This is a genomic window from Nocardiopsis metallicus, assembly GCF_014201115.1.
Taxonomy (GTDB): domain Bacteria; phylum Actinomycetota; class Actinomycetes; order Streptosporangiales; family Streptosporangiaceae; genus Nocardiopsis; species Nocardiopsis metallicus.
Genome location: NZ_JACHDO010000001.1, coordinates 3438744 through 3900116, shown reverse-complemented (window position 1 = coordinate 3900116; position 461373 = coordinate 3438744). Strand labels below are relative to the sequence as shown.

The 461373-nt window shown below is 69.1% G+C and carries 390 protein-coding genes, 11 tRNA genes, 8 pseudogenes and 1 CRISPR repeat array; of the genes and pseudogenes, 227 read left to right on the top strand and 182 right to left on the bottom strand.

Translation table 11 applies throughout. The features are described 5' to 3' along the window. Positions 1 to 728 precede the first annotated feature (728 nt). Positions 729 to 1673, top strand: a complete 945-nt coding sequence (locus tag HNR07_RS16950; RefSeq protein WP_184365824.1) for an SDR family oxidoreductase — start codon at positions 729 to 731, stop codon at positions 1671 to 1673. A 160-nt stretch (positions 1674 to 1833) separates the two neighbouring features. Here the strand turns inward: HNR07_RS16950 and HNR07_RS16945 are convergent, their stop codons facing one another. Continuing rightward, complete coding sequence (locus HNR07_RS16945; RefSeq protein WP_184365823.1) at positions 1834 to 2673, bottom strand: helix-turn-helix transcriptional regulator; 840 nt, start codon at positions 2671 to 2673, stop codon at positions 1834 to 1836. Between the two features lie 285 nt (positions 2674 to 2958). On the opposite strand from HNR07_RS16945, the gene HNR07_RS35010 reads away from it, so the two are divergent. Further along, complete coding sequence (locus HNR07_RS35010) at positions 2959 to 3162, top strand: response regulator transcription factor (RefSeq protein ID WP_246420349.1); 204 nt, start codon at positions 2959 to 2961, stop codon at positions 3160 to 3162. Between the two features lie 14 nt (positions 3163 to 3176). Then, on the top strand, positions 3177 to 3488 hold the full coding sequence (locus HNR07_RS35005; protein WP_246420347.1) for a response regulator: 312 nt from the start codon (positions 3177 to 3179) through the stop codon (positions 3486 to 3488). Between the two features lie 94 nt (positions 3489 to 3582). Here the strand turns inward: HNR07_RS35005 and HNR07_RS16935 are convergent. From HNR07_RS16935 to HNR07_RS16905, 7 genes and pseudogenes are all read right to left on the bottom strand, one after another. Next, positions 3583 to 4966 (bottom strand): annotated as a pseudogene (locus HNR07_RS16935) (TrkH family potassium uptake protein). Positions 4967 to 4980: 14 nt separating this feature from the next. Next, positions 4981 to 5691 carry a response regulator gene (locus HNR07_RS16930; protein ID WP_184365822.1) on the bottom strand — a complete coding sequence of 237 codons (711 nt, stop codon included), beginning with the start codon at positions 5689 to 5691 and terminating at the stop codon, positions 4981 to 4983. 143 nt (positions 5692 to 5834) lie between these two features. Next, positions 5835 to 6404 carry a K(+)-transporting ATPase subunit C gene (kdpC, locus tag HNR07_RS16925; protein ID WP_184365821.1) on the bottom strand — a complete coding sequence of 190 codons (570 nt, stop codon included), beginning with the start codon at positions 6402 to 6404 and terminating at the stop codon, positions 5835 to 5837. A gap of 1 nt (position 6405) precedes the next feature. Beyond that, positions 6406 to 8553 (bottom strand): potassium-transporting ATPase subunit KdpB, encoded by a 2148-nt coding sequence (gene kdpB, locus HNR07_RS16920; RefSeq protein ID WP_246420346.1) that lies wholly within the window; start codon positions 8551 to 8553, stop codon positions 6406 to 6408. 8 nt (positions 8554 to 8561) lie between these two features. Continuing rightward, on the bottom strand, positions 8562 to 10280 hold the full coding sequence (gene kdpA, locus HNR07_RS16915; protein ID WP_184365819.1) for a potassium-transporting ATPase subunit KdpA: 1719 nt from the start codon (positions 10278 to 10280) through the stop codon (positions 8562 to 8564). After that, positions 10280 to 10369, bottom strand: a complete 90-nt coding sequence (locus HNR07_RS16910) for a potassium-transporting ATPase subunit F (RefSeq protein WP_184365818.1) — start codon at positions 10367 to 10369, stop codon at positions 10280 to 10282. The genes kdpA and HNR07_RS16910 overlap by 1 nt, the downstream gene beginning before the upstream one ends. Next, the gene (locus HNR07_RS16905; RefSeq protein ID WP_184365817.1) at positions 10366 to 10560 is read right to left on the bottom strand and encodes a hypothetical protein; all 195 of its coding nucleotides are present in this window, start codon (positions 10558 to 10560) and stop codon (positions 10366 to 10368) included. The genes HNR07_RS16910 and HNR07_RS16905 overlap by 4 nt, the downstream gene beginning before the upstream one ends. A gap of 220 nt (positions 10561 to 10780) precedes the next feature. Between HNR07_RS16905 and HNR07_RS16900 the strand changes: the two genes are divergently transcribed. Both HNR07_RS16900 and HNR07_RS16895 read left to right on the top strand, forming a co-directional pair. Continuing rightward, positions 10781 to 13345: a sensor histidine kinase gene (locus HNR07_RS16900; protein ID WP_184365816.1), complete on the top strand. Its 2565-nt coding sequence runs from the start codon at positions 10781 to 10783 to the stop codon at positions 13343 to 13345. A gap of 229 nt (positions 13346 to 13574) precedes the next feature. Next, positions 13575 to 13802, top strand: a complete 228-nt coding sequence (locus tag HNR07_RS16895) for a transposase (RefSeq protein ID WP_184365815.1) — start codon at positions 13575 to 13577, stop codon at positions 13800 to 13802. A gap of 225 nt (positions 13803 to 14027) precedes the next feature. On the opposite strand, the gene HNR07_RS16890 is transcribed toward HNR07_RS16895, so the two are convergent. The 3 genes from HNR07_RS16890 to HNR07_RS16880 form a co-directional block, all read right to left on the bottom strand. Continuing rightward, positions 14028 to 14366, bottom strand: a complete 339-nt coding sequence (locus HNR07_RS16890) for a hypothetical protein (protein WP_184365814.1) — start codon at positions 14364 to 14366, stop codon at positions 14028 to 14030. Between the two features lie 38 nt (positions 14367 to 14404). Further along, complete coding sequence (locus HNR07_RS16885) at positions 14405 to 15523, bottom strand: hypothetical protein (RefSeq protein WP_184365813.1); 1119 nt, start codon at positions 15521 to 15523, stop codon at positions 14405 to 14407. 389 nt (positions 15524 to 15912) lie between these two features. Then, positions 15913 to 16758, bottom strand: coding sequence for a hypothetical protein (locus HNR07_RS16880; protein ID WP_184365812.1), 846 nt, complete (start codon positions 16756 to 16758; stop codon positions 15913 to 15915). A gap of 1008 nt (positions 16759 to 17766) precedes the next feature. Here HNR07_RS16880 and HNR07_RS36130 point away from each other — a divergent pair. The 5 genes and pseudogenes from HNR07_RS36130 to HNR07_RS16855 all read left to right on the top strand — a co-directional run. Continuing rightward, positions 17767 to 17910, top strand: a pseudogene (locus tag HNR07_RS36130) (helix-turn-helix domain-containing protein); the annotation flags it as partial. A gap of 160 nt (positions 17911 to 18070) precedes the next feature. After that, entirely contained in the window at positions 18071 to 18262 is a 192-nt protein-coding gene (locus HNR07_RS36125) for a helix-turn-helix domain-containing protein (RefSeq protein ID WP_184372152.1), read from the top strand. Positions 18263 to 18317: 55 nt separating this feature from the next. Further along, positions 18318 to 18830: pseudogene (locus tag HNR07_RS34990) on the top strand (transposase); the annotation flags it as partial. A gap of 182 nt (positions 18831 to 19012) precedes the next feature. Further along, positions 19013 to 19201 (top strand): hypothetical protein, encoded by a 189-nt coding sequence (locus tag HNR07_RS16860; RefSeq protein WP_184365811.1) that lies wholly within the window; start codon positions 19013 to 19015, stop codon positions 19199 to 19201. A gap of 328 nt (positions 19202 to 19529) precedes the next feature. Then, entirely contained in the window at positions 19530 to 20663 is a 1134-nt protein-coding gene (locus HNR07_RS16855) for an ISAs1 family transposase (protein ID WP_221318711.1), read from the top strand. On the opposite strand, the gene HNR07_RS16850 is transcribed toward HNR07_RS16855, so the two are convergent. Further along, positions 20652 to 21917, bottom strand: coding sequence for a hypothetical protein (locus tag HNR07_RS16850; RefSeq protein ID WP_184365810.1), 1266 nt, complete (start codon positions 21915 to 21917; stop codon positions 20652 to 20654). The genes HNR07_RS16855 and HNR07_RS16850 overlap by 12 nt on opposite strands. Positions 21918 to 22476: 559 nt before the next feature. After that, a tRNA-Arg gene (locus HNR07_RS16845) sits at positions 22477 to 22557 on the bottom strand. 214 nt (positions 22558 to 22771) lie between these two features. Between HNR07_RS16845 and HNR07_RS16840 the strand changes: the two genes are divergently transcribed. Continuing rightward, positions 22772 to 23758 (top strand): hypothetical protein, encoded by a 987-nt coding sequence (locus HNR07_RS16840; RefSeq protein WP_184365809.1) that lies wholly within the window; start codon positions 22772 to 22774, stop codon positions 23756 to 23758. 306 nt (positions 23759 to 24064) lie between these two features. Here the strand turns inward: HNR07_RS16840 and HNR07_RS16835 are convergent, their stop codons facing one another. Together HNR07_RS16835 and HNR07_RS16830 are read right to left on the bottom strand one after the other, a co-directional pair. After that, positions 24065 to 24691, bottom strand: coding sequence for a hypothetical protein (locus HNR07_RS16835; protein ID WP_184365808.1), 627 nt, complete (start codon positions 24689 to 24691; stop codon positions 24065 to 24067). Positions 24692 to 25122: 431 nt separating this feature from the next. Then, the gene (locus tag HNR07_RS16830) at positions 25123 to 25902 is read right to left on the bottom strand and encodes a HEPN domain-containing protein (RefSeq protein WP_184365807.1); all 780 of its coding nucleotides are present in this window, start codon (positions 25900 to 25902) and stop codon (positions 25123 to 25125) included. A 488-nt stretch (positions 25903 to 26390) separates the two neighbouring features. Between HNR07_RS16830 and HNR07_RS16825 the strand changes: the two genes are divergently transcribed. Beyond that, positions 26391 to 27023: an SLATT domain-containing protein gene (locus HNR07_RS16825; RefSeq protein ID WP_254418086.1), complete on the top strand. Its 633-nt coding sequence runs from the start codon at positions 26391 to 26393 to the stop codon at positions 27021 to 27023. Beyond that, complete coding sequence (locus HNR07_RS16820) at positions 27020 to 28327, top strand: nucleotide-binding domain-containing protein (RefSeq protein ID WP_184365806.1); 1308 nt, start codon at positions 27020 to 27022, stop codon at positions 28325 to 28327. Before HNR07_RS16825 ends, HNR07_RS16820 begins: the two co-directional genes overlap by 4 nt. 106 nt (positions 28328 to 28433) lie before the next feature. Here the strand turns inward: HNR07_RS16820 and HNR07_RS16815 are convergent, their stop codons facing one another. Together HNR07_RS16815 and HNR07_RS16810 are read right to left on the bottom strand one after the other, a co-directional pair. After that, positions 28434 to 29780, bottom strand: a complete 1347-nt coding sequence (locus HNR07_RS16815) for a hypothetical protein (protein ID WP_184365805.1) — start codon at positions 29778 to 29780, stop codon at positions 28434 to 28436. 54 nt (positions 29781 to 29834) lie between these two features. Then, positions 29835 to 30452 (bottom strand): hypothetical protein, encoded by a 618-nt coding sequence (locus tag HNR07_RS16810; protein WP_184365804.1) that lies wholly within the window; start codon positions 30450 to 30452, stop codon positions 29835 to 29837. A gap of 443 nt (positions 30453 to 30895) precedes the next feature. On the opposite strand from HNR07_RS16810, the gene HNR07_RS34425 reads away from it, so the two are divergent. Together HNR07_RS34425 and HNR07_RS16805 are read left to right on the top strand one after the other, a co-directional pair. Further along, positions 30896 to 34846 (top strand): Eco57I restriction-modification methylase domain-containing protein, encoded by a 3951-nt coding sequence (locus HNR07_RS34425; protein ID WP_221318849.1) that lies wholly within the window; start codon positions 30896 to 30898, stop codon positions 34844 to 34846. Beyond that, positions 34843 to 38226: a helicase-related protein gene (locus tag HNR07_RS16805; RefSeq protein ID WP_221318848.1), complete on the top strand. Its 3384-nt coding sequence runs from the start codon at positions 34843 to 34845 to the stop codon at positions 38224 to 38226. The genes HNR07_RS34425 and HNR07_RS16805 overlap by 4 nt, the downstream gene beginning before the upstream one ends. Before the next feature lie 134 nt (positions 38227 to 38360). Here the strand turns inward: HNR07_RS16805 and HNR07_RS16800 are convergent, their stop codons facing one another. The 15 genes from HNR07_RS16800 to HNR07_RS16730 all read right to left on the bottom strand — a co-directional run bounded on the left by HNR07_RS16800 (position 38361) and on the right by HNR07_RS16730 (position 51814). Then, positions 38361 to 39467 carry a hypothetical protein gene (locus tag HNR07_RS16800; protein WP_184365802.1) on the bottom strand — a complete coding sequence of 369 codons (1107 nt, stop codon included), beginning with the start codon at positions 39465 to 39467 and terminating at the stop codon, positions 38361 to 38363. After that, the gene (gene fxlM, locus HNR07_RS16795; protein ID WP_184365801.1) at positions 39464 to 41482 is read right to left on the bottom strand and encodes a methyltransferase, FxLD system; all 2019 of its coding nucleotides are present in this window, start codon (positions 41480 to 41482) and stop codon (positions 39464 to 39466) included. Before fxlM ends, HNR07_RS16800 begins: the two co-directional genes overlap by 4 nt. Next, the gene (locus tag HNR07_RS16790) at positions 41475 to 42728 is read right to left on the bottom strand and encodes a lanthionine synthetase C family protein (RefSeq protein ID WP_184365800.1); all 1254 of its coding nucleotides are present in this window, start codon (positions 42726 to 42728) and stop codon (positions 41475 to 41477) included. The genes fxlM and HNR07_RS16790 overlap by 8 nt, the downstream gene beginning before the upstream one ends. Further along, positions 42725 to 44896 (bottom strand): lantibiotic dehydratase family protein, encoded by a 2172-nt coding sequence (locus tag HNR07_RS16785; protein WP_184365799.1) that lies wholly within the window; start codon positions 44894 to 44896, stop codon positions 42725 to 42727. Before HNR07_RS16785 ends, HNR07_RS16790 begins: the two co-directional genes overlap by 4 nt. 66 nt (positions 44897 to 44962) lie before the next feature. Then, positions 44963 to 45124, bottom strand: a complete 162-nt coding sequence (locus HNR07_RS16780) for an FxLD family lanthipeptide (RefSeq protein WP_184365798.1) — start codon at positions 45122 to 45124, stop codon at positions 44963 to 44965. A 94-nt stretch (positions 45125 to 45218) separates the two neighbouring features. Further along, positions 45219 to 46091 (bottom strand): helix-turn-helix domain-containing protein, encoded by an 873-nt coding sequence (locus HNR07_RS16775; protein ID WP_184365797.1) that lies wholly within the window; start codon positions 46089 to 46091, stop codon positions 45219 to 45221. Continuing rightward, the gene (locus tag HNR07_RS16770; protein ID WP_184365796.1) at positions 46081 to 46617 is read right to left on the bottom strand and encodes a DUF6879 family protein; all 537 of its coding nucleotides are present in this window, start codon (positions 46615 to 46617) and stop codon (positions 46081 to 46083) included. Before HNR07_RS16770 ends, HNR07_RS16775 begins: the two co-directional genes overlap by 11 nt. Next, positions 46601 to 46795 (bottom strand): hypothetical protein, encoded by a 195-nt coding sequence (locus HNR07_RS16765; RefSeq protein WP_184365795.1) that lies wholly within the window; start codon positions 46793 to 46795, stop codon positions 46601 to 46603. Before HNR07_RS16765 ends, HNR07_RS16770 begins: the two co-directional genes overlap by 17 nt. A gap of 310 nt (positions 46796 to 47105) precedes the next feature. After that, positions 47106 to 47717, bottom strand: coding sequence for an ATP-binding protein (locus tag HNR07_RS16760; protein ID WP_184365794.1), 612 nt, complete (start codon positions 47715 to 47717; stop codon positions 47106 to 47108). A 65-nt stretch (positions 47718 to 47782) separates the two neighbouring features. Then, the gene (locus tag HNR07_RS16755) at positions 47783 to 48592 is read right to left on the bottom strand and encodes a DUF6879 family protein (RefSeq protein WP_184365793.1); all 810 of its coding nucleotides are present in this window, start codon (positions 48590 to 48592) and stop codon (positions 47783 to 47785) included. 31 nt (positions 48593 to 48623) lie between these two features. After that, entirely contained in the window at positions 48624 to 49280 is a 657-nt protein-coding gene (locus HNR07_RS16750) for a hypothetical protein (RefSeq protein WP_184365792.1), read from the bottom strand. 73 nt (positions 49281 to 49353) lie between these two features. Then, a protein-coding gene (locus tag HNR07_RS16745; RefSeq protein WP_184371482.1) for an IS3 family transposase occupies positions 49354 to 50552 on the bottom strand; the annotation gives its coding sequence in 2 pieces (ribosomal slippage) (positions 49354 to 50309 and positions 50309 to 50552; 1200 coding nt in all). Positions 50553 to 50751: 199 nt separating this feature from the next. Next, a complete protein-coding gene (locus tag HNR07_RS16740; RefSeq protein ID WP_184365791.1) occupies positions 50752 to 50979 on the bottom strand; it encodes a hypothetical protein in 228 nt (75 codons plus the stop codon). After that, entirely contained in the window at positions 50976 to 51395 is a 420-nt protein-coding gene (locus HNR07_RS16735; RefSeq protein WP_184365790.1) for a hypothetical protein, read from the bottom strand. Before HNR07_RS16735 ends, HNR07_RS16740 begins: the two co-directional genes overlap by 4 nt. After that, positions 51392 to 51814 carry an ATP-binding protein gene (locus HNR07_RS16730; RefSeq protein WP_184365789.1) on the bottom strand — a complete coding sequence of 141 codons (423 nt, stop codon included), beginning with the start codon at positions 51812 to 51814 and terminating at the stop codon, positions 51392 to 51394. The genes HNR07_RS16735 and HNR07_RS16730 overlap by 4 nt, the downstream gene beginning before the upstream one ends. A 370-nt stretch (positions 51815 to 52184) precedes the next feature. Between HNR07_RS16730 and HNR07_RS16725 the strand changes: the two genes are divergently transcribed. From HNR07_RS16725 to HNR07_RS16710, 4 genes are all read left to right on the top strand, one after another. After that, the gene (locus HNR07_RS16725; RefSeq protein ID WP_184365788.1) at positions 52185 to 52994 is read left to right on the top strand and encodes a helix-turn-helix domain-containing protein; all 810 of its coding nucleotides are present in this window, start codon (positions 52185 to 52187) and stop codon (positions 52992 to 52994) included. Next, entirely contained in the window at positions 52991 to 53170 is a 180-nt protein-coding gene (locus HNR07_RS16720) for a DUF397 domain-containing protein (protein WP_184365787.1), read from the top strand. Before HNR07_RS16725 ends, HNR07_RS16720 begins: the two co-directional genes overlap by 4 nt. A 302-nt stretch (positions 53171 to 53472) precedes the next feature. After that, positions 53473 to 54030 (top strand): hypothetical protein, encoded by a 558-nt coding sequence (locus tag HNR07_RS16715; protein WP_184365786.1) that lies wholly within the window; start codon positions 53473 to 53475, stop codon positions 54028 to 54030. A 128-nt stretch (positions 54031 to 54158) separates the two neighbouring features. Next, complete coding sequence (locus HNR07_RS16710) at positions 54159 to 54365, top strand: hypothetical protein (RefSeq protein ID WP_184365785.1); 207 nt, start codon at positions 54159 to 54161, stop codon at positions 54363 to 54365. On the opposite strand, the gene cutA is transcribed toward HNR07_RS16710, so the two are convergent. Continuing rightward, on the bottom strand, positions 54362 to 54691 hold the full coding sequence (cutA, locus tag HNR07_RS16705; RefSeq protein ID WP_184365784.1) for a divalent-cation tolerance protein CutA: 330 nt from the start codon (positions 54689 to 54691) through the stop codon (positions 54362 to 54364). The genes HNR07_RS16710 and cutA overlap by 4 nt on opposite strands. Before the next feature lie 780 nt (positions 54692 to 55471). On the opposite strand from cutA, the gene HNR07_RS16700 reads away from it, so the two are divergent. The 12 genes from HNR07_RS16700 (at position 55472) to HNR07_RS16645 (ending at position 70305) form a co-directional block, all read left to right on the top strand. After that, positions 55472 to 56302 carry a sigma-70 family RNA polymerase sigma factor gene (locus HNR07_RS16700; RefSeq protein WP_184365783.1) on the top strand — a complete coding sequence of 277 codons (831 nt, stop codon included), beginning with the start codon at positions 55472 to 55474 and terminating at the stop codon, positions 56300 to 56302. 127 nt (positions 56303 to 56429) lie between these two features. After that, a complete protein-coding gene (locus HNR07_RS16695; protein ID WP_254418074.1) occupies positions 56430 to 56825 on the top strand; it encodes a hypothetical protein in 396 nt (131 codons plus the stop codon). A gap of 269 nt (positions 56826 to 57094) precedes the next feature. Continuing rightward, entirely contained in the window at positions 57095 to 58825 is a 1731-nt protein-coding gene (locus HNR07_RS16690; protein ID WP_184365782.1) for a hypothetical protein, read from the top strand. Between the two features lie 40 nt (positions 58826 to 58865). Further along, positions 58866 to 59813 (top strand): PrgI family protein, encoded by a 948-nt coding sequence (locus HNR07_RS16685; RefSeq protein ID WP_184365781.1) that lies wholly within the window; start codon positions 58866 to 58868, stop codon positions 59811 to 59813. 10 nt (positions 59814 to 59823) lie between these two features. Next, a complete protein-coding gene (locus HNR07_RS16680; protein ID WP_301184259.1) occupies positions 59824 to 61686 on the top strand; it encodes a VirB4 family type IV secretion system protein in 1863 nt (620 codons plus the stop codon). Continuing rightward, positions 61686 to 64025 carry a type IV secretory system conjugative DNA transfer family protein gene (locus tag HNR07_RS16675; protein WP_184365779.1) on the top strand — a complete coding sequence of 780 codons (2340 nt, stop codon included), beginning with the start codon at positions 61686 to 61688 and terminating at the stop codon, positions 64023 to 64025. The genes HNR07_RS16680 and HNR07_RS16675 overlap by 1 nt, the downstream gene beginning before the upstream one ends. Positions 64026 to 64034: 9 nt before the next feature. Next, positions 64035 to 64913: a replication-relaxation family protein gene (locus HNR07_RS16670; RefSeq protein ID WP_221318847.1), complete on the top strand. Its 879-nt coding sequence runs from the start codon at positions 64035 to 64037 to the stop codon at positions 64911 to 64913. Further along, a complete protein-coding gene (locus tag HNR07_RS16665; RefSeq protein WP_184365777.1) occupies positions 64913 to 65980 on the top strand; it encodes a C40 family peptidase in 1068 nt (355 codons plus the stop codon). The genes HNR07_RS16670 and HNR07_RS16665 overlap by 1 nt, the downstream gene beginning before the upstream one ends. Positions 65981 to 67303: 1323 nt before the next feature. After that, the gene (locus HNR07_RS16660; protein ID WP_184365776.1) at positions 67304 to 67807 is read left to right on the top strand and encodes a hypothetical protein; all 504 of its coding nucleotides are present in this window, start codon (positions 67304 to 67306) and stop codon (positions 67805 to 67807) included. 386 nt (positions 67808 to 68193) lie between these two features. Next, positions 68194 to 68646, top strand: coding sequence for a hypothetical protein (locus HNR07_RS16655; protein WP_184365775.1), 453 nt, complete (start codon positions 68194 to 68196; stop codon positions 68644 to 68646). A gap of 124 nt (positions 68647 to 68770) precedes the next feature. Beyond that, entirely contained in the window at positions 68771 to 69430 is a 660-nt protein-coding gene (locus HNR07_RS35610) for an SAF domain-containing protein (RefSeq protein WP_301184258.1), read from the top strand. Positions 69431 to 69651: 221 nt separating this feature from the next. After that, entirely contained in the window at positions 69652 to 70305 is a 654-nt protein-coding gene (locus HNR07_RS16645) for a hypothetical protein (protein ID WP_184365773.1), read from the top strand. A gap of 128 nt (positions 70306 to 70433) precedes the next feature. Here HNR07_RS16645 and HNR07_RS34975 read toward each other — a convergent pair whose 3' ends face one another. After that, positions 70434 to 70622, bottom strand: a complete 189-nt coding sequence (locus tag HNR07_RS34975; RefSeq protein ID WP_246421432.1) for a hypothetical protein — start codon at positions 70620 to 70622, stop codon at positions 70434 to 70436. Between HNR07_RS34975 and HNR07_RS16640 the strand changes: the two genes are divergently transcribed. From HNR07_RS16640 to HNR07_RS16530, 23 genes are all read left to right on the top strand, one after another. Further along, the gene (locus HNR07_RS16640) at positions 70608 to 71612 is read left to right on the top strand and encodes a CpaF family protein (protein WP_312894066.1); all 1005 of its coding nucleotides are present in this window, start codon (positions 70608 to 70610) and stop codon (positions 71610 to 71612) included. The two genes, HNR07_RS34975 and HNR07_RS16640, sit on opposite strands and share 15 nt — an antisense overlap. 155 nt (positions 71613 to 71767) lie before the next feature. Further along, positions 71768 to 72966 (top strand): IS3 family transposase gene (locus HNR07_RS16635; RefSeq protein ID WP_184371482.1). Its coding sequence is split into 2 segments (ribosomal slippage): positions 71768 to 72011 and positions 72011 to 72966, totalling 1200 coding nucleotides; the frame shifts between segments, so codons are not numbered across the junction. Positions 72967 to 73094: 128 nt separating this feature from the next. Then, a complete protein-coding gene (locus HNR07_RS16630) occupies positions 73095 to 73829 on the top strand; it encodes a type II secretion system F family protein (protein WP_246420341.1) in 735 nt (244 codons plus the stop codon). Then, a complete protein-coding gene (locus tag HNR07_RS16625; RefSeq protein WP_376769925.1) occupies positions 73826 to 74698 on the top strand; it encodes a type II secretion system F family protein in 873 nt (290 codons plus the stop codon). The genes HNR07_RS16630 and HNR07_RS16625 overlap by 4 nt, the downstream gene beginning before the upstream one ends. Positions 74699 to 75000: 302 nt before the next feature. Further along, a complete protein-coding gene (locus HNR07_RS16620) occupies positions 75001 to 75333 on the top strand; it encodes a TadE family protein (protein WP_246420340.1) in 333 nt (110 codons plus the stop codon). Then, positions 75330 to 75773 (top strand): TadE/TadG family type IV pilus assembly protein, encoded by a 444-nt coding sequence (locus tag HNR07_RS16615; RefSeq protein ID WP_221318845.1) that lies wholly within the window; start codon positions 75330 to 75332, stop codon positions 75771 to 75773. The genes HNR07_RS16620 and HNR07_RS16615 overlap by 4 nt, the downstream gene beginning before the upstream one ends. Next, positions 75770 to 76198: a TadE/TadG family type IV pilus assembly protein gene (locus HNR07_RS16610; RefSeq protein ID WP_301184257.1), complete on the top strand. Its 429-nt coding sequence runs from the start codon at positions 75770 to 75772 to the stop codon at positions 76196 to 76198. Before HNR07_RS16615 ends, HNR07_RS16610 begins: the two co-directional genes overlap by 4 nt. 58 nt (positions 76199 to 76256) lie before the next feature. Beyond that, the gene (locus HNR07_RS35605) at positions 76257 to 78854 is read left to right on the top strand and encodes an OmpA family protein (protein WP_184365770.1); all 2598 of its coding nucleotides are present in this window, start codon (positions 76257 to 76259) and stop codon (positions 78852 to 78854) included. A gap of 860 nt (positions 78855 to 79714) precedes the next feature. Further along, positions 79715 to 79951 (top strand): hypothetical protein, encoded by a 237-nt coding sequence (locus HNR07_RS16600; RefSeq protein WP_184365769.1) that lies wholly within the window; start codon positions 79715 to 79717, stop codon positions 79949 to 79951. Positions 79952 to 79984: 33 nt separating this feature from the next. Next, positions 79985 to 80227: a hypothetical protein gene (locus HNR07_RS16595; RefSeq protein ID WP_184365768.1), complete on the top strand. Its 243-nt coding sequence runs from the start codon at positions 79985 to 79987 to the stop codon at positions 80225 to 80227. Between the two features lie 127 nt (positions 80228 to 80354). Next, complete coding sequence (locus HNR07_RS16590) at positions 80355 to 80975, top strand: hypothetical protein (protein WP_184365767.1); 621 nt, start codon at positions 80355 to 80357, stop codon at positions 80973 to 80975. Positions 80976 to 81091: 116 nt separating this feature from the next. Then, positions 81092 to 81709 (top strand): hypothetical protein, encoded by a 618-nt coding sequence (locus tag HNR07_RS16585; protein ID WP_184365766.1) that lies wholly within the window; start codon positions 81092 to 81094, stop codon positions 81707 to 81709. A 108-nt stretch (positions 81710 to 81817) separates the two neighbouring features. After that, positions 81818 to 82492, top strand: coding sequence for a hypothetical protein (locus HNR07_RS16580; RefSeq protein WP_184365765.1), 675 nt, complete (start codon positions 81818 to 81820; stop codon positions 82490 to 82492). 99 nt (positions 82493 to 82591) lie between these two features. Next, positions 82592 to 83203 (top strand): hypothetical protein, encoded by a 612-nt coding sequence (locus HNR07_RS16575; protein WP_184365764.1) that lies wholly within the window; start codon positions 82592 to 82594, stop codon positions 83201 to 83203. 97 nt (positions 83204 to 83300) lie between these two features. Further along, positions 83301 to 83924, top strand: coding sequence for a hypothetical protein (locus HNR07_RS16570; RefSeq protein WP_184365763.1), 624 nt, complete (start codon positions 83301 to 83303; stop codon positions 83922 to 83924). 96 nt (positions 83925 to 84020) lie between these two features. Then, on the top strand, positions 84021 to 84857 hold the full coding sequence (locus tag HNR07_RS16565; protein ID WP_184365762.1) for an ArsR/SmtB family transcription factor: 837 nt from the start codon (positions 84021 to 84023) through the stop codon (positions 84855 to 84857). A gap of 209 nt (positions 84858 to 85066) precedes the next feature. Continuing rightward, positions 85067 to 85330 carry a hypothetical protein gene (locus HNR07_RS16560; RefSeq protein WP_246420338.1) on the top strand — a complete coding sequence of 88 codons (264 nt, stop codon included), beginning with the start codon at positions 85067 to 85069 and terminating at the stop codon, positions 85328 to 85330. Between the two features lie 175 nt (positions 85331 to 85505). Next, positions 85506 to 86294 (top strand): hypothetical protein, encoded by a 789-nt coding sequence (locus HNR07_RS16555; RefSeq protein WP_184365761.1) that lies wholly within the window; start codon positions 85506 to 85508, stop codon positions 86292 to 86294. Next, positions 86291 to 87295 (top strand): TRM11 family SAM-dependent methyltransferase, encoded by a 1005-nt coding sequence (locus HNR07_RS16550; RefSeq protein WP_254418070.1) that lies wholly within the window; start codon positions 86291 to 86293, stop codon positions 87293 to 87295. The genes HNR07_RS16555 and HNR07_RS16550 overlap by 4 nt, the downstream gene beginning before the upstream one ends. Then, complete coding sequence (locus HNR07_RS16545; protein ID WP_184365760.1) at positions 87292 to 87714, top strand: hypothetical protein; 423 nt, start codon at positions 87292 to 87294, stop codon at positions 87712 to 87714. Before HNR07_RS16550 ends, HNR07_RS16545 begins: the two co-directional genes overlap by 4 nt. A gap of 351 nt (positions 87715 to 88065) precedes the next feature. Continuing rightward, positions 88066 to 88347, top strand: coding sequence for a helix-turn-helix domain-containing protein (locus HNR07_RS34960; protein WP_254418069.1), 282 nt, complete (start codon positions 88066 to 88068; stop codon positions 88345 to 88347). After that, entirely contained in the window at positions 88348 to 89847 is a 1500-nt protein-coding gene (locus tag HNR07_RS16535) for a tyrosine-type recombinase/integrase (protein WP_184365758.1), read from the top strand. It abuts the gene before it with no gap. 470 nt (positions 89848 to 90317) lie between these two features. Further along, positions 90318 to 92969, top strand: coding sequence for a TOTE conflict system archaeo-eukaryotic primase domain-containing protein (locus HNR07_RS16530; protein WP_184365757.1), 2652 nt, complete (start codon positions 90318 to 90320; stop codon positions 92967 to 92969). A gap of 46 nt (positions 92970 to 93015) precedes the next feature. Here the strand turns inward: HNR07_RS16530 and HNR07_RS34420 are convergent, their stop codons facing one another. Together HNR07_RS34420 and HNR07_RS34415 are read right to left on the bottom strand one after the other, a co-directional pair. Beyond that, positions 93016 to 93444 carry a helix-turn-helix transcriptional regulator gene (locus tag HNR07_RS34420; RefSeq protein WP_221318843.1) on the bottom strand — a complete coding sequence of 143 codons (429 nt, stop codon included), beginning with the start codon at positions 93442 to 93444 and terminating at the stop codon, positions 93016 to 93018. A 30-nt stretch (positions 93445 to 93474) separates the two neighbouring features. After that, the gene (locus tag HNR07_RS34415; RefSeq protein WP_221318842.1) at positions 93475 to 93948 is read right to left on the bottom strand and encodes an AraC family ligand binding domain-containing protein; all 474 of its coding nucleotides are present in this window, start codon (positions 93946 to 93948) and stop codon (positions 93475 to 93477) included. A 194-nt stretch (positions 93949 to 94142) separates the two neighbouring features. Here HNR07_RS34415 and HNR07_RS16520 point away from each other — a divergent pair, with 194 nt between their 5' ends. After that, the gene (locus HNR07_RS16520; RefSeq protein WP_184365756.1) at positions 94143 to 94790 is read left to right on the top strand and encodes a class I SAM-dependent methyltransferase; all 648 of its coding nucleotides are present in this window, start codon (positions 94143 to 94145) and stop codon (positions 94788 to 94790) included. A 376-nt stretch (positions 94791 to 95166) separates the two neighbouring features. Here the strand turns inward: HNR07_RS16520 and HNR07_RS16515 are convergent, their stop codons facing one another. From HNR07_RS16515 to HNR07_RS16480, 8 genes are all read right to left on the bottom strand, one after another. Next, positions 95167 to 95811, bottom strand: coding sequence for a DUF305 domain-containing protein (locus HNR07_RS16515; RefSeq protein WP_312893842.1), 645 nt, complete (start codon positions 95809 to 95811; stop codon positions 95167 to 95169). A 294-nt stretch (positions 95812 to 96105) separates the two neighbouring features. Next, a complete protein-coding gene (locus HNR07_RS16510) occupies positions 96106 to 97113 on the bottom strand; it encodes a C40 family peptidase (RefSeq protein ID WP_184372127.1) in 1008 nt (335 codons plus the stop codon). Positions 97114 to 97390: 277 nt separating this feature from the next. Continuing rightward, positions 97391 to 97792, bottom strand: a complete 402-nt coding sequence (locus HNR07_RS16505; RefSeq protein ID WP_184365754.1) for a hypothetical protein — start codon at positions 97790 to 97792, stop codon at positions 97391 to 97393. A gap of 204 nt (positions 97793 to 97996) precedes the next feature. Continuing rightward, positions 97997 to 100060: a heavy metal translocating P-type ATPase gene (locus HNR07_RS16500; protein WP_184365753.1), complete on the bottom strand. Its 2064-nt coding sequence runs from the start codon at positions 100058 to 100060 to the stop codon at positions 97997 to 97999. A gap of 93 nt (positions 100061 to 100153) precedes the next feature. Then, positions 100154 to 100417: a YHS domain-containing protein gene (locus HNR07_RS16495; RefSeq protein WP_184365752.1), complete on the bottom strand. Its 264-nt coding sequence runs from the start codon at positions 100415 to 100417 to the stop codon at positions 100154 to 100156. Between the two features lie 32 nt (positions 100418 to 100449). Further along, complete coding sequence (locus HNR07_RS16490) at positions 100450 to 102777, bottom strand: heavy metal translocating P-type ATPase (RefSeq protein ID WP_184365751.1); 2328 nt, start codon at positions 102775 to 102777, stop codon at positions 100450 to 100452. Further along, positions 102767 to 103768: a heavy-metal-associated domain-containing protein gene (locus tag HNR07_RS16485; protein ID WP_184365750.1), complete on the bottom strand. Its 1002-nt coding sequence runs from the start codon at positions 103766 to 103768 to the stop codon at positions 102767 to 102769. The genes HNR07_RS16490 and HNR07_RS16485 overlap by 11 nt, the downstream gene beginning before the upstream one ends. Position 103769: 1 nt before the next feature. Continuing rightward, complete coding sequence (locus tag HNR07_RS16480; protein WP_184365749.1) at positions 103770 to 103982, bottom strand: heavy-metal-associated domain-containing protein; 213 nt, start codon at positions 103980 to 103982, stop codon at positions 103770 to 103772. A gap of 117 nt (positions 103983 to 104099) precedes the next feature. Here HNR07_RS16480 and HNR07_RS16475 point away from each other — a divergent pair, with 117 nt between their 5' ends. Then, positions 104100 to 105248: an FAD-dependent oxidoreductase gene (locus HNR07_RS16475; protein WP_184365748.1), complete on the top strand. Its 1149-nt coding sequence runs from the start codon at positions 104100 to 104102 to the stop codon at positions 105246 to 105248. Between the two features lie 661 nt (positions 105249 to 105909). Here the strand turns inward: HNR07_RS16475 and HNR07_RS16470 are convergent. The 4 genes from HNR07_RS16470 to HNR07_RS16455 form a co-directional block, all read right to left on the bottom strand. Further along, positions 105910 to 106791, bottom strand: coding sequence for a M56 family metallopeptidase (locus HNR07_RS16470; protein WP_184365747.1), 882 nt, complete (start codon positions 106789 to 106791; stop codon positions 105910 to 105912). 2 nt (positions 106792 to 106793) lie between these two features. Next, positions 106794 to 107150, bottom strand: coding sequence for a BlaI/MecI/CopY family transcriptional regulator (locus HNR07_RS16465; RefSeq protein ID WP_184365746.1), 357 nt, complete (start codon positions 107148 to 107150; stop codon positions 106794 to 106796). Between the two features lie 107 nt (positions 107151 to 107257). After that, positions 107258 to 108241, bottom strand: a complete 984-nt coding sequence (locus HNR07_RS16460) for a hypothetical protein (protein ID WP_254418065.1) — start codon at positions 108239 to 108241, stop codon at positions 107258 to 107260. An 81-nt stretch (positions 108242 to 108322) separates the two neighbouring features. Further along, on the bottom strand, positions 108323 to 109336 hold the full coding sequence (locus HNR07_RS16455) for an ATP-grasp domain-containing protein (protein ID WP_184365745.1): 1014 nt from the start codon (positions 109334 to 109336) through the stop codon (positions 108323 to 108325). Positions 109337 to 109513: 177 nt separating this feature from the next. Between HNR07_RS16455 and HNR07_RS16450 the strand changes: the two genes are divergently transcribed. Continuing rightward, positions 109514 to 110176 (top strand): GNAT family N-acetyltransferase, encoded by a 663-nt coding sequence (locus tag HNR07_RS16450; protein WP_221318841.1) that lies wholly within the window; start codon positions 109514 to 109516, stop codon positions 110174 to 110176. 7 nt (positions 110177 to 110183) lie between these two features. Beyond that, the gene (gene murJ, locus HNR07_RS16445) at positions 110184 to 111929 is read left to right on the top strand and encodes a murein biosynthesis integral membrane protein MurJ (RefSeq protein ID WP_376769924.1); all 1746 of its coding nucleotides are present in this window, start codon (positions 110184 to 110186) and stop codon (positions 111927 to 111929) included. Here the strand turns inward: murJ and HNR07_RS36120 are convergent. The 3 genes from HNR07_RS36120 to HNR07_RS16435 form a co-directional block, all read right to left on the bottom strand. Beyond that, positions 111851 to 112246 carry a TrmO family methyltransferase domain-containing protein gene (locus HNR07_RS36120; protein ID WP_221318840.1) on the bottom strand — a complete coding sequence of 132 codons (396 nt, stop codon included), beginning with the start codon at positions 112244 to 112246 and terminating at the stop codon, positions 111851 to 111853. The genes murJ and HNR07_RS36120 overlap by 79 nt on opposite strands. Next, entirely contained in the window at positions 112222 to 112380 is a 159-nt protein-coding gene (locus HNR07_RS34410) for a hypothetical protein (RefSeq protein ID WP_221318839.1), read from the bottom strand. The genes HNR07_RS36120 and HNR07_RS34410 overlap by 25 nt, the downstream gene beginning before the upstream one ends. Before the next feature lie 820 nt (positions 112381 to 113200). Continuing rightward, a complete protein-coding gene (locus tag HNR07_RS16435) occupies positions 113201 to 113626 on the bottom strand; it encodes a hypothetical protein (protein WP_184365744.1) in 426 nt (141 codons plus the stop codon). A gap of 81 nt (positions 113627 to 113707) precedes the next feature. Here HNR07_RS16435 and tnpC (HNR07_RS16430) point away from each other — a divergent pair, with 81 nt between their 5' ends. Beyond that, positions 113708 to 115147 carry an IS66 family transposase gene (tnpC, locus tag HNR07_RS16430; RefSeq protein WP_184360673.1) on the top strand — a complete coding sequence of 480 codons (1440 nt, stop codon included), beginning with the start codon at positions 113708 to 113710 and terminating at the stop codon, positions 115145 to 115147. A gap of 24 nt (positions 115148 to 115171) precedes the next feature. Here tnpC (HNR07_RS16430) and HNR07_RS16425 read toward each other — a convergent pair whose 3' ends face one another. From HNR07_RS16425 to HNR07_RS16415, 3 genes are all read right to left on the bottom strand, one after another. Continuing rightward, on the bottom strand, positions 115172 to 117181 hold the full coding sequence (locus tag HNR07_RS16425) for a hypothetical protein (protein ID WP_184365743.1): 2010 nt from the start codon (positions 117179 to 117181) through the stop codon (positions 115172 to 115174). A 116-nt stretch (positions 117182 to 117297) separates the two neighbouring features. Beyond that, on the bottom strand, positions 117298 to 118227 hold the full coding sequence (locus HNR07_RS16420; protein ID WP_184365742.1) for an aminoglycoside phosphotransferase family protein: 930 nt from the start codon (positions 118225 to 118227) through the stop codon (positions 117298 to 117300). Beyond that, positions 118224 to 119579 carry a helix-turn-helix domain-containing protein gene (locus tag HNR07_RS16415; RefSeq protein WP_281386765.1) on the bottom strand — a complete coding sequence of 452 codons (1356 nt, stop codon included), beginning with the start codon at positions 119577 to 119579 and terminating at the stop codon, positions 118224 to 118226. Before HNR07_RS16415 ends, HNR07_RS16420 begins: the two co-directional genes overlap by 4 nt. Before the next feature lie 230 nt (positions 119580 to 119809). On the opposite strand from HNR07_RS16415, the gene HNR07_RS16410 reads away from it, so the two are divergent. The 6 genes from HNR07_RS16410 (at position 119810) to HNR07_RS16385 (ending at position 123639) form a co-directional block, all read left to right on the top strand. Continuing rightward, positions 119810 to 120373, top strand: coding sequence for an ATP-binding protein (locus HNR07_RS16410; RefSeq protein ID WP_184365740.1), 564 nt, complete (start codon positions 119810 to 119812; stop codon positions 120371 to 120373). A gap of 5 nt (positions 120374 to 120378) precedes the next feature. Then, positions 120379 to 120684 carry a hypothetical protein gene (locus HNR07_RS16405; RefSeq protein WP_184365739.1) on the top strand — a complete coding sequence of 102 codons (306 nt, stop codon included), beginning with the start codon at positions 120379 to 120381 and terminating at the stop codon, positions 120682 to 120684. Next, on the top strand, positions 120681 to 120959 hold the full coding sequence (locus HNR07_RS16400; protein WP_184365738.1) for a WhiB family transcriptional regulator: 279 nt from the start codon (positions 120681 to 120683) through the stop codon (positions 120957 to 120959). Before HNR07_RS16405 ends, HNR07_RS16400 begins: the two co-directional genes overlap by 4 nt. Positions 120960 to 120972: 13 nt before the next feature. Then, complete coding sequence (locus HNR07_RS16395; protein WP_312893838.1) at positions 120973 to 121185, top strand: BldC family transcriptional regulator; 213 nt, start codon at positions 120973 to 120975, stop codon at positions 121183 to 121185. A gap of 76 nt (positions 121186 to 121261) precedes the next feature. Continuing rightward, entirely contained in the window at positions 121262 to 122599 is a 1338-nt protein-coding gene (locus tag HNR07_RS16390) for an ATP phosphoribosyltransferase regulatory subunit (RefSeq protein WP_184365737.1), read from the top strand. Beyond that, positions 122593 to 123639, top strand: a complete 1047-nt coding sequence (locus tag HNR07_RS16385; RefSeq protein ID WP_184365736.1) for a polyprenyl synthetase family protein — start codon at positions 122593 to 122595, stop codon at positions 123637 to 123639. The genes HNR07_RS16390 and HNR07_RS16385 overlap by 7 nt, the downstream gene beginning before the upstream one ends. 1 nt (position 123640) lies before the next feature. On the opposite strand, the gene HNR07_RS16380 is transcribed toward HNR07_RS16385, so the two are convergent. Continuing rightward, a complete protein-coding gene (locus tag HNR07_RS16380; protein ID WP_184365735.1) occupies positions 123641 to 124576 on the bottom strand; it encodes a phosphotransferase family protein in 936 nt (311 codons plus the stop codon). Continuing rightward, on the bottom strand, positions 124573 to 125823 hold the full coding sequence (gene hisS / locus HNR07_RS16375; RefSeq protein ID WP_184365734.1) for a histidine--tRNA ligase: 1251 nt from the start codon (positions 125821 to 125823) through the stop codon (positions 124573 to 124575). The genes HNR07_RS16380 and hisS overlap by 4 nt, the downstream gene beginning before the upstream one ends. 300 nt (positions 125824 to 126123) lie before the next feature. On the opposite strand from hisS, the gene HNR07_RS34955 reads away from it, so the two are divergent. The 5 genes from HNR07_RS34955 (at position 126124) to HNR07_RS16350 (ending at position 132687) form a co-directional block, all read left to right on the top strand. Further along, positions 126124 to 126249, top strand: coding sequence for a hypothetical protein (locus HNR07_RS34955; RefSeq protein ID WP_312893836.1), 126 nt, complete (start codon positions 126124 to 126126; stop codon positions 126247 to 126249). A 1326-nt stretch (positions 126250 to 127575) separates the two neighbouring features. Further along, positions 127576 to 128079: a hypothetical protein gene (locus HNR07_RS16365; protein ID WP_184365733.1), complete on the top strand. Its 504-nt coding sequence runs from the start codon at positions 127576 to 127578 to the stop codon at positions 128077 to 128079. Positions 128080 to 128441: 362 nt separating this feature from the next. Beyond that, positions 128442 to 128936, top strand: a complete 495-nt coding sequence (locus HNR07_RS16360) for a hypothetical protein (protein WP_312893834.1) — start codon at positions 128442 to 128444, stop codon at positions 128934 to 128936. A gap of 1969 nt (positions 128937 to 130905) precedes the next feature. Continuing rightward, positions 130906 to 131187, top strand: a complete 282-nt coding sequence (locus tag HNR07_RS34950; RefSeq protein ID WP_312893833.1) for a helix-turn-helix domain-containing protein — start codon at positions 130906 to 130908, stop codon at positions 131185 to 131187. Continuing rightward, positions 131188 to 132687 (top strand): tyrosine-type recombinase/integrase, encoded by a 1500-nt coding sequence (locus tag HNR07_RS16350; protein ID WP_184365731.1) that lies wholly within the window; start codon positions 131188 to 131190, stop codon positions 132685 to 132687. It abuts the gene before it with no gap. Positions 132688 to 134617: 1930 nt separating this feature from the next. Here HNR07_RS16350 and HNR07_RS16345 read toward each other — a convergent pair. After that, positions 134618 to 134693: transfer RNA gene (locus HNR07_RS16345), tRNA-Arg, on the bottom strand. Positions 134694 to 135172: 479 nt separating this feature from the next. On the opposite strand from HNR07_RS16345, the gene HNR07_RS16340 reads away from it, so the two are divergent. Beyond that, positions 135173 to 136063 (top strand): cobalamin biosynthesis protein, encoded by an 891-nt coding sequence (locus HNR07_RS16340; RefSeq protein ID WP_221318838.1) that lies wholly within the window; start codon positions 135173 to 135175, stop codon positions 136061 to 136063. A gap of 428 nt (positions 136064 to 136491) precedes the next feature. Here the strand turns inward: HNR07_RS16340 and HNR07_RS16335 are convergent, their stop codons facing one another. After that, positions 136492 to 137043, bottom strand: coding sequence for a hypothetical protein (locus HNR07_RS16335; RefSeq protein WP_184365730.1), 552 nt, complete (start codon positions 137041 to 137043; stop codon positions 136492 to 136494). Positions 137044 to 137441: 398 nt separating this feature from the next. Here HNR07_RS16335 and HNR07_RS16330 point away from each other — a divergent pair, with 398 nt between their 5' ends. From HNR07_RS16330 to HNR07_RS16320, 3 genes are all read left to right on the top strand, one after another. Beyond that, positions 137442 to 140288 carry a penicillin acylase family protein gene (locus tag HNR07_RS16330; protein WP_184365729.1) on the top strand — a complete coding sequence of 949 codons (2847 nt, stop codon included), beginning with the start codon at positions 137442 to 137444 and terminating at the stop codon, positions 140286 to 140288. Positions 140289 to 140484: 196 nt separating this feature from the next. Further along, entirely contained in the window at positions 140485 to 140958 is a 474-nt protein-coding gene (locus tag HNR07_RS16325) for an NfeD family protein (protein WP_184365728.1), read from the top strand. A 96-nt stretch (positions 140959 to 141054) separates the two neighbouring features. Then, complete coding sequence (locus HNR07_RS16320) at positions 141055 to 142143, top strand: SPFH domain-containing protein (RefSeq protein ID WP_184365727.1); 1089 nt, start codon at positions 141055 to 141057, stop codon at positions 142141 to 142143. Between the two features lie 115 nt (positions 142144 to 142258). Here the strand turns inward: HNR07_RS16320 and HNR07_RS16315 are convergent, their stop codons facing one another. Together HNR07_RS16315 and HNR07_RS16310 are read right to left on the bottom strand one after the other, a co-directional pair. After that, positions 142259 to 143224, bottom strand: a complete 966-nt coding sequence (locus HNR07_RS16315) for a quinone oxidoreductase family protein (RefSeq protein WP_184365726.1) — start codon at positions 143222 to 143224, stop codon at positions 142259 to 142261. Between the two features lie 69 nt (positions 143225 to 143293). After that, positions 143294 to 145639, bottom strand: coding sequence for a serine/threonine-protein kinase (locus tag HNR07_RS16310; RefSeq protein ID WP_184365725.1), 2346 nt, complete (start codon positions 145637 to 145639; stop codon positions 143294 to 143296). A 716-nt stretch (positions 145640 to 146355) separates the two neighbouring features. Between HNR07_RS16310 and HNR07_RS16305 the strand changes: the two genes are divergently transcribed. Beyond that, positions 146356 to 146643: a DUF6504 family protein gene (locus HNR07_RS16305; RefSeq protein ID WP_184365724.1), complete on the top strand. Its 288-nt coding sequence runs from the start codon at positions 146356 to 146358 to the stop codon at positions 146641 to 146643. A 169-nt stretch (positions 146644 to 146812) separates the two neighbouring features. On the opposite strand, the gene HNR07_RS16300 is transcribed toward HNR07_RS16305, so the two are convergent. Together HNR07_RS16300 and HNR07_RS16295 are read right to left on the bottom strand one after the other, a co-directional pair. Next, positions 146813 to 147388, bottom strand: a complete 576-nt coding sequence (locus tag HNR07_RS16300; RefSeq protein WP_184365723.1) for a GNAT family N-acetyltransferase — start codon at positions 147386 to 147388, stop codon at positions 146813 to 146815. A 175-nt stretch (positions 147389 to 147563) separates the two neighbouring features. Then, positions 147564 to 148700 carry a peptidoglycan recognition protein family protein gene (locus HNR07_RS16295; RefSeq protein ID WP_184365722.1) on the bottom strand — a complete coding sequence of 379 codons (1137 nt, stop codon included), beginning with the start codon at positions 148698 to 148700 and terminating at the stop codon, positions 147564 to 147566. A 1001-nt stretch (positions 148701 to 149701) separates the two neighbouring features. On the opposite strand from HNR07_RS16295, the gene cobT reads away from it, so the two are divergent. The 11 genes from cobT to HNR07_RS16240 all read left to right on the top strand — a co-directional run bounded on the left by cobT (position 149702) and on the right by HNR07_RS16240 (position 169770). Next, positions 149702 to 152353 (top strand): nicotinate-nucleotide--dimethylbenzimidazole phosphoribosyltransferase, encoded by a 2652-nt coding sequence (gene cobT, locus HNR07_RS16290; protein ID WP_184365721.1) that lies wholly within the window; start codon positions 149702 to 149704, stop codon positions 152351 to 152353. A 475-nt stretch (positions 152354 to 152828) separates the two neighbouring features. Then, the gene (gene cobA, locus HNR07_RS16285; RefSeq protein WP_312893831.1) at positions 152829 to 154109 is read left to right on the top strand and encodes a uroporphyrinogen-III C-methyltransferase; all 1281 of its coding nucleotides are present in this window, start codon (positions 152829 to 152831) and stop codon (positions 154107 to 154109) included. Positions 154110 to 154182: 73 nt separating this feature from the next. Next, the gene (locus HNR07_RS16280) at positions 154183 to 156072 is read left to right on the top strand and encodes a dynamin family protein (protein ID WP_184365720.1); all 1890 of its coding nucleotides are present in this window, start codon (positions 154183 to 154185) and stop codon (positions 156070 to 156072) included. Beyond that, positions 156069 to 159050 carry a GTPase gene (locus tag HNR07_RS16275; protein ID WP_184365719.1) on the top strand — a complete coding sequence of 994 codons (2982 nt, stop codon included), beginning with the start codon at positions 156069 to 156071 and terminating at the stop codon, positions 159048 to 159050. Before HNR07_RS16280 ends, HNR07_RS16275 begins: the two co-directional genes overlap by 4 nt. Positions 159051 to 159758: 708 nt before the next feature. Further along, on the top strand, positions 159759 to 161114 hold the full coding sequence (locus tag HNR07_RS16270; protein WP_184365718.1) for a GGDEF domain-containing protein: 1356 nt from the start codon (positions 159759 to 159761) through the stop codon (positions 161112 to 161114). Between the two features lie 171 nt (positions 161115 to 161285). Next, positions 161286 to 162476: a DUF4192 domain-containing protein gene (locus tag HNR07_RS16265; RefSeq protein WP_312893828.1), complete on the top strand. Its 1191-nt coding sequence runs from the start codon at positions 161286 to 161288 to the stop codon at positions 162474 to 162476. A gap of 604 nt (positions 162477 to 163080) precedes the next feature. Next, a complete protein-coding gene (gene ettA, locus HNR07_RS16260; RefSeq protein WP_184365716.1) occupies positions 163081 to 164745 on the top strand; it encodes an energy-dependent translational throttle protein EttA in 1665 nt (554 codons plus the stop codon). A gap of 185 nt (positions 164746 to 164930) precedes the next feature. After that, a complete protein-coding gene (locus HNR07_RS16255) occupies positions 164931 to 165695 on the top strand; it encodes an arginase family protein (RefSeq protein WP_221318837.1) in 765 nt (254 codons plus the stop codon). 211 nt (positions 165696 to 165906) lie between these two features. Beyond that, entirely contained in the window at positions 165907 to 166458 is a 552-nt protein-coding gene (locus HNR07_RS16250) for a globin (protein ID WP_246420335.1), read from the top strand. A 406-nt stretch (positions 166459 to 166864) separates the two neighbouring features. Next, positions 166865 to 168469, top strand: coding sequence for an IS4 family transposase (locus tag HNR07_RS16245; RefSeq protein WP_184365715.1), 1605 nt, complete (start codon positions 166865 to 166867; stop codon positions 168467 to 168469). A gap of 47 nt (positions 168470 to 168516) precedes the next feature. Next, positions 168517 to 169770: an IS256 family transposase gene (locus HNR07_RS16240; protein ID WP_246420327.1), complete on the top strand. Its 1254-nt coding sequence runs from the start codon at positions 168517 to 168519 to the stop codon at positions 169768 to 169770. Between the two features lie 1025 nt (positions 169771 to 170795). On the opposite strand, the gene HNR07_RS16235 is transcribed toward HNR07_RS16240, so the two are convergent. Further along, positions 170796 to 171233, bottom strand: a complete 438-nt coding sequence (locus HNR07_RS16235; RefSeq protein WP_254418028.1) for an acyl-CoA thioesterase — start codon at positions 171231 to 171233, stop codon at positions 170796 to 170798. A 218-nt stretch (positions 171234 to 171451) separates the two neighbouring features. Next, positions 171452 to 173545, bottom strand: coding sequence for a prolyl oligopeptidase family serine peptidase (locus HNR07_RS16230; protein WP_184365714.1), 2094 nt, complete (start codon positions 173543 to 173545; stop codon positions 171452 to 171454). A gap of 378 nt (positions 173546 to 173923) precedes the next feature. Between HNR07_RS16230 and HNR07_RS16225 the strand changes: the two genes are divergently transcribed. After that, positions 173924 to 174424, top strand: a complete 501-nt coding sequence (locus HNR07_RS16225; RefSeq protein WP_017584743.1) for an HNH endonuclease — start codon at positions 173924 to 173926, stop codon at positions 174422 to 174424. A gap of 150 nt (positions 174425 to 174574) precedes the next feature. Further along, entirely contained in the window at positions 174575 to 174781 is a 207-nt protein-coding gene (locus HNR07_RS16220) for an FmdB family zinc ribbon protein (protein WP_184365713.1), read from the top strand. A gap of 13 nt (positions 174782 to 174794) precedes the next feature. On the opposite strand, the gene ilvD is transcribed toward HNR07_RS16220, so the two are convergent. Together ilvD and HNR07_RS16210 are read right to left on the bottom strand one after the other, a co-directional pair. Further along, positions 174795 to 176657, bottom strand: a complete 1863-nt coding sequence (ilvD, locus tag HNR07_RS16215) for a dihydroxy-acid dehydratase (protein WP_184365712.1) — start codon at positions 176655 to 176657, stop codon at positions 174795 to 174797. Between the two features lie 242 nt (positions 176658 to 176899). Then, complete coding sequence (locus HNR07_RS16210) at positions 176900 to 177685, bottom strand: nuclease-related domain-containing protein (protein WP_184372110.1); 786 nt, start codon at positions 177683 to 177685, stop codon at positions 176900 to 176902. A gap of 211 nt (positions 177686 to 177896) precedes the next feature. Here HNR07_RS16210 and HNR07_RS16205 point away from each other — a divergent pair, with 211 nt between their 5' ends. Then, the gene (locus HNR07_RS16205; protein ID WP_246420333.1) at positions 177897 to 179336 is read left to right on the top strand and encodes an amidase; all 1440 of its coding nucleotides are present in this window, start codon (positions 177897 to 177899) and stop codon (positions 179334 to 179336) included. Here HNR07_RS16205 and HNR07_RS16200 read toward each other — a convergent pair. Then, the gene (locus tag HNR07_RS16200; RefSeq protein ID WP_184365711.1) at positions 179233 to 180717 is read right to left on the bottom strand and encodes an MFS transporter; all 1485 of its coding nucleotides are present in this window, start codon (positions 180715 to 180717) and stop codon (positions 179233 to 179235) included. The two genes, HNR07_RS16205 and HNR07_RS16200, sit on opposite strands and share 104 nt — an antisense overlap. A gap of 199 nt (positions 180718 to 180916) precedes the next feature. On the opposite strand from HNR07_RS16200, the gene malQ reads away from it, so the two are divergent. Then, positions 180917 to 182950 (top strand): 4-alpha-glucanotransferase, encoded by a 2034-nt coding sequence (gene malQ / locus HNR07_RS16195; RefSeq protein ID WP_184365710.1) that lies wholly within the window; start codon positions 180917 to 180919, stop codon positions 182948 to 182950. 220 nt (positions 182951 to 183170) lie between these two features. Here the strand turns inward: malQ and pepN are convergent, their stop codons facing one another. Beyond that, positions 183171 to 185714, bottom strand: coding sequence for an aminopeptidase N (gene pepN, locus HNR07_RS16190; protein WP_184365709.1), 2544 nt, complete (start codon positions 185712 to 185714; stop codon positions 183171 to 183173). 237 nt (positions 185715 to 185951) lie between these two features. Between pepN and HNR07_RS16185 the strand changes: the two genes are divergently transcribed. The 11 genes from HNR07_RS16185 (at position 185952) to HNR07_RS16135 (ending at position 195160) form a co-directional block, all read left to right on the top strand. Further along, on the top strand, positions 185952 to 186587 hold the full coding sequence (locus HNR07_RS16185; protein ID WP_184365708.1) for a mycothiol-dependent nitroreductase Rv2466c family protein: 636 nt from the start codon (positions 185952 to 185954) through the stop codon (positions 186585 to 186587). A gap of 27 nt (positions 186588 to 186614) precedes the next feature. Then, a complete protein-coding gene (locus tag HNR07_RS16180; protein ID WP_017583504.1) occupies positions 186615 to 186770 on the top strand; it encodes a hypothetical protein in 156 nt (51 codons plus the stop codon). Between the two features lie 146 nt (positions 186771 to 186916). Beyond that, a complete protein-coding gene (locus tag HNR07_RS16175) occupies positions 186917 to 188338 on the top strand; it encodes an aldehyde dehydrogenase family protein (RefSeq protein WP_184365707.1) in 1422 nt (473 codons plus the stop codon). A 126-nt stretch (positions 188339 to 188464) separates the two neighbouring features. Continuing rightward, positions 188465 to 188611: a hypothetical protein gene (locus HNR07_RS16170; protein WP_017583502.1), complete on the top strand. Its 147-nt coding sequence runs from the start codon at positions 188465 to 188467 to the stop codon at positions 188609 to 188611. Between the two features lie 100 nt (positions 188612 to 188711). After that, positions 188712 to 189179, top strand: coding sequence for a ribose-5-phosphate isomerase (locus HNR07_RS16165; RefSeq protein WP_017583501.1), 468 nt, complete (start codon positions 188712 to 188714; stop codon positions 189177 to 189179). Positions 189180 to 189692: 513 nt separating this feature from the next. After that, entirely contained in the window at positions 189693 to 190796 is a 1104-nt protein-coding gene (locus HNR07_RS16160) for a PP2C family protein-serine/threonine phosphatase (protein ID WP_184365706.1), read from the top strand. A 275-nt stretch (positions 190797 to 191071) separates the two neighbouring features. Beyond that, on the top strand, positions 191072 to 192412 hold the full coding sequence (gene mgtE, locus HNR07_RS16155; protein WP_184365705.1) for a magnesium transporter: 1341 nt from the start codon (positions 191072 to 191074) through the stop codon (positions 192410 to 192412). A 124-nt stretch (positions 192413 to 192536) separates the two neighbouring features. Continuing rightward, positions 192537 to 192755, top strand: a complete 219-nt coding sequence (locus tag HNR07_RS16150) for an Rv0909 family putative TA system antitoxin (protein ID WP_184365704.1) — start codon at positions 192537 to 192539, stop codon at positions 192753 to 192755. Between the two features lie 42 nt (positions 192756 to 192797). Next, a complete protein-coding gene (locus HNR07_RS16145; protein ID WP_184365703.1) occupies positions 192798 to 193679 on the top strand; it encodes a M23 family metallopeptidase in 882 nt (293 codons plus the stop codon). Between the two features lie 85 nt (positions 193680 to 193764). Further along, positions 193765 to 194322, top strand: a complete 558-nt coding sequence (locus HNR07_RS16140) for a (2Fe-2S) ferredoxin domain-containing protein (protein ID WP_312894065.1) — start codon at positions 193765 to 193767, stop codon at positions 194320 to 194322. 73 nt (positions 194323 to 194395) lie between these two features. Next, positions 194396 to 195160: an AfsR/SARP family transcriptional regulator gene (locus tag HNR07_RS16135; protein ID WP_184365701.1), complete on the top strand. Its 765-nt coding sequence runs from the start codon at positions 194396 to 194398 to the stop codon at positions 195158 to 195160. A gap of 47 nt (positions 195161 to 195207) precedes the next feature. Here HNR07_RS16135 and HNR07_RS16130 read toward each other — a convergent pair whose 3' ends face one another. Next, entirely contained in the window at positions 195208 to 197070 is a 1863-nt protein-coding gene (locus HNR07_RS16130) for an ABC transporter ATP-binding protein (RefSeq protein ID WP_184365700.1), read from the bottom strand. A 186-nt stretch (positions 197071 to 197256) separates the two neighbouring features. Next, positions 197257 to 197760 carry an adenylyltransferase/cytidyltransferase family protein gene (locus tag HNR07_RS16125; protein WP_184365699.1) on the bottom strand — a complete coding sequence of 168 codons (504 nt, stop codon included), beginning with the start codon at positions 197758 to 197760 and terminating at the stop codon, positions 197257 to 197259. A gap of 213 nt (positions 197761 to 197973) precedes the next feature. Between HNR07_RS16125 and HNR07_RS16120 the strand changes: the two genes are divergently transcribed. After that, on the top strand, positions 197974 to 198237 hold the full coding sequence (locus HNR07_RS16120) for a hypothetical protein (RefSeq protein WP_184365698.1): 264 nt from the start codon (positions 197974 to 197976) through the stop codon (positions 198235 to 198237). Positions 198238 to 198426: 189 nt separating this feature from the next. On the opposite strand, the gene HNR07_RS16115 is transcribed toward HNR07_RS16120, so the two are convergent. After that, positions 198427 to 198500 (bottom strand) — tRNA-Gly (locus HNR07_RS16115). 117 nt (positions 198501 to 198617) lie between these two features. On the opposite strand from HNR07_RS16115, the gene HNR07_RS16110 reads away from it, so the two are divergent. The 5 genes from HNR07_RS16110 (at position 198618) to clpX (ending at position 203608) form a co-directional block, all read left to right on the top strand. After that, positions 198618 to 198692 (top strand) — tRNA-Pro (locus HNR07_RS16110). 227 nt (positions 198693 to 198919) lie between these two features. After that, positions 198920 to 200380, top strand: a complete 1461-nt coding sequence (gene tig, locus HNR07_RS16105; RefSeq protein WP_184365697.1) for a trigger factor — start codon at positions 198920 to 198922, stop codon at positions 200378 to 200380. Positions 200381 to 200703: 323 nt separating this feature from the next. Then, positions 200704 to 201321, top strand: a complete 618-nt coding sequence (locus HNR07_RS16100) for a ClpP family protease (protein ID WP_083926859.1) — start codon at positions 200704 to 200706, stop codon at positions 201319 to 201321. A gap of 44 nt (positions 201322 to 201365) precedes the next feature. Beyond that, entirely contained in the window at positions 201366 to 202022 is a 657-nt protein-coding gene (locus HNR07_RS16095; protein ID WP_017583488.1) for an ATP-dependent Clp protease proteolytic subunit, read from the top strand. Positions 202023 to 202327: 305 nt separating this feature from the next. Continuing rightward, on the top strand, positions 202328 to 203608 hold the full coding sequence (gene clpX / locus HNR07_RS16090; protein ID WP_017583487.1) for an ATP-dependent Clp protease ATP-binding subunit ClpX: 1281 nt from the start codon (positions 202328 to 202330) through the stop codon (positions 203606 to 203608). Between the two features lie 152 nt (positions 203609 to 203760). On the opposite strand, the gene HNR07_RS16085 is transcribed toward clpX, so the two are convergent. Next, positions 203761 to 204468: a DUF305 domain-containing protein gene (locus HNR07_RS16085; protein WP_184365696.1), complete on the bottom strand. Its 708-nt coding sequence runs from the start codon at positions 204466 to 204468 to the stop codon at positions 203761 to 203763. A 336-nt stretch (positions 204469 to 204804) separates the two neighbouring features. Between HNR07_RS16085 and HNR07_RS16080 the strand changes: the two genes are divergently transcribed. The 4 genes from HNR07_RS16080 (at position 204805) to HNR07_RS16065 (ending at position 210857) form a co-directional block, all read left to right on the top strand. Further along, complete coding sequence (locus HNR07_RS16080) at positions 204805 to 206217, top strand: LVIVD repeat-containing protein (RefSeq protein WP_184365695.1); 1413 nt, start codon at positions 204805 to 204807, stop codon at positions 206215 to 206217. Between the two features lie 147 nt (positions 206218 to 206364). Next, the gene (locus tag HNR07_RS16075; protein WP_184365694.1) at positions 206365 to 207774 is read left to right on the top strand and encodes an LVIVD repeat-containing protein; all 1410 of its coding nucleotides are present in this window, start codon (positions 206365 to 206367) and stop codon (positions 207772 to 207774) included. A 144-nt stretch (positions 207775 to 207918) separates the two neighbouring features. Next, positions 207919 to 209334 (top strand): LVIVD repeat-containing protein, encoded by a 1416-nt coding sequence (locus tag HNR07_RS16070; RefSeq protein WP_184365693.1) that lies wholly within the window; start codon positions 207919 to 207921, stop codon positions 209332 to 209334. A gap of 137 nt (positions 209335 to 209471) precedes the next feature. Then, positions 209472 to 210857: an LVIVD repeat-containing protein gene (locus HNR07_RS16065; protein ID WP_184365692.1), complete on the top strand. Its 1386-nt coding sequence runs from the start codon at positions 209472 to 209474 to the stop codon at positions 210855 to 210857. Positions 210858 to 211074: 217 nt separating this feature from the next. On the opposite strand, the gene HNR07_RS16060 is transcribed toward HNR07_RS16065, so the two are convergent. The 4 genes from HNR07_RS16060 to HNR07_RS16050 form a co-directional block, all read right to left on the bottom strand. Continuing rightward, positions 211075 to 211257 (bottom strand): DUF397 domain-containing protein, encoded by a 183-nt coding sequence (locus tag HNR07_RS16060; RefSeq protein WP_184365691.1) that lies wholly within the window; start codon positions 211255 to 211257, stop codon positions 211075 to 211077. Then, entirely contained in the window at positions 211254 to 211784 is a 531-nt protein-coding gene (locus HNR07_RS36115; protein ID WP_376769977.1) for a Scr1 family TA system antitoxin-like transcriptional regulator, read from the bottom strand. Before HNR07_RS36115 ends, HNR07_RS16060 begins: the two co-directional genes overlap by 4 nt. 774 nt (positions 211785 to 212558) lie before the next feature. Next, entirely contained in the window at positions 212559 to 213431 is an 873-nt protein-coding gene (locus tag HNR07_RS16055; protein WP_184365690.1) for a hypothetical protein, read from the bottom strand. 142 nt (positions 213432 to 213573) lie between these two features. Then, a complete protein-coding gene (locus HNR07_RS16050) occupies positions 213574 to 214842 on the bottom strand; it encodes a folylpolyglutamate synthase/dihydrofolate synthase family protein (protein WP_184365689.1) in 1269 nt (422 codons plus the stop codon). Between the two features lie 111 nt (positions 214843 to 214953). Between HNR07_RS16050 and HNR07_RS16045 the strand changes: the two genes are divergently transcribed. The 16 genes from HNR07_RS16045 to HNR07_RS15970 all read left to right on the top strand — a co-directional run bounded on the left by HNR07_RS16045 (position 214954) and on the right by HNR07_RS15970 (position 235327). Beyond that, on the top strand, positions 214954 to 216303 hold the full coding sequence (locus HNR07_RS16045; protein ID WP_184365688.1) for a bifunctional folylpolyglutamate synthase/dihydrofolate synthase: 1350 nt from the start codon (positions 214954 to 214956) through the stop codon (positions 216301 to 216303). A 38-nt stretch (positions 216304 to 216341) separates the two neighbouring features. Further along, positions 216342 to 216755: a DUF4233 domain-containing protein gene (locus HNR07_RS16040; RefSeq protein WP_184365687.1), complete on the top strand. Its 414-nt coding sequence runs from the start codon at positions 216342 to 216344 to the stop codon at positions 216753 to 216755. Positions 216756 to 217042: 287 nt separating this feature from the next. After that, a complete protein-coding gene (gene ndk / locus HNR07_RS16035) occupies positions 217043 to 217447 on the top strand; it encodes a nucleoside-diphosphate kinase (RefSeq protein WP_017583473.1) in 405 nt (134 codons plus the stop codon). Between the two features lie 246 nt (positions 217448 to 217693). Beyond that, a complete protein-coding gene (locus tag HNR07_RS16030) occupies positions 217694 to 218728 on the top strand; it encodes a rod shape-determining protein (protein WP_184365686.1) in 1035 nt (344 codons plus the stop codon). A 1-nt stretch (position 218729) separates the two neighbouring features. Next, positions 218730 to 219629: a rod shape-determining protein MreC gene (gene mreC / locus HNR07_RS16025; RefSeq protein WP_184365685.1), complete on the top strand. Its 900-nt coding sequence runs from the start codon at positions 218730 to 218732 to the stop codon at positions 219627 to 219629. Continuing rightward, entirely contained in the window at positions 219626 to 220186 is a 561-nt protein-coding gene (gene mreD, locus HNR07_RS16020; RefSeq protein ID WP_184365684.1) for a rod shape-determining protein MreD, read from the top strand. Before mreC ends, mreD begins: the two co-directional genes overlap by 4 nt. A 4-nt stretch (positions 220187 to 220190) precedes the next feature. After that, on the top strand, positions 220191 to 222323 hold the full coding sequence (gene mrdA / locus HNR07_RS16015) for a penicillin-binding protein 2 (protein WP_184365683.1): 2133 nt from the start codon (positions 220191 to 220193) through the stop codon (positions 222321 to 222323). Next, positions 222323 to 223507 (top strand): rod shape-determining protein RodA, encoded by a 1185-nt coding sequence (rodA, locus tag HNR07_RS16010; RefSeq protein ID WP_184365682.1) that lies wholly within the window; start codon positions 222323 to 222325, stop codon positions 223505 to 223507. The genes mrdA and rodA overlap by 1 nt, the downstream gene beginning before the upstream one ends. A 152-nt stretch (positions 223508 to 223659) precedes the next feature. After that, complete coding sequence (locus HNR07_RS16005) at positions 223660 to 225597, top strand: TIGR03960 family B12-binding radical SAM protein (RefSeq protein ID WP_184365681.1); 1938 nt, start codon at positions 223660 to 223662, stop codon at positions 225595 to 225597. A 701-nt stretch (positions 225598 to 226298) separates the two neighbouring features. Next, positions 226299 to 227081, top strand: a complete 783-nt coding sequence (locus tag HNR07_RS16000; protein WP_246420332.1) for a TIGR03936 family radical SAM-associated protein — start codon at positions 226299 to 226301, stop codon at positions 227079 to 227081. A gap of 158 nt (positions 227082 to 227239) precedes the next feature. Then, positions 227240 to 230473, top strand: coding sequence for an Rne/Rng family ribonuclease (locus HNR07_RS15995; RefSeq protein WP_184365680.1), 3234 nt, complete (start codon positions 227240 to 227242; stop codon positions 230471 to 230473). A 280-nt stretch (positions 230474 to 230753) separates the two neighbouring features. Beyond that, positions 230754 to 231065 carry a 50S ribosomal protein L21 gene (gene rplU, locus HNR07_RS15990; protein WP_017583464.1) on the top strand — a complete coding sequence of 104 codons (312 nt, stop codon included), beginning with the start codon at positions 230754 to 230756 and terminating at the stop codon, positions 231063 to 231065. A 12-nt stretch (positions 231066 to 231077) separates the two neighbouring features. Beyond that, positions 231078 to 231338, top strand: a complete 261-nt coding sequence (rpmA, locus tag HNR07_RS15985) for a 50S ribosomal protein L27 (protein WP_017583463.1) — start codon at positions 231078 to 231080, stop codon at positions 231336 to 231338. A 144-nt stretch (positions 231339 to 231482) separates the two neighbouring features. Then, positions 231483 to 232847, top strand: a complete 1365-nt coding sequence (obgE, locus tag HNR07_RS15980; RefSeq protein WP_184365679.1) for a GTPase ObgE — start codon at positions 231483 to 231485, stop codon at positions 232845 to 232847. Positions 232848 to 232946: 99 nt separating this feature from the next. Continuing rightward, positions 232947 to 234119: a glutamate 5-kinase gene (proB, locus tag HNR07_RS15975; protein ID WP_184365678.1), complete on the top strand. Its 1173-nt coding sequence runs from the start codon at positions 232947 to 232949 to the stop codon at positions 234117 to 234119. 320 nt (positions 234120 to 234439) lie between these two features. Next, on the top strand, positions 234440 to 235327 hold the full coding sequence (locus HNR07_RS15970) for an alpha/beta hydrolase fold domain-containing protein (RefSeq protein WP_184365677.1): 888 nt from the start codon (positions 234440 to 234442) through the stop codon (positions 235325 to 235327). 36 nt (positions 235328 to 235363) lie between these two features. Here the strand turns inward: HNR07_RS15970 and HNR07_RS15965 are convergent, their stop codons facing one another. The 4 genes from HNR07_RS15965 to HNR07_RS15950 are packed head-to-tail and all read right to left on the bottom strand — an operon-like array spanning position 235364 to position 239311. After that, complete coding sequence (locus HNR07_RS15965; RefSeq protein ID WP_184365676.1) at positions 235364 to 236461, bottom strand: phosphotransferase family protein; 1098 nt, start codon at positions 236459 to 236461, stop codon at positions 235364 to 235366. Further along, positions 236458 to 237207, bottom strand: coding sequence for an SDR family oxidoreductase (locus HNR07_RS15960; protein WP_184365675.1), 750 nt, complete (start codon positions 237205 to 237207; stop codon positions 236458 to 236460). Before HNR07_RS15960 ends, HNR07_RS15965 begins: the two co-directional genes overlap by 4 nt. Then, positions 237204 to 238058 (bottom strand): SDR family NAD(P)-dependent oxidoreductase, encoded by an 855-nt coding sequence (locus HNR07_RS15955; RefSeq protein WP_184365674.1) that lies wholly within the window; start codon positions 238056 to 238058, stop codon positions 237204 to 237206. The genes HNR07_RS15960 and HNR07_RS15955 overlap by 4 nt, the downstream gene beginning before the upstream one ends. Beyond that, a complete protein-coding gene (locus HNR07_RS15950; protein ID WP_184365673.1) occupies positions 238055 to 239311 on the bottom strand; it encodes an acyl-CoA dehydrogenase family protein in 1257 nt (418 codons plus the stop codon). The genes HNR07_RS15955 and HNR07_RS15950 overlap by 4 nt, the downstream gene beginning before the upstream one ends. 40 nt (positions 239312 to 239351) lie before the next feature. Here HNR07_RS15950 and HNR07_RS15945 point away from each other — a divergent pair, with 40 nt between their 5' ends. The 7 genes from HNR07_RS15945 (at position 239352) to HNR07_RS15915 (ending at position 245777) form a co-directional block, all read left to right on the top strand. Continuing rightward, positions 239352 to 239936, top strand: coding sequence for a TetR/AcrR family transcriptional regulator (locus HNR07_RS15945; RefSeq protein WP_312893823.1), 585 nt, complete (start codon positions 239352 to 239354; stop codon positions 239934 to 239936). Positions 239937 to 240062: 126 nt separating this feature from the next. Next, positions 240063 to 240542, top strand: coding sequence for a type II toxin-antitoxin system PemK/MazF family toxin (locus HNR07_RS15940; protein WP_184372101.1), 480 nt, complete (start codon positions 240063 to 240065; stop codon positions 240540 to 240542). Positions 240543 to 240766: 224 nt separating this feature from the next. Continuing rightward, positions 240767 to 242041: a glutamate-5-semialdehyde dehydrogenase gene (locus HNR07_RS15935; RefSeq protein ID WP_184365672.1), complete on the top strand. Its 1275-nt coding sequence runs from the start codon at positions 240767 to 240769 to the stop codon at positions 242039 to 242041. A 401-nt stretch (positions 242042 to 242442) separates the two neighbouring features. Then, entirely contained in the window at positions 242443 to 243414 is a 972-nt protein-coding gene (locus tag HNR07_RS15930; RefSeq protein WP_184365671.1) for a hypothetical protein, read from the top strand. 325 nt (positions 243415 to 243739) lie between these two features. Beyond that, a complete protein-coding gene (locus tag HNR07_RS15925) occupies positions 243740 to 244504 on the top strand; it encodes an SDR family NAD(P)-dependent oxidoreductase (protein WP_184365670.1) in 765 nt (254 codons plus the stop codon). Further along, the gene (locus HNR07_RS15920) at positions 244501 to 245328 is read left to right on the top strand and encodes an enoyl-CoA hydratase family protein (protein ID WP_184365669.1); all 828 of its coding nucleotides are present in this window, start codon (positions 244501 to 244503) and stop codon (positions 245326 to 245328) included. Before HNR07_RS15925 ends, HNR07_RS15920 begins: the two co-directional genes overlap by 4 nt. Further along, positions 245328 to 245777, top strand: coding sequence for a RidA family protein (locus HNR07_RS15915; protein WP_184365668.1), 450 nt, complete (start codon positions 245328 to 245330; stop codon positions 245775 to 245777). The genes HNR07_RS15920 and HNR07_RS15915 overlap by 1 nt, the downstream gene beginning before the upstream one ends. Positions 245778 to 245873: 96 nt before the next feature. On the opposite strand, the gene HNR07_RS15910 is transcribed toward HNR07_RS15915, so the two are convergent. Further along, positions 245874 to 246740: a PaaX family transcriptional regulator gene (locus HNR07_RS15910; protein ID WP_184365667.1), complete on the bottom strand. Its 867-nt coding sequence runs from the start codon at positions 246738 to 246740 to the stop codon at positions 245874 to 245876. A gap of 168 nt (positions 246741 to 246908) precedes the next feature. On the opposite strand from HNR07_RS15910, the gene HNR07_RS15905 reads away from it, so the two are divergent. The 4 genes from HNR07_RS15905 (at position 246909) to HNR07_RS15890 (ending at position 253117) form a co-directional block, all read left to right on the top strand. Further along, on the top strand, positions 246909 to 248054 hold the full coding sequence (locus HNR07_RS15905) for an acyl-CoA dehydrogenase family protein (protein ID WP_184365666.1): 1146 nt from the start codon (positions 246909 to 246911) through the stop codon (positions 248052 to 248054). 44 nt (positions 248055 to 248098) lie between these two features. After that, positions 248099 to 249784 carry a benzoate-CoA ligase family protein gene (locus HNR07_RS15900; RefSeq protein ID WP_246420331.1) on the top strand — a complete coding sequence of 562 codons (1686 nt, stop codon included), beginning with the start codon at positions 248099 to 248101 and terminating at the stop codon, positions 249782 to 249784. A gap of 94 nt (positions 249785 to 249878) precedes the next feature. Then, a complete protein-coding gene (locus HNR07_RS15895) occupies positions 249879 to 252398 on the top strand; it encodes a bifunctional salicylyl-CoA 5-hydroxylase/oxidoreductase (RefSeq protein ID WP_184365665.1) in 2520 nt (839 codons plus the stop codon). After that, entirely contained in the window at positions 252395 to 253117 is a 723-nt protein-coding gene (locus tag HNR07_RS15890) for an alpha/beta hydrolase family protein (RefSeq protein ID WP_184365664.1), read from the top strand. Before HNR07_RS15895 ends, HNR07_RS15890 begins: the two co-directional genes overlap by 4 nt. Positions 253118 to 253569: 452 nt before the next feature. On the opposite strand, the gene HNR07_RS15885 is transcribed toward HNR07_RS15890, so the two are convergent. Beyond that, positions 253570 to 254646 (bottom strand): M48 family metallopeptidase, encoded by a 1077-nt coding sequence (locus tag HNR07_RS15885; protein WP_184365663.1) that lies wholly within the window; start codon positions 254644 to 254646, stop codon positions 253570 to 253572. Positions 254647 to 254900: 254 nt separating this feature from the next. Between HNR07_RS15885 and nadD the strand changes: the two genes are divergently transcribed. The 4 genes from nadD (at position 254901) to HNR07_RS15865 (ending at position 256845) form a co-directional block, all read left to right on the top strand. Continuing rightward, positions 254901 to 255554: a nicotinate-nucleotide adenylyltransferase gene (nadD, locus tag HNR07_RS15880; protein ID WP_312893822.1), complete on the top strand. Its 654-nt coding sequence runs from the start codon at positions 254901 to 254903 to the stop codon at positions 255552 to 255554. A gap of 73 nt (positions 255555 to 255627) precedes the next feature. Then, on the top strand, positions 255628 to 256026 hold the full coding sequence (gene rsfS / locus HNR07_RS15875) for a ribosome silencing factor (protein WP_017584568.1): 399 nt from the start codon (positions 255628 to 255630) through the stop codon (positions 256024 to 256026). A gap of 45 nt (positions 256027 to 256071) precedes the next feature. Then, positions 256072 to 256695, top strand: coding sequence for a histidine phosphatase family protein (locus HNR07_RS15870; protein WP_184365662.1), 624 nt, complete (start codon positions 256072 to 256074; stop codon positions 256693 to 256695). A gap of 77 nt (positions 256696 to 256772) precedes the next feature. Next, positions 256773 to 256845, top strand: a tRNA-Ala gene (locus HNR07_RS15865). A 105-nt stretch (positions 256846 to 256950) separates the two neighbouring features. Here HNR07_RS15865 and HNR07_RS15860 read toward each other — a convergent pair. The 3 genes and pseudogenes from HNR07_RS15860 to HNR07_RS15850 all read right to left on the bottom strand — a co-directional run. Continuing rightward, positions 256951 to 257910 (bottom strand): alpha/beta fold hydrolase, encoded by a 960-nt coding sequence (locus HNR07_RS15860; protein ID WP_312893821.1) that lies wholly within the window; start codon positions 257908 to 257910, stop codon positions 256951 to 256953. A gap of 7 nt (positions 257911 to 257917) precedes the next feature. After that, a complete protein-coding gene (locus HNR07_RS15855) occupies positions 257918 to 259171 on the bottom strand; it encodes an IS256 family transposase (protein ID WP_246420327.1) in 1254 nt (417 codons plus the stop codon). Between the two features lie 118 nt (positions 259172 to 259289). Next, positions 259290 to 259625: pseudogene (locus HNR07_RS15850) on the bottom strand (epoxide hydrolase N-terminal domain-containing protein); the annotation flags it as partial. Positions 259626 to 259688: 63 nt separating this feature from the next. Between HNR07_RS15850 and HNR07_RS15845 the strand changes: the two are divergent. Next, on the top strand, positions 259689 to 260681 hold the full coding sequence (locus HNR07_RS15845) for a helix-turn-helix transcriptional regulator (RefSeq protein WP_184365661.1): 993 nt from the start codon (positions 259689 to 259691) through the stop codon (positions 260679 to 260681). 910 nt (positions 260682 to 261591) lie between these two features. Here HNR07_RS15845 and HNR07_RS15840 read toward each other — a convergent pair. Beyond that, positions 261592 to 263208, bottom strand: a complete 1617-nt coding sequence (locus HNR07_RS15840) for a glycoside hydrolase family 13 protein (RefSeq protein WP_184365660.1) — start codon at positions 263206 to 263208, stop codon at positions 261592 to 261594. 22 nt (positions 263209 to 263230) lie between these two features. Next, the gene (locus HNR07_RS15835; RefSeq protein ID WP_184365659.1) at positions 263231 to 264250 is read right to left on the bottom strand and encodes a LacI family DNA-binding transcriptional regulator; all 1020 of its coding nucleotides are present in this window, start codon (positions 264248 to 264250) and stop codon (positions 263231 to 263233) included. A gap of 217 nt (positions 264251 to 264467) precedes the next feature. On the opposite strand from HNR07_RS15835, the gene HNR07_RS15830 reads away from it, so the two are divergent. From HNR07_RS15830 to HNR07_RS15820, 3 genes are all read left to right on the top strand, one after another. Then, positions 264468 to 265775, top strand: a complete 1308-nt coding sequence (locus HNR07_RS15830; RefSeq protein WP_184365658.1) for an ABC transporter substrate-binding protein — start codon at positions 264468 to 264470, stop codon at positions 265773 to 265775. A gap of 77 nt (positions 265776 to 265852) precedes the next feature. Next, a complete protein-coding gene (locus tag HNR07_RS15825; RefSeq protein ID WP_184372093.1) occupies positions 265853 to 266701 on the top strand; it encodes a carbohydrate ABC transporter permease in 849 nt (282 codons plus the stop codon). After that, positions 266698 to 267600: a carbohydrate ABC transporter permease gene (locus HNR07_RS15820; RefSeq protein WP_184365657.1), complete on the top strand. Its 903-nt coding sequence runs from the start codon at positions 266698 to 266700 to the stop codon at positions 267598 to 267600. The genes HNR07_RS15825 and HNR07_RS15820 overlap by 4 nt, the downstream gene beginning before the upstream one ends. A 38-nt stretch (positions 267601 to 267638) precedes the next feature. On the opposite strand, the gene HNR07_RS15815 is transcribed toward HNR07_RS15820, so the two are convergent. Beyond that, positions 267639 to 268190 (bottom strand): TetR/AcrR family transcriptional regulator, encoded by a 552-nt coding sequence (locus tag HNR07_RS15815; protein ID WP_184365656.1) that lies wholly within the window; start codon positions 268188 to 268190, stop codon positions 267639 to 267641. A 113-nt stretch (positions 268191 to 268303) separates the two neighbouring features. Here HNR07_RS15815 and HNR07_RS15810 point away from each other — a divergent pair, with 113 nt between their 5' ends. After that, entirely contained in the window at positions 268304 to 269314 is a 1011-nt protein-coding gene (locus tag HNR07_RS15810) for a flavin-dependent monooxygenase (protein WP_184365655.1), read from the top strand. Positions 269315 to 269397: 83 nt separating this feature from the next. Here the strand turns inward: HNR07_RS15810 and HNR07_RS15805 are convergent, their stop codons facing one another. The 3 genes from HNR07_RS15805 to HNR07_RS15795 form a co-directional block, all read right to left on the bottom strand. After that, a complete protein-coding gene (locus tag HNR07_RS15805; RefSeq protein ID WP_184365654.1) occupies positions 269398 to 270273 on the bottom strand; it encodes an alpha/beta fold hydrolase in 876 nt (291 codons plus the stop codon). Continuing rightward, positions 270270 to 270908 (bottom strand): TetR/AcrR family transcriptional regulator, encoded by a 639-nt coding sequence (locus tag HNR07_RS15800; protein ID WP_312893820.1) that lies wholly within the window; start codon positions 270906 to 270908, stop codon positions 270270 to 270272. The genes HNR07_RS15805 and HNR07_RS15800 overlap by 4 nt, the downstream gene beginning before the upstream one ends. Before the next feature lie 252 nt (positions 270909 to 271160). Then, on the bottom strand, positions 271161 to 273050 hold the full coding sequence (locus HNR07_RS15795) for an ABC transporter ATP-binding protein (RefSeq protein WP_184372086.1): 1890 nt from the start codon (positions 273048 to 273050) through the stop codon (positions 271161 to 271163). 159 nt (positions 273051 to 273209) lie between these two features. Here HNR07_RS15795 and HNR07_RS15790 point away from each other — a divergent pair, with 159 nt between their 5' ends. Beyond that, positions 273210 to 273797: a TetR/AcrR family transcriptional regulator gene (locus tag HNR07_RS15790; protein WP_184365653.1), complete on the top strand. Its 588-nt coding sequence runs from the start codon at positions 273210 to 273212 to the stop codon at positions 273795 to 273797. A gap of 66 nt (positions 273798 to 273863) precedes the next feature. Here HNR07_RS15790 and HNR07_RS15785 read toward each other — a convergent pair whose 3' ends face one another. Beyond that, entirely contained in the window at positions 273864 to 274157 is a 294-nt protein-coding gene (locus tag HNR07_RS15785; protein ID WP_017583449.1) for a GroES family chaperonin, read from the bottom strand. A 172-nt stretch (positions 274158 to 274329) separates the two neighbouring features. On the opposite strand from HNR07_RS15785, the gene HNR07_RS15780 reads away from it, so the two are divergent. Further along, a tRNA-Ala gene (locus HNR07_RS15780) sits at positions 274330 to 274402 on the top strand. A 168-nt stretch (positions 274403 to 274570) separates the two neighbouring features. On the opposite strand, the gene HNR07_RS15775 is transcribed toward HNR07_RS15780, so the two are convergent. Next, positions 274571 to 275161, bottom strand: coding sequence for a TetR/AcrR family transcriptional regulator (locus HNR07_RS15775; RefSeq protein WP_184365652.1), 591 nt, complete (start codon positions 275159 to 275161; stop codon positions 274571 to 274573). 242 nt (positions 275162 to 275403) lie between these two features. On the opposite strand from HNR07_RS15775, the gene HNR07_RS15770 reads away from it, so the two are divergent. After that, positions 275404 to 276186 (top strand): NAD(P)H-binding protein, encoded by a 783-nt coding sequence (locus tag HNR07_RS15770; protein WP_312893819.1) that lies wholly within the window; start codon positions 275404 to 275406, stop codon positions 276184 to 276186. 28 nt (positions 276187 to 276214) lie between these two features. Here HNR07_RS15770 and HNR07_RS15765 read toward each other — a convergent pair whose 3' ends face one another. Continuing rightward, a complete protein-coding gene (locus HNR07_RS15765) occupies positions 276215 to 276814 on the bottom strand; it encodes a DUF998 domain-containing protein (protein WP_184365651.1) in 600 nt (199 codons plus the stop codon). A gap of 165 nt (positions 276815 to 276979) precedes the next feature. Between HNR07_RS15765 and HNR07_RS15760 the strand changes: the two genes are divergently transcribed. Together HNR07_RS15760 and HNR07_RS15755 are read left to right on the top strand one after the other, a co-directional pair. Then, on the top strand, positions 276980 to 277414 hold the full coding sequence (locus HNR07_RS15760; protein WP_184365650.1) for an SRPBCC domain-containing protein: 435 nt from the start codon (positions 276980 to 276982) through the stop codon (positions 277412 to 277414). A 1-nt stretch (position 277415) separates the two neighbouring features. Continuing rightward, on the top strand, positions 277416 to 277733 hold the full coding sequence (locus tag HNR07_RS15755) for an ArsR/SmtB family transcription factor (protein ID WP_184365649.1): 318 nt from the start codon (positions 277416 to 277418) through the stop codon (positions 277731 to 277733). Positions 277734 to 277849: 116 nt separating this feature from the next. On the opposite strand, the gene HNR07_RS15750 is transcribed toward HNR07_RS15755, so the two are convergent. Next, a complete protein-coding gene (locus HNR07_RS15750; RefSeq protein ID WP_184365648.1) occupies positions 277850 to 279394 on the bottom strand; it encodes an endonuclease/exonuclease/phosphatase family protein in 1545 nt (514 codons plus the stop codon). 331 nt (positions 279395 to 279725) lie between these two features. Between HNR07_RS15750 and HNR07_RS15745 the strand changes: the two genes are divergently transcribed. The 5 genes from HNR07_RS15745 (at position 279726) to HNR07_RS15725 (ending at position 284870) form a co-directional block, all read left to right on the top strand. Beyond that, a tRNA-Ala gene (locus HNR07_RS15745) sits at positions 279726 to 279798 on the top strand. Positions 279799 to 280380: 582 nt separating this feature from the next. Beyond that, on the top strand, positions 280381 to 281613 hold the full coding sequence (gene glsA / locus HNR07_RS15740; protein WP_184365647.1) for a glutaminase A: 1233 nt from the start codon (positions 280381 to 280383) through the stop codon (positions 281611 to 281613). Between the two features lie 86 nt (positions 281614 to 281699). Further along, positions 281700 to 282122 carry an ArsR/SmtB family transcription factor gene (locus HNR07_RS15735; protein ID WP_184365646.1) on the top strand — a complete coding sequence of 141 codons (423 nt, stop codon included), beginning with the start codon at positions 281700 to 281702 and terminating at the stop codon, positions 282120 to 282122. Continuing rightward, the gene (locus HNR07_RS15730; protein WP_184365645.1) at positions 282115 to 282588 is read left to right on the top strand and encodes an SRPBCC family protein; all 474 of its coding nucleotides are present in this window, start codon (positions 282115 to 282117) and stop codon (positions 282586 to 282588) included. The genes HNR07_RS15735 and HNR07_RS15730 overlap by 8 nt, the downstream gene beginning before the upstream one ends. Before the next feature lie 104 nt (positions 282589 to 282692). Continuing rightward, complete coding sequence (locus HNR07_RS15725) at positions 282693 to 284870, top strand: ATP-dependent DNA helicase (protein ID WP_184365644.1); 2178 nt, start codon at positions 282693 to 282695, stop codon at positions 284868 to 284870. Between the two features lie 293 nt (positions 284871 to 285163). Here the strand turns inward: HNR07_RS15725 and HNR07_RS15720 are convergent, their stop codons facing one another. Both HNR07_RS15720 and HNR07_RS15715 read right to left on the bottom strand, forming a co-directional pair. Further along, positions 285164 to 285688, bottom strand: a complete 525-nt coding sequence (locus HNR07_RS15720; protein WP_026117010.1) for a DUF6315 family protein — start codon at positions 285686 to 285688, stop codon at positions 285164 to 285166. Positions 285689 to 285968: 280 nt separating this feature from the next. After that, the gene (locus HNR07_RS15715) at positions 285969 to 286316 is read right to left on the bottom strand and encodes a hypothetical protein (protein ID WP_017583430.1); all 348 of its coding nucleotides are present in this window, start codon (positions 286314 to 286316) and stop codon (positions 285969 to 285971) included. A gap of 184 nt (positions 286317 to 286500) precedes the next feature. Between HNR07_RS15715 and HNR07_RS15710 the strand changes: the two genes are divergently transcribed. Beyond that, positions 286501 to 288303 (top strand): hypothetical protein, encoded by a 1803-nt coding sequence (locus tag HNR07_RS15710; RefSeq protein ID WP_184365643.1) that lies wholly within the window; start codon positions 286501 to 286503, stop codon positions 288301 to 288303. Here HNR07_RS15710 and HNR07_RS15705 read toward each other — a convergent pair. Continuing rightward, the gene (locus HNR07_RS15705) at positions 288293 to 289069 is read right to left on the bottom strand and encodes a glutamate racemase (RefSeq protein WP_184372083.1); all 777 of its coding nucleotides are present in this window, start codon (positions 289067 to 289069) and stop codon (positions 288293 to 288295) included. The two genes, HNR07_RS15710 and HNR07_RS15705, sit on opposite strands and share 11 nt — an antisense overlap. Positions 289070 to 289385: 316 nt before the next feature. Between HNR07_RS15705 and HNR07_RS15700 the strand changes: the two genes are divergently transcribed. The 5 genes from HNR07_RS15700 to HNR07_RS15680 all read left to right on the top strand — a co-directional run bounded on the left by HNR07_RS15700 (position 289386) and on the right by HNR07_RS15680 (position 295378). Next, positions 289386 to 290921, top strand: a complete 1536-nt coding sequence (locus HNR07_RS15700) for an FAD-binding oxidoreductase (RefSeq protein ID WP_184365642.1) — start codon at positions 289386 to 289388, stop codon at positions 290919 to 290921. 91 nt (positions 290922 to 291012) lie between these two features. Beyond that, positions 291013 to 292299: an SAM-dependent methyltransferase gene (locus HNR07_RS15695; RefSeq protein ID WP_184365641.1), complete on the top strand. Its 1287-nt coding sequence runs from the start codon at positions 291013 to 291015 to the stop codon at positions 292297 to 292299. A 164-nt stretch (positions 292300 to 292463) separates the two neighbouring features. Next, positions 292464 to 292949, top strand: coding sequence for a hypothetical protein (locus HNR07_RS15690; protein WP_184365640.1), 486 nt, complete (start codon positions 292464 to 292466; stop codon positions 292947 to 292949). Between the two features lie 176 nt (positions 292950 to 293125). Further along, on the top strand, positions 293126 to 294418 hold the full coding sequence (locus tag HNR07_RS15685; RefSeq protein ID WP_184365639.1) for a sugar ABC transporter substrate-binding protein: 1293 nt from the start codon (positions 293126 to 293128) through the stop codon (positions 294416 to 294418). A gap of 60 nt (positions 294419 to 294478) precedes the next feature. Then, the gene (locus HNR07_RS15680; protein ID WP_184372080.1) at positions 294479 to 295378 is read left to right on the top strand and encodes a carbohydrate ABC transporter permease; all 900 of its coding nucleotides are present in this window, start codon (positions 294479 to 294481) and stop codon (positions 295376 to 295378) included. 47 nt (positions 295379 to 295425) lie between these two features. Here HNR07_RS15680 and HNR07_RS15675 read toward each other — a convergent pair whose 3' ends face one another. After that, positions 295426 to 295722 (bottom strand): hypothetical protein, encoded by a 297-nt coding sequence (locus tag HNR07_RS15675; protein WP_184365638.1) that lies wholly within the window; start codon positions 295720 to 295722, stop codon positions 295426 to 295428. A 142-nt stretch (positions 295723 to 295864) separates the two neighbouring features. Between HNR07_RS15675 and HNR07_RS15670 the strand changes: the two genes are divergently transcribed. Continuing rightward, positions 295865 to 296791, top strand: coding sequence for a carbohydrate ABC transporter permease (locus tag HNR07_RS15670; protein ID WP_184365637.1), 927 nt, complete (start codon positions 295865 to 295867; stop codon positions 296789 to 296791). 133 nt (positions 296792 to 296924) lie between these two features. Here HNR07_RS15670 and HNR07_RS15665 read toward each other — a convergent pair whose 3' ends face one another. Further along, positions 296925 to 298505: a long-chain-fatty-acid--CoA ligase gene (locus HNR07_RS15665; protein WP_184365636.1), complete on the bottom strand. Its 1581-nt coding sequence runs from the start codon at positions 298503 to 298505 to the stop codon at positions 296925 to 296927. 276 nt (positions 298506 to 298781) lie between these two features. Between HNR07_RS15665 and leuS the strand changes: the two genes are divergently transcribed. The 3 genes from leuS to HNR07_RS15650 all read left to right on the top strand — a co-directional run bounded on the left by leuS (position 298782) and on the right by HNR07_RS15650 (position 302746). Next, positions 298782 to 301277 (top strand): leucine--tRNA ligase, encoded by a 2496-nt coding sequence (gene leuS, locus HNR07_RS15660; RefSeq protein ID WP_184365635.1) that lies wholly within the window; start codon positions 298782 to 298784, stop codon positions 301275 to 301277. A gap of 138 nt (positions 301278 to 301415) precedes the next feature. Beyond that, positions 301416 to 302063, top strand: coding sequence for a hypothetical protein (locus HNR07_RS15655; protein ID WP_184365634.1), 648 nt, complete (start codon positions 301416 to 301418; stop codon positions 302061 to 302063). Further along, positions 302060 to 302746 carry a hypothetical protein gene (locus tag HNR07_RS15650; RefSeq protein WP_184365633.1) on the top strand — a complete coding sequence of 229 codons (687 nt, stop codon included), beginning with the start codon at positions 302060 to 302062 and terminating at the stop codon, positions 302744 to 302746. Before HNR07_RS15655 ends, HNR07_RS15650 begins: the two co-directional genes overlap by 4 nt. Before the next feature lie 86 nt (positions 302747 to 302832). Here the strand turns inward: HNR07_RS15650 and HNR07_RS15645 are convergent, their stop codons facing one another. Both HNR07_RS15645 and lexA read right to left on the bottom strand, forming a co-directional pair. Further along, the gene (locus HNR07_RS15645) at positions 302833 to 303972 is read right to left on the bottom strand and encodes an alpha/beta hydrolase family protein (RefSeq protein ID WP_312893816.1); all 1140 of its coding nucleotides are present in this window, start codon (positions 303970 to 303972) and stop codon (positions 302833 to 302835) included. 62 nt (positions 303973 to 304034) lie between these two features. Beyond that, positions 304035 to 304766 carry a transcriptional repressor LexA gene (gene lexA / locus HNR07_RS15640; protein WP_184365631.1) on the bottom strand — a complete coding sequence of 244 codons (732 nt, stop codon included), beginning with the start codon at positions 304764 to 304766 and terminating at the stop codon, positions 304035 to 304037. Between the two features lie 776 nt (positions 304767 to 305542). Here lexA and nrdR point away from each other — a divergent pair. The 3 genes from nrdR to HNR07_RS15625 all read left to right on the top strand — a co-directional run bounded on the left by nrdR (position 305543) and on the right by HNR07_RS15625 (position 309800). Further along, complete coding sequence (gene nrdR / locus HNR07_RS15635) at positions 305543 to 306049, top strand: transcriptional regulator NrdR (RefSeq protein ID WP_184365630.1); 507 nt, start codon at positions 305543 to 305545, stop codon at positions 306047 to 306049. Positions 306050 to 306207: 158 nt separating this feature from the next. After that, entirely contained in the window at positions 306208 to 309051 is a 2844-nt protein-coding gene (locus HNR07_RS15630; protein WP_184365629.1) for a vitamin B12-dependent ribonucleotide reductase, read from the top strand. 317 nt (positions 309052 to 309368) lie between these two features. Then, complete coding sequence (locus tag HNR07_RS15625; protein ID WP_184365628.1) at positions 309369 to 309800, top strand: CBS domain-containing protein; 432 nt, start codon at positions 309369 to 309371, stop codon at positions 309798 to 309800. A 38-nt stretch (positions 309801 to 309838) separates the two neighbouring features. Here the strand turns inward: HNR07_RS15625 and HNR07_RS15620 are convergent, their stop codons facing one another. Then, complete coding sequence (locus HNR07_RS15620; RefSeq protein ID WP_184365627.1) at positions 309839 to 310144, bottom strand: hypothetical protein; 306 nt, start codon at positions 310142 to 310144, stop codon at positions 309839 to 309841. Between the two features lie 308 nt (positions 310145 to 310452). Here HNR07_RS15620 and HNR07_RS15615 point away from each other — a divergent pair, with 308 nt between their 5' ends. Beyond that, positions 310453 to 312330 carry an SPFH domain-containing protein gene (locus tag HNR07_RS15615; RefSeq protein ID WP_184365626.1) on the top strand — a complete coding sequence of 626 codons (1878 nt, stop codon included), beginning with the start codon at positions 310453 to 310455 and terminating at the stop codon, positions 312328 to 312330. Next, positions 312331 to 313806, top strand: coding sequence for an SPFH domain-containing protein (locus HNR07_RS15610; RefSeq protein WP_184365625.1), 1476 nt, complete (start codon positions 312331 to 312333; stop codon positions 313804 to 313806). A 132-nt stretch (positions 313807 to 313938) separates the two neighbouring features. Here HNR07_RS15610 and HNR07_RS15605 read toward each other — a convergent pair whose 3' ends face one another. The 3 genes from HNR07_RS15605 to HNR07_RS15595 all read right to left on the bottom strand — a co-directional run bounded on the left by HNR07_RS15605 (position 313939) and on the right by HNR07_RS15595 (position 315800). Continuing rightward, complete coding sequence (locus HNR07_RS15605) at positions 313939 to 314127, bottom strand: hypothetical protein (RefSeq protein WP_184365624.1); 189 nt, start codon at positions 314125 to 314127, stop codon at positions 313939 to 313941. Between the two features lie 298 nt (positions 314128 to 314425). After that, positions 314426 to 315082 (bottom strand): hypothetical protein, encoded by a 657-nt coding sequence (locus HNR07_RS15600; RefSeq protein ID WP_184365623.1) that lies wholly within the window; start codon positions 315080 to 315082, stop codon positions 314426 to 314428. Between the two features lie 73 nt (positions 315083 to 315155). Beyond that, on the bottom strand, positions 315156 to 315800 hold the full coding sequence (locus HNR07_RS15595; protein ID WP_184365622.1) for a DoxX family protein: 645 nt from the start codon (positions 315798 to 315800) through the stop codon (positions 315156 to 315158). 196 nt (positions 315801 to 315996) lie between these two features. Here HNR07_RS15595 and HNR07_RS15590 point away from each other — a divergent pair, with 196 nt between their 5' ends. The 4 genes from HNR07_RS15590 to HNR07_RS15575 all read left to right on the top strand — a co-directional run bounded on the left by HNR07_RS15590 (position 315997) and on the right by HNR07_RS15575 (position 321089). After that, positions 315997 to 316704 carry a ribonuclease HII gene (locus HNR07_RS15590; protein ID WP_184372077.1) on the top strand — a complete coding sequence of 236 codons (708 nt, stop codon included), beginning with the start codon at positions 315997 to 315999 and terminating at the stop codon, positions 316702 to 316704. A 283-nt stretch (positions 316705 to 316987) separates the two neighbouring features. Beyond that, positions 316988 to 319498: an AAA family ATPase gene (locus HNR07_RS15585; RefSeq protein ID WP_184365621.1), complete on the top strand. Its 2511-nt coding sequence runs from the start codon at positions 316988 to 316990 to the stop codon at positions 319496 to 319498. A 35-nt stretch (positions 319499 to 319533) separates the two neighbouring features. Next, a complete protein-coding gene (locus HNR07_RS15580; protein ID WP_184365620.1) occupies positions 319534 to 320265 on the top strand; it encodes a nucleotidyltransferase family protein in 732 nt (243 codons plus the stop codon). Between the two features lie 44 nt (positions 320266 to 320309). After that, positions 320310 to 321089, top strand: coding sequence for a tyrosine-protein phosphatase (locus HNR07_RS15575; protein WP_184365619.1), 780 nt, complete (start codon positions 320310 to 320312; stop codon positions 321087 to 321089). Positions 321090 to 321113: 24 nt separating this feature from the next. On the opposite strand, the gene HNR07_RS15570 is transcribed toward HNR07_RS15575, so the two are convergent. From HNR07_RS15570 to HNR07_RS15560, 3 genes are all read right to left on the bottom strand, one after another. Then, on the bottom strand, positions 321114 to 321893 hold the full coding sequence (locus HNR07_RS15570) for an alpha/beta hydrolase (protein ID WP_221318828.1): 780 nt from the start codon (positions 321891 to 321893) through the stop codon (positions 321114 to 321116). Between the two features lie 23 nt (positions 321894 to 321916). Continuing rightward, positions 321917 to 323530 carry a hypothetical protein gene (locus HNR07_RS15565; RefSeq protein WP_184372075.1) on the bottom strand — a complete coding sequence of 538 codons (1614 nt, stop codon included), beginning with the start codon at positions 323528 to 323530 and terminating at the stop codon, positions 321917 to 321919. A 241-nt stretch (positions 323531 to 323771) separates the two neighbouring features. Beyond that, positions 323772 to 324056: a hypothetical protein gene (locus tag HNR07_RS15560; protein ID WP_184365618.1), complete on the bottom strand. Its 285-nt coding sequence runs from the start codon at positions 324054 to 324056 to the stop codon at positions 323772 to 323774. Between the two features lie 580 nt (positions 324057 to 324636). Here HNR07_RS15560 and HNR07_RS15555 point away from each other — a divergent pair. Both HNR07_RS15555 and HNR07_RS15550 read left to right on the top strand, forming a co-directional pair. Continuing rightward, entirely contained in the window at positions 324637 to 326694 is a 2058-nt protein-coding gene (locus tag HNR07_RS15555; RefSeq protein WP_184365617.1) for a SpoIIE family protein phosphatase, read from the top strand. A 196-nt stretch (positions 326695 to 326890) separates the two neighbouring features. After that, a complete protein-coding gene (locus tag HNR07_RS15550) occupies positions 326891 to 328591 on the top strand; it encodes an RNA polymerase sigma factor (RefSeq protein ID WP_184365616.1) in 1701 nt (566 codons plus the stop codon). A gap of 409 nt (positions 328592 to 329000) precedes the next feature. Here HNR07_RS15550 and yaaA read toward each other — a convergent pair whose 3' ends face one another. Then, positions 329001 to 329795 carry a peroxide stress protein YaaA gene (gene yaaA, locus HNR07_RS15545; RefSeq protein WP_184365615.1) on the bottom strand — a complete coding sequence of 265 codons (795 nt, stop codon included), beginning with the start codon at positions 329793 to 329795 and terminating at the stop codon, positions 329001 to 329003. Positions 329796 to 329925: 130 nt separating this feature from the next. Here yaaA and HNR07_RS15540 point away from each other — a divergent pair, with 130 nt between their 5' ends. After that, positions 329926 to 330618 (top strand): GNAT family N-acetyltransferase, encoded by a 693-nt coding sequence (locus HNR07_RS15540; protein WP_184365614.1) that lies wholly within the window; start codon positions 329926 to 329928, stop codon positions 330616 to 330618. A gap of 145 nt (positions 330619 to 330763) precedes the next feature. Here the strand turns inward: HNR07_RS15540 and HNR07_RS15535 are convergent, their stop codons facing one another. Beyond that, positions 330764 to 330988: a DUF7455 domain-containing protein gene (locus tag HNR07_RS15535; RefSeq protein ID WP_026119599.1), complete on the bottom strand. Its 225-nt coding sequence runs from the start codon at positions 330986 to 330988 to the stop codon at positions 330764 to 330766. A 495-nt stretch (positions 330989 to 331483) separates the two neighbouring features. Between HNR07_RS15535 and HNR07_RS15530 the strand changes: the two genes are divergently transcribed. Continuing rightward, the gene (locus HNR07_RS15530; protein ID WP_184365613.1) at positions 331484 to 333589 is read left to right on the top strand and encodes a DNA gyrase/topoisomerase IV subunit B; all 2106 of its coding nucleotides are present in this window, start codon (positions 331484 to 331486) and stop codon (positions 333587 to 333589) included. A 99-nt stretch (positions 333590 to 333688) separates the two neighbouring features. Here the strand turns inward: HNR07_RS15530 and HNR07_RS15525 are convergent, their stop codons facing one another. The 5 genes from HNR07_RS15525 to HNR07_RS15505 form a co-directional block, all read right to left on the bottom strand. Beyond that, entirely contained in the window at positions 333689 to 334825 is a 1137-nt protein-coding gene (locus HNR07_RS15525) for an L-cysteine desulfhydrase Cds1 (protein ID WP_184365612.1), read from the bottom strand. Positions 334826 to 334940: 115 nt separating this feature from the next. Next, on the bottom strand, positions 334941 to 335267 hold the full coding sequence (locus HNR07_RS15520) for a tetratricopeptide repeat protein (RefSeq protein ID WP_017583384.1): 327 nt from the start codon (positions 335265 to 335267) through the stop codon (positions 334941 to 334943). Positions 335268 to 335444: 177 nt separating this feature from the next. Next, the gene (locus HNR07_RS15515; protein WP_184372072.1) at positions 335445 to 335975 is read right to left on the bottom strand and encodes a beta-class carbonic anhydrase; all 531 of its coding nucleotides are present in this window, start codon (positions 335973 to 335975) and stop codon (positions 335445 to 335447) included. An 88-nt stretch (positions 335976 to 336063) separates the two neighbouring features. Beyond that, positions 336064 to 338559 carry a DNA gyrase/topoisomerase IV subunit A gene (locus tag HNR07_RS15510; RefSeq protein ID WP_184365611.1) on the bottom strand — a complete coding sequence of 832 codons (2496 nt, stop codon included), beginning with the start codon at positions 338557 to 338559 and terminating at the stop codon, positions 336064 to 336066. Between the two features lie 212 nt (positions 338560 to 338771). Further along, positions 338772 to 341690, bottom strand: a complete 2919-nt coding sequence (locus HNR07_RS15505) for a glycosyl hydrolase (protein ID WP_184365610.1) — start codon at positions 341688 to 341690, stop codon at positions 338772 to 338774. Positions 341691 to 341991: 301 nt separating this feature from the next. Between HNR07_RS15505 and HNR07_RS15500 the strand changes: the two genes are divergently transcribed. Continuing rightward, the gene (locus HNR07_RS15500) at positions 341992 to 344331 is read left to right on the top strand and encodes a RecQ family ATP-dependent DNA helicase (protein WP_246420322.1); all 2340 of its coding nucleotides are present in this window, start codon (positions 341992 to 341994) and stop codon (positions 344329 to 344331) included. A gap of 1030 nt (positions 344332 to 345361) precedes the next feature. Here HNR07_RS15500 and HNR07_RS15495 read toward each other — a convergent pair. Beyond that, positions 345362 to 346297 carry a carbohydrate kinase family protein gene (locus tag HNR07_RS15495; RefSeq protein WP_017583840.1) on the bottom strand — a complete coding sequence of 312 codons (936 nt, stop codon included), beginning with the start codon at positions 346295 to 346297 and terminating at the stop codon, positions 345362 to 345364. 277 nt (positions 346298 to 346574) lie between these two features. Here HNR07_RS15495 and HNR07_RS15490 point away from each other — a divergent pair, with 277 nt between their 5' ends. The 4 genes from HNR07_RS15490 (at position 346575) to HNR07_RS15475 (ending at position 352005) form a co-directional block, all read left to right on the top strand. Next, a complete protein-coding gene (locus tag HNR07_RS15490; protein WP_184365609.1) occupies positions 346575 to 349295 on the top strand; it encodes a bifunctional acetate--CoA ligase family protein/GNAT family N-acetyltransferase in 2721 nt (906 codons plus the stop codon). 86 nt (positions 349296 to 349381) lie between these two features. Then, the gene (locus HNR07_RS15485) at positions 349382 to 349960 is read left to right on the top strand and encodes a DUF5998 family protein (RefSeq protein ID WP_184372066.1); all 579 of its coding nucleotides are present in this window, start codon (positions 349382 to 349384) and stop codon (positions 349958 to 349960) included. Positions 349961 to 350317: 357 nt separating this feature from the next. Continuing rightward, entirely contained in the window at positions 350318 to 351142 is an 825-nt protein-coding gene (locus HNR07_RS15480) for an enoyl-CoA hydratase-related protein (RefSeq protein ID WP_184365608.1), read from the top strand. Between the two features lie 209 nt (positions 351143 to 351351). Next, positions 351352 to 352005, top strand: coding sequence for an MBL fold metallo-hydrolase (locus tag HNR07_RS15475; RefSeq protein ID WP_184365607.1), 654 nt, complete (start codon positions 351352 to 351354; stop codon positions 352003 to 352005). Positions 352006 to 352142: 137 nt separating this feature from the next. Here the strand turns inward: HNR07_RS15475 and HNR07_RS15470 are convergent, their stop codons facing one another. The 3 genes from HNR07_RS15470 to HNR07_RS15460 form a co-directional block, all read right to left on the bottom strand. Then, positions 352143 to 354479, bottom strand: coding sequence for a CHAT domain-containing protein (locus HNR07_RS15470; RefSeq protein ID WP_312893813.1), 2337 nt, complete (start codon positions 354477 to 354479; stop codon positions 352143 to 352145). Positions 354480 to 354768: 289 nt separating this feature from the next. Next, positions 354769 to 355218, bottom strand: a complete 450-nt coding sequence (locus HNR07_RS15465) for a peptidase associated/transthyretin-like domain-containing protein (RefSeq protein WP_184365606.1) — start codon at positions 355216 to 355218, stop codon at positions 354769 to 354771. Between the two features lie 51 nt (positions 355219 to 355269). Continuing rightward, positions 355270 to 355857, bottom strand: coding sequence for an RNA polymerase sigma factor (locus HNR07_RS15460; protein ID WP_184365605.1), 588 nt, complete (start codon positions 355855 to 355857; stop codon positions 355270 to 355272). A gap of 312 nt (positions 355858 to 356169) precedes the next feature. On the opposite strand from HNR07_RS15460, the gene HNR07_RS15455 reads away from it, so the two are divergent. Beyond that, a complete protein-coding gene (locus HNR07_RS15455; protein ID WP_184365604.1) occupies positions 356170 to 356664 on the top strand; it encodes a DUF3145 domain-containing protein in 495 nt (164 codons plus the stop codon). 78 nt (positions 356665 to 356742) lie between these two features. Here HNR07_RS15455 and HNR07_RS15450 read toward each other — a convergent pair whose 3' ends face one another. The 4 genes from HNR07_RS15450 to HNR07_RS15435 form a co-directional block, all read right to left on the bottom strand. Continuing rightward, entirely contained in the window at positions 356743 to 357198 is a 456-nt protein-coding gene (locus HNR07_RS15450) for a DUF1707 SHOCT-like domain-containing protein (RefSeq protein ID WP_184365603.1), read from the bottom strand. A 124-nt stretch (positions 357199 to 357322) separates the two neighbouring features. Next, complete coding sequence (locus tag HNR07_RS15445) at positions 357323 to 358111, bottom strand: 3'(2'),5'-bisphosphate nucleotidase CysQ family protein (protein WP_184365602.1); 789 nt, start codon at positions 358109 to 358111, stop codon at positions 357323 to 357325. Then, complete coding sequence (locus tag HNR07_RS15440; RefSeq protein ID WP_184365601.1) at positions 358108 to 359169, bottom strand: ATP-grasp domain-containing protein; 1062 nt, start codon at positions 359167 to 359169, stop codon at positions 358108 to 358110. The genes HNR07_RS15445 and HNR07_RS15440 overlap by 4 nt, the downstream gene beginning before the upstream one ends. A gap of 246 nt (positions 359170 to 359415) precedes the next feature. After that, positions 359416 to 359946, bottom strand: coding sequence for a YbhB/YbcL family Raf kinase inhibitor-like protein (locus tag HNR07_RS15435; RefSeq protein WP_184365600.1), 531 nt, complete (start codon positions 359944 to 359946; stop codon positions 359416 to 359418). 201 nt (positions 359947 to 360147) lie between these two features. Between HNR07_RS15435 and HNR07_RS15430 the strand changes: the two genes are divergently transcribed. Continuing rightward, complete coding sequence (locus HNR07_RS15430) at positions 360148 to 361113, top strand: LLM class F420-dependent oxidoreductase (protein WP_184365599.1); 966 nt, start codon at positions 360148 to 360150, stop codon at positions 361111 to 361113. Positions 361114 to 361232: 119 nt separating this feature from the next. Here HNR07_RS15430 and HNR07_RS15425 read toward each other — a convergent pair whose 3' ends face one another. Further along, positions 361233 to 362489, bottom strand: coding sequence for a PucR family transcriptional regulator (locus HNR07_RS15425; RefSeq protein WP_184365598.1), 1257 nt, complete (start codon positions 362487 to 362489; stop codon positions 361233 to 361235). Between the two features lie 656 nt (positions 362490 to 363145). On the opposite strand from HNR07_RS15425, the gene HNR07_RS15420 reads away from it, so the two are divergent. The 5 genes from HNR07_RS15420 to HNR07_RS15400 all read left to right on the top strand — a co-directional run bounded on the left by HNR07_RS15420 (position 363146) and on the right by HNR07_RS15400 (position 366716). Beyond that, positions 363146 to 363640 carry a lumazine-binding domain protein gene (locus HNR07_RS15420; RefSeq protein WP_184365597.1) on the top strand — a complete coding sequence of 165 codons (495 nt, stop codon included), beginning with the start codon at positions 363146 to 363148 and terminating at the stop codon, positions 363638 to 363640. 258 nt (positions 363641 to 363898) lie between these two features. Beyond that, the gene (locus HNR07_RS15415; RefSeq protein WP_184365596.1) at positions 363899 to 364222 is read left to right on the top strand and encodes a putative quinol monooxygenase; all 324 of its coding nucleotides are present in this window, start codon (positions 363899 to 363901) and stop codon (positions 364220 to 364222) included. A 75-nt stretch (positions 364223 to 364297) separates the two neighbouring features. Next, on the top strand, positions 364298 to 365347 hold the full coding sequence (locus tag HNR07_RS15410) for an aldo/keto reductase (RefSeq protein ID WP_184365595.1): 1050 nt from the start codon (positions 364298 to 364300) through the stop codon (positions 365345 to 365347). A 91-nt stretch (positions 365348 to 365438) separates the two neighbouring features. Next, on the top strand, positions 365439 to 365924 hold the full coding sequence (locus HNR07_RS15405; RefSeq protein WP_184365594.1) for a winged helix-turn-helix transcriptional regulator: 486 nt from the start codon (positions 365439 to 365441) through the stop codon (positions 365922 to 365924). Positions 365925 to 365984: 60 nt separating this feature from the next. Continuing rightward, positions 365985 to 366716 carry a class I SAM-dependent methyltransferase gene (locus HNR07_RS15400; protein WP_184365593.1) on the top strand — a complete coding sequence of 244 codons (732 nt, stop codon included), beginning with the start codon at positions 365985 to 365987 and terminating at the stop codon, positions 366714 to 366716. A gap of 97 nt (positions 366717 to 366813) precedes the next feature. Here the strand turns inward: HNR07_RS15400 and HNR07_RS34400 are convergent, their stop codons facing one another. Then, complete coding sequence (locus tag HNR07_RS34400; protein WP_221320138.1) at positions 366814 to 367119, bottom strand: hypothetical protein; 306 nt, start codon at positions 367117 to 367119, stop codon at positions 366814 to 366816. Positions 367120 to 367193: 74 nt separating this feature from the next. Further along, positions 367194 to 368408, bottom strand: a complete 1215-nt coding sequence (locus tag HNR07_RS15390; protein ID WP_184365592.1) for an acyl-CoA dehydrogenase family protein — start codon at positions 368406 to 368408, stop codon at positions 367194 to 367196. 505 nt (positions 368409 to 368913) lie between these two features. On the opposite strand from HNR07_RS15390, the gene HNR07_RS15385 reads away from it, so the two are divergent. Continuing rightward, entirely contained in the window at positions 368914 to 370728 is a 1815-nt protein-coding gene (locus HNR07_RS15385; RefSeq protein ID WP_184365591.1) for an AMP-dependent synthetase/ligase, read from the top strand. A gap of 197 nt (positions 370729 to 370925) precedes the next feature. Next, positions 370926 to 371732, top strand: a complete 807-nt coding sequence (locus HNR07_RS15380; protein WP_184365590.1) for a winged helix-turn-helix domain-containing protein — start codon at positions 370926 to 370928, stop codon at positions 371730 to 371732. Between the two features lie 475 nt (positions 371733 to 372207). Here the strand turns inward: HNR07_RS15380 and HNR07_RS15375 are convergent, their stop codons facing one another. Then, entirely contained in the window at positions 372208 to 373098 is an 891-nt protein-coding gene (locus HNR07_RS15375) for a LysR family transcriptional regulator ArgP (RefSeq protein ID WP_184365589.1), read from the bottom strand. Positions 373099 to 373192: 94 nt separating this feature from the next. Between HNR07_RS15375 and HNR07_RS15370 the strand changes: the two genes are divergently transcribed. Then, a complete protein-coding gene (locus tag HNR07_RS15370; RefSeq protein ID WP_312893812.1) occupies positions 373193 to 373951 on the top strand; it encodes a LysE/ArgO family amino acid transporter in 759 nt (252 codons plus the stop codon). Between the two features lie 63 nt (positions 373952 to 374014). On the opposite strand, the pseudogene HNR07_RS36110 reads toward HNR07_RS15370, so the two are convergent. The 6 genes and pseudogenes from HNR07_RS36110 to HNR07_RS15345 all read right to left on the bottom strand — a co-directional run. After that, positions 374015 to 374308, bottom strand: a pseudogene (locus tag HNR07_RS36110) (cyclase family protein); the annotation flags it as partial. Positions 374309 to 374402: 94 nt separating this feature from the next. Next, positions 374403 to 375323: an aminoglycoside phosphotransferase/kinase family protein gene (locus HNR07_RS15365; RefSeq protein ID WP_184365588.1), complete on the bottom strand. Its 921-nt coding sequence runs from the start codon at positions 375321 to 375323 to the stop codon at positions 374403 to 374405. Positions 375324 to 375443: 120 nt separating this feature from the next. Next, complete coding sequence (locus tag HNR07_RS15360) at positions 375444 to 377075, bottom strand: glycoside hydrolase family 43 protein (protein WP_184365587.1); 1632 nt, start codon at positions 377073 to 377075, stop codon at positions 375444 to 375446. Between the two features lie 147 nt (positions 377076 to 377222). Next, the gene (locus tag HNR07_RS15355) at positions 377223 to 378119 is read right to left on the bottom strand and encodes a carbohydrate ABC transporter permease (protein WP_184365586.1); all 897 of its coding nucleotides are present in this window, start codon (positions 378117 to 378119) and stop codon (positions 377223 to 377225) included. Between the two features lies 1 nt (position 378120). Next, positions 378121 to 379008, bottom strand: a complete 888-nt coding sequence (locus tag HNR07_RS15350) for a carbohydrate ABC transporter permease (protein WP_184365585.1) — start codon at positions 379006 to 379008, stop codon at positions 378121 to 378123. Next, positions 379005 to 380300: an ABC transporter substrate-binding protein gene (locus HNR07_RS15345; protein ID WP_184365584.1), complete on the bottom strand. Its 1296-nt coding sequence runs from the start codon at positions 380298 to 380300 to the stop codon at positions 379005 to 379007. The genes HNR07_RS15350 and HNR07_RS15345 overlap by 4 nt, the downstream gene beginning before the upstream one ends. A gap of 222 nt (positions 380301 to 380522) precedes the next feature. On the opposite strand from HNR07_RS15345, the gene HNR07_RS15340 reads away from it, so the two are divergent. Beyond that, on the top strand, positions 380523 to 381539 hold the full coding sequence (locus tag HNR07_RS15340; RefSeq protein ID WP_184365583.1) for a LacI family DNA-binding transcriptional regulator: 1017 nt from the start codon (positions 380523 to 380525) through the stop codon (positions 381537 to 381539). Between the two features lie 436 nt (positions 381540 to 381975). On the opposite strand, the gene rpsN is transcribed toward HNR07_RS15340, so the two are convergent. From rpsN to HNR07_RS15275, 13 genes and pseudogenes are all read right to left on the bottom strand, one after another. Beyond that, on the bottom strand, positions 381976 to 382281 hold the full coding sequence (gene rpsN / locus HNR07_RS15335; protein WP_017583796.1) for a 30S ribosomal protein S14: 306 nt from the start codon (positions 382279 to 382281) through the stop codon (positions 381976 to 381978). After that, positions 382281 to 382517 (bottom strand): 50S ribosomal protein L28, encoded by a 237-nt coding sequence (gene rpmB / locus HNR07_RS15330; RefSeq protein WP_026117076.1) that lies wholly within the window; start codon positions 382515 to 382517, stop codon positions 382281 to 382283. The genes rpsN and rpmB overlap by 1 nt, the downstream gene beginning before the upstream one ends. A 60-nt stretch (positions 382518 to 382577) precedes the next feature. After that, entirely contained in the window at positions 382578 to 382829 is a 252-nt protein-coding gene (rpsR, locus tag HNR07_RS15325) for a 30S ribosomal protein S18 (protein WP_184365582.1), read from the bottom strand. A 60-nt stretch (positions 382830 to 382889) separates the two neighbouring features. Continuing rightward, positions 382890 to 384005 carry a CobW family GTP-binding protein gene (locus tag HNR07_RS15320; protein ID WP_184365581.1) on the bottom strand — a complete coding sequence of 372 codons (1116 nt, stop codon included), beginning with the start codon at positions 384003 to 384005 and terminating at the stop codon, positions 382890 to 382892. A 328-nt stretch (positions 384006 to 384333) separates the two neighbouring features. Next, entirely contained in the window at positions 384334 to 385554 is a 1221-nt protein-coding gene (locus tag HNR07_RS15315; RefSeq protein ID WP_184365580.1) for an FAD-dependent monooxygenase, read from the bottom strand. 283 nt (positions 385555 to 385837) lie between these two features. Continuing rightward, positions 385838 to 386689: an NAD-dependent protein deacetylase gene (locus HNR07_RS15310; protein ID WP_184365579.1), complete on the bottom strand. Its 852-nt coding sequence runs from the start codon at positions 386687 to 386689 to the stop codon at positions 385838 to 385840. Between the two features lie 132 nt (positions 386690 to 386821). Next, positions 386822 to 387535 (bottom strand): PIG-L deacetylase family protein, encoded by a 714-nt coding sequence (locus HNR07_RS15305; RefSeq protein WP_184365578.1) that lies wholly within the window; start codon positions 387533 to 387535, stop codon positions 386822 to 386824. A 90-nt stretch (positions 387536 to 387625) separates the two neighbouring features. Then, positions 387626 to 388201: an HAD family hydrolase gene (locus tag HNR07_RS15300; protein WP_184365577.1), complete on the bottom strand. Its 576-nt coding sequence runs from the start codon at positions 388199 to 388201 to the stop codon at positions 387626 to 387628. A gap of 182 nt (positions 388202 to 388383) precedes the next feature. Continuing rightward, positions 388384 to 389184, bottom strand: coding sequence for an SAM-dependent methyltransferase (locus tag HNR07_RS15295; RefSeq protein ID WP_184365576.1), 801 nt, complete (start codon positions 389182 to 389184; stop codon positions 388384 to 388386). 206 nt (positions 389185 to 389390) lie between these two features. Further along, the gene (locus HNR07_RS15290; protein ID WP_184365575.1) at positions 389391 to 392762 is read right to left on the bottom strand and encodes a pyruvate carboxylase; all 3372 of its coding nucleotides are present in this window, start codon (positions 392760 to 392762) and stop codon (positions 389391 to 389393) included. 556 nt (positions 392763 to 393318) lie between these two features. Beyond that, the gene (locus HNR07_RS15285; protein ID WP_184365574.1) at positions 393319 to 395022 is read right to left on the bottom strand and encodes a glutamate synthase-related protein; all 1704 of its coding nucleotides are present in this window, start codon (positions 395020 to 395022) and stop codon (positions 393319 to 393321) included. 151 nt (positions 395023 to 395173) lie between these two features. Then, entirely contained in the window at positions 395174 to 396145 is a 972-nt protein-coding gene (locus HNR07_RS15280) for an alpha/beta hydrolase (RefSeq protein ID WP_184365573.1), read from the bottom strand. 351 nt (positions 396146 to 396496) lie between these two features. Next, positions 396497 to 397422 (bottom strand): annotated as a pseudogene (locus tag HNR07_RS15275) (universal stress protein). 209 nt (positions 397423 to 397631) lie between these two features. On the opposite strand from HNR07_RS15275, the gene HNR07_RS15270 reads away from it, so the two are divergent. The 3 genes from HNR07_RS15270 (at position 397632) to HNR07_RS35600 (ending at position 399302) form a co-directional block, all read left to right on the top strand. Then, positions 397632 to 398333, top strand: coding sequence for a helix-turn-helix domain-containing protein (locus HNR07_RS15270; protein ID WP_184365572.1), 702 nt, complete (start codon positions 397632 to 397634; stop codon positions 398331 to 398333). 80 nt (positions 398334 to 398413) lie between these two features. Next, positions 398414 to 399073, top strand: a complete 660-nt coding sequence (locus HNR07_RS15265; RefSeq protein ID WP_281386696.1) for a universal stress protein — start codon at positions 398414 to 398416, stop codon at positions 399071 to 399073. Next, positions 399045 to 399302 (top strand): universal stress protein, encoded by a 258-nt coding sequence (locus HNR07_RS35600; protein WP_312894064.1) that lies wholly within the window; start codon positions 399045 to 399047, stop codon positions 399300 to 399302. Before HNR07_RS15265 ends, HNR07_RS35600 begins: the two co-directional genes overlap by 29 nt. Before the next feature lie 99 nt (positions 399303 to 399401). Here the strand turns inward: HNR07_RS35600 and HNR07_RS15260 are convergent, their stop codons facing one another. The 5 genes from HNR07_RS15260 to HNR07_RS15240 form a co-directional block, all read right to left on the bottom strand. After that, the gene (locus HNR07_RS15260) at positions 399402 to 400670 is read right to left on the bottom strand and encodes an NAD(P)/FAD-dependent oxidoreductase (protein ID WP_184365571.1); all 1269 of its coding nucleotides are present in this window, start codon (positions 400668 to 400670) and stop codon (positions 399402 to 399404) included. A gap of 418 nt (positions 400671 to 401088) precedes the next feature. After that, positions 401089 to 401853, bottom strand: a complete 765-nt coding sequence (gene madM, locus HNR07_RS15255; protein ID WP_184365570.1) for a malonate transporter subunit MadM — start codon at positions 401851 to 401853, stop codon at positions 401089 to 401091. A gap of 1 nt (position 401854) precedes the next feature. Then, positions 401855 to 402253 carry a malonate transporter subunit MadL gene (gene madL, locus HNR07_RS15250; protein WP_184365569.1) on the bottom strand — a complete coding sequence of 133 codons (399 nt, stop codon included), beginning with the start codon at positions 402251 to 402253 and terminating at the stop codon, positions 401855 to 401857. A 114-nt stretch (positions 402254 to 402367) separates the two neighbouring features. Beyond that, a complete protein-coding gene (locus tag HNR07_RS15245) occupies positions 402368 to 403888 on the bottom strand; it encodes a malonate--CoA ligase (protein WP_184365568.1) in 1521 nt (506 codons plus the stop codon). A 41-nt stretch (positions 403889 to 403929) separates the two neighbouring features. After that, complete coding sequence (locus HNR07_RS15240) at positions 403930 to 405282, bottom strand: malonyl-CoA decarboxylase domain-containing protein (RefSeq protein ID WP_184365567.1); 1353 nt, start codon at positions 405280 to 405282, stop codon at positions 403930 to 403932. A gap of 119 nt (positions 405283 to 405401) precedes the next feature. On the opposite strand from HNR07_RS15240, the gene HNR07_RS15235 reads away from it, so the two are divergent. After that, a complete protein-coding gene (locus HNR07_RS15235; protein WP_184365566.1) occupies positions 405402 to 406079 on the top strand; it encodes a GntR family transcriptional regulator in 678 nt (225 codons plus the stop codon). A 987-nt stretch (positions 406080 to 407066) separates the two neighbouring features. Further along, positions 407067 to 408416: a tyrosine-type recombinase/integrase gene (locus HNR07_RS15230; protein WP_184365565.1), complete on the top strand. Its 1350-nt coding sequence runs from the start codon at positions 407067 to 407069 to the stop codon at positions 408414 to 408416. 81 nt (positions 408417 to 408497) lie between these two features. Here HNR07_RS15230 and HNR07_RS15225 read toward each other — a convergent pair whose 3' ends face one another. From HNR07_RS15225 to HNR07_RS15210, 4 genes are all read right to left on the bottom strand, one after another. Next, complete coding sequence (locus HNR07_RS15225; RefSeq protein ID WP_184365564.1) at positions 408498 to 408710, bottom strand: MerR family transcriptional regulator; 213 nt, start codon at positions 408708 to 408710, stop codon at positions 408498 to 408500. Continuing rightward, complete coding sequence (locus HNR07_RS15220; RefSeq protein ID WP_184365563.1) at positions 408707 to 409075, bottom strand: hypothetical protein; 369 nt, start codon at positions 409073 to 409075, stop codon at positions 408707 to 408709. The genes HNR07_RS15225 and HNR07_RS15220 overlap by 4 nt, the downstream gene beginning before the upstream one ends. Positions 409076 to 409280: 205 nt before the next feature. After that, positions 409281 to 410750 carry a group II intron reverse transcriptase/maturase gene (ltrA, locus tag HNR07_RS15215; RefSeq protein WP_221318691.1) on the bottom strand — a complete coding sequence of 490 codons (1470 nt, stop codon included), beginning with the start codon at positions 410748 to 410750 and terminating at the stop codon, positions 409281 to 409283. 636 nt (positions 410751 to 411386) lie between these two features. Next, complete coding sequence (locus HNR07_RS15210) at positions 411387 to 412196, bottom strand: transposase family protein (protein WP_184372057.1); 810 nt, start codon at positions 412194 to 412196, stop codon at positions 411387 to 411389. A gap of 155 nt (positions 412197 to 412351) precedes the next feature. On the opposite strand from HNR07_RS15210, the gene HNR07_RS15205 reads away from it, so the two are divergent. From HNR07_RS15205 to HNR07_RS15190, 4 genes are all read left to right on the top strand, one after another. Further along, positions 412352 to 413128, top strand: a complete 777-nt coding sequence (locus HNR07_RS15205) for a Scr1 family TA system antitoxin-like transcriptional regulator (protein WP_184365562.1) — start codon at positions 412352 to 412354, stop codon at positions 413126 to 413128. Then, entirely contained in the window at positions 413125 to 413298 is a 174-nt protein-coding gene (locus tag HNR07_RS15200) for a DUF397 domain-containing protein (protein ID WP_184365561.1), read from the top strand. The genes HNR07_RS15205 and HNR07_RS15200 overlap by 4 nt, the downstream gene beginning before the upstream one ends. A gap of 329 nt (positions 413299 to 413627) precedes the next feature. After that, the gene (locus HNR07_RS15195) at positions 413628 to 414497 is read left to right on the top strand and encodes a replication-relaxation family protein (RefSeq protein ID WP_184365560.1); all 870 of its coding nucleotides are present in this window, start codon (positions 413628 to 413630) and stop codon (positions 414495 to 414497) included. Next, positions 414494 to 414691 (top strand): helix-turn-helix domain-containing protein, encoded by a 198-nt coding sequence (locus HNR07_RS15190; protein WP_184365559.1) that lies wholly within the window; start codon positions 414494 to 414496, stop codon positions 414689 to 414691. The genes HNR07_RS15195 and HNR07_RS15190 overlap by 4 nt, the downstream gene beginning before the upstream one ends. 51 nt (positions 414692 to 414742) lie before the next feature. Here HNR07_RS15190 and HNR07_RS15185 read toward each other — a convergent pair whose 3' ends face one another. The 4 genes from HNR07_RS15185 to HNR07_RS15170 form a co-directional block, all read right to left on the bottom strand. Next, positions 414743 to 415495 (bottom strand): hypothetical protein, encoded by a 753-nt coding sequence (locus tag HNR07_RS15185; protein WP_184365558.1) that lies wholly within the window; start codon positions 415493 to 415495, stop codon positions 414743 to 414745. A gap of 99 nt (positions 415496 to 415594) precedes the next feature. Beyond that, positions 415595 to 417094 (bottom strand): IS66 family transposase, encoded by a 1500-nt coding sequence (gene tnpC, locus HNR07_RS15180; RefSeq protein WP_221318653.1) that lies wholly within the window; start codon positions 417092 to 417094, stop codon positions 415595 to 415597. 419 nt (positions 417095 to 417513) lie between these two features. After that, positions 417514 to 418938: an IS1380 family transposase gene (locus HNR07_RS15175; RefSeq protein ID WP_312893591.1), complete on the bottom strand. Its 1425-nt coding sequence runs from the start codon at positions 418936 to 418938 to the stop codon at positions 417514 to 417516. A gap of 675 nt (positions 418939 to 419613) precedes the next feature. Continuing rightward, positions 419614 to 419700: transfer RNA gene (locus tag HNR07_RS15170), tRNA-OTHER, on the bottom strand. 171 nt (positions 419701 to 419871) lie between these two features. Between HNR07_RS15170 and HNR07_RS15165 the strand changes: the two genes are divergently transcribed. Next, the gene (locus HNR07_RS15165) at positions 419872 to 420564 is read left to right on the top strand and encodes a DUF2637 domain-containing protein (RefSeq protein WP_184372054.1); all 693 of its coding nucleotides are present in this window, start codon (positions 419872 to 419874) and stop codon (positions 420562 to 420564) included. A gap of 1041 nt (positions 420565 to 421605) precedes the next feature. Further along, a CRISPR array of direct repeats spans positions 421606 to 422061; the repeat unit is 29 nt; unit sequence GTCTTCCCCGCGCGAGCGGGGGTGAGCCG. A 97-nt stretch (positions 422062 to 422158) separates the two neighbouring features. On the opposite strand, the gene HNR07_RS15160 is transcribed toward HNR07_RS15165, so the two are convergent. Together HNR07_RS15160 and HNR07_RS34395 are read right to left on the bottom strand one after the other, a co-directional pair. After that, complete coding sequence (locus HNR07_RS15160; protein WP_184365557.1) at positions 422159 to 422926, bottom strand: hypothetical protein; 768 nt, start codon at positions 422924 to 422926, stop codon at positions 422159 to 422161. A 346-nt stretch (positions 422927 to 423272) separates the two neighbouring features. Then, positions 423273 to 423503 carry a TrmO family methyltransferase domain-containing protein gene (locus HNR07_RS34395; RefSeq protein WP_312893810.1) on the bottom strand — a complete coding sequence of 77 codons (231 nt, stop codon included), beginning with the start codon at positions 423501 to 423503 and terminating at the stop codon, positions 423273 to 423275. An 81-nt stretch (positions 423504 to 423584) separates the two neighbouring features. On the opposite strand from HNR07_RS34395, the gene HNR07_RS15150 reads away from it, so the two are divergent. Then, a protein-coding gene (locus tag HNR07_RS15150; RefSeq protein ID WP_184371482.1) for an IS3 family transposase occupies positions 423585 to 424783 on the top strand; the annotation gives its coding sequence in 2 pieces (ribosomal slippage) (positions 423585 to 423828 and positions 423828 to 424783; 1200 coding nt in all). A gap of 63 nt (positions 424784 to 424846) precedes the next feature. Here the strand turns inward: HNR07_RS15150 and HNR07_RS15145 are convergent. The 8 genes from HNR07_RS15145 to HNR07_RS15110 all read right to left on the bottom strand — a co-directional run bounded on the left by HNR07_RS15145 (position 424847) and on the right by HNR07_RS15110 (position 434168). After that, complete coding sequence (locus tag HNR07_RS15145; RefSeq protein WP_184365556.1) at positions 424847 to 425014, bottom strand: hypothetical protein; 168 nt, start codon at positions 425012 to 425014, stop codon at positions 424847 to 424849. Between the two features lie 495 nt (positions 425015 to 425509). Next, positions 425510 to 427249, bottom strand: a complete 1740-nt coding sequence (locus tag HNR07_RS15140; RefSeq protein WP_184365555.1) for a tetratricopeptide repeat protein — start codon at positions 427247 to 427249, stop codon at positions 425510 to 425512. Between the two features lie 284 nt (positions 427250 to 427533). After that, positions 427534 to 427806, bottom strand: a complete 273-nt coding sequence (locus tag HNR07_RS15135; RefSeq protein ID WP_184365554.1) for a WhiB family transcriptional regulator — start codon at positions 427804 to 427806, stop codon at positions 427534 to 427536. A gap of 81 nt (positions 427807 to 427887) precedes the next feature. Next, positions 427888 to 430791, bottom strand: coding sequence for a type I polyketide synthase (locus HNR07_RS15130; protein ID WP_184365553.1), 2904 nt, complete (start codon positions 430789 to 430791; stop codon positions 427888 to 427890). Further along, positions 430788 to 431516 (bottom strand): class I SAM-dependent methyltransferase, encoded by a 729-nt coding sequence (locus HNR07_RS15125; protein WP_184365552.1) that lies wholly within the window; start codon positions 431514 to 431516, stop codon positions 430788 to 430790. The genes HNR07_RS15130 and HNR07_RS15125 overlap by 4 nt, the downstream gene beginning before the upstream one ends. A gap of 47 nt (positions 431517 to 431563) precedes the next feature. Then, positions 431564 to 432889, bottom strand: a complete 1326-nt coding sequence (locus tag HNR07_RS15120) for a hypothetical protein (RefSeq protein ID WP_184365551.1) — start codon at positions 432887 to 432889, stop codon at positions 431564 to 431566. Next, complete coding sequence (locus HNR07_RS15115) at positions 432886 to 433692, bottom strand: MarR family transcriptional regulator (RefSeq protein ID WP_184365550.1); 807 nt, start codon at positions 433690 to 433692, stop codon at positions 432886 to 432888. Before HNR07_RS15115 ends, HNR07_RS15120 begins: the two co-directional genes overlap by 4 nt. Continuing rightward, positions 433689 to 434168, bottom strand: coding sequence for a roadblock/LC7 domain-containing protein (locus HNR07_RS15110; RefSeq protein ID WP_184365549.1), 480 nt, complete (start codon positions 434166 to 434168; stop codon positions 433689 to 433691). Before HNR07_RS15110 ends, HNR07_RS15115 begins: the two co-directional genes overlap by 4 nt. A gap of 214 nt (positions 434169 to 434382) precedes the next feature. Between HNR07_RS15110 and HNR07_RS36105 the strand changes: the two are divergent. The 5 genes and pseudogenes from HNR07_RS36105 to HNR07_RS15095 all read left to right on the top strand — a co-directional run. Beyond that, positions 434383 to 434607: pseudogene (locus tag HNR07_RS36105) on the top strand (helix-turn-helix domain-containing protein); the annotation flags it as partial. A gap of 141 nt (positions 434608 to 434748) precedes the next feature. Beyond that, entirely contained in the window at positions 434749 to 435705 is a 957-nt protein-coding gene (locus HNR07_RS15105) for an XRE family transcriptional regulator (protein ID WP_246420318.1), read from the top strand. After that, positions 435705 to 436265, top strand: a complete 561-nt coding sequence (locus tag HNR07_RS15100) for a flavoprotein (protein ID WP_184365547.1) — start codon at positions 435705 to 435707, stop codon at positions 436263 to 436265. Before HNR07_RS15105 ends, HNR07_RS15100 begins: the two co-directional genes overlap by 1 nt. Continuing rightward, positions 436262 to 436489 (top strand): annotated as a pseudogene (locus HNR07_RS36100) (helix-turn-helix domain-containing protein); the annotation flags it as partial. The gene HNR07_RS15100 and the pseudogene HNR07_RS36100, both read left to right, overlap by 4 nt. A 78-nt stretch (positions 436490 to 436567) precedes the next feature. Further along, a complete protein-coding gene (locus HNR07_RS15095; protein WP_184365546.1) occupies positions 436568 to 437146 on the top strand; it encodes a hypothetical protein in 579 nt (192 codons plus the stop codon). Positions 437147 to 437184: 38 nt separating this feature from the next. On the opposite strand, the gene HNR07_RS15090 is transcribed toward HNR07_RS15095, so the two are convergent. After that, positions 437185 to 438383, bottom strand: a protein-coding gene (locus HNR07_RS15090) for an IS3 family transposase (RefSeq protein WP_184371482.1) whose coding sequence is annotated in 2 segments (ribosomal slippage) — positions 437185 to 438140 and positions 438140 to 438383 — 1200 coding nt in all. Because the reading frame shifts where the segments join, the coding sequence is not laid out codon by codon here. 153 nt (positions 438384 to 438536) lie between these two features. Between HNR07_RS15090 and HNR07_RS15085 the strand changes: the two genes are divergently transcribed. Further along, the gene (locus tag HNR07_RS15085) at positions 438537 to 439025 is read left to right on the top strand and encodes a hypothetical protein (protein ID WP_184365545.1); all 489 of its coding nucleotides are present in this window, start codon (positions 438537 to 438539) and stop codon (positions 439023 to 439025) included. Positions 439026 to 439027: 2 nt separating this feature from the next. Here the strand turns inward: HNR07_RS15085 and HNR07_RS15080 are convergent, their stop codons facing one another. Then, positions 439028 to 439927 carry a phosphotransferase enzyme family protein gene (locus HNR07_RS15080; RefSeq protein ID WP_184365544.1) on the bottom strand — a complete coding sequence of 300 codons (900 nt, stop codon included), beginning with the start codon at positions 439925 to 439927 and terminating at the stop codon, positions 439028 to 439030. A 516-nt stretch (positions 439928 to 440443) separates the two neighbouring features. Between HNR07_RS15080 and HNR07_RS15075 the strand changes: the two genes are divergently transcribed. Continuing rightward, positions 440444 to 441184 (top strand): alpha/beta hydrolase, encoded by a 741-nt coding sequence (locus tag HNR07_RS15075; RefSeq protein ID WP_312893809.1) that lies wholly within the window; start codon positions 440444 to 440446, stop codon positions 441182 to 441184. Here HNR07_RS15075 and HNR07_RS15070 read toward each other — a convergent pair. Continuing rightward, positions 441165 to 442385, bottom strand: coding sequence for a helix-turn-helix transcriptional regulator (locus HNR07_RS15070; protein WP_184365542.1), 1221 nt, complete (start codon positions 442383 to 442385; stop codon positions 441165 to 441167). The two genes, HNR07_RS15075 and HNR07_RS15070, sit on opposite strands and share 20 nt — an antisense overlap. Before the next feature lie 182 nt (positions 442386 to 442567). On the opposite strand from HNR07_RS15070, the gene HNR07_RS35595 reads away from it, so the two are divergent. From HNR07_RS35595 to argS, 6 genes are read left to right on the top strand one after another with little or no spacing between them, the layout of a single operon-like run. Then, on the top strand, positions 442568 to 442960 hold the full coding sequence (locus HNR07_RS35595; RefSeq protein ID WP_184365541.1) for a dihydroneopterin aldolase: 393 nt from the start codon (positions 442568 to 442570) through the stop codon (positions 442958 to 442960). Between the two features lie 17 nt (positions 442961 to 442977). Next, positions 442978 to 443568, top strand: coding sequence for a GTP cyclohydrolase I FolE (folE, locus tag HNR07_RS15060; RefSeq protein WP_184372051.1), 591 nt, complete (start codon positions 442978 to 442980; stop codon positions 443566 to 443568). Next, positions 443565 to 444053: a 2-amino-4-hydroxy-6-hydroxymethyldihydropteridine diphosphokinase gene (gene folK, locus HNR07_RS15055; protein WP_184365540.1), complete on the top strand. Its 489-nt coding sequence runs from the start codon at positions 443565 to 443567 to the stop codon at positions 444051 to 444053. The genes folE and folK overlap by 4 nt, the downstream gene beginning before the upstream one ends. Continuing rightward, positions 444050 to 445537 (top strand): hypothetical protein, encoded by a 1488-nt coding sequence (locus tag HNR07_RS15050; RefSeq protein WP_184365539.1) that lies wholly within the window; start codon positions 444050 to 444052, stop codon positions 445535 to 445537. The genes folK and HNR07_RS15050 overlap by 4 nt, the downstream gene beginning before the upstream one ends. Next, positions 445527 to 446294, top strand: coding sequence for an SDR family oxidoreductase (locus tag HNR07_RS15045; protein WP_184365538.1), 768 nt, complete (start codon positions 445527 to 445529; stop codon positions 446292 to 446294). The genes HNR07_RS15050 and HNR07_RS15045 overlap by 11 nt, the downstream gene beginning before the upstream one ends. A 54-nt stretch (positions 446295 to 446348) precedes the next feature. Next, entirely contained in the window at positions 446349 to 448079 is a 1731-nt protein-coding gene (argS, locus tag HNR07_RS15040) for an arginine--tRNA ligase (protein ID WP_184365537.1), read from the top strand. Between the two features lie 58 nt (positions 448080 to 448137). On the opposite strand, the gene HNR07_RS15035 is transcribed toward argS, so the two are convergent. Next, on the bottom strand, positions 448138 to 449181 hold the full coding sequence (locus tag HNR07_RS15035) for a phosphotransferase enzyme family protein (protein ID WP_184365536.1): 1044 nt from the start codon (positions 449179 to 449181) through the stop codon (positions 448138 to 448140). Between the two features lie 191 nt (positions 449182 to 449372). On the opposite strand from HNR07_RS15035, the gene HNR07_RS15030 reads away from it, so the two are divergent. Both HNR07_RS15030 and HNR07_RS15025 read left to right on the top strand, forming a co-directional pair. Continuing rightward, the gene (locus tag HNR07_RS15030) at positions 449373 to 449744 is read left to right on the top strand and encodes a hypothetical protein (protein WP_184365535.1); all 372 of its coding nucleotides are present in this window, start codon (positions 449373 to 449375) and stop codon (positions 449742 to 449744) included. A 48-nt stretch (positions 449745 to 449792) separates the two neighbouring features. After that, positions 449793 to 450098, top strand: a complete 306-nt coding sequence (locus HNR07_RS15025) for a transposase (protein ID WP_184365534.1) — start codon at positions 449793 to 449795, stop codon at positions 450096 to 450098. Between the two features lie 143 nt (positions 450099 to 450241). Here the strand turns inward: HNR07_RS15025 and HNR07_RS15020 are convergent, their stop codons facing one another. After that, positions 450242 to 451252, bottom strand: a complete 1011-nt coding sequence (locus tag HNR07_RS15020) for an IS3 family transposase (protein ID WP_184371167.1) — start codon at positions 451250 to 451252, stop codon at positions 450242 to 450244. 23 nt (positions 451253 to 451275) lie between these two features. Beyond that, positions 451276 to 451692, bottom strand: coding sequence for a hypothetical protein (locus HNR07_RS34390; RefSeq protein ID WP_221318652.1), 417 nt, complete (start codon positions 451690 to 451692; stop codon positions 451276 to 451278). Positions 451693 to 451783: 91 nt separating this feature from the next. Between HNR07_RS34390 and HNR07_RS15010 the strand changes: the two genes are divergently transcribed. Next, a complete protein-coding gene (locus HNR07_RS15010; RefSeq protein WP_184372048.1) occupies positions 451784 to 452593 on the top strand; it encodes an IS3 family transposase in 810 nt (269 codons plus the stop codon). A gap of 38 nt (positions 452594 to 452631) precedes the next feature. Here HNR07_RS15010 and HNR07_RS15005 read toward each other — a convergent pair whose 3' ends face one another. From HNR07_RS15005 to HNR07_RS14985, 5 genes are all read right to left on the bottom strand, one after another. After that, positions 452632 to 453279, bottom strand: coding sequence for a class I SAM-dependent methyltransferase (locus HNR07_RS15005; RefSeq protein ID WP_184365533.1), 648 nt, complete (start codon positions 453277 to 453279; stop codon positions 452632 to 452634). Between the two features lie 757 nt (positions 453280 to 454036). Beyond that, complete coding sequence (locus HNR07_RS15000) at positions 454037 to 454192, bottom strand: hypothetical protein (protein WP_184365532.1); 156 nt, start codon at positions 454190 to 454192, stop codon at positions 454037 to 454039. A gap of 768 nt (positions 454193 to 454960) precedes the next feature. Then, positions 454961 to 455034 (bottom strand) — tRNA-Val (locus HNR07_RS14995). A 13-nt stretch (positions 455035 to 455047) separates the two neighbouring features. Beyond that, positions 455048 to 455118, bottom strand: a tRNA-Cys gene (locus HNR07_RS14990). A 40-nt stretch (positions 455119 to 455158) separates the two neighbouring features. Then, positions 455159 to 455231 (bottom strand) — tRNA-Gly (locus tag HNR07_RS14985). 203 nt (positions 455232 to 455434) lie between these two features. Here HNR07_RS14985 and HNR07_RS14980 point away from each other — a divergent pair. After that, complete coding sequence (locus HNR07_RS14980; RefSeq protein WP_184365531.1) at positions 455435 to 456655, top strand: molybdopterin molybdotransferase MoeA; 1221 nt, start codon at positions 455435 to 455437, stop codon at positions 456653 to 456655. A gap of 141 nt (positions 456656 to 456796) precedes the next feature. Here the strand turns inward: HNR07_RS14980 and HNR07_RS14975 are convergent, their stop codons facing one another. Then, positions 456797 to 458524: an MFS transporter gene (locus tag HNR07_RS14975; RefSeq protein ID WP_184365530.1), complete on the bottom strand. Its 1728-nt coding sequence runs from the start codon at positions 458522 to 458524 to the stop codon at positions 456797 to 456799. A 208-nt stretch (positions 458525 to 458732) separates the two neighbouring features. Between HNR07_RS14975 and HNR07_RS14970 the strand changes: the two genes are divergently transcribed. From HNR07_RS14970 to HNR07_RS14960, 3 genes are all read left to right on the top strand, one after another. Next, the gene (locus HNR07_RS14970) at positions 458733 to 459284 is read left to right on the top strand and encodes a TetR/AcrR family transcriptional regulator (protein ID WP_184365529.1); all 552 of its coding nucleotides are present in this window, start codon (positions 458733 to 458735) and stop codon (positions 459282 to 459284) included. Between the two features lie 418 nt (positions 459285 to 459702). Beyond that, positions 459703 to 460896: a mannose-6-phosphate isomerase, class I gene (manA, locus tag HNR07_RS14965; protein ID WP_184365528.1), complete on the top strand. Its 1194-nt coding sequence runs from the start codon at positions 459703 to 459705 to the stop codon at positions 460894 to 460896. A gap of 75 nt (positions 460897 to 460971) precedes the next feature. Continuing rightward, on the top strand, positions 460972 to 461355 hold the full coding sequence (locus tag HNR07_RS14960) for a VOC family protein (protein ID WP_184365527.1): 384 nt from the start codon (positions 460972 to 460974) through the stop codon (positions 461353 to 461355). Positions 461356 to 461373 lie beyond the last annotated feature (18 nt).

Here is a 461373-nt window from a genome sequence, read left to right as displayed (position 1 = left end):
CGCCTGCCGGGACAAGAGCCCCCTGAGGCCCGTCGCGCGCAACGACCACGGCAACGGGACGGAGCCGTGGACGGCTTCTCGTCAGGGACGGGTGTTCAAACGGTGCGGGCGCCGTGACGAGGACTCCGTCCGGGCGCTCGGGGTGCGCTGTCCCAGCACGCCCGCCGTGGCGCCCGAGGAAACGCTCTCCGGTGTGGGCCCCGGTGCGAGTCGAGCGCTGGGAGAACGACGGGACGCCGCCCCGGGGAGGTGGTCGTGCGGACCCCGGAGCAGAGCCGTATCTGCCTGAACGCCCCCGCGGGCACGTGTGGCTGCACCGCTGTTCCACCGGATCGCGGTCAAGGGTCCGCGCCGGGGTGAAACGGTCGGCCTGCCCCGGGGCAACATCCGGCCAGCCGGGCCATGGTGCGTTCGACCTGCCACCGGTGTCGCGCCCTACCGGGCCCGTGACGGGCGGTTCGTCAACATGACGAACCTGCGTGACTCCGGCGCTGCCAGGGAGCGGCTGGGCGGCTGACCGCGAAGGCGTCGAACACTCACCGGTCCGAGAGGACCCATTCTGCCCAGCCACCGCGTCACCGGTTCGAACGCCAGGCCTGCGCGCGAACCGACGACGCGGTCGAGGCAGCCCGAACAGGCACTCGGTAAGGGTGGATCGTCAGGCCCTGAATAACGCGGTCCGCTTCCGCGACAGTAGAGCTGACAACCTGACTTCTAGGAGTGGACCGATGTCACGCAAACCCATCGATATCACCGTCCCCGACCTGTCGGGAAGGCTTGCCGTCGTCACCGGCGCCAGCGACGGCATGGGCCTGGGTATGGCCGAGCGCCTCGCGGCGGCAGGCGCAGAGGTGATCATGCCCGTGCGCAACCCGCGCAAGGGAGAGACCGCGGTCACGAAGATCCGGGAGTCCGTGCCCGCTGCGAAGGTCTCGCTGCGGGACCTCGACCTGTCCTCGCTCGCGTCCGTCGCCGCCCTCGGTGAGACGTTGCGCGGGGAAGGGCGACCGATTCACCTCCTGATCAACAACGCGGGCGTCATGACCCCACCGGACCGGCAGACCACGGCCGACGGGTTCGAGCTCCAGTTCGGCACGAACCACCTCGGCCACTTCGCACTCGTCGCGCACCTGATGCCGCTCCTGCGAACCGGCCGCGCGCGGGTGACCTCACAGGTGAGCATCGCCGCGAACCGCGGCTCGATCAACTGGGACGACCTGAACTGGGAACGCGGCTACGACGGAACCAACGCCTACAGCCAGTCGAAGATCGCAGTCGGTCTGTTCGGCCTGGAGCTCAACCGGCGCAGCCACGCGGGCGGCTGGGGCATCACCAGCAACCTCTCGCATCCTGGGGTCGCCCCGACGAACCTGCTCGCGGCGCGCCCCGAACTCGGCCGCGACGAGGAGGTCCCGTCCCGGAGGATGATCCGGTTCCTCTCCGAGAGGGGAATCCTGCTCGGGACGGTCGAGACGGCCAAACTGCCCGCGCTCATGGCCGCCACCGACCCCAACGCGAAGCCCGGGGGTTTCTACGGTCCGCGATGGCCTGGGCGCGTCGGGGGCCCGCCAGCCGAGCAGAAGCTCTTCTCGCGACTGCGCGGCACGGACGAGGCCGCACGCGTCTGGGACGTCTCCGAGCGGCTGACGAAGACCGCTATCAGCGCCGTCTGAGTGGGGGCCTGGGCGTCGCACCTCATCTGTGACCTCATGTATCAGGCAGCATCGCGGTGGGCAGGCGGTGCGTAGGCACTGCTCGCCCACCGACCGTCGGCGCGTGGCGACAGGCCCGAGTGAGAACCGCCCCGATCAGGATGCCCTCCGGGCCGCCGGTTCAGCGCAGCGACTGCGCGCCGATGACGGACAGGACCTTCAGCTTCTCGTAGCTCTCGGTACCGGGTACGGCGGTGTAGACCATCAGCGAGTGGGCTTGGTCCGGGTCGACCAACCGCTGGCAGTTCAGCTCCAGCGCACCGACCTCGGGGTGGACGAAGTGCTTGACCTCGTGCGGACGGATCCCGATCTCGTGGTCGTCCCACACCCGTCGGAACTCCTCGCTGGAATCGAGGAGCAGCTCGGCCAGGTAGGCGGCCCGGGAAGCGGGGCCGCGGAGGGTGACGAGTCCGCGCAGCCCAGCGGCGTACATCCGGGTCAGGAACGCATGTTCCTCCGGCGCGTAGAGGTCCCGGGCGCCCGGATCGGTGAACCACCGGTAGCCAATACTGCGGGCGGGCCCCGTGAACCGGGTGGTGTCGCCGGTCAGCGCGACACCCATCCGGGTCTGCCGCAGGGTCTCACCGAGCTCGGTGACGATCTCCGCTGGAGTGTCCTCCAGGCGGTCGAGGATACGCAGCAGCCCCGGGCTGATGTGCTCGCTGTCGCTTCCCCTGGCCGGCGGGTTGTGCCCAGCCAGCCGGAACAGGTGGTCGCGCTCGTCGATCGACAGGTGCAGCCCCTGCGCGATCGACGCGAGCATCTGCGGCGACGGCTGGGGCCCACGCTCCCGTTCCAGGCGGGAGTAGTAGTCGGTCGACATGTTGCACAGCGTCGCGACCTCCTCCCGCCGTAGCCCGCTGGTCCGACGGCGCTGGCCGCGCGGCATGCCGACGTCCTCCGGCTGCAACGCCCCGCGGCGGTTGCGCAGGAACCCGGCCAGCCCGGCACGGTCGATCATGACGCTCCCCTTTCTGAGAGATCTGCCTCGTTCCTATCCCACGCGGAGCACGGGAGCTACGGTCTGACGATCCCCCCTCACGAACGGAGCCGTGGCCTCGGAGCCTGTGATCGGGGGCCAGGACAGGCATCCATCATCCGCCGAGGACCGAGGCCGGGGCCGCGGCCACCGACTCCGCGCGATGTCCGAGCGTGTGCACTCGCTCGGCGGACGCGTCACCACCCGCCGTGACGGAGCCTGGTTCCTGCTCGACGCCATGGTCCCGCTCAAGGAGGAAGACCCCGCATGACGCGTACGACCCGCATCCTCGTCGCTGATGACGAACACCTCATCCGCGACGCCATCGCCGGTCTGCTCGACCTGGAGGACGGCTTCGAGATCGTCGGCCGGTCGGCCTCCGGAGATGAGGCACTGGCGACGGCCCTGCGGGTCCGTCCTGAAATGGCCCTGCTCGACCTGCGGCTGCCGGGCCCGACGGGATCGAGGTGACCCGGCGGTCCGCCGTGCAGCTGCCCGACTGCCGCTGCGTCATCGTGACCTCGCACGGTCGGCCCGGCTACCTGAAATCGGCCTTGGCGGCCGGCGCGCGCGGCTTCCTGCCCAAGACCGTCTCCTCCCGCACGTTCACCGAGGTCGTAAGCAGCGTCGCGGCCGCCATCGCCAAGCTCAACGTCTCGAACCGGCACGAGGCCGCGCGCGGCGCTGCGCAGGGCCCGTGGCGGCGATGCGGGATCTGCTTAGAAGTGTCAAGTGGCTCGCCCTTGTCCGGAGCAGATTTGCTTGGAACTCAGGCTGTCAGTACTCCGTGGACGTGACTCCGTGGACGTGGTGTGGGTTTCGCTCCGAGTTTCAGGTGCATGAGATATCCACTGCGAAGGAGAGCCCTCCAATTCCGTAAGACCCTTGTGGCTAACCCACGATCGGACGTTCCTCGGGCAGTTCGTAGGCTCGGCTGCGCCTGCGCATGGCCAGCGCCGAGGCCAGGGTGATGGGGCCGATGCGTCCGACGAACATCAGGAACACCAGGATGAGTTGTCCCGACACCGGCAGGTCGGCGGTGATGCCGGTGGACAGGCCGACGGTCGCGAAGGCCGAAGTGGTCTCGAAGAGGATCTGATCCAGCGTGAACGGCGTGATGGTCATCAGGGCCAGGGTCGCCGACAGCACCAGTCCCAGCGACAGCAGGGCGACGGTGGTGGCCTGTGAGACCGTGGCCTGGCTCAACCGGCGACCGGCCGCGTGCACCGTGGGCTCACCGCGCACGTTGCTGTAGATCACCAGCATCAGGATCGCGAAGGTGGTCACCTTGATGCCGCCCGCGGTGCCCGCGCTGCCGCCGCCGATGAACATCAGGATGTCCGTGACCAGGAGCGTCTGGGTGTTCATCGCGCCGAAGTCCAGGCTGTTGAAACCGGCGGTGCGGGGCATGACGGCCTGGAAGAAGCCGGTCAGCAGCTTCTCCCGCACGTTCAGGGCACCCATGGTGGCCGGGTTGTTCCACTCCAGGGCGAGGAAGGCCGCCAGGCCGATCAGCAGCAGCGCCGCCGACATCCCCGCCGTCAGCTTGGCGTGCACCGACCAGTGCCGTGCCTCCCCGTTCCTGCGGGAGAACCGCCACAGCTCCACCCAGATCGGAAAGCCGAGCCCTCCGGCGATGACGGCCAGCGCGATGGGCACCGTGATCCACGGGTCCGTGGCGAACCCCTCCATGTTGTCGGAGTAGAGGGAGAACCCGGCGTTGTTGAACGCCGAGATCGAGTGGAAGGTCCCCGTGTACAAGGCGTCGAGGAGGGGCAGGTCGTAGGCGAGCCACCAGCGCAGGGTCAACAGGAGCATCAGGGCGCCCTCGAACAGCAGGGTCACGTAGAGCACTCCGGTGACCAGTTGGCGCACCTCGCCCACCGAGACGCCCTTGGCCTCCGAGCCGGTGTAGACGGCCATCCGCAGCCCCAGTCGGCGGCCCACCACCAGGGCGAGCACCGTGGCCATGGCCATGACCCCGAAGCCGCCGACCTGGATCAGCAGGAGGATCGTCACCTCGCCCAACAGGGACCAGTGGGTGGAGGTGTCCTCCACCACCAGGCCCGTCACGCTCGCCGCGGAGACGGCGGTGAACAGAGCCGCGGACGGGGCCGCGGGTTCCCCGGTCTCCGTGGCCTGGGGGGAGCGACAGGAGCCCTGTGCCCAGCAGTACCAGGGCGGCGAACGCCACCACGGTGAGCTGGGGAGGACTCGCCCAGAACCACCTCCCCTTCCCGAGCCCGGAGCGAGACCGGCCGCCACCGGGCCGAATACGCCAACCGAGCGTCACGATCCCCCCTCAGTAGCGCTGAACCGGTATCCCAGCCCCGGGTCGGTGAGGAAGTAGCGGGGCCGGGGCGGGTCGGGTTCCAGCTTCTGCCGGATCTTGGTCATGAACACCCGCAGGTAGTTGGTCTCCCGCCCGTAGTTGGGGCCCCAGACCTCCTGGAGCAGTTGGCGGTGGGTGACGAGTCTGCCGCGGTTGCGCACCAGCACCTCCACGATGTGCCACTGCCGGGGGCTGAGCTGTACGGGTTCCCCGTTCCGGGTGATCCGCTGTGCGGCCAGGTCGACGGTGAAGTCCTCGGTCACCACCGACACCTCCTCCTCCGCGGTCGCGCTCCTGCGCATCGCCGCACGGATGCGGGCGAAGAGTTCGTCCATGCCGAACGGTTTGACGACGTAGTCGTCGGCTCCCAGGTCCAGGGCCTGGACCTTCATCGGCTCGGTGTCGCGGCCGGACAGGACGACCACGGGTACGTCCGTCCAGCCGCGCAGCCCTCGGATCACGTCCAGGCCGCTCATCTGCGGTAGACCCAGGTCGAGCAGTACGAGGTCGGGACGGTGGTGGGCGACGAGCTTGAGTGCGCGCTCCCCGGTGTCGGAGATCAGGGCCGTGTAGCCCCGTGCCCGCAGGTTGAGATCGAGCGCCCTGAGCAGACGGGGGTCGTCGTCGACCACAAGGACCGCCGGGGAGGCGGTGTTCCGCTCGTTCATACGGGTCCGTCCTTCGTGAAGTCGGCGCTTCCCTCTCTCAGGGGCGCCTGAACTGGTGTTTCGCCGCTTTCGTCCGGCGTCAAGATGGTAAGGGGCGCGCACCGGGCAGGACCCGGCGCGCACCCCGCGGACGCTCCCCGTTTTCAGGGGGCCGCCTCGTCCAGGGCGAGGTTGAGGGTGAGCACGTTGACCCCTGGCTCGCCCAGCACGCCGGCGGCGCGCGGTGCGGTGTGCTCCCCGATCAGGGCCTGCACGTCCTCCGCGGGCAACCCTCTGGCTTCGGCGACCCTGCCAGCCTGGAGCCGGGCGTTGGCCACCGAGATGTGCGGGTCCAGCCCGGAGGCCGACGCCGTGACGGCGTCCACGGGGACCGGAAGGTCTTCGGGGAGGCCGTTGACGGTCCGGTACTCCTCGGTGCGGTCGGCGAAGTCCTCCAGCAGGCCCTCGTCCAAGGGGCCGAGGTTGGCGCCGCCGCTGGCCGCGCCGTCGTGGTCCACGTCCGAGGGGCGCGGGTGGAAGTACCCCTGTCCGGTGAAGCCCTGGGCGAGCTGCTCCGAACCCACGACCCGGCCGTCCCGCTCCAGCAGGGAGCCGTCGGCCTGGTGGGGGAAGAGGGCCTGAGCCGCCCCGGTGACCGTCAGCGGGTACGCCAGGCCGGTCACGAGGGTGAACAGTGCGAGCATGCCGACGGCGGTGACGAGGTTGCGGATCATGTCAGAGCACTCCCAGGGCGATGACGGCCGTGTCGATGGCCTTGATGGCGATGAACGGCGTGATGAGTCCGCCCAGGCCGTACACCAGCAGGTTGCGCCGCAGCGCCGTGGTGGCCGATCCGGGCCGGAACCGCACTCCGCGCAGCGACAGCGGAACGAGCGCGATGATGACCAGGGCGTTGAAGATCACCGCGGAGAGGATGGCCGACTCCGCTGACTGCAGGCCCATGATGTTGAGGCTCTCCAGCCCGGGCAGGGCCGCGGCGAACATCGCGGGCAGGATCGCGAAGTACTTCGCGACGTCGTTGGCGATGGAGAAGGTGGTCAGCGCCCCCCTGGTGATCAGCAGCTGTTTGCCGACCTGCACGATGTCGATGAGCTTGGTCGGGTCCGAGTCCAGGTCGACCATGTTCGCCGCCTCCCGGGCGGCCTGGGTGCCGGTGTTCATCGCCACCCCCACGTCGGCCTGGGCCAGGGCGGGGGCGTCGTTGGTCCCGTCCCCCGTCATGGCCACGAGCGCCCCGCCGTCCTGCTCCTGACGGATCAGCCGCAGCTTGCGCTCCGGTGTGGCCTCGGCCAGGTAGTCGTCCACTCCCGCCTCGTCGGCGATGACGGCGGCGGTGCGCCGGTTGTCACCGGTGACCATGACCGTGCGGATACCCATGGTCCGCAGCTGCGCGAACCGCTCGCGCATGCCCGGTTTGACGGTGTCCTTGAGGTGGACGACCCCGAGCGCGCGGGCCGGGTCGTCCGGTCCGGATACCTCGGCGACGGCCAGCGGGGTGCCTCCCTGGTCGGAGACCTCCCCGGACAGCCGGCTCAGCTCCTCGGGCACCTCACCGCCGTTCTCGCGCACCCAACGTGTGACGGCGTCGACCGCTCCCTTGCGCACCAGGCGGCCGTTCTCGTCCAACCCGCTCATCCGGCTCTGGGCGGTGAAGGGAACCGGGACGCCGCTGATCCGTCCCGGCCTCCGGAGCCCGGGGTACCGGGCTCCGGCGAAGTCCACGATGGACCGGCCCTCGGGCGTGCCGTCCGGCAGGCTGGAGCGGTGTGCGGCGGCGGCCAGCTCGTCGTCCGACACCCCGGGCAGGGGCAGCAGGTCCGCCGCCTGCCGGTTGCCCAGGGTGATGGTGCCCGTCTTGTCCAGCAGCAGCGTGGTGATGTCGCCGGATGCCTCCACGGCCCGTCCGGAGGTGGCCAGGACGTTGCGGCGTACCAGCCGGTCCATGCCCGCGATGCCGATCGCCGACAGCAGGGCGCCGATGGTCGTGGGGATCAGGCACACCAACAGGGCCACCAGGACGAGGGTGTCCTGCCGCGCCTGGGAGTAGATCGCCATCGGCTGGAGGGTGACCACCGCGATGAGGAAGATGAGGGTGAGCCCGCCCAACAGGATGTTGAGGGCGATCTCGTTGGGGGTGCGGCGGCGTTCGGCGCCTTCGACCAGGGAGATCATGCGGTCCAGGAAGGTGTCGCCGGGGCGGCTGGTGACGCGTACGGCGATGGTGTCGGAGAGCACGGTGGTTCCACCGGTGACGGCGGACCGGTCTCCTCCGGACTCGCGGATGACGGGCGCGGACTCACCGGTGATGGCGGACTCGTCCACGCTGGCCACGCCCTCGACCACCTCTCCGTCTCCGGGGATGGTCTCCCCCGCCGAGACGACGCACGTGTCACCGACCCTCAGTTCGGTCCCGGGGACGCGTTCGGTGGTGCCGTCGGGGCGGCGGACCAGGGCGGTCGTGCTGCCGCGCACGGCCCGCAGGGCGTCCGCCTGGGCCTTGCCCCGGCCTTCGGCCAGGGCCTCGGCGAAGTTGGCGAACAGCACCGTCGCCCACAGGAAGAGGGTGACCAGGGCACCGAAGACCAGCCCCCGGGTGTCCGTCGTCCCCGCGTTGCCCAGGAACACCACCGTGGACAGCACGCTGCCGACCAGCACCACGAAGATGACGGGGTTGCGGACCAGGGTTCGGGGGTCGAGTTTGCGCAGTGCGTCGAGCAGTGCGCGGCGCAGGACGGGGCCGGAGGTCAGTGACCCGCGGGCCGGTACCGGCCCCTCCACAGCGGTGGGCGCTTCGGGTGTGTCAGGGGGCCGGGGGGCCGTGGCGGCTCCCCCGGTTCGGGAAGAGGATGCGTTCTTGTCCATGTGCGTGCTCACAGTGTGAAGAGTTCGGCGAGGGGCCCGAGTGACAGGGCCGGGAGGAAGGTCAGACCGGCGACGATCACGACCACGGCGACGGTCAGCCCGGCGAAGACCGGGGTGTGCGTGGGCAGGGTGCCGACCGTGGCCGGGACCGGTCGTTTGCGGGCCATCGACCCGGCGAGCGCCAGGACGGGGATGATGAGCAGGAACCGGCCGACCAGCATGGCGATGCCCATCGTGACCGTGTACCACCAGGTCGAGGAGTCCAGGCCGGCGAACGCCGACCCGTTGTTGTTGGCGGTGGAGGCGTAGCCGTAGAGGATCTCCGACAACCCGTGCGGTCCCTGGTTGCCGAGCGAGGCGAGAGCGGCTCCGTTGACCGAGCTGGCCGCCGCGAACCCCAACAGGACCACCGGCATGGCCAGGACGTACAGCATGACCAGGGTGATCTCGGTCGAGGTGATCTTCTTTCCGAGGTACTCCGGGGTGCGCCCGATCATCAGCCCGGCGATGAACACCGTCAGGACGGTCATCACCAGGAGACCGTTGAGCCCCACGCCCACTCCGCCCGGGCTGAGTTCACCGAACATCATGTGCAGCATGGCCGTGCCGCCGCCGAGCGGGGTGAGGCTGTCGTGCATGGCGTTGACCGACCCGTTGGACGTGCCGGTGGTGGAGGCGGCCCACAGACCGGAGGCCGCAGGCCCGAACCGGGTCTCCTTGCCCTCCATGTAGCCGCCGGACTGCTCGGCCGTGACGGACTGCTCCACCCCCATGGCCTCCAACCGCGGGCTGCCCGCCCCCTCGGCCCCCATGATCACCAGGGAGAACGTCGCCCAGACGGTGAACATGATGCTGAGGACCGCCCACCCCTGGCGCCTATCCCGGACCATGTGGCCGAAGGCGAAGGCCAGCGCGAAGGGGATGACGAGGATCGCCCACGTCTGGACGAAGTTGCTCAGGGCGGTGGCGTTCTCGAAGGGGTGCGCGGAGTTCATGTCGAAGAACCCGCCGCCGTTGGTCCCCAGTTGCTTGATGGCGACCTGGCTTGCGGCCGGGCCGCCGGGGATCGCCTGCTCCCCGCCTTCCAGGGTGGCGGCCGCGGTGTGCCCGTTGAGGTTCTGGATCACCCCTTGGCTGACCAGCACGGTGGAGACCAGCAGGGAGAGCGGCAGCAGGATGCGCAGGACTCCCCGGGTCAGGTCCACCCAGAAGTTGCCGACCGTACGGGCCCCTCGGCGCGCCAGCCCTCGGATGAGGGCGGCCATCACCCCCATCCCGGCCGCGGCGGAGACGAAGTTCTGTACCGTTAGCCCGCTCATCTGGGTCAGGTGCGACATCGTCGACTCGCCACCGTAGGCCTGCCAGTTGGTGTTGGTCATGAAGCTGACCGCCACGTTGAACGCCACGTTGGGGTCGAGGCCGGGTAGCCCGAGCGGGTTGAGCGGCAGCGCCCCCTGGGCCCTCAGCAGCGCGTACAGGGCCACGAAGCCCACCGCGCTGAAGGCCAGGAGGGACAGCGCGTACCTGGTCCAGTGCTGTTCCTTCTCGGGGTCGACCCGGCAGATCCGGTAGACCAGCTTCTCCACCGGCAGGAAGAACCGGTCTCCCGGCGCGCTGACTCCCTCGCCGTATCCGTAGACCTTGGCCATGTAACGGCCGAGCAGCGGCGCCGTGGCCAACAGCACCACGATCAGCAGGGCGAACTGGGCCCATGCGGTCGCACTCATCAGAACCTCTCCGGGAACAGCAGGGTGACCAGCAGGTAGAGAGCCAGGGGAAGGGCCACGGCCAGGGTGAGCGCCTCGTCCCAGCTCATGAGGTCACCGTCTTCTCCGCGTCGGCACGCCCGGCGCGGCCCGAGGCGCTCGCGGAGGTCCCGGCGGGTCCCGCCGGGTCGGGGTGGGGATCGTCCGGGTCCGGCCCCAAGAGGCGCTGGCACATCCGTACGTAGACGGCGCACAGGGCGATGAAGCCCGCACCCGTCAGTAGGAGGAGTAGATCCGCCATGTTCTCGTCACTTGTTCCTTGCTTCGATCGGACACGGGGCGGGTGGGACAGCCCCGGGGCGTCAGAGCGCCGCAGACGAGAGTGGGGCGGTGAGCACGTCGGGAGGTGCCCCGGTAGCGCTCCCTTAGCGGCTGCCTGGATGGATTTAGCGGACAGTTAGCGCCAAAAGGTCAAAAAGCACACGGAGACCGGTGAGGATGGTTTCGGAGGAGGAACTGCTGTGACACGTGGAAACTTGCGGGTCTACCTGGGGGCGGCGCCCGGGGTGGGCAAGACCTACCGGATGCTGGACGAGGCCCACCGGCGCCGTGACCGCGGCGCGGACGTGGTCGTGGGGTTCGTCGAGTGCCACGGGCGGGTGATGACCGAGGCGATGATCGACGACCTCGAAGTCATCCCACGCACCCGGATCACCCATCGGGGCCGTTCCTTCGAGGAGATGGACCTGGACGCGGTCCTGGAACGGCGCCCCCAGGTGGTGCTGGTGGACGAGCTCGCCCACAGCAACGTCCCCGGCAGTGGCAACGCCAAGCGCTGGCAGGACATCGAGGCACTGCTGGACGCGGGCATCACCGTACTGTCCACGCTCAACATCCAGCACGTGGAGTCCCTCAACGACGTCGTGGAGCGGATCACCGGAATCCGTCAGCGCGAGACCGTGCCCGACGCCTGGGTGCGCGCCGCCGAGCAGATCGAGCTGGTCGACATGACCCCGGAGGCCCTGCGCAAGAGGCTCGCGCACGGCAACGTCTACCGGCCGGAGAAGATCGACGCCTCCCTGGGCAACTACTTCCGCAGCGGCAACCTGTCCGCCCTGCGGGAGCTTGCCCTGCTCTGGCTGGCAGGGCGGGTCGAGGACGAGTTGGAGGACTACCGCAGCGACCACGGAGTGACCGACACCTGGGAGACCCGGGAACGGGTCGTGGTCGCGCTCACCGGCGGTGCCGAGGGGGAGACACTCCTACGCCGTGCGGCCCGCATCGCCCGACGCGGCCGGGGCGCGGACCTGCTGGCCGTGCACGTGGCCCGCAGCGACGGGCTCACCGGAGCCGACCCCGCCCTGCTGGCCCGGCAACGCGTCCTGGTGGAACATCTGGGCGGCACCTACCACCAGGTCCTGGGTGAGGACGTGGCCCGCTCACTGATCGCGTTCGCACGCGGGGTCAACGCCACCCAGCTGGTCCTGGGCGCCAGCCGCCGCGGCCGGATCGCCCGCATGTTCTCCCCCGGCATCGGGGCCGCCACCACGGCCCTGTCCGGACCGATCGACGTCCACCTGGTCACGCACGAGCACACGGGGTCACCGCCGCCCCCGGGTCGCCGGGCCGCGCTCTCCCGACGCCGCAGGCTACTCGCCTGCGCAGTGGCGCTGCTGGCCCTGCTCATCGTGGGGTTCGGCATCATCACTCCGACGAGCGAGGCGTTCCTGGGCAGTGCGATCGCTCTGGTGTTCGCCACGGTGACGGTGGTCGCCCTGGTCGGGGGGATGTGGCCGGCGCTGCTGACCTCGGTCAGCGGCTTCGCGGTGCTCAACTTCTTCTACACCGAGCCCTACCTCACCTTCACCATCGCCTCCATGCAGAGCGTCCTCGCCCTGGCGGGCTTCGTGGTGGTGGCGGTTTCGGTGAGCGTGGTGGTGGACCAGGCGGCGCGCCGCACCAGGGAAGCGGCCCAGGCGGGGGCGGAGGCCCAGGTCCTGGCGACCGTCGCGGGCAACGTCCTGCGGGGATCACGCCCTCTGGAAGCTCTGATGGAGCGCCTGCGGGAGACCTTCTCCCTGACCTCGGTCGCCCTTCTGCAGCGCAGGCCCGGTTTCTCCGCGCGCCCCGACCAGCGCCAGGACCACCGGAGGTGGGAGGTGGTCGCCGCCTCCGGCGAGGACCACCCCCTCTCCCCGTCGGAGCAGGACACCGAGGTACCGGTGGACGACGAGCTCACCCTGGTACTGCGTGGCCGCCGCCCCGAGGCCGGAGACCGCAGGATCATCGAGGTCTTCGCCGCCCAGGCCGCCATCGCCCTGCGCCAGGAACGGCTGGAGCGGGAGGCCGCCGCGGCCAGACCCCTCGCGGAGACCGACCGGATGCGCACCGCCCTGCTGTCCGCGGTCAGTCACGACCTCCGGGCACCGTTGGCCTCGGCCAAGGCGGCGGTGACCAGTCTGCGCAGCCGCGAGGTGCACTTCAGCGACCAGGACCGGGAAGGGCTGCTGTCCATGGCGGACGAGTCCCTGGACCAACTGACCCGGCTGGTGACGGACCTGCTGGACATGAGCCGACTCCAGGCCGGGGTGCTGGGGGTGACGGCGCGCCCGCTACAGCTGCGGGAGTCCGTGTTCTCCGCCTTGGACCAGTTGGACGCGGCCGCTGCGTCCCAGGTGCGGGTGCTGGTTCCAGAAGGACTGCCGGACGCGGTGGCTGATGCGGGTCTGCTGGACCGGGTGCTGGTCAACATCCTCGGCAACGCCCTGAAGTTCAGCCCGCCAGACCGCCCCCCGGAAGTCTCGGCGTCCTGGAGCGGCGACCGGATCGAAGTTCTGGTCGCCGACCACGGGCCCGGGGTCGCGGAAGAGGACCGGCAGAGCATGTTCGTACCGTTCCAGCGGTTGGGCGATACCGACAACCACAGCGGACTCGGGCTCGGCCTGGCGCTCTCGCAGGGCTTGGCGGAAGCCATGGGCGGCTCCTTGGAGGCCGATTCGACCCCGGGCGGTGGACTGACGATGCGGTTGGTGCTCCAGGTACCGGAGGGTCCGCGAGTGGATGCGGTCTCAGAGACGGACAGTTGAGCCCCCAAGTGTTCCAAGCCGCGATCTCTTCCCGTCATCCGGGAATTGTGGAGCGAACCTGAAGTTCGCCCGCCCGCCGACAGAGGGACATCACCTCTACCCCGTTCTGGGTCGGACACTGGTTGTGGGGGTGTTCGTCGTGTCTGGATCGGGTTGGGTGGTGTGTCCCGCGTTTTTCGGAGTCGGATTCTTGGTTCCTGGGACCACGTGACCCTTGAAGCAGGGCATCGTGGGACGTCGTGGATACCCCGCCCAGTTCCGGCGCGAGGTCTTGGACCTGGTCCAATCCGGACGCAGCGTCGCGGACGTGGCACGCGATCTGGATATCAGCACCGAGACGATCTACGCCTGGCGGCGTCAGGACCGCCTTGACCGAGGTCTGGCTCCGGGCCTGATCAGCCTGGACGCCCACCAGGCCACACCGGCCGAGCTGGCCGCTTACCTGCGGGGTCAGTGAGCGATCGAGAACTCCGGCCATCGCATCCGCGATGTCACCTTCGCCGAGGACGCCTGCACCGTCCACACCGGTAGCGCTCCCCGAGCGTTGGCGACCTTGAGGAACCTGGCCAACGGTGTGCTCCACACTCTGCGGGCGGACAACATCGCCAAGACCACCCGCGCGATCCGGGACCTACCCGAACGAGCACTGCCGTTCTTCGGGGTCAGTTACGAACCCGACCCTTCAGGAACTTGAACGAGCTCTCTGGTGGTGTGCCTCGCCCGAATACCACACGTCGGCCTCTTTACCTTTCGCGCTGACGGTCTTCTCCGAGCAGCGATCGGTTGCGATGGCCGAGCCGTCCAAGATCAGGTGCTCCAGTTCTTCGTCCTCCGCGGGCTGGAGGGCCTGGTGCAGGTCGGGTGCCTGGTCAGCGAGGACCGCGGTGGCCTCATCGATGTAGCGGTAAGCGGTGGCTCGGGGGATGTTGTTGTCGACCCCCAGCCGCTCGGGGTCGGTACGGTCGCGGAAGTAGCGCAGGACCAGGATCGCCTGGTGGTGGCAGGTGTCGTCCTGTGCCATGTCATGCCGTGTGGCGCTGCCTCGTTGATCTCCCATGCCTAGCCGTTGTGGGCCGGGTAGACACCGAGGACCTCGGTTTGAAAAGTACCTTCGGGTTCTTCCTCATACGTGAGGTTGTCGAAGAGCGCTACCGGTTCGTTGTCTGAACCGGGTGTGTAGGCGAAGTAGGAGCTACCAGCCAGCAGGATCAGGCGGTCGAGTTCCTTGTCGGCCCACATGCGGCTGATGCTGTTGCCAGTGGCTTCGAGGGCGATCCCCTCATCGGAGACGGTCCCGTCATCAGAGACCGAGAGCGAGTGCAGTTCGGTGAAGGTGCTGCGGTCGAAGCCGATCGGTCCGAAGAACTGGCCGGGTGTCCCATCGACGAAGTCCCAGGGGACCACACCAATGGTGTCTCCGGCGAAGTAGTCCAGCCCTGTCCCCTCGTCGCGGACCCTCTCCAGTACTTCCAACTGGTTATCTGGGGTAATCGCGTACACGTTGTCCGGGCCCCGATAGTTTCCCTGTCCGCTCAACACCCGTGAGTCGACTCGGTGAATGGTCTCGACACCCCGTGGGGCGTCGCCCTTGTGCTCGGCCTCCCCTTCCGGATCTGTGACATCGACAGAGAGAACGCGTGAGTCCTCCTCACTGTTCTCAAGCTGTTCCTCGAACCAGAGTTGGCTGCCGTCAGGGGAGAACTGGGGGGAGAGGTACTCGATCGCCCCGCCGCTGAACGTGGCCGACTCCTCTGGTTCCACGAGCCCGGTCCAGTCATACGAGTAGGTCTCGGCGTTGAGCTCACCGAAGCGGAGCTCACCGTCGTGCTCGTAGGCGGCGAATTCGAAGTCGGGGGAGAAGGAGAACTTGTGCCAGAAGGCCTCGATTCCCACGCTGGATGTCTCATCCAGAGCCAGGTCGGTGAGGTCGATCAGGCTTCTCTGGGTTCCGTCCTCTACGTCGTGAAAGGTGAGGAAGACCCCCCTCGCCCCCTTGTGGTGCACCAACAAACCGGACAGTTCCTCTGCCGGGACTCCGGGCTCCTTTAGCTCGGCATCGGCCTGCGATGCCTCCCCGGGTGTGGCCTGGCCCCCTTCGGAGCTGCAAGCGGTCAGTGCCAGCACGGCGGTAAGAAAGACGGGGGCGATTCGCGTCCGCGTCACTTTCTCTCCGGTCAAGGTGTGTCCTTCGGTTTGTTGTTCGGCCCGTGGAAGGGGCTAGATGACATCAGTGCCCCGGAGCTCTCGCGTGTTGTCCGTGAACCCGCAAACTCCGACGCTCTGACCATTGCCGGGATCGCGGAGAAACCCGGGGTAGTTCTGCTGCCTGCGGCGTTACGAGATGAGATGGCCATATATGGCTTCATGGAACTGTTGCTGGCTGCTGCAGAATCTACAGCCCTTGTGAGGTCAGCGGTTCCGCAGGGGCCTCTCATGCCGGGATTCGCTGTCTTCCAAGAGAGAAGAACACCGCAGAGCTCACCGCAAAGGCCTGGTTCCGTCACGAGCGTCCGCCTTACTCGCTCTCAACACGGAGGCCTCAGGCCGTCTCGGTGGCTTGATCTGGGCTATTGCATGACGGTGTGGTGGGGGTGTTCCGGTGAGGTGGGGCAGTAATGGAGCCCGAGGGAGTAGCCGCGGCTGATGATGAGGTTGTCCAGCCCGCCCGGTTCCATGCTGTCGATCTGGAACAGGAGCTCCATGGAGGTGCCGCAGTCACATTCCACCGGGAAAGGGTCGGTCAAACCCCATGGTTGGTGGCCGGTGAACTTCATTCCTTCTCGGGGGCCGAGTTCGTCGACGTAGCTTGGTTTGGGGGCCACGTGCCCGGTCTGTGGGGCGTCGTCTTCCCATTCCTCGATGCGACCGGCGAGATCCTCGGGCAGCAGGGCCTCGCAGGGGTAGTCGGTAATCTCCTCGATGGCCAGGACACAGGGTGGGAGGGCGTATTCCTCGACACTCGTGTGGGATCGGGGTTGCTCAGGGAGCGGCGTGAGCTCTGTGAGGTCGTGTCGCCAGCGCAGGGTGAGCCAGGGTCCGTAGCCATGGCCGTCGGCATCGGGTGGTTCAGGGTGGTCGTTGGGGCACCACAGGACCTGAAGGAGTTCGGCTCCCCCGGGGAGGGTGTGGCCTGTGGGTAGGTCGCGGGCGAACAGTTGAAGGACCGGTTGCAGGAAGAGCGGTTCGTCGTAGTAGACGTCACCGTTCTCGGGAGGCGCGTCGAAGACATAGTGACCGTGGGGGCAGGTGGGCCAGGGTTCGTCGGTGGGCCATAGGAAGAGACCGCCGACGGAGCTGTCGTGAGGGCTGGGGTTTCCCAGGTGGGGGTGAAGAAGGAGTGCGGGCGTGCCGTACTCGCGGAGCTCGGGAAACGCGGCGAGGAGTTGATCGCGCTTGGTTGAGGGGGCGGGCATGGTCGGGGCCTTCGTCGTGGGGGATGGTGTGGTGTCAGCGCACGGTAACACTGCTGGGTGACAGCCCTGACTACGGTGGGCTGCACCGGGGCGTGTGAGTTCATGACACGTCTGGGCCCCACTGGCGGGATTCCGGGGCATCGGGGCGTTTATGGGGGTTTTGGTGGGTACACGCGGGGTCAGCTCAGGCCCACAGGGCCACGCCCCGGCAAAGTGCTCCGTGAGGTCCTCACCCACCTGCACTCACCTTGTACCGGGGAGCGCACGAGGAGCACACAAGCCCCGAAAACGCCGCGAGGATCTCTTCCGAGGCCCTCGCGCACCCCGCCTGAACTGGGGTTTTGTGGCGTACCCGGCAGGATTCGAACCTGCGACCGTCGGATTAGAAGCGTGACGTGTCGCTACGTACCGTTGTGTTCCGCGCCATCCGAATCAGGGTGTCGTTCTGTGCCGTGTCGTGCCGCCCGCTGACGTCCCGGTCCAAAACTGCGGAGCACAAACGGAGCACACACTGGCCCTCGACGGCGTTCGATGGAACCTCGCGAGATTCTCGAGCAGCCGTTCGTCTACTGCGACGTGTGCTCCGGATCGTCCGGGAACAGTGTCCTATCCCAGGCGTGGAACCCAGCTCTGAGGGCGGCCGTTCCCGGCGGGCTTGACCTCGGCCTCATAACCCTTGACCAGGCCGGTCGCCCGTGCCACCGCGAGAGCGGCGGCTACGTCGAACTTGTCATCCTCGCTGTCCAGGTACTGCGAGTCCTGGCGTGCGGCGAAGACCAGGACCGCATCCAGAGCCAGGTGCCATTCCTCTGCGGTGCCGGTGCCCTGCTCGGCCAGTTCGAGTACGCGGTGTACGAGGGCTGATCCTTCTTCCCACTCGTCTGTGGAGGAGTAAAGGTCGAGAAAATCCAGAACTCTCCCGGTCGCTTCCTTCGCTGTGGACAGGTGGGTCAGTACTGATCTTTGATGTGTGGGTTGACGGCCCAGTGAGCTGGGAAAACCCTGCTCATGGAGCTTCCCCTCTCCTCGCCCCGAACCCCTGCCGAGTACGAGAAACGGCGCCTGGTCGCCGCGGAGCTGTTCGACCAGGGTGAGCTCTCCCAAGCCGCGATCGCCCGCCTGCTCGGCGTGAGCAGGCAAGCCGTCCACAAGTGGCACACCGCCTGGAAGAGCCAGGGCCCCGCCGCGCTGGCCGCCCGCCCCCGCGGCGCCGAACCCTTCCTGAACAGCGAGCAGGAGCGGGCCCTGGCCGCCCTGCTCGACTCCAGCCCCACCGAACACGGATGGCCCGACCAGTCCTGGACCCTGGACCCTGGACCGGGTCAACCACCTCATCAACGAACGCTTCCACGTCGCCTACGCCGACCCCTCCGGGGTGTGGCGACTACTGCAGCGGATGGGCTTCTCCCACCAGGTGCCCGCGACGCGGGCCGCCGAACGCGACGAGGAAGAGGTCGACCGGTGGCGCACCCAAGTGTGGCCCCGGGCCAAAAGAGGACGCTGAAACCCGTGGTGCGTGGGTCGTCTTCGCCGATGAGTGCGGTGCGAGCACGTCCCCGCCCACCCGTCGCACCTGGGGCCGCAGGGGGCGCACACCGCTGGTGGCCACCCGACGGGGCCGGCGGGAACGGGCCAACACCGTCGGCTGGCTGTGCGTGCACCCCGCCACCGGGGCGGTGAAGCTGTTCCACACGGTGCGCACCCGCTCCTCCATCACCGCCGCGGTGCTGCCCGCCCTGCTGGACCGTCTGCACCGGGGGCTCCAAGGTCCGGTTGTGCTGATCTGGGACAACCACTCCTCCCACTCCGGGAAGAAGATGACCGCCCACCTTGCCGGACGGGACTGGGTGCGGGTGGTGTTCCTGCCCCGGTACGCGCCCGAACTCAACCCGGTGGAGACGCTGTGGGCGCACCTCAAACGGGTGCTCAGAAGCCGTCTGTTCCGGAGCCTGGAGGAGCTGGAGCAGGTGATCAACGCGCATCTGCGCCTGGTGCGCAAACGCACCGATCTGCTGCGGGGGTTCATCGACTCGGTGGGCTTGGAACCCTCACCGTTTCCGTCAACCGCATGATCAAAGATCAGTAGTAGGTCCAAGCCGTCGTTGTCAATGAGGTCGGGGTAGTCGATACGATCCCAGACTGTTCCGTCCCACCAGTAGGCGAACCCCTGTTCACGGTTGTTCTCCAGCGCGGTGAACCAGGTCCAGGGCAGCCAGGCGGGACCGGCGTAGGGGTCATAGCCTTCGATGTCGACGTGCTCGTCACACTCGTGGTCGGCTCCGACGAGGACTCCGCGTCCGTCTTGGAGACGCGCGAGCCTCCATTCGTTGCCGCCCGCATCGTCGTGGTGCACGACCGCGTCGGCATAACTGTGCTGGTTCTCGCTGCCTCCTGCTTCCAGGGCGGCCAGCGCGGCGGCGCGGGCCCAGAGGATGTCGAATGAGGGCAGGTCTTCGGGCCGTCCGGGGGTATGGAACTGCATGGGTGGGCTCTTTCGCGCAAGGGGGTCGGTTGTGCGGAAAAGCTACACCGTGGTTCCGACAGCCTGAGTCTGCTCTCGGCTGAAGTCCAAAGGGCTGCAGGTGTTTTGTGCTGGTGCTGGGGTGGGCCGGGAGCGCCTCCCGTTACACCAGAGCCTCCATCACATCCGGCACGAAACAGTAGGGATGTGACCTGCGTCTTCGTAGGGCGAACAAGCAGAAGCGGGCGTGTCCGACCCGGTTGGATGGAAGTTCTTCACGCTTTCGCCCAACCGAGGAACACGCCCGCGAATGTCATCGTCTCACCCCGGCGAGCTCATCGTCGAGCCCGTCTCCCGCCAGGATCACCTGATCCAGGTCCTTCAAGGTGTGCCCGACCCACGCAAACCCCGCGGACGACGCCACACCCTGGCCGCGCTGATCGCCGTGGCCGTCTGCGCGACCCTGGCCGGAGCCAAAGGGTTCACCGCGATCGGCCAGTGGGCCGCCGAGACCACCACCCACACCCTCACCGCCCTGGGCATGCTCCGGGGAGCCGCCGACGAGGCGACCTTTCGCCGCACCTTCGCCCGCTTGGACGCCGACCTGCTCGATCAGGTGCTGGGCGCTTGGGCCGCCACCCGCCTGATGGTGGTCAACGGGCTGCGGGTCATCTCCTTGGACGGCAAGACCCTGCGCGGTGCCCGTACCGGAACCGAACGGGCACCGCACCTGGTCGCCGCCTTGTGCGGCACCACCACCCTGGGCCAGGTCGCGGTGGACGCCAAAAGCAACGAGATTCCCGCCGTGCGGGACCTGCTCGGCCTCCTGGACATCGACGGAGCGGTCGTCACCCTTGACGCGATGCACACCCAGACCGACACCGCTACCACCATCCGGACCGGGGGCGCCCACTACGTCTTCACAGTCAAGGCCAACAACAAAAACCTGTACGCCCAGCTCAAGAAGGTGCCGTGGAAGCACGTGCCCGTACACACCACACGCGATACCGGGCACGGCCGCAAAGAGACCCGCACCATCAAGACCGCCCAGGTCCCGGCATGGGTCACCTTCGAAGGCGCCGCTCAGATCGCCCAGCTACGCCGCACCACCTGGCGCAAGAAGTCCAAGGGCTCACCCAAACGCAAGAGCGTGGAGGTCGTCTACCTGATCACCTCGGCCGACCACCGCGTTGCTCCTGCGTTGGTGCTGTCCGGGTGGGTGCGCCAGCACTGGGGGATCGAGAACAAGCTCCATCACGTGCGGGATGTGACCTACGACGAGGACCGCTCCCAAGTGCGCACGGGCAGCGCTCCCCAGGTCATGGCGACCCTGCGCAACACCGCGATCGGACTGCTGCGAGCAGCCGGGTTCGACAACATCGCCCAGGCCAACCGTCACATGATCCGCGACGAGGCTCGCCCACTCAGACTCCTACAGACCTGACTTTGCCGGAGCCCTGAGGAAGAAGGTCGCTCCGGAGGGGGTGTCGAGACGGTAGTTGGCAACGGCGAAACCGAGAAGCAGGTCGTTCAGATCACGGCCGTAGAAGTCCGCTACCTGTTCGATGGCCTCGATCGGTGCCACTCGACCCTCAACCGAATTCCTGGATTCCTTGATGGTGCGCCAGGTGTCGAGTACGAAGTTACGAGAGACAGCCTCGGTGAAGTAGCTGGCGACGATGAAGGAACCATATTGGCGACCACTACCGAGTCCCTCGTATGCGTTCAGTGCGAGTCCGGGATGGTTGAGGAAATCCCCCAACGTTCCCGCGTACATCCTGTCTCCAGCTCCGGACCGGATGCTTTCTCTGGTAGCCCATTCCGCCGTTGCCTCCATCCACCAGTTAACGGAAGGAAGAACCGCGGTGGGATCAGGGATGTAATAGTACTGGAAGACGTGGAAGAGCTCATGCCGAGGCAGGTAGTTGTACCGGTCCTTGTTCTCACCACCATCTGCTCTCTGTGCAGGGTTCGCGGACATCGCGATGGGGTTCGGGCTGGACAATGGGCCAAGGGATACAGGAGATACAAAGGCCTGCCCCCTGGGGGCAAGCCCGAGGAACACACTGATGCGACCGGTGGCTCCGTTGTCCGGGTGATCGAACCCTCTACCCGTGTAGGTTCGGTATCCGGCTTCCAGGGAGTCGATGATGGTGTCGATCGCGTCGGGGCGGCCGTTGCCGTTCGTGTCCTCGCCTGGTATGCCATCGCTAAAGCCGATGTTGTACCAGACCATGAAGTTTTGACTGATTGTCACACAGGTGAAGACGACATCGGCGACCTCTTCGCTTTCCCCGCAGTCGCTACCAGATTCCAACGTGGAGAGCTCATCCTGGTTCATGCTTTCCGGTGCGGCAGGTGTCAACTCATCCAGGACCCATTCCCGAGTCTCTTCACTCGCTTCATCGACCTGACTCAGAATGAAAGGCATGTAAGAGGAGACGTCCAGATCTGCGCTCTGATCCGGGACGTACTCGTCGGGAAGCTCATCCGGGTCGTAAACGGAAAGGTATCCGTAACGAACCAACTCATCAGTGCTGATCTCACCCTCTGCCCAAGCGGGAACGACTTTGTCCGCATTCCCGAAGTCGGGAACCGGTGTGGGGTCCGCGTTTGGCGGGTTCTCTTGGAAGTATTCCTCAGCATGCTCCAGTAGACTGTGATCAGGAGGGGCTTCGTTTTCTTCCTCTGCTGACACGGGCGAGGGGGAGGAAATCAAGAAGAGGACAAGCGGCAGTGATGAGATGGAGGCTGCGATCTTGCTGTCAAGCCAAGTTCGAGCTCGACTCGGGGTAGAGCGCATACGGCACCTTGTTTGGGGGATGTGGGCCGGAATTACCGTATGACTTTGGTGTGTCTCTGTAAAGCATCGCAGGTCAAGGAGTGATGTTTGCATCCAGAGTGTGGGAGAACGCCTCATGCGACACCTCGGGCCCCATTTCGGCGATTCTGTCTATCTTCATCTGGTCCTGCAGCGGGATCGTATGGTTGTGATCGCCGTGCCCTGGGTGCCGTGAGCGGGTTCGTTCGCGGGGCGCGGGTCCAGGGCGTTGGGAAGGCCTGTCAGCGCGAGTGTGGGGCGTTGGCGGGCGGACACGGGGGTGCCCAGGGTCACGGGACGGCAAAGTGCTCCGGGAGGTGGACGCCCACCTGCACTCACCTCGTACTGGGGAGCACACGAGGAGCACACAAGCCCCGAAAACACCGCGAGGGCCTCTTCCGAGGTCCTCGCGAACCCCGTCTGACCTGGGGTTTTATGGCGCACCCGGCAGGATTCGAACCTGCGACCGTCGGATTAGAAGTCCGATGCTTTCGTGCCCGTACGTGCCACGGAATGCCGTTTCGTCCCAATCCATCCGAACACTACTGTCGTTTCGTGTCAAGGGATGCCACCCTCTGACGCCCCGGTCCAAAACTGCGGAGCACAAACGGAGCACACATCACTGGCGGTTGGCATCCGATGGGGTCTCGCAAGGTCCTTGCATATCCGGAGCCACCTTGGTCTGCTGGTGAGACAGCCAGGTCCACCCATGCTCGTCGGAGGCTGATGCAGTGTCGTCCACACCGCTGTTCTCCACCTACCGGCAAAGTGAGAACCGGGTCACCTCGTCGATGCTGGCGGTCTTCGAACGGATCGGCCTGTCCCTGGTTGAGGAGATCCTGGCCAAGGCCTCGGGCGAGGCCACCCTGGAGACGGTCACCTTCACCAACCAGCCCAAGGCCGGCAAGGGATCGGTCCCCGACGCACGGATTTCTGCGGACTTCACCTATCTGCTCGAGGTCAAGACCGTCCGCGGCACGGTTGATGCGCGGCAGCTCCGTGGCCACGTGGAGAACCTGGAAGAAGGGCCGGGCCGGTACCTGTTCGTGCTCACCCCTGACCCTGAACGGCCCGCCGCCGTGGAGGTTGTGCGGGACCGGCGCGTGGTGTGGTTCAACTTCGCCGCCCTGGACGACGCCATCACCGCCGTAGTGGACGATGCCTTCCTCGCCCCCGCCGAACGCGACCGTTTCCTGCTGCGCGAGCTGCAGGCGCTGTTCGACAACGACGGCCTGCTCACCTGCGATGAGGTGGTGGTCGTGGCCGCTAGCCAGGCCTACCCCGAGTACCTGGAATCTGCGGCCTACATCTGCCAGCCCGGCCGGGCCTTCCGTGAAGGGCTGACCCACATGGGCTTCTACGCCCAGCAGGCCATCCAACCCCACCTGGCCCGCATCCTCACCCGCCAGGACCACGTGCCCTTCACCCCTGAGGAAGCACAGCAGCGGGAGGACAGCGGCGGGCGGGACGCCCGAATCGCAGACCTGATCCGCTCCTTGCTGGAGAGCGGGGTCCGGGAGGAGGGCCAGGAGTACATGGTGTTCTTGCTCTCCGGACCGGAGGATCCCGAGACCGTGGTGTTGGAGGTGCCGTTGGTCAACGACACGGTGGCTGCCTCCGGGCGCTCGTGGGCGTGGACGATGGGCCAGAGGTATGTGTCCCTGGCTGCTCTGCGCAGATCCGGAGTCCGAACGACCAGCGATCTGGATGTCTCCTGAGTTTTCCGCATCGGCCAGGAGAGTTGGTGTGGTGCCGTGCGACGCGCGGGCTGACGGTGACCTCCTGCCTTCACGCGGGCAGTAGGGCCTGCCCCGCCAGAGGGGAATCCGCCTAGGACTGATGCAGGGGCTTATCTGCGTTGCCGGTGCTGGGCTCGGCGCAGGCGAGCGCGCACATGCTCGGATACATCGATGACCAGAACTTCGATTCTCAGGTCATGCAGAGCGGCTTCGGCCCATTATGGAGCTTTGCCGAACTGGTGTGGGAGATCGGGTCTGATTCCGGGCGAGTCACAGCAGTCGGCATTAGAGCATAGCGGCGGCTGTGTGGTCGAGGTGTACTCGTACTTGGATGTCTTGGGCGACTTCCGGTGGAGCGTCGAACACATGAGTTATCGCGTCACGCGCACGTGACACGACGTTCGAGAGAGAGTCGGCAGTGCTCATCGTGACGGGGAGCCTGCGGACCGTGGCGATCCATGTTTCGCCGTCAAAGATCACGTCTATGTCGAAGCCAACTGTCTTGAGTACACTCCAATCGGATGCAGCCACGAGGTCATGGAGATTGCGTGGATGATCCGTATGACGCTCCTCGTTAACATCCAGCCACGCGCGTAGCTCGTTGATGGTTGAGAACCGTTCCGTAGAGTCTGCTTCCCAGTCGAACAGCGCATAGTCCCGATCGCCATCAAAAGAGATGTTGAACAGCGAGGCCCTGAGCGCGCCGAAGGACCACATCATCTCCATCCCTGTGTCTGAGTTTGTGATCTCGCAGTACCATCCTGGGCGGCCGTACAGGAGATCGCCGAGCTCTTTCCACCAGTGCTCGGCGTCTTCACCGTAGATCATCTCGGCGGCGTTCAGATAGGTGGGTTCGCCAACGTTCAGCTCGACATTGACCAACCATGAGGGATCAGGTTGCTTTGCGATCATGGACGACTCCGTTCAGATGCGAGGTTTCGTGTTTTTGATCATCCCACGGCGTCGTCCTGCCGGGGGATGGATTGTCGGCGAGTCGTGGTTTCGCTTGTTCGATATTGTAGACAGATGATTGGGCTGCCTTCTGTCACTCACTGACCGGGACTCCGCTGAGCTCGGAGCGGCAGGTACCAATCGGAGCAGTGGCCTGTTACTCCTCGCACAGGACGTGACTGACTGGTCTTCGTGGCTGGCGCCTCGGGATTCTGACAGACCCTGCAGGCACGGGTAGGGACGAGGCAGGGGTGGAAGACTCCGACCCACCTCGTTCTCACCATGGATCCACCAGCAGGACAGCTCCGCGTGACCTCGATCTTCTAAAGCTGTGGCCTGGAATTTTGTGGCACACCCGGCAGGATTCGAACCTGCGACCGTTGGATTAGCAGTCATTTGCTTGGCGTGGTCTTATTCGGCGCCTTCGTAAGTTGGTCCAGTGCGTTCACGATCGACACCAGGCATCCCAGGTCTTGACGTACCTCTTGGACTGAGATGGTCGCCCTTCCGTGGCCTACACGATCACCTTGGTGGGCGATGCGATTGCGCCGTTCTGTGATCTCCTCCAAGCTCTGATGTGTGGAAGTTTTAGCGAGGCCTCGTTTCCCATCGACTTTCGCCAGTAGACCCTTTTCCCCTACGAGGGCGAACAACGCACCCACCTGGGACGGGGCGGTACTGGCTTTCTCTCGCACCTCAAGCTCGATGAGTTGTCTGAGCCCCCACTGCGTTCTCTCGTATTGCTCATCGATGCGGAGGTAGTCCGCCACCGTCATCGACAGTTCCAGGAGCCTTGGGGGTGGCGGTTTGAGCTTCAGGGCGCCGGAAAGACGCTCCATAACTCGGTCGGCGCAGAAGGTTTCCACTGCCGCGCAGGCTGCGACGATGGCCTGCCGTAGAAGCGGTCGGAGGTTCCTCTCATCAAGGCGTTCTCGCCAGTGGGCGTAACCAGGCTTGAAGACGATGAAGGCGCTGTCGCTCTCAAGGCATTCGAACTCGTCCCACTCCTTCTGGGAGTACCGCAACGCCTCGCCGACCCTCTTACGCTTCTCAGTCCTCATCCTTCTGCGGCGCTGGTTAGTCAGCATCTCTGCGAGCTCCACCAGGATCTTCGCGTCGTCCATGTTGAGGTCGAATGCCTCGCGGGCTGTCGGTTTCTTAGTTCCTCCCATGAGTGCTTCATGCCCTGTTTGGGCCAGGTTTGACCGTAAAGATCAAGCTGGAAGGAGCATGCAACCTGCTTTGCGGGGCTCACGATATAGGCAGCCCGACCCACCTAGGTTCGTGTCTTGTACTGGGGTTGTTGGAGACTGCGGCACGTACCGGGATTGCCTCCCGCCACCCACGAGACCCGGATGCCGTTGGAGCCGTTGCCCAGTCGGCGTGGTGCATCGTTGCCGACCGCACAGGAGATGAGCGGCCGGAGCACGATTGCCTTGGGCACCGCGGCCCAGACGAGGCTGCGCGCGTTGTCGTTCTCGGCCTCCAAGCGCCGGATCCTTCGTGAGCTGAACCGTGAGGGCTTGGTGGACCATGGCGGTTCGACCCTGCCGCAACGTTCGTCTGTCATTGGGCTCGCCCATACTTGGAGGGTGCGCGGCGATCATCAACGGTGGCTGCCCTTTCGGGAGGCGGAGACCGGGGGTTCCAAAGCGAAAGCGTGCTCCTGGACGACGAGGATCGGAGCGGATTGGCTGACGAGCGAAGAGCGGTACCCGACCGAGACGCGTACCTGCTGGCGCAGGTGCGCGAGTCCTTCGGGCGGGTGGTGTATAGCCACAAGACCCATGAGAAGCAGGCGGACATCTGCTTCAACAAGCACCGGTGGCAGCAGGGCGTGCTCATCGCCCTCACGGCGATCAGTTCCGGCACCTTCCTGGCCGCCGTCGTCGGCCTGTTGGGCAACCCGGTCCTGACCACTCTCGCGACATCGTCCATCGCGTTGCTCGTGACCTGGATGAGCCTCGGCGCGAAGACCTTCAAATTCGAAGAGGAGTCTAACGCCCACCGCGACATAGCCTCGCGGCTGTGGGACGTCCGCGAGTCCTACATTTCGCTCATCGCTGACCTGATGTCCAATGCCGTCTGTGACGCGGAGGCCAGGGAGCGCCGTAACGAACTCCAGCAGGCCACGCGCGACGCGTACGCCAACGCGCCCAGGACCAGTACCAAGGCCTTCGCGCGCGCCCAGGACGGACTGAAAAACAACGAAGAGATGACGTTCACGACCCGCGAGATCGATCTCTTGCTTCCCGATACGCTCCGACTCGATGAGGGTGAGGGCCGGTCATGAAGACGTCCGAGATCTTCGACGCCCTGCTCGAGGCCCTCAAAGTGGGCGAGACAGCGACCGTGATCGCATCCCGCCGGGATGAGATCACCAAGGCGCTCAACAAGGACTTCCGTTCCAAGGAAGGCTGCACCGACTACAAGCTCATGGTCGGCTCGTTCGGTCGGCACACGGCCATCAAGGGCGTGTCTGACCTCGACATGATCTTCATTCTCCCGCCAGGGGTCCGCTCGAACTACAGCAGCGACACCGGTCCACGCCGGATACTCGAGCGCGTCCGGGACGACCTCAAAGCGCGCTACACGGACACCGAGATCCGCGTCGATCAGTGCGTCGTGCGGGTGCAGTTCAAGAGCAACGCCTTCAAGTTCGAGGTTCAGCCAGCGTTCAAGAACTCGGATGGCAGCTTCGACTATCCGGACACGGTCGCCGAGGACTGGAAGGTCACCAAGCCGCGCAAGGAGATTGCCACGACCAAGGAGTGCAACGATCGCACGTCGACGAACATGCGTCACTTGGCGCGGATGGCACGGGCATGGAAGAACGCGAACGGTGTGAACATGGGCGGTCTGCTCATCGACACCCTGGTGCACAATTTCTTCGCGCAGACCGATGACTACGACTTGGCGGGGACGGGCTCGTTCGACCTCATGGTCCGCGACTTCTTCGCGTTCCTCAAGGACGAGCCGGAGCAGGACCGCTACCTGGCGTTGGGCAGCAGGCAGTGGGTGAAGGTGAAAGCGAAGTTCCAACCGAAGGCCAAGAAGGCGTACGGCCGCTGCCTTGATGCGATCGAGAACGAAGGGAAGGCGGCGGCGAACAAGAAGTGGCGCGAGATCTTCGGGACGTCCGTGCTTCTGGCCGTCAGCGAGGGAGCCAAGTCGTACCGGGACACCGAGGAGTTCATCGAGGACTGGTACCCCATCGACATCTCGGGGACGGTCCTGATCGACTGCGATGTCACGCAGAACGGCTGGCGACCGACTCAGCTGAGGGAGATGCTGCGCACGGGAGTGCTGCTCAAGGCCAACAAGGGCCTGAAGTTCTCGGTCACCAGTTGCACCATCGCGCAGCCGTACGAGCTGAAGTGGAAGGTGCTCAATCGAGGGCCTGAGGCTGAGCGTCGGAACATGGTCCGTGGTCAGATCGTCGGGTCGAGCAAGCCGGGCGTTTGCCTCGAACACTCCGACTTCAAGGGTGAGCATGTCGTTGAGTGCTACGTCGTCAAGGATGGTGTCGTCGTCGCTCGCGACCGCATCGACGTCCCGATTAGTAACACCAGCGTTAAGCCGACGAATGTTTCGTAGGTGCCCAATCCTGGTGCCCGACGAGGCCTTCGCGACCCTGCGGAGGCCTCGTTCTCAGAACACGGTTTTTGGCAGGCGGAATCGCAAGCGACTCCGCGAAGTGTCCTCAACCCTTGCTCAGGAACACTGACTTGAACAGGTCGGCAGCGTCGCCGATTTCCCTGGTAGGCACTCGGAGTTCGCCACAGGTCACGGCGTCGTTGTCGTCCTCGGTGAGGGCCCAGGAGACCTCTACCGAACTGGCGTGAGGATCCCTCGAGAGGATCACGTAGTCGTCCTGGTCGCTCGTCCACGGCACGTTCGGGCGGAACGACTCCGGCGTGAGGACGACTTCGGCGTTCTCGCCGCGATTGCTCCAGGCCACGGGGTAGCCGCGCGAGGCGGGCCGGAGCACGGAGTAGTTGACATTGGGCTGGAAAGGATCCTGCGTTCGCAACACGGGTTCGACGGCCTCCTTAAAGTCGGCATCGTCCGGGTCTAGGTAATCGAGCAACTCACAGCCGTGGAAAGTCAAGACCATCTGTGGCTTTGCGACGAACCGGCCGTGGCTGACCACACGGATGCCCGCGCCCGGCAGCCCGACGCCCAGGAAGTGCTCGCGACCCTTCACGATGTGCTCCGCCTTCCTGCTTCGCCAAGCAACCAGGGCTTTCTCCCGTTCCTGGGCCGACAGCGGACCTGAGCTGGCGAAGACGCTCGACGCTGGCCAGAACGAGATTGAGCTGATGCGGTCCTTCGTTGGCTGTGACTGCTTGCTGAACTGCTCCTCCTGGTAGTCAAGCAGCCTCTCCAAGAGCTCTTCCACCTGGTCGACCCTGCAGATCGGGCCGAGTATCTCCACTTCGAGCTTGATCGGCGGCTTCCCAAGACTGCGGGCGCGTTCGACGAGGGCGAGTACCTCTCCGGAGCGGGCGGGCCGCGTGTTGCTGGTCCCTCGCACATAGATCGCGCCGTCCTCGAGGTTGTCGCGTCGGTCATCACCCTGGAAGCTCTTGTGGCAGGGGAAGATTGACTGGCCGTCTTTCGGTGGCTGCGCGATGACGAACAAGACCTCGTGCGCGGAGTCGACGCCGAGTCGGCCGAACTCGAAGGCCGGGAACTGAGGCCCGAGGTAGGGACGGAGGCGGTCCTCGAGCTCATGGGCCTCAGTCCCGCGTGGCACGCCCACAGCGCCGTTCTTCTGCGCGCCGATCACCAGCACCGCGTAGCCGTGGAAGTGTTGGGTTGCTTCGCTTGGACGCCGGTTGGCCGAGCCGAGGAGGAACTTCGCGATTTTGGCCACGGAGGCCTTGTTGTTCATGTCGAGCGTGCTCTTGACCTCGAGGTAGGTCGTCTCGGCTTCGTCCCCGACGGCGATCACGTGGTCAAGGATGCTCCGCAGGGCCCGCTCACCGAGAGGGACGACGTCGGTGTCCAGCGCTTGGCCGAGCGATCTTGCTTGATCATCAGGCATGAATGATTCTCCCAGTTGTCGCCACTTGCCAGAGCGAGAATCCGAGCCGAATACCTAGACCCTGACCAAGGTCGGTGTTGGCCGGCCGAACTCCCAGATCTGCCAACCGACCTTCTTCCCGAGCTCGCCGAAGCATCCTTGGACTCCGAGCCTGTGGAGGCAGAACCACCATGCGTCCAGCTCACCCGCGATGGAGTCGCGGAGCCTCTTTACATAGGCCTCGAACGCGGCGTTGTCACTGTACGGGACCTCGCGGAACTCGGGTTGAGACTCCCGGACGTGCATTTCTACTCGATCCCAGTACTCGGAGGGCTTATCGTGTTCGCCGGGCTTGTCGGTCGCGAGGATGTCCAAGTGGTGGAAACGCCCTGACTTCCCGTACCGGGCGAAGGCAGCGAAGACGAGGGGGAGGAGCGTGCTCTCCTTGACATGTCCTGCGAGGCGAGCCGAGTACCCGGGGGCAGCCGTGTCCTCCACACCCTCGTCGATCGCCGTCAGGACGCGAGAGTTCAGCTCCTCAATGTCATGGCCCCAATTCTTGAGAACCTTCCTTGTGGGCCAAGCGCCTGTATTCTCCACTTCCGCGCACCCGAGCATGACCTTCATCGCCTTCTCAACGCCGATGCTGCCGAGTGTGAAGACTGCATCTCCATCGAGGTCCACGTTGCGCATGTCCTGGATCGCCTGAATTGAGTTGCGCATCAAGTTGCATACGGAGGATGACTCCTCAATCAGGGCGAACCCCTGGCGTCTGGAGAGGGCAGGGTGCAGTCCTGGCCGGTGTCCTGCAGGAGTCGAGGTCATGCCCCACCTGTCCTTCCGAGAGTTCGCCTGCCCCGTTCAGGACGGTCCAGGAAACTGAGAAACTCAAGGATAGGAACCAGCGCGGAGTTGGTGATCCCGTGGCTGCGGACCTGGAGGGATCGAGTGGCACCTCACCTCGCCCGGATGCTCTCACACTGTGGTGGCTAGCAGTCGGCTTCCCCTCAGCCGAGGCGAAGGCCCACACGCGCTGCACCAATATCAGAGTCGCCGTAAACCCTGCGCCCTGCGTGAAAGCGCCCTTATACGGCAAGATTGAGCTGGCGAACGGGACGAGAGCTAGAGGTGCTTCTGTGGATGACTTGCTGGACAACGCGAACGCGATGGACATCCACTGGGAAGCACCCTCGGATGCCCCGAAAACTCTGCACGTCGACACCGTGCTGGTCGGAGACCAGCCTGACGCGCTCGAGGTCGTCCTCGCCCACGCCCAGGCCAAGCCCAAGGCCGAAGACATACGGCGACTGTGGAAAGCCCGCTGGGCCATGCGTGCAGCCCCCGTGGCCCTGGTAGTTCAGTACGAATCCGCCCACGGCAACCGGGCCGCGGTCTGCGGTCTACGCGAGGACGCCGACGTCGTATTCGACTTCGATATCGGGCAGGTAGAACGGGTGGGCATCGCCGCCTTCGACTCACCCACCGTCCCCGAGGGCGAGCGCTTCTTCCAGAAGCTGCTCTCGGACCCAGTAGAGAATCAGATCCCCGGGCTCACGAACACGGGCCTGTTCGCCTCTCACGAGCTACGCACAGGGGTACCTCAGCGCCCCGACTGGCAGGAGCAGAAGACCCTGGCCCAGTCCTTGGTGGCGCACCGTGGGACGGGGTTGCTCGACGCCCTCGGCTACGAGGCTTCCCCTTACCGATCCACGGGTTACCTTCTCAGCGCCAAGGACGGGCCGCGCCGTGCGGTCGCCGTCTTGGTCGAGGACAGCGAGCACTTCGACCGGCCCTCGTCACGCCTGAATGCCGAATCCCCGGTGCTCCACGGGCTGAGCATGGCCCAGCAGCAGGAACTTCCATGGCTGTTGCTTCTGCGTGGAACCCAGCTGCGGTTGTACTCGGCCAAACCCCAGGTAGGGGTGGGACGCAAAGGCCAGACCGAGACCTACGTCGAACTTGACCTCGCCCTACTGGACGAGGAATCCGCCACCTACCTCCCCCTCCTCTTTCACGCCGACGCCCTGTCACCCTCGGGCAGCGTCGATGACATCCTGCAGGCCTCCGCCAACCATGTGGCCGCTCTGGGAGCGCGGCTGCGCGAGCGCATCTACACCGAAGCCGTGCCCGCACTGGCCGTCGCTGTTGCCTCCCACATGGGCGCCGAAAGCGAGAATGAACTCGGGGAGGCCTACCACAGAACCCTGATCATCCTGTTCAGGCTCCTTTTCGTGGCCTACGCGGAGGACCGTGGTCTCCTGCCCTACCCGGGCAATCCCCGCTACACGCGCAAGGCATTGAAGACCCTGGCGCGGGAGTTCGTCGATTCCCCAGGTGAGGAGTTCGACGCTCACGCGACGGACCTGTGGAACGACCTGTTGGCGGTTTGGCGCGCCATCAACGACGGCAACGACGAGTGGGACGTGCCCGCCTACAACGGCGGCCTGTTCGCCGATGACGAGCATCATCCTTCCGGTCGCGAGATTAGTCAGATGCAGCTCACCAACGCCGAGATCGGCCCGGCACTGCGAGCGCTCCTGGTGGACACCTCCGACGACGGGGTATTCGGACCGGTTGATTTCCGTAGCCTGTCAGTGCGGGAGTTCGGCACGATCTACGAGGGCCTGCTGGAGTCCTCGCTGAGCATCGCCCCCACCGACCTGACCCTGTCCAAGGACAAGTCCTTCGTCCCGGCCAAGGCCGGCCAAAAGATCGAGGTCCCAGCCGGTCGCGTCTACTTCCACAACGCCTCCGGCAAGCGCAAAGCAACCGGTTCCTACTTCACCAAGTCCTTCGCTGTCGAGCACCTACTGGACACGTCCCTGGAACCGGCGCTCACCCAGCACCTGGACCGGCTTCACGCGCTGATCGACCAGGGCGAAGAGGCCAAAGCCGCCGAGGCGTTCTTCGACTTCCGGGTCGCGGACCTCGCGATGGGCTCGGGCCACTTCCTCGTCGCGGCCATCGACCGGATCGAGCGCCGGTTGGCAGCCTTCCTCACCGAGCACCGGCTGCCCGCAGTGACGGAGGAACTGGAGCGGCTCGCCCAGGTCGCCCGCGAGGCCCTGGGGGACCAGGCTGACCAGGTGGAGATCGAGACGTCCATGCTGCTGCGCAGGCAGATCGCCCGGCGCTGCATCTACGGGCTGGACCTGAACACGATGGCGGTGGAGCTGGCCCGCCTGGGTATCTGGATCCACACCTTCGTGCCCGGTCTGCCCATGTCGGCACTGGACCACGGCCTCGTTGCCGGGAACAGCCTCACCGGGATGGCCACCATCGAACAGGTCCTGGACGTGCTGGACGCGAACAGATCCCCGGGCCAAGTCAGCTTCTTCGCTGAACAGATCGAGACCACCCTGGAAAAAGCGCGGGCCCGACTGCTACGTGTTGGCAGGACGGCTGAGGCGACCAAGCAAGAGGTGCACGCGGCCCGCGAGGCTCACGCCCAGGCCCTAGAGGAAGCCGAGGACGCCAAGGCACTGCTCGATGCAGCCGTGGCGGTACAGATGGGGGCAGTCCCACTGCCCATGGACCCGGAACAGGCCATAGCCAGGGGTAGAAGCGAGGAGACGCGCGAGGCTGTTGCCGCAGTTCGCGCCACGCATCTGCTGTACCAGTTCCCCGAGGTCTTCCTCCGCCCTGAGGGGGGCTTCGATGTCGTCCTGGGCAACCCGCCATGGGAGAAGGTCCGGTGGGAGGCGGCCCCGTACTGGGTGGGCGTCTCTCCGGGTTTGATGGCGCTGACCGACAAAGCGCGTGAGAAGAAGATCGAGGAACTACGGGCTGAGCGCCCCATGGAGGCAGAGCGGGAAGAACAGGAACGGGGGGAGCGGGAGACCCTCCAAGACCTGTTCAAGAAGGCGTACACACTGCGCGGCGGCACCCATCTGGAGCTGGCACAGCTCATGCTGGAACGGGCCCTGCGGTCGCTGTCCCGCACGGGGCATCTGGGGTTGGTACTGCCGCGCCAGAGCATGGTGCTGGCGGGTTGGAAGAAGCTACGCGGCCACCTGGTGGGCTCCCACGACCTGCGCATCATCCAGGGGCGCAACCACGGAGAGTGGATCTTCGAGGAGGTCCATGCCTCCTACGCGGTGATTCTGCTCTCGGTCGGTCCGCGTAGGAACCGCACCATCGAAGTCGGTGTCGCCCGTAGCCCTGAGGAAGTCGCCGCCGTCGCCGCAGGCCGCAGCATCTCTTTTACTACCGACGAGTTGGGAACCCTGTCGGACGCAAACGTCGTCCCCTGGTTCAACGAGCCAGAGGACCGCAGGGTCTTCGACATCATGCGGGTCCTACCCCGGATCTCCTCCGGGCAGGGGTGGATCCGCGCCTCGCACGACGCACGCTGGGACTTCCGCGGAAGTGGCCCCGACAAACGGCTCGTCACGCCCCAAGACGCCTCAGGTGCTTGGAAGGTGCTGATGACCCGGCACGTGGACGCGTTCACCTTCGACGATGAACCGCACAAACAGTTCGTCACCGACCTACGCCCGCTCTCCGAACTCAAACGCGGTGTGGCCCTGACCGAGGGCGCTTTCACTCTGGGGGCGGGGCACCCGTTGTTGATCTTCCGTCACCCCAGCCGCAGTGACGACAGCCGCACCCTCATCGCCACCGCACTGCCCGAAACGGGATACCTGCACAACAAGGGTTCCGTGCACGCCATCATGCACGACATCACCTCGTCCCCCACCTCCCGGCTCGCGTTGGTGGGCCTGGTGAACACGCTGACGATGGACTGGTGGGCGCGGCGCTTCGTGGACCGGCACGTCACCTCGCCCATCATCAACCAGCTCCGGCTCCCCGCATGGGACAGCGACAGCATCGCCACCGCCGCCGCGATCACCGGTTCCCTTCTCAGCCGCGGAGGCAGCACCCGCCTGGCCGGAGGCATCGACGTCACCGACCGGCACCAGGGCACCGACAGCGTGGAACTCCTGGCCGAGCTCGAACGCCTCACCCTGCGCGGCTTCGGCCTCCAGCAACACGACCTGGAGGTCATCGCGCAGGACTTCAGCACCACCGGGCTCTCGCCCGAACTTCGCACCGCCTTGAACCTCGGCAAGGGAACCCCGCAGTGACCCCCCACACCTACAGGCCCGAATTCGCCACCAACACCCCGCAGGAGGGGGAGACGGTCGCCAGCGCGATCAACACCCTCCTGGGAGGGCTACGCACCCGGCTGGTGCAACCGCCGGACCTGGCCATCGCCACGGCCTACTTCAACCCGGGCGGGTTCGCCCTCCTCGCCCAGGAGCTGGAGCAGGTCGGCCAGGTGCGCCTGCTCCTAGGCGCTGAACCCGCCCAGGAACAGCCCCAGGTACGGCCGCTCAACCGCGGCCCGAAGAAGCGCCGAGGCCGCAGTTCCGCACCTGCCCCCGAAGTGCGCCGGGCACTGGAAGGCCACCAACGCTCCCTGCACCAGGACCGGGATCTGATGGGTTTCACCCGCGAGACCGACGCCCGGGAGCGGCGCCTGGTCGCCTGGCTGCGCGAACACCCCAATGTGCAGGTGCGGCGCTACGAGCAGGGATTCCTACACGGTAAAGCGTTCCTCGTGGAGACCGACACGACCGGCGTGATCGCCGGGTCCAGCAACTTCACCTACGCCGGTCTGGCCCGCAACAACGAGCTGAACCTGGGCCACTACCAGCCACACGTGGTCGGACAGGTCCTGGACTGGTTTGATCAGCAGTGGGAAGCCGCCGCCCCCTACGACCTTGCGGCCCTGTACGAGGCGCGGTGGCAGCCGCACCAGCCCTGGCACGTGTTCCTGCGCATGCTGCACGAACTCTACGGAGCCGACCTGGAGGAGGACACCCACGGCGACTCGCGTCTGGGCCTGACACGTTTTCAGGCCGATGGCGTGTGGCGGGCCAAAAGGATCCTGCAAAGGCGCCGCGGTGTCCTGATCGCCGACGAGGTCGGTCTGGGCAAGACCTTCCTGGCCGGGGAACTGATCCACGAGGCGGTCTTCGAACGCCGCCAGAAGGTATTGATCATCGCGCCGGCCACTCTGCGGGACGCGACCTGGCGACCGTTCCTGCGCGAACACAACCTCGCTGCGGTCGAGTGCGTGTCCTTCGAAGAACTCGTTGCCCACATTGAGGACGCCGGTTCCCACAACTCCGCGCTCCAGGACCCCGACCAGTACGCAATGGTCGTGGTCGACGAAGCGCACGCCTTGCGCAACGACAGCACCAAGCGAGCAGCAGCCGTGCGGAGACTGCTGGCGGGGTCGGTGGCTAAGGACCTGGTGGAGTTGACGGCTACCCCGGTCAACAACAGCCTGGACGACCTCCACAACCTCATCAGCTACTTCGCCACCAACGATGCCGAGTTCGCGGACGTGGGTATTCCCAGCCTGCGCGCCTACTTCAACCGGGCCTCGGCGCTACATCCCGACGATCTGTCCCCCGAGCACCTCTTCGACGTTTTGGATGAGGTAGCCGTCCGCCGTACCCGGCGCTTCGTCAAGAACCACTACGTGGGCGACGAGGTGGTCATCAACGGTAGGAAGCGGGAAATCAGCTTTCCCACGTGCCGTGTGCAGCGCATCGACTACAACCTGGACTCGCTGCTCCCGGGCATCTTCGAGGAACTGGCTACGGCACTGGGTGCCGATACCCACCAGGACACTGACACCGTCGACGGCACACTCACCGGGGTCATCCTCGAGCGTCTGGGGGCGGTGCTCACCATGGCCCGCTACGTCCCCTCGCGGTTTAAGAAGACGGGGGCGGCGGAGCAGTACGAAGCTCAGAACGCCGGATTGCTGAGGTCCAACCTCCTCAAGCGCTTCGAGTCCTCTGCACAGGCTTTCGAGAAGACCGTGGGCAAGATGGTCGACTCCCATGTGCTGTTCCTGGAAGCGCTGGAGTCAGGGATGGTGCTGACCGGTAAGGCCCTCAACGAGTGGGATGACTTCTCTGGAGAGGACATCGAGGAGTTCCTGGACGCGGTCGACTCCCGGGAAAATGTCTCCAGCTCCGCTGGCTACGACGTCGATCGGCTGAAGGAAGCTGTCGAAGCCGACCTGGCGCTCTTGCAGGAGTTCCGCACGAAGGTCCAGACAGTCGACTTCCACAACGATCCCAAGGTCGCCGAACTCATCGACCAGCTCGCGGCCATCGCCCGGGAGGCTGCAGAGGAGGGCATCGGTGAGGACGACATCCGCGATAAGCGCAAGGTTCTCATCTTCACCTACTTCTCCGACACCGCCGACTACCTCGACCGGGCTGTTCGACATGCGATCACCCTCGACCAGCGCTTGGCCGCCTACAGCGATCGGGTCGTCCTGGTGAAGGGCAGTGACAAGGCCAACCGAGGTGACGCCATCGCCGGGTTCGCCCCCATGACCGCGGGTACCGGAACCGAGGAGAACCGTTACGACATCATCGTGGCGACCGACACCCTCGCCGAAGGTGTCAACCTCCAGCAGGCGCGCCACATCATCAACTACGACCTGCCGTGGAACCCCATGCGCTTGGTCCAACGCCACGGCCGTATCGACCGCATCGGATCGCCCCATACCGAGGTGTTCATGCGGTGCTTCTTCCCCGATCAGGGCCTGGACGCGGTCCTGCGCCTGGAGGAGCGTCTCCAGCGCAAGCTCAAGCAGGCTGCCGCGTCTATCGGGCAAGACACGGTTCTGCCCGACGTGGCAGCAGTGGAACGCGTCATCACCGATACCCGGGAACAGATCGATCGCCTGCGCCGAGAAGAATCGATCCTGTTTTCCGATGAGGGCAACTCCTCCCTGTCGGGTGAGGAGTACCGGCGCCAACTCGCCAACGAGTTCCAGAACTCCCAGGTCAAGGACACAGTTCTGAGCCTGCCCTGGGGGTCGGGTTCGGGGTTCCAGCGCCCAGGCGCGGATCCGGGGTTCGTCTTCTGCGCCCGCATCGGCGACCACCCCAAGCCGTGGCTGCGCTACGTGCCGATGAACAATGACCTCACCGTCCAGGTGAATCCCGGTGTGGAAGGGGCCACAGTCGTCAACGACGTCCTGTCCTGCCTGGCCCAGGCCACACCGCCGAGTGCGACCACTGAACCGGCTCTGGACGAGCAGACGTATCAAGCGGCCTTCGACGCATGGGAAGCGGCACAGGAGGACATCCTCACCCAGTGGAAGAGGCAGACCGACCCGCTGAACCTGTCCCCGCAGGTGCCCAAGGCAATGCGCGACGCATCAGCACTCGTCAGGGCCCACGGATCCTTCCTGGAGAAGCAGGAAGAACTGGACCGGCGCCTCAACGCTCCCTATGCGCCTCGCATCCAGCGAGAAGTCCGGTGGATCCTGGTCGACCAGCACACGACTGATAAGGAGAAGGTGCGGGCCCTGTACACGTTCGCCGAGTCCAACGGCCTGACGCCCCCGCCGAGGGTGCAGCCACTGCCACCGGCTGATAAAGAAGACATCCACCTCATTTGCTGGATCGCCATCACCCCCGCGGGGTAGACCAGCAGCAGGAACTGGCAGCTTCCGCGCAAGCCGGGTTCCAGTCTCTGCCGCGGCGTATCGCGGCCTTCTTATAGTCGGCCTCCATAACCGATAACGGATGTGGAGGCCGACCTGATGACGAAAGTTCTGTACTACTCGGATCGATGGGCTGTGGTGGTTGTTGCAGGGAAGGCCGAGTCGAGTCTGCCGCTGGCCGTCGTGACCGCTTTCGTCAGTCGTTGGTGAAGGCATCCGAGCAGCTCGGGCTCGGCGAGGCCGGACGCGCGAAGCACCCTTGACAGGTCTTGCTTCTGAGTGTCTGTGGTCTCCCATGAGTTGAGCAGGTCTCGGGCGGCGTAGCCGTCCTCGGTACGTAGAACGACCTCGGCCACTGAGCTGGTGAGATCTGCTGTTTCTGCTCCCACACGGTGAAGCAGGTGTAGCGCTGCCAGCCCGAGCCTTGCGGAGAACAGAGGTCGGCTCACATCGAATGCCTTGCTGACGCTCCCGCGAAGATCGTCAACTTCGAGCGAGGTCTGATCCGAGAGTTCCGTTCGACACCACAGGTTCAGGACCGCTCGGAGCGCCTGTTCCCACGGCTCTTGTACGGTCGAGCGCTCGATGAGCGCCAACGCATGCTCAGCGCGGCCCGACAGCAGGTGGGCGATGACTACGGTCTGGCGCCCGTCGAAGAGCCGATCCCCGACTCCGCCGTGCCGTTGAGCCTGCTCTGCGGCTTCGTCCCACCGGCCTGCTGAGGTCAGGGCGCGGAGCCCGTCACCGAGTAGGATCGTCCACACCCACTGGTGCAGTTCATCGTGATCAGACTTGGTCGCGGTGATGCGGTCCAAGGGCAGCGTTCGACCGTCGAGCACGATCGCCTGCCCTGTACGCACTCCTTCGTGAAGAGCAGCGAGCATTGCGAAGGCTTGTCCACCATCGCCTGCGCGGATCCGCAGCCGGGCCAGGTTCACCACGGGTTCCAAGGCACGTTGGGCCATCGTGCCGCTTAACGGAAGGTGGGCGAGGTAGTGCTCGGCGTGCTTCCAGCACCAGGTGCGGGCCAGCTCCTGTTGTCCGGTGTCGGAGGCGATCAGAGCGGCCCCGTTGTAGACACGCGATGCTGCGTCCAGCGCCTCTTGCCCGGTCCCCTCACGGGCCAGAGCAGCGTCCTGGGCGATCGTGTCGACCCGGTCGGTGAGCCGGTGGCCGGGTGGACGTGGCCGCGGCACGAGAGGGAACCACCGCTCGAGGTTCACGCGGAATCGCCCCAGGCGACCACCAGGGAAGAGCGGTCCCGTGCCATGATGCGCCGCGTCTCAGTCTCTCCAGCAGCCACCGAGCTGTAGTGCAGTGTGAAGTGCAGCGGCTCGTCGCGGTGCGGTTCCCACGCGGTGATCTGTTCGGCCATCTGCTCCGCGAGCACGTATCCGGCTTTGGCGTGTCCGATGACGCCGAGCTCGTGACGGCCCGGCTGGTTCTCCACGGCGCGCAGGGTGAGGTAGGCCAGGCCGCGCTCGACCACGGGCACCCCGACCATGTCGCCCCAGGGCAGACCGGGGGAGACCAGGCCGCTGTCCACAGCAGGCCGGGTGACGGGCATGCGCGAGAGGCGGTTGGGCAGGTGGGTGGCCAGCCACAGCCACATCGGGTCCAGCGGCTGTCCCTTGCTGAACGTCACCCCCGACCACACGGTGCGGGAAGGCTCGGCCAGTACCTCGTGGACCTGGGCGCCTTCGATGGCCTGGTCCTGGTTGGTCTGGAGCAGCACGGTGGCGTCGGTGTCCAGGGCCAGGACGGTGCGGGGGTCGTCGCCGATCCCACCTCCGCGCAGCGGCATGAACGTGCACAGCTGGCTGTCGGTGCTCGACCAGTGGTCGCCGTCGGCTTCGAAGACGATGGAGCGGGAGACGTCCCCGGCGATGCGCACCGGTGCGATGAGCCTCCCGCCCGGGGCGAGCTGGTCCACCCAGGCGCGGGGGACGTCGTGTGAGCCGACCGTGGCGATGATCCGGTCGAAGGGCCCGCCCTCGGGGTGGCCGAGTGCTCCGTCTCCCCGGAGGACCTGCACGTTGGTGCTGTCGTTCTCCTTCAACCGGGCCCGGGCTCCCTCGACCAGGTCGGTGTCGACGTCGATGGTGGTCACCGATCCGGCCGGTCCGACCAGGTGTCCCAGGAGTGCGGCGTTGAACCCGGTGCCGGCGCCGAGTTCGAGCACGCGCATGCCGGGTTCCAGGGCGGCCTGTTCGAGCATCATCGCCACCACACCGGGCTGGGAGCCGCAGCTGATCGAGGCGCCGTTCTCGTCGTGCTTGATGTGCACGGGGGCGTTGGCGTAGGCCTCTTCCAAGCTGGCGTTGGGGACGAAGGCGTGCCGGGGGACCGATCCGAACGCGTCGGCTACCGCCTCGGTTCGGATCTGGCCGCTCTGGCGCAGTTGTTCGACGAGTTCTTCTCGGAGCCGGTCGGCGTCGGCCGCAGACGTGGTGGTGTGGGTGGTGTCGGTCATGACGACTTCTTTCGCGGTTGTGGTCAGGATGTGCTGGTCGCGGTAGGGCAGGCCCCACCGGTTGAAGGCGAAGATCAGGTGGTGGGCGAGCACGGCTCTGAGCCCTCGGGCCAGGAGCCCTCGGTTGGACAGGTCCGCCAGTGCTCGGCCAGTCGTGGTGAAGGCTTCTGCCCACGGGGCGAGCACTCCCAGTGGTTCTGTCGTGCCCAAACCCTCGGGGACGGCGCGCATGAGGGTGTGCACCTGGGTGCGGAGCCGGTCGTCGGAGGTGAAGAGTGAGGTGGAGGGGCGCAGCTCGGCCACACGTGCCCACACGTCCCCCTGTTCGAACCAGTCCAGGCCCGCCCCGCGCAGCAGAGCGGACCCCAGCAGCAGGGAGAGTTCGCGCCGCCCCAACTCCCGATCAGGGGTCGTGTGGAGGCGGTCCAGGTAGGCCAGGGTGTGGCGGCTGTCGGCCTGGAACAGGTGGTGGGCCAGATCCATGCTCGCCCGGCCTCCGAAGGCGTGAACCTCCGGTTCGTAGACGGAGTACACCCACTCGGATACGGCACCGCCAGAGCGGAGCCTTGCGAGCTCGGTATCGAGAAGAGCGACGGCCCCGGGCCCCGCGCTATAGCGCAGCCGCCAGTGCGGGCGCTTGCGGATAAACCACCACGGGCCCAGCGCCGCAGAGCCCTCCAACGCCCGGTACAGGCGCACCGCTGCCTCTTCGGCGCTCTCCCAGTCCGACCAGGTGATCAAGACCTGCGCCTGCTGTTCAACCACGAGTGCCTCCTGTGGGGGCGCACAGCAAGAACCCCGCCCACCCGGCCTCAGGGGCAGGGCCGGTCAGGGTGTGCAGGGCCAGTGCGGTTCCGGCCGCGCCTTCCAAGAGGCCGATGCCGCCGGTGGAGATCAGCTCGGTCGCGAGCGTGTGCGCGTCGCCGCCGCCCACTGCCGGGGCCAGCAGGTCTTCCGGGCGTCCTGTGCCGGTGGTGTGAGCCAGCAGTGCCAAGCCCGCATATCCATGGCACAGCGAGGCATCGTTGACCACCGGCGAGACCGCAGCGGTGGTGAACACCCGGTGGAGCACAGCCCGGCACCGCTCTGCCCTGGCCGCGTCCCCCAATGCCCTGGCAGCGAGTAGCTGGGCGTGGGCGACCCCGCCTGCTCCGTAGCACCAGGACGGCCGCTGAGGGCCCACCACTTTCTCCGCCCCGGAGCGCTGGGCGCGGGTGATCCAGTAAGGCCACCAGACCTGGTCTGCGTCGCCCTGCTGCCAGGTGTCGAGCCAGTCCAGAATGCGGCCCATCGCCTCGGCGCACTCCTGGGCCGCGATACCGCGTTGCAGCGCCAGGGCGAGGAGCGCGAGCGGTCCGCAGATGCCGTGCGCCATGCCGGTGTTGGCGTGCCCCGCCGGGAAGCGCGGATCCTCTTTTCCACCGGGGCCAACGCGGGCCCACCAACCTGGTGCCTCCTCGCTATCCACTGTGAGGGGTTCGGTCAGGGCCGCCAGGTAGGAGACCACCTCGGGCAGGTGCGGGTGGTGTTCGTCGCGGGCCAGGAGCAGGGCGCCGAGCCCGGTCAGGCCTCGGATGGTGTCGAACTCCGCCAACACCGGACGCACCCCGGCCGCTAGGCGTTCCTGTGCGTGCTCCAGGCGGGCGGTGATGATCCGGTCCACGGCAACGTCGAGCCGGGCGAGCTGGGGCCCGAACTCCGGGCGAACACTCTGTGCCCGGTGCAGGACGTAGGCGAGCGCGGGCGCCCCGTAGAACAGGTGCGCCGCGGGGGAGGCGTCCACCCCTTGGGCCACGGCGCACTCCAACCACGCCTGAGCCCTTGACCACGGGCCATCTTCGGTGCGGGTGCGTTCGATGTGCAACAGCGCGACCCCGGCCGCGCCTTGGGCCAGGGACTGGGGCCACCAACGCTCTCCGGCCCAGGCGCGTGCCTGCTCGGGGGTGGCGAGCAGGTCGGCGACCCGGGCGGCCACCACGCTCGCCCTGCTGGTGGTGCACGCCGCTTTCATGCTGACGTTTCTCGGCGCAGTTGCAGGACCACTTCGACCGGCCGGCCGCGGCACCACCCCGAGGTGGTGGGGGAGGGGGCTTGGGTGAGCACGGCGCTGTCTTCCTTGTTCAGGTGGGTGCGCAACAGGAACAGGCACCCGGGCTCGGACAAGTCCAGGCGGAGCCTTTGGTCACCCGCACCCAGCTCAACCGCCTCGGGAAGGCGACGCTGCCGCGCCCAGGAGCTCCAGGCCTGGTGCCAGTGCGGCCAAGCCGCGCTGGGAGGGGGGAGTTCGGTGGCGGTGATGCGCCAGCGGGCGTCGGCGAGGACGAGGTTGCCCCAGCGCAGGCGGGGCAGGAACGGCAGCACGGAGGCGGTGCCCCAGTCGAAACCGGTGAGCACGGTCCTGTTGGCCCGGGGAAGCTCGGCCAGGAACCGGGCCAGGGGCGGGGCGTAGCGCAGGTTCAGCGCATGGGGCACGAACGGCTCGACACGGGCGTCCAGGGTGTGGGACCACAGGAACAGTTCGCGGCCGTCGTCGCCGACCGCAAGGTCCTCCACCGCCAAGGAGCCGTTGCTGCTCCCCGGGTATTCGCCGATGTGCAGGAGGTGTTCTGCCAGTTGCGGGGCGTGGGCGACATGGGCGCTCGCCGCTCGTACCGGCGGAAAGGACAGCTGCACCGGCACAGCGCCCATGCTGTGCGAGAGCAGGCTCGCCCAGCCGGAGGTGGTGCTGGTCAGGGCGGTGAAACGCCCGACCATGGTGGCCATGGCACGCGAGGCGCCCAGAACCGCCAGACGGAAGCGGCCGCTCTCCAACGCTGTGATCGAGGGTGATTCGATACGCAGGTTCAGCTCGGTGTGCTCCGGTGGGCGCACCGCGCGGGAGGCGGCCAACTCGCGTACGAGCTCGTCCACGAGGACCTCTCGCTCACCCTCCAACGCCGCCGCCTGGGCTCGTTTGAGCAACCACCGCTCGCGCAGCCCCACCCGCTCCCCGCCCGCAGCCTGAACGGGGGCGCTGTGAGCGGGAGGCAGCCCCAGCCCTTGGGGGTCGAGGATTTCGGCCAGGGGCACGAGCCGGTCCCCGTAGCGGCCGGTGAAGCGTTCCCGGTAACCCTGCCAGGCGGGAAGGCCTTCCGGGTGGGGTGAGAGCACACCGAGTAGGTGCGCGGCCTGTTCGGCCGAGCGCGCCACCGAGCAGGGGAGCGTGATGCTGGCGTCCACGCGCACGTCCACTCCCAAGGGAGGGCCCGGTGAGAACTCGTCAACGGCCTGTTGTGCTTTGCGCAGCAGGTTCGGATCGGCTCCGCCTCGGTTGTGGGAGCGGATCAAGGAGTGCACCTGCTCGAGTCGAGAGACCCAGGGGCGGGCCTGGGGCAGGGTGTGGCCGCCCAGCCGGGTGAGGGCACTCAACAGGTGTTGGAGCGGGTCTTGGGCTGTCAGGGGAGCGCACACGTGGGGGTGCAGGGCCCGCAGGCTCAGCAGACGGGCGAGCATGTCTTCGGCTTGGTCGGGTGATCCGCCGGGGTGGTTGCTGATGAGCGCTTGGACCAGGGCATTCCAGCTGGTCGGAGTACGGGCTTTGTCCAGGACGAGCCGGACTGGAGGGGTCGCGCCGATCCGTACCTCTCCCGGGTCGGTGTCGGGTCCCGAACGGGCGAACTGTGCCACGGTGAACGCACCGTCCTGCTCGGTGACGGTGTTGTTCGCTGCCAGATGGAGGCGTTCGCGCACCTGGGGCAGCGATACCAGCTTCCCAAGGACCTGGGCCATCCAGGCTCCGTTGACGCGGGCGAGGCGCTGATGATTGGTTCCGAACTCGGCGGAGGCCGACTCGGTGAACTCGGCCGGCGCTACCCCGGCGAAGAGTCCGAAGGGTGTGGCCCGGTGGCGGATACGCAGGAGGTACCGCAGCAGGGCCGCCGTGGTCTTGCGGGCGCGCTTGACCGACACGTCTGCTGGTTCTTGGGAGCACAGCGATGCGACGCCTGCAGCCAGGGCGGGGGAGGCGTGCGTGATCGCTTCGGCCACCGCGGGCTCGGCCCACACCTGGCGAGCCCAATGCCTCCAGGTGGCGGTATCCGTGCCTGTCAGGTCCGGGGCGCCGGGGGTGGCGAGGCGGAGAGCGCACGTGCGCACGTGAGGTTGGCCGATCACCTGCCAGCCCGGTGTCATCGCAGTCATGATTTCCGCTTTCCTCCGATGGCGGGCAGGCCGTGACCAGGCCCGCCCGCCAACAACAGAGTCCGGTCAGTCCGCCGTGCTGGTGGTGCAGGCGCTGGGGCAGCTGGATCCGCACCCGTCGTCGGTGAGGTTGATCAGCGGTGTGGTGTCGCTGTTCTCGATCAGGCGGATGTCCAGGGTGAAGGGGGAGGAGGTCTCCTGCCGGGTTTCCGGTGCAGCCTGCAACATGGGCTCCTTTGCCATAAGGGGGTGGGTGCACGGGAAACACTAGGGACCCTGGTGGGCCAGCTGAAGGGCTTTCTCGGGTGCGAATAAATTCGCCCTACGGAATGTCCGCTTGTGCTCTGGAACGGAACTCTCGGGCGAGTTCACCGAGGAAAGAGCGGCACTTTTCGCCTGAAAGGGCGTGCTCGTGGAAGAAGTCGAAGATCTCACGGCTGTAGGAGATGTCCTTGGGATCGCGCAGGGCGAGTTCCCCGGTGAACACCTCCACGGTGACCAGACGGTCGTCGTAGAGTGTGAAGCCGTTGAGCGGGCCGCTGGGCACCGCAGGGTGGGCCGGAACGATGCGGATATCGACCCCCGCGAGTTCGCTGAGGGAGGCGATCCGGTCCATCTGCAGGGCCATGACCGCGGGCGGACACAGCGGCCAGCGCAACGCGGCCTCGGTCAGCACGAACACGAACTGTTTTCCGGGGCGGTAGAGGATCTGCTGGCGCTCCAGACGCCGTGCCAGGGCTGACTGCCACTCTGCGCCGCGGTTCACCAGCGGGTGCGTCAGAGTCTGGCGTGCGTATTCGGGGGTCTGGAGCAGCCCGGTGATCATGCACGGTAGGAAGAAACGCACTGTGGAGGCGGCGCTCTCGATCGCGGACAGGTCCCGCTGGAGTTCGCCCAGCCCTCGCTGCAGGGCCGTGCGGAACCCCTGGTAGTCGGAGTTGGCGACCCGGGCCAACTCGAGTAGGCGGGTACCGTCCTCGCCGGTGGTGGAGACCCCGAGTGCGGTGAGGATGCGCTCGACATCCACCACGGAGGGGCGGATGCGGTTGTTCTCGATCTTGCTGACCTTGGCCTGGCTCATCCCGGTACGAGCGGCCAGGCTGGCACCGGTCAGACCGGCAGCGCGGCGCAGGCGACGCAGTGCGTCGGCCAGTTCGCCGCGCTGCCGGTCGGCGTGTTCGGGCTCAAGGGTCAAGCGGTGCGGCCTTGTAGTACTCGGGGAAAGGGACGGCGTGTTCCAGGGCCAGGTCCTTGTACCGGACGTAGGGGGCAGGGTCTGCGTTCTCCAGGAGTTCCCGGCCGGTCTGGGTGCCGTCGGCAGCGTAGTGCATCAGCACCACGTGCTCGTCGTCGAAGAGCCAGAAATCCTGTTGGGGCAGCCCGGGGTCAGGGGTGGTGGCGAAGTCGAGGATGTGGACCTCCTCGCCCGCCGCGGCACTGAAGGCATAGCCCCACTCGAACTGGAACCTCAGGTGGTCGTTGAGCGGACTGGTGAGGGTGTGCACCCGGCGCATCCTGCGGCCGGCCTCGATGTGTTCGCGGACCTTGATCAGGTAGGTGTCGGTGTGCAGCTCCTGGGGCGGGCGGGTCACCCCGGCCAGGAACTGGCGTAGCTCGTCCTCTTCCTCGGGCACGGTGTAGCCGGGCAGGGTTTCGAGCCGGAACGCCTCCCGTTGGAAGGAGTGGAAGAACTCCTGCCAGGCCTCACCTTCCAAGCGCACGGGCGGCCTCCTCGATCAGGTGGGCGGGGATGCGCACAGCGACCTCGCCTTCGGAGAAGGTCAGCCCTTCGGTGGTGGTCAGTAGGGGGCCCTGCACGATGACGGATCCGTCGCCGCTCGTGTAGACACCGGGGCAGTCGTTTCGGTTGCAGTCGCCAGAAAGCTTCTGAAGTGCCACGAAATAGCCTTTCCTTCCAGCATAATCCGGAATTCACGGTAGAGATTTCGGAGGTGGTGGTCAAGATTGCTGAAGATATTCACGCCCGAGAATAAAAGCCAGGCCTTGGTGGGGTTCGGAGGTAGGTGCCGCACTCGCACAGGTCAGACCGCGTTGGACACCTCGCTCATGATCACGTGCCGTGGTGATACCGGGGTCGGGGCGCTGCGTTTCTGCACGGGGAGAATGCAGGAGCGACTGGTAGGAGCCCGTTTTCGCTACGTTGCCTTCGAGATCTGGGCACCGGCCCTGGGCTGTGGGGGTGATGAGGTCACGAGGCCGTGCCCGGACCCGGTCGGGTGTGGGGATGATGAACCTCGATGTGGTCGGCCCCGTCCAGCCGCAGCGACAGCAAAGGGGTGCGCGCTGTCACGATCACCACGGACGGGCCCCGGCCCGGGGTGAGGGCGTGCACCTGCGCGGCGGACACGGCGTCGTCGGCCAGCACCGCGACCTCGCGCCCGTAGGTATAGGAACGCCAGGCAGCAGCTCGGGCACTGAAGTCCGCGGGAATGGCGTCCGCACCGACGTGGATCGCGCGCAGGAAGCGGTCGAGGACCTCGTTAGGGTCGGTGGGCCCTTCAGGGTTCGACCCCTGAAGGTCGGCGAACAGGATGCCCTCGGTGTAGCGGTCGAGGTGTTGGTGGAGCAGGTGCGCGGCGATCCGGGTTTTGCCTGCCCCGGGTGGGCCGTGCAGGACGATGACCCGGGTCTGGTCGACGGGTGCTTCCCGCAGGAGGGTGTCCAAGCCCAGCCCCGAGTACGGCGGGGGAGCGGACATTGCGGGAATCTGGATCGGGCGGGGCCGCGCATAGGTGTTGACCACGGTGATGTTCCCGGCCTCGTAGGCCTGGACGATCTTGCCGCCATCGACGTTCTCCACCTGTGCCGTGAAAGGCGTGAAGGGGAGCGCTGGCCTTGAAGCGTCGTCGGGGTGGCGGGGGCCCTTCACGCGGCCCCCTGGTTGCGCCAGCGGGCGAAGTCGGCCAGCGGGGTGGAGTGCTGGCGGGCCGCCCATCCCAGGAACGCGGTGGTCGCGGTGACCAGCTCGGTACCGGTGATCCGCAGGGCTCCGTTGCGTGAGCCCACCCGGGTGTAGCGGCGCAAATAGACAGCGCCGGATGTGACTTCGAGGTCGGGAACCATCTGCTGGTGCTCCAGGTGGTGGAGCTTCCAGACGGGAAGGACATCCACCGTGCCTCCAGCAGCGGTCACGTGCTGGTAGCGGGCCAGGCAGTACTGCCTGGCCCGGCCCAACGGTTGGGCGGGTAGCCACAAGGTGCGGCGAGTGAGGCCGCGGGCGCGGTGTTCCTTGATCAGCTGCCCCCACCCGGGACGCTGCTCGAACAACATGGTTCGGGCGTGGAGAGTGTCGCCTCGGTACCAGTGCTGCCAGCTCGTCCAGTCCGGAGGTGCGTGGTCGCGGCGGGCCAGGGTCCACCAGGTCCCGGAGCTGGCCCGGTCGAGTTCGGAGGCCAGCTCCTCCTCTGTGACCGGTTCGCCCGTGGTGGTGGCCAGCAGGTCGAACAGGGTCAGGACCGGGTGCTGCTTGCGGCAGTAGCCGAGGAGGGGCGCGGTCTGGAAGGTGAGGGACTTGCGGCCCACGCGGCGTGCGATGAGCTTTCCTTCGTCGACCAGCCGGGCGAGTGTGGGCTGGGTGTGCCCGGTCAGGGTGCGGGCATCGGCGGTGGACACATACCGGCCGGGGTCGGTGAGGATACGGGCGCGCTGCTCGTAGGTGTAGGTGGCGGGTGCCATGAACCCAGGAGGCCTTTCCAAGTCGGAGGGGTCAGGTCAGGGAGGAAACCCAGGTGCCGGTCAGGGCGACCACGGTGGTGGCGGTGACATGGCCGACGAGGATGGGGGTCAACCGGCGAAACCCCACGTACAGGGCTGCGATGAGTAGACCGCTCACTCCGGTGGCCACGATCGCGGTCAAGTGGGGTTCAGCGATCACGATCCGGCCGCCCATGGAGATCAGCACGAAGGTTTGTGTGCTCATCTGGGTGGTGGTCAGCAGTGCGGCGAGGGTCCCCAGCAGGACGAGTTCGCTGATGATGGCGGTGGCGGTCTGGGTGAACAGCACCACCGGCAACCACCCACCGGCCGCAGGGCCGGGGCCTGCCAGCCAGATGAAGGCGTAGAGGATCAGGTAGACGGCCAGGGCCAAGCCGCCGAGGATGGCCGCGTCCAGGGCGTGCTCGGTACGGACCAGGTGGCGGGGCGAGCGCACCCAGCGGGGGACGATGCCGTACCCGTCACGGACCCCCACACCGGTGCGGCGGGCCACCCACCAGGACAGCAACGCCAACATCAGGACGATGGTGGCCCATGGCCCGGCCCAGAGCAGGGCGGTTGGCCAGGTGGTGGAGTGGGCGAGCACGGTGGGGGTGGCCAGGGTCAGGGCGAATAGGGCCATGACCATGCCCGCGAACACCGCGAACACCGGGAAAGGTCCGAGTTCGCGGGGGTGAGGGGTGATGTTGCTTCAGTTCGGTAGACACCTGTGAGCTGGGGTTTTACGCGGCCTGAGACAGCGCCGCAAGCCTGTCTTGAGCAACTTCGGTGTGGCGACGTTCATACTCAGCCGGGCTGAGCTGACCATTGGCCGAATGCCGCCGCCAGGGGTTGTAGAACCCCTCGATATAGGAGAACACCTCCCGCTCCGCATCCGCCCTGGTGGCGAAACGGGTGCGGTCGATCAACTCGGTCTCCAACGACGCGAAGAAGCTCTCGGTGACGGCGTTGTCGTAACACGACCCCGTCCGCCCCGTCGAGGGAGCGATCCCTGCCTCTTCGCAGCGGCGACCAAAGGCCAGACTGGTGTATTGCGATCCCTTGTCCGAGTGATGGATCAGCCCCGGACCGGGACGGCGGGCGGTCACCGCCATGGCCAGCGCGTCGCAGACCAGATCGGCGCGCATGTGAGGGGCCATCGCCCAGCCCACGATGCGGCGCGAGAACAGGTCCATCACCACCGCCAGGTACACCCACCCCTGGTCGGTGGGCACGTAGGTGATGTCCGCGCTCCACTTGGTGTTGGGGGCATGGGCGGTGAAGTCACGACCGACCAGATCCGGTGGGGCTGTGGCCATCCGGTCCTGGGAGGTCAGGCTTTTGCGGCCGGTGCGGCGGTGGACCCCGACCAGGCCCTGGCGGCGCATCAGCCGGGTGATGCGGTTGCGTCCAGCGCGGATGCCGTCGAGCTCGGCCAGGTCGGCCTGGAGCCTGGGGGAGCCGTAGGTGCCGCGGGAGCGCTCGTGGTGGCCCTGGATGCGCTCGGACAGGTCAGCGTCGGAGCGTTCCTTGGCCGTGGGGCCGTCCTGGATTCGGTGGTGGTGTTTGTAGTAGCCCTGCCGCGATACGCCGAGCAGCCGGGACATCAGGGAGACGGAGTGGCGTGTCTTTTCTTCGTCGATCAGCCGGAACATCACCGACTGGTCTCCCGGACGAAGAAAGCCGTGGCCTTGCGCAGGATCTCGCGCTCTTCGCGCAGCTGGGCGTTCTCTCGGCGAAGGCGGGCCAGTTCGGCCTTGTCATCGCTGGTGGTGCCCTCTGCCTGGCCGGAGTCGATCTTGGCCTGATTGATCCAGGTGCGGATCGTCTGGGCCGAGGGTTCGAACTCAGCTGCCAGGTCCTCGGGGCTACGGCCGGAGCGGGCCAGCGCGATGATCTGATCGCGGTACTCCGGCGGGTACGCAGGGCGGGTCTTGGGCACTTCAATCTCCTCGTTCAATGACAAAGTATCCGAAAGCGGACACCTGTCCACCGAACCGAAGCAAGATCAGGGTGTGTGTGGTGGAGAGCATGCGGGGCTTTCTAGGTGTTGGGGCCCGGGGCCTGCTTGAGCCGGGCAGGCCCCGGGCGTGGTGGACCGTCGGAAACCCCCTCAAGGGGTGCGTCGTCGGCCCACCGGTTCAGGAGGCCGGGCGGGTGCGCTGGTTCAGGTAGTGCTCGACCTCGTCCAGGCAGTAGAAGAGTTCGGCTGGTCCGCGCAGCGGGAGCAGCATGTAGATCGCCCCGAGCAGGCGGGGTTGGCGGGTCAGGACGAACCCGCACCCGGTGCTTGCGGCCTTCCATCGCAGATCCACGAAGCGTTGCCGCCGCGTGGCGATTCGCCAACGGTGGTCGATGCGGCGGCTCATCGGCGCTTTGGTCGGCCGGTGAGGTGATCCACGATCCCGAGGTCCTGGGCGTGCACCGGCCGGGAAGCGTCTCCGAGGAAGGCCAGGCGGCGCAGACTCTGCGCTGAGGACGGCAACTGCCACTCGGTGGGGGTGCGGGCGGGGTACTCGACCAGCCACCACAACTGATCGGGGCGGTGCTGGTGCAGGCGCAACGCCACCGCGCGTTGGGGGTGATGGCCGATGGGCTGGCCCTGTTCCCAGTGGCGGTCCTGGTAGAGGCGGGCATCGATCGACCACTCTCCAACCCGGACATGGGGCGTGTAGCCGATATCGAGCAGGGTGCTTTCCATCGCGGCCATCACGGCATGGGCACGGGGTGTGGGCCGGGGCATGGCCTGGGCCAGCGGCACCATCGAGAACAGCAGGCCGCTCACCGGGGCACCTCCGCCCAGACACCGGTACCGATCTTCAACGGCCCCCACGCGCGGGTCAGGGCGTCCACCAGGGTGAGGCCGCGGCCGTGCTGCGCGGACAGGTTCGGGGTGCGCCGGGTGGGGGTGCGTCCCTGACGGGGGCCGGCGTCGCGGACGGTGATGCGGATGTGACCGGCGTGCAGCGCCAGGCGGAGGGTGAATTGGCCACCTGCTCCTCCGCTGTGGGTGTGGTCGAGCGCGTTCGTGGCGAGCTCGGTGACCACCAGGGGGAACTGCTCGGGGGCCTCCTGACCCCAGGAGGTGAGGGTCTTCAGGGCCCAGCGGCGAGCTTCACCGACCTGGTGGGGTAGGCCTGGGAAGCTGTGGCGGGCTTGTCGTTCGGGCCTGGTGTGTGCGGGTTTGGGGGCGATACACTGCATGCGTCTTCACCTCGGTTACGTCGGGGTGGGGTGACAGCTCCGGTGGCCGCTCTCTACTTCGGTCCCCGGAGCTTTTGCTGTTTCGGGGTTGGCCCGCCTTTGGCTCCCAGCCGGGGTGGGCTGACGTCTGCTCGCATCCGATTGAGGGCGGGGCATACCTGCAGCCGCTCGCCCCACGGTCAAGCCCGTGGTTGTGGGGCGGCCGCCCCACCCAGCAGCTCCCTTATCTGGCCAGATCAGGGAGCTCTGAGGTGCTTGAAATCGACTCTTCCATTACTCCTGAAGCCTGGTCTATATTCATCGCAAAGAACGTTTGTGTTCGTATGTGAAGCGATACGAACTGATAGTTCGGCGATATTGGTGGTGAGGCGTGGGATCAAGCGATTCCTCTCGGCAGCGTTTCGGTAAGCTGCTCCTGAAATACCGTGGCCTATCAGGCATGACGCAGAAGGAGCTCGCTCGGGCCGCTGCGATCGCGCAGAGCACGATCAGCGATCTGGAGTCAGGAAAGAAAGGGACACGGAGGTCTCATATAGAACAAATCGATGCTGCCTTGAACACCAACGGGGTGCTGCTGAACTCCTGGGACGCGATGTTCTCCCCGACGGGCATGATCGGGTACTTCCGCGAAGTTGCCGAGGACGAGCAGGTGGCCATCGAGATTCGCGAGTACGCCCTCGGTCTCGTGCCGGGCCTAGTGCAGGTGGAACAGTACGCTCGCGCGATCAGCCAACTCGCGTCCCCCTACGATCAACCTGCGAGGATCGACCAAATAGTGCAAGCGCGACTCTTCCGGCAGCAGATCCTCGACCGAGAGCACCCGCCCATGATGGTTGTGCTGCTAGACGAGTCAGTTCTCCTGCGCCGGTTCTCCAACCCCCACGTCATGCCAGCCCAGATCGACCACTTGGTGAAGCTGAGCCATCGCCCCCGTATCACCGTCCAGGTCATCCCTGAGGCGACCGAGGATCACGTTGGTCTGAACGGGTCGTTTAGGCTGAGTACCGCCCCCGACAGCAGCCCTGTTGCCTACGTCGAGAGCCAGAAGACGGGCATGACCCTCAGGGAACCCGAGATCGTGGCAAGCTACGAGCGGACGTTCGCGGACCTGCGAAGTTCGGCGTTGCCGGTGGCCGCATCACGGTCACGGATGGAAGAGATTCGAGGCAGTATCACATGATGACCGAAGGTTGGAAGAAGTCCAGCTACAGCAACGGTGAAGGCGGCAACTGCGTCGAGGCTCGCGCCACCGACCAGGGAGCCGCGGTCCGCGACACGCAGAACCGCGAGCTGGGCCACCTGGACGCCCCTGCCCCTGAGTGGGCGGCCCTGGTGGCGGCAGTGCGCGGCGCATAGCGCGAAAGCAGCCCGTCTCCGCCGAAGTGCGTTGGGCGGGGACGGGCTTATGGGCCTTGAGCCTGGATCTTGGCCACGCTGAAGCCGACAGGTGTTCAGGAGGAAGCGAGAACCAGAGCATGGCCTACCAGCGGATCACGGTCCTGTTGACACCGGATCCCGCCCCTTGTCTTCACGGCCTTGAGTGTCAGGCCAAGTCAACCGTGTGACTGACTGAGTCGGCCTCCTCGGGTTCAGCAAGGGGCCTGTGCTGCGGCTACCGTCGTAGTGACCGCCACATTCCCATCTGGAACGGTGCCTGCATGAGCGACAGAGGCTATGCGATCCGTGCTCGGCTTCTCCACCCGATCTTCGTGATCCCCGCGCTTGTCACGGCGCTCATAGCTATCGGCTTGCTCTCTCAGGGCCTGTCCGGTTCCGACGACGGCCTAGTTGCTTCCGAGAATGATGCCCAGGGCGCGACAGCCCCGGCTCAGGCCACTTCTGACGAAGAAATTCCTGTCTTGGCCAGTGCACTCGATGTCGCGAACGATCTCGCTGCCGACTTCCCGATACGCACTTATACAGATAAGTCTGATGTCTGCGGGACGAATCAGCTCAACGTCGGGACATGGGTCGTGGACTGCATCGAGTGGATTGAAACTCGACACGTTCACATCTATGAGTTCGACAATGTGGCCCAGGCAAGGGCCCATGAAGAACTCGTGGGGCGCCGTGACGAGGACGAGACGCGGCGCTACTGCCACTTCCTCCTCGTCTGGGACCGATGGGACCACGGCCACGTGTCCGGCGAAGACCGCGACGCGATCATGGAGCACATGGAGATCTATGCCTGCCTGGGTAGCGATGCGAGGGACTGACTGGTAGGGCGCGGTCGAGCCGGTGTGCCGGGCGGTGCTGGGCCGAACTCGGCCGGCCACTGCGCGCCGTTCCCTTCCTGGAGCAAGCACTGGCCGGGTTCGATGACGCGCACGCCTGCGACAAGGCCTTGTATACGACCTGGCTGGCCTCGGCCTACGTCGCTGCTGGGGAGATCGAGCAGGCAGCGGCGAGTGCCGCCCGGGTGTTGGTCCTTTCCGTGGATGTGGCGTCGGTGCGTCCACGCCAGCGACTTGCTCTGGTGCTCGGCAAACTTGCCCACCACCGCGCTTTGCCCGAGGTCGCCGACGCGCTGGAGCTAGCCCGCACCCGTTAGATGGTCTCAGGGGCTGTGGTGGAGCCGACCCAGCGCAGGTAATCCGGGGAGCCTTCCACGATCGCGGTCGCGACGACCTCCGGGTTCGTCCACGGATGGTGTCCGATCAGGTGCGCCTGGATCTGCGGGTACTGGTCCGCGCGCGCTTTCAGCAGAAGCTGCCACTCCTCACCTGTTCCGAACTCGCCCAGGTGCCAGAACACCGACGTGACCGGGCCGACGATCTGCGCCCCGGCCGCGAGCTTGGCAGCTACCACGGACTTGGCCAGTTCCAGCGCCTGCTCGCGGGTTTCGGTCGCCGTGGACACCTGAAGGTAGTCGGTCATGGAGGGGCCCTTCGAGTCGTGTGGAGTACAGGGGACAACCTAGCCTCCGGGGTCCCTCAGCGGGGAGTCAACAACGGTGTCTACCCGCACGAGCTCCAACGCTTCGGACAGGCATATGGCCCGGGAGGTCAGGAGGGGGCCTCGCTCTGTGGACAGGCGATACGGCGTCCACGCCAAGAGACAAGAGCCCGTCGCCAGGGAGGGGCACACGAGGCTCGACGTTCGCAGAGCGGAAGGTGTTCCTCCTGAGCTGCCGTGACGGCAAGTTCGACATCCCACCGGGATAACTCACTGTGAAGAAGATAACGACCCACCCCGGATCAGGGAGAGTTCCGGTGTGTTCACAGCTGAGATGAGAGGTGTCGGTTCCATAGGTCGTCTCGTCAGTGATTATGGGGTGCCAGAGAATCTTCCTTGGGTGTCTTTCTTGGCGCGCTCGTGTGCGTGTCGGAAGAGTCCAGGAAGAATTTTTCAGAGATCCCTAGATTGAACACTCACGGTGACTCATGAGTCCACTGCGCAAGTGGCTGAGTCATCCCGTGAGTCCAGCATATGCGCAGGTAGAGGCTGTGAGTCTAGTCCTGAGTGCGTGACTCACACGCCTCGACGTCAGCGCTCCAGGCAGAAATCCTTTACCTTCCCTTGCTGTCTTTGAGTCACTTCTGAGTCTGCTCTGAGTCGAGATTGAGCGTGCTGTGAGTCCATTCTGAGCAACCCCTGAGTCTGCGATGCCTTTAAGTGGTCCGTGTCGGATCCCGGTGGCACTTCCAGGGGGAACACATGAACCTTTCGCTGCTTGGCCAGATCGAATCCAACTTCGTTCAGATCGCACCCACACACCTGACCCTGCACGGCGCCCACGCGCACCCTTCGTTGGAGGAGCGCACCTACTCGCTCCTTGAGCTGCGCGAGGTCCTCCTGGACCGCGCAACCCCGAACCAGGTGCGGGACGCGCTGTGGCGGCACACCATGCGGGCGGCCCGCCGCTCGCAGGAGTGGATGGTCGGCGCGCTCGGGCTGGCGATGCCTCTGCTGCGCGGATGCGTGGGCCGCGCCAGCCGGGGCCTGGACCCCGACAGTGTGCAGTGCATTGAGGCCGAGCTGGTGGCGTTCACGATCCGCCAGATCCGAACCGCCACCCTGGACCACGGCGCGTTGGGCTACTACCTGTTGTGCCGGGTGCGCCGCGCCGCTCTAGGCGAGCGCAAACGCGCCCTGGCCTCCGCCGCACAGCGGGGGTGGGGGACGGCCGAAGCCACCGACCTCGAGGACGACCCTGAGTCGACCCGCTCGTGTGAGTCGGTTCTTCAGGCGGCGGTGCGGGCCGGGGCCGTGACTGCTGCTGAGGCGGAGCTGATCGCCCGCACCCGTCTGGAGAAGGTCTCGTTGGTGGCGCTGTCCACCGAAACCGGGGTGGCCTACAAGACGCTGGCCAAGCGCCGCCAGCGGGCCGAGACCCGGCTCGCCGCCGCGCTGAGCGCGGCCCCCGGCCAAGCCCCGAGCACTTCTCCCTTCCTGTCGAGTGCGCCGGTTTCGCCCGGTGACGGGCACCGCGCCAACGAAGTCGCCCGGCCGAAGGCGTCGAAGGCGCCGTGGCCGTTGGCTTCCTAACTCAGTAAAAGGGCCGGTCGGGCCACTCGAGCTTCACGGGATGGCCCGACCAGCCCCCGACAGCGGGCCAAGACACCGAGCCGCCTCGAAGGACTGAGGGTGCGGCGGTGCTGAGAAGGGGGTTGGGGTGCGCAGGTTGTTGGTGATCATGGTCGCCGTCTTGGTAGCCACGGTGTGGTGCATGGTGACGGCCGATGACGCCTCGTGGGTGTGGGCCAACAGCACTGAGGGGGAGGTTGAGGGGCCGGACGAGCCAGCCGAGGCCACGGCGGCGCCGCTGGTGGCCGTGGTGGACCGGGTCTACCTGGTCATCATGGTCTTGGCCACCGCGCTCGGAACCCTTTTCCTTACGATCGCGGGGGTGCGGTGGCTGGTCGCCGGGGGCGAGCCGGGGGCGATCGACGGGGCCAAGAGGGCGCTGACGGGTGTGGCCCTCGGGTACGGGATCGCGGTGCTGGCCACGGTGCTGATGAGCATCCTGGAATGGATTCTCGCCGCGGGTGAGGCCGGTGGTGGCGCATGAGACCACTGCACACGTGGGTGCGGGTTCCGGCGGAGCCGCCTTCGGACGAGCCGTTGCCGCCGCCCTCGGACGACCCGCTCCCACCCCCGCAAGAACCCTCACCCGCACCAGAACCGGCGCCCGAGTCTGAGAGTGGTCCTGGCCCGGAGGAGCTGGATCCTGCTCCGGAGCCGGAGATCACCGACGACCCGCTCCCACCTCCCGAAGATGAGCGCGAGGACGAGCCCCGAGGCGGTCGGCAGGACCCGACCGAGCTTCCCAAGGATCCGGTGGAGTTAGAGACCGATGACAAGGTCTTCGACTGCGGGCTGACCGACGGCGGCTGCCACATCAGTAACTGGTTCGCGGACTTCGTTGTGTCCGGGTTGAACCCGGCCCTGGCATGGCTGGCGGAACGGGCGTTTTGGACCCCGATGCCGACCGAGGGCATGAAGGCCCTGCACTCCGGGATCCTGACCACCACCAACATCGTCTACCTGTTGCTGATCGTGGCGGGCGCGGTGATCGCCATGGGCTACCAGACCATCCAGACGCGCTACTCGGCCACCGACCTGCTGCCCCGGCTCGTGGCCGGGTTCGCCGCGGCGAACCTGTCGATGTGGATCTCCACCGAGATCATCCGGCTCTCCAACGACATGTCCACCGCCATCGGTGCGCGGGGCATCGATGCCCGCGAGGCGGCCGAGAATCTGCGCGACCGCATGGACGTCATCCTCACGGAGGCGTTGTTGTTCACCTTGCTGCTGCTGGTCGTCATCGTCGTCTTGCTGGTGGTGTGGATGATCAGTGAAGCGGTCCGCATCTGCGTGGTCATCGTCCTGGTCATCGGCGCCCCGCTGTTGCTGATGTTCCACGCCTTGCCGCACACCAACCGGCTCGCGGAGCTGTGGTGGAAATCCTTGGTGGGGGCGTGCGCGATCCCGATCGCCCAAGCCGTGGCCTTCCTGGCGATGATGCAGCTCTTCTTCGAAGGCCAGATGTCCTTGACGGGCAACATCACCGCTGCCCCCACCGGGCCGGGCGGGAACATGGTGGTGCTCGACACGGGCTCCGAGCACACCGTCACCCTGACCAGCAGCACGTTCGCTTCTCCTGAGAGCGGGAGCGCCAGCGGTGACGGGTGGCTGATGAACATCATGCTGCTCCTGGTGCTGCTGTATGTGCAGATCCGGATCGGCTCGTGGGTGAGCCGTCTGGTGTGGCAACCCAACCCCGGCACCTCACCGATCGCCGCCTTCTTGAAAAACATCGCCTGGATGCTCGCTTTCAGGTCGATGGGGAGTCTTCGGTTGCCGAAAGCGTTCGACCTCGGTTTCCGTAAACCCCAGTTCTCCTGGCCCCAACGCCGCGCTGGCAAGCCGCTGCCCCGCTACCAGCCCAAACCGGGGTCCGGGCTCCAGCCGCTCCAGCCCCAGGCGTGGTGGTACCGCCACCGCCACGACCCGCCCGATCCAGCCGGGGACCTCACACGGGGCGGGCGGCGCACTCTCCCCGGACCGGGGGCCAGTGGCCACTGGCCCCGACCCGGCCCCGACCCCGGTGGTCCCACACCTGCTCTGCCAGGCCAGAAAGCCCTGGGCCCGGCGCCGCCGCCGCGACCCGCACCGCCCGCGCCCGCACGTCGCGTGTTGGAGGAGGGCCGTATGCCCGGATCACCCAAGACCGGACAGCAGACGCTCTTCGCCCGCCCCTCACCACCTGGTGCCAAGCCTCACGGTGGTGGCGCTGCTGGGACACCGCAGCGCCGGTGGCGGCAAGGGGTGCTGCCGACCCCGCCTCCGGTCCGGGTTCCGGGCCGGCGGGCAACCGAGCGCCTCGGTCTTCCCGACCCCGCACCTCGCCCAGCGTCTGCGCCGAGGGTGCGTCACCTGCCGGAGGCGCCGCCCGTGCAGTGGACCAAGCCCGCCCACGTCAAAGGCCAGCAGCCCTTGTTCTCATCCCCGCGGCGGGTGTGGAAGCAGTACGGGCTCTTCCCCAAACCTCGCCGCGACACCAAGTGAGCTCTGACCCGCACGTGCAGGACATCGAGAAAGGGAGCTTGTGCAGGAAGAACCCTCGGCGTGGCGGGGCCGCATCCCCGCTGACATCGACCGCCCCGAACCCCTGCTGTTCAACCTCACCGCCCGCCAGTGCCTGATCATCGCCCCAGCCCTGGCCGCAGCCTGGATCGCCTACCTGCTCCTACGCGACATGGTGCCGCTGTGGGTCCTCGCGCTGGGACTGGCCCCGCTCCTGGGCGCGGTCATCGCGATCGCGCTGGCCGAGCGCGACGGCCGAGGCCTGGAGAAGGTCCTGGCCAGCGCGTGGGTGTGGAAGCGCTCACCCCAGCACCTGGTCCCCGCACCCTCCGGTGAACTCCCGGCGTTGCCGCGTTGGGCACCCCGATTCAGGCAACCGAGGCTAGCGCCGTTGCGCCTGCCCGCCTCGGCCATCACCCCCAGCGGGGTGATCGACCTGCAAGGCAGGTGCGCGGCGGTGATCGCCTGCACCACCCTCCCGTTCCAACTCGCCTCCGGTCGTGAGCAGGACCAGGTCGTGGCGGCGTTCGCCGGGGTGCTCGACTCGCTGACCGAACCCGTCCAGATCCTGGTGCAACGCCGCCGTGCTGACCTGTCGGGGCTGGTAGCGATGGTGCGCGCCAACGCCGACCACCTGCCCCACCCGGCCCTGGCCGATGCTGCGGCCGCGCACGCCGACTTCCTCGACGAGATCGCCGCCACCCACGAGCTCTCCCACCAGCAGGTGCTGGTCGTGGTCACCGCCACCGGAACCGCCCGGCGCACCGGTGGGGCTCTACGGCGCCGTACGGAAGATGTCGCGGATCGGCTCGCCGCACTCGGGATCCGCACGCAGGTCTTGGACGGCGAGGCGGTCGAGCAGGCGCTACGGGCGTCTATGACCGCCCCTGGCACACACCTGACCGACCCCGAGAACGGCGCCGACTCCTGCGACGGAGATCTCGACACCACCGACGAGCGGGAGGACTGAGGAGATGGTTGTGCGCAGTTTGTGGAAACACGCCGGTTCACCGGCTCTGGGCGGCCCGGCTATCCATGTCGGAGCCCGCTACCTGGAGGTCGAGGGCGGGGTGTGCCAGAGCCTGGCGGTCACTGGCTACCCGCGCGAGGTCGCGGTCGGCTGGGCCGAACCCTTGCTGGCCTACCCGGGCCAGCTCGACATCGCTTTTCACCTGGACCCGGTCCCCGCCCCCCGCGCCGCCACCCAGCTGCGCAAACGCCGAGCCCGGTTGGAGTCGGCGCACCGCACCAGCACGGGTCAGGGCCGGGTGGAGGACCCGCACCAGCTGGCGGCCGCGGCTGATGCGGCGGAGATCGCTGACCGCATCGCTACCGGCCAGGGCAAGCTCTTTCGGGTCGCGGTCTACATCACCGTGCACGCCACCTGCCTGGAGCACCTGGAGGCCGAACTCCAGCAGGTCAAAGCGCTCTGTGACTCGCTTCTGGTGGACGCTGTGCCCTCCACGTTCCGTTCCCTAACGGGATGGATCTCCACACTCCCGCTGGGCACCGACGCGCTCGGGATGGGCCGGTCGATGGACACTGACGCCGCCGCCACCTTGCTGCCTTTCACCTCCCCGGAACTGGTCGCGGACCTGGGCGAGACCACCGTGGTTTATGGCACCAACACCCACAGCAGCGGCTTGGTGGCCTGGGACCGGTTCTGCGGCGATCTGGATAACCACAACAGCGTGATTCTCGCCCGCTCCGGTGCGGGCAAGTCTTACCTCGCCAAGCTGGAGATCCTCCGCTCCTTGCTGGTCGGTGTTGAGGTCGCGGTCATCGACCCCGAGGGGGAGTACCTGCGTCTGGCCGAGGCGGTGGGCGGCACCACCATCAGCCTCGGCACCCCGCAAGGGCGGTTGAACCCGTTCGCCCTACCGCTGCCGCAGGAGGGCGAGGACGGCAGGTCGTTCACGTCCAGGGCGCTGTTCCTGCACACCCTGATCGGGGCGATGGTCGGTGAGCTGACCGCGACTGACAAGTCGGTGTTGGACCGGGCGCTCGTGACCGCCTACGCCGGGGCCGGGATCACCCGCGACCCGACCACCTGGGATCGGGTCGCGCCGGTGCTGGCGGATCTGGCCGAGGCGTTGGAGGAGATCGCCACCGACCCCAGTACAGGAGCAGCCCTTGCTGCTGCGGCTCAAGGCTTGGCCGAGCGGCTCGAGCCTTTCGTTCACGGCTCCCACGCGGCCCTGTTCGAGGGCGCCTCTACCGCGAATGTGGGCGGGTACCTGACCGTCGTCTCCCTCAAAGAGTTGTCGGAGGAAGTACGGCCGGTCGGAGTGCTGCTCGTACTCGACGCCATCTGGCGACACGTCACCGCACCCGGACCCGCCCGGCCCCGGATGGTGGTGGTCGATGAGGCCTGGCTTCTGCTGCAGGACCCGGCCGCGGCCCGCTACCTGGCCCGCTGGTCCAAAGCCGGACGCAAACACTGGCTGGGCCTGACCCTGGTCACCCAAGACGTGGGCGACGTGCTGGCCACGGAGCTGGGCCGGGTGGTGATCGCCAACGCCGCCACCCAGGTGCTGCTGAAACAGGCCCCGCAGAACCTCGACGCGGTAGCCGAAGCCTTCCACCTCTCGGCGGGCGAGACCCACCTGGTGGGCACCGCCCCCCGAGGCTCCGCCCTGCTGGTGGCGGGCCATCAGCGAGTCGGCTTCCACCCGCTGGCTTCTGCGCATGAGCACGCGCTGATCACCTCCGACCCGGCCGAGCTGGCCGCGATGCGCGCCGAGGCGGAAGCAGCGTCCGCTGAGTTCGAAGACCACGACCAGGACGACGAGACCGATCGTGCCTGGGACCAGAACGAGGACATCGAAGAAGAGGTGGTGTGATGCTCGGCTTCCTGCTCGGCGGGGGGATCTTCCTCCTGATCGCGGCGATCCCGCTCACCGGGGGTTTGGTGGGCGCGGTGGTGCTCGGGTTCAGGTGGGCCCGCCACGTCCACCTGTCCAAGGAAGCCAGGGTGGTGGAGATCCTGCCCCCGCCCGAAGCCAGCCTGGAGAACGCGCGTGCGTTCTGGCAGCACACCATGGGGCTGCTGCGCCCGCGCTGGTCGCGGTGGCTGTTCCAACCCCACCTGGCCCTGGAAATCATCGGCTCAGCGGCCGGGGTTCGCTACCAGGTGTGGGTGCCCGGGACGGTGCCTCCGGGCACGGTGGAGCGGGCGATCTCGGCGGCCTGGCCCGGTGCCACCACCTCCACCCGCCGCTTGGCCCCGCAGGAGTCACCGCTCCCAGCGGGTGCTTACACCACCGGCGGGCACCTGGGGCTGGGGCGGGCGGAGGTGTTCCCGTTGCAGACTCGGTTCGATGACGACCCTGCCCGTCCCTTGCTGGGTGCGATGGAGGACCTGGTCGAGGGCGAACACGCCCTGGTGCGCATTACCGCCCGCCCGGTTACGGGGTGGCGGGCTGCGAAGGCCCGCCAAGCAGCAGCCCGGATCGCTGGGCACGCCGGGATGGGCACGGCCGTGGTCGACGCCTTCACCCCAGCCGGGGCTGGAGGCGGGGGTGGGGCACGGCGGTCGGTGTCGTTGCCGGGGACCGGGGACGACATCCGCGCGATCCTGAACAAAGCCTCCAGCCCGAGGCTGGCGTGCTCGCTCTCCTACATCCTGACCACCACACACGAGGGTGATGAGTTCCGGGATCGGTTGCGGGGGCGCGCTCACGGCATCGCTTCGAGCTTCGCGGCGTTCACCTCGGGCACCAACCACTTGGGGCGGCACTTGATGTTCAAGCCCGAGTGGTGGGCGGTGAACCGGTTCCTGGCCCGAGGGGCACTGCTGTCCACTGCTGAGCTGGCGGGGGTCGCGCATCTGCCCACCGACACCAGCGTGCCCGGCCTGGCCCGCGCTGGAGCGCGCCCGGCCGCACCCGCACCGGCCGTTCCGCGCGGGGGCGAGAACACCCGGGTGGTCGGGGACGCCGACGCCGGCACGAACCGTCCGGTGGCCTTGGGTGTGGTGGAGGCCCGTCAGCACACCCACATCCTCGGCAAAACCGGCTCCGGCAAGTCCACCCTGCTGGCCAACCTCGTCCTCCAAGACGCGGAGGCGGGTCGGGCGGGGCTGGTGATCGACCCGCGAGGGGACCTGATTACCGACATCCTGGCCCGCCTGCCCGAGCACGCCGTCAACCGAGTGGTGCTCTTCGATCCGGACGACAACGCGGCGCCTCCCCGGTTGAACCTGCTGCAGGGCCCGGATGCGGACTTTACGAGCGACACCGTGGTGGGGATCTTCCGAAGGATTTACGCCGAGTACTGGGGGCCTCGCACCGACGACATCCTGCGGGCCGCCACACTCACGTTGACTCGGGCCAAGGACCCCACACTGACCCTGGGGGACGTGCCGCGCCTGCTCTCCAATGACGACCTGCGCACCGAGGTGATGGCCAAGGTCGTCCAGAACACCGGTAAGGACGAAGCCCTCGCTGATTTCTGGGGCTGGTACTCCGGGCTCACCGTCTCGGCCCGCTCGTCGGTGACCGGGCCGGTCCTCAACAAACTGAGGACGGCGCTTCTGCGCAAATGGGTGCGCCAAGTGGTGGCCTCGGGGCCTTCCACCATCGACTTGCCGAAGCTGTTCGACTCCGGGCACCTGGTGCTGCTGCGCCTGCCCAAGGGCCGCCTGGGTGAGGACACCTCGAGCCTGATCGGGTCGTTCGCGTTGGCGGCGACCTGGCAGGCGGTCACCGCCCGTATCCACACACCCGAACACCAGCGTAAGGACCTGTGCGCGTACGTGGACGAGTGCCAGAACTTCCTGAACCTGCCCGGCAGTCTGGAGGACATGCTCGCCGAAGCCCGCGGCTACCGGCTCGGCCTGACCCTGGCTCACCAGGAACTCGGCCAGCTCCCGGGGGACCTGAGGAAGGCGGTCTCGGCCAACGCCCGCTCCAAGATCTACTTCTCCGCCTCACCCGATGACGCGGTGAGCCTGCAGCAGCACACCCAGCCGGTGCTGGGCGCCTATGACCTCACTCACTTGGGCGCGTTCCAGGCCGCGGTACGCCCGCTGGTGGGGGCCAAGGAACTCGCAGCGACCACCGTGAAGACCCGGCCCTTGCCGGAGGGGATCAAGGGCCGGGCCACTCAGGTGCGTCGGGCCGCCCGCGTGCACGGGCCTGACGCCCAGGCGCAACCAGAAGAGCGACGGGGAAGCTACTAAAGGGGGCCGATGGTGAGCACTGAAACGGATCCGACCGACACCCTGCTGAGTCTGGTCCCCAAGATCACTCCCCGGGACCGGAAGGTCCTGAACGATCTGTACGACCACCAGGTTCTGACCACCCACCACCTACACCAGTTGCACTTCGAGGGGCGGGCCGTGCGCACGGTCAACCAGCGGTTGCGTCAGCTGCGCTCCTACGAGCTGATCGCTCCGTTCCGCCCCTACACGCGTGCGGGTACGAGCCCTCACCATTGGGTGGTGGACCGGCTCGGCGTGCAGTTGGTGGCCGCGCAACGGAACACAGCGCTAGCGGAGTTGGACTACCGGGCCGACCACCGGATGCGGGTCGCCCTGGACTACCAGTTGGGGCACGTGCTCGGGCTGGCCGACACCTTCGTGGCCTTCGCTCTGGCCGCCCGCCGCACCCGCTCGGCGTCGTTGGAGTGCTGGTACTCCGAGCGTGAGAGCGCGCGCCGGTGGGGGCGCCATATTCGCCCCGATGCCTACCTGCAGTGGGACCAGGACCAGGCGGAGTTGCACGCCTTCGTGGAGTACGACACCGGCACCGAACCCTTGACGAAGGTGGCGCGCAAGATGAAGGGGTACACGAATCTGGCCACGGAGAGCGGACTGGCCTCGATCGTGCTGTTCGCGGTCCATTCCGATCAGCGCGCCGAGCATCTTCTGCACAAGCTCGCCCAAGCACCTTCAGCACAGTTGCGGATGGTGGGGGCCTACGTGAGCACCCACGAACGGCTGCGCAAGCGCGGCCCCGAGCGGGCGGTGTGGCAGGTGCCAGGGGAGTTGAGCGGGCAGTGGTTGAGCCTGGTCGACATCGCTCTGCGCCATCCCCGTAAGGAGCAGGGCCAGGACGACAGCGAGTGATGCGCTATGTCTTCGTTGGTGCGGGGGTTCTCTTCATGGTGCCGGTGCTGTTCATCGGCGTGTTGGGCAACTCGGGCCAGCACGCGGTGGGGGTGCCGGGCGAGGTGGAGGGGATCCCCGCCCCGGTCCTGGAAGCCTATGTTCAGGCCGCCGCACGGTTGGAGGAAGAGTTCGCGGGCTGTACGGGTATGGAGTGGCCGGTGCTGGCCGGGATCGGCAAAGTCGAATCCAACCACGTGGCCGGGAGGCAGGTGTCGGCGTCGGGGGATGTGCGGCCCAAGATGATCGGCCCCCGCTTGGACGGGAGCGGGGTCGGGGGCAACACCACACCCCACATGGACAGCGACAACGGCGAGTGGGATGGGGACACCGAGTTTGACCGGGCGGTGGGGCCGATGCAGTTCATCCCCACCACCTGGGCTTCCCACGGCCTGGACGGCAACGGTGACGGCATCGCCGACCCGCACAACATCCACGACGCCATGTGGAGCGCGGCGGTGTACTTGTGCGTGAGCCACCCCCGAGCCGAGCCGGTCGACTTCACCGACCCGGACCATCTCGAAGCGGCGCTGCTGCGCTACAACCGCGCCGGGTGGTACGTGGACAAAGTCGTGGGGCACATCGACGCCTATGCCGAGATCGCCGCCCAGACCGCTGCGCAGGTTCCCCGGGTGGGGACGGGGGCCAGCAGCGAGCAGGGGCGGGCGGCGGCGGAGTGGGCGCTGGCCCAGGTCGGCAAGCCCTACCTCTGGGGCGGCACCGGCCCACACGCGTTCGACTGCTCGGGGCTGACCATGCAGGCCTGGAAAGCAGCCGGGGTTGCTTTGCCGCGGGTGACCACCGACCAGGTCAACACCGGAACACGCATCGGCTTGGACGATCTACAGCCGGGAGACCTGCTGTTCTACGACACCGGAGCCCCGGGAGGCAGCCCCTCACACGTGACCATGTACGTAGGCGGCGGGCAGATGGTCAACTCACCGCGCACGGGGCAGAGCATCCGGGTCGAACCCGTGGACGGTGAGTACTACAGCGCTCGGTTCGTGGCGGCGGTGCGGCCGGGCTGAGCGGCCACCACCCGCTCCACAACGGAACAGGGCGGCCCCAGCCCGGGAACCCCCGGGTCGGGGACGCCCAGCGGGCGGTGGGGCGGCTGTGGGGCTGTGCGGGCACGTCGCCCGCGCGGCCCCATTTCCCGTGTTTTCGCTGGTCCATGACTTCTACGCAATGCGGGGTTGAAAATACTCGCTTGCATAGGGAAACATCGCACCCACGCCGTTCCACCCGGGTGAACGCGATTCCTATTTGTCCGAATTCTTTCGCGTGCTCAAAAGAAAGGGCTCCTTTGTGATGCCCGCACACACCCTCCGCCTGCCCCCGCTCACCTCGGCCGAGCGGTCGCGAAGAGCCAGCTAGAGGCACCTGTTCGCTGGCATCGGGCGGGGTGTGGAAGCGCAGCCTTGGTGAGGGCGTACGACTTCGCCGGGGCCATTGACACCCGCCCCGCCCCGAACAGCGGAACACGCGCCTCAAGAAAAAGCGAAGAACAAAAGAAAAAGGTGCCTCGGACGGTGCTGGAACACCGCCCGAGGCGTGATCCCCCACCTGAAGCGACCAGGAGGAAGACCATGGACCATGGTAGGGGCCGACACCGCAGGCGTCGACGCGGCTGGGCCAGCCGCGTGCGCTGGACGGTCGGGGCCGTACTCGAAGCCGTTCTCGGCGTGCAGAAGCCGCCGCCCCCGTTGCGCCCGCGACCGGTGAAGAAGGCGCCTCCCCTGCGAGCGGTCGCGGCGGCACGTACCCCGGTGCCGTCTGCGGAGCCTGAGTGGGTGCGTCGCTATGACCACGCCCGTCGCGATCACGCAGAGTGGGCCCGGCGCCTCTACGAGCCCCCGGTGACGCCGAAGCAGGTGCCGAGGTTCGGCTGGTGCGAGGACGACGACGGTGGGCGTGCGGTGCGCCCGTATCTGGTCGCACACGAACAGCGAGGCCGTACCCGGCAACCTGAACCCCGAGCGCCTCACTGGCCCCGGCAAGAGTCGCCAACTCCGGGTGCCTTCTCGCGGGTGAGCCAAGCGCAAGAGCCGGGAGAGTGGGACGAGCTGGCCGGGCTGGTGCGGCAATGGGAGGCGCTGCGCCAGCCTGTCGCCTGACGAGAGAGCCGATTAGCAGGGCCGTTTTCCTACCGGGAGCGGCCCTGCTTTCGGTTGCTCGTCTGGGTGTTTGTGCAGGTAGAGAGTTCGACACCGAGGTCGGGTGGTTCTCTTCACAGTTTTGGTGACGGAGAGTGCCCGAATTCCTCTTGTGAAGTGACTCTGCGTGTGGCTAGTGTCACCCTTCGAAAGCACGGCGTGGGGTCACGTCGGAGAAGGAAACGGAGGTGTGCCATGCGCAGGGTGGTGTGTGCCGCGCTCGTGGTGGCGCTGGCGGGGTGTGCCGCACCGGAAGCAGAACCCGAACAAGCCGAGGCGAGCGCGCCCCTGGCCGCCCCGTCCGCACCCGGGCCTTCCCCGGAGGAGAAGGCCGTGAATGCCTACCTGGGCATGATGGGCGCCGTGGTCGAGGCTTCGCTGGATGGAGCCGAGGACCACCCGGACCTGGAGCTGTATGCGCGCGGTCAGGCCTTGGAATTGGCCACGGGAATGCTCGATGGGGCCAAGGCCATGGGAGAGCCGGTACTGCGCCCCGAGGTCACTGACACTGACCTTGAAGCCGACCCCGCGAGCATCATGGTCGAGGACTGCATGGACAACACCGAATGGGTCATCGAAGGCTTTGAGGAGATGGATCCGGAGGAGCGCAACACACGACTTTTCCAAGCCACGGTCACCGACCAGCAGGGCAAGTGGAAGGTCGACGAGTTGTGGCTCGGGGAGTTTGACGAGTGCTGAGGACACGCTCAGGGGGCTTGTTTCCAGTCGTCATGGCTCTTGTGCTCGTGGCATCCGGCCCTGCTCACGCCCAGGACGGGCGCTTCGCGCACAGCGTCGAGTGCTCAGGAGGAGGGTGTATCGCAGGCGCGCACAGTACACCGCCGCGGCCTCCCGCTATGGACATTCCTTCGGTGCCAGTTTCGGGGGCAGGTGGGACAGGGGGAGAGCCTGCGTCTTCTTGCGAGCTTCCTGATGTGGAGTTCATCCAATCGGGTCAGGAAGGGCCGGTCCGGGTGCCCTTGGGGCGAGCATGGTGTTCGACTTCGGCTTCCTCGGCTTCGCAAGGCTCGGAGGCCCAGGTCGTGATTGATCCGGCTGTGTTGGCTGAGCAGGCGCGGGCGTCGATGACCCTGCCTGTCCCGGAGATCGGGACGGCCCCGCCGCTCGGCAAGCCGAGGTTCGTGAACATGCCCTCCTGGATGTGGATCGACGCCGATGGGTGGGAGCCGGTCTCGGCGACAGCCTCGGTGGGTGCGGGGTCAGTGACGGTGGTGGCTACCCCTGAGCGGGTGGTGTGGGAGACCGGGGACGGCCACCAGGTGGTGTGTGACAGCGCCGGGACGGTGTATTCACCTGCGGTGTTCCGGGAGGAGGGGTCGCCGGACTGCGGCCACACCTATACCTCTCTCCCGCCCGGTGGTGCGGGGGCGGAGGTGGATCTGGTTGCGGTGTGGGAGTGGTCGGTGGCATGGTCCACCAGCACCGGAGACGGGGGCGAGCTGGAGGGCTTGTCGACGTCCTCGGAGGTGGCGGTGCCGGTGAGTGAGATCCACTCGGTGGTCACCCACACCCGCTGACCAAGCGGCAGACATAGGCATGGAAAGAGAGGGCGGGATGGTCGCGCTCGCGAATCCCAAGCAAACCAACCAGAAAACTAAGAATAAGACGGAGGCTCCTGATGGGGGCCGGGAGTGGGAGTCGGTGCGCCTTGCGGCGACTTCGCGTCGCCGGTGGAAGTGGGCGCTGCTGGCCACCGCGTTGATCGTCGGTGGTGGGGCGGCCGGAGCCTGGGCCGGGTTCGCGGGGGAAGACACGGTGCCGGTGGCGGTGCTCTCTGCTGATTTGCCCGCCGGGCACGTGATCAGCGCTTCGGATGTGGCCTCTGTGGAGGCTGTGCCGAGTGAGGGGCTGCGGTTGTTGGCGCCGGACAGGGTGGAGGGGATGGTGTTGGCCCGCCCGGTCTCGGCGGGTTCGCCTTTGGTGGCGGGTTCGGTGTCGGAGACGGCTGTGTGGCCGGAGCGGGGGTCGGCGCTGGTTGCGTTGCCGGTCGCCGTGCTGCCTCAGGGGTTGGAGGCGGGAACGACGGTGGACCTGATCCCGACCGGGGGCGGAGCCCAGGAGGTGGTGGAGGACGACGAGAACACGGTCCAAGGCAGTTCTGGGGTGGTGACGGCTCTGGTGCACCGTGTGGTCGCGGATGGCGGTGACGGGTTCGGTCCCGGGGATCAGGCGGTGGAGGTGGTGGTGCCGCGCGAGGACGCGGGCCGAGTGGCGGGTGCGGTCGCTGCGGGTGAGGTGCATATCGCGGTGGTCAACCCGCACGAACAGGCCGAGAACCAGGACGGGGAGGGGAGCGAATGACGGTGGTGGCGGTGTGCTCGCTGAGTGGGGCTCCGGGGGTGACGAGTCTGGCCACGGCTATGGCCGCCGCCTGGCCGAGCGGAGTGCTGACGGTGCCGGTGCTGGTGGAGGCTGACGCTTCCGGGGGCGATGTGGCGGCCTGGCACGGTCTTGAGCCGGGCCCGAAGGGGTTGGTGTCGTTGGCCGCTGCGTCACGTTCTCATGCTCCGGTGGAGGTACCGGTGGCCCTGCCTTCGAACGAGGGCGTCGCCGAGAGCGGCCATCACCCGTTGCTGCGTCATGCGCTCGAGCTACCGGGTGGGCTGCGGGTGGTGGCGGCCCCGAGCGACCCGCTCGAGGCGGGCCGTGCGGTGGAGGTCCTGGCCCGCAACCCTCGGCTGCTGAAGGCGGGGAGGGTGAGCGTGGTGGATGTGGGGCGTGCGGTGCCGGGGTCCGCGGGGGCGGCCCTGCTCCGCCACGCTGACACCGCTGTGGTCTTGGTCGAGGCGGGTCAGGTGGAGCAGGCCGAGCGGCTGCGGGTGTGTGCCCCGGTTCTGGCTTCGCTGCGCCAGGACGGGGTCCGGGTCGGCCTGGCCATCACCGGGGCGTGCCCGCACACGGATAGCGAAGTCTCCGATGTCGCGGGTGGGTTGCCGGTGTGGGCTCGTGTCCCGCATGACCCCACGGGGGCTGGGTTGGTGCGGGGTGAGCACCATCCGCCGCAGCGGTTGAGGGATCGGCTGGCGGCGTGGCGTGCTCAGCGCCGTGACCCTGACGGTTTGGAGTGGATGCCGCTCATCAAGGCCGCCAAAGCGCTGGCGGAGTTGTGCGATGACTTCGACGGCCTCGGACTCAGTGCGGGGGAGCGTCGGGTGTTGGAGGTGCAGGCCGCATGAGGACCATGTATCCAGCCCTGCACCTGTCACCGGTCATGGGGGAATCTGGTGGCGAGGACTCGTTGCGCACGGCCGCGGTGGAGCTGGCCGGCCGCGTCACCGAACACCTTGTCACCCACCCCGAAGAGTCAGCGGACACCGATGCGGTGGGCCAGCTCGTCGACACCCTTCTGGAGGAAAGGGCGCGCACGGCCCTGGTACAGGGCACGCAGGGAACGGTAGACGAACCGCGCCTTCGCCGCCTGGTCCTGGACCACGTCCTTGGGCTCGGGCCGGTAGAGGAGTTGCTGGTCGAGCCGGGGGTGCAGAATATCCACATCACCGGCAACGCCCCTGCGGTTGTGGACTTCGGAGGTGGACGAAGGGAGCAACGCTCTTCGGTGGTGGCCACCGACGATGAGCTGGTGGCTTTGGTGCAGCGGGCCGCAGCCCGTGCACCGAGCGGTGAGCGCAGGTTTGATATGTCCGCACCGATTCTGTCCATGGAACTGCCAGGAGGAGAACGCCTCTCGGCGGTGATGCCGGGTGTGGCGGCTCGTCCGACCCTGACCATCCGCCGCCACCCCGCCCAGCACCTGCGACTGAGGGATCTGGCCCGCTCCGGGATGGTCGACCAGACCGCACAGAACCTGCTTCGGGCAGCGGTGCGGGCCCGGTTGAACATCCTGATCAGCGGCGCGACGAACTCGGGGAAGACCACCCTGCTCAGGGCTTTGCTGGGGACCCTGGAGGGCGAGCGGCTCATCACCGTGGAGGATGCCTTCGAGCTGGGTCTGCACCGGGCTGACAGCGACCTGGATGTCCAAGCCCTGCAGGGGCGTCCCGCGAACGTGGAGGGCATCGGTGAGGTCAGCTTGGCGGAGTTGGTGCGGGCGGCGTTGCGGATGTGCCCGGACCGGGTGATCGTCGGGGAGACCCGGGGCCCGGAGACCATCGCTCTTCTCAATGCCATGAGCATGGGCACGGATGGGTCGATGTCCACTATCCACGCCTCGAGTTCGCAGCAGGTGTTCGCGAAGTTGGCCGCCTACTGCGCTCAGAGCCCGGAGCGGTTGACGGCTTCGGCGACGGCGTCGTTGGTGGGGGCGGCTCTGCATCTGGTGGTGCACATCGACACCACCCCGGTGGGGGAGCGGTACGTGGCGAGCGTGCGCGAGGTGGTGGGGGCTGAAAGTGAGCAGGTGATCTCCAACGAGATCTACCACCGCGCGCCGAATACTTCCTCGGGTGAGTTGGTGTGTGCGCCGTCCGGGGTCGTCGCGGACCGTCTGGAACGGGTCGGGTACGCGGGACGGGGGTGGGTGTGATGAGCCCGTGGGACTGGACAGCGGGAGGGTTTGCGGTCGGTGGGGTTCTGCTGGGGGCTGGGATCGCGTGCGCTGCCTACGTGGTGTGATCTTGCTTCGGTTCGGTGGACAGGTGTCCGCTTTCGGATACTTTGTCATTGAACGAGGAGATTGAAGTGCCCAAGACCCGCCCTGCGTACCCGCCGGAGTACCGCGATCAGATCATCGCGCTGGCCCGCTCCGGCCGTAGCCCCGAGGACCTGGCAGCTGAGTTCGAACCCTCGGCCCAGACGATCCGCACCTGGATCAATCAGGCCAAGATCGACTCCGGCCAGGCAGAGGGCACCACCAGCGATGACAAGGCCGAACTGGCCCGCCTTCGCCGAGAGAACGCCCAGCTGCGCGAAGAGCGCGAGATCCTGCGCAAGGCCACGGCTTTCTTCGTCCGGGAGACCAGTCGGTGATGTTCCGGCTGATCGACGAAGAAAAGACACGCCACTCCGTCTCCCTGATGTCCCGGCTGCTCGGCGTATCGCGGCAGGGCTACTACAAACACCACCACCGAATCCAGGACGGCCCCACGGCCAAGGAACGCTCCGACGCTGACCTGTCCGAGCGCATCCAGGGCCACCACGAGCGCTCCCGCGGCACCTACGGCTCCCCCAGGCTCCAGGCCGACCTGGCCGAGCTCGACGGCATCCGCGCTGGACGCAACCGCATCACCCGGCTGATGCGCCGCCAGGGCCTGGTCGGGGTCCACCGCCGCACCGGCCGCAAAAGCCTGACCTCCCAGGACCGGATGGCCACAGCCCCACCGGATCTGGTCGGTCGTGACTTCACCGCCCATGCCCCCAACACCAAGTGGAGCGCGGACATCACCTACGTGCCCACCGACCAGGGGTGGGTGTACCTGGCGGTGGTGATGGACCTGTTCTCGCGCCGCATCGTGGGCTGGGCGATGGCCCCTCACATGCGCGCCGATCTGGTCTGCGACGCGCTGGCCATGGCGGTGACCGCCCGCCGTCCCGGTCCGGGGCTGATCCATCACTCGGACAAGGGATCGCAATACACCAGTCTGGCCTTTGGTCGCCGCTGCGAAGAGGCAGGGATCGCTCCCTCGACGGGGCGGACGGGGTCGTGTTACGACAACGCCGTCACCGAGAGCTTCTTCGCGTCGTTGGAGACCGAGTTGATCGACCGCACCCGTTTCGCCACCAGGGCGGATGCGGAGCGGGAGGTGTTCTCCTATATCGAGGGGTTCTACAACCCCTGGCGGCGGCATTCGGCCAATGGTCAGCTCAGCCCGGCTGAGTATGAACGTCGCCACACCGAAGTTGCTCAAGACAGGCTTGCGGCGCTGTCTCAGGCCGCGTAAAACCCCAGCTCACAGGTGTCTACCGAACTGAAGCAACATCAGTGAGTCTTCTTCCCCAGCGAGCATCCTTGGGCTCGAACCCGCATGGGTGGGCGCGGGTGTTGCGCCAGCGCCACACCTGGGTCCGCTTGGCCGCTGCATCCGGGGCTGGGGCGCTGGTGGGTGTGGTGACGGGGTGGCCGGTGGGGGTGGTGCTCGCTGCGGCGGCAGGGTGGTGGATGCCCGCCCTGCTCGGCCCCGACACCACTTCCCAGAAGCAGGCTGATCTCGCGGAGGCGTTGGCGTCGTGGGCTGAGCAGTTGCGGGACATGATCACCGGTGCTTCGGGGCTTCATCAGGCCATCGCCGCGACGGTGCCGGTCGCCCCTGAGCCGATCCGGGCTCCGGTCCAGGGGTTGGAGGCCCGGTTGCGGGCGGGCCAGCCCATGGACCAGGCCGCGCCGGTGTTCGCACGGGATGTCGATTCGGACCTGGGCGATCTGGTGGCCCTGACCCTGACGATGGGGGCTTCCCGGCAGAGCGGGGATGTGGCCGGTGCCCTCTCGCGTCTGGCTGAGGCGGCTCGGGAGCGGGCGAGTAGCATCGCCCGGGTCTCGGCCTCAAGGGCGCGGGTGCGCTCCTCGGTGCGCATCATCGCCGCCGCCACCACGATCATGCTGGTCGGGATGGTCGCGCTCAACCCGGGTTTTCTTGAACCGTTGGGCACGGTGACCGGCCAGCTGATCCTCGGCCTGGTCGGCGGTGTGTGGGCCCTTTCGTTCTTCTGGCTCGCCCGCCTGGCCGCCCCGGCCGAGCAGCCACGCCCCTTCTCCCCGACACCCGTGAACAGAGCGGCCGTGGCAGGGGTGGGTGGTGGCCGGTGAGCATCATGATGCTGGGCCTGGCCGGGAGCATGCTCGGAGCCGGGGTGTGCGCTGGTGCCTACGCGCTGCGCCGACCCACCCTGACCGAACGACTGACCCCGCGGCCAGAACCCGAACCCCGCACTGTCCCGCGCGGGAGTTGGATCCGGCGGGTGGGACACCGAAGTGGCAGCCTTCTTGCCCACGTCGGGCTTCCGGGGCCAGTCATGGCCAGGACCTTGGCGGCAGCGGGTACTTCGGTGGAGGACTACCGGGCCGAGAAGGCAGCTTCGACCGGCCTCGGTCTCCTGCTCGCCGTTGTGTTGTTCGCGGTGGGCGATGTTCTTCCGCAGGGCCTGCCGGTGGGGCTGCTCGCCCTTCTGGTCCTGGCCGGGTGTGTTCTGGCCCCCGACCTAGCGGCGCGCGGCGCGGCGGTGCGTCAGCGCGGCGAGCTGAGGGCGGCCACCTCGGCGTTGGCTGACTTGGTGGTTATGGGGCTGGCGGCTGGTGCCGGTGCCACCGGGGCGCTGACAACAGCGCTCCAGCACGGGAAAGGCACGGCTCCTGAACGCATTCGGAAGGCGGTGCACTCGGCCACGGTGCGCCACCGGCCCCCGTGGGAAGGCCTCGAAGCTTTGGCGGTGGAGAGCGGGGTGCGTGAACTCTCCGAGCTCGCCGCGTCGCTGCGGTTGGGCGGCGCCTCGGGTGCGCGCACCCGTACCTCACTGACGGCCAAAGCCACGTCGTTGCGGGCTCGCCGGTTGGCTGAGGTCGAGGCCACCGCCCTCGCGGCTACCGAACGCATGGCCTTGCCGACCATGGGGCTGGTCTCAGGCTTTCTCCTGCTCATCGTCTATGTCGCGCTGGTCCACGTGATGGCCGGTTTCTGAGTCTGTAGAAGGAGTCCCAGAGTGAAGAGCACTCTTCGACATGCCTGGAGTCGTGTACGCACACGGCTCACCCCAGCCCGCCGAGTCATCTCGGATGCGGGGTCATCGACCACCGAGTGGGTGTTGACGATCATGGTGGCCATCACCATCGCCACCGTGGTCGGCGGCATCCTCATCTCCGAGTTCACCTCGGCGGCTGAGTCCATCGACCTGGGCGTGAACCGGTGACCCACCCCGCCTATCTCCGCACCCAACCCCGCCGCTGGTGGGGGAGTCGCAGCGATCGGGGCAGCGCCGAAACCTTGTTCATCCTGCCGTTGGTGTTCGGGATGGTGCTGGCCGTGGTGCAGGTGGGGCTGTGGGCCCACGCCCAGCACCGAGCCCAAACGGTTGCCTCTCAGGCCTTGTCGGCAGCGAGGGCGTTCGACGGGACTACGGCTGCTGCCTACGAGCGGGCCGAACAGGCCCACGACCAGCTGGGCGGGAGCGTGCTGCGGGCGGTGCAGGTGGAGGCCGAGCGGGGCCCGGAGCGGGCGCGGGTGCGGGTCAGCGGCCAGGCCCCGAGTCTGCTGCCCGGGGCGCGAGTGCCGGTCTCCTCGCAGGTGTCGGGCCCGGTAGAACACCTGGCCCCATGACCATTCAGAAAACCCGCGAGCAGGGGCGCAGGAAGAGCCGAAGCGATAGGGGCAGCGCATCGGTGGAACTGACCCTTCTGGTGCCAGTGATCGTGCTGGCTTTGGTGTTGATGGTCGTGGCCGGGCGCCAGGTCTCGGCCGCGCTCATCACCCAGGACGCCGCGGCGGCAGCAGCACGGGTCGCCTCGCTGCAACGCGAGGCGGGTGCGGCGCGGACCCAGGCTCGGCAGGCGGCGGAACAGGAACTCACTGACCGGGGACTGGTGTGCGCACCGTTTGCTGTGCGGGTCGACACCAGCCGGTTCGTCCCGGGCGGAGCTGTTGGTGTGGAGGTGCAGTGCACGGTGACGGTGGTGGATCTGGGCGGGCTCGGCGGTCAGCGAACCTTGACCGCAGGCGCTGCTTCTCCGGTGGACCCCTATCGAGGGAGCACCCCGTGAAGGACTTCGCTCCCCGCGCGGTTCACGGGCGCCGTCGCCGCTCCAGGGCAGATGACGGGCAGGCATCGGTGTTCTTGATTCTGCTGATGCCCCTGCTTGGAGTGATGTTCGCGCTGGTGTGGGAGGGCGGGCAGATGCTGGTGGCCAAAGCGGAGCTGATGACCGTGGCGCACTCAGCGGCCAGGGCGGGCACCCACCAGGTGGACCAGACGGCCACGTTGGATGCGGGAACACCGGTGCTGGATGAGGAGCATGCGCGCCGAGCAGCGGTGGAGTACTTGGACTCGGCCGGGGTCAGGGGCGGGGCGGTGGCCGAGGAGGGGCGGGTCGTGGTCGTGGCCCGAGCTGTCTACTCGCCGGTGTTGTTGCCGATCGCAGAGTCCGAGATCGAGGCCCAAGCGAGCGCGACCGCCCATCAGTCCTAACGGCTCTGGCCTGCGTATCTGAACAGAACAGTTCTCGAAGAAGGAAGGCGTAAGAGGTATGCCCAAGAGCGCCTGGTCGGTTGTCGGGGAAGCGCTGCTCTCGGTGGTCATGTTGATCGGTCTGCCGGTGCTGGCGTCCAAGCTCGGGTGGCCGCTGGGGGAAGGCGTCTCGTGGGTGTGGTTGTGGCAGTACCTACGGGGCGGGGCCCTGCCCGCAGAGGTCGTCCTCGCAGTGTTCGTGGCTCTGCTTTGGGTGGTGTGGGCCGCCTATCTGGTCGTTATCGCTCTGGACATCCTCGCCTTGCTGCGCGGACTCGTGCCCCGGGTCGGGTTGGTGCGCTTGGTGTGGGTCCTGGCCACGGGAGGAGCGACCGCAACGAGTACGCACACAGCGGCCGTGGCCGCTCACGCCGAAACCACTGTTGAGGTTCCCGCCCCTTCGGTGTCGGAAGGGCAGGAGCACCTCGCACCCGAACACCAAGGCCAGGACCAAAGCGGGGTGATCGAGAGGACCCGCACCTTGTCCGGGTTCGGCTTCGACTCAGCCGATCTCACCTCTGGCATGCGGGACTCGTTGGAGCCGACCCTGGGCATGATCAACGACTTCCACCTGGCCGACACTTCAGTCGTGGTGACCGGGCACACCGACCCGGTCGGGGATCCCGGCTACAACCAGGGCCTGTCGGAGCGACGAGCTCAGGCGGTCGCGGACTACCTCGCCGAACACCTGAATGAGGAAGTCGAGTTCGAGGTCGCCGGGGCGGGGTCGGCTCAGCCCCCGGCTGATGCGAGGGCATCTTACGCCGAGCACCGGCGCGTGGAGATCGCTTACAGCCTGCAACCCCCAAGTGTCGAGGAGCCGGGGGCCGAAGAGAAGAGCGAAGGCGAGGGCAACGCCGCAGAGGAGCCGTCCGAGTCCTCGCCCGAGCAGGTGCAGCTGGACGTGACCCCCACCAGCTGCGGCCACGGGCCGAGCCCGTTGTTGGTGGGTGCTGTGGCCGGAGCAGCGGGGGTGGGGGTGGGTTATGCGGCTGGGCGCCGCCATGCCCACACACGCAGTCCTCGGCCCACCGTGAAGGCTCCCAAGAGCGGGGCGGGTCCGGCCCAGGGTGAGGACAGCTCTGCCGAGACCGGCGACGGCCTCGCCCCCACCGGGGGTGAGCTGGTGCGTGATGACCTCGGGGGCGCTGAGAACGGCATCATCGACTCCGACGCCTACCTACTGGTCGGCCAGAGCGCTCGGGTCGACGCACGTGAAGGGGTTGCCTTCACCGGGGCCCACTCCGCTGAGGTGTTGGCGGCTGCGGCCATCGGTCATGAGGGACAGGGCCCGGTCGTGGCCACCGGTCCGGTGGCGGAGGCGCTGGGCGGCAGTGACGCGCTCACCTCTGGTGTGCAGGTCGTGGCTGATCTGCCTGGAGTGCGGCTCGCGGTGGAAACGGCTCTGCTGACGAGCCAGCGACAGCACATGGACGACGAACTCGGAGCGGACGAGGTCAGTGAGACCGGCGGTCCTCCCGTCCTGGTGGTGTGCACAGCCGCAGAGGTGCGCGATGCCCGCGATGCCCACCATGCGCTTAGGGGCATCCCTGGGATCGTGGTGGGGGTCCTGGGCGAGCTCGAGGGCCTGGGAGCGGTGGTGCACTGCGATGATCTGGGCCTGGGGAGGGTGATTTCCGTAAGCGGCCAGACCGGTGCGGTTGGTCCGCTGCGGCACCGCGTTCGTCCAGGGGATCAGAACACCCCGGACGAGGAGGAGACCTATGTCCCCGAGGCTGCCGATCCCCACCCCGAACCCGGCCCCGAACCGGAACCCACTCCTGAGCCCGAGCCTGCTCGTGGGGTCTCAGCCCCTGCTGTTCTTGAGAGCGAGCCAGAGGTCGAGCCTGCCCTGGCCGTTGAGGAGAGCAGTAACACCTCGCCCCCGGTACGGGTGCGGCTGTTCGCCCCGCAGGTGGTGTGTGAGGTGAGCGGGCGTGATGCGCTGGCCCGCTCCAGTTCACGGCTGCTGCTGGCGATGCTCGCTCTGAGCCCCCACGGGCTTTCCGAGAGCCAGATCGACGAAGTCCTCGCCTATGGAAAAGACGAGCCCAAGGCCCGCAAGGACCGCTACAACGCCATCACCGGCCTGCGTGCCCCGCTACGAGAAGCACTCAAATCCGAAGACGACATCCTCTTCAAGGAGAACGGAAGGTACGTCCTCCAAGAAGGCCTGTTCGATATCGACGTGTGGCACACGAACGAGCTTCGGCAACGTGTGAACCTTGCCGAGGAAGACCGGGAAGCGCTCCTGCGTGAGTTGGTGAACGTCTGGGAGAAGCCGCTCCTGTCCGATTGTGGTGAGGAGTGGTTTGAATCTCACCGAAAGCACTTCACCGACCAGCTCGTCGAGGTGCTGGCCCTGTTGGCCAAAGAAACCGAGTCAGCGGAATCGCGCGTTTCCTATTTGAAAAAAGCCATGGAACTGGACCGTTTCAACGAATCCATCTACCAGGACACGATGTGCGTCTATGGTGGAATGGGTCGCCCCGACGCGGTCCGGCGTACCTACCGGGCGTTGGAAACAGCCCTCGGCGAGCTGAAAAAGAAACCCAGCCCGGTGAGCAAGCAACTCCTGGACGGGCTCACCCGCCCCGAGGCCCAGCCGCAGGGGTAGGCCAGGGGCGGAAAACAGGGGGCTCCTGTGACTACGCCTGTGACTATGCCTGTGACTACGCTCGTCCCCTTGCCTGTGACTACGCCTGTGACTACGCCAGCGCCCCCAGTGGCCCCATCAGGTCGAAAACCGGCATCATTGCAGGTCAAAGCCACTTTGAGTGTGACCCACGGGTCCAGACTTATACCCAGTGGGTAGTCAACTTCACGTAGGGGGCGGCGGCCCCTCCCTCCCCGGCGGCGGGTCGGCCTACCGGCCGACCCGCCCCCTTTTCTTTTCATCCTCCCTATCCCCTCCCTTCTCTCTCCCTCCCAAAAAGCCAAAAAACAACCCCATAAATAAAACTCATATCATTGACTTGGGCTGTGGTGATCGCCCAGAAGTGCGTCGCTCATGCGTTTCATGATCACCCAAAAACGCGCCAGGCATGCTCGCGGCCGGCCCCCACGCGCGCGTAGGCGCGCACGCGCGATTCCTCCTCTAGGAAACCCGCGCCGAAAAAAGATCCGAGAAAACCGGCGACACGAGTTGACAACCCGCCCCGGGCCAAGTTGCTATGGGGTTGTTCCCGAAACGGCGGCGCCGTTTCGGGGCGGCGGGGAAGCTTTCTCGCGACACGAGTTGACAAACACGTGTCACCCAAGATCATCTTGGGTTCCGCCCCGAAACACGCACCGTTCCGGGGCGGGCGAAAAAAGGTTTCGCGGCGGAGTTGACAAACACTAGTCACCCAAGCGAACCTCGGACCGCCAAACAGAAACGCCCGTACATTTAAAGGGGGTTTGTTAATGCGCACCTTGCGCGCAATCGGGATTATCGGAATGCGGGTTTTCGCCCGGCCGAAGCCGCCCACTCAGGCGATGATCGCCAACCAGGCCCGCGCCCAACGGGCAGCGAAGGTAGCGGTCGACTACGAGGCGGCGATCATCCGGGAGCTGGCCGCGCAGGGCGAGGCACACCACCTGTTCCGCACGCAGGGCTCGAGCGAGGCCGCCCGGCAGGCGGCACACGACCACCGCCGCGCTGAGGAGCAGCGCACCGCCCTCGGAGCCACGCTGTTTCAGTTGCACGCGCACCGGACCGTGCCGGCCACCTGAGCCACCGAAAAACACCAACGCGAAAGGACCGCCATGACCGAGAAAACCCGAGTGCACCTGTGCGGGGCGACCCTGATCTGCCCCGAGTGCGCCGAAGGGGTGCGCAACCTGCCGCCCACCGACATGGCCCCGGGCTACGCCAGGCCCGACTTCAGCCACCACGACGGCAGCACCCTGTGCCCGGTGTTCAGCCACGGTTTCGCTAGCCACCTGAGCGGGCGCATGCCTGCCGCGCCGGTCGCGTTCCTACCGGTCACGGCCGTACCCCGGACCTAGAGCGGGCCGGTGCGCAGGCGCCAACCTGCACACCGGCCCACCACAAAACCACCCGCGCCCACCGGACAGGTGTGGAGCCAGGACGGCTGGGCGCGGGCCCAACACAACAACCCAGAAGGAGTGTGCTGTGAGCACGAGTATGCCCTACGCCCGACCGGTCGATGTCACGCCCGAACACGTTCAGCAGTTGCGCATGAGCGGCCCGGACGGCCTGCTGGTGTGGCAGGAGAGCCTGGGCCAGCCGGCGGTATGGGCACCGACCGCCCACGTAGACGCCCACACCATGATGATCGCCTCGGGCCGCATCCTGGACACCATCCGGCGCAACCACCCCGACCCCGACACGCTCGACGACGGCGACATCGCCTTTGAGCTGAGCATCCTGGGCAACGAAACCACCCCGGACTGGCCCCGGGTGCAGGCCCTGACCCACCTGCTCACCCCGATCCGCAGGCGGGTGTGGGAGGCCCAGGGGATCTGCCTGACCCAGCCCCCCGAGTACGGGAGCAGCGCGGACGGGACCCACTACATCAGCGACACCTACGCCCACCCCGACGGGGACCTGCACGCCCAGGTCTGGGTCGCCTTCGCCTACGAGCAGCCGACCAAAATCCTCCTGGGCTGGCCGCAGGACGAGGCGCGCGGGGGCAGCGAGATCACCCTGGACGTGTGTTTCAGCACCCCGGCCCTGACCAAGGCCGAGCTGATCGCACAGACGGTCATGACCGCCCTGAGCGCGGGCCGCTAACACCGCGCCCCATCTACACGGGCCGCCCCTGCACACAGGGGACAGGGGCGGCCCCCTCCACCCACACACCTTCGCGCCGAGCGCTGTGTTCGGCGCGCGCGGAAAGGACCTGCGCTATGAGCGCTACTGCGTTGCGCGATTACTTCGACGGGGCCCGGATCACCGTGAGCGATCTGGAAGACCTCGACCGCACCGGGCCGGGCGGCATCATCTACGCCTGCACCCGCACCGGCGAGTACGCCCTGACCCACACCCGCTACCAGACCTGGGGCCGCAGCCCCGTGATCATCTACGGACACGGCGACCTGCACCACGACCTCACCCACCACAAGGGGGACTGGCAGAACCTGGCCCGGGACCTGACCGGCCAGGCCCGGGACCAGATCGAGAACTGGACCCGCCACGCGGTGTTGACCCCCCACCTGGTCGGAGCCCTACGCCGAGACATGCGCGCCCACGGCATGGCCCTGAACCACCGGCCCGAGCACGGCCGAACCGAGGACGGCGGGCACTGGATCGAGGACGGGTTCGCCAGCACCCACCACCCCCGGATCACCTTCCAGATGACCTACATCCAGCGCCACCGCGACAGCCTCCTGATCAGCCTGGCCATGTACGACCGGGGCCGCTACGTGACCTGCTGGCCCGAGCGCACCACCGTGACCAGCGGTGTCCCGTTCTGCGTACGCGAGGCCCCCGACCGCATCCGCCGCCACCTGGACCTGCACGACTAACACACCCGCCCGGGGCCGCCCCCAAAGGGGCGGGGCGGCCCCGACCACCCACACCCGTATCCGCGCGCCGTGCGCTGTGTTCGGCGCGCCCACCGAAAGGAACCGACTGTGACCGCACATGCACCGCGCCTGCTCGAGGCTCTGGAGATCTACTTCGAGTACGCCGAGGTCACCTCGCACCTGTTGCGCGCCCTCTACGACCTCGGGCCGCGCGGCATGATCGTCGCCAACTTCCGCTCCCGTGAGTTCGAGACCACCTTCACCCTCGACCACACCGACGAGCTGGTCCTGCCCGTCTACGGCTACGGCGATCTCACCCACGACCTGGGCCACCTCCGTGAGCACTTCGGCACCTGGGACGACCTCGTCTCGGCGGTCGACTCCACCGCCTACGACTGCCTGGCCGAGCGCATCGAGCACCGCGCCGCCACCCCGTACGCGGTGATCCGGATGCGCGAGCGCCTGGAAGAGCTCGGCTTCTCCATGACCACCGCCCCCTCCTACCGCCGCCGCTACCTGTTTCCAGGCCACTACCAGGGCCCCTCGGTACGGGAAGTGCGGGAGACCTACATTGACCGCGCCCACCCGCAGGTGCGCGTGATGCTCAAGCACCCCCTGCCCGAGAAGGGCCAGCGGCCCGGCCCCTCGCTGATCAAGATCACCGACCACGACCGCCACGTGAAGGGCTGGCCCAAGACCGTGCCCCACCAGTTCACCGCCAATGCCCAGGCGTGCCTGATTCGGGACCGGGTCAACGCCCACCTGGCCCGTACCCGCGCCTAACCCCCGCACCACCGGGGCCGCCCCGTCAACACGGGGCGGGGCGGCCCCCTCTACCGCACGCCGAGCGCTGTGTTCGGCGTGCCATGAAAGGAACCCGTCATGCGTGCCAGCAGGTATTCCCGCCAGGGACAGCGGATCACGGCCTCGATGCTCCGCACCCTCTACGACACGGGCCCCGGCGGCCTGATCATCGCCCAGGACACCACGGCCCCCTTCACCCTCACCCACTCCCGTGACCTGGACCTGAAGTGCCCGGACCAGGTCATCATCTACGGCCACGGCGACCTCACCCACGAGCTGGCCTGCGGCGAAAACGTGTGGACGCACCTTGCGGACGAGGCCACCGAGGCGGCCCGCCCCGAACGTGACCTCTTTTACTCCCGCGCCCTAGGAGCGCCCCTCGGGCAACTGCGAGAGCACATGCGCGCCCACGGCATGGACCTGACGCACCGGCCGGTCTTCGACCGGACCGAGGAGGGCGCCTTCCAGGTGGAGGACGTCTACGCCCTCAGGGACGAGGGCGACCTCACCATCGGCGCGAGCTGCGTACGCGGCCCCGGGGACGCACTCCAGGTACAGACACGGCTGTTCGACCAGGGGCGCCCGGTCAACGTGCACCCCGCATGCACCGTAGGCGGCCAGAACGCGGCCAACGTAGCTGAAGAGATGTCGGCGCAGGTCAAAAGCTATTTGACCCGCAACCAGGCCTAGCCCCCGCAACACCGGGCCGCCCCACAACGGGCGGGGCGGCCCCACCACCGCACGCCAACCGCTGTGTTTGGCCTGCCCAAAAGAAAGAGGAGCCACTGTGGCTTTGGAAATCAACGCCGCCTATGTCCAGGCCCGGTTCGGACCGCTGGCCGTGACCCCCAACCAGGTGCGCCAGGTGCACCAGTCCGGCCCCGGGGCGGTGATCACCGCCGACCTGGTCTCAAGCCGCTACCAGGCACACGCCCCCGGCGAGCTCGACCCGCGCCAGAACGCCCGCCTGGTGGTCTTCACCCACCAGGACCTGCAGCACCTGGTGAACAAACAGCACACCCTCGATTGGAAGCGCCTCGCCCAGGACGCCACGACCGCGCTGCGCCAAGACATGCACGACTGGCCCTCCGCCTGGTTCGCCTCGGCCACGGTGGTGGCGTTGCGGGCCGCCCTGGCCACCGAAGGGTTTTGGCCCCACACCCGCACCTACATCACCGACGGGGAAGAAGCCAGGGCCATCCAGACCCTGGTGTTCACCCCCGACCCCCGAGTCCTGATGAGCATCGACCTTCCGGCTCTGCCCCAGGGCCCGGTGATGTGCGAAGCCCGCCTGATGAGCGACCGCTACGCGGAACTGACCTACGCCCAGGGGCCGGTGTGCACCGACACCGCCCCCGACATCGCCCAGGGGCTGGCCGGTGAAGCCCGCGCCGTGCTGAACCACATGTGACCCCACACCACCCGGGGTGCGCCCGACACCGGGCGCACCCCGACCAGGCCCCACACCTCGGGGCCCATCACCCACACCTGAAGGGACCACCCGAATATGACCACGAACACCGTGCCCTCACGCGACCTTCTTCTGACCGCCCTGACCCAGGCCACGAACCCGTTGACCGTGACTGAGCTGGCAGATGAGGCCGGGGTGGGCAAGTCCACCGCCTCCAAGTACCTGCCCGCCCTGGAGAAGGAAGGGCTGGCGGTGCGCACCCCGGGCGGGCGGGAGGGGCGGCGGCGTCTGCCTGACCACTGGCAGGCCACCCCGATCGCCTCGAGCGAACCGACCCTAGAGACCGAGAAGGTCAGCACTGCAGAGGCCCCCTCGGCCCCGGCCGAGGACCTGGAGGAGGCCGTGCCCGAGCCGCCCGCAACCGGGGAAGCGGCCGAAGACCAGCACCCGCACCCACAGGACACCGCCCCGGCCCCGGTCACCGGGGGCGAAACGTCACCGCCCACCTCGGAGCGCAAGCCCTCGCCGGGGCAGGACCACCAAGCCCAGCACCCGGACACCGAACCGGCATCGACCTCCACCTCTGCCGCTCCCACACCTGCACCTCGACGGACCGCACCCGCACCCGAGCCCGGCACCAGCACCACCTCGGGGCGGGAACCGGTGCACACCAGCACGGGCGCGAGTGAGGAGGGGGTCAACCCGGTGAGCGGGTCGCAGCGGCTGGCACCGGGCGAGCTCAAGCTCATGGTCTGGGCCCTGCTCAAGAACTCCCCCGAGGAGGAGTTCACCGCGACCGAGCTCAGCCACCTGCTGCAGGGCCGCTCCATCGGGGCCATCCAGAACAACCTCGCCAAGCTCGCCAAGGAGGGCAAGGCCGAGCTGGCCTGCGAGAAGCCGCGCCGGTACCGGTTCACCGCACCGACCGCCTGACCCCACCCGCCCCCGGGGGTGTGCGCGAACTACCAGCGCACACCCCCACCTTCTACATACCCCAGGGGAGTATTTCCGTGTTTGATCTTCTCTACCCCTACCTGACCGCCCAGACAGGGTGGTCAGGTAGGGGGAACCGGCCCTGCCCCCGGGCTCTGGCAGTGGCGCTGTGTGGGGCGAGCGTCGCTGCGACCCTGTGCGGACTGACCGTGCGCGCCCACCGTTTGCTGCAGACCTACTACGTGCGGGGCGACTGGCCCGGCATGGTCCACCTGACGGAGAAGGGACCGGGGACGGTGTGCGGGGTGTGCGGGCACCACCTGTCCGTGCACGACCGCTTCACCGGCCAGTGCTGCCACGGCACCCCCATGGGCCTGTTGGCGGTGTGTATCGCCCTACCCCTGCCCCGGCCGGTGCGCGCCCTCGCCCAGCGGGCCGGGTGCGGATGCCGCCTGCACCCGTGGCGGCACTGACCTCTCACCCGAAAAGCCGAACCGAGGTCCCCGGCCCCCACTCAGAAATCTGGGTGGGGGCCGGGGACTTTTCTACTCGTTTCGGACCGCTTTGGGGGCGTGGTGTCGAATCCCGGGGGTGGGGCGCGCTTCTTCCTCAGTGAAGGGCAAAACACAAACGAGAAGGGATTCGGCCTTGGGACACACCCCGAACACCACCTCGCACGACGGGGGCCGACCGCCGTTGGCGATCTGGCCCTGCGCACCCGACCACACCTCGCCTCGCGCCTCGTCTCGGACCCACCTCGGGGAGGTGAGTATCCCGGACCGGCTGGCCGCACGGCTGGTGGCCGAGTACACCCGCCCCGGAGACCGGGTCGCGGACCTGACCGGTGTGGGTGAGATTGCCCAGCAGGCTTGGGAGCGGGGCCGCCCCCTGCAGGTGCTGCACCCGAGCCTGGACGCACCGGGCGCCACGGCGGCTTTGGATCTGGAGGTGGCGTGGGCGGAGTTGACCGTGGCCACGGTGACCCCGTCCACCTCGTGCGTGCTCTCGCCCCAGGTAGCCGGGCGTCGGATGCGGGCTCGGGTGGAGTTCGCGGCTCTGATCACTCGGCCCGGGGGGATCGTCGCGGTCGTGACTCCGGTCGGGCATTCCCCGGTCGGTGTGGTGGATCCGGCGCCGGGGGTGGTGCGGGCTGCTGCGTGCGCGGGGTTGGTGTACCTGCAGCACGTGATCGCGTTGACCGTGCCGATCTGCGAGGCCGGGCTGGGGGCCACGATCCCGGTCCGGGGGAGGGACGGGTTCGACCCCGACCACGACCCCCACACCAGTCCGGGGGAGGGGGAGTCTGAGGTGGGGTTGTCGACCTCGGTGGCCGAGGCCGCGGCCACGATCACCTCGCCCGCTCACCTGAACGTGTCGGTGTTCCGCAAGAAGGGGCGCACCACGCCGGCCCAGACGCGCGGGGAGGTGGAAGCGTGAACCAGGACCACAACAGTGCCCACCTCGATCACACCGAGGGGACGGCATACCCCGAAGACCAGGGAAACGACCACCACGAGGGCCCCGGTAGGGCCGGTCTTGGGGCGGGTGCGGGGTTGTCGGTGTGGGCCACGGGCCAGCGCCAAGCCCGCCAGCAGCGCGGGAACCGGTACTCGAGGTTGTCGGTAGAGCACCCGGCCAAGATGCTGCCCGAGATCGCCCGCCACGCCATCACCACCTACACCCAACCAGGGGACGTGGTGGTGGACCCGATGTGCGGGATCGGCACCACCCTGGTCGAGGCCGCCCACCTGGGTCGGAGGGGTGTGGGGATCGAGTTGGAGCCCAAGTGGGCCTCCATCGCCCGGCTCAACCTCGAAACCGCGATCATCCAGGGCGCCACCGGTGAGGGGCAGGTCCACACCGGCGAGGGCGCCGAAACCGCCCTCCGGCTGGGCTGCTCCTCGTTGGCGGGCAAGGTCTCGCTGGTGTTGACCTCACCGCCGTACGGGTCGATGACCCACGGCCAGATCCGTTCTCGCCGTGATGGAGCCCGGGCGGTGGAAAAGCACGCGCACCGTTACTCGCGGGATCGGGACCGTCGGGCGGACAACCTCGCCTACCAACGCCCGGAGAAGCTGGCGGCCTCGTTCGCGCAGATCATGGCGGCCTGCCGCACCTTGCTCGCCCCGGGTGGGGTGGTTGTGGTGACCACCCGCCCCTACCGCAAGAACGGGGAGCTGATCGATTTCCCGGGGCAGGTGGCCGAGGCGGGCCGGCGGGCCGGGATGGTCCAGGTGGACCGGTGCGTGGCGCTGTTGTGCGCACTGCGGGACGGGGAGGTGGTCTCGCGCACCTCGTTCTTCCAACTGTTGGAGACTCGCCGGTTGCGCAAGGCGGAGTGGCCGGTGCACGTGATTCAGCACGAGGACGTGCTGGTCTTTGCCGACCCTGCCCCCTACTACCAGCAGCACACCCACGGTGAAGGGCGGGCGGCATGAGGCGGACCAACTGCGATCACAACACCGACGACGACCAGCGGGGTGGGCAGGTACCGGGGGTGTTCGTGCCCGAGCTGGGGTTCTTCACTGACGCGGCCAGCCCGGACCTGCGGGCGCGGATCATCGCTGATATGCGGGCCCTGGCCGACTTTCTGGAAGAGCACCCGGGGTTGCCGATCAGCCCGCACACGAGCGTGGAGGTGTCCTACTTCCCGCGCACCAACATCGACGAGGCCGCCTTCGAGGAGGTGGCCGAGGCCGCCTCGCGGGTGGGGCGGATCCCGGCGTGGGAGGGCGAGCACTACGTGGTCGAGCACCGCCACGGCGCGGGCCGCTACCGAGTGGTGGCCATCCCCGAACAGGTGCGGTCCCGCTACCGGGCCTGGCTGACCTACACCGGGCACGTGCGCCAGGACTGACACACCCCGGGGCAAGCGGGGTCCTGGGTTCCCCCCAGGGAACCCAGGGCCGGGTCGGGGCGGTGTGGGGCCATCAGCGCCCCCACACCGCCCCGACCGCCCCGGCCCCGCCCAGCGGGCCCGAACCCGGGGTTCGGGCCCTACGTGGGGCCCCTGTGGCCCCGTTCGATGAATGCGACATAACGCCCGTAAGCGGGTGGTGGATCAGCGCGGGAGGGAAAATCCGGTGGTGTTGTTGACGAATCCGCTTGACCACCTCGGCGAGGTCGAGCGTGGATGCGTGGTGCCCCGCACCACGCGGGGTCGCGCACCGTATTCGTGCAGTTCACACAGGGTGGGGAGGTGGTCAGGGTGAGGTCGGATACTCCGGTCCGGTTGGACGAGATCGAACGGTTGCCGGTGGTGTTGGAGCCGGTCGAGGCGGGGCGGATGCTCGGGTTGGGCCGCACCACCACCTACCGGCTCCTGCGCCAAGGAGCGTTCCCGGTCCCCGTGCTACGGGTGGGACGGAGCTGGCGGATCCCCACCGCGGGGGTCCTGGCCCACCTCGGCCTGCCGGTGCCCTCCACCTCCGGTGAGGTGTGTTCACGGTGCGGTGCGCGCAGTAACCACAACAAGGAGGGGGAGTCGTAGATGACTTCTCACCAGGGACGGGTGTTCAAACGCTGCGGATGCCGGGACGAGAACTCCGGGCGGGCGCTCGGGGCGCGCTGTCCGAAGCTGCGCCGTCAGGGCGGGGCGTTCAACCCCCGTCACGGCGACTGGGGCTACCAACTCGAACTGCCTCGCACGAGCGAGGGGAAGCGGCGTCAGGCCCGCCGCGCCGGGCTGGAGAGCCAGGAGCAGGCGTGGGAGGCGCTGGACCACCTCAAAGCCTTGTTGGACCTGGCTCAGGGGGAGGGGGATGTGGAGGTGCAGATCGCGGACCTGATCCAGAACGCCCTGAAGGCCCGCACCTGCTTCCCTTCGGTGGAGGAGGTGCGTAAACGTCTGGGGACGGGGGCTGATGTGCGCAAGGAAGCCCTCACCGTGGGGGCCTATTTGAAGGCGTGGCTTGCGGCGAAGCCGGATCTGGCCGAGGGAACCCGGACCTCCTACGCGGGGCACATTCGCAAATACCTCATCCCGTACCTGGGCCAGGTCCGGCTGGACCGGCTCAAGTCCAGCCAGGTCGAGGCGATGTTCGAGTCGATCGAGGCCAACAACGAGCGGATTCTGGAGGCCCGCGAGTCCGAGGACGCGAAGGTGCGGGCATCGGTACGAGGCCAGCGGGTGGTGAGTCTGTCGACCAAGCACCGGATCCGCGCCACGCTCCGGAGTGCCCTGTCGGATGCGGTGCGCAGCCCCGAGGAGCCAGTGAACGTCAACGTTGCCTCCCACGCACGCCTGCCCTCATGCCCGAGGAAACGCCCGCTGGTGTGGACACCGGGCAGGGTGGAGCGGTGGGAGAAGGACGGCACCATCCCGGGGGAGGTGATGGTGTGGACCCCGGAGCAGACCCGCACCTTCCTGGAACACTCCCGCAAGTACGTGTGGCTGCACCCGCTGTTCCACCTGATCGCCGTCAAAGGGCTGCGCCGGGGTGAAGCGGTCGGTCTGCCCTGGGCCCACACCCGGCTCACGGACGGTGAGGCGGATATCCGCACGCAGGTGGTGCAGTTGTCCTGGACCACGCTCACCTCCACCCCGAAGAGCGAAGCCGGGCAGCGCACCATCACCTTGGACGCGGACACGGTGAAGGTGTTGCGGGCTTGGAAGAAGTTTCAGAACCAGGCCCGGCTCAAGGCGGGGCCGGAGTGGGTGGATTCGGGTTTGGTGTTCACCCGCCAAGACGGGTCCGGGTGGCTGCCCTCGCACGTGAGCGACTGGTTCACCCGCATCGCCCGAGCAGCCGGACTCCCACCGATCACGTTGCATGGGCTCCGGCACGGGGCGGCCTCGATGGCGCTGGCCGCGGGAACGGACGTGAAGGTGGTCTCGGCTGAGCTGGGCCATTCCACCACGCACTTCACTCAGGACACCTACCAGAGCGTGTTCCCGGACGTGGCCAAAGCGGCGGCCGAGGCCACCGCTGCCCTGCTGCGCGGGGCGTCGGCTCCTGCTGGGGCGGGTGGTTTGGTGCCGGTGCGGTAGCCGGTTCAGGGGAGCACACCAGGAGCCGCAGGAAGGGCTCCGCCCCCAGGTGAGGATACGGGTTCACCCGTTCTGGCCTGGGGTTTCCTCGTGTCCGGGGCCTGTGGGCCATCGGATCAAAGGTCCGCTGGTTGAGTGCTCCTCTGCCGGAACCCATTCCTGCGGTGGTGGGCCGTCCGTGCCGATGGTGCTGGAACGCGTACAAGGTGCCTCAGGCCTGACTGGGATCCCCTTAGTGACGATCGTGAACCTGAAGTGACTATGAAATCACCGAAGGTTCTCAGTTCATGCTCGTGGGCAAAACGATCTCGTGTCTGATTTTTTCGTTGTGCGGTGCCCAGTCAGATGTCGTTTGAGCAGGTCGCGGGCTGTCACGGTCACCCTTCGTGGTGATCGAGGATCCCCATCGGCGCATGGGGTGGTCCTCGACGTCCTACACATGGGTCCGTTAGTTCTGGATTATGGTGACCATGGATGAACGGTCCGGTTGGAACGACCCCGCCGAGCTGCGGATTCGGCTTGATGTAGCGCTGGAGGAGACTGCCGAGCTGCGGGCCGAGATTGAGCGGCTGCAAGCGGAGAACGCCCAGCTACGAACCCGACTCGGTTCGTTGGGGCCGACATCGGTCCCCACGTTTGTAGCGCCCGAAGCTCGGACCGCTTCGACATCCCCCTTCGGCGTCGACGAGTTGCCGCACGCGGACGCTTCCTCCAGGACCCAGGTCAAAATCGAGCTGTTCCGGACGTTGTTCGCGGGGCGCGAGGACGTGTACGCCAAACGCTGGGTCAGCACCAGAAGTGGTCGCACCGGGTGGAGCCCGGTCGAGGAGAACCCGTTCGAGAGGAACAAGGCTGAGGCGGACCGGGTGTTTCACCCGCTGACCGACCAGGTGGTCTACGAACATCTCTGTCGGCCCGAGGCTGGACGAAGCGAAGTTCATCTGGGGCTCTATCCGCTGCTTGCGGACGACACCTGCCGTCTGCTCGCGTGCGACTTCGACGGCAAGGACGGCAGTGACTGGCGCGGCGACACCGGCGCCTACGTCGCCGCCTGCCGCGCGGCAGGCGTCCCGGTGCTGGTCGAGGTCTCCCGCTCCGGGGTCGGCGCGCACGTATGGACGTTCTTCACCGCCCCCGTGGCGGCGGCGACAGCCCGTACCCTGGGTATGGCACTGTTGCGTCAAGCGATCGATGTTCGCGACCGCATGACGCTGGCCAGCTACGACCGCCTCTTTCCCGCCCAGGATTCTCTTCCGGTCAAGGCCAAGGGCAGCGCCCGTTTCGGTAACCTGATCGCGCTACCGCTGCACGGCGCCAGCCGCACCAAGGGCGCCACTGTGTTCTGCGACCCCGACACCTGGCAGGCCTACCCGGACCAGTTCGCCCACCTGGCGTGCACCGAACGACTCTCCCCAGCCGAGGTCGAAGCGCTCGTCGCCGAGCTCGGCCCGGTCAAGGCGGGTCCCTCGGCGATCGCACCAGCACTGCCACCCAAACCGCGCCGCAGAGCACTGGGCAAGGCACCCGCCACGGTCACGGCCCGACTGTCCGCGATGCTAGCCATCGCCACCGAGGGACTCCCCTCGCGGTTGCTGGCCGCGCTGAAGCATGCCGCTTCGTTCCACAACCCGGACTTCTACCGCAAGCAGAACCAGCGCTTTTCCACCTGGAACACCCCGCGCATGGTCTGTTCCTTCGACGCCAGCGACCCTCAGTGGCTCAAGCTGCCCCGCGGTCTGGTGGATGAGGCCACGCAGCTCATCGAAGCGGCTGGCGGCAGGCTGGAGATCACCCACGAACTCCCCGAACACCCGCCGATCGCCGCCCATTTCACCGGCGACCTGACCACTGCCCAGCGCGAGGCCGTGGACGAGATGGTCCAGCACCGTGCAGGGGTGCTCGTCGCCCCACCCGGCTCCGGTAAGACCGTCATGGCCTGCGCGCTGATCGCTCACCACCGCACACCGACCGCGATCATCGTCAACCGAGCCGAACTCCTCCACCAGTGGCAGGAACGCCTGGCCACCTTCTTGGACCTGCAGGATCAGACGGTGGGTTCCCTGGGGGCGGGCAAGGACCGCCGAGGTCACACCGTGGACCTGATCATGCTGCAAACCCTGACCCACCGCGATGCCCCCGAGGGACTTCTGGACGGCTACGGACTGGTCATCGTCGATGAGTGCCATGCCGCCGGAGCACCAGGAGCGGAGGCCGCGATACGCACAGCGCGGGTCCAACGCTGGGTCGGTCTGTCCGCCACCCCCTACCGTGCGGATCAGATGGATCCGCCCATCACCATGCAGTGCGGCCCCATCCGCCACGAGATCGAGGACACCAGCACCTTCACCAGACACCTCGTCGTGCACCTCACCAGTTTCTTGACCGAGGAGCCGGGCCATGACGGCGCCTCGATCCAGGCCATGTACAACGAACTCGCCCATGACCCCGACCGCAACGCCCAGATCGCCCGCGACATCGCCGACGCCCTACGCAGGGGCCGGTGCTGTCTGGCTCTTACCAACCGCGTCGAGCACCTGCACCGGCTCGTCGAAGCGCTGGAGCCCCACGGGGTCGAACCGCTGGTGCTGCACGGCAGCACCGCGCCGCAAGAGCGTGCCCGCGTCCGCGCGGCCCTGGCCGGTGAGCGTGGCGATGTGCCTTTGGTGCTGCTGGCCATCGACAAGGTCGCAGGGGAGGGCTTTGACGCTCCGCGGCTGGACACGCTCTTCCTGGCCAGCCCGATCTCCTTCAAGGGGCGCATCATCCAACAGGTCGGTCGGATCATGCGTAACACGGAGGCGAAGAAATCCCGTGTCGAGGCCCACGACTATCTCGATGTCGAAGTCCCGCAGCTGGCCCGGATGCACCACAAGCGCCGCCGAGTTCTCCAGCGGCGCGGTTTCACCACCACCTCGCCGGAGCACCCGCGGCAACCAGCCCTGTCAGGGGCGCACACACCTGTCGATCTCGGGGGCTCTCCGGCGGGATCGGGTTCTGCGGGGCCATCCGTGGCTGAGGTGCGCTCGTGGGCCAGGCTTGAAGGCATGGATGTGCCAAGGCGTGGCCGACTCCGTGCTGAGGTGTGGCGCGCTTGGCATGCGGCCCACTCCACGCGGGGGTAGCTGGGCGGGGCATGGTACTGCTGTTGGCAGGTGGGCGCATCAGGGCTCAGCCACCTCGCCAACTGAGCGGGGGCATGCCGTGTTCGGTGCGAAAACGGCGCACGAAGTATCCCGGGTCCCGGTAACCGGACCGCCCCGCGATAGCCGCGACGGTCAGATCGGTGTCGGCGAGCAGCCGCCGTGCCTCGCGCATCCGCCGCTCGGTGATCCATTGCCCGACGGTGCGGCCCGTACGCTGCCTGACCACGGTGGTCAGGTGTCCGCTCGTCAGCCCCACCAGCTCGGCGACCTCCCGGGAACCGATGGGCGCGTCGGTGTCGGCGTAGCGGCGCTCGATGAGATCGAAGACCCGCGCGAGCAACGGATCGTCGGCCGCGGATCCCGGTGCGCTCCCGGCGAGGCGCCCCAGCCACACCAGCAGGACGGTCAGGTGTGCGCGGACGGCGTCGGCACAGCCCTCTTTTTGCTCGTGCATCTCGTTGTCGAGCCGGGACAGCTGATTGCTTCAGGCCGCACGCTGTTCGTGTGGCACGGGCAGCTTCTGTGTAATCCCGCGACGCGCGCCCACGAAAGGCGACAACAGAGGGGCTCGCCATGCGGCAAGAGGTGCTTCGCCGCCGGGGTCGACCGCCTCGGCCGGAAAGTACAGCATCCACGCCCTCGTGTTGGGTTCGATGCGCGGATCCGGGTTGGCCACGACGGCATGTGGAGCGATGACGAACACGTCACCGGCCGCGAGGTTCCACTCGCGCCCGTCCACACGGATGGGTCCTCGGCCGTGCTCGACGTAGAGCAGTATCAGGAAGTCGTGCGCGTGTGTGCCATGGGTCCTGACCGCGGCACTGGCCTGGGCGCCGCCGCCCCATCGGAGCAGGCTCACCGGCGTCAGCCCCGGCACGCGTGGATAACCCATCAGCGCGACGCCCTCGGCTGTACGCCCGACGAGGCGCCCGCCGAAGGGGCCCCTCGACGGTGCCATGGCCGCCGGATCCGAAGAAAGTCCTGTGATTCCCATGGATGATCCCTTGTCCGCTGTTGTGCGCCTGGCGAGAGTGGAGTCGCAGCCGAAAAAAGTCTCCCGTCGATCCGAAGGAGCCAAGTGTGCCACGCAAGACGAGTGGGGACGGAACCGCCGGCACTCCGTACCCTGATGATCGTCCGTACCTGCCAGCGATGGGAAATCCCCGCTTGCTGCCGTTCTACGACACGTTCACGCGTCTGATCGGTGCCCGTACCGCGCAGTGGCAGCTGGTCGCCCAGGCCGGGACCGCGCCCGGTGACACGGTCCTCGAGATCGGCGCGGGAACCGGCACGGTGCTGTTGCTGGCCAAGCGCGCTGTGGGGTCGGCGACCGTGATCGGGCTCGACCCCGACCGGTACGCTCTGGCCCACGCGCATCGCCGCGCCGTACACCAGGGCCTGGAACTGCGGCTCGACCACGGTTACGCCGATCGACTGCCCTATCCCGATGCCAGCATCGACAGGGTGCTCTCGTCGTTCATGTTTCACCACCTGCCCGACGCGGAGAAGTCGGCGGCCCTGGCCGAGGCGCATCGCGTGCTGATCCCCGGTGGGAGCCTGCACATGGTCGATCTCAACGGTGAACATCCCGGTGCCGTCACACGCCTCCTGCACCGGTGGCACAAACGCGACGAACCGGACCTGTCTGACGGTCACGCTCCGCTGCGCGGCCCCGAGGCGGCGACGGAGGGCCACGTGGTCGCCTTGATGCGGAAGGCGGGATTCGCCGAGGCCGCTGTGGTCGGGCACGGCCGTGCGGCGGTTGGCGCGGTGACCTTCTACCGAGCGGAGCGCAGCTGAGCCGTCGTCACCAGAATCAGCGCGGGCTCTTCCTCGAACAGGTGGTGATGTTCGACGGAAGAGCCCGCCACGGCTGAACCCCGCGCCCGCTCACGGTTCAGGACGGAGCTGCTCGGGTCAGCGCTCTGAACCGACCCTTAGGCCTCGGCTCGCCTGCCGTAGCGGGGTGTGCTGACCCATCGGCTGGCGACTGCCTGATGTCGAGGCCGACGACCGAGTGGCCACCCGACTCGTTCCGCTGACCAGATCCTCGTCCTGGGCGAAGGAGGCGTTGCCGAGCACGGGCGCCATGAGGAGCTTCGGCGGGGATGAGCACCATTCAACATTGAACAGCGGGTGGTGCCGGGCTCTTGGGACCGGCACCACCGGGGACACATCAGTGTCCGTCGTGTCCTTCCTCGGAGGGTGACTCATCGTCATCGCCCTCTTGGTCACCTGCGCCGGATCCGAGCATCTCGTTCATCAGCTCGATCTCGGCCCGCTGCGCGTCGATGATGTCCTCGGCCAGAGCACGCGCTTCGGGGTTGGTGCCCTCCACCAGCTGGGTCTGTGCCATGTCGATGGCGCCCTCGTGGTGCTCGATCATCATCTCCAGGAACATGGTGTCGAACTCGTCTCCTTCGGCCGCCTCCAGCTCCGCCATCTGCTCCTCGGACATCACCCCGGCCATGCCGCCGTGGTCCATGCCCTCCATCGGTTCGTTGCCCCAAGACTCCAGGAGAGCGTTCATCTGCTCGATCTCTGGCCCCTGTTCGGCCTCGATGTCCTCGGCCAGCGCCCGGACCTCGTCCCCCGCCCGGCTCTGTGCCAGTTCCGCCATGGCGGTGGCCTGCTCGTGGTGCGGGATCATCATCTGGGCGAACACGACATCGGCGTCGTTGAACTCCGAGGACTCCTGCTCGGAGGTGTCCGAAGCCGGAGGAGCGGAGTCCTCCTGCGCGCCTGCGCACGCGCCCAGCAGGACGGTGGCGGCGAAGGCGGCCGCCGAGGGCACCAGGGCATTCTTCAGGAGTGTCATCATCGTTCTATCCCTTCTGTTGCGTTGTTACGCCGCGTGGCATCTGGGCCGGGCGCGGTGCCTGTACATGTCTTTCGGTACGGCTGCCCCGTGGCCGTTGGACTCGTTCGCGACCCGCAGCGATTTGCTTTCTGGGGTCGAAGAAGGTCGGGGTGGAGCGGGCCCGACCCCTGGGCACGCAAACCGGTGTTGAGGACGCAGGCCTGGCGACCGACGCGTCAAGGGCCCGGAGGCCACGCCGGTGAGCACGGCCATGGGCCTTCGTGCATGACTTCAAGGCTGCCCCCTTGGTGTTGGTCAGGGACGTCGGGCGCCGACGAAGTGCTGGGCCCAGTAGTCCGCGAGGCGCACCTCGGAAACGGTCTTGCCGCTGCTGGGTGCGTGCACCATCAGACCGTTGCCGACATAGAGGCCGTTGTGGCCCAGGTCCGGAAAGAAGAAGAGGATGTCGCCCGGCTGTATGTCCTCCCAGCCCACGGTGTTGGGCATGTTGTACTGGGTGTAGGTGGTCCGGGAGATGCTCACCCCGGCGGCCGCCCAGGACGCCTGGGTCAGCCCCGAGCAGTCATAGCCGTTGGGGCCGGTTCCGCCCCACAGGTAGGGCGTGCCGATCTTGCTGTAGGCGAACTCCACGGCAGTGCGGGCGTCGCCTGAGGCGGAGCCGGTGTAGGTGGGTGCGGGTCCCGTCGGCGACTCGCCTCCCGCCGTGGGGTTCTCCCCCTCGAAGGTGGCGAGCAGCTCCTCCTGCTCTGCGAGGCTCTCCTCCACTTCCTCCTTGCGCTGGTCGAGCTCTTCGAGCTGCTCGGCGGCCTCCTCATAGGCCTCAGCCGCGTCGGTCTTGAGAGCGCCCAGACGGGCGTCGCTCTCAGCGAAGGCCTCCAGCTCCAGTCTTCTGGCTTCGGAGAGGTAGGACAGGTCGGCGGACTGCTCGTAGATCTGGGACGGATCGTCTACGAACAATGCCGCGGTCACCGAGTCGGGGTCATTGGACTGGTAGCTGGCGCTGGCGAGTTCGACGACCTTGGAACGCAACTCCTCGTAGCGCTCCTCTTCTGAGTCGATCTGGCCGTCGGCCTCGTCGAGCTTCGCCTCGACCGCGTCGTGGTACTCCTGTGCCTCGTTGTACTCCTGGACGAGAGTGCTGGATTCCTGGAGCAGTTCCTCGATCCGCTCCTCGACCTCTTCTTTGGTGGGTTCGGGCTCGGCGTTCGCCACGGCGGCGAACGACATCAGTGCGCCTGCGGCCACGCAGGCCACAGTGGCGAACTTCCAACTTCTGCTGCTCGTGAGGTGCTCGTTCTTCATGCGTGCCTTGTCGTTGGGCGCCATGCGGCCAGGGCATGGCTGGGGGAGGGAGGAATAGCGGTTCGCACCGGCCACGATGCCCGCGAACCGTTGAGGGCTCAGCAGGCGAGGTGCGCGCACCAGAGGCGACGGCGTCGCAGGAGAGGGTGCGCGAATGCCCCGGGGCGGTACGGCCGTGCGGTGACCGGAGCGGCTCAGACCGCGCCGAAGCCAGGGGCGCCGGTGCGTGCGGTGCTGGGCCGACCCGCTTCGCGCAGGCCGACCGGGGCCGGGCGGTCTAGACCCGGCGAACGCACAAGGACAGGAGTGCCCTGGTTCCGCCAAGGGGAAGCACGCGGTGCGCGCGAGCCGAGCGCGAAAGCGGTGTCAGCCTCGGCGGCAGTACCGGCAGTCCGGGGAAGGCGAAGAAGGCCAGACCCAGTAGGAGCGACGCCGAGACCGTCCCGGAGCGCTGGTCGGCCAGCACGTCGGTCTCGTCACAGTGTCCCTCGTGATGCTCCGCCAAGGGGCCGCCGTGAGCATCGACCTGCTCGGCAACGACGGCCGCGGACGCAGCACCTTGGTGCTGAGCCGCGTCGGTGTGGCACAAGGCGACGACCGCCAGACCGAGTGCGAGCAGCAGCGTGAACACGACCCTGGTCCAGTGTCGCGGGGCTGTTCGCTGAGTGGCTGCCAACACGACTCCGACCTTACTCAATTCGTCGAGGCCTCGCACACCCTCCGGGTGGACGCGCGTGGAACCCGGGACCGCGCCCCCACCACGCGGCCCACCTGTTCTGTGCTCGGGCCGGGTAGGGCGCGCTCATTGTCGCCGAACGGTCTTGACCGTGGTGATCACTTCGGATTTCTCGGACGCCTCGGTGCTGTCTGGCCCCGAGCGCCGTCACCGATCGTCGCCGCTTGCGGTGAAGCGTGCGGCGCTGTGGGCCGGGGCGAGATCCAGGCGCCGCAGGAGCTGCGCGTTCAGGGCGACCACGACGGTCGAGGCGGACATCAGGATCGCGCCGATGCTCATCGGCAGGACGAACCCGATGGGCGCGAGGACTCCGGCCGCCAGCGGAACGGAGATGAGGTTGTAGCCCGCGGCCCACCACAGGTTCTGCTGCATCTTCCGGTAGGAGGCGCGCGAGAGTTCGATCACCGAGAGCACCGAGCGGGGATCGGACGAGGCCAGGATGACGCCCGCGGAGCCGATCGCGACGTCGGTGCCCGCACCGATGGCGATGCCCACGTCGGCCTGGGCCAGGGCGGGGGCGTCGTTGACCCCGTCGCCGACCATGGCGACCTTCTTGCCCTCGTTCATGAGCTCGGCGACCTTGGCGGCCTTGTCCTCGGGGCGGACACCGGCGAAGACGCGGTCGATGCCCAGGTCGCTGGCGACGGTGTCGGCGACGGCCTGGGCGTCGCCGGTGATCATCACCACCTGCAGGCCCGCGGCGTGCAGGGCGCCGACGGTCTCACGTGACTCGGGCCGGATCTCGTCTGCCAGGCGCAACGCTCCGATGACCTGTCCCTCTGCCAGGACGTGCAGGATGATCGCCCCTTCGGCGCGCCAGCGGCTGGCGACCGGCTCTTCGGCTACGCCGCGCTGTTGGAGCAGGTGGGGTCCGCCGACCTCGATCACCGCACCCTCGACGGTGGCCTTGACCCCGACCGCCGGGGAGGAGGAGAAGTCCTGTGTCCTGGGCGGACGCAGTTCACGGGAGGCAGCGGCGCCCCGGATGGCCCTGGCCAGCGGGTGCTCGCTGTCGGCTTCGGCTGCGGCGGCCAGAGCCAGCACCTCGTCTTGGTCGCGGCCTTCGGCGGGTTCGACGGCGGTGACCGTGGGCTCGCCCTTGGTCAGGGTTCCGGTCTTGTCGAAGAGCACCGCCTGCACGGTGCGCGTGGATTCCAGGGCGAGGCGGTCCTTGATGAGCACACCGCCGCGGGCGGCGCGTTCGGTGGAGATGGAGACCACGAGCGGAATGGCCAGGCCGAGCGCGTGGGGGCAGGCGATGACCAGGACCGTGATGGTGCGCACCACCGCCATGTCGGGCAGTCCGAACAGCGACCACACGATCGCGGTGATCGCCGCGGCTGTGAGCGCGAACCAGAACAGCCAGGCGGCGGCCACGTCCGCGATGCGCTGGGCGCGGGAGGAGGAGGCCTGGGCATCGGTGACGAGCTTTTGGATACCGGCCAGCGCGGTGTCCTCGCCGATGGCGGTGACCTGGACTCGCAGCCCGGAGTCGGTGGCGACCGTACCGGCGACGACGTTCTCCCCCTTCCCGCGGCGCACGGGTTTGGATTCTCCGGTGACCATGGACTCGTCGATCGATGCCGAGCCGTCGACGATCTTTCCGTCGGCGGGCACCGAGGAGCCGGGACGAACGATGACCACGTCACCGACCAGCAGATCGGCGGGGGCGACCTTGACGACCTCCTCGCCCTCGAGCTTGTCGGCTTCGTCGGGCAGCAGGGCGGCGAGCGAGTCCAGTGCGGAGGTGGTCTGGGCCAGGGAGCGCATCTCGATCCAGTGGCCCAGCAGCATGATGACGACCAGCAGTGCCAGTTCCCACCAGAAGTTCAGCTCGTGGTCGAGGATGCGCAGGCTGGCGCCCCAGGAGGAGATGAACGCCACGGTGATCGCCAGGCCGATCAGCAGCATCATGCCCGGCTTCCGGGAGCGGATCTCCGAGACCGCGCCGACCAGGAAGGGCTGGCCTCCCCAGAAGTAGACGAGCGTTCCCAGCACCGGCGAGACCCACCAGACCCACGCGGCATCCGGCAGCCGGTAGCCGACCAGGTGGGCGAACATCTCGTTGAAGCCCACCACCGGGAGGGCCAGGGCGAGCATGATCCAGAACAACCGCCGGAACTGCCCGACGTGATCACCGTGACCGGCGTGATCGTGCTGGCCGGTGTGCTCCTCACCAGTGTCGGGCGGGTCGTTTCGTGTGGTGTCCATACTCGTCCTCCTCGGGTCACCCCGTCGCTGCGGGGCGAGGGGCCGGTGCCTTCCGCAAGGTCTGCCCAGGGAAAGCACCGGCTCGGGTGTGGGTTAGGCGGTGGCGTACCGCTCGGGGTCGGCGTCGAACAGAGGGCCGCAGGAGTCGCAGCACAGCCAGTACCGCTGCCCGTCGTGGTCGCGGTAGAGGCCGAGTTCCTCGGCCTGGGACTTGAGCACCGGAGTGCCGACCATGACCGGGCACTCGGCGACGTCCTGGTCCGGTGCGGAGGCCAGGTCCTCCTTCGCCGGTGTGTGGCCGCAGCAGTCGCCCGCCTTGGCCGTGCTGTCCTGGTCGCGGTTGCCGGGAGTCGTCATGGGGTTCCTCTTCTGTGGTCTTCGGTTCACTGTCAGGCGTTCATCGGTTGGCGGGCTGGCTCCTGGTCGGCGGGCGAGGATGTCCGGGCCTGGTCCGCGTGAGCCCTGAAGCTGCGCAGGCGCAGGCTGTTGCCGACCACGCAGACGCTGGAGAAGGCCATCGCCGCTCCGGCCAGCATGGGATTGAGCAGTCCGAAAGCGGCCAGCGGGATCGCCGAGGTGTTGTAGGCGAAGGCCCAGAACAGGTTGGTCTTGATGGTGCGCAGTGTCCGACGGGCCAGGCGGATCGCGTCCGCCGCGGCCCGCAGGTCACCACGGACCAGCGTGATGTCGGCGGCCTCGATCGCCACGTCGGTTCCGGTGCCCATGGCCAGCCCCAGATCGGCCTGGGCCAGGGCGGGGGCGTCGTTGACGCCGTCGCCGACCATCGCCACGACCCTGCCCTCGTCCTGGAACCGGGCGACGACGTCGACCTTGTCCTTGGGAAGCACTTCGGCGATCACACGCTCGATGCCGACCTCGGCGGCGACCTGCTCGGCCACCGCCTGGTTGTCCCCGGTCAGAAGCACCGGGGTCAAGCCGAGCTTCCTGAACTGGGCGATCGCCTCGGCGGAGGTGGTCTTGATCTGGTCGGAGACCACCAGCACACCGCGCGCGGCTCCGTCCCAGCCGACCGCGATCGCGGTCTTGCCCTCGGCCTCGGCGGCCCGCTTGGCCGCGCGCAGCTCCTCGTCAAGGGTCAGCGACCACTCCGCCAGCAGCGTCTCGCGGCCCGCGAGGACGGCGTGCCCCTCAACCACCCCCTGCACGCCCTGGCCCTCGATGTTGTCGAAGGACTCCGGAGCGGGCAGCTCACCGACCTCGGCGGCCGCTCCGGCGGCGATGGCCTGGGCGATGGGGTGCTCGGAGTAGTCCTCCAAACCCCCGGCCAGGCGCAGCAGCTCGGTGCGGTCCACTCCCCGGGCGGCGATCACCCCGGTCAGTGTCATCTTGCCGGTGGTGACGGTGCCGGTCTTGTCCAGCACGACGGTGTCGACCCTGCGCGTGGACTCAAGGATTTCGGGGCCCTTGATGAGCACGCCCATCTGCGCGCCGCGACCGGTTCCCACCAGCAGCGCGGTGGGGGTGGCCAGCCCCAGGGCGCACGGGCAGGCGATGATCAGGACCGCCACCGCCGCGGTGAATCCGGCGCTGAGCGGGAATCCGGCCCCGATCCACGCTCCCAGAGCGCCCACGGCGATCGCGATGGCGATCGGCACGAACACCCCGGAGACCCGGTCGGCCAGGCGTTGGATCTCGGCCTTGCCGGACTGGGCGTCCTCGACCATCTGGGCCATCTGCGCCAACTGCGTATCGGAGCCCACCCGCGTGGCCTTGACGACCAGGCGGCCTCCGGCGTTGACGGTGGCGCCCGTGACGTTGTCGCCCTCGGTGACCTCCACCGGCACGGATTCACCGGTGAGCATCGAGGCGTCGATCGCGGAGCGACCCGAGGTGATCACCCCGTCGGTGGCGATCTTCTCCCCGGGACGGACGACGAACTCATCCCCCACGGCGAGCTCATCGATCGGAATCCGCTCTTCCCTGCCTCCGCGCAGGACGGAGGCCTCCTTCGCGCCGAGTTCGAGCAGGGCACGCAGCGCGGCACCGGCACGGCGCTTGGAGCGCTTTTCGAAGTAGCGGCCCAGAAGGATGAACGTGATCACCCCGGCACCGACTTCGAGGTAGATGTGCCCGAAGCCGTCACTGCGCGAGATCGTCAACTCGAAGGGATGGACCACGCCCGGCTGTCCGGCCGTGCCCCAGAACAAGGCGATGATCGACCAGATGAGCGCGGCGGTGGTGCCCACGGAGATGAGGGTGTCCATCGTGGCCGCGCCGTGCTTGAGATTGGTCCACGCCGCCTTGTGGAAGGGCCAACCGGCCCAGACCACGACGGGAGCGGCCAGCACCAGGGAGGCAAAACCCCAGTAGTCGAACTGCAGCGCGGGAACCATCGCCATCGCGATGACCGGTACCGCCAGGGTCGCCGCACCGATCAGCCGCTGCCTGAGGGCACGCAGCTCGGCTTCCTCACGTGACTCGCTCTCACCTTCGGAGTTGCCCGCGCCGGTTCGCGGCGCGGCGGGAAGCGTGGCCGTGTAACCGGTCCGTTCCACCTCGGAGATGAGCGCCTGGGGGTCCAGGTCCGCCGGACCGGTGACGCTGGCCTTCTCCGTGGCGTAGTTGACGCTGGCCGTGACGCCGTCGAGCTTGTTGAGCTTCTTCTCGATCCGGTTCGCGCACGAGGCACAGGTCATGCCGCCGATCTGCAACTCGATGCTGCCGCTGGTTGTCCTGGTGGCGGGGTCAGTGGTCATGGCCGTCTCCGTCCTCGTGATCGTCACCGTTGCCCGAACCGTCACCGGAATGGTCGTCCTCGCTCGGGATCCCGGCTGGGTCGGCGGTCGCGTCGATGACCAGCGGCGCGGTGTGCACCTGTCCGTCGACCTGGAAGTCCAGGTACAACAGGTAGCGGCCCTCGGTGGGCGCGGTGGCCTCGAACGTGATGTCCGGACCGGCGGTCTGCCCGGCCTCGGGCTCGGCGCCGTGCGAGTGGACGTGCAGGTAGGCCAGGTCCCCGCCACGAAGCGCCACCAGGTGCCCGAAGGCCCCCAGGTAGGGCTCAAGGTCGGTGACCGGCTCGCCGTCACGGGCCACGGACACGGTCAGCTCCGAGGGCTGACCCGTGACCAGGTCTCCTCGAACGCTGACGTCGAATCCACCGGCGTTCGTCTCGGTGACCCGTTCACCGGCAGGCACCGCGGCGTAGTCACCGCTCACCTGCACCGTCGTCGACAGGGTCATGTCCTCACCGCTCTCAGAGGGCACGAAGTCCGCGAAGATCCGATAGGTTCCGGCCTCCTCCCACTCCCAGGGGATCGACCAAGTGCCGTCGGTGTCCAGTTCAGGATGCACGTGCCGGAAGTGCTGCCCGTCGGCGCGGACGGCGATCAAGTGCATTTCCTTCTCGTGGTTGAGTTCGAACGCGGTCACCGGTTCGCCCCCGGAGGTACTCACCGCGAAAGTCAGCTCGCCCTCGCTACCGGTCTCCTCGGGGGCACTCACCCCGGTGAGCTGGTAACCGTCCTGGGCGAGGCCGAGCCCGAGCGGGGCCGCATCGTCCGCGTGCGCCCCGTGCCCGGCGGTGTCCGCGTCGCCTTCCTGTCCGTGCTGACCGTGATCCGTGGTCTCCTGCGACCAGTTGCGCACGGTCTCTTCGGGTACCACCGCGTTCGCCGTGAATCCAGCGACGGCGAACACGGCCACCAGCACCAGCCCGTACAGGACCAGCTTGGTCGGTGCGTTCATCTCAGCTCCTCGTGGCTGCGTATCCGGCCTCGCCGACCGCGGCGATCACGGCCGCGTCATCGATCCGTCCGTCGGCGGTCACGACCAGCCGACCCGTGGCGGAGCTGACCTCGACGGCGGCGACGCCCGGAAGGCGGGACACCTCGCCGCGAACCGCCCCCTCGCAATGTCCGCACGTCATCCCCGTCACGGCGTAGGTCTGCGTGGCACTCATCTGGCCGTCCTCACATCTCAGCGATCAACTTCGTGTACCCCTATGGGGTATGTTTACCAGTCCAGATATACCCCCTTAGGGTATATGAGTCAAGCAAGGACCAGCAGGAGGACAGTCATGTCGGCACACCAGGTAGTGGTCCTCGGAGCGGGAGCGGCGGGAGCAGCCGCGGCAAGGGAACTCATCACGGCCCGCGCCGTGGACGTCACACTCGTGGGAGCCAGCGGCCGCGAGCCCTACAACCGGACACTGGTGAACAAGGGGGTGGCCCTCGGGCTCATCACCCCAGAGCAGGCCGCGTTGACGCCCCCGAACGAGCCCTTCGTCGCCGACACCGCCCGCCGAGTCGATGTCGCCGCACGCCGGGTACACCTCGACTCGGGTGCCACTTTGGGCTTCGATTCCCTCATCGTGGCGACCGGCAGCACCCCCAGGCGCGTCCACGCCGAACTACGCGGCGCCCGGGACGCCGTGCGGGCAGGCCGCCTGACCACGCTGCACTCGTTGCGCGACGCGCTAGGCGTGCGCGACCTACTCGCCCGCACCCCCCGCCCGGCACGGGTGATCATCCTGGGCGCCGGATTGGTAGCCGCCGAGACCGCCTCTGTGCTGCACCAAGCGGGACACGACATCGCACTCCTGGCCCGAACCACCACCCCGGGACGCACCGCGCTGGGTGACCTGGTCGCCCGGCGAGTCGCTGACCTACACCGCACGCACATCTGCACGTACTTCGCACGTCAACCCGTCGCCGTCACACCGGGCGAAGCCCACGTCGGGCTGGTGCTCGATGACGGAACACGCGTGGAGGCCGACCTCGTCATCGAGGCGATCGGCACCACCCCGGTCGCACCGCAACCATGGCCGAACGGTGTCGACGTCGGCGCCCGGCTGCACATCGCCGGTGCACCGCGGGCCTATGGTGCCGGGGGTGTCGCCATCCACCGCGGTGGCTTGCTGGGCTCCTGGCGGATCGACCACTGGGGTGACGCGGCCGCACAGGGCGGACACGCCGCTCGCACCCTGCTGTACGACCTCGGGCTCGGAGCCGACCCCGGCCCCTACCTGCCGCGCGCGAACTTCGCGGCGCGCGTCTACGGCCGCACGCTCACCGGCGTCGGACACAACGGATCAGGAGCGCGTGAGCGCTGTGTGTCGACCGATCCCCTGCTGGTCGTCCACGAGGTGGAGGGCAGGGCGGTAGGGGCGGTCGGGATCGATGCCGTTCGACTCGTCCAGGAGTGGGCGCCGCGCCTGCACGCGTGACCGCGAGCGCCCGGCGTTCGAGTCCGCGTGCCCCGCACGGGCATCGGTCTGGTCGAGTGGGCAATCGCAGCGGGCACGGGCCGCTGACGGTGGCAGGGCTGAGACGAGGCGGCTTACCGGATGGGAAAGCCATCCGCCCCGTAGATCCCGCGCAGGTTTTTCGAGCCCGTGGTGGGGATGCGCTGATCTCCAGCGCTGCTCGATTTGGCCATCCCATCGGGTTTTCAGATACCTCCTGGGGGTATCCTCGGGGCATGAGTAACGGGATGAAGTCTGTGACCCCCTGCAAGTCCGTCTGCGGTTCCGGTTCTGCCGAAATCACCTTGCCCTTTCGCCTCTTGGGCCTGTGCCTGCGTCTGCGCGTCATTCTCTCCGGACACTGCCCCGGGCGAAGCTGATCAGCAGTCCTTCGGGTGCAAAGGCCCCCGGGTTTAGTCGCCTGGGGGCTTCGAGGCACCGTCGACATGATTGGGGGGTGCGCCGCCACTCCCACGGGATTGCGGTAGTAGCGGCGGATCAGAGATGGTGAGGTTCGCCGGTGACCTGGTGATCGGCGTAGTTCAACGCCTCCAACACCAAACGCCTCAGGTGCCCGTCGGGCATTGAGTAGACGATCCTGGAACCCAGACGTATGTCCGGACCCTTCCGTGCCGGGGCTGTCTCACAGCAGCACGAGCACGTAGAGGTGGTGGAGTTGGAAACAGCTGGAGGCGATGCCGCTCGATGCGACCCCGGTCCCTCCCAGCAGGGCGGGTCCGGCCACGGGATTGGCTGAGGGAGCCTTGCCGAGCAGGGCCCGCACACGGTGGAGCGCGTGGGAGTCGGCCAAGGCCAGGTGCCAGCTTGTGCGCGGCTTCGGCGAAGCCAGGGCGACACGGGCGATGGTGCGGGCGACCAGTTCACGGTTGCCCGTGATCGCGGCGGTGTCCTCGTCGGCCCAGCGTTCCAGCGCCAGGCGCAACGACTGGTGCAGGGTTCGCAACGGGGGAAAGAGGGCAGCGGACAGCGCGGTCAGGGTCGAGTAGACGTGGTGGCGGTGGCGCAGGTGGGCGTGTTCGTGACGAAAGACGACCTGGAGTTCTTCGCGGTTGAGCAGGCGCATCAGCCCGCGCGACACGAGTACACCGCCGTGCTGCCCAGGCACGGCCAGCGCGATCGGATGATCCTGCTCGGTGATGTACTGGCTGTCGCCACGTACGGCACGGATGTCCTTGCGGACGCCCAGTCCCAGTCGGGCGATACCGAACAGGCCCACCATCAGCAGCACCACCGCCATCAGACCCAGGTGGAGGGAGACCGGGCCGTGATCCAGGAGCAGAGCCCCTCTGCTGCCCCAACCGCTGACCACGTCGCGGGGAAGCAGGCCGGTGATGAACACCGCTGCTACGAGGAGCGTGGTGCTCAGTACGGCCAAGGCGGTGCTGACCCCGCACACAGCCAGGATCCGCGCCGACCAGGCGGGGTGCAGAGGGAGTGGCTTCCAGCTCAGCGCCAGGCTCAGGGTGATCAGGAGCAGTGCGGGAGCGAAGGTAGGCCAGCCCATGTCTACTCCTCGGGACGATCCAGCAGTGCGCGCAGGGCCCTCTCCTCAGCGGGGTTGAGCCCGTGCACGAACTGGTTGAGCACATCGGAGGGATCACTGGCCACCCTGAGATGGTCGAACATGCGGCCAGCGGCGAGGTCGGCCTCATCCACCAGGAGCCGGTAGACGTAGCCGCGTCCTCGTTGAGCGCGTTCGACCATCTTCTTGTCCAACAGGCGAAACAGGACGGTGTTGACCGTGGTGTAGGCGGGGGACCCTTCCAGTTGCTCCCGCAGCTGTGCGGTGGACAGATACTCCTCGGCACCGGCCAGCAGGGCCAGAATTTCGGCCTCCAGTTGTCCCAGTCTCTTGCGTGACATCCCTGATCCTTGAACCCGTGCCCGTGGTGGCTGCCGGTGGTGCCGTGCTGTGTGCGGCACCAGGACCCAAAGCGGTAGTGCTTTGTGCTGGCAGCGGTGTGCTCCGCTCACTGCTTGAAGGCGATGTGCAGGTGGTCCTGGTGCACGGTATTGGTGAAGGTACCGCCGTGATCGGTGCTCAGTGCCCAAGGCCCGCCGACCTCGGTGGCCCCCTGTTCCAAAGCCTCTCTCATCACAGTACCGGCTGGCCCGTCCGGCCCTGATGCGCGCAGGTCGGAGATGGTGACGCCGTCGATGGCCCAGATATCGACCGCCCTGCCGTGCGTGTGGTTGCTCACTGAAGGGCTGTCGAAGACGTTGACGGGGTGGCCGGTGGCCAGGACCGCGACCGAGAGCGTGCGCTCTGAGGACAGCTCGAGGAGCAGCTCCAGAAGTCGGTCGTCGATCTGGTGGTCCAGGATGTCCCATCTAGCGCTGCCTGGCAGTTCGATGCTCGGGGATCGCAGAACCTCTGTGGCGGCTTCGCTCACCTGCGCCCGGGGGGCCTCATCCTCACTGCCGGGTGAGGGGGAGGCGTCCTGGGGAGGTGTGCCTCCCAGGGAGGCGATCTCGGTGACGTCCCAGGAGTCTCCCTGCCGGGTCAGGCGCAGGTCGATGACGTAGGTGGCCGAGAGCAACGATTCTTGCGTCAGTGTGGTGATCTCGGTGACCGCCATGATGGAGGCCTGATCATCGGTCAATCCACCCAACTGTGGATAGATGACCTCGGCCGCACCGGAGGTGTCGGTGTCCGCGTCTTCTGAGTCTTCTGAGAAGGGTGTTTCATCAGTGATCGCGTCGGGGTCTATCTCGGCTTGGGCGAGCCGTTCCCTGGTCGCTTGGGCGGTGCCTTGTCCTTCGTCGTAGTTGAAGGCGGTTTCCAGGAAGCGGACGGCGGCGACTTTGACGTCGAGGGCCGGTTCGTCTTCGGCCACTCGGTAGGCGGCGACCTCGGGAAGCTGGACGGGTTCGGCCTCCTTGCCTTCCACACCGGAACCGGGTGCAGGGTTGTTCGTGGAGCAGGCCGCCAGTAGCGCTGCGAGGACCGTCACCGCCCAACCTCGGAGCACAGTCTTCGTCCGGTGGGGGCGGCCTCGGGGGTGTTGGCCGATGGTGCAGGGCTGGGGCATGGGTCAGCCGTTCTTTTCCAGGGTTTGGTCATGGGGGTCGAGTGCAGGCTGGTGCGGGGAGGCGCCACTGTCCTGCAGGGGCAGGGTGATGCCTTCGCGCCAGCTGTTCTTCAGAGTGGGGCCGCCTCCGGTGAGCGCCTGGTCTAGCAGTCCGCGGACTTCGTCCACCCCCGCACTCACCGTCAACGAAGACGTCCTCGTCAGACGGGGGGCGATGTCGAAGACGTGCGGGTCTCCTGCGGCATCGAGTCGCGCCCGCACGCTGATCGGGCCGTCGGCGTCCAGAACGCGAGCCGTCTCGGCGCACGCCTGAGTCAAAGCTTCCTGGCGTCGGGTGACGGCGTAGTGAGCGGCCCCCTTCCGGTAGACGATTTCCTTGGGGACCACGGCCTGGACGTTCCCGTCACGCCAGACCACGACGGACACGGAGTACTCCGGCCCGGGCACGTGCTCTTGAATGAGCAGCCGTCCCAGGTGTGCACGGTGCTCGAACAGGAGCCCGTCGAGAGCTTGCATGTCCTGGGCCACCCGAGCCGGGCTCACCTGACCGGTTTTGTAGCGGTCTGTGAGAACCATCGGGAATGAGAGGTCACCAGCGCCCTTGGACGCCAGCCGGGTCCGTGGCGTGCGCACCCGGCACAGTCTCAGGACCTCGGTCAGCTGTAACCGGTCCAAGCACAGTGCCACCAGTGAGAGCCTGGGCGAGAGGATCTGGATGCCCAATCGGCTCAACTCCCAGACCGCGACCAGTTCCTCATCGACCAGTTCCTCATCGACCAGCGGCACGATCGCACGCACCCGTTCGTGCAAGCACACGCGGGTCAGCTCCTCGACGAACCCCGCCTGGCTTCCGGCCGGTACGACATAGGCACGGTCGGCTTTGCCCAGGCCGCTTGCTTCAGGGGCACTGTCCACGGCGAGGACCCGGTAGCCGGAGCGTCGCAGTGCAGTGATTGTCGCGGAGGTTCCCGGCTTGCCCGCCCCAGTGACCAGAACGCTGGAAACGGCATTCGACATCGCCTTTCTCCTGTCAGCTCGACACGTCACCCGGTGCGACGCGATCACCTGCTACTACACTAGTGGTAGATAATGTATGGCCCCTGACCTCGATCGAAGTAGGTTGTCCTCGGCGTGATGGCTGCGGAGGGAGGGCGTAGAACCAGCTTACTATTACATTTGTAGTAGATTGTGGGTATGTCTTCCCCACCACCCACTGGTACTCCCTCGGTGTCGTTGCGCGCCATGGAACTCGCCGACGTGCCGTCCGCCGTCCGCCTGCACTGCGCCACTCTGCCCACCGGCTTCTTCGTGGAACTGGGCGAGCGCTTCTTGGGCCGCTATTACCGCACCTTCCTCACCAGCCCCGCAGCCGTCGCCCTTGTGGCCCAGGTGGAGGGCGAGGTCGTCGGTTTCCTGGTGGGTTCCACTGACGAGAACGCGCACCACCGCCACACTCTGGACCTGAGCCGCTGGGGACTGGCCCGGGCCGGTGCGATGGCTCTGCTGATGCGCCCCGAACTCACCACACGCTTCGTGCGCACCCGCGCACGCCGCTACCTCAAGGGCATCCGCCGCTTCGGTGAACGCGCCCTGCCCCCCACCGGAGCCACAGCGCGCACCGGGGTGCTCAGCCACATCGCCGTGGACAACACCGTGCGGCGAGGCGGTGTGGGCGCGACCCTGGTCGACGGCTTCACCCGCATCGCTCGTGTACACAACGTCGAGCGGCTGCGCCTGTACACCGGCCAGGACAACGAAGCCGCCCAACGCTTCTACAAACGCCTGGGGTGGGAGGAACAACCCCTCCAGTACGACATCGACGGCAAACCCTGGGTCCCCTTCACCCTGGATCTGTGAGCACGCCTTGACACCACCCAACCCGGAACCCCGCCCGGACCGGACCCTCACCACCCAGGAGACCGACCAGGAGCACCGAGGCGGGGGAAAAGCCGACACACCCCACACGGGGGCCAGCCGTGGCGGTCGAGGACTGGCTCGCTCCAGCGCCCTGATGGCCCTGGGCACGACCGCCTCCCGCCTGACCGGCTTCACCAGAACCCTGGTCCTGGCCGCCGCGCTGGGAACCCAGCTGCTGGGCGATGCCTACAACACCGCCAACACGCTCTCCTTCATCGTCTACGACCTCCTCATCGGCGGCCTGATGGCCAGCGTCATCGTCCCCTTCCTCGTCCGGCGGCGCGCCACGGACCCGGACGGCGGCCGGGCCACCGAACACCGGCTCCTGACCTGCGCGATTCTCTTCCTCACACTGATCACCACCCTGGCGGTGCTGGCGGCAGAACCCCTGATCGGCCTGTACGCGGGAGGCTTCACCCCGGCCCAGCACGAAGTAGCGGTCCTGTTCGGACGCTTCCTGCTCGTGCAGATCCTCTTCATCGGCCTGAGCGGCCTGACCAGCGCCATGCTCAACGCCCGCCAGCGCTTCGCCGCGCCAGCCTGGACCCCGGTGTTCAACAACGCCGTCATCATCACGGTGGGCCTGACCTTCCTGTGGCTCGCGGGCCCGCACCGCACCCCCGAGACCATCACGCAGGCAGAGCTCACACTCCTGGGGGTGGGAACAGCCGCCGGGGCGGCGGCCCAGGCGCTTCTGCTCCAGTACGCGCTGTGGCGGACCGGGTTCCGCTGGCGACTGCGTCTGGATCTGAAGGGCTCGGGCTTGGGCGAGGCGCTGCGGGCGGCGGGGTGGATGTTCGTGTTGGTCTGCACCATGCAGGCCGGGTTCCTGCTCACCGCCAACCTGGCCAACCGCGCCGGGGCGGTCGCCGTCCAGAACGACGGCGTCGGGGCGGGGCTGAGCGCCTACAACTACGCCTACCAGCTCTTCCAGCTGCCCTACGCGATCATCGCCGTCTCGGTCATCACCGTCCTGCTGCCCCGCATGAGCGCGCACGCCGTCGACCGCGACTGGGCACAGGTGCGCTCGGACTTCTCCCGGGGGTTGCGCGTGTCCTCCGTGCTCCTGGTGCCGCTGGCCCTGGCCCTGGTGGTCTACGCCCAACCCCTGTGTGTCGCGGTGTTCGCCCGGGGCAGTACCTCGATCGCCGACGCGCAGGTCATCGCCTCGGTCCTGACCGTGTTCGCGCTGGGGCTGGTCCCCTTCACCGCCTACCAGCTGCTCCTGCGGGTCTTCTACGCCACCGGCGACACCCGCACCCCCGCCCTGTTGGCCATCAGCAACATCGCGATGCACGCGCTGATCGCCGTGCCCTCCTACCTGCTGCTGCCACCCCAACAGGTGGTGACGGGCATCGCCGCCGGGTTCATGCTCTCCTACGTGTGGGGCCTGGTACTGGGCGGACTGATCCTGGGTAAACGCCTGGGAGGGCTGGACGCCCGACGCATCACCGTCACGGTGGCCCTGCTGCACACCGCCGCCGTCCCCGGTGTCGTGGCGGCCTGGTGCCTGCAGAGGTTCTGGTTCGGCACCGACAGCAGTTCTCTTCTGGCGCTTGTTCTCGGCCCGCTGGTGGGCTGCGCAGTCGCGGGAGTTCTCTACCTCACCTCGGCCTACCTGCTGCGCATCGAAGAAGTACGCCAGGCGTGCACCCGGATCGGAGAGCGAGCACGGGGTAGGAAGGGCCGTTGAAGCGGATGAACGTGGTGGCCTGCTTGGGGTCGGGCAGGGCAGCTGGCGTCACTCCGCAGGTTGGGGCGACCAGTAGTCCTTGCGTATCTCTCCGGGCCATGCCGGCTGTTCCACCTCGCCGCGGGGGCCGAATTCTTCGAACCAGGAGCGAGGCACAGGGCGGGGGTTCCGTCGACGGCGTCCAGGTCTTCGACGTGCAGGTCCCGGCCGTCGATGCGGAGGAGGCGGGAGTGGGAGACGGCGAGTCTCCCAGGCCTGCGGTGAGTGCGGTGGACGGATGTTCCCGTTTCGGTCAGCCGGGGTTGCTTCGCGGGCACCCCGCCTCGCGCAGCCGCTCCTGACCATCGGTCGAGGAAGGGGGCTTGACCTTGAACAGGCCCGCGTCCTTGGTGCCCGGGTGGTCGATGGGTGTGGTTGCGCGGGCAGGCGTTCCCAAGGCGGTTTCGTCCATGGCCCAGGACTTCCGGCTCCTGATGCGGCGGGGTGGTGGTATCGCGTCTTGGGCCCGACCCACGTCCCGAGCCCGGGCCGTGCTGTTGCACGGGGCTGGGCCCGTCAGCGGGCCTGTGGGCGCATGGTCGGCCCGGCAGGCCCCTGACGGTAGGGGCGGGTGGGGCGGGGGTGGACGTGGCTCTGTCGGGCCGGGTTCGCCCCCGCCGTGGCTCCGGGCGCGAGTAGGGTTTGGGGTGGGTTTTCTCAGTCCGATGGGGGCGCTGGGACTGAGATTGTACTGGGGAGCACACGAGGAGCACACAAGCCCCAAAAACGCCGCGAGGACCTCTTTCGAGGTCCTTGCGTACCCCGTCTGACCTGGGGTTTTGTGGCGCACCCGGCAGGATTCGAACCTGCGACCGTCGGATTAGAAGTTCTATGGTCGCGTACCGTCACGTGTCGTTACGTGCCGCTGTGTCCCACGCCATCCGAATCATGATGCCGTTCTGTGCCGCGCGGTGCCGCCCGGTGACGTCCTGGTCCAAAACTGCGGAGCACAAACGGAGCACACACGGTCCATTAGCGGCGTCCGATGGCACCTCGCGAGGCATTCGCCGTGTGACCGGCGCTGAGTACTTCATTTTTATATACGGGTGTGAGTGTAACGATGCGCCACCTCTTGATGTCACACAAGGACAACGGCCTTGGCGGTGGGAGGGATTCCCTCAGGCTTCCTGTGTCGGTGCCACATGATTACAGCAGTGGCTGTCTCATGCTCGTTGTTTGCTCGGGCCGAGATATCCAAGTGTGGATGGAGCACTAGCCCGCCCTGGCACCTGTCAGCGACGCTTACGCTTCTTTTTCTTTACCCGCTTTGTCGCCCGGCGCGCCGATGGTGGAATAGGTGGGATTCGCTGCCCCACCGGTTGGAGCTTCATATCCGCGATTAGCCGGTCGAGCTCGGGATCGTTGTGGGCGACCGAGTTGAGATAGAAGGTGTCCTCCAGGGAACCGTTTTTATCGAAAATCCAGCCGTAGGCGCGATCCGCTTGCAGTTGGTACTGCTTGACCTTGGAGTAGGACTGAAGTCGTTCCTTGGCTTTCTTGACTGATGTGTCAGTAGGGTGCGTGGCCAAGAAGATCGTTGCGAAACCCCATTGGCCAGCGTATGCGACAATCGCATCATGGTAAATGTTGTCATTTCGGGTGGACCGGGCGCACTTCTTGATCGTCGACAGGAGATGAAGCTGACCTTCTCCGGACAATGCAAGGTGACTGTTCAGGTCTCTCGGGCGGGTTGATCGGTTTGCCTGCGCGGCACGCGCCTAGCCTGTAACGATGAGCCCGTGACCTCCTCCGACCAGCCCGCGCCCTCCTACGAGGAGCTCGCCGCGCTGGTCGTTGAGCAGGCAGCCACGATCACCCAACTCCGCGCTGATCTGTCCCAAGCCAACGAGCGCATCGCCGAGCTTCAAGCCCGACTGGACAGCGACTCCACGAACTCCTCCAAGCCTTCCTCCACGGACCCCTTCGTCAAGCCGAAGCCGAAGTCCCAGCGCCGCCGCACCGGCCGCAAACCCGGCGGGCAACCCGGCCACCCAGGCCAAACGCGCGCCCAAACCCCGGACCCCGACCACGTGCTGGAACACCACCCCCACACCTGCGGTGGGTGCGGAGGAGACCTGGCCGGATCCGAGCAGACCGGGCTGGTGCGCCGCCAGGTCGTGGACCTGCCCCCCATCAAACCCACGGTGACCGAGCACCAGATGATCGAGCACACCTGCGCCTGCGGGGAGCGCACCCGAGCCAGCGCCCCCGAGGGGATCAACGCTCCGGTCCAGTTCGGAGCGAACGTGCGCGCGATGATCTGCTACCTGTACCTGGGCCAGTTCCTGTCCGCCAAGCGCACCGCCCAAGCCCTGTCGGACCTGGTGGGATGCCCCGTGTCGGCGGGCACAGTCGTGGACACCGCACGCCGGGCCGCCACCGCGTTGGAGGCCTTCACTCGCGCCGCCACCGAGGAGATCGCTTCCGCCCAGGTGGCGCACTTCGACGAGACCTCGCTGCGGGTGGGCGGGGGCCTGGTGTGGGTGCATTCGGCCTCCACCGGCAAGTGGAGCCTGCTGAGCGCCCACCCCAAACGCGGCACCGTGGGGATGGACGCCGCCGGGGTCCTGCCCGCCTTCGCTGGGTTGGCGGTCCATGACGCCTGGGCCCCCTATGACACCTATAAGGGTGTGGCCGCTCATGTGTTGTGCAACGCCCACCTGCTGCGCGAGTTGCAAGCGGTCCAGGACGCGGCTGGGGAGGGGGTGTGGTGCTGGGCCGGGCAGGCCGCTGACGCGCTGCGTCAGATGAAGCGCCTGGTCGATGCGCACCTGGCCACGGTCTCCTCGCTGGAGGGAATCGACACCGTGCGTTTGGACGGGCTGGGTCACCAGTGGCGCAGCGCGGTGGCCATCGGCCTGGCCCAGACTTCGGGCCGGGAGTCCAAGCTGGTGGCCAAGTTCCACGCGTTGGCCAGGCGGATGCGCGACCGGGAAGCGGATTACCTGCGGTTCACGGTCGATGAGCGGGCCCCGTTCGACAACAACGCGGCCGAGCGCGAGGTGCGGATGGTCAAGGTCCGCCAGAAGGTCTCGGGGTGCTTACGGTCCCTGGCCGGGGCCGAGTGGTTCTGCGCGGTGCGCTCCTATATCGCGACCGCCGCCAAGCACGGTATTGGCATGTTCGACGCCCTGGTCCACCTGGCCCAGGGCGAGTGCTGGATGCCCGAAACAGCTTGAGTCTTCTTCAGGACACCTGAACAGTCACAATGCAAGAAGATCTGCTCCGCAGCGGAACCATCCGGGCTTTCTTGCATTGCTTAGTTGGTCGACGAGTTTCAGAATTTCAGATTGCGCATTCATGGATGGCTTGACGATATCTTCGTCTTGTGGAAGCTTGTCGCGGTTCATCCATGCAGTCAGTTCGACACAGTTGTCGCTGACCATGGTGCCGACTGCTGATTGTTCGTGACGACTACGCTCGCGTTTAGCGGCCGGCGGTGCTGTGGGATGCGCGGACCTGACCTTGTCAGGATCCTCTGCGATATAGAGATCGGCGGCGAGGAACCGCATATAGAGGTCGAGCTCGTCGAGAGCACGATAGTAGGTAGTCACGAGGCTGTCGGTGCGTCTTCTGAGGTAAAGTAGAAACTCCGACGGGCGCTCACCGATCTCGGCGATGACAGCGAGGTCGTGGAGCGACAGGACGAGTGGCGGTCGGTCTTCAGGTAGGAGCCCGGCATGCTGGAGGTCGGCAAGATTTGTGCCGAGCGGGCCGATATCATCGAGCACCACCACGATGCTCCTCACCTCGCGAATGCCCGATAGATCTAGCCAGGTTGTTTTATTCTCCCAGACACCATGATTGGTCTCAATGAGTTCTCGGATACGCGTAGCCTGGCGTGCTCCATCACCGAGCGTCGCCTTAAGGTCGCGCTTCAGGCGACGTACATCTCCACGTCGAGCCTGGTCGGCGATCGACTTCCCTTTCACTTCTACGATAACGGCGACGTCATCAATCACGAAGAGCGCATCACCCTCCACTTCATTGGCTGATTGGCGAAGGGTCACACTGTCAGGGCCGAGTTCGTCCGTGGAGACCCCAGCTTTTGGTGCAAGATAGTGGTAACCTTCGCGAAAAGCAGGCGTTCCGAGAATGATCGAAAGATATTTATTCGCGAGCTCTTCGCTGAGCGGTTGTCGGACCTTCTGGTCGTACCTGCGCACATCGGAGGAGTTGGGCGGAAGCGCGCGCTCGAATATCCGTCGAAGCACATCGATGCCAATTTCGCTCGATGTCAGCGCGAAATTTTCGTGTCCGTCAGACATCAGCGGTCGTGTTAAGAACGGGTTGTTGCCCATCAATAGATCGAAGACTCGATTTCCCGGGCTTTCAGAGCCGTCGAACTGTTGCGCGAATGAATTGAGGATCTTCTTCGCCGTTGCGATATTCAGCCCCGATACGCCTGAGACGTCGGCTGGCGTGATGACCGACCGGTCTGCGGGGAGGAATAAGAGTGGGATTATCCCGGACGTGAACTGCTCGATGACTTCGCGAGAAAGTCCTTTGGGGTCGAGATGCTGGTGCGCCATGAGAAGATTGCCGGTCTCGTCGCGGAGGCGGGTCATCCGTTCGGCAGAGATTTCATTCATTGCCGATCGCACCGCACTTAAGTCGCGATAGCCATAGCCAAGGTGAGTCTGCATGAGTTCGCTCGAGGCTGATTTATCGAACAACCTGCGATCGTGTTCGTCACGGATGTGGTCGTATTGCAGGTTCCGAATGTTCAGCACAGCACCCTGGTACTCGCTCGCCAGCCGCCCGAGTGGTTCGCCGCTGAGCTGGCCTTCGGTCAGCTGACGGTAGCTAGCTATCCGGGCCAGCCTGACACAGCGTTCGTGCAAGTCCGAGATCACCTCGTGCGGCCGCGTATCTTCCCTTGGCGTGGGATCTGGCTTACGCGATGGCCTAGCCAGCAGTACGGCTGCGACGATCTCCACCGGTAGTGACGCACCGCCAGGCGGAGCAAGGCGCGGGTCGGCGGCGATCGGGAACTCCCGCATCCGCATCAACTCGATGACATCAAACGCGTCGGCGTCTGCGACCATATCGACGATCGCCGCAACATCCTCTTCGACGCGCTCGCGGAGGATCGCGCGTGCATCCGAAACGGTCTTGCAGTTGCGAAAAGGTAGGAGTTCATTCACCGGATCGCCCAACAAATCCGGATCGAAATCACCCACCACCCTTCCCAACGGATGAAAGGTCGACATGTCACGCTCCAGGCTCGGTGTAACGAGCATAGAACAAGCCGACGACGACCGGAGGCACGTTTAGGACATGGTGTATGCCGGGATCCTCTCCCGTCACTCGATGCGCTGGGTCTCGGCTACCTGTAGGTGGACCAGCGGGTGATGGTGTCCCCGGTCTGCAGGGTGGTGAGGCGGTGGCGCCACTGCGCTTGCAGGCCTGGGTTGGTGTTCAGCACCGGTAGGACGCTGGTGACGAGCTTGAGTTCGCGCACTTGCCTGAACACGGGGAATGCGGGCCAGTCCAGCACGTCGTAGCCGTACTCGGCGGCGAGCGGGGTGTGGGGGTCGGTGGGGTAATCCATACGGACCTTGCCCACGGCAGCGGGGACCAGGTCCCACTCCCTTGGCCCATGGCTGAGACTGTCGAAATCGCAGATCACCGGCCCCTCCCCACCTGGGATGAGGTTGCCCAGGAACGGGTCGCCGTGGATCACCCCGGCCGGGAGCTCGAACACCAGCCCCTGGACCTGGGCCTCCAGCCTGTTGGTCCGTTCGACCAGGAAACCGCGGTCGGTCTCGGCGAGTCCTTCGGCGTCCGCGATGCGGCTGCGGATGCGCTCGAACGGTTCCCACGAAGGCAGCGGGAAGTCGGGCGCGGGCAGCGCGTGCAGATGCTTGAGGATGCGGCCAAGGTCGGTACCGGTCGGCTCCGGGCCCGTTTCGGGGACCAGGTGCCAGAAGGTCGCCACGGCCCCCGCCGCCTCCACCGGCTGGGCGATCTCCTCGACCAATCGCACCGTGGGAGCGTCGTGGTGGGCGAGCCACCGGGCGGCCTGGATGACCACAGGGACGCGTTCGACCACGGTCGCCGATCCGGCGATGCGCACCACCATGCCCGCTCCCGGGAGGCGGTAGACGGCGTTGTTGGTGAACTTGATCAGCTCAGCGCCCTGAGCGGCCTCAGCTCCTAACCCGGCCTCGGCACACAGGGCGGTGAGGACGTTGTGGACGCGGTCCCGGGTGAGGGCGAACCGGGGGCTGGTGGAGGGGGTACCGGTGGTGCTCATGATGAGCGAAGGGTAGCAATCTCGGCGGCCAGTTCCGCTGTTTCTCCCCGCGACCGGTAGTTCCGGGCCGCTTGTTGGAGCGGGGCGAGGCGGTCGATGACGCGCACGGAGCGGACCTGGCGGGCGAGGGTGACCGCTTGGTGGCCGATGCGTACCCCCTGGTCGGGGTCGCCGTTGAGGATGTGCGCGGTGGCCAGGGTGGTCAGCTCGAAGGCCTGGCTGCGACCCATGGCGGGGCTGCGGGCGTCCACGGCCCGGTACAGCGACTCGGTCGTGACCGTGTACGCGCGGGGAGAGGGCCCGGGCAGCGCGGCGTTGACCACCCCGGTCAGAGCGTCCAGGTCGGCCTCGTGGAAGAACCGCACCCAGGGCGTGGCCACGTTCTCAGCGCGAGCGAAGGCGTCATGGGCACGGGCGAGCGATTCCATGGAGCGCTTGGAATCTCCCAAGACGGCGTAGGCCCAGGCCGCGTTGGCGCACATGAGCGCGACAGTGCGCTCACACCCCGAGTCCTGAGCGGCGATCTGCCCGAGCTGGAGGAAGCGCAGGGACTGCACGGTGTGGCCTCGGTGCAGGTGCAGGCGCCCCATCCGATAGAGCACGTTGGCCACCAGCGAGGGCTCCTCGATGTACTGAGCCTGTTCCAAGGCCAGCGACAGGTGCTCGGCCGCCACCCTGTAGTGGCCCACGTCGAAACTCGCCCACCCGGCGAGGTTGTGCAGGTCGGCTACGGCGCGGTGCAGCTGCAGGCCGCATCGGTTCACGGGTTTGGCCACGCGCAGCAACCGGTGCGCATAGGCCAGGTGCGCCATGATCGCGTCCAGGCACGCGCCGCCACCGAGCTGGTAGTCGGCGGCGCGCAGGGCCTCGGTCACCGTCTCGACGTGGTCGATGTCGGTCCCGGTCACACGGCGAACAGCCAGCGGAGCCTCGGGGAGCTTGGGCCCTTTCCACCTGGTGGGGTCGATGTCGATCGCGCCCATGGTGACCTGTGCGGCGTGGGCCAGCAACCTGGTGCTCTCGGCGGTCTCACGCTGTTCGGGGGTGGCGGTCACGCTGGGGGCGCCGAGGCCGTTGAGGAATCGGCGCAGCTTCACCACGTCCTTGAGGTCACGCCTGCCCGATTCGAGCTGGGAGACCATTGACTGGGAGAGGCCGGTCAGACGTCCGATGGCCTCCTGGGAGAGATCGCTGCGCGAACGCAACAGCCGTACCAGAGATCCCGCGTCCAGCCTTCCCGCTGCCTCCTGCGCCCCGGGACTATCCCAGAATCCCTTCGGTATGCATCGACACCGATTCTTCGCATTGGAGACAGAGGATCTTTCGATGCCGCAATTGGTGCATATCGACATCTCTTCTCCTTCTGCCCGGGGCCGTTCAAACCCATAGAACAACGCCTCAGCAGGCTCCGCCAGGCCCGGCGAAGAATCCATCACCACCGTAATAACGATCATCACCGCTGTTCATGGGATCCGCCCCCGCCCTCACCCAAAACTGAGAACTCCACAACGACCTGGAGCTGGTGCACAAGGCACGAAAGACCAGGCACGAGAGGACGGTGAGGCGAATGAGGGGCGCACTGATGAAGCACAAGAAGAACGGGAAAAACGGCGCCGACGCGCAAGCGGTCCCGCCGCTGCCCAAACGCACCACCGCACCGGTGGACAGCGCTCCACTCCTCCTGGAGACGGCCGCCGCGCCCACGGGCCACGCCATGACCGTGCCCGGGGAACCCTCGTACGCCGCGATGATGCGCCGCTACGTGCGCACCCGTGCCTCACTGCCCGCACGAGAGGTCGGTTCCGTGGAGCTTCTCGCATCGGAGCTGTTCAACAACTGCCTGCGTCACACCCGATCGGGCCAGACCGGCGGGGAGGTCACCATCAGCGTGTTCAAACTGCCCGGACGCACCCAGGTGCGTATCACCGACGCCGGCCCCCGCGCCGGGGAGATCACCGTTCCCCACTTGCGGCCGGTCGATCCCGACAGCGAGTGCGGACGCGGCCTGCACCTTGTCGCAGGGGACGCGAACCGATGGGGCACCGTCCACCACGACGACGGACGCACCAGCGTCTGGTTCGAAGTCGACAGGCCCGGACACGCCACCAACCAACCCGTAGACCGGCCCGAGCACACCCCGAGGTGAGCGCGGTGGCCTGGGACGTCAGGGACGACCACGACCAGTACGGCCTCGCCCGCCAACTCCAGCAGCGCCACCGGAGCCGATGGCTCGTGATGTGGGGACCCGGCTCACGCGCCTACTTCGCCTTCTACCGAGGTCAAGCCCACGTCTTCCCGCTGTCCGCGCCCACCGGGCAGCAACTCCACCGCCAGATCCTGCGCACCGAGGCCGCCCTCGCCTCACCAGCTCCCACCGGCTGGAACTGCCCGGATCCGTGTTGCTCCTGGACCTTGACCCAGCCCGCCTTTCACCACTGCCCACAGCGCCCGACATGAACACACCCCTGACCGACGCACGAGCCCGCTGCCGCGACCTGGCCGACCCCGACCGCATGTTCGGAGACACCCTCCAGCAACGCCGAGCACGCCACATCTGCGCCCCCTGCCCCATCAAGCGCGCCTGTCTGGCCGAAGCACTCCAACGACCCGTCGAAACCGGGCTCTGGGGCGGCATGACCGCCCGAGAACGCCGAGCCCTGCGCCGCCACAACCCCCAGGTACGGGACTGGTTCACCTACCTGGTCCAAGCCCAAGCCGCCCTCCAACAGTGAAGGACCGACACCCGTGCCGTCCCCGACCGGTGATGACGCTCTCACCTCGCTGGAAACCCTCACCCCCGCCGAGGTAGCCGCACTCTTCCGGGTGGACGGCAACACCGTCGCCCGCTGGGCCGAGAACGGACACATCTCCAGCTTCCGCACCCCGGGCGGACACCGGCGCTACCTCAAGAGCGAGGTCCTCGCCCTGCGAACCCAGCAACGCTCACTCGCCCACTGAGAGCACCGCCTGCCAAGGCCCGAAGCCCACGACCACCCACTCAACCGAACACGAGACCGCAAGGAACGGAGCCCCCGTGCCCCACACCCCCCGCAACACCCAGCCCTTCGCGGGAACCCGCGACCGGTTCGGCCCCGAACTGCGCCAGCGCGACTACGCCCAGTCCGTGCTCGCCCACTACGCCCACACCCGCGGATACGACCGCCTCGAGGTCCCCGCCCTGGAACGCAAGTCCTCCTTCAGCCGCCAGATCGTCGGCGCCTCCCCCTGGCCCGAGTGGAACCCCAAGGGCGTCTTCGAACTCGACGTCCCCGACTACGGCCCCGGCCATACCCGGACCTACGAGAACACCCCAGCCGTACTGATCCCCGAGGGCACGGTCTCCGTGGCCCGCTGGCTGGCCTCGGTCATGCCCGCACAGACCCTGCCGCTGAAGGTCTTCTACGACCTGCCGTGCTGGCGCAATGAAGCGGTCGACACCCTCTCCCCGGGCAAGGCGCGCGAGTTCCGCCAGTTCGGAGTCGAGATCCTCGGAGTCGCCTCACCGGCCGCCGACGCGGAGATCATCACCTTCATCGACGGAGCACTCCGCGCCTTGGGAGTACCAGAGCACTCGGTCCGCGTTCGGATCAGTGACGTGGCCCTCTTCCGGACCCTGGCCGAACAGAGCGGGTTCGAAGAGCAGACCACCGTCGCGGTGAAGGAGTGCCTGGACGCCCTGGCCGAATGCCGGGCGGGCAAGGACCCCGACCGGGCTCGTGAGCTCACCACGCGGCTGAACACCCTGCTCGCGGGCCGCCCCGCGGAAACGGTGCGGCGCTGGCAGGCGATGGCCCACCACGACTCCGGAGACATCGACCCCGACCTCCTGGCGACCTTGGGCGAGGTCGCCCCCGGCCATCTGGAACAGCTCGCGTCGACGACCCAGGCACTACGCCAGGCGGGCCTGAACACGGTGATTGATCTGGGCGTGGTGCGCAGCCACGAGTACTACACCGGCCTGGCCTTCGAGGTCGACGTCGTCCTGGAAGACACCAGCTTCGTGGAAATCGCCGGCGGAGGCCGCTACGACCACCTCATCGGCCACTTCGCCTCACACGGACCCGGAACGGTCCCCGCCAGCGGGTTCGCCTTCGGTATGGAACGCCTCCTGGCCGTCATGGACGCCTGCGGAGCCTTCACCGGCGCACCCACCCATCAGCGATCCCACCACTTCGGCCCCAGCACCGCCGACCGCCTCCTCGTCCCGACCTCGACCGGAGACCCGGTTCGCGACTACCTGAGGGCCTACACCGCCACCCGGGGCCGCACCGACGGCCAGCGCGTGGACCTGTGGGTGGGCGAGGCCGCCGACACCAACTCCCTCCACCGCTACGCCCAGGCCCGACACATCCCGGAGACCACCTCGTGCTGACCACCACACTGCACCGCCTCTCCCCGCCCCTGAACGCACTGTGGAGGAGGACCCTCACACACTGGACGCAGGAACTGCCACCTCATCTGAGCGGCCTCGGTCAGGATTACCTGGCCTACGCCCAGGTCGACTCCCTGCTGCCCCGCCCGGTCCTGGCCCTGGTCGGAGCCGGACACGACCGGCCCGAACTCCCCGAGAGCCTGGTCGAGGAACTCGGTCCCCTCGCCCTGGTCCCGCAGGTGATCAGAGACTTCTTCGCCATCCACGACGACATCGTCGACGGCGACACCGAGAAGTTCGGCCACCCCACCCTGCCCGAGGCGTTCCGGCACCGTATCGGGGCCGCAGGCCACGGCGCCGCCCTGTTCTGGGGAGACCTGCTCCTCTCCCTGATCAGGGACCTGATGAAGGACGCCGAACCGCGAACCCGAGCGGTTCTGTGGGACGTGGTCATCGAGTGCGTGAGCCGGACCCAGCACGGACAACTCCAGGAACTGCTGTGGCAGCGCGAAGTCGGCACCATCACCACGGAGGCCGTTCTGCGCATGTACCGCGACAAGGCGGGTGACTACTGCTACGGCCTCCCGTGGCGGATCGGGCACGCCGCCACCGGCGCGGACCCCGACCAGCGCGAGACCGTCGCCCGTGTTCTGGAGACCATTGGCACCGCTTCGCAGATCGTGGACGACCTGGCCACCGGATGCCCGGATCTGATGAACGCGGGCAAGGACGACGCGGCCGAGATCCGCACCCTGCGCCGCACCCTCATCCTGATCGAACTCCACCAGCGCCTCCCCGCCGATCACCGGCTGCGCCAGGTAATCGAAGGGGAGCATGCCACGGACGAACAGGCCGAGGAGATCCGCCGAGCCTTCGTCACCACCGGAGCGGCCCGGGCCGCCGCTCACACCGCGGCCGCACTGGTCGAAACGGCACTGCAAGACCTGTCCCGTGCTCGACTCGGCGCGGCGGCCCACGCCTACATCACCGATTTGGCGCACCAGCGTGTCCTGAAGGGCCTGCGCCCCGTTCTCGACTAACTCACTCCCCGAAGCGATAGCGCACCCAGGCCAGGGCGGCCTCCGCCGCCCTGGCCTGGAAGGCGCGCAACCTCACTCCGCCTTGGCCAGGTGGAGGAGCCTGACGGCAGGCCCGCGCCCAGTACCCGGCTGCCGCGATGGCGAAGGAGTCGACCGCCACAGCCGGGGCCGAGGAGAACCGCACCGACTCCGCCACTCGCTTCTCGGCGGATCGGGGCGTGTGCCCGGCCAGGATGAGGTGCGGCACCAGTTCCACCGCGTCGATCCAGGCCGCACCACGGCAGGGGTGAGCCCAGTCGACCACCCACACCCATTTGCGCGCGTCGATGAGCAACTGGTCCGCGCGGATGTCGCCGTGCACCAGAGTGTTGCCCTCCACATACCGAGTCCACAGGGTTTCCGACGCCGAGAGATGTTCGAGGTTGGCCACGGCCCAGGGGTCGAGCTCGCTCGAAGGGGCTTCTCCCAGGGCTGACCACCCGTGCAGGACCGGACCAAGCACCTGGCGTGCGGTGGGAGTCGACGCCACAGGGCTGGGCGTGAGGTGGTCTGCCAGGGCGTCGAGCGAGGAGATGACCGCGTCAATGTCGTTGGAACCTGGGGACAGGTCTGCCTGGCGACCGAGAACGGCGGTGAAGACCACCACCCGCCATTCCTCTTCTGTGCCCTCCCACACCAGGTGTGGAACAGCTGCCCCTTCCGGGACGACCGAGGCCACGGCGGCTTCAGCATCCAACGTCGGACACAAAGGATGGTCTTGCGGCATCGCCTTACAGAACAGCGCGCGTCCGCTGGCGGTGGTCAGCAGCGAGGCCAACGCCGGGGTGTAACCGCCCTCCTGCGACTTCTCGCTGACGATCTCCTCCCCGAGGAAGAGAGCGACCTTCCTGCGAACAGCCGTAGGAAGGTCGCCCCACCGGGGACGCGAACCGCTCACGTGGACAACGGGCGGGGTTCGGACTCGTCCAGGGCCTGAACCACCAGGTCGAACCCGGACGCGGCCAGACGCTTGTACACGCCCTTGCCCTTACCCCCGACATGCACGGTCTCGACCACATCGCCCCGGTCACGCAACCGGTCCGCGTGCTCAGCGACCCGTGCCAGATCCTGATCGGAGCGCCAGAGCAGGGCCACCCGGTGCTCCCTCTGCCCAGAGGCGGGGGCGAGCACCTCGGCCAAGCGCTCGAAACCGATGCTGAACCCGCAGGCGGGGGTCGGCTGCCCGCCGATCCGCCCGATCATCTCGTCGTAGCGGCCACCACCGGCGATCGAGGACCCAAGACCCGGAGCGGCCACCTCGAAGATCGGCCCGGTGTAGTAGCCCATCCCGCGCACCAGTGACAGGTCCATGACCAACCGCGCCTTCGGTGCGGCTTCGGGCAGGGCCACCGCCGAGGCGATCGTGCGCAACTCCTCCAAGGACTCCTCGTCCACCCCAGCGGGCAACACCTCGGCCAGTTGGTCAGGCGTGCCCGCTGACTCAGATCGCGCGAGCACCTGTGACAACTGGGTGATCGCGGTGTGAGGGTGGCCCGCGTCCGCGAGTTCACGCTCAACCCCCTTCACATCGATCTTGTCGAGCTTGTCCACCACGATCAGAGCGTGTCCGTGGGCATTGTCGGGAAAACCGCACGCGCCCAACAAGCTGGAGAGCAGACGCCGGTGGTTGAGCCGGATCGTGAACTCCTCCAGCCCGACCGCGGCCAAGGCCCGGCTACCCGCGCTGAGAAGCTCGATCTCGGCCAGGAGCGAAGCCTCACCGAGAATGTCGATATCGCACTGGGTGAACTGCCGGTAGCGGCCTCTCTGGGGGCGCTCAGCACGCCAGACCGGCCCGATCTGCACTGCTCGGAACGGGGACGGCAGGTTCGGGGCGTTGGTGGCGTAGAAGCGGGCCAGCGGGACGGTCAGGTCGAACCGCAGTCCGGCGTCGGCCAGGGACGCCACATCGCTGATCTGCTCTAGGGAGAGGCCACGGCGCAGCGTCTTGAAGATCAGTTTCTCGTTGTCACCGCCCTGGCCGGACTCCAGGAAACGCAGGTCCTCCAGAGCGGGAGTCTCGATGGGCCGGTACCCGAACCTGGCGAACTCATGATGGATGGTGGCCTCCAGCCACTGACGCCGCTCTGCGGCATCGGGCAGGACATCGCGCATACCCCGCACAGGGGACGGGCGTTGGGCCACGATCGCTCTCCTCAAGGTGATGTCTTCAACGGCGATTGCCAAGGCCCAACCTAACCGGGCTCTGCGGATCTTGGGGAAAACTCGCGGATCTGGGCCTTGAGAACTCTGATTTGGGAGTCGCCTGGCGTGATTTCACGCGAACGTGTTCGGCAGCTCCGGGTGGGCTATCCAGGCTTGGAAGACGGTTGGGGTGGCCTTGCCTCAGGTGACCACCGACCAGGTCAACGCTGGAACCCGCATCGGTTTGGGTGAGATACAGGTGGGTGACATGCCGTTCTACGACACCGGGGCCCGTCGCACGTGACGAGGTACGTGGGCGGCGGGCAGATGGTCAACTCACCGCGTACAGGGCAGAGCATCCGGGTCGAACCCGTGGACGGCCCCTACTACCCGACCGTGTTCGTGGCGGCGGTGCGGCCGGGCTGAGCGGCCACCACCCGCCCCACACCGGCACAGGGCGGCCCCGGCCCGGGGAACCCCCGGGTCGGGGCCGCCCAGCGGGCCGTGGGGCGGCTGTGGGGCCGTGCGGGCACGTCGCCCGCGTAGCCCCATTTCCCGTGTTTTCGCTGGTCCATGACTTCTACGCAATGCGGGGTTGAAAATACTCGCTTGCATAGGGAAACATCGCACCCACGCCGTTCCACCCGGGTGAACGCGATTCCTATTTGTCCGAATTCTTTCGCGTGCTCAAAAGAGAGGGCTCCTTTGTGATGCCCGCACACACTCCCCGCCTGCCCCCGCTGACCTCGACCGAGTGGCCCCGAAGAGCCAGCTAGAAGCACCTGACCGCTGGCATCGAGTGGGGTCAGGAAGCGCAGTCTCAGCGAGTGGCGTACGACCTCGCCGGGGCCATTGACACCCACCCAGCCCCGAACAGCGGAACACGCACCTCGAGAAAAAAGAAGAACAAAAGAAAAAGTGCCTCGGACGGTGCTCCAACACCGCCCGAGGCGTGATCGCCCACCTGAATCAGCCAGGAGGAAGACCATGGACCATGGTAGGGGCCGCCACCGCAGGCGTCGACGCGGCTGGGCCAGCCGCGTGCGCTGGACGGTCGGGGCCGTACTCGAAGCCGTTCTCGGCGTGCAGAAGCCGCCGCCCCCGTTGCGCCCGCGACCAGCGAAGAAGACGCCTCCCGGGCGAGCGGTCGCGGCGGCACCTGCCCCGGTGCCGTCTGCGGAGCCGGAGTGGGTGCGCCGCTATGACCGTGCCCGTCGCGATCACGCGGACCGGGCCAGGCAGCTCTACGCACCCCAGGTAACGTCGACGCAGTTGCCGAGGTTCGGGTGGTGCGAGGACGATGCGGGTGGGCGTGCGGTGCGCCCGTACCTGGTCGCGCACGAGCAACGAGCACGCGGCCACCGCCAGCCTGAGCGCTCGGCGTCGCAGCGGCACCGGCATAGTCCGCCACCTTCGATCTCCCCTGCGCGGGTGAACAAGGTCCAGCAGCCGGGCGAATGGGACGACTTGGCGGGGCTGGTCCGGCAGTGGCACGCCCAGCAGCAGCCGGTCGCCTGAGGTAGAAGACAAGTAGCAGGGCCGTTCCCGCACCGGGGGTGGCCCTGTTTGCGTTTGCTCGTTTTGGTGTTTGTGCAGGTAGAGAGTTCGACACCGAGGTCGGGTGGTTCTCTTCACAGTTTTGGTGACGGAGAGTGCCCGAATTCCTCTTGTGGAGTGACTCTGCGTGTGGCTAGTGTCACCCTTCGAAAGCGCCGCGTGGGTTCACGTCAGAGAAGAAATCGGAGGTGTGCCATGCGCAGGGTGGTGTGTGCCGCGCTCGTGGTGGCGCTGGCGGGATGCGCCGCACCGGAAGCAGAGCCCGAGCAGACCGAGGCGAGCACGCCCCTGGCCGCGCCGTCCAACCCCGGGCCTTCCCCACAGGAGGAAGCGGTGGAGGCCTATCGAAGTATGTGGGGTGTGGTGGTAGAAGGCTCGCACGAAGGTTCGGTCGCGCACCCGGACCTGGAAAAATACGCCTCGGGGCAGGCCCTCGAGTTGGTGACGGCCATGCTCCAGGGCATCGAGGCCACCGGTGAACCTGTACTGACTCCCCATGCGGTCATCGTTGAGTCTGGGGCCGACTCCACCGAGGTGAGTATCGAGGATTGCATCGACAGCTCGCAATGGCTTGTCAGTGATGGCAGTGAAGGCAGTCCCCAGGGGGAGAGGAAGCGCCCTGTCGAGGCCATCGTCCTTGACCAGGGGGATGGCTGGCGAGTCGATGACCTCTGGCTGGGGGAGTACGGCTCATGCTGAAGTCGGCCTATGCCCGGGCTGGCAAGGCGTTCGGCTCGGCTTGGCTGGGTCTGAGTCTGACGTGGCCTGCGGCTCCGGTGGCAGCGGACACGCAGGACTTCCTCGCTACGACCGATTGCGCTGGTGGCTCGTGTCGTGTTCAGGCGTGGGCTCCCGGAACCCCACAGGGCTCCGTACCTTCGGCGACTGGCGCGAGCCCCGGGAGTGGCCAGATCCCGAGCGGGAGAGCAGAAGCGGTGTGTGTGCTCCCGGATGTGGAGTTCACCCAGTCCGGGCAGGAGGGACCGGCCCCGATGCCTTCCGGGCTGGCGCGGTGTTCGGCTTCGGCTTCCTCGGCTTCGCAAGGCGCAGATGCCCAGGTCGTGGTTGACCCGGCTATGTTGGCTGAGCGGGCGCGGGCGTCGATGACCCTGCCGTTGCCGGAGATCGGGACGGCCCCGCCGCTCGGTAAGCCGCGGTTCGTGAACATGCCCTCCTGGATGTGGATCGACGCGGATGGGTGGGAGCCGGTTTCGGCGACAGCCTCGGTGGGCGCGGGGTCGGTGACGGTGGTGGCTACCCCGGAGCGGGTGGTGTGGGAGACCGGGGACGGCCACCAAGTGGTCTGCGACAGCGCCGGGACGGTGTTCTCCCGTGCGGTGTTCCGGGAGGAGGGGTCGCCGGACTGCGGCCACACCTACACATCCCTGCCGCCTGGTGGCGCGGGGGTAGAGGTGGATCTGGTCGCGGTGTGGGAGTGGTCGGTGTCCTGGTCCACCAGCACCGGCACTGGTGGCGAGCTGGAGGACATGTCCACGTCGGCAACCGAAGCGGTGCCGGTGAGTGAGATTCACTCGGTGGTCACTCATACGGGCTGAGCGCGGCCTGCGACGGCGAGGAGAGGGTAGCGCTGGGTTTTCACGATGACAAGAACCATAAAGAATAGTTTTTGGGGTTTCTTATTCAGCGAATCGACACCACAATTCCGTAATTGAAGAAACCAAACCCATCGCCGGGACCACGGAGGTTTCCGAGAGTTGCCGCGCGCCCTCCGCTTCTGCCCGAAGGTCCACGCTGAAAGGCAGTTGGGAGCTAGTGAATCAGTACTCCAACGCCCCCTCCACCGATCACTCCACCGACCCCTCCACGCCTGTGGACCCCCCTGAAACTCTCGTTTTCGCAGTTCAGGGCCGGTTTTAGGGGTGTGGCTCAAAACCAGACTTATGCCCAGTGGGTAGTCAACTCCACGTAGGGGGCGGCGGCCCCCGGCGGTGACCCCTCGGCCGCCCACCTCACGTGCCCCCCTTCTGGCTCCTCCCAGCCCGCCCGTCCGCCCCCTTCTCCGCCCCTTGATCGCTTATTCATCACTCAATTTCTCTAAATGTTCAAGGGTGCATGATCTGACCTCGACTCGGGTAGAGTCCTGCTCGGATCGCCATTTTTACTTTCGATTCCCCGATAAAGAATTGAGTAGCCAACAATTTTTCCTTGGATGTGAGGAATCACGACGCGGATCGGGTACGAGGACCGGAGGGCTTCAGGTGCGGTGCGTGCGTGTTGAGGCATGCCGTGCGGCCCCGGTGCGGTGCGGGGGATTGAGCGGGGGATAAAAGAATACTCAGTGAATCGGGGGAAGCCTTTATCATGCGGTTCCCCTCTTCCCGGGGCGGCGAGGGGGTGAAAACAGGGGGCTCCTGTGACTACGCCTGTGACTATGCCTGTGACTACGCCCGCCCCCCTGCCTGTGACTACGCCTGTGACTACGCCAGCGCCCCCAGTGGCCCCAGCAGGCCGAAAGTCGGTATCCTTGCAGGCCAAAGCTCGTTTGAGTGTGACTCGCGAATCCAGACTTATACCCAGTGGGTAGTCATCTTCACGTAGGGGGCGGCGGCCCCGGCCTGCTGGCGGGTCGGCTGACCCGCCGACCCGCCACCCCTTCTTCCGTTTCAGCCTTCCCGCCACCCCCACTCCCCGCCTTTTATATTCACTTATGAAAGGTTATTCACTAACCTCAATAAAACCATTATTTCGGGCTTTCATGATCATCCGAGATCCGTGCGCGCATCAAAGCAGTGATCGTGCGGGTGCGCGCCGAGCATGCCCCCGTCTCGGTCGTGTGGTCTGGTGCACCGTCGCGGATTGTGCGGGCAGCGGCAGAGATGGGTTCGCAGGGGCTGTGGCTGTCGAACCGGAAGCGAAGGCGGGGCCGGGCCGGTGCGCGGTGGGGAGGGTGTGGTCGAGAAGGTCATGGCGGTGGCAGGGGAGCTGTTCGGCTTTGCCTGGGCCTTCAGCACTCGGGATCTGCCGGGGTGATGGTCACGTCTTGCTTGCCTGTCTTCTTCAACGGGGTTGGGCCGAGATTTCGGGGCGAGGTGTCGAATCCGGGTGCGGGGCGGCTTCCTCACTGGGTGAGGGAGAAAAACCAGAGGAGGTGCACGCGCGTGGGGACGAGCACGGGACGTGGGTGGCACTTCGTGTCCGGGGCGGAGCCGCCGGGTTCGGGGCGGGCGTGGGGCGCTGGGTCGGGTGGTTTCCGTTCCGCCCGGAGGGTGGGGCGGTGTGGGGCCACCAAAGCCCCCACACCGCCCCGAAGAGCCCGGCCCCGCCCAGCGGGCCCGAACCCCGGGTTCGGGCCCACACGGGGCCACTGGTAGCCCCCGACCATCGAAACCGACAAACCGTCCGCAAACGGGTGGTGGATCAGCGTGGGAGGAAAAATCCGGTGGTGTTGTTGACGAATCCGCTTGACCACCTCGGCAAGGTCGAGCGTGGATGCGTGGTGCCCCGCACGATGCGGGGCCGCGCACCGTATCCGTGCAGTTCACACAGGGTGGGGAGGTGGGTGGGGTGCGGTCGGATACTCCGGTCCGATTGGACGAGGTCGGCTCATTGCCGGTGGTCCTGAACCCGGTCGAAGCCGGGCGGATGCTCGGGTTGGGCCGCACCACCACCTACCGGCTCCTGCGCGAGGGATCGTTTCCGGTCCCCGTGTTGCGGGTGGGCCGGAGTTGGCGGATTCCCACAGCGGGGGTCCTGGCCCACCTCGGGCTGCCGGTGCCCTCCACCGCCGGTGAGGGGTGTTCACGGTGTGGTGCGCGCAGTAACCACGGGATGGAGGGGGAGTCGTAGATGGCTTCTCATCAGGGACGGGTGTTCAAGCGCTGCGGGTGCCGGGACGAGAACTCCGGGCGGGCGCTGGGGGTGCGGTGTCCGAAGCTGCGCCGTCAGGGCGGGGCGTTCAACCCCCGCCACGGTGACTGGGGGTACCAGCTCGAGCTCCCCCGCACCAGCGGAGGGAAGCGGCGTCAGGCTCGTCGCACCGGGTTGGAGAGCCAGGAACAGGCTTGGGAAGCCTTGGACCACCTCAAGGCCCTCCTCGATCTGGCCCAAGGGGAACAAGAGGTGGAGGTGCAGATCGCGGATTTGATCCAGAACGCCCTCAAGGCCCGCACCTGCTTCCCTTCGGTGGAGGAGGTGCGCAAACGCCTGGGGACGGGGGCTGACGTGCGCAAGGAAGCCCCCACCGTGGGGGCCTACCTGAAGGGGTGGCTTGCGGCGAAGCCGGACCTGGCGGAGGGAACCCGGACCTCCTACGCCGGGCACATCCGCAAATACCTCGTCCCGCACCTGGGCAAGATCCGGCTGGACCGGCTCAAGTCCAGCCAGGTCGAGGCGATGTTCGAGTGGATCGAGGCCAACAACGAGCGGATCCTGGAGGCCCGCGAATCCGACGACGCGAAGGTGCGGGCCTCGGTGCGAGGCCAGCGGGTGGTGAGTCTGTCGACCAAGCACCGCATCCGCGCCACGCTTCGCAGTGCCCTGTCGGATGCGGTGCGAAGTCCGGAGGAGCCGGTGAACGTCAACGTCGCCTCCCACGCACGTCTGCCGTCGTCTCCGAGGAAACGCCCGCTGGTGTGGACACCGGGTCGAGTCGAGCGGTGGGAGAACGAGGGGACGATTCCGGGGGAGGTGATGGTGTGGACCCCGGAGCAGACCCGCACTTTCCTGGAGCACTCGAGGAAGTACGTGTGGCTGCACCCGTTGTTCCACCTGATCGCCGTCAAGGGCCTGCGCCGGGGTGAAGCGGTCGGGCTGCCCTGGGCCCACACCCGCCTCACGGATGCGGAAGCGGATATCCGCACGCAGGTGGTGCAGTTGTCCTGGACCACGCTCACCACGACCCCGAAGAGCGAAGCCGGGCAGCGCACCATCACCCTGGACGCGGACACGGTGAAGGTGCTGCGGGGGTGGAAGAAGTTCCAGAACCAGGCCCGGCTGAAAGCGGGGCCGGAGTGGGTGGATTCGGGGTTGGTGTTCACCCGCCAGAACGGGGAAGGGTGGCACCCCTCGCATGTGAGTGACTGGTTCTCCCGGATCGCACGAGCGGCCGGGTTGCCGCCGATCACGTTGCACGGGCTGCGGCATGGGGCGGCCTCGATGGCGTTGGCCGCGGGAACGGACGTGAAGGTGGTTTCGGCTGAGCTGGGCCATTCCACCACGCACTTCACTCAGGACACCTACCAAACGGTGTTCCCGGACGTGGCTAAAGCGGCGGCCGAGGCCACCGCCGCCCTGCTGCGTGGGGCGTCGGTACCGGCTGGGGCGGGTGGTTTGGTGCCGGTGCGGTAGCCGGTTCAGGGGAGCACACCAGGAGCCCCGCGAGGCGCTTCGACCCCGGGTGAGGATACGGGTTCACCCGTCCTGGCCTGGGGTTTCCTCGCGTCCGGGGCCTGTGGACCATCGGATCAAAGGTCCGCTGGTGCGTCGGTGTTCCCTTCGCCCCGTTTTCCGAGTTCTTTCCTGTTTATAAATATTCGCCAGAGCGCTAGCCGATCTTCGGATTTGGATGGTACTAGAATTTTTGCCAGGCCGCAAATAATCGCACCAAGGGAAAGTAGGGATGCAAGTATAAATGTGGCCCACCAGGGAATATCGAGTGCGGAGAGGTCAAGCATTGTTTCCCCGCCTTCGATTCCTGGCGTGAGAGTAGAAATTGTGAACCGAGGGGTTCATGATTTCCAGTTTCGCGGATCCTAGTTTGACAATCTGACTATTTTTGGTTGGGTTCGATGAGGCCCCCTTGATTCCCGCGATAGGGTGTGTGAGGGCTGCTGTTAGAGCTTCAGGGTGGGGTCCCTGGTTGTATTCTATAGTCCAGTGATTATCTTCTCCCCAGAGGCGACGATTAACCAGGTCTGGGCGAGACCACCTGGTCCTTTCTTTTGCGCCTGGCTTCCGTGGAGGGCTGTCCCACTCAATCTTCCATTTTTTGTCTGGGTCTTTGAGGGAGTACCGGTTGGTGAGTCCGGCTAGTAGGATCCTTGCGTCGGAGCTCATGCTTGGTATCGCTGATATTTCCTCCTTCTCTATTTCTGTAAGCGAATCACCCTGGGACAGGTACCCCTCCCACCAGGAGGCATCCCTATGAAGCGATCCGGGTGCCTCTTTAGGGCTCCAATGGCTCAGACCAGTTATGGCAAACCTAGCGCCACTAGGCTCATGGAGCATCAGCACAGTTTCTCGAGACTGGCTTGATGTTCCGATGAGTCGCAAGCCTGGGAGGCGACTTCCAGAATCTCCAAGTTCTCTTCTGGAGAGAAGTGTACGAGTGGCGTTGTAGGGGGCTCGGTGAGCAATAAATATGAAGAGCCCCCACCTCGGGGAAACGACTGGATCGTAAACGTGAGTTCGCCCGATATTCCACGCTGCTGGGGGCTTTCCTGGATCTCCGGTGTTGAACAGGCCCAGTGCGAGATGTGCACGAAAAGAGAGCTGTTCGGGAGAGCATTCATCCAAGCCGATAGAGCCTTTTCGGCCTACGCCAGCAAGTGCAGACTGGAAAGATTCCCCAGTGAATTTTTTGCGTAGACGGGCAGATTCGTCGTGCTTTGAAGTGCGTTTCCTGGACATGAGTTAAGGCAACCAATGCTCGGTACTGCCCGGTCAGCACCTGAGGATTTTGCGCCCATGCAGGAACGGCGTGTAAAATTTATGCAGAGAGGTTGCGCTTCGCACCCACAGGCCTGGGCTGCCGAAATCCGGGATGGCGTGCCCATCTGGCCTTCGTTCCTCTGCGGAACGTTTCACGCTTTAGTGAAGGTGATGCTAGCACAGATGCATGGTGGAAGGCATCTGGTGTTTCTTGTCCTTCTGAGCGAACTAAGGTTCGTGCACGGTCCGGATCATTGCACTCGGCAGGGCTGGCTGTGTCGCAACTGGTGTAGGTACTCCAGCTCGCCGCTGTGGCCTGTCTGCGCCATTTGTATGCGTATGCGCACTGCCGAGCTGGAGGTCAAAGCGATGGTGTCTGCTTGGAGCGCCGAGGGCTGGCGGGGCCAAAGTCACCAGGCCGCACTCATCCCCTGGGGTGCCAAAGGGTGGGCACGGAGCGCCCCATGGTCTGGGGGGCGGCGCCAGGGGATGGCAAAGTACTCCGGGAGGTCGACCCCCACCTGCACTCACCTTGTACTGGGGAGCACACCAGGAGCACACAAGCCCCGAAAACACCGCGAGGACCTCTCCCGAGATCCTCGCGCACCCCCTCTGACCTGGGGTTTTGTGGCGCACCCGGCAGGATTCGAACCTGCGACCGTCGGATTAGAAGTCCGATGCTCTATCCACTGAGCTACGGGTGCCTGATTCAATTGTGGCCCTATGTGGCAGTGCGTGATCGAGTTGTGACCGATCGTGCATAAGGGGCCGCGGGGGTGTGCTTCTTGTGTCCCTGGGGAGACATTCTAGGGTATTCGTCAGATGTCCCCCAAGGGAGGGCAAAGCATCATCAACTACGGTGATTCGTAGTTGCGTCTCGTTACCACTCGGGCTCCACCAAACCGGTCGCTATGGGCGTCGAGCCCCACGTTACCCGTGATTAACCCCCGGTGCGCTGCTGTGCCGCTGGCGTTTCGTGAACCTCTGGGCGGCCACCTCTGGGCCCGGGGCGGCCAGGGGGGTCAGAAGATCCACCATTGACCTGCCAGGATCATGAGTGATGCCACCGCGAACAGCATGAGCCCCCTCCTTGGGTCGACTCTAGGATGCTCCAGGTGTATGGGCGAATACATTGCGTGGCAAACGCGGGTTTGCAGGGGTTTGGCGATGAGAAGAGGCGCTGTTGACCAAGGGCGTGAGAGTCGGGCTGGTGGCCGGGTTCTGGCTGGACAGGGTGGTGCCGGACCCTAAGAGGGGGCACCCGGTGGCGCTCTTCGGCACCGCCGCTGGACACCTGGAGCGGTGGCTCTACCGGGACTCGGTGGCGGCCGGTGCCCTGTTCGCGGGCGCCGCGGTGCTATCGGTCGTCCTGGCGGGTTCACGGGTGCGCAACCCGGCGCTGGTCGCGGCCGCCACGTGGGCCGTGCTGGGCGGCAGCATGCTCGGACGGGAAGCAGAGAAGGTCGCGCACGCCCTGGAACAGGGGGAACTGGAGCGGGCACGGCAGCTGGTGGGCGGGCTCTGCGGGCGTGAGGTCGCCCTACTGGACGAGGCCGGTCTCGCCCGAGCCGTGGTGGAGTCCGTGGCGGAGAACACCTCGGACGCGGTGGTGGGTCCCCTGGTGTGGGGTTCGCTGTGCGGGACGGGGGGACTGGTGGGGTTTCGGGCGGTGAACACGCTGGACGCCATGGTCGGGCACCGCAACGCCAGGTACGAACGGTTCGGGAAGGCCGCCGCTCGGCTGGACGACGTGGCCGGGTGGGCGCCCTCCAGGCTGACCGCGCTGTTGACGGTGCTGGCCGCGCCGGTGGTGGGTGGCCGACCGGAGCAGGCCTGGCGGGTGTGGTGGCGGGACCGCCACGCGCATCCGAGTCCCAACGCCGGACAGTGCGAGGCCGCGTTCGCGGGAGCGCTGGGCCGGACCCTGGGCGGGGCCAACACCTACGGCGACCGGGTGGAGTACCGGCCGCCGATGGGGGAGGGGCCTTCCGTGGGGGTTGCCGATATTCGTCGTGCGGTCCGGCTGGCCCGCGCGGTCAACCTGGGTGCGTTGCTCACGGCGGTGCTCCGGTGAACGGTGGGGGCGAACGGTTCGGGGGTCGCTCCGGTCGACAAACGCCCCTCCGGAGGCCCTGCTGGTGGCGGGGCCGCCTCGAACGGCGGTAGGAGCGTAGCCACTACGGGGCCGTGGCGGCCGTTGGCTGCTCCGGACCTGGTGGTGCTGCCGGCCAGCCGGGTGACCTTGCGGGGCCTGGCAGGCAGGGGAGGGGCATCGACCGGGCGCTGGCCCGGAGGGCGGGCCGCTGCCGGGGGGCGCGCGGTGGCTACCAGGTGCAGGTCGGGCGAATTCGTGAGTGGCTGCTGGGGTGGTCCTTGGGCTGGTGGTGCTGCCGATGACGGTTGAATTTGCTGGTGCGAAGACGCTCTGGAGCCCGGCGGGACACGGATCATCCCGCCGGGCGGGGCTGGGCACCGGTTGTAGAGCGGTCCCCAGGGCGGGGCTCAGGCCGCGAGGGAGCGTGCGTAGTTGACCTGCTGGCTGAGGTGGTGCACGTAGGCCGGGTTGTTCACCATGATCTGGGTGGCGTGGTAGTGGCCGCCGCCCTGAACGGTGATCTGGACGTGCCCGGTCGTCTTGGTCTCCTTGACCAGGAGGAAGAGCAGACCGAGGAGGCAGGTCCACCAGAAGACGAGGATGGCGACGATGATCGCCCAGGTGGGGGTGGTCCGCTCTGTTCGGCTCATGTCGGACATGGTCCACACGGTCCCCTTGATGGGGAAGCGGCCGGACGGGGTGATCACGGTGTTCTGCGTGATCGCGATGTCCCCGATGGTGTCGAGGGTGGGCTCGGAGTGGTCGGGAACGCCGCTCGCGCCGAACGGCTGGTAGCCGCCGGTGGGGTTGCCGTAGGGCTCGAGCTGGCCGCCGGTGGGGTTGCCGTAGGGCTCGAGCTGGCCGCCGGTGTGCTGTTCGGGAGGCATGCCCCAGGCGGGGTTGCGGTCGCCGGGCTGCTGCCAGGGCTCACCCTGAGGGGGATCGGGGTACTGGTTCATGCGGCGATTGTGTCAAAGGACGCCGGGTGGTCACGCCCCGCCCTCGAAGGGAAGCGGGTCGTGGCCGGATGTGGCCAGAGTCAACCCTTTGTGTCGGGGCCAGTACGCGGTGAGCCCGCGGATTTCTCCTGGTGTGGCATGGGTCACTGTAAACCACGGGATTTCGGGGACCGTGACCCATCTTCGGCCGGTAAACGTGAAAGTCTTTCGCGATTTCCTTACCCGTGAGTAAATTCGGCACAACCATCGCCTCCATCGCCCGCACCCCCAGGTGGTGACAGCACATGCCCCCGAACCTTCGAGCGCCCTCCCCCGGCCCCGACCACTCCGGACCCGCACGTCCCGGGTCCGTCCCTCCCCGACCCTCCTCGCTCCGCCTCAGGCTCCGCACCGGAGCCGTGAGCGCGGCCCTCGCGGTCGTCGCGTCCACGGTCGCCGCCCTGCCCGCCGCACCCGCCATGGCCGCACCCGCCTACGAGGACTACTGCGCGCCCGCGGGCTGCCTGGACATCCTCCCGCCCGGTCAGAACGGCAGCGCCACCCTGATCGAGATCCTCGGCCACCAGGCCTTCGGTACCCGGCCCAAGCACTCCTCCAGCCAGCTCGACATGTACGACAACCTCGTGCACCACTACGACGGCCTCACCGACGAGGGCCTCGACGACTTCTTCATCGACGCCAGCTTCGGCGTGGACGCCGGGAACGTCGACCGCCGGTACAAACCGCGCGCGGACGTCACCATCACCCGGGACCGCCAGCACGGCATCCCGCACATCGAGGGCACCACCCGCGAGGGCACCATGTTCGGTGCCGGGTACGCCGCCGGCGAGGACCGCCTCTTCCTCATGGACGTACTGCGCCGGGTCGGCCGCGGTGAACTCACCTCCTTCGCGGGCGGGGCCGTGGGCAACCGCGGCCTCGAACAGGACCTGTGGAGCACCGCGCCCTACACCGAGGAGGACAAGCAGGCCCAGGTCGACCGGGTCGCGAACAGCGGTGAACGCGGCGAGCAGGCCCTCGCCGACGTCGACGCCTACCTGGAAGGGGTCAACAGCTACATCGACGCCGCCGACCGCGGCCGCTACTTCCCGGGCGAGTACGTCCTGACCGGCCACAAGAACGCCATCACCAACCGGGGAAGGATCGAGCACTTCACGCCCACCGACGTGGTCGGGATCGCCGCGATGGTCGGCGGCATCTTCGGCGGCGGTGGCGGCGGTGAGGTCCAGGCCGCCATCGTGCTCGCCAACTTCCAGGACCGCTACGGCGCGGAGGAGGGCCTGGAACTCTGGCACGCCTGGCGCATGGAGAACGACCCCGAGGCCTCGGTCAGCGTCGATGGCGAGTTCCCCTACAGCCAGACCCCGGACAGCCCGGTCGGCGAGGTCGCGCCCGACCCCGGTTCGGTCGAGCCCTACAGCATCGTCCACGACGAGTACGGATCCGCGGCCTCCGCCGCCGCGGCCGAACCCCGCGCCCAGACCTCGGCCGACGAGGACGCGCCCGGACCCGACGCGCCCACCGTCGAGGAACTCCCCGAGGAGCAGCGGGCCGAACTCGAGCAGATGGTCGAGGACGGCGACCTGTCCGCCGCCGAGGGCATCTTCGACGACGGGGTCCTGCCCGAGGGCTTCCTCGACCCGCGCGGCATGTCCAACGCCCTGCTCGTCTCGGGTGCCCATACCGAGAGCGGCAACCCGGTCGCCGTCATGGGACCCCAGACCGGTTACTTCTCCCCGCAGCTCCTCATGCTCCAGGAACTCCAGGGGCCCGGGATCAGCGCCCGGGGCGCCTCCTTCGCGGGGGTGAGCTTCTACGTCCAGATGGGCCGCGGCGTGGACTACGCCTGGAGCGCCACCTCGGCGGGCCAGGACATCACCGACACCTTCGCGGTGGAGCTGTGCGAGACCGACGGCTCCGCCCCTTCCACCTCCTCGCGCGCCTACGTCGACACCGCCGGGGAGTGCGTGGACTTCGAGGAGCTGAGCGTCAGCAACGACTGGAAGCCCACCGTCGCCGACGGCACCCCGGCCGGGGGCTACACCCTGACCTCCCTGCGGTCCGAATTCGGGCTGGTGCGGTCCTTCGCCACCGTGGACGGCGCCCCGGTGGCCTTCACCGAGCTGCGGTCCACCTACATGCGCGAGGTCGACTCCATCCTCGGCTTCCAGCAGTTCAACGACCCGGACGCGGTCACCTCCGCCGAGACCTTCACCGAGGCGGCGGGTGACATCGGGTACGCGTTCAACTGGCACTACGTGGACAGCGAGGACATCGCCTTCATCAACTCCGGCGCCAACCCGGTCCGGACCGAGGGCACCAACCCGAACCTGCCCATCGACGCCTACTCCGGCGCCGGTTGGTCCGGCTGGGACCCGGCCACCAACGAGGCCGACTACCACCCGCAGTCGGACCACCCGCAGGAGATCAACCCGGACTACATCGTCAACTGGAACAACAAGCCCGCCCAGGGGTACACCTCGGGCTGGTCCACCGGATCGGTGCACCGCAACGACCTGCTGGACGCCAGGGTGGCCGGGCTGATCGGAGAGGGGCACCAGTTCACCCCCGCCTCGCTCACCGCCACGATGATGGAGGCCGGGGTCGCCGACCTGCGCGCCGAACAGGTTCTGCCCGTGCTCCTGGAGGTCCTCGACACCGAGGCCGTCGAGGACCCCGAACTCGCCGAGACGGTCGAGGCCCTGCGCGCCTGGACCGAGTCCGGCTCCCTGCGCCGTGAACCCCGGCGCGACGCCGGGTACTACGAGCACGCCGACGCCATCCGCGTGTTGGACGCCTGGTGGCCGCTGCTGGTCCGGGCCCAGTTCGAACCCGGCCTGGGCGAGGACCTCTACACGCAGCTGACCCGCGCCGCCTCGGTCGACGAGTCCCCGTCGGGTGTCGGGCACGTGGGTTCGGCCTTCCAGTACGGCTGGTGGTCCTACGTGCACAAGGACCTGCGCACGGTCCTGGGCCAAGGCGTGGAGGGCGCGCTCGGTGACGAGGTCTACTGCGGTGAGGGCGACCCCGACTCCTGCCGCACGGTCCTGCTGGACAGCCTCGCGGAGGCGGCGGCGGTCCCGGCGGGCGACGTCTACCCCGGCGGCGAGCACTGCTCGGCGGGTGACCAGCTCTGCGCGGACACGGTGATCCACCAGGCGGTGGGCGGTATCGGCATGTGGCCGATCGCCTGGCAGAACCGGCCCACCTACCAGGTCGTCTACCAGTTCTCCGGCGGGAGGTGACCGGACGAACCGGGAGGGGACTCCCGGGCCCCGGAGGCCAGGACCTCCGACAGTGACGGACGCGGTCCGCGGTGCCCCGGCAGCGGGGCGACGCGGACCGCGATCGTGCATCCGTTACGGGGATCTTGTGGTTTGGCGGGCTTGTGTGGGTAGCTTTAGGGATACCCGAAACCACAGCGGGGAGGGCCACAGGAAAATGCCTGTCTGGCTGATCTGGATCATCATCGCGGCCGGGCTCGGAGTCGCGGAGTTCTTCACGCTGACCTTCGTCCTGGGCCTGCTCGCGGCGGCCGCGCTGATCGCCGGCCTCCTGGGCGCCATCGGATTCCCGGTAGTCGTGCAGATCATCGGTTTCGCCGCCGCGGCCGCGGCCGGACTCGTCCTGGTCAAACCGATCATGGACCGACAACTCAAGCGCGGCCCGGACGTACGCTCCGGCACGGCGGCCCTGGTCGGCCGCTCCGCTGTCGTCCTCCAGGAGGTCGACGCCGACAACGGAAGAGTCAAGCTTCAGGGAGAGGAGTGGTCGGCACGCTGCATCGACGAGGACCTGGTGATCCCGGTGGGAGCGCATGTGGACGTCATGGAGATCGACGGTGCCACCGCCGTGGTCTACCCGCGTGAGGCGCTGCCCGAACTACCCGAACAGAACCGCCCCGAACAGAACTGAGCACGAGCGGCTACGGACCCCTTCACCACCCCGATCCGTAGCCCGACACGGAACCGCGTCACAGCCACGACCTCGACCTAGGTACAGGTGCAGAACATGGAATCTGCCATACCGCTCATCATTTTCGCCGTCATCCTGGTCGCCATCGCGTTGTCGGCGATCCGCATCGTCCCGCAGGCGCGGGCGTACAACATCGAGCGCTTCGGGCGCTACATCCGCACCTTCGACCCTGGACTGAACTTCATCATCCCGGGAGTGGACCGGGTCAACACCAAGTTCGACCTGCGCGAACAGGTCTTCACCTCGCGCCCGCAGCCAGTGATCACCGAGGACAACCTCGTGGTCAACATAGACACCGTCCTGTACTACCAGATCACCCATCCCAAGGCGGCGGCCTACGAGGTCGCCAACTACATCCAGGCCATAGACCAGCTCACCGTCACCACGCTGCGCAACGTCATCGGCTCCATGGACCTGGAGAGGACCCTCACCTCGCGCGAGGAGATCAACACCCGGCTGCGCGGGGTCCTGGACGAGACCACCGGCAAGTGGGGCATCCGCATCAACCGGGTCGAGATCAAGGCGATCGACCCGCCGCCGACCATCAAGGAGGCGATGGAGAAGCAGATGCGGGCCGACCGCGACAAGCGCGCGGCCATCCTGCACGCCGAGGGTGAGCGGCAGTCCCGCATCCTCAAGGCCGAAGGTGCGCGTCAGCAGGCCATCCTGGAGGCCCAGGGTGAACAGCAGGCGGCGATCCTCCGGGCCGACGGTGAGGCCAAGGCGATCGAACGCGTCTTCCAGGCGGTGCACGCCAACAACGCCGACGCCAAGCTGCTCGCCTACAAGTACCTGGAGACCCTGCCCAGCCTGGCCGAGGGCGACGGCAACACCTTCTGGGTGATCCCGGGCGAGCTGACCGAGGCGGTCAAGAACGTGAGCCACGCCTTCGCGGGCGAGGCCGCCCGGAGCGCGCCCTCCACCACCAAGCGGCAGGGTGAGGCGGAACCTTCGGAGGGGCCGACGCAGATCACCGGGCCCGACCCCGCACAGGCCTCCGCCTCGGCGCAGGCGGCGGCTGATGCGGCCCAGGCCGCCGAACGCGCGGTCGCTGACGCGCGCGACGACGTCCGCAGGGCCGGCGCCAGGATGGGGTCGACGCCCGAGCCCCGCGAGAGCGACTGACCCCCGACGTACGAACGAGGAACGGCGGCGGTGGTGGTCCCGGTGGAAAGGGGGCTCGGCACCGCCGCCGTCAGGCTTCAGCCGGGGGTATCCGGACCGGCGGTCCGGGTGGGGCTCAGACCAGCAGCAGCTTGCCGGTGGTCTCCCGCGAGGCCAGGTCGGCCTGCGCCTGACCGGCCTCGCCGAGCTCGTAGCGGCCACCGATCCGCACGTCCAGGCGGCCCTGTTCCACCAGCCCGAACAGGTCGCCCGCCCGGTCCAGGAGCTCCTCGCGCTCGGCCACGAAGTGGGCGAGTGAGGGGCGGGTCAGGTACACCGAACCCGCGGTGTTGAGCCGCTGCGGGTCCACGGGCTCCACCGCGCCGCTGGACTGGCCGAACAGCGCCAGCACGCCGCGCGGACGCAACGACTCCAGGCTGGCGTCGAAGGTGGCCCGACCGACCCCGTCGTAGACCGCCGCCACCCCCTTGCCCCCGGTGAGCTCACGCACGGTCGGGGCCACCGGGGCCTCGGTGTAGCGGATGATCTCGTCGGCGCCCGCCTCCCGGGCGGTGCGCTCCTTGGCCTCGGTGGAGACGGTGCCGATCACCCGGGCGCCGCGGGCCTTGGCCAGCTGGGTGATGAGCAGCCCGGTACCGCCCGCGGCGGCGTGCACCAGCACGGTCTCGCCCTCGGCCACCGGGTGCACCGAGTGGGTGAGGTAGTGGGCGGTCATTCCCTGGAGCAGCAGCGCGGCCGCCTGCTCGGTGCTGACGGCGTCGGGCACGGGCAGCAGCAGGGAGGCGCTGACCACCGCCTGGTCGGCGTAGCCGCCCGAGGCCATCGCCCAGGCCACCCGCTGACCCACCTCGAAGTCGCGCACACCCTCACCCAGGGCGGCGACCACACCGGCGGCCTCCATGCCGGGGATGTAGGGGAGGGGCACCTGGTAGGCGCCGCTGCGCTGGTAGACGTCGATGAAGTTGACGCCTCGGGCCCCGACGTCCACCAGGACCTCACCCGGGCCCGGGACGGGTGCCTCGGTCTCGGCCAGCCGCAGCACCTCGGGGCCGCCGTACTCCTTGATCACGATCGCGCGCATGATTCTCCTCGCTGGGGGCCTGCCCGCTCCCGGTTCCGAGGCGTGTGACCGGCGGTGCCCGAGGCGGGGTCAGTCGTCGACGTTGATCCTGTGCAGAGCGTAGTTCGTGTAGACGGCGGCGACCGGCTCCGTGCCCGCTCCGGGGCGCACGACGACGCCGACCCGCCGCCGTTCGTCGTCGTCGAGGCCGCTGTCGTCCGGGAGTGGCTGCTGGTCCGTGGCGGAGAGCACGAGCTCGCCGTTGACCCACAGACGCAGGTCCATGTACGGGTCGTCGCCGTCCTCGGCCACGTACTCGCAGGCGAACTGGAGGTGGTTCGTGGTCAGGTCGTCCACCCGCACGTCGTAGGGCAGGCCCTCGACGTCCGCGTCGCGCTCCTCGTTGAGGAGGTCGAAGGTCTCGAACCCCGGGACGTCCCTGGTCTCGGCGATCGCGGTGTCCCCGCTCTCCTCCGTCACCCGGCGGATCTGCGCCTGCTCGCCGTCGAAGCGCAGCAGTGCCTCGTACATCGTGCGCTCGTCGTCGCCCTCCTGGTCCCAGCAGCGCACCCCGAGGCTGGTCTCGGCCGGGCCGCGCAGCGGTGCGAGATCGGTGCTGATGAGGACGCGCTCGGGGGTCTCCCGGTCGTAGGGGGCGACCTCGCCGCGGGACGGGTTCCGGCCCGGGTCGAGCTGGAGGATCAGGGCGTTTTGCTGGTCCCAGTACCCGTCGGTCTCCTCGGGGTCGTCCGGGTCGAAGGTACGGAACCCGCTCCAACCGGGGTCGGTGGCGAAGTCCGTGACGTAGATGCTGGTGGTGTCCTCGGGCGGGCTGTCCGAACCGGAGAGCAACACCGTGGCGCCCACGCCGACGACCAGCGTGACCGCGGCCGCGGCGCCGCCGATGAGCAGCAGCTTGCGACGACCGCCCGTGGAGTTGCCGTCCGCCCCGTTCGGTCGCTGCCCGGGGCCACCCGGGCCACCCGGGCCATTCGGGCCACCCGGGCCACCTGGGCCGTTGTACGCGGTGTGAGCGGGCTGTCCGTGGGACGGTGACTGCCCGTAGGGGGCCTGACCGTGTTGGGCCTGGGCTTGCTGGGATTGGCCGTGCTGCCCGTACGGGGGTTGCCCGTACGAGGGCTGGCCGTACTGCTGGTGCTGGCCCGCGGGCGGGTAGCCGCCGCCAGGACCGCCGTGGCCGGCCTGGTTCGGGTACTGGCCGTAGCCGCCCTGCTGGGCGCCCGACTGCGGGCCGGACTGTGCCGGGTTCGCGTGGGGGAACTGCCCCGCCGGGTTCTGCTGTCCCTGGTACGGCGACTGGACCTGCTGGGTGGGCGGCACCGGCGGCTGCCCCTGATGGGTCGGCGACGCCTGCTGCGACGTCGTCGGGGTGAAACCGTTCGAGGGCGGGGTGCTCACCGGTGTCGTCGGATCCGGGGCCGCGGGACCCGAGGGCAGGTCCTGCGGTGGAGTGGCGGCAGCGCCCGAAGCCTGTTCGGCCAGCTCCGGATCGGTGGCCTGAGGAGGTAGGCCGGGCACTGGGGAACTGCTCGGCGGCGCCCACGAGGTGCTGATCGTGCGCCGGATAACCGCCTCCTCCGGATCCTGCTGGCCGGTCAGCCGGGCGAGCAGCTGCTGGGAGGTGGGCCGGTTCTCCGGCTTCTTGTCCAGCGCGGCGCCGACCAGGTCCAGCAGACTCGGGTCGAGCCCGTCCAACTTGGGCTGCGCCGAAGAGATGTTGTGCAGGACAGCCGGGACGGTACCCGCGTCGAAGGGCGCCTTCCCGGTCCCGGCGAAGGCCACCAGGCAGCCCCACGCGAAGATGTCGGCGGCGGCGGTGGCCTGCTCGCCCAGGATCAGCTCGGGCGCCATGTAGGAGGGGGTGCCCATGAGCTGGCTGGAGCGGGTGACCGCTCCGCTCGCGTCGTCCAGGGCGCGCGCGATTCCGAAGTCGATCACCTTGGGGCCGACCGGGGAGAGCAGGACGTTGGCGGGTTTGAGGTCGCGGTGCACGATCCCCGAACCGTGGATGGCGGTGAGCGCCGCCGCCACACCCATCGCCAGACCCTCGAGTGTTCCGCCGTGCATCGGCTCGCCGTGCCGGACCGCCTCGTCCAGGTTCGGGCCGGGCACGTACTCCGAGACGATGAAGAGGGGCTCGCCCTCCAGACGGGCGTCGATGACCCCGGCGGTGGAGAAGCGGGCGACCCGGCGCGCGGAGGCGACCTCGCGCGCGAAACGCAGCCGGAAGGACTCGTCGTCGGCCAGGTCCGGGTGGATCAGCTTGACGGCAACGGAGCGGTCGGCGGAGTCCTTGGCGAGGTAGACGGTGCCCATGCCACCGCGTCCCAGACGGCTGACGATGCGGTAACCGTCGAGTTCGCGCGGATCCCCCGCGCGCAGGGGTTTGCCGCTTTCGTGTCCGTTGGACGTCACAGTTGGGGGTCCCTCGTATGGATCGTGTGATTCGCGCCTAACAGCGTACCGACCTCGACACGCCGACGCGTTTGCGGTGTTACTCGGTTGTTCCGGGCCGGGAGCGGGCCCGAACTGGGGGGACGCGGGTCAGTCATCGAGGATCTCGGCCAGCCGGAAGCTCTCGAACAGGCCCCGGAAGGATGCGCCCCGGCCAGGTCCGGATGGATGACCTTGGGTGCGACCTGCTCTTCGAAGGGGCGCCCGGGCCAGGTGCACGGTGCCCGTGCCACCGGGTCCGAGGCGGCGCGGAACCCGGTAACCGCCCAGCTCGTGGGGGTCGCCAGGGTACCGGGGCGGGGTTGTCGTGCCCGTTCGGCATGTGGGGGCCTCATCGGATCGAGGGGTGCGCTGCGCCCCTGGGGCGGGGCGACGGGATGGCTGGGGACGGGCGGTCAGAGTACCGATCCCGCTGCGGATGCGGGGACACGGCCTGGCACGCGGCCGGGGGCGTGGTGGTTCCCGCGGCCGCTGTCGCGACGGGAGCCACGACCGGTCTCACAGATGGGGATGACGCAAATACGGAATCAGTTCCACGGAACCCCTCCTTTCGCTAGTATTCGAATGCATGTTCGAAGGTTTGGCCGTACTTCCCCGCGGTCGGGCCCTGTCGGTGGTGTGCCCGCGAACGCGGCAGGGCGCAGGGTAACGCAGGCGAGAGCAACAGGAGTCGGCCGATGCTGGGGGGAACTGTCGTGGGGCGGTACTACGGGGCGCACGTCACGGTCGTCGAGGCGGAAGGTCGGCCGACCCGGTTCACCTGGGAGGGGCGGGTGTACGGGATACGCAGGATCATCGACCACTGGGTGACCCTGCGCAGGGACTGGACGCCCGGTGCGGACTCCCAGGTCCCCGAGCGCAGACACTGGCGGGTGGAGGCCGGATCGGCCTACTCGCAGGGCGTGTACGAACTCCGCCAGGACACCGCGACCGATGAGTGGCTGCTCTCCCGCGTCTGGGGATGATCCGGCCGGGGCGCGGCGGGGCCGGGCCCCGGGCCGCTGTGTGAGCCGCGGCGCTCGAGCGGGGCACGGGTCTGAGTACGTGCCGCGGGCAGCCCGGCACGGCTGGCGCGGCCGGCGCGCTTGGTGGAGCGTGGAGTTTTGCTCCTCAGGGTCTCAGCGCCGCAGGGCCTCAGGCGAGGTCGGCCGGGATGAGCCCGTACACCGCCAGGTCGGAACGGCCCTGGTGCAGCGGCATGGCGTTGCGCTCGGTGCCCTCGGGGGTGAACCCGGCGGCCTCGGCCACCTTGCGCGAACCCGTGTTGCCCACGGCTGCCTTGAGCTCCACCCGTTGGAACCCCTGGTCCACGGCCCAGCGGGAGACCGCCACGACCGCCTCGGTGGCGTACCCCCTGCCGCGGCCCCAGGGCGAGACCCAGTAGCCGATCTCCGTGACCAGGGCGGGCCACTGCGTGCGAAGCAGCGCCACCGACCCGGTGAACCGGCCGGTCTCCTTGTCCACCATGGCCCAGTGCTGGCCGTCGCCGCCCGTGCGGATCGCCGGGGCGGCCCTCAGGCAGAACTCCTCGGCCGTCGCGCGGGTGTAGGCCTCCCCGGGGGCGGGCAGCGGAATCCACCGCTGGAGTTCGGGGTCCGCACACGAGGCGAGTACGTCGTCGATGTCGCCCTCGAGGAGGGCTCGAAGCCGCAGGCGCTCGGTCTCCAGGATGACCGCGGGCATGATCGGAGCGCTCTGGACTGTCGCCATGTGGATGTTCCCTCTACGCATTCGAACGACCGGTTGGTACCGGGCGCCACCCAAGTCTTGCACTCGGCGGCTCGGGCGGAAACTCACGTTATGTGCTCGGCGGAGCGGGAGGAAACAGGTTCTCGGCCACACGGGCCGGTGGCGGGGAGCCGACACGCCCCGCCACCCCGGGGATTCAGAGCAGGCCGCTGACCACCCGCTGGCGGATGGCCGTGTCGAAGACCTCGGCGAAGGCGTTGCCCGGGCACTCCGTGTCGAGCAGGTCCCGGTGCCGGGCCACCGCCTCCTGTTGGGTTGTCACTCCGGTGTCCGGGTTCACGTAATCGATCCGCGCGGCCGGGTCCACCCCGGTCAGCGCGCACAGCACCCGGAGAACGTCCACGAGCGAGTCCTGGGCGGCCCGGGTGGGGAGTTCGTCGGTGAAGTCACCGAGCAGGCACACGCCGATGTTGGCGTGGTTGAACCCGAACGCGTGCCCGGCCGTCACGGACTCGGCCAGGCCGGGCAGCGGCAGGGTGCGGAAGACCGGGACCCCGCCGCCCGAGTGGCGGCCCTCGTACACCACACCCCGGGGGTCCACGAGCAGGTGGTAGCCGATGTCGCCCCACGCCTGCTCGGCGGCGTGGAGGTGGTACACGGCCCGCACGTCCGCGGCGTGGTCGCCGGTGGTGGCCATCGCCGTGTGGTGCACGGTCAGCGCCTGCACCCGGTGGAACTGGGCGGGCCACAGCTCGTTTCCGTCCTCGTCGAAGCGCAGCGACTCGTCGGCGCCCCACCCCGACCTGGTGCGCAGCCGAAGCACGGAACCGCCGGAGAGGGTGGTGACCCCCGCGTCCTCTGCGGACAGCGACACCCGCTCCCGGCCGCTGAAGCCCAGCTCCTCTCCGTCGCGCACGTTCACGGCGGTCAGGTCGGCGCCGTTCGCCCCGCGCACCTGGTATCCGGTCGCGTCTTCGGGTGCCCTGGCGAGGGCGGTGGCCGACGGTGGCAGGTGCTCGGGGCCGCCGGTGTGGAAGTGCAGGTCCTGCCAGTCGCCGAGGGTCCCCGCCGCTGTCTCGAAGCGCACGACGGCGCCCTCGGCGACCTCCTCGGGCCGCTGGGCGACGGAGATGAGGTCGAACCGCAGTTCCGGTCGGACGAGCGCGCCGCTGGCGATCGCCCGCTCACCGAGGACGCGGGGCGCGGTGCGGGCCCCGGAGGCCGGGCCTGCGGAGGCCGGGGCGGAGGCGGTCGCGGAGGGCGGCAGGGCGGGGGCGAGCGCGCTCAGGCCGACCGCGGCGGTGGCAGTGGTCAGAAAGGTACGCCGTCGCATGGAAGATCCGTTCCGTTCTGGGGTGGGTCCCGGTCCGGGACCCAGGCGTGTTCGGCGGGCACGTGAGCTGCCGCGTGCCGCTTCGCTGGCACTCGCGCCGTGTCCTGCGGTCTGGGCAAGGGGCACGGGTGCACCACCGTTCACGGGCGGGCGGCATGCGCCGAACACGCCCTGGGCCGGGGCAGGGGTGCGACCGGGGCGCGGGCACCGGGACAGGGTGACACGGGGATGTGACACGAGGCACTCTCAGTGGGGTCTTCGGAGTGCCGTGGCGTGCTTTCGCCCCCGTCCGAAAACCCGCTGGTCACAGCGGATATTCGGGCTATGTCGGTTACTCCGGATACAGCGGGCGCGATGGTCGCCGGAGTCGCTGGCGTCCCGCCCGGACCTGCCGGGCCTGGTGGTCCTCCGCGGCCTCACCAAGACCTGGTCGCCGGCCGGGCCGCGCGCCGGCTGCCTGCTCGCACCGCCGGACCCGGCCACCCGGTTGGCCCCGGCGCGGCCGCTGTGGTCGGTCTCCCCCCCCGGCCCCGGCCGCCACCGTGGCCTGTTGCGAACCCGGGACCCCAGCCGCGGCCCGGGTGGAAGAACTGGCGGCCCACCGCGAGGCGCTCGCGACGGAGCCGAGCGGGTTCGGGATGGCTGTCGCCCCGGCGACGAAAACATTGTTTCTGCTGGTCAAAGCGTATAACGCGGAGTTTCTCAGGGTTCGTTCGCGTGATCACGGCATCGCTTTCCGTGAGAATGGCACCTTTCCGGGGCGGGGGCCGAGTGGTTTCGTGTTGCTGTCCGTGACTTCAGTACACAGCGCGTACTCACGCGGACTCTGGCACAGTTGGTGATGACTTGAGGACCCCGGCGTTCGGACCGGGGGAGCCGCGCCGGGTCGGGGGGACCCGTGCGAGCGGCGTGACCGTCGCGGACTACGCTGGTCCGAATTCGTATCGAACCAGGTGGAACCGGGCAGCTCACAGACCTCTTCTCTTCTTCGGGGAGCGATCATGACCAACGATGACCGCGAGGACACCTATCGCGGCGAGCAGGAGGGCTCGAGGTGGCGGGGCAGCGGTCCCGCGCCCGGCGCGGGACCGCTCCTGGGCGGCCTCCTGGACGGACTGCCGGAGAGCGGCAAGGGCACCCAGGCGCGCGATCCCAGACCCGCGGCTCCGCCGCACAACCCCTTCCGGCGTTCGTTCCCGGGACCGGAGGTGCCGCCCGCCCAGCCGGAGCCGCATCCCGCGCCCGAGAACGCCGCCGATCCCGCGCCGGCACCCGCCCCGCCACCCGCACCCGGACCGGCCGCCGGGCACCAGGTGCCGGGACGGCCCGGGCCGGACCTGCCCGAACCGGAGAACCCTCGCCCGGCATCGCACACCACGACGGCCGCCCCCCTGGCACCCCCGCTGAGCGAACCCCGGTTCAACGTCATCCCCTTCCGCTCGGGCACCCGTAACCCCGGGCCCGCACAGGCGCCACAGGTGCCACCGGCACCTCAGGCGCCGCAGGAACAGCGTGACCCCCATCCTCCAGAGGCCGAGCGGCCCCAGCCGCCCGAGCCTGCCATGAACCCCGGCCATGCGGACGAGAACCCCGCGGCCGCCGAACCGAAGCAGAGCGACACCGTGCACGCACACGAAGCAGCGGCGCCCCTCGAGGCACCGCAGCACACCGGTCCGCACCAACGGACCGAACCAGAGGATCCGCAGGAGAAGGCCCCGGCCCTGGTCCCGGCCATCCAGGCCGCCCGGCAGGCCCTGAACGAGCAGGCTCGGGACGCCCGTACCAAGGACGCCGAGGTTCAGAGCGCCAAGGCCCACAGCCCCGACTCCCGGGACTCGCAGCCCCGGGGCGCCCAGACGGAGCAGACGGCCCAGGGAACCCCGGCCGCTCCGGCCGTCGGCCGGCCCGGCGCCGACGACGTCTGGAACGGGACCGACCACGCCTTCGACGACGCCGAGCGCGCCGCCGTCTACCGCGCCATCCGCGAACGCCGCGACGTCCGCGCGGGCTTCCGTCCCGAGCCGGTCCCCGCCGACGTGCTCACCCGCGTGCTGGAAGCCGCCCACCAGGCGCCCAGCGTCGGGCACACCCAGCCGTGGGACTTCCTCGTCATCGACGACCCCGAACTCCGCTCGAGGGTGCGCGACCTCGCGCAGAACGAGCGCGACACCCAGGCCCACACCCGGCCCGCCACCCGCGCGCACGCCTTCTCCGGGCTCAAGGTCGAGGCGGTCCTGGAGAGCCCGCTCAACGTCGTCGTCACCGTCGACCCCAGTCGCGGACCGCACAGTCCCGGACGGCACTCCAGGCCCGCCTCGTACTCGGCCGCGCTCGCGGTGGAGAACCTGTGGCTGGCCGCCCGTGCGGAGGGCCTCGGTGTCGGCTGGGTCGCCTTCGCCGACGAGCGCGAGGTCGCCCGCATCCTGGACCTGCCCTCTCACCTCGAGGTCGTCGCCTACCTGTGCGTCGGCTACGTCGAGGAGTTCCCCACCGAACCCGAACTCAGCCTCGGTGGCTGGGCCAAGGGACGTCCCCTGTCCTGGGCGGTGCACCGCGACCGTTACGGTCGCCGCGGTCTGCCCGGCCAGGAGCCGACCACCCTGCTGGAGGAGACCATCACCGCCATCGGAGCGCTCAACGCCCGAGCCGTGGAGGAAGCCAGGGACCGGCAGGACCGGATGACCAAGCCACAGGGGTCCCTCGGGATCCTCGAGGTGGTCTCGGTGCAGCTGGCCGGGCTGGCGGGGGAGTGCCCCCCGCCGGTGCCCGAGCCCGCCGCCGTGGCGGTGTTCGCCGGTGACCACGGGGTGTACGCCCAGGGGGTGACCGCCTGGCCGCAGGAGGTCACCGCGCAGATGGTGCAGAACTTCCTCGACGGCGGGGCCGTGGTCAACGCCTTCGCCGAACAGGTGGGCGCGGAGGTCACCGTGATCGACGTCGGTGTGGTCGGCGACCTGCCGAAGGGATCGGGCCTGCTGCCGCGCAAGGTCGCGCGCGGCACCGCCGACTTCACCCAGGGCCCGGCGATGACCCGGGACCAGGCGCTCCAGGCGCTGGAGGGCGGTATCGAGATCGCCCGGGACCTGGTGTCGGCGGGCAACCGCTGCCTGATCACCGGCGACATGGGGATCGGGAACACCACCCCGGCCGCCGCCCTGGTGTGCGCGTTCACCGGCGCGGATCCCTCGGTCGCCACCGGTCGCGGGACCGGGATCGACGACGCCACCTACGAGCGCAAGGTGGAGGTGGTCCGCCAGGCGCTGAAGGCCAACCCGGTGGACCTCGAGGACCCGATCGGGACCCTCGCCGCGCTCGGCGGGCTGGAGCACGCGGCGCTGGCCGGTTTCATCCTCGGCGGTGCGGCCCTGCGGGTGCCGGTGCTGCTGGACGGCGTGATCGCCGGTTCGGCCGCCCTCGCGGCGGCCGCGATCTCCCCGGAGTCGCTCAGTGCCTGCTTCGCCGGACACCGTTCGGCCGAGCCCGGCCACGCGGTGGCCCTGGAACACCTCGGGCTGACCCCGCTGGTTGACCTGGAGATGCGCCTGGGCGAGGGTTCGGGCGCGCTGCTGGCGCTGCCGCTGCTGCAGGGGTCGGCCAGGGCGCTGCGCAACGTGGCCACCTTCGACACCGCGGGTGTGTCCACCGCGCACTAACCGAAGCCCGCGAACCGAAGCGTGCTACCGACGACGGATCCCGGTGCCCGACCCGGCGCCGGGGTCCGTCGTCGTTCACCCCGAGACCGGGTCTTGCGGCCGTCCGGCCTCGACCCGGCCCGGCACCGCCGTTCCCCTGCGCTACCCGCCCCTGCGCTACCCGCCCCTGCGATACCCGCACTGCACTGCACGGCATTGCACTGCCCGCCCGCCGTCGTTCGCTGCGGGTCGCTCGTTCCGCGCTGCCCCCTCGTGCTTCGTTCGGCTCCGTACCGCTCGCCCTTCCCCGCCTTGGATGCGGTGCGCGTCACCCTTTCCCGTGCTCGCCCCTTTACCTCCGTGTAATACCGCTTTGACAAGGTGCTTTGGAGTAATCGCCGAATATCGCCGGCGGCGCGCCAGGCCCCGGGCCCTGTGTGCGCACCCCGCCGTCGAAGCCGGGGGGCCGGTGCGGACGACCGAAGGGGTGCGATCCGTGACTTATCTCCTGGGCTTGCGCATGAAGGACCGAGACGTCCTCGTCGTCGGCGGTGGAAGGGTGGCCCAACGCCGGGTCCCCGTCCTACTGGAGGCCGGTGCCCGCGTCACCCTCGTCTCCCCGGAGGCCTCCGCCGCTCTGGAGGACCTCGCCGACGCCGGCCACCTCACCTGGCTGCGCCGCCCCTGGGAGGCCGGTGACGTCAGCGGTCCCGATGCCCCCGCCTTCTGGCTCGTGCACGCCGCGACGGACTCTCCCGAGGTCAACGCCGAGATCGCCGAGGAGTCGGAGGGCTGCCGGGTCTGGTGCGTGCGCGCCGACGACCGGCACGCCTCCTCCGCCTGGACCCCGGCCAGCGGTTCGGCCAACGGCATCACCGTGGGCGTGATCGCCTCGGGCGACCCCCGGCGCTCCGCCGGCCTGCGCGACGCCGTCATCGACGGCCTGGCCGACGGCACCCTGGACGCCCGCCGCGGCCGCGAACGCCTGCGCGGTGTCGCCCTCGTCGGCGGCGGCCCCGGCGACCCGGGCCTGATCACCGTCCGCGGCCAGCAGCTGCTCTCCCAGGCCGACGTCGTGGTGGTGGACCGCCTCGCCCCGACCTCGCTCCTGGACCGCCTGCCCGCGGAGGTGGAGATCGTGGACGCCTCCAAGATCCCCTACGGCCGCTCCATGACACAGGAGGACATCAATTCCGTCCTCGTCGAGCGCGCCCGGGAAGGCAAGTTCGTGGTCCGGCTCAAGGGCGGCGACTCCTTCCTCTTCGGCCGCGGCGGCGAGGAGGCCGCGGCCTGCTCCGCCGCGGGCGTCCCCGTGATCGCCGTCCCCGGAGTGACCAGCGCCCTGGCCGCCCCGGCCAGTGCCGGGATCCCCGCCACCCACCGCGGTGTGGCCCAGGACGTGCACATCGTCTCCGCGCACGTGGCCCCCGGCGACAGCCGCTCCACCGTGGACTGGGCCGGGCTGGCCCGCGCGGGCGGCACCGTGGTCGCCCTCATGGGCGTGCAGCGGATCGAGGCCATCACCGAGGCCCTCATCGAGAACGGCCGCGCCCCGGACACTCCCGTCGCGGTCGTCCAGGAGGCCACACTGCCAGGACAGCGGACGGTGACGGGTACGCTGGCGGACATCGCCGCCTCGGCCCGATCGGCCCAAGTACGGCCCCCCGCCGTGGTGATCATCGGAGAAGTGGTCAAAACAGCGCGGGATCTTGACATACTGCACACGGGAGCCCAGTTCGAGATCGATCAACTGGCAACCGGGCGCGATCTTCAGTGAGACCTCCGGCGGCGCTGCCCGCCAGCCGCGCCGCCGGGGGAATCCCAGTACCGATGAGGAGGGCACACCGATCATGACCCGGCCGTCGGCCGCACCGAACGCCTCGGGCGAAGGTGCCTCGGACCGGTTCGGAACCGGACCGGACGCCGCCTCCGCCCAGCCCGCCGCACCGGGCCCCGAAGCCATGCACCTGGCCGGTGTACCCGACGAACGCCGGGGCCCCACGGTCCCCGTGCCCGCCGGACCCGCCAAACACCGCGCCCCGAGCAACGAGGACGACCGCTTCGAACAGGTACTGGAGTCGCTGCGCAAGCAGATCCGGGACCTGGAGTTCGCACCGGGTATCCCCGGAGCCGAGGAGGGCGAGGTCCTCCAGTCAGACGTCCTGGCCCAGCTCTCCGACTACGTCCTGCCCCGGGTGCGCCGTCCCGACATCCCCCTGCTCATCGCCGTGGCCGGTTCCACCGGCGCCGGCAAGTCCACCCTGGTCAACAGCCTGGTCGGCGAGCAGGTCACCACCACCGGCGTGCGTCGGCCCACCACCAACAGCCCGGTGCTGGCCTGCAACCCCGCCGATGTCGACTGGTTCAGCGAAGCCTCCTTCATCCCCTCCCTGCCCCGGGTGCGCCAGCAGGGCCTGGCCATGCCCGGCAAGGACGGCATGCTGGTGCTCGCCGCCACCGAGGCCATGCCCCCCGGCGTGGCCCTGCTCGACACCCCCGACGTCGACTCCGCCGTCGCCGCCCACCACGAGTTCGCCGCCAAGTTCCTGGACGCCGCCGACCTGTGGGTGTTCGTCACCACCAGCGGCCGGTACGCGGACGCGCGCGTGTGGGAGTTCCTCCAGGTGGCCCGGGACCGCGACACCTCCCTGGCCGTGGTGCTCTCCCGGGTGCCCCGCAAGGGCCGTCGCCAGCTCCTGGACCACTTCGGCGCGATGCTCGAGGCCAACGGCCTGGGCAACGCCGCCCGCTTCGCGATCCCCGAGACCGACCAGATCGAGGGCGAACGCTTCACCTCCAACGTCGCCGACCACATCCGGGACTACCTCGCGGACGTGGCCGGTGAGGCCGAACAGCGTGACCGGGTCTCCCGGCGCACCTTCATCGGGGTCATCGACAGCTTCCGCAGCCGCGTCCCCGAACTCGCCCGGCAGGTCGAGGCGCAGATCGAGACCGGCCGCTCCCTGGGCGCCGACGTCGACGACGCCTACGCCGGCGCGGCCGCCCGGATCGACACCGCCCTGGGCGACGGCACCCTGCTGCGCGGCTCCCTGCTCGCCCGGTGGCAGGAGGTCGCGGCCAGCGGCGAACTCGCCAAGAGCCTGCGCCTGCGCGGTAAGCGGGCCCGCAAGGGCCGCGCCGAACAGGCCGAGCGCGGCCAGCGGGTCAGCGCTCTGGAACGCGCCGTCCGCGACGCGCTGGAGGCCCTGGTGGTCTCCGCCAACGAGCGCGCCTCGGACCAGATCGAGCAGCGCTGGCGGGAGGTCCCCGGCGGCGCCGAACTGGCGGAGAAGGCCCTCGACCAGCCCGGCAGCGGGCTGCTCGCCAAACAGGTCCGCCAGGAGATCTCCGAGTGGCAGCAGGAGATCGCGGAGATGACCGCGGCCAACGGCGCCACCAAACGATCGGTGGCCCGCTTCGTCACCTTCGACCACGAGATCGTCGCCCTGGTCATGATCATCGACCTGCTCGGCTACGAACGATCCCATTCCGGAGGCGGCGCCCACGCGGCCCACACCTCCGGGCCGTCCCCGCAGCGCCTGCTCAAGGGGCTGTTCGGCGCCCAGTCGTTGCGAAGCATCGGCGGCTCCGCGCGGGAGAACCTGCGCAAGCGGGTCCTCGGGCTGCTCACCCACGAGCGAGCGCCCTTCGACCACGCCCTGTCGACGGCGGGCATCCCGTCCGAGGACAGCGCCGTCCAGCTCTACCAGGCCACGTACAACCTTGAGATTGCGCGATGACAACTCAGTGGAACCCCGCTCACACGGGGGGCACCGGTCCGGGTCCGAGCCGCGACGAGGGCGAGGAGCGCGAGAGCGGACCCGCCGCGGACGGTTCCGCCTCGGAGGGGGCCGGAACCCGGGAACCCGCCCCGCACGATTCCCGCGCGCACGATTCCGCGGCGAGCAGCCCCTGGAACGACGAGCGCGCCGCTCCGGATCCGGAGCCCTCCGCCCCGACCAGGGAACCCGCCTCCCACCAGGGCGGCCCCTGGCGCGGCTACACGATGCCGGTGCCCGAACACCCCGCGCACGCCGAGGAGCGTGAACGGGCCGCCTCGGAAGCGGCGGCCTTCGAGCCGCCCGCCTACGACGGAATCACCGGTTACCCGGACCCCTCCGGAGCGGGCACGGCACAGGGCGCCTCCCAGGAGGAATCCCAGGGCGACGCCAGAGCCCCAGGGCGACCGGAACCTCACCCGGAGTCGGCGGAAGCGGCCAGGGCCCGTCAGCGTCGCTTCGGGCGCCACGCGCGCCCCTCCGCCGCCGCGGCGGACGAGGCCGGCGCCGAAGGCGTGGACGGTGACGGGAACCGGCGCCGCCGCGGCGAGGCCGACCACGACGACCCCGACGGTCTGGCGGGCTGGGTCGGCAGTCTCACCGAGGCCGCAGACGACACCCGCATCGCCGGGCGCAACACCGGTGCCTTCCCGGCGGTCACCCCGGACACCGAACGCCCGGACGGCCAGGGCGGGCGTCCGGCCCGGCGTACCACCGGCCGGACCGACGACCGCACCGCCGGTGCCGACCTGCTCGACGACGGGCCGGACGGCCCTGCCTCCGACCCCGTGGCCGAAGCCGCCGCGGAGCGCGACCCCGAGCACGCTTCGGAGCGCGGCGGGCGGGGGGAGCGCCCCCGCCGCCACACCTCCCGTCCGGCCCCCGGAGTCGCCCAGCAGACCACCGCCACCTGGGTTCCGGGCCCCGAGGACGACGAGCGGGCCGAGGGCACCGACACGGAGGAGGCCCGGAGCGGGACGGCGGAGACCGCGCGTGCCGGAGCCCCCGCAGCCGCCGGGGCCACCGGCGACAGCGCCCGGACCGCCGAGCCGGGTACCGCGGCCCCGGAACAGGGTGGGGCCGCCGACGACGACCCCGAACCCCTGCCCCGCCGCGTCCCCGGGCCCTCCGCCGTCTCGGGCGCCTTCCGGGCGATCGGGGCCGACACCACCGCACCGCGCACCGGCCCCGACGCTTCCGGTTCGGGCGCCCCTGGCCACGGCACCGGGCCACAGGCCGTGGGCGGGCAGGCACGGGACGGCTCCGGCTCGGCAGCGGACGAAGAGGAGTACCGCCCCACCAGCCACGACCACTGGCAGCCCACCAGCACCACCAGCCGCGCCGAGCTCATCGAGCGGCTGGACGCCCTGAGCACCCTCGTCGAACTGGGCCAGGAGGACCTGCCCGAGGAGGTCCTGGGCCGGGCCGGACAGCTGCTGGACCACGCCGGGGCGCGCCTGCGCCTGTCCGGTGAACACACGGTCGTGGCACTGGCCGGAGGCACGGGAAGCGGGAAGTCATCCCTGTTCAACGCCTTGTGCGGGCTCGAACTCTCCCAGACCGGCGTCACCCGCCCCACCACGTCCAAGGCGCACGCCTGCGTGTGGGGGCACGAGGGCGCCGACGCGCTCCTGAGCTGGCTGGGTGTGCCCACGCGCTACCGGCACTCGCGCACCAGCGTCCTGGACACGGGCAACTCAGAGCTGACCGGCCTGGTCCTGCTCGACCTGCCCGACCACGACTCGGTCCGCAGCATGCACACCGCGGAGGCCGACCGGCTCATCGGTTCGGTGGACCTGCTCGTGTGGGTGCTCGACCCGCAGAAGTACGCCGACGCCGCCGTGCACCACCGCTACCTGGCCAAGATGGCCGGGCACGGTGCGGTCACCGTCGCCGTCCTCAACCAGGTGGACAAGGTCGCGCCGGACGAGCTGGAGGAGCTCCTCACCGACCTGCGCCGCCTCCTGGAGACGGAGTCGGGTGTGCACCCGCGGGTGATCACCACCTCCACCGTGACCGGCCAGGGTATTCGCGAGGTGCGCGAGTTCCTGAGTGAGACGGTCATCGAGCGCCGGGCCCTGGTCGACCGCCTGGTCGCCGACCTGGACCAGGTCATCGAACCCTTCGAGGAGTTCTACGGCGAAGGGGAGATCCCCGAGACGGTGCCCGCCCAGGTCCGGTCCCGGATCCAGGAGGGCCTGGCCAAGGCTGCCGGTGTCACCGCTGTGGCCGACGTGGTGGAGACCAACGACGTCCGACGCGGCAAGCGCCGGGTCGGCTGGCCGGTGGCCCGCCAGATCGCCAAGCTCCGCAAGGACCCGCTCGCCGCGGTCCAGCTCGACTTCCTGCGCCGGGACGAACCCGGTGTGGGCGGTCCGGTCGACGCGCACGAGGCCGAACTGGAGACGGTTCTGGGTGAGGCCGCCGACCAGGTGTCCGCGCAGATGCCCGGCCCGTGGCGCCGCCGGATGCGCACGGCCGCCCGCAGCGGGGTGGCGGAACTGCCGACCGAACTCGGTGAGGCGGTCGCGGGCGCGGTCGGTGATCCGGACCGCAGTCCGTCGTGGTGGAAGACGGCCCGCGCGGTGCAGTACGCACTGCTCGCCGTGGCCGGTGCGGGGTTCGCCTGGGCCCTGCTGTCCCTGCTGAGCTGGCTCGGCGGCGGCATCACCGGCCTGCGGATGTTCGATGACCCGGTCTTCATCGCCTACTCGGGCGCCCTGCTCCTGGCCAGTCTCCTGGTGGGCTGGCTGACCGGGGTGGGCTGCGGGAACCTCGTGGAGGTGGCCGCGGTCCAGCGCCGTGAGGACGTGGAGCGCACCGCACAGGGACGGGTCCGGGAGATCGCCGGGGTCCGGGTCGTGACCCAGCTGGAGAACGAACTCGCCCGCTACCGGGCCTTCCGGGCCGCCTACGAGGTGGCCAGGGTCAAGGGCTGAGTCCTCGAGAACTGAGTCGTCGGGGCTTGAGCCGCGTGCCGTGGTGAGGGGCCGGTGGAGGTCCGGGCCGCGAAGCGGACTCGGGATCGATACGGTCCCGGCGCGCACAACAGAACACAGCGGCCACAACACGAGAGGTCGGCCGAGGGTGAGCCTCGACCGACCCGAAGTGATCGGGGGCGGGCAGCCTGAGGGCTGCCCGCCCCCGATCGTGTCAGGGAGGGGGACTTAGAGCCAGTTCCAGATCTTCTTCGCCATTTGATGCTCCTACGGTTCGAGTGCTGTGTGCTGTGTGCTGTGTGCTGAGTGCTGACGGGGATCGGGCGGTCGGTGCGTCGGACAAGACGGTGCCCGACGGACCGGTCCAGATTTCCGGCCGGAACCACCGATGCCCTATGGCAGGATGCCCCAATTTGTCACGCTAACCAAGCCCCCTGGAACAGAGGGTGAGGACTAAGGTAGCCTCAGCCTGCAAGGTACATACAATCGGCAATTAAGTTATTACCCAAAGTAATGTAAAGTAGTGCCGGTGTGATTGCCCGGCGCCTACCAGGAAGGATGTCGAACCCCGCTGGTCACCGACTGGCACCGCGAGGGAACGCGGGGCGAATCCGGTTCGTCGAAAGGGGAACCGTGGGAGGCGGTGAGTACATCAGAGTAGCCAAGGGTTCGAGGGTAGAAGGTGAAACCGGGAGGGAGGACGAAGCGGTGAGCATCTCGGAGAAGCCGGTGGCGGCCGATGAGAGTTCCCCGGGGGAGCGCCGTACCTGGCTGATCTTCCAGCAGCCCCCCGGGCTGGTGGCCTTTGTGTTTCTGATGGTCTTCGTTGCGCTGTTCCTGTTCGGGGTGGCCGCGGCGCAGACGACCCTCAGGCTCATCGACGTCGCCCTGCTGCTCGCTCTCGTGGTCTCCGCCCTGATATGCATAGCCGCGGTCAGCCGTATCGACATGCCCGCCGGGGTCAGCCGGGACCTCCTGGGAGCCTGGTGGTTCCCCGCGATGCTCCTTCTGCCGCCGGTGTACTTGCTCCTCATCCCGATCCCCATCTACCTGATGCTCCGGCACCGCCGCAGTCACACGGTGCCGCACCGGCGGGTGTTCAACGCCTCAGTTGTGGGCGTTTCGGGGTTCATCGCCTCAGTGGCCTGGCACGGGAGCCAGGTCGGATTCCCGGCCGGGATCAGCGGCTCCCCGAACTCCCACGAGGCCCTGCTCAGCCTCAGCGGCGCGGCACTGGCCCTGGCCTGCTGTGCCGGATTCACCGTCCTGAACAGCCTGTTGGTGTTCTGCGGCAGCAAGCTCGGCGGTGTCACCGGCGGTATCCGCGACCTGTGGGACAGGGAGGGGATCCTGGTCGACTCCGCCGAATTATGTGTCGGGGTCACCGTCGCCATCCTCGCCCAGCTCTCGCTGTTCCTGCTGGTGATCGCGGTTCCACCGGTGCTACTGCTGCAGCGCAGCCTGGTCTACCAGCAGCTGAGGGCTGCGGCCCGGACTGACCCGAAGACCGGCCTGCTCAACGCACCCACCTGGGAGAGGGAAGCGGCTGCCGAGATCGTTCGTGCCCACTCCACGCGTGGCCGCGCGGCGGTGCTCATCGTCGACATCGACCACTTCAAGCGGGTCAACGACAACTACGGGCACCTCTTCGGCGACCAGGTCCTGCTCGGGGTCGCCACGACCATCTCCCAGCAGCTGCGCCAGTCGGACCTGCTCGGCCGCTTCGGCGGCGAGGAGTTCGTGGTCATGCTGCCGGGGGCCGACACCACCGAGGCCTGGCAGGCCGCCGAACGCCTGCGCTGCCAGGTCGGCCGGATGGAGATCGCGGTGGACGACGTCCTGGTGTCCATCACCATCTCGATCGGGGTGGCCGTGGCCGGTGACCACGGTGACGACCTCGTCGAGCTGCTGACCGCCGCCGACCTCGCGCTCTACCGGGCGAAGGAGACCGGCCGCGACCGCGTGTGCCTGCCGGCCGGGCGCCCCGAGGTGTCCGGGAAGATCCCCGGCCCCCGGGAGGGCGAGATCACCGATTCCACGAGCAACCCGGGTGACCCTTCCTGACCTGCGAGAACGTCGGAGGAGGGTGGTCGGGGCAGGTTATCCACAGGTTCGCGGGGGCTGCTTGCGCCCCCGCGCCCGGTCACCGAACGTGGAACCATGCCCGGTGATCAGCATGGAACGTCCCCTGAACCCGCCGACCCTCCCCACCCCTCCCAGCCCCCGAACTCCCCAGTGAGCCCGCTTCGGCTGCGGGCCCCGGCCGACCTTCTCGCAGCCCTGCCCTACCTGGTGTCCCAGCCCCTGGACGACGCGCTGGTCGCGCTGGTGGTGGGTGAGGGCCATGTGCTCGGAATCCTCTACGGCGGACTCGACCACCTGGACCACGTCCTCACCCCGGAGCGGAGCGGTGGGGCGGCGGTGTCCGCGGCACTGGCAGCTGACGGCAGCGCCCTCCTCGTGGCCGGTTTCGGTCAACCGGAGCGGGTCACTCCGCACATCCACTCCCTCCTCCAGGCGGCCCGTGTCCGAGGGGTCCGGGTCCTGGAGGCGCTCCGGGTGACCGGGGGACGCTACTGGTCCTACCTCTGCCAGGACCTCGGGTGCTGCCCGGACGAAGGCACACGCTTCGACCCGGACACCTCACCGGTCCCGGCGGAGGCGGTCCTGCGCGGGCTGGTCCCGGGAGACCCGGGGCCCTCCGCGCGGATCAGGTTCCTCCTTGACCCCGTGCGTGGGAAGCTGCGAGAGGCGGTGGCCGAGGCGGCGACGGCGGCCGAGGAGGAGGCGTCCGAGGGGGACGGGGCCCGGCGTCGGACCCCCGAGGTACTGGACGCGCTGCGCGAGGAGCGCCGGCGGCGGGTCACCGACCCGCGGACCCTGGGGCGGCTGGGGGTCCACCTGACCGGACTGCGCGTGCGCGACGCGGTGTGGACCCGGATCACCCCGGAGACCGCACGGCTCCACATGCGCCTGTGGTCGAGGCTGGTCCGCCATGTCCCCGAACGCCACCTCCCGGCCCCGGCCGCCCTGCTGGCGGTGGCCGCCTGGCAGCACGACGACCACGACCTGGCCCGGGCCGCCCTGGACCTCGCCCTGAAGGCGGACCCGGGCTACGCGATGGCGGTCCTCATGTCCCGGGCGCTGCGGTGGGGACTGCCCGCCGAACGCTGGCGCGGCTTCCTGGCCCAGCGCCTCGACCACCAGAGCGAGGAGGAGGTCGGGGCCGAGGACGAAGCGGACCCCTCCAGACCAACCCGCACCCCGATCCCGCTGAGTAGTACGACCGGCGCCGCCGCTCCCGGGGCTACCTCGCGCGTGGGGCAGGGAATGCCCTCGTCCTCGGCGCCACCCGGGCATGAGAGGAAGTGGTGGCGCCTCGGGCCGCGTGGCGAGCGGCAACGCTGCCCCTGGCTGGCTGACTGACTGACTTGCCGACTGACCGACTGACCGACTGACCGACTGACCGACTGGCCGACCGGGCGACTGGGCGTGAGCGGGAGCGGGAGCGGGAGCGGTGAGAATTCGGGGACGACGTGAACGAGGGTGGCCACGGGGCCGTGTTGGCGGGGCGGGGGTGGGGATCGACGGGATCGACGTCCGCGCCCGCAGCACGCCTTGCCCCGCTCCAGGCCCCGTGCCCGCTCCACACCCTGTGCCAGGGATGGCGGCGGATTCGGGCCAGAACCCGCGCAGGGGTGTGCCAGCGCGCGCGGACACCCTCTGCGCGGTACGCCTCCCGTACTGCGGCTCCCGGGGCGTCGAGCGCGTTCTGGCACCCCTCGGTGAGGGCTCGGAGCGGGGTGTGTCCGGCCCGCCATCGGCCGTCCCGCCGACACCGCTGACGTGATGCCGGATAGCGGCCGACGACGAGCCCGCCGGGACGGGATCGTTCACCCCCGCCGTGCCAGGTCGTGCTCGGTGCCGGCCGGGGAGCTCCGATCCGGGATGGTGCGGACTCCTGCGGATCGTCACGATTCGGAGTCCCGACAGGTCCGGGCACACGCCCTGACGCCCTAGGCTGGGAGGCATGCCGGAGTACATCTACACCATGCAAAACGTGCGCAAGGCGCACGGCGACAAGGTCGTCCTTGACAACGTTTCGGGGTCGTTCCTGCCCGGAGCCAAGATCGGTGTCGTTGGCCCGAACGGCTCGGGTAAGTCGACGCTGCTGAAGATCATGGCCGGCATCGAGCAGCCGTCCAATGGTGAGGCGCGGCTCATGCCCGGGTTCACCGTGGGTCTGCTCGCTCAGGAACCGCGGCTCGACGAGAGCAAGACGGTCCTGGAGAACGTCGAGGACGGCGTCGCCGAGACCAAGGCGATGCTGAACCGCTTCAACGAGATCGCCGAGCAGATGGCGACGGACTACTCCGACGACCTGCTCGAAGAGATGGGCAAGCTCCAGGAGCAGCTCGACCACCGCAACGCCTGGGATCTGGACAGCCAGCTGGCGCAGGCCATGGACGCCCTGCGCTGCCCGCCCGGAGACGCCTCCGTCACCCAGCTCTCCGGTGGCGAGAAGCGCCGCGTGGCGCTGTGCAAGCTGCTGCTCGAGGCCCCCGACCTGCTGCTGCTCGACGAGCCCACCAACCACCTGGACGCCGAGAGCGTGAACTGGTTGGAGCAGCACCTGTCCAAGTACGCGGGCACCGTCATCGCGATCACACACGACAGGTACTTCCTGGACCACGTGGCCACCTGGATCCTGGAGCTGGACCGCGGCCAGTTCTACCCCTACGAGGGCAACTACAGCACCTACCTCGAGACCAAGCAGGCCCGCCTGAAGGTCGAGGGGCAGAAGGACGTCAAGAAGGCCAAGCGCCTCAAGGACGAGCTGGAGTGGGTCCGCTCCAACGCCAAGGCCCGCCAGACCAAGAGCAAGTCGCGTCTGGCCCGCTACGAGGAGATGGCCGCAGAGGCCGACAAGACCCGCAAGCTGGACTTCGAGGAGATCCAGATCCCGCCGGGTCCGCGTCTGGGCAACACCGTGGTCGAGGTCAAGAACCTCACCAAGGGCTTCGGGGACCGCGTCCTCATCGAGGACCTCAGCTTCTCGCTGCCGCCCAACGGCATCGTCGGCATCATCGGCCCGAACGGTGTCGGTAAGACGACCCTGTTCAAGATGATCGTCGGTGAGGAGAGCCCCGACGAGGGCAAGATCACCGTCGGTGACACCGTCGAGACCTCCTACGTCGACCAGTACCGGGGTCGTATCGACGACTCCAAGAACGTCTGGGAGACCATCTCCGACGGCGAGTCCTTCATCACGGTCGGCAAGGTCGAGATCCCCAGCCGCGCCTACGTCGCCGCCTTCGGCTTCAAGGGCTCGGACCAGCAGAAGTCCGCCGGTGTGCTCTCCGGTGGTGAGCGCAACCGGGTCAACCTGGCGCTCACCCTCAAGCAGGGCGGCAACCTGCTGCTCCTGGACGAGCCCACCAACGACCTGGACGTCGAGACCCTCGGCTCGCTGGAGAACGCCATCCTGGACTTCCCGGGCTGCGCCGTGATCACCTCCCACGACCGGTGGTTCCTGGACCGCGTCGCCACGCACATCCTCGCCTGGGAGGGCGGCTCCTCCTGGTTCTGGTTCGAGGGCAACTTCGAGTCCTACGAGAAGAACAAGATCGAGCGCCTGGGCCCGGAGGCCGCGCGTCCGCACGCGGTCACCCACCGCAAGCTGACCCGCGACTAGTCACCGGACAGCGGCCAGCGGTCAGCGAAGCCACCGCCCAGCGGTCAAGCAGCACCGACAGGCCCCGTGGGCCGGATCCGTCCGGTCGGCGGGGCCTTCGCGTTCCCCGGTGACCCGGTGCCCGCCGGTGTTTCAGGTGCGAAAAACCCTGTACTGACAGGCACTCCCGTCACTATGGTCCTGGCATGACGATTCTGTGTGTGCCCTACCACCTGGACGACCACCTGCCCGCCTTCCGGCTCCCGTTACCGGCGGGGGCGGTGACGGTGCATCCGGATCTGCCGGAGGCCGACCGGTGGGTCCGGATGGCGGCACTCCACGAGGAGGTCGCCGACCGCGTGGCCGACCAGGTCTGGGTCGGGCGGGTCCCGACCGTACTGTCCGGCGACTGCATGGTGGCCCTCGGAACCGCCGCCGGAGTGCAGCGCGCGGGGGTGGACCCGGCCGTCGTCTGGTTCGACGCGCACGGCGACGTCCAGACCATGGAGACCAGCGCCTCCGGGTACGAGGGCGGGATCCCGCTGCGCGTGCTCGCGGGCTACCGGCCGGATCCGGCCACCGACCGGCTCGGGCTCCGGGACATCGCGGAGGAACGGCTGCTCCTGGTGGACGGACGCGACCTCGACCCGCCCGAGGAGGAGTACCTGCGCACCTCCGCGGTACGGCGGAGCAAGGTCACCGACATCGAACCCGGAACGCTCCCCGAGGGCCCCCTCCTGCTCCACGTGGACCTGGACGTCATCGACGCAGCCGAGGCCCCCGGCCTGCTGTTCCCCACCCCCGGCGGCCCCCGGACCGGCGAGGTCCTCTCAGCCGTCCGTACGATTCTCGGCACCGGCAGGGTCGTCGCCCTGAGCGTGGGCTGCACCTGGCACGCCGACGAGGAACTGGACGCCGAGGGAGGCGTCCGCTCCCGCCTGCTCACCGAGCTCCTGGCCAGCGTTTCCTGAGGGTCGCACCCGTGCACGAGACTTCTGGTACGACCGAGGCCACCGGAGCTGTCCGGGACGTCAGGACCACCGGGGCCCTACGGGAGGCGGCTCATCGCGACCGAGCCCCGGGCCCGGGGGACCGGAAGCGGGAACATCCCTCCGACCCCGTGACTATTCCCTGCCGACCGGCCCAGGAGAGGGATCGTGAACGTGGCATACCCTGGACCCGATGACTTCCGCGCGTGATGACCACCAGGGCGCGGGCGACGAGCCCGCGCAGATGACGTTCTACGAGGCCGTGGGCGGTGAGGAGTTCTTCACCCTCCTGGTTCGCCGTTTCTACGAGGGCGTCGCCGACGACCCCGTGCTGCGGCCCATGTACCCCGAGGAGGACCTGGGGCCCGCCGAGGAGCGCCTGCGTCTGTTCCTCATCCAGTACTGGGGAGGCCCCCGCACCTACAACGAGCAGCGCGGCCACCCGCGCCTGCGCATGCGACACGTGCCGTTCCGCGTCGGCGCGGCCGAGCGCGACCTGTGGCTCAAACACATGCGCGCCGCGGTGGACTCCCTGGACATGCACGAGGTCCTGGAGCGCCAGCTCTGGGAGTACATGGTCATGGCCGCGCACAGCATGGTGAACGTTCCCGGGGAGGCCACGCCCCCCGCGGTGGCCAAGCCGACCTCGCTGCGCGTGGGCGGCGACGGCAGGGTGAGCCGCGACAGCCGGACGCAGGGAGACGATGACGACGGCGAGGCCGTCACCATCTCCCTGAAGCGCTGACCCCCGTACTTTCGTGGGTCGAGTCTCGGTCTCCCCTGGACGCTGTTGGTGAATCCGGAGCGTTGGGACCCCAAGAAGCGGAGAGCCTGGCACGGAGAGGCTCTCCGGGCCAGGCTCAGGCTCGGGTAGGGCATCCGGGGTGGGGCCTGTGCGGGGGCAGGGTGGGTCCTCTGCGGGGCCGGGGGCCTGCGGTTCGGGTTGCGGTTCCCCCGTTTCCCGCCGCGTGATGGTGGCCGTCTACGCTGCGCGCCTCAAGGTCGTACGTCCTCGCTTCCAATGCCGTTTAGTTAGCGCTTCAGGCCAGATGTCAAGCCTGTAACACCACCCGCAACCACCCAGCACAAAGAACGGGACCTCCGATAGAAGCAGGAAATCGACCAAGATCCACCTGCGCCCGGAGGCCCCGTTGCCCGACCAGTATGCCACCACCACAACCTCTGCCACCCGCACGATCACCGTGGCCGCTGGAATCTACGCCCCCGGCCACCTGGGCGAGCTCACCCGCTACCTCCCCTTCGACCTCATCGACGCCGCCCTGGAACACACCCGCACCCAGCAACAACGACTACGCCGCCTGCCCTCACGGGTCGGCGTCTACTTCGTGCTCGCCCTCACCCTGTTCCCCCACCTGGGATACGCCCGCGTCTGGGACACCCTCGTCGCAGGCCTGCACGGCCTACCCGTGCCCCGCCCCAGCCAATCCGCCCTCAGCCACCTACGCCGACGTTTGGGAGCCGGCCCGTTCAAAACCCTCTTCGAGACCCTCGCGGTTCCTTTGGCCCAACCCGCGACCCCCGGCACCCGCTACCGGCACTGGCGCACCGTGGCCTTTGACGCCTGCCACTCGATCAAAGCCCCTGACAGCGAACGCAACCTCACCTGGCTCCGCAAAATCCACTACCAGCAAGGCGTGGAAGGCTACCCCCGCCTGCAGATCACCACCCTGTGCGAGACCGGCACCCGCTCCCTGCTGGGAGCCACCCTGACCCGAGCCCCCAGCGGCGAACCCGACCAGGCCCGCCCCCTGCTGGGCCTGCTCACCCCCCAGATGCTGGTCCTGGCCGACCAGGCCTACCAAGGCAACACCTTCCTGGGCGAGCTCGCCACCACCGGAGCCCAACTCCTGATCCGTTTGCACCCACGCCGCCGCCCCCGGGTGGAAACCCTGCTACCGGACGGCTCCTACCTCACCCACCTGGACGGGCTCAAACTCCGCGTCATCGAAGCCCGCATCACCGCCACCACCCAGGACGGGCAGCAGGCCAGGGGCGTGTACCGGCTGGCCACCACCCTGCTCGACCACCGCACCGACCCCGCCCCACAGCTGCTGGCCCTCTACCACGAACGCTGGGAGATCGAATCGGCCTTCTACTCCCTGCGCCATACCCTGCTGCACCGTCGCGTGTTGCGCTCCCAGGACCCGGTCGGCCTGGAGCAGGAGGTGTGGGCCCTGTTGGCGCTCTACCAAGCGCTGCGCATGGCCATGGTCGAGGCGGTGGAGTCCCGGCCGGGCACCCACGCCGATCGGGCTGGGTTCACCACTGCCCTGAACACCGCCCGATGTCAGGTCATCACTGCCCAGCAGGTGCTGCCCGACGATGACGATCCCGGCCGGGGCGGAAGCATCGTTCAGGCGGTGTTGGACAACCTGCTCCCGGCCCGCCGTGCTCGGATCAGCGCGCGCAAGGTCAAGTGTCCTCAGTTGCGTTACGGCTACGCCGATCCCGAGCGGCCGCTCGCCACCCACCAGGTGCAGAAAGTGGAGTTGGAGATCTTGGCCCCTGCGCCTGGGGCCGTGGTGGGCCCCAAACAGTCCGCAGCTCAACCGCTGGCACCTGGAATCCGCCCTGGTGGGTCCAAGGAGCGCACGATGCGCCTGTTGGGTTCTGGTCCAGACCGAGGTTGGAGCCCGATCGAGGTGGCTCGGGGGTCATGTCCCTTGGAGTGGTGTAACTCCGGGTTCAGGGATCTGACCTGCACGGCTATAGAAACCAGGCGAGCCATCGTGTGACCGTCTAAGTGAGAGAAGGTCTGAAGTTCCTCACCCAAGGACGCACGATGGCTCTGTCCCAGCATGACCTACAACAGCTCCTGGAGTCACTACAAGCCGCCGAGAATGTCGACATGGTCCGTCTGGTGCTGGAGCGCATGCTCCAGGAACTGATCGAGGCCGAGGCCACCGCCACCATCGGTGCCCACCCCCACCAGCGCACGCCCGAGCGCACCAACAGGCGCAACGGTCACCGCGACCGTCCCCTGGCCACCACGGCCGGGGACGTGGAGCTGAAGATCCCCAAACTCCGCTCCGGATCGTTCTTCCCCTCCCTGTTGGAACGCCGCCGCCGTATCGACCGGGCCCTGTTCGCCGTCATCGTGCAGGCCTACGTGCACGGGGTCTCCACCCGATCGGTGGATGACCTGGTCAAAGCTTTGGGAGCCGACTCAGGTATCTCCAAATCCGAGGTCTCGCGGATCTGCGCCGAGCTGGACGAGGAGGTCGAGGCCTTCGCGCAGCGGCCCCTGGACCACACCGCCTTCCCCTACGTGTTTTTGGACGCGACCTACTGCAAGGCCCGTATCCAGCACCGGATCGCCTCCCAAGCGGTCGTGATCGCCACCGGAGTCACCGCCCAGGGACGAAGGGAAGTGTTGGGCTTCGCCGTGGGTGACAGCGAGACCCGCGCGTTTTGGACCGAGTTCTTGCGCGGCTTGCGCTCACGCGGCCTGGGCGGGGTGCAGTTGGTGGTCTCGGACTCCCACGCCGGCCTGGTCGCCGCGGTGGAGGCGGTCTTCCTCGGGGCGGCCTGGCAGCGCTGTCGGGTGCATTTCGTGCGTGATGTGCTGGCCAAGGTGCCCAGGGGGTCGGGGGAGATGGTTGCGGCCACGATCCGCACGATCTTCGCTCAGACCAACGCCGAGGCGGTGCGCACCCATCTGGGCACGGTCGCCACCATGCTTGGGCGGCAGTTCCCGCAGGTGGAGCAGATGCTGACCGGGGCGGCGGTGGACATCACGGCGTTCGCGGACTTCCCGAGCGGGCATTGGAAGAAGATCTGGTCGACCAACCCGCTGGAGCGGTTGAACCGGGAGGTCAAGCGCCGGGCGGACGTGGTGCAGGTCTTTCCGAATCCGAAGGCGTTGGGGCGGTTGGCCGGGGCGGTGCTGGCCGAGCTGCATGACGAGTGGCAGGTGAGCGATCGTCGTTATTTGTCCGAGGCGTCCATGGTCGAGTTGCTGGGCCAGGACGCGCGCGGCTCGGGCAGACAGCAGGGCCCGAACGAGATCGGCCCCGGGTCACTGCCCGGGGGTTAGTGCGGTTGTGAAGTTACACCACCTGATGGGACACCATCGGCTCGGGCTTTGGGTTATCCCCATTACCGGAGTCTGGCCACGCAGATGGGCGTGTGGGTCCAGGAAGGGTTCCTGCAACGGATCGCTCGAGGCCGTTACACCCTGGCGCCACGGTGGGCGAGTTCGGGGTTGACAGCTCAGCCTGTCCCTTAACTAAACGGCATTGTCCTCGCTTCGCTCCGGGCGCTCCACCTTGACCCGCTTCGCTACGACGGCGGTGGGCGGCTATCGGGAAACGGGGCAGGTGTGGTCGGGGTGGTAGGCGGGCCCCTAAAGGGGCCCAACGGCAACCACCAACGGCAACCGCGACTGCGCGGCCTTCGGCCGGTGCCTTCCCCCGGCCGGAGCGCAACGCCTGGCCGTGTCGCGGCCGGTCATTCGCCCGGACGGACAAGCGGCAGCGAGGGAAGCGGTCTCCCCAGCCCTACGGGGATCGGGGTGCGTGTCGCGGCCGGTCAAGGTCGGCAACGAAAAGCGGCAGCGAAGGCAGCGGTCCCCCAGCCCTGCGCGGATCGGGTCGCGTGTCGCGGCCGGTCACGCGTGCCATCGGGCCAGCCGGTGGTGAGGGTGGGGTTCAGCGCTGTGGTGTCGGCTCCGGGCGAGCCGGGGTGTCCGTAACCCGCGTCTGGGGGTGGTCCGCTGCTTCCGAAACCCCTTCATTCCCGGTGATCTTGCTACCAGGGGCAAGTTCGGCGCCGAACTTGCTCCTGGTAGCAAGATCATCTTCGAAAAGAGGGCCGAAACCGGGCCCGGGGGCCTGGTGGGCCGCTGGTGGTGTTCGCCGGTACGGGCAACCGGTCCGCGCAGGGCTGGGGGCCACCATCACGCGGTGGGAAACGGGGGGACCGCGACCCGGACCGCAGGCTCCAGTCCGCACACAGACCCCGCCCCGGAATCAATCAACAGCATCGCCCCTGTGCCGGGCTCCGCCTCCCCTCGGAACCGCTGCTCCGGGACGTCGCTCGCGGGGGCCGGGCACGCGGGTGTCAGGAGTACTTGTTGAGGAGCGCGCGCTCGGCGTCGTTGAGGCGCCGTGCGCTCTGCGTGGCCACGTCGAAGCCGACCAGGACCGTCTTCGCGCGCAGGTAGACCCGCTCGTCGTCGAGGATCTCGTAGGACATGCTGAAGCTGGCGTTGCGGACCTCGGTCACCCACAGCTCCACGCGCACCGGGTCGGTGCGGGGCAGCAGCGGGGCGACGTAGTCGGCCTCCTGGCGGGCCACGACCGTCGCGCCGAAGGCATCGGGGCGGCCGTCACCGATCCCGAAGTGCAGGAACCCGACGCGGGCGTCCTCCAGGTAGGTGAGCATCCGGACGTTGTTGACGTGCTGCTGGGGGTCAAGGTCGGCGTAGCGCACCTGGGCCAGGTGCACGTACCGCTGGGGCCCGGCGGTGGTGGGGCTTTCGGCCTCGATCTGTGTCACGTCCTGGGTCCTCTCCCGAAGTTCTCCCGGATGTCCTCCCCGGGGTCGGGCGTATCCCGTGGTCACACGCTTGTCGCGACGCACCGGACACGCCTTTGGCCTCCTTTGATTGTCTCAAAGGACCCTCCGCGCAACCCCGGTGCGGGGTGTCCGATTCCTGTGTCCTTGCTCTCCCCGGCCCGGGTCGGGGCCGGGGAGAGCCGACGGGCTCGGGCGGGTCAGGAGACCGAGAGCCCCAGGTGGTGGGCGAGGAAGGCGAGCTGCTCCGCGGTCAGGGCCACACTGCGGCTCACCGATCGGGAGCTGTGCCCGACCTCGGCCTCGCGGCGGACGAGGATCGGTCGCTCCTCGATCGGCGCCGACGTGGCCTGCTGCATCTGGGCGCACAGCTTGCGGGCGTGCAGCGGGTCCACCCGGGTGTCGTTGTCGAACACCGTGAACAGGGTGGCCGGGTACCGGGTGCCCGGCCGGACGTTGTGGTACGGGGAGTAGCCCAGCAGCCAGCCGAGCTCCTCGGGCTTCTCGGCGCTGCCGTACTCCACGCTCCACAGCTGTCCCAGCCCGAACCGCTCGTAGCGCACCATGTCCAGCAGCGGGGCCGAGCAGACCGCGGCGGTGAACAGCTCCGGCCGCTGAGTGATCATGGTGCCCACCAGCAGGCCGCCGTTGCTGCCGCCCATGATCGCGAGCCGTTCCGCGCTGGTGGTGCCGCTGGAGATCAGGTGCTCGGCGGCCGCGGCGCAGTCGTCGAAGACGTTCTGCTTGTTGGCGAGCATGCCGCCCCGGTGCCATTCCTCGCCCTCTTCCAGGCCGCCGCGCAGGTTCGCGACGGCGTACACGCCCCCGGCGCGCACCCACGCCAGGATGGCGGCGGAGTACCCCGGGGTGAGGGAGATCTGGAACCCCCCGTAGCCGTACAGGATGGTCGGGCGCGGGCCCTCGGCGGGCGCGGCGGGGGAGACCACCAGCATGCGCACGGTGGTGCCGTCCTTGGACGTGAACGCGACCTGTTCGGTGCGCACGTCGGGCAGGTCGATCTCGCCGGGCGGCTCGGCCCACGGCGTCACCTCCCCGCTGCGCGCGTCGTAGTGGTACACGGACGAGGGGTGGGTGTTGTCGGTGTAGCCGAACCACGCCTCGTGGCCGCCCTCGGGCCGGCTGCTCAGCCCGCCGACGCTGCCCAGGCCAGGCATCGGCAGGGTGCCCAGGCGCGCACCGGTCCCGGGGTCGTGGCGGCTGATCTCGCTGATCGCGTGCCGGCTCCAGACCAGGAGCAGTTCGGGGGAGTCGAGCTCCTCCCCGTCCAGCAGCGCGTGGCCCTCCAGGACCGCCTCGGGGTCCTCGGCGACCAGGGTGGTCCAGTTCTCGTACCCGGGTGCGGCCGGGTCGGCGACGCACAGGCGCCCGCGCGGGGCCTCGCGGTCGGTGAACAGGTACAGGCGGTCGTCCCGGCCCACGTGCAGGCGCAGGTCGGAGTCCACTCCCTCCTGGACGGTGACCAGGCGGGGGCTCTCCAGCGGCCCTTCTCCGAGGTCGGCGATCCAGGCGTTGGTCGCCGAGGACGTGCCGTTGGCGGAGGTCAGGGTGAGCCAGCGGCCGTTCTCGCTGAGGCTCACCCCGTAGTACTCGGTCTTGAGGCGGTCCTGGCCGAAGATGAGCGCGTCCTGGTCGGCGGGGGTGCCCAGCCGGTGCAGGTAGACCCTGCGGTGGTAGGACTCCTCGCCGTCGGGGACCTGATCGGCGGGCAGGCGGCGCACGTAGTAGAAGGCCGAGCCGTCGGGCAGCCAGGCCACCGGGCTGTACCGGGTGCGGTCGATGGGGTCGTCCACGAGCTCGCCCGAGTCCACGTCGATGACGCGCAGGAGCGACTCCTCGTCGCCGCCCTCGGAGAGTTGGTAGGCGAGCAGGCGTCCGTCCGGTGAGGGCCGCCAGGCGTCCAGCGTGGTCAGGCCGGAGGGATCGAGTGCCCCGGGGTCGACCAGGACGCGCTCGTCCCCCTCACCGTCCCGCACGTGCAGCACCGCGTGCTCCTGGCCGGGGGCACGACGGGTGACGAAACGGCGTTCACCGCGCCAGACCGGTACTCCGACGTGTCCGGCTCCCATGAGCGAGCGCACCTGGTCGGCGAACCAGCCATGGGTCTCGTAGTCGGCGGACAGCTGGTTGTACAGGTCGTCCTGGGCGGAGGACCACTCCTTGGTCTCCGTCGAGTCGGCGGCCTCCAGCCACCGGTAGGGGTCACGGACGGTGTGGCCGTGCAGGGTCTCTTGGATGTCCAGCCGCGTGGCCGGGGGATAGCGAAGTTCGCGCATACTTCGCACCCTATCCACCGTTATCTCACTGTGTGTGTTCGGCGCGGCGCGAGCATGAATCCGGGTTTGCCGGACGCACAATGGGTTCCAGAAAGCGACAACGCGTGTTTTCTGGGTGGCCCGACGGAAATTGGGGTGGCGCCGGAGCGGTCCGAGCAAGCAAACTGAATGCGGGACGCAACTCGGCGGGAACCACCGGGAGGTCCGTGTGGCAAGGCGTACGGAGACACCGATCCTCGGGTCGGTGCACAGGGAGGTTTCCTGGCTGGCCGAACGGCTGGCCGGGGAAGAGACACGGCGGGCGAACACGGCCGCCGGGGCGACGCGATGAGCGCCCGACGCAGCCGGGAGGGTGGTCCAGGCACCGCCCGCCGACACGTGCTGCTGCTCAACGCCAGTTTTGAACCACTCACGACACTGCCCCTGCGCAGAGCCATTCTGCTCGTTCTGCGGGAAAAGGCGGAAGTCGTTCACGATGACGGCGCGGGGGCGGTGCTGCACTCGGCGACACGCTCCTATGACGTGCCGTCGGTGATCAGGCTCAGGCGCTACATCAGCGTCCCGTACAGCCGAAGAGTGCCCCTCACCCGGGTGGCGCTCATGCGGCGGGACCGGCACACCTGCGGTTACTGCGGGAAGAAGGCCGAGACGATCGACCACGTCGTCCCGCGCAGCCGCGGCGGTGCCCACGTGTGGGAGAACGTGGTCGCGGCCTGCAAGCCGTGCAACCACCGCAAGGCGGACAAGTTCCTGGACGAGATCGGCTGGGAGCTGCACATCACCCCCAAGGTGCCCAAGGGCCCCCACTGGCGGTTGATCAACGGCGACCTGCACGGCGACCCCCAGTGGGAGCCGTACATGGCGCACCTGGCCGCGTAGCGGCAGCAAGGGCCGGGACAAACCCCAGGGCGTCCCACCCGGCCCGGACCACGCCCCTGGGGAGCCGACCCCTCAGCTCCCCAGGGGCGTCCCCTTGCCCCAGACGGATCCGGGCTGGAGCCGGATCACGCGCGGCCCTATCCTTGGGGCATGCCCAGATACGACTTCCGCTGCCGCGAGTGCGACGACACCTTCGAGCTCTCCCGCCCCATGGCCGAGTCCGATGCCCCCGCCGGCTGCCCCCAGGGGCACGACGACACCGTTCGGCTGCTGTCCACCGTCTCGGTGGGCGGACGCGCCGCCGCCCCCGCGCCCTCCGGTGGCGGAGGCTGCTGCGGGGGCGGCTGCTGCGGCTGAGGACCAGCCCGGTCTACTTCTCGATCTGGCTGACGTCGCGCGCCGCGCCGGTCGAGGCCGAGGTGGCCATCGCCGCGTAGGCGCGCAGCGCGGCGGTCACCGGGCGCTTGCGGTCGCGCGGCTGGAACCGGCCCAGCTCCTTGAGCAGTCGCTCACGGCGGGTGTTCAGCTCCTCCTCGGCGACCTCCAGCACGATGCCCCGGTTCGGGATGTCGATGCTGATCGTGTCGCCGTTCTCGACCAGGGCGATGTCGCCGCCCGCGGCCGCCTCGGGGGAGGCGTGGCCGATGGACAGCCCGGAGGTGCCGCCGGAGAAGCGGCCGTCGGTGATCAGGGCGCAGGCCTTGCCCAGGCCGCGGCCCTTGAGGAAGCTCGTCGGGTAGAGCATCTCCTGCATACCGGGTCCGCCCTTGGGGCCCTCGTAGCGGATGACCACCACGTCACCGGGCTCGATCCGCTTGTTGAGGATGCCGTCCACGGCGTCGTCCTGCGACTCGAACACCTTGGCGGGCCCGGAGAAGGTCCACAGCTCCTCCTCCACGCCGGCGGTCTTGACGATCGCGCCGTCCGGGGCGAGGTTGCCGAACAGCACGGCCAGGCCGCCGTCCTTGGTGTAGGCGTGCTCGACCGAACGGATGCAGCCCTTCTCCCGGTCGGTGTCCAGGGTGTCCCAGCGCACGCTCTGCGAGTAGGCCTTGGTGGTGCGCACACCGCCGGGGGCCGCGTGGAAGAGCTCCACGGCCTCGGGCAGCACCGTGTCCGAGGTGATGTCCCACTCGCCGATGAACTCGCCGATGGTCTTTCCGTGCACGGTGGGTAGGGAGGTGTCGAGCAGGCCGCCGCGGGCCAGTTCGCCCAGGATGGCGGGGATGCCGCCGGCCCGGTGCACGTCCTCGATGTGGTACTTCTCGGTGTTCGGCGCGACCTTGCACAGGCACGGGACGCGGCGGGAGACCTCGTCGATCTCGGGCAGCCCGAAGTCCACACCGGCCTCGGTGGCGGTGGCCAGCAGGTGCAGGATCGTGTTGGTGGAACCGCCCATGGCCACGTCCAGGGCCATGGCGTTGCCGAAGGCGGCCGGGGTGGCGATGGACAGCGGCAGCACCGAGTCGTCGTCATCCTGGTAGTAGCGCTTGGCGGCCTCCACGACCAGGCGCCCGGCGTCCTCGTAGAGGGCCTTGCGGGCGGTGTGGGTGGCCAGGACCGTGCCGTTGCCGGGCAGGGCCAGCCCCAGGGCCTCGGTGAGGCAGTTCATCGAGTTGGCGGTGAACATGCCCGAGCAGGAACCACAGGTCGGGCAGGCGTTCTCCTCCATCTCGTCGAGTTCGGCCTGGGAGACGCTCTCGTCGGCCGCGGCGATCATGGGGTTGATCAGGTCGAGCTTGCGGACCGTGGTGGCGGTGCCCTCGACCACCGTGACCTTCCCGGCCTCCATGGGGCCGCCGGAGACGAACACGGTGGGGATGTTGAGGCGCATCGCCGCGAGCAGCATGCCCGGGGTGATCTTGTCGCAGTTGGACACGCACACCAGGGCGTCGGCGCAGTGGGCGTTGACCATGTACTCGAGTGAGTCGGCGATGAGTTCACGGCTGGGCAGCGAGTACAGCATGCCGCCGTGGCCCATCGCGATGCCGTCGTCGACGGCGATGGAGTTGAACTCGCGGGGCACGCCACCGGCCTGGCGGATGGCGTTCGCGACGACCTCGGCGACCTCGCGCAGGTGCACGTGTCCGGGCACGAACTCCGTGAAGCTGTTGGCCACGGCCACGATGGGCTTGCCGAAGTCCTCGCGCTCTACGCCGGTGGCGCGCATGAGAGCGCGCGCGCCTGCCATGTTCCTGCCGTGGGTGACCGTGCGTGAGCGTAGGGCGGGCATAGGGTGGACTCCCATCGTTACGGGTGTTTCCCCTCGATGGTAGTCCCCTTGGTGAACCGCTTCGGTCTCGCCCCGGGAGACACCTGTTTCGGATGTTGAGATTTGTGGAGGTGGGGGACTCATCGCGCGGGGAGGTCGGGTGCGGCTTGAGGCCTGGACGGACATACGTAAGGCCCGGAGGCCACGGCGGTGTGGCTGGTTCCGGGCCCGAGTGCGGCAGGGGCGGTGAACGGGGTGGGGTCTCAGTAACGGGGCGGCAGGGCCTTCTTCGCCGCCTGGTAGATCTCTTCGATCTCGGTCTCGCTCAGCCGGTCACGCCCACTGCGCAACCACTTGCGGACCTTGGTTCCGGTGATGATGTCCACGCCGCGCAGCCGGTGGCTGTCCCAGGGCATGCCCGGCCCGTAGATGGCCAGGGAGGCGCGCACCGAGATCTCGCGGCCGAGCTCCTGGCTGATGAGCTCCTCCGCGCGCTTGGCCTCCTCCAGGGCCTCGTCGATCCGCTCGTTCTTGCTGAACCGGCCGTGGTACAGCTTCTCCAGCTTGTTGCGCAGCGGGAGGCGCTTGTCCCAGGACTCCGAGTCGATGGCGAACGCGCCGCGCCGACCCACGATGAAGTGGTCGATCTGGCCGTTGCCACCGGGTACGGCGCGTGCGTGAAGCACGCGGTAACCGAGCTGCTTCATGAGCTTGAGCTGGGCCTCGGTGCGCCGCTGCGCGGCCGAGGGCTTACGCCAGCGGGGGATCTCCGACTCACGCCGGGCGTTCCACACCATCACCGCGACCAGGGCGATGAGTCCGAAGGTGACACCGACCCTCCAGTCCCCGGTGAGCATGCCGAAGGCGCCCGCTGCAGCCGCCGCGGCCACGCTCCGGACCGTCCACCTGCGCGCGGCTTCGTTGGATTTCAGGGCTCCGTAGAGGGCCTTGCCGCCTGACGCGCCGGCGTCCTTGCGCTGGTTGGGGAAGAAGAGGGCCTCGGGCCGTTCGGGCTCCGACCCGTCGGACGATGGGCTACGACCGTTCACACTGGTTGCCGATTCCACGACGGACAGGTTAGTTCCATCCATATCTGAGTCCTAGTGCATTACTTCTCACACTTTTCTTCCCTCGTGCTCTTGCGTCCATACGTGTTCGGGGCGCGAGAACGGGGAAGGATTGCCTTTTCGTCGTCTCTCTAGAGAGGTCCCGCCTCACCGCCGTGGTGCCCGTTGCCCTACCCGGTTAACCTCAGGTGGCATGACCCGGATTCATGATCTCCCCGCGCACCGCCTCGCGATGCTGATCCGCAGTCGTGAACTGTCACCTGTTGAGGTCGCTGAGCACTATCTCGAGCGGATTCGGAGGCTGGACGCACATTATGGTGCCTACATTACGGTCGCTGAAAAAAGTGCTCTGGAGCAGGCCCGAAACGCACAGAAGCGCGCGATGAGCGACACGCCGGACCAACTCCCGCCCCTCCTCGGCGTCCCACTGCCGATCAAGGACCTGGACACCCTCGCCGGGGTCCGCGTCACTTTCGGCTCACGCGTCTACTCCGACCTCGTGGCCCCCGCCGACTCCGCCATGGTCGCCCAGCTGCGCGAGGCGGGCGCCGTCTTCCTCGGCAAGACCAACACCCCCGAATTCGGGGCGACCTGTTACACCGAGAACGACATCGCGCCGCCCAGCCGCAACCCCTGGGACACCACCCGCTCCCCGGGCGGCTCCAGCGGAGGCGCCGCGGCCGCTGTCGCCGCCGGACTCGCCCCCGCGGCCCAGGCCAGCGACGGCGGCGGATCCATTCGCATCCCCGCCAGCGTGTGCGGTCTCTTCGGGCTCAAGCCCACACGGGGCCGCGTCTCCGGCGGCCCCGACCGCGCCGACCTCAACGGCCTGTCCACCGCCGGCCCCATCACCCGCTCGGTCATGGACGCAGCCCTGATGCTGGACGCCATGGCGGTCAACCTCCCCGGCGACCTCTACACCGCACCGCCGCTGCCGCCCGGCCGGTCCTTCGCCGACCACGCCCGCCGCGAACCCGGGAAGCTGCGCATCGGCCGCTACGCCGACACCGGCGCCACCGGCATCGCGGTCCACCCCGACGTCCTCGCCGCCTACGAGGAGGCCACCCAGCTGCTCCTGGACCTGGGCCACGAGGTCGAGGAGATCGACAACCCCGGTGAGACCGCCTTCGGCGGCGCCTTCGCCGACGACTTCCAGCACCTGTGGTCGGCCGTCGCCTCCGCCACACCCATCGATCCGGCCCGCGAGGGCGAACTGACCCCGATCTACCAGTGGCTGCGCGAACGGGCCCGCACCACCCCGGTCCCCGCCTACGTGGGCGCCAGCGCCCGCCTCCAGCGCGGCACCCGCGCCATGCTGACGGCCACGGCCCGCTTCGACGCCGTGCTCAGTCCCACCCTGGCCCAGCCCCCGGCCGAGGTCGGCCACTTCAACTCGTGCGGCCCGGAGGAGGAGTTCCGGCGCATGACCGAGTTCACCCCCTTCACCTCGCTCTACAACGTCTCCGGACAACCCTCCGTCAACGTTCCGCTGCACTGGTCGCCGAGCGGACTCCCGATCGGCACCATGCTCACCGGTCGGATGGGCGGTGAGGGGACTCTGCTGTCGTTGTCGGCCCAGCTGGAGCGTGCCCGGCCGTGGGCGCACCGGGTTCCGGCCGGTTGGGAGGACTGACCGGGGCGGGACCGGTGGGGGTTGCCTCGAGGGCGGCGCCAGCGGTCCGGAGGGCGGTGTTCTCCACCGCGGGCACCGTGTCGGCCGCGGCGGCGGACGGACCGGTGCCCGAACCGGCACCTGCGGGCTCGTTGGTGCGGGGCAGGAACAGGCTCAGCACCGCGGCCATCAACACCAGGCCCGCGGCACCGAGCGCACCGCCCGCGATCCCGTTGGTGTCCACCAGAGCGCCGGTCAGCGGACCGGCCACCGCTGCGCCGGTGCTCATCGCCGTGGCCATCCATCCGAACGCCTCGGCCCTGCGGTGGGCGGGGGCGGTGTCGCCCAGGCGGCCCATCACCGCCGCCAGGGTGGGCGCCAAAGCCAGCCCCGAGACGAAGAGCAGCGGGGTGATCAGCAGCGGGGTGGGCAGATGGCTGACCGGCGGTAGGAACGGGACCAGCACCGCGATGCCCAGGGCGGCCCCGAAGGCCCGCAACGCCACCCGGGGGGTGCCCTTGAGCGAGCCGGCGACAGCGCCGCCCACCAGCGACCCCAGCGCCCAGACTGAGGCCAGCACCATCACGTAGTGCGGCGCGTTCAGCTCGTTGGCCCAGGCGACGATCACCAGGTCCATACCGACCACACCGGAGACGATCATCATGCACATCGCGAAGACCAGGCACAGCGCGGGGTGGAACAGCAGGCTGCGGCGGGGGCGCCCGGAGTGCCCGGAACCCTCATCGCCTTCGTCGCCCTCGCCGGACGTGGTGGCGCCCCTCGACGGAGCGGCGCCCGGATCGGGCGCGGCCGGTCCGGTCACCCCCGCACGGCGCAGCGACAACGCGAACCCCACCGCACCCATCAGCCCCAGGGCCCCCAGCAGCAAAAGTGCCCAGCGCGGTCCGGCCAGCGCCACGACACCGGCGGTCAGGATCGGGGAGAAGACGAAGAGCAGCTCCTGGGTGGTGGCCTCGGCCGCGTAGATGGCCTGCCGCTCCGAACCCGTGGTCAGTCGCGGCCACAGCGCACGCACGATCTGATTGGCCGGGGTGCCGAAAAGCCCGGTACCCAGGGCCAGCGGGATCGACACCCACCACAGCGACGCGGGCAGCAACGCCAGCGCCGTCAGCCCGACGGTGAACACCACGCCGCACACCAGCACCAACCGGTCGCTGTTGCCCCGGTCGGCCATGCGCCCGCGCAACGGACCGACCAGCGCCATCCCCAGCGTGAAGGCGCCCGCCACCAGGCCCGCCAGGGTGTAGGACCCCGTCCACCCCTGGACGAGGAAGGTGACCGCGATCATCAGCCCCGGGGTGTAGAACCTGGCAGCCAGAGACCAGGTCAACAGGGACAGGACGTGGGGCACGGCGAAGAGCCGCCGGTAGTTCGCGAGCACGCCTTCGATTATGCAGTTCGCGCAGGTTTTGCGCGAAGGGATAAACGGGCTGTACGGCCGGGGTGCGTGGGGATACCGGAAAGTCAGGGGAAACGGGAGGTCGAGAGAGGTCGCTCGAAGGGCCTCGGAAGCATCTTCTCCCCCCACGCCGGGCCGACCTCCGGTGTACGCGCGTTCCTGTGGGGCATGATCGGTTTCTGTGAGGGACGTTCAGCTGGCCCGGGCGGCCGAGCAGTACGGGGTCGCGACCACATACGAGGACTGGCGGGGACGACAGGTACCCGTCAGCCCGGACACGATCCGCCATGTTCTGTCCGCGTTGGGGGTGGATCCGAAGAACCCGGCACGAGCGCCGGGGCGCGGACCGCTGCCACCGGCGGTGGTGGTCCGCGAGGGCAAGGCCCCGGACCTGGTGCTGCCCGAAGGCGCACGCAGCACCGTGGAGACCGCGGACGGCTCACTGCTGCCGTTCGACCCCGGCCTGCCACTGGGCGTGCACACCCTGAGGGTGACCGACAACGGGGCCGAACACGACGCCCCGCTCCTGGTGGTCCCCGACCGGATCGAACCCAGCGCACTGCGCGAGAACCCGCGCCTGTGGGGGCTGATGGCGCAGATCTACAGCGTGCGCTCCCGCGCCTCCTGGGGCACCGGCGACCTGCGCGACCTCTCCGAACTCGCGGACTGGAGCGCCCGCGACCTCGGCGCCGACTTCACCCTGATCAACCCGGTGCACGCCACAGAACCCCTGACCCCCGTCGAGCCCTCTCCGTACCTGCCGGTCAGCCGCCGCTACGCCAGCCCGCTCTACATCCGGGTAGAGGACGTGCCCGAGTACGCGCGGCTCGACCCGGCCCAGCGCGAAGGAATCCAGCGCCTGGCCCGGCCACTGCGCGAACGCGGCCGCACCGCCGACCTCCTGGATCGCGATGCCGTCTGGGAGGCCAAACGCACCGCCCTGGAGATTCTCTTCCAGGTGCCCCGCGCCCCGGGCCGGGAGGCGGCCCTGCGGCGCTACCAGGAACGCGAGGGCCAACCCCTGGTCGAGTTCGCCACCTGGTCCGCGCTGGCGGAGGTACACGGCTCGGACTTTCGCACCTGGCCCGCGCGGCTGCGCGAGGTCAGCGCGCTCGCGGTGGGCCGGGAGGCGCTGAACCTGTGGCCGCGCGTGGAGTTCCACCGCTGGCTCCAGTGGATCCTGGACGAACAGCTCGCCCAGGCCCAGGAGAGCGCTCTCAACAGCGGTATGAGTGTCGGCATCGTGCACGACCTGGCCATCGGAGTGCAGGCGGGCGGCGCGGACGCCTGGATGTACGGTGACGCACTCGTGCCCGGTCTGCACGTCGGCGTCCCGCCGGACGAGTTCAACCAGCTCGGGCAGGACTGGGGCCAGCCGCCCTGGAATCCGACCCGCCTGGCCCAGCTCGGCTACGGTCCGCTCCACCAGATCCTGTCCCAGAGCCTGCGCCATGCGGGCGGCCTGCGGATGGACCACGTCATGGGCATGTTCCGGCTGTGGTGCGTCCCCGAGGGTGCCAGCGCCGACCAGGGCACCTATCTGCGATTCGACCACGAGGGCATGGTGGGCACCCTGGCGCTGGCGGCCCACCACGCCGACGCGGTGATCGTCGGGGAGGACCTGGGCACCGTCGAACCGTGGGTCCGCGAGCACCTCGCCGGCCGGGGGATCTTCGGTACCTCCGTGCTGTGGTTCGAGAACGACACGGAGGGCGACCCGCTCATCCCGGACCAGTGGCGCCGGGACTGCCTGGCCACCGTGGCCACACATGACCTGCCACCGGTGGCGTCGTACCTGTCCGCCGAGCACGTCGAACTACGCGACCGCCTGGGCCTGCTCAACCGCCCGGTGGCGGAGGAACTGGCCGACTCCGAGGCCAGAGTGGCCCAGTGGTGCGAACTGCTGGTGTACCTGGGACTACTGGAGGAGGACGCCGACCCGGTGGGCGACCCGGCCGCCGTGGTCGCCGCGATGCACGCCTACCTGGCGGCCACCCCGGCCCGGATGCTGGGGGTGGCGCTCACCGACGTGGTGGGGGAGCGGCGCATGCAGAACCAGCCGGGTACCAGCACCGAGTACCCGAACTGGCGGATCCCGCTCACCAGCAGCGAGGGCGAACCGGTCCTGGTGGACGAACTACTCGCCGACCCGCGGATGGTCGCCCGGATCCGCCGCACCCTGGGCCCGATCGGAGGCCAGAGCCGGAACATGTGAGGCGTGGCGACCACCGGCACACGGCAGTGCTCCTTCGGCGAGACCCTGACGGCGCCCACGGCGGACGCCCCCGCCGCGCAGAGCACCCCCTGACGCCGCGGTCAGCGCGCCCGGTGCGGGGGAACGGCCCCGGGGAACGTTCTCCCCGGGGCCGTGCCGGCTCCGTGCGGTCAGCTCATCCGGTCACCTCAGCCCGTGGGCCGACGGCGGACCGGCCCGATCAGCTCTCCTTACCGGCGGCGATGTCCCTGGCGCGGGCGCGCAGCGCGCGCTCCACCCCGGCCCGGCCCTCGATCAGCAGGCGGTACAGCGCCGGAGCCGGGGAGTTCTCGGCGATGTAGGCGTCCGTGCGCTCCAGGGTCGCCTCCTCCACCAGCTGGCTGGGGTAGACCACCTCGGCGAAGGTCTGCGCGAACTCACCGGTCCACTTGTCCCAGGCCGGGGCGAGCTGGGCGAAGTAGCGCTCCATGTAGGGGCGGTACAGCTCCGCCTGGCGCGGCTCGGTGAAGCCGAGCAGGGTGGCGCGGAACTCGGCGTTGGCCAGGTCGCCGCCCACGATCCGCTCCCAGGCGGTCTCCTTGGCCTCGGCCGTGGGGATCGCGGCCCGGGCACCGGCGGCGTTGCGCTGCCCGGTGGCGGTCGGGTCGGCCTCCAGCTCGGCGGCGATCTCCGTCTCCCCGGCCTTGCCCGCGGCGACCAGGCGGCGCAGCAGGGTCCAGCGCAGATCGGTGTCGATCTCCAGGCCGTCCACGGTGATCGCGCCGTCCAGCAGGCCGCGCAGCAGCGACAGGTGGGCGTCGGTCACGGCGGCGTCCGCCAGGGCGTTGACGTAGGCCAGCTGCAGGTCGCTGCCGGGCTCGGCGGCCGAGAGCAGGGCGCTCAGGCGGTCGGCGAGCTGCTCGAAACCGAACGGGCGCCAGGCCGGGTCGGCGTAGTTGAACAGCGCCCCCGAGGCCTGGCGGAGCAGGGTCTGGGCGACCGTGACGTCGTTGACGCCGCTGATTCCGGAGATCACCAGGGCGACGTAGTCCCGGGCGGCCATCTCGCCGTCACGGGTCATGTCCCAGGCGGCGCTGAAGGCCAGCGCGCGCGGCAGCGACTCGCGGATCTCACCTGCGCCCTCCACCACGGTGCGCAGGGAGCGCTCGTCCAGGCGGATCTTGGTGAAGGTGAGGTCGTCGTCGTTGATGAGCACCAGGTCCGGCTGGGCCTTGCCGACCAGCTCGGTGATCTCGGTGCGGGCCCCGCTCACGTCCAGCTCCACGCGCTCGCGGCGCACGATGCCGTCCTCGGTGCGGTCGTACAGACCCACGGCCAGACGGTGCGAACGCAGCGTCGGGTGCTCGGGGTCGGCCTCCTGGAGGATCGCGAAGGACGTGAAGTCACCGTCCGCGTCCACCTCGAACTCCGGACGCATGGTGTTGACGCCCGTGGTCTCCAGCCACTCCTTGGACCAGCCGGACAGGTCGCGGCCGGAGGCGGCCTCCAGGTGCTTGAGGAGGTCCTTCAGTTCGGTGTTGCCGAACGCGTTCTCCTTGAAGTAGGCGCGCACACCCGCGAAGAACGCGTCCACGCCCACGTACGCGGCCAACTGCTTGAGCACCGAGGCGCCCTTGGCGTAGGTGATGCCGTCGAAGTTGACCTCGACCGCCTGGATGTCGACCATGTCGGCGGCGATCGGGTGCGTGGAGGGCAGCTGGTCCTGGCGCAGCGCCCAGGCCTTCTCCACGTTGGCGAAGGTCGTCCAGGCGTCGGACCACTGGGTCGCGTTGACCTGGCAGTACACGCTGGCGTAGGTCGCGAACGACTCGTTCAGCCACAGGTCGTCCCACCAGCGCATGGTGACCAGGTCGCCGAACCACATGTGCGCCATCTCGTGCAGGATGGTCTCGGCGCGGCGCTCGTAGCGGGCGTCGGTGACGCGGGAGCGGAAGACGTAGTCCTCCAGGAACGTCACCGCACCGGCGTTCTCCATGGCGCCCGCGTTGAACTCGGGCACGAACAGCTGGTCGTACTTGCCGAACGGGTAGCGCAGGTCGAACAGGCCGTGGAAGAAGTCGAAGCCCTGCTTGGTGACCTCGAACAGCGCGTCCGCGTCCAGGTGCTCGGCCAGCGAGGCGCGGCAGTACAGGCCCAGCGGGATGCCGTCGTGCTCGTCGCGGACCACGTGGTAGGGCCCGGCGATCAGGGCGGTGATGTAGGTGGACATCACCTGCGTGGCGGGGAAGTGCCAGCGCACCCGCTCCTCGCCCGCCGCCTCGCGCTCCACGTCCGGGGCGCTGTTGGACACGACCTCCCACGACGGGGGCGCGTACACGGTCAGCTCGAACGTGGCCTTGAGGTCGGGCTGGTCGAAGCACGTGAACATGCGGTGCGCGTCGGCCGTCTCGAACTGGCTGTACAGGTACACCGACCCGTCGACCGGGTCCACGAACCGGTGCAGGCCCTCGCCGGTACGCATGTAGGCGGCGTCGGCGACCACCGTCAGCTCGTTCTCGGCGGCCACGTCGGGGAGGACGAGCCGCTCGCCGTCGAACAGCTCGGCCGGGTCCAGTTCGCGGCCGTTGAGCACGGCGCTGCGAACGCTCGGCGCGGCCAGGTCGACGAAGGTCCGCGCGCCCGGCTCCGTGCTGGAGAAACGCACCACGGTGGTGGACCGGAAGGTCTCGTCCCCGGTGGTCAGGTCCAGCTCCACGGCGTAGGAGTCGACGCTGAGAATGCGCGCCCGCTCCTTGGCCTCGTCCCGTGTCAGGTTCCCTGCCACGCCACGCTCCTTTCACGGCCGCCGCCTTCGCCGGCCGGAAAATCGTCTGTCGACCACGGCGATCCCGCCGCCTGGGTGGGCGCCGTCGGGCCGGAGGTCTGTGTAGTCGCATCGATCCTGCCACGCGCCGGGGTGGAATGCGCAACCGATCGCCATGGTTGACGCCCAGGGGCGCGGGGTCGCCGGTCCCCGCCGAACCCCGCCCCGGACTTCGACCGTCCCAGACGAGGAGCAGCGATGACCCAGTCCCCCGCACAGCCGGGTGAGCAGGAGACCGCCTACGCCGACATGTGGTTCGACCCGGCCTGCCCCTGGGCCTGGATCACCTCCCGCTGGCTGGTGGAGGTGGAGAAGGTCCGGAAGGTGAGCGTGCGCTGGCACGTGATGAGCCTGGGCGTCCTCAACGAGGGGCGCGACCTGTCGGAGGAGTACAGGGAATCCCTCGCCCGCTCCTGGCAGGCGGTACGCGTGTGCGTCGCGGCCGAGCAGCGCTTGGGCCCCGAGGTACTCGGCGGTCTCTACACCGCCCTGGGCACCCGCTTCCACAACAACGACGAGCCGCGCACCCTGGACACCGTCCGCGCCGCGCTGGCCGACGCCGGCCTGCCTGCGGACCTGGCGGAGGCCGCCGACTCCACCGAATACGATGAGGCCCTGCGCGCCTCGCACGCCGAGGCGATGAAGCTGGTGGGCGAGGACGTCGGCACCCCCGTCGTCCAGGTGGAGGGCGCCTCGTTCTTCGGGCCGGTCGTCACACCCGTCCCGCGCGGCGAGGACGCCGGGAAGCTGTGGGACGGCGTGCGCCTGGTCGCCGGCACCGACGGGTTCTTCGAACTGAAGCGCACCCGCACCCGCGCCCCCATCTTCGACTGATCACCGATCCGCTACCCGGGAGGACCCATGCCAGGGCCTGACGACGACCGCCGCGCCACCTTCCTCGACGACCTCGATCTGCTGCCCGACACCACGAGCGACGAGCGTTCCGAGGGCTGGGGCGACAGCGACGAGGACTCCACCGCGCGGCTGATCTCCGACCGCCCCCCGCACTGGGGCTGACCGGCGTCCTTCCGGCACGGGGTCCGACCCGCCGACGGTCCCGTCCGGGGCCGGTATCCGTCAAAGCACGGGTACCGGCCCCGGAGGCGTCCCCGGCGCGTCCCCGCTCTGGCCAACCCGAATCACGTTCTGCGACAGTGGGGTCCATGCGATCCCTCTACATCGACGGCGCCTGGTGCGACTCCGCCTCCAACGAGGCCCTTGACGTGGTCAACCCGGCGACCGAGCAGGTCATCGACACCGTCCCGGCGGGCGCCGCCGCCGACGTCGACGCCGCGGTCGACGCCGCGGCCGCCGCCTTTCCCGCCTGGTCCGCGCTCACCCCGGGTCAGCGCGTCACCCACCTGACCAAGGCGCTGGAGCTGTTCAACGCGCGGCTCGGCGACATCGCCGACGTGCTCACCCGCGACATCGGCGCCCCCGCCACCTTCGCCGCCAAGGTGCAGGCCGGGCTGCCCTCCCTCATGTTCAAGACCTACGTCGACCTGGTGGAGGAGCACGGGGAGCGCTACTTCACCGGCGAGAGGGTCGGCACCTCCCTCGTGGTGCACGAGCCGATCGGCGTGGTCGGCGCGATCACCCCGTGGAACTACCCGCTGCACCAGATCGTCCTCAAGGTCGTCCCGGCCCTGCTCGCGGGCAACACCGTGGTCCTCAAACCGAGCGAGGTCGCGCCGCTGAGCGCCTACTCGCTGACGGAGGTCCTCGACGAGGCGGGGCTGCCCGCGGGCGTGTTCAACCTCGTCTCGGGCACCGGCCCGGTGGTGGGCGAGGCGATCGCCGCACACCCCAAGGTCGACATGGTCTCCTTCACCGGTTCCACCCGCGCCGGGACCAGGGTGTCCCAGGTCGCCGCCGAGACGGTCAAGCGGGTCGCCCTGGAACTGGGCGGCAAGTCGCCGAACGTCATCCTGCCCGGCGCGGACCTGACCAAGGCCGTCAAGCGCGGTGTGGCCGACGTCATGCGCAACACCGGGCAGAGCTGCAACGCGCTCACCCGCATGCTCGTGCACCGCGACTCCTACGAGGAGGCCGTGGAGCTGGCCGCGGCCGCCGCCGCCAAGTACGCTCCCGGTGACCCCGCGGACGAGGGCACCCGGATGGGCCCGCTGGTATCCGCCGCCCAGCTGGACAAGGTCCGCTCCTACGTCGACCTCGGTGTGCAGGAGGGCGCCCGCCTGGTCACCGGCGGTTCCCAACCGGTCGAGGGACGGGACAGCGGCTACTACGTGAGTCCGACCGTCTTCGCCGACGTGCGCAACGACATGCGTATCGCCCAGGAGGAGATCTTCGGGCCGGTGCTCGCCCTCATCGCCTACGACACGGTCGAGGAGGCGGTCGAGATCGCCAACGACACCGTCTACGGGCTCAGCGCCGGCGTGTGGTCGGGTGACCCCGACGAAGGGCTGGCCGTCGCCCGACGCCTGCGGGCCGGCCAGGTCGAACTCAACGGCGGCGCCCTGAACCCCCGCGCGCCCTTCGGTGGATACAAGCGCTCCGGCAACGGCCGCGAGTGGGGACTGTCCGGCCTGGAGGAGTTCTGCGAGGTCAAAGCCGTACAGATGTGACCGCTGTGCTCGGTGTCACGGTCGCATAGCGCGCTTCAGCGGAATCGGACCCGGTGACACGCGCGTTGTGCGGTATGGAAAAATTCCGACTGGTCATCCCCTGGTCGAACCCAAACGAGGTGTGAGTTGAGCAACAAGCCCGCGGTCTCCAAGGCAGGTCCCCTCAGTAAGGACCTCAAGTCGATCCTCGTGTACAACCTGATCGCGATCCTCTCGATGGCCGGCTTCGCCGTCCTCGGTCTGAGCGTCGCCGCTGCCGCCGCTGGTGCCTGACCAGCCCGGCGACCCTCACGACGAACGCCGCGCCCCTTTCGGTCCACCGACCGGGTGGGGCGCGGCGTCGTCTGCGCCCGGGAGCTGTCACACTGGTGACGTGCGTGTTTACCTTGGATCAGATCATGCGGGCTTCGAGCTCAAAGAACACCTCGTCTCCTGGCTGAAGGAGAACGGCCACGAGGTCGTCGACGCCGGTCCGGCCGTCTACGACGCGGTCGACGACTACCCCCCCTTCGTCCTGCGCGCCGCCGAGGGCGTCGCCAAGGACCCGGGGTCCCTGGGGATCGTGATCGGCGGCTCCGGCAACGGGGAGCAGATCGCGGCCAACAAGGTCAAGGGCGTCCGTGCGGCCCTGGCCTGGAGCGAGGACACCGCCAAGCTGGCGCGTGAGCACAACGACGCCAACGTGCTCGGCATCGGCGGTCGGATGCACTCCCTGGCGGAGGCCACCAGGTTCGTCGAGCTCTTCCTCGCCACCCCGTACAGCGACGAGGAGCGGCACACCCGCCGCATCGCCATGCTCGGCGACTACGAGCAGACCGGCGAGCTCCCCCCGCTTCCGTAACCCAGTCAGTCACCTTCGGCCCGCGCCCCGCCCCGCCCCGGACTCCGGCTCTGGGCGGGGCCGGACCTCCGCCCCCGTGCGCCCGCTGGAATCCAGTCCGGTGCCCGGGGGCTTTCGCACTTCGAGGGCCGGGGACCTGTCCCCGCCGGGGGCGTTGTGGGAACCTGGTCGGGTGCGCGGCTCCATCCCCGCGCAGCCGGGTTTAGGCGGAACCCAAACCCGGGGTTATGGGGTGGAACGCCGCTGGTGGTACGTGCCACGGCCGTAGAGCAGGCGCTACAGTTCGTGCACAGCGGCGGGCCGTCGTCGTCCGCGACACGGCGTTGTCCTCTACGCAGCGGTGCCCGCCCCAGGCGGACCCAGCCACCCCGATCCGGGCCGTGCCCCCAACACACCGCCCAGGCCCGCCGACGCCAGACCAGGCCCCGACGCGACCGTGAGCGCACCGGTGTGCCGTACCACGACCAGCAACACCCCCGCGGCCAGAGCGGGTGTGCCGAGCCTTGAGGACTGATGAACGCCACACCGACCGCCAGGACCACCCGATGGCTGCGATCCACTGTGCAGCGGATCGTCGCGGTGCTCCGGCGCAAGGTGCTGTTCCGCTACCGGCTCGTCCTGATCACCCTCGTCGCCATCGCGGTGGGGATCGGCGTGGGCGCTGGCTGGGGTCCCACCGCGTGGTTCCCGCCCAGCTCCGTCATCCTCACCGTGCTGGCCGGCGGACTGCTGCTCAAACGCAAGAGCCTGGCCTTCCTGCTCGGCGTGGTCGCCGCCGTTCTCCTGGTCCTGGCCTTCCGGCTCGGCTTCGGCCAGGTCGGTCCGGGCCTGCTGGTCACCATCGGCATCACCGGGGTTCTGTCCTACCTGCTCTCCGGGGTGCGTGAACGCCTCGGCGTCCAGGGCCTGAGCGGCGAGATGATGCTGCTGGATCTGCGTGACCGCCTGCGGGACCAGGGGAAACTCCCCCAGGTCCCCTCCGGCTGGGGGCGCACCGCCGTCCTGCGCCAGGCGGGCGGCTCCTCCTTCGGCGGGGACTTCGTCGTCTCCATACGGCGCCAGAACCGGCTCGACATCGCCGTCGTCGACGTCTCCGGCAAGGGAGTGGACGCCGGGACGCGCGCCCTGATGCTCTCCGGCGCCTTCAGCGGACTGATCGGGGCGGTGCCCGCCCGCGACTTCCTCGCCCACTGCAACGACTACCTGATGCGCAACAGCGGTGGTGAGGGTTTCGTGACCGCCGTACACCTGAGCGTGGACACCGACACCGGCGAGTACCAGGTCGCCTCCGCCGGACACCCGCCCGCCCTGCACTACGACAGCGGCAGCGGTGTGTGGAGCACCACAGAGGCCAAGGGCGTGGTCCTGGGCGTCATCCCGGAGATGACCTACACCTCAGTCGAGGGCAAACTGCGCCCCGGCGACGCCATCATGCTCTGCACCGACGGCCTCATCGAGACCCCCGGCGAGGACCTGGACGCGGGCATCGACCGCCTCCTGGGCGCCGCCGACACGCTGGTCACCCAGGGTTTCGCCACCGGTGCGGGCGAGGTCGTGGACACCCTCAGCAAGGACAAGAACGACGACTGCGCCCTCGTGGTCCTCTGGCGCACCTGACCCCGAGCCCCTCCGCCACCGGCAGGGGGTGAGCCGCCCCGCCGTTCCTGACGGTAGGGTCGACATGTTCCCCGACCCCGGTACGAGGCTCTTCGTACCCGTCCCCGGACCGCCGTGCCCGCCCTCTTCGCCCCCTGGGCGCCGACGCCCGCACGGCCCACCACGCCAGTGACGAGGGGCCGGACCAGGTCCCGCCGAAAGGACCCGGACTTCCCAGATTTCGCGGCCCCGCGGGCGTGCCCGCCGGGCGATGGAGACGCAAGGGGGTGCTTCGCATGGACGGCGAGCGCGCTGAAGAACTCACAGATCTGGTCGAGGACAACGACCTGACCGGGATCAGGCTCTGGTTGGCCGAACACAGGCCCCACGAGATCGCGGACGAACTCGCCCGCATGCCCGGTCGCGACGCGATCATCCCCTTCCGGCTCCTGGACAAGGACCGCGAGCTGGAGGTCTTCGAGGAGCTCGACCCCGGCCAACAACAGGCCATCCTGCTCGGACTGCGCGGCACCGACTTCCACGACATCCTGGAGGAGATGGACCCGGACGACCGGGCCCGCCTCATCGGGGAGGCCCCGGCCAAGATCGCCACCCGGGCCCTGGCCGGACTGAGCCCCGCCGAACGCAAGATGACCGCCGCGCTCCTGGGGTACCCGGAGGACTCGGTCGGCCGGTACATGACACCGGAGACCGTCATCCTGCACCGGGACCTCACGGTCGGCCGCGCCCTGGAAGTGGTGCGTGCCAAAGGAGCCGACGCCGAGACGATCTACACCCTGCCGGTGGTCAGCGACGGCCGCCGCCTGGTCGGCACCATCACCCTGAGCGACCTCGTGGTCAGCGACGACGACCGCGTCCTCAAGGATCTGGTGGACGTGTTCGCCCCCCGGGTGGGGGCCAGCGAACCGGTCGAGGACGCCGCTCGACTCATCCAGGAGGCCAACCTGGTCTCCCTGCCGGTGGTGGACTCCGAGGACCGCTTCGTCGGCCTGTTCACCTTCGACGACGCCCTGGAAGTCATCGAGGCGGCCGACTCCGAGGACATGGCCCGCCAGTCCGGTGCCAGCCCCATCGACGACCACTACGTGTCCGTCGGGGTGCTGCGCCTGGTGGGCGCACGTGTGGTGTGGCTGCTGCTGCTCATCGCGGCCGCGACCCTGACCGTCAACGTCATGCAGGTCTACGAGGCGACCTTGGAGGAGGTCACCGCGCTGGCGATGTTCGTCCCGATGCTGATCGGCACCGGCGGTAACGTCGGCGCGCAGTCGGCTACGGCGATCGTGCGCGCGCTCGCCGTCGGCGAGGTACGGGTGCGGGACCTGCCCTCGGTGCTCTGGAAGGAGAGTCGGGTCGGCCTCCTGCTGGGAGTGGCGCTCGCCGGGGTCGCGTTGGCCATCGGCACCCTGCTGGTCGGGTTCGACATCGCGGTGGTGGTCGCCCTGTCGGTGATCGCCATCTGTACCTGGGCGGCGATCATCGGTTCCGCGATGCCCCTGCTCGCCCGCAAGGTGGGCGTGGACCCGGCGGTGGTCTCCTCCCCGATGGTCGCGACGCTGGTGGACGCGACCGGTCTGCTCATCTACTTCTCCGTGGCCCGCATGGTTCTGGGCCTGTGACCGTGGGGGCGCAAGCCTGATGGGGCCGCGCTGGCTCCGAGCGGGGCCGGGGCCGTTCCGACGAAGGTGACCGGCGCCGTTAGTACTGGTCACGTCCCGGGCAAGTAAGAGGCCGAGGGGGTCTATGTCTGATACCGGAGACACGTTCGATCGGCTCAAGAAGGCCGTCAACGATCACGCTGACAAGGCCGAGGGGGTTGTCGGGAAGGCGGCCGAGGCCGCCAAGAAGGCCACCGGCGGCGCCCACGACGACAAGATCGACAAGGGAGCCGGGGCCGCGACCGACTACCTGCGCAAGCGCGCGCAGGAGAACAAGAAGAGCCAGGACAAGGACAAGGGCTAGTGTCCCGGGCGGGGAGCGGGTGGGCGGGTCCACAATGGGGGGATGCCCTCACCCGCTCCGCGTCCCCTCCCCGTCGTTCTGGCCAGGATCCGCATGCCCCTGATGTGGCTGGCGATGACCGCCCTGCTGGCCGGTTACCTCGGTCTCTCCTGGTGGGTCGGCGTGACCCTGCTGGTGGTGGCTCTGGCCGTGAACCTGCGCCTGGGAACCCCGCGCTGCGCCCCGCGTGTCCTGGCGCCGCCGGTCCGCGGCCGCTGGATGGCACTGACCAGCCCCGTGGACAACGTCCCCAGCCAGGGCACGCACGCCTACGGGCAGACCTACGCGCTGGGACTGGTCGCCGAGGACGGTACCCGCCCGGACATCGCCTGGCGCCCGCTCAGCCGCCCCCCGCGGGACTTCCCGGCCTTCGGCGCCCCGGTGTACGCCCCGGCGGAAGGCACGGTGGTCCGCGTACACGACCGGCAGCGGGACCACCGCAGCCGAAACTCCTGGCTCTGGCTCTTCGGCAGCGTCCTGGAGAACACCCTGCGCGAACTGCGCGGCCCGTCCGGGTTGTTGGGCAACCACGTCATCATCGACATCGACGGCGCCCACGTGCTCCTGGGCCATCTGCGCCGGGGCTCGATCACGGTCGCGCCCGGGGACCGGGTGGCACTAGGCCAGCGGATCGCCCGGTGCGGGAATTCGGGGGCCTGCACCGAGCCGCAGGTCCGGATACAGCTGATGGATCTGCGTCACCCCCTCTTCGCCGCCGGTCTGCCCATGGTCTGGGCGAGCGGTTGGAACGCTGGTTCCCCGGAGGCCGAAGGGTTGCCCGAGACCTGGCGTCCGGTGGAGGTCACCGACCACTACGGTGTTCCCCCTGGTCGGGCCGGTTCGGCGGGAGATTACCCTGACAGTCAGGTAAGGCGAACCTCATGAGAGGCGGGGCGCGGTGAACGCGATCGATGGTGCGCCCTGCAGGCTCACGGTCTGTAGGGGCTGCTGCTGCGGGACCAAGAAGAAGGTGCCCGGGGTCGACCACAAGGCCCAGCTCGCTCGCCTCAGTGCCATCGACGACCACTCCGCCCGCCGCGTCCCGGTCCGTACGAGCAAATGCCTGGGTATCTGCTTCCAGGCCAACGTCGTCGTGGTCCAGCCCTCCCAGGAGGGGCGGGCCGCCGGAGGCCGCCCCGTCTGGCTCGGCCAGATGACCGAGGACAAGCTCCTGGACGCCGTGGACGACTGGATCTTCGACGGCGGACCCGGCATCGCCCCGCTCCCGGCCGTCCTGGAGGAACACGTGACCTCCAAGGACGCCAAGAAGCCGAAGAAGAACAAGAAGCCCAAGCAGTCAAAGGCCGCCAAGAAGGAACGCAAGAAGGCCAAGGAGAAATCGGCCAAGAAGGAGAAGAAGGCGCGCAAGAAGGCCAGGAAGAAGGAGACCGAGGCGCTCCGCTCCCGGACCGCTCCGCCCGGGGCCCCGGGGAAGAACAAGTCCGACAAGGCCAAGGGCGCGGGTAAGGGCGGGAAGGGCGGGTCCGGGAAGGACCGGACCCGCAAGGACGAGTCCGGGAAGAGCTAGGACGGAAGGCCCCCGCAGAGCGCTCCGCCGTGACCGCTTGTGGCCCGAGGACGGCAGGCGGGACAATGGACCGGTGCGCATCGGAGTGCTCGGCCCGTTGCGGGTCGTCGCCGACGGCCGGGAGACGGGGATCGGCGGCGCCCGGCTGCGTGTCCTGCTCACTCGCCTGGCTCTGGGGGTGGGGGGAGTGGTTTCGCCGACCGCCCTGAGCGAGGCGCTCTGGCCGGAGGGCGGCCCGGCGCACCCCCACACGGCCCTGCACTCCCTGGCCACCCGACTGCGCCGCACGCTCCCCGAACCCCACGCGCTGCGCTCCGAACCCGAGGGCTACCGGCTCGCGCTCCCACCCGAGGCGGTCGACGCGGCCCGCTTCGAGCGCCTGGCGGTCCAGGGGCGGGGAGCCCTACGGGACGGGCACCCCGAGGACGCCGCGCAGCGGCTGCGGGAGGCGCTGTCACTGTGGCGGGGCGCACCGCTGGCCGACACCGCCCACCTGCCCTTCGCGGTCCCCGCCGTCGCCCGTCTGGAACGGATCCGCCTGGGTGTCCGCGAGGACCTCGTCGCCGCGGAACTGGGCTCCTCGGACGCCACGGAGCGCAAAGTCCACCTGGCCGAGCTCGAGGAGCTCATCGCCGACCACCCGCTGCGTGAACGCCTGCGGGAACTCCTCGTCGCCGTCCTGGCCGCGGACGGCCGCAGGGGTGAGGCGCTGACCGCGCACGAGGAGTACCGGAGGCTGCTCGCCGCCCAGCTCGGCACCGTGCCGGGCAAGAGCATGAGAGCGCTCCACCAGCGACTGCTGGGTGGGCGCGGCGACGGCCCCTCACCCGGTCCCTGAGAGCGTTCTCCGGGGGTGCCGGGTGGAGACGGCGACCCCCGGTTCGGTCAACGGGACTGGGGCGCGAACTGGGTGCGGTAGAGGGCGGTGTACAGGCCACCCGCCTCCAACAGTTGTTCGTGTGTGCCGCGCTCCAGGACGCGCCCGTCCTCCAGCACCAGGATCTGGTCCGCCTCGCGGACGGTGGCCAGCCGGTGCGCGATCACCAATGAGGTCCGCCCCTCCAGAGCGACGGCCAGTGCTTCCTGTACCGCGGCCTCGGATCCTGAGTCCAGGTGTGCGGTGGCCTCGTCCAGGACCACGATCGACGGCGCCTTCAGCAGCAGCCGGGCGATGGCCAGACGCTGCTTCTCACCGCCGGAGAGGCGGTACCCGCGGTCGCCGACCATCGTGTCCAGGCCGTTCGGGAGCTGCGCCAGGAGCGGACCCAGCCGCGCCATCCGCAGGGCCTCCTCCAACTCCCCGTCGGTCGCTTCCGGCTTCGCGTAACGCAGGTTGGCGCCCACGGTGTCGTGGAAGAGCTGCGCGTCCTGGGTCACCACGCCCACGGCCTCGCGCAGTGAGTCCCCGGTGGCCTCCCGAAGGTCCAGTCCACCGATCCGCACCGAGCCCTCGGAGGGGTCGTACAGCCGCGAAACCAGGTGGGTGAGGGTGGACTTGCCCGCCCCGGAGGGGCCCACGAGGGCCACCATCTGGCCGGGTTCGGCGCGGAAGGACACCTCGCTCAGTACCTGGGTGTCCTCGGCGACCTCCGACTGCGGGGTCAGCTCCAGCGACGCCACCGACGTCTCCGAAGTGCCCGGGTAGCGGAAGGACACCCGGTCGAACTCCACGCTCAGGGGACCCCTGGGCAACGGCTTCGCGTCCGGGCTCTCCTTGATCTGCGGTTCCAGGTCCAGCACCTCGAAGACCCGGTCGAAGGAGACCAGCGCGGTCATGATCTCCACGTGCACGTTGGACAGCGTGGTGATCGGCCCGTACAGCCGCGCCAGCAGCGTGGTGAGGGCGACCAGCGTGCCCACCTCGAACGCGCCGTCCACCGCGAGCACACCGCCCACGCCGTAGACCATCGCCATCGCCAGCGCCGTGATGGTGGCCAGCATCGTGAACAGCAGACCGCCGATCACGGACTGGCGGACCCCCAGGTCGCGCACGCGCGCCGCGATGCCGGAGAAGCCGCGGGACTCCTCGTCCGGGCGCCCGTACAGCTTGACCAGCATGGCCCCGCCGACGTTGAACCGCTCGGTCATCAGGGAACTCATCGCGGCGTTGTTGTCCATGGCGTCGCGGGAGATGTTGGCCAGTTTGCGGCCCAGCAGCTTCGCGGGGACGATGAACAGCGGTACCAGAGCCAGCGCCAGCAGGGTCACCTGCCAGGACAGGGCCAGCATCGTGATGAGCACCGCGACCACGCTGATCAGATTGGACACCACCGACTGCAGCACCGAGGTGATGGCCCGCTGGGCGCCGACCACGTCCGTGTTCAGGCGGCTGATCAGCGAACCCGTCTGGGTTCGGGTGAAGAAGGAGATCGGCATCCGCTGCACGTGCGTGAACACCTGGGTGCGCAGGAGGTAGATCACACCCTCGCCGATGCGGGAGGACAGCCACCTACCGGTCAGGGTGATGACGCCCTCCAGGAGCGCCAGGACCGCCGCGGCGACCGCCAGCCAGACCACCAGCGAGGTGTTCCCCGGAATGATGCCCTGGTCGATGATGGCCCTCAGCAGGAGCGGGTTGGCCACGACGACGGCGGCACCCACCGAGGTCACCGCGAGGAAGAACAGGATGGATCGCCAGTGCGGTGTCGCGTAGGACAGGATGCGCCTGGTGATCCCCGGGGGCAACTCCTGCCCCCGCGCGCTTCCGTCGTTGACCAATGCCCTGTAGGAGGGCCTCCCTGACATCATCGGCAGCCTCGTCTTTCGTTCACCACGTCGCCACCCAGGCCTCAACACCGGAGCGGCGGTACAGCTTCCCGTACGCGTGTCCTGCTCTGCCGGAAGGCCCCGGTACCAGGGGATTCGGCGCCGCGGGGCCCAAGGATTGGTCGAGGGGCGAGGGCCCCAGAGGTGGCCGGTGGTCGGTGCCCGCGACTAGAGGGAGTGTGCGAGGCGGCCGAGCGCGGCGGTCGTGGACCGACCGGCGGTGAAGGGGAGCTCCCAGGCCTGTGCGCCGAGGGCGTCCGCTCCGCGGATCTTGGCCTGCGTGTAGCGGTCGCCGACGGTGAAGGCCAGGGCCGCGGGCACGAGCGGCCGCAGCAGCTCGGCGTAGGCCGCCCAGTCGGCGACCGTCGGCGGTCCCTCGATGACGAAGGAACCGGCCACACAGGACAGCGCCGCGATGGTCTCGGCCCGCTCCTCGGCTGGGTTGACCGGGCGGCCGGGGCCCTTCCAGGCCCGGACCCGCTCGTCGGACTCGATGCCCACGACCAGCGGCAGTCCGCGTTCGGCGATGGATCGCAGGAAGCGCACGTGTCCGACGTGCAGGACGTCGAAGACACCGGTGACCACAACCGGCCGCTCCAGCGCCTCCGGTCGTTGGAACCAGAGCGCGCTCAGCGGCTCGGCCACCTCGTCCGTGCCTTCTGTGTCCGTCATCTGGCCCCCGTTTCGCCGAACCCGAGGGGCGCCCGCGTCCGGTTGCGCTGACGGGTCCGCCCGAAAGGTCAACGTACCCGTTGGAGCCGGGTATTCCGCCTCTCGTGGCGGCAGAACCGAACGATGTTCTGACTGTGTGTTGTGTCACCGGGAACCGCTTCGCTCCTAGGTGAGTCCCACTCCGCAGGACACAGCCTAAGAAAAGGGGCGTACATGGCCTGGGTGGTCATCGTCGAGGAGAGCGTGAACTATGGACAGAGCGCGCGCTGGGGCGTGGGAACGGTGCGGGGCGACCACGCCGACCGTGAGGAGGCCAGGAGTGCGGCGCTGGCCATGACGAGGACTTTCGCACCGAACCATCCGTGGTCGGAGCGGGATCGCCAGGTCTTCCGGAACTCGGAGGACTCGTATCTGGTCAACGTGGTCGGTGCCACGACCGAGTTCCACTTCCGAGTGTCCGTCGCGGAGCGGATCTAGGGCCTCGGTCCTCTGGTGTCCTCGGCACGATGAGCAGGGCCCAGAGGGTCGTCCCCCTGGTGGAACGGTGAGACGAGCTGGTGCCGGGGGGTGCGCGGCTCGCTTCGAGTGGAGCGGGGGTTTGGGGGTCGTCCCCCTGGTGGAACGGTGAAACGAGCTGGTGCCGGGGGGCACACAGCTCGCTTCGGGTGGAGCGGGCGACGAGAATCGAACTCGCATGACCAGCTTGGAAGGCTGGGGTTCTACCATTGAACTACGCCCGCGTGGCATCGGAGCCCTTGAGTTTCCTCTAGACTCGTTGAGCCGACGGAGACAAGAGTACAGTCTCCGGGGGGTTGGTCGCACACCCGATTGCGGGAAAGTGTGTCCACGTCCGGCAACGGGGTGTAGCGCAGCTTGGTTAGCGCGCATGCTTTGGGAGCATGAGGCCGCGGGTTCGAATCCCGCCACCCCGACGAAACCATCCATGGTGGTTCGGCCTTCGGGCCGTGCGCCGTGGCCCCCTGCGTATCTGCCCTAGACTTGGTGCGATCAGCAGGAAACTGTAAGTCCCAGCCCGTCGCAGGGCACCCCAGTAGAACGTGGTCCTCACTGACCGGGGTGCGCGCGTGCATTCGCCGTTTGTGTGGTGCGCCTGCGGGCCGACGCGGACACCAGCCGGCAAACCTAGGAGTACCGCCCCGTGAAGACCGATGTCGAGGAGCTCAGCCCGACCCGGGTCAAGCTGACCATCGAGGTGCCCTTCGAGGAGCTCGAGCACGCTTTCGACGTGACCTACAAGTCGCTCGCGAAGCAGGTTCGGATCAAGGGCTTCCGCCCGGGCAAGGCGCCGGCGCGGCTGATCGACCGCTACGTCGGCCGCGGCGCGGTGATCAGCGAAGCGGTCAACCACGCCGTTCCGGAGCTCTACAACGAAGCCATCCAGAAGGAGGAGATCTTCGCGCTCGGCCAGCCCGACGTGGAGGTCACCAAGCTGGAGGACAACGACGAGCTCGCCTTCACCGCCGAGGTCGACATCCGACCCAAGTTCGAGGTGAAGGACTACAAGGGCATCGAGGTGACCGTCGACAACGCGACCGTCACCGACGAGCAGATCGACGAGCAGATCGGCACCCTGCGCGAGCGCTTCTCCACCCTCGTTGGCGCCGACCGTCCCGTCGAGGACGGTGACCACCTCTCCATCGACCTGGCCGCGTCCATCGACGGTGAGAAGCTCGAGGACGTCGCCGTGAGCGGCTACTCCTACGAGGTCGGCACCAACACCATGCTGGAGGGCCTCGACGAGACCCTGCGCGGCATGGAGTCCGGTGGCGAGGCCACCTTCAAGACCACCCTCGTCGGTGGTGAGCACGAGGGCAAGGAGGCGGACGTGACCGTCACCGTGCACTCGGTGAAGGTCAAGGAGCTGCCCGAGCTGGACGACGAGTTCGCCCAGCTGGCCTCGGAGTTCGACACCATCGACGAGCTGCGTGAGGACGTGCGCAAGCGCATGGCCGACGTCCGTCGGATGCAGCAGCTGTCCGCCGCCCGTGACAAGGCGCTGGAGAAGCTGATCGAGTCCGTCGAGATCCCGCTGCCCGACGCGGTCGTCGACGAGGAGATCACCCGCCGTCGCCAGAGCCTTGAGCAGCAGCTCGCCCAGAGCGGTCTGACCAAGGAGGCCTACCTCGAGTCGCAGGAGAAGACCGAGGAGGAGTTCGAGGAGGAGCTGAAGACCGGCGCCAACTCGGCGGTCAAGGCTGGTTTCATCCTCGACCAGCTGGCCCTCCAGGAGGACCTGAGCGCCGACCAGGGTGAGCTCAGCCAGTACGTGTTCGAGCAGGCCCAGCGCATGGGCGTGAGCCCGGACCAGCTGGCCCAGCACCTGGTCGAGTCGAACCAGATCCGCGTCGCCTTCACCGAGGTCGTCCGCGGCAAGGCCATGGACCTGGTCCTGGCCGGTGCCAAGGTGACCGACGAGGACGGCAACGCCGTCGAGCAGGACATCGTCGAGGCCTCTGACGAGGACGCGCTGGCCGAGGCCGTCAAGGCCGCCGCCGCTGCCTCCGCCGAGGTCGCCGAGGCCGACAAGGCCGAGGAGACCGCTGAGGTCGACGAGGACAAGAAGGACGACGAGGACGCCGACAAGGCCGACTCCAAGTAGTTCGCAGGCCGTTCAGTGCCTTGAGGGGCGCTGGCGGAGCTCTCACGGGCCCTGACCGATCCGTTTCACCGGGTCGGTCGGGGCCCGTTCGCGTTTGTCCGCGGCCGCGACCCCCGCGGCCTCGTCGTGAATCCGCCGCAATACGCTTCTGGGCCGTGTTCACTGGTGGAGCCCTGTGTTCGCTGAGAGGGTAAAGGGCGTGTTCCCGGCGGGCCGCACCCTGCGCTCAAAGCGAACAGGGGCGGTATCCGGACGAGCCTGGCGTCTGTCAGCGTTAGTGTCGCTGTATCGCAACCGTTTCGATTCCGGAGCAGGTGACGAGAGTGCCGCCGACCTTTGATGAGTCCACGCGATTCGACGCTCGTACGTCGGATCCGCAGCTTTCCCCTTTTATTGAGCAGACGCCTCAGCGCCTGTTGCGCCAGCGAATCGTATTCCTCGGCCAGCAGGTCGACGACGACATCGCCAACCGCCTGGTTGGTGAACTCCTGCTGCTGTCCGCCGAGGACCGCCAGCGGGACATCACCATGTACATCAACTCGCCTGGCGGATCCGTCACGGCGGGCATGGCGATCTACGACGTCATGCAGTACATCCCCAACGACGTGCGCACCGTGGGTATCGGTATGGCCGCTTCGATGGGCCAGATGCTCCTGTGCGCCGGTGCTCCCGGCAAGCGTTACGCGCTGCCGCACACCCGCGTCATGATGCACCAGCCCTCCGGTGGCATCGGGGGCACCGCCTCCGACATCCGGATTCTGGCTGACCAGCTGATGTACGTGAAGAAGATGTTCATCCAGAAGATCTCCGAGCACACCGGGCAGTCGGTCGAGCAGATCGAGAAGGACGCCGACCGGGACCGCTGGTTCACGGCTCAGGAGGCCAAGGATTACGGCTTCATCGACGAGGTGCTCGAGGGCACCCTCGACGTGACCAGCTGACCTGGCCCAGTCCATGAATCGGCGCAGTGCGTGGAAGGCGTGAAATGACCGAGTTCAACCCCAGTCTCATCGGCGGCGCGGCCTCGATGGCTCCCCAGAGCCGCTACGTCCTGCCGTCCTACGTGGAGCGTACGTCGTACGGCGTCAAGGAGATGAATCCGTACAACAAGCTCTTCGAAGAGCGGATCATCTTCGTCGGCGTCCAGATCGACGACACTTCGGCCAACGACCTGATGGCCCAGCTCATCACGCTTGAGCAGCTCGACTCCGAGCGGGACATCCAGATGTACATCAACTCGCCGGGCGGTTCCTTCACCTCCCTCATGGCGATCTACGACACCATGCAGTTCGTGCGCCCCGACATCCAGACGGTGTGCATCGGACAGGCCGCGTCGGCCGCCGCGATCCTGCTGGCGGGCGGCACCAAGGGCAAGCGTGGTGCCCTGCCCAACGCCCGGATGATGATCCACCAGCCCGCGACCGAGGGTATGCACGGTCAGGCCAGTGACATCGAGATCCAGGCCAACGAGATCACCCGTATCCGTACGCAGCTGGAGACCACTCTGGCCAAGCACACGGGTCGCTCCCAGGAGCAGGTCTCGAAGGACATCGAGCGGGACAAGATCCTCACCGCGGAGGAGGCCGTCGAGTACGGTCTCATCGACTTCGTGCTGCCTTACCGCAAGGCTTCCCTGAAGTAGGGCACCGGCGGTCGGTGTTCCTCGCCGGGAAGGGGTCCCACGTTCGCTTCGGATGTTCGTGAGAACGTTCCCGGCAAGAGGAATCAGGTTGCCAGAAGTACCTGCCGGGCCGGTTTCTGACCCGCCTGGGGCAGCCCGGTGGTGAAGCCGGTCCGGTTTTTCGCTTAGTCTGGCGGAGAGCGACACACAGATCGCCCCGTTCGTGGCTGGCCAGGTCGTGAACGGATACACGGAAGCGCGCCTTCCGTCCGTTCCGTGCCGGGCAGGCCGGGAACGGGGCGGCCTTAGTTTTGAGGAGTGGCTGGGTGGCACGCATCGGCGACGGCGGGGACCTGCTGAAGTGCTCATTCTGCGGTAAGAGCCAAAAGCAGGTGAAGAAGCTCATCGCTGGCCCCGGCGTGTACATCTGCGATGAGTGCATCGATCTGTGCAACGAGATCATCGAAGAGGAACTCGCTGACGCCACTGAGCTCACGTGGGATTCCCTCCCCAAGCCCCGGGAGATCTTCGACTTTCTCGATTCCTACGTGATCGGGCAGGAGCAGGCGAAGAAGGCCCTCTCAGTGGCGGTGTACAACCACTACAAGAGAGTGCGTTCGGAGACCGAGCGTCCCGGTGGCGAGGACGTCGAGATCGCCAAGTCGAACATCCTTCTGCTGGGTCCGACCGGCTCGGGCAAGACCCTGCTGGCGCAGACCCTGGCGAAGATCCTGAACGTTCCCTTCGCCATCGCGGACGCCACGGCGCTGACCGAGGCGGGGTACGTGGGCGAGGACGTCGAGAACATCCTCCTGAAGCTGATCCAGGCCGCTGACTACGACGTCAAGAAGGCCGAGACCGGCATCATCTACATCGACGAGGTCGACAAGGTCGCCCGCAAGAGCGAGAACCCGTCGATCACGCGCGACGTGTCCGGTGAGGGCGTGCAGCAGGCGCTGCTGAAGATCCTGGAGGGCACCACCGCGAGCGTGCCCCCGCAGGGCGGACGCAAGCACCCGCACCAGGAGTTCATCCAGATCGACACCACCAACGTGCTGTTCATCTGCGGCGGCGCCTTCGCGGGGCTGGAGAAGATCATCGAGTCCCGCACCGGGCAGCAGGGCATGGGCTTCAACGCCGTGCTGCGGCCCAAGAGCGAGATGGCCGGAACCGCTCTGTTCGGCGAGGTCATGCCGGAGGACCTGCTCAAGTTCGGGATGATCCCGGAGTTCATCGGCCGTCTGCCGGTGATCACCAGCGTGCACAACCTGGACAAGGCCGCGCTGATCCAGATCCTCACCGAGCCGCGCAACGCCCTGGTCAAGCAGTACCAGCGGCTGTTCGAGCTGGACAACGTGGAGCTGGAGTTCACCCAGGACGCCTTGGAGGCCATCGCGGAGCAGGGCATCATCCGGGGGACCGGCGCCCGCGGTCTTCGCGCCATCATCGAGGAGGTCCTGCTCTCGGTGATGTACGAGGTGCCCAGCCGGGAGGACGTGGGCCAGGTGATCATCACCCGTGAGGCGGTTGAGCAGCACGTGAATCCGACGATCGTGCCGCGGGCCCAGCTGAAGGCGGACGACGACCCCCAGGAGAAGTCGGCCTGAGCGCGGCGGCCCTGAGGGGCCGCCGCAGGCACCAGTGGGATTCGGGGCGCCCCTTCTCGAGGGGGCGCCCCCTTCTCGCGTCTGGGCGGCCCTGAGCGCCGCCGGGGCGGCCATGGGGAGGACGCGGAACCGGAGCGCGGCCAAGGGGCGCCTCAGTCGCCCGCCAGGACCTTCTCCATGCGGGCGATCTCGGTGTTCTGCTCGGCGATGAGGTCGTTGGCCATCCGCAGGACCTCCTGGTCCTTGCCCTCCGCCATGACCTGCTCGGCCATGGTGACCGCGCCTTCGTGGTGGACGGTCATGAGTTCCACGAAGAGCTGGTCGAAGTCGTCGCCCTCGGCGTCGGCGAGGCGCCGCATGTCCTCGTCGGAGACCATGCCCTCCATGTCCTCGTGGTCGACCTGGAGGTCGCACTCGACCACGTCGTCCTCCCCGGAGTGGTGGCTGCCGTCGCCCTCCAGCCCGCAGAAGTTCTGGTAGGCGGGATTCTCCCGGGCCGGGCCGAAGACGTTCACCTCCAGCCAGCTCTCCATCGCGGAGATCTCGGGCCCCTGCGCGGCGGAGATGCGGTCGGCGATGCGCTCGATGCCGTCGCGCTCGTAGCGGTCCTCGACCAGTTCGGTCATCTCCAGGGCCTGGGCGTGGTGCTCGATCATCTTCACCAGGTAGGTGACGTCGGCCTCGTTGTGGCCCTGCTCCTCGGCGAGGGCGGCGATCTGCTCGGCCGTGGCGGGGGTTGAGGCCTCTCCGGGGGCTCCGGGGGCGATGACGTTGGCGGACTGCTCGCCGTCATCGCCGGTACAGGCCGAGACTCCGAGCAGTACGAGGGCGGTTCCGGCTGCGAGTGCCAGGCGACGCACGGGGTCTCCTTCAGGGGTGGGGGCCGGCGGGGCGGGTGTCCGCCGGTAGGGGTGACCGCGACTCGATGAACGCGACATCCTGCGGGTTTTCTACTCACTCCGTGGGTGTTTTGTCCAGTGCCGAGCGCGTGTTGGCCCCGTCGTGTGCGGCTTTTGTGTTGCGTGCGGACGCCCGCGTGGTTGCGAGTACGCCCATGTGACGCGCGTGGTGCCCAGGTACGGCATTCAGGGGTGAGATGCCCGTGCTCGGCGTTTCGTCTGGTCTGTGGCGCATGGCAGATATACAACCCAAAGTAGTCAAATAACTTCTTTGGGTGTTTTTCGGGGGGTGGGGGCATGGCTTCGGGAACGGGGCGAGGGCTTCGGTTCGGTGGGGTCCGGCGCTGCGGGCTCCGGGGCCGGGGAACCCTGACGGTCTCCTCGGTGGCGGCGGCGCTGGGCCTGCTGGTACCCGGAGCCAGCGCCGCCGACGGTGTGAGTACGAGCGGGGGAGTGGTGCACCTGGCCAACGTCCCCAAACCCCAGGTGCTGGGTTCGGCGTTCAACTCCGACCTCGCCTTCACCGGAGACCACGCCATCGTCGGCAACTACGACGGCTTCGTCGTCCACGACATCTCCGACCCGGCCGACCCCCTCGTGGTGGCCACAGTTCTGTGCCCCGGTGGTCAGGGCGACGTCACTGTCAGTGGTGACCTGCTGTACTTCTCCGTGGACTACCCGCGCGCCACCGACGAGTGCGGCGCGCCGCCCGCCCCGGCCAGTGACCCGGACGCGTTCGAAGGCTTGCGGATCTTCGACATCTCCGACCGCGCCAACCCGCAGTACGTCGCTTCGGTGGCCACCGACTGCGGTTCGCACACCAACACCCTGGTGCCCGGCGAGGACGGGGAACACGACTACGTGTACGTGTCCTCGTACTCGCCCTCGGCGGACTTCCCGAACTGCCGACCGCCGCACGACAAGATCTCCGTGATCGAGATCCCGATCGACGATCCGGCCGGGGCGGCGGTGGTCAGCGAGCCGGTCCTGTTCCCGGACGGCGGCCACCGCACCACCACCGGCTGCCACGACATCACGGCCTACCCCGCCAAGGGCTTGGCCGCGGCGGCCTGCCTGGGCGACGGCGTGCTGCTGGACATCTCCGACCCGGTCGACCCGGTGGTCGTGGCACGCGTCCAAGACGAGAACTTCGCGTTCTGGCACTCGGCCACGTTCACCAACGACGCGAAGAACGTGATCTTCACCGACGAACTCGGCGGCGGCAGCGCGGCCACCTGCAACGAGGAGATCGGCCCCGAGCGGGGAGCCAACGCCGTCTACTCGCTGGACACCTCTGGAAACAGCCCTGAGCTGCATTTTCGGAGCTACTACAAATTGCCCCGTCATCAGTCCGAAACTGAGAACTGTGTGGCGCACAACGGTTCGCTGATTCCGGTTCCGGGCCAGGACTTCTTCGTGCAGTCCTGGTACCAGGGCGGCGTCTCGGTCATCGACCTCAACGACCCCGACCAGCCGGTCGAGGTGGGCCACTTCGACCGCGGCCCGGTCGACCCGGAGAGCCTGCGCACCGCCGGTTCCTGGTCGGCCTACTACTACAACGGGCACGTCTACTCGTCGGACATCGAGCGCGGCCTGGACGTCCTCGAACTCACCGACCCCCGTTTCGAGGGAGCTGCTGAGACGGTCCTGGACGAGTTCAACCCGCAGTCGCAGCCCGAGCTCCCCGGGGTCCCCGAGGGGCGGTCGTGACGGCGAAGCCTAGGCACTGTGCGTAGCCAGATCGGGTCAGCTCTACACCGTGTTAACAACCATGTTTCTTTTGTTTCCCTCTATACATATTGATGTTGAACTGTGTACGTTCTTCCTGTTTCGCTCCAATCGGAATCAGGAGTACACATGGCGTCATCCCCCGTTCCCTCCCGCTCGAGACGCCCGCTGTACCGACGAGGCCTGACAGGGTTCGCTCTCATCGGTGCCACCACCCTGACCACGGGGCTTCTCGGTCCGGCCGCCGCCTCGGCGGACCAGGCCCCCTTCGAGAGCGACGCCGAGACCAGCGCGAACGTCACCCACGTCACCAACGTCCCCAAGTCCGAGGCCATGGACGACTTCAACTCGGACCTGGCCTTCACGGGCGACTACGCGATCGGCGGCAACTACAACGGTTTCGTCGTCTACGACATCTCCGATCCGGAGTCCCCGACAGTGGTCTCCGAGGTGCTGTGCCCCGGCGGCCAGGGTGACGTCTCGGTCAGCGGTGACCTGCTGTACTTCTCCGTGGACTACCCCCGCGCCAGTGACGAGTGCGGCGCGCCCGCCGTGCCCACCACGGACCCGAACGGGTTCGAGGGCATCCGGGTCTTCGACATCTCGGACAAGGCCAACCCGCAGTACGTCGCCGCCGTGGCCACCGACTGCGGCTCGCACACCAACACCCTGGTGCCGGGCAAGGACGGCGAACACGACTACGTGTACGTCTCCTCGTACTCGCCCTCGGTGAACTTCCCGAACTGCCAGCCGCCGCACGACAAGATCTCCGTGATCGAGATCCCGATCGAGGACCCCGCCGAGGCGGCGGTGGTCAGCGAGCCGGTCCTGTTCCCGGACGGCGGCAACACCAGAACCAGCGGTTGCCACGACATCACCGCCTACCCCGAGATCGACCTCGCCGCGGGCGCGTGCATGGGCGACGGCATCCTGATGGACATCTCCGACCCCGTGCACCCCGTAGTCACCGACGTGGTCCAGGACTCGAACTTCGCGTTCTGGCACTCCGCCACGTTCACCAACGACGCGGGCACCGTGATCTTCACCGACGAGCTCGGCGGTGGTGGCGGCGCCATCTGCACCGAGGACTACGGGGTCGAGCGCGGAGCCAACGCCATCTACACGATCGGCGGCACCGACGAGGACCCCTCGCTGGAGTTCGAGAGCTACTACAAGATCCCGCGCGTGCAGAGCGACACCGAGAACTGCGTGGCGCACAACGGTTCGCTGATCCCGGTTCCGGGCCAGGACTTCTTCGTGCAGTCCTGGTACCAGGGCGGGGTGTCGGTGATCGACTTCAACGACCCGAGGAACCCGCGCGAGATCGGCTACTTCGACCGCGGCCCGGTCGACCCGGAGAGGCTGCGTACCGCCGGTTCCTGGTCGGCCTACTACTACAACGGCTACGTCTACTCCTCCGACATCACCCGCGGGCTGGACGTCCTCAAGCTCACCGACCCGCGCCTGCGCTCCGCCGAACGCGTCACCTACGACGAGTTCAACCCGCAGTCGCAGCCGAGCTACCGACCCGGGCGCTGACGCGACCCACGATTCTCTCCCGGTGGCTCCTCCTGGGGAGTCAGGGCAAACGGGAGAGACCGGGGCCGCGGCCGAGCGGCCGCGGCCCCGCCGCACAGCATCCCCCAACCCCCGTCCCCCAACGTGAAACGATCTGGAGAAACCATGCCCGCAGCTCCCCCGACACGGGCAGGACGCGGTCTGCGAGGTGCGACCGCTGTCGCGCTCACCGCGGCCGCGACCCTGTTCGCCGGTCTCCTCGGTCCGGTGGCGGCCCACGCCGACACGCCCCCTTCCGACAGCGTCACCAGCGATAACGTCGAGCACATCGCGAACGTGCCCAAACCGGCGGCCGTCAGCAACACCAACTCCGACCTGGCCTTCACCGGTGACCACGTCATCGGCGGCAACTACGACGGCTTCGTCATCTACGACGTCGCGAACCCGGCCGACCCCCAGATCATCTCCGAGGTGGTCTGCCCCGGTGGTCAGGGCGACGTGTCCGTCAGCGGCGACCTGCTCTACTTCGCGGTGGACTCCCCGCGCGCCACCGACGAGTGCGGTGCCCCGGCGGTCCCGGTCACCGACCCGAACGGGTTCGAGGGCGTGCGGATCTTCGACATCTCCGACAAGGCCAACCCGCAGTACGTCGCCGCCGTGCGCACCGACTGCGGTTCGCACACCCTCACCCTCGTCCCCACCGAGGACGGGGCCAGCGACCTGATCTACGTCTCGTCCTACGCGCCCTCGGTGAACTTCCCGAACTGCCAGCCGCCGCACGACAAGATCTCGATCATCGAGGTCCCGCTGGACGACCCGGCCTCGGCCGCGGTCATCAACGAGCCGGTGCTCTTCCCCGACGGCGGCAACCACGACCAGCCCGGCCTGCTGCGTCCCACCGAGGGCTGCCACGACATCACGGTCTACCCGGCCAAGGACCTGGCCGCGGGCGCGTGCATGGGCGACGGCATCATCATGGACATCTCCGACCCGGTCAACCCGGTCGTGACCGAGGTCGTCCAGGACGAGAACTTCGCGTTCTGGCACTCGGCCACGTTCACCAACGACGCCAAGTCGGTCCTGTTCACCGACGAGCTCGGCGGTGGCGGTGCGGCCACCTGCACCGAGGAGATCGGCCCCGAGCGCGGCGCCAACGCCATCTACCAGCTCAAGGAGACCAGCGACGGACACAGCCTGGAGTTCGCCAGCTACTTCAAGATCGACCGCCACCAGGGGACCCAGCAGAACTGCGTGGCGCACAACGGTTCGCTGATCCCGGTTCCGGGCCAGGACTTCTTCGTGCAGTCCTGGTACCAGGGCGGGGTGTCGGTCATCGACTTCAACAACCCGAGGAAGCCGCGCGAGATCGGCTACTTCGACGCCGACTCCCGGATCGACCCGGACATGGAGAACGGCAGCACCTGGTCGGCGTACTACTACAACGGCTACGTCTACTCCTCGGACATGCGCCGGGGCCTGGACGTCCTCAAGATCACCGACCCGCGCCTGCGACCGGCTGAGCGCGTCGTCTTCGACGAGTTCAACCCGCAGACCCAGCCGAACTACCGCCCAGGCAGGTAGCCACGGTCGGCTGTGACGTACCGGGGTGCCGCGCGAGCCACGCGCGGCACCCCCGCGTGCTCCCCCCTGTCCCACCCTCCGCCCCCGGCCGGCCCCGGGGGGGCACGGGACACCCCCATCACAGGAAAGAGAGACCCATGCGCACCTCACCGCGCCGTGTGGCCGCACTGGCGACGGCCGCGGCCGCTGCTGTGCTCGCCGGACTGCTCGGCCCGGCGGCGGCTCACGCCGACACGCCGCCCTCCGACGACATCTCCAGCGACAACGTCGAGTTCGTCACCAACGTGCCCAAGCCCGAGGCGGTCAACAACGTCAACTCGGACCTGGCGTTCACCGGCGACTACGCGATCGGTGGTAACTACGACGGGTTCGTCGTCTACGACATCTCCGACCCGGAGTCCCCGACGGTCGTCTCCGAGGTGCTGTGCCCCGGCGGCCAGGGCGACGTGTCGGTCAGCGGCGACCTGCTGTACTTCGCCGTTGACTACCCCCGGGCCAGCGACGAGTGCGGCGCTCCGGCGGTCCCGGTCACCGACCCGAACGGGTTCGAGGGCGTGCGGATCTTCGACATCTCCGACAAGGCCAACCCGCAGTACGTGTCGGCGGTGCGCACCGACTGCGGTTCGCACACCCTGACCCTGGTGCCCGGCGACGAGGAGCGCGAGTACGTGTACGTCTCCTCGTACTCGCCCTCGGTGAACTTCCCGAACTGCCAGCCGCCGCACGACAAGATCTCGGTCATCGAGGTCCCGCTGGAGGACCCGGCCTCGGCGGCCGTCGCCAGTGAGCCGGTGCTCTTCCCCGACGGCGGCAACCACGACCAGGACAACCTGCTGCTGCCCACTCAGGGCTGCCACGACATCACGGTCTTCCCCACCAAGGACCTGGCCGCCGGCGCCTGCATGGGCGACGGCATCCTGATGGACATCAGCGATCCGCTGGAGCCGGTGGTCACCGAGGTGATCCAGGACGAGAACTTCGCGTTCTGGCACTCGGCCACGTTCACCAACGACGCCAGGACCGTCCTGTTCACCGACGAACTCGGCGGCGGCGGAGCCCCGACCTGCACCGAGGAGATCGGCCCCGAGCGCGGTGCCAACGCCATCTACACCATCAAGGGCAAGGGCGCCGACGCCACGCTGGAGTTCGCCAGCTACTTCAAGATCGACCGCCACCAGGGCGACCAGATCTGCGTGGCGCACAACGGCTCGCTGATCCCGGTTCCCGGGAAGGACTACTTCGTGCAGTCCTGGTACCAGGGCGGCGTCTCGGTGATCGACTTCAACGACCCGAGGAACCCGCGCGAGATCGGCTACTTCGACGCCGATTCCCGGATCGACCCGGACATCCAGGACAACGACACCTGGTCGGCGTACTACTACAACGGTTACGTGTACTCCTCCGACATCGAGCGCGGCCTGGACGTCCTCAAGATCACCGACCCGCGCCTGCGCGCGGCCGAGCGCGTCACCTACGACGAGTTCAACCCGCAGACCCAGCCCGTCTACCGCCCCGGCCGGTAGGCGAGAAGGGACGAACCCGGTTCGAGGACTGGTTCGAGGGCCAATACGAGGGGTCGGGGAGAGCACTCTCCCCGACCCCTCGCCGCGCACCAGGGGACCGCACGCGGGCCACCCGTGAGTTCTGTCATGGTCCGGCGGGCCCAGCTCGGCGAGGCCGGGGACATGTCCACCACGACTCCCCGGTGCCAGACCAAGGGGCGCGGTGATGCGGAGGCGTTCAGCGGTTCGCGCGGAGATCCCCTACGAGGGCGGTCCATTCTGCGATGGGGAACGACAGGTGGCCCGCTTCCCGGTGCTGGGTGTCGCGGACGTCCGCACCGCGGGCGGACTCGCGGGCCTCCACGCAGTTGTTCCCGTTGGCGCTGTAGCTGCTCTTGTGCCACTTGGCGGGGGTGCTCATGTGAGGCTCTCCAGGTACCCCAAGGAGGAGGCGACCGGCAACGCGGTGGTCCAAGCTGCCGTGACCACCGCGTCTACGCGTTCCGTCGCGTCGGCGGTTAGTAGAACGGTACCGTCTGCGTGATCGCTCGCGATGATCCTCTCGCCGGATCGTAGCCGGTAGTTCATGAGGGGAGCGACCGGCACGATCATCGAGGTTCCCAACGGAGCGAGACACACGGTCACACGTCCGGTTTCCGCCCAGGCCAGAAGATGTTTCGCCTGCGCGCTTTGAAGAGGCGGCGAGAGCCCACCGACCGCTGTCGCGGGGAACACCGCCGTGACTCGCAGTTCGGGTAGAGCAGAAAGACGCTCGCACCGGAGCGTAACCAGACTCGCGAGGTCTTCCGCGCTGGCCATGGGACTGGCTGCGCGGAAGACCTCTGTGGCGTATTCGGGCGCTTGTAGCATCCCGGGCACACCCGCAGGCGCGACCAGGGTGACGTGCCTGGCTGCGGCTTCGGTTTGGCCGGAAGGGCGAGGAGGAATCCCTTGCCCGTTGGCTCACGAGTGAACTCTTGGGGCGGATATGACCGCTCCAGTTCGCACGTTCGATGACCTCGCGCGGCTAACACGGCCGCGCCGTCCTCAGGTGCCCGCTCCGCGCACGGGGGAGAGCCCGCCGCTTCCGCGCAGGGGCGGACCACCGTCAGCGTCGGGGTGTCCGCCGCACGATTGGAACCGTGCCCCCGGTTCCCGAATTCAACAGTGCCGCGCCTGCGGCATCACTCAGCGAGTCCCGTGACCTCGACTGGAAGGACCCACATGTGTACTGACTGCGGAAAGTTGCTCAATACGTCCGGAGAATGCCCGGACGGGCATCTTTGACCGTATGTGCTCCTTCTCCGAACGGAACACGGGTAACGAGCCCTCGGATTGCGCTCCGGGGGTTTCGTCTAGGGGTGTACCGGCCACGCTCCCTTGCCGTTCGACACACGGACGAGTCCGTGCTCAGCGAGAACAGACACGGCGCGCTGTGCGGTGCCGCGCGGTCCTTCGTCGCCCTCCGCTCCGCCCGCGCGCTGTGGCACGAGCTCGACGCCGCGCTCCGTGCCGGGGCTCCGCTCCCGGAACCCTGGCAGCGGAAACGGTAACCACTACGCGAACACCGCCCCGTCGGCACGACCGGCGGGGCTTTCGCTTTCTGTACGGGCCCGTACGCGGTGAGGCACTCGTGTACGTTCCCCGTCTGTGAACTGGCCGAAGCGGTCCATACGGCCCGACGAAGGGGCTGGCTCTGACCCGGAGCCAGCCCACCCGCCATCAGTCGAAGAGGTCTTCGGGCCGGTCCACGGTTACGGCGGCGGGAACCCACTTCTCCAGGGTCTCCAGGTCCGTGCAGCTCTCGATCCGTTCGCGGATCTTGCCGGTTACGTCGAAGCCTCGCGCTTCCAGAACCGAGATCACACTCCGGGCAACCCCGGAAGCACGGCCTTCCTCGCGGCCCTCTTCTCGGCCGATGCCGACGTACTTGCGTGCGAAGTCGCTCTGCCACTCGTAGGTTTCCACGGCCATCAAGCTCTCCAGCTCCTTCCGAGCGGCCTCGTTGAGGCCGGACAGCACATAGTCATAATAAAACGCCCGGTTCATCTCGGGCGTGGAATCCAGCGCCCCGATCACCGCGCGTAGGGTGCGGTGATCGTCGTTTCCGTGGGCGTGGGCCGAGAGCACCGCCAGTTCGGGGAGTATCCGGGCCTCTTCTTCCCTGGCGACGACCGGCATCCGGGTCGGGCCGATAGTCAGCGGAACCAGGTCGAAACCCGGGTGGCCGGTCCGGATCGGCTGGGCGCACCAGCGGGCCATCGCGTCGCTCGGGCACAGGACCAGCAGCATCGTCGGGCACTCCAGCCGGACGTGCAGGGTGACCAGGTAGGCGGGCCAACTGCGGCGCTTGTCCTTGTCATGGCCGTGTTGGCGTTCGACCACCACCGCCATCACGTTCTCGGTGCCGTCGCGCAGCACGACAGCGCCGTCGCCGTTGAACTCCTTGGGGTCGCAGTTGGTCAGTACCGAACTGGTGTTGAGCGCCTCGGTGTACCGGGGCACCTCGAAGCCCAGGTACTCCAGCAGTGCCGGGGCCATGGCCGGTTGGTTCTGGACGAGCCGCAGAGGGATCTCGTGCTCGCGTGTGGGCATGCGGCTCCTTGGAGCTCGGGGGAGGCCGAACGCACGCGTCGAAGCGCTCGTCCGGCCGCCGAGGGGGTGACCAAGGGTGATCATGCCGTCATGTCCGCAGGTACACGGGCCTTTTGCGGATGACGGGTCGAGGGCGCGAGACCTATGCGCGGTTCGCGTCGAACAGGCGGTCGGTGGGGGCGTCCAGGACCTCCAGCACGCGTCCGGTGAAGTAGACCGTGCCCAGGGCCAGGACACGCTGGCCCAACGCGGTGACGGTGGCGGGGGAGAGGCCCTCGGCGCCGACACGGTCCCAGTGGGCGGGGAGGTCGTGGTCGAAGCGCAGGTGGGCCTCGGGCAGGCGGACCGCGGTCACGGGCAGGCCTTCGAGGGCGCTGACCGCGCCGGAGACGTCCTTGTGGTCGGGCAGGCACAGCAGCACGTGGTCCACACCGCCCCACAGCGCGCGGGCGTGGGCTAGGGCGGCGGCCACGCCGACGCGGTCGATGGCCGAGTCCACCACCACCTCGGCGGTCGAGCCGGGCACGGTGTGCCGGGACAGGCGGGCGGGCAGGGTGACGGTGCCCAGAACGGAGTGGAGGCGTTCCGGGGCGGCCGCCGGGTGCCCGAGCAGTTCCAGCATGCGGGTGGCGGCGGCCGTCCCCAGGACACCGGAGGCGGCGGACAGGCCCGAGGGCCGCAGCTCCCGCGGCGGCTCCTCAGCGGTCGCGGGGTCCACCACCCGCGGGGAGACCCGGCCCTCGGTGACCTCGTGCAGGGTCTCGCTGACGACCGGGGCCACCTCGGGGCTCTGCGGCAGGGTCACCAGGGCCCGGGTCCGGTCCGGGTCGGCCACCCGGGTCTTCTCGCGGGCGATCTCCGTCACGGTGTCGCCAAGAATCCCCAGGTGCTCGGCAAAAACCATGCCAAGCGCCACCACCTCCGGGCCGACCAGCCTGAGCTCGTCGCGGTGGCCGCCCATTCCGGCCTCCAGGACGCACGCGTCGGCGCCGACCGCGCGGGCGTGCAGGAGCCCGGCGATCAGGAACAGGCCGCTCGGCGCCAGGTAGCCGCCGCTCCGGGCGGGGGAGGGCAGTTCTCGGCGGGCCGTCTCGACTGCCTCGCCCAGGGAGCGGAGTTCTTCGTCGGTCACCGACAGCCCGTCGACCCGGACCCGTTCGCGGTATCCCCGGAAGCTCGGGCCGGTGACCAGGACGGTCCGGAGCCCGGCGGCGGACAGCGTCGCCGCCGCGTACGTGGCCGTGCTCCCCTTGCCCTTGGAGCCGACCACCCCGAGTACCGGTACGGGCGCCGGGTCCAGGTTCAGGGCGGCCATCAGCGCACTCGCGCGGTCCAGGCTGCGGGACTGTCCGGGGCGGCGGCCCGCCCACTCGGAGAAGAAGGGGGCGACGACCGGGTCAAGGCTGGGCATGACCACAGTATGGTCCGCCCCACGCCGGGCTTCGCGCACCCGACCCGGAGTCCGTGCCCAGGTGAGGCCGCGTACACTGGCGCGGGTGTACACCCCGATCACCGAGACGCCGTGAGTGAGGCGAGCGCCGCAGAGCGCTACGCCGAGGTCACCGCGGAGATTCTCTCCCGCGCACCCGAATCTGACATCGATCCTCGTCTGGACCGTGTCCGCACGGTGCTGGACCTGCTGGGCGACCCGCAGCGCAACTTCCGGGTCATCCATGTCACCGGGACCAACGGCAAGACGTCCACCGCCCGCATGATCGACGCGCTCATGCGCGGCCGAGGCCTGCGGGTGGGCCGCTACACCAGTCCCCACCTGCGGACGGTGCGCGAACGCATCGTCGTCGACGGTGAGCCCATCAGCCAGGGACGGTTCGTCGAGGCCTACGACGACATCCGCCCCTTCCTGGAGATGGCCGACTCGATGAACGACGTCCGGCTGTCGTTCTTCGAGATCCTCACGGTCATGGCCTACGCCGTCTTCGCCGACACCCCCGTGGACGTCGCGGTGGTGGAGGTCGGCATGGGCGGTACCTGGGACGCCACCAACGTCGTCGACGGCGACGTCGCGGTCGTCACGCCCATCGGCATCGACCACACCGACTACCTGCCCGACACCCTCGACGGCATCGCCGAGGAGAAGGCGGGCATCATCAAGCCCCAGTCCGTCACCGTCATGGCGCAGCAGCCGCTGCCCGCCGCGGAGGTCCTGGTCCGGCACGCCGCCGAGGTCGGTTCCACCGTGGCCCGGGAGGGGCTGGAGTTCGGGGTGACCTCCCGGGAGGTGGCCGTCGGCGGGCAGCAGTTCGCCGTCAAGGGCCTCACCGGGAACTACGACAACCTCTTCCTGCCGTTGTTCGGCGAGCACCAGGCCAGCAACGCCGCTGTGGCCATCGCGTCCGTGGAGGCCTTCTCCGCCTCCGAGGACGCCGCCGGACTCGACCCCGTGATCGTCGGCGAGGCCCTGGCCGGACTGGAGTCCCCGGGCCGGATGGAGGTCGTGCGCACCAGCCCGACCGTCATCGCCGACGCAGCGCACAACCCGGCCGGAATGATCGCCACCGCCGCCGCCGTGGAGGAGGCCTTCTCCTTCTCCCGGCTGATCGGCGTGGTCGCGGTCATGGCCGACAAGGACGTTGAGGGGATTTTGGAGCCCCTGGAACCACTGCTCGACGAGCTCGTGGTCACCCGCAACTCCTCGCCGCGGTCCCTCGACCCGGTTCAGCTGTCCGACATCGCCAAGCAGATCTTCGGTGAGGACCGCGTCCACCTGGCTCCCCGGCTCGACGACGCCATCGACCAGGCGGTAGGCCTGGCCGAGGCGGGCGGCGAGTTCGGCGGGGTCGGTGTGCTGGTCACCGGGTCGGTGGTCACCTCGGGTGACGCCGTGCACCTGCTGCGCGGTTCAGGGGAGTAGCGGCAAGCACTCCACCCAACCGACGAAGGGAAACCGCCGTGCGCACACTCTGCGCCGTAGTCCTCGTTTTCGAGGCCATCGTGATCGGCCTGGCGATCCCCATCGCCATCAACCTGGAAGGCGCCGACCCGGCTCTGGCCGGCGGCGTCTGGGGCGGGATGGCACTGGCCGCGCTGGTGCTGTCCGTCCTGCAGAAGCACACCTGGGCGCACTACGCGGCCTGGGTGCTCCAGGCGGCCTTCCTGTTCACCTCCTTCATGGTCACCGGGGCGCTCCTGGTCGCTATCGTGTTCGTGTCCCTGTGGGTCACCGGTGTGATCCTGGGCCGCAAGGTCGACCAGACGCGCGCGGCGCACGCCGCGTACGCCCAGGCCACGGAGGGCTCCCAGGAGTCCGCGACCGGCCAGGCCTCCGAGGCCGCCGGCGCGACCGGGGGCACCAGGTCGGCGTAGCCGCTGGCGGCGGTGGGCTGCGGAGAACCGGCACGCCCACCGCGCCCCGGTGGCAAACGCGATAGTGTGACGCACGTCCGGGCAGACGAGCGAACGGGTCCGCGCACGGCGGACCGTCCCCTCGCCTCGTTCCCCAGGGCGTGCGAGGTGGATGCTTCCGGTTGATCCGCCGAACAGGCCCGAGCCCCGGGCACACACCCGTACAACCCACCGCGTGCGGTCGCGACCGCGGGCGCCACGCCTGCGCGCGCCACGCGGGGGGTTCCCAGTGAGGAGTTGAAACGCACGTGGAGCGCACTCTCGTTCTCATCAAGCCCGACGGTGTCCGCCGCAACATCGTCGGCGAGGTCATCTCGCGCATCGAGCGCAAGGGCCTGAACCTGGTCGCGATGGAGCTGCGCACGCTCGACGCCGACACCGCCAAGACGCACTACGAGGAGCACGCCTCGCGTCCGTTCTTCGACTCGCTGGTGGAGTTCATCACCGGTGGCCCGCTGGTCGCCATGGTGGTCGAGGGCGAGCGCGCCATCGAGGCCTTCCGCGCCCTGGCCGGTGCCACGGACCCGGTCACCGCCGCGCCCGGCACCATCCGCGGCGATTTCGCCCTGGAGGTGCAGAAGAACATCGTGCACGGTTCGGACTCCACCTACTCCGCCGAGCGCGAGATCAAGCTCTTCTTCCCCGACCTGTAGACCCGTTCCTACGGGGGATTCGGGCCCCAGCGGCCTACTCTTGGTGTCCCGGGGTGCGTACGCACCCCGGGACACAGCTGTTTTCTCACCATTCGTCCGCTGACGAGGCAACAATTCGGTGTGTTTGCGTAACGGACTAAGTGCTGACCGTTACGATACGGGGGACTAGATACCTAACGTGCTGGAACGACTACGTATGGTCGTGCCGCACGTCCACGCCCGACACGGCGCCTCTGAGGACGTTACATGCCGAACAACCTTGCATTTCTCGGCCGGGACATGGCCGTAGACCTTGGTACCGCCAACACACTCGTGTACGTACGTGGGCGCGGCATCGTTCTGAACGAGCCGTCGGTGGTCGCGCTCAACACCTCGACCGGCAAGATCGTGGCGGTCGGTATCGAGGCCAAGCAGATGATCGGCCGCACGCCGACCAACATCACCGCCATCCGCCCCCTCAAGGACGGCGTCATCGCCGACTTCGAGGTCACCGAGCGGATGCTCCGGTACTTCATCCAGAAGATCCACCGCCGCCGCCACTTCGCCAAACCCCGCATCATCGTCGCCGTCCCCAGCGGCATCACGTCGGTCGAGCACCGTGCGGTCAAGGAGGCGGGCTACCAGGCCGGGGCCCGCCGCGTGTACATCATCGAGGAGCCCATGGCCGCCGCCATCGGCGCCGGGCTCCCCGTCCACGAGCCCACCGGCAACATGGTCGTGGACATCGGCGGCGGTACCACCGAGGTCGCCGTCATCTCCATGGGCGGCATCGTCACCTCCCAGTCCATCCGAGTGGGCGGTGACGAACTCGACCAGGCGATCATGACCTTCGTCAAGAAGGAGTACTCCCTGATGATCGGGGAGCGCACCGCCGAGGAGCTCAAACTCGCCATCGGCTCCGCCTACCCCACCGGCTCGGAGGAGCTCCACGCCGAGGTGCGCGGACGCGATCTCATCAGCGGCCTGCCCAAGACCATCGTGCTGTCCGAGTCCGACGTGCGCCAGGCCATCGAGGAGCCGGTCACCACGATCATCGACGCGGTCCGCACCAGCCTCGACAAGTGCCCGCCCGAACTCTCCGGCGACATCATGGACCGGGGGGTGGCGGTCACCGGCGGCGGCGCCATGCTGCGCGGCCTCGACGACCGTCTCCTGCACGAGACGGGGATGCCCATCCACGTCGCCGAGAACGCGCTCGACTCGGTCGCCGTCGGCTCGGGCACCTGTGTGGAGAACTACGAGCGCCTCCACCAGGTCCTGGTCCCGGAACGGCGGCGCTGACATGCTCCGCGACTCGCCTCGGTCCCGGCTGTTCCTCGCCGTGCTGGTCGCGGCGGCCGTGGTCCTGATCGTCCTGGACGCGCGCCCCGGGAGCAACCCGGTCACCTCGCTGGCCCGCGGCGGTGGAGAGCTCGTCTTCGCGCCCACCGCGGCCGGGGTCGGCCTGGTCACCGGGCCCGCGGCCACGTTCTACGAAGGCGTCAGCCAGGGCCCCGAGGCGGCCGCGCGCATCGCCGAACTGGAGGCCGCCAACGCCGAACTGGAGGCCGGCCTCCAGGCGGCCCGTCTCGACGAGGGGCGCGCGGACCAGCTCGACCAGCTCCTGCACCTGTCCGGCCTGGGCGGTTACGAGATCGTCCCGGCGCAGGCCGTCACCCGCACCACCGCGCGGGGATACGCGCACACGGTCACCATCGACGCGGGCACCGACTCCGGGATCGGCCCCGACATGACCGTGGTCAATGGCTCCGGCCTGGTCGGCCGGGTCGTCGAGGCCGGACCCCGCACCGCCACCGTCAAGCTCGCCACCGACGTCAACTCCGCGGTCGGCGCACGTCTGGAGCAGACCAGCAAGATCGGCGCGGTCACCGGCGGCAGCGTCCCGGGTGGTCCCGAGGCCGACCTGACCCTGGAGCTGTTCGACATGGAGGCCCCCATCGAGGAGGGGGACCGCGTGGTCACGCTGGGATCGCACGACGGCGCGCCCTTCGTGCCGGGGGTGCCCATCGGCACCGTCGACGAGGTCCAGGTCGCGCCCGGCGCGCTGAGCCGGATCGCCCGCATCACCCCGGCCGTGGACTTCTCGTCCCTGGACATGGTGGGTGTGGTCGTCGGTGGCCCGGCCGAGGACCCGCGCGACTCCGTGCTCCCGCCCAAACCCAAGCCAGAGGGGGACCAATGAGGACCGCAGCGACCCTGCTCATGGTGACCGTCGCGGTGCTCGCCCAGGCCACCGTCGTCAACCGCCTGCCCTTCGAGTGGGGCCCCGGCCCCGACCTCGTGCTCGCCGCGGTGGTCGCCGTGGCCCTGACCACCAGCCCGGCCTCGGCCGCCGGATGCGGGTTCGCGGCGGGGCTGGCCATGGACGTGCTGCCCCCGGCCGAGCACCCGATGGGCCGCTACGCCCTGGTGCTGTGCCTGGCCGCCTACGTCCTGGCGCTACTGCGCGCCAACACCGGCCTGGGCGGCTCCGCGGGTACCGGGATCTCGGCCTGGGCCGCCCTGGGTATCACCGCGGTGACCGCCGCGGGCGTGGGTGTGGGATACGCGTTCGTCGGCTTGGTCATGGGCGACGCCAACGTCACCCTCGCCACGGTCGGCCGCAACGTCGCCGTGGGCGCGCTGCTGACCACGCTGTTCGCGCCACTGGCCACCCTGCCCGTCCTGTGGGTGCGCTCGCTGCTCGCCGAGAGCGATTTCGCCACCATCCAGGGGCCGACCTCCACGGGCGGGTGGTGACCCGGTGCGCAAGCCACCCGTGGATCCCGCCCTGCCCGGACGCAGGCTCGGCTGGTTCGGTCTCGTCTTCGCCCAGTTCCTGGTCCTGGTCCTGTTCGCGGCCCTGGTCGCCCGCCTGTGGTATCTCCAGGTACCGATGGCCGACTACTACCGCGAGCTCGCTGTCGCCAACCACCACCAGGAACTCGTCGTCCCCGCCACCCGCGGGCAGATCCTCGACTCCAGCGGCCGCACCGTGGTCAGCAACAAGACCCAGCTCCTGGTCTCGGCCGACTACCACGAGCTCCAGGGCATGGAGGACGGCGGTGAGGGGGTCCTGAGCGATCTCTCCGGCGTCCTCGACGTCCCCCTGGAGGAACTCCAGCAGCGCATGCGCCTGTGCGGCCCCGAGGTCCAGCGGCCCTGCTGGCCCGGATCGCCCTACCAGCCCGTCACCCTCGCCGAGGACGTGGACGGTCCCGTCGCCCTGCAGATCATGGAGCGCGCCGACGACTTCCCGGGGATCACCGCGCAGGCGCAGGCCGTGCGCGAGTACCCCTACGGAGAGCACGCCGGGCAGATGCTCGGCTACCTCCAGCCCGTCACCCAGGAGGAACTGGAGGCACGCGAGGAGCTGCGCACCCAGTTCACCGGGATCGACATGGTGGGTCGTGACGGCCTCGAAGCCGTCTACGACAAGCAGCTGCGCGGCAACGCCGGACTGCGGACCCTGGGCGTGAACAACCACGGCGAGATCATGGACGTGATCTCCGAACGCCTCCCCGAAGCCGGCGCGCACCTGGTCACCCACATGGACATGAACGTCCAGAAGGTCGCCGAGCGCGCACTGGCCAAGGGGATGGCGGGCGCACGGCCCAAGTACAAGGCCGACTCCGGCGCCGCCGTCGTCCTGGACGTCACCAACGGCGGGGTCGTGGCCATGGCCAGCGTGCCCACCTACGACCCCAGCATCTGGGACGGCGGCATCGACCAGGAGACCTTCGACGCCATGCTCAGCGAGGAGGCCGGGGAGCCCCTGCTCTCCCGCGCCGTCCAGGGCACCTACCCGCCCGGCTCCACCTTCAAGGTGTCGTCGATGTCCGCCGCGGTCGAGAACGGGTACCCGCTGCGCAGCACCTACGCCTGCCCCGGTTCGGTCAGCCTGGCCGGGCAGAGCTACGAGAACTACGCGGGCGCGGGCCAGGGCAGCATCACCCTGAAGCAGGCGATCATCGCCTCCTGCAACACCATCTTCTACAACTTCGGCTACCAGATGTGGCTCAAGGACGGCGGTCTGCACCCCGACGGCGACCCGGAGGAGGCCATGGCCGAGATGGCCCGCGGCTACGGCTTCGGCTCGCCCACCGGCGTGGACCTGCCCTACGAGACCGGCGGCCGCATCCCCGACCGCGAGTGGAAGCGCAGTTTCTGGGAGCAGACCCGGGAGGTCAACTGCGAGCGTGGGGAGAAGGGCTACCCGGAGGTGGCCGAGACCGACCCGTCCCGGGCCGCCTACCTCAAGCTGCTCGCCTACGAACACTGCGTGGAGGGCTTCGAGTGGCGGGCCAACGAGGCGATCAGCTTCGCGATCGGCCAGGGCGACGTCCTGGTGAGCCCGCTGCAGCTGGCCAGCGCCTACGCGGCCATCGCCAACGGCGGCACGCTGTACGAACCCCGCGTGGCCAAGGCGATGGTCGCCGCGGACGGATCCAGCGTCGAGATGATCGAGCCGACGGTCAAGAACAAGGTGCCGGTCAGCGACGAGACCATCGAGTACCTCCAGGAGGCCCTGGCCGAGGTGACCACGTCCGGTACCGGTGGCGGTGCGTTCGCGGGCTTCCCACAGGACCAGGTGGCGGTGGCCGGCAAGACCGGTAGCGCCGACGCCGAGGGGCGCCAGGTCTCGTCCTGGTTCGCCTCCTACGCCCCGGTCGAGGACCCGCAGTACGCCATCGTGGTCCTGGTCTCCCAGGGCGGTACCGGTGGTGAGACCTCGGCGCCCATCGCCCGCGAGATCTACGAGGGCATCTACGGGTTCTCCGGCTCCGGCGACAGCGAGGACGCGGAACGGGGCGAACCGCTGCTGCCCGGCGGTAAACCGCACACCGAACTGCCGGTCGTCCGCTCGGACGGTTCCATCGAGACGCTGGAGCCCTGATGATCACGAACATGGGCGGCCCGACCCGTCCTCAGCGCGACTTCGGGCGGACCCTGTCCGCGGCGGCCGGGGGAGCGCGCCGCCTCGACTGGGTTCTGGTCGGCGCGGTCCTGGCACTCGGCGGGATCGGCTCCCTGCTGGTGTGGTCGGCGACGCTGCCCGGTGACGGGAGCAACCCGCTCGAATCCACGGACCAGCTGGTCCGCCACCTGGCGCACCTGGGCGTCGCCCTGGTGGCCTGCCTGCTGGTGGCCAGCATGGACTACCGCACGGTTCGCGCGTACGTGCCCATCGTCTACCTGCTGACCATCGTCGGCCTGATCCTGGTGATCACCCCGCTCGGCGCGGTGATCAACGGTTCGCGCGGCTGGATCGTGGTCGGCGGCTTCCAGTTCCAGCCCAGTGAACTGGCCAAGGTCGGCCTGGTCCTGGCACTGGCCACCCTGCTGGGCGAACCCCGGGACGGCGAGACCCGTCCCATGACCCGCGACGTGCTGTTCGCTCTGTTGGTGATGGTGGTGCCGCTGGTGCTGGTGGTGTTCCAGCCCGACCTCGGCACCAGCCTCGTGCTCGTCGCGATCTTCCTCGGCGTGCTCGCTCTGTCCAGGGCCCCGGTCATCTGGGTGGCGAGCATGCTCGCCAGCGGTGCGGTCGCGGTGTTCGCGGTGCTGTGGTTCGACCTGTTGGAGCCTTACCAGGTGCAGCGGATCGCCACTCTGATGGACCCGGCGGCCGACCCCCAGGGGGCGGGCTACAACTCCGCCCAGGCGCTGATCGCCGTGGGCTCGGGCGGCTTCGACGGCACCGGGCTCTTCCAGGGGGAACAGACCCACGGGCGGTTCGTGCCCGAGCAGCACACCGACTTCATCTTCACCGTGGCGGGAGAGGAACTCGGGTTCGTCGGGGCCGCGGCGATCATCATCCTGTTCGTGGTGGTCCTGTGGCGGATCCTGCGCATCGCCCAGGGGTGCGACCTGCCGTACCCGCGGCTGCTGTGCGTGGGGACGGCCGCCTGGTTCGGTTTCCAGGGCTTCGTCAACATCGGGATGGGACTGGGGCTGTTGCCGGTGACCGGCCTGCCGCTGCCCTTCGTGTCGTACGGCGGCACCGCGATCCTCGCCAACATGCTGGCCGTCGGTCTGGTGCTGGGCGTCAACTCCCGGGACCGCGGCTTCGAGTTCTGACCGCGCCCTGCCCTTCCGGGCGGCCCCGGCCTTCTGGCCAGTTCCCGTCCGGTCTCGACGCGGCCTGTGGACAACCCTCCGGGGCCGGGGAGGCGCCGGTAGCCTGGAGTGATCCAGCCAGACACGATGTCCGCCGATCGAAGGCCAACACCATGTCCGTCGAAAGCATCTTTCCGCGCCTTGAGGCCCTGCTCCCGCAGGTGAGCAAGCCGATCCAGTACGTGGGCGGTGAGCTCAACTCCGTCGTCAAGGACTGGGACTCCACCAGAGTGCGCTGGGCGCTGATGTACCCGGACGCCTATGAGGTTGGGGTGCCCAACCAGGGCGTGCAGATCCTCTACGAGGTTCTCAACGAACGCGAGGGGGTGCTGGCCGAGCGCTCCTACGCCGTCTGGTCGGACATGGAGGAGTTGATGCGCGAGCACGGGGTCCCGCACTTCACCGTGGACTCCCACCGGCCGATCCGCGCCTTCGACGTGCTCGGGCTGAGCTTCGCCAGCGAGATGGGCTACACCAACATGCTCACCGCGCTGGACCTGGCCGGTATCCCGCGCCGTTCCGCCGACCGGACCGAGGAGGACCCCCTCCTCCTGGCGGGCGGGCACTCCGCCTTCAACCCCGAGCCCATCGCCGACTTCCTGGACGCCGTGGTCCTGGGTGACGGGGAGGAGGTCGCCCTCGCCGTCACCGAGATCATCCGCGAGTTCAAGGACGAGGGCGAACCCGGCGGCCGCGACGGCCTGCTGCTGCGCCTGGCCGCCACCGGCGGGGTGTACGTGCCGCGCTTCTACGACGTCAGCTACCGCGACGACGGCCGGATCGCCGCCTACACGCCCAACCGCCCCGGGGTGCCGAACACGGTCCAGAAGCACACCGTGATGGACCTGGACCAGTGGCCCTACCCCAAGAAGCCGATCGTGCCCACGGCCGAGTCCGTGCACGAGCGCTACAGCGTGGAGATCTTCCGCGGCTGCACCCGGGGCTGCCGGTTCTGCCAGGCCGGGATGATCACCCGCCCGGTACGCGAGCGCAACCAGCAGACCGTCCAGAAGATGGTCGAGGAGGGGGTGAAGTCCTCCGGGTTCCAGGAGGTCGGCCTGCTCTCGCTGTCCAGCGCCGACCACAGCGAGATCGGTGACATCGCCAAGAACCTCGCCGACCACTACGAGGGCACCAACACCGGGCTCTCCCTGCCCTCCACCCGGGTGGACGCCTTCAACATCGACCTCGCCAACGAGCTCACCCGCAACGGCCGCCGGTCCGGGCTGACCTTCGCGCCCGAGGGCGGCAGTGAGCGGATGCGCCGGGTGATCAACAAGATGGTCACCGAGGAGGACCTCATCCGCACCGTCACCGCCGCCTACGCGGCCGGGTGGCGGCAGGTGAAGCTCTACTTCATGTGCGGTCTGCCCACCGAGGAGGACGAGGACGTCCTGGCCATCGCCGACCTGGCCACCGAGGTGATCCGCACCGGCCGCGAGGTGACCGGGCGCAAGGACATCCGCTGCACGGTCTCCATCGGCGGGTTCGTGCCCAAGCCGCAGACCCCGTTCCAGTGGGCGGCCCAGACCTCGCACGAGGACGTGGACGCCCGCCTGCGCAAGCTGCGCGACCGGCTGCGGGGGGACCGCAAGTACGGCAAGTCCATCGGCCTGCGCTACCACGAGGGCCGCCCCTCCATCGTGGAGGGGCTGCTCTCCCGCGGCGACCGCAGGGTGGGCCGGGTCGTGGAGGAGGTCTGGGAGGCGGGCGGCCGCTTCGACGGCTGGAGCGAGCACTTCTCGTACGACCGCTGGATGAGGGCGGCCGAGGCCGGACTGGCCGGAACCGGCGTGGACGTGGACTGGTTCACCACCCGCGAGCGCGACGAGGACGAGGTCCTGCCCTGGGACCACCTGGACGCCGGGCTGGACCGCTCCTGGCTCTGGCAGGACTGGCAAGACTCCCTGCACGGCGAGGAGTCCCTGGAGGTCGACGACTGCCGCTGGAACCCCTGCTACGACTGCGGGGTGTGCCCCACGATGGGCACCGAGATCCAGATCAACGACACGGCCGGGGGCCGCCCGATGCTGCCACTGACCGTGCTCTGAGGCCCTGGGAGCGCACTGGTCCGCGTCGTATTGGTCTGGGCCGGTCCGGACCGCGGAGGCGGCGGATCGGCCCCTCAGGGGGGTGAACCACGGGGCCGTGCGGGGAACCTGAGGGCTGTGGGCCTGCTGATGTCCGGGAAAACTGGCGCAACCAGTGTGAATCGGGTGAAAGAGGAGTAGGATTCGCGCTCCGGGCGCTCTCTGCCGTGGGGCTCGACCTCGCCGGTGCTTCGTGCGCCGGGGGAGCTTCTCCCACAGGTCCTCTCCCGTGAAGGAGGGCGGCCGGGGAGGAAGGTGTACGGCCCGGCGCCCCGCTCGCGCCGGGCCGTACGTGAAGTAAGACTCGCGGGGCGCCCGGGGGGTTGCCATGGATTCGGGATTTCTTTGGATTTTTTTTCCGGACCCCCGTGTTCTGGTGGTGAATGCCGGTGCGGAGTCCGCCCGGACCCGGTCGGGACTTTTCGATCGGGGGTCGTCGGGGGAGGTAACCGGTATGCGAGTCCTGTTGGCGCATGTGCACCGCGGCGCACCGTACGCTGAGCAGGACGAGGAACAGCCCCTGCGGGCCGCCACAGCCGGTCCGGACCCAGGGGGCACCGAGGAAAGGAGTTGAGCTGCCCCCCGCACACGAGGGCACCACCTCACCCTCCACCGCCAGCCCCGGCCAACGCCTTCGCGTCCGCTACGCCAAACGCGGGCGCATGCGCTTCGCGAGTCACCGCGACATCGCCCGGGCACTGGAGAGAGCCCTGCGCAGGGCCTCGGTACCCGTGGCGTTCTCCGCTGGCTTCTCACCACACCCCAAGATCTCCTACACGGGCGCGGCCCCCACCGGGGTCGCCAGCGAGGCGGAGTATCTTGAGCTCACTCTGGCCGAGGCGCGCCGACCCGAAGAGGTAAGGGTCGCGATCGACGCGGCCATGCCCGACGGGATCGACGTGGTCGAGGTCGTCGAGGCCCGCACCCCGGGTCTGGCCGACCGGCTGCAGGCCTCCCAGTGGCGCGTGGAGATGGCGGACGTCGATCCCGACGACGCCGCCAGGGCGGTGGCCGCCTACCTGGCCGCCGAAAGCGTCGAGGTGGAACGGATGACGAAGAAGGGCCGACGCCGCTTCGACACCCGCCCCGCTGTTCTCGGCATTGATGTGTGTAGCCGATCCCACGGGCGCGCCCCAGGGGACCGACACGCGACATATGCCATACTTCGAATGGTCGTACGGCACACGACACCTGCTGTACGACCGGACGACGTGCTGACCGGCCTTCGCCAACTGGCCGACCTCGCGCCGCTGTCATCACCGAAGATGACCAGGCTGGCGCAGGGGCCACTGGACGAGGCGACAGGTGCGATCGCCGATCCGTTCGACGCGGACCGACCCGAAGCTCACACCATCGAGAGCCCCGGACCCGCGCACGACCAGACGAACGATCGCCGCACCCGCGCACCACGGCCGTCATCGCCCATAGCGGGACCGCCGCAATGAACGGTCCCAAAGCGGGGAACATGGGCGAAACCACAGGACTTTGCCCCGGTGGCACCCCGGTGCCACCGGCGCTGACACAGCGACGACAGCTCTCGTGAGCCGCGCTACCGACCGAGAGGTCGAGGTGCGCCCGAGCGCTTTGACGGGAGACCGCCCGGATGCTCGACAACGAGCCCAAGAACGGTGCCGACGGCACCGCGGGTACAACTGAAACAACCGAGAACAAGGCGGCGACGCCCCCTTCGGGGGACGGCGCGGTGCGGGTGACCACGCCCGCGCCGGCCAAGGGCGCTCGCCGCGCGGCAGGACCACCCCCCGAACCCGACGACGTCTTCTCTCCGCCCGCCATGCCGGTCACCACCCTGGCCGGCTCCGGTGAGGGCGGCACGGTCAAGACCTCGGTGAGCACTTCCAGCTCGCGCAAGCGCACCGTGCGCGCCGCGGGCCGACCGGACGACGCCCCCGCCGCCGCGCCGCGCCGTACGCGTACCCGGGCGGCGGCCCAGGACAAGGGCGACGACGCCGCCGGTACCGCGCAGGCCACCGAGTCCGCTGACCCCGGTGGCTCCGCCGAGGTCCGGGACGACGCCGGGGCCCGGGGCGGCACCAAGGACAACGACAAGGACTCCGGAAGGAGCCGGACCCGCGGCAGGACGCGTGGCCGTTCGGGCCGGACCGCGGACCGGGCCGCCGAGGCGCCCGCCCCGCAGACCCACGACGACCCGGAGGAGGCCGAGGAGACCCCGGCCGAGACCTCCGGCGGCGCCGTCTTCCAGCCGCCCGGCGGCATGCTCTTCCAGCCCCCGGTCGCCAGCGCTCCCGCTCAGACCAAGCCCAAGAAGGAAAAGGTCGTCGAGGCGGAGACCGAGCCCGAGGAGGACACCGAGGAGGAGTCCGCCGAGAGCCCGGCCGAGGAGACCGGTTCGGACGAGCGCCCCAGCCGTCGCCGTCGTCGCCGCGGCGGTCGTGGCCGCGGCCGCTCGCGCACCGGCGAGGACCAGGACAACGAGGACGCCCAGAGCGACTCCGGGCCCGCCGAGAGCACCGCCAAGCAGCGTGAGAGGGACGACCGCGCCGACGCCGGGGAGAGCGGCGCCGAGGAGGCCTCCGGTGAGGACTCCGAGGACGGTGAGGACGGCGAGCGCGGCGGCAGCAGCCGTCGCCGTCGTCGCCGCCGTCGGCGTTCGGCCTCCGGCGGCGAGTCCACCAACGACGACCCGCCGAACACCGTGGTCAAGGTGCGCGAACCGCGCCAGGAACGGCCCATCGAGAACGAGGTCCAGGCGGTCCGCGGATCCACCCGCCTGGAAGCCAAGAAGCAGCGCCGCCGCGAGGGCCGTGAGCAGGGCCGCCGCCGCGCGCCCATCGTCACCGAGTCCGAGTTCCTGGCCCGCCGCGAGGCCGTCAAGCGCGACCTGGTCGTGCGCCGGATCGGCGACCGCACCCAGATCGCCGTCCTCGAGGACGACATCCTCGTCGAGCACTACGTGGACCGGGCCACGCACCGCTCCTACGTGGGCAACGTGTACCTGGGCCGGGTGCAGAACGTGCTGCCGTCCATGGAGGCCGCCTTCGTCGACATCGGCAAGGGCCGCAACGCCGTGCTGTACGCGGGCGAGGTCAACTGGGACTCGTTCGGCCTGGACGGCCAGCCCAAGCGCATCGAGTCGGTGCTCAAGTCCGGCCAGTCGGTCCTGGTACAGGTCACCAAGGACCCGGTCGGCCACAAGGGTGCCCGTCTGACCAGCCAGATCAGCCTGCCCGGCCGCTACCTGGTGTACGTCCCCGGCGGGTCGATGACCGGTATCAGCCGCAAGCTCCCGGACAAGGAGCGGGCGCGCCTCAAGACCATCCTCAAGAAGGTGATGCCCTCCGGCGCCGGTGTGATCGTGCGTACGGCAGCCGAGGGTGCCAGCGAGGAGGAGCTCGAGCGCGACATCAACCGTCTCGCCAAGCAGTGGGAGTCGATCAAGCGCAAGTCCAAGTCGGCCAACGCCCCGTCCCTGCTCAACAGCGAGCCGGACCTGACGGTGCGCGTGGTGCGCGACGTGTTCAACGAGGACTTCTCCAGCCTGGTCGTCGCGGGTGAAGAGGCCTGGACCACCGTCCACGAGTACGTGGACTACGTGGCGCCCAACCTCGCCGAGCGCCTGTCGCACTGGGACGAGGACCGCGACGTCTTCTCCGAGTACCGGATCGACGAGCAGATCAACAAGGCTCTCGAGCGCAAGGTGTACCTGCCCAGCGGCGGTTCGCTGATCATCGACCGCACCGAGGCCATGACCGTGGTCGACGTCAACACCGGCAAGTTCACCGGCCAGGGCGGGAACCTCGAGGAAACGGTCACCAAGAACAACCTCGAGGCGGCCGAGGAGATCGTCCGCCAGCTCCGCCTGCGCGACATCGGCGGCATCATCGTCATCGACTTCATCGACATGGTGCTGGAGTCCAACCGCGACCTGGTGCTGCGTCGGATGCTGGAGTGCCTGTCCCGGGACCGGACCAAGCACCAGGTGGCCGAGGTCACCTCGCTCGGTCTGGTGCAGATGACCCGTAAGCGGGTCGGCCAGGGGCTGCTCGAGGCCTTCTCGCACACCTGTGACCACTGCAACGGTCGCGGCCTGCTGATCTCCAGCGACCCGGTGGAGAACAAGGGCGGCGGAGCCGGCGGCACCGGTCGCAAGAAGAAGAAGGGCAAGGGCGAGGCCGACGGGGCCGCTGACAAGGCCGAGAAGCAGGACGGCGACGACCGTCCCGCGGAGGCCGAGGAGAGCGCCGAGCAGCCCGCCACGAAGGCCGACAAGGGCGACAAGCCGGAGAAGGCCGACAAGCCAGAGAAGGCGACCAAGCGCAGTCGTGGCCGCAAGGCCGCCGAACCGGCGGCCGAGGCCGAGCAGGCCGGTTCTTCCCCGGACGCTGCGGTTGAGGAGGGCCCGGCCGCTGTGACCGAGCTCGCACCGGACGTCGAGGCCCCCGAGGCCGAGCAGTCCGCCCCGGCGAAGAAGACGCGTAAGCGTTCCTCCCGCGCCAAGAAGGCCGTCGAGCCCGTGGAGACCGCGGCAGCGGCCGAGGCGGCCGCGCCGGAGCCCGCCGTGGAACAGGGCGACCAGACCCCGGAGCAGACCGAGGCCCCCGCGGCCGAGGAGGCCCCGGCCAAGAGGACCCGTCGGCGCACCAGTACCCGCAAGGCGGCCGCGGCCGCCGACAGCGGTGCCGGTGAGCAGGCGCAGGCGAGCGGCACCGATCAGGCCTCGGACGCCGACGCCGCCGAGACACCCGCCGACGGGGACGCTGAGGGCGCGACCGAGCGTCCCAAGCGTCGCCGTACACGGCGGACCAAGACGGCGGTGACCTCACCGACCGGTGGGTCCACCGCGGTCGACGCCGGCTGACCTCACGGTCAAGGCGGGACAGCAGCCTGGCCCGGAACCGGTAACGAACCGGTCCGGGCCAGGACATGTGTGCGGGCCTGTGTCGGGTCGGTGGTAATCTGATGGACGGTGCCTCGGCGCGCCTCGAATGTTCGCGCGCCCCGAGACCGCAGTGCTCTCCACCAAGGTGGGTTTGTTTCCCTCAGATCCCCTCGCCCCGCTACAGGCGATTCGTGGATCGTGGCATCACGGTCATGAGTGAGCGCATTATTCGTTGAGCGAGCAGGAAGAGAGTTACCCGGTGTACGCGATCGTGCGAGCGGGCGGCCGACAGGAGAAGGTGTCTGTCGATGACGTTCTGAACATCGACAGGGTCTCCGACGAGACCGGCGCCACCCTTACCTGGCAGCCCATCCTTGTGGTCGACGGTGACAACGTCATCAGCGAGGCCGACAAGCTGAGCGGCTACACGGTTACCGCCGAGGTCCTCGGCGAGACCAAGGGCCCCAAGATCAACATCATGAAGTACAAGAACAAGACCGGTTACAAGAAGCGCCAGGGTCACCGCCAGAAGCACACCCAGGTGCGCGTCACCGGCATCGCGGCGAAGTAGGAGGCTGGAGAAATGGCACATAAGAAGGGCGCATCTTCCAGCCGTAACGGTCGTGACTCCAACGCCAAGCGCCTCGGCGTGAAGCGCTTCGGCGGTCAGTCCGTTTCGGCCGGTGAGATCCTGATCCGTCAGCGCGGCACCAAGTTCCACCCGGGCGCCAACGTCGGCCGTGGTGGCGACGACACGCTGTTCGCGCTGGTCGACGGTGAGGTCAAGTTCGGCAGCTTCCGCGGCCGCAAGGCCGTCAACATCGTTCCGGCCGCCGCCGAATAGGCTGCGCCGTAACAGCGGTTTTTCGGGGCGGGCCAGGGAACACTGGCCCGCCCTTCGCGTTGTCACTACTGAGTCACTGTTGACACGTGTGCAGTACCCGGTCTCCGCCAGGTGGCGGCGGCCCCATGAGTAACGGGGAGAGTTATGCCTGACTTCGTCGACGAGGCGGTCTTGCACGTCAAGGCCGGGAACGGCGGGCATGGCTGTGCCTCCGTGCACCGTGAGAAGTTCAAGCCGCTGGGCGGACCGGACGGCGGCAACGGCGGCCGGGGCGGCGACGTCGTCCTGGAGGTCGACAGCCAGACCGCCACGCTGCTGGACTACCAGCGCCGACCGCACCGCAACGCCCAGAACGGCACGCCCGGCCAGGGCGGCCACCGCGCCGGGGCCAAGGGCCAGGACCTGGTCCTGGCCGTGCCCGACGGCACCGTGGTCACCAGGGCCGACGGTGAGTTCATCGCCGACCTGGTCGGCCACGGCACCCGCCTGGTGCTGGCCCAGGGCGGTAGCGGCGGCCTGGGCAACGCCGCGCTGGCCTCCAAGAAGCGCAAGGCCCCCGGCTTCGCCCTCAAGGGTGAGGAGGGCGAGGCCTTCGACATCCGCCTGGAGATGAAGACCATCGCCGACGTCGGCCTGGTGGGCTTCCCCAGCGCCGGCAAGTCGTCGCTGATCGCCGCCATGTCCGCGGCCCGGCCCAAGATCGCCGACTACCCCTTCACCACCCTCATCCCGAACCTGGGCGTGGTGGAGGCTGGCGCCACCCAGTACGTCATCGCCGACGTCCCCGGCCTGATCCCGGGCGCGAGCGCTGGCAAGGGCCTGGGCCTGGAGTTCCTGCGCCACATCGAGCGCTGCTCCACCCTGCTGCACGTCCTGGACTGCGCGACCTACGAGCCGGGCCGCGACCCGGTCAGCGACCTGGACGCCCTGGAGGCCGAGCTGGCCGCCTACGGCGAGCAGGCCGGGGTGGACCTGTCCGACCGCCCGCGCATCGTCGCCCTGAACAAGGTGGACGTGCCCGAGGCGCGCGAGCTCGCCGACATGGTCACCCCCATGCTCCAGGAGCGCGGCTACAAGGTCATGGAGGTCTCCGCGGCCTCCCGCGAGGGCCTGCGCGAACTCTCCTTCGCCCTGGGCGAGCAGGTCACCGCGGCCCGCGAGGCCACCCCGCCCGAGGAGCCCACCCGCATCGTGCTGCGGCCCAAGATGATCGGTGACGTGCCCTTCGAGGTCGTGCCGCTGGGCGACAACGCCTTCCAGGTGCGCGGCGATAAGCCCGCCTGCTGGGTGCGCCAGACCGATTTCTCCAACGACGAGGCCGTCGGCTACCTCGCCGAGCGCCTCAACCGCCTGGGCATCGAGGAGGCGCTGGCCAAGGCCGGCGCCACGCAGGGCGCCGAGGTGCACATCGGTACCGAGGAGGACTCGGTGGTCTTCGACTGGGACAACTCCATGGACGCCGAGGCCGTCCCGTCCGGCCCGCGCGGAACCGACGCCCGGCTGGGCTGACCCGCGCGGGGACCGACCGCTCCACACCAGCCGGACCCACACAGGTAGGAGCACGGCGCCCGGGCAGGGCGCCGTGCCACGGATGGAAAGCCCCTCGTGGTGCACAGCGCAGATATCGAAGAGCAGTACGCCGACTCCCTGGAGTCGGCCGGTCGCACAGCGGTCGGCCAGGCGCGCCGGATCGTGGTCAAGGTGGGGTCCTCCTCACTGACCACCCCGGACGGGCTGATCGACTCGGGCCGGATCCGCGACCTGGTCGAGGTCCTGGTGGCCCGCCGAGCCCTCGGACAGGAGGTGATCCTGGTCTCCTCCGGTGCGGTGGCCGCGGGGATGACCCCGTTGGGCATGACCCGCCGTCCGCGCGACCTCGCCTCCCAGCAGGCCGCGGCCAGTGTCGGTCAGGGCCTGCTCCTGGCCTCCTACTCCGCCGAACTGGCCGGGCACGGGCTGACCGCCGCCCAGGTCCTGCTCACGGTGGAGGACATGATGCGCCGGGTGCAGCACCGCAACGCCCAGCGCACCCTGCGCCGCCTGCTGGACATCGGCGCCCTGCCGATCGTCAACGAGAACGACACCGTCGCCACCCACGAGATCCGCTTCGGTGACAACGACCGCCTCGCCGCCCTGGTGGCCCACCTGATGCGCGCCGACGCCCTCGTGCTGCTCTCGGACGTGGACGCGCTCTACGACGGCAATCCGGCCGACGAGGGCACCTCGATCGTGCGCCTGGTGCGCGGCCGGGCGGACCTGGACGGCATCGACATCGGCAGCACCGGCAAGCGCGGTGTGGGCACCGGCGGCATGGTCACCAAGGTGGACTCGGCGCGGATCGCCACCGAAGCGGGCGTGCCTACCCTGCTGACCTCGGCGGCCAACGCCCGCGCGGCCCTGTCCGGCGAGCGCGTGGGCACGTTCTTCGCCGCCGCCGACGGCCGCCGCCCCTCCGCCCGTCAGCTGTGGCTGGCGCACGCCACCGCCGGCCGGGGCAGCCTGGTCCTGGACCCGGGCGCGGTGAAGGCCGTGGTGAAGGAGAAGGCCTCACTGCTCCCCGCAGGTGTGGTGAAGGTGACGGGTGACTTCACCGCGGGGGACCCGGTCGACCTGCGGGACGAGGAGGGCGCGGTGGTCGCCCGCGGCCTGGTCAACTACGACGCCGCCGAGGTCCCCGACCTCATGGGCCGCTCCACCCGCTGGCTGGCCCGCGAGATGGGTCCCTCCTACGAACGCGAACTGGTCCACCGCGACGACCTCGTGCTGCTCGAGCGGGGATGAACAGCAACCGAAGGCCGGTCCGGGGCGCTGAACCCCGGCCCGGCCTTCGCCATGTCCGGGGCCGGTTCCCGGGGTTCAGCCCGGCGGGAACGCGGTGCCCTTGATCCCGCTCCCACAACCCGCTTGCCCCCGATGATCTTGCCGCCAGGAGCGCCGTACCACCGAAACCCAAGGCGCCGATCCCGCTCCCGGCAGCAAGATCATCTTCAGGGGGGATCAAAACCGGCCGGGGTGGCCGGCACGCCGCCCCCTCCGCCAGCGTTGTCGTGCGTTCGTGAAAGGCTCCATGACAGGACGTCCTGAGGAGGGTGGCTCCATCCATGTCGAGTCTCGTGACACGCCTGGCGTCGTTGGCCCTTCGGGTCTTCCGCAAACCGACCCTGGAGTCGGCGGAGGAGACCCGGGAGTGGCTGCACGGGCCCAAGGAGGAACCGCACCCGCCGCTCTGGCTCACCGGGCGGCACTGGATCACCCTTCGCGAGGTTGGCGGATTCTCCGTGTACACCGTGCTGCCCCGGACGGTGGAGCAGCCGCGCAAGGCCGTGCTGTACCTGCACGGGGGCACCTACGTCACCGAGATCACCGCTTGGCACTGGGTACTCATCTCCCGGATGGCCGACGCCGGCTGCCGGGTGGAGGTGCCGATCTACGGGCTGGCCCCCGAACACACCTACCGGGAGGCCTTCCCGTTCCTTACGGAGGCCTACCGGGAGCTGCTGGCGGACGTCGCTCCCGAGCGCACGCTGCTGGCCGGTGACTCCGCGGGTGGCGGGCTCGCGCTCGCCTTCGCCCAGACCCTGCCGGGGGCGGGGTTGCCGGAGCCCGTACGGCTGGTCCTGATCTCCCCGTGGGCCGACATGACGATGTCCAACCCGGACATCGCCGATGTGGAGGAGCGCGACCCCTGGCTGAGCCCCGTGGGCATGGTCGAGGCGGCCAGGGTCTGGGCGGGTGGGGACGATCTGTCACTGCCCCGGCTGAGCCCGGTCTACGGGGAACTGGCGGCCCTGCCGCCCATGGACCTCTACATCGGTACCCGCGACCTGCTGCTGCCGGACACACGACGTCTACACGAGCTGGTGACCGAAGTGGGCGGGGACTCGCACATCTACGAGGAGCAGGGCGCCTTCCACATCCACCCGCTGGTCCCGGTCCCCGAGGGCAGTAGTGCGCGCGAGCGGATCATGCGCACCGTCGAGGAGCTGTGAGGCCTGCCCGGCCGCCGTGCGGAGGCCGGGCAGGCCTCAGCCCTCGGCGCGTCGGATGATCCCCCGGCACCGCCTCTCCAGCAGCCGACAGGCCAGCCAGAAGAACCGGAAGGCCGGGTTGGTGGTCTGCTTGTGGTGGTAGCGGTAGTAGATCTGCTGGCAGATGACCGCGAGCCGGAACAGCCCGAAGACCTCGTAGAACGCCCACTCGCGTTCGGTGAGCTCGATGCCGCTCCGCTCCAGGTAGTGGTCCCTGGCCTCGGCGCGGGTCAGCATCCCCTCCAGGTGGGTGGGCTGCCTGCGGAACTGGCGGAAGAGGAGGCCGTCGTCGGCCTCCACCCAGTACGCCAGAGCCCCGCCCAAGTCCATCAGAGGGTCGCCCAGAGTCGCCATCTCCCAGTCCAGGAGGCCGACCGGGCGGGTGGGGTCCCGGCTGTCCAGGACGACGTTGTCGAACCGGAAGTCGTTGTGGATGAGGCAGGTCCGGCGGTCCCGGGGCTGGTTGGCGTCCAGCCAGGCCATCACCTTCTCGAACGAACCCACGTTCCACGTCCTCGCTCCGCGGTAGCGCTTGGACCACCCGGCCACCTGGCGGGCGACGTAGCCCTCGCCGCGGCCGAACCCGCCCAGTCCCGCCGCCCCGGTGTCCACCGAGTGCAGGTCCGCCAGCAGGTCCAGGACGTTCACGCACAGCCGCCGGACCTCCTCGGGGGAGAGGGAGACGTCAGGGGGCAGCTCCTTGCGGGGGATCGGCCCGGCCATGCGCTCCATGACGTAGAACTCCGAGCCGATCACCGAGGTGTCCGCGCAGAACGCCACCATCGCGGGCACGTACGGGAAGACCGGGGCCAGCCGGGACTGGACCCGGTACTCGCGGCCCATGTCGTGCGCGCCAGCCGCCTTCCTGCCGGCCGGGGGACGGCGCAGGATGAGATCGCGCCCGGGGTAGCGCAGCAGGTAGGTGAGGTTGGAGGCGCCGCCGGAGAACTGGCGGACCTCCGGGACGCCGTCGAGCCCGTCCGGGGCCCCGGCGTGTCCGCGCAGCCACTCGGCCACCGCGGCCGCGTCGAAGGCGTCCTCGGCGCGGACCTCGCGCGCCCCCGGGACACGTTCCCCAGCGGAGGGCTCGCTCATGTCAGCTTCCTGACGACCGACAGCGGCAGGCGCTTCATCAGGAAACCGATCGGCACCCACGGCCAGGCCGGGACGTACGCCCTGGCCCTGCGCTTCTCGATGGCCGCGACCATGGAGCGCACACCGGTCTCGGTGTCGACCATGAAGCGGGTCTTCTGGGCGACGTGCTCGTTCATCTCCGAACGGATGTAGCCCGGGTAGACCACCGACACGTCCAGGCCCGGCACGCGTTCGGAGCGCAGGCCCTCGGCGATGGCGGCCACCCCGGCCTTGGTGGCGGCGTAGACGGTCATGGCCTTGCGCATCCCGCGCAGGGCCGACATCGAGGAGATCATCACCAGGTGGCCGCGGCCCTGTTCGCGGAAGATCTCCATGGCCGCCTCCGACTGGGCCAGCGCCCCCACGAAGTTGGTCATGGCGGTCTGCCGGTTGGCGTCGAAGCGGCCCCTGCCGAGCGCGGCGCCCTTGCCCAGACCCGCGTTGACGATGACCCGGTCCACCGTGCCGAACTCCGCGGCCAGCTCCTTGAAGACCCGGAAGACGGCCTCGTCGTCGGTGACGTCCAGGGCCTTGAGCACCACCCGGCGGTCGGGGTGGGCGGCCGCGATCTCCTCCCTGAGAGCGGCCATCTTCTCGGTGCGCCGGGCACACAGGCCCAGGTCGTAGCCGAGGGTCGCGAACTGGCGCGCCATCTCCGCGCCCAGGCCCGCCGAGGCCCCGGTGATCAGGATCGTTCCCTTGCTCATGCGTGCTTCTCCGTGCTGGTCGTTCCGGTCTTCGCGGCGGGGCCGCCTCGCTCGACGCGGCGGCGGACGCCCTCGGCCGTCCGGCGCATCGTGCGGTCGTAGAGGGGGCGCAGCCAGCGTTTGGCGCGCAGGGCGGTCCGGCCGGCCCGGTCGGTGAGGATGACCGGCCTGCGGCGGTCCATGCCCTTGAGCACCTCGGCGGCGATCTCGTCGGCGGTCAGCTTCGACCCGTTGATCAGTTTGCCCGCGGAGGCCTCCACCGCGGGGTCGCCGCCGCGCAGGGAGGAGGCGAGGTTGGTGCGGAAGAACGACGGGCACACCACCGAAGTGGTGACGCCGTAGGGAGCGAGTTCGTGCTGGAGGGTCTCGCTGAGCGCCACGACCGCGGCCTTGACGGCGTTGTAGGAGCTCATGGTCGGTGGGTGGATCAGCCCGGCGGCCGAAGCGGTGTTGACGATGTACCCGGAGCCCTGCCGTTTGAGCATCGGGGTGAAGGTTCGGCAGCCGCGGACCACGCCGAACAGGTTGATCTCGGTGATCCAGCGCCAGTCGTCCAGGGTGAGGTGGTCGATCCGCCCGCCGGCCGCGACCCCGGCGTTGTTGACCAGCACGTCCAGCCCGCCCCAGGCCTCCTCCACGCGGGCGAGGGCGGCCGTCCAGTCGTCGTCGGAGGTCACGTCCAGGCGCAGGTACTCCGCGCCCCGGGGGAGGGCTTCGGGGGCCTGCTCGGCGAGGTCGGTGGCGAGCACCCGGTCACCGCGCGCCGCGAAGGCCGAGACCAGGGCTGCGCCCAGCCCGGAGGCTCCGCCGGTGACCAGGACACGGCGGCCCGGAGCGTTCGTCTTGTTCATCTGCGGGCTCCGTGCTTCATCAGTTCCAGGCGCGCGATGACCCCGCGGTGCACCTCGTCAGGGCCGTCGGCCAGGCGCAGCGCCCGCGCGCTGGTCCAAGCCCCGGCCAGCGGGAAGTCGTTGGACATGCCGCCGCCGCCGTGCAGCTGGATGGCGAAGTCGATGACCTGCTGGGCCATGTTCGGCGCGGCCACCTTGATCTGGCTGACCTCGCTGAGCGCGTTCAGCGGCCCGCCCTGGTCGAGTTTCCAGGCGGCGTTGAGTACCAGGAGGCGGGTGGAGTCGATGGCGATGCGGGCGTCGGCGATGCGCTCGCGGTTGCCGCCCAGGTTGGCGATCGGCTTGCCGAAGGCAGTCCGGGACAGGCCGCGCCGACAGGCGAGTTCGAGGGCCTTCTCGGCCAGGCCGATCAGACGCATGCAGTGGTGGACGCGGCCCGGTCCCAGGCGGCCCTGGGCGATCTCGAAGGCGCGTCCGGGCCCGGCGATGACGTTGGACAGGGGTACGCGCACGTCAGTGAAGGTGACCTCGCCATGACCGCCCGGCTCGTCCTTGAAGCCCATGGTGTCCAGGAGGCGCTCGACCCTCACACCGGGGGCGCTGCGGGGGACGATGACCATGGTGTGCCGGTGGTGGCGGTCGGCCTCGGGGTCGGTCAGACCCATGACGATGAGGAGCTCGCAGTCGGGGTGGCCGACGCCGGTGGACCACCACTTGCGGCCGTTGACCACGACCTCCTCGCCCCTGACCTCCGCGCGCAGCTCCATGTTGGTGGCGTCGGAGGAGGCGACGCCGGGCTCGGTCATGCAGAAGGCGCTGCGGACGCGGGCGTCCAGCAGCGGCTCCAGCCACTGCTCCTTCTGCTCCTCGGAGCCGTACTTGAGCAGCACCTCCATGTTTCCGCTGTCGGGTGCGTCGCAGTTGAACACCGCCGGGGCGAGGTGCGAGCGGCCGGTGAGCTCGGCGACGGGCGCGTAGTCGGTGTTGCTGAGCCCGGCCCCGCCGACGGTGCCGAAGCGCTCGGCGTAGGGGCCCTCGTGCCCGGCGGGCAGGAAGAGGTTCCACAGTCCCCGGGCGCGGGCCTTGGCGCGCAGCTCCTCGATCACGGGCAGGGGTTGCCAGGGGTCGCCATCGACCCGGCGGGCGGCGAGGTCGCGGTGGTAGTCCTCCTCGACGGGGTCGATCTCGGTCTCGATGAAGGCGCGGACCCGCTCGATCAGGTCGGCGGCGCGCGGGGAGGGTGCGAAGTCCATGTCTTTGACACTACGATCTTATTGAGCAATGCTCAATAGTGTGAACGAGGAAGCTCCGCGCCGGACGCGGATGACCCAGGACGAACGCAGGCGTCAACTGGTCGGGATCGGCCTGCGGATGCTGGTGGAGCGCCCCATCCAGGAACTGGCGGTGGACGAGGTCGCCAAGGAGGCCGGGATCTCCCGGGGGCTGCTGTTCCACTACTTCCCGAACAAGACCGCCTTCCACGACGCCGTGGTCGCGGCCGCCGGGCGCCGGGTGGTGCGCAACACCGCCCCGGACGAGGACCTGACCGGCTGGGACGCCGTCGCCCAGTTCGTGGAGCGCTTTCACGAACAGGTGGACCGCCGTCGGGGATCGTACCTGGCGCTGGTGTTCGGCGGGGGTTCGGTGACCCTGGACAGCGAACTGGTGGAGGACCTGCGCGAGACCATGGGCGCCCGCGTGCGCGACCTGCTGGGCCTGCCCGACTCCGCGGCCCCGGTCACCGACGCCTGGACCGCCTACGTGGAGGCCCGCGCCCTGCGCTGGAGCGCCACCCCCGCCACGGAACGCCCCCGGAGCCTGGCAGCCGAGACGGACCACTGCGTCCGCGCCCTGCGGGCCCTGCTGGACCTGAGCTGACCCCGGCGGAGCCGTCCGCGTGGGGGCCGGACACGTTCTAGGATGCGGGGCGTGAACCGAGAGACGACGCAGTACAACAGCCCGCGGCCGAGCGTTGGAACCCAGAGCCGCGGCGACGCCCAGCGCATCGGCGACGCTCCGCGCAACGGCGACGCCCAGCGGCCCGCCGCCTCCTCGCGGAACGGTGACGCCCACCCCCACGAGGGCGCCGTCCGCGAGGTCCCCACCGGGCGCAACGCCACCAAGCTCGTGTACGCGCCCGAGCAGGACGGCCTCGCCGACGCGGGCGAGATCGTGTGGACCTGGGTGCCCTACGAGGAGGACGCCGCGCAGGGCAAGGACCGCCCCCTGCTCGTGGTGGGCCGCAAGGGCAAGCGCCTGCACGGCCTCATGCTCTCCTCCCAGGCCCCCGACGAGCGCGAGCGCCAGGACTGGCTGCCGATCGGCGCGGGCGCCTGGGACGGCGAGGGCCGCGACTCCTACGTGCGCGTGGACCGCCTCTTCGAGTTCGACGAGGCCGCCATCCGCCGCGAGGCCGCCGTGATGGACGAGCGCCTCTTCTGGAAGGTCGCCGCTGTCCTGAAGGAGCGCTATGGCTGGAGCTGAGCGCTCCCGGCGAGTTCCGGACCCGCAGCCGTCCGGAGCGGGTCCGGTGGGGCTCGGGAGCGGGCCAGGGGTGCGGCTGTCTCAGCCTGTGGATAACGACGGGTGTTCGGTGACGGGGCGCTATACGCTGGAGGGGATCCCCCTGGTCCGGTGCCCTTCGACGCGGCAGGTCCACCGGCCCGGGCGGCCTCCCGAGCAAGGAAGCCCCGACAAGGATGACAGCCATGAGTGACATCGAGCGTGAGGTCCACGCGGTAGCCCAACGTGCCAAGGACGCTGCGGCCGACCTCGCGCCGCTCAGCCGGGCGGTGAAGGACCGGGCCCTGATGGCCATCGCCGACGCCCTGGTCAAGCGGGCGGACGAGATCACCGCCGCCAACGCCCGGGACGTGGAGCGGGCCCGCCGGGACGGCACCGGCCCGGCCATGATCGACCGGCTCACCCTGAACCCGGCGCGGATCGAGGCCATCGCCGAAGCGGTGCGCGAGATCGTCGAACTCCCCGACCCGGTCGGGGAGTCCGTGCGCGGCGGCGTCCTGCCCAACGGTCTGGACCTGCGCCAGATCCGGGTCCCGCTCGGGGTCATCGGCATCATCTACGAGGGCCGCCCCAACGTCACCGCGGACGCGGCCGCACTGTGCCTCAAGAGCGGCAACGCCGCCCTGCTGCGCGGCTCCTCCTCGGCCTACGACTCCAACACCGCCATCATCGGGGTCCTGCGCGACGCCCTGGAGGGCACCGGGGTCCCGGTCGACGCGATCCAGCTGGTCCCGGGCCGCACCCGCGAGTCCTCCACCGCGCTGATGCGCGCCCGCGGGCTCGTGGACGTGCTCATCCCACGCGGCGGCGGCTCGCTCATCCAGGCCGTGGTCCGCGACTCCACCGTCCCGGTCATCGAGACCGGCGAGGGCCTGTGCCACGTGTACGTGGACGCCGACGCCGACCTCGACAAGGCGGTGGCCATCGCCGTCAACGCCAAGGCCCAGCGCTGCTCGGTGTGCAACTCCGCCGAGACCCTCCTGGTGCACGAGGCCGTCGCCGACGCCTTCCTGCCCCGGGTTCTGGCCTCCCTCGCCGAGGCCGAGGTCACCGTGCACGGCGACGACCGCGTTCAGGCGGTCGCCGCCGCGCACCCGACCGGCGCCACGGTGGTCGAGGCCACCGAGGAGGACTGGTCCTCCGAGTACCTGTCCATGGACCTGGCCGTGCGGGTCGTGCCGGACGTGGACGCCGCGCTCGCGCACATCAGGAAGTACTCCACCCAGCACACCGAGGCGATCGTCACCGACTCGCTCAGCACCTCCCGGTACTTCGTGTCCCGGGTGGACTCCGCCGCCGTGATGGTGAACGCCTCCACGCGCTTCACCGACGGCGGTGAGTTCGGCTTCGGCGCGGAAATCGGCATTTCCACTCAGAAACTGCACGCCAGAGGCCCGATGGGGCTCACCGAAATGACCTCGACCAAGTACGTGGTCACCGGTGACGGTCACCTGAAGTAATCACCGGACCGTTGGTTCGACCTTGAATGGCCGCCCGGCTGACCGGGCGGCCATTCTCCATCCCACCCCCGGCGGGGTGGCCCGGAATGGCCCGGGCGGCCGGGAACGGCCGAGCGCCTGGAACGGTTGGGTGCCCGGAACGGTTGGCTGCCCGGAAACCTCGGGTCCGGGGCGGGACGCCTCCCCGTCGTAACGGCCGTGATTTCGCGCGCCCCGCGGCACATGTGCCACCACGTGCGTTTTCCTCCCGGAAACCTGGACAGAAGCGAATCTTCTCCCGAAGAGTATTCCCAAAGCGCTTTGGGGTCGGTACTTTCTCTGTGGTGTCCACACGGCGCTCTTCCCGCACACTCACCAGGAGCGTCGGACCCCACCGGTCACGACGAAAGGAAATCCCCCGCATGAAGCTCGGGAGCAAGATCGCTGCGTCCACCGCCACGGCGGCCCTGGCCATCGGCGGCGTCACCCTCATGGCGGCCCCCGCCCAGGCGGACCTGGTCACCCTGTGCTCGGGACACGGAGGTGCGATCACCCTGCCCACTGACCTCAAGGTTCCGGCCGGCGCTAGCTGCTTCCTGGACGGCACCACCATCCAGGGCAAGGTCACCGTCGAGAGCGACGCCAACCTGCACATCCTCGGCGGCCAGATCGACGGTCAGGTGACCGTCTCCAGCGGTGGTTACTTCGACGCCTCCGACACCTCCGTCAAGGGCGACGTCGTCAACACCGGCGCCTACGGCACCTACCTGGAGGACGGCACCTCGGTCGCGGCCCTGAGCGCCGCGGCCGCCGAGGGCGCCGACAACGACGGCTTCGTCTTCGTGGTCGGTTCCTCCGCCTCCTCCGTCAACGCCACCGTCGGCGAGCTCTACGTCACCGGCTCCCGTCTGGGCGGCGTGTCCGCCGAGGGCGTGGAGTACGCGGACATCTTCGACAGCGTCGTCCGCGGCGACCTCTCCGTCACCGACGCCGCCTCCGGCGGCATCCTGGTGGACAGCGAGGTCATCGGTGACGCCACCTACACCGGCGGCAACGGCCCGGTCGCCATCGGCGCCGGTGAGAGCGAGGGCTTCGCCAGCTCCCTCAATTACATCGACGGCGACCTCTCGGTCACCGGCGTGTCCGGCGGCGTGTACATCGACAACAACATCGTCGGCGGCGACCTGACCGCCTCCGACAACAGCCCGACCGCCCAGATCGGCGACAACAACCGCGTGCGCGGCGGCATCCTCACCCAGGAGGTCGCGCTGCGCACCTTCGCCGCCGAGGTGACCGCCGAGTTCGAGGCGCACGAAGCCGACCTCGAGGAAGCCGTCGAGGAGCAGCGCGCCGAGACCATCGAGGAAGCCCTCGAAGCCGGCCCCGCCTTCTAGGACGCACCTCGAGGCACCCTCCGGGCCAGCTCGGAGGCCTCCCGGCGACAACCCGGTTCACGCCGGGCGGGGGAACCCGCCCCCACTCGCCTCTCCAGCGCCGACGGCCCCGCGCCGTCGGCGCTGTTGCTGTGCGCGGGGCCGCTCCGGGGCCGAGGGCCGCTCCCGACCGGGCCGACCCGCCTCCCACTGGCCGACCGGTCCGCCTCACCCCCATCATGTGGCTCACCCGCATCATCCGACTCACCTGCGTCATCTGGCCCACGCGTACCGCTGTTATGTCGTAGCAGTGACGATGGTCATGGGTCGGTGATACATTCCGGGCATGGCTGACTCCGAACGACGTGTCGTGGTCTCCGGTGGCTCCGGCGGTATCGGGCGGGCCATCGTGTTCGCCCTGGCGGGCGAGGGCGACGAGGTGTTCGCCCTCGGTCGGGATTCCGGACGACTGGCCGCCCTGGAACGCAGAGCCCGCGCCCACGGGCTCAGAGTCACCTCCCGGGTCTGCGACCTCACCGACGAAGCGGCGGTGGATTCCCTGGTCGAAAGCCTGGGAGAGGTGTCGGTGCTGGTCAACAACGCGGGCATGGCGCAGAGCGCTCCCCTGCGGCGTACCTGCCTCGAGCTGTGGGAAACCCACCTGCGCACCAACGCCACCTCCGCGTTCCTGCTCACCAGGGCCCTCCTGCCGGGCATGCTCGAACGCGACGACGGACGCGTGGTCTTCGTCGCCTCCACCGCCGCGCACACCGGCTCCCGCTACACCGCCGCCTACACCGCCTCCAAGCACGCGATGCTCGGACTGGCCCGGGCGGTGGCCGCCGAGGTCGCGGGCACCGGCGTCACCAGCAACGCCGTGTGCCCCTCCTTCGTCCGCACCCCCATGACCGAGGGCTCCGTGGCCCGCATCGCCGAGCGCACCGGCCGTGGCCGTCAAGAGGCGGAGGAGGCCCTGGTCAAGGCGAGCCCGCTGGGCCGACTCATCGAACCCGAGGAGGTGGCGGCCGCCGTCACCTACCTGGCGAGCCCGCTGGCCCGGGGGGTCAACGGCCAGTCCCTGACCATCGACGGCGGAGGAGTCCACCGATGAGCCCCTTCCGGGCGTCCGCGCCCCTGACCGAGCAGTGGAACCACTTCGACCTCCACCGGGAGGGCGGGGTGGCCACCGTGACCCTCGACCGGCCCGACAAACTCAACGCCCTGACCTTCGAGGCCTACGCCGACCTGCGCGACCTGCTGACCGAACTCCCGCACCGGGGCGACACCCGAGTGCTCGTCCTGCGCGGGCGCGGCAAGGGGTTCTGCTCCGGCGGGGACGTCGACGAGATCATCGGCCGGACCTTGGAGATGGACCCCGACGACCTGCTCGCCTTCACCCGGATGACCGGCGAGGTGGTCCGGGCCATGCGCGAGTGCCCGGTCCCGGTGATCGCCGGAATCCACGGCATCGCCGCCGGGGCGGGCTCGGTCCTGGCCCTGGCCGCCGACTTCCGGGTGGTCACCCGCTCGGCCCGCTTCGCCTTCCTCTTCACCCGGGTCGGCCTGTCCGGCGCCGACATGGGCGCCGCCTACCTGCTGCCCCGCATGGTGGGACTGGGCAACGCCACCAAGATCCTCATGCTCGGCGACACCGTCGACTCCGCCGAGGCCGACCGGTACGGGCTGGTCAGCGAACTGGTGGACGACCACGAACTGGACGAGGCGGTCACCCGGCTGGCCACCCGGCTCTCCGAGGGGCCCGCCTTCGGCTACGCCCAGACCAAGGCGCTGCTCTCCCGGGAACTCGACATGAGCCTGTCCGGGGCGATCGAACTGGAGGCCATGACCCAGGCCCTGCTGATGAAGAGCGCCGACTACGCCGAGTTCCACGCCGCGTTCACCGGCCGCAGGACACCCGAGTGGAAGGGGCGCTAGTGGAGCCCGCGGACCTGCCGCCCAGCCCGCACACGCTGGTCAACCCGCCCGAACTCGGCCCCACCCCGGGGTTCTCCCACGCGGTGGTCCCCGCCCCGGGCAGGGCTGTCCACCTGGCCGGGCAGATCGCCTCGGGGCCCGGCGGCACGCTGGTCGCCCGGGACCTGCCCGACCAGTTCGGGGTCGCCCTGGACAACGTCGTCACCGCTCTGCGCGCCTGCGGGGGCGCCCCGGAGCACCTGGTGAGCCTGACCATCTACACCACCGACGTCCCCGGCTACCGGTCGGCCGCCCGCGAGATCGGCCGCGCCTACCGCGCCCGCCTGGGCCGCCACTACCCGGCCATGGCGCTGCTGGGGGTGACCGACCTGTTCGAACCCGGAGCACTGGTCGAGCTGGTCGGCGCCGCCGTGATCCCCGACTCCGGTCCGGGCGGGACCTCGGCGTGAACGGGACCCCGGTCTGAGCTGTGTCTCGGTCGGGGCGGTGCCCGGTCCGAGCGGGATCGCCGGCCGAGCGGGACCGCAGGCCGGGCGGCCCGGGGCTCAGCGGAACTTCGAGAACGCGATGACGCTACGCACCTCGCTCAGCCCCAGGGGCTGGAGCAGCGTGTGGAGGTCGAAGAACACCCGGGCCGCACGGCTGCCCGCCCAGGGCTCCGGGAGCAGCTCGGGCGGCAGCCCCGGGTCCAGGTAGGGCAGCCTCCGCCAGGCGTCGACCGTGCGCAGATGGTCGGCGAACGCCTGTTTGCGCTCCTGCGCCCCGAGCGGTCCGCCCATCCGCCGCCACCGCTCCAGCACGGGTTCGTACTCGTCGAGGAAGCCCTCGTACATCGCCTGGAACGCGGGCAGGTCCCACCAGCGGGCAACGGACTCGGTCAGCTCGCGAAAGTCCAGGTGGGAGGCGTGGAAGAGCTCCGCGTAGGGCTCCAGGCCCAGCTCCCGCAGCGCCCCGCGGGCCTGGTCGGTCAGATGGGCGGGGGCGATCCACACCCCGGCGGCGGTGGTGCCGAAGCCGAGCCGGGTGAGCTGGCTGCGCAGGGCGTGCCGGCGGCGCCGCTCGGACTCGGGCACGGAGAAGACCACGAGCACCCAGCCGTCCTCGACGCGGGCGACGCGGTGGCCGAAGATGCGCTGGTCCCCCTCGGCGAGGATGCGGCGCCCCTCGTCGGACAGGCGGTACCCGGCCGCCCCGCCGAGGCGTTCGGGGGTCAGCAGGCCGCGGCGTTTGAGCCGGGAGACGGCGGAGCGGACGGCGGGGCCGTCCACGTCGAGCCCGGACATCAGCGCGATGAGGTCGGCCACCCCGATCCACCCGCCCACGTCACGGGCGTAGGAGCCGAAGAAGGAGACGATCAGGGACCTGGGCCGCCGGCGCTCGGTGTCGGCCGCCTGGCCGCTGTTGGACGTCACGCGGACACGATATCGGCCGGTTGGTCCGGTCCTCGGACGGTCCTCCCCGTCACCGGGGGCTGAGCGCACCGTTGAATCTCCTCATATAGCTCTCTTGACGGTCGTCATGCTTATTGTACATTTGCGATGTGGGGTGGATCACGTACCCAACGAGAGTCGAGGTCACCCATGGGGATCCCCCGGAACGAGACCGATCACGAGTTCGCGCGCTGGGTCCGGGCGCGCGCCGCCGAAATCACCGCCGCACCGTCCGGGACGGACACCGCACCGGCGGCCGAACCCGGCCGGGTGGACCGCGCCCTGCTGCTCCGTCTCGGCGACGCGGGCCTCCTCCCGGCGCTCTTCCCCGGTACCGCGGACGACGGCCCCCTGCGTGAGGCGCCCGCGACCCGCCTGTGCCTGCTGCGCGAGCACCTGGCCCGCACCGACACCCACGCCGAGACCGCCCTCGCCCTCCAGGGTCTGGGCACCTACCCGCTCCTGCAGTCCGGAACCGAAAGCCAACGCCGACGCTGGGTCCCCGAAGCCGCCGCGGGCCGGGCCGTGGCCGCCTTCGCCCTCACCGAACCCGACGCGGGCTCGGACGCCGCGGCCCTGGCACTGCGCGCCGAACCCCTCGGAGACGGCTGGCGCCTGCACGGCGAGAAGACCTGGATCTCCAACGCCCCCGACGCCGACTTCTACACCGTCTTCGCCCGTACCACCCCCGGGACGCGCTCCCGCGGCGTGACCGCCTTCTGCGTCCCCGGCGACCGCCCGGGACTCTCCGGCAGCCCTCTGGAGATGCTCTCCCCGCACGCCCTGGGCCACCTGGTCTTCGACGGGGTCGAGGTAGGCCCGCAGGATGTCGTCGGTATCCCCGACCAGGGGTTCACCGTCGCCATGCGCACCCTGGACCTGTTCCGCCCCAGCGTCGGCGCCTTCGCGGTGGGGATGGCCGACGCCGCGCTGGCCGCGGCCATGGAGCACACCGACCACCGCAGCGCCTTCGGCGGCCCGTTGCGCCGCCTCCAGACGGTCGCCCACACCCTGGCCGAGATGGCCACCCGCACCGAGGCCGCCCGGCTGCTCGTCTACGCGGCGGCGCGGGAGTACGACTCCGCTGGCCCCGACGTCACCCTCAAGGCCGCCATGGCCAAGCTCTTCGCCACCGAGACGGCCCAGTACGTGGTGGACGCCGCGGTACAGCTGCACGGCGCCCGCGCCCTGCACCGGGGCCACCTGCTCGAACACCTCTACCGCGAGGTGCGCGCCCCGCGTATCTACGAGGGTGCCTCGGAGGTCCAGCGTCAGATCATCGCCCGCCACATGTAACGCCACAGACCCGGCTGTAGAACCCCGCCCACCGGAGGTCCAGCATGTCGAACCCCGACCCGAACCGGAACCCGAACCCGGCTGACCGGCCGTCGCTTCCGGAGCACGGCCTCCCGGCCGCGCCGCTCTCACCCACGGCCCACGAGGACACCTTCACCCGGGATCACCTGCCCCCGGCCGAGGAGTGGCCGCTGATCCGGCCGCTGGACCACCCGGACCCGCTCAACTGCGCCGAGGAACTGCTCGACGGCACCATCGCCCGCTTCGGCGCGGACCGCCGCTGCGTGGTCGGCGAGCACGAGACCCTCACCTACGGCCGGCTCCGGGACCGGGTGGACCGGATCGCCCGCGTCCTGGTGGACGAGCGCGGCCTGCGACCGGGGGAGAGGGTGCTGCTGCGCGGGCCCAACTCGCCCTGGCTGGCCGCCTGCTGGCTCGCGGTCCTCAAAGCCGGGGGAGTGGTCGTCACCGTCCTGCCGGTCCTGCGCGCCGCAGAGCTCTCCACCATCGTCCGCTCCGCCCGGGTCACCCACGCGCTCTGCGACGCCCGCTTCCTCGACGACCTCACCGCCGCCGCCGACCAGCTCGGGGACCGGGCCCCGAGCGTCCTGGTCTACGGGGGCGAGGAGGACGGCGACCTCACCGCGCGGGTCGACGCCCACCCGCCCGGCTTCACCGCGGTGCCCACCGCCGCCGACGACGCGTGCATGATCGCCTACACCTCCGGCACCACCGGCGCGCCCAAGGGCTGCGTGCACTTCCACCGCGACGTCCTGGCCGTCGCCGACACCTACTCCGCCCAAGTCCTCAAGCCGACCCCGGACGACCTCTTCGTCGGCAGCCCGCCCTTCGCCTTCACCTTCGGCCTCGGCGGACTCCTGATCTTCCCGATGCGCGCCGGGGCCGCCACGGTCCTCCTCGAACACCCGCGCCCCGAGGCGATCCTGGACGCCGTCTCCGAGCACGGCGCCTCCGTCGTGTTCACCGCGCCCACCGCCTACCGGAGCATGCTCACCCGGCTCGACGGGCGCGACCTGTCCTCCCTGCGCCGCTGCGTCTCCGCCGGGGAACACCTGCCCGCCGCCACCTGGCAGGCCTGGTACGACGCCACCGGCGTGCGATTGCTCGACGGTATCGGCGCCACCGAGATGCTGCACATCTTCGTCTCCGCCAGTGACGAGCACATGCGCCCCGGCTCCACCGGACGCCCCGTGCCCGGGTTCGAGGCGGTGATCCTGGACGACGGGGGCAAGCCCGTCCCCGACGGCGAACCCGGCCACCTCGCGGTCCGCGGTCCGGTCGGCTGCCGCTACCTGTCCGACGAGCGCCAGCGCGAGTACGTCCGCCACGGCTGGAACCACACCGGTGACACCTACGTACGCGACGAGGACGGCTACTTCTGGTACCGGGCGCGCAGCGACGACATGATCGTCTCCGCCGGATACAACATCGCCCCCGCCGAGGTGGAGGAGGCCCTGCTCACCTCACCCGACGTGGAGGAGGCCGCGGTGGTCGGAACGCGGGACCCGGACCGGGGCCTGGCCGTGCGCGCCTACGTGGTGCCGCGCCGGGGGCTCACCGCCGACACCGCTCTGGCCGACCGGCTCAAGGACCACGTCCGCTCGCGCATCGCCCCCTACAAGACCCCGCGCTCGGTGGTCTTCCTGCCTTCCCTGCCGCGCACCGCCACCGGCAAACTCCAGCGATTCAGACTCCGGGAGAGCACCTGAGCCGACAGCAGCCCACGGCACGGACGCCAGCGGAACCGGCACCGACGCGGACGGCGCCACCGGAACCGGCGTCAGCGAAAAGGAAGGCGGCACGATGCGCATCGCGTGTATCGGGGCGGGGCCCGCGGGACTCTACTTCGCGGCCCTGGCCCGCCAGCTGGACCACACCCACGACATCACCGTCTACGAGCGCAACGCCCCCGACGACACCTTCGGGTTCGGTGTGGTGCTCTCCGACGAGACCCTCGGCGGCATAGAACACGCCGACCCCGCCGTGTACCGGGCCATGGCCGCCGAGTTCGCCCGCTGGGACGACATCGACATCCACTACGGGGGCACCGTCACCACCTCCGGCGGGCACGGCTTCGCCGCCATCGGCCGCCGCCGGCTCCTCCAGATCCTGCGCGCCCGCTGCGCCGAGCTGGGGGTCCGGGTGCTCAGCCGTACCGAGGCGCCGCCCGCCGCGGAGCTTGCCGCCGCCCACGACCTCGTCGTCGCCGCCGACGGGGTCAACAGCATCACCAGGACCACCCACGCCGCGGACTTCGGCACCGAACTCCACACCCACCGCAACCGCTTCATGTGGCTCGGTACCGACCTGGTCTTCGACGCCTTCAACTTCCACGTCCTGGAGACCCCGCACGGGGTCCTACAGCTGCACTGCTACCCCTACTCCACCGGCTCCAGCACCTTCATCGTGGAGATGACCGAGGACGTGTGGCACGCCGCCGGGTTCGTCGACCGCGACCTCGCCCCCGGGGAGAGCGACCTCGGTGCGATAGCGCGCTGCGAGCAGCTCTTCGCCGAGGTCCTGCGCGGCCACCGCCTGCTGCCCAACAACTCCCGTTGGCAGCGCTTCACCACCGTCCGCAACCGCACCTGGCGGCGCGGCAACGTGGTCCTGCTCGGCGACGCCGCCCACACCGCCCACTTCTCCATCGGCTCGGGCACCAAACTGGCCATGGAGGACGCGCTCGCCCTCGCCGCCTGCCTGCGCGAACAGCCCACCACCGACGCGGCCCTGAACGCCTACGAGGAGGAACGCCAGCCCGTCGTGGCCAGCACCCAGCGCGCGGCCCGGGCCAGCCTGGAGTGGTTCGAGGACATCGCCCGCCACGTGGACGCAGCACCGCCCCAGTTCGCCTTCGATCTACTCACCCGCAGCCGCCGGGTCACCTACGACAACCTTCGCCTGCGCGACCCCGAGTTCGTCGCCTGCGTGGACGCGTGGTTCACCGGGCAGGTCGAGGCCGAACAGGCCGGATCCGCCGCCGGGCGTTCCGCGGCCACCGGTTCCGCCGCTTCGACCAGCCCGGCCGCCACAGCCGACGAGGGCTCGACGGAAACCGAGGGCTCGGCGGCCGAACCGCGCCCGCCCATGTTCCACCCCTTCCGTCTGGGACCCGTGGAGCTGGACAACCGGGTCGTGGTCTCGGCCATGGACATGTACTCCGCCACCGACGGGCTGGCGGGCGACTTCCACCTCGTCCACCTGGGCGGCAAGGCCCTGGGCGGGGCCGGGCTGGTGATGACCGAGATGGTGTGCGTGTCCGCCGAAGCCCGCATCACCCCCGGATGCACCGGTCTGTACACCCTCGAACACGAGACCGCCTGGCGCCGCGTCACCGAGTTCGTGCACGCCAACAGCCGGGCGAAGATCGGGGTGCAGCTCGGCCACGCCGGACGCAAGGGATCCACCCGCCTCATGTGGGAGGGCATCGACCAGCCCCTGCCCGACGGCAACTGGCCCCTGGTCGCCCCCTCACCGCTGCCCTACCGGGAGGGCGTCAACCAGACACCCAGGGAACTCGACCACGCCGCCATGGCGGCCATCCGGGACGACTTCACCGCCGCCGCCCGCTCCGCCGACCGCGCCGGATTCGACCTTCTCGAACTCCACTGCGCCCACGGATACCTGCTCTCCTCCTTCCTCTCACCGGTCACCAACCACCGCGCCGACCGCTACGGAGGCGACCTCGCCGGACGCCTGCGCTACCCCCTGGAGGTCCTGGCCGCCGTCCGCGAGGTCTGGCCCGACCACAAGGCCCTCACCGTCCGGATCTCCGCCACCGACTGGACCGAGGAGGGCACCACCGCCGACGACGCCGTGGAGATCGCCCGCGCCCTCGCCGCCGCCGGGGCCGACGCCATCGACGTCTCCACCGGCCAGGTCACCCCGGACGAACGGCCCGCCTACGGCCGCAGCTACCAGGTGCCCTACGCCGAACGCATCCGCCGCGACCTCGGGGTGCCGGTCATCGCGGTCGGCGCCATCTCCTCCCACGACGACGTCAACTCCACGGTCCTGGCCGGGCGCGCCGACCTGTGCGCCCTGGCCCGCCCGCACCTGTACGACCCGCAGTGGACCCTGCACGCCGCCGCCGAGCAGGACTACTCGGGCCCCGGAGTCACCTGGCCCGCCCCCTTCCGCGCGGGCAGCCGTAAACCCCCCACGGGCCGGACCGACGGGCCGCGCCCCCGCCTCGACCTGCTACGTTCCACCGGGACACAGGGCACCCGCCACCGCCGCTGGCGCCCCGACCAGCCCGAGCACGGCTCCGCTCCCCCGGAGAGCGCTCCGCGCCCGGCCACGACCCAGGGAGACCCAAGGTGACCACGACCTACGGTGAGCACCCCAGCCAGATCATCCACCGCTGGGACCCCGAGGGAGCGGACGCTCCGGCCCCCGTGGCGGTCCTGCTGCACGGCGGCTGGTGGCGCGACCTGCACGACGCCCACCTGATGGACCCCCTCGCCCGGGACCTGGCCGCGGGTGGGTGGGCGGTGTGGAATATCGAGTACCGGCGCACCGGTACCGACGGCGGCGGCTGGCCGCGGACCCGTGACGACGTCGCCCGCGCCCTGGACCTGCTCGCCGCCACCGCCGAGAGCGACGAACGCCTGGACACCTCCCGCGTGGTCTCCATCGGCCACTCCGCCGGGGGCCACCTCGCCCTGATGACCGCCGCCGACTCCCCGGTGACCTCCGTGGTCCCGCTCGCCCCCATCACCGACCTGCGTCGCTGCGCCGAAGCCGGACTGGGGGAAGGGGCGGTCGAACCCTTCCTCGGCCCCGTCCCCGCTCCGGAGCTCTATACCGAGTCCTCCCCCGTGCACCGGCTTCCGTTCGGCGTTCCCCAACTACTGGTCCACGGTGACCGGGACCAGCGCGTCCCGGTCGAGCACAGCCGCGACTACGCGGCGGCGGCCCGGTCGGCGGGGGACCCCGTCGACTACCGGGAGATCTCCGGCGCCGACCACTTCGCCGTCATCGACCCCGCGCACGCCGCCTGGCGGTCGGTGCGCGACACACTCGCGACCGGCTGGGGATGACCCCGGAACGGTCGGGGAAGCACGCGCGGCACAAGGGCGGTGCCGTTCCCACCCTCGGTCCCCGGAGGGCGCACACCCCTGCGTCCAAGGACAGACCGACCCCACCCAACCCTCCGGACCCACCCGCCCCAGGCCGCCACGACTGAGAAGACTTCAGCCTCCCCGCCGGGGGCAGGCGCGAACGGCTGACCGTCGTGGCGCTCCGCGCCCTCATCGGCCCGATCCACGCAGGTCTGGTCATGGCCTCCGGGCTGGGGGCCGCGGTGGACTTCTACGCCTTCGCGATCCCGGCCGTGATCGGTGCGCTCGCCATCCTGGTGGTGGCGAAGTCCCGGGCGGCGGTCCCGCCCGGGAACGCACCCCCGTTGAACCGTCCACAGGACTCCGGACACACCCCGGGGGCGGTGCCTGGAAGAGCCAGGCGCCGCCCCCGTGCGGGTTCCGTCGAAACGCTAGTTGCCGTTGCCGCTCTGGCCGCTCTGGCTGCCCTGGTCGCTTCCGGAGCCGCCCTGGCCGCCCCGCCAGCGGTCGGCCACCGTGTCGAAGAACTGGCCCCCGGCGCGCCCAGCGCCACCCGCCACGTCCCGGATGGTCTTGACCAGAGGGTCCGAGGATCGGTTCCAGCCCTCCCGGTAGGAGTTGGCCGCGTTGGCCGCCTCCTCCGACACACTGGCCTCACGGTCGGTGGACCGGCGCGGGTACTCGCCGTCGACGATCCGCTGGTACTCGCCGCTCTCGATCCACCGGTGCAGCTCGGCCACCCGGACCACCGCGAACGGGTGGCTCTGCGGGACGGTGGTCATCAGCTTGAGGACGCTGTCCACGGCGTCACCGCCGCCCTCGTACTCGCGGGCCTGCTCCATGAACGCGTCGGGGTTCATCTGGGACAGGTTCGAGCCACCGGCCAGCTTCATCAGAGCGCGCTTGGCGGCTTCGGGGTTCTGGCAGGTCAGCAGGCCGGCGCGGTCGCTGGAGAGCTCGGACTTGCGCTGCCACTCGCGCAGCCCGGCCAGGATCGCCTGGATGGCGATGGCACCCAGCGGGATCCACATGATCTTGGTGGACAGCCAGACCAGCAGAAGGAGGATGGTGCGGTACACGGAGTGGCCGCTCAGCACGTGACCGACCTCGTGGCCGATGACGAACCGCTTCTCCTCGGCGTCGAACAGGTCGAACAGGCCGGTCGTCATGACGATGAACGGCTTCTTGCGGCCGATCGCCATGGCGTTGGGCTGGGGGTCCATCTTGACGTAGAGCTCGGGGACCTCGTCCAGGTCCAGCACGTAGGCGGCGTCGCGGAGGTAGTCGTGCAGCTCCGGGAACTGCGTGGGGCTCACCCGCACGGCGCTGGAAAGGAACATCAGGCGGAGCGAGCGCTCGTTGATCCGCCCGAACAGGGACTTGACCAGGGTGTCGAAGCCCGTCAGCGAACGCAGCGCGACCAGGGCGCCGCGGTCGGCGGGGTGCTCGTAGGCACGAGGAGAGATGTCTGTGAGCCGGACGCGTACGCGATCTGGTGAGTTGGCCATATCGGCATGCTATGCGCCGCGTCGCCGCTTGGCCACGGTTTGGACCAAACGAGATATGACGCGATTCGCGGGTGTTTCACGAACCTCCCCGGGAAGCAGCCCGGCCCGGCGCTTGTTTGACCTGTTCCAGGGTGGAACAGTTCCGGATTCCAGGATGGAACAGGCCCGGAAGCGGGCGACGACGCCCGAGGTCGGCTAACCTCGGTTGGCCGAAACCGGCAACATGGCAGCGCCACTGCGAAACGGAGCGCACAGTGACACAGCAGGCCACCGGCGTCTCCCACGGGGGGAGTTCCCCCGCGCGACGGGACGGCTCCGTGCCGACCAAGGTCGGCATCATGGGCGGCACCTTCGACCCCATCCACCACGGACACCTCGTCGCCGCCAGTGAGGTCGCACACCTCTTCGGCCTGGACGAAGTGGTGTTCGTCCCCACCGGCCAGCCCTGGCAGAAGGACCTGGCCAAGGTCACCCCCTCCGAGGACCGCTACCTCATGACGGTCATCGCGACCGCCGAGAACCCCCAGTTCAGGGTCGACCGCGTCGAGATCGACCGGTCAGGGCCCACCTACACCCTCGACACCCTCCGTGAGATGCGCAGCGTCTACGGCCCCGGCGTGGAGCTCTACTTCATCACCGGAGCCGACGCGCTCGGCGCCATTTTGAGCTGGCACAACGTCGACGAACTCTTCGACCTCGCGCATTTCGTAGGCTGTAACCGGCCCGGACACCACCTCAGCGACACCGGCCTGCCCGAGGGCAAGGTCTCCCTGGTGGAGGTCCCCGCGCTCGCCATCTCCTCCACCGAGTGCCGCGAACGCGTCCGCAAGGGCGAACCCATCTGGTACCTCGTACCCGACGGCATCGTCCGCTACATCAACAAGACCGGGCTCTACCTGGAGTCCTGAACCGCGCCACGCGAACCGAACCCGGTCCGCGCCGCGCCGGTCCACACCCGACAAGTAAGGCAGCAAGCACAACGTGACAGCCACCGACAGGGCCGTGGAACTCGTCAAGGTCGCCGCAGAGGCCGCCTCCGACAAGCTCGCCCAGGAGATCATCGCCTACGACGTCAGCGACCAGCTCGTCATCACCGAGGCCTTCGTGCTGTGCTCGGCGCCCAACGACCGCCAGGTCCGCGCCATCGTCGACGAGGTCGAGGACCAGCTGCGCATCCAGTCCGGCGCCAAGCCCGTCCGCCGCGAGGGCGAGCGCGACGGCCGCTGGGTCCTGCTGGACTACGCCGACATCGTCGTCCACATCCAGCACGAGGAGGAGCGCGGCTACTACGGCCTCGAGCGCCTCTGGAAGGACTGCCCGGAGATCGAACTCCCCGAGGGCTCCCGAGGTGCCGAGCGCACCCCGCTGGACGAGCAGTAACCTCCGCGCGGCCGTCCCGGTCGCAGAACAAGAGAGACACGCCACGTGAGTGACGCCCCCCGTGTGCTGTTCTGGCGGCACGGACGCACGGCCTGGAACGTCGAGAAGCGCTTCCAGGGACAGACCGACATCGACCTCGACCCGGTCGGCCACGCACAGGCCGAACGGGCCGGTCGGCTGCTCGCCACCCTGAGGCCCGACACCGTCATCGCGTCCGACCTCAAGCGCGCCGCCGACACCGCCGGGTACCTCGGACGCTCCTCCGGGGTCCCGGTGGAGTTCGACAAGGGTCTGCGTGAACGCTTCGGCGGCTCATGGGAGGGCCTCACCGCCGCCGAACTCGCCGAACGCTGGCCCGCCGAGCACCCGCGCATGGAGATCCCCGACGGGGAGCACATCTCCGAGGTCGGCGACCGGATGGTCGCGGCGGTCGACCGGGGCCTGGCCAAGACCCCGCCCGGCGGCCTCCTCGTCATCGTCAGTCACGGGGCGGCCCTGCGCGTGGGGATCTCCCGCATGCTCGGCGTCCCCGACGAGCGCCGCGAGCTCCTCGGGCCGCTCAGCAACTGCTGCTGGTCGGTGCTCCAGGCGCGCGGCCAGACCTGGCGCCTCATGGAGCACAACGCCGCCAGCCTCCCGGAACCGGTCGTCCTCAGCGACGACGCCTGATTCCGTTTCGACGAACCGCGCATAATCCGCTAAGGTTCAGGGAGTCGGCAGGGCTTCGGCCCGAACGACTCCCATACGGGGCTATGGCGCAGTTGGTAGCGCGCCTCCATGGCATGGAGGAGGTCTGGGGTTCGAATCCCCATAGCTCCACTTGAATTCAGGGCGACCCGGTGATCGCGTTTAAGCGCTCACCGGGTCGCCTTCGTTGTTTCTTCTGTGGAGGCGAACCCCAGACCTACGGGGTATGAGGGAGCGTCAGCGCAGGTCACGGAAGAACGCCCGGATGTCGCCGACCAGTAGGTCCGGCTTCTCCAAGGACAGGAAGTGGCCGCCCTCGCCGAGCTCGGTCCACCGCACGATCTCGTGGTCCCGCTCGGCCCAGGGTCGGACCGTCACGTCGTGCGCGGAGAGCAGGACCCCGGTCGGGACCGTACCGCGCTCGGTGGGCCAGCCGCCCGGGCCCTCGCTTCGGGAGTCCGCCTCACCTTCGCCCCCGTCACCCGCGCCGCTCCAGTCGTTCGCGGAGATGTTCTCGTAGTAGATCTGGGCGGCAGAGCCCGCGGTGCCGGTCAGCCAGTACACCGACACGCACGTGAGCATCCGGTCGCGGTCCAGGCTGTCCTCGGGCAGACCCTCCTCCGGCATGGTGAGCTCCTTGAACTTCTCCACCATCCAGGCGAGCTGCCCCACCGGTGAGTCGGTCAGCCCGTAGGCGACGGTCTGCGGGCGCTTGCCGTTGCACTGGAGGTAGCCGTCGTTGAAGTCCCGCATGGACTCCCAACGGCGGCGGTCCGCGCCCTCGAGGGCCTTCTCCTCCTCCTCGCCGTAGGGGAAGGTGATCATGGCGTTGAGGTGTAGCCCGACCACGTTCTCTGGTGCCTGCTCCGCCATCTCCGGTGCCACCCAGGAACCGGTGTCGTAGCCCTGGACGCCGTATCGCTCGTAGCCCAGCCGGGACATCAGTTCCACGAACAGCCCGGCCATCCGTTCCGTGCCCATACCGGGACCGGCCAGGGGAATGGAGAACCCGAACCCCGGCAGGGACGGAATGACCAGGTGGAACGCGTCGTCGGGGTCACCGCCGTGCGACCGGGGGTCGGTGAGCGGTCCGATCACGTCCAGGAAATCGGTGACCGCCCCCGGCCAACCGTGCAGCAGGATCAGCGGGGTAGCCTCCGGCTCCGGATGGTGTCCCATCAGGTGGTGTAACTTCACAACCGCACTAACCCCCGGGCAGTGACCCGGGGCCGATCTCGTTCGGGCCCTGCTGTCTGCCCGAGCCGCGCGCGTCCTGGCCCAGCAACTCGACCATGGACGCCTCGGACAAATAACGACGATCGCTCACCTGCCACTCGTCATGCAGCTCGGCCAGCACCGCCCCGGCCAACCGCCCCAACGCCTTCGGATTCGGAAAGACCTGCACCACGTCCGCCCGGCGCTTGACCTCCCGGTTCAACCGCTCCAGCGGGTTGGTCGACCAGATCTTCTTCCAATGCCCGCTCGGGAAGTCCGCGAACGCCGTGATGTCCACCGCCGCCCCGGTCAGCATCTGCTCCACCTGCGGGAACTGCCGCCCAAGCATGGTGGCGACCGTGCCCAGATGGGTGCGCACCGCCTCGGCGTTGGTCTGAGCGAAGATCGTGCGGATCGTGGCCGCAACCATCTCCCCCGACCCCCTGGGCACCTTGGCCAGCACATCACGCACGAAATGCACCCGACAGCGCTGCCAGGCCGCCCCGAGGAAGACCGCCTCCACCGCGGCGACCAGGCCGGCGTGGGAGTCCGAGACCACCAACTGCACCCCGCCCAGGCCGCGTGAGCGCAAGCCGCGCAAGAACTCGGTCCAAAACGCGCGGGTCTCGCTGTCACCCACGGCGAAGCCCAACACTTCCCTTCGTCCCTGGGCGGTGACTCCGGTGGCGATCACGACCGCTTGGGAGGCGATCCGGTGCTGGATACGGGCCTTGCAGTAGGTCGCGTCCAAAAACACGTAGGGGAAGGCGGTGTGGTCCAGGGGCCGCTGCGCGAAGGCCTCGACCTCCTCGTCCAGCTCGGCGCAGATCCGCGAGACCTCGGATTTGGAGATACCTGAGTCGGCTCCCAAAGCTTTGACCAGGTCATCCACCGATCGGGTGGAGACCCCGTGCACGTAGGCCTGCACGATGACGGCGAACAGGGCCCGGTCGATACGGCGGCGGCGTTCCAACAGGGAGGGGAAGAACGATCCGGAGCGGAGTTTGGGGATCTTCAGCTCCACGTCCCCGGCCGTGGTGGCCAGGGGACGGTCGCGGTGACCGTTGCGCCTGTTGGTGCGCTCGGGCGTGCGCTGGTGGGGGTGGGCACCGATGGTGGCGGTGGCCTCGGCCTCGATCAGTTCCTGGAGCATGCGCTCCAGCACCAGACGGACCATGTCGACATTCTCGGCGGCTTGTAGTGACTCCAGGAGCTGTTGTAGGTCATGCTGGGACAGAGCCATCGTGCGTCCTTGGGTGAGGAACTTCAGACCTTCTCTCACTTAGACGGTCACACGATGGCTCGCCTGGTTTCTATAGCCGTGCAGGTCAGATCCCTGAACCCGGAGTTACACCACTCCAAGGGACATGACCCGGCTCCGGCGAGCGCACGTGCAGGAAGTGGACTTTCTGCCCGTCCACCTCGGTGGTGAACTGCGGGTAGGCGTTGAGCTCGGCCTCGTGGGCCCGCCAGTCGTAGGAGGTGCGCCAGTACTCGGCGAGCTCCCTCAGGTACCCGACCGGCACGCCCCGGCTCCAGCCCACCCCGGGCAGCTCCTCCGGCCAGCGCGTGTTTTCCAGACGCGCCCGCAGGTCCACCAGCTGCTCTTCGGGGACGTCGACGCGGAAGGAGCGGATGCTCCCGCCGTGCTGCTGGGGGACAGCCTGCTGTGCATTGGTCTGCGGTGTGTTCGTCATGGCCTCCACGCTAGGGACCACTTAGGACAGTTTCCTTCCTAAGCGGATGGCAGAATCGGATTCATGGCCGAGACCTCCGCACGACTGCTCGCGCTGCTGTCGTTGCTCCAGACCCACCGCGACTGGTCCGGAGCCGATCTGGCCCAGCGCCTCGACGTCACCACCCGCACCGTGCGCCGGGACGTGGACCGCCTGCGCGAACTCGGCTACCCGGTACACGCCACCCAGGGCGCACCCGGGTACCGGCTGGGCCGCGGCGCCGCCATGCCGCCTCTGCTGCTCGACGACGAGGAGGCGGTGGCCGTGGTCGTGGGGCTGCGCACCGCCGCCGACGGCTCGGTCAGCGGTATCGAGGAGTCCTCGCTGCGCGCGCTCGGCAAACTCGAACAGGTGCTCCCCTCGCGGCTCCGGCAGCGGGTGAACACCCTGCACGATGCCACCGTGCGGGCCGGGGCCGAACCCGGCCCGACGGTCTCCGCCAACGTACTGATGGCGCTCGCCCAGGCCTGCCGCCGCGGGGAGCGGCTGCGCTTCGACTACACCAGCCCGCGCGGCGGCGAGTCTGTTCGCGACGTCGAACCGCACAGCCTGGTCAGCTTCGGCCGACGCTGGTACCTGGTCGCCTTTGACATCGGCCGCGCGGACTGGCGCACCTTCCGCGTGGACCGCCTCACCCCGCGAACCCCCACCGGCCCCCGGTTCGAGCCCCGTCGTCCGCCGCACGGCGACGCGGCCCTGTACGTCGCCCACCAGCTCTCCTCAGGGACCTGGGACTTTCGCGCGGTGGTCCGGCTGCACGAGCCCGTCGAGGCGGTCGCCGACCGGATCTGGCCCGGCATGGGGGTGTTGGAGGCGGCCGACGCGCACAGTTGCCTGTTGTATCTGGGCGGGGAGAGCGTGTACGACCTGGTCTGGATGATCACCTCGGTGAACGTCGACTTCACCCTGGTCGAGGGGCCGCCCGAACTCGCCGACGCCTTCCGGGACCAGGCGAGGAGGTGCGCCGCGGCCCTGCCCGAACAAGGTGCTTCGGACACGGGGGAGACCCCGCCCTGAGCCGTGCCGTCCTGACCCGGGCTTGCCGGTCCTCTGGGGGCTTGCTGTTGGTCTGGGGGTTGGCGTGTGAGGGTTGGGGTTCGGGTTTCTTTTCTGGTTGCGGTTCCCCCGTTTCCCGCCGCGTGATGGTGGCCGTCTGCGCTGCGCGCGTCAAGGTCGTACGTCCTCGCTTCGCTGCGGGCGCTCCACCTTGACCCGCTTCGCTACGACGGCGGTGGGCGGCTATCGGAAAACGGGGCAGGTGTGGCCCGGGGCGGCAGACGGGCCCCAGAGGGGCCCAAAGGCAACCACCAACGGCAACCGCGACTGCGCGGCCTTCGGCCGGCGCCTTCCCCAGGCCGGAGCTCAACGCCTGGCCGTGTCGCGGCCGGTCATTCGCCCGAACGAAAAGCGGCAGCGAGGGAAGCGGTCTCCCCAGCCCTACGGGGATCGGGGTGCGTGTCGCGGTCGGTCAAGGTCAGCGACGGAACAGCGGCAGCGCAGGCGCCAGGCTCCCCAGGCCCGCACGCATCGGATCGCGTGTCGCGGCCGGTCACCCGTGCCAGCGAACACCACCAGCGGCCCGCCGCGCCCCGGACCCGGTTTCGGCCCCTTTTCCAAGGATGATCTTGCTACCAGGAGCGAAATCGGCGCCGAACTTGCTCCTGGTAGCAAGATCACCGGGGATGAGGGAGTTTCGGAAGCAGCGGGCCACCCCCAGGTGCGGGTTACGGACACCCGGCCTGCCCAGGGCCAACAGCACAGCGCTGAACCCCACCCTCGCCACCGGGCGTCCGGCGGCACGCGTGACCGACCGCGACACGCGAACCGATCTGCGCAGGCCTGGGCAGGGCACCGGCCGAAGGCCGCGCAGTTGGGCCTCTTTGGGGGCCGTCTTCCTCCAGGGGTCCGGGCAGAAGGCCAGGCCAGCTCAGGTCACCCGCAGCCAGGCGGCGGTGTCGCCGGGGAGCACCATCCCGTCCAGCTCACCACTGGCCAGCAGGACCTCGCCGCGGGGCAGGCGCACCGGGTCCGGGCCCGTGTTGACCACCACCAGCACCTCTCCCCGGCGGAAGGCCACCACCGGACCCCGGTTCAGGGCGTCGTCCCAGACCAGGACCTCGTCGGCGGCGAAGCTCCGGCGCAGCCGCAGGGCCTCCCGGTACAGGTGCAGCGTCGAACCCGGGTCCGCCTCCTGGGCCTCGACGGAGAACTCGCCCCACCAGGACGGTTGCGGCAGCCACGAACCGTTGGACCCGAACCCGAAGGAACTACCCTCCCGGGTCCAGGGGAGCGGCACCCGGCAGCCGTCCCGTCCCTTGTCCGTGTGTCCGCTGCCACGCCAGCGCGGGTCCTCCAGCGCCTCGGCGGGCAGGTCCGCGACCTCGGGCAGGCCCAGCTCCTCGCCCTGGTACACGTACGCGGACCCCGGCAGAGAGAGTTCCAACAGCGCGAGGGCCCGCGCGCGGGCCCCGCCGAGCTCGGTGTCGGGCTCGGGGTCGCGGCCGTCGGCCAGCAGCCAGGCGCGCGGATCGGTGCCCTCGGGCAGCCCCAGCAGGGAGGGTTTGCGGACCACGTCGTGGTTGCCCACCACCCACGTGGGGACCGTGCCCACCTGGGCCGCCTCGGCCAGCGAGGAAGCGATCACTTGACGGTAGGCGTCCGCGTCCCAGGGCGCCAGCAGGAACTCGAAGTTGAACGCCTGGTCGAGCTCGTCCGGCCGCGTGTAGCGGACGCGGCGCTCACCGGGCAGCCACACCTCGGCCACGGTGGCGCGCGGCGGATCGTAGGCGGACAGCACCCGGTTCCAGTCCCGGTACACCTCGTGCACCTCGGGCCGGTCCAGGAAGGGGTGGTCCGGGTTGGCCGCGATGTCCTCGAACCTGCCGCCGGTCACCAGCACCAGGTCACGCAGCGGATCCAGGTCCTTGACCAGGGCATACGCCACGTCGATGCGGAAGCCGTCCACGCCCCGGTCGCTCCAGAACCGCAGGATGTCGCGGAACTCCTCGCGCACCCGCGGGTGGTCCCAGTTCAGGTCGGGCTGCTCGGGGGCGAACACGTGCAGGTACCAGGCGCCGTCCGCCACCCTGGTCCAGGCCGGGCCGCCGAACGTGGACCGCCAGTTGGTGGGCGGCTCCGAGCCGTCGGGGCCGCGGCCCCGACGGAACACGTACAGGTCCCGCTCGGGGGCGTCCGGGGAGGCCAGCGCCGCCTGGAACCACGGGTGCGCCTGCGAGGTGTGGTTGGGGACGATGTCGATCATCACCCGCAGTCCCCGCTCGTGCGCGGCGGCGACCATGGTCTCGAAGTCGGCGAGTGTGCCCAGCATGGGGTCCACGTCGCGGAAGTCGGCCACGTCATAGCCTCCGTCCGCCCACGGAGAGGGGTAGAAGGGCGACAGCCAGACTCCGTCCGCGCCCAGGGCGGCCACGTGGTCCAGGCGGGAGGTGATCCCCGCGATGTCGCCGACACCGTCCCCGTCGGCGTCGGCGAGACTGCGCGGATAGACCTGGTAGAGGACGGCGTCACGCCACCACGGCCGCATGTTCGCTCCTTCGTCGGTTCGTTCAGGACAGCCCTCGGACGCTCCTCGGAGCCGAGGTGGACTGACGGGGGATGATCTGGGTGGGCATCTCCAGGTGGGTATCGCGCGGGCGCGTCCCCTCGGTGATCTCCACGGCGAGCCTGCCGGCCGCGGCACCGATGTCGGCGGGGGACTGGTCGACCGTGGTGAGGTCGAGGATGGCGGCGCCCTCGTGGTTGTCGAAGCCCATGAGGGAGATCGCCTCGGGCACGCCGATGCCGGAGCGTCGCAGGGCCCGGTGGGCGCCCATGGCGATGTCGTCGAACTCGGCGAGCACGGCGGTGGGCGGGTCGAGGTCGGAGAGCAGTTCACCCATGGCGTGCTCGCCGCCCTCGTGACCGGGCGGCTTGATGAGGCTCCACGGGGTGAGCCCGGCCTTGCCCATGGCCGCTTGGTATCCCCGCAGCCTGTTCATCGAACTCCCGCTGTACCAGGAGTCGCCCCGCGATCCGATGTAGGCGATCCGGGTGTGGCCGAGGTTCAGCAGGTGACGGGTGGCACCGGCCGCGCCAGCCTGGTCGTCGATGAACACGCTGGCGCGCCCGGGCACGCGCTGGCCGGTGAGGACGAGGGGTACGCCGACGTCGTCCAGGCGGTGGCACTCCTCCTCGGACAGGTCCATGGAAACGGTGATCACCGCGTCGCAGTTGCGGCGCAGCGGCAGGGTCCGGGTCCAGCCGGGCTGGGGGCGCAGATCCCCGACCTGGTAGACGAGCATGTCCAGGTCCGCCTCGCGCAGTACTTCGCTGATTCCGGCGAGCACGGAGCCGAAGAACCAGGGTTTGAGGTAGGGCACCACGACCGAGACCCGGCCGGTGCGTCCGGTGACCAGGCCCGACGCGTTGCGCGAGACCACGTAGGAGAGTTCGTCCGCCGCGTTGCGCACGCGTTCGCGGACCTGGGGAGCGACCCCGGGTGCGCCGCGCATGACCCGGGAGACGGTGGACAGGGAGACCCCGGCGCGAGAGGCGACGTCGCGCATGCTCGGGGGACGGGTGGACATGCTGTCTACGTTAAGAGCGTGACCTGGTTCATGGCAACGTTCTCAGCATATTTCCCCATGCTTGAGGTGTCTTTTTCCTGCCTGAAGCAGTTGGTTCGAGGATTTGTGTTGACTGCATCACACTGTCGGTGGCATCGTTTTCAGAAGACCTGGGGAAGGCCCCAAGACACCTCGACGCCGCGCTCTACCCCCTGGAAGAGCGCGAAGGGAGAGAGTCATGCCAGAACTTTCATGGCACCGGAGGCACTCATGGCGGGCGGGTGGGGCGGCGGCCGCGGCCCTGGCCCTCACCCTGGCCAGCGCGTGCGGTGAACCCCCGGGCGAGGAACCCGAGGCCGAGGGCGAGAGCGCGGGGCTCGCCGAGGACCCCCAGTTCGTCTGGGCGGTCACCGGCGCCGACCGCCAGATCCACGAGGACGTCGCCCGCCTGTGGAACGAGAACAACCCCGACCAGGAGGTCGAGGTCTTCTTCCTGGCCCCCACCGCGGACGAGCAGCGCCAGGCGATGTTCCAGGACCTGCAGAGCCAGGCTGGAGAGTTCGACGTCCTCGGCCTCGACGTCATCTGGACCGGCGAGTTCGCCGACTTCGGCTACATCGAGAGCCTGGAGGACCTGCGCCCGGAGGTCGAGGGCGTCAGTCTCGAAGGGGCCGTCGACAGCTCCCAGTGGCAGCAGGAGCTCTACGCCCTGCCCTACTCCTCCAACGGAGCCTTCCTCTACTACCGCACCGACCTCATCGACGAGCCGCCCACGACCTGGGACGAGCTCTACGAGACCGGTATGGCGGCCGCCGAGGAGGAGGGCATCTCCGCCTACGTCGGCCAGGGCGACCAGTACGAGGGCTTCGTCGTCAACTACCTGGAGATGTTCTGGTCCGCCGGAGGCGAGCTCTTCGACGACGCCCAGCAGAACTCCACCTTCCTGGAGGGCGACGCCGCGCAGACCGCGCTGGACTTCATGACCCAGGGCCAGGAGAGCGGTTTCTTCGCCGAGGGCTTCGACTCCATGGTCGAGGACGACGCCCGCGCCCTGTTCCAGGCGGGTGAGGCCGTCTACATGCGCAACTGGCCCTACGCCGTGCCGCTCCTGGAGGGTGAGGAAGGCGAGGACAGCGAGGTCGCGGGCGACTTCGCCGTCGCCCCGCTGCCCACCTTCACCGGTGAGGGCACCACCAGCGCCCTGGGCGGGCTCAACAACGCCGTCAGCACCCTGAGCGAGAACCAGGACCTGGCGCGCGAGTTCGTGCTGTGGGCCGCCACCGACCCCGAGGCCCAGGCCGTCCTGGCCAGCCACAGCCTGCCGCCGACCATGCTCAGCGCCTACGACGACGCCGACGACCCCAACCTCGAGCTGCTCGGCGAGATCCTCGCCGACGCCCACGCGCGGCCGCCGGTGCCGGGGTACAACTCGCTGTCCCTGGTGATCCAGGACAACCTGCACCCCGCGTTCCTGGGGCAGCAGGACGCCGACAGCGCCCTGGAGGCCGTGGACAACGCGGCGGGCGACGCGCTCGAACAGGACTAGGAGCGATGGCCCAGCCGAGCACCGCTGACAAACGGGTCAGCGCACGCACACGCGAGCGGGGCCTGGGCGAACGGGCGATGGGGCGGGTCTTCCTCGCCCCCTCGCTCGGGTTCATGGCGCTGATCGCGCTCTTCCCGGTGTTCTACGCGGTCGGGATGAGCCTGTACAACATCCGAGGGTTCCAACAGGAGTTCATCGGGGGCGACAACTACGTCCGGGCGCTGACCGACCCCAACTTCTGGAACGCCGCCAAGAACACGCTGGTCTTCACCGTGGCCTCGGTGTCCCTGGAGTTCGTGATCGGCATGGCGTTCGCGCTGATCATGCACCAGGCCTTCGTCGGCCGCGGACTGACCCGCGCGGTCATCCTGGTGCCGTGGGTGATCCCGACCGCGGTCGCCGCCCAGGTGTGGCGGTACATGTTCGACCACAACCCCGGCTTCGTGAACGCGGTGCTGGGCACGGAGATCAACTGGCTGCGGGACCCGGCCTGGGCCATGGTCGGCATCATCAGCGCGGACGTGTGGAAGACCGCGCCGTTCGTGGCGCTGCTGCTCCTGGCCGGACTCCAGACCATCCCCAGGGACTACTACGAGGCGGCCAAGGTCGACGGCGCCAACGTGTTCCAGCGGTTCTGGTCGATCACGCTGCCGCTGCTGCGCCCGGCGATCGTGGTGGCGCTGCTGTTCCGCACGGTGGACGCGCTGCGCATGTTCGACTTCGCGTACGTGTTCGCCGGGTACTCGAACTCGGTGGCCACGCTGTCGGTGTACGCGCAGCGGTTCCTGGTCGCCGAGCCGCAGCTGGGCTACGCCAACGCGCTGTCCACGGTCACGTTCGTCATCGTCATGCTCGTCGGCCTGGCCTTCATCAGCAGGATGGGACGCCACATGGTCGGCGACGTCGCTCGGAAGGAGAAGCGATGACCACCCGGGAGAGCCGGGCCGCCGTCCGGCGGGCGCACCGGCCGCGGCCCAAGACCCCGCCGGCCTTGGTGAACGCGCTCAAGCTGCTGGGGCTGCTCCTGGTCCTGGGCTGGTGCCTGTTCCCGTTCCTGTGGATGGGTATGACCAGCCTGCGCACGGGTTCGGTGGCACTGACCGACCCGAACATCTTCCGGGGGCCGTACAGCCTCGGCAACTACGAGGAGGTCGTCAACCAGGGCTTCCACTTCGCGCTGCGCAACTCGCTGATCGTGGCTTCGGCGACCACCCTGATCTGCATCCCGGTGGCCGCGCTGGCCGGTTACGCGCTCGCGAGGCTGCCGATGGCGGGCAAGTTCGTCCTGCTGGCCGCGACCCTGGTGGCGACGCTGTTCCCGCCGGTCGCCCTGGTCAACCCGCTGTACCGGATGTACCTGCAGCTCAACGATCTCACCGGGATCAGCCTGCTCAACTCCTACGCGGGCATGGTCATCCCGTACGTGGCGCTGACCCTGCCGCTGTCGATCTTCATCCTCGCCACGTTCTTCGCGGGCATCCCGAAGGAGATCGAGGAGTCGGCGAAGGTGGACGGAGCCACCCCCTTCCAGGCCTTCCTGAAGGTGGTGGTGCCGCTGGCCGCGCCCGGTGTGGGCGCCGCGGCCATCCTGACCTTCGTGTACGCCACCAACGAGTTCCTGCTGGCCTTCTCGTTCGCCCCGCGCGACCTCAACGTGCAGACGGTGCCGGTCTTCGTCGGCACCTTCGAGCGGGTCGGCTACGAGAACCCGATCGGGCAGATCATGGCGGCCTCGGTGCTGGTCTCGGTCCCGCTGATCGTCTTCGCCCTGGTGCTGCAGCGCAGGATCGTGGCGGGGCTGACCTCGGGAGCCGTGAAGGGCTGAGGGCCGGGCCCGCATAGGTGCCCGGGCCCGCTGCGGGTTCAGGGCTCCAGGCAGGCCCGGACGACGCGAACGTACTGCTCACGCGGCTCGACGACCCCGGGCCGCGTGAGCGCGTGCATGATGAGCCCGTCCACGTAGGCGAGCAGGGTCCGTGCGGCCGCATCCGGGTCGGAGGCGCCGAGGCCGGCCAGGAGCGGGGCACTCCAGTCGCGGATGCGGTCGTGGCCGCGGTTGAGCGAGGCGCGCACCTCGGGGTTGTGCGCCGCCTCCATGGCAAGGGTGTAGCGGGCCACGGTACGGACCCGGTCGGTGGTGGTCATGGCGGTGACGAACCCGGCCACGGCGTCCACGAGGTGGTCGACCGAGGCCACGGTGACGTCGTAGAGCCGGGCCCAGTCCTGGCGGTCGAGCTCCTCCAGGCGTGCCACGACCCCCCGGACCAGGGCGTCCCTGGTGCGGAAATGGTTGGACGCGGACCCCTTGGGCAGCCCGGCCGCGGCGTCGACCTTGCCGTGGGTGAGCGCGTGCAGGCCGCGGGTGCCCAACAGTTCGATGGCCGCGTCGACGGCTCGGGCCTTGGTCTGGGACATCCGATCACTGTATTCGTAGTGCCAGCGTTCTTCGTTCCTGCGCGGGACCTGTGCGTGGCCATTTCACCGCGATCACAGTGACGAACTACTAGGATCGTAGTAGCGTGGCGGGTATGAACGGTAGAGCGCTGGTGGTGGGCGGCGGAATCGCGGGGCTCGCGGTGGCCCGAGGGCTGGTGCGCGGCGGCTGGGAGGTCGACGTGCGCGAACGCCTGGACGGTCCGCCCGACATCGGCGGAGCCCTGGCTGTGTGGCCGGGGGCGATGCGCGCGTTCGACCGGCTCGGACTGGGAGAGCGTTTGCGCGAGCGGGCCGAGTACCGCTCGGGCGCGGCGTTGCTCCGGCCTGGCGGCAGGAGGCTCATCGGCGTCGGCGGCCGGGCCGGAGGCCACCTGATCTCCCGGTCCGCCCTGCTCGACGTCCTGGTCGACGGTCTTCCTGACGGCCTCGTGCGCTGGAACACCCCCGTCACCGCCGCGGAACTCGTTCCGGGAGGGCGTTTTCACGTGGTGATCGGTGCTGACGGCATCCACAGCCTGGTCCGCCGTACCGTCTTCCCGCACGCGGGTCCGCCCCGTGCTCTCGGTTCGATCGCCTACCGGGGCACCCTGCCCGGCCGGGTCGAGGGGGTCACCGAGATCTGGGGCGGACGCAGGATCTTCGGGGTCACCCCGCTCGACGCGCACACCACCAACTGGTACGCGGCGATCGACCAGCGCCTGCTCACCGCGGCTGAACGCGCGGCGCGGGACGTCGGTACCCACGCGGCGGTGCTGCGAAGGGAGTTCGGAGGCTGGGGCGGGGAGGCCGATCGGATCCTGTCCGGGCTGGAGGCCCACGGCGTGGACCGCCGCGAGCTCCTGGACCTGCCGTCCTTCGGCCCCTACGTCCGCTGGCGGCACGCGCTTATCGGCGACGCCGCCCACGCCATGGCGCCCAACCTGGGTCGGGGCGCCTGCGAGTCGGCGGTGGACGCGGCGGTGCTGTCCGAGGCCCTCAACGAGGAACCCACCATCGCCCGGGCCCTGACCCGCTATGACCGCCTCCGCCGCGGACACACCCGCCGGATCGTGGCGGCCTCCCGGTTCCTCAACCGCATCAGCACGACGGGGCCGCCTCGGTAGCTCAGCCTGTCCCGCGGTCCGGCCCCGCGGCCCTGCCGAGGCCGCCAGGGGAAGATCCCCGGTCGGGTCTGCCCGGGGTGGGCTCAGCCGCGGAGGTCGGACAGGAAGGACCGCACTTCCTCGACGAACCTCTCGTGCGCCTCCAGCTGAGCCCAGTGGCCGCAGTCGGCAACCGTGACCAGCCGGGCGTTCGGCATCGACCGCACGGCTCGCCGCGACCCCTCCAGGGGCACCATCGGGTCCCGCTCGCCATGGAAGAAGAGCGTGGGGGCGGTGATCCGGTCGACCACGGGAAGCAGGTTGTTCCGCATTCCGTGCGGGCCGAGAGTGGCCTGGTTGTAGCGCATGTAACCCCGTGCGGCGCCTGGCCGCAGAGCCTCCCGGCGGAACTCCGCCACCACCTCGGGCGGCATGGTCGAAACGTCGTGCACGACCGCGCGCAGCGCCAGGCCCACGAACCGGTTCGCCAGAGCCACGATGGGAAACAGGATCCCGTCGGGCATCCGCGCGGACCACCAGGCGGCCTTGTGGGTGAACCGGTTCCCGACCCGTTCCACCAGGCCGCCGGGTGCGATCAGCACCAGCCCCCGGACCAGCTCGGGGTGGCGCAGAGCCAGGTTCATCGCCACGTCACCGCCCATGGACACACCTGCCACCACGGCCCGTTCCACTCCGAACCCGGTGAGCACCCGGGACAGGAAGTCGGCCTGGGCCACCGGCCCGCCCGGCGGGTCGATCCCCTCGGTACCGCCGAACCCGGGCAGATCAGGGGCGATGACGCGGTGGTCGGCACCGAACTCCTCGAAGAGCCGGTACCAGGAGATCGTGGCGTTGTCGTTGCTGCCGCCGTGCACCAGCAGGAGCGGCGGAGCCCCGGCCGGGCCGCTGTGCAGTACCCGCACTCGGCCCCCGTCGAGGTCGAGGTACTCGGCGCGGGCGGCAGGCGGTAGGAAGGTCATGGGCTGCTCCAGAGCGCTTCGAGGTCGTCGGCGAGGCGGGCGAAGCACTCCTTGCCGGGTGTGGTGTCGGTGACGTCGGCGTCGGCGGCGCGCGCCACCAGTTCACCCATTCCCAGGATGAGCGCGCCGGGGTCCTCGTGCGGAGCGGTGAGGGCCAGGCCGACGTTCCAGACCGCGAGGTTGGCGGCCAGCGGTCCGGGCTCCAGGTCGGCCCGAACCATGCCCGCGTCACGCATCCGCCGGACGAAGTCCGTGCTGATCGGCAACCGCTCCCGGTACTGGGTGCCCCGGTCGGACGGGTGGCCCCCCGGACCGACCTCACCCTTGTACAACGCGATCAGGAACGGCCGTGTGTGCAGGGCGGTCAGGGAGTGGACGAAGAGGCGGGACAGCAGCCCTCCGCGCGGGTCGGCGGTCACCTCGGCCCGAGTGGTCGCCAGCGCCAGTGCCATCTCACGGTCGACCACGGCCCGGGCCAGCGACTCCTTGCTGTCGAAGCGCAGGTAGAGAACCCCCTTGGCCACCCCCGCGCGCAGAGCGACCTCCGCCATGGTGGTGCGCCTGGTGCCGTGCGCTGCGAAGGCCTCGGCGGCCGCGTCGAGGATGACCTCGGTGCTCACACTGGGACGGGCCACGATTCTGTCCTTAATGACTAGATTCGTTGATTTGGTCATTATAGGTCGCGGGTCAGGGCCGTCAACACCCCCGAACCAAGGGCGCTGTCCGCCCCCGCGCCCAGCGCCAGCGCCACGGCTACACCGGCGCCCGAGCGGGCACCGGCGCCGGACGGGGTCGCCGCGGCACGGGGCAGCGAGGTCCCTTGCCCGCGACCAACGGACCGCCCGCGCCTGCCGGCCCACTCCGGGGCGGGTGGTGCACCGGCGGTCTCACACAGGGGAGGCCCCCGAGGTCACCTCATCGACCTGGTCCTCGGCCTCGCCGATGTGCAGTGCCGAGACCAGGTCCCGGTAGAGGGTGTCCTGCTCCAGGAGTTGCCTGTGCGTGCCCTGGGCGCGGATACCGCCGTCCTCCATCAGCAGGATGCGGTCGGCGTGGATCACGGTGGACAACCGGTGCGCGATGGTCACCACCGCGGCCCGGTCGGCCTGGGCGCGTACGCTCCGGGTGATCGCGGCCTCGGTGATCGCGTCCACCTGCGAGGTGGCCTCGTCGAGCAGCAGGACGTCCGGGGAACCGAGCAGGGCACGGGCCAGGGCGATGCGCTGGCGCTGGCCGCCGGAGAACGAGGTGGCGTCCAGCGGGGTGTCCAGGCCCTTCTCCAGAGCCTCGATCTTCTCGGTGAGCACGACCTCGTCCAGTACGCGCCGGATGCCGTTCTCGTCGGCTTCGGGGTTCGTGAACAGCAGGTTGTCGCGGATGGTGCCGGGCACCACCGGGGTGTCCTGTTCGACGTAGGAGAAGCTCTCGCGCACCTGCCGCGGGGACAGCTCCCGGTAGGGCGTTCCGTCGAGCGTGATGTGGCCGTGCTCAGGCTCCAGGAAACGCAGGAGCAAGGAGAACACCGTTGTCTTGCCTGCTCCCGAAGGGCCCACGATCGCGGTGTGGCCGCGTCTGGGGATGGCCAGATCCACCTCCCGCACAGCGGCTGCCGCGCCGGGTGCGTACCGGGCGGTGATTCCGTGCAGCTCCAGCAGCGGGCCCCCGTGTCCGTTGTCGGCCGCAAACCCGCCTCCGGAACCGTTGGCGGAGACGCTGGCTCCGGTGCCACCCGGTGCCGGTCGATCCCCGGTGGAGAGCTCCTCGCGGGAGGGCGCGCTCGCGTCGTCCGGGCCGTGCGGGACGGCGCCGTTTCGCGACGGGACGCCGTCGGGGCCCTCGGCGGTGGGTTCGAGCGGGACCGCCTCCACCTCGCGGATGCGCTTGGCGGCGGCGATGCCCGACTGCAGGGTGGTCACGCTCTGGGAGAGCTCCATGACCGGGTTCATCAGGGTGAACGCGTACAGCAGGAACGCCACCAGCGTGGAGACCCCGATCTCACCGGAGGCCACCCGCAGCGCACCCACACCCAGGATGGCGATGATCGCCAGCTGGATGCCGCCGAAGGCGACCGTCCAGGCCACGGCCTCGCGGCGGACCGAGCGGATGCCGTGCCGGGCCGCTTCCTCGGCGTGTTCGAGGATCCGCGAACCCAGGCGCTCCTCGGCCCGGCTCACCTTCACCGTGCGGATCGCGCGCAGGGAGCCGTCCAGTACCCCGCCCATGAGGCCCAGGGAGTTCTGCGCCTTCTCCTGGGCCCTGGCGATGGCGGGCATCAGGGTCAGGAAGAGGGCCGTGACGATGACCACCGCGGTGGCGGTCACGCCCAGCAGGACGAGGTCCAGCACACCCATCATGATCAGTGTGCCGACCAGCAGGACACCGCCGTTGACCAGGCTGACGATGCTGCTGGAAGCCGCCTCCTTGAGGAGGACGGTGTCGGAGGTGGCCCGGGTGACGAGCTCGCCCGAGGATCGTTGGGAGAGCGGGATCAGGGCGGCCCGAAAGTAGCGGCGTACCAGGGAGGTGCGCGCTTCCAGGACGACCTTCTCCGCGACGGTGCCGAGCACGATCCAGTGCCACAGCCCGGTCACCAGACCCACACCGAACAGGCAGAGCAGGAGGGTGATCGGCATCGCGAGGCTGCCCGCTTCGGAGACGGTGTCCAGCACGAGCTTGACCACCATCGGGTTGGCCAGCTCGAGAGCGGAGCCGAACAGGGCGAGGACCAGACCCAGCAGCAGTTTGCGTCGGTGCGGGCGGACGAAGGACCAGAGCACCCTCAGCTGGGCGAAGCGCGGTTCCGGGGTGGCCTGGGTGGTCTCGCGCGACGGGATAGATAGGTCATGTCTTGCCGATGGGTGATCAGTCATGATTTAAATTAGGTCATAGATGACCTATTATTGTCAATCAAGTACCTACCCCACTACGATGAAGGCATGGTGAAGAGCGCTCCCTCAGAGGAAGAGACGAGGACCCGCGCGCGAACCCGCCGAGCGATCCTCGACGCGGCGGTCGACGTGCTGGGCGAGAACCGGGCCGCGCCGCTGTCCCAGGTGGCCGTGCGCGCAGGGGTGGCCCGCAGTACGCTGCAGCGCTACTTCCCCGAACGCGCCGATCTCATCACGGCCCTGGCGGACTACGCCGACGAACTGGCCAACGAGGCCACCGAACGCGCGTGTACCACGGAGGGGACCGCCATCGAGGCGTTCTCCCGCCTGGTGTCCGAGTACTTCGCGCTACGCAAGGTCACCATGATCGCCTTCGCCGGCGACGACACGGCGGAGGAGCTGAACGAGGAGACGTGCGGGCCCAGCGACCTCGCCCTCTACGAACTCGTCGAACGCGGACACGAGGACGGCACCATCGACCCCAGGATCACCCCGCTGTGGGCGCAACAGCTCCTGTGGTCCTCGCTCTACGCGGGCTGGCTCTACGTGAGCGCGGCCAAGGTCCCCGCCTTCGAAGCCCACAACATGTGCCTGCTGTCGCTGGTCAAGGCCGTCGGGCGCGAGAAGGCGGACTGACCGGTTCAAACACGGCCGGGCTCCGGGAATTCCCGGAGCCCGGCACGAAACGGTCGAGGAGGGGTGTCAGAGGTACAGGCCGGTGCCCCGCTCGGGAGCCTCGTTGGCGATCGCGTGTACGTCCCGCTCCCGCAGAATCACGTACCGCTCGCCGTTCAACTCGACCTCGCCCTGCTCCTCGGGGTCGAAGAGCACGCGGTCGCCGGTCTTCACATGCCGGGCGCCGGTCCCGGCACCACGGACCTCGCCCCACGCCAACCGGGTCGCCAGTTTCACCGTGTCGGGGATGACCAGGCCCGCGCTGCTGCGGCGCTCGCTCTTGTCCGGGACCGCCTTCACCAGCAACCGGTCATGGAGCATCTGGATTTCAAGCTTTGATTCGGCCACCACACCAGGGTATTCGGCCCCGCCCGGGGCCTTCCCCCGGACCCGGGCCACCGAGAAGTCGCCCGAGGTTTCACCCTGGTTCGACCCGCCCTTGACTTCCTGTAGAGTATTCACGTGCCGAGCGGGGAAACCGCCCGGCCTGCCAGGGGCTATGGCGCAGTTGGTAGCGCGCCTCCATGGCATGGAGGAGGTCTGGGGTTCGAATCCCCATAGCTCCACGAGACTCAAGGCGACCTGAGTTCGCGCGTGAACGCGCTCACCGGGTCGCCTTCGTCATTCCTTCTGGGGGTCGCCCCCAGGCCCCCGTGTGCGCTCGCTGGGTCTGGCCACCGATGTCCCAGCTGCACCGACGAGTGGCCGTCAGTACGTTGCGCAGGGCTGTGGCGTCATAGGCCCAGGACGCCGCGGGCCGCTCTTTCGGTGAGGACGGCGTCGTGCGGTTCGCGGCTGTCGACCGCGACCGCTTCGAGGACGCTGATGTAGGCCCTGGCGGTGTCCGTGGCCGGAGGCCCGGGGGGAATCGTCCCCCGCCGGCGGCCGGTGAGGACCTGCTCGCGGCACCGCGATATGAGTTCCTCGGTCAGGTCAGCGGTGGCCCGGCCCAGGGCCTGGTCGTCGTGCTTGAACTCGATCGCGAGCATCTGCATCACGGTCGCGGCGTTGTGGTTCCGGCAGAAGACCGCGTGCTGGCGCGCGACCTCCAGGAGGACCTGTGCGGCGTCGCCCGTTTCCTCGAGCGGGCGGCCGACTTCGGTCATCCAGGTCTGGCCGATCCACTCGACGACGGCGAGGGTCAGGGCTTCCTTGCCGGGGAACTGGTGGTAGAGCGCCCCGCGCGTGTATCCGGCTTCCCTGGCGACGTTTTCGAGGGTGAGGCGGCTGTAGCCGCGCTGGGCGATGCCGCGTGCGGCGGCCGCGAGGATGGCGCCGCGGCTGGCGGTGCGCCGATCGGCCTGCGTTCGACGTTCCTTGCCCACCAGACCTCCAGAAGTGTGCACATACGAGTGCGCATGTATGTTCTGGCCACCTTAGTGGATGGCATCGACTTGAGGGTTTTCGGCGACTTTTCCTCTTCCTCTCGAAAAAAACCTCTACTAGTGGTTTAAGGATATATTTGAAGGAGGCGAGTAGGGGGCTGCGAAGTGCGAATTCTGGTGACCGGAGCGAGTGGAAACATCGGCCGCCTGGTGGTCGACGGCCTGAGGGGGACGGCGTCGAGGTGAGAGCGCTCTCCCGGCGGAGGCGGGACGACCTGCCCGAAGGGGTCGAGGGCGTGATCGGTGACCTGGAGCGGCCGCGGAGTCTGGAGGGTGCCCTGCGCGGGGTCGACCGGGTTTTCCTCTTCCCCGTGCCGGAGACGGCGGAGCGGGTGGTCGACCTGGTGCGGGCGGCTGGTGCCACCAGGATCGTGACGCTCTCTTCCGGTGCCGTCGCGACCGGGTTCGACACCGATTTCCACCTGCCGGTCGAACGGGCGGTGGAGGCCTCGGGGCTGGAGTGGACCCATGTGCGTCCGGGGGAGTTCGCGCTGAACAAGCTCTGGTTGTGGGGGCCCTCCATCAGGGCCGAGCGGGTGGTCAGGGATCCACAGCCCGAGGCGGCCTGGTATCCCGTCCACGAGCGTGACATCGCCGACGTCGCGGTCGCGGCTCTGTTGGGTGACGGGCACACCGGGAAGGCCTACACCCTCAACGGTCCCGCACTGGTGAGCCACCGTGAACAGGTCGACGCGATCGCCGCGGCGATCGGGGAGGCGGTGCGCTTCGAGGTGGTCAAGCCCCGGGCCGCCCGGGAGTACTACCTGGCCCAGGGTGGGTTCGCGGCGGACAACGCCGACTTCCTCCTGGGCTTCGAGGACTACTCGGGCGCGGAGACGGGTTCGGGGGAGCAAGCGGAAGCCACCTGGGCGGAGGGGCCGGTGCCGACATCGGAGGAGGCCACCGGGCGCCCCGCACGGACCTTCGGGGAGTGGGCGCGTGATCACGCGGCCGCTTTCCGATAGTGATCACAGCGGACACCGCCGATAGGGCTCAGGCGGCTCCGTGGAGGAACAGGGCTCCGAGCCAGCTCAGGCCGAGGATGATCGTGGCCCGCTGGACCACGCCGGTGTAGGGGGAGTCCCTCTCCCAGAGCTGGCCGAAGGCGCCGCTGCACAAGGCGGTCGCGGCGGCGATGATCCCCGATGCCCACATCCAGGACGGGCTTGCGAGCGCGAACACCGCGATCAGCGGGGTGAGGGGCAGGAGGAGGAAGACGACCATCCCCGCCCAGTCGTGGAACCGGTGGGTGAGGGAGAAGTGCTCCGGGTCCTCGTCGGGGGTGCCGGGCGGGTAGCCCCGCATCGGGTCCATGCGGAACGCCCCCGAAGCGACGAGTGCCAGCCCGAGCGCCGCGACCGCGAGGGGGAGCGGCAGGCCGCCGAGAGCTTGCGGGAGGGCGGCCGCGCCCGCCGTGATCAGCAGGCCGCACAGGATGAAGTTCGTGGTCTGGATCCAGCCGCGTGGGCCGAGGGCCAGGGCGCTGACCGGGTGTCGGGCCGGGTGGTAGCCGGGGCGGGTGAGGCCGTCCAGCAGGAAGACGACGACGAACAGCCAGGACCCGGCCGCGCCGAGCCACGACAGGGCCGTCATGGGGTGGGCTCCGCAAGAAATATAGTCCGCATGATCTGACATTAGGCCGATCGGACTGATTTTTGCAACGGCTTGCCCCGTTGGCGATTCATCGCTTTGTGCAATCAGGGGGTTGCAGCTCTCGGGAGTTTTGTGCAACCATTGAGTTGCATAAAGGAGGCTGACATGGACATGATCGAACGACAGATCGACATCGAGGCGAGCGCGGAGCGCGTCTGGGGCCTGGTATCGCGGCCGGACTGGTTCATCAACGACGGTCGCGTGGTCGACCACCGGATCGAGGAGGCCGGCGACGGCGTGCACCTCGTGCACGACCCCACCCACGGGGTGTTCCGAATCCGGACCGACAAACTCGAACCCCCCTACCACGCGGTGTTCAGCTGGCTCGGCCGTACGGATGAGGAGCAGTCCACGCAGGTGGAGTTCTGGATTGAGGAGAGGTCGGGCGGGGTGACGCTCAAGGTCGTGGAGAGCGGTTTCGAGAAGCTGGGGCTGGCCGAGCTCGAGCTGCGCCGACACGTCGCGGAGCGGACCGAGGGCTGGGAAGCCGAGCTCGCGGCGGCCAAGGACTTCGTGGAGACACGGGCAGAGGGTGAGTGACGTGGACACAAAGCTGCCCCCGGTCTTCGCGGCGCTCGGTGACGACACCAGGTGGAGCATCCTGGTCCGGATCGGTGGTGAGCCCGCCTCGGCGTCGGAGCTGGCGCGGGAACTGCCCGTGTCCCGGCAGGCGATCGTGAAGCACCTCGAAGTCCTGCGCGAGGTCGGACTGGTACGCACCCGGCGCGACGGTCGGTCGGTGGTGCACGAAGCGGACAGCACCCGACTCGACGAGGTGGGGCGGGACCTGCTCGGTATCGCCGCCGCTTGGGACCGCAGGCTGGAGGGGATCAGGGCGATCGCGGAGTCCCAGGACTGACTGGTCCACGGGTGCCCGGCCTCTTGGTCCGGGCAAGAGGGTCTCCCGGGTTGGGGCACTCGGCCGCGCCGCGCCCTCCCCGGGAGGTCCGGGGAGGGCGCGGCGCGGCGATCGGATCAGGAGGCGAGCGAGTAGAAGGTCAGTACGGCCGCGTGGTCGGTGGTCCACTCGTTGTCCGCGTGCCGCGGTACCGGTGCGGGGTCCCCGACGACCAGGTCGTGCGACTCCAGGACCGTCAGGTCACCGGCGTGGTAGACGAAGTCGATCCGGTCCTGCGGCTCCTCCCTGCCGGTCGATCCCTCGTGGAACGGGTACACCGGCGACCAGGTGTGGCCCGGGGCGGACACCGGGTCCGGGTGGGCCACCCGGTAGGAGTCGGTGAACCCGGCCTCCGTCGGCAGCACCGAGGTCGGCCAGGGCACGTCGGCGTACCCGCAGTTCTTCTCACGCAGTTCCTCGGTCCAGTCCAGGTGCGAGGGCGCGTTGAAGTCGCCCACGAGCAGGACCGGGACCTCGTCGGCCGCGTCGACCTGGTCCGACATCGCGGCGAGGGTGTCGGTGATCTGCGGTGTACGGCCCGACTCGGCCTCGCGCTCCAGAACCCGCTCCTCGTCCATCCCGTCGAAGCAGAAGTCGTAGGGGCCGTACGGTGTGTACCCCAGGTGCACGTTCCACAGGTTGACCTGGGACTCCTCGCCGTCCAGCTCGATCCGCACCCCGCCGGAGGCGTTGACCTCGCCGTACTCCTGCGCGATCGGATAGCGGCTGATCACCCCGAGGCTGCCCGAACCCTGCCAGTGGTACCAGCCCAGGGCGTCGGCCAGCCGGGCGGCGTGCCTGCCCTGCGTCTCCTGGAGGCCGACGACGTCGGCCCCGCTCTCCAGCAGGAAACGCACCTGCTTCTCGTGGTAGCCGTTGACCTGGGTGCCGCCGTGCCAGGTGTTGAAGCTCATCACGCCCAGCTCGTCGACGAGCGCCTGGTTGTGGCGACGCACCGGGACGGTCACGTCCAGGCGCGCGGTGGAGCCGTCCTCGCCGGTGGCCTCGACCGTCACCGTGGCCGAGGAACGGTTGGGGCGGGACACACCCGCCGGGGTCTCGCGGGCGGCCGAGGCCCGCGGAGTGCCCGACAGGACGCCGTCCGCCGAGACCTGGATCCAGGCGTCCCCGCTGACCTTCTCGAACTCCGCCTCCGAGCCGCCGCCCGAGAGCAGACCGCCCAGGTACGCCTCATAGGGCTGGCCCTGGCGGGCGTTGTGCAGGGTGGCGGCCTGAACGGGGAAGGAGACCGGACCGTCCGCCGACAAGCGCACCTCGACGGGCTCGGCCAGCCACTCGTAACCGTCCCTGGCCAGGAAGAAGGCGGTGTAGGAACCCGGCTCCAGGGAATCGGCGGACAGCCGCACGGTCCCCTCGGCCTGCGGTGCGTACTCCCAGACCAGGGAGGGCGCGACGTACTCCTCGTCGACCGGGCCGCCTCCGGAGGAACGGTACAGCCCGATCCAGTTGGCGGGGTGCGGATCGGACGTGGCGTAGGCGAAGGTGAACTCCTCTCCCTCGGCCGGGGCCAGGGTGCCCCGCGGCGCGGCGGACACGGGGAAGGCACCCAAGGCCACGAGGAGCGCGGTGATCACCGCTGGGATCAGGAAGCGGACACGCATCGGGGGAAGGCCTCTCGTTGGGAGCGTCAAGACCAGCTCACCTTCCGGTACCCCGGAAACGGGTGTCCCCAACACTGGAGGCCCCCGGCTGAAGGCGGGGTGAACAGCACCGGACGCGAATTCCCGGGAGCGGCGCAGACGGACTCCACGACGCGGCCCGGGAAGAACGCGGAGAGCCCGGCGCGCGGGTGTTCCGGCCCCGGGGCCATCGGGTGCGGGGCGGGTCGCCCGGACCAGCGCGCCTACGGTCACCCCGGCCTCCGCGGTGGAGTGCGCCGAACCACGTACCACCCACCCCCAGACCTCCGCTAGACTGTTCACATCGCTTCAAGGGGCTATGGCGCAGTTGGTAGCGCGCCTCCATGGCATGGAGGAGGTCTGGGGTTCGAATCCCCATAGCTCCACTCGACTCCGGAACGACCCTGTTCGCGCCTGATCGCGCCGGCAGGGTCGTTTCGTCGTTTCTTCCGGGAGGCGGCTCCAGACCCCCGATACGGGGCTTCGCCCCGCCGAAGCGGGTTGTGCTCACGTCGCCCGGGGTCCGCGAGAGGGCACCGCTGCTCGTGGTTCACTACACTCCGCAGGCGCCCGACCCCCTCCGCCCCCGAAGGAACACGCGTGAACCGGATCCCGGTGTTCGTGCTCTTGGCCGTCGCTGGAATCCTGGCCGTGCGCGGACCGTCACGAGGAGGCAGTGCGCCTTCCGGGGCAGGTGGAGGACCCTCCCCCTGAGGCATGGTCGCGACTGGGCAGGTCGCTGCGTGCGCTCGAACGGGGTACGAGGAGGTCTTCTGCCGGGGAGAGGCGCATTCGGGCTTCAACTACCGGCCCGGGCCTATCCGCGGCTCGGGAGTGAGCTGCTCGACGCGGACCGGTCCGGGCGCGCGGCGTCCGTTCTGGCATCTGATCCCCGCTCCGGACCAACACCCCGGACCGCGCCCGCGCGGCCGGTCGGGAGCGGCCCCGCCCCTTCCTAGACTGGGCGGATGGACCACACCGCCGGCGGATATTCGCCCGACGAGAACAGCCCCGTCATCGGGGTACTGGAGAAGATCCGGGAGGAGGTCGCCGGGCTGTCCGGCGGCCGGGTGGCGGACTACATCCCCGAACTCGCGCACGCGGATCCGGGGGCGTTCGGGATCGCGGCCGTCAGCGCGCACGGCCGCTCCTACTGCGTGGGAGACACCGGGCACGCCTTCACGGTCCAGTCGATCTCCAAGCCCTTCGTCTACGCGATCGCCGTGGAACAGCTGGGGCTGGACGTGGTGCACGAGCACGTGGGGGCCGAGCCCAGCGGGGAGCCGTTCAACGCGATCAGCCTCGACGAGCGCGGCCGCCCCGAGAACCCGATGATCAACGCGGGCGCCATCGTGACCACCTCGCTGGTGGAGAGCGCTGCGCCAGCCAAGCGGTTCGAGCGCATCCGGTCCGTGCTCTCGGAGTTCGCCGGACGCGAGTTGGAAGTGGACGAGGACGTGTACCGCTCGGAGACCGAGACCGGACACCGCAACCGGGCCCTGGGGTACCTGAGCCTGGCTGGGGGAGTGCTGGTCGGGTCGGTCGAGGACGCCGTGCAGGACTACTTCCGCCAGTGCGCCCTCAGCGTCACCGTGCGCGACCTGGCCGTCATGGCGGCCACCCTGGCGGTCGGCGGGGTCAACCCGGTGACGGGGGACCGGGTGGTGTCCCAGCGCACCGCCCGGCACACGCTGTCCATCATGTCCAGCTGCGGTATGTACGACCGCGCCGGGGAGTGGGGGCTGCGGGTGGGAATCCCCGCCAAGAGCGGGGTGAGCGGCGGCATCCTCGCCGCGGCCCCGGGGGCCTTCGGGGTGGGGGTGTTCAGTCCGCCGCTGGACGAGGCGGGCAACAGCGTGCGCGGGGTGGCCGCCCTGGAGCGGCTCTCCGACGACTACGACCTGCACATGCTCCAGATGCCCGCCGAGCCGCCCTCGCCCATGCACAGCGTGACCCGGGACGGGACCAGGCTCGAGGTGCGACTGCGCGGTGAGATCGACTTCCTCGCCGCCGAGCAGGTGGTGTCCCGGCTCGCGGAGGCGATCGACGACTCGCGGGTGAAGTCGGTGAGCGTCGCGCTGGAGCGGGTCTCCGGGCTCAGCGACGCTGCTCGGGGACTGCTGGCCGCCGAACTCACCGAGCTGGCCGACGCGGGCGTGGACGCCACGGTCAGCGATCCCCGGGGTGTACGCGAGCCCTGACCGGTCCGGGGCGATCCCTTGACGGGGGTCGCATCGCGGCGCATAATCAACCTATTGGTTGATCAACTGGAAGGTTGAATACTCGGATGGCGAACGACCCGCTCAGCCTCACCTTCGCCGCACTGGCGGATCCGACCCGTCGGGCGATCCTCGCCCGGCTGGCCGAGGGCGAGGCGACCGTCAACACCCTGGCGGAGCCGTTCGACGTCAGCCTCCAGGCCATCTCCAAGCACCTGAAGGTCCTGGAACGGGCCGGTCTCATCACCCGGGGGCGCGACGCCCAGTGGCGGCCCTGCCGTTTGGAGACCGCCCCCCTGGAACAGGCCGGCGAGTGGGTGGGCCGGTACCGGGACCGCTGGGAGGGGCGCTTCGCCCGCCTGGACGAGGAACTCCGCAGTATCCAGCGCGGCACCGCGCAGAGCACCGGGCGGGGCCGTGAAAAGGGCATCGAGAACGAGAGCAGTACCGGTATCCAGAGCAGTACCGAAGAGGAGAAGACCCATGAGTGACCTCAAGATCGTCATTGAGCCCGGCCGCCAGGACATCGTGATGACCCGTACCTTCGACGCGCCCCGCGAGGTGGTCTTCCGGGCCATGACCGACCCCGAACTCCTGCCGAAGTGGTGGGGGCTCAGGGACACCGAGACCCTCGTCGACAGGTACGAGGCCCGCCCCGGCGGATCCTGGCGGATCGTGGAACGCGACAAGGAGGGGCAGGAGTACGCCTTCCACGGTGTCATCCACGGCATCAAGGCGCCCGAGGGCTTCACCGCGACCTTCGAGTTCGAGGGCATGCCCGGACACGTCCTGCTGGAGACCCACACCCTGGAGGAGGTCGACGGCCGCACGCGCTACACCTCGGTCTCCGTCTTTCAGAGCGTGGAGGACCGCGATGGCATGGCCGCCTCCGGTATGGAGGACGGGGCCGGACAGTCCATGGATCAGCTGGACGAGCTGATCCGCACCCTGGTCTGAGCCCGAGTCGGTACCGTGGCCCGGCCCCGGGCCGGGCCGCGAACCAGTGAAGTGAGCCTGTGCACAACGCCTGACCTGTCGTCACCGCCGGGTACTGTCGATCCGTGGCAGATCTCCCCGACGTTCCCACCCTGCTCGGCGCGGCCGTCAAGGCCTTGGGCGGCAGCAGCCGAGAGGGCCAACAGACCATGGCCGACGCCGTAGCCGCGGCGGTCGACAAACGCGAACACCTGGTGGTCCAGGCCGGTACCGGCACCGGTAAGTCCCTGGCGTACCTGGTCCCCGCGATCAGGCACGCGATGGCGACCAAGACACCCGTGGTGGTCTCCACGGCCACCATCGCGCTGCAGAACCAGCTCATCGACCGCGACCTGCCACGCCTGGCCGCCGCGCTCGCCCCGCTGCTGCCCCGCGAACCCACGTTCGCGGTGCTCAAGGGACGCCGCAACTACCTGTGCCGCAACCGCATGCAGACCGCTGGGGACGACGACGCCGAGGGCAGCGAGCTCTTCGACGCCCGCCAGCTCTCCTCGCTGGGCCGCCAGGTCGCGCGCCTGCACGAATGGGCCGAGGACACCCTCACCGGAGACCGCGACGAACTCGTGCCCGGCGTGAGTGACCTCGCCTGGCGTCAGGTCTCCGTGGGCGGTAACGAATGCATGGGCGCCCGCGTGTGCTCCTTCGGTCAGGAGTGCTTCGCCGAGTTCGCCCGCGAGGCCACCGCCGGTGTGGACGTGGTGGTCACCAACCACGCCATGCTTTCCATCGACATGGCGCAGGGCTACCACATCCTGCCCGAGCACAACACGATCATGATCGACGAGGCGCACGAACTCGTCGACCGCGCCACCTCCGTGGCCACCGGCACCCTCACCGAGCGATCCGTCACCACCGCCGCCAAACGCGCCGCCCGCCTGGTCGAGCCGGGTATCAGCGAACGGCTCAGCGAGTGCGCCGACGGCCTGGGCCTGATGTTCACCGAGGTCCCCGAGGGGCGCCTGGACCACATCGACGAGGGCCTCGCGGGCGCCGTGGCCGCGACCCGGGACGCTGCCGCCGCCTGCGTCGCGGCGATCGGCCCCTCCCCGGGCGAGCTCGACCCGGACACCGCCTCCGACCGCCGCCTCGCCCTGGTCGCGCTCACCGAGGTCCGGGAGGCCGCCGAACGGGTCCTGGAGTCCTACGAACCCCTGCTCCGGGACCGCACCGAGGTCGTTTGGCTCACCAAGGTCCCCTCCCGGCCGCCCGCGCTGAACGTCGCCCCGCTCGGCGTGGGCGGGCTGCTGCGGGAGAAGCTCTTCGGCGACCGCACCGTCGTGCTCACCTCCGCCACCCTGACCCTGGGCGGTGACTTCACCGCCCTGGCCCGGCAGTGGGGGTTGGGCCGCGAGGTCGCGCGGGAGGCCGCCGAACGCGCCGCCCGCGCTGAGGCGGCACCGGGTTCCGGGGCGGCAGCGGGCACCGGCACCGAAGCCGGTCCCGCAGCCGAACCCGCACCCGAAACCGAAGCTGCCCGGGCCGCGGACGCCGGGACAGGTGCGGGCAAGGACGACGAGGACGGCCCGCACCGTGCCGCCGGAGAACCCCGCTGGCGCGGCCTGGACGTCGGTTCGCCCTTCGACCACGGCCGCAGCGGCATCCTCTACGTCGCCCGCCACCTGCCCAAACCCGGTCGTGACGGGCTCTCCGAGGCCTACCTCGACGAGATCGCCGGTCTCATCGAGGCCGCCGACGGGCGCGCCCTCGGCCTGTTCTCCTCGATGCGGGCCGCCCAGCAGGCCGCCGACGAGCTGCGCGAGCGCCTGGACCAGACGATCCTCTGCCAGGGCGAGGACTCCACGGGCCAGCTGGTCCGCCGATTCGCGGAGGAGGAACAGGCCTGTCTGTTCGGCACCCTGTCCCTGTGGCAGGGGGTCGACGTACCCGGTCCCTCGCTCCAACTGGTGATCGTGGACCGCATCCCGTTCCCGCGCCCCGACGACCCCCTGGCCTCGGCCCGCCAGCGCGCCGTCTCCGCTCACGGGGGCAACGGCTTCCTGACGGTGTCGGCCACGCACGCCGCGCTGCTGCTCGCCCAGGGCACCGGCCGGCTGTTGCGATCCACCGATGACCGGGGTGTGATCGCGGTGCTGGACCCGCGCCTGGCCACCGCGGGCTACGGCGGTTTCCTGCGGGCCTCTCTGCCGCCCTACTGGGGGACGGTCGACCCAGAGGTCGCGCGATCGGCGCTGCGACGCCTGGCCGAGAAGGCCGGGGCGGGCCAGGACGAGTCAGCGGCCTGAGGCGCGGCGGTGTCGCGATCTCACGGTGCCGTGTGCGCCGGGCAAAGCAGCGCTGCCCGAGATCCGCGGAGCCTCGCCCGACACGACGGTGGCCGGGCGCCCTCGACGGGTGCCCGGCCGCTGCCGTCACCGGTGTCGGTGCGGGACACCTGACCCGCACCGGTGCGCTCCCGTGTTGTCCCGCCCCCGTGCCGTTCTGACCCTCTGCTGTTCTGACCCCGTGTCGTTCTCAGCCTGTGCGGCCCCGCCACCGTGCCGGTCCCGGTTCCGGGTCACTCCGGACCCTCGCCGGGTCAGCCCCGCGTCCGGTAACCGAAGAGGCGGACCGCGTACCCGGGGGAGTCGTCCTCCGGTTCCTGGATCTGCCAGCGGTCGTCGTGCTCTCCGACCAGGAGCTCGTTCCACATCATGTCGATGAGTTTGAGCCGGGAGACCACCGAGGCCTCCGGGTCGAGCACGATCGAGTACGCGTGGTCGGTGAGCCGTTGGGTCACCATGCCCACGGACTGCCCGTCCCAGATCGCCGGGACCGGGGCGTGGCCGACCTCGATCCCGCACAACCGGAGCTGCTCCACTTCCTCGTCGAGGGCTTCGGCGGCCAGGGCGCCGTCGAGCCTGAGGGCGTCCTCCAGCTCGTCGCGGTCCTCGTCGGCCCGCAGATAGGCGTGGTAGGTGCGGTAGCCGCACGGACGGCACTTGCGCCAGACCACGCAGCGGGCCAGACCGTAGGCCGACTGTGCCTCGCCCACACTCTGGTGGTCGCTCACCTCGCGAACCATGCCGCATTCGCAACACAAGGCAGTGAGATCCTGCTTCATCAGAGTCCCCCCTCCCAGGTGAGTATGCGACGAATGGAGGCCGTTAGGGAACCCGTTCGGAGAGGAAGTCGCGGCAAGGAGTCGTCATCAATGCCCAAAATGACCGGCTGACGGGTTTCGGACGTGTTCAGAGGGGGCGCGGACGTGGCCGGACTCACCCGTGACGGGTATGCTCCGCCCTCACGCGAGCGGTCCACCGGGGGTACCCCGCGGGCCCGGGGCCGGGCCCGCGTCCGCGGAGCCGTTCGGGAGAGCCGGGAGCCGGAGTTTCGGGAGCGGATCACTCGTCCATGGACAGCCCGCGCTTGTTTCGCGCGGTCCAGTCCCGCATCCGCTGCGGATAACCGACGATCTGTACGTCGTAGGCGGGCGCGGCGAGCTTGCTGGCGACCTTGCGGATGACTTCGGGGGAGCCGCAGCGCCGCCGGATCCACTCCCCGTCCGTGGCCACCGCGACGGCCGTGGTCTGTGTGGCGAAGGTTTCGGGCTCGACGAAGAACTCGACCCCCACCCGGCTCTTGGCGAACTCGATCAGCGCCTTGATGTCCGAATCCTCGGAGGCGCGGTCGAAACGGGCCTTCCCCTTACGGTTGGCCTTGCGAAGTCCGAAACGGTCTCGCCATCCCATCGCCGCTCATGTCCCCTTAGTGCCGGTACGTGCCTGGTGCTCGCTGGACACCGCCGAGTCTATCGGCCGCAAACCCGGCAGAGCAGGGCGGCCAGTGCCCCGGACGCAACGGTTTCAGCGTTTTCCGGACAGGCCTGTGATCACGCTGCTACGTTCTGTCGCACACGGCACCTGGGGGAGAAGTATGACGATGTGGACATGGGCGGGGGAGACGGGACGCCAACTGCGCGCCGCGGGGCAGGACGAGCTCGCGGAGGCCGTCACCGCGCTACCCGAACTCAGCGAGGCGGGCGACGCGGTCAAGGTGGAGGCGCTGGCCAGGTCGGCGATGCGCACCGCACGGCGGCTGGTCGCCGAGGCGGCCAAGGGGGACAACGCCGTGGCCCCGGCGGTCCCGGCGTCGGTGCCGGGGGTGTTCGGGCCGCCTACCCTCTTCTTCCTGGCGCACTGGCCGTTGGCGGTGCGGGTGGGAGCGCTCGCGGAGGGCCGCCGCGCGCTCGAACAGGCCAGGGCCGCCGCGGAGGACGAACCGGCACCGCACGAGTACGGGCCGCTGCCGGTCTCCGCGCTGGAGACCCTGGTCCGCTGCCACGCCAACATCGACGCCCGGGGAACCACGGACCAGCGTCGCGAACTGCTCTCGGCCCGGCGCCTGTCCGGCTGGGAGAGTACCCCGGCCTGGCCCGCCTTCACCCTGGCCCGGGTCCACCTGCTCATCGACGAGGACCAGGCGGACCGTGCCGAGGCGGAGTTGCGCCGCTACGAGCACACCGCGACCGGACCGGCCGTGCTCGGCTCCGAAGGTATATTCGCCCTGGTCAGGGCGTTGCGGTACCAGGACAAGCACACCGACGCCTTGGACGTCCTGGACCGGATGGAGGCCGAGCTCGGCTTGGGCGAGGCAGAGCCGGGCGGTCCCGTCAACCCGCGCCGGACCGCGCTGCGCCGGGTGATCCGCTTCGAGCGGGCCCGACTCCTGTCCTGGCTGGCACGCCTGGGTCTGTGCGACGCCCGCCAGGCCATCGGGCTGCTGCCCACGGTGGAGGAGGCGGAGACCTACCCGAAGCTGCGTTCGGCGTGGGTGGAGGCCGTGGAGAACCTCGTGTGCCAGGGCAGTGTCCGCAACGACTGGCGGCTGGGCGTGCGGGTCACGACCTGGTCCCGCTACTTCGAGCGGGTGGGCGCGCCCAGGCGCGGTGCCGAACTCGCCCTCGCGGCGACCCGGCTGGCCAGCGGACGCGGTGCCCGTTGGGTGGCCGAGTGTTCCGCGCAGCGCGCCGAACGCTTGATCCGGGAGCTCGGTGCCGCGGAGGAGATCATCGGTGACCTGGCGGAGGTGAGGTCCATGGTGCGGGGGATGAAGTCGATCCAGCCCATGGCCCCGGCCGCCGGAATCCTGGAGTTCCTCAGGGCGCAGCCCGCGGAGGAGGTCAACCCCGAGGAACAGGCCGAGCAGGTGAACGCGGCGCTCATGGAGCAGCCGCACGACAACGCCCTGCTGAGCGCGCTCGGCCAGGTCGGTCGGACCCTGATGCTGTCCGACGCCGCCACGGAGCCGCAGTGGCGCCACGTCCGCGAGCAGCCGGGTGACCAGCGAGCTGCCCTGTCGTTGCTGGAGACGCTCCTGCACGACAACGACACGGCGGGGGTTCGCAACCTCGTGCGCACCCTGGCCGCCGGGGCCCTGGTTCCGCAGCAGCAGCGGGAGCACCGATCGATCGCACCCCAGCAGGCACAGGACGCACAGCAGCCACAGCCGACACAGAATGCGCGGGCGGCTCAGTACTCGCAACTGGCCCAGTACTCACAGGAGTCTCCGGCGGCTGAGCGTGCGCACGTTCCGCAGCACGCCCAGACGGCGTCGCGGCACGCTCAACCGGAGTCGGGGGAGGACGCCGCCGCCCAGCAGGAGGCCGCCCCGCGGGAGCAGCCGGTTCCGGAGCGGCAGGAGACGGCCGGGGCCGTGCGCTTCGGGGTCAGCGGTTGAGGAGGGACCGGCCGGCCGGGTAGCTCAGGGCCGCCCGAGGAAGCTCCGCCAGCCGACCGCTGGTGAGTACGGTGACCTTGCCGGACGTGCCTTCGACAGCACGGGCCCCGGCGACTCCGGTAGCCCTGGAGACCTCGACGGCCCCGGCGGCCTGGTCGATTCTGCGCAGGGTCTGGGTGGCCACCGCCCGCGCAGCGGTGAACAGTTCCGCCCGACCGGACAGTGCCTTGGAGATCTCCTCGCCCACCAGGTCGTAGTGCGTGCAGCCCAGCACCACCCCGGTGGCCTCCGGCGGGGTCAGGGCGGCCGCGTACGCCACGGCCTCGGCGATCAGCTCGGGGTCGGCGGACTCCACCGCCTCGGCCAGGCCCCGGCAGGCCACCGGGGTCACCGACACGTCCCGGGCGAAGGTCTCCAGCAGGCGGCGCTGGTAGGCGCTGCGGGTGGTGGCCTCGGTGGACCACACCGCTATGGGGGTCCCGGCGGCGGCCGCCGGCTTGATGGCGGGCACGGTGCCGATGACCGGGATCCGGGGCTCGAGCTCGGCGCGCAACCGGACCAGGCTGTGCACCGACGCGGTGTTGCAGGGCACGGCCACGGCGTCCAGGGAGCCCGCGGCGTCCAGGGCGACGCGGGCACCGGCCAGGGCGCGGTCGATGATCTGTTCCGGGGTGTGGGTGCCCCAGGGCATGTGGTCCGGGTCCATGGACAGGAAGAGGTCCGCGTCCGGCCGGGCCGCGCGCAGGGCGGCCGCGGTGGACAACATGCCGATACCGGAGTCAACGAGAGCGATGCGCACGGAACCGAATCCTATGCGGATCAACCGGTAACACCGACATCACCCGAGGTGACGGTGGTGTCGTCCCCCTGCTTCCCCCGGACAGGCTCCAGCCACTCCTGTAACTCCCGCTGACTCCTGCCCCGGAGTGGGTAGGACACGTAGCGAAATGGGGTGGCAGAGAACCGTTACCGATAGGTAGAACTGAGGGGATCGGCCTGCCGCGGCACGCCACCACCGGTCCTGGCCGACCCACGCTGTGCGCCGTCAACAGCAGTCGTCTACAGTCAGGGGAACCGCGGACATGACTCCGAAACAGCCCGGTACGACTTCGAACTCCGGCTCCACGTCCGGGTCCAGGCAGCGAGCGGCGACGGGCACGGGACTCGCGGATCACATCGCGGCGGTGCAGCGGCTGCGGCGCGACTACCGGGCACTCCCCGAGGGCGCGCCGGTGCGGCTGGCCAAGCCGACCTCCAACCTCTTCCGGTTCCGCGAACCCTCCGACGCGCCCGCCCTGGACGTGTCGGCCTTCTCCGGCGTCATCTCCATCGACCCCGTCGAGCGCCTGGCCGACGTCGGCGGTATGACCACCTACGAGGAACTGGTCGCCGCGACCCTCCCACACGGGCTCATGCCCATGGTCGTGCCGCAGCTGCGCACCATCACCCTGGGCGGAGCCGTCACCGGGCTGGGGATCGAGTCCTCCTCCTTCCGCAACGGCCTGCCGCACGAGTCGGTGCAGGAGATGGAGATCCTCACCGGCTCCGGAGAGGTCGTCACCGCCACCCGGGACAATGCCCACAGCGATCTTTTCCACGGCTTCCCCAACTCCTACGGCACGCTCGGGTACAGCCTGCGCCTGCGCATCGAACTCGAACCCGTCTCGCCCTTCGTGCACCTGCGCCACCTCAGGTTCCACGACGCCTCGGAGGCGATGGCCGCCCTCGCCCGGATCTGCGCCGACGCGGCACACGAAGGACAGCCGGTGGACTTCGTGGACGGGGTGGCCTTCGGTCCCGACGAGCTCTACCTGACCCTGGCCCGCTTCACCGACCGCGCGCCCTGGACCAGCGACTACACCGGTAACGACATCTACTACCGGTCCATCCGGCGCTACGCGGACCCCGCGCCCGCCTTCGAACCCGGCTCCGGCTCCGTGTCCGGCTCCGCCGCTTCCGGACCCGCCGGACCCGGCGACTACCTCACCATCCACGACTACCTCTGGCGCTGGGACACCGACTGGTTCTGGTGCTCCCGCGCCTTCGGCACCCAGAACCCGCTCGTGCGCCCGCTGTGGCCGCGCGCCCTCAAGCGCTCCGACGTCTACCGCAGGCTGGTCGCCTGGGACCGGCGCACCGACTTCTCCCGGCTCCTGAACCACTACCGGGGCCGCCCCCAGCAGGAACCCCTCATCCAGGACATCGAGGTGGGGGTCGAACGCGGGGCGGAGTTCCTGGACTTCTTCCACGACCAGATCGGCATGACCCCTCTGTGGATGTGCCCGCTCCGGCTCCGCGAACCCCGCCGCGAGGGGCTGGCCGACGGCGAACACGTCTGGCCGCTGTACCCGCTGGAGAACGATCGCCTGTACGTGAACTTCGGGTTCTGGGGGCTGGTGGACATGAAACCCGGCCAACGCCGCGCCCACCACAACCGCGCGGTGGAGGAGGAGGTCACCCGGCTCGGTGGCCACAAGTCCCTGTACTCGGACTCCTTCTACACCGAGGAGGAGTTCTGGGCGCTCTACAACGGCACCGGCTACCAGAACCTCAAGGAGACCTACGACCCGCGGGGGCGGCTCCTCGACCTGTACGCCAAGTGCGTACGCAACCGCTGAACCACCCATCACCACCCACCGTCAGCAGTGGACACCACCGGGAGGCGACCCGTGAGGAAGGGCCGCATCCGTGAGGGGAAAGGACAAGAGCATGCGGCTTGCAGAGATCTTCGAGCGGGTGGTCGGCACTGACGCGCCGATCCGCTTCACCGCCTACGACGGCAGTTCCGCGGGAGACCCGAACAGCGACGTCACGCTGAACGTGCGGACCCCGGTCGCCGTCAACTACCTGGCCCAGTCACCCAACGCCGTCGGTATGGCCCGCGCCTATGTCTCCGGGCACCTCGAACTCGAGGGTGATATGTACACCCTGCTCAGACGGATGGCGGACTTCGCCTTCGCTGAGGGGGTCAACATCACCGCCCGCGAGGCCGTCGAGGTCATCCGGTCGGTGGGCTGGGTCAAGTTCGTCAACCGGGTGGCCCCGCCGCCCCAGGAGGTGCGCCGCGGCACCCTGCTCGGCCGGGGGCTGCGCCACTCCAAGGAGCGCGACGCCGAGGTCATCCACCACCACTACGACGTCTCCAACGAGTTCTACGAGATGGTCCTCGGGCCCTCGATGACCTACACCTGCGCGGTCTTCGACGACGAGGACGGCTCCCTGGACCGGGTGGGCGCCTTCGACGGGGCCCTGGAGAGCGCTCAGTTCCGCAAGTACGACCTCGTCGCCCGCAAACTGGGCCTGACCGAGGGCATGCGCCTGCTCGACGTCGGCTGCGGCTGGGGCGGCATGGTGCGACACGCCGCCCGCGAGTACGGAGTCAAGGTGGTCGGTGTGACCCTCTCCAAGGAGCAGGCGGAGTGGGGCGCCAAGAAGATCGCCCAGGAAGGGCTGACCGACCTGGCCGAGATCCGGCACATGGACTACCGGGACGTGCCCGACGGCAGCTTCGACCGGATCAGCTCCATCGGCCTGACCGAACACATCGGCCTGAGGAACCTGGACGCCTACTTCGCCTCGCTCAACGACAAGCTGGTGCCCGGCGGGCGGCTGCTCAACCACTGCATCACCCGGCCGCGCAACAACCTCAAGCCGATGAACCCCAAGGGCTTCATCAACCGCTACGTGTTCCCCGACGGCGAGCTGGAGGGCCCCGCCCAGATCCAGACCGCCATGAACGACGCCGGGTTCGAGATCCGCCACCAGGAGAACCTGCGCGAGCACTACGCCCTGACCCTGCGCCACTGGGGCGCCAACCTGGAGCGCAACTGGGACGCGGCGGTCCAGGAGGTCGGCGAGGGCACCGCGCGGGTGTGGCGGCTCTACATGGCCGGGTCCGTGCTGGGCTTCGAACGCGACGTCGTGCAGCTCCACCAGATCCTGGGGGTCAAGCTGGACGGCACCGTCGCGCACATGCCGCTGCGCCCCGACTTCTGACCACTCTGCTTGGTGACCGCTCTGCCTCCCCCGGGCCTCGCTTCGGGGCGGGGTGTCCGCGACACGCGAACACCCCGCCCCGAAGCGCCGTCCTGCCACACCGGGCGGCCCGCAGACGGCATCATGGTGCGGACAGCTCCAGCAGCAGTGAAGGGACCAAGCCCGTGTCCTCCGACGACAACGCGCCCCAGGGCGACTCCACACCCGCGCACGACCTGCCGGACCACGTCAAGGAAATCGCGATCTCGATGGTCAGCGCCTACGCTGACCACAACCGGGACGAACTGGACCAGCTGATTCCCCGGGCCTCGGACGAGGTCGACGACGTCCTGTCCGAGCTCAGGGTGATCGGGGCCTTCCTCAGTCGCCGCGTCCAGGAGACCGGTGTCGTGTGGAAGCCCGCCGACTCGCGCGAGGCGGTGGCCCGCACCGTCGCCGAGATGCTCCCGCCGGAACTGGAGTTCGCGGTCTCCACCGCCTGGGAGGCCCACTCCATCGGCGAGGAGGAGGCCGCAGAGCGCATCACCCAGGGCGACCCCATGGTGTACGCGCACATGCTCGCCGCCTTCTGCGCGGCCATCGGGCAGGCCGTCTACAAGCGCGCCGAACTGGTCTCCACCCTGCGCCAGGTCTGCGGCCTGAGCGAGTAGAGAACCCCGGTCCCGCCGGACCGGGCCCCTGGTCCGGCGGCCGGAAACCCCGACCACGAACCGGTCCCTAACAGCTCAGACACAAGTCGCAGTGGTTTACTTCACAAGCCGCCGTTCATTACGTAGGTTTCCTACCAACCCTCAGGGGACCTTCGAAAGGAACGGGAGGCGAGCCGATGGCCCGCAGACGAGCACACGAGTACGTCACCCTCCCCGCAGCCACACTGACCCTGGTGCTTGCGGCGACCGCCTGTGGGGGAGATGGCGGCGGCAACGGCGATGGGGCCACCGACACCCTCCAGGTGTGGATCATGGAGGGCACCAACCCCGACGCCTCGGACTTCTTCGACGCGGTCAACGACGCCTACACCGAGCAGACCGGCATCGACGTCGCCGTCGAGTTCGTGCCCTGGGCCGACGCCCAGGACAAGATCTCCACGGCCATCGCGGGCGGGGAGACCCCGGACGTCATCGAGCTCGGCACCACCTTCACCCCCGAATTCGCCGACGCCGGGGCCCTGCACGACCTGTCCGGCTACATCGACGACCCCTCCCGTTTCCACCAGGAGATGTACGAGATGGGCGTCATCGACGACGCCGCCTACGGCGTTCCCTGGTACGCGTCCATCCGGTCGATCATCTATCGGCAGGACCTCTTCGAGGAGCACGGACACGAGGTGCCGACCAACTGGGAGGAGCTGCGCGAGACCGCGCTCGACCTCGCCGAAGCCGAGGAGGACATGATCGGCTTCCCGGTGCCCGGCCAGGCCCAGTACTCGGTGCTGCCGTGGATCTGGGGCGGTGGCGGCGACGTCGCCGTGCAGGGGGCCGACGGCACCTGGACCTCCACCATCAACACGCCCGAGGGGCGCGCCGGGGTGGAGTTCTTCACCAACCTCTCGCTGGAGGACGGCCTGTCCACCACGGGCGCGGTCAACTGGAACGAGATCGACGTCATGGAGACGCTCGCCGACGAGCGGTCCATCATGGCCATCTCCAACAGCTCCAACCCCAAGGCCATCATCGAGTCCAACCCCGACCTCGAGGGCAAGCTCGGCGTCTTCACGCTGCCCGGCCAGAACGACGGGTACATGGACTCCTTCGCCGGCGGCTCCCTGCTGTCGGTCTTCGAGGGCACCGGCAACGAGGAGGCCGGCTGGGAGTACGTCGACCTCCTCACCAGCGGTGAGTTCTTCGACCGCTGGGGCGAGGAGAGCGGCTTCTTCCCGGCGGGTGTCGAGGAGATCCAGGCCTACGCCGACGCCGGCGACCCGCTGGTCGAGCCGTTCGCGGTCCAGCTCCTGGAGGCCGGACGCGTCACCCCGGTCGTCCCCGCCTGGTCCCAGGTCGAGGCCGAGGGCGTCATCGTCGGCATGCAGCAGGACATCCTCAACGGCAACGCGACCGTGGAGGAGGCCACCGACAGCGCCGCCGAGGCCATCGAGAACATCCTCAACGAGGGCAGTTAGTTGCGGATCGGAACACCGGTCCGGCCGCCGAACGGCGGGCGACGGGCGCCGCTCCTGGGTATGCGGGGGCGGCGCGCCCTTCTGCCCTGGGCGCTGCTCGTCCCCCCGCTCGGGGTGATCGGGCTCCTGCTGCTGTTCCCCATCGGCCGGATCGTGTGGCTGTCCTTCCGGGACTACAAGCTGCGCAACCTGGTCTCGGGCGAGTCGGACTTCATCGGCCTGGACAACTACGTCAGGCTGCTGACCGACCCGTACCTGTGGCAGATCGTCATGGTCAACACCGTGGTGTTCGCCGTGGTCGCGGTGGTCACGACGGTGGTCCTGGGCACGCTGGTCGCCCTGCTGCTGGCCAACCTCAAGCCGGTCACCCGGGTCATCGTGGTCTCGTGCATCATGGTCGCCTGGGCGATGCCCGCGGTCAGCGGCACCTACGTGTGGATCTGGATCTTCGACGTCGACCAGGGCGTGGTGGCCCAGGCCCTGAAGGCCCTGGGCGTGATCGAGCCCTCCGGTTACAACTGGTTCGCGGACCGTCTCTGGTTCTACGCGATCGTCACCCTCAACATCGTGCACAGCGGATTCCCGTTCGTGGCCATCACGGTCCTGGCCGGGCTGCTCACCGTCCCCAAGGAACTGCACGAGGCGGCGCGGATCGACGGAGCCGGGGCGTGGAAGCGCTTCTGGAACGTCACCTTCCCCACGCTGCGCCCGGTGTTCGCGGTGGTGACGGTGCTCTCCACCATCTGGGACTTCAAGGTTTTCGCGCAGATCTACCTGATGCCCGGCGGTGACGTCGGAGGATCCCAGATGCTCAACCTGGGCGTGTGGTCCTACGTGCGCTCCTTCGGCCAGAACGACTTCGGCATGGGTTCGGCCATCGCGGCCCTGCTCACGTTGCTGCTCCTGGGGATCACCATCGTGTACCTGCGCGCGCTCTTCCGCGAGGACGGGCTGAGATGAGCGGGTCACACGAGCACCGGAGCGCACGCCCGGCCGCCGCGCCGGGTTCAGAACAGGCCGGCGACCAGCCGCTCCCGCACCGCCCGCCAGTCCACCGAGGTCAGCGGACGTCGGTCCAGGTCCTCGCGGACCGCGGCCATGGTGCGCAGGTCGTACTCGCTGAGCGGGCTGCCGTCGTCGTTGGCCCGGTTGACCAGGCTGTCGACGTACACGTGCAGCCGCCGTCCGCTGGTGTCACCCACAGCGTGCCGGAGTGCGCTCTCCCGGAACCGGGCGTCGTGCGGGATCCACGCCGAGATCACCTCGGTGGGGGAGGGGGCACCAGGGTCGTTCACGCGCTCCATCACCTGTTCCCGTTGCTCACCCGGCGGATCGAGGAGGATTTTAGGGCATCGGGAAAACGCCCCGTGCGCCCTGATCTCTTCGAGCACGGCCCCGGGCCCCGGCCCGCCCCGGCGCACCGCGCCACCCACACGAGGAGGTCCGTTGGACACGCGCACCGCTGAGAGCTCCGCCGCGGCGGCCAGCTCCGCCGACGCTGCCAGGGCCGACTGGGAGGCTCGCGTCAAGGCCTCCCGGCGCCGGGGCGACACGCTCCGCTTCGGCCGCGTGGTCGCCAGGGCCGCCGGGGTGGGCGCGATCCTGCTCTTCACCCTGTTCCCCGTGTACTTCATGCTGATGAGCGCGTTCTCGGAGAGCACGACCTCGGGGGCCGGGGCGCTGCTGCCCACCTCGCTCACCTTCGACAACTTCGTGTACGTGATGACCGAGGGCAACTTCGGCACGTACCTGCGCAACTCCCTGATCGTCGCCGGAATCACGGTGCTCTTCGCGTGTGTGCTGTGCATGCTGGCGGCCGTGGCGGTGGCGCGCTTCCGGTTCAGGTTCCGCACCGCGGTGCTGGTGATGATCCTCATCGTGCAGATGGTGCCGCTCGAGGCGCTGGTCATCCCCCTGTTCATCCAGGTGCGCGACCTCCAGCTGCTCAACACCCTGATCGGGTTGAGCGTCGTCTACGTGGCGCTGTCGCTGCCCCTGGCCATCTGGATGATGCGCGGCTTCGTGGCGGCGGTCCCCAAGGAGGTCGAGGAGGCCGCCTACATCGACGGGGCCTCCTGGCCGCAGATGTTCTGGAAGGTGCTGTTCCCGCTGGTGGCCCCGGGCCTGGTGGCCACGGCGATCTTCTCGTTCATCGTGGCGTGGAACGAGTTCGTGCTGGCGATGACCTTCATGACCCAGAGCCAGAACTACACGGTGGCGGTGGGGCTGCGCCAGTTCTTCGGCCAGTACGCCAACGACTGGGGGCACGTCATGGCCGCCTCCACGATCATCACGATCCCGGTGATGGTGTTCTTCGTCCTGGTCCAGCGCTGGATGGCCGCCGGACTGGTCCAGGGCGCGGTCAAGGGCTGACCGGAGCGCCAAGGGTTGACCGGAGCGCCCAGAGGGAGGCGCAGGGGAAGCACAGGGGAACACAGGAGAAGGGGGGCCGTCCCGCCGGGACGGTCCCCCTCAGTTGTTTGCGCGACTCCCGGGCCCGTGGAGCCTAGGCGTCGCGCAGCTCGCGCTTGAGGATCTTGCCGGTGGAGGTCATCGGCAGCTCCGTGCGCAACTCGATCTGGCGCGGGTACTTGTACGCCGCCAGCTTCTCCTGGGAGTAGGCGGTGATCTCCTCCACGGTGGCCTCCACGCCGTCCTTGAGGATCACGAACGCCTTGATCTCCTCGCCGTGGCTCTCGTGCGGGACGCCCACGACCGCGGCCAGGCTGATCGCCGGGTGGGTCATCAGGACCTCCTCGACCTCACGCGGGTACACGTTGAAGCCGCCGCGGATGATCATGTCCTTGGAGCGGTCGATGATGAAGTAGAAGCCGTCGTCGTCGCGGCGGGCGATGTCGCCGGTGCGGAACCAGCCGTCCTTGAGGACCTCGGCGTTGACCTCGGGGCGGTTGTGGTAGCCCTTCATGATCAGGTGGCCTCGGATGGCGATCTCGCCGACCGGGTCGGCCTCGCCGTCCTTGACGACCTCGTTCCACTCGGGGTCGATCAGCTTCATCTCCACACCCCAGACCGGGCGGCCGATGGAGCCGGTCTTGGCACCGGACTCGGGGTTGTTGAAGGAGGCCACCGGGGAGGTCTCGGACAGGCCGTAGCCCTCCTTGATCCCCACGCCGAAGAGCTTGGTGAAATCCTCGGCGAGCTGGCCGGGCAGGGCCGAACCACCGGAGACGGCGTCGACGACGTTGCTCGCGATGGCCTCCAGGTCGTACTTGCCCGGCTCGGCGTTCTGGGCGGCGTTGAGCAGGCCCCAGTACATGGTGGGCACGCCCGCGAACCCGGTGACGCCCTCCTTCTGCATGAGCTCCAGGGCCTGGTCGCCGTCGAAGCGCGGCATGAGGATCATCGTGCCGTGGCGGTACAGGCTCGCGTTGAGCATCACCGTCTGGCCGAAGATGTGGAACAGCGGCAGGACGGTCAGGGACACGTCGCGGCCGTCGGGGTGCGGGTTGACCAGGCTGGACGCGACGACCGCGTTCATCATGAGGTTGTTGTGGCTGAGCTCGGCGCCCTTGGGCTTACCGGTCGTGCCGCTGGTGTAGATGATCACCGCGGTGTCGTCGGCGTTGGACTGCACCGTCTCGAAGGTGCCCGCCTGGCCGGCCAGCGCCGTCCAGATGGTCTCCGCGCCCTCGATCGTGGACTCGGTGGCCCCGGCCGAGGCGGGCATGTCCACGAAGATCTCGCAGGTGTCCGTCTGGTTGAAGGCCTCGAAGGCGCGCTGCCCCAGCGGGAGTTCGGGGCTGCCGGTGAAGGCGAAGAGCGCCTTGGCGCCCGAGTCCTCCAGGTGGTAGGCGATCTCGCGCGGCGTGAGCAGCACGTTCAGCGGGACGACCACGGCGCCCGCCTTGAGAGCGCCGAAGTACACGAACGGGAAGTAGGGCAGGTTGGGGCTGGCCAGCGCGACCCGGTCACCGGGCCTGATCCCCCGGGAGACCAGCAGGTTGGCGACCTGGTTGGCGATCATGTCGGTGATCGCGTAGTTGAGTCGGGTGTCCCCGAAGACCAGACACTCCTTCTCGGGCACGGATCGGGCGCCGTCCTCGAGAAGTACGGACAGATTGAACATGGGGGCCTCCCGCAGGCAAGTGAATCCAGACAGGTGCAACGAGCACGGGTGTGACCCGCGTCGCGTGTTCTGCGCCACTTTTACGGCAGAGTAACAAACCGCTTGGTCGGTGTGCAGGGGCGAGGGGCCCGTAAAACGACCGGTCCTGTTGTCACTCTCCGTGACGGTTGCCGGGTTCGGGGGTGTCTTGCATGGTGGGAAACCGGTCTTCGGTCGGGTAGCGCAGCCGCTAACCTGAAGTCAACACACCCAGACCCGGCTAAGGAACACTCAGCGATGACAGCGGTAGACGGCGACCAGACGACGGGCGACACCTACGACGCCCACGCCCTTCAGGACAAGTGGCAGGCGCGCTGGTCCGCCGAGCTTCCGTTCGAGGCGAACATGGACGCCGGGGACGAGCGCCCCCGCTCCTACATCGTCGACATGTTCTCCTACCCCTCCGGTGACCTGCACATGGGCCACGCCGAGGCCTACGCCATCGGCGACGTGATCGGCCGCTACCGCTTCCAGCGCGGCGACAACGTCCTGCACCCGGTCGGCTGGGACTCCTTCGGCCTGCCCGCCGAGAACGCGGCGATCAAGAACAACAGCCACCCCTACAAGTGGACCTACGCCAACATCGAGACGCAGGCCGCCTCGATGCGCCGCTACGGTCTGGCGCTGGACTGGTCGCACCGCCTGCACACCAGCGACCCCGAGTACTTCAAGTGGAACCAGTGGCTGTTCACCCGCTTCTTCGAGCGCGGGCTGGCCTACCGCAAGGACGGCCTGGTCAACTGGTGCCCCCAGGACCAGACCGTGCTGGCCAACGAGCAGGTCGTGCAGGGCAGGTGCGAGCGCTGCGGCGTCGACGTCGAGCGCCGCGCCCTGAACCAGTGGTACTTCAAGATCACCGACTACGCCCAGCGCCTGCTGGACGACATGGACCAGCTGGACAACGGCCGCTGGCCGGACGAGATCCTGGCCATGCAGCGCAACTGGATCGGCCGCTCCACCGGCGCCGACGTGCACTTCCGGATCGAGGGCCGCGACGAGCCGGTCACCGTCTACACGACCCGGCCCGACACCCTGTACGGGGCCACCTTCTTCGTGGTGGCGGCCGACGCCGACCTGGCCGAGGAGCTGTGCGCGCCCGAGCAGCGCGAGGCCTTCGAGACCTACCGCTCCGAGGTGTCCAAGCTGTCGGAGATCGAGCGCCAGACCACCGAGCGCCCCAAGACCGGCGTGTTCCTGGGCCGCCACGCGATCAACCCGGTCAACGGCGAGCGCATGCCCGTCTGGGCCGCCGACTACGTCCTGGCCGGTTACGGGCACGGCGCCATCATGGCGGTGCCCGCGCACGACCAGCGCGACCTGGACTTCGCCCTGGCCTTCGACCTGCCGGTGCGGGTCGTGGTCGAGACCGGCGAGGCCGACCCCGCCGAGACCGGCGTGGCCACCGCGGGCGAGGGCGTCCTGCGCGACTCCGGACCGCTGGACGGCCTGACCAAGACCGACGCCATCGACCGCATCATCGGCATCCTGGGCGAGCGCGGCACCGGCGAGGCCACGGTCAACTACCGCCTGCGCGACTGGCTGCTGTCCCGCCAGCGCTACTGGGGCACCCCGATCCCGATCATCCACTGCCCCTCCTGCGGCGAGGTCGCCGTCCCGGACGAGCAGCTGCCGGTCACCCTGCCCGACCTCAAGGGCGCCGAGCTGGCCCCCAAGGGCATCTCGCCGCTGGCCGCGGCCAAGGAGTGGGTGCAGGTGGACTGCCCCTCCTGCGGCGGTCCGGCCGAGCGCGACACCGACACCATGGACACCTTCGTGGACTCGTCCTGGTACCCGTGGCGCTACATCTCCGCGCACCTGGACACCGCCCCCTTCGACACCGAAGAGGTCAACAAGTGGGGCCCCGTCGACCACTACATCGGCGGTAAGGAGCACGCGACGCTGCACCTGCTGTACGCGCGCTTCTTCACCAAGGTCCTGCACGACATGGGCATGCTGGACTTCACCGAGCCCTTCCGCCGCCTGACCAACCAGGGCCAGGTCATCAACGAGGGCCGGGCGATGTCCAAGTCGCTGGGCAACGGCGTGGACCTGGGCAAGGAGATCGACGCCTACGGCGTGGACGCGGTCCGCCTGACCATGCTGTTCGCCTCTCCGCCCGAGGAGGACGTGGACTGGGCGGACGTGTCGGTGGTCGCCGCGCAGAAGTTCCTCAACCGCGCCTACCGGGTGATGAACGAGGCCGGTGCGGCCAGCGCCCCCGGAGTGGACTTCGCCGCCGGCGACACCGAACTGCGCCGCGTCACCCACCGCAGCATCGACCAGATCACCGCCCTGGTCGAGGACAAGCGCTTCAACGTCGCCATCGCCCGCTGCATGGAGCTGGTCTCGGCCGCCCGCAAGGCGATCGACTCCGGCCCCGGCGCCGCCGACCCGGCCGTCCGCGAGGCCGCCGAGTTCGTGGCGATCGCCCTGTCCCTGTTCGCGCCCTACGTCGCCGAGGAGGGCTGGGAGAAGCTGGGCCACACCGGCACGGTCGCCGTCGGCAACTGGCCCGAGGCGGACCCGGCGCTGCTGGTCCAGGAGTCGGTGACCTGCGTGGTGCAGGTGCAGAGCAAGGTTCGGGACAAGCTGTCCGTCTCGCCCGACATCGACCCGGCAGAGCTGGAGCGCCTGGCCCTGGCCTCGGAGAAGGCCCAGGGCTTCATCGGTGACAAGACGGTCCGCAAGGTGATCGTGCGCGCTCCCAAGCTGGTGAACATCGTCGTCGGCTGATTCGCCGGTTGATCCGTTGTGCGGGGCGGTGGTCGCGGTGGCGGCCACCGCCCCTTACCTTGGGCGTGACGACTGACTGGGAGGCGGTGCCGGGTGGGTTCTGCGACGGGTGGTGGACCCCGACCCTGGGTTCGGGCAGTGATCGTGGTTACGGCCGCGCTGGCGGTCTCCGCCGCGGCCGTGGGGGGCGGTCTGCGGCTGGCCGGGGACGACCCGGACGAGCCGCACGGCGGTGACGCGCACACCGCGGCGCCCGGCTGCGGGCTGGTGCCGGAGGAGGCGATCGCCGGGGCGTTGCCCGGGGCGGTTCTGGAATCGGCCGAGAGCGGGCCGCTGGCGGGCGGGGAGAGCACCGAATGCGTGTGGACCTCCGCTGGTCGGATCGATGGGGCAGACGGCGGCGAGGCGAACGGGAACGGGGAACAGGGTGTGCTGCGGGTGGAGCTGTCCGCGCGCTTTACCGACGCCTCCGCCGAGCCGGTCGTAACGGGCGAGGAGTTCGCCGCCCGGGCGCAGAGCGCGGTGGTTCCGATGCGCGGTGAGACCGTGGTCCTGGCGCCCGGAGCCGAGGGCGCGGACGGGGGCGGGGACGCTGCGGCGGGCGAGGGGATCGAGGCCGAGGTCTGGCGCGGCCAGGTGCCCGGCACCGCCGAACTCGCCTTCCACGAGGACAACCTGCTGGTGCGGGTCTCCTACAGCGCGATGGACGGCGACGACCCCGTGCCCTTCGACCGGGCGCGCGAGACCGTCATGGACTTCGCCGGGCAGCTCGGGGAGGCCCTGTGAGCACGCCCTACCCCGGTCCCGGCCCGGGAGGCCCCGGTCCGGGGGACCCCGGGGAGGACCCCGGGGCCACCCCGCCGCAGAGCCGCGGTCTGGCCGTCACCCTCCTGGTCCTGCTGATCGCGGTCGTGCTGGGCCTCGCGGGCTGGCTCGCCTGGTACCTGCTGGGCAACGGCGCGGAGCACGGCGACTTCGAGGCCGCGCCCGAGTGCGAGATCGGTGAGACCGAGGCCCTCGACGAACTGGTGCCCGGCTACGGGAGCGAGATCGAGGAGACCGTCGGCAGCGTCCAGGACACCTTCGGCTCCGGCTGGCAGTGCCGCTGGGCCACCCCGGAGGGTTCGGGGGAGTCCGTTCCGGCCGCCGCCACCCTCGTCCTGGTCGCCGCTCCGGTCGAGGGCGGCGAGGACACCGCCGCCGACACCCTGCGCTCCACCGCGGACGGCAACGACGCCCAGCCGGTCGACGGTCTGGGTGACGAGGCCCTGAAATGGGTCGAGGACGGAGCCTTCGAGGTCGGGTGCGTGGCCGTGCGGGTCTCCAACCTGTACGTGGAGTCCTGCTACACCGCCGCCACCGACTACGACGCCACCGGTTCGGTGGACGGCGACGTCGCCGCAGAGGACGCCGAGATCCTCGCCCGGGCCGTCGTCGAGCAGCTGCCCGCCCCCGACGAGACCGACTAGCCATCCCCTCCCAGCGGTGATCTTGCTACCAGGAGCAAGTTCGGCGCCGAACTTGCTCCTGGTAGCAAGATCACGGGGGATGAGGGCTACCAGAGGCCGTCGAGGAACTCCTCGACGGCCGGAGTGACCTCGGGGGCGAAGGGGCGGTCGGCGTCCAGCGCCGCCGCGCCCGGGGAGTCGTCGTACTCGCGCAGGATGTGGTCCACACCGGGCAGGTCCACGCGCTCGGCGCCGCTCAGGCCGGTCATCAGCCGGTCGATCTCCTCAGCGTTGACCTGGGCGTCCTCCTCGCCCCAAAGGACCAGCACCGGGGTGGTCGCGGGCAGCTCCCCGGCCAGTTCCACCGGGTCGAAGGCGTCGATCCAGGTCAGGTAGTCCTGGTTCTGCTCGGTGAAGAGCCCGGTGCTGTCGTCGCGGGGCAGCTCGGTACCCGCGCGGACCGCCGCCCGCCCCGCACGGATGTCGGAGAGCAGTTGCGCGGCGGTCACCTCGCCGACCCGGCCCTGGGCCTCGGCTGTGCGGACCTGCTCGGTCACCTGCCGGTCGATGAGGTCGAGCATGCGGGTACCGGGCGGGGCGGCCAGCACCAGTGCGGGTTCGGCGTCCAGGACCTCGTGGGCGCGCAGCGCGAACAGGGCGCCCTCGCTGTGGCCCAGGATGACGGTGCGCTCGGAGTCCACCTCGGGCTGGGCGATGAGCTCCGCGTAGGCGGCGGCCATCTGCTCGTCGTAGACCAGCGGGTCCACGTCGCGTTCCAGGGCCGCCTCCTCGGCGTCGTCCATGTCCGCCGGGTCTCCGCTGCCGAACTTGTCGTAGCGCAGCGAGGCCGCTCCCGCACCGGTGAGCACCCGGGCGAGGTTCAGGTTGGTGTCGGCCTCGGGCCGTTCAGCGCTGTTGCCGTCCCGGTCGGTGGGGCCGCTGCCGGAGATGATGAGCACGCCGGGGACCTGGCCGTCACCGGACCCGGCGGGGACGGTGAAGGTGCCGGGCACGGTGAACCCCCCGCCCTGGAAGGAGACCGTGCGCTCGTGCCCGGACGCACCGGGCAGCACGGGCCCGTCGTCGCCGTCGGTGGGGGTGCAGGCGGTGACCAGCAACGCACCGGCGGCCAGCACCGCCAGCAGCGCGGAACGGCGGCCGCAGGCGCCTGGGGCGCGGGTACCGGGACGCCCGGAAACACTGGTGGCAGGGGTACGGGAGGCGGGGGCGGAGGCAGGTGTCGACACGCCCTCAGCGTATCGGCCCGCCACCCGCCCCGGTCTCCCGGTGCGCACATGGGGTGGGGCTGTCAGACGCGGCGCATGACCGTGACGACCTTGCCGAGGATGGTGGCCTGATCCCCGTTGATCGGCTCGTAGGCGTCGTTGCGCGGCATCAGCCAGACGTGCCCGTCCTGCTCGCGGCGCAGCACCTTGACGGTCGCCTCGTCGTCCAGCATCGCCGCGACGATGTCGCCGTTCTCTGCGTCCTGCTGCTGGCGGACCACCACCAGGTCCCCGTCGGTGATGGCGGCGTCGATCATCGAGTCGCCCACCACGGTGAGCATGAACAGTCGGCCCTCGCCGACCAGCTGCCGCGGCAGCGCCAGCACGTCCTCGACCGCCTCCTCGGCCAGGATCGGACCGCCGGCGGCGATCCGTCCGACCAGCGGCACCGAGGCGGCCCGGGCGGAGTCGGCGGACAGCTCCTCCGGGGCGGCGGTCTGCGCGCCCTCCTTGCCCGGGGTGCGCAGCTCGACGGCGCGCGGCCGGTTCTGGTCCCGGTACAGGTAGCCCTTGCGCTGGAGCACCTTGAGCTGGTGCGCCACGCTGGACGGGCTGGACAGGCCGACCGAGTCACCGATCTCCCGGATGGACGGCGGGTAACCCCGTTCCCGGACGTATCGCTGGATGCAGTTCAGAACACTCTGTTGACGTGCGGTGAGTTTGGGGGGTTCGGGCGCGGTCGCGCCCGTGTCACCGACGGGCGAAAGAACGGTGGTGGGTCCGGAGCCGAGGGCTCCGGGATTCTCCTCCGGCACGGCCGGGCCTCCTCGGTGTTCGGTTCGGTCAGGGCCTGTTCGTGTGGCCAGTCACCGGCCGCGACCGCGCCGACCTGGTGGGCCACTCCGGCGGCGAAACCGGCGTGAAATCAAGGTCAACATTAGTCGTTGCACACGGTGATATCAAACAAGCGTTCGAGAACGGGCGATCGATGCTGTGCGGGGATTTCGCTTTGTGTTTTTCGGGTCTCGATTCCCGCGGCCCCCACTTATGTGTGTACACGTGTTCACCCGACGTTGTCCCCCGAATGCGCGAAGAGATCCGCGGAAGGGGCCCGGAGGTCCGCGGAGGGGACCGGTCGGGCTCTCGGGCGGCGTGCGCGCGGCGTGCGCGGGCCGGGTTCCGGTATGGGGTTCGTCTCGCCCGGGGCCGCGCCGCGACAGCCGGTCCGCGGCCCGGTGCTGGGTGGGGCGGCGGGGAAGGGAATCCGGTCGCGGGAGGGGTGTGGCGACCGGCGAGTGACGGGCCCCTTCCCCTTATCCTTGGATTCGGCGCCCGGCGCCGCACATTCCCCGCCTGTCCGCCCCCGCCTCCCCGAGTCCCGTTTCTCGCCGGTCGGCCGCCCCCGTCGGGTGTCGGGTGCGGGGACACGCCGCGGGCAGGGTTGCGGGCGTTCGTCTCGACATCTAAGTTCGACCACAACATCTGGTGTTGGAATGGGGTCTGCGGTCAAGAAGTTGTGGTTTAGTAGACACCTGGGGTTAGTGGCCCCCTAGAGTTGTCGGTCGGGTACAGGGAAGCCAGGTGAACCGGGATGCACTGTCCGTTCTGCCGTCATCCGGACACCAGGGTGATCGACAGCAGGTCCACCGACGACGGCGCGGCCATCCGGCGCCGCCGGTCCTGCCCCGTCTGCGAGCGCCGCTTCACCACGCAGGAGACCGTGCTGCTGATGGTGGCCAAGCGATCGGGGGTCACCGAACCCTTCAGCCGGACCAAGATCATCGCCGGAGTGCGCCGGGCCTGCCAGGGCCGCCCCGTCTCCGAGGACGCCCTCGCCAAGCTCGGCCAGCAGGTCGAGGAGGAGATCCGCGGCCGGGGCGTGGCCGAGGTGCCCGCCCACGAGATCGGTCTGGCCATCCTGGGCCCGATGCGCGACCTCGACGAAGTCGCCTACCTGCACTTCGCCAGCGTCTACCGGGGCTTCGAGAGCCTGGCCGACTTCGAGGCGGAGATCGCCAGCCTGCGCAAGGACCGTGAGGTCGACACCGAACCCGCGGTCGACACCGAACCCGCGGTCGACACCGCTTCCACCCGGTAGCCCGCACGGCGCCCACGCGACGCCGGGACGGCCGCCCGAAGGTGGTCGGGAGCACGGCGAAGGACACCGCCGCACCCCCGCACCACCCCGAACACACATGAACGCCCGCGCGGTCGACGCCGGTCCGCGCATGAACGTACTTTCGGGGAGACGCTGACATGACGGAAACCACGCGCGGTCCAGTGGGGCGCAAGGGTAAGGGGCCACGCAAGGGGCTCAGGATGCGGCGGGTCAACACGACCGCGGGCACGCACCCCTACGACACCCTCGAATGGGAACGCCGCGACGTCGTCATGACCAACTGGCGCGACGGCACCGTCAACTTCGAACAGCGCGGCGTGGAGTTCCCCGTCTCCTGGTCGGTGAACGCCACCCAGATCGTGGCCAGCAAGTACTTCCGCGGAGCCGTCGGCACACCTGAGCGCGAGTGGAGCCTCAAACAGCTCATCGACCGCGTCGTCGGCGTCTACACCGGGACCGGCCGCGCCCACGGCTACTTCGCCTCCGAGGAGGACGCCGAGGTCTTCGACCACGAACTCAAGTACGCCCTGGCCCACCAGCTGTTCAGCTTCAACTCCCCGGTCTGGTTCAACGTGGGGACACCGGCGAAGCAGCAGGTCAGCGCGTGTTTCATCCTCTCCGTGGACGACAACATGGAGTCGATCCTGGACTGGTACAAGGAGGAGGGGCTGATCTTCAAGGGCGGCTCCGGCGCGGGGGTGAACCTGTCGCGGATCCGTTCCAGCAAGGAGCTGCTCTCGTCCGGCGGCGCGGCTTCGGGCCCGGTCTCCTTCATGCGCGGCGCGGACGCCTCCGCCGGGACCATCAAGTCGGGCGGGGCCACCCGCCGGGCGGCCAAGATGGTCGTGCTGGACGTGGACCACCCCGACATCGAGGAGTTCGTCGAGACCAAGTCCCGCGAGGAACACAAGATCCGCGCCCTGCGCGACGCCGGGTTCGACGTGGACCTGGGCGGCGACGACATGTTCAGCGTCCAGTACCAGAACGCCAACAACTCCGTCCGCGTCTCGGACGCCTTCATGCGCGCGGTGGACGCCGGCTCGGAGTTCGGGCTGACCTCCCGCACCACCGGCGAGGTCATCGCCACCGTCGACGCCAGGGAACTCTTCCGCCGGATGGCCCAGGCCGCCTGGGAGTGCGCGGACCCGGGCATCCAGTACGACGGCACCATCCAGGACTGGCACACCAACCCCGAATCAGGACGAATCAGTGCAAGCAACCCATGCAGTGAATATCTGTCATTGGATGACTCGTCCTGCAACCTGGCCTCGGTCAACCTGCTGAAGTTCCTGCGCGAGGACGACACGTTCGACGTCGAGGGGTTCACCCGGCTCACCGAGCTGGTGATCACGGCGATGGACATCTCCATCACCTTCGCCGACTTCCCCACCGAGAAGATCGGCGAGACCACCCGCGCCTACCGCCAGCTCGGTATCGGGTACGCGAACCTGGGCGCGCTGCTCATGGCCACCGGCCACGCCTACGACTCCGAGGGCGGCCGCGCCGTGGCCGCCGCGATCACCTCGTTGATGACCGGGGCCGCCTACCGCCGCAGCGCCGAACTGGCCGGGGTGGTGGGCCCCTACGAGGGCTACCGGCGCAACGAGCAGGCCCACAAGAGGGTGATGCGCAAGCACGCTGCAGCCAACGACGACCTGCGCACCGTCGGCACCCTGGAGGAGCCCGTCCACCAGGCCGCCACCAGGGAGTGGGCGGAGTGCCTCAAACTCGGCGAACGCCACGGCTGGCGCAACGCCCAGGCCAGTCTTCTGGCCCCCACCGGGACGATCAGCTTCATGCTCGACTGCGACACGACCGGGATCGAGCCTGACTTCTCGCTGGTCAAGTACAAGAAGCTGGTCGGCGGCGGGTCCATGCAGATCGTCAACCAGGCGATCCCGCGGGCTTTGAGGAACCTCGGGTACCAGGACGAGCAGGCCGAGGCGATCGTGGAGTACGTCGCCGAGAACGGGCACGTGGTGGAGGCGCCGTCGCTGAGGCCCGAGCACTACGAGGTCTTCGACTGCGCCATGGGGCGCCGCTACATCGAGCCCATGGGACACGTGCGGATGATGGCCGCCACCCAGCCGTTCCTGTCCGGGGCGATCTCCAAGACGGTGAACGTGCCCGAGGAGGCCACGGTCGCCGACTTGGAGCACATCTACTACGAGGGCTGGCGCCTGGGGCTCAAGGCGCTGGCGGTCTACCGCGACAACTGCAAGGTGGGCCAGCCGCTGTCCACGGCCAGGAGCGAGGAGAAGGAGGAGGGCAGGGAGGAGGCCCCCGTGGTCGTCGAGGTGCCCCGGCCGGTGCGGCGCCGCCTGCCCAAGAAGCGGCCGAGCGAGACCACCTCGTTCTCCGTGGGCGGCGCCGAGGGGTACATCACCGCGGGCTCCTACCCCGACGACGGGCTCGGCGAGGTCTTCATGAAGCTCGGCAAGCAGGGCTCGACCCTGGCCGGGGTCATGGACGCCTTCTCCATCGCCATCTCCATCGCGCTCCAGTACGGGGTACCGCTGGAGACCTACGTGGAGAAGTTCACCAACATGCGCTTCGACCCGGCGGGCATGACCGACGACCCGGACATCCGCATGGCGCAGTCGGTGGTGGACTACATCTTCCGCCGCCTGGCCCTGGACCACCTGCCCTACGAGGAGCGGGCCGCCCTGGGGGTCCTGTCCGCCGCCGAGCGCGAGGCCCGTCTCAACGGCGAGGACCCGGCCCAGACCGCGGTACAGGTGGAGTCGTACGCGCAGTCCGCTGCCCCCGCCGAGGCTCCAGCGCCACCTCATCAGGAGCACTCCGAGCGGCCCGAGCACCCCGAGCGGCCCGAGCGTTCCGGCCCCCGGGCGCCGCGGGTGGCCCCGTCAGAGGGGTTCATCGCCGATGCCCCGCTGTGCGTCACCTGCGGGACCAAGATGCGGCCCTCCGGCAGCTGCTACGCCTGCGAGGGCTGCGGGGCCACCAGCGGCTGCAGCTGACCGGGAGCGGCCCAGGGGGACGGCGCTGTCGGCCGTCCCCCTTCCCGTGGGCGGATCCGATCCTGTACTGCCTTTCGGTTGACCGTTCCATTGACGATCTGGCCCTCCGGGACGGGCGGGTGCTGAGGACCCGGATCTGCCGCCCGGTCGACAGGACCGGTGATGGCAGGAGCGTGTGGTCGCCCACCCTCCGTGACCAGCTCGTGGTGGGCGAGAACGTCGCACTCGGCGGTGGTGTGGTCCACACCTGTGATTGGCGGGGGAGGGGAGCGGGTAACCCTTCGGCACCCGGTGACAGCCAGCGGAAGGTGGTTCCCATGCTGATAGCCGCGATCCTGCGGGCAAAGGGCCCGGAGGTGGTGAGCGTCGCTCCTGAAGCGACCGTCGCGCAGTTGCTCACCGAGCTCGCCCGTCACAACATCGGCGCCGTGGTCGTCGCCGCGGAGGACGACACGCTCGTCGGCATCGTCTCCGAACGTGACGTCGTCCGACACCTGGAGCGTCGTGGACCGGACCTGCTGTCCGCCCCGGTCTCCGACATCATGACCTCCGACGTGGTCACCTGCACCCCCGATGACTCCGTCGAGGAGATCAGCGAACACATGACCATGCGCCGGTTCCGGCACGTCCCGGTCACCTCCGAGGGGCGGCTGGCGGGGATCGTCAGCATCGGTGACCTGGTCAAGAGTCGTCTACGGATCCTCGAGGACGACCGGGCCCAACTGGAGGCCTACATCCACGGCCGGTAGCGGGACCAGGCCTCCTCCGACCGCGGCCACGCCGTGTCTCAGGTAGCGCGGCGATCGCCCGACGCCACGGCGACGGCCGCGGTCGCGGCGGTCACGGCCAGGACCGCGGGCCAGGAACCGACCTTCTTGGCCAGTGGGTGCGACAGGCCGAAGGCGGCCACGTACACGCCGGTCAGCCCGATCGCGGTGCCCAGGCCCGAGCCGCGGCGCGTGGTCTCGAAGGCGGCGGCGCCGAACCCGGCCAGGACCGCCCCGCCCAGAGGGCGGTTCCCGGTGGCGCGGGCCACCGAGTAGCCGCCGATCAGACCGGCCGTGGTCAGGACAGCGCTGGGTACTGCGGGCATCGAGGACTCCCCGTTTGTCGTGATTGGGTCAGATCGACGATAGTCCCGCTCCGAGAGGCGCGCCATCCGGCACGCGTGTACTGGTCCGGGGAGCGCTTGAACCACCGCTCCGTGCTGATCACCGGGCGGCTGATTCCGCGTCACGCTCGGGACACGAACCATAGGTTTCGGCTGGTGTACGTGCCAGGCTAGGGGCAGACCACTACCGCCTTCCCGTGCGTCTCTCCCGTTCCGGCCTGGAACCGGAAAACTGTACGCAACGTCGAAGCCGATAGTTCCCGACGTCCCGTTACAAGGAGTGCATGCCTATGTCGTTCGCGCAGACCGTGCGCGGCGCGGCCAGTGCGGTAGCCCAGGGGGGCGACCCGCGCCAGGCCGTGACCGACGCAGTCCAACAGGCCGCGGGCCAGGTGGGCGGACAGGGGGCCGGCCAGCGGTCCGGTCAGAGTTCGGAGAGCGGTCTCGACCCGCAGGACTTCGTCGCCGCGCGTGAGCAGGGTGCGTCCGTCGACACCCGTATCGAGCAGAAGACCACCTCGCTCAACAACGCCGGCGAGGCCCTCAACCGCAGCTACTACGAACGCGGCCGCAGCGGCCCCGTTCACGTCATCTGTCCGATGGTCACCCCGCGGGGGCGCACCCTCGTCACCATGCTCCCGGCGATCGCCCTGGTGGTCATCGGTGTCATCGGGTTCTCCACGGTGACGGCGACGGCGATGGTCACCGGCGCCAACCCGCTGCTCAACCCCTTCTTCGGGATCCACTACTGGGTCATCACCCTCGCCGTCACCGGCTTCATGTGGTGGCGCCAGGGCATGGTGATGGTCCCGGACGGCTGCAAGGCCATCATGACGCGGTTCGGGAAGATGGAGGGCCTTCTCGACCCGGGCCGGGTCACGCTGTTCAACCCCTGGAAGCGCGTCTCCTACATCGTCAACACCGAGCGTGAGTACCCGTTCAACGCGCCCATCCGGTCCGCCCCCACCAAGAGCGGTGTCCAGGCCTCGGTCGACCTGTTCGTGCAGTTCAAGATCAAGAAGCCGGACGACTTCGTCTACACCCTGGGCGGTGTCCACGGCTTCCAGGAGAAGCTCAACAACGCCATCAGCGAGACCACCCGCAGCCTCATCTACGAGCAGGAGGCCTCGGCGATCTACGACATGGTCGGCGAGGGCACCCAGGGCCTGCTGACCTCCCTGAACAGCCAGTTCAACGGCATCATCGAGCTGACCAGCGCCAACATCACCCACGCCGAGCCCTCCAGCCAGGAGTACCGGATGGACCTGGCGGCGCCGGAGATGGTGCGGGTGGCCAAGGACGCCTACACCTTCGAGTACGAGCTCCAGCTGCGCAAGGAACAGAACGAGGGTGACCTGAACAAGGAGCTCGCCACCCTCAACGAGACGCTCTCCGCGATCCAGGCCGACATCGCCCAGTACCAGGCGCAGATGGACACCGCCCTGGAGCGTGAGACCAACCGGGCGCGCGCCACCGCCCGCCAGCGGTTCGTGGAGGCCGAGTCCGAGGCCAACGCCAACGCCGCGCTCCTGCAGGCCCAGGCCCTGGACATCCGCGCGGTCAGCGCCGCCGAGGCGCCCGAGATCCTCAACTACCGGTTCCGGGAGAACCTCCTGGACAAGCTGGAGTCGGTCGCGGACAGCCTGCCGCAGGTGCTGCGGATCGGTTCGGGCGACGCCGCCAGCGTCGACTACCTGCGCATCGCCCAGGAGATCATCGGCCAGAGCGACACCGCCCTGTTCTCCGCGCAGGACATGGCCGCGATCCGGGAGCGTCTGGGCGAGATCAACGCCCGTATCTCCCAGCGCGAGCAGGAGATCAACGCCCTCATCGAGGAGGAGGCCAACGAACGCCGCGGCCCCTCCGCCGAGGACCCGGGCGAGGACCTGGTCGAGGAGATCCGCCAGTCGGTGAGCGACGACGCCATCGACGAGCGCATCTCCGAGGTCGCTCCGTCACCGGGTACCGATCCCGCCTCGCCCGCCGAACAGGCTCCGCGCGGCGGCCCGGCCACCCACAGCGGTCAGGCCCCACCGGCAGGGCAGTCCCCGGTCGACGCCCCGCCGCCCTCCGGCGCACCTTTCCATAACCCGCAGGACCCGCAGAACCCGCCGCCGCCCCCGTGGCCGCAGGGCGGTTCCCAGGGCCAGCACCCGGGAGGTCAGTAGATGAGTGAGTCCTTCAACCCCGGCGGCGGCTCCAACATCAAGGAGTCCCTCTCCTCGTGGGGTGACCTCGCGGGTCTGCTGCGCGGCGGTGACCAGGGCGCGATCGTCCCGGTCGTCATACCGCGTGACAACCGCGGACTGCGCTGGACCATCCTGGTGTGGTTCGGCCTGTTCGCGATCAGCAGCGCGCTGATGATGACGCTGAACGCGGCGTTCGGCAGCGGCCTGTCCGGCGTGGCCTACGGCGCCCTGGCGGTGCCCACCCTGATCGTCGGTGTGCTCAGCGTGCTGCTCGGGGGCCTGTGGTGGTGGCGCGGCGCGATCGTGGAGATCGAGCAGGGCACTGACGGCATTCTCACCAAGTACGGCAAGTTCACCGAGGTCATCGGCCCGGGCCGCCACTACCTGTGGCACCCGTGGAAGCGCGTGGACTTCGTGGTGGACACCAGCACGGAGATCCCTTACACGGCCCCGGTACTGGCCTGCCCCACCCGGGAGAACGTGCCGCTGAAGTCGATCGAGTTCTTCCTGAAGTTCCGGATCAAGGACTCGCACAGGTTCGTCCTCACCATCGGTGCGAGCAACTTCGACCTCGTGCTCTCCAGCGCGGTGCAGGACGCCATCCGTCAGCGCAGCCGCATGGTCAACACCGAGTCCGCCTACGACCTGCGTGGCTCGAACGTCGAGGACATGCGCGGCCTGCTCAACAACCAGCTGAGAAAGTACGGCGTCGAGATCACCGGCTGCAACATTCCGGACGTGCAGCTGCCCAACCAGTACCAGCAGCACCTGGCCACCCGGGAGCGGGTCGCCAAGGAGCTGGTCGCCTACGAGCAGGAGTGGGAGCTCACGCGCAAGCGCCGGATCGACACCCTGCTCATGGACATCGAGCGTTCCAAGAAGACCCGCGACGCCAAGATCGTCGAGGTCAACGCCTCCCTCAACAAGGCACGCAAGGACGTGGCGCAGATGCTGGAGGAGCAGGAGACCGAGGCCCAGCGAGTGCGGTACGAGATCGAGACGCGCGGCCGGGCCGACCTGGTCGCCGCCGAGAACGAGGCCAAGGCACAGCGGCGTCTGGCCACCGCCTACCGGGACAACCGGGCGGTGCTGGAGTACGAGCTGGCCCGGCGCCGCCTGGACGTGGGGGCCAACCTGGCCGAGCGCGCACCGCGCCCGGTCGTGGTGCAGACCGAGGGCGGATCCGGTGACGGTTCCGCGCTGTCCACGCTGCTCACCGCGCAGCTGCTGCCGCAGGTCATGAACAGCGCGGGTGGCTCCTCCGCCCGTTCGCTGGGCGCTTCGGCGGCCCAGGAGGCCTTCGAGAGCGCCCAGGGTTCGGTGGCCGCGGCCGCCGCCCGCCAGCAGCAGCTGGCCGAGGAGCACCAGAGCCAGCAGGACACCGCGATGCGCCAGCAGTTCGAGCGCGGTGAGGGTTACGGCGGCAACCAGGGCGGCGGCCGACGCGGTCGCTGACCCCTGGTTCAGTGCCGCCCGGCTCCTTCGGGAACCGTGCCGCCTGGTGCCTGCCAAGAACGGAGGAACGTGCGAGGGGCCCCGCGACATCTCGTGTCGCGGGGCCCCTCCTCTGCCTGTGGAGGAACGCTCTCACGCGGTGAGGGTCAGGGAACCGTACCCGGCGATGTCGATCCCGTGCCGGGCGGCGATCTCCACCAGGTCCTCGATCTCTCCCGCCTGGGCGGTGGCCAGGTCGTCGTCGCCGATGGCGTGGGCACGGCGCAGCGCGGTGATGGAATCGTGGATACGCAGGTGAAGGGTGAGCACGAACTCGCGCATGGAACCTCTCCTCGGGTGGGGCGGCGCTGCCTGGGGGAGAACCTTGAGGGGTGTCTCCCGGGGGACGCCCCCATCTGTACACGCCGAGGGTGAGAGAAGAGTTGGAGCGGGACAGCGCCCGGCAAAGAGCCGGTTAAGGGCCCGGGCCGCCGGTACCCGGGCGGTGCCGTCTGGCGGTGCCATCTGAGAGGGGCCCTGGACAAGGGAGGCCCGGCAGCGCCTCCGGGAGGAGCGCTGCCGGGCGGTGTGGAGTCACAGGCGAGTCAGGGCTACCGCGAGGGTTCACGGCGCGCGGGGATCAGTGGTCCACCCAGACGTACCAGTCACCGGAGATGTGCTCGTAGATCCGGGACCCCTGGCCGGGCACGAAGACCCCGACGGGGATCTCCTCGGTGCTGTGCGCCAGCCCGGCGCGGTAGAAGAGTCCGGCGTCCTCCACCTCGTAGTGGGTGACGTCGTCGGTCACCGAAACGCTGCGCAGCGAGTACATCCCGGTCCACTCCCCGTTGCGGGGGATGGTCGTGGGGTCGGCGATCTCGTCGCGGAGTTCGAGGAGCTGCTCGGCGGAGGCCTGCACGCGCATCTGCAAGGGCACGTCGGCCACGGCCAGGCCCAGAGAGAGGAAGGCGATGAGCGGCGCGGAGATCCAGCGCAGCCAGTAGTGGCGGATCATCGGACGGGCGACGGCCAGCGCGATCCCCAGGCGCAGTGCGCCCATACCGGCCAGGAGCAGCCCGCCGACCATGCCGATGACGAACGTGGGCAGGTGCCCCGCCGGCATGCTGTCCTCGAAGAGAAGGACGAGTCCGATCACCCCGCACGCGGGAATGTAGAGCCGACCGGGCGGGCGCGAGGCCCAACTGATCAGCCGCTGCGCCAGCGTCGGCTTCTCGGCGATCTCGATCAGCTTGGCCACGGACCCGTCAGGGTTCGGGCCGGAAGCTGAGGCGGACATGACGTTCCCCCCACCGAATCCGGGTCATGGTGGCGCGGGCCCCGGGGCAGCCGAAGGGCTCGAACGGGCCGCGTCACAGTCGATACGGCCGTTGTTGTGCGGCCTGTTCCACAGGATAGAGCAGAGGCGGGGCGTGTTCGGGGCGACGGGGCGAAATAGCGGGAGCTTTCCCCCGTGCCGTCGACGGTGCCCGGCGCCGGACAGGTCGGGGCACCAGGGGCCGTGGTGAGAGGACCAGGTAGTCCCAGGACCACCGTCCACCACCCACCGCCATCAGGACGCACACCGCCGTGACCAGCGCGGTCGCTCCCCAGGAGTCGAACGGGGACAGGTGCGCGGCCCCGACGGTGAGGGTGCCGACCACGGCGGACAGGGCCAGGAGCGGCCCGGTGAGCCATGTGAGCAGGCCCACGGCGAAGGCCACGGAGAGCGCGACCAACAGGGCCGGGGCCAACGGCGCTGCGAAGGCGGCGACGGGCATCCCGGCGTCGGACAGTCGCTCGGCGACCAGATCCTCCTGGCCGCGCAGCGCCAGGCCGTACTCTGCGAACACCCAGCCCACGCCCACGCGGGTGGCGGCGGAGATGACGTCGTAGAGGCGGCCGCGCAGGATGGAGGGCTTGGCCGACCGGGTGGCCAGGGTGGATCGGGTGGGACGGGTGGAGCGTTTCGGTGGGGGTTCGGGCCGCATCATCGGCCTGGTGCGCTGCATGTCCATTCCTTTCGGCAACCCGGCGCGGCGGTTCCAACAAGCGGAAACTACCGAAAGTAGCGCTCACTTACCCGGTGTCACTCTCGGAGAGTCGCGCAAAACCCACCGGATTGGGCCCGTCGGTTCCGGCGGGCCCCGGCGGTCCTCGGCCGAACCGGCACGGAAGGTCACCCGCCCGCTCTAGGGTTGTGGCGTGCCGACGATTCGCCAGCAGAACAGCTCCGCCCGCAAGAGCGGCCCGCCTCCCGCGCCCACCCTCGAGATCGAGAGCGAACTCCGCGCCGCGGGTGCGCGCGTGGTGGCCGGGGTGGACGAGGTGGGCCGGGGCGCCTGGGCCGGGCCCCTCCTGGTCTGCGCCGCGGTCCCCGGTCAGGGCGAACCGCCCGCCGGGCTCACCGACTCCAAACGCCTGACCCCGAAACGGCGCCGCGAGCTCGCCGCGCAGATCGAGCCGTGGGTGGCCGATCACGCCTTCGGCTGGTCCGAGGTGGCCGAGATCGACGAGTTCGGTATGACCGAGGCCCTGCACCGGGCCGCCCGCCGCGCCCTGGACGCCCTGGAACCCCGCCCCGACGCGGTGCTCCTCGACGGCCGGCATGACTTCATCGGCCGCCCCTGGCGGGTGCGCACCCAGGTCAAGGGCGACCTGACCTGCGTGAGCGTGGCCGCAGCCGCGATCCTGGCCAAGGTACGCCGGGACTCCCTCATGGCCGAGATCGCCGAGGAGCACCCCGGCTACGGTTTCGAGAAGGCCGCGGGCTACCCCTCGCCCACTCACCGGGCCACCCTGGCCGAGGCAGGGCCCACCCCCTATCACCGCATGAGCTGGGCCTACCTCGACAACCTGCCCCGATGGCGCCACCTGCGCCGGGTGCGCCCCGCCCCCGACGGTCAGATCCCGCTGCTCTGAACCCGCTGCCCCCGGCCGGGGCGCCCGGAACCCGAGGCCCCGAGCGGGCCCGAGCGGACCCGCGACACGCCGCTCCGCACTGGACATCCGGCCCCACTTGGGGCAAGGCTGTTCTCCGGGGTGTGCCCGCCTGCCGCACGGGTGGCCGACCGCACCCGCCCCAAGGAACACGAGCAGCCGCGTTCACGGCCACAGCCACGGTCGCGTCGCGGGTGTCGGCCCCCTCCGACCCCGGCCCGCCCCCGGGCCGACCACGCGACCCCCACGCAGGAAGGGGCTATGGATGACGCGCGAACTGCGCTCCACCGCCGCCGCGCAGGCCGACCGCGCCTCGGGACTGGACCGCCTACGCGCCTTCTACCACCGGATCCCCCTCGGTCGGCGGCTGGTGGCCGCACTGGTGATCGTCACGGTGGTCGCCGTCGTCGCCCTCGTCCTGAGCCTGCCCGTGTTCAGGTTCGTGCTCGGCACCGTGCTGTTGCTGGTGGCCTTCTCCGCCCTGATGCGCTCCCTCGACGCCTTCCTCACCGTGGTGGTCTCGGTGGTGTGGCTGCTCATCGCGGTACCGCTCTTCCAGATCCCGCTCACCGCCCAGCCGGTCACCCTGCTGGTCCTGCCGTTGCCCTTCCTGGTGGCCCTGGCGGCCAGCCGTGCCCGTGAGTTCCCCGTCTGGCACACCTGCCTGCTCGCGCTGACCGCGGGGCTCGTCCTCGGGTTCTCCGTGGCGCTGCTCGGCATGATCGTCGAACCCTTCCCCGGCGGTGCCGGGATCGCCGCGCTCTACGTCGCCGCGGGAGCAGGACTGCTGTGGCGCCTGCTCGCCTCCGGGCAGGTGGCCAAGGAGAGCCGTGAGAACGACGAGAAGCGTAGGGACGGCACGTCCAGACCGCAGCCGGGCGGGGTTCAACCGGGTGGGGGCCAGCGCGGGCCCGCGGGGCCGGGGCCGGGAACCGGTCCCGGCCGCAGGGGGGATGCCGAGAGCGTGCGCGGCCGCGGCTCGGACGGGGTCCGCCGGGGCAAGGCCGCCGAGGACGGCGCCGACGCCGAGGAGGAACCCGTCCCGGTCGACGTGGCCCTGGCCGAGCTCGAGAACATGATCGGCCTGGACCCGGTCAAACAGCAGGTTCGCGGGATCGCCGCCTCCATCGAGGCCGCCCGACTGCGCGCCGACGCCGGGCTCTCCGTGGAGCGTCCCCTGCGCCACCTGGTCTTCTCCGGGCCGCCGGGTACCGGCAAGACCAGTGTGGCCCGCACCCTCGCCACGATCTTCCACTCCTTCGGGCTCCTGCCCACATCCCGGGTCGTGGAGGTCCAGCGCGCCGACCTGGTCGGCGAGTACCTGGGCGCCACCGCCATCAAGACCAACGAGCTCATCGACCGCGCCCTGGGCGGGGTGCTGTTCGTCGACGAGGCCTACTCCCTGGTCAACGAGGGTGACGGCCAGGCTGACCGGTTCGGTAACGAGGCCGTCCAGACCCTGCTCAAGCGGGCCGAGGACGACCGCGACCAACTGGTCGTCATCCTGGCCGGTTACGAGAAGGAGATGGACGCCTTCCTTGCCTCCAACCCGGGTCTGGCCTCGCGGTTCGCCACCCGGATCAGCTTCCCCAGCTACTCCTCCGCCGAGCTGCTCCGGATCGCCGAGAATCTCGTCGCCCAGCGCGGGGACTCCCTCGAACCCGAGGCCGCCCGCACGCTTCGGCAGCGGTTCGAACAGGCGGTCCAGCGCGAGGCGATCGACGAGCTCGGCAACGGCCGCTTCGCCCGTTCCATGGTGGAGAAGGCCTCCCAGGCCCGCGACGTGCGCGTGGTCACCTCGGGGGTGAGCGGCGACGAACCCGGGCTCCGTCCCAGCCCGGACGCCCTGGTCACCGTGCTCACCACCGACGTCGAGACCGCCTACTCCGAACTCACCTCCCGCCTGCCGGGCTTCGGGGAGTCCCCGGGCCTGGAGGAGGCGATGGCCGAACTCGACGGCATGATCGGCCTGGAACCGGTCAAGGAACAGGTGCGCTCCCTGGTGGCGCAGCTGCGGGTGGCGCGGTTGCGTGAGGAACAGGGGCTGCCGCACCAGCCGCCGATGCGCCACTTCGTCTTCTCCGGTCCGCCCGGTACCGGCAAGACCACGGTCGCGCGCGTGCTCGGCCGGGTCTTCTCGGCCCTGGGCATGCTGGGCCGGGCCGAGGTCGTGGAGGCCCAGCGCGCCGACCTGGTCGGTGAGCACCTGGGCGCGACCGCCGTCAAGACCAACCGGCTGATCGACCGCGCCCTGGGCGGGGTGCTGTTCGTCGACGAGGCCTACTCCCTGGTCAACCCCGGTTACAGCGGCGGCGACGCGTTCGGGGCCGAGGCCATCCAGACCCTGCTCAAGCGGGCCGAGGACGACCGCGACCGCCTCGTGGTGGTCCTGGCCGGCTACACCGACGAGATGGACCGCTTCCTGGCCTCCAACGCCGGGCTGTCCTCCCGGTTCAACGTGCGGGTGCGGTTTCCGTCCTACAGCCCCGAGGAGCTGTCCGAGATCGCGGACACCGTGGCGGCCCGCACCGGCGACGTCTTCGACGACACCGCGCGCGAGGACCTGCACAGCATCTTCACGCACGTGTGCGCCACCGGGTGGATCGACGAACTGGGCAACGGCCGCTTCGCCCGTTCGCTCTACGAGCGGGCCTGTTCCCACCGCGACCTGCGGGTCTCCCAGGATGTGGGGGAGTCGGCGACGGCGGCCGAGCTGACCGTGGTCACCAGCGAGGACGTCCGCAGGGCCTACGCCGACGCCACCCAGAACAGCTAGGGATCCTGGTACCCCGTCCTGCTACTGTCCAGTACATGACCGCTTCGCCCTCATCCTCCGCGCCCCCCGTCAAGCAGGCCCTGATCCTCGCCGGTGGACAGGCCACCCGGCTGCGGCCCTACACCGATACCCGCCCCAAGGCGATGGTGGAGGTGGCCGGACGGCCCATCATCGACTACCAGCTGGAGTGGCTGTCCTCGCACGGAGTCGAGCAGGTCGTCGTCTCCTGCGGGTACAAGGCCGAGGTCCTCCGCGAACACCTCGCAGCACGGCGGGGCGGGCCCGAGATCACCCTGCTGGTCGAGGACGAGCCGCTGGGCCGCGGCGGTGCCCTGCGCTACGCCGCCACCGGCCTACGGGACCCCGAAGCCCCGTACTTCGCCCTCAACGGTGACGTCCTCACCTGGTTCCCCCTCGACGAACTGACCGCGCGCCACCGCGCCAAGGGCGCCCTCGGCACCCTGGCACTGGCCCAGTTCCGCACCACCTGGGGCATCGTGGACGTCGACGGGGACGACCGCATCGAGGGCTTCACCCAGAGCCCCCTGCTGCCGGTGTGGATCAACGCGGGCGTCTACCTGTTCGAGCCGGGTCTGACCCCGCTCCTACCGGTCAGGGGCGACCACGAGTCCTCGACCTTCCCCGACCTCGCCAAGGAGGGGAAGCTGGCGGCCTACCGCATCGACGGTTTCTGGCGCGGGGTGGACACCGCCAAGGACGTCAAGGAGGCGGGGGCCGAGATCGAGGCCATGCGCGGGAAGGCCTGACCTGGTTCTGGCGGGGCACCGGGGCTGTAGGTATCGTCACGGACGTGAAGAATGACGGTTTCCTCCTCCCCAGTGCCCCCAACTTCCGCGACCTCGGTGGTCACCGCACGAAGGAAGGCCGCACCGTACGCGACGGTCTCCTCTTCCGCTCCGACGCCCTGCACAGCGTCTCCGAACAGGACCTGCCGACCTACCAGGGCCTCGGCATCCGCCAGCTGATCGACCTGCGCACCCACCACGAACGCGACCGCCTCCCCGACCTGGTCCCCGAAGGCGCGGAGTACGCCGCCGTCGGTGTCCAGAACGCCGAGGCGGCGGGGGCGAACTTCGTCGAGACGCTCGCGGACCCGGAGCGGGCTCGCGCGATGTTCAGCGACGGGGCGGCCGAGCGGTTCATGTTCAACGTCTACCGCGAACTGGTCTCCGACGCCGAGGCCCTGGAGGGCTACCGCGACCTGGTCGAACGCGCGGCCAAGGGGCCCACGTCCCTGGTCTTCCACTGCAGCGCCGGCAAGGACCGCACCGGCTGGGGGGCCGCCCTGCTGCTCACCCTCCTCGGGGTGGAGCGCGAGGCGGTCACCGAGGACTACCTGACCAGCAACGAACGCCAGGCCAACACCGACTTCTGGATGCGCGAACTGTCCAGGCACAGCGGTCTGCCCTGGGAGGACGTGCAGCCCATGACCCGCGTCCGCGCCGACTACCTGGACACGGCCTACACCCACATCGAGGAGCTCTACGGCTCCTTCGACAACTACGTCGTCAACGGCCTCAAGCTCTCCGGCGGCACCATCGAGAGCCTCAAGCAGCGGATGCTGGCCTGACCGCCCGAGTTCCCCGGTAGCGGCTCAGCCCCGTTCGCCCCACACCCCGTCGCGGCTGAAGACCTGCTCGCGGCCCTGTCCGACGCCTTCAGGGGTCCGCGCGGCCTCGGCGCCTTCGGTCGCGTCGACGAGGAGCCCGGCCAGTTCGTGCGGCTGGGAGAACATGGGCCAGTGGCCGGTGTCCATCGTGGCCAGGTTCCAGCTGTCGCCCCTGAGGAGCTCGGCGACGTCGGGGCCGGGTTCGGGGCCGTCGAGGAGGCATTTGACGTAGGTCGCCGAAAGCTCGCCGAGCGGGCGCTCCAGGACCGCCGGTTCGGTCAGTGTCGCCCCGGGATGCGGCCTCGAACCGGCCACGATCCGTGAGATCTGCTCCTCTGTCAGCCCTTGTCCCGCGTACTCGTCGGCGGGCAGCGGCGCCCAGAAGCCTCCGTGTTCGGCGAGGGAGTTCTCCACCATCGCCCGGCCCCCGGGCCAGGCGGACAGGAACGACTCGCCGTCAGCGGGAACGTTGGAATCCACGAACACCACGTGCAGCAGCCGGTCCCCGATCCGCTCGGCCGCCTGGCCGACCGGGATGCCCGAGTAGCTGTGCCCGACCAGGACGACGTCGCGAAGGTCGAGCCGTTCCACCGCGTCGACGATGTCCTGAACGTGCGCCTGCTGCCCGACCGGTTCCGGTCGGTCGCCCAGACCCGAGAGAGTCAGGGGACAGGCCCGGTGCCCGGAAGCCCGGAGCTCTGGGACCACCCCGTCCCACGCCCACGCACCGAGCCAGGCCCCTGCCGCCAATACGAGATTCGCCATGCCGGAGAAGCTAGTGCAGCCCCTCAGAGGGCGTCCAGGCGGCGGCGGAGGTCGCTCTCGCTGGTGGCGCTGAACAGGACCTCGGTGAGGGCGGACAGGACCGTGGGGCGGTCCTGGCCCTGGTCGAGCATGCGGCGGGCCGCCGCCCACAGGTTGGCCGGGCGGCCGTCCCACAGGCGTTTGGCGAGGCGTTCGTGGCGGTCCAGTTCTCGTTCGCGCTCGGGGTCCCTGCCGGTGACCGGGCGGTACCAACGGTCCTGGCCGGTGGAGTGGTGGCGGCCGTTGTGCGGAGTGGCGGCCTCGTACTCGCCGTAGTGGTCCAGCCGCAGCAGCGCCCGGCGGCCCTTGGAGGTGTCCGGGTCGAACTCCTCCGGCGCACCCGTGACGATCTCGCTGGCCAACAGGGGGAAGGCGAACATCCTGCGGGCCAGGGAGGCGAAGTCGCCGTCCGGGAGCAGACGGCGCACCGCCTCCTGGCGCAGGCCCAGAGGGCGGGCCGGATCGCGGTAGGTCTTGGTGAAGGCCGAGGTGGTCTCCCAGACCGCGTCCAGGGTCGCGCCGACCAGGGCCTCCGGCAGCTGGGTGCGGGAACCGGCCCAGCGCACCCAGGCCGCCAGGACGTGCGGCATGGACTCCTGCTCCTCGGGCAGCAGCACCACCCGGCCGGGCAGCCAGTGCAGCAGGAACGACTCCACCTTGCGCGGGCTCACCCGCAGCGGCCGTCCGGAGTCCACGTCGCAGCCGTGCGCGATGATGTGGTCCGCGCAGCGGCTCGCCGCGTAGGAGTCCGAGAGTTCGGCCGCCTGGTCCGAGGCGAGGAACCGGGCGGCCAGTACGGCGCGGCTGTCGCGCCGCCACACCGGGACGGGCGAGGTCGGCACTCCCTCGGGCGGCTGGGGGAGGCGCTGCACCCGGGAGGCGACCAGCGCGAAGTGCGCGGCCAGCGAACCCCCGGTCAGGTCGGCGGCGGAGATCCCCACCGGCTCCACCGTGGGCCCGGCGGAAGGGTCCGCGGCGGCGCCCGTGACCACGCGTTCGGTGCGTTCCAGGGCTCGGGAGAGCAGGGCCCTGGCCTCACTCAGCTCCAGTTGTTCGAAGTGGGCGAAGTCGTCGCCGCGGGCGCGTTCGCGACACTGTTCGAGCAGCAGGTCCACCTTGGTGGTCACCCACACGTCGCGCAGCAGTCCGCCGCTGTTGTGGTCCAGGACCAGGATCAGGGCGTGCTCGGGCGGTAGCGAGCCGCCGCTGTCCGGCGCGTCCCGGCTGAACACGCACACGACGTCGTCGGTGTCGCCGAAGCGGTCGTTGCTGACGTACACGGCCACGGGGGTCACCGCGCCGAGCTGTGCGGCCCAGGCCGGGGCCTGCAACCCCCGCTCGCGCAGGGCGATCATCCCCTGTTCGGCCAGCTCCCGCTGGGAGGCGGAGGTGCCCAGCGCGGTGATCGCGGCCAGCACGCCCAGCCCCGCCGGCTTGCCGGAGGCGGTGGCGTGCGTGATCAGCCCCTCGCCGAGCAGCCGCTCGACGTCCACCCCTGGTAGCCGCTCGCCCCACCAGGTGCCCAGAAGCTCGCTGAAGGCCAGCTCGGCGTCGAGCGGGTGCCGCATGGCGAGCAGCGCTCTGGCCGCGCGCAGCATCTCCTCGAAGGCTGCGGCGGGAACGTCGGGGCCGGTGGGTGAGGGCGAAGGGGAGGGCACGGTCTGAAGCGTATGCCAGTTGGAACAGGGTGTGCTCCCGCTTGTGGACAACGGGACCAAAGCCTGTGGAGATCGGGCCGTGCGGCCCGTGTGACGCCGGATCCCCGAGTGGCGACGACCCGCGGACAGCACGGAGCCGGGCACGAACCCCAGAGGTCCGTGCCCGACTCCGTGCGTCGGTTCAGCGCGGTTCGGGAACCGCTCGGTGACCGGCGAACAGTGTGGTTCCCGGCCGACGGAGGCTCTTTCGTACGGTTGAGGGCGGCACGGAGTTCACCATGGCCTCGAGGTGCTCGCGGGCGACCCGCTCGACGAGGTGTGGTGTGACCGTGATGCCCAGGTGTTCGACGCAGTTCCAGGTGTCGCTGACACAGCGCTCGACGCAGCGGTGGGACAGCCCGCTGAACTCGTCGTGTAGCCGCGCCGAGATCTGTCTGAGATCCTGGACCGGGAAGGTCTGGAGCATTCTCGCTCACACCCCTAGCTGAAGATGGCCTGGACGGTGACCTTCACCCATTCCACTTGTTCTGGACGGACTGTCAACCCCTCTCGCGGCACGCTGTTGATAAAACCTGGGGGAGGTGCCGTTTACTCGAGTCACGCCATCACCGCAGGTCAACAAGGCGAAAAGGACGTTTCGGACATATAACAACCCTGTTTCGAAGATTTCGCCGCAAACCGGCCACCCTTGCTCATCGTTGGTAATTATGGGAAAACACGCCCGCAAAACCCCCGGTCGGCTGTGTCGAGGGGGGCCTGTGGCCTAACATTTACCTTCCGTGTCCACGGTAGGTCCCCCGCCCCGACGGCCGTTGCGTGTGAGTCGGTGTGTCTTATGCTTGAGCCGTGACAGCGGCCGAGAGGAGTCATGGAGCGTGACTCCTGGGAGCCGTGGAGCCCCCGACCGGAATCGGCGCCGCGTACCCCGCGCCACAGCGCCGTCGCGAACGGGCGGTGGGCACAGGTGCGCAGGGGACCACGCGGTCCAGAAAAACCCCCATCGAAACACGGCTGGGGAATCCGACGGTTCCGGAGGTGTCGAGCAGTTGAGCGCCGAGACGTCCATTCCCCCACCCCGGATCAGCGTGGCGGAACTGCCAGACGCGGTGAAATCCCTCCTCACCGACGCCCCCATCGGATTCGCGCTCCTGGGCCCCGACGACGTCTTCGTCTCCATCAACCCCCGCATGGCCACCGTCTTCGGCAGCACCCCCGCCCGCTGCCTGGGCCGCACCCCCGACGAAGCCCTGAGGCAGGCCGACGACCCCGCCGGGGCCGTTGCCCACCGCGACTCGGTGCGGAGCGTGCGTGAGAGCGGTCACGCCGTACGCGGCCGCCACCGCACCCCCTCCGGGCAGACCTGGCACCTGACCTGGTTCCCGGTCAACGACCCCGCCAACGGGGACCAGCACATCGCGCTCATCGCCGCCCGCGACCACGAGGACGGCGCTTCCCACCGCGAGGATCAGCGCCTGCGCGCCCTGCTCCAGGCGGGCAACCAGATCGTCTGGTCCGCGGGCCCCGGCGGCGACATCCGCGAGGACTGCCCCCAGTGGCGGACCATCACCGGCCAGGACCTGGACGCCTACCTCGGCCGTGGCTGGCTCGACGCGCTCCACCCCGACGACCGGCCCCGCGTCGCACGGGCCTGGGAGGACGCCGTCCTGGACGTCACGCCCTTCGACGCCATGTTCCGCGTGCGCACCCGTGCGGGCGGCCACATCCACTACCGGGCGCGCGCCAACCCGATCATGGACGGAGCGGAGACCGCCGAGTGGGTCGGCACCCTGGTCGACATCACCACCGAGCGTGAGGCCGACGAACTCCGCCAGCGGCTCAACCAGCAGCTCAGCGAGGCGGCCATGCGCACCGCCCGCCTCCAGAAGGCCACCTCCGACCTCGCTGAGGCGCTCACCGCCGACGAGGTCGTCCAGGCCATGTCCGAGATCGGCCGCTCCGGCGTGGGCGCCGACCACACCTCCGTGGCCCTCTTCGACCGGGACCGGCTGCGCCTGCGGATGCTCTCCGCCGACGGCTGGGTGGGCCTGCCCGAGCGCGGTTTCTCGCTGGACTACCCCGACGTCGCGGCCAGGGCGGTGGCCGAGCAGACGCCCATCCTGGCCGCCAGCCCCACCGAGCTGCGCGAACTCACGGAGAACGCGCCCGAGGTCGAGGCCCTGCTCGAACGCACCGGGGAGCGCGCCTGGGTGGCGCTGCCGATGATGGCCGCTGGCCGCCCCATCGGGGCCCTGCGCTTCTCCTTCGACGCCCAGCGCGACGTCACCGACGAGGAGCGCGTCTTCCTGGAGGCGCTCGCCGGGCAGTGCGCCCTGGCCATCGGCCGGGCCATCGTCTACGAGCGCGAACACGGCACCGCCGAGGAGCTCCAGCGCAGCCTGCTGCCCGAGGAGCTCCCCCAGGTGGCAGGGGTGCGGCTGGCGGCCTACTACCGGTCGGGCTCACAGCACGTGCAGGTGGGCGGCGACTGGTACGACGCCTTCCTCCTGTCCGACGGCCGGGTCGCCGGGGTCCTCGGCGACGTCATGGGCAAGGGCATCCAGGCCGCCGCGGGAATGAGCCGGATCCGTAACGCGTTGCGCGCACTTGCGTTCTCCATGCCCGAACCGGCCGATGTGTTGACCGGACTCGACCGCATGTTCACGGCCACAGAGGGAATGGACCAGGTGACGACCCTGGTCTACTTCGTCCTGGACCCGGTCACCGGACAGCTCGACCTCAGCAACGCGGGTCATCTTCCGCCGCTCGTGGTCGCCGGGAACGCCGGGCCCTCGCTGCTCGACACCGAGCCCGACACACCGCTCGGCGTCAGCTCTGCGAGGGGTCATCACAAATTCTTCGTCCAACCCGGTAACACTGTCGCCCTCTACTCCGATGGACTGGTTGAGAACCGCAAACGATCCGTCGACGCCGGTCTCGACGAACTCGTCAGGGTGGCGTCCGCGGCTCAGCCCGAAGTGGTGGGCGATCCACAGCAGATGCTGGAGTACCTTGTTGAGAGCATGCTCGAAGGGTATGAGCAGGACGATGATGTCACTCTGCTCGCCGTTCAGCTTCCGGTGATCGATTCCGCGACGGAGCGGTAGACCGTACGAACAAGTCCATTGCCTTGCCTACAGTGAAGAAGCCGCCGCGCCCCGCGAAGCGGAGGTGAATCCGGCTTCCCCGCCCAGTGGGGACGATCCCAGGCCGCAGGTGGGAGAGGGTGCAGTGCCCGGTCCCGGCCGAACCGGACCACCGGGTTCGATCAATTCTCGCCACACGTCCGTTCGAGAGGTGTTTGTGTCATCTGCCAGTTCGACTCGCTCGAAGCAGTCCGAGTCACTGCAAGAGCCCGTCATTCAGCAGCTGATCGAGCGTGGGCGGTCCCAGGGCTTTCTTGAGCCCGAGGACGTGCGCCGTGCCTTCGAAGAGGCCGAAATTCCGATGTCGCAGGCGCAGTCCGTGCTCCGAAGCCTCGCCAAGGAGGGCGTGACGGTCCTCGTTCCGGAGTCGGCCTCCTCGCGGCGCAAGACCACGCGGCGCAAGACGGCTGCCCCTCGGTCCAGCACGACCACCACCCGCTCGACCACGACCACGAGTCGGGCCGCCAAGCCCGCCCGTGCGGCGGCCGCCCAGGAACAGCCGGAGACGGTCACCGCCGTCGTCGACTCCGCCGAAGGCCCCACCGCGAAGAAGGCCCCGGCCAAGAAGGCGGCGACCGCGAAGAAGGCCCCGGCCAAGAAGGCGGCGACCGCGAAGAAGGCCGCCGCCCCCAAGAAGGCCGCGGCCAAGAAGACCACCGCCAAGGCTCCGGCCAAGAAGGCGGCGGCGACCAAGAAGTCGGCGAAGAAGGACCTGGAGCTCGCTTCGGGCCCCGGCGAGTTCGCCGACGAGGGCCTGGACGACGACCTCGAGCACACCGGCGCCGAGCTGGAGCTGGTCGAGGACTCGACCGACTCCGAGAAGGAGGCCAAGCCCGCCAAGCCCGAGACGGTCGGCGCCCCGGTCAAGCCGAGCAAGGACGACGACTCCTTCGTCCTCTACGACGATGACGACGACGCGCCCACCCCGCAGGTGGTCGCGGCCGGCGCCACCGCGGACCCGGTCAAGGACTACCTGAAGCAGATCGGTAAGGTCCCGCTCCTCAACGCCGAGCAGGAGGTCGAGCTCGCCAAGCGCATCGAGGCCGGCCTGTTCGCCGAGGAGAAGCTGGCCGAGGAGGACGACGTCCTCACCTTCGAGCTCCGCGACGAGCTCGAGTGGATCTCCGAGGACGGTGGGCGCGCCAAGAAGCACCTGCTCGAGGCGAACCTGCGTCTGGTCGTGTCCCTGGCCAAGCGCTACACCGGTCGCGGCATGCTGTTCCTGGACCTGATCCAGGAGGGCAACCTCGGTCTGATCCGCGCGGTGGAGAAGTTCGACTACACCAAGGGCTTCAAGTTCTCCACGTACGCCACCTGGTGGATCCGCCAGGCCATCACCCGCGCCATGGCCGACCAGGCCCGCACCATCCGTATCCCGGTGCACATGGTCGAGGTCATCAACAAGCTGGCCCGCGTCCAGCGCCAGATGCTCCAGGACCTGGGCCGCGAGCCCACCCCGGAGGAGCTGGCCAAGGAACTCGACATGACCCCGGAGAAGGTCGTCGAGGTGCAGAAGTACGGCCGCGAGCCGATCTCCCTGCACACCCCGCTGGGCGAGGACGGCGACAGCGAGTTCGGTGACCTCATCGAGGACTCCGAGGCGATCCAGCCGGGCGAGGCGGTCAGCTTCACCCTGCTCCAGGAGCAGCTGCACTCGGTGCTGGACACCCTGTCCGAGCGCGAGGCCGGCGTCGTTTCCATGCGCTTCGGTCTCACCGACGGCCAGCCGAAGACTTTAGACGAAATCGGCAAGGTCTACGGGGTCACCCGCGAGCGCATCCGGCAGATCGAGAGCAAGACGATGTCGAAGCTCCGTCACCCGTCGCGCTCCCAGGTGCTCCGCGACTACCTGGACTAGGACGTGTGCGGCGGGTCCCCCGACGATCCGCCCCACGCGACCGACGCAGCCGGTCCCGGTGAAGACTGACGTCCCAGGCTGAAGCAGGACAACTGAAAAGCAGAACAGGCGCGCCCTCCCGAAGGTGATTCGGGAGGGCGCGCCTGGCGTTTGTGCCCCCTGCCTGCTCACGGGTGTGGCGACCCCCGCGTGTCCCTCGCATGACATCAGGCACTCACTGTCCCCGCACGGAGTCCGATCTCCATCCGACGCGAACCATGCTGCCCCACGCACTGTAGGTGCGGCATAAAGTCACCCGGGCCCCGTTTCACGCGTCAGGGAACCCCCTTCGGTACGGGTTCGGCCGCCGGTAGCGGCACCGGCGCGGGGCCGCGGTCTGGGGTTCGGGGGCGGGATCACCGGGGTGAGCTCAGTCGCGGATGACGACGTCCATCGTGCGCGCGGTCCCCGGCCTGCCCGCGGGTGGCAGCTCCACGGCGTGCCCGAGGTCGCGCAGCGCCGAGACCAGCTCCTCGGGCGTCTCCGCCTGGACGTTCTCACTGACCAGGGCACGGGCGATGTCGCCGCGGGCGGCCTTGGCCATGTGGCTGACCACGGAGCGCTTGGTCACCCCGGCCACCTCGCGCTCGCGGAGCACGCGCACCGCCACGGTGCGCTCGGCCGCGGCCCCGGTGGGCTTGAAAGCCGCCGCGTAGGCCGCCGAACGGCAGTCCACCAGCAGGCTCCCCTCCGTCAGCTCCCCGAGCGGGGCGGTCATCGCCTTGCGCCAGTACGCGCCCAGAGCGCCCAGCGGCGGCAGCTTCACGCCCATGGAGAGGCGGTAGGGCGGAAGCTGGTCGGCGGCGCCCACGACCCCCCACAGGCCGGAGAAGACCAGGATCCGCTCGCGGGCGCGGTCGCCGTGCTCGGCCAGCAGCCCGGGCAGGCCGAGGCGGTCGTAGAGCACACCCGTGTAGAGGTCGGCGGCGCGCAGCGTGGGCGCGGTTGCCAGGTCGAGGTTGCGCTTGACGGCGTCGGCCTGGCCCGCGGACAGCCCGAGGACCTCGCGTGCGGTGTCCTCGGGTCCGGAGCAGAGTTCGGTCAGCGCGGTTACCACCCGTTCCCGGGCCGGTGCCAGTTCCGGCAGGACCAGCGCCCCCGGGTCCAGGCGGGGGCCCTCGCCGGAGGTGGCCTTGCCCTCGGAGGGCGGGAGCAGGATGAACATGAACTCTCCAGGTCGCGGGTGCGGTCTCGGGTGGGACGGGGCGTGTGCGGTGGGGGCCTGCCCATGTTAGGGCGTGCCCGGCCGGATAGGATGTGCCGCTTCCGACACCAGGGACAGTGAGGGAGCGAACATGCACGCATGGGCGGCACGGGTGACCAGGGACTGGCCCCCGTTCCACAGCGAGTCGCGGGGCGGCTGGCGGTTCGGGCTCGCGGAGGGGTTCACCAAGCGGGCCAACTGCGCCCTGGTGGAGGACCCCGGTGCTGACGTCGCGGAGGTCACCGCGTTCTACCGCGGACACGGGCTGCGTCCCTGCGTGCAGGTGTGGCCGGGGGAGGAGGCCGTGGACGCACGCCTGGCCGAGCAGGGCTACGCGGTGGTGGAGCCCACCCTGGTGCTGGCCCGAGAGCTCACCGAGCGTCCCCGGGGGCCGGGGGCGACCCTGGTCTCGGACGGCCCGACGGAGCGCTGGACCGAGCTCTTCGCCGAGACGGGCGTCTCCCCGGAGTGGGCCGACGGCGTCGTGCGCATCCTGAGCGGGGTCACCGCAGCCTACGGGGTCCACGAGAGCGGGGACGGCCGCGGCTGCGCGGTGCTGGACGGGGAGTCGGTGGCGATCTGCGGGATGGTCACCGCCCGCGCCGCACGGGGCCGGGGGGTGGCCGGGGCGATCCTGGCGGACCTGCTGGCCTGGGCGCACGACAAGGGAGCCCGCCGCGCCTACCTGTGCGTGGTCGCCGACAACGAAGCCGCCCTGCGGCTGTACCGGGGAGCGGGGTTCGAGGAGGTCTCGCGCTACCACAACCGGGTGCTGGCGGACTGACCTCGGAGGTCACCCCCGAACCGGTCCTGACCCCGCTGGGCATCCGCACCCCTCACGACGAGAGCGGCGCAACGAGGGCGGCACAACGAGGACGGCGGCCCCCGATACCCCGGGGACCGCCGTCGACGTTTCGTGGTCGTCGTGGCTAACGCTCTTCCGCGTCCTTCTTGCTCTCGGTGAGCTTGTCCGTCTCGTCCTGGATGTCCGAGGCGATCTTGCGGAGTGAGTCGTCGTGCTTGCGCATGTGGTGTGCACAGAACAGGAGTTCGCCGCCAGAGTTAAGCAGCACCCGGACGTACGCCTGTGCGCCACAGCGGTCGCAGCGGTCAGCAGCCGTCAGCGGCTGAGTGGGGGCAAGGGTTCCAGTCACTTCGCCATCCTCAATACTCGGCGTTAGTCACCTCTGACAACATCTAACCCGACCCAGACGTTCCCAACCGGCTCCCCTGTACGCCGACAGCGGAATCCGCCCGGTTCATGCCTGGATGGCACGCTTTGGGGCCCTTCTTGATGGACGTCGTTTCTACTCCTTGTTGTACCCCTTGGTAAGGCCCGGCTATCCCCGGAAACCGGGAGTATCCAGGTCGCATCCACCAGAGGTGGTAGTCTCGCGCGGGGCAGGCCCGTCCGACCCCCACGTCGGTCCGTTCCGACCCCCACGTCGGTCTGTGGAGCCCGTCACAGCGGCCTCGGCGACGACGCCGGCGACCCGCATCCGGGGGACACGACCCCGCCCACACGCGGCCGTGCCACGGCAAAGCTCCCGGCTGGCCGTAGCCTGGCCCCCTCAACCGTCGGTGCGGCGCGGTACAAAGGGCACGCACCGCACAGCCACGATGGCCCTCGATACGCAGGAGATGTCCGAGTGACCGCCTTGACCGCAGCCGTCCACGATCCCGGGGACTACTCCGCCCGGCACCTGTCGGTCCTCGAAGGCCTCGAGGCGGTGCGCAAACGGCCGGGCATGTACATCGGGTCCACCGACAGCCGTGGCCTCACGCACTGCATGTGGGAGATCATCGACAACTCCGTCGACGAGGCCCTGGGCGGCTTCTGCGGACGCATCGACGTGACCCTGCACAGCGACGGCTCCGTCTCCGTCAAGGACGACGGCCGCGGCATCCCCGTGGACACCGAGCCCAAGTCCGGCCTGCCCGGTGTCGAGCTGGTCATGACCAAGCTCCACGCGGGCGGCAAGTTCGGCTCCACCTCCTACACCGCCGCCGGCGGCCTGCACGGCGTCGGCGCCTCCGTCGTCAACGCCCTGTCCGCCCGGGTGGACGTGGAGATCGACCGCCAGGGGCACACCCACGCCATCAGCTTCCGCCGCGGCATCGCCGGACGCTTCGCCGGCGAGGGCCCCGACGCCGAGTTCACGCCGGTCTCCGGCCTGGAGCAGATCCGCAAGGTCGCCAAGAAGATCACCGGCACCCGCATCCGGTTCTGGCCGGACATGCAGATCTTCCTCAAGGACGCCGAGATCGCCCGGCAGAACCTCCTCGACCGGGCCCGCCAGACCGCCTTCCTCGTACCCGGGCTGACCATCGCGGTGCGCGACGAGCGCGCCGAGGGCGAGCCCGCCTACACCGAGGACTTCCGCTTCGACGGCGGGGTCAGCGAGTTCTGCACCTTCCTCGCCCCGGACGACCCGGTCAGCGACGTCCTGCGCATCCAGGGCTCGGGCAACTTCACCGAGACCGTCCCGGTACTGGACGAGTCCGGCCACATGGTGCCCGCCGACGTCGAGCGCCGCCTGGACGTGGACGTGGCCCTGCGCTGGGGCACCGGCTACGACACCACCGTGCGCTCCTTCGTCAACGTGATCGCCACCCCCAAGGGCGGCACCCACATCAACGGCTTCGAGCGGGCCCTGGTCCGGGTGATCAACGACCAGCTGCGCGCCACCAAGCTGCTCAAGAACAGCGACGACCCGGTCACCAAGGACGACACCCAGGAAGGGCTGACCGCGGTCGTCACCGTGCGCCTGCCCGAGCCGCAGTTCGAGGGTCAGACCAAGGAGATCCTCGGTACCTCCGCGGCCTCCCGGATCGTCTCCCAGGTGGTCGGCAAGGAGCTCCGCGAGTTCCTCACCTCCACCAAGAAGGCGGAGAAGGCCAAGGCCCGTACCGTCATGGAGAAGGTCGTGGGCGCCGCCAAGGCGCGCCTGGCCGCCCGGCAGCAGCGGGAGACCCAGCGCCGCAAGAACGCCCTGGAGAGTTCGGCCCTGCCCGCCAAGCTGGTGGACTGCCGCAGCGAGGGGCTGGAGCACAGCGAGCTGTTCATCGTCGAGGGTGACTCCGCGCTGGGCACCGCCAAGCTCGCCCGCGACTCGGAGTTCCAGGCGCTGCTGCCCATCCGCGGCAAGATCCTCAACGTGCAGAAGTCCTCGGTCGCGGACATGCTCAAGAACGCCGAGTGCGCCGCGATCCTCCAGGTCATCGGGGCCGGTTCGGGGCGGACCTTCGACCTCGACGCGGCCCGCTACGGTCGCCTGATCCTCATGGCCGACGCCGACGTCGACGGCGCGCACATCCGCTGTCTGCTGCTCACCCTCATCTACCGGTACATGCGGCCGATGCTGGAGGCCGGGCGGGTGTACGCGGCGGTGCCGCCGCTGCACCGCATCGAGCTGACCAACGTTCGGCGCAAGCGCGGGGCCAAGCCCGAGGACCGCTACATCTACACCTACTCGGACGCCGAGCTCGAGCGCACCCTGCTGGACCTGGAGAAGCGCAAGATCTCCTGGAAGGAGCCGGTGCAGCGGTACAAGGGCCTGGGTGAGATGGACGCCGACCAGCTCGCCGAGACCACCATGGACCCGCGCCACCGCACCCTGCGCCGGATCCGGGTGGAGCAGGCCGAGGAGGCCGCGTCCGTGTTCAACCTGCTGATGGGCAACGAGGTGGCCCCGCGTCGCAAGTTCATCCAGGAGGGCGCCCAGGAGCTCGACCTGGAGCGCATCGACGCCTAGGCGGTACCCGAGCGGTACTGACGAGGGGTGCCCGGACCGATCCGTCGGCGCGGGCGCCCCTCGCTGTCCGCTGCCGTGCTCTGCGCCGACCGTTCCCCGTCAGGGGGCCTTCGGCGGTTCCCAGACCCCGTCGGCGAAGAAACGGTCGATGGCGGCCCGGTAGGGGGTGGGGTCAAGGCCCCGCTCCGACACCCAGTCGTCGTTGTAGTAGCTGTGCTGGTACCTTTCGCCGCCGTCGCAGATCAGGGTGACCACGCTGCCCCCGCGGCCCTCACGGAGCATCCTGGCGACCAGGTGCCACACGCCCCACAGGTTGGTGCCGGTCGAGCCGCCCGCGCACCGGCCGGTGAGGTCGTTCAGGTGACGCATCGCGGCGATGCTCGCGGCGTCCGGCACCGGCATCATCAGGTCGATCACCGAGGGCACGAAACTCGGCTCCATGCGGGGGCGGCCGATGCCCTCGATCCTGGAGGGCATACCGGTGGCGTAGTCGGCGGCACCGGTCACCCAGCCGGGGAAGAACGCCGAGTTCTCCGGGTCCACCACGGCCAGGCGCGTGTGCAGGCGCCGGTAACGCAGGTAGCGCCCGATGGTCGCCGAGGTGCCGCCCGTGCCCGCGCCCACCACGACCCAGTCCGGGCAGGGGTGGCGCTCCATGGCGAGCTGCTCGAAGATCGACTCGGCGATGTTGTTGTTGCCCCGCCAGTCCGTGGCCCGCTCGGCGTAGGTGAACTGGTCCATGTAGTGGCCGCCGGTCTCGGCGGCCAGGCGCTCGGCCTCGGTGTACATGTCCGGGGGGTTGTCCACGAAGTGGCAGCGGCCGCCGTAGCGCTCGATCAGCGCGATCTTCTCCGGGCTGGTCTTGCGCGGCACCACCGTGATGAAGTCCAGCCCGATCAACTGGGCGAAGTAGGCCTCCGAGACCGCCGTGGAACCCGAACTGGCCTCCACGATCGTGGTTCCCTCGGTGATCCACCCGTTGGCCAGCCCGTACAGGAACAGTGACCGCGCCAGCCGGTGCTTCAGACTGCCGGTGGGGTGCACCGACTCGTCCTTGAGGTACAGGTCGATGCCCCATTCCGGGGGCAGCGGGAACACGTGCAGGTGGGTGTCGGCCGAACGGGTGTCGTCCGCTATCACCTTCCGGACGGCCTCGTCGGCCCAGGACCGGACACTGTCGGAACATCGGTCGACCCAGGGGATCCCCGGGTCTGGACTGTCTGCGGTGGGAGCCATGCCTTGCAGGTTATCCGGCACTCGACCGGGCCGATCCCGACGATTCCGCCGGAGCGGACCGCTCCGCGCACACGAAGGGCCGGGTCACGGGGACCCGGCCTCGCGGCGGCGGTGGTCAGTCCAGGGAACCGCCGGTCATCACCGAGTACATGCGGCGGTAGGTGGCCGCCTCCTCGTGGCGGCTCTGCCGCTCCAGGGTGCGGGCCAGGGCGATGTGCGCCCAGTTGTCCACCGGGTCGAGTTCGATGAGTTTGCGGAAGGTCGACTCTGCCTTGTTGAGCTGTGCGGACTGGAAATAGGCGCGCCCCAGCAGTTCCAACAGGGAACGGCTGCCCGGTTCGTTCTCCACGACGGGTTCCAGGGTGCGGGCGGCGTAGATGGGATCGCCCAGCTCCAGGAACATACGGGCCTGGTTGAAGGTGTCGTAGGTGCTCTCTTCCACGGTGCTCCTCTCGACGGTGTCACACCGTCCCGGGTCTCAACGGTCACGGGGGTGATCGCATTCCCGGGGGATGGACGAGGCGGGTGCGGGGCCCGGGGGCGGGTGGTTCGACCACCCACAGGAGTGATCCCCGCGCCCGGCCGCCACGACACCTTCACCCACGGAGCGCAGCCCGGATCAGAGGCCGGTCGGGGTGACCTTCCCGCTGTCCACGTCGTAGATCGCACCGGCCACCGGCAGGCCCTTGGGCAGCAGCGGGTGGTGCCTGATGCGCTCCAGGTCGTGCTTGAGCGCGCCCAACTGGTCGTTGTCGGTGTGGAACTCCAGGCTGCGTGTGTCCACGCCGTACTCGCTCATGATGAGGTCGTGCACGACGTCGTCGTTCTCCACCGACGCCATCTTGCAGCGGGTGTGCGGCAGGACCAGCACGCGTTCGACCCCCAGCAGGTACACGGCCAGGACCAGGGTACGCAGGGTGTCGTCGGTGACCCGGGCGCCCGCGTTCCGCAGGATCTTCGCGTCACCCGGCTTCAGGCCGAGCATGTCCAGCGGCTCGATCCTGGAGTCCATACAGGTCACCAGGGCGAGGCCGCGTGCCGCCAGCGGCTTGAGGCCGGTGAGTGAGAACTCCTCGATGTAGGCGGCGTTGGCGCCGAAGACGTCGTCGAACGGCCCTGGGGGAGGGGTGGCGTCGGTGTTAGCGCTCAGGTTGTGTAACTCCCTATGTCTCTCGGGTGCGCGGCGATGCCGTGCACACAGGTAAGCACACCCGTGTGCACGGCATGTTGCGCGAAACTCAGGCGCCCGACCCGGGAGCGGTGATCCCGGAGTCGGTCTGGCCGCTACCGACCGTGGCGATGGGACTCGTCAGAGCCTCCCCCGAGCCGTCCCTGCGCTCGGTCAGGTCCGGCAGCCGGACCTGCTTGCCATCGGCCCGCGAAGCGCGGGCCGGGGCGCGTCCCACCCACGCGAACAGCAGGGTGTCCTCGCCCTTGAGGTAGCGGTGGCAGCGTACACCGCCGGTGGCCCGGCCCTTCGACGGGTAGGCGGCGAACGGGGTGACCTTGGCTGATCCGGACTGCGTGCCCTCCAGGGCGCTGCTGCTGCCCGAGACGGTCACCACGACCGAGTCCTCGGGGCTGGAGACCGCGCCGAACCACAGCACGCGGGCCTCGTCGGACAGGCGTACCCCCGCTACACCGCCCGCCTGGCGGCCCTGCGGGCGGGTGGTGGCGGCCGAGAAGCGCAGCAGCTGCGCCTCGGAGGTGACGAAGACCAGGTCCTCCTCGCCGGTGGACAGCTGGGTGACGCCGATCACCCGGTCACCGTCCTTGAGCGTGATGATCTCGAAGTCGTCCTTGTTGGGCGGGAAGTCCGGTGCGACGCGCTTGACCACACCGCCCACGGTACCCACGGCGAATCCGGGGCCCGTGGCGTTCATGGACACCACCGACACCACGCGCTCACCCTCGTCGAGCTGGACGAACTCACCCACGTCCAGCCCCGCGGCCAGGGGCGGGCGTTCCGGCTCGCCCTCGCCGTCCTCGGGGAGTTCGGGCAGCTCCACCACCGGGACGCGGATCATCCGGCCCAGGTCGGTGACGAACCCGATGTCCGAGCGCGAGGTGGTCGGGACCGACACCTCGATCGCGTCGTGCGGGGCGCGCAGGCCCGCGTAGACACGCGGAGGGGTCGCGCCCTTGGTCCGGGCGATGCGGCCCTCCACGCCCAGCAGCACGTGGCAGGGCTGGTCGGCCATCTCCAGCGGGATCACCGCGGCGCGGGCCGCGCCGTCGGCCTCGCGCAGCTGGGTGCGGCGCGGGGTGGCGAACTTCTTGGAGACGTCGTTGAGCTCCTTGGAGACCACCCGGCGCAGCTTCTTGTCCGACTCCAGGATGGAGGTGAGCTCCTCGATCTCCTGGTTGAGCTTGTCCCGCTCGGTCTCCAGCTCCAGCCGGTCGAAGCGGGTCAGCCGGCGCAGCGGGGTGTCGAGGATGTAGCGCGCCTGGATCTCGGACAGCTCGTAGGCGCCCATGAGGGACTCACGGGCCATGGCGGTGTCGTCGGCCTCGCGGATGAGCGCGATGACGCGGTCGATGTCGAGCAGGGCGACGAGCAGCCCGGCGACCAGGTGCAGGCGCTCCTGGCGCTTCTTGCGGCGGTGCTCGCTGCGGCGGCGGACCACTTCGAGGCGGTGGTTGACGTAGACCTCGAGCAGCTCGCGCAGGCCCAGGGTCTGCGGCTGGCCGTCGACCAGGGCCACGTTGTTGATGCCGAAGGACTCCTCCATCGGCGTGAGCCGGTAGAGCTCCTCCAGGACCGCCTCGGGGTTGAAGCCGTTCTTGAGCTCGATGACCAGGCGCAGGCCCTGGTTGCGGTCGGTCAGGTCCTTCAGGTCCGAGATGCCCTGGAGCTTCTTGGACTGCACCAGCTCCTTGATGCGGCTGATGACCTTCTCGGGGCCGACGCTGTAGGGCAGTTCGGTGACGACCAGGCCGGTGCGGCGGGCGGAGACCTTCTCGATGGCGACGGTGGCGCGGGTCTTGAAGGTGCCGCGGCCCTTGCGGTAGGCGTCGCGGATGCCGTCGAGGCCGACGATGCTGCCGCCGGTGGGCAGGTCGGGGCCGGGGACGAACTCGGTGAGCTCCTCCAGGCTGGCCTCGGGGTTGGCGATCAGGTGTCGGGCGGCCGCGATGACCTCGCCCAGGTTGTGCGGGGCCATGTTGGTGGCCATGCCCACGGCGATGCCGGAGGCGCCGTTGACCAGGAGGTTGGGGAAGGCCGCGGGAAGGACCTCGGGTTCGGTCTCCTGACCGTCGTAGTTGGGCTTGAAATCGACGACGTCCTCTTCGATGGAGGACACGAGCAGCTCGGCGGCGCTGTCCAGACGGGCCTCGGTGTAGCGCATGGCCGCGGGGGCGTCGTCGCCGCCCAGCGAACCGAAGTTGCCGTGGCCGTCGACCAGCGGCACGCGCATGGCGAAGGACTGGCTCAGCCGCACCAGGGCGTCGTAGATGGCGGAGTCGCCGTGGGGGTGGAGCCGACCCATCACCTCCCCGACGACACGGGCGCACTTGACGTGCCCGCGGTCGGGCCGCAGGCCCATCTCGTTCATCTGGTAGAGGATGCGCCGTTGGACCGGTTTCATACCGTCACGCGCGTCGGGCAGCGCGCGTTGGTAGATCACCGAGTACGCGTACTCCAGGAAGCTGCCGCGCATCTCCTCGGAGACGTCGATGTCGATGATCTTCTCGGCGAGATCCTCGGGGGGACGGGAAGTAGTACGGGCCATGTCCGTAATTCTGGCCTGTGCCAGAGACTGAAACGTACGGGGGCGCGTGGTTGGGCGTGTGTGAGTCGTGCGACTGGGGGGTTTCGCACGGTCTGTGGGGAGGGTTTTTCCTCCCCGTGACCAGACGGGGAGGAACGCCTCCGAGCGGTGGCGGGGCCGCTCGGAGGCGGCCCCGCCCAGGGGGAAGCGGGGGCGCGCGGACGCGCTGACGGTCAGTCGGTGAAGGGAATGCCCAGTGTGGCGCCTTCCTGGCCGCCGACGCGGACCTGTGAGGCCTGGCCGCCCAGGGCGCTCCAGATCTCCACGCGCACGGATCCGCCGTCCAGGTCCGCGAACGATCCGTCGCTGGAACTCAGGCCCTGAGCCTGGGTGTAGTTCTCCCAGCCGGGCAGGTCGTCGGTGGCGAAGTAGTGGTAGATCTCCTCCCGGTCGTGTGAGCCGTCACCGTCGAAGTCGTAGGAGACCCGCACCTGCACGGCGTTGCCGATCCCGTTTCCGGAGTCCACCGGCAGGGCGAAGGACGTGGAGCCGCCGGTGAAGGACCCGGTGAGGTCCTCGAGTTCGAGTACCACGCTGTCCGAAGGCGGGGCGCCGTCGTGGTTCTGCCCGTCCGCGCCCGGTACCGTGATCGTGCCCTCGGTGCCGCTCGGGCCGGTGGAGAGCCTCGTGTCCGTCAGGTGGAGGGTGCCGTCGCCCACGTTGCCCTCGCCCGGCCCCGGACCGGGGCCGGGGCCGTCCCCGTTGCCGGGGTCGCCTCCGCCGCCCTCTCCCACGGTGGAGCCCAGGGCTCCCGGCTCGACCTGGAGCGTTGTGCCGTCGGAGAAGGTCACCGTGAGCGGTGAGGCCCCCGGGTTGAAGGCCGTGTAGGCGCGTTCGGCGCCGTTGTCGAACACCGCGTAGTGGGCGGTGTCCGCGGTCACGGACGCGTCCACGGTGCCGACCTCGGCGAGGGTGGAGACCCACTGGTAGGTGTGCGGCTTGGAGCTGCCCGCCTCGGGTTCGTAGGTGTCCCACTGCTCCTCGAACATCCGCAGGGCGTCCTCGCCGTCGGAGAGCGCGCGGTGCGCCCAGTGGATGTCGCGCCAGATCTCGGGCTCCCCGCCGAGCTTGGCCACGAGGGACTCGTACATCGCACCGGCGTGCTCGGGGTCGTGCCCCAGGTACAGCGAGCCCGCGGTGATGGGCAGGTAGTTGATGCCGTAGTGCTCCTCGTGGCCGCCGTCCCACCAGATGCGGTAGTCGCCGCCGTCGCCCCAGACCATGCCGACGACGTCCTCGGGGTAGTCCTCGGGGAAGGTGTCGCCGCCAGCGTTCTGCCAGTAGCGGGCGATGGTGGAGGCCTGGGTGGTGTGCAGGTACACGCCGAGGTCGCGCAGTTCCTCGTCGCCGGTCAGCGCGCCGAAGTGGGCGGTGGCGGCGGCGAAGTGCATGCCCTCGGAGGAGGACTCCTGGTTGTTGCCCGCGGCGAACCCGGCGTGGCCGGAGGCCCAGCCGTGCCCGGCGTAGGGGGAGAAGGAGCGCAGGCGCGGGAACATGTCGCCGTCGGGGTCGGTTCCGGCCACGTCCTGGATGAGCAGGCGGATCATGCCGCCCCAGGCGTCCTCGTCGGCCCAGTCGCGATCGTAGCGGGCGACAACGGCGGCGGCCGAGACGAAGTAGCCGTAGTGGAAGTCGTGGTCGTTGAGCTCGGTGGCGGCCCCGAAGCTGTCGGGGTAGCCGAGTATGGTGCCCCACTCGGCGTCGTAGTGGAACTGGCGGGTTCCGCCCGCGGTCAGCCAGTCCTCCAGACGGCCCTGGACCAGCGACAGGAGTTCGTCGCGGGCCCCGGTGTGGCCGATGGAGTCGGCGACGGGGATCAGCTGGGCCAGACGGCCCATGGCCTTGCCGTCCCAGTACGTGTCGCCGGGCTCGGGGAAGAGCTCCTCCCCGGCGAGGACCTCGTCGATCAGGGCGGCCATCCGGTCGTGGTCGGCGCTGTCGACGGTGGGCAGGCTGGGCATGATGCCCTGGGTTGTGAGCTCGGTGGTGAAGGAGGTGCCCTCGGACACCCGCATCTCACCGCGCGGCGAGACGTAGGCGAGGTCGGTGAGGTCGCCGCTGACATGTGCCCACTGATGGGGGTAGAGCGCGGTGAGGGTGCCGGTCTCCTCGCCCTCCCTGGCCTCGGTCTGGAGCTGGTAGGTGCTGGTGAGGGTGGCCGCGGACTCGTCGTAGTCGTACTCCACGAGGGAGCCGGTGACGTGGGAGTGGGCGTAGGGGGCGAAGGCGTCCAGGTCCTCGGGGGAGGGCAGGACGGCCGCCGAGTAGTACCCCTCGTCCCCGGTGTCGGCGGTGAGCGTGTCACCGGAGACGGTCCAGGGGGAGCCCGAGGGCGAGAAGAGGGCGTAGTGGCGGCCGTTGACGGTGGCGCCGATGGTGGAGCCGTCCTCGTGCCAGATGTCGGGGGAGCCCTGGAAGGTCACCTCGGCGGCGGCACCTCCGGTCTCCGCGTAGGCGAAGGGCAGCCCCTGGCCGATGGTCACGCGCAGCTGGGCCCCGCCGCCCTCCCAGTGCGCGGTGACCGTCCAGTCGCCGCTGTCGGCGGTGCGGGTGTCGGGGGAGTCCAGTCCGGCGGCGCCGAGGGTGAGGTCGGTGACGGCGGTGTACTCGTACTTGAGGTCGTCGCCGACGAGCCGGTGGGAGTCGGGGTAGCCCATGTCGAGCCCGCCCGAGTGGGGGTTGAAGCTCAGGGGGTGGGCGAAGAGGTTCTCGCCGTGCGGGTTGTCGGGGTAGCGCTGGAAGATCAGCGAGGACCACCACTCGTTGGTGGGGGCCGGGCCGGTGTGGTCGTCGGTGACCTTGGGGGAGACCGGGGCGCCGTTGAGGTCGGAAGGGCCAGAGGCGCCTGCGGGGCGGGTGGTGGTGTAGCTGCCCGAGCCGACCGGGACCTCGGCGGCGCTGTCGGCGGAGGCCGGTGCGGCGCCCGTGCCGGTACCGGTGACCGCCAGGGTCGCACCGCCGACCACCAGGGCGGAGGCGGTGGCGAGCAGGCCCAGGGCGGTGCGGGTCCGGGGGCGTGCGTGCCCGGGTTCTGCTTGTGGGGACCCGTGGGGGTCCGGAGCGGGGGAGGGACGGCCTCGTGGTTGTGCCATCGCTTGCCTCTCATGAGTCTTCAGGTGGCCTGCTCACATTCGGGAGCGCTCCCATGAAATGTGAGCCTTGACGCTGAGTGTTCAGGTGGCTTCGCGAGAGCGCAATGGCACATATCTGGAAAGTTTCCATTCTGTTACCGAGGTGGCCTTGTGGGGGAAAATGGAACCGGGTGCCGAACCGTGTTCGTGTTCCACCGGGGGCTATGGGTGCCGGCGGGACGCTCCGCCGCTCCCGTCCAGCGGGCAGGGAGGGCCTGTGGATATCCGCACCGACGCCCGTCACCTCTGGTACCAAGGTTTCATGGCCACACCCATCCCGCCCGACGTCCCCGCCCCGGACACAGCAGCCGCCACCGGCCCCGAGGCCCCCGTGTCCGATCCCGCGAACCCCGTCATCGGTGCCGCGGCCTCGGCGGACCCCACCGGTCCCCCGGACTCAGCCAACGGAACCGCGGCCGATCCGACGGCCGAAACCCCGGCTGTCCGTCCCGGCGGACCCGCGCGCGAAGACACCCGGGATCACTTGCGCGAACGCGCCGAGGAGCACCTGCGCGCCCTCGCCGGGGAGTCCGCGCGCCTGCGCGAGGACCAGTGGACCGCCATCCACGCCCTGGTCGCGGACCGGCGGCGGGCCCTGGTCGTGCAGCGAACCGGCTGGGGCAAGTCGGCGGTCTACTTCGTGGCCACCGCCCTGCGCCGCGCCGAGGGCGCGGGCCCCACCGTCATCGTCTCCCCGCTGCTGGCGCTGATGCGCAACCAGATCGCCGCCGCCGAGCGCGCGGGCATCCGCGCCCGCACCATCAACAGCTCCAACACCACCGCCTGGGAGTCCACCTACGCCGAGGTCTCCCAGGGCCTGGTGGACGTACTCCTGGTCAGCCCCGAGCGGCTCAACAACCCCGAGTTCCGCGACCGGGTCCTGCCCGAACTCGCCGCCGGGGCGGGCCTGGTCGTCATCGACGAGGCGCACTGCGTCTCCGACTGGGGCCACGACTTCCGTCCGGACTACCGCCGCATCCGCTCCCTTCTGCACGACCTGCCAGACGGGGTCCCGGTCCTGGCCACCACCGCCACCGCCAACGAACGCGTCACCCACGACGTCGCCGAACAGCTCCAGGCCGGGGCCGACCGCGCCGACACCCTGGTACTGCGCGGCAGCCTGGAACGCGAGAGCCTCAGCCTGGGCGTGGTCGAACTTCCCGACCCCACCGCCCGGCTCAGCTGGCTGGCCGAACACCTGCCCGAGATCCCGGGTTCGGGCATCGTGTACACGCTCACCGTCAGCGCAGCGCTGGAGACCGCCCGCTTCCTCGGTGAACAGGGCCTGGAGGTGCTGCCCTACACCGGGCAGACCGACCCCGACGAGCGCAGACTGGCCGAGGACGCCCTGCTCGGCAACCGGGTCAAGGCGCTCGTGGCCACCAGCGCCCTGGGCATGGGCTTCGACAAACCGGACCTGGGCTTCGTCATCCACCTGGGCGCCCCGCAGTCCCCGATCTCCTACTACCAGCAGGTCGGCCGCGCGGGCCGCGGTGTGGAGCGGGCGGAAGTGGTGCTCCTGCCCGGCCGGGAGGACGTGCAGATCTGGGAGTACTTCGCGGGGCTGTCCTTCCCGCCGGAGGACACCGTCCGCCAGACCCTCCAGGTACTGGCCGAGGCCGACAAACCCCTGTCCACCGCCAACCTGGAGACCCGGGTGGACCTGCGCCGCACCCGCCTGGAGCAGATGCTCAAGGTGCTGGACGTGGATGGGGCGGTGCGCCGGGTACGCGGCGGCTGGACCGCCACCGGTCGGCCCTGGACCTACGACGCCGAACGCTACGCCGCCGTCAGCGCCGCCCGCGAGCGCGAACAGCGCGCCATGCTCGACTACATCGCCGCCGACACCTGCCGGATGGAGTTCCTCCGCCAGCAGCTGGACGACCCCGAGGCGGCGGCCTGCGGGCGCTGTGACGTGTGCACCGGCCGCTACTGGTCCACCGAGGTCGACTCCGGGCGCCGCAAGGCCGCCGCCGACCACCTGGACCGGCCCGGAACCCCCATCACCCCGCGCCGCCAGTGGCCCACCGGCATGAACACCCTCGGGGTGAACCTGTCCGGCAAGATCCCGGAGAACCTGCGTGCGGGGGAGGGGCGCGCCCTGGCCCGCCTCACCGACGTCGGCTGGGGCACCGAACTGCGCCGCGTCCTCGCCGAGGACGCACCGGACGCCCCCGTGGACGAGCGGCTCCTTCAGGGCGTGGTGCGCGTGCTGGCCGCCTGGGGATGGGAGAACCGCCCGGTCGGCGTGGTCGCGATGCCCTCTCTCACCCGGCCGACCCTGGTCGGCGACCTCGCCGCGCGTATCGCCGAACTCGGCCGCCTGACCCCGCTCGGCTCGCTTTCCTACCGGAGCGGGAACGGCCCGGGCCCGCGCCGCCACAACAGCGCCATGCGCCTGGGCCAGGTGTACTCGGAACTGGTGGCCGGCGAGGACCTGGAGGCCCGGCTGGCCGAGCTCCAGGGCCGACTGCCGGGCCCGGTCCTGCTGGTGGACGACCTCGCCGACACCGGATGGAGCCTGACCGTCGGCGCCGCCCTGCTCCGCAGAGCGGGCGCCCCGCAGGTCCTACCCCTCACCCTGGCCACCACCGGCGGCTGACGCGCACACGGCGGGCCGCCACACCGCACATGGATGCTGTCAGCGAATCCGGGCTGGGGCCCGTGCTGTGTGCGCGGCCTTCGGCCGGTGCCTTCCCCCGGCCGGTGCCCAGCGCCTGGCCGTGTCGCGGCCGGTCATTCGCCCGAACGAACAAGCGGCGGCGAGGGAAGCGGTCTCCCCAGCCCTGCGCAGGTCGGTTCGCGTGTCGCGGCCGGTCACCCGTGCCCCCGGACCAGCCGGTGGTGAGGGCGGGGTTCAGCGCAGTCGTGTCGGCCCCGGGCAAGCCGAGTGTCCGTAACCCGCACCTGAGGGTGGTCCGCTGCTTCCGAAACCCCTTCATTCCCGGTGATCTTGCTACCAGGGGCAAGTTCGGCGCCGAACTTGCTCCTGGTAGCAAGATCATCTTCGAAAAGAGGGCCGAAATTGTGCCCGGGGGCCTGGTGGGCTGCTGGTGGTGTTCGCTGGTACGGGTGACTGGCCGTGACACGCCCCGCCGGTCCGCGCGGAGGTGGGGAACCTGCCGTCTTCGCTGTCGCTTTTCCGTCCGGGCGAATGACCGGCCGCGACACGGCCAAGCGCTGGGCACCGGCCGGGGGAGGGCACCGGCCGAAGGCCGCGCAGTTGCTGTTGGGCCCTTTGGGGCCCCGTCTGTCACCCCGGACCACACCTGCCCCGTTTCCCGATAGCCGCCCACCGCCGTCGTAGCGAAGCGGGTCAAGGTGGAGCGCCCGGAGCGAAGCGAGGACGTACGACCTTGAGGCGCGCAGCGGAGACGGCCACCATCACGCGGCGGGAAACGGGGTAACCGCACACACAGCCCGGACACCAGCCTGAACTGAACCCTGTACGTCCTGTCCGAGCCTGACCTGGAGAGACTCTCCGGCTCTCCAACTCTCAACGCTCGGGACCAACCCCCGATGCTCCGGATTCGCCAACAGCACTCCGGAGGGGTACTGGCTCCGGAGTCGGAGACGCTAACGAGGCGCCGCCAACGAAGCGCCGCCAACGAGGCGCAGCCAACGAGGCGCCGTCAGCGGATGCGCTGACCGCGGGGCGCGCCTCTGCGTACCGGTTGGCCCTCGCCCAGGTCCGGGCGGGCGCCCGGCTGGTGCAGTGCGCGGGCGGCCAGCCTGCTGGCCCGGCCCAGCGCCTCCTTCGGGTGGCGTCCGGTCAGCCACGCGGGCAGGAAACCGGCGATGAACGCGTCACCGGCGCCCACGGAGCCCGGGGAGGGCTCCACCGGCTCGGCCGGCGCGGTCACGCAGTCCTCGCGCGTCTTGGAGGCCCACAGGCCGCCCTGCTCGCCGAGCTTGATCACGACGTTGGGGAACCAGGCGGTCAGCACCTTGGCGGCCGCCTCGGGCTCGTCGCGCCCGGTGAGCACCCGGGCCTGGTCGACGTTGACGAACAACAGCCGGGCGCCCTGTGTCCAGTCCAGGAAGTTCTCCGCGCCGGCGCGTTCCAGCGGTGCGTGCGAGCCGCCGTCCACCGAGATGGACATGCCGCTCTCGCGGGCCATGCGCAGGGCCACCCGGGCCGCGCGGCGAGAATCGGAGTTGATCAGCGTGTAGCCGGACACGTGCAGGTGCGCGTCGGGGGCGAACACGTCTCGGGGCAGGTCCTCGGGCTGAAGCCGCGCGTTCGCGCCCGGGTCGCTCAGCATCGTCCGGTCGCCCCGGTGGGTGATCATGACGACGCAGGTTCCGGTCGGGCGCTCGGGGTCCATCACCATGCGCGAGTCCAGGCCGTAGCCCATCAGTTCCATTTCACGCGTGCGTCCGGTGATGTCGGAGCCGCGACGGCCGACGAACGTGGTGTCGGTGCCCTCGACCGCGAGCCACGAGGCTATGTTCGCGCCGGAACCGCCGCCGTACATGATCACCGACGCCGGGGTGTCGCTGCCGCGGGCCAACGGGTGGAACGCGCGCGCGACGGCATCGGTCATCAGGTCACCGATCACGACCACTCGAGTCATTTCGCCAGCCACCACCGAGGGTTTGAGATTCTGTGCCCGCACGACGTTAACAGCTTAACGACCAGTGGCGGGTAACGAACTGACAGCGCCCCGGACACGCGGCCGCACAGGGGCTGCCGAGGGTCTTCGGACCCACCGCACCAGGGTACGCGGAGCCCGAACGAGACCGGTCCGAAGTCCTGTGCGAGGCGAGTCCAGGGGAGGCGATTTCGGGGAGCCCGCATGGACTTTCCCCGGATTCGGCCGATTGTCGTCTAGTCTCGCAGTCGTGCAGTCCTACCCGAACCACTGGGAAGCCGACGTCGTTCTGACCGACGGAGGCACCGCGCACCTGCGCCCCATCACCCCTGACGACGCCGACCTGCTACGCGAGTTCCACTCCCGGCTCTCGCCGGAGACGATCTACTACCGGTTCTTCGCGCCCTACCCCAAGCTCTCCGACCGTGACGTGAAACGTTTCACCACGGTCGACTACGAGGACCGGGTGGCTCTGGTGGCCACCATCTCCGGGACCCTCGTCTCCGTGGTGCGCTACGACAAGGTCGCTCCCGAAGAGGCCGAGGTGGCCTTCGTCGTGGAGGACGGACACCAGGGGCGGGGCCTGGCCTCGGTGCTCCTGGAACACATCGGAGCCGCCGCCCGCGAACGCGGGGTACGCCGCTTCATCGCCGACGTGCTGCCCGAGAACCGGCGCATGATCAACGTCTTCCGCGAGGCCGGGTACACCGCCCAGCAGACCTTCGACGAGGGCGTCATCCGGCTCACCCTGGACCTGCAGCCCACGGACGACTCCAAGGAGGTCATGCGGGCCCGTGAACAGCGCGCCGAGTCGCGCTCCATCGCCCGCCTGCTGTTCCCCGAGTCCGTCGCGGTCATCGGCGCCAGCCGAACCGCGCACACCATCGGCCAGACCGCTCTGCGCAACCTGCTCGGCGGGGAGTTCCAGGGACCGGTCTACCCCGTGCACCCCGAAGCCAAGGCCGTGGTGGGCGTGCGCGCCTACCCCTCCGTCCTGGACATCCCGGACCAGGTCGACCTGGCCGTGGTCGCGGTACGCGCCGACACCGTCGTCGACGTGGTCGAGCAGTGCGCGGACAAGGGCGTGCACGGGCTGATCGTGGTCAGCTCCGGGTTCGGCGAGGTCGGCCCCGAGGGCCGCGCCCGCCAGGACGAACTGGTGCGCACCGCCCGCGCCGCCGGAATGCGCGTGGTCGGCCCCAACTGCCTGGGCATCGCCAACAGCGACCCCTCGGTCTCGCTCAACGCCACCCTGTCCCCGGACCTGCCTCCCCAGGGCCCCATCGGGTTCTTCTCCCAGTCCGGCGCCCTGGGCCGCGCCATCCTCCAACGGGTGGCCGAGCGCGGCATGGGTCTGTCCACCTTCGTGTCCGCGGGCAACCGCGCCGACGTGTCCGGCAACGACCTCATGCAGTACTGGCAGGAGGACCCCGCCACCCACGTCGTGCTCCAGTACCTGGAGTCCCTGGGCAACCCGCGCAAGTTCACCCGGCTGGCACGGCGCCTGGCCAAGCAGAAGCCCGTCGTGGCGGTGCGCAGCGGCGGTTCGGCGCAGGCCACCCCCACCGGGCACGCCGCCGGGGGCCTGGCCCTGCCCGACTACGCGGTCACCTCCCTGTTCCAGCAGGCCGGTGTGGTGCGCGTGGACGACATCACCCAGATGTTCGACGCCGCCCAGGTGTTCGCCTACCAACCGCTGCCCGCAGGGCCGCGCGTGGGCGTCATCGGCAACTCCGACTCCCTGGAACTGCTGGTCAAGGACGCCGCGATCCGTCAGGGACTCAAGCCGCACGACCCGGTCAACCTGGGCCCGCAGGCCACCGCCGAGGACTTCGACACCGCGATCCAGGCCGCCCAGGCCGCCGAGGACGTGCACTCGATCGTGGTGGTCTTCGTTCCGGCCCTGCACCCGATCGGCGACGACGTGGCCCGCGTCCTGCGCGCCCGCTCGCTGGACTCGGACAAACCCATCGTCACCACCTACCTGGCCCGCCAGGGCATCCCCGAGGAGCTGCGGCACATCGGGGACCGGGGCCAGACCCTGTTCGGCTCAGTACCCTCCTACCCCTCGCCCGAGGACGCGGTGCGCGCCGTCGTCCACGCCACCCGGTACGCCCAGTGGCGCAACCGCAAGCCCGGCCGCCACCCGGAGCTGCCCGACATCGACCGCGCCCGGGCCCGGGCCACCATCGGCCGCGCGCTGAAGAAGGCCACCCCGGCCATGGAGGACGTCGCCTGGTTCGGCGGTGAGCGCCGCTACGACGAGGAGACGGCGATCTCCCCCGAGGACGCCCGAGACCTCCTGGCCTGCTACGGCATCGCCGCCTACCCCGATATCAAGGTCGTCTCCGCGGAGGAGGCCGTGGTCGCCGCCGGGGAACTCGGCTACCCCGCCGTGGTCAAGGCCGACGCCCCCGACCTGCGGGTCCGCGCGGGCGGCACGTTCGTCCGCGCCGACCTGCGCACACCCGAGGACGTGCGCAGCGCCTACCTCTCCCTGGAGGACCGCTTCGGCGGCGAGGCGGAGCTGGTCGTGCAGCGGATGGCCGCCCCCGGCGTGCCCACCGTGGTGCGCGCGGGCGACAACCAGTCCTTCGGGTCGGTGGTCTCCTTCGGCCTGGCCGACGTCACCGCCGAACTCCTCGACGACCGGGCGTTCCGGCTGGCGCCGCTGACCGACATGGACGCCGCCGACCTCATCCACGCGGTCCGGGCCGCCCCGCTGCTGTTCGGGCTGCCCGCGGGTGCCACGTCACTGGCCGAACAGCCCAACGTCGAAGCCTTGGAGGAGCTGCTGATCCGGGTGTCCCGCCTGGTGGAGGCCTTCCCCGAGATCGGCTATGTGGACCTGGACCCCGTCCTGGTCAACGCCACCGGAGCCCACGTCCTGGGCGCCCGCATGTGGCTGCGCGAGGCGCCCGAGGTGCGCCCCGACGCGGGTCCGCGCCGCCTGCGCGGGGTGACGTTCTGATCAGGGAGTGGGTGTCCCGATTCGGCGGGCGGTCGCGAACTGTCACCGAGAGGAGGCAGGATAGGGGTATGAGGAAAACACGTGCCGTGCCCACGGACTGGCGCCTGGAGATCGAGCGGAGCGGGTACTACCCCGCACTGGTCATCGATGCCGTCGCTACCACCCTGGGCGAGGAGGGCGCCGAGGCGTTCATCGTGCACCACGAGGCGACCTTCGACCCGGCCATGGAGATGCGGCGGCACATCACCGTCATGCTGCTGACCGCCACCCGGCTCGTCGTGTGCCACACCGACGAGCACCCACCAACCGAACCGGGCGGGACCTCACACGCCTCGACCACGACCGACAGCATCCAACTGGGCAACATCCAGTCGGTGGCCCTGACCCGTGTCGTGCCCAACCCCGCCCAGTACACGCCGGGCAGCCTGCCCAGCGAGCTGGTGCTCAGCGTCAACCTGTCGGTGAACTGGGGCGCGGTCGCGCACATCGACCTCGAACCCGCCGCCTGCGCCGACGAGAGCTGCGAGCTCGACCACGGCTACACCGGTGCCATCACCGCCGAACCCCTCACCCTGAGGGTCAGCGAGGCGGCCGACGGGGCCGGCGCGGTCACCGCGATGCTGCACTTCGCCGAGGCACTGTCCGCGGCCACCACTCGGCGCTGATCCGGGGCGGCCCGGGTTGCGGGGGCCGTGCAGCGAGACTCCGGCGGGGCCGGTCGGCGCACTCCGGATTCCAGAGGCCGCCGACCGGCCCCGTTCGTGTTGGGCGGGGCGGCTGGGATCTGATGTGAACGAGAGCGCTAGCGTGTGGTGTAAGTAACACAAGCGCGATCACGCGTGACACGGACTTAACCAATCCGGCGCCGTGGGGCCTGGTGCCGAAACAAACCGCGTGTCTACTGTTGAAGGCGGATTTGTGCATACCGCCACAAGCGAGACGCGCACGGCCACAAGCCACCAGCGTCACCGCGCGCCGTGACCGGGTCCGCGCGCGTCCAAACGGAGAAAGGTCTGCCTGCGATGACGCAGCACCCGACGTCCCCGAACCCCTCGGACGACGCTCCCCTCGTGCGGTTGAGTGTCGACCGTGCCATCGCCACGATCACCCTCGACTCACCACGCAACCGCAACGCGCTCTCCGCACGGCTGCGTTCCGAACTCTCCAAGGCCCTCGCCGACGCCATGGCCGACGACGCGGTCCGCGGGGTCGTTCTCACCGGCGGCGGACCGGTGTTCTGCGCCGGGGCCGACCTCAAGGAGATCGGCGCCGCCCTCCAGGGCGCCCCGATCGAACCCGCGCCGGAGCTCCCGGAGATCTTCGAACAGATCATGGGCGGCCCCAAGCCGGTGATCGCGGTTCTCAACGGCGCCGCGCGCGCGGGCGGGATCGGTCTGGTGGCCGCCGCGGATATCGCTCTCGCACCCAAGAGCGCCACCTTCGCCTTCACCGAGGTGCGCATCGGAGTGGTTCCGGCGATCATCTCCGTTCCCGTCTCCGCTCGGATGCACTCCCGTCAGCTCAGCCGTTACTTCCTCACCGGCGAGCTCTTCGACGCCTCCGCCGCGGCCAAGGCCGGACTCATCACCCAGGCCGTCCCCGACCGGGAGATGGAGCACGCGGTCGACGCGGTCCTGCAGGGCCTGCGGGGTTCGGCTCCCAGGGCGCTCTCGCGCACCAAACAGCTCCTGGGCGACCTCGGGGGCGGTGCGCAGGCCGCACCGGACCGGCGGACCGAGGCGTTCACCCGGATGGGTGAGCTGTCCGCCGAGTTCTTCGCCGGGGAGGACGCGGCGGAGGGACGGATGGCCTTCTTCGAGAAGCGTCCGCCGCGCTGGGCCCAGTGATCCGGGCTCAGTGACCAGGCCCCGGTGAGTAGCGCGTTCACTGGTGCGCGCCCGGGGTGATCCGGGCCGTTCGGCGTCCCCGACACGCTGAAGCCGCCGAGCCGCCGCACGCCCTCGCGCGGGCCGTGGCACCGCGGAGGTCGGACGCCCGGGTCACCGGGTGTCCGACCCGGGTTCGTACGCTCCTCGCGACAGGCCACAATGGTCGGGTGAGCTACTCCGGAGATACCAGGGTCGGCGGTCCCGCCGACCTGCGCCAACTACCGCATCTGACGATCACCAAGCTGGCCGTGGGCCCGATGGACAACAACGCCTACCTCCTCCGTTGCCGGAGCACGGGTGAGGCGGTCCTCATCGACGCGGCGGCCGAACCCGACCGGATCCTGGATCTGATCGGCGAGGACGGGCTGACCCGCGTGGTCACCACCCACCGCCACCAGGACCACTGGCAGGCCCTGGCCGAGATCGTCGGCCAGACCGGTGCCCGCACGGTCGCCCACCCCGACGACGCCGATGAGCTGCCGGTGTCGGTGGACGAGCCCGTCACCCACGGTGGCACCGTTCCCGTCGGGGACTGCGTACTGACGGTCATCCACCTGCGCGGCCACACGCCCGGGTCGATCGCCCTGCGCTACGACGACCCCGAGGGGCACACCCACCTGTTCACCGGTGACAGCCTCTTCCCGGGCGGGGTCGGTAAGACCTGGTCCGACTCCGACTTCCAGACCCTGTTCGCTGACGTGTCGGAGCGGGTCTTCGGCGCCCTGGCCGACGACACGTGGGTCTACCCCGGGCACGGCAAGGACACCACGCTCGGAGCCGAGCGCCCCGCGCTCGCCCAGTGGCGCGAGCGCGGCTGGTAGCGCCGCCACGAGCGGTGCCCGGGCCGGTGACACGGGCAGTGGCGATCCTGTGAACCAGACTCCCGCCGCACCTGCTTGCGCGCACCCGGGTCCCGCGTGACCGCGCGGGACCCGGGCATCGCCACCGCACCGGTACCTCAGGTTCCGTAACAGCAGAAACCGATGTGTCCGAGGTGCTCGGACACGGCCTCGGACACATCGGTCCCCGCCCGGACCGCCCGGTGGAAGCCCTGCATGGCCGCCCCTGTTCTCTTGTCGTCCACCGGAAGCGGACTGGCCACCACGGTGCGGGTGCCCCGGGCCAGCAGCGCGCCCACGAACCCGCTCGGCCGCCCGCCGGACCCGCCGAAACCGTGTCCGCCCCAGCAGGCGGACAGCACCACCAGAGCCGGGGCCGACGGCAACGGGAACAGGTCACAGGCGAGCAGCGGACCGTCGCACAGTTGCAGCCGGGAGAGCATGGGTGTGCCCGTGCCGGCCCGACCGTGCCCGGCGAGGTGGGCCAGGTCCGCACGGGCGAGCTCGGCCAGGAGCGGTCCCCGGCGCGCCTGCTCCAGGACCTTCGCACCCGAGTGGACCCCGGCCAGCGCCGCTACCTCCTCCCGGGCCTCACCGGGTGGCGGCCCGCACGCCAGCAGAACCCGTCCCCCGCCGCTCCTGGCGGGCGGTGGCTCAGCCCAGGAGCGCGCCGTGGGGACCAGGCGCACCGGCCGCCCCCGCAGGGCGGGGAGCAGCCCCCAGGGCAGGTCATCCAGGTAGGAGCCGCCGGTCACCACCAGGGGCCGCTCCCCGATCAGGGGCAGGAGCGGACCGAGCAGGGTGTCCGAGACGAGTGCCGCGGCCACGCCCCCGGGTTCGGCCCCCGGGCGTGTCGGTGCCCGACCCGTGACCGACGGTGGCGTCGCGCACACGTCGACCGCCTCGGTGGAGCGGCCGAGGGGCAGGGGGCCGGAGAGTTCGTGGGTGAACGCGCGAAGTGTGCGACGGACCCGCTTGAGGGGCCCGACGCAGCGTTGGTGCACCTTCCCGTCCACGGCCACCAGGGCCACTGCCTCGGCGCCCGCCACGGTGTAGTGAACGAACGCCCGGCCGTGGAGGTTGCTCAACAGCGGCTCCAGAACCGGCCCGGGGTGTTCCCGGGGCCGTCCGGCCGCACCTGGCGGCAGCCGCCACTGCGCGGACTCCCAACGCCGCGCGTAGGCGCTGGCGGCGGGGCCGCCGCCGTTCTCCAGAGCATCGCGGTAGCGCCCGGTCAGTTCCCGTACCTCGGGGTCCTCGCAAGCCCCCAGCTCGGGAATCAGCCCCTCGGACCAGGTACGGTCCAGCTCTGCCCATTCCAGGGCGGTAGCGGGGTCACCGGCCTGGAGGGCGCTCTCCAAACCGGCCCGCACCACGTGGGGATCGCGGGCGGCGGCCCCGAGCCAGGGCCCGGGGGCCAACGCCCCCGTCCCGGCACCCGCCCCGCGGAACCGTTCCAGCGCCCGACGGGCGTCCGACAACCTCCCCTGCGTTCCGGCGGAGTCCCAGGCATTGCGGTGTCCGGCCTCTTCCGGCCCGGGATTCCCCGCCGGCCCGCTTCCGTCTCCGGGCCCGGAGTCCGTCCCCGGTTCCGGGGCCGCCACCGTCGAGGCCGTCTCGGAGGAGGCCAGGTGTCCTGTGGCGAACGGGTGCGTGGGGTCGCGGTGTTCGGCGGGAGGCCGCGGCTGTGACACGGCGGGGGTGCGGAGCTCCAGATGGTCCTTGGCCCGCTGGACGGGGGTGCGGCTGTCGGCGGACTCCAGCGCGACCCGTTTCAGCCGGTGGGCCACGCCGTACCAGAGGGAGCTCGGCCCCAGACCCTCGAGAACCCGTTGGGTCAGGTGGAGCGCACCTTGGCGGTCGCCGTCCAGGAACCGGTACTTGGCCTCCAACAGGGCGACCGCGGTCCCGTCCCCGCCGCTGCGCCAGGGGGCCTCCGCGAGTGTGCGCCCGGCCTCCTCCACCAACCCCACCGAGAGGTACGCCTCGGCCAGATCCACGCGCAGGGGTTCCTGGCGGTCAGCGGGCATCTGGTGTGCGAGTTCGTGGAAGGTGGTGATGGCCTCGGCGGTGTCGCCCCGGTACAGGTCCAGACAGCCCAGGTTGTGCCGGGCCACCAGTCCGAGCAGTGGGAGGCAGCGCGCGTCGGCCAGGTCCCGGGCCTCGTTGAGGTGGTCCTCGGCCTGGCCGAAGCGGCCGCACAGGACCTGGGCCAGCCCGAGGTCGGTGAGGATCCCGGGCAGAACGGGTGCGAGTTCGGCGACGGGGTGCCCGCGCAGATGCTTCCGGGTGTCGTCGAGGATCTCGACGGTCTCCTCGAAGCGCCCTCTCCGGGCCAGCTGCACCCCCTGCGTGACCCGGGAGAGCAAGGCCCGACCACCCGCCTCCAGGGCCGGGTTCTCGGTGCCCCGGAGAGGGGGCTCGGACTCAGGGACTGGAGTTGCGCTGGGGAGCACGTCCGGCGGCCTTCTTTCGCCAGGGGGCCGGTCAACTCAAGTGATAGCAGCGGATTTGCCCGAACGGGAGGGGCCTGTGCCCACCTGTGGACAACTGACCAGCTGCGAAACGGGGTCAACCGTGACGGAGGCGGACAAGGGGTCACGGGTTGACGCGTGTACCAAACTGGATTCGGGTCTCATCCGTTTTCCGGCCCCGGAACCGCGGGTGTCCGGTCCGCCTCGCCTGGCTCGCACCGAAGCTCACCGCGAAGCCGGGCAGGCCCGGAGGGCCCCGCGGAGAGCGCTCTCAGAGCGTTTGCTGCTGGGCGACCGAGGTGGTGAACCACTCGGTCACGGTGAGGGGGTGTCCTGGGCGCTCCACCGCCAGGGACAGCGGCCCGGGGGAGAGGTCGGCGGCATCGAACCGGCCGTCTGCTCCGACGAAGAGGCGCAGTGTGCGGTCGGGGCGCCTCAGGTGGACTTCCACGTGGTCGAAATCGCCGCTGACCAGACCGGAGAGTGCGCTGTGGCCGCCGCACGGCTGGACCTGGAGGTCCAGGTGGATCCCTTCCATGTCGAAGCGAAGGACGACCGGTGCGATGCCGTCGTGATCACGGTGGAGCGGTTGCTCGGGGGAGGGCACGGTGTATCTGGCGGTTCTGGCCGCACGGGCGCCGTCCACGGAGCGGTCGAAGGCGGCCAGGGCGGCGGCCCGCCCGGCTCGGTCCTGGGCGGGGTCCGCATCCTTGTTCCGCACGGTTCACGCACGCCTTTCGGTTGGTTCGCTGTTCTCTTGCGCTGCGCGGATCTACCGCAGTGAGCGGCGCAGCTGACGGATCAGTCGCCGTCGCTCCCTCGCGCTGGTCCGGTGGGAGATCGGTGCGGCATCGGGTGAGTCGTCGAGGTACTGCTGTGCCACCCTGCGGTCGGCCGGGTCGGGGAGTTCCCGGATGGCCTGGAAGAGTTCGGTGTGCGTCTCCTTGGCGAGGTACTGGTCCTCGGGGCCGTCCTGGCACTGGGGGCGCTCGTCCAGGTCCTGGGGGTCGATCGGTGGAAAGCGCTGCCGCTGCGCGCGCTGGCGGTTGCAGGCGGAGCGCGTGGTCCGGTGCAGCCAGGCGGCGAGCTGCTGCGGGGAGTGCAGTCGGGTCAGGTTCTGGTTGAGAGTGAGCCAGACCGTCTGCGTGGCGTCCTCGCGGTCCTGCTGAGAGAGCCGGTAGGACCGGGCGATGCCGTTCACCAGGCTCAGGTAGCGGTCGACGATGGCCTCCCAGGCGTCCGCGCTCCCCTCGCGTGCGGCCCGGACGAGCTCGGTGTCACTCAGCGAGGAGGGGTCGGGGGCGGGGGACTGCTCCGGCGGTGGGGAGTGCTCGGGGCCGGTTGTGGCCGGAACCGGCAAAAAAGAGGTGGATACATACCCTGAACTGCCCGGATGGGTGGTTTCCTCCTGTGGTTCCGGAGGGTGGATGTCATCATGCGGCTGGTCTGGCACATCCGCCACCACTATGATCAGACTCCCTGTCGTCGCCTGTGGTACACGCTAATCTCTGGTCGCTCCGGGTGCGGTGGGAACGCTGGAAAATACCAGCGTGCGAGATGGTTCTCAGGGTGCCCTTGGGGCACAATGGGGCAAAAGGCATTCAGGCGGGTATGCAACCTTCTCGGGTACGAGGGCGTCGGGGAAGCGCACTCGTTCGTATCAGGAGGTTCGGTGTCCGCACGTGGCGTCTTGTACGTCCACTCCGCGCCCGCGGCGCTGTGCCCACACGTCGAGTGGGCGGTCGCGGGTGTTGTTGGAGTACCCGTGAAACTCGACTGGGTCGCCCAGCCGGCGGCACCCGGCCACCACCGTGCCGAGCTCAACTGGCAGGGAAGGCCGGGGACCGCGGGGGCGATGGCCTCCGCGCTGAACGCGTGGCAGCGCCTACGTTTCGAGGTGACCGAGGAGGGGTCGCCCGGCTGTGACGGTATGCGTTACAGCTATACGCCCTCACTCGGTGTGTTCACCGCCATCACCAGCGCGGCCGGAGAGGTCCTCGTGCCGGAGGGGCGGCTGCGCGCGGCCATGGCCGCCGCCGCTGCCGAGGGCACCGACCTGGCCGCCGAACTCGACCGGCTCACCGGCCGGGCCTGGGACGAGGAGCTCGAACCCTTCCGCTACGCGGGCGACGGCGCACCCGTTCGCTGGCTCCACGCCGTGGGCTGACCGCCGTTGACCGGAGGGTGCACCGGGTTCCGGGCACCCTCCGCTGGTGGGCCGAGCCCCGCGTGCGCGGGGCGGTGCTCAGGGCGGGTTCTCCTCGCTGGGCCAGATGGCGGAGGCCAGCAGCACGGCCGCCCAGATGCCCAGGGGGACCAGTGGCCAGTACGGCACCAGTTCACCGCCGAGCAGGCTGGCCACGGCCCACACACCGGTCAGCACTCCGGCCACACCCAGCCACCAGCGCCACTCGTCACCCCACTCCTCCCAGGGCACGGGAGCGACCCTCGGCTCGGGGGCGGTGCTGCGTTCCAGGTGCGGCCTGGGCAGCGGGATCGGGCTCTCGGGTCCGGGGAGGTCGGCGGTGAGCGTGCGGAGCTCACCGACCAGGACCGAGGTGAGTGCGGCGCCCACCCGGCGCTCGTACTCCTCGTGGTCCAGACGGCCCTCGGAGAACGCCACCGCGAGACGGTCGACCGTCAGGTCCCGCTCGGTGTCCGAGGCGCGCATCTGGTTCAGCGGCAGACGTTGGGCCTCCACTTCCCACCCCCAAAGGCGCGAGTTTGACCACACGATACGCGTCGTGCGGGGTGCGCGAAAGGGATTGTCGAGGGCAGTTCGCACACACCTGGAGCAGTTCGCTCCGACCTGCTGTCATCCCAGGTCAGGAAGCTAACCAGTGGGCCACCGCACGACACGTCGACGGATCGGCCGCGCCCACCAGGCCGGTGTGCTCGAAGCTCCCCCGGTAGGTGAACGCGGCGCCGTCCAGCCGGGTCACCAGACCCCCCGTCTCGGCCAGGACCAGACCGGGCGCGGCCACGTCCCAGTCACGCACCGGGACGTCCTTCACGAACAGGTGGGCGGCACCCTCGGCGATCCGGCACAGCTTCAAAGAGATGCTGCCGCTCTCCAGGTACTCGCCGTAGCCGAAGTGGTCGTACACGCGCCGGGCGATCCCCGAGGGTTCGGGGGTGTTGTCGGTGAGGACACCGTGACCGGTCGGGGTGGGCGGGTGTCCGGGCAGGGGGACCCCGTCCCGGCGGGCGCCCTGGCCGCGGACGGCCGTGTACAGAACCCCGCTCTCGGGGGCGAAGACCGCCGCCACCTCGGGGCTCTCCCCGATGACCAGAGCGGCCTGGGTGACGTAGCCGTCGAAGCCGTGCACGTAGCTGGCGGTCCCGTCGATCGGGTCGATCAGCCAGTACCGGGGCGGCCGCTCCCGCGACAGCGACGCCGGGTCCTCCTCGCTCACCACCGGGATCCGCGCGTCGATCGCGCTCAGCCGCTGGGAGAGCGCCCTATGGGCCATCGCGTCGGCCTCGGCCTTGAACTGGCTCCCCTCCCACACCCCGTTGCGTACCGACGGGTCCGAACGCCACCCCCGCAGCAGGGCGCCGACCTCGACGACCGCGTCCGCAACGGCCTTCAGCAGCGCGTGCTGGGCGCTCACCGCGCACGCACCGGGATGATCGGGGACTGCCCTCCGGCGGCCACCGCCCCGGGCAGGGCGAAGCCCTCACCGTGCGAGCTGGTGGCCGGGGCGGGGGATATCCCGTGCGAGTCGAACTGCTCCTCGGGAAGGAACTCGTCGGTCCACCGGCGCACCATCGCCACGCCCTCACGCCAGTCGTCGGTCAGCTTCGGCCCGTCGCCGATCGCCTGCCGGAGCAGTCCGGCGATCTCGTCGACCCCCGCGGCCACGGTGAGCGCCGCCGTGGACGAGAAACGGGGATTGATCTCGAAGACCCTGGGCCGCCCCTGGCCGTCCAGGCACAGCTGGACGTTGAACGGGCCGTCCGCGCGCAGGGAGCTCTGGATCGCCCGGCAGGTACGGATGACCTCGCGGTTGCGCCGGGTGACGGCGTACTTGGTGACGCCCTGCTTGAGCAGGACCTCCTTGGGTACCACCGCCTGCACTTCGCCGTCCCGCCAGGCCACGACCGAGACGGTGTACTCGGGTCCGGTGACGCGTTCCTGGACGATCAGCTCGTCGGCGGCGTAGCCGCTCTCGGAGACCACGCGGGCCATGTCCCGGGCGGAGTCGATGAGCAGCACCCCGCGGCTGCCGCGCCCGATGCGGGGTTTGACGATGAGGCCGCCCGAGGAGGTGTCGGCGGCGTCGGTGGGCCACTCCGAGGCCAGCCAGGTGCGGGGAACACCGATCCCGGCATCCTCCAGCTGCTGCATGAGCACGTACTTGTCCAGGCAGGTGGTGACGAAATCCAGGTGGGGCAGCAGCACCTCCACCCCGTCCTTGGCCAGCTCACCCACCCGGACCAGCTCCTCGTCCACCAGCGGGACCACGGCCACGGCCCCCTCCTCGGCGCACAGGGAGCGCATCCGGGGCACAAACGCCTCGCTGTCGCCCGGTGGCACCAGGTAACCGCGGTCGGCCAGGTACAGGCCGGGCGCGGTGGGGTCCACATCGGTGGCCACCACCCGGAACCCGTTCTGGCGCAGGTGCAGGATGGTTCCGGGTGTCGGAGCGGAACCCGCTGTCGTGACCACGACGGTCGGTTTCCTCGAAGACGGCTGTGGCACCGGCTGAACCCTTCCAGGCGTGTTCCGAGTGGGCCGGGGGATGGACCGAGCCTAGACGCCGGAGTGGCCTTTGGGCTCGTGAATGGCCAGATGCGGTTGCCAAGTGAACCGGAAGGGCCTCTCGCGCGTGTACCCATCGGCCCCGGGAGGAAGGGCGGAGGGCGGGTGGCGCGCCGAGCGCGCCACCCGCCCCCGGCGGCGGGGCGAGAACCCCTACTTCTGCTTGTACGTCGGGATGATGAGCGCCCGGCCGAGCGTGTGCGAGAACAGGTTGAAGCCGAGGAACGCGGGGCTGGCGGAGGCGTCCACGCCCAGGCTCGGCACGTCCACCGCGTGCACCGCGAAGAAGTACCGGTGCGGGCCGTGCCCGGCGGGCGGCGCGGCGCCGATGTAACGGTGGCTCCCGGCGTCGTTGCGCAGGGTCACGGCCCCTTTCGGCAGGCCGGAACCGTTCCCGGCGTCGGTCGCCAACTCGGTGACCTCGGCGGGGATGTCACAGACGGACCAGTGCCAGAACCCGCTCGCGGTGGGTGCGTCCGGGTCGAAGCAGGTGACGGCGAAGCTCCGGGTCCCCTCGGGGAAGCCGCTCCAGGACAGGTGCGGGGAGACGTCCTCGCCCCCGGCGCCCATGATCCCGCTGACCTGCGCCCTGGGCAGGGGTTTGTCGTCAACGACGTCGTCGCTGAGGACGGTGAACGATTCGACCCGGGGCAGGAAGTCGTAAGGGGAGGGTGGCGTGGCCACGGCGATGGCCTCCTTCGCTCTCGTGGATGTCCGTACCGGCCCGCCGCAGGCGGGCACTGCACCCGAACATACGCCCCGCGAGCCCCGAAGGGGCGGACGCGGTCTACTGCGCGCCCGGGGCCGCGAGGTACGGTCGTGCCGACACCGAACAAGAATCCGGTTCGGTCCCGTCGCCGGGCCGGTCCACCGACAGGAGCCGTCATGACCGATCGCTGGGGCATCACCGTCCCCTTCGAAGGCATCCCCCTGGCCGATCAGCGCCCCCTCTTCGAGGCCCTGCCCGACCTCGGCTACACCGACGCGTGGTCGGCCGAGGCCAACGGCACCGACGCGTTCACACCGCTGGCCCTGGCCAGTGTGTGGGCGCCCCGGCTGCGCCTGGGCACCGCGATCGTGCCCGCGTACACGCGCGGCCCCGCGACCCTGGCGATGAGCGCCGCCACACTGGCCGCCGCCGCGCCGGGCCGCTTCGCGCTGGGCGTCGGCACCTCCTCGAACGTCATCGTGGAGCGCTGGAACTCCATCCCCTTCACGGAGCCCTACAAGAAGGTCCGCGACACCGTGCGCTTCCTGCGCGAGGCGCTGACCGGGCAGAAGGTCAAGGCCGACTACGACACCTTCTCGGTGAAGGGGTTCACGCTCGGGGCCGTCCCCCAGCAACAGCCGCCGATCCTGGTGGCCGCGCTGCGCCAGGGCATGCTGCGCCTGGCCGGCCGCGAGGCGGACGGAGCGATCGTCAACTGGCTGTCCTCGGAGGACGTGCGCACGGTCGCCCCGGTCGTGCGTGAGTTCGGGGCGGACAAGGAGGTCGTCGCGCGGATCTTCGCCATCCCCGACACCGATGCCGCCACCGCGCGCGAGATCGGCCGCTGGGCGATCTCGGCCTACCTGAACGTGCCTGTCTACCGGGCCTTCCACGAGTGGCTGGGCCGCGAGGAGCTCGGCCCCATGTGGAAGGCGTGGGAGGACGGGGACCGCAAGGGGGCGCTCGCCGCGATCCCGGACTCCGTCATCGACGAGCTCATCGTGCACGGCCCCGCCGAGTACTGCCGGGAGCGGATCGAGGCCTACGTGGAGGCGGGGGTGAGCACTCCGGTGATCGCCCCGATCGCTCCGCCCAGCCTGGACCCGGCCGACGTCATCCGCGCCCTGGCCCCCCGTCGCTGACCGCAGACGATCGGGACCGGTCCGAGTCGGCCGGGACCGCCCGGAGCTGACCGCGCCCCTCTCGGGATGTTCCCCGCGCACCACCGCGCGGGGAACATCCCGACCGTTCGGTATGTTCCTCACTCCGGGCCGAACGGCCCCAGCAGCCTGCGCGCCCGCAGTACCAGTTCCAACTCGAACCGGGCCCCCGGCTCCCGCAGCCTGGCCCCGAAGAGCTCCTCCAGCTGCCGCATCCGGTACCGCACGGTCTGCGGATGGATGCGCAGTCGCTCGGCCGCCTCGTTGGCGTTGAACCCCGACTCCAGCCACGCCAACAGGGTGTCGGCCATCCGCTCCCGCTGCGGTGCCCGCATCCCCGCCAACGGGGCCAGCCGGACCCGGGCCAGTTCGGCCACCAGCGCCGTGTCCCGTGAGAGCAGCAGCTCCGGCAGGTGGTCGCTCCACCTCAGTACCCCGGGCCCCGCCACCACCCCGTCGCGCACCAGCTCCGCCAGTTCCCGCGCCCGCGACAGCGAAGCCGGAGCCTCCGCCAGCGGGACCGTCGGGCCCAGTACCGCGCCGCACCCCCGCAGCGACCGCTCCAACGACCTCAGCCGCCCCGGCCCCTCGGGGTCGGGCACCAGCGCGCACGGCTCCACCCTGTCCAGGTCCACCAGAACGTCCGGGGGAAGCACCGGAGCCGATGCCCCCGCGCCTTCCTGGTGGACCGTAACCCCCGCCCCCTCCTGGCGGGGCGACTCCTGGTAGAGCAACGCCACCGCCACCCGCTCGGGCACGCGCCATCGGGCCGCGCGCGCCAGTGTCGACAGAGCCCGCGCCTCCGGCTCCGTCCCGGACTCGGCCAGCAGCACCTCCAGCAGCCGGGCCCGTCTGCGCCGCAGCGCCTCCACCCCCGCCCCGCGCACCTGGACGTGGCCCTCGGCGGCCGCGGTGGAGATCTCCTCCTGGAACGCGAAGATCGCCTCGCCGAGCGCGGCCATCTGGTCCCGGTCGATCGAGTCCGCCCGGGCCAGCCGCCGCCAGGCCACCGCCGCGGACGTGCGCATACCCGTGTGCAGGCACTCCAGGGTGCGCCCCTGCCTGGCCTCGCTCTGCCCGAAGGCGTGGAAGGTTCGGGCGACGGAGTCCGCGCGCTCGGCCCCGGGGCCCGCCTCGAGCCGGTCCAGGAAGGCGTGCACCGCGGTGCCGATCGCGGCCCGGACCGAGTCCACGTGCGCCGCTTCCAAGGGCTGGCTGTGTGCCTCGGCCCGGCGCGCGATGCCGTCCACGGCCTCCTCGACCAGGTGCGGGACCAGCGGGCGGAGCCTGGCGCCGAGCCCTGGGGGCAGGTCCGTGACGAGGGTGCCCGGGGCGCCCTCCCGTGGTCGGTACGACATGTCACCTCCGGCGCGGACGCACGGCGGAACCCCTCCGGCACGCGTCGGCGTGCAGAGCCTCCTCGGGCACGCTCGCGCGTGCGCCGAGTCGACGGCCCGCCCGCGCGTGCACGGTTCCGGTTACGGCACGCCCGCGCGTGCCTTGTGCGCCAGGGGATGCCGTGATGTCGGTCACCCCCACCCATATCACCAGAGGCCGTCCCCACGGGCAAGCCCCGCCCCCCTCACGGGAGGACCGGGGCCCGCTTCTGGAGAGCGCTCTCCCGACACCGCTCCCACACCGCCGTCCCCGCCAGGGGCACGATGGCCGCACCGGGCAGCGGCCGCGGGGTGTTCGAGGTCGCGCGGGTGATGGTGTGGGCGATCGTCGTCGGCAGCGGTTGGGGGGACGCCCGCCGGAGTAGTGCCCGCGGTGGCTGAGCACGGGCGAAAAGTGCGCACCACGGGGTGGGCAGCCCCGGCCGAGGCTGGGAAGAACCGAATCCGCAGCCGTGTCTTGCCTGTTCACCAGGGGGTGGGAAGGAAAAGTGCGGGTACGCGTAGTCATCAAACGGGTGAATGCGGTAACAATGGTGCGTCACGGATGGCTTCGACGGTGCCGACACCACCGGTCTCCTCCGTCGGCCGACCCCACCCGCTCCCGGAAGGCAACCCCCATGCGACGTACCCTCCTGTGTGCAGCCCTGCCCCTGTTCCTCGCCCTCGCCGCCTGCGGAGGCGACGACGAGACCCCCGACGAGAACTCCGTCGAGGAGGTGGACGGGGAAGCCGCGGCCGGACCCGATGAGGACGAGGCCGCCGCGGCGGCCCAGGCCGTGGCCGAGGGATTCCTCGCCTCCTTCGCGGCCGGAGACGGTGAGGCGGGCTGCGCCTTCGTCGACGAGAGTGCCCAGGCCGCGATCATCGCCCAGGGAGGGGGCGCCGAGGACTGCGCGGAGGCCTTCCCCGAGTACGTCGCCAACGTGCCCGGCGCCGACGCCATCGAGATCGGTGAGGTCACCGTCAGCACCGACCTGGACGGCGACGCCCTCATCGCCAACGTCGAACTGGTCCACGCCGAGGAGAGCCCCGGCGCCCTGGAGGTCCGGCAGGGTAACGACGGCGAGTGGCGCGCCACCCGCCTGCCCGGCACCACCCTCGGCGGCGCCTGAGCGCTGCCCCGGGGCGCCGCCCGCCGCTCCGATCAGTGGGGGAGCGGTTGAGGGGGACCTCGGAGAACGGTTCGGGAGGTAGGAGACGGGCCGCGGAATACTGGTCCGGTGCGGCATCGGCCACGGCGCCCCGTGAGGCGACGAACACCCGCGCGCACGGTCTGGTGGGGTCCAGCCCGTCTCCGCTCTGCAAGAGTGGGGAACCGTGGGGCACGGCACTACCGCGTGCCCCGTGGCACAACACTGAGGAGATGCGGGATGATCCTGATCGTCGTCAAGTTCCGGACCAGGCCGGAGGCTACGGACAGCTTCCTCGACGCGGTCGCCGACTTCACCGCGGCCACCCGCGCCGAGCCCGGCAACCTGTGGTTCGAGTGGTCCCGCAGCGTCGAGCGCGACGACGAGTTCGTGCTCGTCGAGGCGTTCAAGGACGGCGCGGCCGAGGCCCACGTCAACAGCGACCACTTCAAGGCCGGGCTGGCCGCCATGAAGCCGCTGCTGCAGGAGACCCCGCTGATCGTCAGCCGCGAGGTCGAGGGCGAGGGCTGGGACCGCATGGGCGAACTCACGATCGACGGGTAACGTCGGCGCGACCGGTGACGGCGGTCCGGTTTCGACCGGCTGAACGGGTTGGACAGGCTGAAGGGGAGCGGACGTTTGGGCACGTACGTGGCGAGCGGGGACCGGTACGACTCGCTGGAGTTCCGGACCTGCGGCAGGAGCGGCCTGAGGCTGCCGCGGCTGTCGCTGGGACTGTGGCAGAACTTCGGTGGTGATCGGAGCCTGGAAGGGCAGCGCCGGATCCTGCGCCGCGCCTTCGACCTCGGCGTCTTCCACTTCGACCTGGCCAACAACTACGGCCCGCCGCCGGGCCGGGCCGAGGAGAACTTCGGCCGGATCCTGGCCGAGGACTTCGGTCCTTACCGGGAAGAGCTGGTGATCACCACCAAGGCCGGATACGTCATGGGGTCCGGGCCGCACCTGCGGGGCGGTTCGCGCAAGTACCTGCTGTCCTCGCTGGACCAGTCCCTCAAGCGCATGGGCCTGGACTACGTCGACGTCTTCTACAGCCACCGGCCCGACCCGGACACCCCGCTGGAGGAGACCATGCTGGCCCTGCACCACGCGGTGGTGTCCGGGCGGGCCATGTACGCGGGGATCTCTTCCTACGCTCCGTCGCTGACCCGCCGGGCGACGGCGATCATGCGCGACCTCGGCACGCCCCTGATCGTCCACCAGTCCTCGTACTCGATGCTCAACCGCTGGGTGGAGGACGGGCTGCTGGAGGCGGCCGCCGACGAAGGCATGGGTATGGTCGCCTTCTCGCCCCTGGCGCAGGGGCTGCTGACCTCCCGTTATCTGGACGGAAGCGTGCCCGCGGACTCCCGCGCCGGGATCGGGCGGCCCAGCTGGCGGGAGAACATGCTCACCGAGGAGGTACTGGGCCGGGCCCGGGCGCTCAATCAGATCGCCGTCGAGCGCGGTCAGACCCTGGCGCAGATGGCGGTCTCCTGGGTTCTGCGGGACCAGGGGCCGCGCACCGTCACCACGGCTCTGGTCGGCGCCTCGAGCGTGGAGCAGCTGGAGCAGAACCTCGGGGCGGTGGAGAACACGGACTTCTCCGAGGAGGAACTGCGCGACATCGACCGGTGGGCGGTCGACTCCGACGTCAATATCTGGTGGGCCGCCACCGCCTCCAAGGAATGATTGGCCCGCTGGTCCGGGAACGGTCGCAGAGCGCTCACACGGACAACGCGGTCTTCCGCCCGGGTCCGGGAGGAGCGGGTATTTTGGCGGTATGCCGATCAAACTCGATCCCGTGCTCGCCGATCTGCGTTCCTGGCAGCCCCGGGCATGTTCGATCTCGAAGGCGCTGGAGATCGTGGGGCAGCGTTCGTCGCTGCTGATCATGCGCGAGGCCTTCTTCGGCACGCGCCGCTTCGACCTTTTCGTGGAGCGGGTCGGTGTCACCGAGGCGGTGGCCGCCGCCCGGCTCAGACAGCTCACCGAGGCCGGGCTGCTGCGCCGCGAGCCCTACAAGGAGCCGGGCAGCCGTACTCGGCACGAGTACGTCCTCACCGACATGGGCGCCGACCTCATGCCCGCGGTCCTCGCGCTCAAGGACTGGGGCGACACCCACCTCCAGGAGGGCGGGGGCCCGCTGGCCCTGGTCGAGGACGGCACCGGAGCGCCGGTGCGGGTGGGATATCTGACCGAGGACGGGCGCGAGGTCTCCCCGGACGACCTGCGCATGGCGGTCCGGCGCCGCAGCGCCAGGGGCTGATCGCGGCGGGCCGCCGAAAACGGGGTGCGGTCGGGGGAGAACGCGGCGATACTGCCCCGTATGTACTCGGATGACGATCTCGCCGCGCTCTACGACGCCCTCAACACCTGGGCGCCCTGTGACGACTTCTACCTCTCCCACGTCATGGCCGCCGACGCCGTGCTGGACGTGGGGTGCGGGACCGGGATGATCCTGCGCCGGGCCCGGGAACAGGGGCACAGCGGCAGACTCAGCGGGATCGACCCGGACTCGCCCTCGCTGCGGCGGGCGCGCTCACGCCAGGACGTGGAGTGGGTGGAGGGCCAAGCGGTCGACATCGCCCGGCGGCGTGAGTGGCAGGGCGGGTTCGACCTCGCGTTCATGGCCAGTAACGCCTTCCAGGTCTTCGTCACCGGCGTCGAGCTGCGGGACTCCCTCGCCGCGATCCGCACGGCGCTCAGACCCGGCGGGCGGTTCGTGTTCGGCACCCGCAACCCGCGGACGCGGGCCTGGGAGAGCTGGACACCGGAGAACGCCGCCGAGGTGGTGGACCACAACGGCAGGGAGCTGCGGGTGGAGCACCGGATCGAGTCGGTGGCGGACGGAGTGGTCACGATGACCGAGACCACCGCCACCCGCGACGGCCGACCGCTGCGGGTGGACCGGGGCGTGCTGCGGTTCACCTCGGCCGAGGAGATCGACCGGTTCCTGGCCGCGGCCGGGTTCGAGACCATCGAACGCTACGGGGACTGGCAACGGGGGCCGTACACCGACGCGAGCGGCGAGATCATCACCGTCGCCCGCGCCGTCTGAAGCGGCCCGAGCCGCCTGGGCGTCCCTAGCCGCCTGGGCGTCCCGGGTCGCCGGAGCGGCCTGCGCGCCGTGGGTGGCGCGGCCGGTGGCTGGTCGACTACCGGTCGTTCGCGCGTGGCGGGCCCTGCTCCTCCTCCCCTGCCTGGGGGCTCTCCGCCGCTGCTCCCGGAGAGCGCTCCTCGGGGGCGTCGGCAGGCTCCTCGCCGGATTCCCGGACGGGGCCGTCCTCGCCCCAGCCGGTCGGGTAGCGCTTGCCGTCGGGGACCTCGTCCCAGTACTCGGGTGAGCGGACGGCTCGTTCCGCCTGGCGCTGGACGATCCTGAAGACGCCCAGCACCAGGAAGACGATCGCGACGGGCACGGCCACGGCGATCAGGGCGCCGAGTGCGGGCCATTCGAACACCGGCCTCACCTCCTCGCCCCTGAGCCTCCCCGCTCACCCGGGGGCTCACCCCTGCGGGGGAGTGCCTGTCGGGGTCAGCGGACCGGCAGGCCGGTGACGGTGCGGCCGATGATGAGCTTCTGGATCTCGCTGGCGCCCTCGAAGATCGTGTAGATGGTGGCGTCGCGGTGCCAGCGCTCCACGGGGTACTCGCGGGTGTAGCCGTTGCCGCCCAGGATGCGCAGGGCGTTCTGGGTGACGAAGGTGGCGGTCTCGGAGGCGTAGAGCTTGCTCATGGAGCCTTCGGCGTTGTCGAAGTCCTTGCCGTTGCGGGCCATCCAGGCGGCGCGCCAGACCAGCAGGCGGGCGGCGTCGATCCTGGTCGCCATCTCCGCCAGCAGGAACGCGACCCCTTGGTTGTCGCCGATCGGCTTGCCGAACTGCTCGCGCTGGACCGAGTAGTCGCGGGCGTACTCGTAGGCGGCGCGGGCACAGCCCACGGCCATGGCGCCCACGGTCGGCCGAGTGGCCTCGAAGGTCTTCATCGCGGCCTGGCCCTTGGAGCGCTTGCCCTCGCGGGCGCGGGCCAGGCGCTCGTCGAACTTGTCCTTGCCGCCCAGGAGGCAGGAGCCCGGGACGCGCACGTCGTCCAGGACGACCTCGGCGGTGTGCGAGGCGCGGATGCCGTGCTTGAGGAACTTCTGGCCCTGGGACAGGCCGGGGGTGTTCGGCGGGATGATGAAGGACGCCTGGCCCCGCGAGCCCAGCTCGGGGTCGACCGAGGCGATCACCACGTGCACGTTCGCGATACCGCCGTTGGTGGCCCAGGTCTTGACGCCGTTGATGACCCACTCGTCCTTGGCCTGGTCGTAGACGGCGCGGGTCTTGATGGCGGAGACGTCGGAACCGGCGCCCGGCTCGGAGGCGCAGAAGGCGGCGAGCTTGACGTCGTCGGCGGTGCCGAACATCTGCGGAGCCCACTCGCCGATCTGCTCGGGGGTGCCGGTCTTGCTCAGGGAGGCGGCGGCCAGGCCGGTGCCCATGATGGACAGGCCGATGCCGGAGTCGCCCCAGAACAGTTCCTCGATCGCCACCGCCATGCCCAGGCCGCTCTCCTCGAAAGCCTGGGTGGCGAAGAAGTCCAGGGAGTACAGGCCGATCTTGGCGGCCTCCTGGATGATCGGCCAGGGGGTCTCCTCCCGCTCGTCCCACTCGGCGCCCGCGGGGCGGATGACGTCCTTGGCGAACCCGTGGGTCCAGTCCCGGACGTCGCTGATCTCTTCGGGGAGCTGGAGGGAGAAGTCGGGCATGGGGATGGCTCCTTGGGTAGTGCGGGGGCACGGGTGGTGCGCTGGGGGCGGGCGGGGTGCCGGTTGCGGGGTCGAGGGAACGGCCTGGGTGTTACCGGCGGTTACCCACGGGTATTACCCATGAGTAGCATCTGGGTTTGCGAATTGTCCAGGCGTCGGCGGTTCCCTGGACGGCGGTCGCGGTGCGGGTCGGGCGGCGGGTGTGCGGGGCGGAGGCCGGCTTCTGGTGTTTGTCCCCGGAATCCACCCGCGGAAAGCGCGCGTTCGGCGGGGCGGGGGCGTCGGTGGGGTGGCAGGCCCCGCCGGTGGCGAGATCCCGGGTGTCGGCCGCGGTGCCCTGGTGCGCCCGGAGGGTGCTCCACCGCTTTCCCGAAAGTCTTCCCGGCGCACCCCGCTCGCTGCCCCCGGGGAGGGAAAATCGGGAGCCCTTTGTCGGAAAAGCCCGAATGCTAGGCTCCCTTGTGTCCTAGGTCACACCTTCGAGGAAGCTGTCCCAGGAGTACACATGACCTCCGTTCCCGGCACCGCGGACGATCCCACGAACCGCACCCTTCCCGAGTTGTTCCTGCGCAACGCGCGGGAGTACCCCGATCTGCCCGCCCTGTCCTGGCGCGAACCGGGCACCACCGACTGGACCACCCTCACCTGGTCCCAGGCCCACGACACCGTCGCCGTGCTCACCGAGGGCTACGCCGCGCTCGGCGTCCGCCCCGGCGACCACGCCCTGCTCATGATGGGCAACCGGCCCGAGCACTGGCTCTGCGACATGGCCCTGGTCCACGCCGGAGCCGTCCCCACCACCGTCTACTCCACCGCCGCCCCCGAACAGGTCAGCTACATCTGCCGGCACAGCCGCGCACGCCTGGCCGTGGTGGAGAACGCCGACCTGGCGGCCCACTGGGAGAAGCTCCTCCACGACCCCCGGACCCCACTCGAAGTCCTCGTGGTCGTGGACCATCCCGACCCCGGACGCGGCCACACCCCGTACACGGGTCTGGCCGACACCGTGCCCGCCGGTGCCTTCGAGCGCTGGCACGACCTCACCCCCGACCGCCTCGTCACCGTCGTCTACACCTCGGGCACCACCGGCGACCCCAAGGGCGCGGCCATCACCCATCGCCAGGTCCTGGCCCAGGCCACCGCCCTCGACGCCGCCGTGGACCTGCCCGACCACCCCAGCCACGTCTGCTACCTCCCGCTGGCCCACATCGCCGAACGCCTGCTCACCCTCTACCTGCCGCTGTTGCGCGCCTCGCACGTGTGGATGTGCGCCGACCCCGCCGCCCTGGCCGGGGTCCTGCCCCAGGTCAGGCCCCCGCACTTCGTCGGGGTGCCGCGCGTGTGGGAGAAACTCGCCACGGCCGTGCGCGCCCGCCTCGCGGCCCTGCCCGAGGAGATCGCCACCGTCATCGACTCCGCCCGAGAGGTCGCCGCCGAGTACAACGGGCACCTCGAACGCGGTGAGGAGGTCCCCGCCGAACTCCAGGAGCGCTACCGGGGCGTCCGGGAGTCCGTGCTCACCCCGTTGCTGGCCCGGTTGGGCCTGGACCGGGTGGTCCTGCCCTCCAGCGCCTCCGCACCCATGCCCGTGGACGTGCTGCGCTTCTGGTCCTCCCTGGGCATCAACGTCATGGACGTGTGGGGGCTCACCGAGTCCGTGGGCGTGGCCACCCTCAACAACCCCGCCGCGGGCGGCCACCGCCTGGGCTCGGTGGGCCGCCCCATCGACGGGGTCCAGATACGGGTCGCCGAGGACGGCGAGGTGCACCTGCGCGGCCCCTCGATGTTCCGGGGCTACCTCCAGGCGGACGGCTCCGTGGCGGCGGCCGTGGACGAGGACGGCTGGTTCCCCACCGGTGACGTGGGCCGGGTCGACGACGACGGCTTCCTGTGGATCACCGACCGCAAGAAGGAGATCATCGTGACCTCGGGCGGCAAGAACGTCTCGCCCGCGCTGGTGGAGAACACCCTCAAGGAACACCCTCTGGTCGGCCAGGCCCTCGCGCACGGCGACAACCGGCCCTTCCTGGTGGCGCTACTGGTCCTGGATCCCGAGATGACGACGCTGTGGGCCCGCGAACGGGGTATCGGCGCCGGGGCCGCCGAGCTGTCCACCCACCCCGAGGTGCTCGCGGAGGTCGAGCGCGCGGTGGCGGCGGCCAACGCCCGGCTCAGCCGACCCGAACAGGTCAAACGCCACCGGGTCCTGTCCGGTGAGTGGGGCCCGGTCACCGGGGAGCTGACCCCCTCGCTCAAACTCCGCCGCCGCGTGGTCGTGGACCGCTACACCAAGGACCTGGAAGCGCTCTACCAGGACTGAGCTCCCCCACCGGGGCGGCCCGCCACCACCGCTGATCGAACCGGGGGCGCCGCCCGAACCGCGGCGCCCTCCCGGGGCAGGCGATCATCGCCGTGGCCGCGGCGCGACCGCGACTTCGTCTTCCAGCAGGGCCACAGGAAGTATCCTGCGGGAGCAGGCCCCTCCCCGCGGGCATCCCCTCACCCCCTGGAGACGGCATGAGCGTGCACCCCCTCCTGATCGACGAGGCCGACGAGGTCGTCACGGTCCAGCAGGACTACGAGAGCGACACACCCATGGACACCCACCACCTGGCCCCGGGCCAGACACGGACCTTCGGCCGGGGCGGCCGCAACCGGGACGTGGACATGCGGCTGGCCGCTGGAGACCGTGCCGTACACCGGCACGCCGGGGACATCATCTCCCACGGGGACCACTGGCGGATCAGCAACCTCAGCCCGAACAAGTCCTACATCGTGGAGAACACCGAGCGGCTGGCCGGGTTCGTCCAGGTCCCCCCGAACACCCACGGCATGCTGGTGCCCTTCGAAACCTCCCGGGTGCGCATCCCCGGGGCCGAGGGCGAGCACAGCTTCCTGGTGATGGCCCCGGCGGCGTGCAGCGCCATCCTCGTCCCCGGCCCCGGCGGCGACCTGCAGGACACCGACGACTGGGAGGACAGCACCGGCGAACGCACCGAGGCCAACAGCTTCCGTATGGACCGCTGGCACACCTACTACCGGGTCCTGGTCGCCTACTGCGAACCCCGGCTGCGCGGCCTCACTCCGCCGGTCCCCACCCAGCGCCAGGTCGCCGAACGCCTCAACATCGGCCCGGCCGCAGTCAACGCCCACGTCGACTACCTGCTCAAGGACAAGTTCAAGGTCGAGCTGGAGGGCGGCGGCCACGGACAGGGGTGGCGCGCACAGGCGCTCATCGAGAAGGCGCTCTACTTCGGGGTGGTCACCGAACGCGACCTCGTGATCCTCGACCAGGAGAACGACACCCCGAAAGGTCTCGGATAGCGCTCTCGTGCCGGGTCCCGCAGCATGGTCATACGCGCCCCCTGCGAACCCGGGCGCGAGCCCGCCGGGAGCGGTCAGGGAGGGGACAGGGCACAGGACGTGACCCCTCAGGCCTGTGGGGCCACGTCATCGAACCCGACACCGTGCTCACACGCGCACACGAGCTCCGTGCCCCGGCGGTGTCGTGCCAACGACGGCACGGCGAAGGTGCGGAGCCGGTTCAGCCGGAACCGCGACCCCGGCCGAACCGGCCCCGCACCGTACTTCACGACGATCCTGCCGCGCCGCCGGAACACCCGGCGGAGCGGCTGCCTGTCCGATGCCGCCCGCCGCCTACACCTGCCGGCCCGCCTTGGCACGACGCGACACCGGCCCACCCGCCACGAACAGGGCCGCCACCGAAAGGAACGGGTGCCCCGGGGCTCCGGACAGCCGACCGCGCACCAGCGGCACCCGTTGGTGGGGCGGTGCCGCTCTACAGCGGGTGCAGGCGGGCGCGGGCTCCGGCGCGGACGCGTTCGGTGACCTCGTCCAACAGCGGTGACCTCAGGTTCCAGCGCTGCCAGTACAGCCGGACCTCCACCGGGTGCCCGGGGGACAGCGCGACCAGGCGGCCCGCCTCCAGTTCCTGGGCGCACTGGTGCTCGGGGACCAGTCCCCAGCCGAAACCCAGCAGTACGGTGCGGGCGAAGTCCTCCGAGGCCGGGATGTAGTGCCGCGGCCCCCGGGAGGGGCTTCCGGCCAGGTCGCGCAGGAATCGGTCCTGGAGGTCGTCCTTGCGGTCGAAGTTCACCACCGGCGCGTCCAAGAGGAGTTCGGGGTCGCCGGTGCCGTAGCGCTCGGCGAAGGCCGGACTGCACACCGCGCGGTAGCGCATGCTCCCCAGCCCTTCCACGGAGCAGCCCTGGACGGCCTCCGGGGTGGAGGTCACCGCCGCCATCACCGCCCCCGAGCGCAGCAGGCTCGTGGTGTGCTCCTCGTCGTCGCGGTGGATCTCGAAGGCGGCCTCCAGTTCCGGTGGGAGATCGCAGAGCGCTTCCAGAAACCAGGTGGACAGGCTGTCGGCGTTCACGGCCAGAGGTACCCGGGCCCAACCGCCCGTGCGCCCCGTGACCTGGAGCGCGGAGAGTACCTCCCGGTCCAGCAGGAGCACCTGCCGGGCGTAGCGCAGCACCGCGTCGCCGGCCTCGGTGGGCACGACCGGGTTGGTGCGCTGGACCAGTACCTTGCCGGCGGTCTGTTCCATGGCCCGCACCCGCTGCGACACCGCCGAGGCGGTCACGTGCAGGTGGCGGGCGGCCGCCTCGAAGGTGCCCTCGTCGATCAAGGCCGTCAGGGTGCGCAGGTGGTCGAACTGGAAGGGCATCCGCAAGCTCCTGACGTGTGTCAATAAGCAACTCTTAGGGGTTCTGAAAAAGTTTAGCTTTACTGTAGTTCGCAGTTGGGGGAGGCTTCCCCTCGTGAACGAAACTCTTCTCCCCGCGCTGATGGGTCTGGGTACCGGCCTGGCGCTCATCGTGGCCATCGGCGCGCAGAACGCTTACCTGCTCCGGCTCGGTATCGACGGCAGGCCGACCACGGTCCTCGCGGTGGTGCTGGTCTGCGCCGTGTCGGACGCGCTGCTCATCACCGCCGGTGTCGTGGGCATCGGCGGCCTGCTCGAAGCCCTGCCCACGGCGATGGTGGCCGTCCGTCTGCTCGGCGCGGGCTTCCTCGTGGTCTACGGGCTGTTCGCCGCCTACCGAGCTCTGCGCCCGGGGCGGGCGGAGGTCCTGGTGCCCGCGGAGAGCTCTTCCGAGGCCGACGCGGGGGACACCCGCACGGCAGTCACCCCTGCGACTCATCCGGCCCCCGACCCGGACGCGGGCTCCGCCGCCCTGGCAACCGCTGTCAGCGCGGGCCCCTCCGCCTCCTCGCGCAAGCACACCGGCCTCCGAGCGGCGGTCCTCACCGCCTGTGCCCTCACCTGGCTCAACCCGCACGTCTACCTGGACACCGTGCTCTTCCTCGGGTCGGTCGCCAACCAGCAGGTCGGTGAAGCCCGTTGGTGGTGGGCGGGCGGCGCCGTGGCCGGGAGTTTCCTGTGGTTCTTCGCCCTGGGGTTCGGTGCACGCCTGCTCCGCCCGGTCTTCGCCCGGCCCGGGGCCTGGCGGGTGCTGGACGGGGTCATCGCGGTCATCATGCTCACCCTGGGCATCCGTCTCGCCCTCGGCGCGTGAACCCCGCAGGGTGCTCTCCCCGCCTCCGAGAGCGGCCTCCCGCGCGCCCCGCCCGGTCACCCAGTGCACGGGCGCGTCCAGGTGGGTGCCGACGTGCTCACCGGGGTGGATGTTGTTGTGCCGTCGGCAGGGCCCGGGCTCGTCGTAGGCGCTGACCTGTTCGAGCCCGAAACCGATGAGGTCGGCGAAGGGTTCGGGGAGTTCGGGTGCGGGTGTGTTCGCGCTCAGCCCGCTGGTGAGACCGACGATCTCGACGTCACCCCTGGCGAGGCCGCCGAGGAGTTGGACGAGGGCCGGGGAGTGCGTGCAGTCTCCGGGGGGCGCGGGTGTTTCGGCCAGGATGGGCGGCACCCTCATCGCCCCCGCCGACAACGGACAGAGCGGGAGAACCGAAGCCAACCGCGTACAAGCCACCCACCTGGAAGTCCGCTCTCCGGTCGCGCCGCGGGCCTTAGGCGTTCGCTCGCTGGAGGCGCCGCTCCGCCTGGGCGCGGAGGGTGCCGGTGGACAGCGGGGCGGTGCCGTGCAGCGCCTCCCATCTGGCGTTGTGCGCCGCTGGCCACAGGCTGGCCGCCCAGGCGACCTCAAGCTCCTCGGCGGTGAACTCCCGGCCCCGAAGGTCCTGGTAGGCGGTCAGGAAGGCTTCGGAACTCTCGACCGGCGCCAGAACGGGTGGCCCGGTAGTGGCGAACGTTCCGGCGGCCGCGCCGACCAGCGCGGCCTCCGGTTGCCAGGCCAGGCTGTCCCAGTCGTGCACCGCCCACACCCGTGCACCGTGCCAGCGCAGGTTCTGGGCCTCGAAGTCCGCGTGGCCGAGCACGCATGGCAGGTCAGCGGACCGGAGCTTCTCACGGGCCCGGGCGGCCGTGTCCACCACGTGCGCGGGCACGGCGCTCTGGTCCTCGGCGTCGAGGAAAGCCAGGGTCGGCCACAACTCGCGGCCCTCATGGTCCCAGCGCACCCAGCGGGGGTTGGGTAGCGGCGGCGGGACGCTCAGCCCGTCCAGGCCCGTCATGATCCGGGCGAACACCTCCGCGTAGAGCTCGGCACTCTCGGGGGAGTCCCCGTGCAGCATGTCGCCGCCGGGGCGGTGCTCTTCGGCGTGCACGGCCAGGGCGCCGACCCGGACCACCGGTATGAGCGGCCGGGGACACGGAAAACCGCGTTCGGCCAGTCGCGCCTGCGCCGCCACGCACGAGTCGGCCCGCCCGTCGTCCGGGCGGGCCTTGACCACGGCCTCGCCGCCGCCGGCCAGTCGGAGGCCGAACACCGTCGAAATCCGCTGCGTCCGGAGTAGCTGTGCCACGGGTGCCGCACCCAGGTGCTCCAGGCACCACCGCGGCAGCCAGTCCGGTAGCTCGTCCAACGCCATGGTGGAGACTATGCCAGGTGTGGTCGCAGCAGACGACCCTCGTCAGCCCCTGCCGACCCCCACCAACAAGACTACTAAGGATCTACGTAGTAAAGGCCTGGGCCTTCTGAATCCTCTTTCTCAGTCGTCGGAGCCCTGGTAGGTGGCGAAATCGAAGTCCGCATGAGAGCCCGTGCCGGTCAGGTCGTGGACCCACAACCCCAGGAAGGCGCCGGTGAAACCCCACAGGGTCGCGGTCTGGCCGTCGGCCGCGCGTTCCTCCGCGTAGTCGTCGGACAGGATGCTCGCGTCCAGCACCCCGCCTACGGGGGTCCACTCCCGGCCGTCCGGGGACAGGGCGAACCTCAGCTCCGCCCCGTCGATCTCCGCGCGCAGGTGGAATCGCTCCCAGCCCCGCACGTCCACCCGGTCGCCCACCTCGCGCACCCGACCGCGGTCGGAGCTGAGCACACCGGCGAACACCCCGTCCCGCTCGTCGAACCCGATCCGCAGGTAGTGCCACTGCCGCATGTTGTAGTACGCGGTCAGGCCCGCCATCCGCTGGAAGGTGTCGGTGGAGAACTCCATCACCGTCTCCAGCGAGCACCGTTCGTGCTGGACCCGGCGGGCCACCAGGCTCGGCTTGCGGGTCCCGGAGGGGGACTGCCCTCCCTGGACGCGCAGGTGGCCGGGGCGTTCGGTCAACGAGACCCACTCCTCGTCCGCGTGCCGTCGCAGCGTGCTCCACTCCGGGCGCAGCTGCGGGGAGTCGAAGTCGTCGCGGTCGGGAACCTCCGGCCAGGGGTGCGGTTCCAGGTCGGGGCCGTCGACCCGCACCCGCGGGACCGCGCCCTCGACCCGGGGCCAGCCGTCCACCCACTCCACCCGTTGCAGGGCCGTCTCACGCCCGCGCACGCAACGACCGCGTTCGGTGAGCGGGCGCGAGGTCAGGTGGGCCAGGAACCACTCGCCGCCGGGGGTGCTGACCAGGCTCCCGTGCCCGGCCTTCTGCAGGGGCAGGGACGGGTGCTCGCGCGAGGACAGCGTGGGACCGGCCGGGTCCGTCTCGTAGGGGCCGGTGATCTCCCTGGACCGGGCCACCGTCACCTGGTGGTCCCACTGGGTCCCGCCCTCGGCCGTCATCAGGTAGTACCAGCCGTTCTCGCGGTACAGGTGCGGAGCCTCGGTGACCCGCACCGAAGTGCCCTCGAAGATCACCTTCGGCTCGCCCAGGAGGCGCATCGACTCGGTGTCCAGCTCCTGGAGCACGATCCCCGCGAAGTCGTGGCGCCCCGGCCGCCAGTCCATCAGGCTGCTGAGCACCCAGCTCCGGCCGTCCTCGTCGTGGAACAGGGAGGGGTCGAACCCCTTGGCGTGGATCGGCGCCGGGTCGCTCCAGGGGCCGTCGATCGAGGGTGCGCTGGTCACGTAGTTGGGCGTGTCCCAGAAACCCTCGGCGTAGTTCTCCACGTCGGTGAAGATCAGATAGAAGGTCCCGCCCTCGTGGGACAGGCAGGGCGCCCACACGCCCGCGCCGTCGCGGTGTCCGGTCAGGTCCAGCAGCCGGTCCTCGGACAGGACCCCGCCGAGCGGGCGCCAGTGCACCAGATCGCGGGAGTGGTGGAGCAGCACTCCCGGGCTCCACTCGAAGGTCGAGGTCGCCAGGTAGTAGTCCTCGCCGACCCGCAGGATCGACGGGTCGGGGTGGAAGCCGGGCAGGACCGGATTGGTGATGGTTCCGGTACGGCTGCCGGTGGCGGGAGCGGTCGTCATCACGGCCTTTCTAAGGTGTGGCGTGGAAGGGCCCGGGGCCCGGCACGGGAGTCGGGAGGGGAACCGGGCCCCGGGGGTCGGGAAGGACCGAGGGGGTGGTCGGGGCGGGCGGCGTCGGTTCCGCCTCCGCCGCCCGGGGCATCGCGGTTACTTGCCGAAACCGGCTGCCAGCCCGCTCAGCAGGTGCCTGCGCCCGAACAGGTACAGGGCCAGGATCGGGATGGTGGACAGCACGACCGCGGCCATCAGCCCCGGCACGTCCGTTCCGTACTGGGTCTGGAACGCCCACAACCCCAGCGGCAGGACCCGGTTGGAGGCGCTCTGGGTGAGCACCAGCGGGAAGATGAAGTTGTTCCAGGCGTTGAGGCCGACGAAGATCGCCACCGTCACCACACCGGGGCGTGACAGCGGCAGGACCAGCCGGAGGAACACCTGCCAGGTGGCCGCTCCGTCCAGGGCCATCGCCTCGTACAGCTCCCCGGGAACGTCCCGCAGTGAGCTGGTGAGCACGACGATCGAGATCGGCAGCGTGAACGCGGCTGTCGGCAGGATGATCGCCGGCAGGCTGTCATACAGGTTCAGCCGGGTGATGATCAGGTAGATCGGGATGATCACCGCCTGCGCCGGTACCGCCAGCCCCAGCAGGAACAGCAGGAAGCTGACCCGGACCGCGCGGCTGCGGCTGCGCACGATCGCGAACGCCGCGGGCACCGCCACCAGCAGCACCAGCAGGATCGCCCCGAACGCCACGATCAGGCTGTTGGTCAGGAAGCCGAGGAACCCGACCTCGAAGACGTTGCGGTAGTTGTCCAGGGTGAGGGACTCGGGGAGGGACAGCGGCCCCTGCGCCATGTAGTCGCCCGGCCCGCGCAGGCTCGTGGCGACCAGGTAGTACAGGGGCACGCACACGACCAGCAGCCACAGGGCGGCGCCGATTCCGGCGCCGTAGGCCGGACGCCTGGTGTTGCGCGTCCGGGCCCGTCTGTCGGTGCGACTCTTGCGCGGTGCTTCGGGAGGTGTCCTGCGCCGTGTTCCGGTGGCCATGTCACATCCCCTCTCTCTGGCTGGTCATGCGCGAGTAGCCGGTCACCCGTACCACCAGCAGCGACAACCCGGTCCCCAGGACAACCAGCAGCACCGCGATGGCGCTCGCGTAGCCCATCTCGAAGGCGACGAAGCCCTGGTTGTACATGTGCAGCGGCAGGATGCGGGTGGCGTTGCCCGGGCCGCCGGCGGTCAGCAGCAGGACGGTTTCGAAGTAGGTCATGGACCCGACCAGCATCAGCACCGATGACGCGATGATCGTGTGGCGGAGCTGGGGGACGGTGATGCGCAGGAAGCGCTGGAATCCCGAGGCCCCGTCGAGTTCGGCCGCCTCGTAGAGGGAGCGGGGAACCTGCCTCGCGGCCGCCTGGTAGAGGAGCATGTGGAAGGGCAGGAACTGCCACAGCACGATGAACACGATCGCGTACAGCGCCAGTGTCGGGTGGCCGAGCACGTTGCTGTGGCTGAGCCCGAACCAGTCCCTGACCTGTGCGGGGACCCCGAAGTTCGGATCGAGCAGGGCCTTCCACACCAGGGCGATGGCGGCGGTGGACAGCAACAGAGGGAGGAAGAAGACCGCGCTGACCACCGCCCGCACGCGCTGATGGCCTGCCGACCAGACCCCGAAGGCCAGGGCCAGAGGGGTCTGGGTCGCCCAGCACAGGGCGGTCAGGGTCAGGGTGATGACGAGTCCGCCGCGTACCTGACCGTCGCCCGGGAGCGCCGACCAGTTGGCCAGCCCCACCCACTGCGGGCTGCCCAGCCCGCTCCACGAGGTGAAGCTCAGGTAGACGACGACCACCACGGGTGCCAGCCCGAAGAGGCCGAAGAACAGTAGGGCCGGAGCGACCCAGGCGAACCCGGGCCGCTCCGTGGTGGAGGTCCTCACCGGGTCTGCTCCATGGCCGCTCCGAACTCCTCCGGTGTGAGGTCGCCGAGGAAGACCAGCTGGAGGTTGGTCAGCATGGCCTCGGCCGCGGCCGGGTCCAGCGCCTGGTCCCAGGACTGGGTGAAGGTCGGTGCGTCCGAGACCAGTCCGTGGGTGAAGGTGGCGAACTCGGCGTGGTCGCTCTCCTGGAGCTGGTCCTCGATGCCCTCGATCGGGGGCACCTGGCCGACGTCGATCAGATCGCTCACGTACTCGTCGGAGGCCAGGGTCTCGACCAGGAAGTCGATCGCCGCATCGGTGTGCTGGCTGTCGCTGTTGACCGAGAAGTAGTTGCTGGGGTTGCCCACGATCGCGTTCGGCTCGCCCGCGCCGCCCTCCACGACGGGGAAGGAGGTGAAGCCGAGCTCGTCGTTCTCCACGAACTGGGGGCTGTCCTCCAACTGCCGGGAGATCTCCCAGCTGCCCATCAGGAACATCGCGGAGTCGCCGTTGGCCAGCAGCGCGGAAGCGCTCCCATTGTCATAGTCGACGGAGGTGAAGTTGTTGCCGAAGGCGCCGCGGTCGACCAGGTCCTGGCACAGCTCCAGGGCCTCCAGGACGGCGGGGTCCTCCCAGGAGCCCTCCTCCCCGTCCACGATCGCCTGGAACACGTCCGGCCCGCCGACCCGGTCCACCAGGTAGGAGAACCACATCAGCTGGGTCCAGCCCTGCGCGCCGGGAAGGACGATCGGGGTGACGCCGTCCTCCTGGAGGACGTCGATCGCCTCGTAGAGGTCCTCGAAGGTCTCCGGCGGCTCCAGGCCGGCCTCCGCCAGGACGGGCTTGTTGTAGTACATGACGACCGGCTGGACCCCCAGCAGCGGGACCCCGTAGTAGGAGCCGTCGATCTCGGCCACGTCCAGGACGCTGGGCAGGAAGGAGTCCCGGAACTCGGGGTTGTCCTCCAGGGTCTGGGTCAGGTCGAGGACCTGGTCCTGCTGGGTGTACTGGGACAGGTTGCCGCCGCCCCAGTTGAAGAACACGTCGGGGGCGTTGGGGGAGCCCAGCGCCACCTGGAGGCGCTGCTTGTAGGCGTCGTTGACGAAGGTGACGAGCTCGGCGGGCACTTCGTGCGCGTCGTTGTGCGTCTCGATGCCGCGCTCGACGATCTCGTTGACGAGGGCGTCCTCCAGGGCCCAGACCTGCATGGTGTCGCCGCCGCCGGGTCCTGAGGTTCCGCAGCCGGTGGCGAGGAGGAGGGAGAGGGCCAGGGAGGTACTGCCGATCACACGTATCCGGTGGGTGCGACTCATGGCGTGTACACCGTTCTTCCGTTGTTCCGGGGGGGGGAAGCAAAAGCTTTCGAAATGTTTCCGATAGCTTTCGGGAAGGCTGACGCTAGGTTCTCCTGGCCCCCCACGTCAAGAGGCCTTTTGATTGCGAGAAGGTTGCGGTGTGAAACTCGAAAAGTTTCGAGATAGAATCCAGCACAGTGGAGCATGGGGAACCGGGTTCCCCCTACGACGAGGAGGCACATGGCGAAGCGACGCCCCACCCTGGCCGAGATCGCCGGTGACGCGGGGGTTTCGGTCTCCACCGTCTCGAAGGTGATCAACGGTCACCTCGACGTCGCCGCCGACACGCGGCGCCAGGTGGAACGGCTCCTGGAACAGCACCGCTACCAGCCCAGGCGCCACCGGGAACGCCGCCCCGTCGGCCTGATCGACCTCGTCTTCCTGGACCTGGGGAGCCCCTGGGCGATGGAGATCCTCACCGGGGTCGAGGAGGTCACGCACGACGCCGGTTTCGGGATCGCCGTCTCCGCCGTGCACGACCGCAAACGCAGCAGGCCGGGCCGCAAGTGGCTGGACAACCTCCAGGCCAGGCACTCCGACGGCGTCGTCCTGGTGCTGTCCGAACTCTCCTCCCAGCAGCAGGCCCAACTCGACGCCCTCGGGATCCCCGTGGTCACCGTGGATCCCGTCGGCGACCCCGCGCGCGAGGTCCCCGCGGTGGGCGCCGCCAACTGGGACGGCGGACTCACCGCCACCGAGCACCTCATCGGCCTCGGCCACCGCCGCATCGCCATGCTCGCCGGGCCTCCCGACGTCATGTGCAGCCGCGCCCGCGTGGACGGGTACCGCAGCGCCATGCGCGACGCGGGGCTCGCGGTGCCCGAGGGCTACGTCACCCACGGCGACTTCATGGCCGGGACCGGCAAGGACCTCACCGAGGCCCTGCTCGACCTGCCCGAACCCCCCACCGCGATCTTCGCGGGCTCGGACCAGATGGCCCGTGGCGCCTACGAGGTCCTGTACAAGCGCGGCCTGAGCGTGCCGGACGACGTCTCCGTGGTGGGTTTCGACGACCTCCCCGAAGCCAGGTGGGCCACCCCGCCGCTGACCACCGTCCGGCAGCCGCTGCGCGACATGGCGCAGATGGCCACCCGCATGCTGTTCGACCTGATCAACGGCAACGAGCCCGAGACCACCAGGGTGGAGCTGGCCACCCGTCTGATCCAGCGCGACAGCACGGCCCCGCCCAAGGAGTGACTCCGGCCGGTGAGGGAGCGGAGGAGTCCCTCCCGCGCCCCGTGCGCCGTTGGAGTCCTCATCGCGTACGCGTGGAAGCCGTGTCCGGGAGGCGGTGGGAGTGCGGATCTGAGGAAGGCGGGCAGGGGCAGGTTCGTGGAGGAGACGTGCCGCGCGGACTTCGTGCCAGCTGACGGCGGGGACACGGTAAGGGTGGTTCCCTGACTGCGGGGGGAGTGCGTGGCCGGGGAAGTGCGCGCTGACGTGCGCCTGGTGCCGCGACGCGGAGCCGCTCCGCGGCCCTGCGTTGGAAGCGCACCGGCCATCCGGGTCGAGCGGTCGCCTGGGGCCGATGGGTGGGTTCCCGGGGCGGGGAGGGGATCCCGGGGGAGGGAGAGCCCCGGGAACCCGGGAGGGCCGACCGGATCGCAGACGGTCGGCCCGGCTTTCGGGCTGGTTACCAGCTCGACTTGGTAACCCCGGGCAGCTCGCCTCGGTGGGCCATGTCCCGGAACCGGATCCGGGAGAGGCCGAACTTCCTCAGGTGAGCGCGCGGACGGCCGTCGACGGCGTCGCGGTTGCGCACCCGGGTGGCGCTGGCGTCGCGGGGCTGGCGGCGCAGCTCGGCGACGGCGGCCGCCCGCTCGGTCTCGCCGGTGTGCGGGCTCTTGATCAGCTGTTTGAGTTCGGCGCGGCGCTCGGCGTAGCGGGCGACGATCACCTTGCGCTGTTCGTTGCGGGCGATCTTGCTCTTCTTTGCCATCAGACCTTCTCCCCTCGGGCACGGATGTCGGCGACCACGCGTTCGATGCCGCGGGCGTCGATGACCCGCATGCCCTTGACGCTCAGCCGCAGCTTCACGAAGCGCTGTTCGCTGGGCAGCCAGTAGCGCTTGTTCTGGATGTTGGGGTCGAACCGGCGCTTGGTGCGGCGGTGGGAGTGGGAGATGGCGTTGCCGAAGCTGGGCGCCTTCCCGGTCACCTGGCATACACGGGACACGGTTGTTCTCCTCCTGTTCTGTGGTTTCTGTGGTGGTGTCGGTTCCTGCTCGCCGTGAGGTCAGCTCTGCTTGGTCGAGGACGGGTACGGCAGCAGGGCCATCTCACGGGCGTTCTTGACCGCCGCGGCGATCAGCCGCTGTTGGCGGGCGGTGACCCGGGTGACCCGGCGGCTGCGGATCTTGCCCTTCTCCGAGATGAACTTGCGGAGCAGGTTGGTGTCCTTGTAGTCGACGTGGTCGGCTTCGCCCAGAGGGTTGGCGAACCGTCGCGTGCTCGTGCGTGCCTTGGCGCGGTGGGTCTTCGGTGGCAAGGGAGTCCTCCTCCGGTCGGTCTTGGGTGCTGCGGGGTGTCAACGGTGCCGGGGCGCGGCTCAGATCGCGTCGGCGAAGGGGTCCTCGACCAGGGGGCGCCCGGCTTCGGCGTCGGTGAGCAGGCAGGAGTCGAGGATCTCCACGAGCCGTTCGGCGTCCAGGTCGACCCCGGTGAAGGCCAGGTGCTGGCGGCGGTCGCCGACCACCGGGTCCCAGTCCAGGAGGGCGGAGGCGCGGCGGGTCTCGGAGACCATGTCGAGGGCGGCCTCGGGCAGCGCGCCCAGCCAGGGGCCGGCGCTCTCCAGGAGCAGGGCGTCGTTGTAGGCGTCCCAGACCAGGAGCGTGTCGGGCCTGCTGGCCAGCCAGATCCGGCCCCGCCCGCGCACCCCGGCGGCCACGATCCGCCCCAGGGACTCGTGCAGCCGGACCGGGTGCAGCGGGCGTTTGCGGGTCCACACGAGGGTGCTCACCCGATCGTCGGTCAGGTCGGTGTACTGGGCCCATGCCGGGTTGAGCCGGTTGGCGGCGCTCTCGGGGTCGAAACGGCCCTCGGTGAGGGCTACCAGTCCGCCACCGGGCGGGATGACCACGGCGGCGGGGTTCAGGTGCTCGATGAGGGCCCTCGCCTCGTCGCGGTGGCGGGCCCCGTGCAGGGTGAGCACGGTGGGGTACTCGACCTGGTGGGTGAGGACCTCGGCGACGGTGCGCTCGTCCTCCGCGGCGATGTCCAGTGACCGGTCGGCCAGGTCGTCGTGGCAGGACAGGTCCGGGAGCAGGCGCTCGGAGTCCACCGCGGTGACGACGGCTGCCAGACGCAGCTCGGTACGGGAGGCGACGATCTCGGCCACCGAGCGGGGCTCGACCCCGTCCCAGGCCTCCACCACGCACAGGGAGTGTTCGCCGCGTTCGGCCAGGTCCAGCAGGGTGGGGATCAGGTCCTCGCGCAGCGTGCAGGAGGCGCACAGATGGTCCAGGTCGACACGGTGATGGCCGAGGGTCCCCCACCGGTCACGGGTGACGCGGTGGACGATCCCCTCGGCGATCCCGTCGAGGTCGTGGTGGATGGCGATGGACCCCGGCACATCGGTGATCAGGTCGTCCACGGTGCTGCGCCGGGCGAGCCGGTGCAGCCCGGAGACCACGACCACGCGCAGGGGTGCGGTCACTTCTTTCATCGGGGAAGGCCCTCCCATTAATGAAAACGATAACCATTACCGTAACGCATGCGCGCGGCACTTGGGAACAGGGGTCGCCTCGCACCTTCCACCAGCGCCTGTGCCAGAGGAGCAGCGTTGGAAGACACCGGCGGCCCGCGCCGTGGGTCGGCCATGGGAGAGCGCTCTGCCGAGGTCTTCCGAACCCCCGGAAGCCAGGGCTGTCGGGCTCAGGCCTCAGCGCGGGCGGCTTGCCTTCTCGGCGACGGGCCGCTGGGGTTCGGGGGCGCGCGGTCGAGTCCTGGGTGGCTGTCCCGAGGTGGCTCGCGGGCTCGTGCGGAGCGGGATCTCAGGCGTCGAGGACGCTGGCGTAACGCTCCACGGCGAACTCCCTGCCCGTGGTGTCCAGGGGCGGGCGAAGGCCGAGCCGTCCCATCATCTGGGTGCCCCTGGCCAGAGCGACCTCGGCCCGCTCCCGGATCCACGTCTCGTAGCGGCCGGTCTCGGGCGCCACGCTGTCGATCACGTACGGGGCCACGGCCTGGGCCTCGCGCACCGAGGGCCGCACCGCGGCCTCATAGGAGAAGAAGGCGCGGTCGTGGTCACCCTCCGCGGCCACCAGCTCCCCGGCCAGTGCCAGGGCCCCCATCAGAGCCATCGCCGGACCCTGCCCGCTCAACGGGCCCGGAGCATAGGCGGCGTCGCCCACCAACACCACCCGGTTGTGCGCCCACACATCCATCCTGACCTGCGTCGCCGGGGCGATCTTGAGGTCGCCCTCACCCATGGCGCGCAGCAGTTCGGGCACCTTCCAGCCGTCCTGGCCGAAAAACTCCTCCACCAGCCTCTGCCGAGCGCTCCGATCCAGGGAGCCCTCGCGGACCGGGAAGCGGTCACGCATCAGGAACACCGCCTCGGCGCGGTCTGCGCCGGGCAGGGTCGTGACCACACAGCCCCGGTGCGGCCACATGTGCCAGGCCATGGCGCTGTCGGTGCCGAGGATGTTGCGGGTCTCGAAGACCGCCGTGTTGGCGCCCAGGTAGCGCAGGTGGTTCGCGTCCGGTCCGGCGAAGGCCAGGGCCCGGACCGGGGAGTGCGGCCCGTCCGCGCCGACGACGAGGTCGAAGCGGCGTCCGGGTGAGTTCGCGAAGGCGACGTCCACGCCCTCCTCGTCCTGCTCCAGCGCGGTGACGGTGTCCCGGGGCAGGTACTTGACCTGGCCGGTGTCGGCCTGCTCCGCCTCTTCGCGCAGGGCGCCGACCAGGTGGTCGTGGCGGACGGTCAGGCACCCGGGCTCGCCGGGTACCCGCACCGGTTCCCGGCGTCCGCTGACGTGGGTGTGCACCTCCGCGACGGGGGCGCCCAGCGCGCGGACCGCCTCGCCCGCCCCCATCCGGTCCAGGAGGGCCATCCCCGGGCCGGAGACCTCGACATGGGCACCCTTCGACCGTGCCCCCCGGGCGGGGTCGACGACGGTGGGGGCGAAACCCCCTCGGGCCAACCAGACGGCGAGCGCGCTCGCGGCCACACCGCCCCCCGAAACGAGGACGTTCCTGTTGCTGATGGGCACGCGAACCTCCGTGTGTGCGTAAGCCGTGGCCCTCCCGGTCTGCCCGCCACGGGTGTGCCCGCGGGGGCGGCGCGCCGGCGGGGCGGGGAGCCGGTCCGGATCAGGGTCCTTCGAGCATCTCCCGCTCGGCGCCCTGCCCGGCGGCAACGCGCCGTCGCAGGCGGGCCGCAGGCGCCGGAGGACTTCCCGGCGCGTGTTCCGCCGTGGCGTAACTGTACCTTCTGGTAGGTTCCGGTGTGCTGTAAGGGGGAGGGGCTTGTCGGCCGACGTCCACCGGGGCCGTTCACCGCTGGGCGAGGTAGGAGTCCACCAGCGCGCGCAGGACCTCCGAGCAACCGTGCTCCACGGTCAGGGTCGCGATGTCGTCGGCGCGCGTCGCGCCGCGGTTGAGGATCACCACCGGTTTGCCCTGATCGGCGGCGTGCTTCACGAACCTCCGCCCGGAGAAGACCGTCAGGGACGAGCCGACGACCACCAGCCCGGCCGAGTGGTCGACCATCGAGTAGGCCTCCAGGACGCGAGGCTTGGGTACGTTCTCGCCGAAGTACACGATGTCCGGTTTGAGAACCCCGCCGCAGGAGGAGCAGTCGGCCACTCGGAAGTGCTCGGTGCAGGCCAGGACGGCGTCGGCGTCCGGCGCGACCTCGACGTCGGCCACCTCGTCGGCGAAGCCGGGGTTGAGTTCGGTGAGGCGTACGGCCAGCGCCTCGCGGCCGGTCACCGCACGGCAGTCCAGGCAGATCACCCGGTCGTAGCGGCCGTGCAGGTCGATGACGCGGGTACTGCCGGCCGCATCGTGCAGGGTGTCCACGTTCTGAGTGATCACACCGGAGACCACCCCGGCCCGTTCGAGGTCGGCCAGGGCGCGGTGGCCGTCATTGGGACTGGTCTCCTCCACACGGCGCCAGCCGATGTGGTTGCGGGCCCAGTAGTGGCGCCGGAAGTCGGCGTCGCCGACGAACTCCTGGTAGGTCATGGGTGTGCGGGGCGGTGAGTCCGGGCCCCGGTAGTCGGGGATGCCCGAGTCGGTCGAGATCCCCGCACCGGTCAGCGCCACCACCGGACCCGCGCCGAGGACCTCGCGTACCCGGGCGGCGGCCTCGCCGGGGCTGTGCGCGTCGAGCGTGTTCGTCACGGTTCGAGGATATGTCGCGCGGCTCCCTTCCGCCGGGGACCGTCCGCCGCCCACGGTTGTGAAATAGGCGAAGGCCGGTGGACCCGGACAATCCGGCTCTCCGAGAGCCCTCCGAGAGCCCCTGGGAGCGGCTCAGGCGGTGTTGATGATGCGGAAGGTCTCGGCCAGCCGGCCCGCGGGCAGCCCGGCCTCGGCGGCGTTGGCGGCCATCCACTGGCGCACCATCGGCTCCAGTTCGGTGATGTCCCCGATCTGGCTCTCGTGCGCGGCCAGCGCCGCCATCTTGCGCTCGAAGACGTCGGTGATGTCCGAGGGGTGGTGTGGCTTGGGCCCGCCGACGACCCACACCTGGGCGACCGTCCACGGGGCCAGTCCCTCCTCGGTGAGGAGTTCGCGGTGTGCGTGCGGGTTGCGCGCGTCCGGGAAGACCGCGTTGATCGCCGCCTCCCCGGCGGCCATGTGGTCGGGGTGGCTGGCGGCGATGCTGTCCCAGTCGCGTTCGGGGCTGAGGGTGACCACGCGTTCGGGCCGCACCTGCCGGATGACCCGGGCGATGTCGCGGCGCAGGTCGAGGGAGGCCACCACCCTCCCGTCCGGGTAACCGAGGAAACGCACGTCCTTGACCCCGACCTCGGCGGCGGCCCGCCGCTGCTCCTCCCTGCGCATCGCCGCGATCTCCGAGCTGTCCAGGGTGAGCTCGTCCCCGCCCGCCTCGCCGTCGGTGACCATCAGGTAGACCACCTCGGTCCCGGCCTCGGCCCACAGCGCCACGGTCCCGGCACAGGAGAAGTCGGCGTCGTCGGGATGGGCCATCACGACCAGTGCGCGTTCTGGTGCGTCAGTCACCGGAAGTCCTTTCGCAGCGGGCTCTCCCGCGAGGTTGAGGTCGTCCACCATCGTACGAACCCACCCGGGGGTCGACGCCGCGCCCGTGCTTCACCCGGACAGCAGGACGAATGCCTCTCGGACGTCGCCGACGGAGTGGTCCGGTGCGGGCAGCTTCGCGGGCCAGGGACGTCCGCGATCGATCCAGACGGTGCGCAGCCCGGCCCCTCGGCCGCCGACCACGTCCGCCATCGGGCTGTCGCCGACCATCCACCCGCCGTCCCCGAGCGCTGCCCCGCACCGCCGCGCCGCGATCTCGAACAGTCGCCGCCCCGGTTTGCGGACCCCCTCCGCACCGGAGACGGCCCAGGCGTCGACCTGCTCGGCGACACCGCTGTGCGTGAGGGTCCGGCACTGGACGTCGGCGAAGCCGTTGCTGACCACGCCGGTGCGCCAGCCCGCCTGCCGAAGTGAGCGGAGCCCCTCCAGCGCACCGGCACATGCGGGGACCAGCGCCGGATGGCGCTCCCGGTAGCGGGACCACAGCTGTGCCACGGAATCCTTCAGCCCGTACCGCTCCCGGACCTGTGCGAAGAAGTCCTCCTTGGGGACGAGCCCGTCGCCGTCGGCCCGTTCGATCCACGGGACCTCCTCTCCGGGGATCCCGTGTTCGGCGCAGAACTCCACCGCTCAGGAGCGCAGCCCCTCCGCGCGGTCGGCGAGGGTGTTGTCCAGGTCGAAGAGCGCGAGGGGAGCCACCCGGCTGAGCCCTGTCCGGGCGGTCTGAGGCGAGCCCGGTCCCGATCCTTCTCCGAAGCTGCCGCAGCCGGGCCGCTGCTTCGGGGAGAGCGCTCTCGACCGAGGGCCGGTCATGGTTTGCGGGCGACCGCGCCGTACATGTCGGTGTCCGGTGTGTCGCCGACGTCGACCGGCTCCGGACGCCACAGGGGACTGGGGCCGATTCCGGGCTCCAGCAGTTCCAGGCCCTCGAAGTAGGACGCGAACTCCGCGGGGGTGTGCCCCCGGTAGGCCAGGGCGGCCTCCTTGTTCCACTCGTCCAGGGCGTCCGCGGCGCTGCCCTCCTTCGGCAGGACCGCGTCGGCCACCACCAGGAAGCTGCCGGAGGGCAGCCCCGCCAGGTAGGCGCGGACGATGTCCACGGCCTCCTTCAGGGTGGGGATGTGTCCGAGGGTGCCGATGACGGACAGCCCCACCGGCCGGTCGAGGTCGAGGAGCTCGCCGGCGCGGGCCAGGACCTGGTCGGTCTCGCGCAGGTCCTGGTCCACGAACTCGGTGGCGCCCTCCGCGGTGCCGGTCAGCAGCGCGCGGGCGTGGGCGAGCACCATGGGGTCGTTGTCGACGTAGACGACCCGGGCGTCGGGGGCCGCGGCCTGGGCGATCTCGTGGGTGTTCTGGTGGGTGGGCAGCCCCGTCCCGACGTCCAGGAACTGCCGCACACCCTCCTCACGGGCCAGGTGGGTGATGGTGCGCACGAGGAAGGCGCGGCCCGCGCGGGCGTCGACGGCGATCTTGGGGTGGATGCGCAGGATCTGGTCGCCGAGTTCCCGGTCGACGGGGTAGTTGTCCTTGCCGCCGAGCCAGTAGTTCCATACCCGGGCCGAGTGCGGGGCGGAGAGGTCGACGCCTGCGGGGACAGAGGGGGTGCTCATGGTTGGTCCGATCCGGGCCGGGGGGCTGGGCGGGACCAGTCTGGCCGACGGGACTTGCGTTCGCAAAGCCCTTACCGGTACCGGCATCCGTTCGGGAACGCCTGCCGGGTCAGGCTTTGCGTGTTGCTGCTGGTGGGGTCGGAGAGGTGCCCCGGGCGGTGTCGTGACCGGCGGCCGCCCGGGGACCTATGGGTTGACGGACTGCCTCAGCCCAGGTGGACGATCAGGTCGCCGCCCTCCACGCGCTGGACGCCGTCGACGGCCAGTCGGGAGACCACACCCGCCTGCGGGGCGGTGATGGAGGCCTCCATCTTCATCGCCTCGATCGTGGCGACCGTGTCACCGGCCTCGACCTCTTCACCCACGGCCACGACCGGGGTGACCACACCGGCGAAGGGCGCCGCGACCTGTGCGGGGTCGTTGCGGTCGGCCTTCTCCGCCTCGGGGGCGTCCGAGGCCAGCGACCGGTCCCGCACGTGCAGCGGCCGCAGCTGGTCGTTGAGAGTGGTCATGACGGTGCGCATCCCGCGCTCGTCGGCCTCGCTCACCGCCTGGAGCCCGATGAGCAGGCGCACGCCCGGCTCCAGGTCCACGACGTGCTCCTCGCCCTCGCGCAGACCGTAGAAGAAGTCCTTGCTGTCCAGCACGCTGGTGTCGCCGTAGGCGGCGCGGTGCGACTCGAACTCCTTCGTGGGGCCCGCGAACAGCAGCCGGTTCAGGGTGGCGCGCGGCTCCTCGGCGAGCCCGGCGCGGTCCTTCTCGCTCAGCTCGGCGGTGGCCCGGGGCTCACCACGCCCGCGCAGCGCCTTGGTGCGGAACGGCTCGGGCCACTCGCCCGGGGGAACCCCCAGCTCACCGCGGAGGAAGCCGATCACCGAGTCCGGTACGTCGAACCGGTCCGGGTCCTTCTCGAACTCCTCCGGTGAGACCCCCGCGCCCACCAGGTGCAGGGCCAGGTCGCCCACCACCTTGGAGGAGGGGGTCACCTTCACCAGCCGGCCCAGCATGCGGTCGGCGGCGGCGTACATGGCCTCGATGTCCTCGAACCGGTCGCCCAGACCCAGCGCGATGGCCTGCGTGCGCAGGTTGGACAACTGGCCGCCGGGGATCTCGTGGTGGTAGACGCGGCCGGTCGGCGAGGCCAGGCCCGCCTCGAAGGGCGCGTACACCCGGCGCACCGCCTCCCAGTACGGCTCCAACTCGTTCACCGCGTCCAGGGACAGACCGGTGGGGGTGTCGGAGTGGTCGAAGGCGGCCACGATCGCCGACAGCGACGGCTGAGAGGTGGTGCCCGCCATGGACGCCACGGCGCCGTCCACCGCGTCCGCGCCCGCGTTCACCGCCGCGAGGTAGGTGGCGAGCTGGCCGCCCGCGGTGTCGTGCGTGTGCACGTGGACCGGCAGGTCGAACTCACTGCGCAGCGCGCTGACCAGTCGGGCGGCGGCCGGGGCGCGCAGCAGCCCGGCCATGTCCTTGATCGCCAGCACGTGCGCGCCGGACTCCACGATCCGCTCGGCCAGCTTCAAGTAGTAGTCCAGCGTGTAGAGCTTCTCGGCCGGGTCGGACAGGTCCGCGGTGTAGCACAGCGCCACCTCGGCCAGTCCGGTGCCGGTCTCCCGGACCGCGTCGATCGCCGGGCGCATCTGCTCGACGTCGTTGAGGGCGTCGAAGATCCGGAAGACGTCCACCCCGGTCGCGGCGGCCTCGCGCACGAACGCGTTGGTGACCTCGGTGGGGTAGGGCGTGTACCCGACCGTGTTGCGGCCGCGCAGCAGCATCTGCAGGGCCACGTTGGGCACGGCCTCACGCAGCGCGGCGAGCCGCTCCCACGGGTCCTCGGCCAGGAAGCGCAGCGCCACGTCGTAGGTCGCGCCGCCCCAGCACTCCAGGGAGAGGAGTTCGGGCAGGGTGTGCGCTACGGCGGGCGCGGCGGCCAGCAGGTCCTGGGTGCGCACCCGGGTGGCCAGCAGCGACTGGTGGGCGTCGCGGAAGGTGGTGTCGGTGACCCCCAGGGTGTCGGACTCGCGCAGCCAGCGCGCGAACCCCTCGGGGCCCAGTTCGGTCAGGCGCTGCCTGGAACCGGCGGGCGGGGCGCCCTCGGGGACGGCGGGCAGCTTGGCGGCCGGGTCGATCAGGTGCGGGCGCTCGCCGTGCGGCTTGTTCACCGTCACGTCCGCCAGGTAGGTGAGCAGACGGGTGCCCCGGTCCGCGGAGGGGCGCGCGGTCAGCAGCTGGGGGCGCTCCTCGATGAACGAGGTGGTCACCCGGCCCTGACGGAAGTCCTCGTCCTCCAGAACCGCCTGGAGGAAGGGGATGTTGGTGGAGATGCCGCGGATCCGGAACTCGGCCACCGCGCGCTGGGCGCGGCTCACCGCCGTGGCGAAGTCGCGGCCCCGGCAGGTGAGCTTGACCAGCAGGGAGTCGAAGTAGGCGCTCACCTCCGAACCGGCGGCGGCGGTCCCGCCGTCCAGGCGGATGCCCGAGCCGCCGGGGGAGCGGTAGGCGCTGATCGTCCCGGTGTCGGGCCGGAACCCGTTGGCCGGGTCCTCGGTGGTGATGCGGCACTGGAGGGCGGCGCCGTGCAGCACGATGGCGTCCTGGGAAAGGCCAAGGTCCGCGAGGCTCTCACCGGAGGCGATCCGGATCTGCGACTGCACGAGGTCGACGTCGGTGACCTCCTCGGTCACCGTGTGCTCCACCTGGATGCGCGGGTTGAGCTCGATGAACACGTGCTGGCCGTCCCGGCCCACCAGGAACTCGACCGTGCCCGCGTTGCGGTACCCCAGTTCCTGGGCCAGCCGCACCGCGTCCTGGCACATGCGCTCCCGCAACTGGGGGTCGAGGTTGGGCGCCGGGGCCAGCTCCACGACCTTCTGGTGGCGGCGCTGCACCGAGCAGTCGCGCTCGTACAGGTGGATGACGTCTTCGCCGTCGGAGAGGATCTGCACCTCGATGTGGCGCGGGTCCACCACGGCGCGTTCCAGGAACACCGTGGGGTCGCCGAAGGCGGTCTCGGCCTCGCGCATGGCGGCCTCGATGGACTCGCGCAGGGCGGCACGGGTGTCCACGCGGCGCATGCCCCGGCCGCCGCCGCCGGCCACGGCCTTGACGAAGACCGGGAAGCCGATCTCCTCGGCAGCGCTGACCAGGCCGTCCACGTCGGTGGAGGGCTCGGTGGAGTCCAGGACCGGGATGCCCGCCCGCTTGGCGGCGGCGATGGCGGTCGCCTTGTTCCCGGTCAGCTCCAGTACCTCGGAGGGCGGGCCCACGAACGTGATGCCCGCCTCGGCGCAGGCCCGCGCCAGCTCGGGGTTCTCCGAAAGGAAGCCGTACCCGGGGTAGACGGCGTCGGCGCCGGCCTCCCGCGCCGCGCGGACGATCTCGTCGACCGACAGGTACGCGCGGACGGGGTGCCCGGGTTCGCCGATCTGGTAGGCCTCGTCCGCCTTGAGCCGGTGCAGCGAGTGGCGGTCCTCGTGGGGGAAGACGGCGACGGTGCGTGCCCCCAGCTCGTGCCCCGCGCGCAACGCGCGGATGGCGATCTCACCGCGGTTGGCCACCAGTATCTTCTCGAACATGCCGGATGCCTCCTGGACTCTGTGACGCGCTGCTGCGTGGCCCGGCGCCGTTGCCGGTACTGCCCGGTGCTGCGGGTGGCCGTGCCTGGGACCGTTTCATGGGTGCGGTGCCCAGGTAGGGCCATGGGAACCCTAACGAGAGGGGCCGAGGGCGCGTGCGGCTGGGGCGGCCCGCACGGCTCCGTGCGATTTCGTGAGGTCGGGGGAGGTGTCTGGAGAATCCGCCCAGCTTGGAAGGTCCGGCCCGCAGGGCTCAGGCCAGAGAACGCGGTTCAGAAGGACGACCGGGGCTCCTGTTCAGCCCGTTCGGCGTTCTGGGCGCTCCGGCGGATCCCCCACCACGGGGTCGCCGCGCCCCGGTGTAGCAGGGCGGCGCGATGAGGGTCAGGCGGAGGAGCACGGTGTGTGCGGAGGTGTTGGACAGTAGGTACGGGGTGGCCGTGGCGGGAACCGTCATGGTGACCACGACGAAGGCGGGGGCGCACGGAAGGGGGGACGACGTTCTTCTGGGGCGCGGGCGGCGAGGGCAGGGGGTGGAGTACCGCTCGGGTGGGCCTCAGGCGCCGACACCGCCGTAGGCGACCCCGGACAGGTCGGCGAGTTCGCGCTTCCACGCCACGAGGTCGTTCCGGTTGAGCTTGCCCAGGTGGTCGTGGCCGCAGGCACGGGCCATCACCTGCATGAGTTCCACCGACGACCGCAGGAACCGGTTCAGGCGCTCGGCCGCCTCCGCCACGGGCAGACGCTCCCTCAGGTGCGGCTGCTGGGTGGCGATGCCCACGGGGCAGTTGTTGGTGTGACAGGCGCGCATGCCCAGGCAGCCGATGGACTGGATCGCGGAGTTGGAGACGGCGATCGCGTCCGCGCCCAGGGCCAGCGCCTTGACGAAGTCGGCCGGTACCCGCAGGCCGCCGGTGATGATCAGGGTGACGTCGCCGCGGCCCAACCGGTCCAGGTGGCGCCGGGCCCGGGCCAGCGCGGGGATGGTCGGCACCGAGATGTTCTCCCGGAACAGCAACGGTGCCGCCCCGGTGCCACCGCCCCTGCCGTCGAGGATCACGTAGTCCACCCCGATCTGCAGCGCCGCCTCCAGGTCGCGTTCGATGTGCTGCGCGGAGAGCTTGAACCCGACCGGGACGCCCCCGGTGGCCTGGCGTACCTCCTCGGCCACCCGGCGGAAGTCGGAGACGGAGACCAGGTCCGGGAAACGGGCCGGGGAGACCGCCGGTTCGCCCTCCGGCAGCTCGCGCACCTCGGCGATCCGTCCGCTCACCTTGTGCCCCGGCAGGTGGCCGCCGGTGCCGGTCTTGGCCGCCTGCCCGCCCTTGAAGTGGAAGGCCTGGCAGCGGACGACCTTGTCCAGCGAATAGCCGAATCGGGCGGACGCGAGCTCGTAGAAGTAGCGGCTGTTCGCCCGCTGCTCCTCCGGGAGCATCCCGCCCTCACCGGAGCAGATGCCGGTGCCCGCCAGCTCGGCACCCCTGGCCAGGGCCGTCTTGGCCTCCGCGGAGAGCGCGCCGAAGCTCATGTCCGACACCAGGACCGGGATGTCCAGGACCAGCGGTCGCCGGGCGTTGGGGCCGATCACCACCCGGGTACCCACCGGGTGGTCGTCGAGCAGCGGCGGTGTGTGCAGCTGTGCGGTGATGATTTGGAGGTCGTCCCAGGAGGGGAGCCTGCTCCGGGGCACCCCCATCGCCTCCACCTGCCCGTGGTGACCCACCTCGGACAGCCCGTCCGAGGCCAGACGGTGGATCTGACCGTTGAACGGCTCGTCCGGGGTTCCCTTGAAGTCTGCGTAGGCGCCCTGGTAGGCGGAGCGGTCATAGTTCTGCGGGTTGTCCCGTTCCCAGGCCAGGACCTCGTCGGCGTCCACCCAGACCCCGCCGTCCCCGACCCAGGCATCGAACCGCTTCAGGTCCGCGCCCTGGTAGTAGAGGTTGGTGCCGCTGCGCACGTCGTAGGTGGAGCCGTGCACTCCGCAGACCAGCCGGTTGCCGTGCACCGTGGCGTCGGACATGAGCGCGCCCCGGTGCTGGCAGCGTCCGTAGAGGACCCGGACCAGGTCTCGGCCGTCGCTGGCTCCTGTGCCTTGGGTGTCGTGGACGGCCTCGGCCCGGGCGTCTTCGGTTCCTTCGGCGCCCTCGGTATGAGTTGCCTCGGCAAGACGGATCACGGCCAGGTCCACGTTGGAGATCAGTGCGTGGGCGGGCTGGAGCGCTACCAGGTCGTCCCAGTCGGCTACCTTCGTGGCCCGCATTCTGTGCTCCTCAGGTCGTCGGCACCGGCGCGGCCCCGCCCGGAGCGGGTGCCCGCGCGGACGGGGGTCACGGCAGATTGTAGTGTTTCCATTACTTTTTGGAGTCGCCGACATGCCTGCCGGTGCGGTGCCGGTGGTGCGGGCGGGGTGTTCAGCGGGGCGTTCCCGTGTGGTCAGGGGGTGGGGGAGCGCTCTCTTCGAAGGCCGAACGGAGCGCTTCGGTCTGTGCGCGGCGGAACTCGCGGACCGCACCCGTCTTGGGGAAGACGGTGTCGAACCCGTGGAAGGCCCCCGGTACCACGGTCGTCCGGCAGGGCACCCCGGCCGCGCGCAGGCGGTCGGCGTAGGCGAGGTCCTCGTCGTGGAAGAGGTCGAGCGTGCCCACTCCGATCCAGGCCGGGGGCAGGCCGGACAGGTCCTCCCGTCGGGCGGCGGCCGCGTAGGAGGAGACTTCCCCGCCTCCGGGGGCCTCGCCGAGGTAGGCACGCCAGGCGTAGCGGTTACTGGCCACCGACCACATGCGGACGCCGAGTCCGTCCAGGTCGGTGCGGACTGCGGTGCGGTCGTCCAGCATCGGGTAGACGAGGAGCTGGAAGACGGGCCTGGGGCCGCCCCGGTCGTGGCACATCAGGGCCAGCGACGCGGTGATCCCGCCGCCCGCACTGGCTCCGCCGATCGCGACCCGACCGGGGTCGACGCCCAGCCGGTCGGCGTTGTCCACCGTCCAGGAGAGAGCGGAGTAGGCGTCCTCGGCGGCTGTCGGGGCCGTGTGCTGGGGTGCTTTGCGGTACCGGAGGGCCACCACGGTGATGCCCAGTTCCCGGGCGAACTCGATGCTCCCCCTCTCGTCCTGCACGGGGCTGCCGAAGAGGTACCCGCCGCCGTGGGTCCACAGCAGTGCGGGGGAGGGCGCCGTCGGAGAGCGGGGGCGGTAGACCCGAAGGCTCAGCGGCGGCGAGCCCTCGGGGCCCGGGGCGGTGTGTTCCTCGATCGACAGATCAGCGGGTGTCCGTCCCGGCCGCATGCGGGCGGTGAGTCGTTGGGCCAGGAGTGCCGTGCGCGGCCCGAAGGACAGCGCGGGCAGGAAGCGGACTCGGGAGAGGTCGGGGTGCAGCTGGGACATCGGGCTCCTCGGCTGATGGCGGGGGATGAGGCCGCGGATCCGTCCGGGCCCCCGAACGAGGACACGCCGAACGGCGTCGGCTGGACGGGCCGGAGCGCGAGGTCGCGGCGAGCGCGCTCCCTCAGGGAGCGGGTTTCCAGGAGGGAGGGCGCCTTTCTGTTCTCGCCGCGCGACCCGCTCACCACTGAGAACTCCTCCGGGTCTGAGGGCGTTCCCCGGGCCGGGTGAACGCGCCCGGGGCCCGGTGTCCCGGGCCCCGGGACACCGGTGAGCGGCACGAGGCCGTCCCCGACGGTTGGGGGCCGTTCGCTCAGCGGCCCCGCCGGAACCTCCCCGGGCGCGAGGACCCCGTCAGTTTCGCGAGCGGGGACGCTTGGGCAGCACCGCGACCGGAACGGTCGCGGTGTGCAGCACGCTCTGGCTCACCGAGCCGAGCAGCAGGCCGCGCACGCTGCCCCGTCCCCGGGAACCGACCACGATGAGGTCCGCGTCGGCCCCCGCCTCGACGATGGCCTCGGCCGGGTCCTTGCCACTGCGCACGACGGAGACCCCCACACCCTCGGTGCCGCCGTCGGTGACCTGGGCCAGCATGTCCGCCACCATCTCCTGGGACCGGAGGTCCAGGAGATCGTCCGGAGGGGACCAGCCGCCCTGGGCCAGAGCCTCGGAGTGGAAGGGCAGCGGCACCTGCCAGCTGTGCACCACCACGACCGAGCCGCCCTCGGTCCGCGCGGCCTCCCGCAGGGCGAAGGCCAGCGCTTGCCTGGAGTTCTCGGAGCCGTCCACACCCACGACGATCCGGCGCGGTGGAGCAGAGGGCTTCGCCTCCGCGGTGCCGGGGACCACCGCCACCGGGCAGTCGGCCCGTGCCGCCAGCCTGACGCTCACCGAGGCGTCCAGCGCCGAACGCGCCGCGCCCAGACCGCGCGAACCCACGACCAGGAGGTCCTTGGACGAGCTCCGGCGCAACAAAGCGGTGGCCGGGTCCTCCAAGGCCAGGACTTCCTCCACCCGTAGTTCCGGGTACTGGGCGTGCACGTGCCCGGCCGCCTCCGTCAGGACCCGGCGGCCCTGCTCGGTGACCTCCTCCGGCGGGGGAACCGGGTGGGTCCCGCGTAGACGGACATCACCAGCGGCATCGCCAGTGCGTACACCACGTGCAGGGACCGGCCGCGTCGACCGGCCTCGGCCGCGGCCCACAGCAGTGCCGCGGAGGCCGTCGGCGACCCGTCGATCCCCACCACCACCTTCGGTTCGGTCAACCCGTCATCAACCATCGCTGACTCTCCTCCGTGAGCGTTGTGGACGGTGCCGTCCGTGGTGAAGTCTTCCATCGCCGGCCTCTCACGCCCAGTAGGGCAGGGCAATGGCCGGTATCCGCCGGTAGGGGGCACAGGCGGCACCGGACGCGTCCGCCGCCCAGAAGTGGGAACACTGGGACCGAGGAGGCCGCAGGGCAGCCTCCGGAACGGGGAGGGGCTTGTGCATGCTGGAAGAAGACGACGCACCCACCGGCGGTGATTTCGGGCGCAGGGTGGCCGCCCTGCGCGCTGAACTGCGAATGAGCAGGGAAGAGCTTGCCGAGCGCGCTGAAATGAGCCCCGGATACGTGGCCTACCTGGAAGAACACGCGCCCAGGATCACCAGGCAGGCGCTCTACCGGCTGGCCGGTGCTCTCCACACGACCCAGGACCACCTCCTGGGTGCCGACACCAGGGTCCCGCCGGGCGCGGCGAGCACGGCCATACCCCTTCCCGTGGTCACCGCGCTTCCCGAACGCGAGTGCAGGGAACTCATCAGTTCCGGCGGCGTGGGCCGGGTCGGCTTCGTCGCCGAGGGCGGAGCCGCCCCGGTCATCCTTCCGGTCAACTATCTCGTCCGGGACGGGGCCGTCGTCTTCCGGACCGCCGACCGGGGCCTCATCGCACGGCACCTGCCCGCGGACGTCGCGTTCGAGGTCGACCGCGTCGACGGTGCCATGAGTGAGGGCTGGAGCGTGCTGATAGCCGGGCGGGCCGAGCCCCTCACCGGGGAGACGGCGTCGGAACTGCGCGACCGGGGGGCCGTCCGCCCGTGGGCGGGAGGCGACCTCGACCTCTTCGTTCGTATCGTCCCCGCGAGGATCACCGGACGTCGGGTGGGCGGTGGCTGGCCCCGAGACGGCGCACACGACGTTCGGCTTCTCTAACCGGGACTCCGGCCCCTGGCCGGGCACCTCGCGCACTCGTACGATCAGGTGCGAGTCACACATGACGGTTGGGAGTGGGAATGACTCCTCGAACTCGCGGGGCCATCGTGGCCGCGTACAACGGATCACCTTCGAGTGAGCGCGCCCTGGACTGGGCAGCTGACGAAGCCCGCAGGCGAGGACTCCCCCTCCGTGTCGTCTACGCCTTCACCTGGCCCCTTCACCACTCGCTGCCCCGCGGCCTACCCGGCTTCGACGTGGACGAATACGCGCGGCGCGTCATCGACCGGGCACGGCACCGGGCGTTGGAGCGCGTACCCGGGCTGGAGGTGGAGACGGAGCGCTTCACCGCCGAACCCGAACCGATGCTGCTGCTCGAGACCCACACGGCCCACACGCTCGTCGTCGGCGCGGGCCGTATGAAAGCCGTCGACACGGTGCTTCCGGGATCCATGGCGATGGCACTCCTGGTCGCCGCCTCGTGCCCGGTCGTCGTGGTACCGGAGAGGGAACCCGGCCCCGTGCTCGGACGGGTCATGGTCGGGGTCGACGGGTCCGACCAAGCCGGAGAGGCCTTGGAATGGGCGTTCGCCGAGGCCGACACCCGGGAAGCGGTGCTTCGCGCGGTGTCGGTCTACCAGGAGGGGGAACGGCGGAGCCTCCGAATGCGCGAGCACCCGGGGGGAAACGGGCCCGCTCGCTCCGGAAGCCCTGGAGTGGACACGCGGGAGGCTGGCTGAAGCGGTCTCCGCCCGCCGGGAGCGCTGGCCGCGGGTGCGGGTCGAGGAGGTCGCCCAGCAGGGGCACCCCGTCCAGGTGCTGTCGGAATTGTCACAGGACTGCGACCTGTTGGCGGTCGGCACCCGCGGCTTGGGCGGTTTCGCGGGTCTGCTTCTGGGGTCGGTCAGCCGGAACGTGATCTCGTACAGCCGCTGCCCGGTGGCCGTGGTGCGCGGACGTCAGGAGTAGCGCGAACTGCCCGAGCCCCTGTCGGCCGACCCCGGCCGGGCACGTTTCCCCGAAGCGGCGCCTGAGCTCGCCCGCCCCGCCCGTTGCCCGAGGCCCTTCTCAGCCCTGCCGCCCGCCGCCCGCCAGGTCGGCCAGTACCGCCGCGGCGGCCCGCTCACCGCTGACCATGGCACCCTGGATCGAGGGGGTGTCGCGGTGGTCGCCTGTCACGTAGACGCCGTCGCCCAGGCGCACCGGCAGCCGCAGGTCTCCCCGGGGCGGAGGCGCCGCGGGCAGGGCGTCGGCCACGTGCACGGTGCGGACGTGTTCCCAGTGCCCGTGGTGCGTGCCGAGGAGACGGGCGGCCTCGGCACGCACCACCGCTTCCTCCGGTTGCTGTGACCCGGTGACGGATGAGGCGATGAGAGACCTGCCCGGCGGAGCGTAGGAGGGCGCGGTGGCGGTCATCACCATGACACCGGACAGCCGGACCCCGCTGCTGTGGGTGCGGCCGTCGACGTGCAGGAGCGGATCCTCGTCCGCTGTGACGGGCCTTGTGTGGAAGTAGGTGGTGGTCGCGTGGGTGGCCGGTGTGTCCAGGGAGGGGAGCAGGTGCCGTGCCTGGGCCGGCCCCGCCGCCACGATGACGGCTCGTGCCCGCACGGTGGACTCCCCGGTGCCGACCCGGCCGGGCTCGACCGAGCGCACCCTGGCGCCCAGGTGGATGGACGCCCCACGGGCCTTGTGCGCCAACTGCTCCGGGACGGCCTGCATCCCTGCCGCCGGGACGGTCAGGGCTCCCCGGGCGAACGAACGCCAGACCAGGCTGTTGACGCGGTTCGAGGTCGAGAGGCCCTCGTCGAGGAAGACACCTCTGAGAAAAGGGCGAACCAGGGTGTTCACGGCACGCTTGCCCAGTCCTCGCCGTCGGAGCTCGGTGAGCGTGTCCGTCTCGGGGCGCTGTTTGAGCCGATCGGCGGGCAGCAGCGCGCTCTCCGCGACCATTCCCATGAGCCGGAACAGATCCGTGGTCCGCACGGTGCGGCCGGAGAGCAGGGACAGCGAGGACAGAGCCGCGGAGGGGGAGGCCGCCAGCCGGAGCAGGCCCTGGTCGGTGCGCACGGCCAGACCCTTGGGGAAGGCACGGAGCTCCAGCGCATCCAGGTCGAGGCGGCGGCGTACAGCGGGGTATCCGGTGTTGAGGACCTGGAAGCCGCGGTCCAGGACGTAGCCGTCCACCAGGCAACCGCCGACCCTGCCGCCGACCCTGTCCTCCGCCTCCAGGACTGTCACGTCCAGTCCAGCGTCGGTGAGGTCGGCCGCTGCCACCAGGCCGGCGAGTCCCGCGCCCACGATCACGACGTCGCAGCTGTGCGGTAGCTCAGTCATCGAGCCAGCCTATGCAATCGGGGCCCGCCCGGCAGGACGCAACACCCGACCCGCGGCCAGTGCGGCCAGGTCTCCTGGCGCCAGGCGGCGTCCCAGAACATCCACTCGTAGGTTGCGGTCCGCGTGAACGCCTCGTGCGTCCGGGGCATGAGTGCCCAGGGTGAGCGGAGAGCCAGCCGCGTGCATGAACCGAAGGCGAACCACTGCGGAGAGCGCTCTCACATCAGCCGGGAACCCACCCCGCCTGAACTTCAGCCACGCGCGGGTGAAGGCTTTCTCGGGTGTGAGCTGCCCGGGGCGGCACAGGGCGAGTCCGGCCTCCCGCCGCCCCCCGGGACTGCCCCCGCGGACGCGGGGACGAGTGCTGGAGCGGATGCGCGGCTGACCGGCCCCCTGGTCCGCGCACCCGCCCCCCGCCTCACCCGCCGACGAGGGCCCTGAGCACCACGTACAGCAGCGACGGTCCGAGCAGGCAGCCCACGCCCGTGTAGAAGGTGGCGGTCATGGCGCCGTAGGGCACCAGGCGCTTGTCGGTGGCCGCCAGCCCGCCCGCCACACCGGAGGTGGTGCCCATCAGGCCGCCGTAGGCCATCGCGGACTTGGGGTTGTTCAGCCCGATCAGCGGGGCGATCAGCGGAGTCCCCACCATCACCACCACGGACTTGACGAGCCCGGCGGCCACGGACAGCGCGATCACCTCCGAGCTCGCGCCCACCGCGGTCCCGGTCACCGGCCCGACGATGTAGGTGGCCGCGCCGGCGCCGATGGTCGCCATCGACGCGGCGTCCGTGTAGCCGAAGGCGGCGGCGATCGCCGCCCCGACGGCGAACGAGACCAGTACGCCCAGCACGATCGACAGCACGCCGACCAGTCCGGCGCGCTTGATCTCCCGCAGGTCCACGCCGTAGGCGGTGGAGACGATCGCGAAGTCCCTCAGCATCGCGCCCCCCATGAGGCCCAGACCGGAGAAGACCGCGATGTCGGCCAGGCCGTGCTCGCCGCCGGAGACCCATCCGCCCCAGTACGCCAGCGCCAGGCCGAGGATGATGGCGATGGCCGAGCCGTGCAGCCAGCCGCGGGTGAGCTTCTTGGACAGCCACCCGGAGACCGCCATCAGCCCGCCGACCACCACGAAGGCGACGAGCAGGTCATTGCTCTCGAAGACGCCGATGATCCGGTCCATCTCAGACCTCCCGCCCTTCCTCGACCAGCGGCGGCAGCGGTTCCGCCGGCTCGCCGATCCGCGACAGGACGGGCACCAGGGCGGCCCCCGCGGCGAGCGCTCCCAGACCCGCGGTGATCGCCATCGGACCGCCCGCGATCGCCTTGACCACGTTCTGGGTGGAGGCCATGGCGATGACGACCGGGATGTACATCGCGCTCCAGAAGAGCACGCCCTGCTCGGTGGCCTCGGGGAGTTTCCCTTTCCTGCGCAGCCGGTCGGAGACGAGCACCAGCATGATCATGGCGAAGCCGACGCCGCCGACATTGGCGTCGACGCCGACAGCGGCACCGAGGAGTTCGCCCACGAGCGCACCCGTGAGCAGGCACACCGCCAGGGCTGCCACTCCGTAGAGGACCATCGATTTCTCCTTGCTTCGGGGGGTCGGCGGGGCGCCGGGGGTGACCGGCGGGACGCCGGGGAGGGCCGACGGAGTACCGGAGCCGGCCGTTGGGGGCGCCGGAGCGACCGGCGGTCAGGTGTCCGCGCCGGTGAACAGGTCCGCGTAGCGCTCGCGCAGTTCGGCCTTTTGCACCTTCCCCATGACGTTGCGGGGCAGTGCCGCGACGACGCGCACCGCGCGCGGCCGCTTGAACCGGGCGAGGTCTCCGGCGATGGACTCCAGCAGCTCCCCGGCCTGGAGCTCCTGCCCCGGCCGGGGGACGACGACGGCCGCCACGGCCTCCCCCAGGTCGGGGTGGGGGACGCCGACCACGGCGGACTCCAGCACCCCCGGGTGCGCGTCGAGGAGCTCCTCGACCTCCTTGGGGTAGATGTTGTAGCCGCCGGAGATCACGAGGTCCTTGTCCCGGCCGACGATGCACAGGTGGCCGTCCTCGTCGACGCGGCCCAGGTCGCCGGTGACGAAGAAGCCGTCCGCGCGGAACTCGGCGGCGGTCTTCTCCGGCATCCGCCAGTAGCCGGAGAAGACATTGGGGCCGCGGACCTCGATGATGCCGACCTCTCCGTCGGGGAGCTCCCGCCCCGTCTCCCGGTCCGACACCCGGATCTGGACGCCGGGGAGCGGCCGTCCGACCGTGCCGGGCTTGCGCGGCCCCTCATAGGGGTTGGTGGTGTTCATCCCGGTCTCGGTCATCCCGTAGCGCTCGAGGATGGCGTGGCCGGTGCGGGCCCGGAAGGCCTCGGCGTCGCTCGCGAGCAGCGGGGCCGAGCCGGAGACGAACAGCCGCATCGGGGCGCAGGACTCCGGGGTCAGCCGGTCGCTCCTCAGCAGGCGGGTGTAGAAGGTGGGGACGCCCATGAGCACGGTGGCGCGGGGCAGCAGGTCGATGACCGCGTCGGCGTCGAACCCGGACAGGTAGTGCATGGAGGCGCCCGCCGCCAGCGTCATGTTGACCGCGACGAAGAGCCCGTGGACGTGGAAGATCGGCAGGGCGTGGATCAGCCGGTCCTCGGAGGTGTACCGCCAGGCCTGGAGCAGCGCCTCGCAGTTGGAGGCGAGGTTGCCGTGGGTGAGCACGGCCCCCTTGGACCGCCCGGTGGTGCCGGAGGTGTACAGGATGGCCGCCGGGTCCCCGGCCGAGGCGTCGTGGTCCCCGTCGTGGCGGCCGTCTCCCTCCAGGAGGGTGCCGTCGCCGGAGGTGCCCAGGGTCTGGACGACGAGCCCCCCGGCTTCGCGACCGGCGTGCTCGGCCCGGCGGCCGGGTGAGCAGACGAGCACCCGGGGCCGGGCGTCGCCGAGGAAGTACGCCATCTCCGCGTCGGTGTAGGCGGTGTTGAGCGGAAGGAAGACCCCGCCGACGCGCAGGGTCGCCAGGTACAGCGCGACGGCCTCGGGGGACTTCTCCACCTGCATCGCGACCCGGTCGCCGGGGGTGACGCCGTCGGCGAGGAGGCGGGCGGCGATCCGCCGGACGACCTCCTCGGTCTCCCCGTAGGTGATGCTCCCGCCGCCGGGTAGCTCGAACAGTGTCCGGTCCGGTCGCCACCGCGCCTGCTCGGCGAAGGATCGGTGAATGGCCGTGAATGGCGCCATCGGTGGTGTTCCTCTTTCTCTCTCGGTGCGGTGGAGGTGTCTCACGTGTCGGAGCCCGGTGTGTCCGGCAGCGCGTCCCGCAGGGGACCGTCGAGCACCACGGTGCGGCGGCGGACGAAGTCCTCGTGGCGGTGTTCGAGCTTCTCCGGCTCGTAGCGGTAGTTGACCATCGCGCCGTAGGACTGCCGCCAGGCCTGCGGCGAGGTGTTCGCCGGCCAGTTGAGCCTCCACACGGCGGCCCCGTTGCCCAGGTGGAAGCGGGCGACCGGGTCGAGGGGGCGCCCGTCGTCGCGTTTCTCGGCCGCGATGTACCGGGCCAGGGCGGGCAGGAGCCGCGAGCGGATCCGCGCGGTGTCCGCGGGGTCGAGGTCGGCCGGTCCGTCCGCGGCATCCAGGTCCCGGACGAGCTCCCGTAGGTCGGCCTCGCTCCCGGCCCGCTCGTCGAGCCAGCGCCGGAATCCCGGGATCGGTGAGAGCGTGACGAAGTGCGCCAGGTGCGGAAGCCGTTCGCGCACCTGCTCGATGACCTGCTTGATGAGGAGGCTGCCGAAGGAGATCCCGGTCAGGCCGTCCAGCGCGTTGTTGATCGAGTAGAGCGCCGCCGTGTCGGCCTCCCGGGGGTCCAGGGCGGGGCCGGGCTCCAGCAGGGGGGTGATCTCGCCCGGGGTTCCGCGCACCAGGGCGACCTCCACGAAGATCAGCGGCACGTCGCCGGTGGCCGGGTGGAAGAAGGCGTGGATGCGGCGGTCCGCGGGCTCCAGGCGGCGGCGGAGTTCGGCGCGGTCCGCCATCGGGTGGACCCTCTCGTAGCGCAGCAGGTGGTCGTGCAGCCGCCGGGGCGAATCCGGGGTGACCTCCGCCAGGCGGAGGAAACCGCGGTTGAACCAGGAGGCGAGCAGGTGGTGGAGGTCGTGGTCCAGGGGCCGTAGCTCCGGGTGGCGGCGCATCAGCCGACGCAGGTCCGCGCGCATCCCGACCAGGGCGAGCGTGGCGTCGGGCGCGTGGTTCATCCGGCGGAGCAGTCGCTGGCGCGCCGGCTCGACCGCGTCGAAGAGCCCGATCAGCTCCTCCTCGCCTCCCGACCCGCTGTTCCTGGCCTCGTCCCAGCGGTGGAAGGCGGCGCGGACCCGGTCGGGGTCGACGCCGTGCTCCTTGATGACGTGGGTGAAGAAGGCAGTCCTGCCGGAGTCGTCGAGCTCGCCGTAGGCGGCCAGGGCCCGCGCCGCGACCGCGCGGACGGAGGCCTCGCCCACGTCGCCCATGAGGACCTCGCAGGCGGTGATCAGGCGGTCCAGGGAGGGCGGCTCCGACGTGTCGGCCGCCTGGGGGCCACTGGCATGCCCCTCTCTTGCCGGTCGGACCGGACCGGTCTCGCGCGCTCCGTCGGGCCGCATCTCCGCTCCTTAAGTAACATACATCACTTGATGTGATATATATAACAGGGAACGTAGGGTATGGAACAGTGGAGCGCAACCCCCGCAGCCGGTCGGCTAATCTGGGCGCGGAGGTGTCGATGGCTCGGGTTCCGGAATCCCAACGCGTACGGGACGCGCTGGAGAACGCTGTCGTCGAGGGACGGTACCGGCCGGGCGAGCGCCTGGACCCGGCGCAGCTCGAGCGCGAGTTCGGCTGCTCGCGCACGCCGATCCGGGAGGCGCTCCAGGCACTGGAGCGCTCCGGGCTGGTGCAGATCCGCCCCAAGCAGGGCACGTACGTCATCGAGCTCGGCGTCTCCGAACTGGCCGAGCGCTTCGAGGTCATGGCCGAGCTCGAGGGGATGGCGGCACGGCTCTGCGCACGCCGCATCGACCGGGAGTCGATGGACCGGCTCGAGCAAACCCTGCGCGCATGTGAGCGGCATGCCACGGCGGGCGACGCCGACGGGTACTACTACGCCAACGCCGATTTCCACAGCGTCGTCTACGAGGCGTGCGGCAACGAATACCTGCGACAGCAGGCCCACGCGCTCAAGCGGGCCCTCCAGCCGTACCGGCGGCTCCAGCTCCGGGTGCCGGACCGCATGCGACGCTCCCTGGCCGAGCACCGGGCGATCGCCGACGCCGTCGTCGCCGGGGACGCCGAGGCCGCGGAGAACGCCGCCCGCGACCACGTGCTCGTGCAGGTCAAGGAGTTCAGCCAGCTCGTACGGACCTGGCGGCACCTCACCGATTCGGCGCGCGGCGCCGGGTGAGAGCCGGTCGGTTGCCCCCCACCCGGCGCCGGCGCCTGACAGGAAGTCCTCCGCGACGAGACGCACGACCGACCCGAGCCGATGAGTTCGACGATCAGCGCCAGTTCGCCGCGCGCGAGCTGGTAGGGGCGCTCCCCACGAGAGCGGACATCGGTGATGAGGCGGCGAGCTCCGGGCCAGCCGTTCTCTGCTCGTACCCGAGCGGGCCGAACTGGCCGTTGGCTGAGTGCCGCCTACTGGTGTTGTAACGTACACCGTTCTGATCGAGGGAAGCGAACACCCGTACCTTCTCACCGGTCCGCGAGGCGGGCCGGTGCGGCGCGGGAACCTCAGGGGGCGGTTCTGGCGGCCCGCTTGGGGCGGCGACCACAACTGCGGGGTGCGGTCGCCGCGCCCCGCTCTGGTTCCGGGGTCACGTTCACTGACGCGGGGCGGCGCTCGCACCGGGCCGGGCCGGCCGAGCAGGGGATCTCCGAAGCGGTCGGGTCCGCGAGGCCGGGGTACGCCATCCCGGGGATGAAGCGCGTCTGCCGGACGGTCGCCGACGAGATGGACAAGAGCGTACTCACGGTGGCCGGGGCCTGGTGGACGCGGAGTGCGGACGCTCTCACCCGGGGGAACGGGACCGGTTGTTCGGTAGCGCGCCGATCCTCCAGGAGCACTACCGCGGCGACAGCGAGAGCGGGCTCCCGAAGGAACCCGCTTCGGGGATGACCTCCCGGATACCTCCCACCACGGGGACCGGGGACACACGTAAGGCCAGATCCGAAGACCTGGCCTTACGTCTTACCTGTGGGCGATACAGGACTCGAACCTGTGACCCCTACCGTGTCGAAACGCATTTCGCGTTCAATTCAACCTGGACCGATGCCTGTGATAAGCGTAAAATCGCAGGTAGATTAGGGAATCAGGGTGCCGTGCAATGTCGCCGAATATCGTCTGGTGACGCACGGTCCACGGTCGAATCACGGTCAACCCCCGAGGTGAATGGACGTGGGTTTCTCCCGCAAACGCGTGGGGCGCAACGGTCGGGTGCGCTACACCGCCTACTACAAGGACGTGAAGGGACGGGAGCGTTCGGCGGGAACGTTCCCGAACGTCAAGGAAGCAGACCGGGCGTGGCAGCGCGCCGAGACGAAACTGGCTGAGGGCAGGATCGGAGACCCCGCGCGGGGCCGGATGACCTTCGCCCGCTACGTGGAAGGGACCTGGCTCCCCAACCACCAGATGGAGGCCAGCACCCGCCAGCGGTACACCTACTCGCTGAACAAGCACATCCTTCCCGAGTTCGGGACGATGCGCATGGTGGACATCCTCCCCGAGCACGTGCGCGCCTGGATCACCCGTCTGCAGAACGACGGCGTGTCGGCGGGCACGATCAACGCCAACAAGTCGATCCTGAGCGCGGTGTTCACCACGGCTCTGAACGATCAAGTGACATTCCTCCATCCCTGCAAAGGCGTGAAAACACCGCCGGTGTCGCGCAAACCGCGCACCATCATCACCCCGGAACAGTTCGACGCCCTGTACTGGGAACTGCCCGACGAGCGCACACGCCTGCTGGTGGAAACCGCGATCGAGAGCGGAACCCGCTGGGGCGAACTCTCCGAACTGCGGGTCAAGGACCTGCACACCCGTTCGGGGATCGTGACGGTCAGTCGTGCGGTGGTGGAGGTCAACCCCAAGTTCCACCCCACCGGGGGCCGGTTCCACGTGAAGGACTATCCCAAGGACCGCGAGTACCGCCGGTTCAAGCTGAGTACGCCACTGGTGCGCAAGCTCGCCGCGCATACGGATGCGTACGCACCCGGACCGGATGACCTGCTGTTCCCCGCAGCCGACCAGCCCGTGCCCAAGAGGCGGCTGCGAGTGGTGCCCGACCCTGACACGTTGGGTCTGACAGACCCGAACGAGCAGGGACGCCAGTACAAGCACGGCAGTCTGAGCGGATACTCAATGGGCAAGTGCAGGTGCGAGCACTGCAAGGGCGCCTATGCCCACTACCGTGCCGAACGTCGGTCCCAAGGCAAGGATGAGCCGCGTGCGCCGCGCTCACGCGAGACCGACGGGCACATCCCGGCGGACTGGTTCCGTCGCCAGGTATGGCGTCCCGCTCTGTCCCGCGCAGACCTGGGCGTGCGGGTGCGTTTCCACGATCTTCGGCACGCACACGCCTCGTGGTTGTTGGCCGGTGGTGCTGACTTGCAGGTGGTCAAGGAACGGTTGGGACACTCCGACATCGCGACCACGGCCCGCTACCTGCACACTCTTCCCGAGGCGGATGAGACCGCGCTGTCGGCGCTGGCCTCGATCCGTAACCGTTCCCGGGGTGGCTGAGCGGGGTGTTCGTGTACGCAGAAGCGGCCCACCACGCGATGTGGTGGGCCGCTTCGTTCTCTCCGAGGACTCGGGGCGGTGTCACGTGGTCTTGCCGCGCTCTTCCGCGAGGTCGTAGACGTCGCCTGCCCGGTAGTAGCGCCATCCGTTGGTGGGGCTGGGGAACCAGTCCACGACGCCCTCCAGGCGTCCGGTGCGCGCCCAGGTACGCAGGGTGGAGGTTGCTATGCCGAGGATCTCGGCGGCGTCCACGGGGTCCATGTACAGATCGGGATGGGTGGGGTAGTCCTTCACCACGGCCTCCCTCGGTGTGGCTTTGCGTCGCTGCGTCGTGGCAGCGGTGGGCGGTGGCCCGGCGGTGGCGAGTTCCATTCGGGGAGTTCAGGCGGGGTGCTTGTGCCCGCGCGGGTGCGGATGAGGTCGTTGATGACCAGTCCCACGTACACCCGGGGGTGGGTTCGGTAGTTCCCCTTGCCGTCCAGCCACTGATAGAGGCCGTCGCTGGTGACGGTGACTTGTGCGCGGCCCAGGTAGGTGCAGCAGGTCAGGGTGGGGATGGGGTCCATCGTGAACCAGTGGGCCTTGTCGCTGATCACCGAGCGCAGGCCCCGTGCGGTCAGCTCGTTTTGGAGTTGCTGTAGCTGTTCGATCACATCCATGGGTTCACGGTGTCTCTGAGCAGAGCGTTTTCACAGCAACCAATAACTGACTGGAAAGCTATGGTCTCCCGTGCAAATCAGTGGATAATCTCGGACAGTAGGGTCGGACCGTGGCGCCTTACCGTGATCACTCACGACAGGTTTCCACGGCCCGCCCTCCGAACCCGCCGTGCGCCTTTCAACGCAACGGGCTCTCCACGGTTCCTCAACAGGTTGCAGGTCGTGTGGTCCACGGGGTGGGAATCGAATACCCCCTGAACCGATACCGGGACACCGTGACGTTGGATGCGCCACGGAAAACAGATCCCTGATAGGCGAGCCGCCACCCACGATCGGTGAACCGCCGCCTCAACTCACGCAGACCAATATTGGAGTGCTTGCGGCGGATCCAAGAAGACAACCTCCACCAGGAAAAGGAATCCACAGTGGAGAACATCTTCTTGGACACACCATGACGGAAGTAGTTCGCCCACCCCCGAACCATCGTGTCCACCTCCGCGATCTTGCGTTCGGTGGCCGTGTTCCGGGTGGGTCTGTTCGTTGCCCGCCGCACCCCGTCCTTGATCGCCTGAACGGATTTCTTAGACGGGATGGTGTAGACGTACCGACGTCGGGTCCCTCTCTTCACCCTGCGGCGAATATGAAACCCGAGGAAATCGAACCCCTGGTCGATATGGACAACCCCGGTTTTCTCCTCGGCCAAGCGCAGCCCTAACGGGGTCAGTACCTGGCTCACCTCTTCTTTCAAGACCTCGGCCCGGTCACGGCTCCCTTGCACCATGATGACGAAGTCATCAGCGTAACGAACCAGTTTCCAGTTACCGATTCCCTTCTGGCGACGAACACGTCTACGGTATGCACTGGTTTCCCATTGCGCTGCGATGTATTCGTCCAGTGCTGACAACGCGATGTTGGCCAGCAACGGTGACAGGATTCCGCCTTGCGGCGTCCCGGTGATGGTCTCCTCTCGATTCCCGGACTGTGTCATCACGCCGGATTTCAAGAACGATTTCACCAGCGCGTTGGTCCGCTTGTCCTTGACCCGTCCTCTCACCCTATCCATCAAAGAGGTGTGATCGATCTCGTCGAAGCACGCTTTGATGTCGGCTTCCAGAACCCAGTGGTGGTTCTTCACCGGTGAGGCGAGGCTGTGGATCTCGGCGATCGCGTCCTGAGCGCGCCGGTTGGGCCGAAAACCATAGGAGCAGGGAAGGAAGTCCGCCTCGAAGACCGGTTCCAGCACCGCTTTCAGTGATGCCTGAACCACTCTGTCGATCACGGTGGGGATCCCCAGCTTGCGCAGCTTCCCGCCCGCTTTGGGGATCGCCACCCGACGTACTTCACTGGGTCGGAATTCCCCGCTTTTGAGCAGGTCGCGCACCTGTTGGAGGAACGCATCCCTTCCGATACGGGATCGGACCATGTGCACGGTGACCCCGTCGACTCCTGCTGTCCTGGCACCTTTGTTCCGGGCGGTGCGTTCGAACGCATCGACCAGGAACGCCGGATCATAGACCAGGTTGAATACGTCATCGAACCTGCGTGAAGAATCCTCCTTCGCCCATTGATGGAGTTTGGTCTGCATCTTCCGTACCCGAAAGTAGGCGGTATCGGAATCCGGCCATACGATCGAAGCTCCGGTGTTCACCGGTGCGTCTTCGGATCTTGCATTCACCTGTGTTCTCCTTGGAATCGCTGCCGCCCTTCGCCATGTGACCGGCTTTCCCGGTCTCGGACTACTACGGCGTCTCCGCCCCACTGGCCTTCTTCGGTGAGCATCGCACCTATCCTTTCCTTTCTCGATGGCATCGAGAAGGGAAGGGAGTGAGGACCGGTGGTTCCCACGTTCGCTGTTCTCCGATCGACGGGCGAGGTACCCGGCTTTACCCCCGCAGTATCGCCCTGGTTACGCCGTAGACCTTCACCAGGGCCTCCCTGCCAGATCTCACATACCGGCTCGGGAGTTTTCCACCACGAGAGAGAACTATGGTCCTCTCCGTTGGTGGATGCGCACTGCTTTCCAGCCCGGATCCACCGGGTTAGAGCTGGCGAAAAATTAGGGGGTTTTATGGCACCGGTTCCTTTCGTATACCGTCCCATCTCGCTAACCGCGGCATGACCCATCCGGTAGTACTGGGCCATCCAGGCATTGTCAGGGCTGCTTCCCGTCCTTGGCGGCGATCTCCGCTTCAGACTGCCCCTTGCTTCACCTTCTCGCTACGACGAGAAGGCGGCGGAGTTGCTTTCACCTCCACTCGGATATGTGTTTGAACAGCGCCTCGTGGCGCACGTGAGGTTTTCTCAGCGAAGATCATTTCCACTGCCTGTTGAGGACAAGAGCCGCACGGGCGATGTCTCCGATCCGGCTCGGGCTAAGCGTGACGTACTTCAGCGTCCGCCAGCGCTCCTTGAGTTCGGCGGCGGTGCGCTCACCGAGCGCACGCACGTGCCGCAACAGCGCGTTATACATCCGTGTGTCCACGTGCAGAGCCCCTTCGCCCTGGCCCGTAGGGCGCTTGATGGGGGTGTGCACGCCGATACCGGCGCCTTGGTAGCCCTTGTCAGCCAGGGTGGGCAGGCCCTCGGCCGCTGCCTTGTACAGGGCGGGCAGGGCGTGGAGGCGGGCGGCGGTGATGTCGGGGGTGGATCCGGGCTCGACTGCGGAGACCCACAGCGGGGTGCCGTCCGGTGCGGATAGGAACTGGATGTTGCCGCCGAAGGCCTTGTGTTTTTGGCTGAACCACAGGTCGTTGCCGTTCTCGCGGACGCCCGCGAGGCGGTCGGAGGCGATCAGCGTGCCGTCCAAGACTACGCGCGCTATCCCTTCGTTGTGGCAGTTGGCCAAGACTTCGTGCAGGTCGGGGGCCTGGTCGGCGAGGACGTCGATGCCTTCGTGTAGGTAGCGGTAGCTGGTGGCCTGGGAGATTCCGGCGTCACGGGCCAGGCAGTGCACACAGCCGCGCTCACGGAACCAGCGCAGCACCAGCACCGCTTGGCGGAACGGCCCGAGTGCCCGTGAGCCCTTCGGAGTGGCGATGCTTCGGCGGTGGGCGGCCAGGTGTCGGGCGAGGAACTCGACGATGTGGCGTGGGACGTCGAGGGTGGCAGAATAGGTGACCAACGTGAAGCCTCTGGTGGTTACGGACATGATCTTGTGGTGAGACCTGTCCTACCAGGGGCTTTACGTCTGCTCGCATCCAGGTGCCACTCGTCCGGCCCGGCGGGGATCCGAAAATCACCCTGCTCCGCAGAGATCATTTCGCTGAGAAAACCTCAGTGCCTGAGAACGAGTTCACATCTCTGCTGTCCAAGCTCCGCGAATTGTCTGGTTTGAGCCAAGGTGAGTTGGCTGACCGAGTCGGTTCTTCGACTGCCTCGGTGTCTCGCTGGGAAAACGGCGTCGTCATCCCCAAACGCGCGAAGGTCGAACAGCTCGATAGAGAACTCAATGCGGGGAACCGTCTGGTGCGCGTCTGGGAACCGGTGGCTACCGGCATGCAGGTTCCGCCGTGGATGCGTTCCAAGGGTGCTCTGGAAGAGAAGGCTGTCGAGATCGACACGGTGACGGTGTCCAACCTCGTACCGGGACTACTCCAGTCCCTGTCCTACGCACGGATGGTCTTCCGCGCTGGTCACCCCAGTGCCTCCAATGACCAGGTGGAGCGCTTCGCTCAACTCCGCGTCTCGCGCTATGAGGTGCTGACCCGTAAGAACGATCCGTTCATCACGGCCGTGTTCCCGATCTCGGCACTGGCCTGTCTGCCCGACCACGTGCGTACCGATCAGGTCAAGACGATCCTGCGACGCATAGAGCGTGAGCGGCTGGCGGTCCACCTCATCCCCGATGAAACCCCGATCCTGCTGGTCGCATCCTCCATCCAGGTCTACCGGCTGGCCGACAGCACCGTCGTAGCGGCCTCCGACTACGCTCGGGGCAACCTCCTCATGGAAAAACCCGAGGACACTGCGGCGGTAGTGTCTGCTGTGAGGAACCTGATCGGACTGTGCTCCCCGTTGGGCGAAACGTCCGCACTGCTAGGAAGGCTGCTGTGATGTGGCACAAGTCCAGCTACAGCAACGACGCCGCCCACTGCGTCGAGGTCAGCGAAGGAAGCAACACCTTGGTTCGGGACACCCAGAACCGGCAAGCGGCCACACTGGCCTTCCCGGCTGCTGAGTGGGCCGCACTCGTGGCTTGCGAAGGACACGACTTCTCGAACTGACACCATCCCCAGATCATGTTGGCCCACTGCTCTCCTCCCGGGTGGTGGGCCGTCCTCTGCCGTGCACACTCCTCACCTGCGGCTTAACCATCGATATCTGACGAGCCCTTCAGTCAATGAGCGAATTCGGGTCTCTTGTTCCTCTTGATAGGTAAGGAGAGGAATCAGGAGGAAGTTCGGCTGATCCCTCAGCGGATCGGCCAGCGGATGCGTGGTCTTCTCTGAACCGCTGGGCTCTGCTCACGCCACTCACCAGTACAGGGCTGGTTCGGGCCCGGCGGATGGTGCCCCCGAAAACCCTCCTAGCCCGAAGGGTTGTACAGATTCTGATGGAGCATTCTGGCCGCCGTCCGGATACCGCTCACCTGCTGCGCCTGGCCCGTCACCTGACCGACCGCGACCACCGCGTCCTGTCTCTTCTTCGCACCCACCGCGTACTCACCACACCCCAGATCGCCCAGGTGGCCTTCACCAGCCACAGCCGCGCGGTGCAGCGCCTGCGCGTCCTGACCGGCCTGGGGCTGGTCGCCCGGTTCCGCCCCCGCCGCGACCGCGGATCGGCTCCCTGGCACTACGTCATTGACACGATCGGCGCGCACGTCCTGGCCGCGAACGACGGAACCGACGTCGAGCGGTCCCGGGTACGTCAGGACCGTCAGCTCGCCGTTGCTCGAAGTACCCACCTGGAGCACCGGGTGGGAGCCAACGGGTTCTTCACCGCCTTGATCGCGGCAGCGCGCACTGGCGGCCGTGCGGAGCTGGGGGAGTGGCTGAACGCCACCGACACCGCTGAACGGGTGGACGCGCACTGCGGGGAGTGGGGCATAGGACTGCCGCACCCGGACGGATACGGGCACTGGGCCGAGGGCGATCGCTCGGTGGAGTTCTTCCTGGAGTGGGATACGGGTACCGAAACCCACCGCCAGCTCACGAGGAAGATGGAACGCTACGCCGACTTCACCGGGGCCGCCGTGCGCGCGGTGCCCTGGGTGCTGTTCGTCTTCCCCACGCCTCGCCGTGAGACCAACGCTCGGGGAGCGCTGCGGCGTGTGGAGGGCGTAGGACGGGTTCCTGTGGCGACCGCACATCTTTCCGGGGCTCAGGACCCGAATACGGCGGTCTGGTCGCCTTTGAGCCCATCCCGGGGCTTGGATCGTGTGGCGTTGATCGAACTCGTATCGGTGGAGGTGATCGTGTGAAGCTCACCGTGGAAGGGCTGAAGGATCTGCCACCCACGGTGGATCTGATGACCGCTGCCCGGGTACTGGGGATCGGTCGGACCAAAGCCTACGAGCTCGCTCGCGCGGGGGAGTTTCCGGTACACGTGGTGCGGATCGGGAACCTGTACCGCGTCTCAACGGCTGATCTTATGAAGCTGGTTCGAGCGGAATGAGAAACCCCATATGTGTTGATAGTATCAACAATTTCGGAGTCTGGATTGTCGTCATTGCCTAAGACTGGCGCTTCTCGTGCTGATGTCTGCGGATATTATTACCAGTGCCATGATGAAGCCGATCGTGGCTCCATATTCAGGGCGATTGAATAATGCAGAAATCAGCAAGCTGACGGTGAAGGCGATGAAGGCCATTGAGAGTGCAGGCCCGATATGGGGTCGTAGCTTTTTCCAGTCTTCTTCACGTTCCTTTTGTCGTTGGTCGTCATTCTTGCGATTTCGAGCTTCGTATCCTCCGGCTGTGAGCATCCCGAGGCGGAAAACAACTGCTGCGGGGATTGCTCCATAGGCGATGGCTCCGGTGAGAACTCCAAAATTTTCCGAACCCGTCCCGGTGAGGGATTCCGCTAGTTGTCCAGCCCCGCCTGCGATGCTCGGCGCCACGATCAGCCCGAAAAGACATGCGTTAGATGCAATATGAGTTCCGAAAGCGTGATGTAGATCTTTTCGGGCGGTTGAAGTCCATTTCTCATAAGCAACCCCTGCACCGAACATTAGTGCCATTCCGCATGCTGCGGCGTACCAGCCTCCATGGGTTGCGTTCACTATTAGGGAGGCGAAGCCGCTGAAAATTCCAAACAAGGTTGTTGTGATGAGGGGGTTCGCATACTGCTCAACTTTGATCCGAGTTGTAGGTCCGATTGTTCTTGCTGGTTCTTGGTTGGGGGCGTCTCCGGTTTCCATTGGAGGGGTGATATTTTTACTTTGCTGTTGCGTGTCTTCTGTTTTCTTGTTTGTCTGCATTGATGTGTGAAGTGCAATTAGGGCTGCTAGGGGTACTGCGGTTATCGGTAAGCATTCAGAAGGCGTTGGGGACTGCGGAGGGTAGATGGCCTTAGCTGGTCAGGCGGAGGCGGGGATGGGCGGCATCCACAACTGTCCGGTGAACGCCCGGCGCAGCGCTTCGAACGCGCTCACCCCGTGCTTGCGGGCCGAGTCGATGTAGGAACGCACCCCGAGCCAGGCCGCCGCCCCCTGACGGGACTGGTGGCAACCGGAGATCTTCACCTGGGTCTTGAGGGGTCTGAGCGCTCTTTCGGCGAGGTTGTTGGTGAAGGGCACCAGGTGGGGCCGGTCGGAGAAGCCCAACACCTGCTCGGCCCGCTCCCGCAGACGCTCGAGCAGGTTGCGGGCCGGTGATTGCTTCCTTCCTTGGGCCCGGGGATGGCAGGACAGCCCGACCGCGATGCCGTGGTGGAACAACTCCCCTTGGGCCAGGAGCACCCCGGCGGGGATGTGCTCGGCCTGGCCGCAGCGCACACGCCCCGCCTCGCGGGCCAAGGTGGCCAGCGCGGACCGGATCTGACGGTGCCAGTGCTGGCCGGGGTGGTCCTGTTCGGCAGCGGTGAGCTCGCGGATCAGGTGCGCCCCGCACAGCTGGTGGGCGCACGTGTAACCCGAGTACAAGGCCAAGGAGTCGTGCACCAGGGTGCCGGTAAAGCCCGGCAGTACCCCCAACGTGTTCGCCCCGGCTCGTGAACGCGGAGCTAGACCCAGCAGGGTCAGGTGCTCGTTGCAGGCCACATGCAACCAGCACCGTTGGTCCTTGATGCGGGTGGTGGTCTCATCGGCGTGCAGCACGTGGGCCAGGGTGAGCAACGCCCGGATCAGGTTGAGGCTGTCGCTGACCAGAGCATGGGCCTCGCCCAGTAGATGCGACACCCATCCGGTGGAGACCTTCGCGCCGGTCAGGTCGTTGATGAGCTGTGCGGTGCGCTCCACCGGGATGTGCTGGAACACGAGCAGGTAGACGGCCAGGGTGCGCAGGTGGGGGCCGTAGGAGGAAGGGGAGGCGGCCAGTTCCTGGGGCATCGCTGCTTGGGTGATGCTTCCGCACTGGCACGCGCAGGTGTGGGCGCGGTGCTCACTCACCTGCACCGTGACCAGGGGGATGTCGCGGACCTGACGGCGCTGGTAGCCAATGGAGGAGGCCGGGTCCAGCTCGGCGTGGCACCCGGTGCAGGTGGCGGGCAGATGGTCGTGGACCTGGTCGGGGTTTTCGACCATAGGCAGTCCGAAGCCTTCAGCGCCTGGTTGGCGTCCGCGTTTGCGGGCGCTCTTCTTGGCGGGTGCGCGTTCGGGCTTGTCGAACAGGTCCGAGGAGGGTGGCAGGGAGGAGTTGCCGGAGTTGCGTCCCAGGCGGCGTTCGAGCTGCGCGACCCGGGTGGTCAGACGCGCGTTGTCGGCTCGGAGCTGTTCGTTCTCGGCCTTGAGGCGGGTGATCTCTTCGGTCTGCTGGGCCAGGTGCTGGCGCAGGGCGGTGTTTTGTTCGTGGAGCACACCGATCAGCGCGAGCAGGTCCTCACGCGAGGCGGTCTCCAGTCCCGACGGCATGGTGGACATCGTGCCTGGTCCAGTGTCGCCCTGTCAGGCGAACCCAGCAACTGAATGCTTACGGTTATCGAGGCGAGCCACGCTGTCCTTTCGATCCCGAAAAAAGGAGCCGCCAAGGCTGGAAGAATTGCGAGGGCTATAATGGAGAATATTACTGATTTTCGAGTCACGGTTCAGGTATTCTCCACTTGGTGGTTGATGCAAGGATGTCGAGGCGCGATATTTTCGCATGAAGGAAGCTGCATTGTCCTCTAGCCCGGATTCGTCAGGGGTCTGATCGCGTCTTCTGATCCGGCACTTCGCCCATGGTGTCCCTGGTCCGGGCAGGAACGAGCCCTCGCGTGACGCCGCGGTGCGCGCCGGGCTCCACGAACCCCGGAACTGCGTGCTCCCTCCTTCCTGCTGCTCGTCGGATCAGGTCCCGATCCTCAGGTGAGGGTCGGCAGAGCGGTCAACCGCTGCCAGCAGGTAGTGAACGCCTCCGCCCAGGGCCAGGACCGTTCGATACGCAGGAAGCGGCGGCGGGCGTGGCGGGCCAGACGGGCGGGCAGGTGGTAGATCCGAAACCGCATGCTCTCAGGCTCGGCATCCGCGAGGTCCTCCGCATCGTGCAGGGTGAGCAACCGCAGCCAGGCGTCCAGATCCGCGGCCAGGTTGGCCGCGAGCACCCACGCCTGGTTGACCTGCCAGGACGATGACGGCAACAACGCGAGCCCCATCGCCTTGTTCGTGCGCACCCGATCCTCGACCTCGGCGTGGTCTCGGTGCAGCGCGTCCAGAAACTGGGCCTGGTGGGAGCCCGGCACCCGATGCATCCGCTTGATGTTGGTCGCGCAGATGGCGTAGCGCCAACCGGTCTTCCTCTCCATGGCGGTGAGCTTGGCGGTGTGGCGGCGGGAGGGGCGTACCCGGCGGACGATGAGCCGCATCCCCTTGGGCCAGCCTTCGCGGGTGTTGAGCCCGGTCAGTTCGGCGACCTCATAGCCCTCTTGGAGGTCGCCTTTCTGGTCCACGGCGCTCTCCCACGCGCTCTCGGGGATCTTCGCGATCGCCTCCTCGTCCGCGGTGGTGATCTTCCACCCGACGGTGAAGCGCACCGTCCTGCGGCTGGTGTTCAGCTTCTCCAGGTACTCGAGGAGGTCGTGGGTGGCGCCGGCTCCGTCGATACGGACGAGGATCTTGGCCCGGGAAGAGCCGGGGACCTGATCCAGGGCCCAGGTGAGCACGTTGATGTGGTCGCTCGCGGTGTTGGCTCCGGCGTTGCCGGGGCGCAGCAGCATGGCCAGGCACTCGCCGGTGTTGGCGCACCAGGCGGCCAGGGGGTGGAACCCGAAACTGGACTTGAAGGTGGGTGCGGCCCCTTCCTTGTTGGAGGTGGTGGTGATGATCGTGGCGTCGGCGTCCAGCACGATCCATCCCTTCAGGGGTTTGCCCGCGACCTTCACTTGGGGGAACCCGCCGGGGCGCAGGTGCAGCAGCGTCCACACGTGGCGGCGGATCTGCCGCCGGGCCTTGGCGATCGCCGCCAGGGCCCTCTCGTCGAGGACGTTCAGGGCGCGGCGCAGGGTGGAGTCGGAAGTGGGTGGGCCGAACACGGGCCGGTGGTGCAGGCCCAGGCGTTCGGCTTCGGAGAGGTTGCGGGCGCCGAGCACGATGGCGATGACCAGGTGGACCAGGGTGGTGGCCCGGTCCCGCCAGCCGTTGGCGGTGCTGGTGGGCAAGGCTGTGGCGAGGGCCCGGGTGAGGCCGGTGCGGTCGGCGAGCTGGCGGAGCAGGACGGCTCCGGCATGCCCGACGAGGTTGGTGCTGTTGGCGGTCACGGACAGGCGGTGGTCCCAGGTAGGCTCGTGCACCAGAAAGGTGCTCCTGATTCTGCTGTGATGTTTCCTAGACAGTCACATCTTTGCAGGTAGGGGCACCTTTCGTGCTGTCAGGGGTCGGTCCTCCCAATTCCGCTGAATAGCCGGGGCTAGATGGCCGAGACTGGTCATGTCTGTGCAGAGGCAGCGCGAGGTGGTGACCTCTCCTGGGTGTGTGATGGCAGGAGCGCGACAGCTCAAAGATCTGTATCGGGCTGCGCCCTTGTTCAGGGTTCCCGTCGCCAGAGGTTGGTTCGGGGCTGGGGGTGGTGATACACGAGAGGCTCGCGGCGGTCTTGGAGCTGAACAGGTGCTGGTGCCTTCTTGTGCAACTTGCCACTTGCGGGCTCACGATCCGAGAGGAGCGAAGGCCATCAGAGAGCTGATGGCTGCTGTCGGGCAACGGACTTGGCTGTCCGCTCATGCGTACTGAACCTTGCCTACATCCGAGTCCTGAGATGCGCTCTCGCGTCCTGGAAGTGATCCTGCGTGACCCGGGCAGGATCATTCGGAGCTGATGACACCTGGACGTCAGGTGTCGTCTGGTGCCGGACTTGAACGGTCAGGGCCGTCTGGTGGCGTCCGCTGTCACGGTCAAGCGACGGTCGGACACAGCGAAGGGCATGTGCCGGATCTCTCCGGAACATGCCCTGAACTGGTCATACTGTGTGGGCGATACAGGACTCGAACCTGTGACCCCTACCGTGTCGAGGTAGCTCAAGCGTCGCATCGACCTGCGCAAACAAGCATTCGCCCAGTTCAGAGGGTTCCGTTGAGGGATCTTCGCGGCGGTTGGGAGCCGTTGGGGGAGGTTCGCGTCTCCCAAAAATCTCCCAGTGGGTGGTGGGAGACGGCCGTCTCCCACCACCCACCCCGGTGGTTCTGCTGCTGCGAAGGTCTCTCGGTCACAGGAAAGAAGTGATCGTGATGGAGCCCTCCCGCTGGTCACGGGCAGTGACCATCGCCGCTGTGCTGATGCTCGCGGGCATCGCCGCGGTGGTGTCCTACTCCCACATGTACGAACTCGCCCTGCGCCACGGTGAGCCCCCGTGGAGAGCGGCCCTGTTCCCCTTGTCGGTGGACGGCATGATCGTGGGCGCCTCCATGACCCTGCTCAGCGACGCCCGCCACGGACGCAAGGGCGGCCTGCTGCCTTGGGCCTTGTTGATCATCGGTTCGGTCGCATCATTGGCCGCGAACGTGGCCGTCGCTGACCCCACGATGTGGTCGAGGATCATCCACGCATGGCCGAGTTTCGCGCTGATCGGTGCTTACGAGCTGCTCATGCGTGAGTTTCGCACCGCAGCCAAGAACGTACGCACTGCGTACGCAGACGATGAGCAGGATTCGAGTGATGGACTGGATCCCTCTCTGGGAAGCGGCCTACGCCTAGTGGATCCGTCGGGGCAGGACAAGGCCCCCAGACCGCTCACACCGTTTCAGGCCCGAGCATGGGCGTGGGCTGAGGAGTGGGAGCGGGACCAGGGAAAGCTGCCCGACGGGAAGAAGATCGGTGAACGCTTCGGTCGCAAGGAGCGTTGGGGTCGGCTGGTGAAGGAACGCGGCCTCTACGACCGCAGGTACTTCCAGGGGACGCATAGCAGACTGTCAAAAACATGACGGAGACCGGTGGTCAGGTGCACGAACGTCGTACCGAAGCGGCTCTCTCAGAGTGAACGTCCTCACGGGGCCGTGGGTGCACCAAAGCCTGCCCGCCGGTCACCCGCAGCGATCCTGGAATGTGGCGGCTTTGTGAGGCTGTGGAAGCACATGAGCGGGGGCGACACTGTGGACGGTTCTACGGGGCAGTACTCACACGTCATCGATAAACACCACACCATCCACGGGCTGCCACCTCAGTTCGCTGGCTCACCCCCGCTCGCGCAGGGAAGACAGACACTCGGACGAGCCCGACGTGCTCAACGGCGGCTCACCCCCGCTCGCGCGGGGAAGACGGTGCGCCCGGACGGGTCGCGATCCTCGTTCACGGCTCACCCCCGCTCGCGCGGGGAAGACTGCTGGCGGGCGACCGGTTGGGCCTGCGGGGACGGCTCACCCCCGCTCGCGCGGGGAAGACAAACGGGTGCGCAGGGTGGGCATCTACGCCACCGGCTCACCCCCGCTCGCGCGGGGAAGACGCGTCCGAGATCAGCCGGTAGTCGATGAGCATCGGCTCACCCCCGCTCGCGCGGGGAAGACACCGCCAGGAACTACCTTCTCACCCTGCGCCACGGCTCACCCCCGCTCGCGCGGGGAAGACACCTCGGCGCCCCGGGAGAGGCCCGTGGGCACCGGCTCACCCCCGCTCGCGCGGGGAAGACGGAGCGATGAGCGACAGCACCCGCCCCGTCCGCGGCTCACCCCCGCTCGCGCGGGGAAGACAAAATGGACGGCTACCGAAACGAGATCGATTCCGGCTCACCCCCGCTCGCGCGGGGAAGACTTCTTGGGCTGGTCGGTCGTCATGAGTGGCGACGGCTCACCCCCGCTCGCGCGGGGAAGACGCTAGCCGCAGCCCCAGAGGGGCCGCTTTTCCCGGCTCACCCCCGCTCGCGCGGGGAAGACTGTTTGAGCAGGTCCCACCACGTACCGGACACCGGCTCACCCCCGCTCGCGCGGGGAAGACCCCCGAGCAGCCAGCAAACCGGCCCTCAGCGACGGCTCACCCCCGCTCGAGCGGGGGTGAGCCGTGGGTGCAGCGCGCAGTCGAGGCCGGGGTCGAGTCTTCCCCGCGCGAGCGGGGGTGAGCCGGACCTCGTTGACGTCGGCCTCGTAGACGCGCGGTCTTCCCCGCGCGAGCGGGGGTGAGCCGGAAGAGCCCGCTCAGTTCTGGCGTGTGAAGTGGTCTTCCCCGCGCGAGCGGGGGTGAGCCGCCACCAGGATTTCCGACAGCTCCACTTTCTCAGTCTTCCCCGCGCGAGCGGGGGTGAGCCGCGCAGACCCGCGCCCGGATCGTCCAGCACCTGGTCTTCCCCGCGCGAGCGGGGGTGAGCCGGCGCCGAACCGGCGACCCCCCGCACCAGAGGCGTCTTCCCCGCGCGAGCGGGGGTGAGCCGCATCAGCGCGCGTCCCAGTACCGGCAGGCCCAGTCTTCCCCGCGCGAGTGGGGGTGAGCCGCATCAGATCCGCTCCGGGAGCGTGGCGGCCAGGTATTTTCCCCACGCGAGCGGGTTGAGGTGGCGGTAGGACTCGTCTGCGGAGCTGTAGACGGGAGTCAAACGCTGGGGGCGAGGGCTCGGAGAATGGCGTTGCTGAGAACGCGGCGGTCACTGTTTGGGCGCAAGTTCTGGACCTGTTCGCCGCGCAGGGCTTTCGCGAGGTCTGCGCGCTGTTCGGGTTCGAGCTCGTCGAGCATCTGCTCGGCCAGAACCATGGCATGGTAGTGCTCGAAGGCACTACGTGGCTTGGTGAGTACGGTCAGGACGGCGCTGAAATCGCGCAGGGACGTGTCGGCCTGCATCAACCCGAGGGCGGTGATGCGCTCTTCGTCGTTGCCGTTGCTCAGCCACTTGCGAACTTCTTCTGGAGCGAAGGCCTGGGTCCTGGCCAGTTGTCGGCCCCGTGACATGATCCTCTCCAAGGCCCGAACACGGGCAGGACCTGAAGGCATGGTGGCTCGTGTCGAGCGGTAGTCCGTGAGCAGCGGACCTGCTGCGTCGAGGAGGGCGTGGGCCTCGTCGCGCAGTTGGGCGGCGCTCGGGCTGTCTCCGTCTTCCTCGGCTTGTTCGGCTTGGGCGTACCGATCGGCTGCCGCGGCTCGGAGCCGGAGTGTGGCACCGCCGAATTCGAAGCGCTCGATGCGGTCACCCAACACGGCCACAGCGAGGGCCAATCCGCTGAAGACCAGCAGTGCCACGGCTCCACTGCCGTTCTCGGTGGTGAACACTGCTGTTGCCCCGGCGACGAACGCGACGCCACCCAAGGACCAGAGCAGGATCCGCTGCCAGGACTGAAGGAAGCGTGGTTCCAGCGGGGGTCGCACCTACGGCTCCTTCATGTCGGGGAAAAACGTGAACAGGTCCGAAACAACGATCAGGCCTTGTGTTGGGTCTGAGCCGGACATGGAGCGATCCGAAGAGGCCAACGAAGTCTGACCGACGTCCCGAAGCCTGGTGTCCCAGGCATCGTCACAGCGTATCCAAGGTGTTGAGTGCAGGCCGTCACTCAATCACCGGTTCCCAACCTTGCGTGATCCGAAGATGGTGGACCTACTGGGAACGGCCAGAGGAGCCCTGTCACTCCCCTTGCCGGGGCTGCCAGAACTCCTTGAGTACTTCCCGGGGCCATGAAAGCCGCTGGACCTCACCGCGGGGACCGAACTCTGTGAATCAGGGGGCGAGATCCAGGACGGGGGTGCCGTCGACGACATCCAGGTCCTCAACGTGTAGATCCCGGCCATCAACACGGAGCGGGCCGGGGTAGGAGACAGCGATCCGGGCCGGGTGACGGTGGTTGCGGTGGACGACCGTTCCCGTCTTGGGCCAGGCGGGGTTGTTGCGCGGGTGCCGGGCGCTCAGGTGGACGTCGTCCTCAGACCCCTGGCTGAAGTGCCAGACCACTTGGAGATGGGGTGATCTTGCTTCGGTTCGGTGGACAGGTGTCCGCTTTCGGATACTTTGTCATTGAACGAGGAGATTGAAGTGCCCAAGACCCGCCCTGCGTACCCGCCGGAGTACCGCGATCAGATCATCGCGCTGGCCCGCTCCGGCCGTAGCCCCGAGGACCTGGCAGCTGAGTTCGAACCCTCGGCCCAGACGATCCGCACCTGGATCAATCAGGCCAAGATCGACTCCGGCCAGGCAGAGGGCACCACCAGCGATGACAAGGCCGAACTGGCCCGCCTTCGCCGAGAGAACGCCCAGCTGCGCGAAGAGCGCGAGATCCTGCGCAAGGCCACGGCTTTCTTCGTCCGGGAGACCAGTCGGTGATGTTCCGGCTGATCGACGAAGAAAAGACACGCCACTCCGTCTCCCTGATGTCCCGGCTGCTCGGCGTATCGCGGCAGGGCTACTACAAACACCACCACCGAATCCAGGACGGCCCCACGGCCAAGGAACGCTCCGACGCTGACCTGTCCGAGCGCATCCAGGGCCACCACGAGCGCTCCCGCGGCACCTACGGCTCCCCCAGGCTCCAGGCCGACCTGGCCGAGCTCGACGGCATCCGCGCTGGACGCAACCGCATCACCCGGCTGATGCGCCGCCAGGGCCTGGTCGGGGTCCACCGCCGCACCGGCCGCAAAAGCCTGACCTCCCAGGACCGGATGGCCACAGCCCCACCGGATCTGGTCGGTCGTGACTTCACCGCCCATGCCCCCAACACCAAGTGGAGCGCGGACATCACCTACGTGCCCACCGACCAGGGGTGGGTGTACCTGGCGGTGGTGATGGACCTGTTCTCGCGCCGCATCGTGGGCTGGGCGATGGCCCCTCACATGCGCGCCGATCTGGTCTGCGACGCGCTGGCCATGGCGGTGACCGCCCGCCGTCCCGGTCCGGGGCTGATCCATCACTCGGACAAGGGATCGCAATACACCAGTCTGGCCTTTGGTCGCCGCTGCGAAGAGGCAGGGATCGCTCCCTCGACGGGGCGGACGGGGTCGTGTTACGACAACGCCGTCACCGAGAGCTTCTTCGCGTCGTTGGAGACCGAGTTGATCGACCGCACCCGTTTCGCCACCAGGGCGGATGCGGAGCGGGAGGTGTTCTCCTATATCGAGGGGTTCTACAACCCCTGGCGGCGGCATTCGGCCAATGGTCAGCTCAGCCCGGCTGAGTATGAACGTCGCCACACCGAAGTTGCTCAAGACAGGCTTGCGGCGCTGTCTCAGGCCGCGTAAAACCCCAGCTCACAGGTGTCTACCGAACTGAAGCAACATCAGGGCTGAACTCTTCCAAACCCTTCAAGTGTCGAGGAGTAGGTCTCTGTTGAGACGGATGATCGACTGGGCCCCGCCCCAGCAGTCGTCGGCGACCTCGGCGCGGCCGCCGATCACGGGGGCGATGGGGGCGAGGGAGATCTGCGCGAGTTCGGATCCCTGTGAGGTGGGGTGAGCCGGATCAGGGTACATCGCACAGGATCTGGGAAGCGTGTAGGTCCACCTCGCGTACTGCCGTAACGGTTCGTCCGCGGAAGGTGTTCAGGCGGGTTCTCATAGTTCGCAAGGTGTTCAGCGCCTGGCCAGAACTCACACCCTGCATCGCGTCCAAGGTCTCGGACCGGGTTGCGCAGGCGGCTTCGGTTTCGCCTCGGGCCGCCTGGATCTTGCTGAGGTGCCCGAGGGCCACGGCATGGGTGCGCGAGAACAAGAAACCGAGCACCGTGGCCTGAGAATCCGGAAACACGGCTCCACCGAAGCCGGTACATGCCAGAGCCTCCATCACACCCGGCACGAGACAGTGCCGGAGTCGGCCTTCACTATGGCGGACAGACGGCCTGGGTGGTGGTGACCTAGTTGTCGATCTCAGGGTGCAGGTTGTCCACGCTCACCTCGGTGGGGTTGACCGGGGTCGGACCTGTGTAAGGCGAGTACTCCAGCACGTCGATCGCGCCGAAGCGCTCGGTGTTATCGGCGCTCGGCTTCGAGAAGCCGTTCAGCGATCAGCACGGTGTCGGGGTGGCCGGTGGGTTCCAGGAGCTGGTGAGCCTCAGTGAGCGCAGCATGCTCTCCGGAACGGTCTCCCCGACCGTGGGCGATGTCGGCCAGGGCGGTGTACAGGTTGGCCTGCTGGTGGATCGATCCGACCACTCGTGCTGAGTGCAGACCTTGGTTGCAGAGCAACTCCAACAGGCTCGTGATCACTGGTTGGCCGATTTCCTTGGCAACGTCGATGGCTCCCTGGACGCTGCGGGTGGCCTGGTAGACGTCGGGCCGCTCCAGCTCCAGGAGGACACGGTGGGAGTCGACGAACCCAGCCAGGGCTTCCTCCAGACGGCCTTGGTCGGCACGGATTTCGGAGAGTTTGCGCCGCTGGAGCGCTGCGCCCCGCTGACGTCCCAGCTTCGTATGGATCCGCTCGGACTCGATGAACGCCTTGGCCGCTGCCTTCAGATCTCCGCTCGCTCGATACGCTCCTCCCAAAGTCTCCAGTGCTGAGGCTACTCCCTGCTGGTGACCGGCTTGGCGGTAGGCCTTCAACGAGTGCTCGGCATGTTCGCGTGCTGTGGCACGGTCGGGCGCTACTGCCCCTACCCTCTGGAACATCAGCCCGAGTGCCAGCAGATTCGTCTCCGCTCGGGCCTGTTCCAGACCGAGCTGGTACAGCTCCCGCGCTGGGGTCATGGGTTTGCGTTTGACGATGTAGGTGCCCAGGTGGTCACAGACCTGCCACAGGAAGGGGCGCCCACCCAGGTTGGCCACCATGCGTGCCACGGCCAGCAGATTGGGGAGCTCGCGGTCTCCCCAGGCCAGAGCATCGTCAGCGGAGGCGAACCACACCGGCTCGGTCTCCCGCACCTGCGCGATCGCTTCTTCGTCGACACGCCAGCGCCAGGGGTTGATGGCGACGTCCATGGCCGCGGTGCGCAACCGGTAGTGGGCACACAACCGCTCGACCACATGGGTGCGGTCAACGGGGGCGCTGCGATCGAGGAGAGCGGGGTGCACCAGGTGGTGGGGAGCGTAGCGGCCCTGCCCGAGATCGGTGAGCAGCTCCGCCTCGGCCAATTCCTCCAGAATGGAACGGGCCAGGGACGGTGTGGTTTCCAGCAGGGACACCGCCAGCTCAACGCTCAGGTGGGAGCCGGGATGGACGGCGAGAAGAGCGGCGGCGTGAGCCGTCGTCTCTGGAAGATTGCTGAGGATCTGGGTGACGTGGTCGTTCACGAGTGACCCCTTCTCCGGTCGGGATGTGAACTGATCGGTGGTGGAGCGTGGGTTCTGGGTGAGCAGGACGGCGTTCAGCGCAGCAATGAGGGGAGAGCCCGAGGCGTTGTTGACCGCGGCGCCCAGGACTGGGCCGGATACCGGATGATCGACCAGGTGAGTGATGAGGTCGCGCACGGTCTCGGGCGCCAGTGGTGCCAGACGCACGAGCCTGGCACCGTGGGCGACGAGCCGGGTTAACCCGTGGTGCCCGATGACAACGCCTGCGCATCTGGTCCCGGTGGGTAACAGCGGGAGGATGTCTCCAAGCGCCTCCCGGGGTGCGTTGTCGATTACCACCAGTAGCTGCTTGTGGGCGGTGAAGGTGCGCCACAAGGCGTGTAGGGCTTCGGTTCGCTCGGGCAGGGTGGCGTGGCCCAGGGAGATGAGCCATCCCCGCAGGGCGGTGTCGGGATCGTTGTGGGCGAGATCGGCGTACACCCATCCGTCCGGCCACCGGTCGGGGTGACGGTGTGCCCAATCGGTGATGAACGCGGTCTTTCCGATGCCGGGCCGACCTTCGACGGCGGTCCACAAGGGCCCATATCGAGTGGCCCATGCGCGGTTGAGGTAGGCGTGGAGCTGGGCACGGTCGAAGAAGGGGCGAGGTGCGGGGAGCTGTCGCGGAGGCAGGTGCCGGGACACGGGTACGTGAAGGCTGACGTGATCTGCCTGGATCAAGGTTCCCCATACGGCCCCGGCGGTGTTGTGCGTCGCCATCAGTGTCAGCGGATCCCTGTTTGTGAGTGGTCGACGGGGGTGATTGCTGTGAGCCAGGCGTCACCGTATTTCTTGCGTAGTGCGCGTCGTTGGCGCGCGGTCATCCCGCCCCAGACACCGTCTTCGATGCGGTGCTCCATTGCCTCGGCCAGACATGCCACACGGATCGGGCACCCGTGGCAGATCTGCACGGTCTGGCCTTGGGCTGCTCCGGTGGTGAAGAGGGAGTCGGGGTCGGTGTCGCGGCATGGGGCGCGGGTTTCAGTCAGAGCGTTCATGGCATTCTTCGGAAGTCGGATGTTGGGGTGGCCCCGCTCTGGTCCTTGGGGGAACGGGACCACCGCGGGGCGCCTCCGGGGTCAGGGGAGAACTGACGGAGACCCTTCCGGGGAGGGCTGGTGCGGGTCGGGCAGGCGTTCGACCAGGGCCGCGGCGACCTGGCGCCAGGTCCGGTCCGGGAGGAACACCTGGACGTCGACCCGGGCCCACGGGGGTACACGGCGTAGCCGTGAGGTGAGCTGGAGCAGACCGTGGCTCTCCAACCCGCTCTCGATCCAAGTGCTGTCCATGTCCAGGTCCTGGAGCAAGGGGAGCAGACGGGAGACCTCAGTAATCAGGTGTGCCTCGACCTGATCAGGGGCGGGCATGGGAAGCGCTCCGCCGTCGTCCACGGGCGCGGCGCGGCCGGTGTGGTCCCACCCCGGAGCGATCACCAGGTGAGGGTGGGTCCGCCCGATCGGTCCGGTGGGTGTGACCCCCGCTGTGTAGAGCTCCCCGATCCCCTGGGCGAGGCCGTACGGGTCACCCGTCACCGCGACCGTCGCCGACTGGGGGTGGGTGTGCGCCACGTGCTCCATGAGAAGGGCGCGAGGACCGATCTCCACGAACACCACCGGCCCCTCATCTTCGCTCGCGGCGGCGCTCAAGGCTCGGGTGAAGCGCACCGGTCGCCGGGCTTGCTCGGACCAATAGGCGGGGCCCCACAGACCAACCGTGTCCCTGGGGTGGTCGGGGTGGGCGGTGGAGACGATCGGGATCTGGGCGGGGCGGTGGACCAGCCCGGCCAAGGCCTCGCGCAGCGCGGGTACGAGGGGTTCGACGAGCGGGGAGTGGGCGGGGATGACGTCGGGTACTGGCTTGCACCACACGTCCCGTTTGGCCAGGAGTGTCTGGAGGTGGTCCAGATCCTGGGTGGGTCCGGCCACGACCTGCATGGCGGGTGCGCTGTAGGAGGCGATGGTGACCATGCCCCCGTAGAGCTCGGTGAAGGTGTCGACCTCATCGACGCTCGCACGGATCGCCAGCAGCCCACCGACCTCGGACAGGCCTGACAGGAGTTCGGATCGTCGGGCCAGGACCCGGGTAGCGGCTTCCAGGTCCAGGACCCCGGCGGTGTGGGCGGCGGCGATCTCCCCGACCGAGTGCCCCAGCACCAGGTCGGGTTCGATTCCGCGTTGGGCCAGCAGGGCGGTGAGGCCGATCTGGGTCAGCGTCGTGCAGTGCTGGGCGTCCACAAAACTGGTGATGGCCTCGCCCGGCGCCCATACCTCGTACCCGCTCTGCTGCGCCAAGGCGGCCCGTGCTTCTTCCACCGCCCGGGCGAAGGCCGGCAGACACATGAGTTCAGCCCCGGACGCCGGGTAGTGTCCGCCGTGCCCGGTGTAGACGAACACGACTCGGGGTCGTGTATCCGGGGCAGAGCGAGGGGCGACGACGTGGAGATCAGGGGTGCCGTCTTGGAGGGCGCGCAGTCCTTGCACCAGGGATCCCAGGTCAGCTGTGGTGACGGCGGCCCGGTAACGGTGGTGGGGGCCGCGCGCCAGGGAGGTATCGGCCACCGTCCCCACCGACCCGCCCCGGGGAGCGTTGACCGCGAGGTGCCCGGCGGCCGCAGACAGAGCGGCGGGGGTGTGGGCGGAGACGAACACCGTCTCCGGTAGCGGCATCGGGTCCTCACGCTCTGGCGATTCGAGCACGGGGGCTTGAGCGAGGAGGGCGTGGGCGTTGGAACCGCCGAACCCGAAACCGCTCACCCCCGCCACGCGCCCTCCGTCATCGCCAGTCCGGTAGGGCCAGGGTTCCAACTCGATGGGTACTCGGATCCGTCCTTCCAACCCGGCCCTGAGCCGATGGTGGTGCGACGTGGGCGGGACCTGCCCGTGGTGGACCGCCAATGCGGCGGCCATGACTCCCAGAACCCCGGCGGCGCCTTCGAGGTGGCCGAGCACGCTCTTGACCGACCCCACCGGAACCGGGGCGTCCTGCTCCAACCCTTCGGAGACCCCGGTGGCCTCGACGCGGTCTCCGGCCTTGGTGCCGGTTCCATGGGCCTGCACCCACCCCACCTGCTCGGCCGCCACCCCGGCGTCGGCGAGCGCCCGTCGGATCGCCTGAGCCTGGCGGCTGGCGCGCGGGGCCAACAGGTGCGGGGCACGGCCGCCGTGGCTGAGCCCGGTCCCGGCCACGTGCGCCCACACCCGGTGTCCACGTTCGACGGCCAGATCGGCGCGGGTCAGCACGAGTACGACCGCACCCTCGGAGCGCACGTACCCGTCGGCGTCTTGGTCGAAGGGCTTGCACCGGCCGTCAGGAGCCAGGACCCCCGCCTCGGTAAAAGAAGTGGTGATGACCGGGTTGGTCAGGATGTTGCTGCCTGCCACCAGGGCCAGGTCTACGTCGTCGGTGCGTAGGTCGCGCACCGCGTAGTGCAACGCCGTCAGGGAAGAGGAACAGGCGGTGTCCAGGGTCAGGGAGGGTCCGTCCAAGTCCAGGGCGTGAGAGAGCCGGTTGGCCAGGATCGCCATCCCCGCACCAGAGGAGGTGAACACCCCGGCCCGGTTCCTGGGGGCGAAGTTCTTCGCGGCTTGGTCGACGCTGGCCGCCCCCACGTACACCCCGGACCGTGACCCGGCCAGCGAGGAAGGGGCGATCCCGGCGTCCGCCAGCGCTTCGTAGGCCACTTCGAGGATCCACCCCTGCTGGGGGTCCATCTCAGCGGCCTCATCGGCGGTGATTCCGAAGAAGGCGTGGTCGAAGCCATGGTCCACGATCCCAGCAGGGAAGGGTGCGGCCGGGAGCTGCGTGGGATGCATGCGCTCGACCATCGCCTTCCACCGGTCCTCGGGGACGCGAGTGATGTGGTCGCGGCCCTGGGAAACGGCCTTCCACAACTGGTCGGGGTCGTTGATGCCGCCGGGGAGCCGACAGCCCATGCCGATGATCGCCATCGGCTCACGCGTTTGGGTGAGGGAGGTGGTGGTCATCGGCGCGGCTCCCGTGCCACCCAAACCCCGGCCGAGCCCATGACGGTCAGGTCGACGCGGGCGAAGTGCAGGTCCAGCATCGCCCGCAGATCGACCAGCCGGTCGCCGCTGTTGTGGAACATGTTCCGGCCCGGCTTGTTGTAGGCGTCCTGGAGTCGGCGGGCGAGCCAGTTGTTGCTGGTGTGCGGGTCCCCGGTACCCAGGAGGGTGGAGCCGATGAACGTCCCACCATCGCTGAGTACCCGGGCGGCTTCGGAGAACGCGGCGGCCTTGTGCCGCATCGTCTGGCCGGGAACGCAGTGCAGGACGTGAAACATCGCGACCGATCCCACCGATGCGTTCGGCAGCGGCCACGGGGCGGTGAGCACGTCGTGCTCGTGCGCAATGACCTGGCCGTGCTCGGCCAGCTTGGGAACGCAGAAGTCCAACGGTGCCGGGTTGAGGTCCATCAGGTGGATCTGCCGCAGTCGCGCGGACACCACTTCGCCGGCGGGCGTGGCCGGGGCGGGCGCCCGGAGGAGGAAGTGGCCGTCGGCGGGGCCCACCTCCAGGTGGGTGGGGGCCATGTACAGGGCGTACAGGTCCAGGATCTTCTCGTTGTCGACCTTCCACGCCAGGCGGTGCGACCAGCGCACCACGACCTGGCCGTAGCGCTTGAGGTTGCGGTGGCTGTACAAGCGGGGGTTGGGCGCGGAACGGGTGGTGCGGGGGGTGTTCTCGGGCATGGCGCGGTGACGCCTTCCATCTCGAAGAGGGACAGGGGAAGTGGGGGTCAGAGGGTGAGCAGGTGGTTCATCCGTGCGGGGTCGTCCAGCCCGGCCGCCCACGCCGCGGCCCCCTCGGGGGTGGAGACGGTCTCGGCGAAACCGGTCAGGACGTGCTCGGGCAGGGCACCGCTCCAGTAGGCGGAGACGAATCCGCCGAAGGCTGAGGTGTACTGGCCGTGCCGGGCCCAGTAGGCCTCCCAAGCCCCGGTCAGGAACGCCGAGTCCAGCGCTCCGTTGGCTTGGCGCTGCTGGCGGATCTGGTCGCGCAGCGTCGAGGCCACCCACGTGGAGGCCCCGGCGCCCTGGCCGGAGGCGTGCTCGACGGTCATCGTGGCGTCCCCGATGCCCACCACCGGTGTTCCAGCGATGGTGGTGACCGGTCGGCGCACCTGTGGATGGACCTCGCGCACCAGCTCAGACCCTGAGATCACTCTCCCCTGGGCGCACAGCCCAGCGAGCTCGGGGGCGAGCGCGGGAAGCTGGTCCAACACGTGGGCCCAGGCGGCGCGAGCGTGCGCGCCGTGCCTGCGCGGTAGCCCCGAACCCGTCTCAGAGTCATCGCCCTCGGGTGTGATGGTCGAGGCGGGGTCCAGTGGGCTGTGGGGGCGGGCCATGACCTGCACGCACAGGGCCGCGTACGGGGTGACGTGCACAGGTGGGGCGTCCAGGGCGGACAAGGCTCGCACCTGGGAGGGGGCGAGGCCGTCGACGGTCAGGACAGGGTAGACCATGACCTCGCCCCACGGGCAGGTCAGCACCTCCGCTCGCTCAGGGAGCAGCTCGTCGGGTACGGCCAGGTGGACCTGGACGAGGACCCTGTCGGTGGCCCCACCGGTGCGGTCGGGATCGGGTGAGAACAGGTGACGCAGGTCGGAGTCAACTCCGGGGGCGACCACCACCAGATCGTGCAGGCGTGAGGAGGCAAACCCGGCCACATCGCCCGAGGTGCAGGTGCGCTCGTGCACCCGCCCGCCGCGGTTGGCGACGTGTTGGAGCCAGTAGGCGCTCTTGAGCCGGTGATCGACCGCAACCGCCGGCCCCGGCAACGGCGCGGTGAAGGAGAACGCTTCACCCTCGGGCGGGGCCATGCGCATGCGCACCTCGTGGGCGGGCGGCGCGGTGTGCTGCCACAACCCCAACCCCAACGCGAGTTCGGTCGCGTGCACCGAGGGCAGGGTGAGTTGCGTCAGCCCGGCGGGATTGCCCAGGATCTCGGGTGTGGAGTGGCGAGTGAACACGTCCACCCTCCACCCGTCGTCCAGCAAACCGGTGGCCAAGGTGAGAGCGGAGTGTCCGGAGCCGAACACCACCGCGCGCGGAGCCGGACTCATCGGCCACCTCCGCTCATCAGCGCCGAGCACAGGTCCATCAGCGCCTCGCACGCACCGCGCCCGTGTACGTCACCGATCACCACGGGAACACGCTGAGACAGGCCGAGGCAGGCGCGCACCACGTCGGTGCCAACCTCACCCTCATCGGTCTCCTGGACCAGCACGACCACAGGCACACCGGCCTCGCGCAGGACCAGCAGGCTCTCGCGGGTCGCGGCCAGTTCCCACCCTGAGTCTTGGCTGACGACCACAGCACCGAACGCCTCGCGGCACACGTCCCACCACACCGGGCTCGCCCCGCCCAGGCCGCTGATGCCCAGGGCCAGCATGTCCAGGTCCGGGGCGAGGCGGGTGGTGGCGACCTCGATGCGGGGCGATTCCTGCAAGCACCACGGACCGTCACCAGACAGCCTGGTCAACGCGCTGTGGGTGTGGTCTTGGCGGGTGCTGACGATGAGCGTCTTGATCACCGAGACCGCGACCGGTACCGGGCGGGTCAGGGTGGCCCAGACGCGCAGTCGTTCGGCCCAGGCCGGGGCACGCACCACACGCACCAAGTCCGCATCGGCCAGTTCGGTGACCACCACTCCCACCACAGCGGGGGAGTGGCCCATGCGCGCGGCCAACTCGGCGACCGTCACCGCCCGCTCCAACTCTCGGCACACCCGGAGAGAGCGGCGGAACAGCTCGGGCAGATCGGGCTCATAGGAGATGGGGACAGCTGGGTTGGCCTCGATCAACGAGTGCATGACCACTCCGCTGGAAGGGCGTACCAACAGCGACGCGGGTGCCTGGGCACTCACCGCGGGACCTCCCGCCCGCGAAGGTGCTCAGCTCGCGAAGCCAGGTCTTCCTGAGGCAGCAGGGGCTCGGCCTGGATGGCGAACCGAGCCAGGGCGTAGGCGACCTGCTTCAACTCGTTGTCGGATTCGCCGGTGAACAAGCCCAGGCCGAACGCGCTACCCAGCGGGGCCAGGACGAGAGCACCGGACTCGTAGCGGACCACGATCGTTTCGGCTTCGCCGCGATCGGTGAGCTTCCCGGCCCCGCGGGAGAGCAGCAGCACGTTGGTCAGGATGGCGGTGACGCTCTCCGCGCCGACCTGGTCCAAGTCTCCGGCGCGCAACAGGTGCAGTCCGTGGGTGCCGAACACCACCCCGTAGGAGGTTCCGGTGTCCTGGACCAGCTGGTTCAACAGGCGTTGGAGCTCATCGTGGTGTTCGGAAGGCAGCTCTACGGCGTTCATCAAGCGCGGTGGCGTAGGGGTCGTGGTCGTCATGTCCAGCAGTGTCCGACCCGCCGAGGGCTGGAACCTATGCGCACGCGGATAAGCGTCCTGTTCGATTTATGCGCCCTGTTCGATTCCTTGCCGCTGAAGAGCCCGAAGGCCCCAGCGGGGGTGGTTCAACCCACGAGGAGTACTCAACACGTGGAGGATTCGCGGTTACGGTAGGCACATCTCGTTACACCCCCAGGTGACGGAGGACCCCCCGATGCGTTGTGGAAACTGCGGACGACCCCGCGACGGCCGCCGTGAGGTCTGCGAGTGCGTTCCGGCGTGGGTATGGCGAGATCCCGAGGTCGCCGCCGCCGTCCGTGAGCACGACGCCCAACGAGTGATCCAGTTTCTTAGACTTCGTGTGAAAGGCCTGTCCCAGGAAGCCCTGGCACGGATGTGCGGGGTCGCGCAGAGCACCATCAACCGGGCCGAGGCCGGAAAGGGACTCACCGACCGGCGTAAGGCCCACGAAGCGCTCCAAGGGCTCGGCGCTCCGCTTGAGAAACCTGTCACCGAAAGCGCTTCCTCGGGGTCGCCCCGCTCCCATCACCGCATTCCACAGGTGGGTCCCATCTTGAACGTGAACGAACTCGCACACACCCTGATCGGTCACGCGACACCGTCATCGAGCCCCCTGGAGCTCTCTTTCCTGAGGGAGCTCTCTCAGGAGGTTCGGTGGGTCAAGGCCGCCTACCAGGCATGCCGTTACACGGAGGCGGCTGGCCGTCTTCCCCGTGTCCTGCGCCATCTGGGCCAAGAACCCACCGCCCTGGAGGAGGAGACGCGACGTCTCTGGCTCCAGGTCAGGGCGGACGCCTACCACGTCACCGCGAGCGTGTTGCTCAAGTGCGACGAACGGGGACTGGCGTGGCTGGCGGCGGACCGCAGCCACCAGGCGGCGCAGGCCACCCAGGATCCCGTGCTGGTGGGCTCCAGCATCAGGGTGTACGTCCGAGCCCTCATGCGCGAACGCCACTACCGAACAGCGGCTGACCTCGCGGTGAACGCCGCCGAGCAGCTGGAGCCCTCCACGAGTCTCTCCTCCACGGCATCGGCGGTCTCGGTGTACGGCTCCCTGATGCTGATCGGCGCCGTGGCCGCGGCCAGGCAGGAGGACCGCACGCGGGCGCTCTCCCTGCTGGACGAGGCAGAGCAGACCGCTCGTCGCTTGGGCGGAGACCACAACCACCGCTGGACGGCCTTCGGCCCCACGAACGTACTCCTGCACCGGGTGAGCACCGCGGTCGAACTCGGTGACGCCGGGCAAGCCGTTCACCAAGCACGACAGATCGACACCACCCGGGTCGCCCCGGTCGAGCGCGAGGTCGTGCTGCACCTGGACACCGCACGCGCCTACACCCAGTGGGGAAAGCTCCGAGAGGCCCACGAGGCACTGACCACTGCGGAGCGGCTGGCCCCGGAAGAACTCAAGGAAAGGCCGATGGTGCACCGACTCGTCGACGAGCTACGGACACGGTCGACCGGCCATCTCAAGCGCGACTTCGTCCACCTGGCCGACCGGGTGGGCGTGGTCTGATGCCCACCTCCACCACGCTCTACGTCGTCGTGTGCGCCGCCGGGCCAGCTGGACACGTCGACCGGCTCATCCGCCCCGCGCAGGCCCTGGGCTGGCAGGTCCAGGCGATCGCCACGCCCGCCGCCGTGGACTTTTTCGACGTCGGCGCGATCGAGGAACTCACGGGCCGTCCCGTGCGCAGCCAGCACCGAGGACCGAACACACCGCGCTCGCCCAAGGCCGATGCCGTGGTCGTCGCCCCGGCCAGCTTCAACACGATCAACAAGCTCGCCGCGGGCATCGCCGACAACTACGCCCTGGACGTGCTGAACGAGACCATCGGACTGGGCGTGCCGGTCACGATCTTGCCCTTCGTGAACGCCGCCTACGCCGGTCGAGGCCCTTTCCGTAGAAGCGTGGCCGCGCTCGAAGAGGAGGGCGTGGGGGTGCTCATGGGGAAAGGCGGATTCGTTCCTCACCCGGCGGGCCAGGGCTCGGATGCCTTCGACCGGTTCCCTTGGGAGGCTGCCTTGGAGGATGTGGAGGAGCGGATCAAGGACTCCGGGAACGGTACGGCGTGAGGTGCGGCAACTGCGGGCGGGACCGGAGTGACCGGCCCGGGTCCTGTGAGTGCGTCCCCTCGTGGGTGTGGCGCGACCCCGAGGTGGTCGCCGCTGTCCGTGAGCGCGACGCGCGGAGGGTGATCCAGTTCCTCCGGCGACAGGTGAAGAACCTGTCCCAGGAGTCCCTGGCACGGATGTGCGGGGTCGCCCAGAGCACCATCGCCCGTGCCGAAGTCGGCCGTGGGCTCACTGACCGACGCAGAATCCACGAGGCACTCCACGGGCTCGGAGCGCCTTTGACTCCGCCCCAGCCAGTTGCCGTGGTCCAGAGCAGCACTTCTCGACTGTCTCTTGCCGATATCACCTCGGAACTGTTCTTGGAGTCGCCACAACATGCAGTCGCGCAGGCCAGCGCACTGTGGGATGCGGACCTCGGACGGCACCTCTCCGAACACTCGGTCCGTACGCCAGCCGAGCAACTGAGCACGCCCCTCTTACGATGGTTGATCGCACCACCGTCCGTCCTCGAACCCAACCCGGACTCTCCGGTCAATGTCACCGAGGATGACGTGCACGCCATCACCAGGGCGTGCGACCTCTTCGAGACCCTGGACCACGAATTCGGCGGCGGCCATGCGCGCACGGCGGCCGTTCAGTACCTGAACAGTGAAATCGCACCCCTGCTTCGAGGACGATTCACACCAACAGTCGGTCGCGCCCTCTTCTCGGCGAGCGTGCGCTTCGCTGCCAAGACCGGAGCCATGGCCTATGACGCGGGCCTGCACGACCTGGGGCGCCGCTACTTCTTCCAGGCATTGAATCTGGCTCACCTGGGCGCGGATCGACTGTTTGGGGCCAAGGCCCTGGCCTTGCTTAGCCACCAGGCCAACTTCCTCTGATGTTGCTTCAGTTCGGTAGACACCTGTGAGCTGGGATTTTACGCGGCCTGAGACAGCGCCGCAAGCCTGTCTTGAGCAACTTCGGTGTGGCGACGTTCATACTCAGCCGGGCTGAGCTGACCATTGGCCGAATGCCGCCGCCAGGGGTTGTAGAACCCCTCGATATAGGAGAACACCTCCCGCTCCGCATCCGCCCTGGTGGCGAAACGGGTGCGGTCGATCAACTCGGTCTCCAACGACGCGAAGAAGCTCTCGGTGACGGCGTTGTCGTAACACGACCCCGTCCGCCCCGTCGAGGGAGCGATCCCTGCCTCTTCGCAGCGGCGACCAAAGGCCAGACTGGTGTATTGCGATCCCTTGTCCGAGTGATGGATCAGCCCCGGACCGGGACGGCGGGCGGTCACCGCCATGGCCAGCGCGTCGCAGACCAGATCGGCGCGCATGTGAGGGGCCATCGCCCAGCCCACGATGCGGCGCGAGAACAGGTCCATCACCACCGCCAGGTACACCCACCCCTGGTCGGTGGGCACGTAGGTGATGTCCGCGCTCCACTTGGTGTTGGGGGCATGGGCGGTGAAGTCACGACCGACCAGATCCGGTGGGGCTGTGGCCATCCGGTCCTGGGAGGTCAGGCTTTTGCGGCCGGTGCGGCGGTGGACCCCGACCAGGCCCTGGCGGCGCATCAGCCGGGTGATGCGGTTGCGTCCAGCGCGGATGCCGTCGAGCTCGGCCAGGTCGGCCTGGAGCCTGGGGGAGCCGTAGGTGCCGCGGGAGCGCTCGTGGTGGCCCTGGATGCGCTCGGACAGGTCAGCGTCGGAGCGTTCCTTGGCCGTGGGGCCGTCCTGGATTCGGTGGTGGTGTTTGTAGTAGCCCTGCCGCGATACGCCGAGCAGCCGGGACATCAGGGAGACGGAGTGGCGTGTCTTTTCTTCGTCGATCAGCCGGAACATCACCGACTGGTCTCCCGGACGAAGAAAGCCGTGGCCTTGCGCAGGATCTCGCGCTCTTCGCGCAGCTGGGCGTTCTCTCGGCGAAGGCGGGCCAGTTCGGCCTTGTCATCGCTGGTGGTGCCCTCTGCCTGGCCGGAGTCGATCTTGGCCTGATTGATCCAGGTGCGGATCGTCTGGGCCGAGGGTTCGAACTCAGCTGCCAGGTCCTCGGGGCTACGGCCGGAGCGGGCCAGCGCGATGATCTGATCGCGGTACTCCGGCGGGTACGCAGGGCGGGTCTTGGGCACTTCAATCTCCTCGTTCAATGACAAAGTATCCGAAAGCGGACACCTGTCCACCGAACCGAAGCAAGATCACTCGGAGACTTCCGTAACGCAGTCGACTTCGCTCGTACGGCCAAAAGAGGTGTCGGATCCCAAGCCACACCAAAGATCCAGGCCATGCTCGCTGCCATGGAAGCCCGAGGCCTGGCCTCGCTTGGGGAAGAACGCGCCTGCACACGCGCGCTCACTGAGATGGAAGACGCCTTCGACCGCAGTGATGCCGACCAGGAGCCCCTCTGGATGGGTTACTTTGACGGCTCAGAGGTCGCCGACGAGCTCGCTCACTGCTTCCACGACCTCGGACGAGGAGCGCTGGCCATCGAGCACGCCCAGCGCTCCGTCGAAATGGCACCACCCGCCTTCCGGCGCAGCCGTACCTTCGCGGGCCTTGTCCAGGCTGGCGCCTACCTGATGGACGGAGACCGCGATCTGGAAGCTGCTTGCGCGATAGCTGAGCAGACCATCGGCAACGCCAGCCGACTGCGTTCGGCCCGCGTACGTTCCTACATCGCGCGGTTCCAGGAGAGCCTCGTACCGTACGCCAAGGCCCGCCCGGTCCGGGAGTTCGGTTCTGCCCTTGCCGACTCACCTCTGGTGCCGGAGTGAGTTCAGGTACCCGGCTGCCAGTGTTTGGGGGTCTCGGGCCGCTTCAACGAAGCGATGCGAAGGCGTGCTTCGGGCAGGAGCCGGGGCTCGCGTCCGGTGCGGGCGCACAGCCACGCGGTCATGCGCAGTTCCCTGACCGCAGCCAGGGTCTCGTACCCCGACCAGGTCCGCACATCCCACTCGTAGGCCGCAGTGAACGCCTCGTACTCCGCACTCGTGTACCAGCCCACGCGCTGGTAGACAGCGGCCACGACCAGATCCCATTCGCGCGGACCGATACTGAAGCGCTCCAGGTCCAGGACGACCGGATCCCCATGGCAGTCACGCACGATGTTCTTGCGGTGGGCGTCCCCGTGCACCGGCCCTAGGGGAAGAGCGAACCTCAAACGCGCGTAGTCATCGCGCAGCTCGTCCAACCGAGCACGTAGGAACGCTGTCTCTGGGCGATCCAATGATGCCTGCCTGATGTACCCCGCGACCCCGTTGAGGGGGTCCAGCTTCGGCAGCCGGAGTGACATCGGCCTGTCCAAGCGGTGGAGCTGCCGAAGAGCCGTGCCGATGGTGCTTGGCGTCCCGGGCTCGATCCCAGGGATGAATTTCCAGACGGTGATCACCCAACCCTGAAACATCACGGGAGCGGGAAACTCTTCGACTACTGGGACAGCGGGAACAGCATGCTCTTGCAGCCAGTGGGCCACGGACAACTCGCGAGCCGCCCGCTCCATCTCGGAACTCGCGCAGATGCGCAGGACCAGCCGCGGTCCAGGTAGGAGGACCGTCGCGTTCTCTCCTACCGGGCCGAGAATTCGAGCTCCCCGGCTTGACCAGGCGAACTCCGTTTCGCTCTCAGCTGCGATTCGTAGGGCTGTCTCGGACGTCAGGAGTGGAGACGATTCGGCCACGAAGCCACTGTACGGGTTCGCTGAGTGGAAGTTTCCCGAGCTGAACTCCTCATGCCGACACGTTATGCGAGTTCAAAGCAGGAGAATCGAACACGGCGCATAAATCGAACGCTGAGGTTATGCACGCGCATAGGTCTCTGTGGTTTGCCTACGAAGACGCTGCTGTTGGTGAACGATGGAACGACTGTGATGGGAGACCGTGTGCCTTTTCCAACCCGGCATCCGTGATGGTCAGAGGCGTGCGAGCACGATGCGCTGCGGCTGGGCAGGACCCTGACCGGGAATGGCGCTGCGTGCAAGTGCGCCCTTGGCCTCCTCGAGTGTGTTTCGTGCCGGGTGGTTCGCGTCCGTTGTACCGTTCAGCACGAGCCTTGCACCGCCGCTGGAAGGAGCCTAGTGAACCCGGATGTGGCACTGTCAGACCCTGCTCAGACGCACGAAACCCAGTTTCCGAGCCTGGACGGTCTGAGACTGCGCGGCACCTTCACCGCTCCAGGGGGCATGGATCCTGTTCGTGTGGCAGTTCTGGTCCACGGCGGCGGGGTGACCCGAGAGGAAGGCGGGTTCTTCACCCGCATGGCACAAGGCCTCGCACGAGCGGGCGCGGCCTCGCTCCGCTTCGACCTGCGAGGCCACGGTGCCAGCCAGGGCGATCAGAGAGAGCTCACCCTTTCGGGCGTGGTCAACGACATTCGCGCCGCTGTCGACCACGCCCAAGAGCTGGTGCCTTCGGCCGAAGGGCGTGTTGCCCTGCTCGGTGCGAGCTTCAGCGGCGGACTGTGCGCCTTCTACGCAGCCCATCACCCCGAGACCGTCGACTCGCTCATCCTGTTGAACCCGTTGATCGATTACAAGAAACGCTTCATCGACGACAAGCCCTACTGGTCGCACGACCGTATCGCCCCCGCAGAGGGCGAAGCCCTCGTCCGCGACGGTTTCGTCTCCCACTCGCCGACCTTCAAGCTCGGTCGGGGTCTGCTGAACGAAGTGTTCTACCTACGCCCCGACCAGGCGTTGGAAGGTGTGCGGTGTCCGACGTTGATCGTGCACGGCACCGCTGACACCTTCATCCCCGTGGAAAGCTCCCGGCGCGCAGCGGAACGGATCTCGGGCTCGGCACGGCTGTGGGAGATCGATGGTGCCCAGCACGGTATCGCCGTGCACGACGACCCCGGTTACGCAGACCCCCAGACCCAGAGGTGGCAGGCCGAGGTGATCGAGGAGGTCTCCCGATGGGTCACCCTGCCGCGAGAGTGAGTTCCCGTACGGTCTCGCGTACCACGGGGCGGCGGTGCCAGGGCCGCAGTCGCCCTGGTAGCCGGGCCAGCTCACCCAAGGTGCGTTGGGAACCGACCTCCTGAGCGACGGGTAGGGCCGCCAACGCGGTCTCGCACGCCTTCTCCGGATAACCCGTATCGGCCAGACTCAGGGCTTGGAGTGAACTGAAGTAGACGTGATCACGGTGGGAAAACAGGTCGGGGTGCAGGTGCGTCTCGTACAACTCGACCGCGTGCGCTACCCGTCCTGCCTCGGCGTGGCACAGCGCTGCCTGGAGCGCGAACAGTGAGCGGCCGTAGTGCTGGGAGAGCGACCCGGCACCATCGCCGGCGGCGAGCAGACTGGCCGCCCGGTCCAGGGAACGGGCGATCGCGCCGATCGGTTCGCCCACCATGGCCCGGCCTCGAGCCTGCTGTTGCAGTGCCTCGGCCCGCACGTGCGACGGCAGGTTCCAGCGGTTGCTGAGAACCGCGGTGGAGAGCTGGATCATTGTGGCTCCATCACGGGTGTCCCAAGCCGCCTGGGCCCGCCGGAGGAGTACGTAGGCCTCCAGGGCCGGTTCATCCACACACCTCGCCCAGGTGATGGCCTGGTCGCGCCACTGGTCGGCGGCTGCGGGCTGGCCGAGGTCACGGTAGAACCACGCAGCCAGCTCCGCTCCTCGAACCCCCAGCCGCAGGAGAGGGCCGCGTTGTGCGGATCGCGCCTGGCGGGCCGCCTCGGTGATCGCGGCGAGTACACCCAGCAACCCGGGCAGCGCAGCTCCCGGACCGTACAGCCCATCGTCGGTCGCGCTCTGGCGCATGGCTCGCTCGAAGTGCTCGATGGCCTCGTCATCCAGGCGTTGGCGTGCGTCTTGGATCGTGTCCAGGATCCGTCGCAAATCGTGGGCACCGATCACAGGGAGCACCAGGGCGCCGGCTGCCAGGGCCCCACCTCCCGCAAGGACGGTTCGACGGTTGGGGGTGCGCAGACGCTCGTTGAGTAGGAGCTCCAGCTGGGCACGGGTGATCTGCAGGGCTTCAGCGATCTCGGGGCGCTGACCGGGGTGCGGGGTGGTGGCCCCGGATTCCCAGCGGGCCACTGTGGACCGATCCACCTTCAGGAGTGCGGCCAGGCTCTCCTGGGTATGCCCGGCTGTTTTGCGCTGTCGGGCCAGGGCCTCACGTCGCGATGCCATCGAACTGCCTCACCCGCCGTTGTGGGGACTGTTGTCGAGTACATCCGACCCCGGCCGGTGCGGTCTGTGCAACACCGGTGCCACAAAAGTGCGTCAGCGGTGCTCTGGGAAGGGGCCACCGTGCGGGGTTGGGTGGAGAGCAGCACCCCGCCGGTTCACTGACGAGCGAAGCGAGGACCCCCGTGCACAAAGACGTGATCGAGGTCGAAGGGCTGCGGCTGCGCTGCCGGATCGGCTGTAGCACCGAAGAGCGCCGTGACCTGAGTGATGTGGTGATCGACTTGAGGATCGCCACCGATGCCTTTCCTGCCGGTGACAGCGACCGGTTGGAGGATGCCTGGAACTACCGCACCCCCACCAAGGCCATTATCGCCGCGGTGGAAACCAGTGAGTTCTACACGGTCGAGGCCCTGGCCACCCGCGTCGCCCGCATCGTGGTGGTGGACCATGCCGCCCCTTCGGTGCGGGTGCGGGTGCGCAAACCCGGTGCGCTGCGATTCGCCGACACGGTCAGCATCACACTCACCCGTACCCCGGCGGACTTCACTCCTGAGGTGGAGGTGGGGTCCTCGTGAGCACCACCGAACTCCCTCTGAGCTCGCTGCAGCCACACGTCCTTTCCAGCCCGGTCTCGGGACGGGAGTCGGCCGCTGCGGGAGCCGCAGCGATGCTGAGCTCCTTGGGCATGGACATCGCAGGCGAGACGACCCAGCGCACCCCCGAGCGCATGGCTGCGGCCTACCGCGAACTGCTCCAGCCGCGCGAGTTCAACCTGACGACCTTCCCCAACGAGGAGGGCTACGACGGGCTGCTCATCCAGAAGGACATCGCCTTCGTCAGCCTGTGCGAACACCACGGTCTGCCCTTCACCGGTCGGGCCACGGTCGGCTACCTGCCGGGCGAACGCATCGTGGGGCTGTCGAAGCTGGCGAGGGTCGTGGAGCAGTTCTCCCGTCGATTCCAGGTCCAGGAGCGCCTGACCAAGCAGATCGCCACCTATTTGGAGCAGCACCTCACTCCCGGTGGGGTCGGCGTGGTCATGCAGGCCGAGCACATGTGCATGACCCTGCGTGGTGTCCAGGCAGCTGGCACCACCACCGTCACTTCGTCCCTGCGCGGGCTTCTGCTCAAGGACGACCGCACTCGTACCGAGTTCTTCAACCTCGCGGGGGCGGGCCGATGACGGGCCCGGTGGTGGTCGGTGTCGGTTCCAATATCGACCCTGAGCACCACGTAGCCACAGCACTGGAAGATCTGCGCGCACAGGGACTGGAACTGGAGGTTTCCCCCTGGTACCGGTCCCCGGCCATCGGGCTGGGTGAGGGGGCAGGCGACTTCATCAACCTCGCCGCGCTCTTTCCCTGGCCCCGCCCCTTGGCCGACCTCAAGGCGCTCCTGAGGCGAGTCGAAGAGGCTCATGGTCGCACTCGCCTTCCGAGCGGGCGGTGGATCTCACGCACGCTGGACCTGGATCTGCTCGTTGCCAGGAATCTGATCGACCCCGCTATGAGGCTTCCGCATCCGGATCTGGGCCGTTTCGCACACGTGGCCGTACCCGTCGCTGACCTGATCGGGAGCCACACCCACCCCCAACTCGGGTGCACCTACGCCCAGCTCGCTGCCCGCCTTGACGCGTCCGTCTTGAAGCGGATCGAGGTGGCGCTGTGAGGTGGGACAGCACGGCTCTGGCGATCATGTGCGTGCCTTGTCAACGCAGTGGTGGCTACTTCGTCCCCACCGACCAGTTGGTGCTCGCGTCCCTGGACGCCGAACGCCCCCACCCGGTGCACGCTTTGGCCTCCCGGTTGCGCTCCACCTGGGCTGACCGGCTCTTCCACGCTGGGGCGGTCCGGGTCGTCGTGGCCATGGACGACCTGGCGGTAACGCGAAGCTGGATGCTTCCGCCCACCACCCCCACGATCGACGACCTGTGGCCGCAACTGCACGACTCCCTGAACCGTTCGATGGAAGGGACACGGATTCCGGTCTGGTTCGTGCGTTGGTCCCACCTGGTGGACCCCTCCGACTACGGCCAACAGGTCGGGCTGATCGCCCAGGCGTGTGCGCGCAACGACGCCGAACTGCGCTGGCGTCACCTCCACGAAGTGATGGGGGAGGAGGTCGCTCGGCGCCTGCGGTTCGAGCGCTCCACCGGCCGCGGTGACACCCCGGTGGTGATGCGTCGTCGTGCCGCCGACCAGGTCGCCAACTACGCCGTCCAAGGCCAACTCGTGCACCAGTGGGGCGTGGCCGCCTACCTGCACTGGACCGCAGAGGAAACCGAGCTGATGGGCACTGTGGAACCCGCCTTCGCCACCCGCGTGGTCGCCGGGCCGGGCTACGGTGAGAGTGCTCCCGCCTCCGTGTGGGAGCGATTCCCACCACGGTTCGCTGATCTCGTCGAGGAACTGCGGCTCTACGCCGATGACCTTCCCCAGACACCTGGGGCGGTGCGCCCGAAGGTGGCGACCGCGGTCCTGGAAGGCCTCGCCGGCCTTCTCACCCCCGGCACCTGCGAGCTGGCCAGACGACGGCTGCGCTCCCTGGACGCCGTACTGGGAGGAGGCCCCATCAACCGAGCACGAGTGCGCCGTCTGCTGGAGGAGCTCCGGGATCTGGAGCTGGAACCGGGATGGGCCGTGGAGCAAGTGGTGAAGAAGCTCTTCTGCCAACTCACCTCCCGCTACACCGACGCGCAGAACCGTGACGAGCTCGACCGGCACCGGCACCTCGTTGCCGACCTCGCCAACGCCCTCGATCCCCAGATCAGCGACCAGGTCACCCTGGCCCTGACCGGCTCGATGACCGGCGCCCCAGAGGGAATCTGGCACCCCTACTTCAGCGACATCGACATCATGCCCCTGTTCGCCACCGCGCCCTCGCCCGATCTGCTGGCCCGGGTACGGCAGGCCTACACCGTCCCCCGCCGGCCTTCCTGGGTGCACCTCAACGAAGGAGCCCGCGAAGGTGTGGCCGGGCTGACCCGCGACCCCGCCAACGGGATGTTCGTCGCCGACCAGCTGCACACCCTCACCGCGGTCGAGGCCGGCAAACTCGGCCGACTGGTCGCCCCCATGCGTCACGTCGGCGGATCGCCCGCGGTCTTCGAGGCCTTCACCCGAGCCCACGACGCGAGGACCCGTGTCGCGTAGCGGCAGGGCCAGGTGGGCTCTGATCACCGGTGCCGCTCACCGGATCGGCGCCCACCTGGCCCGAACCCTGGCCGCACACGGCTACGGCCTACACCTGCACACCCGCACCCGCGGCCTAACCCCGCTGGCCCAGACCCTTCACCAGCAGCACGCGACACCGGTGATCACCCACCGAGTGGACCTGTCCGACCGCACCGCCACCCACCACTGGGCTCGCACCCTGGCCACCGGCCCCCAACCCCCCGACCTCATCGTCAACAACGCCTCACCCTTCCCCGCCCCACACCGAATCGATGACCTGGCCGCCCTGGACGAAGGCCTGGCCGTGCACCTGATCGCCCCCACCCAGCTCTACGCGGCGCTGCCCGACCACGGGGGACACGTCGTGCACCTGCTCGACGCCCGTCTACCCCTCCTCGACAGCCTTCGCCCCGGCTACGAGCTGTCCAAGCACACCCTGGCCGCCCACACCCTGCTCGCCGCCCGCCAACTGGCACCCCGCATCCGCGTCAACGCCTTGGCCCCCGGCCTGGTCCTGCCACCCCCCGGTCATGACCAGGAACACCTGGAACACCTGGCCACCACCCGTGCCCCGCTGCAAACCCCGGCACGGTTGGACGACATGGGCTCAGCCCTGCTCTTCCTCGACCACGTAACCTCGGTGACCGGGCAGATCATCCACATCGACGGCGGTGAACACCTGGGCCCACCACTCGAAAAACCCCACCTGGTCGCGCCCGACGGCGTGGCAGACTGAACATCCACCCCGGCCCTCGCAGCCTGGGGGACTGCGCAAACAGTGAGGAAAGCTGTGACAGGAGACATCGGAGCCGATCTCGGACGGCGCGTCGTCGCCGCTGTGGCCGCCGCGTTCGAGGTGGACATCACCATCGACGAGGCCGTCGTACGCCCCTCCCAGCGAGACGGTGTCGACTACCAGATCAACACGGCCATGGCCCTGGCCAAACGGCTCCGACGGCCCTCCCGCGAGGTCGCCGAACAGATCCTCGACCACCTGGACCTGGGCTCGGTGGCCGCCAACGTCGAGGTGGCCGGCCCCGGCTTCCTCAACGTGGCTCTGAACGACGCCTGGTTGAGTGAACACACCGCCGCCCTGGCTGCGGATCCACGGTTCGGCTACCGTCCGGAGGGCGCACCGCGCCGTGTGGTCGTGGACTACTCCTCACCCAACATGGCCAAAGAGATGCACGTGGGGCACTTGCGCTCCACGATCATCGGCGACGCCATCGTGCGCATGCACACCTTCGCCGGGGACGAGGTCGTGCGCCAGAACCACCTCGGGGACTGGGGCACCCCCTTCGGCATGCTGGTCGAGCACCTGGTCGACGAGGGCCTGCACGAGACCGAGTTCTCCATTAGCGACCTCAACGTCTTCTACCAGCAGGCGCGAACCAAGTTCGACGCCGACCAGGACTTCGCTGACCGCGCCCGCGCCCGTGTGGTGGCCCTGCAAGCAGGCGACCCCGACACCTTGGCCTTGTGGGAACGGCTCCTGACCGAGTCCAAGCACCACATCGAAGCCGTCTACGACCTGCTGGGAGTTCAGCTCACCCCCGCCGACTACCAGGGTGAAAGCGCCTACCAGCCGATCCTGGACGATGTCGCCGACGAACTCACCCGCCGCGGTCTGGCCCACATGAGTGACGGGGCCCTGTGCGTGTTTCTAGAGGGGTTCACCGGACGCGAGGACAAACCCCTGCCGCTCATCGTGCGCAAACGCGACGGCGGCTACGGCTACGATGCCACCGACCTGGCCACCATCCGTCACCGCGCCCAAAACCTCAAAGGCGACCGGCTCATCTACGTGGTCGGTTCCCCCCAGTCCACGCACTTCGCGATGATCTTCGCTGCCGCCCGCAAGGCCGAGTGGGTCAGCCCGGCCACCGAGACCGACCACGTCGCCTTCGGCAGCGTGCTGGGCGAGGACGGCAAGATCCTGCGCACCCGCGCGGGCGCCACCCTCAAGCTCACCGACCTTCTCCACGAAGGAGTTCAACGCGCCGCCGCGATCGTGGCCGACCGCACTGACCTCAGCGAGGCCGAACGCGCCGAGATCGCCCAGGCCGTGGGGATCGGCGCCATCAAATACGCGGATCTTTCCACAGACCGCATCAAGGACTACGTCTTTGATTGGGACCGGATGCTGGCCATGGACGGCAACACCGCCGTCTACCTCCAGTACGCCATCGCCCGGATCCGCTCCATCCTGCGCCGCGCCGATCACACCCCACCCCTGGGAGCGTCGGTCACGCTCACTGAGCCCGCCGAACGCCGGCTGGCCCTGGAGCTAGCGCGCTTCCCGGAGGTGATGGACACCGCCCTGCAGTACTTGGAGGCCCATCGCCTGGCGAACTACCTGTTCGACCTGGCCACCGCCTTCAGCAGCTTCTACGAGCAGTGCCCGGTCCTCAAGTCCCAGGACGAGGTACGCGCGTCGAGGTTGGCGCTCGCCACTCACACCGCCGCGGTCCTCGAGAGCGGCCTGGACCTGCTGGGCATCGAAACCCCCCAACGGCTGTAGGCAGCGAAGAGGGCGGGGCGAGTGAAGTAAGTGCCTGCTCTGCCCTCATCATCCACGATCAACGCCTCTTACTGACGCCACTGAGCATCGCTTCGACCTCTTCCAAGTTCTCCAAGAGGCGACCGGCCGCTCGGTGACGCAACTGCCAGAACTCGTCGAGCGCTGCCTGCCGGGGATCTGGGTTCAAGTAGTGCTGCTCGATGCCGTAGAGACTCCTGAGCATCTGGACGAGAATCACCCGACCACAGACCAGCACGTCTTGACGAGCGATCCCGGTGTTCTCCCTCAGGTATGCAGTGATGAGTCGGGCTGCAGAGTCGATCCAGCCTTCGTCCAAGACGACGGTGCGCGGGTCGAAAGCGATTCGGCCCAACTCGAAGGCGAGCATGTACGGCACAGGAGGGCGGAAGTCGATCACCGCAGCAAGACCCTGCTCGTCGAACAGCAGGTTCGGAGGGGTGAAGTCACCATGCAGCACCTGAGTTCCCAGGTCACGTGATAGATCGGAAAGGAGATCAGGTACCTGGGCCAGCATGATCCGACGGTCTGTGAGTGTGCTCCGCGCGGTCACATCGAATTCATCGCGGCAGTCACGCCCGGCAATGACACCGAGCAGCGAGTCGATACGGGCCTCTGTTTCGCGCAGATCAGCAGAGAACCACTCCTCGGTCCACGGAGACAGCGTGCGGCTTAGCCGGTGGTGCGCGAACACCGCATGAATCCGGCCCAGCGCCTGCCCCACCATCACCTGCTCCGCGGGAGTGAACCCACTGCTCACAGTATCTCCGGGCACCCACTCCCATACCGACAGGGCCACCGCCCCCGAGCAGGCGAGGAGCTCACCGTCCACCGATTCTCGAAGACGGGCTGTCGGTACGCCGTGGCCTCCGGCCCACCGCGTCAACGCAATGGCCTGCTGTTCGGCTCGGACGTCCCAACCCTCCGGATAAACCTTGACGAAAACCTCTGAGCCGCTGCTGTCCACGGCATGATAGTTCTGCGTGCTGTGCCCACCCGAAATCCGTTCAAGACGCACATTCGCCAACGCGTACCGGGAGCGGAGCAGCGCTGAGACGGTTGGATGGTGCGGGTCTTGGCCCATGGGCATGCTCTCCTGAAACCGGACGACTTCATCATCAGAGATAACTCTTAACATGCCTGGTCAGTGCTGTTCACTCCTCACTGACCGACCCTGAGACCTTCACCCTGGGCGCTCGCGACGAGTTCGACATCCCCGATTCCGGAGGAAGGCCCGATACTGAAGGACTGACACCAAATGAGGCGGAGGCTGGCATGGCTGCAGCGGTCATGGGGTTGGTGGGTGCACTCCTGGGCGGAGCTCTTTTCGTGGAGAACAAACAGGCCCAACGGGAACAGGAGCGGTGGCGCCGAGACCAGCTCCAGGCAGCCTATGACGGCACGATCCACCACATCTTGCGTGTGTTGTATGTGCGGTCAGCCGTCACCGTTGAAGGGTTCACGATCATCTCCCAGGAGCGCGTTGAGGGTTGGTTTGAGGATCTGGTCCAGGCGCAGTTCCATCTGCATACTGCGACCAGGTTCTGTGGGGACGGGCAGATCACGAAGCTGGAGCAGGCCTCCGCTCAGCTAGACGAGGCCGTGCGGGAAGCGGCGATGCGTGGCCCTGACGTTCCCAAGGAGTGATCTTGCTTCGGTTCGGTGGACAGGTGTCCGCTTTCGGATACTTTGTCATTGAACGAGGAGATTGAAGTGCCCAAGACCCGCCCTGCGTACCCGCCGGAGTACCGCGATCAGATCATCGCGCTGGCCCGCTCCGGCCGTAGCCCCGAGGACCTGGCAGCTGAGTTCGAACCCTCGGCCCAGACGATCCGCACCTGGATCAATCAGGCCAAGATCGACTCCGGCCAGGCAGAGGGCACCACCAGCGATGACAAGGCCGAACTGGCCCGCCTTCGCCGAGAGAACGCCCAGCTGCGCGAAGAGCGCGAGATCCTGCGCAAGGCCACGGCTTTCTTCGTCCGGGAGACCAGTCGGTGATGTTCCGGCTGATCGACGAAGAAAAGACACGCCACTCCGTCTCCCTGATGTCCCGGCTGCTCGGCGTATCGCGGCAGGGCTACTACAAACACCACCACCGAATCGGAGTGTGTCAAGTCGAATCGGACAGGGGCAGGTGATCGTCAGGCCGCTTCACGCAGGTCAGCGCTGTGCTGTGCGGTAGGCACGATGTCCGGCTCGTTGATCCACGCGGCCTCGGGAAGAGCAGGAAGCACAGGCCTGCGGGTGAACCGCTGCGGATTGGCCGCGCGAAAGGCCTCAATGGCTTGCGCTCGCTTGTCCTGAATCGCGTGCGCGGTGCCGATATGCACCGTGAAAGGAGTGTGCAGCCCGATCCCGGAGTGGTAGTGCTCGTGGTTGTAGTACTGGAAGAATCTGCGGCAGAACCGCCGGGCTCCCTGAATGGACCCGAACCGGTCAGGAAACGCCGGGCAGTACTTCAGCGTCTTGAAATGCGCTTCGCTGTAGGGGTTGTCGTTGCTCGTCTTCGGCCTGGAGTGCGATTTGGTGATGCCGAGCATGGACAGCAGCTCGGAAACGGGCTGCGATGTCATCGCGGTACCGCGGTCGGAATGGATCACTTCGGCGGCGATCTGGCCGTTGGCCGCGATGGAGTTGGCGATGAACCCTTCGGCGATCTCGCCTGATTCTCTGGTGTGGATTTCCCAGTGCACCACGCACCGGGAGTAGATGTCGATCATGACGTACAGATCGAAGAACCTGCCCGGGCCGGGTCCACGCAGTTTCGTTATGTCATAGCTCCACACCTGGTTCGGGGCGTGGGCCACCAGCTCGGGTTTGGTCTTGGGCGGGTGGGTGGCCTGGGCCCGCCGCTCCCGGCTCTGGCCGCGTTCGCGCAGCAGCCGGTACATCGTGGCCACCGAGCACAGGTAGGTGCCCTCGTCCAGCAGGGCCGCCCACACCTGCCGGGGAGCTTTGTCCCGAAACCTCGTGCTGTTGAGGACTGCGATGATGTGTTCGCGTTCTTCGCTCTCCAGCCGGTTCGGGGGAGGCGTCCTGGCGGGTTCGGTCGGGGCGGAGGGGTTTCGGTCCCGGTTGCGGTAGTGGGTCGAGCGGTTGATGCCCGACAGGCGACAGGACTCTTTGACGCCGGTATGCGGTTCGAGTTGGATTCGTGTGTTCTCGCGAACCTCGGTTACGAGTTCTCCGAGTCCGCGCTCTCGGACACGATCTCCAAGAGCGCGTGTGCTTTTCCCAGGATTTCCATGGCTGCCTCGGTCTGGGTCAGCTTCTTGGACATCCGGGCGTTGTCACGCTCAAGTTTGGCTTTCTCCCGGCGCAGCTGTTCCAGTTCGACCTGTTCAGGTGTCTTCTTTCTGGAAGTCGCCCCGGCCGGTGAGGTGCTCAGTTCGCCGCCATCTCTCTGTTTGCGCCAGAGCTGGATGCTGGAGTCGTAGAGTCCTTCCCTGCGCAGCAGGGCGCCTTTCTCGCCGGCGGGTGCGGTGTCGTATTCCTCCAGGACCCGCAGCTTGTAGGCGTGGGTGAAGGTCCGGCGCTTGGGCCGGGTGGCTCGAGGCCCTTCATCGTTGGTGTGGAGGTCGTGGTTGGTCATCGTCACGGTGGTGGTTGCCTGTTCTCGCCCTGCTTGTGCCAGTTAGTGAAGGTTATCCCTTGGTGTCCCACTTGAGCCTGACACAGAGGGAATCCAGGACGGCCCCACGGCCAAGGAACGCTCCGACGCTGACCTGTCCGAGCGCATCCAGGGCCACCACGAGCGCTCCCGCGGCACCTACGGCTCCCCCAGGCTCCAGGCCGACCTGGCCGAGCTCGACGGCATCCGCGCTGGACGCAACCGCATCACCCGGCTGATGCGCCGCCAGGGCCTGGTCGGGGTCCACCGCCGCACCGGCCGCAAAAGCCTGACCTCCCAGGACCGGATGGCCACAGCCCCACCGGATCTGGTCGGTCGTGACTTCACCGCCCATGCCCCCAACACCAAGTGGAGCGCGGACATCACCTACGTGCCCACCGACCAGGGGTGGGTGTACCTGGCGGTGGTGATGGACCTGTTCTCGCGCCGCATCGTGGGCTGGGCGATGGCCCCTCACATGCGCGCCGATCTGGTCTGCGACGCGCTGGCCATGGCGGTGACCGCCCGCCGTCCCGGTCCGGGGCTGATCCATCACTCGGACAAGGGATCGCAATACACCAGTCTGGCCTTTGGTCGCCGCTGCGAAGAGGCAGGGATCGCTCCCTCGACGGGGCGGACGGGGTCGTGTTACGACAACGCCGTCACCGAGAGCTTCTTCGCGTCGTTGGAGACCGAGTTGATCGACCGCACCCGTTTCGCCACCAGGGCGGATGCGGAGCGGGAGGTGTTCTCCTATATCGAGGGGTTCTACAACCCCTGGCGGCGGCATTCGGCCAATGGTCAGCTCAGCCCGGCTGAGTATGAACGTCGCCACACCGAAGTTGCTCAAGACAGGCTTGCGGCGCTGTCTCAGGCCGCGTAAAACCCCAGCTCACAGGTGTCTACCGAACTGAAGCAACATCAGTGGGCGACACCGATCAACGTGCCTACATGACCTTCCTCCGGTGCTGACTCCACCCACACACAAGCGTGCTCGAACCCCACCCCGCGGAGCAGTTCCTCCCATACCTGCGGCTCGTACGCCCACCGATGCAGCCACACCCGCCTACCGCGAAACCCGCCGCCGTACATGCCCTGCGGCCCCGGCGAGCCGGGAACGGGTTCGGCATGGGAGAACACCAACCGGCCGCCCGCCGCCAGCCGGTCATGGACCAAGGACAGGAGCACACGAGGGTCCGTGAACCAGAGCGCGCCCCACACCGAGTAGATCGCGTCCCACCGCTGCTCGGCCGCTCCCAGGAACTCGACCACATCACCCTGGTAGAAGCGGGCCCCCAACGGCCCCCACCGCTCGCGCGCCCGCTGTACCTGGACGGGGGAGAGGTCGATGCCTTCGGCACTGACACCGTCCCGAGCCAGAGCGGCGACCTCCACCCCGCGGCCACACCCCAGCTCCAACGCCGAACCCGCATCCCCAAGCAGCTCCCTGCCGGGACCATGCCCCTCCCACTGGGTCCACCCGAACGCCGTATTCAGGTCGGCTTCGGCAGTGACGCCGCTGGCGTAGCGGTCCCAGTACTCGGACACTGTGGAGGTCGGGTTAGCCATGGATAGCCCTTCGTGGGTGGGAAGCGCAGGATCCGACCCACGTTAGCCACGTCACTGGCGTGCCGGAAGATTGTTTCGTGCCGGGTGCGGTGGACGTGGCATGTACCGACTTCAGTGGAGTCGTGTTTCTGGAGTCTTAGGCTACGGTGCTCGGCTTCTTGTTCTCGAAACTCTACGGATATGAGCCAGCCGAGCCCCGGTCAGCCGCAGCGGGGCGATTACCCGCATCGGTAACCAGCTGGGTGCCACCCGAGAGACCCTCCGTGGTCCGTACCTGTCCGTCGAGGACTTCAGGCCACGTCCCTGATCAGAAGTTCCGCATGCACTCAGAGGAGAACCGACTAACCCCAACAGATGAGGAGTTCATGCGCATGGCGTATGCGGAACAGCGAGGTAAGAAGTGGCGGGTCAAGTACAAGAAGCCCAACGGGAGTTGGGCTTCTGAGTCCGGGTTCGAGACCAAGAAGGCGGCACTGGCCTGGGGCGGTGACCAGGAGACCGATATCCGCCGACACACCTGGATCGACCCGGCACACGCCGAGGAGAGGTTCGGGACCTTCGCCGAGCGGGTGTTCACCAAGGCCCGGTTGGCGATCAACACCCGCGCCAAGTACCGGTCCTATCTGGACCGGCACATCCTGCCCCAGTGGGAGGACTACCCCTTGGGGGCGATCTTCAACGACTACCAGGAGATCGAGGGATGGGTGAAGGACCTGCACGAGGAGCTCACCGAGCCGTCGGTGGCCTCGATCTTCGCCTACTTCTCCCGGATCCTGGAGGTGGCGGTCAAGGACCGCAAGATCCCCGCCAACCCGGCCCGGGGGGTGCGGGTGACCTCGGGGGAGTACGTGGGCGAGCGCCAGGTCGCCACCCCCGCCCAGTCCCTGCGGGCGGCGATGCGGTTGCACCACACCTTCGGCTCTTGCGGGTTGGTGCTGGCGCTGATGAACGCCTACACCGGGGCGCGGTGGTCGGAACTGGTCGTCCTGCGACCGCACGACTACGACGAGGTCAACCGCGCTATCCCGGTGCGCACGCCCCTGCGTGAGGTCGCCGGGGCGATGGAGGTGGCCAAGAAGCCCAAGACCCCGGCGGGCAAGCGGTGGGTGCAGCTCCCGCCGTTCCTGGACCGGCTCTACACGCAGCTGATCCAGGTGTGCGAGCACGAGTACCTGTTCACTGGGCCCCAGGGCGGGCTGCTGCGTCGCGGGAACTTTCGGCAGAGGTTCTGGCGGCCTGCGTGGGACGGCGTGCCTGTGAGCGAGCTGTCGTGGTTGCGGGGGCCGTTGCTGGCGGGGATCACCTTCAACGAGGCGGGGCGGCACACGCAGCGCACCTGGTTGGCCGAGGAGAACGTGCCCGAGGTGGCCAGGGCCGCTCGGTTGGGGCACACGGTGGTCGGGATGGGTCGGGTCTACGAGCACGTGACCCCGGAGATGGAGCGGCGTGTACGCAGCGTGCTTGAAAGCCGGTGGGCGCGCAGTGTGGGCGCTCTCACTCCCCGGGAGCGGGATCGGCTGTTCGGTAGGGCGCCGATCCTCCAGGAGCACTACCGCGGCGACAGCGAGAGCGGGCTCCCGAAGGAACCCGCTTCGGGGATGGCCTCCCGGATACCTCCCACCACGGGGACCGGGGACACGCGTAAGGCCAGATCCGAAGATCTGGCCTTACGTCTTACCTGTGGGCGATACAGGACTCGAACCTGTGACCCCTACCGTGTCGAGGTAGTGCTCTAGCCAACTGAGCTAATCGCCCCAGTGGAACTGGGAGGTGGAGACGGGATTTGAACCCGTGTAGACGGCTTTGCAGGCCGCTGCCTCGCCTCTCGGCCACTCCACCGAGTACCCGTGGGGCGATTGCTCGCCCCGCGTCTCCTCCGAGCGGACGACGGGATTCGAACCCGCGACCCTCACCTTGGCAAGGTGATGCTCTACCAGCTGAGCCACGTCCGCTTGCTGCTTGGCCCGGCCCCCGTTTCCGTTGGCCCCGCCTTGCTGCTGATAAAGACTTTAGCGGAGATTCGACAGACGGCAAATCGGAGCTCGTCGGGGGTGGTGCGGTGGCCCTCGGCGAGGGTGTGCGCAGGCGGTAGCGTCCGCGTCATGTGACCCGGGTAGACACTGGGGCACACCCGGAAAGTGTGGAGTGGAGCGGCATGGACATCCCCGTGACGGACGGTTCGGTGTGTGGCGGCCACCAAGGTGCGACCTCCTGGGCGCGGGCGCGTGAGCGGGCCCGGCTGCTGGGGGAGGAGTCGGGTTCTCCGGTGCGTGAACTCCCGCTGGGGCGTGCGCTGGGCGGTGTGCTCGCCGGTGACCTGCGGGCGCTGGTGGGGTTGCCGGCCTTCGACGCATCGGCGATGGACGGGTTCGCGGTGGCGGGGCCGGGGCCCTGGGGCCTGGTGGGGACCCAGTTGGCCGGGGTTCCGGTGGCCGGGCTCTCGTTGGGAGCGGGTGAGGCCGTGGAGATCGCCACGGGTGCTCGTGTGCCCAAGGGGACCGAGGCGGTTCTGCCCTATGAGCTGGCTGAGGTGGTGGAGGGCCGGGTGCGCGGTGAGGCCCTGCCAGGTCGGCACGTGCGCTGGTCGGGTGAGGAGACCGCTCCGGGGGAGACGGTGCTGGCGGCGGGGACCGAGGTGACCCCGGCGGTGTTGGGGTTGGCGGCGAGCCTGGGCCATGACGCTCTGAGTGTGCGACTGCCCACGGTGACGGTGCTGGTCACCGGGGACGAGATCGCCACGAACGGGCTCCCGGGGGAGGGCGTGGTGCGTGACGCGATCGGTCCGCTGCTGCCCGGGGTGGTGAGCTGGGCCGGTGCCCGCCTGGAGCGGGTTCGGACGCTGGGTGACGGTTATGAGGACCTGGCTGAGGCGTTGACCACGGCCAGGAGCGATGTGGTGGTGGTGTGCGGGTCCTCCTCGAAGGGGCCCGCTGATCATCTGCGCGGGGTGCTGGGGGCGATGGGCGCGCGGACGGTCGTGGACGGGGTGGCCTGCCGTCCGGGGCACCCACAGCTGCTCGCCCACGTGGACGTCCCTGCTGACGGCTCCGCGGGCGGAACACTGTTCGTGGGACTGCCCGGAAACCCGAACGCCGCGCTGGTGGCCTCGCTCACCTTGCTGGTACCGCTGCTGAGCGCGATGTCCGGGCGACCTGATCCGTCGCTCGGCCTGGGGAGGTTCCCACTGGTCGGACAGGTGCGTGCCCGCCCTGACGACGCCTGCCTGGTGGCGGTGCGTCTGCGGGAGGGACGAGCTGAAGCGGTGGGGCATGACCGGCCGGGCAGTCTGCGCGGCGCCGCGCTCGCCGAGGCCTATGCCGTGCTGCCCCCGGGGTGGGACGGGACAGGCGAGGTGGAGCTCCTGCGGCTGCCATGAGCGCTCGGGCCCCGGACTTCTGCCCGGGGCCCGTGCCCCGGGCCCTTGGCCACCGGGGCGCGGGACAACTCTGGTACAACACGGCGGTGGCCGCGCAGTCCCGGGGAGTGGGACGTCGCGGCCACCGTCGGCCTGTCGTGGCTACTTCGCGGACTCGGAGGCCTTGGAGGCCTCAGAGATCTCAGCGGTCCCCTGAGCGGCAGCGGCCCCCTGGGTGACTCCGCGGACCTGAGGTTCCCCCGCGGTCTCTCGCGGAGCCTCGGCGGCCCCGTGGTGGGTCACCACGGGCTCCTGGTGCTCCACGGCCGGGTTGCCTCGGCCGCGCAGCAGGAACCAGGCCTGGAACGCAGCCGCGAGCACGATCACCACGGCGATGGCCGAGGTCAGGTGCATGCCGTCGGTGAACGCCAGCCGGGCCGAGTCCATCAGCGCGGCGCCGCTGGCCCCGCCCAGGTCCGCGGCGGTGTGGGCGGCGCCGCCCAGGGTCTCCCTGGCGGCTTCGGTCGCGGCGGCCGGGACCCCGTCCACCTCGGTGAGGTGGCCCCGGTAGAAGGCGGTCAGGACACTGCCCAGCACCGCGACGCCCAGCGCACCGCCCAGTTCGTAGGCGGTCTCGGAGATCGCCGAGGCTGCACCCGCGCGCTTGGGCGGGGCGGCCGACATGATCGCGCCGTTGGTCAGCGTCTCGGCGAAGCCGACACCCAGGGAGATGAGCACGAAGGCGGTGACCACGAGCACGACGCCGCGGGTGACGTCGTCGGCCGGGGTGAACACCAGCGTGCCGAACCCGGCCGCCGTGACGAGCAGTGACCCTCCGATGATCGCGGCCAGGCTCAGGTGGCGGGCCAGCCGGGCCGCGACCAGGCTGGCGATGACGGACAGGACCAGGCCCGGCACCAGCACGATGCCCGCGCGCATCGGCGAGATGCCGAGCACCAGCTGGAGGTACTGGGTGAGGAAGAACAGCGACCCCACCATCGAGAACACGATCATCAGGTTGGTGACCACGGCCACGCTGAACACGCGCGAGCGGAAGAGGCCCACGTCGATCAGCGGGTCCCGGAGACTGCGCTGGCGGCGCACGAACAGGTAACCCAGGGCCAGGCCGAGTACCAGTGACAGGACCGGCAGGACGTCGACGCCGCCGGTGGCCATCTTCTTGACGCCGTAGACGGCGGGCAGCATGGCGCCCAGGGACAGCAGCACGCTGAGCATGTCGATCCGGCCCGAGTCCGGGTTACGGGACTCACGGACCAGCAGCGGTACCAGGATCAGGATCAGCGCCATCACGGGCAGGTTGATCAGGAAGACCGAGCCCCAGAAGAAGTGCTCCAGGAGCCAGCCGCCCAGGATCGGGCCGAGCGCGGCGCCAGCGGAGAACCCGGAGGCCCAGATCGCGATGGCGAGCAGGCGCTGGCGCGGGTCCAGGAAGATGTTGCGCAGCAGGGACAGGGTCGAGGGCATCAGCGAGGCCCCCGCCACGCCCAGCAGGGCGCGGGCGAGGATCAGGGTTTCGGCGTTGGGTGAGAACGCGGCCAGCAGTGAGGCCAGGCCGAAGGCGGCCGAACCGATCATGAGCAGGCGGCGTCGGCCGATCCGGTCGCCGAGCGAACCCATGGTGATCAGCAGGCCGGCCAGGATGAAGCCGTAGATGTCGATGATCCACAGCAGCTGACCGGAGGTGGGGCTCAGCGCCTCGCTCAGTGCCGGGACCGCGAAGCCGAGCACGGTCATGTCGACCGAGATCAGGACCACGGGCAGGACCAGGACGGCGAGTGCGGCCCACTCGCGGGGCCCCGCGAGTGCGGGCGGGCCCCCGTTGCCACCGTTCGTGCGGGTGGCGCCGTTTCCGGCCTTGGCGGAACTCATCTTTCCCTCGTATCGATCGGTGGGTTGCGCGCCGCTCGGTGTGAGGGCGCGGGCCCGGCGGGAGTCGGTGTCGTGCCGGGCTTCGTGGGCGGGAAGTCTGGTCGACCGGGGTGCGGCAACCGCGAGTGGGACTCGGGGCGCGGGCGCAGCCCGGGATTCTTCAACCGTCCAGCCGGTACAGTACCGTCCAGCCGGTACAGTGTCAATCGTGAGCACATCGAATACGCGCGACCGCATCCTCGACGCCCTGCAGGACATCCTGATCAGCGACGGCTATTCCTCGGTGACCCTGGAACTGGTGGCCCGCACCGCCGAGGTGTCCAAGGGAGGGCTGCTCTACCACTTCCCCTCCAAGGCGGCCATGATGGTCGGCCTCATGGAGCGCATCCGGGCGCTGGCGGAGGAGGAGTTCCGTGAGGCGGTGGTGAGCGAGGAGGGCGTGGTCCGCTACTTCCTGCGTACGTCACTGCCGCAGAGCACGGCGGAGAGTGAGCTGTACTGGGCGGTCATCGCCGCGCTGCGCAGCAAGGAGGACATCCCCCCGGAGGCGGCCGAGATGGTCAAGGGGCTGTTCGACCGCTGGGGTGAGCTCCTGCACGCCGAGCTCACCGACCCGGTGCTCGCCGAGACGATCCGGTTGGCCGGGGACGGCATGTACATGTCCTCGATCGCGGGGCTCGGGCAGCCGGACCCGGAGCTGACCCGGCAGGTGATGGAACGGTTGGCCGAGGCCTCGGACGAGGTGCGCAGGCAGCGCTGACCCGGAAGGGGCCGGTGGTGCCGGGCTTGGTGGAGCCGGGAAGCCGCCCCTCAGAGGCGGCCCTCGAACACCTGGTCCCGCTGGTGCCGCCCCGCGGTGCTCCCCGCGCTGCCGTGAGTGATTTGATCGTCATCCGCAAGGCACCGACAGTCCTTCCGGAGGGCATCGGCGGTTGTCTCTGGAAGGTGACAGTGTGGTGCTGTTCACGTGTCCGGGAACGTGGTTTACTTCCCAGTAACTTCGTTGCCGCTACCGGGCGCTGGAACAGGGCGCCTGCCCATCTGGCGAGGTGAGGTGTGCACTACCGCGAGATGTGGGGCGTGCCGTGTCGACCGGGAGGATTCTCTTGGCAAGACTGTTCCTGCCTCGCCGGAGCGTCCACGGGGTGAGACCACGCCGACGGGAAAGCGGGGAGCGGATGCACAGGCTCACCAACCGGGTACGACCGTACGCCTGGGGAGCACGCACGGCCATCCCTCGCCTGCTGGGCACCGAACCCGACGGTACCCCCCAGGCGGAGCTCTGGCTGGGCGCCCACCACGGCGCCCCCAGCACCGCGCACTGCGACGACGGCTCCAAGTCCCTGCCCGAACTGATCGCGGCGGATCCCCACCGCGTCCTGGGCGTGAGCACCGCCGAACGCTTCGGCGCCCGCCTGCCCTACCTCCTCAAGTACCTCGCCGCCGAAGCCCCCCTCTCCCTCCAGGTGCACCCCGACGCCGACCGCGCCCGCTCCGGCTACGAGGCCGAGGAGCGCGCGGGTATCCCCGTGGACGCCCCGCACCGCAACTACCGCGACCCGCACCACAAGCCCGAACTCCTCCTGGCCCTGGAACCCTTCGAGGCCCTGTGCGGCTTCCGTGAGCCCGCCGCCACCGTCGCCGACCTCAGCGGGCTCGACAACGAACTCGCCAACGCCCTGCGCGAGGACCTGTCCGCCACCGACACCCACGCCGCGCTCCGGGCCGCCCTCACCCGCCTGCTGAGCCTTCCGGCCCCGGACCGGTGCCGGATGATCGACGAGTTCGTCCAGGAGTGGTCGGGTAGAGGCAGACGCGGCGCGCACGCCGAGATCGTCGTGGACCTGGCGGCCCGTTACCCCGGGGACCCGGGCGCGGTCGCGTCGCTGCTCCTGAACCGGGTGACGCTCTGGCCGGGCCAGGCGCTCTACCTCCCGGCGGGCAACCTGCACGCCTACCTCCAGGGCACCGCCGTCGAGGTGATGGCCAGTTCCGACAACGTGCTCAGGGCGGGTCTGACCGCCAAGCACGTGGACGCCCCCGAACTCCTCGACGTGGTGGACTTCTCGGTCCTGCCCATCCCGTACGCCCAGCCGGGGTTCCTCGACGGGCGCCGCGAGTTCCGCCCGGCCGCCCCGGAGTTCGCGCTGCACGAGATCGGCCCGGGCCGGATCACCGCACACCTGCCGGGAGACGGCCCCACCGTGGTCCTGGCGCTGCACGGCACGGTGGACCTGGTAGCGGAGGTCGGCGAGGGGGTCACCCTGCGCGGCGGGGAGTCGGTGTTCATCCAGGCCGACAGCGGCCCGATCAAGGTGGAGGGCCACGGCCACGTCGTCGCCGCCACCGTCGGAGACCACCGGGACGGGTGAGGACTCCGGCGCTCACGCGCTGGCAGGGGCGTAATCCGGTGGCGCCCGGCGCGGCGACCGGCAATGCTGGCGCGCATGACTTCAACAGTGCTCAACGTGGCGATCGACTGTGCGGATGCCTACAACCTGGCCCAGTTCTGGAGCGGGGTGACCGGGAGGCCGCAGCACGCGGAGTCCGAACCAGGTGACCACGAGACCCAGGTGCTGCTGGCGGAGGGCCCCGTGCTGCACTTCAACCAGGTGCCCGAGGCCAAGAGGTCCAAGAACCGGATCCACCTGTGCCTGCGCCCGGAGACCTCGCGTGAGCAGGAGGTGGAGCGGCTGCTGGGCATCGGCGCCACCTTCGTCGGTGACCACCGCAACCCCGACGGATCGGGCTGGGTGGTCCTCGCCGACCCGGAGGGCAACGAGTTCTGTGTTCTGCGCAGCGAGTCCGACCGGGCCGCGACGGATTCCTGAGCCCCTGTTTCCTGAACC

Excerpts from the sequence above, each read along its gene's own strand:
- HNR07_RS15605 (WP_184365624.1), bottom strand. The coding sequence starts at position 314,127 with ATGCGCGAGTTCGTGCTCACCCTTCACCTGCGTATCCACGATTCCATC.
- HNR07_RS16450 (WP_221318841.1), top strand. The coding sequence starts at position 109,514 with ATGTCTTCCCCACCACCCACTGGTACTCCCTCGGTGTCGTTGCGCGCC.
- HNR07_RS15710 (WP_184365643.1), top strand. The coding sequence starts at position 286,501 with ATGACGATGTGGACATGGGCGGGGGAGACGGGACGCCAACTGCGCGCC.
- HNR07_RS15355 (WP_184365586.1), bottom strand. The coding sequence starts at position 378,119 with ATGGCCACCGGAACACGGCGCAGGACACCTCCCGAAGCACCGCGCAAG.
- HNR07_RS15005 (WP_184365533.1), bottom strand. The coding sequence starts at position 453,279 with ATGGCTAACCCGACCTCCACAGTGTCCGAGTACTGGGACCGCTACGCC.
- HNR07_RS16715 (WP_184365786.1), top strand. The coding sequence starts at position 53,473 with ATGAGCGACAGAGGCTATGCGATCCGTGCTCGGCTTCTCCACCCGATC.
- HNR07_RS16810 (WP_184365804.1), bottom strand. The coding sequence starts at position 30,452 with ATGCGCAACGTGGACCTCGATGGAGATGCAGTCTTCACACTCGGCAGC.
- HNR07_RS15695 (WP_184365641.1), top strand. The coding sequence starts at position 291,013 with ATGCGGCTTGCAGAGATCTTCGAGCGGGTGGTCGGCACTGACGCGCCG.
- HNR07_RS15705 (WP_184372083.1), bottom strand. The coding sequence starts at position 289,069 with ATGTTGTCCACCGCGGCCGCCCTGCGCGCGGCCCGGCCGGACGCGGAC.
- HNR07_RS15380 (WP_184365590.1), top strand. The coding sequence starts at position 370,926 with ATGAGCGTGCACCCCCTCCTGATCGACGAGGCCGACGAGGTCGTCACG.
- HNR07_RS16515 (WP_312893842.1), bottom strand. The coding sequence starts at position 95,811 with ATGATGACACTCCTGAAGAATGCCCTGGTGCCCTCGGCGGCCGCCTTC.
- HNR07_RS16575 (WP_184365764.1), top strand. The coding sequence starts at position 82,592 with ATGCGTGCCAGCAGGTATTCCCGCCAGGGACAGCGGATCACGGCCTCG.
- HNR07_RS16095 (WP_017583488.1), top strand. The coding sequence starts at position 201,366 with ATGACCGAGTTCAACCCCAGTCTCATCGGCGGCGCGGCCTCGATGGCT.
- cutA (WP_184365784.1), bottom strand. The coding sequence starts at position 54,691 with ATGACCGACTACCTTCAGGTGTCCACGGCGACCGAAACCCGCGAGCAG.
- HNR07_RS15855 (WP_246420327.1), bottom strand. The coding sequence starts at position 259,171 with ATGGCTCTGTCCCAGCATGACCTACAACAGCTCCTGGAGTCACTACAA.
- HNR07_RS15750 (WP_184365648.1), bottom strand. The coding sequence starts at position 279,394 with ATGCGTGTCCGCTTCCTGATCCCAGCGGTGATCACCGCGCTCCTCGTG.
- HNR07_RS15835 (WP_184365659.1), bottom strand. The coding sequence starts at position 264,250 with ATGTCCACCCGTCCCCCGAGCATGCGCGACGTCGCCTCTCGCGCCGGG.
- HNR07_RS16670 (WP_221318847.1), top strand. The coding sequence starts at position 64,035 with ATGGTGAGCACTGAAACGGATCCGACCGACACCCTGCTGAGTCTGGTC.
- HNR07_RS15905 (WP_184365666.1), top strand. The coding sequence starts at position 246,909 with ATGGGGATCCCCCGGAACGAGACCGATCACGAGTTCGCGCGCTGGGTC.
- yaaA (WP_184365615.1), bottom strand. The coding sequence starts at position 329,795 with ATGTTCATCCTGCTCCCGCCCTCCGAGGGCAAGGCCACCTCCGGCGAG.
- HNR07_RS34410 (WP_221318839.1), bottom strand. The coding sequence starts at position 112,380 with ATGGACGAAACCGCCTTGGGAACGCCTGCCCGCGCAACCACACCCATC.
- HNR07_RS16050 (WP_184365689.1), bottom strand. The coding sequence starts at position 214,842 with ATGCCCAGCCTTGACCCGGTCGTCGCCCCCTTCTTCTCCGAGTGGGCG.
- HNR07_RS16060 (WP_184365691.1), bottom strand. The coding sequence starts at position 211,257 with ATGAGCACCCCCGCCAAGTGGCACAAGAGCAGCTACAGCGCCAACGGG.
- HNR07_RS16120 (WP_184365698.1), top strand. The coding sequence starts at position 197,974 with ATGGCCTGGGTGGTCATCGTCGAGGAGAGCGTGAACTATGGACAGAGC.
- HNR07_RS15810 (WP_184365655.1), top strand. The coding sequence starts at position 268,304 with ATGAACGGTAGAGCGCTGGTGGTGGGCGGCGGAATCGCGGGGCTCGCG.
- HNR07_RS16420 (WP_184365742.1), bottom strand. The coding sequence starts at position 118,227 with ATGAGCACCACCGGTACCCCCTCCACCAGCCCCCGGTTCGCCCTCACC.
- HNR07_RS16295 (WP_184365722.1), bottom strand. The coding sequence starts at position 148,700 with ATGCGACGGCGTACCTTTCTGACCACTGCCACCGCCGCGGTCGGCCTG.
- HNR07_RS15785 (WP_017583449.1), bottom strand. The coding sequence starts at position 274,157 with ATGCTCCATGACCGGTTGCTGGTGAAGGCGGTCCCGGACAAGAGCGAG.
- HNR07_RS16780 (WP_184365798.1), bottom strand. The coding sequence starts at position 45,124 with ATGTTGCAGGCTGCACCGGAAACCCGGCAGGAGACCTCCTCCCCCTTC.
- HNR07_RS16470 (WP_184365747.1), bottom strand. The coding sequence starts at position 106,791 with ATGGGCTGGCCTACCTTCGCTCCCGCACTGCTCCTGATCACCCTGAGC.
- HNR07_RS16910 (WP_184365818.1), bottom strand. The coding sequence starts at position 10,369 with ATGAGCTGGGACGAGGCGCTCACCCTGGCCGTGGCCCTTCCCCTGGCT.
- HNR07_RS15820 (WP_184365657.1), top strand. The coding sequence starts at position 266,698 with ATGACCACCCGGGAGAGCCGGGCCGCCGTCCGGCGGGCGCACCGGCCG.
- HNR07_RS15825 (WP_184372093.1), top strand. The coding sequence starts at position 265,853 with ATGGGGCGGGTCTTCCTCGCCCCCTCGCTCGGGTTCATGGCGCTGATC.
- HNR07_RS15130 (WP_184365553.1), bottom strand. The coding sequence starts at position 430,791 with ATGACCACCACCTCCCTCACCCAAACGCGTGAGCCGATGGCGATCATC.
- glsA (WP_184365647.1), top strand. The coding sequence starts at position 280,381 with ATGGACCACACCGCCGGCGGATATTCGCCCGACGAGAACAGCCCCGTC.
- HNR07_RS16740 (WP_184365791.1), bottom strand. The coding sequence starts at position 50,979 with ATGAGCCGCCGCATCGACCACCGTTGGCGAATCGCCACGCGGCGGCAA.
- HNR07_RS16930 (WP_184365822.1), bottom strand. The coding sequence starts at position 5,691 with ATGAACGAGCGGAACACCGCCTCCCCGGCGGTCCTTGTGGTCGACGAC.
- HNR07_RS15925 (WP_184365670.1), top strand. The coding sequence starts at position 243,740 with ATGGCTGACTCCGAACGACGTGTCGTGGTCTCCGGTGGCTCCGGCGGT.
- HNR07_RS16255 (WP_221318837.1), top strand. The coding sequence starts at position 164,931 with ATGACGATTCTGTGTGTGCCCTACCACCTGGACGACCACCTGCCCGCC.
- HNR07_RS15765 (WP_184365651.1), bottom strand. The coding sequence starts at position 276,814 with ATGACGGCCCTGTCGTGGCTCGGCGCGGCCGGGTCCTGGCTGTTCGTC.
- HNR07_RS15385 (WP_184365591.1), top strand. The coding sequence starts at position 368,914 with ATGACCTCCGTTCCCGGCACCGCGGACGATCCCACGAACCGCACCCTT.
- HNR07_RS15165 (WP_184372054.1), top strand. The coding sequence starts at position 419,872 with ATGGAGCCCTCCCGCTGGTCACGGGCAGTGACCATCGCCGCTGTGCTG.
- HNR07_RS15345 (WP_184365584.1), bottom strand. The coding sequence starts at position 380,300 with ATGAGTCGCACCCACCGGATACGTGTGATCGGCAGTACCTCCCTGGCC.
- HNR07_RS16000 (WP_246420332.1), top strand. The coding sequence starts at position 226,299 with ATGCGCTTCGCGAGTCACCGCGACATCGCCCGGGCACTGGAGAGAGCC.
- HNR07_RS16790 (WP_184365800.1), bottom strand. The coding sequence starts at position 42,728 with ATGAAAGCGGCGTGCACCACCAGCAGGGCGAGCGTGGTGGCCGCCCGG.
- HNR07_RS15700 (WP_184365642.1), top strand. The coding sequence starts at position 289,386 with ATGACTCCGAAACAGCCCGGTACGACTTCGAACTCCGGCTCCACGTCC.
- HNR07_RS16205 (WP_246420333.1), top strand. The coding sequence starts at position 177,897 with ATGACCCGGATTCATGATCTCCCCGCGCACCGCCTCGCGATGCTGATC.
- madL (WP_184365569.1), bottom strand. The coding sequence starts at position 402,253 with ATGGTCCTCTACGGAGTGGCAGCCCTGGCGGTGTGCCTGCTCACGGGT.
- HNR07_RS15290 (WP_184365575.1), bottom strand. The coding sequence starts at position 392,762 with ATGTTCGAGAAGATACTGGTGGCCAACCGCGGTGAGATCGCCATCCGC.
- HNR07_RS15260 (WP_184365571.1), bottom strand. The coding sequence starts at position 400,670 with ATGACTGAGCTACCGCACAGCTGCGACGTCGTGATCGTGGGCGCGGGA.
- HNR07_RS16530 (WP_184365757.1), top strand. The coding sequence starts at position 90,318 with ATGGATGAACGGTCCGGTTGGAACGACCCCGCCGAGCTGCGGATTCGG.
- HNR07_RS16880 (WP_184365812.1), bottom strand. The coding sequence starts at position 16,758 with ATGCCCGCCCCCTCAACCAAGCGCGATCAACTCCTCGCCGCGTTTCCC.
- HNR07_RS16615 (WP_221318845.1), top strand. The coding sequence starts at position 75,330 with ATGACCATTCAGAAAACCCGCGAGCAGGGGCGCAGGAAGAGCCGAAGC.
- HNR07_RS16485 (WP_184365750.1), bottom strand. The coding sequence starts at position 103,768 with ATGAACGCACCGACCAAGCTGGTCCTGTACGGGCTGGTGCTGGTGGCC.
- HNR07_RS15030 (WP_184365535.1), top strand. The coding sequence starts at position 449,373 with ATGGCTGCAGCGGTCATGGGGTTGGTGGGTGCACTCCTGGGCGGAGCT.
- HNR07_RS15845 (WP_184365661.1), top strand. The coding sequence starts at position 259,689 with ATGGCCGAGACCTCCGCACGACTGCTCGCGCTGCTGTCGTTGCTCCAG.
- HNR07_RS15920 (WP_184365669.1), top strand. The coding sequence starts at position 244,501 with ATGAGCCCCTTCCGGGCGTCCGCGCCCCTGACCGAGCAGTGGAACCAC.
- rpsN (WP_017583796.1), bottom strand. The coding sequence starts at position 382,281 with ATGGCAAAGAAGAGCAAGATCGCCCGCAACGAACAGCGCAAGGTGATC.
- HNR07_RS15220 (WP_184365563.1), bottom strand. The coding sequence starts at position 409,075 with ATGGATGTGATCGAACAGCTACAGCAACTCCAAAACGAGCTGACCGCA.
- HNR07_RS16890 (WP_184365814.1), bottom strand. The coding sequence starts at position 14,366 with ATGGCACAGGACGACACCTGCCACCACCAGGCGATCCTGGTCCTGCGC.
- cobT (WP_184365721.1), top strand. The coding sequence starts at position 149,702 with ATGACCAACGATGACCGCGAGGACACCTATCGCGGCGAGCAGGAGGGC.
- HNR07_RS15735 (WP_184365646.1), top strand. The coding sequence starts at position 281,700 with ATGGCGAACGACCCGCTCAGCCTCACCTTCGCCGCACTGGCGGATCCG.
- HNR07_RS15100 (WP_184365547.1), top strand. The coding sequence starts at position 435,705 with ATGCCCACCTCCACCACGCTCTACGTCGTCGTGTGCGCCGCCGGGCCA.
- HNR07_RS16600 (WP_184365769.1), top strand. The coding sequence starts at position 79,715 with ATGATCGCCAACCAGGCCCGCGCCCAACGGGCAGCGAAGGTAGCGGTC.
- HNR07_RS16080 (WP_184365695.1), top strand. The coding sequence starts at position 204,805 with ATGGCTTCGGGAACGGGGCGAGGGCTTCGGTTCGGTGGGGTCCGGCGC.
- HNR07_RS15145 (WP_184365556.1), bottom strand. The coding sequence starts at position 425,014 with ATGTACCCTGATCCGGCTCACCCCACCTCACAGGGATCCGAACTCGCG.
- HNR07_RS16465 (WP_184365746.1), bottom strand. The coding sequence starts at position 107,150 with ATGTCACGCAAGAGACTGGGACAACTGGAGGCCGAAATTCTGGCCCTG.
- HNR07_RS16595 (WP_184365768.1), top strand. The coding sequence starts at position 79,985 with ATGACCGAGAAAACCCGAGTGCACCTGTGCGGGGCGACCCTGATCTGC.
- HNR07_RS15365 (WP_184365588.1), bottom strand. The coding sequence starts at position 375,323 with ATGGCGTTGGACGAGCTACCGGACTGGCTGCCGCGGTGGTGCCTGGAG.
- HNR07_RS15270 (WP_184365572.1), top strand. The coding sequence starts at position 397,632 with ATGCTGGAAGAAGACGACGCACCCACCGGCGGTGATTTCGGGCGCAGG.
- HNR07_RS16070 (WP_184365693.1), top strand. The coding sequence starts at position 207,919 with ATGCCCGCAGCTCCCCCGACACGGGCAGGACGCGGTCTGCGAGGTGCG.
- HNR07_RS16720 (WP_184365787.1), top strand. The coding sequence starts at position 52,991 with ATGATGACCGAAGGTTGGAAGAAGTCCAGCTACAGCAACGGTGAAGGC.
- kdpA (WP_184365819.1), bottom strand. The coding sequence starts at position 10,280 with ATGAGTGCGACCGCATGGGCCCAGTTCGCCCTGCTGATCGTGGTGCTG.
- leuS (WP_184365635.1), top strand. The coding sequence starts at position 298,782 with ATGACAGCGGTAGACGGCGACCAGACGACGGGCGACACCTACGACGCC.
- HNR07_RS15195 (WP_184365560.1), top strand. The coding sequence starts at position 413,628 with ATGGAGCATTCTGGCCGCCGTCCGGATACCGCTCACCTGCTGCGCCTG.
- HNR07_RS16520 (WP_184365756.1), top strand. The coding sequence starts at position 94,143 with ATGGGAAATCCCCGCTTGCTGCCGTTCTACGACACGTTCACGCGTCTG.
- HNR07_RS15540 (WP_184365614.1), top strand. The coding sequence starts at position 329,926 with ATGCACGCATGGGCGGCACGGGTGACCAGGGACTGGCCCCCGTTCCAC.
- HNR07_RS15615 (WP_184365626.1), top strand. The coding sequence starts at position 310,453 with ATGTCGTTCGCGCAGACCGTGCGCGGCGCGGCCAGTGCGGTAGCCCAG.
- HNR07_RS15340 (WP_184365583.1), top strand. The coding sequence starts at position 380,523 with ATGGCGAAGCGACGCCCCACCCTGGCCGAGATCGCCGGTGACGCGGGG.
- HNR07_RS15665 (WP_184365636.1), bottom strand. The coding sequence starts at position 298,505 with ATGTTCAATCTGTCCGTACTTCTCGAGGACGGCGCCCGATCCGTGCCC.
- HNR07_RS35605 (WP_184365770.1), top strand. The coding sequence starts at position 76,257 with ATGCCCAAGAGCGCCTGGTCGGTTGTCGGGGAAGCGCTGCTCTCGGTG.
- HNR07_RS16175 (WP_184365707.1), top strand. The coding sequence starts at position 186,917 with ATGCGATCCCTCTACATCGACGGCGCCTGGTGCGACTCCGCCTCCAAC.
- HNR07_RS15620 (WP_184365627.1), bottom strand. The coding sequence starts at position 310,144 with ATGCCCGCAGTACCCAGCGCTGTCCTGACCACGGCCGGTCTGATCGGC.
- HNR07_RS15285 (WP_184365574.1), bottom strand. The coding sequence starts at position 395,022 with ATGCGGGCCACGAAGGTAGCCGACTGGGACGACCTGGTAGCGCTCCAG.
- manA (WP_184365528.1), top strand. The coding sequence starts at position 459,703 with ATGCACAGGCTCACCAACCGGGTACGACCGTACGCCTGGGGAGCACGC.
- HNR07_RS15235 (WP_184365566.1), top strand. The coding sequence starts at position 405,402 with ATGGCTCGGGTTCCGGAATCCCAACGCGTACGGGACGCGCTGGAGAAC.
- HNR07_RS15125 (WP_184365552.1), bottom strand. The coding sequence starts at position 431,516 with ATGCCCGAGAACACCCCCCGCACCACCCGTTCCGCGCCCAACCCCCGC.
- HNR07_RS15895 (WP_184365665.1), top strand. The coding sequence starts at position 249,879 with ATGCGCATCGCGTGTATCGGGGCGGGGCCCGCGGGACTCTACTTCGCG.
- HNR07_RS16655 (WP_184365775.1), top strand. The coding sequence starts at position 68,194 with ATGACCCTGCCTGTCCCGGAGATCGGGACGGCCCCGCCGCTCGGCAAG.
- HNR07_RS16275 (WP_184365719.1), top strand. The coding sequence starts at position 156,069 with ATGACAACTCAGTGGAACCCCGCTCACACGGGGGGCACCGGTCCGGGT.
- rpmA (WP_017583463.1), top strand. The coding sequence starts at position 231,078 with ATGGCACATAAGAAGGGCGCATCTTCCAGCCGTAACGGTCGTGACTCC.
- HNR07_RS16905 (WP_184365817.1), bottom strand. The coding sequence starts at position 10,560 with ATGGCGGATCTACTCCTCCTACTGACGGGTGCGGGCTTCATCGCCCTG.
- HNR07_RS15995 (WP_184365680.1), top strand. The coding sequence starts at position 227,240 with ATGCTCGACAACGAGCCCAAGAACGGTGCCGACGGCACCGCGGGTACA.
- HNR07_RS16700 (WP_184365783.1), top strand. The coding sequence starts at position 55,472 with ATGAACCTTTCGCTGCTTGGCCAGATCGAATCCAACTTCGTTCAGATC.
- mgtE (WP_184365705.1), top strand. The coding sequence starts at position 191,072 with ATGGACGGCGAGCGCGCTGAAGAACTCACAGATCTGGTCGAGGACAAC.
- HNR07_RS15565 (WP_184372075.1), bottom strand. The coding sequence starts at position 323,530 with ATGCTGCGCGCGGCCAGAGCGCTGCTCGCCATGCGGCACCCGCTCGAC.
- HNR07_RS15525 (WP_184365612.1), bottom strand. The coding sequence starts at position 334,825 with ATGGCTCCCACCGCAGACAGTCCAGACCCGGGGATCCCCTGGGTCGAC.
- HNR07_RS16250 (WP_246420335.1), top strand. The coding sequence starts at position 165,907 with ATGACTTCCGCGCGTGATGACCACCAGGGCGCGGGCGACGAGCCCGCG.
- HNR07_RS15805 (WP_184365654.1), bottom strand. The coding sequence starts at position 270,273 with ATGACCTTCCTACCGCCTGCCGCCCGCGCCGAGTACCTCGACCTCGAC.
- HNR07_RS15510 (WP_184365611.1), bottom strand. The coding sequence starts at position 338,559 with ATGGCCCGTACTACTTCCCGTCCCCCCGAGGATCTCGCCGAGAAGATC.
- HNR07_RS16755 (WP_184365793.1), bottom strand. The coding sequence starts at position 48,592 with ATGGCACCCGCCACCTACACCTACGAGCAGCGCGCCCGTATCCTCACC.
- HNR07_RS15035 (WP_184365536.1), bottom strand. The coding sequence starts at position 449,181 with ATGGGCCAAGACCCGCACCATCCAACCGTCTCAGCGCTGCTCCGCTCC.
- HNR07_RS15420 (WP_184365597.1), top strand. The coding sequence starts at position 363,146 with ATGCGACGTACCCTCCTGTGTGCAGCCCTGCCCCTGTTCCTCGCCCTC.
- HNR07_RS16150 (WP_184365704.1), top strand. The coding sequence starts at position 192,537 with ATGTCTGATACCGGAGACACGTTCGATCGGCTCAAGAAGGCCGTCAAC.
- HNR07_RS16500 (WP_184365753.1), bottom strand. The coding sequence starts at position 100,060 with ATGGACACCACACGAAACGACCCGCCCGACACTGGTGAGGAGCACACC.
- HNR07_RS15240 (WP_184365567.1), bottom strand. The coding sequence starts at position 405,282 with ATGCGGCCCGACGGAGCGCGCGAGACCGGTCCGGTCCGACCGGCAAGA.
- HNR07_RS16855 (WP_221318711.1), top strand. The coding sequence starts at position 19,530 with ATGTCATCGTCTCACCCCGGCGAGCTCATCGTCGAGCCCGTCTCCCGC.
- HNR07_RS15185 (WP_184365558.1), bottom strand. The coding sequence starts at position 415,495 with ATGCAGACAAACAAGAAAACAGAAGACACGCAACAGCAAAGTAAAAAT.
- HNR07_RS16675 (WP_184365779.1), top strand. The coding sequence starts at position 61,686 with ATGCTCGGCTTCCTGCTCGGCGGGGGGATCTTCCTCCTGATCGCGGCG.
- HNR07_RS16425 (WP_184365743.1), bottom strand. The coding sequence starts at position 117,181 with ATGTCGACCTTTCATCCGTTGGGAAGGGTGGTGGGTGATTTCGATCCG.
- HNR07_RS16835 (WP_184365808.1), bottom strand. The coding sequence starts at position 24,691 with ATGATCGCAAAGCAACCTGATCCCTCATGGTTGGTCAATGTCGAGCTG.
- HNR07_RS16300 (WP_184365723.1), bottom strand. The coding sequence starts at position 147,388 with ATGGCGACAGTCCAGAGCGCTCCGATCATGCCCGCGGTCATCCTGGAG.
- madM (WP_184365570.1), bottom strand. The coding sequence starts at position 401,853 with ATGGACCGGATCATCGGCGTCTTCGAGAGCAATGACCTGCTCGTCGCC.
- HNR07_RS16730 (WP_184365789.1), bottom strand. The coding sequence starts at position 51,814 with ATGCAGTGTATCGCCCCCAAACCCGCACACACCAGGCCCGAACGACAA.
- HNR07_RS16180 (WP_017583504.1), top strand. The coding sequence starts at position 186,615 with ATGCCAGGGCCTGACGACGACCGCCGCGCCACCTTCCTCGACGACCTC.
- HNR07_RS15840 (WP_184365660.1), bottom strand. The coding sequence starts at position 263,208 with ATGCGGCCGTGGTGGCGTGACGCCGTCCTCTACCAGGTCTATCCGCGC.
- HNR07_RS35010 (WP_246420349.1), top strand. The coding sequence starts at position 2,959 with ATGACGCGTACGACCCGCATCCTCGTCGCTGATGACGAACACCTCATC.
- mreD (WP_184365684.1), top strand. The coding sequence starts at position 219,626 with ATGAGGACCGCAGCGACCCTGCTCATGGTGACCGTCGCGGTGCTCGCC.
- HNR07_RS15425 (WP_184365598.1), bottom strand. The coding sequence starts at position 362,489 with ATGTCGTACCGACCACGGGAGGGCGCCCCGGGCACCCTCGTCACGGAC.
- HNR07_RS16415 (WP_281386765.1), bottom strand. The coding sequence starts at position 119,579 with ATGTCGATATGCACCAATTGCGGCATCGAAAGATCCTCTGTCTCCAAT.
- HNR07_RS16945 (WP_184365823.1), bottom strand. The coding sequence starts at position 2,673 with ATGATCGACCGTGCCGGGCTGGCCGGGTTCCTGCGCAACCGCCGCGGG.
- HNR07_RS15950 (WP_184365673.1), bottom strand. The coding sequence starts at position 239,311 with ATGGACTTCGCACCCTCCCCGCGCGCCGCCGACCTGATCGAGCGGGTC.
- ettA (WP_184365716.1), top strand. The coding sequence starts at position 163,081 with ATGCCGGAGTACATCTACACCATGCAAAACGTGCGCAAGGCGCACGGC.
- HNR07_RS15390 (WP_184365592.1), bottom strand. The coding sequence starts at position 368,408 with ATGCCCGACTTCTCCCTCCAGCTCCCCGAAGAGATCAGCGACGTCCGG.
- HNR07_RS16130 (WP_184365700.1), bottom strand. The coding sequence starts at position 197,070 with ATGATGTCAGGGAGGCCCTCCTACAGGGCATTGGTCAACGACGGAAGC.
- kdpC (WP_184365821.1), bottom strand. The coding sequence starts at position 6,404 with ATGATCCGCAACCTCGTCACCGCCGTCGGCATGCTCGCACTGTTCACC.
- HNR07_RS15720 (WP_026117010.1), bottom strand. The coding sequence starts at position 285,688 with ATGAAGCAGGATCTCACTGCCTTGTGTTGCGAATGCGGCATGGTTCGC.
- HNR07_RS15960 (WP_184365675.1), bottom strand. The coding sequence starts at position 237,207 with ATGAGCAAGGGAACGATCCTGATCACCGGGGCCTCGGCGGGCCTGGGC.
- HNR07_RS16320 (WP_184365727.1), top strand. The coding sequence starts at position 141,055 with ATGGAATCTGCCATACCGCTCATCATTTTCGCCGTCATCCTGGTCGCC.
- HNR07_RS15360 (WP_184365587.1), bottom strand. The coding sequence starts at position 377,075 with ATGACGACCGCTCCCGCCACCGGCAGCCGTACCGGAACCATCACCAAT.
- HNR07_RS16325 (WP_184365728.1), top strand. The coding sequence starts at position 140,485 with ATGCCTGTCTGGCTGATCTGGATCATCATCGCGGCCGGGCTCGGAGTC.
- HNR07_RS16455 (WP_184365745.1), bottom strand. The coding sequence starts at position 109,336 with ATGTCGAATGCCGTTTCCAGCGTTCTGGTCACTGGGGCGGGCAAGCCG.
- HNR07_RS16665 (WP_184365777.1), top strand. The coding sequence starts at position 64,913 with ATGCGCTATGTCTTCGTTGGTGCGGGGGTTCTCTTCATGGTGCCGGTG.
- HNR07_RS15070 (WP_184365542.1), bottom strand. The coding sequence starts at position 442,385 with ATGGCATCGCGACGTGAGGCCCTGGCCCGACAGCGCAAAACAGCCGGG.
- HNR07_RS15570 (WP_221318828.1), bottom strand. The coding sequence starts at position 321,893 with ATGGCGAATCTCGTATTGGCGGCAGGGGCCTGGCTCGGTGCGTGGGCG.
- HNR07_RS16240 (WP_246420327.1), top strand. The coding sequence starts at position 168,517 with ATGGCTCTGTCCCAGCATGACCTACAACAGCTCCTGGAGTCACTACAA.
- HNR07_RS16820 (WP_184365806.1), top strand. The coding sequence starts at position 27,020 with ATGAAGACGTCCGAGATCTTCGACGCCCTGCTCGAGGCCCTCAAAGTG.
- HNR07_RS15595 (WP_184365622.1), bottom strand. The coding sequence starts at position 315,800 with ATGGACATGCAGCGCACCAGGCCGATGATGCGGCCCGAACCCCCACCG.
- HNR07_RS16410 (WP_184365740.1), top strand. The coding sequence starts at position 119,810 with ATGAAGCACAAGAAGAACGGGAAAAACGGCGCCGACGCGCAAGCGGTC.
- HNR07_RS16230 (WP_184365714.1), bottom strand. The coding sequence starts at position 173,545 with ATGCGCGAACTTCGCTATCCCCCGGCCACGCGGCTGGACATCCAAGAG.
- HNR07_RS16475 (WP_184365748.1), top strand. The coding sequence starts at position 104,100 with ATGTCGGCACACCAGGTAGTGGTCCTCGGAGCGGGAGCGGCGGGAGCA.
- HNR07_RS15685 (WP_184365639.1), top strand. The coding sequence starts at position 293,126 with ATGGCCCGCAGACGAGCACACGAGTACGTCACCCTCCCCGCAGCCACA.
- HNR07_RS16145 (WP_184365703.1), top strand. The coding sequence starts at position 192,798 with ATGCCCTCACCCGCTCCGCGTCCCCTCCCCGTCGTTCTGGCCAGGATC.
- HNR07_RS16030 (WP_184365686.1), top strand. The coding sequence starts at position 217,694 with ATGCCGAACAACCTTGCATTTCTCGGCCGGGACATGGCCGTAGACCTT.
- HNR07_RS15505 (WP_184365610.1), bottom strand. The coding sequence starts at position 341,690 with ATGGCACAACCACGAGGCCGTCCCTCCCCCGCTCCGGACCCCCACGGG.
- HNR07_RS15280 (WP_184365573.1), bottom strand. The coding sequence starts at position 396,145 with ATGTCCCAGCTGCACCCCGACCTCTCCCGAGTCCGCTTCCTGCCCGCG.
- HNR07_RS15430 (WP_184365599.1), top strand. The coding sequence starts at position 360,148 with ATGACCGATCGCTGGGGCATCACCGTCCCCTTCGAAGGCATCCCCCTG.
- HNR07_RS15405 (WP_184365594.1), top strand. The coding sequence starts at position 365,439 with ATGCCGATCAAACTCGATCCCGTGCTCGCCGATCTGCGTTCCTGGCAG.
- HNR07_RS16535 (WP_184365758.1), top strand. The coding sequence starts at position 88,348 with ATGACTTCTCACCAGGGACGGGTGTTCAAACGCTGCGGATGCCGGGAC.
- HNR07_RS14960 (WP_184365527.1), top strand. The coding sequence starts at position 460,972 with ATGACTTCAACAGTGCTCAACGTGGCGATCGACTGTGCGGATGCCTAC.
- HNR07_RS15415 (WP_184365596.1), top strand. The coding sequence starts at position 363,899 with ATGATCCTGATCGTCGTCAAGTTCCGGACCAGGCCGGAGGCTACGGAC.
- HNR07_RS16545 (WP_184365760.1), top strand. The coding sequence starts at position 87,292 with ATGAGGCGGACCAACTGCGATCACAACACCGACGACGACCAGCGGGGT.
- HNR07_RS16950 (WP_184365824.1), top strand. The coding sequence starts at position 729 with ATGTCACGCAAACCCATCGATATCACCGTCCCCGACCTGTCGGGAAGG.
- HNR07_RS16185 (WP_184365708.1), top strand. The coding sequence starts at position 185,952 with ATGACCCAGTCCCCCGCACAGCCGGGTGAGCAGGAGACCGCCTACGCC.
- HNR07_RS15715 (WP_017583430.1), bottom strand. The coding sequence starts at position 286,316 with ATGGGATGGCGAGACCGTTTCGGACTTCGCAAGGCCAACCGTAAGGGG.
- HNR07_RS15970 (WP_184365677.1), top strand. The coding sequence starts at position 234,440 with ATGTCGAGTCTCGTGACACGCCTGGCGTCGTTGGCCCTTCGGGTCTTC.
- HNR07_RS15085 (WP_184365545.1), top strand. The coding sequence starts at position 438,537 with ATGCTCGCTGCCATGGAAGCCCGAGGCCTGGCCTCGCTTGGGGAAGAA.
- HNR07_RS15265 (WP_281386696.1), top strand. The coding sequence starts at position 398,414 with ATGACTCCTCGAACTCGCGGGGCCATCGTGGCCGCGTACAACGGATCA.
- HNR07_RS16335 (WP_184365730.1), bottom strand. The coding sequence starts at position 137,043 with ATGAACCAGTACCCCGATCCCCCTCAGGGTGAGCCCTGGCAGCAGCCC.
- HNR07_RS15295 (WP_184365576.1), bottom strand. The coding sequence starts at position 389,184 with ATGAGCACCCCCTCTGTCCCCGCAGGCGTCGACCTCTCCGCCCCGCAC.
- HNR07_RS16785 (WP_184365799.1), bottom strand. The coding sequence starts at position 44,896 with ATGACTGCGATGACACCGGGCTGGCAGGTGATCGGCCAACCTCACGTG.
- HNR07_RS15135 (WP_184365554.1), bottom strand. The coding sequence starts at position 427,806 with ATGAACGCTCTGACTGAAACCCGCGCCCCATGCCGCGACACCGACCCC.
- HNR07_RS14980 (WP_184365531.1), top strand. The coding sequence starts at position 455,435 with ATGGACATCCCCGTGACGGACGGTTCGGTGTGTGGCGGCCACCAAGGT.
- HNR07_RS16585 (WP_184365766.1), top strand. The coding sequence starts at position 81,092 with ATGAGCGCTACTGCGTTGCGCGATTACTTCGACGGGGCCCGGATCACC.
- HNR07_RS15500 (WP_246420322.1), top strand. The coding sequence starts at position 341,992 with ATGGCCACACCCATCCCGCCCGACGTCCCCGCCCCGGACACAGCAGCC.
- HNR07_RS34390 (WP_221318652.1), bottom strand. The coding sequence starts at position 451,692 with ATGACCAACCACGACCTCCACACCAACGATGAAGGGCCTCGAGCCACC.
- HNR07_RS15965 (WP_184365676.1), bottom strand. The coding sequence starts at position 236,461 with ATGAGCGAGCCCTCCGCTGGGGAACGTGTCCCGGGGGCGCGCGAGGTC.
- rodA (WP_184365682.1), top strand. The coding sequence starts at position 222,323 with ATGATCACGAACATGGGCGGCCCGACCCGTCCTCAGCGCGACTTCGGG.
- HNR07_RS16490 (WP_184365751.1), bottom strand. The coding sequence starts at position 102,777 with ATGACCACTGACCCCGCCACCAGGACAACCAGCGGCAGCATCGAGTTG.
- HNR07_RS15730 (WP_184365645.1), top strand. The coding sequence starts at position 282,115 with ATGAGTGACCTCAAGATCGTCATTGAGCCCGGCCGCCAGGACATCGTG.
- HNR07_RS15680 (WP_184372080.1), top strand. The coding sequence starts at position 294,479 with ATGCGGGGGCGGCGCGCCCTTCTGCCCTGGGCGCTGCTCGTCCCCCCG.
- HNR07_RS16495 (WP_184365752.1), bottom strand. The coding sequence starts at position 100,417 with ATGACGACTCCCGGCAACCGCGACCAGGACAGCACGGCCAAGGCGGGC.
- HNR07_RS15935 (WP_184365672.1), top strand. The coding sequence starts at position 240,767 with ATGAGTGACATCGAGCGTGAGGTCCACGCGGTAGCCCAACGTGCCAAG.
- HNR07_RS15815 (WP_184365656.1), bottom strand. The coding sequence starts at position 268,190 with ATGTCCCAGACCAAGGCCCGAGCCGTCGACGCGGCCATCGAACTGTTG.
- HNR07_RS16400 (WP_184365738.1), top strand. The coding sequence starts at position 120,681 with ATGAACACACCCCTGACCGACGCACGAGCCCGCTGCCGCGACCTGGCC.
- HNR07_RS15560 (WP_184365618.1), bottom strand. The coding sequence starts at position 324,056 with ATGCTCCAGACCTTCCCGGTCCAGGATCTCAGACAGATCTCGGCGCGG.
- HNR07_RS15600 (WP_184365623.1), bottom strand. The coding sequence starts at position 315,082 with ATGTCCGCCTCAGCTTCCGGCCCGAACCCTGACGGGTCCGTGGCCAAG.
- obgE (WP_184365679.1), top strand. The coding sequence starts at position 231,483 with ATGCCTGACTTCGTCGACGAGGCGGTCTTGCACGTCAAGGCCGGGAAC.
- HNR07_RS15830 (WP_184365658.1), top strand. The coding sequence starts at position 264,468 with ATGCCAGAACTTTCATGGCACCGGAGGCACTCATGGCGGGCGGGTGGG.
- HNR07_RS15625 (WP_184365628.1), top strand. The coding sequence starts at position 309,369 with ATGCTGATAGCCGCGATCCTGCGGGCAAAGGGCCCGGAGGTGGTGAGC.
- HNR07_RS16055 (WP_184365690.1), bottom strand. The coding sequence starts at position 213,431 with ATGCCCACACGCGAGCACGAGATCCCTCTGCGGCTCGTCCAGAACCAA.
- HNR07_RS34415 (WP_221318842.1), bottom strand. The coding sequence starts at position 93,948 with ATGGCACCGTCGAGGGGCCCCTTCGGCGGGCGCCTCGTCGGGCGTACA.
- HNR07_RS15230 (WP_184365565.1), top strand. The coding sequence starts at position 407,067 with ATGGACGTGGGTTTCTCCCGCAAACGCGTGGGGCGCAACGGTCGGGTG.
- HNR07_RS15320 (WP_184365581.1), bottom strand. The coding sequence starts at position 384,005 with ATGAAAGAAGTGACCGCACCCCTGCGCGTGGTCGTGGTCTCCGGGCTG.
- HNR07_RS16350 (WP_184365731.1), top strand. The coding sequence starts at position 131,188 with ATGGCTTCTCATCAGGGACGGGTGTTCAAGCGCTGCGGGTGCCGGGAC.
- HNR07_RS15400 (WP_184365593.1), top strand. The coding sequence starts at position 365,985 with ATGTACTCGGATGACGATCTCGCCGCGCTCTACGACGCCCTCAACACC.
- HNR07_RS15375 (WP_184365589.1), bottom strand. The coding sequence starts at position 373,098 with ATGCCCTTCCAGTTCGACCACCTGCGCACCCTGACGGCCTTGATCGAC.
- kdpB (WP_246420346.1), bottom strand. The coding sequence starts at position 8,553 with ATGGACAAGAACGCATCCTCTTCCCGAACCGGGGGAGCCGCCACGGCC.
- HNR07_RS15610 (WP_184365625.1), top strand. The coding sequence starts at position 312,331 with ATGAGTGAGTCCTTCAACCCCGGCGGCGGCTCCAACATCAAGGAGTCC.
- HNR07_RS15630 (WP_184365629.1), top strand. The coding sequence starts at position 306,208 with ATGACGGAAACCACGCGCGGTCCAGTGGGGCGCAAGGGTAAGGGGCCA.
- HNR07_RS34420 (WP_221318843.1), bottom strand. The coding sequence starts at position 93,444 with ATGCACGAGCAAAAAGAGGGCTGTGCCGACGCCGTCCGCGCACACCTG.
- HNR07_RS16160 (WP_184365706.1), top strand. The coding sequence starts at position 189,693 with ATGAACGCCACACCGACCGCCAGGACCACCCGATGGCTGCGATCCACT.
- HNR07_RS16065 (WP_184365692.1), top strand. The coding sequence starts at position 209,472 with ATGCGCACCTCACCGCGCCGTGTGGCCGCACTGGCGACGGCCGCGGCC.
- HNR07_RS15760 (WP_184365650.1), top strand. The coding sequence starts at position 276,980 with ATGGACATGATCGAACGACAGATCGACATCGAGGCGAGCGCGGAGCGC.
- HNR07_RS16830 (WP_184365807.1), bottom strand. The coding sequence starts at position 25,902 with ATGGGAGGAACTAAGAAACCGACAGCCCGCGAGGCATTCGACCTCAAC.
- tnpC (WP_221318653.1), bottom strand. The coding sequence starts at position 417,094 with ATGTCCACCATGCCGTCGGGACTGGAGACCGCCTCGCGTGAGGACCTG.
- mreC (WP_184365685.1), top strand. The coding sequence starts at position 218,730 with ATGCTCCGCGACTCGCCTCGGTCCCGGCTGTTCCTCGCCGTGCTGGTC.
- HNR07_RS16305 (WP_184365724.1), top strand. The coding sequence starts at position 146,356 with ATGCTGGGGGGAACTGTCGTGGGGCGGTACTACGGGGCGCACGTCACG.
- HNR07_RS15955 (WP_184365674.1), bottom strand. The coding sequence starts at position 238,058 with ATGAACAAGACGAACGCTCCGGGCCGCCGTGTCCTGGTCACCGGCGGA.
- HNR07_RS16315 (WP_184365726.1), bottom strand. The coding sequence starts at position 143,224 with ATGCGCGCGATCGTGATCAAGGAGTACGGCGGCCCCGAGGTGCTGCGG.
- folK (WP_184365540.1), top strand. The coding sequence starts at position 443,565 with ATGACGGGCCCGGTGGTGGTCGGTGTCGGTTCCAATATCGACCCTGAG.
- HNR07_RS15110 (WP_184365549.1), bottom strand. The coding sequence starts at position 434,168 with ATGACGACCACGACCCCTACGCCACCGCGCTTGATGAACGCCGTAGAG.
- HNR07_RS15675 (WP_184365638.1), bottom strand. The coding sequence starts at position 295,722 with ATGGAGCGCGTGAACGACCCTGGTGCCCCCTCCCCCACCGAGGTGATC.
- HNR07_RS16660 (WP_184365776.1), top strand. The coding sequence starts at position 67,304 with ATGCGCAGGGTGGTGTGTGCCGCGCTCGTGGTGGCGCTGGCGGGGTGT.
- HNR07_RS15885 (WP_184365663.1), bottom strand. The coding sequence starts at position 254,646 with ATGGCCAACTCACCAGATCGCGTACGCGTCCGGCTCACAGACATCTCT.
- HNR07_RS16480 (WP_184365749.1), bottom strand. The coding sequence starts at position 103,982 with ATGAGTGCCACGCAGACCTACGCCGTGACGGGGATGACGTGCGGACAT.
- HNR07_RS15480 (WP_184365608.1), top strand. The coding sequence starts at position 350,318 with ATGACGCAGCACCCGACGTCCCCGAACCCCTCGGACGACGCTCCCCTC.
- ilvD (WP_184365712.1), bottom strand. The coding sequence starts at position 176,657 with ATGCCCGCCCTACGCTCACGCACGGTCACCCACGGCAGGAACATGGCA.
- HNR07_RS16365 (WP_184365733.1), top strand. The coding sequence starts at position 127,576 with ATGCGCAGGGTGGTGTGTGCCGCGCTCGTGGTGGCGCTGGCGGGATGC.
- HNR07_RS16005 (WP_184365681.1), top strand. The coding sequence starts at position 223,660 with ATGTCCGTCGAAAGCATCTTTCCGCGCCTTGAGGCCCTGCTCCCGCAG.
- HNR07_RS15585 (WP_184365621.1), top strand. The coding sequence starts at position 316,988 with ATGACGCGCGAACTGCGCTCCACCGCCGCCGCGCAGGCCGACCGCGCC.
- HNR07_RS16510 (WP_184372127.1), bottom strand. The coding sequence starts at position 97,113 with ATGAAGAACGAGCACCTCACGAGCAGCAGAAGTTGGAAGTTCGCCACT.
- HNR07_RS15580 (WP_184365620.1), top strand. The coding sequence starts at position 319,534 with ATGACCGCTTCGCCCTCATCCTCCGCGCCCCCCGTCAAGCAGGCCCTG.
- HNR07_RS16075 (WP_184365694.1), top strand. The coding sequence starts at position 206,365 with ATGGCGTCATCCCCCGTTCCCTCCCGCTCGAGACGCCCGCTGTACCGA.
- HNR07_RS15245 (WP_184365568.1), bottom strand. The coding sequence starts at position 403,888 with ATGGCGCCATTCACGGCCATTCACCGATCCTTCGCCGAGCAGGCGCGG.
- HNR07_RS15930 (WP_184365671.1), top strand. The coding sequence starts at position 242,443 with ATGAAGCTCGGGAGCAAGATCGCTGCGTCCACCGCCACGGCGGCCCTG.
- HNR07_RS15790 (WP_184365653.1), top strand. The coding sequence starts at position 273,210 with ATGGTGAAGAGCGCTCCCTCAGAGGAAGAGACGAGGACCCGCGCGCGA.
- HNR07_RS16280 (WP_184365720.1), top strand. The coding sequence starts at position 154,183 with ATGACCCGGCCGTCGGCCGCACCGAACGCCTCGGGCGAAGGTGCCTCG.
- HNR07_RS16220 (WP_184365713.1), top strand. The coding sequence starts at position 174,575 with ATGCCCAGATACGACTTCCGCTGCCGCGAGTGCGACGACACCTTCGAG.
- HNR07_RS14975 (WP_184365530.1), bottom strand. The coding sequence starts at position 458,524 with ATGAGTTCCGCCAAGGCCGGAAACGGCGCCACCCGCACGAACGGTGGC.
- HNR07_RS15120 (WP_184365551.1), bottom strand. The coding sequence starts at position 432,889 with ATGAGTCCGGCTCCGCGCGCGGTGGTGTTCGGCTCCGGACACTCCGCT.
- HNR07_RS16565 (WP_184365762.1), top strand. The coding sequence starts at position 84,021 with ATGACCACGAACACCGTGCCCTCACGCGACCTTCTTCTGACCGCCCTG.
- nrdR (WP_184365630.1), top strand. The coding sequence starts at position 305,543 with ATGCACTGTCCGTTCTGCCGTCATCCGGACACCAGGGTGATCGACAGC.
- HNR07_RS16815 (WP_184365805.1), bottom strand. The coding sequence starts at position 29,780 with ATGCCTGATGATCAAGCAAGATCGCTCGGCCAAGCGCTGGACACCGAC.
- HNR07_RS15900 (WP_246420331.1), top strand. The coding sequence starts at position 248,099 with ATGTCGAACCCCGACCCGAACCGGAACCCGAACCCGGCTGACCGGCCG.
- HNR07_RS16125 (WP_184365699.1), bottom strand. The coding sequence starts at position 197,760 with ATGACGGACACAGAAGGCACGGACGAGGTGGCCGAGCCGCTGAGCGCG.